General features: G+C 38.1%; 423 protein-coding genes, 5 tRNA genes, 1 pseudogene and 1 riboswitch (1 of these 430 cut by a window edge). Of the genes and pseudogenes, 172 read left to right on the top strand and 257 right to left on the bottom strand.

Annotation, left to right across the window (positions count from 1 at the left end; translation table 11 throughout):
- The 16 genes from fliQ to H4J76_RS02325 form a co-directional block, all read right to left on the bottom strand.
- A protein-coding gene (gene fliQ, locus H4J76_RS02400) for a flagellar biosynthesis protein FliQ (RefSeq protein WP_070374623.1) crosses the window boundary here: on the bottom strand, positions 1 to 77 show its start. It extends 193 nt beyond the left edge of the window; only the first 77 of its 270 coding nucleotides appear in the window; its start codon is at positions 75 to 77; its stop codon lies beyond the left edge, outside the window.
- Positions 77 to 886 carry a flagellar type III secretion system pore protein FliP gene (gene fliP / locus H4J76_RS02395; RefSeq protein WP_182202776.1) on the bottom strand — a complete coding sequence of 270 codons (810 nt, stop codon included), beginning with the start codon at positions 884 to 886 and terminating at the stop codon, positions 77 to 79. Before fliP ends, fliQ begins: the two co-directional genes overlap by 1 nt.
- Before the next feature lie 53 nt (positions 887 to 939).
- Positions 940 to 1,434 carry a flagellar biosynthetic protein FliO gene (gene fliO / locus H4J76_RS02390; protein ID WP_182230036.1) on the bottom strand — a complete coding sequence of 165 codons (495 nt, stop codon included), beginning with the start codon at positions 1,432 to 1,434 and terminating at the stop codon, positions 940 to 942.
- A gap of 5 nt (positions 1,435 to 1,439) precedes the next feature.
- On the bottom strand, positions 1,440 to 1,829 hold the full coding sequence (gene fliN / locus H4J76_RS02385) for a flagellar motor switch protein FliN (RefSeq protein ID WP_070374625.1): 390 nt from the start codon (positions 1,827 to 1,829) through the stop codon (positions 1,440 to 1,442).
- Between the two features lie 51 nt (positions 1,830 to 1,880).
- Entirely contained in the window at positions 1,881 to 2,951 is a 1,071-nt protein-coding gene (gene fliM / locus H4J76_RS02380) for a flagellar motor switch protein FliM (RefSeq protein WP_182230035.1), read from the bottom strand.
- 43 nt (positions 2,952 to 2,994) lie between these two features.
- Positions 2,995 to 3,543: a flagellar basal body-associated protein FliL gene (fliL, locus tag H4J76_RS02375; protein ID WP_182230034.1), complete on the bottom strand. Its 549-nt coding sequence runs from the start codon at positions 3,541 to 3,543 to the stop codon at positions 2,995 to 2,997.
- Between the two features lie 89 nt (positions 3,544 to 3,632).
- The gene (locus tag H4J76_RS02370; RefSeq protein ID WP_182230033.1) at positions 3,633 to 5,750 is read right to left on the bottom strand and encodes a flagellar hook-length control protein FliK; all 2,118 of its coding nucleotides are present in this window, start codon (positions 5,748 to 5,750) and stop codon (positions 3,633 to 3,635) included.
- A gap of 133 nt (positions 5,751 to 5,883) precedes the next feature.
- Positions 5,884 to 6,330: a flagellar export protein FliJ gene (gene fliJ / locus H4J76_RS02365; protein WP_070374629.1), complete on the bottom strand. Its 447-nt coding sequence runs from the start codon at positions 6,328 to 6,330 to the stop codon at positions 5,884 to 5,886.
- 66 nt (positions 6,331 to 6,396) lie between these two features.
- Positions 6,397 to 7,767 (bottom strand): flagellar protein export ATPase FliI, encoded by a 1,371-nt coding sequence (gene fliI / locus H4J76_RS02360; RefSeq protein WP_182230032.1) that lies wholly within the window; start codon positions 7,765 to 7,767, stop codon positions 6,397 to 6,399.
- A gap of 30 nt (positions 7,768 to 7,797) precedes the next feature.
- Positions 7,798 to 8,592 carry a flagellar assembly protein FliH gene (fliH, locus tag H4J76_RS02355; protein ID WP_182221067.1) on the bottom strand — a complete coding sequence of 265 codons (795 nt, stop codon included), beginning with the start codon at positions 8,590 to 8,592 and terminating at the stop codon, positions 7,798 to 7,800.
- Between the two features lie 45 nt (positions 8,593 to 8,637).
- Positions 8,638 to 9,687 carry a flagellar motor switch protein FliG gene (gene fliG / locus H4J76_RS02350; protein WP_070374632.1) on the bottom strand — a complete coding sequence of 350 codons (1,050 nt, stop codon included), beginning with the start codon at positions 9,685 to 9,687 and terminating at the stop codon, positions 8,638 to 8,640.
- Entirely contained in the window at positions 9,680 to 11,401 is a 1,722-nt protein-coding gene (fliF, locus tag H4J76_RS02345; protein ID WP_182230031.1) for a flagellar basal-body MS-ring/collar protein FliF, read from the bottom strand. The genes fliG and fliF overlap by 8 nt, the downstream gene beginning before the upstream one ends.
- Before the next feature lie 63 nt (positions 11,402 to 11,464).
- Positions 11,465 to 11,830 carry a flagellar hook-basal body complex protein FliE gene (fliE, locus tag H4J76_RS02340; protein WP_182230030.1) on the bottom strand — a complete coding sequence of 122 codons (366 nt, stop codon included), beginning with the start codon at positions 11,828 to 11,830 and terminating at the stop codon, positions 11,465 to 11,467.
- A gap of 217 nt (positions 11,831 to 12,047) precedes the next feature.
- Positions 12,048 to 13,388, bottom strand: a complete 1,341-nt coding sequence (locus H4J76_RS02335) for a sigma-54 dependent transcriptional regulator (protein WP_182230029.1) — start codon at positions 13,386 to 13,388, stop codon at positions 12,048 to 12,050.
- A complete protein-coding gene (locus H4J76_RS02330; protein ID WP_182230028.1) occupies positions 13,375 to 14,562 on the bottom strand; it encodes a PAS domain-containing sensor histidine kinase in 1,188 nt (395 codons plus the stop codon). The genes H4J76_RS02335 and H4J76_RS02330 overlap by 14 nt, the downstream gene beginning before the upstream one ends.
- A 246-nt stretch (positions 14,563 to 14,808) precedes the next feature.
- A complete protein-coding gene (locus H4J76_RS02325) occupies positions 14,809 to 16,278 on the bottom strand; it encodes a sigma-54 dependent transcriptional regulator (RefSeq protein WP_182213512.1) in 1,470 nt (489 codons plus the stop codon).
- Positions 16,279 to 16,846: 568 nt separating this feature from the next.
- Here H4J76_RS02325 and H4J76_RS02320 point away from each other — a divergent pair.
- From H4J76_RS02320 to H4J76_RS02310, 3 genes are all read left to right on the top strand, one after another.
- Positions 16,847 to 17,131, top strand: coding sequence for a hypothetical protein (locus tag H4J76_RS02320; protein WP_182230027.1), 285 nt, complete (start codon positions 16,847 to 16,849; stop codon positions 17,129 to 17,131).
- An 89-nt stretch (positions 17,132 to 17,220) separates the two neighbouring features.
- Positions 17,221 to 17,619, top strand: a complete 399-nt coding sequence (fliS, locus tag H4J76_RS02315; RefSeq protein WP_182230026.1) for a flagellar export chaperone FliS — start codon at positions 17,221 to 17,223, stop codon at positions 17,617 to 17,619.
- Positions 17,619 to 17,987: a hypothetical protein gene (locus H4J76_RS02310; RefSeq protein ID WP_182230025.1), complete on the top strand. Its 369-nt coding sequence runs from the start codon at positions 17,619 to 17,621 to the stop codon at positions 17,985 to 17,987. Before fliS ends, H4J76_RS02310 begins: the two co-directional genes overlap by 1 nt.
- A 528-nt stretch (positions 17,988 to 18,515) precedes the next feature.
- On the opposite strand, the gene fliD is transcribed toward H4J76_RS02310, so the two are convergent.
- The 17 genes from fliD to H4J76_RS02225 form a co-directional block, all read right to left on the bottom strand.
- Positions 18,516 to 19,943 carry a flagellar filament capping protein FliD gene (gene fliD / locus H4J76_RS02305; protein WP_182230024.1) on the bottom strand — a complete coding sequence of 476 codons (1,428 nt, stop codon included), beginning with the start codon at positions 19,941 to 19,943 and terminating at the stop codon, positions 18,516 to 18,518.
- Between the two features lie 67 nt (positions 19,944 to 20,010).
- A complete protein-coding gene (locus H4J76_RS02300; RefSeq protein WP_182230023.1) occupies positions 20,011 to 20,415 on the bottom strand; it encodes a flagellar protein FlaG in 405 nt (134 codons plus the stop codon).
- Between the two features lie 160 nt (positions 20,416 to 20,575).
- Positions 20,576 to 22,045, bottom strand: a complete 1,470-nt coding sequence (locus H4J76_RS02295) for a flagellin (RefSeq protein WP_182230022.1) — start codon at positions 22,043 to 22,045, stop codon at positions 20,576 to 20,578.
- Positions 22,046 to 22,454: 409 nt separating this feature from the next.
- Positions 22,455 to 23,927 carry a flagellin gene (locus H4J76_RS02290; RefSeq protein WP_182230021.1) on the bottom strand — a complete coding sequence of 491 codons (1,473 nt, stop codon included), beginning with the start codon at positions 23,925 to 23,927 and terminating at the stop codon, positions 22,455 to 22,457.
- 176 nt (positions 23,928 to 24,103) lie between these two features.
- Positions 24,104 to 25,309 (bottom strand): flagellar hook-associated protein FlgL, encoded by a 1,206-nt coding sequence (gene flgL, locus H4J76_RS02285; protein WP_182230020.1) that lies wholly within the window; start codon positions 25,307 to 25,309, stop codon positions 24,104 to 24,106.
- A gap of 9 nt (positions 25,310 to 25,318) precedes the next feature.
- A complete protein-coding gene (gene flgK / locus H4J76_RS02280) occupies positions 25,319 to 27,352 on the bottom strand; it encodes a flagellar hook-associated protein FlgK (RefSeq protein ID WP_182230019.1) in 2,034 nt (677 codons plus the stop codon).
- Between the two features lie 54 nt (positions 27,353 to 27,406).
- Positions 27,407 to 28,522 carry a flagellar assembly peptidoglycan hydrolase FlgJ gene (gene flgJ, locus H4J76_RS02275; protein WP_182230018.1) on the bottom strand — a complete coding sequence of 372 codons (1,116 nt, stop codon included), beginning with the start codon at positions 28,520 to 28,522 and terminating at the stop codon, positions 27,407 to 27,409.
- 15 nt (positions 28,523 to 28,537) lie between these two features.
- Complete coding sequence (locus H4J76_RS02270; RefSeq protein ID WP_404842388.1) at positions 28,538 to 29,662, bottom strand: flagellar basal body P-ring protein FlgI; 1,125 nt, start codon at positions 29,660 to 29,662, stop codon at positions 28,538 to 28,540.
- Between the two features lie 35 nt (positions 29,663 to 29,697).
- Positions 29,698 to 30,381: a flagellar basal body L-ring protein FlgH gene (flgH, locus tag H4J76_RS02265; protein WP_070374648.1), complete on the bottom strand. Its 684-nt coding sequence runs from the start codon at positions 30,379 to 30,381 to the stop codon at positions 29,698 to 29,700.
- 16 nt (positions 30,382 to 30,397) lie between these two features.
- The gene (gene flgG, locus H4J76_RS02260; protein ID WP_070374649.1) at positions 30,398 to 31,186 is read right to left on the bottom strand and encodes a flagellar basal-body rod protein FlgG; all 789 of its coding nucleotides are present in this window, start codon (positions 31,184 to 31,186) and stop codon (positions 30,398 to 30,400) included.
- Between the two features lie 28 nt (positions 31,187 to 31,214).
- On the bottom strand, positions 31,215 to 31,958 hold the full coding sequence (gene flgF / locus H4J76_RS02255; RefSeq protein WP_182230017.1) for a flagellar basal-body rod protein FlgF: 744 nt from the start codon (positions 31,956 to 31,958) through the stop codon (positions 31,215 to 31,217).
- Positions 31,959 to 32,289: 331 nt separating this feature from the next.
- The gene (gene flgE / locus H4J76_RS02250) at positions 32,290 to 33,705 is read right to left on the bottom strand and encodes a flagellar hook protein FlgE (RefSeq protein ID WP_182221081.1); all 1,416 of its coding nucleotides are present in this window, start codon (positions 33,703 to 33,705) and stop codon (positions 32,290 to 32,292) included.
- A 112-nt stretch (positions 33,706 to 33,817) separates the two neighbouring features.
- Positions 33,818 to 34,504, bottom strand: coding sequence for a flagellar hook assembly protein FlgD (locus tag H4J76_RS02245; RefSeq protein WP_182213492.1), 687 nt, complete (start codon positions 34,502 to 34,504; stop codon positions 33,818 to 33,820).
- A 21-nt stretch (positions 34,505 to 34,525) separates the two neighbouring features.
- The gene (flgC, locus tag H4J76_RS02240) at positions 34,526 to 34,945 is read right to left on the bottom strand and encodes a flagellar basal body rod protein FlgC (protein ID WP_070374653.1); all 420 of its coding nucleotides are present in this window, start codon (positions 34,943 to 34,945) and stop codon (positions 34,526 to 34,528) included.
- A gap of 2 nt (positions 34,946 to 34,947) precedes the next feature.
- Entirely contained in the window at positions 34,948 to 35,349 is a 402-nt protein-coding gene (flgB, locus tag H4J76_RS02235; RefSeq protein WP_070374654.1) for a flagellar basal body rod protein FlgB, read from the bottom strand.
- Positions 35,350 to 35,419: 70 nt separating this feature from the next.
- Positions 35,420 to 36,253: a protein-glutamate O-methyltransferase CheR gene (locus H4J76_RS02230; RefSeq protein ID WP_182213490.1), complete on the bottom strand. Its 834-nt coding sequence runs from the start codon at positions 36,251 to 36,253 to the stop codon at positions 35,420 to 35,422.
- A gap of 65 nt (positions 36,254 to 36,318) precedes the next feature.
- Entirely contained in the window at positions 36,319 to 37,266 is a 948-nt protein-coding gene (locus H4J76_RS02225) for a chemotaxis protein (protein WP_182213488.1), read from the bottom strand.
- Positions 37,267 to 37,449: 183 nt separating this feature from the next.
- Between H4J76_RS02225 and flgA the strand changes: the two genes are divergently transcribed.
- From flgA to flgN, 3 genes are all read left to right on the top strand, one after another.
- Positions 37,450 to 38,142: a flagellar basal body P-ring formation chaperone FlgA gene (gene flgA / locus H4J76_RS02220; protein ID WP_182213486.1), complete on the top strand. Its 693-nt coding sequence runs from the start codon at positions 37,450 to 37,452 to the stop codon at positions 38,140 to 38,142.
- A 74-nt stretch (positions 38,143 to 38,216) separates the two neighbouring features.
- Entirely contained in the window at positions 38,217 to 38,531 is a 315-nt protein-coding gene (flgM, locus tag H4J76_RS02215) for a flagellar biosynthesis anti-sigma factor FlgM (protein ID WP_070374658.1), read from the top strand.
- 37 nt (positions 38,532 to 38,568) lie between these two features.
- Positions 38,569 to 38,997: a flagellar export chaperone FlgN gene (gene flgN / locus H4J76_RS02210; protein ID WP_182213485.1), complete on the top strand. Its 429-nt coding sequence runs from the start codon at positions 38,569 to 38,571 to the stop codon at positions 38,995 to 38,997.
- Positions 38,998 to 39,177: 180 nt separating this feature from the next.
- On the opposite strand, the gene H4J76_RS02205 is transcribed toward flgN, so the two are convergent.
- The 3 genes from H4J76_RS02205 to yaaA form a co-directional block, all read right to left on the bottom strand.
- Positions 39,178 to 40,974, bottom strand: a complete 1,797-nt coding sequence (locus tag H4J76_RS02205) for a TIGR03545 family protein (RefSeq protein WP_182230016.1) — start codon at positions 40,972 to 40,974, stop codon at positions 39,178 to 39,180.
- Entirely contained in the window at positions 40,974 to 41,492 is a 519-nt protein-coding gene (locus H4J76_RS02200; RefSeq protein ID WP_070374661.1) for a TIGR03546 family protein, read from the bottom strand. The genes H4J76_RS02205 and H4J76_RS02200 overlap by 1 nt, the downstream gene beginning before the upstream one ends.
- Positions 41,493 to 41,598: 106 nt before the next feature.
- Complete coding sequence (yaaA, locus tag H4J76_RS02195; protein WP_182176181.1) at positions 41,599 to 42,375, bottom strand: peroxide stress protein YaaA; 777 nt, start codon at positions 42,373 to 42,375, stop codon at positions 41,599 to 41,601.
- Between the two features lie 248 nt (positions 42,376 to 42,623).
- Between yaaA and tal the strand changes: the two genes are divergently transcribed.
- Both tal and H4J76_RS02185 read left to right on the top strand, forming a co-directional pair.
- Complete coding sequence (tal, locus tag H4J76_RS02190; protein ID WP_182221083.1) at positions 42,624 to 43,577, top strand: transaldolase; 954 nt, start codon at positions 42,624 to 42,626, stop codon at positions 43,575 to 43,577.
- Positions 43,578 to 43,725: 148 nt separating this feature from the next.
- A complete protein-coding gene (locus tag H4J76_RS02185; RefSeq protein ID WP_083277925.1) occupies positions 43,726 to 43,899 on the top strand; it encodes a DUF3545 family protein in 174 nt (57 codons plus the stop codon).
- Positions 43,900 to 43,970: 71 nt separating this feature from the next.
- On the opposite strand, the gene H4J76_RS02180 is transcribed toward H4J76_RS02185, so the two are convergent.
- From H4J76_RS02180 to H4J76_RS02125, 12 genes are all read right to left on the bottom strand, one after another.
- Positions 43,971 to 47,087 (bottom strand): efflux RND transporter permease subunit, encoded by a 3,117-nt coding sequence (locus tag H4J76_RS02180; RefSeq protein WP_182213478.1) that lies wholly within the window; start codon positions 47,085 to 47,087, stop codon positions 43,971 to 43,973.
- Positions 47,084 to 48,376: an efflux RND transporter periplasmic adaptor subunit gene (locus H4J76_RS02175; RefSeq protein ID WP_182230015.1), complete on the bottom strand. Its 1,293-nt coding sequence runs from the start codon at positions 48,374 to 48,376 to the stop codon at positions 47,084 to 47,086. Before H4J76_RS02175 ends, H4J76_RS02180 begins: the two co-directional genes overlap by 4 nt.
- Positions 48,377 to 48,378: 2 nt before the next feature.
- Positions 48,379 to 49,803, bottom strand: a complete 1,425-nt coding sequence (locus H4J76_RS02170) for a TolC family protein (RefSeq protein ID WP_182230014.1) — start codon at positions 49,801 to 49,803, stop codon at positions 48,379 to 48,381.
- Between the two features lie 196 nt (positions 49,804 to 49,999).
- Positions 50,000 to 50,254 carry a cytochrome C oxidase subunit IV family protein gene (locus H4J76_RS02165; RefSeq protein WP_182213473.1) on the bottom strand — a complete coding sequence of 85 codons (255 nt, stop codon included), beginning with the start codon at positions 50,252 to 50,254 and terminating at the stop codon, positions 50,000 to 50,002.
- Positions 50,255 to 50,263: 9 nt separating this feature from the next.
- Positions 50,264 to 50,887 carry a cytochrome c oxidase subunit 3 family protein gene (locus tag H4J76_RS02160; protein WP_259377109.1) on the bottom strand — a complete coding sequence of 208 codons (624 nt, stop codon included), beginning with the start codon at positions 50,885 to 50,887 and terminating at the stop codon, positions 50,264 to 50,266.
- Positions 50,888 to 51,062: 175 nt separating this feature from the next.
- Positions 51,063 to 51,138: transfer RNA gene (locus tag H4J76_RS02155), tRNA-Phe, on the bottom strand.
- A gap of 185 nt (positions 51,139 to 51,323) precedes the next feature.
- Positions 51,324 to 52,589 (bottom strand): inorganic phosphate transporter, encoded by a 1,266-nt coding sequence (locus H4J76_RS02150; protein ID WP_182230013.1) that lies wholly within the window; start codon positions 52,587 to 52,589, stop codon positions 51,324 to 51,326.
- Positions 52,590 to 52,598: 9 nt separating this feature from the next.
- Positions 52,599 to 53,279 (bottom strand): TIGR00153 family protein, encoded by a 681-nt coding sequence (locus H4J76_RS02145; protein ID WP_146799161.1) that lies wholly within the window; start codon positions 53,277 to 53,279, stop codon positions 52,599 to 52,601.
- Between the two features lie 189 nt (positions 53,280 to 53,468).
- Complete coding sequence (phoU, locus tag H4J76_RS02140; RefSeq protein ID WP_182176185.1) at positions 53,469 to 54,170, bottom strand: phosphate signaling complex protein PhoU; 702 nt, start codon at positions 54,168 to 54,170, stop codon at positions 53,469 to 53,471.
- Between the two features lie 49 nt (positions 54,171 to 54,219).
- Positions 54,220 to 55,041, bottom strand: coding sequence for a phosphate ABC transporter ATP-binding protein PstB (pstB, locus tag H4J76_RS02135; RefSeq protein WP_070374673.1), 822 nt, complete (start codon positions 55,039 to 55,041; stop codon positions 54,220 to 54,222).
- Positions 55,042 to 55,161: 120 nt separating this feature from the next.
- Complete coding sequence (gene pstA, locus H4J76_RS02130; RefSeq protein ID WP_182213470.1) at positions 55,162 to 56,799, bottom strand: phosphate ABC transporter permease PstA; 1,638 nt, start codon at positions 56,797 to 56,799, stop codon at positions 55,162 to 55,164.
- Positions 56,800 to 56,815: 16 nt separating this feature from the next.
- The gene (locus H4J76_RS02125) at positions 56,816 to 59,059 is read right to left on the bottom strand and encodes an ABC transporter permease subunit (RefSeq protein ID WP_310733496.1); all 2,244 of its coding nucleotides are present in this window, start codon (positions 59,057 to 59,059) and stop codon (positions 56,816 to 56,818) included.
- 189 nt (positions 59,060 to 59,248) lie between these two features.
- Between H4J76_RS02125 and H4J76_RS02120 the strand changes: the two genes are divergently transcribed.
- From H4J76_RS02120 to H4J76_RS02110, 3 genes are all read left to right on the top strand, one after another.
- Positions 59,249 to 59,683: a CBS domain-containing protein gene (locus H4J76_RS02120; RefSeq protein ID WP_182230012.1), complete on the top strand. Its 435-nt coding sequence runs from the start codon at positions 59,249 to 59,251 to the stop codon at positions 59,681 to 59,683.
- Positions 59,684 to 59,833: 150 nt separating this feature from the next.
- Positions 59,834 to 60,313 (top strand): methylated-DNA--[protein]-cysteine S-methyltransferase, encoded by a 480-nt coding sequence (locus H4J76_RS02115; protein ID WP_182213467.1) that lies wholly within the window; start codon positions 59,834 to 59,836, stop codon positions 60,311 to 60,313.
- A gap of 135 nt (positions 60,314 to 60,448) precedes the next feature.
- Entirely contained in the window at positions 60,449 to 60,796 is a 348-nt protein-coding gene (locus H4J76_RS02110) for a hypothetical protein (protein ID WP_220465200.1), read from the top strand.
- A gap of 14 nt (positions 60,797 to 60,810) precedes the next feature.
- On the opposite strand, the gene trmB is transcribed toward H4J76_RS02110, so the two are convergent.
- Positions 60,811 to 61,545, bottom strand: coding sequence for a tRNA (guanosine(46)-N7)-methyltransferase TrmB (gene trmB, locus H4J76_RS02105; RefSeq protein WP_182213466.1), 735 nt, complete (start codon positions 61,543 to 61,545; stop codon positions 60,811 to 60,813).
- Between the two features lie 151 nt (positions 61,546 to 61,696).
- Positions 61,697 to 62,035, bottom strand: coding sequence for a 50S ribosome-binding protein YggL (locus H4J76_RS02100; RefSeq protein ID WP_182176192.1), 339 nt, complete (start codon positions 62,033 to 62,035; stop codon positions 61,697 to 61,699).
- A 141-nt stretch (positions 62,036 to 62,176) separates the two neighbouring features.
- On the opposite strand from H4J76_RS02100, the gene mutY reads away from it, so the two are divergent.
- From mutY to H4J76_RS02065, 7 genes are all read left to right on the top strand, one after another.
- The gene (mutY, locus tag H4J76_RS02095) at positions 62,177 to 63,250 is read left to right on the top strand and encodes an A/G-specific adenine glycosylase (RefSeq protein WP_182213464.1); all 1,074 of its coding nucleotides are present in this window, start codon (positions 62,177 to 62,179) and stop codon (positions 63,248 to 63,250) included.
- A gap of 101 nt (positions 63,251 to 63,351) precedes the next feature.
- Positions 63,352 to 63,624 (top strand): oxidative damage protection protein, encoded by a 273-nt coding sequence (locus tag H4J76_RS02090; protein ID WP_070374680.1) that lies wholly within the window; start codon positions 63,352 to 63,354, stop codon positions 63,622 to 63,624.
- Positions 63,625 to 63,812: 188 nt separating this feature from the next.
- Positions 63,813 to 63,888, top strand: a tRNA-Phe gene (locus H4J76_RS02085).
- A gap of 122 nt (positions 63,889 to 64,010) precedes the next feature.
- Positions 64,011 to 64,086: transfer RNA gene (locus H4J76_RS02080), tRNA-Thr, on the top strand.
- Between the two features lie 280 nt (positions 64,087 to 64,366).
- A complete protein-coding gene (locus H4J76_RS20125; protein ID WP_182230011.1) occupies positions 64,367 to 67,000 on the top strand; it encodes a YdbH domain-containing protein in 2,634 nt (877 codons plus the stop codon).
- Positions 67,001 to 67,002: 2 nt separating this feature from the next.
- Positions 67,003 to 67,185: a YnbE family lipoprotein gene (locus H4J76_RS02070; protein WP_182213460.1), complete on the top strand. Its 183-nt coding sequence runs from the start codon at positions 67,003 to 67,005 to the stop codon at positions 67,183 to 67,185.
- Between the two features lie 9 nt (positions 67,186 to 67,194).
- Positions 67,195 to 67,536: a YdbL family protein gene (locus H4J76_RS02065; RefSeq protein ID WP_182213459.1), complete on the top strand. Its 342-nt coding sequence runs from the start codon at positions 67,195 to 67,197 to the stop codon at positions 67,534 to 67,536.
- 405 nt (positions 67,537 to 67,941) lie between these two features.
- Here the strand turns inward: H4J76_RS02065 and H4J76_RS02060 are convergent, their stop codons facing one another.
- The gene (locus H4J76_RS02060) at positions 67,942 to 68,916 is read right to left on the bottom strand and encodes a transposase (RefSeq protein WP_182213457.1); all 975 of its coding nucleotides are present in this window, start codon (positions 68,914 to 68,916) and stop codon (positions 67,942 to 67,944) included.
- A gap of 368 nt (positions 68,917 to 69,284) precedes the next feature.
- Here H4J76_RS02060 and H4J76_RS02055 point away from each other — a divergent pair, with 368 nt between their 5' ends.
- From H4J76_RS02055 to speB, 3 genes are all read left to right on the top strand, one after another.
- A complete protein-coding gene (locus H4J76_RS02055; protein ID WP_182213456.1) occupies positions 69,285 to 70,811 on the top strand; it encodes a carbon-nitrogen hydrolase family protein in 1,527 nt (508 codons plus the stop codon).
- 294 nt (positions 70,812 to 71,105) lie between these two features.
- A complete protein-coding gene (speA, locus tag H4J76_RS02050) occupies positions 71,106 to 73,016 on the top strand; it encodes a biosynthetic arginine decarboxylase (protein ID WP_182213454.1) in 1,911 nt (636 codons plus the stop codon).
- 12 nt (positions 73,017 to 73,028) lie between these two features.
- Positions 73,029 to 73,955: an agmatinase gene (speB, locus tag H4J76_RS02045; protein WP_182213453.1), complete on the top strand. Its 927-nt coding sequence runs from the start codon at positions 73,029 to 73,031 to the stop codon at positions 73,953 to 73,955.
- 95 nt (positions 73,956 to 74,050) lie between these two features.
- Here the strand turns inward: speB and H4J76_RS02040 are convergent, their stop codons facing one another.
- The 8 genes from H4J76_RS02040 to H4J76_RS02005 all read right to left on the bottom strand — a co-directional run bounded on the left by H4J76_RS02040 (position 74,051) and on the right by H4J76_RS02005 (position 85,543).
- On the bottom strand, positions 74,051 to 74,872 hold the full coding sequence (locus H4J76_RS02040) for an RMD1 family protein (protein WP_259377108.1): 822 nt from the start codon (positions 74,870 to 74,872) through the stop codon (positions 74,051 to 74,053).
- Between the two features lie 481 nt (positions 74,873 to 75,353).
- Entirely contained in the window at positions 75,354 to 75,638 is a 285-nt protein-coding gene (locus tag H4J76_RS02035) for a MazG nucleotide pyrophosphohydrolase domain-containing protein (RefSeq protein ID WP_070374689.1), read from the bottom strand.
- Positions 75,639 to 75,688: 50 nt separating this feature from the next.
- Entirely contained in the window at positions 75,689 to 77,806 is a 2,118-nt protein-coding gene (locus H4J76_RS02030; protein WP_182230010.1) for a bifunctional diguanylate cyclase/phosphodiesterase, read from the bottom strand.
- Between the two features lie 464 nt (positions 77,807 to 78,270).
- Complete coding sequence (locus tag H4J76_RS02025) at positions 78,271 to 78,561, bottom strand: DUF1145 domain-containing protein (RefSeq protein ID WP_182213449.1); 291 nt, start codon at positions 78,559 to 78,561, stop codon at positions 78,271 to 78,273.
- Between the two features lie 13 nt (positions 78,562 to 78,574).
- On the bottom strand, positions 78,575 to 80,200 hold the full coding sequence (locus H4J76_RS02020; RefSeq protein ID WP_182213448.1) for a GMC family oxidoreductase: 1,626 nt from the start codon (positions 80,198 to 80,200) through the stop codon (positions 78,575 to 78,577).
- Positions 80,201 to 80,230: 30 nt separating this feature from the next.
- Positions 80,231 to 82,204, bottom strand: coding sequence for an alkyl/aryl-sulfatase (locus tag H4J76_RS02015; protein ID WP_182213446.1), 1,974 nt, complete (start codon positions 82,202 to 82,204; stop codon positions 80,231 to 80,233).
- Positions 82,205 to 82,310: 106 nt separating this feature from the next.
- Entirely contained in the window at positions 82,311 to 83,672 is a 1,362-nt protein-coding gene (locus H4J76_RS02010; protein ID WP_182213445.1) for a DUF1329 domain-containing protein, read from the bottom strand.
- 29 nt (positions 83,673 to 83,701) lie between these two features.
- Entirely contained in the window at positions 83,702 to 85,543 is a 1,842-nt protein-coding gene (locus H4J76_RS02005) for a DUF1302 domain-containing protein (protein ID WP_182213443.1), read from the bottom strand.
- A gap of 160 nt (positions 85,544 to 85,703) precedes the next feature.
- Between H4J76_RS02005 and H4J76_RS02000 the strand changes: the two genes are divergently transcribed.
- The 5 genes from H4J76_RS02000 (at position 85,704) to H4J76_RS01980 (ending at position 93,569) form a co-directional block, all read left to right on the top strand.
- Positions 85,704 to 86,726, top strand: coding sequence for an AraC family transcriptional regulator (locus tag H4J76_RS02000; RefSeq protein WP_182213441.1), 1,023 nt, complete (start codon positions 85,704 to 85,706; stop codon positions 86,724 to 86,726).
- Between the two features lie 150 nt (positions 86,727 to 86,876).
- Positions 86,877 to 88,064: a YCF48-related protein gene (locus tag H4J76_RS01995; protein ID WP_182213439.1), complete on the top strand. Its 1,188-nt coding sequence runs from the start codon at positions 86,877 to 86,879 to the stop codon at positions 88,062 to 88,064.
- A 10-nt stretch (positions 88,065 to 88,074) separates the two neighbouring features.
- Positions 88,075 to 90,423 carry an RND family transporter gene (locus H4J76_RS01990; RefSeq protein ID WP_182213437.1) on the top strand — a complete coding sequence of 783 codons (2,349 nt, stop codon included), beginning with the start codon at positions 88,075 to 88,077 and terminating at the stop codon, positions 90,421 to 90,423.
- On the top strand, positions 90,423 to 91,838 hold the full coding sequence (locus tag H4J76_RS01985; RefSeq protein ID WP_182213435.1) for a coniferyl aldehyde dehydrogenase: 1,416 nt from the start codon (positions 90,423 to 90,425) through the stop codon (positions 91,836 to 91,838). Before H4J76_RS01990 ends, H4J76_RS01985 begins: the two co-directional genes overlap by 1 nt.
- 96 nt (positions 91,839 to 91,934) lie before the next feature.
- Entirely contained in the window at positions 91,935 to 93,569 is a 1,635-nt protein-coding gene (locus tag H4J76_RS01980; RefSeq protein ID WP_182213433.1) for an AMP-binding protein, read from the top strand.
- A gap of 428 nt (positions 93,570 to 93,997) precedes the next feature.
- Here the strand turns inward: H4J76_RS01980 and H4J76_RS01975 are convergent, their stop codons facing one another.
- From H4J76_RS01975 to H4J76_RS01940, 8 genes are all read right to left on the bottom strand, one after another.
- Positions 93,998 to 94,591: a PEP-CTERM sorting domain-containing protein gene (locus H4J76_RS01975; protein ID WP_182230009.1), complete on the bottom strand. Its 594-nt coding sequence runs from the start codon at positions 94,589 to 94,591 to the stop codon at positions 93,998 to 94,000.
- Positions 94,592 to 94,770: 179 nt separating this feature from the next.
- Positions 94,771 to 97,245, bottom strand: a complete 2,475-nt coding sequence (locus tag H4J76_RS01970; protein WP_182213430.1) for a S8 family serine peptidase — start codon at positions 97,243 to 97,245, stop codon at positions 94,771 to 94,773.
- Between the two features lie 101 nt (positions 97,246 to 97,346).
- On the bottom strand, positions 97,347 to 97,985 hold the full coding sequence (locus H4J76_RS01965; RefSeq protein WP_182213428.1) for a response regulator transcription factor: 639 nt from the start codon (positions 97,983 to 97,985) through the stop codon (positions 97,347 to 97,349).
- Positions 97,982 to 98,704 (bottom strand): sensor histidine kinase, encoded by a 723-nt coding sequence (locus H4J76_RS01960; RefSeq protein WP_182213427.1) that lies wholly within the window; start codon positions 98,702 to 98,704, stop codon positions 97,982 to 97,984. Before H4J76_RS01960 ends, H4J76_RS01965 begins: the two co-directional genes overlap by 4 nt.
- Entirely contained in the window at positions 98,694 to 102,047 is a 3,354-nt protein-coding gene (locus H4J76_RS01955) for a serine/threonine-protein kinase (RefSeq protein WP_182213425.1), read from the bottom strand. Before H4J76_RS01955 ends, H4J76_RS01960 begins: the two co-directional genes overlap by 11 nt.
- A 26-nt stretch (positions 102,048 to 102,073) precedes the next feature.
- Positions 102,074 to 102,976, bottom strand: coding sequence for an FHA domain-containing protein (locus H4J76_RS01950; protein WP_182213423.1), 903 nt, complete (start codon positions 102,974 to 102,976; stop codon positions 102,074 to 102,076).
- Between the two features lie 35 nt (positions 102,977 to 103,011).
- Positions 103,012 to 103,848 carry a DUF6689 family protein gene (locus H4J76_RS01945; protein ID WP_182230008.1) on the bottom strand — a complete coding sequence of 279 codons (837 nt, stop codon included), beginning with the start codon at positions 103,846 to 103,848 and terminating at the stop codon, positions 103,012 to 103,014.
- 184 nt (positions 103,849 to 104,032) lie between these two features.
- A complete protein-coding gene (locus H4J76_RS01940; protein ID WP_182230007.1) occupies positions 104,033 to 106,501 on the bottom strand; it encodes a S8 family serine peptidase in 2,469 nt (822 codons plus the stop codon).
- Between the two features lie 700 nt (positions 106,502 to 107,201).
- Between H4J76_RS01940 and H4J76_RS01935 the strand changes: the two genes are divergently transcribed.
- The 13 genes and pseudogenes from H4J76_RS01935 to H4J76_RS01875 all read left to right on the top strand — a co-directional run bounded on the left by H4J76_RS01935 (position 107,202) and on the right by H4J76_RS01875 (position 125,835).
- Positions 107,202 to 108,674, top strand: a complete 1,473-nt coding sequence (locus H4J76_RS01935; RefSeq protein ID WP_182230006.1) for a NarK family nitrate/nitrite MFS transporter — start codon at positions 107,202 to 107,204, stop codon at positions 108,672 to 108,674.
- A 6-nt stretch (positions 108,675 to 108,680) separates the two neighbouring features.
- A complete protein-coding gene (locus H4J76_RS01930) occupies positions 108,681 to 110,462 on the top strand; it encodes a bifunctional protein-serine/threonine kinase/phosphatase (RefSeq protein ID WP_182213416.1) in 1,782 nt (593 codons plus the stop codon).
- 217 nt (positions 110,463 to 110,679) lie between these two features.
- Positions 110,680 to 113,223: a nitrite reductase large subunit NirB gene (gene nirB / locus H4J76_RS01925; protein WP_182230005.1), complete on the top strand. Its 2,544-nt coding sequence runs from the start codon at positions 110,680 to 110,682 to the stop codon at positions 113,221 to 113,223.
- Between the two features lie 26 nt (positions 113,224 to 113,249).
- Positions 113,250 to 113,585, top strand: a complete 336-nt coding sequence (nirD, locus tag H4J76_RS01920) for a nitrite reductase small subunit NirD (protein ID WP_182202631.1) — start codon at positions 113,250 to 113,252, stop codon at positions 113,583 to 113,585.
- A 352-nt stretch (positions 113,586 to 113,937) separates the two neighbouring features.
- A complete protein-coding gene (locus tag H4J76_RS01915; RefSeq protein WP_259366313.1) occupies positions 113,938 to 114,573 on the top strand; it encodes an ANTAR domain-containing response regulator in 636 nt (211 codons plus the stop codon).
- A 41-nt stretch (positions 114,574 to 114,614) separates the two neighbouring features.
- On the top strand, positions 114,615 to 115,688 hold the full coding sequence (locus H4J76_RS01910; RefSeq protein ID WP_182213412.1) for a CmpA/NrtA family ABC transporter substrate-binding protein: 1,074 nt from the start codon (positions 114,615 to 114,617) through the stop codon (positions 115,686 to 115,688).
- A gap of 401 nt (positions 115,689 to 116,089) precedes the next feature.
- Positions 116,090 to 117,436, top strand: coding sequence for a CmpA/NrtA family ABC transporter substrate-binding protein (locus H4J76_RS01905; protein ID WP_182230069.1), 1,347 nt, complete (start codon positions 116,090 to 116,092; stop codon positions 117,434 to 117,436).
- A gap of 123 nt (positions 117,437 to 117,559) precedes the next feature.
- Complete coding sequence (locus H4J76_RS01900; protein WP_259367705.1) at positions 117,560 to 118,516, top strand: ABC transporter permease; 957 nt, start codon at positions 117,560 to 117,562, stop codon at positions 118,514 to 118,516.
- A gap of 24 nt (positions 118,517 to 118,540) precedes the next feature.
- Entirely contained in the window at positions 118,541 to 119,392 is an 852-nt protein-coding gene (locus tag H4J76_RS01895) for an ABC transporter ATP-binding protein (protein WP_182230003.1), read from the top strand.
- Between the two features lie 60 nt (positions 119,393 to 119,452).
- Positions 119,453 to 120,637 carry an alginate export family protein gene (locus H4J76_RS01890; protein ID WP_182230002.1) on the top strand — a complete coding sequence of 395 codons (1,185 nt, stop codon included), beginning with the start codon at positions 119,453 to 119,455 and terminating at the stop codon, positions 120,635 to 120,637.
- A 116-nt stretch (positions 120,638 to 120,753) separates the two neighbouring features.
- Positions 120,754 to 122,208: pseudogene (nirB, locus tag H4J76_RS01885) on the top strand (nitrite reductase large subunit NirB); the annotation flags it as partial.
- 97 nt (positions 122,209 to 122,305) lie between these two features.
- The gene (locus H4J76_RS01880; protein WP_182230001.1) at positions 122,306 to 124,996 is read left to right on the top strand and encodes a nitrate reductase; all 2,691 of its coding nucleotides are present in this window, start codon (positions 122,306 to 122,308) and stop codon (positions 124,994 to 124,996) included.
- A 137-nt stretch (positions 124,997 to 125,133) separates the two neighbouring features.
- The gene (locus H4J76_RS01875; protein ID WP_182230000.1) at positions 125,134 to 125,835 is read left to right on the top strand and encodes a VC0807 family protein; all 702 of its coding nucleotides are present in this window, start codon (positions 125,134 to 125,136) and stop codon (positions 125,833 to 125,835) included.
- 109 nt (positions 125,836 to 125,944) lie between these two features.
- On the opposite strand, the gene H4J76_RS01870 is transcribed toward H4J76_RS01875, so the two are convergent.
- A complete protein-coding gene (locus tag H4J76_RS01870) occupies positions 125,945 to 127,459 on the bottom strand; it encodes a leucyl aminopeptidase (protein ID WP_404842484.1) in 1,515 nt (504 codons plus the stop codon).
- Positions 127,460 to 127,727: 268 nt separating this feature from the next.
- On the opposite strand from H4J76_RS01870, the gene ltaE reads away from it, so the two are divergent.
- The 4 genes from ltaE to glsB all read left to right on the top strand — a co-directional run bounded on the left by ltaE (position 127,728) and on the right by glsB (position 133,885).
- The gene (gene ltaE / locus H4J76_RS01865) at positions 127,728 to 128,747 is read left to right on the top strand and encodes a low-specificity L-threonine aldolase (protein WP_182213401.1); all 1,020 of its coding nucleotides are present in this window, start codon (positions 127,728 to 127,730) and stop codon (positions 128,745 to 128,747) included.
- A 99-nt stretch (positions 128,748 to 128,846) separates the two neighbouring features.
- Positions 128,847 to 130,109, top strand: coding sequence for a PotD/PotF family extracellular solute-binding protein (locus H4J76_RS01860; protein ID WP_182213400.1), 1,263 nt, complete (start codon positions 128,847 to 128,849; stop codon positions 130,107 to 130,109).
- 54 nt (positions 130,110 to 130,163) lie between these two features.
- Positions 130,164 to 132,473, top strand: coding sequence for an ATP-binding protein (locus H4J76_RS01855; protein ID WP_182221106.1), 2,310 nt, complete (start codon positions 130,164 to 130,166; stop codon positions 132,471 to 132,473).
- Positions 132,474 to 132,952: 479 nt separating this feature from the next.
- A complete protein-coding gene (gene glsB, locus H4J76_RS01850; RefSeq protein ID WP_182221107.1) occupies positions 132,953 to 133,885 on the top strand; it encodes a glutaminase B in 933 nt (310 codons plus the stop codon).
- A gap of 105 nt (positions 133,886 to 133,990) precedes the next feature.
- Here the strand turns inward: glsB and astB are convergent, their stop codons facing one another.
- A complete protein-coding gene (gene astB / locus H4J76_RS01845; RefSeq protein WP_182221108.1) occupies positions 133,991 to 135,328 on the bottom strand; it encodes an N-succinylarginine dihydrolase in 1,338 nt (445 codons plus the stop codon).
- A 976-nt stretch (positions 135,329 to 136,304) separates the two neighbouring features.
- Between astB and H4J76_RS01840 the strand changes: the two genes are divergently transcribed.
- From H4J76_RS01840 to H4J76_RS01820, 5 genes are all read left to right on the top strand, one after another.
- Entirely contained in the window at positions 136,305 to 137,186 is an 882-nt protein-coding gene (locus tag H4J76_RS01840) for a LysR family transcriptional regulator (protein WP_231907471.1), read from the top strand.
- A gap of 125 nt (positions 137,187 to 137,311) precedes the next feature.
- Positions 137,312 to 137,830 (top strand): hypothetical protein, encoded by a 519-nt coding sequence (locus H4J76_RS01835; RefSeq protein WP_182229999.1) that lies wholly within the window; start codon positions 137,312 to 137,314, stop codon positions 137,828 to 137,830.
- A gap of 35 nt (positions 137,831 to 137,865) precedes the next feature.
- The gene (locus H4J76_RS01830; RefSeq protein WP_182229998.1) at positions 137,866 to 138,003 is read left to right on the top strand and encodes a hypothetical protein; all 138 of its coding nucleotides are present in this window, start codon (positions 137,866 to 137,868) and stop codon (positions 138,001 to 138,003) included.
- Positions 138,004 to 138,180: 177 nt separating this feature from the next.
- Positions 138,181 to 139,110 carry a PDC sensor domain-containing protein gene (locus H4J76_RS01825; protein WP_182229997.1) on the top strand — a complete coding sequence of 310 codons (930 nt, stop codon included), beginning with the start codon at positions 138,181 to 138,183 and terminating at the stop codon, positions 139,108 to 139,110.
- 298 nt (positions 139,111 to 139,408) lie between these two features.
- On the top strand, positions 139,409 to 140,137 hold the full coding sequence (locus H4J76_RS01820; RefSeq protein ID WP_070374723.1) for a YebC/PmpR family DNA-binding transcriptional regulator: 729 nt from the start codon (positions 139,409 to 139,411) through the stop codon (positions 140,135 to 140,137).
- A gap of 113 nt (positions 140,138 to 140,250) precedes the next feature.
- Here H4J76_RS01820 and H4J76_RS01815 read toward each other — a convergent pair whose 3' ends face one another.
- From H4J76_RS01815 to rlmD, 4 genes are read right to left on the bottom strand one after another with little or no spacing between them, the layout of a single operon-like run.
- Positions 140,251 to 141,054: an enoyl-CoA hydratase-related protein gene (locus H4J76_RS01815; RefSeq protein ID WP_182229996.1), complete on the bottom strand. Its 804-nt coding sequence runs from the start codon at positions 141,052 to 141,054 to the stop codon at positions 140,251 to 140,253.
- A complete protein-coding gene (gene mazG, locus H4J76_RS01810) occupies positions 141,051 to 141,869 on the bottom strand; it encodes a nucleoside triphosphate pyrophosphohydrolase (protein ID WP_182213394.1) in 819 nt (272 codons plus the stop codon). The genes H4J76_RS01815 and mazG overlap by 4 nt, the downstream gene beginning before the upstream one ends.
- Before the next feature lie 35 nt (positions 141,870 to 141,904).
- The gene (gene relA / locus H4J76_RS01805; RefSeq protein ID WP_182221110.1) at positions 141,905 to 144,112 is read right to left on the bottom strand and encodes a GTP diphosphokinase; all 2,208 of its coding nucleotides are present in this window, start codon (positions 144,110 to 144,112) and stop codon (positions 141,905 to 141,907) included.
- A gap of 38 nt (positions 144,113 to 144,150) precedes the next feature.
- Positions 144,151 to 145,473: a 23S rRNA (uracil(1939)-C(5))-methyltransferase RlmD gene (gene rlmD / locus H4J76_RS01800; RefSeq protein ID WP_182229995.1), complete on the bottom strand. Its 1,323-nt coding sequence runs from the start codon at positions 145,471 to 145,473 to the stop codon at positions 144,151 to 144,153.
- A 96-nt stretch (positions 145,474 to 145,569) separates the two neighbouring features.
- On the opposite strand from rlmD, the gene barA reads away from it, so the two are divergent.
- Complete coding sequence (gene barA / locus H4J76_RS01795) at positions 145,570 to 148,395, top strand: two-component sensor histidine kinase BarA (RefSeq protein WP_182229994.1); 2,826 nt, start codon at positions 145,570 to 145,572, stop codon at positions 148,393 to 148,395.
- A gap of 159 nt (positions 148,396 to 148,554) precedes the next feature.
- Here the strand turns inward: barA and H4J76_RS01790 are convergent, their stop codons facing one another.
- From H4J76_RS01790 to rpoE, 16 genes are all read right to left on the bottom strand, one after another.
- Positions 148,555 to 149,043, bottom strand: a complete 489-nt coding sequence (locus tag H4J76_RS01790; RefSeq protein WP_182229993.1) for a thioredoxin family protein — start codon at positions 149,041 to 149,043, stop codon at positions 148,555 to 148,557.
- Between the two features lie 74 nt (positions 149,044 to 149,117).
- Positions 149,118 to 150,269 (bottom strand): bifunctional chorismate mutase/prephenate dehydrogenase, encoded by a 1,152-nt coding sequence (gene tyrA, locus H4J76_RS01785; RefSeq protein WP_259364806.1) that lies wholly within the window; start codon positions 150,267 to 150,269, stop codon positions 149,118 to 149,120.
- Positions 150,270 to 150,300: 31 nt separating this feature from the next.
- The gene (locus H4J76_RS01780) at positions 150,301 to 151,410 is read right to left on the bottom strand and encodes a 3-deoxy-7-phosphoheptulonate synthase (protein ID WP_182213385.1); all 1,110 of its coding nucleotides are present in this window, start codon (positions 151,408 to 151,410) and stop codon (positions 150,301 to 150,303) included.
- A gap of 497 nt (positions 151,411 to 151,907) precedes the next feature.
- Complete coding sequence (gene acs / locus H4J76_RS01775; protein WP_182229992.1) at positions 151,908 to 153,854, bottom strand: acetate--CoA ligase; 1,947 nt, start codon at positions 153,852 to 153,854, stop codon at positions 151,908 to 151,910.
- 314 nt (positions 153,855 to 154,168) lie between these two features.
- A complete protein-coding gene (locus tag H4J76_RS01770) occupies positions 154,169 to 154,414 on the bottom strand; it encodes a hypothetical protein (protein WP_182213382.1) in 246 nt (81 codons plus the stop codon).
- Positions 154,415 to 154,534: 120 nt separating this feature from the next.
- Positions 154,535 to 154,915: a holo-ACP synthase gene (acpS, locus tag H4J76_RS01765; RefSeq protein ID WP_070374732.1), complete on the bottom strand. Its 381-nt coding sequence runs from the start codon at positions 154,913 to 154,915 to the stop codon at positions 154,535 to 154,537.
- Between the two features lie 124 nt (positions 154,916 to 155,039).
- Positions 155,040 to 155,771: a pyridoxine 5'-phosphate synthase gene (pdxJ, locus tag H4J76_RS01760; protein ID WP_182229991.1), complete on the bottom strand. Its 732-nt coding sequence runs from the start codon at positions 155,769 to 155,771 to the stop codon at positions 155,040 to 155,042.
- A gap of 17 nt (positions 155,772 to 155,788) precedes the next feature.
- Positions 155,789 to 156,475 (bottom strand): DNA repair protein RecO, encoded by a 687-nt coding sequence (gene recO, locus H4J76_RS01755; RefSeq protein WP_182213379.1) that lies wholly within the window; start codon positions 156,473 to 156,475, stop codon positions 155,789 to 155,791.
- 29 nt (positions 156,476 to 156,504) lie between these two features.
- Positions 156,505 to 157,416 (bottom strand): GTPase Era, encoded by a 912-nt coding sequence (gene era, locus H4J76_RS01750; RefSeq protein WP_070374735.1) that lies wholly within the window; start codon positions 157,414 to 157,416, stop codon positions 156,505 to 156,507.
- A 17-nt stretch (positions 157,417 to 157,433) separates the two neighbouring features.
- Complete coding sequence (gene rnc, locus H4J76_RS01745) at positions 157,434 to 158,123, bottom strand: ribonuclease III (protein WP_182213377.1); 690 nt, start codon at positions 158,121 to 158,123, stop codon at positions 157,434 to 157,436.
- A 2-nt stretch (positions 158,124 to 158,125) separates the two neighbouring features.
- Complete coding sequence (lepB, locus tag H4J76_RS01740; RefSeq protein ID WP_182229990.1) at positions 158,126 to 159,046, bottom strand: signal peptidase I; 921 nt, start codon at positions 159,044 to 159,046, stop codon at positions 158,126 to 158,128.
- A gap of 10 nt (positions 159,047 to 159,056) precedes the next feature.
- Positions 159,057 to 160,847, bottom strand: coding sequence for a translation elongation factor 4 (gene lepA, locus H4J76_RS01735; protein WP_182213373.1), 1,791 nt, complete (start codon positions 160,845 to 160,847; stop codon positions 159,057 to 159,059).
- 257 nt (positions 160,848 to 161,104) lie between these two features.
- Positions 161,105 to 161,614 (bottom strand): SoxR reducing system RseC family protein, encoded by a 510-nt coding sequence (locus H4J76_RS01730; protein ID WP_182213372.1) that lies wholly within the window; start codon positions 161,612 to 161,614, stop codon positions 161,105 to 161,107.
- Positions 161,611 to 162,573: a MucB/RseB C-terminal domain-containing protein gene (locus tag H4J76_RS01725; RefSeq protein WP_182229989.1), complete on the bottom strand. Its 963-nt coding sequence runs from the start codon at positions 162,571 to 162,573 to the stop codon at positions 161,611 to 161,613. Before H4J76_RS01725 ends, H4J76_RS01730 begins: the two co-directional genes overlap by 4 nt.
- On the bottom strand, positions 162,573 to 163,193 hold the full coding sequence (locus H4J76_RS01720; protein WP_182213368.1) for a sigma-E factor negative regulatory protein: 621 nt from the start codon (positions 163,191 to 163,193) through the stop codon (positions 162,573 to 162,575). Before H4J76_RS01720 ends, H4J76_RS01725 begins: the two co-directional genes overlap by 1 nt.
- Before the next feature lie 82 nt (positions 163,194 to 163,275).
- A complete protein-coding gene (rpoE, locus tag H4J76_RS01715; protein WP_146797811.1) occupies positions 163,276 to 163,854 on the bottom strand; it encodes an RNA polymerase sigma factor RpoE in 579 nt (192 codons plus the stop codon).
- A 237-nt stretch (positions 163,855 to 164,091) separates the two neighbouring features.
- Between rpoE and nadB the strand changes: the two genes are divergently transcribed.
- The gene (gene nadB / locus H4J76_RS01710; RefSeq protein WP_182213364.1) at positions 164,092 to 165,690 is read left to right on the top strand and encodes an L-aspartate oxidase; all 1,599 of its coding nucleotides are present in this window, start codon (positions 164,092 to 164,094) and stop codon (positions 165,688 to 165,690) included.
- A 39-nt stretch (positions 165,691 to 165,729) separates the two neighbouring features.
- Here nadB and H4J76_RS01705 read toward each other — a convergent pair whose 3' ends face one another.
- Both H4J76_RS01705 and H4J76_RS01700 read right to left on the bottom strand, forming a co-directional pair.
- Complete coding sequence (locus tag H4J76_RS01705) at positions 165,730 to 166,026, bottom strand: hypothetical protein (RefSeq protein WP_182229988.1); 297 nt, start codon at positions 166,024 to 166,026, stop codon at positions 165,730 to 165,732.
- Between the two features lie 37 nt (positions 166,027 to 166,063).
- Entirely contained in the window at positions 166,064 to 166,315 is a 252-nt protein-coding gene (locus tag H4J76_RS01700; protein ID WP_070374745.1) for a succinate dehydrogenase assembly factor 2, read from the bottom strand.
- Between the two features lie 171 nt (positions 166,316 to 166,486).
- Between H4J76_RS01700 and ygfZ the strand changes: the two genes are divergently transcribed.
- Both ygfZ and H4J76_RS01690 read left to right on the top strand, forming a co-directional pair.
- A complete protein-coding gene (ygfZ, locus tag H4J76_RS01695; protein ID WP_182213361.1) occupies positions 166,487 to 167,473 on the top strand; it encodes a tRNA-modifying protein YgfZ in 987 nt (328 codons plus the stop codon).
- A 36-nt stretch (positions 167,474 to 167,509) separates the two neighbouring features.
- Entirely contained in the window at positions 167,510 to 168,001 is a 492-nt protein-coding gene (locus H4J76_RS01690; RefSeq protein WP_070374747.1) for a peptidylprolyl isomerase, read from the top strand.
- Positions 168,002 to 168,080: 79 nt separating this feature from the next.
- On the opposite strand, the gene H4J76_RS01685 is transcribed toward H4J76_RS01690, so the two are convergent.
- From H4J76_RS01685 to H4J76_RS01670, 4 genes are all read right to left on the bottom strand, one after another.
- Positions 168,081 to 170,021 (bottom strand): ATP-dependent DNA helicase RecQ, encoded by a 1,941-nt coding sequence (locus H4J76_RS01685; protein WP_182229987.1) that lies wholly within the window; start codon positions 170,019 to 170,021, stop codon positions 168,081 to 168,083.
- Positions 170,022 to 170,117: 96 nt separating this feature from the next.
- Positions 170,118 to 170,537 carry a phosphate ABC transporter substrate-binding protein gene (locus H4J76_RS01680; RefSeq protein WP_182213358.1) on the bottom strand — a complete coding sequence of 140 codons (420 nt, stop codon included), beginning with the start codon at positions 170,535 to 170,537 and terminating at the stop codon, positions 170,118 to 170,120.
- 7 nt (positions 170,538 to 170,544) lie between these two features.
- Positions 170,545 to 171,681: a hypothetical protein gene (locus tag H4J76_RS01675; protein WP_182229986.1), complete on the bottom strand. Its 1,137-nt coding sequence runs from the start codon at positions 171,679 to 171,681 to the stop codon at positions 170,545 to 170,547.
- Positions 171,682 to 171,841: 160 nt separating this feature from the next.
- On the bottom strand, positions 171,842 to 172,192 hold the full coding sequence (locus tag H4J76_RS01670; protein ID WP_182213355.1) for a RidA family protein: 351 nt from the start codon (positions 172,190 to 172,192) through the stop codon (positions 171,842 to 171,844).
- 203 nt (positions 172,193 to 172,395) lie between these two features.
- On the opposite strand from H4J76_RS01670, the gene H4J76_RS01665 reads away from it, so the two are divergent.
- Together H4J76_RS01665 and H4J76_RS01660 are read left to right on the top strand one after the other, a co-directional pair.
- Positions 172,396 to 172,614 (top strand): EF-hand domain-containing protein, encoded by a 219-nt coding sequence (locus H4J76_RS01665; RefSeq protein ID WP_070374752.1) that lies wholly within the window; start codon positions 172,396 to 172,398, stop codon positions 172,612 to 172,614.
- A 220-nt stretch (positions 172,615 to 172,834) separates the two neighbouring features.
- Positions 172,835 to 173,470 carry a hemolysin III family protein gene (locus tag H4J76_RS01660; RefSeq protein WP_182229985.1) on the top strand — a complete coding sequence of 212 codons (636 nt, stop codon included), beginning with the start codon at positions 172,835 to 172,837 and terminating at the stop codon, positions 173,468 to 173,470.
- Positions 173,471 to 173,687: 217 nt separating this feature from the next.
- Here the strand turns inward: H4J76_RS01660 and H4J76_RS01655 are convergent, their stop codons facing one another.
- The 5 genes from H4J76_RS01655 to H4J76_RS01635 form a co-directional block, all read right to left on the bottom strand.
- On the bottom strand, positions 173,688 to 174,890 hold the full coding sequence (locus tag H4J76_RS01655; protein ID WP_182229984.1) for a pyridoxal phosphate-dependent aminotransferase: 1,203 nt from the start codon (positions 174,888 to 174,890) through the stop codon (positions 173,688 to 173,690).
- Positions 174,891 to 174,896: 6 nt separating this feature from the next.
- Entirely contained in the window at positions 174,897 to 177,020 is a 2,124-nt protein-coding gene (gene ovoA, locus H4J76_RS01650) for a 5-histidylcysteine sulfoxide synthase (protein WP_182229983.1), read from the bottom strand.
- An 18-nt stretch (positions 177,021 to 177,038) separates the two neighbouring features.
- Positions 177,039 to 178,178 (bottom strand): hypothetical protein, encoded by a 1,140-nt coding sequence (locus H4J76_RS01645; RefSeq protein WP_182221119.1) that lies wholly within the window; start codon positions 178,176 to 178,178, stop codon positions 177,039 to 177,041.
- Between the two features lie 16 nt (positions 178,179 to 178,194).
- On the bottom strand, positions 178,195 to 180,090 hold the full coding sequence (locus H4J76_RS01640; RefSeq protein ID WP_182229982.1) for a tetratricopeptide repeat-containing diguanylate cyclase: 1,896 nt from the start codon (positions 180,088 to 180,090) through the stop codon (positions 178,195 to 178,197).
- Between the two features lie 119 nt (positions 180,091 to 180,209).
- The gene (locus H4J76_RS01635; protein ID WP_070374757.1) at positions 180,210 to 180,437 is read right to left on the bottom strand and encodes a glutaredoxin family protein; all 228 of its coding nucleotides are present in this window, start codon (positions 180,435 to 180,437) and stop codon (positions 180,210 to 180,212) included.
- Positions 180,438 to 180,812: 375 nt separating this feature from the next.
- Here H4J76_RS01635 and H4J76_RS01630 point away from each other — a divergent pair, with 375 nt between their 5' ends.
- The 3 genes from H4J76_RS01630 to H4J76_RS01620 all read left to right on the top strand — a co-directional run bounded on the left by H4J76_RS01630 (position 180,813) and on the right by H4J76_RS01620 (position 187,223).
- Positions 180,813 to 181,541, top strand: coding sequence for a cytochrome b/b6 domain-containing protein (locus tag H4J76_RS01630; protein WP_182221121.1), 729 nt, complete (start codon positions 180,813 to 180,815; stop codon positions 181,539 to 181,541).
- A 504-nt stretch (positions 181,542 to 182,045) separates the two neighbouring features.
- Entirely contained in the window at positions 182,046 to 183,962 is a 1,917-nt protein-coding gene (locus tag H4J76_RS01625) for a DNA topoisomerase III (protein ID WP_182229981.1), read from the top strand.
- 540 nt (positions 183,963 to 184,502) lie between these two features.
- Positions 184,503 to 187,223, top strand: coding sequence for a TonB-dependent siderophore receptor (locus tag H4J76_RS01620; protein WP_182229980.1), 2,721 nt, complete (start codon positions 184,503 to 184,505; stop codon positions 187,221 to 187,223).
- Positions 187,224 to 187,509: 286 nt separating this feature from the next.
- Here the strand turns inward: H4J76_RS01620 and ampE are convergent, their stop codons facing one another.
- Both ampE and ampD read right to left on the bottom strand, forming a co-directional pair.
- On the bottom strand, positions 187,510 to 188,433 hold the full coding sequence (ampE, locus tag H4J76_RS01615) for a beta-lactamase regulator AmpE (RefSeq protein WP_182221123.1): 924 nt from the start codon (positions 188,431 to 188,433) through the stop codon (positions 187,510 to 187,512).
- Between the two features lie 113 nt (positions 188,434 to 188,546).
- Complete coding sequence (gene ampD, locus H4J76_RS01610) at positions 188,547 to 189,140, bottom strand: 1,6-anhydro-N-acetylmuramyl-L-alanine amidase AmpD (RefSeq protein ID WP_259377107.1); 594 nt, start codon at positions 189,138 to 189,140, stop codon at positions 188,547 to 188,549.
- Between the two features lie 42 nt (positions 189,141 to 189,182).
- Between ampD and H4J76_RS01605 the strand changes: the two genes are divergently transcribed.
- The 9 genes from H4J76_RS01605 (at position 189,183) to yacG (ending at position 197,286) form a co-directional block, all read left to right on the top strand.
- On the top strand, positions 189,183 to 189,701 hold the full coding sequence (locus H4J76_RS01605; protein WP_182221124.1) for a TIGR02281 family clan AA aspartic protease: 519 nt from the start codon (positions 189,183 to 189,185) through the stop codon (positions 189,699 to 189,701).
- Positions 189,702 to 189,790: 89 nt separating this feature from the next.
- Positions 189,791 to 190,669: a carboxylating nicotinate-nucleotide diphosphorylase gene (gene nadC / locus H4J76_RS01600; RefSeq protein ID WP_404842529.1), complete on the top strand. Its 879-nt coding sequence runs from the start codon at positions 189,791 to 189,793 to the stop codon at positions 190,667 to 190,669.
- Between the two features lie 159 nt (positions 190,670 to 190,828).
- Positions 190,829 to 191,281 carry a prepilin-type N-terminal cleavage/methylation domain-containing protein gene (locus H4J76_RS01595; RefSeq protein WP_182229978.1) on the top strand — a complete coding sequence of 151 codons (453 nt, stop codon included), beginning with the start codon at positions 190,829 to 190,831 and terminating at the stop codon, positions 191,279 to 191,281.
- A 175-nt stretch (positions 191,282 to 191,456) separates the two neighbouring features.
- Positions 191,457 to 193,160 carry a type IV-A pilus assembly ATPase PilB gene (gene pilB, locus H4J76_RS01590; RefSeq protein WP_182229977.1) on the top strand — a complete coding sequence of 568 codons (1,704 nt, stop codon included), beginning with the start codon at positions 191,457 to 191,459 and terminating at the stop codon, positions 193,158 to 193,160.
- Between the two features lie 82 nt (positions 193,161 to 193,242).
- Positions 193,243 to 194,493: a type II secretion system F family protein gene (locus tag H4J76_RS01585; protein WP_182229976.1), complete on the top strand. Its 1,251-nt coding sequence runs from the start codon at positions 193,243 to 193,245 to the stop codon at positions 194,491 to 194,493.
- A gap of 83 nt (positions 194,494 to 194,576) precedes the next feature.
- Entirely contained in the window at positions 194,577 to 195,458 is an 882-nt protein-coding gene (locus H4J76_RS01580; protein WP_259377106.1) for an A24 family peptidase, read from the top strand.
- Positions 195,459 to 195,468: 10 nt separating this feature from the next.
- Positions 195,469 to 196,083, top strand: a complete 615-nt coding sequence (gene coaE / locus H4J76_RS01575) for a dephospho-CoA kinase (RefSeq protein WP_182229975.1) — start codon at positions 195,469 to 195,471, stop codon at positions 196,081 to 196,083.
- Between the two features lie 107 nt (positions 196,084 to 196,190).
- Positions 196,191 to 196,937, top strand: coding sequence for a cell division protein ZapD (gene zapD / locus H4J76_RS01570; RefSeq protein WP_182213328.1), 747 nt, complete (start codon positions 196,191 to 196,193; stop codon positions 196,935 to 196,937).
- A 112-nt stretch (positions 196,938 to 197,049) separates the two neighbouring features.
- Positions 197,050 to 197,286: a DNA gyrase inhibitor YacG gene (gene yacG / locus H4J76_RS01565; RefSeq protein WP_070374766.1), complete on the top strand. Its 237-nt coding sequence runs from the start codon at positions 197,050 to 197,052 to the stop codon at positions 197,284 to 197,286.
- Between the two features lie 2 nt (positions 197,287 to 197,288).
- On the opposite strand, the gene mutT is transcribed toward yacG, so the two are convergent.
- The 3 genes from mutT to H4J76_RS01550 form a co-directional block, all read right to left on the bottom strand.
- Complete coding sequence (mutT, locus tag H4J76_RS01560; RefSeq protein WP_182221129.1) at positions 197,289 to 197,681, bottom strand: 8-oxo-dGTP diphosphatase MutT; 393 nt, start codon at positions 197,679 to 197,681, stop codon at positions 197,289 to 197,291.
- A gap of 287 nt (positions 197,682 to 197,968) precedes the next feature.
- The gene (gene secA / locus H4J76_RS01555; protein ID WP_182202586.1) at positions 197,969 to 200,668 is read right to left on the bottom strand and encodes a preprotein translocase subunit SecA; all 2,700 of its coding nucleotides are present in this window, start codon (positions 200,666 to 200,668) and stop codon (positions 197,969 to 197,971) included.
- Positions 200,669 to 200,746: 78 nt separating this feature from the next.
- Positions 200,747 to 201,598, bottom strand: a complete 852-nt coding sequence (locus H4J76_RS01550; protein ID WP_259377105.1) for a M23 family metallopeptidase — start codon at positions 201,596 to 201,598, stop codon at positions 200,747 to 200,749.
- Positions 201,599 to 201,678: 80 nt separating this feature from the next.
- Between H4J76_RS01550 and H4J76_RS01545 the strand changes: the two genes are divergently transcribed.
- Positions 201,679 to 202,149, top strand: a complete 471-nt coding sequence (locus H4J76_RS01545; protein WP_070374770.1) for a DUF721 domain-containing protein — start codon at positions 201,679 to 201,681, stop codon at positions 202,147 to 202,149.
- Between the two features lie 96 nt (positions 202,150 to 202,245).
- On the opposite strand, the gene lpxC is transcribed toward H4J76_RS01545, so the two are convergent.
- From lpxC to H4J76_RS01440, 21 genes are all read right to left on the bottom strand, one after another.
- On the bottom strand, positions 202,246 to 203,163 hold the full coding sequence (lpxC, locus tag H4J76_RS01540; protein ID WP_070374771.1) for a UDP-3-O-acyl-N-acetylglucosamine deacetylase: 918 nt from the start codon (positions 203,161 to 203,163) through the stop codon (positions 202,246 to 202,248).
- A gap of 225 nt (positions 203,164 to 203,388) precedes the next feature.
- Positions 203,389 to 204,546, bottom strand: coding sequence for a cell division protein FtsZ (gene ftsZ / locus H4J76_RS01535; protein WP_070374772.1), 1,158 nt, complete (start codon positions 204,544 to 204,546; stop codon positions 203,389 to 203,391).
- A gap of 133 nt (positions 204,547 to 204,679) precedes the next feature.
- Positions 204,680 to 205,915, bottom strand: coding sequence for a cell division protein FtsA (ftsA, locus tag H4J76_RS01530; RefSeq protein WP_070374773.1), 1,236 nt, complete (start codon positions 205,913 to 205,915; stop codon positions 204,680 to 204,682).
- A 5-nt stretch (positions 205,916 to 205,920) separates the two neighbouring features.
- Complete coding sequence (locus H4J76_RS01525) at positions 205,921 to 206,712, bottom strand: cell division protein FtsQ/DivIB (protein WP_259366317.1); 792 nt, start codon at positions 206,710 to 206,712, stop codon at positions 205,921 to 205,923.
- Positions 206,712 to 207,653 carry a D-alanine--D-alanine ligase gene (locus tag H4J76_RS01520; protein WP_070374774.1) on the bottom strand — a complete coding sequence of 314 codons (942 nt, stop codon included), beginning with the start codon at positions 207,651 to 207,653 and terminating at the stop codon, positions 206,712 to 206,714. The genes H4J76_RS01525 and H4J76_RS01520 overlap by 1 nt, the downstream gene beginning before the upstream one ends.
- Positions 207,650 to 209,110: a UDP-N-acetylmuramate--L-alanine ligase gene (gene murC / locus H4J76_RS01515; protein WP_182221130.1), complete on the bottom strand. Its 1,461-nt coding sequence runs from the start codon at positions 209,108 to 209,110 to the stop codon at positions 207,650 to 207,652. The genes H4J76_RS01520 and murC overlap by 4 nt, the downstream gene beginning before the upstream one ends.
- An 11-nt stretch (positions 209,111 to 209,121) precedes the next feature.
- Positions 209,122 to 210,228, bottom strand: a complete 1,107-nt coding sequence (gene murG / locus H4J76_RS01510; RefSeq protein ID WP_182229973.1) for an undecaprenyldiphospho-muramoylpentapeptide beta-N-acetylglucosaminyltransferase — start codon at positions 210,226 to 210,228, stop codon at positions 209,122 to 209,124.
- The gene (ftsW, locus tag H4J76_RS01505; protein ID WP_259366772.1) at positions 210,215 to 211,465 is read right to left on the bottom strand and encodes a cell division protein FtsW; all 1,251 of its coding nucleotides are present in this window, start codon (positions 211,463 to 211,465) and stop codon (positions 210,215 to 210,217) included. Before ftsW ends, murG begins: the two co-directional genes overlap by 14 nt.
- 41 nt (positions 211,466 to 211,506) lie before the next feature.
- Positions 211,507 to 212,928 (bottom strand): UDP-N-acetylmuramoyl-L-alanine--D-glutamate ligase, encoded by a 1,422-nt coding sequence (murD, locus tag H4J76_RS01500; protein ID WP_182229971.1) that lies wholly within the window; start codon positions 212,926 to 212,928, stop codon positions 211,507 to 211,509.
- A gap of 62 nt (positions 212,929 to 212,990) precedes the next feature.
- Positions 212,991 to 214,073, bottom strand: a complete 1,083-nt coding sequence (gene mraY, locus H4J76_RS01495) for a phospho-N-acetylmuramoyl-pentapeptide-transferase (protein WP_182213320.1) — start codon at positions 214,071 to 214,073, stop codon at positions 212,991 to 212,993.
- Positions 214,067 to 215,479 (bottom strand): UDP-N-acetylmuramoyl-tripeptide--D-alanyl-D-alanine ligase, encoded by a 1,413-nt coding sequence (gene murF, locus H4J76_RS01490; protein ID WP_182229970.1) that lies wholly within the window; start codon positions 215,477 to 215,479, stop codon positions 214,067 to 214,069. Before murF ends, mraY begins: the two co-directional genes overlap by 7 nt.
- Entirely contained in the window at positions 215,476 to 217,059 is a 1,584-nt protein-coding gene (locus H4J76_RS01485) for a UDP-N-acetylmuramoyl-L-alanyl-D-glutamate--2,6-diaminopimelate ligase (protein ID WP_182229969.1), read from the bottom strand. Before H4J76_RS01485 ends, murF begins: the two co-directional genes overlap by 4 nt.
- Positions 217,052 to 218,830 carry a penicillin-binding transpeptidase domain-containing protein gene (locus H4J76_RS01480; RefSeq protein ID WP_182229968.1) on the bottom strand — a complete coding sequence of 593 codons (1,779 nt, stop codon included), beginning with the start codon at positions 218,828 to 218,830 and terminating at the stop codon, positions 217,052 to 217,054. Before H4J76_RS01480 ends, H4J76_RS01485 begins: the two co-directional genes overlap by 8 nt.
- Positions 218,827 to 219,141 carry a cell division protein FtsL gene (gene ftsL, locus H4J76_RS01475; RefSeq protein ID WP_182213312.1) on the bottom strand — a complete coding sequence of 105 codons (315 nt, stop codon included), beginning with the start codon at positions 219,139 to 219,141 and terminating at the stop codon, positions 218,827 to 218,829. Before ftsL ends, H4J76_RS01480 begins: the two co-directional genes overlap by 4 nt.
- A gap of 16 nt (positions 219,142 to 219,157) precedes the next feature.
- The gene (gene rsmH / locus H4J76_RS01470) at positions 219,158 to 220,099 is read right to left on the bottom strand and encodes a 16S rRNA (cytosine(1402)-N(4))-methyltransferase RsmH (protein ID WP_070377051.1); all 942 of its coding nucleotides are present in this window, start codon (positions 220,097 to 220,099) and stop codon (positions 219,158 to 219,160) included.
- A gap of 82 nt (positions 220,100 to 220,181) precedes the next feature.
- Positions 220,182 to 220,640 (bottom strand): division/cell wall cluster transcriptional repressor MraZ, encoded by a 459-nt coding sequence (gene mraZ / locus H4J76_RS01465; protein WP_070374782.1) that lies wholly within the window; start codon positions 220,638 to 220,640, stop codon positions 220,182 to 220,184.
- 256 nt (positions 220,641 to 220,896) lie between these two features.
- Complete coding sequence (locus H4J76_RS01460) at positions 220,897 to 221,694, bottom strand: sulfite exporter TauE/SafE family protein (protein ID WP_259366318.1); 798 nt, start codon at positions 221,692 to 221,694, stop codon at positions 220,897 to 220,899.
- Positions 221,695 to 221,772: 78 nt separating this feature from the next.
- Entirely contained in the window at positions 221,773 to 222,264 is a 492-nt protein-coding gene (locus H4J76_RS01455; protein ID WP_182229967.1) for a YcxB family protein, read from the bottom strand.
- A gap of 91 nt (positions 222,265 to 222,355) precedes the next feature.
- Positions 222,356 to 224,665 carry a DNA topoisomerase IV subunit A gene (gene parC, locus H4J76_RS01450; RefSeq protein WP_182213307.1) on the bottom strand — a complete coding sequence of 770 codons (2,310 nt, stop codon included), beginning with the start codon at positions 224,663 to 224,665 and terminating at the stop codon, positions 222,356 to 222,358.
- A 199-nt stretch (positions 224,666 to 224,864) separates the two neighbouring features.
- On the bottom strand, positions 224,865 to 226,166 hold the full coding sequence (locus H4J76_RS01445; RefSeq protein WP_182229966.1) for a GGDEF domain-containing protein: 1,302 nt from the start codon (positions 226,164 to 226,166) through the stop codon (positions 224,865 to 224,867).
- Positions 226,166 to 228,073 (bottom strand): diguanylate cyclase, encoded by a 1,908-nt coding sequence (locus H4J76_RS01440; protein ID WP_182229965.1) that lies wholly within the window; start codon positions 228,071 to 228,073, stop codon positions 226,166 to 226,168. The genes H4J76_RS01445 and H4J76_RS01440 overlap by 1 nt, the downstream gene beginning before the upstream one ends.
- A 183-nt stretch (positions 228,074 to 228,256) precedes the next feature.
- Between H4J76_RS01440 and H4J76_RS01435 the strand changes: the two genes are divergently transcribed.
- From H4J76_RS01435 to H4J76_RS01405, 7 genes are all read left to right on the top strand, one after another.
- A tRNA-Arg gene (locus H4J76_RS01435) sits at positions 228,257 to 228,333 on the top strand.
- Positions 228,334 to 228,499: 166 nt separating this feature from the next.
- A complete protein-coding gene (locus H4J76_RS01430) occupies positions 228,500 to 229,738 on the top strand; it encodes an integrase domain-containing protein (protein ID WP_182229964.1) in 1,239 nt (412 codons plus the stop codon).
- A gap of 98 nt (positions 229,739 to 229,836) precedes the next feature.
- Positions 229,837 to 231,072 carry a hypothetical protein gene (locus H4J76_RS01425; protein ID WP_182229963.1) on the top strand — a complete coding sequence of 412 codons (1,236 nt, stop codon included), beginning with the start codon at positions 229,837 to 229,839 and terminating at the stop codon, positions 231,070 to 231,072.
- A 104-nt stretch (positions 231,073 to 231,176) separates the two neighbouring features.
- Positions 231,177 to 231,425 (top strand): AlpA family transcriptional regulator, encoded by a 249-nt coding sequence (locus tag H4J76_RS01420; protein ID WP_182229962.1) that lies wholly within the window; start codon positions 231,177 to 231,179, stop codon positions 231,423 to 231,425.
- An 8-nt stretch (positions 231,426 to 231,433) separates the two neighbouring features.
- Positions 231,434 to 231,868 carry a hypothetical protein gene (locus H4J76_RS01415; RefSeq protein WP_259377104.1) on the top strand — a complete coding sequence of 145 codons (435 nt, stop codon included), beginning with the start codon at positions 231,434 to 231,436 and terminating at the stop codon, positions 231,866 to 231,868.
- Between the two features lie 300 nt (positions 231,869 to 232,168).
- Positions 232,169 to 232,732 carry an inovirus-type Gp2 protein gene (locus H4J76_RS01410; protein ID WP_182229961.1) on the top strand — a complete coding sequence of 188 codons (564 nt, stop codon included), beginning with the start codon at positions 232,169 to 232,171 and terminating at the stop codon, positions 232,730 to 232,732.
- A gap of 237 nt (positions 232,733 to 232,969) precedes the next feature.
- Complete coding sequence (locus H4J76_RS01405) at positions 232,970 to 233,437, top strand: PH domain-containing protein (RefSeq protein ID WP_182229960.1); 468 nt, start codon at positions 232,970 to 232,972, stop codon at positions 233,435 to 233,437.
- Between the two features lie 248 nt (positions 233,438 to 233,685).
- Here the strand turns inward: H4J76_RS01405 and H4J76_RS01400 are convergent, their stop codons facing one another.
- A complete protein-coding gene (locus H4J76_RS01400; protein WP_182229959.1) occupies positions 233,686 to 234,423 on the bottom strand; it encodes a hypothetical protein in 738 nt (245 codons plus the stop codon).
- A 304-nt stretch (positions 234,424 to 234,727) separates the two neighbouring features.
- Between H4J76_RS01400 and H4J76_RS01395 the strand changes: the two genes are divergently transcribed.
- From H4J76_RS01395 to H4J76_RS01385, 3 genes are all read left to right on the top strand, one after another.
- Positions 234,728 to 234,967, top strand: coding sequence for a hypothetical protein (locus tag H4J76_RS01395; RefSeq protein ID WP_182229958.1), 240 nt, complete (start codon positions 234,728 to 234,730; stop codon positions 234,965 to 234,967).
- A 15-nt stretch (positions 234,968 to 234,982) separates the two neighbouring features.
- Entirely contained in the window at positions 234,983 to 235,597 is a 615-nt protein-coding gene (locus H4J76_RS01390) for a hypothetical protein (protein ID WP_182229957.1), read from the top strand.
- 564 nt (positions 235,598 to 236,161) lie between these two features.
- Entirely contained in the window at positions 236,162 to 236,545 is a 384-nt protein-coding gene (locus tag H4J76_RS01385) for a hypothetical protein (RefSeq protein ID WP_070374790.1), read from the top strand.
- Between the two features lie 226 nt (positions 236,546 to 236,771).
- Here the strand turns inward: H4J76_RS01385 and H4J76_RS01380 are convergent, their stop codons facing one another.
- A complete protein-coding gene (locus H4J76_RS01380; RefSeq protein WP_182213288.1) occupies positions 236,772 to 236,912 on the bottom strand; it encodes a hypothetical protein in 141 nt (46 codons plus the stop codon).
- A 312-nt stretch (positions 236,913 to 237,224) separates the two neighbouring features.
- On the opposite strand from H4J76_RS01380, the gene tkt reads away from it, so the two are divergent.
- The 6 genes from tkt to H4J76_RS01350 all read left to right on the top strand — a co-directional run bounded on the left by tkt (position 237,225) and on the right by H4J76_RS01350 (position 244,793).
- Positions 237,225 to 239,213, top strand: a complete 1,989-nt coding sequence (gene tkt, locus H4J76_RS01375; protein WP_182221148.1) for a transketolase — start codon at positions 237,225 to 237,227, stop codon at positions 239,211 to 239,213.
- Between the two features lie 114 nt (positions 239,214 to 239,327).
- Entirely contained in the window at positions 239,328 to 240,353 is a 1,026-nt protein-coding gene (gene epd / locus H4J76_RS01370) for an erythrose-4-phosphate dehydrogenase (protein ID WP_182213568.1), read from the top strand.
- Positions 240,354 to 240,405: 52 nt separating this feature from the next.
- Positions 240,406 to 241,584 (top strand): phosphoglycerate kinase, encoded by a 1,179-nt coding sequence (locus tag H4J76_RS01365; RefSeq protein ID WP_182229956.1) that lies wholly within the window; start codon positions 240,406 to 240,408, stop codon positions 241,582 to 241,584.
- Positions 241,585 to 241,978: 394 nt separating this feature from the next.
- Positions 241,979 to 243,043: a class II fructose-bisphosphate aldolase gene (gene fba / locus H4J76_RS01360; RefSeq protein ID WP_070374794.1), complete on the top strand. Its 1,065-nt coding sequence runs from the start codon at positions 241,979 to 241,981 to the stop codon at positions 243,041 to 243,043.
- Between the two features lie 144 nt (positions 243,044 to 243,187).
- Entirely contained in the window at positions 243,188 to 244,018 is an 831-nt protein-coding gene (locus H4J76_RS01355) for a mechanosensitive ion channel family protein (RefSeq protein ID WP_182213283.1), read from the top strand.
- Entirely contained in the window at positions 244,008 to 244,793 is a 786-nt protein-coding gene (locus tag H4J76_RS01350) for a YdiY family protein (protein WP_182213281.1), read from the top strand. Before H4J76_RS01355 ends, H4J76_RS01350 begins: the two co-directional genes overlap by 11 nt.
- 186 nt (positions 244,794 to 244,979) lie before the next feature.
- On the opposite strand, the gene guaA is transcribed toward H4J76_RS01350, so the two are convergent.
- Together guaA and guaB are read right to left on the bottom strand one after the other, a co-directional pair.
- Entirely contained in the window at positions 244,980 to 246,557 is a 1,578-nt protein-coding gene (guaA, locus tag H4J76_RS01345; protein WP_182221150.1) for a glutamine-hydrolyzing GMP synthase, read from the bottom strand.
- A 363-nt stretch (positions 246,558 to 246,920) separates the two neighbouring features.
- On the bottom strand, positions 246,921 to 248,393 hold the full coding sequence (gene guaB / locus H4J76_RS01340; protein ID WP_182229955.1) for an IMP dehydrogenase: 1,473 nt from the start codon (positions 248,391 to 248,393) through the stop codon (positions 246,921 to 246,923).
- Between the two features lie 439 nt (positions 248,394 to 248,832).
- Here guaB and xseA point away from each other — a divergent pair, with 439 nt between their 5' ends.
- Entirely contained in the window at positions 248,833 to 250,176 is a 1,344-nt protein-coding gene (gene xseA, locus H4J76_RS01335; protein WP_182229954.1) for an exodeoxyribonuclease VII large subunit, read from the top strand.
- On the opposite strand, the gene H4J76_RS01330 is transcribed toward xseA, so the two are convergent.
- From H4J76_RS01330 to iscX, 13 genes are all read right to left on the bottom strand, one after another.
- The gene (locus H4J76_RS01330) at positions 250,173 to 250,856 is read right to left on the bottom strand and encodes a PilZ domain-containing protein (RefSeq protein WP_182213275.1); all 684 of its coding nucleotides are present in this window, start codon (positions 250,854 to 250,856) and stop codon (positions 250,173 to 250,175) included. The genes xseA and H4J76_RS01330 overlap by 4 nt on opposite strands.
- A 107-nt stretch (positions 250,857 to 250,963) precedes the next feature.
- Positions 250,964 to 252,424 carry a ribosome biogenesis GTPase Der gene (gene der / locus H4J76_RS01325; protein WP_182213273.1) on the bottom strand — a complete coding sequence of 487 codons (1,461 nt, stop codon included), beginning with the start codon at positions 252,422 to 252,424 and terminating at the stop codon, positions 250,964 to 250,966.
- A gap of 133 nt (positions 252,425 to 252,557) precedes the next feature.
- Entirely contained in the window at positions 252,558 to 253,763 is a 1,206-nt protein-coding gene (gene bamB / locus H4J76_RS01320; protein WP_182229953.1) for an outer membrane protein assembly factor BamB, read from the bottom strand.
- 17 nt (positions 253,764 to 253,780) lie between these two features.
- Complete coding sequence (locus H4J76_RS01315; protein WP_182221153.1) at positions 253,781 to 254,419, bottom strand: tetratricopeptide repeat protein; 639 nt, start codon at positions 254,417 to 254,419, stop codon at positions 253,781 to 253,783.
- Positions 254,420 to 254,428: 9 nt separating this feature from the next.
- Positions 254,429 to 255,703, bottom strand: coding sequence for a histidine--tRNA ligase (gene hisS / locus H4J76_RS01310; protein ID WP_182229952.1), 1,275 nt, complete (start codon positions 255,701 to 255,703; stop codon positions 254,429 to 254,431).
- A gap of 184 nt (positions 255,704 to 255,887) precedes the next feature.
- Positions 255,888 to 257,006 carry a flavodoxin-dependent (E)-4-hydroxy-3-methylbut-2-enyl-diphosphate synthase gene (ispG, locus tag H4J76_RS01305; RefSeq protein ID WP_070374804.1) on the bottom strand — a complete coding sequence of 373 codons (1,119 nt, stop codon included), beginning with the start codon at positions 257,004 to 257,006 and terminating at the stop codon, positions 255,888 to 255,890.
- Positions 257,007 to 257,074: 68 nt separating this feature from the next.
- Entirely contained in the window at positions 257,075 to 258,073 is a 999-nt protein-coding gene (locus H4J76_RS01300) for a RodZ domain-containing protein (RefSeq protein ID WP_182229951.1), read from the bottom strand.
- Positions 258,070 to 259,293: a type IV pilus biogenesis/stability protein PilW gene (pilW, locus tag H4J76_RS01295; protein WP_182229950.1), complete on the bottom strand. Its 1,224-nt coding sequence runs from the start codon at positions 259,291 to 259,293 to the stop codon at positions 258,070 to 258,072. The genes H4J76_RS01300 and pilW overlap by 4 nt, the downstream gene beginning before the upstream one ends.
- Before the next feature lie 122 nt (positions 259,294 to 259,415).
- Entirely contained in the window at positions 259,416 to 260,588 is a 1,173-nt protein-coding gene (locus tag H4J76_RS01290; protein WP_070374807.1) for a bifunctional tRNA (adenosine(37)-C2)-methyltransferase TrmG/ribosomal RNA large subunit methyltransferase RlmN, read from the bottom strand.
- 339 nt (positions 260,589 to 260,927) lie between these two features.
- Positions 260,928 to 261,359 carry a nucleoside-diphosphate kinase gene (gene ndk / locus H4J76_RS01285; protein WP_070374808.1) on the bottom strand — a complete coding sequence of 144 codons (432 nt, stop codon included), beginning with the start codon at positions 261,357 to 261,359 and terminating at the stop codon, positions 260,928 to 260,930.
- Between the two features lie 84 nt (positions 261,360 to 261,443).
- The gene (locus H4J76_RS20120) at positions 261,444 to 261,608 is read right to left on the bottom strand and encodes an invasion associated locus B family protein (RefSeq protein ID WP_182229949.1); all 165 of its coding nucleotides are present in this window, start codon (positions 261,606 to 261,608) and stop codon (positions 261,444 to 261,446) included.
- Between the two features lie 77 nt (positions 261,609 to 261,685).
- The gene (locus tag H4J76_RS01275) at positions 261,686 to 263,395 is read right to left on the bottom strand and encodes an NAD-dependent malic enzyme (RefSeq protein ID WP_182213262.1); all 1,710 of its coding nucleotides are present in this window, start codon (positions 263,393 to 263,395) and stop codon (positions 261,686 to 261,688) included.
- A gap of 143 nt (positions 263,396 to 263,538) precedes the next feature.
- Positions 263,539 to 263,739 (bottom strand): Fe-S cluster assembly protein IscX, encoded by a 201-nt coding sequence (iscX, locus tag H4J76_RS01270; RefSeq protein ID WP_070374809.1) that lies wholly within the window; start codon positions 263,737 to 263,739, stop codon positions 263,539 to 263,541.
- 297 nt (positions 263,740 to 264,036) lie between these two features.
- Between iscX and H4J76_RS01265 the strand changes: the two genes are divergently transcribed.
- The 3 genes from H4J76_RS01265 to H4J76_RS01255 all read left to right on the top strand — a co-directional run bounded on the left by H4J76_RS01265 (position 264,037) and on the right by H4J76_RS01255 (position 266,746).
- On the top strand, positions 264,037 to 264,282 hold the full coding sequence (locus H4J76_RS01265; protein WP_182229948.1) for a DUF2164 domain-containing protein: 246 nt from the start codon (positions 264,037 to 264,039) through the stop codon (positions 264,280 to 264,282).
- Positions 264,283 to 264,466: 184 nt separating this feature from the next.
- The gene (locus tag H4J76_RS01260; RefSeq protein WP_182229947.1) at positions 264,467 to 265,669 is read left to right on the top strand and encodes an NnrS family protein; all 1,203 of its coding nucleotides are present in this window, start codon (positions 264,467 to 264,469) and stop codon (positions 265,667 to 265,669) included.
- 132 nt (positions 265,670 to 265,801) lie between these two features.
- Positions 265,802 to 266,746 carry a D-2-hydroxyacid dehydrogenase gene (locus H4J76_RS01255; RefSeq protein ID WP_182213257.1) on the top strand — a complete coding sequence of 315 codons (945 nt, stop codon included), beginning with the start codon at positions 265,802 to 265,804 and terminating at the stop codon, positions 266,744 to 266,746.
- A gap of 79 nt (positions 266,747 to 266,825) precedes the next feature.
- Here H4J76_RS01255 and ahpF read toward each other — a convergent pair whose 3' ends face one another.
- Together ahpF and ahpC are read right to left on the bottom strand one after the other, a co-directional pair.
- Entirely contained in the window at positions 266,826 to 268,391 is a 1,566-nt protein-coding gene (gene ahpF / locus H4J76_RS01250; protein WP_182213255.1) for an alkyl hydroperoxide reductase subunit F, read from the bottom strand.
- A gap of 124 nt (positions 268,392 to 268,515) precedes the next feature.
- Positions 268,516 to 269,079: an alkyl hydroperoxide reductase subunit C gene (gene ahpC / locus H4J76_RS01245; RefSeq protein WP_070374813.1), complete on the bottom strand. Its 564-nt coding sequence runs from the start codon at positions 269,077 to 269,079 to the stop codon at positions 268,516 to 268,518.
- 310 nt (positions 269,080 to 269,389) lie between these two features.
- Between ahpC and H4J76_RS01240 the strand changes: the two genes are divergently transcribed.
- Entirely contained in the window at positions 269,390 to 270,307 is a 918-nt protein-coding gene (locus H4J76_RS01240; RefSeq protein WP_182213253.1) for a hydrogen peroxide-inducible genes activator, read from the top strand.
- Positions 270,308 to 270,684: 377 nt separating this feature from the next.
- Here the strand turns inward: H4J76_RS01240 and H4J76_RS01235 are convergent, their stop codons facing one another.
- Together H4J76_RS01235 and H4J76_RS01230 are read right to left on the bottom strand one after the other, a co-directional pair.
- Positions 270,685 to 271,479, bottom strand: coding sequence for an ABC transporter substrate-binding protein (locus H4J76_RS01235; RefSeq protein ID WP_182229946.1), 795 nt, complete (start codon positions 271,477 to 271,479; stop codon positions 270,685 to 270,687).
- 102 nt (positions 271,480 to 271,581) lie between these two features.
- Positions 271,582 to 272,952 (bottom strand): FAD-binding oxidoreductase, encoded by a 1,371-nt coding sequence (locus tag H4J76_RS01230; protein ID WP_182213249.1) that lies wholly within the window; start codon positions 272,950 to 272,952, stop codon positions 271,582 to 271,584.
- A gap of 108 nt (positions 272,953 to 273,060) precedes the next feature.
- On the opposite strand from H4J76_RS01230, the gene H4J76_RS01225 reads away from it, so the two are divergent.
- Positions 273,061 to 273,666 (top strand): GNAT family N-acetyltransferase, encoded by a 606-nt coding sequence (locus H4J76_RS01225; RefSeq protein WP_083277934.1) that lies wholly within the window; start codon positions 273,061 to 273,063, stop codon positions 273,664 to 273,666.
- 34 nt (positions 273,667 to 273,700) lie between these two features.
- Here the strand turns inward: H4J76_RS01225 and H4J76_RS01220 are convergent, their stop codons facing one another.
- The gene (locus H4J76_RS01220) at positions 273,701 to 275,272 is read right to left on the bottom strand and encodes an aminotransferase class V-fold PLP-dependent enzyme (RefSeq protein WP_182229945.1); all 1,572 of its coding nucleotides are present in this window, start codon (positions 275,270 to 275,272) and stop codon (positions 273,701 to 273,703) included.
- A gap of 298 nt (positions 275,273 to 275,570) precedes the next feature.
- Between H4J76_RS01220 and H4J76_RS01215 the strand changes: the two genes are divergently transcribed.
- Entirely contained in the window at positions 275,571 to 277,391 is a 1,821-nt protein-coding gene (locus H4J76_RS01215; protein WP_182229944.1) for a DUF885 family protein, read from the top strand.
- 71 nt (positions 277,392 to 277,462) lie between these two features.
- On the opposite strand, the gene H4J76_RS01210 is transcribed toward H4J76_RS01215, so the two are convergent.
- From H4J76_RS01210 to moaA, 10 genes are all read right to left on the bottom strand, one after another.
- Complete coding sequence (locus H4J76_RS01210) at positions 277,463 to 278,212, bottom strand: HesA/MoeB/ThiF family protein (RefSeq protein WP_182229943.1); 750 nt, start codon at positions 278,210 to 278,212, stop codon at positions 277,463 to 277,465.
- Positions 278,213 to 278,236: 24 nt separating this feature from the next.
- The gene (gene modC, locus H4J76_RS01205) at positions 278,237 to 279,325 is read right to left on the bottom strand and encodes a molybdenum ABC transporter ATP-binding protein (protein WP_182213243.1); all 1,089 of its coding nucleotides are present in this window, start codon (positions 279,323 to 279,325) and stop codon (positions 278,237 to 278,239) included.
- The gene (modB, locus tag H4J76_RS01200) at positions 279,325 to 280,026 is read right to left on the bottom strand and encodes a molybdate ABC transporter permease subunit (protein ID WP_182229942.1); all 702 of its coding nucleotides are present in this window, start codon (positions 280,024 to 280,026) and stop codon (positions 279,325 to 279,327) included. Before modB ends, modC begins: the two co-directional genes overlap by 1 nt.
- Positions 280,019 to 280,771 carry a molybdate ABC transporter substrate-binding protein gene (modA, locus tag H4J76_RS01195; protein ID WP_182229941.1) on the bottom strand — a complete coding sequence of 251 codons (753 nt, stop codon included), beginning with the start codon at positions 280,769 to 280,771 and terminating at the stop codon, positions 280,019 to 280,021. The genes modB and modA overlap by 8 nt, the downstream gene beginning before the upstream one ends.
- Positions 280,772 to 280,827: 56 nt before the next feature.
- A complete protein-coding gene (gene moaE, locus H4J76_RS01190; RefSeq protein WP_070374822.1) occupies positions 280,828 to 281,304 on the bottom strand; it encodes a molybdopterin synthase catalytic subunit MoaE in 477 nt (158 codons plus the stop codon).
- A 10-nt stretch (positions 281,305 to 281,314) separates the two neighbouring features.
- Entirely contained in the window at positions 281,315 to 281,563 is a 249-nt protein-coding gene (gene moaD / locus H4J76_RS01185) for a molybdopterin converting factor subunit 1 (RefSeq protein WP_182213240.1), read from the bottom strand.
- A 3-nt stretch (positions 281,564 to 281,566) separates the two neighbouring features.
- On the bottom strand, positions 281,567 to 282,106 hold the full coding sequence (moaC, locus tag H4J76_RS01180) for a cyclic pyranopterin monophosphate synthase MoaC (protein WP_182213239.1): 540 nt from the start codon (positions 282,104 to 282,106) through the stop codon (positions 281,567 to 281,569).
- A complete protein-coding gene (moaB, locus tag H4J76_RS01175; protein WP_182213237.1) occupies positions 282,106 to 282,648 on the bottom strand; it encodes a molybdenum cofactor biosynthesis protein B in 543 nt (180 codons plus the stop codon). Before moaB ends, moaC begins: the two co-directional genes overlap by 1 nt.
- Positions 282,649 to 282,705: 57 nt before the next feature.
- Positions 282,706 to 283,359 carry a molybdenum cofactor guanylyltransferase gene (locus H4J76_RS01170; protein ID WP_182213236.1) on the bottom strand — a complete coding sequence of 218 codons (654 nt, stop codon included), beginning with the start codon at positions 283,357 to 283,359 and terminating at the stop codon, positions 282,706 to 282,708.
- A 1-nt stretch (position 283,360) separates the two neighbouring features.
- Entirely contained in the window at positions 283,361 to 284,332 is a 972-nt protein-coding gene (moaA, locus tag H4J76_RS01165) for a GTP 3',8-cyclase MoaA (RefSeq protein ID WP_182213234.1), read from the bottom strand.
- Positions 284,319 to 284,469, bottom strand: a riboswitch (molybdenum cofactor riboswitch). Its footprint overlaps the gene before it by 14 nt.
- Positions 284,470 to 284,698: 229 nt before the next feature.
- On the opposite strand from moaA, the gene moeA reads away from it, so the two are divergent.
- The 12 genes from moeA (at position 284,699) to ung (ending at position 297,679) form a co-directional block, all read left to right on the top strand.
- Entirely contained in the window at positions 284,699 to 285,934 is a 1,236-nt protein-coding gene (gene moeA / locus H4J76_RS01160) for a molybdopterin molybdotransferase MoeA (RefSeq protein ID WP_182213233.1), read from the top strand.
- 35 nt (positions 285,935 to 285,969) lie between these two features.
- On the top strand, positions 285,970 to 286,668 hold the full coding sequence (locus H4J76_RS01155) for an alpha/beta fold hydrolase (RefSeq protein ID WP_182213231.1): 699 nt from the start codon (positions 285,970 to 285,972) through the stop codon (positions 286,666 to 286,668).
- Between the two features lie 21 nt (positions 286,669 to 286,689).
- Positions 286,690 to 288,105, top strand: a complete 1,416-nt coding sequence (gene dbpA / locus H4J76_RS01150; protein ID WP_182213229.1) for an ATP-dependent RNA helicase DbpA — start codon at positions 286,690 to 286,692, stop codon at positions 288,103 to 288,105.
- 176 nt (positions 288,106 to 288,281) lie between these two features.
- Complete coding sequence (locus tag H4J76_RS01145; RefSeq protein ID WP_070374830.1) at positions 288,282 to 288,647, top strand: YebG family protein; 366 nt, start codon at positions 288,282 to 288,284, stop codon at positions 288,645 to 288,647.
- A gap of 55 nt (positions 288,648 to 288,702) precedes the next feature.
- Positions 288,703 to 289,416, top strand: a complete 714-nt coding sequence (locus H4J76_RS01140) for a M48 family metallopeptidase (protein ID WP_182213227.1) — start codon at positions 288,703 to 288,705, stop codon at positions 289,414 to 289,416.
- A gap of 526 nt (positions 289,417 to 289,942) precedes the next feature.
- Entirely contained in the window at positions 289,943 to 290,308 is a 366-nt protein-coding gene (locus tag H4J76_RS01135) for a response regulator (protein WP_070374832.1), read from the top strand.
- Positions 290,305 to 290,913: a chemotaxis protein gene (locus tag H4J76_RS01130; protein ID WP_182213225.1), complete on the top strand. Its 609-nt coding sequence runs from the start codon at positions 290,305 to 290,307 to the stop codon at positions 290,911 to 290,913. The genes H4J76_RS01135 and H4J76_RS01130 overlap by 4 nt, the downstream gene beginning before the upstream one ends.
- A complete protein-coding gene (locus tag H4J76_RS01125; RefSeq protein ID WP_182213223.1) occupies positions 290,914 to 291,861 on the top strand; it encodes a sensor domain-containing diguanylate cyclase in 948 nt (315 codons plus the stop codon).
- A gap of 323 nt (positions 291,862 to 292,184) precedes the next feature.
- On the top strand, positions 292,185 to 294,641 hold the full coding sequence (thrA, locus tag H4J76_RS01120) for a bifunctional aspartate kinase/homoserine dehydrogenase I (RefSeq protein ID WP_182213221.1): 2,457 nt from the start codon (positions 292,185 to 292,187) through the stop codon (positions 294,639 to 294,641).
- Positions 294,641 to 295,588, top strand: coding sequence for a homoserine kinase (gene thrB / locus H4J76_RS01115; RefSeq protein WP_182213220.1), 948 nt, complete (start codon positions 294,641 to 294,643; stop codon positions 295,586 to 295,588). Before thrA ends, thrB begins: the two co-directional genes overlap by 1 nt.
- Before the next feature lie 39 nt (positions 295,589 to 295,627).
- The gene (gene thrC / locus H4J76_RS01110; protein ID WP_070374836.1) at positions 295,628 to 296,923 is read left to right on the top strand and encodes a threonine synthase; all 1,296 of its coding nucleotides are present in this window, start codon (positions 295,628 to 295,630) and stop codon (positions 296,921 to 296,923) included.
- A 66-nt stretch (positions 296,924 to 296,989) separates the two neighbouring features.
- Positions 296,990 to 297,679, top strand: coding sequence for a uracil-DNA glycosylase (gene ung / locus H4J76_RS01105; RefSeq protein WP_182213218.1), 690 nt, complete (start codon positions 296,990 to 296,992; stop codon positions 297,677 to 297,679).
- A gap of 75 nt (positions 297,680 to 297,754) precedes the next feature.
- On the opposite strand, the gene rmf is transcribed toward ung, so the two are convergent.
- On the bottom strand, positions 297,755 to 297,931 hold the full coding sequence (gene rmf, locus H4J76_RS01100; protein WP_070374838.1) for a ribosome modulation factor: 177 nt from the start codon (positions 297,929 to 297,931) through the stop codon (positions 297,755 to 297,757).
- 246 nt (positions 297,932 to 298,177) lie between these two features.
- Positions 298,178 to 298,420, bottom strand: a complete 243-nt coding sequence (locus H4J76_RS01095) for a DUF3820 family protein (protein WP_070374839.1) — start codon at positions 298,418 to 298,420, stop codon at positions 298,178 to 298,180.
- A gap of 127 nt (positions 298,421 to 298,547) precedes the next feature.
- On the opposite strand from H4J76_RS01095, the gene H4J76_RS01090 reads away from it, so the two are divergent.
- Positions 298,548 to 299,666: a DUF3083 family protein gene (locus H4J76_RS01090; protein WP_182213216.1), complete on the top strand. Its 1,119-nt coding sequence runs from the start codon at positions 298,548 to 298,550 to the stop codon at positions 299,664 to 299,666.
- A 2-nt stretch (positions 299,667 to 299,668) separates the two neighbouring features.
- Here the strand turns inward: H4J76_RS01090 and H4J76_RS01085 are convergent, their stop codons facing one another.
- A complete protein-coding gene (locus H4J76_RS01085; protein ID WP_182221171.1) occupies positions 299,669 to 300,241 on the bottom strand; it encodes a response regulator transcription factor in 573 nt (190 codons plus the stop codon).
- A complete protein-coding gene (locus tag H4J76_RS01080; protein ID WP_182229940.1) occupies positions 300,238 to 301,500 on the bottom strand; it encodes a HAMP domain-containing sensor histidine kinase in 1,263 nt (420 codons plus the stop codon). The genes H4J76_RS01085 and H4J76_RS01080 overlap by 4 nt, the downstream gene beginning before the upstream one ends.
- Before the next feature lie 163 nt (positions 301,501 to 301,663).
- Between H4J76_RS01080 and msrA the strand changes: the two genes are divergently transcribed.
- Positions 301,664 to 302,209: a peptide-methionine (S)-S-oxide reductase MsrA gene (gene msrA, locus H4J76_RS01075; RefSeq protein WP_182221173.1), complete on the top strand. Its 546-nt coding sequence runs from the start codon at positions 301,664 to 301,666 to the stop codon at positions 302,207 to 302,209.
- A 100-nt stretch (positions 302,210 to 302,309) separates the two neighbouring features.
- Here msrA and H4J76_RS01070 read toward each other — a convergent pair whose 3' ends face one another.
- The 5 genes from H4J76_RS01070 to folB all read right to left on the bottom strand — a co-directional run bounded on the left by H4J76_RS01070 (position 302,310) and on the right by folB (position 306,331).
- Positions 302,310 to 303,158, bottom strand: a complete 849-nt coding sequence (locus tag H4J76_RS01070) for a tetratricopeptide repeat protein (protein ID WP_310733497.1) — start codon at positions 303,156 to 303,158, stop codon at positions 302,310 to 302,312.
- A 145-nt stretch (positions 303,159 to 303,303) separates the two neighbouring features.
- Entirely contained in the window at positions 303,304 to 304,458 is a 1,155-nt protein-coding gene (locus H4J76_RS01065; RefSeq protein ID WP_070374843.1) for an acyl-CoA dehydrogenase family protein, read from the bottom strand.
- Between the two features lie 137 nt (positions 304,459 to 304,595).
- Positions 304,596 to 305,411 carry an undecaprenyl-diphosphate phosphatase gene (locus H4J76_RS01060; RefSeq protein WP_182221174.1) on the bottom strand — a complete coding sequence of 272 codons (816 nt, stop codon included), beginning with the start codon at positions 305,409 to 305,411 and terminating at the stop codon, positions 304,596 to 304,598.
- A 48-nt stretch (positions 305,412 to 305,459) separates the two neighbouring features.
- A complete protein-coding gene (gene folK, locus H4J76_RS01055) occupies positions 305,460 to 305,957 on the bottom strand; it encodes a 2-amino-4-hydroxy-6-hydroxymethyldihydropteridine diphosphokinase (protein WP_070374845.1) in 498 nt (165 codons plus the stop codon).
- Positions 305,957 to 306,331 carry a dihydroneopterin aldolase gene (gene folB / locus H4J76_RS01050; protein WP_182218033.1) on the bottom strand — a complete coding sequence of 125 codons (375 nt, stop codon included), beginning with the start codon at positions 306,329 to 306,331 and terminating at the stop codon, positions 305,957 to 305,959. Before folB ends, folK begins: the two co-directional genes overlap by 1 nt.
- Before the next feature lie 220 nt (positions 306,332 to 306,551).
- Between folB and plsY the strand changes: the two genes are divergently transcribed.
- A complete protein-coding gene (gene plsY / locus H4J76_RS01045; protein WP_310650681.1) occupies positions 306,552 to 307,154 on the top strand; it encodes a glycerol-3-phosphate 1-O-acyltransferase PlsY in 603 nt (200 codons plus the stop codon).
- Positions 307,155 to 307,183: 29 nt separating this feature from the next.
- On the opposite strand, the gene tsaD is transcribed toward plsY, so the two are convergent.
- Positions 307,184 to 308,242 carry a tRNA (adenosine(37)-N6)-threonylcarbamoyltransferase complex transferase subunit TsaD gene (tsaD, locus tag H4J76_RS01040; protein ID WP_070374848.1) on the bottom strand — a complete coding sequence of 353 codons (1,059 nt, stop codon included), beginning with the start codon at positions 308,240 to 308,242 and terminating at the stop codon, positions 307,184 to 307,186.
- 363 nt (positions 308,243 to 308,605) lie between these two features.
- Between tsaD and rpsU the strand changes: the two genes are divergently transcribed.
- From rpsU to H4J76_RS01015, 5 genes are all read left to right on the top strand, one after another.
- On the top strand, positions 308,606 to 308,821 hold the full coding sequence (gene rpsU, locus H4J76_RS01035) for a 30S ribosomal protein S21 (protein ID WP_011045067.1): 216 nt from the start codon (positions 308,606 to 308,608) through the stop codon (positions 308,819 to 308,821).
- 38 nt (positions 308,822 to 308,859) lie between these two features.
- A complete protein-coding gene (locus H4J76_RS01030; protein WP_182218037.1) occupies positions 308,860 to 309,306 on the top strand; it encodes a GatB/YqeY domain-containing protein in 447 nt (148 codons plus the stop codon).
- A 199-nt stretch (positions 309,307 to 309,505) separates the two neighbouring features.
- Positions 309,506 to 311,263: a DNA primase gene (dnaG, locus tag H4J76_RS01025; RefSeq protein WP_182221176.1), complete on the top strand. Its 1,758-nt coding sequence runs from the start codon at positions 309,506 to 309,508 to the stop codon at positions 311,261 to 311,263.
- Between the two features lie 114 nt (positions 311,264 to 311,377).
- Complete coding sequence (gene rpoD / locus H4J76_RS01020; RefSeq protein ID WP_146798012.1) at positions 311,378 to 313,219, top strand: RNA polymerase sigma factor RpoD; 1,842 nt, start codon at positions 311,378 to 311,380, stop codon at positions 313,217 to 313,219.
- 117 nt (positions 313,220 to 313,336) lie between these two features.
- The gene (locus H4J76_RS01015) at positions 313,337 to 313,966 is read left to right on the top strand and encodes a hypothetical protein (RefSeq protein ID WP_182229939.1); all 630 of its coding nucleotides are present in this window, start codon (positions 313,337 to 313,339) and stop codon (positions 313,964 to 313,966) included.
- A gap of 3 nt (positions 313,967 to 313,969) precedes the next feature.
- Here H4J76_RS01015 and H4J76_RS01010 read toward each other — a convergent pair whose 3' ends face one another.
- Positions 313,970 to 315,160: an MbnH family di-heme enzyme gene (locus tag H4J76_RS01010; protein WP_259377102.1), complete on the bottom strand. Its 1,191-nt coding sequence runs from the start codon at positions 315,158 to 315,160 to the stop codon at positions 313,970 to 313,972.
- Positions 315,123 to 315,959 (bottom strand): MbnP family copper-binding protein, encoded by an 837-nt coding sequence (locus tag H4J76_RS01005; RefSeq protein ID WP_182218042.1) that lies wholly within the window; start codon positions 315,957 to 315,959, stop codon positions 315,123 to 315,125. Before H4J76_RS01005 ends, H4J76_RS01010 begins: the two co-directional genes overlap by 38 nt.
- 142 nt (positions 315,960 to 316,101) lie before the next feature.
- On the opposite strand from H4J76_RS01005, the gene H4J76_RS01000 reads away from it, so the two are divergent.
- The 8 genes from H4J76_RS01000 (at position 316,102) to H4J76_RS00965 (ending at position 325,704) form a co-directional block, all read left to right on the top strand.
- Positions 316,102 to 318,861 carry a choice-of-anchor B family protein gene (locus H4J76_RS01000; protein ID WP_182229938.1) on the top strand — a complete coding sequence of 920 codons (2,760 nt, stop codon included), beginning with the start codon at positions 316,102 to 316,104 and terminating at the stop codon, positions 318,859 to 318,861.
- A 164-nt stretch (positions 318,862 to 319,025) separates the two neighbouring features.
- Positions 319,026 to 319,102, top strand: a tRNA-Ile gene (locus H4J76_RS00995).
- Between the two features lie 783 nt (positions 319,103 to 319,885).
- On the top strand, positions 319,886 to 320,242 hold the full coding sequence (locus H4J76_RS00990; protein ID WP_182218045.1) for a hypothetical protein: 357 nt from the start codon (positions 319,886 to 319,888) through the stop codon (positions 320,240 to 320,242).
- 304 nt (positions 320,243 to 320,546) lie between these two features.
- The gene (locus tag H4J76_RS00985; RefSeq protein WP_182218047.1) at positions 320,547 to 320,942 is read left to right on the top strand and encodes a universal stress protein; all 396 of its coding nucleotides are present in this window, start codon (positions 320,547 to 320,549) and stop codon (positions 320,940 to 320,942) included.
- Positions 320,943 to 321,499: 557 nt separating this feature from the next.
- On the top strand, positions 321,500 to 322,360 hold the full coding sequence (locus tag H4J76_RS00980) for a sensor domain-containing diguanylate cyclase (RefSeq protein ID WP_182218048.1): 861 nt from the start codon (positions 321,500 to 321,502) through the stop codon (positions 322,358 to 322,360).
- Positions 322,361 to 322,625: 265 nt separating this feature from the next.
- On the top strand, positions 322,626 to 323,594 hold the full coding sequence (locus H4J76_RS00975) for an HlyD family secretion protein (RefSeq protein ID WP_182218050.1): 969 nt from the start codon (positions 322,626 to 322,628) through the stop codon (positions 323,592 to 323,594).
- Positions 323,591 to 324,559 carry an ABC transporter ATP-binding protein gene (locus H4J76_RS00970; protein WP_182218051.1) on the top strand — a complete coding sequence of 323 codons (969 nt, stop codon included), beginning with the start codon at positions 323,591 to 323,593 and terminating at the stop codon, positions 324,557 to 324,559. Before H4J76_RS00975 ends, H4J76_RS00970 begins: the two co-directional genes overlap by 4 nt.
- Positions 324,556 to 325,704, top strand: a complete 1,149-nt coding sequence (locus H4J76_RS00965) for an ABC transporter permease (RefSeq protein WP_182229937.1) — start codon at positions 324,556 to 324,558, stop codon at positions 325,702 to 325,704. Before H4J76_RS00970 ends, H4J76_RS00965 begins: the two co-directional genes overlap by 4 nt.
- 125 nt (positions 325,705 to 325,829) lie before the next feature.
- Here H4J76_RS00965 and H4J76_RS00960 read toward each other — a convergent pair whose 3' ends face one another.
- Genes H4J76_RS00960 through H4J76_RS00945 form a run of 4 tightly spaced genes read right to left on the bottom strand, consistent with a single transcriptional unit; the run spans position 325,830 to position 328,186 of the window.
- Positions 325,830 to 326,528, bottom strand: a complete 699-nt coding sequence (locus H4J76_RS00960) for a GNA1162 family protein (RefSeq protein WP_182229936.1) — start codon at positions 326,526 to 326,528, stop codon at positions 325,830 to 325,832.
- 5 nt (positions 326,529 to 326,533) lie between these two features.
- Complete coding sequence (locus H4J76_RS00955) at positions 326,534 to 326,890, bottom strand: DUF4810 domain-containing protein (protein WP_182176359.1); 357 nt, start codon at positions 326,888 to 326,890, stop codon at positions 326,534 to 326,536.
- 16 nt (positions 326,891 to 326,906) lie between these two features.
- Positions 326,907 to 327,212 (bottom strand): hypothetical protein, encoded by a 306-nt coding sequence (locus H4J76_RS00950; RefSeq protein ID WP_182176360.1) that lies wholly within the window; start codon positions 327,210 to 327,212, stop codon positions 326,907 to 326,909.
- Between the two features lie 11 nt (positions 327,213 to 327,223).
- Entirely contained in the window at positions 327,224 to 328,186 is a 963-nt protein-coding gene (locus tag H4J76_RS00945) for a CsgG/HfaB family protein (RefSeq protein WP_182176361.1), read from the bottom strand.
- A gap of 440 nt (positions 328,187 to 328,626) precedes the next feature.
- Between H4J76_RS00945 and H4J76_RS00940 the strand changes: the two genes are divergently transcribed.
- Positions 328,627 to 328,818: a DUF3185 family protein gene (locus H4J76_RS00940; RefSeq protein WP_070374865.1), complete on the top strand. Its 192-nt coding sequence runs from the start codon at positions 328,627 to 328,629 to the stop codon at positions 328,816 to 328,818.
- 178 nt (positions 328,819 to 328,996) lie between these two features.
- Positions 328,997 to 330,085 carry an endonuclease/exonuclease/phosphatase family protein gene (locus H4J76_RS00935; RefSeq protein WP_182229935.1) on the top strand — a complete coding sequence of 363 codons (1,089 nt, stop codon included), beginning with the start codon at positions 328,997 to 328,999 and terminating at the stop codon, positions 330,083 to 330,085.
- Between the two features lie 42 nt (positions 330,086 to 330,127).
- On the opposite strand, the gene H4J76_RS00930 is transcribed toward H4J76_RS00935, so the two are convergent.
- From H4J76_RS00930 to mlaF, 10 genes are all read right to left on the bottom strand, one after another.
- Complete coding sequence (locus tag H4J76_RS00930) at positions 330,128 to 330,688, bottom strand: TrmH family RNA methyltransferase (protein WP_182218063.1); 561 nt, start codon at positions 330,686 to 330,688, stop codon at positions 330,128 to 330,130.
- 131 nt (positions 330,689 to 330,819) lie between these two features.
- Positions 330,820 to 331,422, bottom strand: coding sequence for a flavin reductase family protein (locus H4J76_RS00925; RefSeq protein ID WP_182229934.1), 603 nt, complete (start codon positions 331,420 to 331,422; stop codon positions 330,820 to 330,822).
- Positions 331,412 to 331,861 carry an SMI1/KNR4 family protein gene (locus H4J76_RS00920; protein WP_182229933.1) on the bottom strand — a complete coding sequence of 150 codons (450 nt, stop codon included), beginning with the start codon at positions 331,859 to 331,861 and terminating at the stop codon, positions 331,412 to 331,414. Before H4J76_RS00920 ends, H4J76_RS00925 begins: the two co-directional genes overlap by 11 nt.
- A gap of 277 nt (positions 331,862 to 332,138) precedes the next feature.
- Positions 332,139 to 333,401, bottom strand: coding sequence for a UDP-N-acetylglucosamine 1-carboxyvinyltransferase (murA, locus tag H4J76_RS00915; RefSeq protein ID WP_182221192.1), 1,263 nt, complete (start codon positions 333,399 to 333,401; stop codon positions 332,139 to 332,141).
- Between the two features lie 28 nt (positions 333,402 to 333,429).
- Positions 333,430 to 333,687, bottom strand: a complete 258-nt coding sequence (locus tag H4J76_RS00910) for a BolA family protein (RefSeq protein ID WP_070374871.1) — start codon at positions 333,685 to 333,687, stop codon at positions 333,430 to 333,432.
- Positions 333,688 to 333,699: 12 nt separating this feature from the next.
- Entirely contained in the window at positions 333,700 to 334,014 is a 315-nt protein-coding gene (locus H4J76_RS00905) for a lipid asymmetry maintenance protein MlaB (protein WP_182176367.1), read from the bottom strand.
- A gap of 37 nt (positions 334,015 to 334,051) precedes the next feature.
- Entirely contained in the window at positions 334,052 to 334,684 is a 633-nt protein-coding gene (locus tag H4J76_RS00900; RefSeq protein WP_182214626.1) for an ABC transporter substrate-binding protein, read from the bottom strand.
- 29 nt (positions 334,685 to 334,713) lie between these two features.
- Positions 334,714 to 335,181 carry an outer membrane lipid asymmetry maintenance protein MlaD gene (mlaD, locus tag H4J76_RS00895; protein ID WP_070374874.1) on the bottom strand — a complete coding sequence of 156 codons (468 nt, stop codon included), beginning with the start codon at positions 335,179 to 335,181 and terminating at the stop codon, positions 334,714 to 334,716.
- Between the two features lie 55 nt (positions 335,182 to 335,236).
- Positions 335,237 to 336,013 (bottom strand): lipid asymmetry maintenance ABC transporter permease subunit MlaE, encoded by a 777-nt coding sequence (gene mlaE, locus H4J76_RS00890; protein ID WP_070374875.1) that lies wholly within the window; start codon positions 336,011 to 336,013, stop codon positions 335,237 to 335,239.
- Positions 336,013 to 336,819 carry a phospholipid ABC transporter ATP-binding protein MlaF gene (gene mlaF, locus H4J76_RS00885; protein ID WP_182202505.1) on the bottom strand — a complete coding sequence of 269 codons (807 nt, stop codon included), beginning with the start codon at positions 336,817 to 336,819 and terminating at the stop codon, positions 336,013 to 336,015. Before mlaF ends, mlaE begins: the two co-directional genes overlap by 1 nt.
- Positions 336,820 to 337,135: 316 nt before the next feature.
- On the opposite strand from mlaF, the gene H4J76_RS00880 reads away from it, so the two are divergent.
- From H4J76_RS00880 to mgtE, 12 genes are all read left to right on the top strand, one after another.
- Positions 337,136 to 338,119 (top strand): calcium/sodium antiporter, encoded by a 984-nt coding sequence (locus H4J76_RS00880; protein WP_182229932.1) that lies wholly within the window; start codon positions 337,136 to 337,138, stop codon positions 338,117 to 338,119.
- A gap of 43 nt (positions 338,120 to 338,162) precedes the next feature.
- Positions 338,163 to 339,128, top strand: coding sequence for a KpsF/GutQ family sugar-phosphate isomerase (locus H4J76_RS00875; protein WP_182176371.1), 966 nt, complete (start codon positions 338,163 to 338,165; stop codon positions 339,126 to 339,128).
- A gap of 1 nt (position 339,129) precedes the next feature.
- Positions 339,130 to 339,675 carry a 3-deoxy-manno-octulosonate-8-phosphatase KdsC gene (gene kdsC / locus H4J76_RS00870; RefSeq protein ID WP_182229931.1) on the top strand — a complete coding sequence of 182 codons (546 nt, stop codon included), beginning with the start codon at positions 339,130 to 339,132 and terminating at the stop codon, positions 339,673 to 339,675.
- A complete protein-coding gene (lptC, locus tag H4J76_RS00865) occupies positions 339,672 to 340,238 on the top strand; it encodes an LPS export ABC transporter periplasmic protein LptC (protein WP_182214628.1) in 567 nt (188 codons plus the stop codon). The genes kdsC and lptC overlap by 4 nt, the downstream gene beginning before the upstream one ends.
- Positions 340,219 to 340,761 (top strand): lipopolysaccharide transport periplasmic protein LptA, encoded by a 543-nt coding sequence (lptA, locus tag H4J76_RS00860; protein WP_070374881.1) that lies wholly within the window; start codon positions 340,219 to 340,221, stop codon positions 340,759 to 340,761. The genes lptC and lptA overlap by 20 nt, the downstream gene beginning before the upstream one ends.
- Positions 340,758 to 341,489: an LPS export ABC transporter ATP-binding protein gene (lptB, locus tag H4J76_RS00855; RefSeq protein ID WP_070374882.1), complete on the top strand. Its 732-nt coding sequence runs from the start codon at positions 340,758 to 340,760 to the stop codon at positions 341,487 to 341,489. The genes lptA and lptB overlap by 4 nt, the downstream gene beginning before the upstream one ends.
- Before the next feature lie 79 nt (positions 341,490 to 341,568).
- A complete protein-coding gene (locus H4J76_RS00850) occupies positions 341,569 to 343,077 on the top strand; it encodes an RNA polymerase factor sigma-54 (protein WP_182221193.1) in 1,509 nt (502 codons plus the stop codon).
- Between the two features lie 23 nt (positions 343,078 to 343,100).
- A complete protein-coding gene (hpf, locus tag H4J76_RS00845; RefSeq protein ID WP_146798691.1) occupies positions 343,101 to 343,388 on the top strand; it encodes a ribosome hibernation promoting factor in 288 nt (95 codons plus the stop codon).
- Positions 343,389 to 343,433: 45 nt separating this feature from the next.
- The gene (ptsN, locus tag H4J76_RS00840; RefSeq protein ID WP_182229930.1) at positions 343,434 to 343,889 is read left to right on the top strand and encodes a PTS IIA-like nitrogen regulatory protein PtsN; all 456 of its coding nucleotides are present in this window, start codon (positions 343,434 to 343,436) and stop codon (positions 343,887 to 343,889) included.
- A gap of 31 nt (positions 343,890 to 343,920) precedes the next feature.
- Entirely contained in the window at positions 343,921 to 344,775 is an 855-nt protein-coding gene (rapZ, locus tag H4J76_RS00835) for an RNase adapter RapZ (protein WP_182176378.1), read from the top strand.
- Positions 344,776 to 344,788: 13 nt separating this feature from the next.
- Entirely contained in the window at positions 344,789 to 345,064 is a 276-nt protein-coding gene (locus H4J76_RS00830) for an HPr family phosphocarrier protein (RefSeq protein ID WP_182214633.1), read from the top strand.
- A 119-nt stretch (positions 345,065 to 345,183) separates the two neighbouring features.
- Complete coding sequence (gene mgtE / locus H4J76_RS00825) at positions 345,184 to 346,542, top strand: magnesium transporter (protein WP_182214634.1); 1,359 nt, start codon at positions 345,184 to 345,186, stop codon at positions 346,540 to 346,542.
- Positions 346,543 to 346,645: 103 nt separating this feature from the next.
- Here the strand turns inward: mgtE and pmbA are convergent, their stop codons facing one another.
- Positions 346,646 to 348,013, bottom strand: coding sequence for a metalloprotease PmbA (gene pmbA, locus H4J76_RS00820; RefSeq protein WP_404842431.1), 1,368 nt, complete (start codon positions 348,011 to 348,013; stop codon positions 346,646 to 346,648).
- 107 nt (positions 348,014 to 348,120) lie between these two features.
- Between pmbA and yjgA the strand changes: the two genes are divergently transcribed.
- Positions 348,121 to 348,645, top strand: coding sequence for a ribosome biogenesis factor YjgA (gene yjgA / locus H4J76_RS00815; protein WP_182214636.1), 525 nt, complete (start codon positions 348,121 to 348,123; stop codon positions 348,643 to 348,645).
- Positions 348,646 to 348,799: 154 nt separating this feature from the next.
- Here yjgA and efp read toward each other — a convergent pair whose 3' ends face one another.
- Positions 348,800 to 349,369 carry an elongation factor P gene (gene efp / locus H4J76_RS00810; RefSeq protein ID WP_070374890.1) on the bottom strand — a complete coding sequence of 190 codons (570 nt, stop codon included), beginning with the start codon at positions 349,367 to 349,369 and terminating at the stop codon, positions 348,800 to 348,802.
- A gap of 56 nt (positions 349,370 to 349,425) precedes the next feature.
- On the opposite strand from efp, the gene epmB reads away from it, so the two are divergent.
- Positions 349,426 to 350,442: an EF-P beta-lysylation protein EpmB gene (epmB, locus tag H4J76_RS00805; RefSeq protein ID WP_182230063.1), complete on the top strand. Its 1,017-nt coding sequence runs from the start codon at positions 349,426 to 349,428 to the stop codon at positions 350,440 to 350,442.
- 38 nt (positions 350,443 to 350,480) lie between these two features.
- The gene (locus H4J76_RS00800) at positions 350,481 to 350,792 is read left to right on the top strand and encodes a hypothetical protein (RefSeq protein WP_070374891.1); all 312 of its coding nucleotides are present in this window, start codon (positions 350,481 to 350,483) and stop codon (positions 350,790 to 350,792) included.
- 90 nt (positions 350,793 to 350,882) lie between these two features.
- Here the strand turns inward: H4J76_RS00800 and H4J76_RS00795 are convergent, their stop codons facing one another.
- From H4J76_RS00795 to H4J76_RS00780, 4 genes are all read right to left on the bottom strand, one after another.
- Positions 350,883 to 351,395: a DUF3016 domain-containing protein gene (locus H4J76_RS00795; RefSeq protein ID WP_259366912.1), complete on the bottom strand. Its 513-nt coding sequence runs from the start codon at positions 351,393 to 351,395 to the stop codon at positions 350,883 to 350,885.
- 108 nt (positions 351,396 to 351,503) lie between these two features.
- A complete protein-coding gene (sigX, locus tag H4J76_RS00790; RefSeq protein ID WP_182229929.1) occupies positions 351,504 to 352,037 on the bottom strand; it encodes an RNA polymerase sigma factor SigX in 534 nt (177 codons plus the stop codon).
- 19 nt (positions 352,038 to 352,056) lie between these two features.
- Positions 352,057 to 352,881: a mechanosensitive ion channel family protein gene (locus H4J76_RS00785; RefSeq protein WP_182214641.1), complete on the bottom strand. Its 825-nt coding sequence runs from the start codon at positions 352,879 to 352,881 to the stop codon at positions 352,057 to 352,059.
- On the bottom strand, positions 352,881 to 353,147 hold the full coding sequence (locus H4J76_RS00780) for a hypothetical protein (RefSeq protein WP_070374895.1): 267 nt from the start codon (positions 353,145 to 353,147) through the stop codon (positions 352,881 to 352,883). Before H4J76_RS00780 ends, H4J76_RS00785 begins: the two co-directional genes overlap by 1 nt.
- 261 nt (positions 353,148 to 353,408) lie before the next feature.
- Between H4J76_RS00780 and H4J76_RS00775 the strand changes: the two genes are divergently transcribed.
- The 5 genes from H4J76_RS00775 to H4J76_RS00755 all read left to right on the top strand — a co-directional run bounded on the left by H4J76_RS00775 (position 353,409) and on the right by H4J76_RS00755 (position 359,413).
- Entirely contained in the window at positions 353,409 to 354,482 is a 1,074-nt protein-coding gene (locus tag H4J76_RS00775) for an OmpA family protein (protein WP_182229928.1), read from the top strand.
- Positions 354,483 to 355,336: 854 nt separating this feature from the next.
- Positions 355,337 to 356,314: a DUF1852 domain-containing protein gene (locus tag H4J76_RS00770; protein WP_182229927.1), complete on the top strand. Its 978-nt coding sequence runs from the start codon at positions 355,337 to 355,339 to the stop codon at positions 356,312 to 356,314.
- Between the two features lie 54 nt (positions 356,315 to 356,368).
- Entirely contained in the window at positions 356,369 to 357,403 is a 1,035-nt protein-coding gene (locus tag H4J76_RS00765; RefSeq protein ID WP_182214646.1) for a methionine synthase, read from the top strand.
- A gap of 166 nt (positions 357,404 to 357,569) precedes the next feature.
- Positions 357,570 to 358,400, top strand: coding sequence for a sulfite exporter TauE/SafE family protein (locus tag H4J76_RS00760; protein ID WP_182229926.1), 831 nt, complete (start codon positions 357,570 to 357,572; stop codon positions 358,398 to 358,400).
- Between the two features lie 128 nt (positions 358,401 to 358,528).
- On the top strand, positions 358,529 to 359,413 hold the full coding sequence (locus H4J76_RS00755; protein ID WP_182221197.1) for a LysR family transcriptional regulator: 885 nt from the start codon (positions 358,529 to 358,531) through the stop codon (positions 359,411 to 359,413).
- Positions 359,414 to 359,799: 386 nt separating this feature from the next.
- Here H4J76_RS00755 and groL read toward each other — a convergent pair whose 3' ends face one another.
- From groL to H4J76_RS00740, 3 genes are all read right to left on the bottom strand, one after another.
- The gene (groL, locus tag H4J76_RS00750) at positions 359,800 to 361,443 is read right to left on the bottom strand and encodes a chaperonin GroEL (RefSeq protein ID WP_070374904.1); all 1,644 of its coding nucleotides are present in this window, start codon (positions 361,441 to 361,443) and stop codon (positions 359,800 to 359,802) included.
- Positions 361,444 to 361,563: 120 nt separating this feature from the next.
- Complete coding sequence (locus H4J76_RS00745; RefSeq protein ID WP_070374905.1) at positions 361,564 to 361,857, bottom strand: co-chaperone GroES; 294 nt, start codon at positions 361,855 to 361,857, stop codon at positions 361,564 to 361,566.
- Between the two features lie 117 nt (positions 361,858 to 361,974).
- Complete coding sequence (locus H4J76_RS00740; protein WP_182214649.1) at positions 361,975 to 362,487, bottom strand: FxsA family protein; 513 nt, start codon at positions 362,485 to 362,487, stop codon at positions 361,975 to 361,977.
- Positions 362,488 to 362,645: 158 nt separating this feature from the next.
- On the opposite strand from H4J76_RS00740, the gene cutA reads away from it, so the two are divergent.
- Positions 362,646 to 362,957 carry a divalent-cation tolerance protein CutA gene (cutA, locus tag H4J76_RS00735; RefSeq protein ID WP_182214650.1) on the top strand — a complete coding sequence of 104 codons (312 nt, stop codon included), beginning with the start codon at positions 362,646 to 362,648 and terminating at the stop codon, positions 362,955 to 362,957.
- Between the two features lie 5 nt (positions 362,958 to 362,962).
- The gene (locus tag H4J76_RS00730) at positions 362,963 to 364,789 is read left to right on the top strand and encodes a protein-disulfide reductase DsbD (RefSeq protein ID WP_182214652.1); all 1,827 of its coding nucleotides are present in this window, start codon (positions 362,963 to 362,965) and stop codon (positions 364,787 to 364,789) included.
- Between the two features lie 50 nt (positions 364,790 to 364,839).
- Here H4J76_RS00730 and H4J76_RS00725 read toward each other — a convergent pair whose 3' ends face one another.
- From H4J76_RS00725 to H4J76_RS00715, 3 genes are read right to left on the bottom strand one after another with little or no spacing between them, the layout of a single operon-like run.
- Positions 364,840 to 367,302 carry a bifunctional diguanylate cyclase/phosphodiesterase gene (locus tag H4J76_RS00725; RefSeq protein WP_182214654.1) on the bottom strand — a complete coding sequence of 821 codons (2,463 nt, stop codon included), beginning with the start codon at positions 367,300 to 367,302 and terminating at the stop codon, positions 364,840 to 364,842.
- 13 nt (positions 367,303 to 367,315) lie between these two features.
- Complete coding sequence (locus tag H4J76_RS00720; protein WP_182214656.1) at positions 367,316 to 368,500, bottom strand: hypothetical protein; 1,185 nt, start codon at positions 368,498 to 368,500, stop codon at positions 367,316 to 367,318.
- 1 nt (position 368,501) lies between these two features.
- Complete coding sequence (locus tag H4J76_RS00715) at positions 368,502 to 368,900, bottom strand: hypothetical protein (protein ID WP_182214657.1); 399 nt, start codon at positions 368,898 to 368,900, stop codon at positions 368,502 to 368,504.
- A 418-nt stretch (positions 368,901 to 369,318) separates the two neighbouring features.
- Between H4J76_RS00715 and aroQ the strand changes: the two genes are divergently transcribed.
- The 5 genes from aroQ (at position 369,319) to H4J76_RS00690 (ending at position 372,205) form a co-directional block, all read left to right on the top strand.
- Positions 369,319 to 369,774: a type II 3-dehydroquinate dehydratase gene (gene aroQ / locus H4J76_RS00710; protein WP_182214659.1), complete on the top strand. Its 456-nt coding sequence runs from the start codon at positions 369,319 to 369,321 to the stop codon at positions 369,772 to 369,774.
- Between the two features lie 79 nt (positions 369,775 to 369,853).
- The gene (gene accB, locus H4J76_RS00705) at positions 369,854 to 370,291 is read left to right on the top strand and encodes an acetyl-CoA carboxylase biotin carboxyl carrier protein (RefSeq protein ID WP_182214661.1); all 438 of its coding nucleotides are present in this window, start codon (positions 369,854 to 369,856) and stop codon (positions 370,289 to 370,291) included.
- Positions 370,292 to 370,322: 31 nt separating this feature from the next.
- On the top strand, positions 370,323 to 371,669 hold the full coding sequence (gene accC, locus H4J76_RS00700) for an acetyl-CoA carboxylase biotin carboxylase subunit (RefSeq protein ID WP_070374912.1): 1,347 nt from the start codon (positions 370,323 to 370,325) through the stop codon (positions 371,667 to 371,669).
- A gap of 137 nt (positions 371,670 to 371,806) precedes the next feature.
- Positions 371,807 to 372,004: an oxidoreductase-like domain-containing protein gene (locus tag H4J76_RS00695; RefSeq protein ID WP_182214663.1), complete on the top strand. Its 198-nt coding sequence runs from the start codon at positions 371,807 to 371,809 to the stop codon at positions 372,002 to 372,004.
- Between the two features lie 30 nt (positions 372,005 to 372,034).
- Positions 372,035 to 372,205, top strand: coding sequence for an oxidoreductase-like domain-containing protein (locus tag H4J76_RS00690; RefSeq protein ID WP_083277942.1), 171 nt, complete (start codon positions 372,035 to 372,037; stop codon positions 372,203 to 372,205).
- Here H4J76_RS00690 and elbB read toward each other — a convergent pair.
- Genes elbB through H4J76_RS00675 form a run of 3 tightly spaced genes read right to left on the bottom strand, consistent with a single transcriptional unit; the run spans position 372,202 to position 375,504 of the window.
- Positions 372,202 to 372,855, bottom strand: coding sequence for an isoprenoid biosynthesis glyoxalase ElbB (gene elbB, locus H4J76_RS00685; protein WP_182214664.1), 654 nt, complete (start codon positions 372,853 to 372,855; stop codon positions 372,202 to 372,204). The two genes, H4J76_RS00690 and elbB, sit on opposite strands and share 4 nt — an antisense overlap.
- 1 nt (position 372,856) lies before the next feature.
- Positions 372,857 to 374,059 (bottom strand): multidrug effflux MFS transporter, encoded by a 1,203-nt coding sequence (locus tag H4J76_RS00680; protein ID WP_182214666.1) that lies wholly within the window; start codon positions 374,057 to 374,059, stop codon positions 372,857 to 372,859.
- Complete coding sequence (locus H4J76_RS00675) at positions 374,056 to 375,504, bottom strand: PLP-dependent aminotransferase family protein (RefSeq protein WP_182214667.1); 1,449 nt, start codon at positions 375,502 to 375,504, stop codon at positions 374,056 to 374,058. The genes H4J76_RS00680 and H4J76_RS00675 overlap by 4 nt, the downstream gene beginning before the upstream one ends.
- A gap of 197 nt (positions 375,505 to 375,701) precedes the next feature.
- On the opposite strand from H4J76_RS00675, the gene H4J76_RS00670 reads away from it, so the two are divergent.
- The 3 genes from H4J76_RS00670 to H4J76_RS00660 all read left to right on the top strand — a co-directional run bounded on the left by H4J76_RS00670 (position 375,702) and on the right by H4J76_RS00660 (position 378,836).
- Entirely contained in the window at positions 375,702 to 376,598 is an 897-nt protein-coding gene (locus H4J76_RS00670; RefSeq protein WP_182214669.1) for a DMT family transporter, read from the top strand.
- A 218-nt stretch (positions 376,599 to 376,816) separates the two neighbouring features.
- Positions 376,817 to 377,578: an ABC transporter substrate-binding protein gene (locus H4J76_RS00665; RefSeq protein ID WP_182214670.1), complete on the top strand. Its 762-nt coding sequence runs from the start codon at positions 376,817 to 376,819 to the stop codon at positions 377,576 to 377,578.
- A 148-nt stretch (positions 377,579 to 377,726) separates the two neighbouring features.
- On the top strand, positions 377,727 to 378,836 hold the full coding sequence (locus tag H4J76_RS00660) for a M28 family metallopeptidase (RefSeq protein ID WP_220465976.1): 1,110 nt from the start codon (positions 377,727 to 377,729) through the stop codon (positions 378,834 to 378,836).
- Positions 378,837 to 378,904: 68 nt separating this feature from the next.
- Here the strand turns inward: H4J76_RS00660 and H4J76_RS00655 are convergent, their stop codons facing one another.
- Complete coding sequence (locus H4J76_RS00655) at positions 378,905 to 381,337, bottom strand: zinc-dependent metalloprotease (RefSeq protein WP_182214672.1); 2,433 nt, start codon at positions 381,335 to 381,337, stop codon at positions 378,905 to 378,907.
- A 222-nt stretch (positions 381,338 to 381,559) separates the two neighbouring features.
- Here H4J76_RS00655 and H4J76_RS00650 point away from each other — a divergent pair, with 222 nt between their 5' ends.
- The 4 genes from H4J76_RS00650 (at position 381,560) to H4J76_RS00635 (ending at position 385,727) form a co-directional block, all read left to right on the top strand.
- On the top strand, positions 381,560 to 382,528 hold the full coding sequence (locus tag H4J76_RS00650; protein WP_182214674.1) for a class 1 fructose-bisphosphatase: 969 nt from the start codon (positions 381,560 to 381,562) through the stop codon (positions 382,526 to 382,528).
- Positions 382,529 to 382,920: 392 nt separating this feature from the next.
- Positions 382,921 to 384,111: a chromate efflux transporter gene (chrA, locus tag H4J76_RS00645; RefSeq protein WP_182229925.1), complete on the top strand. Its 1,191-nt coding sequence runs from the start codon at positions 382,921 to 382,923 to the stop codon at positions 384,109 to 384,111.
- Positions 384,112 to 384,264: 153 nt separating this feature from the next.
- Entirely contained in the window at positions 384,265 to 385,185 is a 921-nt protein-coding gene (locus tag H4J76_RS00640; protein WP_182176428.1) for a manganese-dependent inorganic pyrophosphatase, read from the top strand.
- A 2-nt stretch (positions 385,186 to 385,187) separates the two neighbouring features.
- Positions 385,188 to 385,727, top strand: coding sequence for a GNAT family N-acetyltransferase (locus H4J76_RS00635; protein ID WP_182221208.1), 540 nt, complete (start codon positions 385,188 to 385,190; stop codon positions 385,725 to 385,727).
- Between the two features lie 470 nt (positions 385,728 to 386,197).
- Here the strand turns inward: H4J76_RS00635 and fadA are convergent, their stop codons facing one another.
- The 7 genes from fadA to H4J76_RS00600 all read right to left on the bottom strand — a co-directional run bounded on the left by fadA (position 386,198) and on the right by H4J76_RS00600 (position 395,198).
- Positions 386,198 to 387,361: an acetyl-CoA C-acyltransferase FadA gene (fadA, locus tag H4J76_RS00630; RefSeq protein WP_070374925.1), complete on the bottom strand. Its 1,164-nt coding sequence runs from the start codon at positions 387,359 to 387,361 to the stop codon at positions 386,198 to 386,200.
- A gap of 15 nt (positions 387,362 to 387,376) precedes the next feature.
- Positions 387,377 to 389,545, bottom strand: a complete 2,169-nt coding sequence (gene fadB, locus H4J76_RS00625; RefSeq protein ID WP_182214679.1) for a fatty acid oxidation complex subunit alpha FadB — start codon at positions 389,543 to 389,545, stop codon at positions 387,377 to 387,379.
- Between the two features lie 420 nt (positions 389,546 to 389,965).
- Complete coding sequence (locus tag H4J76_RS00620) at positions 389,966 to 391,201, bottom strand: ABC transporter permease (RefSeq protein ID WP_182214680.1); 1,236 nt, start codon at positions 391,199 to 391,201, stop codon at positions 389,966 to 389,968.
- Complete coding sequence (locus tag H4J76_RS00615) at positions 391,201 to 392,412, bottom strand: efflux RND transporter periplasmic adaptor subunit (RefSeq protein WP_182214682.1); 1,212 nt, start codon at positions 392,410 to 392,412, stop codon at positions 391,201 to 391,203. The genes H4J76_RS00620 and H4J76_RS00615 overlap by 1 nt, the downstream gene beginning before the upstream one ends.
- Complete coding sequence (locus H4J76_RS00610; protein WP_182214684.1) at positions 392,409 to 393,566, bottom strand: HlyD family efflux transporter periplasmic adaptor subunit; 1,158 nt, start codon at positions 393,564 to 393,566, stop codon at positions 392,409 to 392,411. The genes H4J76_RS00615 and H4J76_RS00610 overlap by 4 nt, the downstream gene beginning before the upstream one ends.
- A complete protein-coding gene (locus H4J76_RS00605) occupies positions 393,559 to 394,530 on the bottom strand; it encodes an HlyD family secretion protein (RefSeq protein WP_182229924.1) in 972 nt (323 codons plus the stop codon). The genes H4J76_RS00610 and H4J76_RS00605 overlap by 8 nt, the downstream gene beginning before the upstream one ends.
- The gene (locus tag H4J76_RS00600) at positions 394,515 to 395,198 is read right to left on the bottom strand and encodes an ABC transporter ATP-binding protein (protein ID WP_182214687.1); all 684 of its coding nucleotides are present in this window, start codon (positions 395,196 to 395,198) and stop codon (positions 394,515 to 394,517) included. Before H4J76_RS00600 ends, H4J76_RS00605 begins: the two co-directional genes overlap by 16 nt.
- A gap of 173 nt (positions 395,199 to 395,371) precedes the next feature.
- On the opposite strand from H4J76_RS00600, the gene H4J76_RS00595 reads away from it, so the two are divergent.
- Positions 395,372 to 396,550, top strand: a complete 1,179-nt coding sequence (locus tag H4J76_RS00595; protein WP_182214689.1) for an MFS transporter — start codon at positions 395,372 to 395,374, stop codon at positions 396,548 to 396,550.
- 76 nt (positions 396,551 to 396,626) lie between these two features.
- Here the strand turns inward: H4J76_RS00595 and H4J76_RS00590 are convergent, their stop codons facing one another.
- The gene (locus H4J76_RS00590) at positions 396,627 to 398,849 is read right to left on the bottom strand and encodes an EAL domain-containing protein (protein ID WP_182214690.1); all 2,223 of its coding nucleotides are present in this window, start codon (positions 398,847 to 398,849) and stop codon (positions 396,627 to 396,629) included.
- A gap of 267 nt (positions 398,850 to 399,116) precedes the next feature.
- Between H4J76_RS00590 and H4J76_RS00585 the strand changes: the two genes are divergently transcribed.
- On the top strand, positions 399,117 to 400,031 hold the full coding sequence (locus H4J76_RS00585) for a TIGR03899 family protein (protein WP_182214692.1): 915 nt from the start codon (positions 399,117 to 399,119) through the stop codon (positions 400,029 to 400,031).
- 166 nt (positions 400,032 to 400,197) lie between these two features.
- Here H4J76_RS00585 and H4J76_RS00580 read toward each other — a convergent pair whose 3' ends face one another.
- The 4 genes from H4J76_RS00580 to H4J76_RS00565 form a co-directional block, all read right to left on the bottom strand.
- The gene (locus H4J76_RS00580) at positions 400,198 to 400,377 is read right to left on the bottom strand and encodes a hypothetical protein (protein WP_182229923.1); all 180 of its coding nucleotides are present in this window, start codon (positions 400,375 to 400,377) and stop codon (positions 400,198 to 400,200) included.
- A 511-nt stretch (positions 400,378 to 400,888) separates the two neighbouring features.
- Entirely contained in the window at positions 400,889 to 401,665 is a 777-nt protein-coding gene (locus H4J76_RS00575; RefSeq protein ID WP_157470904.1) for a phosphoadenylyl-sulfate reductase, read from the bottom strand.
- Positions 401,658 to 403,406, bottom strand: coding sequence for an assimilatory sulfite reductase (NADPH) hemoprotein subunit (gene cysI / locus H4J76_RS00570; RefSeq protein WP_220465204.1), 1,749 nt, complete (start codon positions 403,404 to 403,406; stop codon positions 401,658 to 401,660). The genes H4J76_RS00575 and cysI overlap by 8 nt, the downstream gene beginning before the upstream one ends.
- Complete coding sequence (locus tag H4J76_RS00565) at positions 403,406 to 405,205, bottom strand: assimilatory sulfite reductase (NADPH) flavoprotein subunit (protein WP_182229922.1); 1,800 nt, start codon at positions 405,203 to 405,205, stop codon at positions 403,406 to 403,408. Before H4J76_RS00565 ends, cysI begins: the two co-directional genes overlap by 1 nt.
- Positions 405,206 to 405,417: 212 nt before the next feature.
- On the opposite strand from H4J76_RS00565, the gene H4J76_RS00560 reads away from it, so the two are divergent.
- Positions 405,418 to 406,527: an NAD(P)/FAD-dependent oxidoreductase gene (locus H4J76_RS00560; protein WP_310733829.1), complete on the top strand. Its 1,110-nt coding sequence runs from the start codon at positions 405,418 to 405,420 to the stop codon at positions 406,525 to 406,527.
- Between the two features lie 132 nt (positions 406,528 to 406,659).
- Here the strand turns inward: H4J76_RS00560 and fkpA are convergent, their stop codons facing one another.
- A complete protein-coding gene (fkpA, locus tag H4J76_RS00555) occupies positions 406,660 to 407,415 on the bottom strand; it encodes an FKBP-type peptidyl-prolyl cis-trans isomerase (RefSeq protein ID WP_070374931.1) in 756 nt (251 codons plus the stop codon).
- 131 nt (positions 407,416 to 407,546) lie between these two features.
- Here fkpA and H4J76_RS00550 point away from each other — a divergent pair, with 131 nt between their 5' ends.
- Both H4J76_RS00550 and H4J76_RS00545 read left to right on the top strand, forming a co-directional pair.
- Entirely contained in the window at positions 407,547 to 408,545 is a 999-nt protein-coding gene (locus H4J76_RS00550; protein ID WP_310733830.1) for a hypothetical protein, read from the top strand.
- 12 nt (positions 408,546 to 408,557) lie between these two features.
- A complete protein-coding gene (locus tag H4J76_RS00545) occupies positions 408,558 to 408,794 on the top strand; it encodes a SlyX family protein (protein WP_070374932.1) in 237 nt (78 codons plus the stop codon).
- 67 nt (positions 408,795 to 408,861) lie between these two features.
- On the opposite strand, the gene H4J76_RS00540 is transcribed toward H4J76_RS00545, so the two are convergent.
- Complete coding sequence (locus H4J76_RS00540) at positions 408,862 to 409,056, bottom strand: YheV family putative zinc ribbon protein (protein WP_070374933.1); 195 nt, start codon at positions 409,054 to 409,056, stop codon at positions 408,862 to 408,864.
- Between the two features lie 102 nt (positions 409,057 to 409,158).
- Here H4J76_RS00540 and H4J76_RS00535 point away from each other — a divergent pair, with 102 nt between their 5' ends.
- From H4J76_RS00535 to H4J76_RS00510, 7 genes are all read left to right on the top strand, one after another.
- Complete coding sequence (locus H4J76_RS00535; RefSeq protein WP_182214697.1) at positions 409,159 to 411,066, top strand: ATP-binding cassette domain-containing protein; 1,908 nt, start codon at positions 409,159 to 409,161, stop codon at positions 411,064 to 411,066.
- Positions 411,067 to 411,133: 67 nt separating this feature from the next.
- Entirely contained in the window at positions 411,134 to 411,856 is a 723-nt protein-coding gene (locus H4J76_RS00530; protein ID WP_182214699.1) for a tetratricopeptide repeat protein, read from the top strand.
- 156 nt (positions 411,857 to 412,012) lie between these two features.
- On the top strand, positions 412,013 to 412,141 hold the full coding sequence (locus H4J76_RS19785) for a DUF3149 domain-containing protein (protein WP_157470907.1): 129 nt from the start codon (positions 412,013 to 412,015) through the stop codon (positions 412,139 to 412,141).
- Positions 412,142 to 412,583: 442 nt separating this feature from the next.
- Positions 412,584 to 414,944 carry a heavy metal translocating P-type ATPase gene (locus H4J76_RS00525; RefSeq protein ID WP_182229921.1) on the top strand — a complete coding sequence of 787 codons (2,361 nt, stop codon included), beginning with the start codon at positions 412,584 to 412,586 and terminating at the stop codon, positions 414,942 to 414,944.
- A gap of 1 nt (position 414,945) precedes the next feature.
- A complete protein-coding gene (gene cueR, locus H4J76_RS00520; protein WP_182229920.1) occupies positions 414,946 to 415,356 on the top strand; it encodes a Cu(I)-responsive transcriptional regulator in 411 nt (136 codons plus the stop codon).
- A gap of 329 nt (positions 415,357 to 415,685) precedes the next feature.
- The gene (locus tag H4J76_RS00515) at positions 415,686 to 416,669 is read left to right on the top strand and encodes a hydrolase (RefSeq protein WP_182229919.1); all 984 of its coding nucleotides are present in this window, start codon (positions 415,686 to 415,688) and stop codon (positions 416,667 to 416,669) included.
- Positions 416,666 to 416,911 (top strand): YheU family protein, encoded by a 246-nt coding sequence (locus H4J76_RS00510; protein WP_182214706.1) that lies wholly within the window; start codon positions 416,666 to 416,668, stop codon positions 416,909 to 416,911. The genes H4J76_RS00515 and H4J76_RS00510 overlap by 4 nt, the downstream gene beginning before the upstream one ends.
- Before the next feature lie 46 nt (positions 416,912 to 416,957).
- Here H4J76_RS00510 and H4J76_RS00505 read toward each other — a convergent pair whose 3' ends face one another.
- Genes H4J76_RS00505 through nudE form a run of 3 tightly spaced genes read right to left on the bottom strand, consistent with a single transcriptional unit; the run spans position 416,958 to position 418,979 of the window.
- Positions 416,958 to 417,536, bottom strand: a complete 579-nt coding sequence (locus tag H4J76_RS00505) for a YceI family protein (RefSeq protein ID WP_182214708.1) — start codon at positions 417,534 to 417,536, stop codon at positions 416,958 to 416,960.
- 28 nt (positions 417,537 to 417,564) lie between these two features.
- A complete protein-coding gene (gene cysQ / locus H4J76_RS00500) occupies positions 417,565 to 418,389 on the bottom strand; it encodes a 3'(2'),5'-bisphosphate nucleotidase CysQ (RefSeq protein WP_182214710.1) in 825 nt (274 codons plus the stop codon).
- Between the two features lie 29 nt (positions 418,390 to 418,418).
- Positions 418,419 to 418,979 carry an ADP compounds hydrolase NudE gene (nudE, locus tag H4J76_RS00495; RefSeq protein WP_182214712.1) on the bottom strand — a complete coding sequence of 187 codons (561 nt, stop codon included), beginning with the start codon at positions 418,977 to 418,979 and terminating at the stop codon, positions 418,419 to 418,421.
- Positions 418,980 to 419,078: 99 nt separating this feature from the next.
- Here nudE and yrfG point away from each other — a divergent pair, with 99 nt between their 5' ends.
- The gene (gene yrfG, locus H4J76_RS00490) at positions 419,079 to 419,753 is read left to right on the top strand and encodes a GMP/IMP nucleotidase (protein WP_182176448.1); all 675 of its coding nucleotides are present in this window, start codon (positions 419,079 to 419,081) and stop codon (positions 419,751 to 419,753) included.
- A 79-nt stretch (positions 419,754 to 419,832) separates the two neighbouring features.
- Here yrfG and H4J76_RS00485 read toward each other — a convergent pair whose 3' ends face one another.
- From H4J76_RS00485 to gspC, 12 genes are all read right to left on the bottom strand, one after another.
- On the bottom strand, positions 419,833 to 420,576 hold the full coding sequence (locus H4J76_RS00485) for a type II secretion system protein N (protein WP_182229918.1): 744 nt from the start codon (positions 420,574 to 420,576) through the stop codon (positions 419,833 to 419,835).
- A complete protein-coding gene (gspM, locus tag H4J76_RS00480; RefSeq protein WP_182229917.1) occupies positions 420,576 to 421,046 on the bottom strand; it encodes a type II secretion system protein GspM in 471 nt (156 codons plus the stop codon). Before gspM ends, H4J76_RS00485 begins: the two co-directional genes overlap by 1 nt.
- Complete coding sequence (gene gspL / locus H4J76_RS00475) at positions 421,046 to 422,380, bottom strand: type II secretion system protein GspL (protein WP_182229916.1); 1,335 nt, start codon at positions 422,378 to 422,380, stop codon at positions 421,046 to 421,048. The genes gspM and gspL overlap by 1 nt, the downstream gene beginning before the upstream one ends.
- Complete coding sequence (gspK, locus tag H4J76_RS00470) at positions 422,380 to 423,408, bottom strand: type II secretion system minor pseudopilin GspK (protein ID WP_182229915.1); 1,029 nt, start codon at positions 423,406 to 423,408, stop codon at positions 422,380 to 422,382. The genes gspL and gspK overlap by 1 nt, the downstream gene beginning before the upstream one ends.
- 42 nt (positions 423,409 to 423,450) lie before the next feature.
- Entirely contained in the window at positions 423,451 to 424,059 is a 609-nt protein-coding gene (gspJ, locus tag H4J76_RS00465) for a type II secretion system minor pseudopilin GspJ (RefSeq protein WP_220465911.1), read from the bottom strand.
- 11 nt (positions 424,060 to 424,070) lie between these two features.
- Positions 424,071 to 424,469, bottom strand: coding sequence for a type II secretion system minor pseudopilin GspI (gspI, locus tag H4J76_RS00460; RefSeq protein ID WP_083277946.1), 399 nt, complete (start codon positions 424,467 to 424,469; stop codon positions 424,071 to 424,073).
- Entirely contained in the window at positions 424,459 to 425,100 is a 642-nt protein-coding gene (gene gspH / locus H4J76_RS00455) for a type II secretion system minor pseudopilin GspH (RefSeq protein ID WP_182229914.1), read from the bottom strand. The genes gspI and gspH overlap by 11 nt, the downstream gene beginning before the upstream one ends.
- Before the next feature lie 18 nt (positions 425,101 to 425,118).
- On the bottom strand, positions 425,119 to 425,553 hold the full coding sequence (gene gspG / locus H4J76_RS00450) for a type II secretion system major pseudopilin GspG (RefSeq protein WP_182214818.1): 435 nt from the start codon (positions 425,551 to 425,553) through the stop codon (positions 425,119 to 425,121).
- Between the two features lie 22 nt (positions 425,554 to 425,575).
- Positions 425,576 to 426,799, bottom strand: coding sequence for a type II secretion system inner membrane protein GspF (gene gspF / locus H4J76_RS00445; RefSeq protein WP_182214719.1), 1,224 nt, complete (start codon positions 426,797 to 426,799; stop codon positions 425,576 to 425,578).
- Positions 426,800 to 426,812: 13 nt separating this feature from the next.
- Positions 426,813 to 428,369, bottom strand: a complete 1,557-nt coding sequence (gene gspE / locus H4J76_RS00440) for a type II secretion system ATPase GspE (RefSeq protein WP_182230060.1) — start codon at positions 428,367 to 428,369, stop codon at positions 426,813 to 426,815.
- A 1-nt stretch (position 428,370) separates the two neighbouring features.
- Positions 428,371 to 430,443 carry a type II secretion system secretin GspD gene (gene gspD / locus H4J76_RS00435; protein ID WP_259364609.1) on the bottom strand — a complete coding sequence of 691 codons (2,073 nt, stop codon included), beginning with the start codon at positions 430,441 to 430,443 and terminating at the stop codon, positions 428,371 to 428,373.
- A 110-nt stretch (positions 430,444 to 430,553) separates the two neighbouring features.
- Positions 430,554 to 431,507, bottom strand: a complete 954-nt coding sequence (gene gspC / locus H4J76_RS00430; protein WP_182214722.1) for a type II secretion system protein GspC — start codon at positions 431,505 to 431,507, stop codon at positions 430,554 to 430,556.
- Positions 431,508 to 431,739: 232 nt separating this feature from the next.
- Here gspC and hslR point away from each other — a divergent pair, with 232 nt between their 5' ends.
- Positions 431,740 to 432,147, top strand: a complete 408-nt coding sequence (gene hslR / locus H4J76_RS00425; RefSeq protein WP_070374949.1) for a ribosome-associated heat shock protein Hsp15 — start codon at positions 431,740 to 431,742, stop codon at positions 432,145 to 432,147.
- 2 nt (positions 432,148 to 432,149) lie between these two features.
- Positions 432,150 to 433,013: an Hsp33 family molecular chaperone HslO gene (hslO, locus tag H4J76_RS00420; RefSeq protein ID WP_182176457.1), complete on the top strand. Its 864-nt coding sequence runs from the start codon at positions 432,150 to 432,152 to the stop codon at positions 433,011 to 433,013.
- 42 nt (positions 433,014 to 433,055) lie between these two features.
- On the opposite strand, the gene H4J76_RS00415 is transcribed toward hslO, so the two are convergent.
- The 5 genes from H4J76_RS00415 to H4J76_RS00395 all read right to left on the bottom strand — a co-directional run bounded on the left by H4J76_RS00415 (position 433,056) and on the right by H4J76_RS00395 (position 440,369).
- Positions 433,056 to 433,628 (bottom strand): hypothetical protein, encoded by a 573-nt coding sequence (locus tag H4J76_RS00415; protein WP_182229913.1) that lies wholly within the window; start codon positions 433,626 to 433,628, stop codon positions 433,056 to 433,058.
- Positions 433,629 to 433,734: 106 nt separating this feature from the next.
- Entirely contained in the window at positions 433,735 to 437,700 is a 3,966-nt protein-coding gene (locus tag H4J76_RS00410; protein WP_182214725.1) for a rhombosortase-dependent M36 family metallopeptidase, read from the bottom strand.
- Between the two features lie 415 nt (positions 437,701 to 438,115).
- The gene (locus H4J76_RS00405) at positions 438,116 to 438,874 is read right to left on the bottom strand and encodes a TIGR04219 family outer membrane beta-barrel protein (RefSeq protein ID WP_182229912.1); all 759 of its coding nucleotides are present in this window, start codon (positions 438,872 to 438,874) and stop codon (positions 438,116 to 438,118) included.
- Between the two features lie 13 nt (positions 438,875 to 438,887).
- Positions 438,888 to 439,880 (bottom strand): DUF2333 family protein, encoded by a 993-nt coding sequence (locus tag H4J76_RS00400; RefSeq protein ID WP_182214728.1) that lies wholly within the window; start codon positions 439,878 to 439,880, stop codon positions 438,888 to 438,890.
- A 9-nt stretch (positions 439,881 to 439,889) separates the two neighbouring features.
- Positions 439,890 to 440,369, bottom strand: coding sequence for a copper chaperone PCu(A)C (locus H4J76_RS00395; protein WP_182214730.1), 480 nt, complete (start codon positions 440,367 to 440,369; stop codon positions 439,890 to 439,892).
- 70 nt (positions 440,370 to 440,439) lie between these two features.
- On the opposite strand from H4J76_RS00395, the gene H4J76_RS00390 reads away from it, so the two are divergent.
- The gene (locus H4J76_RS00390; protein ID WP_182229911.1) at positions 440,440 to 441,174 is read left to right on the top strand and encodes an enoyl-CoA hydratase/isomerase family protein; all 735 of its coding nucleotides are present in this window, start codon (positions 440,440 to 440,442) and stop codon (positions 441,172 to 441,174) included.
- A 54-nt stretch (positions 441,175 to 441,228) separates the two neighbouring features.
- Here H4J76_RS00390 and H4J76_RS00385 read toward each other — a convergent pair whose 3' ends face one another.
- From H4J76_RS00385 to dusA, 7 genes are all read right to left on the bottom strand, one after another.
- Positions 441,229 to 441,564, bottom strand: a complete 336-nt coding sequence (locus H4J76_RS00385; RefSeq protein ID WP_070374956.1) for a hypothetical protein — start codon at positions 441,562 to 441,564, stop codon at positions 441,229 to 441,231.
- Positions 441,565 to 441,646: 82 nt separating this feature from the next.
- Positions 441,647 to 441,862 (bottom strand): PspC domain-containing protein, encoded by a 216-nt coding sequence (locus H4J76_RS00380; protein WP_310734067.1) that lies wholly within the window; start codon positions 441,860 to 441,862, stop codon positions 441,647 to 441,649.
- 144 nt (positions 441,863 to 442,006) lie between these two features.
- Positions 442,007 to 442,669 (bottom strand): phage shock protein PspA, encoded by a 663-nt coding sequence (gene pspA, locus H4J76_RS00375; RefSeq protein WP_182214735.1) that lies wholly within the window; start codon positions 442,667 to 442,669, stop codon positions 442,007 to 442,009.
- Positions 442,670 to 442,961: 292 nt separating this feature from the next.
- Complete coding sequence (locus tag H4J76_RS00370) at positions 442,962 to 443,849, bottom strand: sulfurtransferase (RefSeq protein WP_182229910.1); 888 nt, start codon at positions 443,847 to 443,849, stop codon at positions 442,962 to 442,964.
- A gap of 108 nt (positions 443,850 to 443,957) precedes the next feature.
- Positions 443,958 to 444,089, bottom strand: a complete 132-nt coding sequence (locus H4J76_RS19780) for a hypothetical protein (RefSeq protein WP_259364605.1) — start codon at positions 444,087 to 444,089, stop codon at positions 443,958 to 443,960.
- A gap of 10 nt (positions 444,090 to 444,099) precedes the next feature.
- Entirely contained in the window at positions 444,100 to 444,378 is a 279-nt protein-coding gene (locus H4J76_RS00365; RefSeq protein ID WP_182221229.1) for a hypothetical protein, read from the bottom strand.
- Positions 444,379 to 444,654: 276 nt separating this feature from the next.
- Positions 444,655 to 445,665, bottom strand: coding sequence for a tRNA dihydrouridine(20/20a) synthase DusA (gene dusA / locus H4J76_RS00360; protein WP_310734066.1), 1,011 nt, complete (start codon positions 445,663 to 445,665; stop codon positions 444,655 to 444,657).
- A gap of 107 nt (positions 445,666 to 445,772) precedes the next feature.
- Here dusA and H4J76_RS00355 point away from each other — a divergent pair, with 107 nt between their 5' ends.
- A complete protein-coding gene (locus tag H4J76_RS00355; RefSeq protein WP_259377101.1) occupies positions 445,773 to 446,612 on the top strand; it encodes a tyrosine-type recombinase/integrase in 840 nt (279 codons plus the stop codon).
- 156 nt (positions 446,613 to 446,768) lie between these two features.
- On the opposite strand, the gene H4J76_RS19775 is transcribed toward H4J76_RS00355, so the two are convergent.
- Positions 446,769 to 447,410, bottom strand: a complete 642-nt coding sequence (locus H4J76_RS19775) for a PEP-CTERM sorting domain-containing protein (protein WP_259377100.1) — start codon at positions 447,408 to 447,410, stop codon at positions 446,769 to 446,771.
- 397 nt (positions 447,411 to 447,807) lie between these two features.
- Complete coding sequence (locus tag H4J76_RS00345; RefSeq protein WP_182229909.1) at positions 447,808 to 448,008, bottom strand: hypothetical protein; 201 nt, start codon at positions 448,006 to 448,008, stop codon at positions 447,808 to 447,810.
- A 314-nt stretch (positions 448,009 to 448,322) separates the two neighbouring features.
- Between H4J76_RS00345 and H4J76_RS00340 the strand changes: the two genes are divergently transcribed.
- The gene (locus H4J76_RS00340; RefSeq protein ID WP_182229908.1) at positions 448,323 to 448,616 is read left to right on the top strand and encodes a helix-turn-helix transcriptional regulator; all 294 of its coding nucleotides are present in this window, start codon (positions 448,323 to 448,325) and stop codon (positions 448,614 to 448,616) included.
- A 25-nt stretch (positions 448,617 to 448,641) separates the two neighbouring features.
- On the opposite strand, the gene H4J76_RS00335 is transcribed toward H4J76_RS00340, so the two are convergent.
- The 14 genes from H4J76_RS00335 to H4J76_RS00270 form a co-directional block, all read right to left on the bottom strand.
- Positions 448,642 to 449,451, bottom strand: coding sequence for a DUF5677 domain-containing protein (locus H4J76_RS00335; RefSeq protein WP_182229907.1), 810 nt, complete (start codon positions 449,449 to 449,451; stop codon positions 448,642 to 448,644).
- Between the two features lie 123 nt (positions 449,452 to 449,574).
- A complete protein-coding gene (locus tag H4J76_RS00330) occupies positions 449,575 to 450,333 on the bottom strand; it encodes a hypothetical protein (protein ID WP_182229906.1) in 759 nt (252 codons plus the stop codon).
- Between the two features lie 104 nt (positions 450,334 to 450,437).
- Positions 450,438 to 451,205 carry an IS21-like element helper ATPase IstB gene (gene istB / locus H4J76_RS00325; protein ID WP_070373500.1) on the bottom strand — a complete coding sequence of 256 codons (768 nt, stop codon included), beginning with the start codon at positions 451,203 to 451,205 and terminating at the stop codon, positions 450,438 to 450,440.
- Complete coding sequence (istA, locus tag H4J76_RS00320) at positions 451,198 to 452,691, bottom strand: IS21 family transposase (RefSeq protein WP_182218723.1); 1,494 nt, start codon at positions 452,689 to 452,691, stop codon at positions 451,198 to 451,200. Before istA ends, istB begins: the two co-directional genes overlap by 8 nt.
- 145 nt (positions 452,692 to 452,836) lie before the next feature.
- Entirely contained in the window at positions 452,837 to 453,466 is a 630-nt protein-coding gene (locus tag H4J76_RS00315; RefSeq protein WP_182229905.1) for a hypothetical protein, read from the bottom strand.
- Positions 453,467 to 453,679: 213 nt separating this feature from the next.
- Positions 453,680 to 454,675, bottom strand: a complete 996-nt coding sequence (locus H4J76_RS00310) for a DUF4062 domain-containing protein (protein WP_182229904.1) — start codon at positions 454,673 to 454,675, stop codon at positions 453,680 to 453,682.
- A gap of 66 nt (positions 454,676 to 454,741) precedes the next feature.
- Positions 454,742 to 455,092, bottom strand: coding sequence for a hypothetical protein (locus tag H4J76_RS00305; RefSeq protein ID WP_182229903.1), 351 nt, complete (start codon positions 455,090 to 455,092; stop codon positions 454,742 to 454,744).
- Between the two features lie 492 nt (positions 455,093 to 455,584).
- Positions 455,585 to 456,298, bottom strand: coding sequence for a hypothetical protein (locus H4J76_RS00300; protein ID WP_182229902.1), 714 nt, complete (start codon positions 456,296 to 456,298; stop codon positions 455,585 to 455,587).
- Position 456,299: 1 nt separating this feature from the next.
- The gene (locus H4J76_RS00295; protein WP_182229901.1) at positions 456,300 to 456,758 is read right to left on the bottom strand and encodes a hypothetical protein; all 459 of its coding nucleotides are present in this window, start codon (positions 456,756 to 456,758) and stop codon (positions 456,300 to 456,302) included.
- Between the two features lie 818 nt (positions 456,759 to 457,576).
- A complete protein-coding gene (locus H4J76_RS00290) occupies positions 457,577 to 457,939 on the bottom strand; it encodes a DUF413 domain-containing protein (protein ID WP_182222532.1) in 363 nt (120 codons plus the stop codon).
- Positions 457,940 to 458,117: 178 nt separating this feature from the next.
- The gene (locus H4J76_RS00285) at positions 458,118 to 458,966 is read right to left on the bottom strand and encodes an alpha/beta hydrolase (RefSeq protein ID WP_259377099.1); all 849 of its coding nucleotides are present in this window, start codon (positions 458,964 to 458,966) and stop codon (positions 458,118 to 458,120) included.
- A 342-nt stretch (positions 458,967 to 459,308) separates the two neighbouring features.
- Positions 459,309 to 460,535 carry an ectonucleotide pyrophosphatase/phosphodiesterase gene (locus H4J76_RS00280; RefSeq protein ID WP_182222531.1) on the bottom strand — a complete coding sequence of 409 codons (1,227 nt, stop codon included), beginning with the start codon at positions 460,533 to 460,535 and terminating at the stop codon, positions 459,309 to 459,311.
- Positions 460,536 to 460,845: 310 nt separating this feature from the next.
- A complete protein-coding gene (locus tag H4J76_RS00275) occupies positions 460,846 to 461,124 on the bottom strand; it encodes a hypothetical protein (protein ID WP_182229900.1) in 279 nt (92 codons plus the stop codon).
- A 90-nt stretch (positions 461,125 to 461,214) separates the two neighbouring features.
- Positions 461,215 to 461,370, bottom strand: a complete 156-nt coding sequence (locus H4J76_RS00270; protein WP_182214746.1) for a hypothetical protein — start codon at positions 461,368 to 461,370, stop codon at positions 461,215 to 461,217.
- Positions 461,371 to 461,373: the final 3 nt, after the last annotated feature.

Genomic DNA, 461,373 nt, shown 5'->3' with positions numbered 1-461,373 from the left:
ATAATAATCGCAGACACCAAAACAATCACTAAAAATAGTGCATCACTGAGTATGTCGACAAAAACTTCTGGATTCATTAAATACTCCCCATGCCATAACTCGTTGCGATAGTGCCTATCACCAAGTTCCAACCATCTACCAGCACAAATAACATTAGCTTAAAGGGCAAAGAAACGATCATCGGCGATAGCATCATCATACCCATTGCCATTAAAATACTAGCAACGACTAAATCAATAATCAAAAAAGGAATAAAGAGCATAAAACCTATTTGAAAAGCCGTTTTTAACTCGCTAATAATAAAGGCAGGAATAATCACTGTCATGGGTAAATCAGTGGGTTGATCAACTTCAACAATACCCGCCATATTGGCTAAGGTTTGTAGATCTTTAATTCTGGTTTGTTCAAGCATAAACGCTCTTAAAGGAATTTTTGCACTATCTATGGCTTGTACTGATGTCATTTGGTCGGCTAAATAAGGTTCAATAGCTCGTTGATTTATTTCATTATAGACAGGCGTCATAATGAACATGGTCATAAAAAGCGTTAAACCTATAACCACCTGATTAGACGGTGTTTGTTGTAATCCTATCGCTTGTCTTAAAATGGCCATGATCACGACAATACGGGTAAAAGAGGTCATCATAATAATCGCAGCAGGGATAAAGCCTAATGCGGTCATAAACATTAATATTTGCAGGGTTACCGTATATTCTTGTGAACCGTCAGGGTTAGTGGTCAGCTTCAATGCCGACATACCTAAATCATCAGCGGCTAATACCGTTTGACTGGCAAAAAAAGCAACAAGGAGGAAAAATAAAAAAATAAAACCTTTTACAGAAAATAAACGGGTCAGTAAATTTTCGAGTGGATTTCTTTTTGCCATAGCGTTAGCAGAACATTGCGCCGTTTTAGCACCATCGTTTAATATCGAGTCTTTCATGAGTATTTTTCACTATTGGCTTTATTCGCAGAATTACGGCTAAAGCGTGCTAATGTTTGGCTAAGTTCTATCGGCACACCACTTTTAACTTCAATAGGTTCGGCTAGCGTATCAAGTATATTAATTTGTTGACCGGTAACACCGAGTAACAATTGTTTTTTACCCACTTGCACCACCACTAATCGTTCTTTGGAGCCTAAATTTAAACTAGTCACCACTTTCAAACCATTTACTGAGGTGCCTCCTACTTGAAGCTTTTTTAATAGCCAAGCAATAATAACGATAGCAACGAGTACCGCCAATAATGAAACGATCATGCTACCGGCATCAATATTACCCATAACATGTCGTCCTACTTCAACGGTAGCCGGTGCTGTTTGCGCTATCACGGGAGCGTCGTCTTTTTCAACGACGGTTGTTGCGACGATACTTTCTTGAGCATGGCCCAAAAAAGTAAGTAAGCTTAGCAAGCTAAAAAGTAAAAAACGCATCAGTATTACTTCAACTTTTTAATACGTTCAATTTGGCTAATAACATCGGTTAATCGAATACCAAACTTATCGTTTACCACAACAACTTCACCATGCGCGATTAACGTACCATTGACCAATACATCGAGGGATTCACCCGCAACTCGGTCAAGCTCAACAACAGAGCCTTGGTTTAACTGTAATAAATTACGAATGCTAATATGACTACGTCCAACTTCCATTGAAATAGTCACCGGAATATCTAAAATCGCATCCAGTTTACGTTTTTCATCACCCGTTATTGGTGCATCTTCTTCAAGCTCTTCTAACTCAACAGTTTCGGCTTTGGCTGCAGCTTCGGCTTGTTCATCCATCGCTTCATCCCACATGCCTAAATCATCGTCTTTATCACTCATGCCATTGGCCTCAAATTTATTTTTTTGTTTACTGCTGCTTTAATAAAATTATTAATAATCGAAATCGTCTTCTAAAAGATGTAATTCAGCGTCGCTATCTAAGCGCTTACCCCCTTTAGTTAATATCGTTAATTCGTTTTTCACTGATTCAGGACGTTTAATTTTTTCAGATATTTTAATCGCAACATTATCGCGACTACGGCCTAATTTTGCTCTAAACGACGGTAAACCTTCAATTAATACCGTAATATGTTCTGGCATCTCAATAGGAATAATATCGCCCTTCTCTAAGTCCATAATCTTTTGTAAAGGTAGGTCTACAGAGATAAATTTAGTGGTTAATTCAACGGGAACGTCCATTATTTCATCGCGTAGGGCTTTCGACCATCGCATGTCGGTATCTTCTTTATCACTTTGTACACCGGCATCAAGTAGCTCACGGATAGGTTCGAGCATTGAGTAAGGCAAAGCAATGTGAAAATCACCACCACCACCATCAAGTTCAATATGAAAAGAGCTGATCACTACCACTTCGGTAGGACTAACAATATTGGCCATCGACGGGTTAACTTCAGAATCTAAATACTCAAAAGAGACATCCATCACGGGTGACCAAGCTTCTTTGTAATCTTCAAAAATTAACTTTAACAGCATTTGAATAATACGACGCTCTGTTGGCGTAAATTCACGACCTTCAATTTTTGCATGATAGCGACCATCGCCACCAAAAAAATTATCGACTAAAATAAAGACCAGCCGCGCTTCCATGGTAATTAATGCAGTGCCTTTTAATGGCCGAAAACGTACCATATTTAAGCTTGTTGGCACGAATAAGGTATGAACATATTCGCCAAACTTGATCATCTGAATACCATTAATTGATACTTCAGCAGTGCGGCGCATCATATTAAATAAACTGATACGCATATGGCGTGCAAAACGTTCGTTAACCATTTCCAGTGTTGGCATCCGGCCACGAACAATGCGATCTTGTGATGAAAAGTCATAGTCAGACGTGCCGCCAGCTTCACGGGCAAAGTCTTCAACTAGCTCCTCTTCTTCAACGTCATCAACACCGTGTAATAGCGCATCAATTTCGTCTTGAGATAATAAATCACTCACTGAATAGTCTCTTTAATTAAATGCATTGTTTTATCGCATAGCCTTATTGCATTACAAAACCGGTAAATAATACTTTTTCAACCACATTGCTACCTTCAACTTCTTTCATAATTTTATGAACTTCTACTAAAGATTTCTGTTTCAATGAGGTTTTTCCGGCACTGGTTGCTAAATCATCGGCATTTGATTGAGAAAAAGTCGCTAGTAAAGTACTTTCAATTAATGGTACATGCTTCTTTGCCGCTTCTTCATTATCAGCGCCACGTACTAATAATTGCACTCTGATTTCTACAAATCTGTCGCGGGCAGCGCCAGGAACATTAAAGCGAAAAGGTCTTGGCATAGGTACATAAAGCGCAGAGCCTGTACTGGCACTAACACTTTCAACGGCTTCGCCTTCACTGGCACTATCACCGTCTAGCTCAGCATCAAGTTGCTCTTGAGAAACAGCATCATCTCCAGCCAGAAAAAAATAAGCCGCTCCACCGCCAACAGCCAATATCACAACAGCAGCAATGATAATGATCATCTTTTTGCTTTTGCCTTTACCGTCTAATTCTAATTCTTTACCTTCGCCTTTATCATCAGCCATCATCAAGCCTTTATTATCTATTTAAATGTTAAAATTACTTTCAGTCAACTATATCGTTGAATGGTCAGCGAGCCAATGAGTTTTGTCATTTATGCGTAGTAATCTATACCAGTTGACGAACCTTTAACCAAATGTAGTGTTTGAGTATCACTTAAATCTGAAAATTCATTCTCGTTACCGTCACCACCACCTTGGCGACCTTCACCGAGTTCTTCTTCATTATTATTTTGCTTACTTTGCTGTTCGACATTCGCATCACCGACATTGACGCCACTTTCAGCAAGCATCTCTTTTAATCGCCCTAAATTTTGATCGAACGCTTCTTTAGCTTGCTGATTTTGTACAGTAAAATTAACAACCGCCTGCTCATTTTGCATATTTATTTTTACGTTCACATTACCTAATTCTTGTGGGTCAAGACGAATTTCAACCTGCTGAAGCTTTTGGTTCATCATTACCATGACTTTATCATTCAATGCACCAGTAAAGTCTTTACGGTATACCGATAAGGCTTCATTTTGTAACGCTGTCACTTGCTTGGCATTTGTTGCTGATTGGGCTGTCGATTGCACATGGTCACTGGTTAATTTAGTGATCATTTCCTCCGCAGAAGCCGTAGATTTGGTTACTTCATTATTGGCTCGATGCATATCTCTATTAAGAGTATTCTCAATACTTGTACTGACTTGTTTCTTATCAAATATTTCATTAATGGTTTTTTCTTTGACTTGAGCATCATTGTTAGCCACTTTATCAAGCTGAGTTAAGCTTTGTGCCTGCTTTTGGTTTTGTTGCTCTGCCGACTGATCTTTAGCTGGCTCTTTAAATTGTTCACCGGCATTTAAACTCTGTGTTTCAAGGGTTTTCTGGTTTATCTGATTAACCCCACGACTATTATTTGCGTTATTTTCCTGAGCTTGTTTTTCACCTGGAACAGCTACACTTGAAAAAACAACATTATCCGTATTGACCTTATCAGCATCAATTGCTATTTCGTTATCCAAGCTTTCATTTTTAAGGGTTACAGGCAATACCGCTCCGGCCAACTCTTTATCGACCGACGCTTTACTATTGCTGATACTTTGATTACTTTTATCAGGAATTACAGCTTTGTCTTGATTGGCGTTAAGTGCAACTTTAATTTGTTCAAGTTCAGTATCCGTGGGCGCTTTTTCCATATCCGCTAATAGCGCTTCAAGATCACTTAAAGGCAGCGCCTGTTTCGGTAAATTATTGGTTTTATCTACAATAGGCTCTGCTTTTAACGACGTTTCGCTTTGAGCAGGAGGAAAGGTGTGAGTGGAAAGCTGGCTATTAACATTCGTTGTTTTTAGCGAGGGATCTTGTCCTTCACTGTTTGTTTTTTTCTCCAATAATGAAGATAAGGCTAATTCAGCCTCCCCTTGCACAACTTTATCAGCAACGACTTTGGGTTCGCTAGCTAGGTCAACTTTCTTTGCTGGCATTTCACTGTTAACCGTTACTGGAACGGTTAATGATTTAGCTAACTCTGGCTCAACGCTAACTTTTGCTAAGGTATTATCACGGGTCGCTACATTTTCTTGGCTATTGCCACCAAGCACTTGCCTTAACATTGCTGCTAACTGTGTTTTTTCTTGTTGATGACTACCAGCCACAACTATTGATGGTTTTTCATTAAGTTGTGATGGTATCGCACCGTCATTTTTCACCGTATCATTTAATAGTTGTTGTGACGCAGATAACAACGACATTAATTGCTCGGTACTTTTATCTGTATTTTCAGGTGCGGTGGAATTTGTATCAAGATTAATTAATCCGCTAGCTTTGTGTTCCGGTGTTTCTTCTTGGCTATTTTCTACTCGAACATTTTTTTCACTAGTCGCTGTATCATCGTAAGGCAATCTTTCTGAAGCTTCGCTTTGGTTAATTTCTGTATTAACCTTCTCATCAGAAACTCCACCCATTTCCTTTTCTTTTGGTTGCACATCCGTTGTGGAAGATTTTTCTTGGGGTACTTTCTTTTCAGCATTAATTTCGCTAGCAAGTTTCATGTTATTGCCACTTGCCTGTTGCTTTTTGCCGCTTTGTTGACTTTGATAATGCTGGTCAACCATTTGTGCAAAATCTTTAGTTGAATTTGTGGATGTGCTAATCGCTCCTGACTGAACAGGGCTAAAGTCCTTACTTGGCGAGATATCTATGGCTAATGGAGTAACTTGCGGCATAGTAAACCTTTTTATTTCAATGGTAAATTTGAGCTATATTTACAATGATGACAACGTCGTTTATTGCGAATACTTTTTATATTAGTTAAATAAGCAAGTATTGTTCCACTTAGAAATTACTATTTAATTCACTTTACCCCCGCATTTTACGACGGACAAATTGTTGAGTAGCAATTTCATCAAACATTTTTTGTTCTTGCTTGTTAGCGATAAGAGTGAGCGCTTGTGTTTTTTTATCAAGCAGTAATTCTACCGCTTGAATTTTTTGTCGCTGCGCTAGCCAGAGCTGTTTGCTCTTTTCCACCATCGCCTTACTCTGCATAATCGCAATATCAACTTGCCCAGCAGCATAATCGAGCTTGGCAATAAAGGCATGAAAATGACTAAACGTCGCGCTATCAATACCCACCATAGAGCGAGCATTCAAACGTTTCATATATTCAAGACGATAGTCACTGACACTTTGTAAACGTTCAAGATTTTGTTGGTATTCAAATTCAGCAGTTTGCAGTGCTTGCGCTGCTTTTTTTTCTTTATCCTGTTCATAGCGATGTAAGGTATTTAGTTGCTTTAATGGCATAACGTCCTCCTAGATAATACTAAACAGCTAATCAATTTTTCGAAAATAGCGTTAACGTTATTATGTTTAGGCATTTTGCTGGCCTTGTTTTGCTTGCGCGTGTGCTTGCGCTGCAGAAAGTATTTCTTGAAGTTGCGTTAAGCTTTGATCATAAGGAATAATTTCCAACATTTTTTGTTGTAGGAAGAACTTGATCACCGGCATTAAATCAATGGATTGATCAATGCGAGGATCATTACCACGGCTATAAGCGCCAATAGCAATCAAATCTTTATTTTGCTGATAGAGTGAGTAGACTTGCTTTAGTTGCCGAGCAAGTTGTTGATGCTCATCACTGGTCACCATCGGCATAACACGGCTAATCGAGCCTTCAATATCAACAGCGGGGTAATGCCCTGAATCGGCTAAGGCACGAGATAAAACAATATGTCCATCTAAAATAGCACGCGCCGCATCAGCAATCGGATCTTGTAAATCATCACCTTCGGTTAACACGGTGAAAAATGCGGTAATTGATCCCTGACCATCGCCACCGTTACCGGCTCGTTCAACAAGTTGGGGTAACTTTGAAAAGACCGAAGGCGGATAACCTTTGGTTGCCGGTGGTTCGCCGACAGCCAGTGCTATTTCTCGTTGCGCTTGGGCATAACGCGTTAGCGAGTCAACCAGTAGTAAGACATTCAGACCTTGATCACGAAAGTACTCAGCAATTTGTACGGCAGTTTCACAGCCTTTTAAACGCATTAATGGCGAATTATCGGCAGGCGCCGCAACAACAACTGAACGTGCTCGCCCTTCTTCGCCTAAAATTTCTTCGATAAACTCTTTAACTTCTCGACCACGTTCGCCAATTAGCCCCACAACGATAACATCAGCAGTTGTGCCGCGTGTCATCATGCCTAACAAGACACTTTTACCGACACCTGAACCGGCAAATAAGCCCATACGCTGACCAATACCAACCGTTAAAAAACTATTAATAGCGCGCACACCAACATCAAGTGGTTCAGTGATACCACGCCTTGATAACGGATTAATCGGCTTATTGTTTATTTGATAGTTGCCTGAGTTCTTGATTGGCCCTTTGCCGTCGAGTGGTTTACCAACACCGTCAACGACTCGGCCAAGTAAATCCATTGAAAAGGGTAAGCGAGCTTTAGTTGTCAGTGGCACAACGCGCGCACCCGGTAAAACACCTTGTAAGCTTTGCTCTGGCATTAGAAAAGTTATGTCTTTAGAAAAACCAATAATTTCAGCGATTAAATCGCCTTGTGCCGTTTCGACTAAACATTGGCTACCAACTGCCGCTTTTACGCCAACAGCTTCAAGCGTTAATCCGACTACTCGGACTAAACGCCCAGCAACAGAGACTTTATGCGGGTGCACAAACTCTTGGCAGTTTTTTAGTCTTTCATTAAGGCGAGAAATATCAACCATAGCGGTATTTTGACTCTTTTGTACAAGAAATTACTGATGTAGTGCATCTTGCAAAAACGAGTCCAATACTTCTTTTATTCGAGATTTAACACTCAGGTCGATATTAGAGGTGCTATTTTCAATTTGACAGCTACCCGGAACTAATTGCGGGGCAGCGAGTAAACGCCAACCTTGTTCTTGCACATGTTTAGCGCCAAATTGCTTTTCAACACGTTTAATATCGTTGGGGTGTAATAAAATTTGCGTTTGCGCTTCTTGGCTGGGTAAAGCTTTTATACCCGCAGAAATCGCAGCAATAATAATATCAGGGTTAGTTTTAGCTTCTTCTAAGGTAATCGCTTCGGTGAGTTCTACGACAAGATGAAGTAATTGTTGTTCAACATTTTTTTCGACATCGAGTAATGGCTTATGAAGCTGTTCAGTAAGTGACGCCCATGCAGCTGATTGTTCATCGATACTTTCTTTTGCTTCGGCTAAGCCAGTTTCAAGACCTTCTTGGTGACCAAGTACCATACCTTCTTCATGGCCAGAGACTTTACCTTCTTCATAACCTTTAGCAAAACCTTCTTCCTTGCCCTGATTAAGGCCTTCATCAAATGCAGCTTGACGAATGTTTTCAATATCTTCTGCCGTTAATGGCGCGATTTCTTCTTCAACAAAATCTTCAGGGGGCTCGAAACGCCAAGCGGCTTTCTTTCCCATAGCATTGGTTGTTTCATCTTTAATTTTATTTTCAGATTTAACCGTCGGCAATGACCAAACATCGGTTTCTTGTTCGGGATTATGTTTAATAACTTCAGCATTCGATTTATTTAATAATTTCATAATATTTTATAACAGTAAGTTTTGACTGACCTAAAAATATAAGGTTTATAAGAACTCATCACCACCACCAGCGCCACCAAGCATAATTTCTCCAGCGTCAGATAATCGTCGAGCAACAGATAATATTTCTTTTTGTGCGGCTTCAACTTCACTAATACGCACCGGTCCCATAGCTTCAAGGTCATCTGCCAGCATTTCAGCGGCACGTTTGGACATATTAGCCATAATTTTTTCTTTCAGTACATCATCTGCGCCTTTAATTGCTTTCATCAACGCATCTTGTTGTACTTCACGTAATATCGCTTGAATACCACGGTCGTCTACATCGGCAAGGTTTTCGAAAACAAACATCAAGTCTTGAATTTGTTGACTCATCTCTTCGTCATGTTCACGAATTGAATCCATTAGCATGCCTTCAACATTGGTATCCAAATAGTTCATAATGTCAGCTGCTGCTTTTAAACCACCCATTTTAGCGGCTTGTGCACCTGCTTGACCGGCAAACTGTTTTTCCATAATTTCATTAAGTTCTTGTAATGCTGCCGGTTGAACTTCTTCAAGGTTAGCAATACGCATCATTAAATCTAAACGCACTTTTTCGGCAAACTGGCTCATAATTTCAGCCGATTGATCAGGGTCTAAATAGGAAAGTACAATGGTTTGAATTTGAGGATGCTCGTTACGAATAATATTGGCTACTTGTTTTGAGTCCATCCATTTCAATGAATCTAAACCTTTTGCACCGCCTCCCATGACAATTTGATCAATTAAATTGCCGGCTTTGTCTTCACCTAATGCTGCAGTTAATGCCTTGCGAACGAATTCTTCACTTTGGAAGCCAATGGTACTGAAGTTTTGTATTTCATGGATAAAGAGCTTATGAACAGCGGTAATTTTTTCTTGGGTGAAATCTTCCATGGCAGCCATAACCATGCCCACTTGTTGAACCTGCTTAGGCTCTAAGTGTTTTAATATTTGCGCGGCATCTTCTTCAGATAAGCTTAGCAATAATATCGCAGCTTTCTCTGCCCCATCAAGTTTGTCAACGTCAAAACCCTTAGGTGCAGGGGCTAACTCTTGCATTTCATCACTCATCTTCGTTCAACCAACTTTTAACCACTTGAGAGGAAAGTTCAGGCTCATTAGCAACAAGCGCTCGAACAGCTTTTAGTATATCTTCATCGCGATGTAAATCAGGTAATTGTAAACTACCATCAGGCGCGAAACCTACTGCCGCCGCATCAAAGTCTGATGTTAGCATATCCATGGTTTCATCACCCAAATCAATGTGGCTATCGAGTGATTTATCACCGTAGTCATCAGGTGTTTGATCAGGGTTAATAAGACGTTTAAGCATAGGTTTAACAACGGCAAGTATCAATACAATAATGACTAATGCGCCCATGCCTAATTTGAAAAACTTTAATATGTCGGCATTCTCATAGAAAGGAACTTTAGGAGCATCCTCAATAATTTGACGAGAGAATGGCAAGGTAACGACTTCTAATACATCACCACGTTGTAAATTAAAACCAATACTCCCTTGTAATAAGCGACGAATATTTGACATTTCTTCAACAGATCTCGGTGAATCGGTAATGGCGCCTTCAGCATCAGCAGTTGCCAAGTAATCAAGTGCAACAGAAACGCTTACTCGACGAACGACACCTGCTTGTTGCTTGGTATGGCTAATGGCTTCGTCTAATTCATAATTTTTTGTTGATTCAAGGTGTTTACGACCAGGCATTGATCTTTGTTGTGCACCACCATTCGCATTTTCTGGAATATTTGAATCAAGTGGTGGCTGATTGCTTAACGCTCCAGGAATACCACCAAGTAAACCACCAATCGTGTTGTCTTCGACTTTCATTTCACTGCGCAGTGCCGGTAAATCTGAATTATAACGACGCTGCATTTCTTCACTTGAGGTGAAATCCATAGTCACATTAACTTGTGCAGTGTAGTTCCCTAAGCCAACAACAGGGATGAGTATGCTGTCTATTTTGTTTAAATATTCATTTTCTCTTTTTTTCTCCATTTCAAACTCTTTGCGTGAGCGAGAAGAAACAGAGGTTTGTGAGCCTGAATTAAGTAAACGACCATTTTGATCTGTTACTGTAACTCGGTTAGGCTCCATCCCTTGAACGGCAGAAGCAATAATATCAACAACAGAGTCAACTTCTTCTTCAGATAACATCCGCCCTTTACGCATAGTTAGTACCACAGTGCCCGATGGGCTGCGGGTACGTTTAGCAAAAATATTTTCGCGGGGTATCGCCAGTAAGACTTTTGCTCTAGAGATAGCTTGCAGTTCTTCAATGGTGCGAGCCAATTGCTGCTCACGAGAAAACTTAAGACGTTCTGTTTCAAGGCGCTGGCTGACACCAAAACCCATATCTTGCATAATAATTTCACTACCTTCTGTTGGTTCATCAGATAAACCTTCACGAGCGAGTAAAATTTTAATTTCTTGATACTGATCACTTTGTACTGAAATAGTGTTGTTTGCTTGACGGTAATCCACTTGGTTAGCGTCTAGAAAGTCCATTGTTTTGATTAATTGTTCGGTAGGTTGTTTGGCAAGAAATCTATATTCGGCTTGATTTGCCCACATAATAACAAAAACAGCAATAGCTAAACATATTGCCAATGCCATAATTAAGGTGACTTGGCGTAATAAATCGACGTTACCCATAGCAGAAGCAAAGCCTGATTTTTGCTCATCAGCCATATTATCAGCACCATCACTTGCCATTAACCCGGTGCCGCCATCGGCAGCAACCATTGAATTATTATCAGTATCAGCCACTTAATTTCTCCACTACCACTTGATTTTATTACGAAATACTATCTATTTAATACTAAGGTATTGTTAAACTGGCATATTCATTATTTCTTTATATGCTTCAACAAACTTATTACGTACTTGTACGGTGGCATCAAAAGCAATACCAGCTTTAGCGGAAGCAACCATAGTATCAGCAAGCGTAACGCTGCGGTCGCCCATTTCAAAAGCTATTTTCTTTGCTCCAGACTCTTTTTGAATATCGTTGACATTATTCACCGCATCTTTAAGCATATCGCCAAAATTACTGGTCGACTTATTCAGCGCTGGAATAGCGCTGTCTCCCATGCCAAGGTTATTGCCCATTTTTTCAAATGAAGCCCCCTGCAACGAAGAGTTTCCAAGCGACATATTTTGCATTTGTGCGTATAAAGAATTGGTATCGATATTCATGAGCTACTCACTTGTGTCAATTTTTTGCTACTAAGCCTATAAATAACGGTTTAAGTAACGATATAACGAAGATATTGCAAGCATGGTGCCAGTATGAGAATTAAAGAATTATCGAGATTATGGGAGGTTTAATCAGTGAAAACTGTAGATAGCAGTAAAGCCAATATTTTAAATGAAAATATTGGCTTTATAGGAATATTACCCTTTTTAGCAATTGTTAGGCTGGTATTTGAATACCCGAATCACGCATTCTTGCTATTTTATAGCGAAGCGTTCTTGGGCTAATGCCTAATCGTTCAGCAACATCTTTACGGCTACCTTGGCAAGCGGTGAGGGTATCAAGAATAATTTGATGCTCTTGTATTTTTAATTCATTACCCAGCATGTCTTCGCTATTATTGTCTAACGCCACATCAGTAATAATTTCACTGTCGAAATTTTCAATTAACAAGTCACCAGCATTAATAATCTGGTCGCTATGCAAAATAATGGCTCGTTGAATAACATTATCTAATTCACGAACATTGCCTGGCCAATCGTAACTCGTCAGTTTATTTCTCGCCGAAGCGGTTAGTTCTGGAATAGCCATGTTATTGGCTAACGATGCTTGAGTAATTAAATGTTTGGCTAATGGCACAATATCATCTCTGCGCTTATTTAATGCTAACCACGTTAATGGAAAGACATTTAAACGGTAGTAGAGATCTTCACGGAAGATACCATCTTTTACAGCTACTCTTAAATCACGGTTGCTGGTTGCGATAACACGAACATCCAGCTTAATTGTTTTACGACCCCCTAAGCGTTCAACTTCTCGCTCTTGTAAGACCCGTAAAATTTTTGCTTGTAAGCCAAGATCCATTTCAGTGATCTCGTCTAATAAAATAGTACCGCCCTGTGCTTGTTCAAATTTACCTGGGCACGCTTGAATGGCTCCGGTAAAGGCACCTTTTTCATAACCAAATAAAGTCGCTTCCAGCATATTCTCTGGAATTGCAGCACAGTTTATAGCAACAAAGGGCTTATCACTTCGGTTCGAATGGTAATGAACGTATTGTGCTAAGACTTCCTTACCAGAACCACTGGGGCCGAGCACCATAACAGAAGCATCTGTGGTCGCGACTTTCTTTGCTAACGCTAATAATTCAATACTTTGTGCGTCAGCAACCACAGGTTCATGCCGACTAGTCACATTCAATGGCACATATTGGTTAACCATATTGAGCAGCACTTCTGGCGCAAAAGGTTTTGCCATATAATTACAGGCGCCATCACGCATCGCTTGAACAGCATCATGAATCGTACCGTATGCCGTCATTATCAGCACAGGTAAATTTGGCCAATTTCTTTTAATACTATTGAGTAGTGTTAAGCCCGACATACCATCCATTTGCACGTCACTAACGACGAGATCAACACTTTGTTCTTTAAGCGTGAGTAAAGCATCTTCACCTGATTGAGCTTCAATACATTGATAACCTGATAACTTTAAAGTATCCATCAGGGCTTCACGTAATCCTGCATCATCTTCAACAACTAATATTTTACTTTGATTCATTAGTGTTCTCCCCGTTAATATTTTTTGTGTCTAAAATAGGTAAGTGAATACAAAAGTGCGCGCCCTCTCCTGGCTTACTCACTAAGCGAACATCGCCTTGATGAGCCTTAGCAACTGACTTTACCACCGCTAAACCTAAGCCAGTTCCCTGTGCCCTTGATGTATAAAAAGGTTCAAAGATTTTATTGGCAAGCTCTTCACTAATACCTTGACCATTATCTTGTACACTAATATAAGCGTATTCATTTTGGCAGTAGGTGGTAATAGAAATCTCCGCACCCTGCTTAATAACTTGTAAACTGTTGTGAATTAAGTTTTCAATAGCACCGCTTAACGCACGTTTATTACCTAAGATTTGGCAATCGTCATCACAAAGCTTAATGTTTACTTTCGCTTTGGCTTGAACAATTAATGCTTCTACTGCGTTAACTGAATGGGTAATCAATTTATTAATTGAAAGTGGTTCAACAACTTTTTGCTTGCCACTTTTTGAAAACAACAACATATCGTTTACTTGTTGTTCTAGGTCGTGCAAGCGCGCCATTAATTTGTCTTGAAAGCTACTTCGATCGTCTGAAGAAAGTTTTTTATTTTTTAAATTTGCGCCATATAACATAGCGGCAGAAAGTGGTGTGCGAATTTGATGAGCAAGCTTTGAAACCAAATGACCTAATGACGATAAACGCTGCATATGGCTAAGTTTATCTTGTAATAAACGCGTTTCGGTCAAATCGGTGATCATAATTAACTGGCCAGGTTGATCACCTAAAGCAGTAATTTCTAATTTAACTCGGCGGCCGTCTTTTAATGACACTTCATGCCAATCGTCGGCACGAGGTTTGAACGAGCGTTTAATAACATCAAACCAAGCTTGACCAAGAATCGGTTCATCGAGTAACAAACTAGCAATTTTATTGGTTTTAATAACAATACCGTTACCATCAAGCATGATCATCCCGGTCGGCATAACATCAATAATTTGCTCAAGTTGATTAGACTTTTGACGAAGTAACGATAGCTCGCCACGGTATGCTTCACTTTCTAACGTATCGCTATGGGCAAATGACTGCGGAGTAAAAGCAAACTTAGCTTTATGAAACAGATTATCTTCCACACAATGAATGGGTGTAGACAATTTAGAAGATGCTGATGAATGTGAAACTGCAACGGCCATATACTTTACTCAATTTAAAAATACCAACTGAATAAAGCATTAACTATGCCAAAGAGGTTTTATATTAATTTACATGATGTTAGAAGCGATTTTTAGAACAATTCTTGCCGTCAAAGATTTGGCTTTACTGTCCAAGAATATTCAGTTCAACCAAAGATAAAAACGCTAACCCTCGCGATACTTTCCAGTACAACGGCTGTTGTAATAACGGATATAACAATCAATACACCTGGTTAACGTAGGATATTAGTTAGTGTTTTTTTGTAAGTTATACTTACGCATTTTTTCAACTAATGTGGTTCGACGCATCCCTAATAATTCTGCCGAACGTGCAACAACCCAGTCATTTTTCTCAAGTGCTTGGTTTATCATCGACACTTCAAGATCTGCTAAGTATTCTTTTAAATTCAAGCCATCGTTTGGCAAAACATCAACCACAGATGCTTCTTCTGGTTGGTCAGCAAAACTACTGGTATCTTCTTCGTCATCATAATCAAAGCCAGAAAATAGCTCATTTATCGCATCACGTTCTTGCAACTCATCAGGGTATTCAGGTTGATACTCTTCAACATCAATATGACGATACTTTGCTGGTAATTCACTGACATTAACCACTTGCTCAGCAAACATAATGATCATACGTTCAATTAAGTTAGATAATTCTCGAACATTACCTGCCCAAGCATGTAATTTTAAAGATTCAATCGCTTGCTCAGTAAAACGAACACTTTGTCCTTGCTCTGCTTCAAAACGAGAAATAAGTTCTTTAATCAGTAATGGAATATCTTCTTTTCTATCACGTAATGCCGGTGTTTCAATAGGAAAAACATTAAGACGATAGAATAAATCTTCGCGGAATGTGCCCGCGGTGATCATATCTTCTAAGTGCTGATGGGTTGCAGCAATAATACGCACATTGGTTTTAATACTCTTTGCGCCACCGACACGCTCAAAAGTACGTTCTTGCAGAACACGAAGTAGCTTCACTTGCATGGGTTGAGGCATATCACCTATTTCATCAAGAAATAACGTGCCACCCTCAGCCATTTCAAAACGCCCTTTACGGGTAGAAATAGCGCCCGTAAAGGCACCTTTTTCATGACCAAATAATTCACTTTCCAATAATTCACCGGGTATAGCGCCACAGTTAACCGGAACAAAAGGCCCCTTAGCGCGGTCAGATAAATTATGAATATTACGTGCCACAACTTCTTTACCCGTACCTGACTCACCTAAAACCAAGACACTCGCTTGCGTACTAGCCACTTGTTCAATTAAAAAGCGCACTTGTAACATAGGTTCACTGGCGCCCACCAAAGAGCGGAATAACAAATTAGGACCGTTGTGATTTCGCTTTGAGGGTAATTGGTTATGGTATTGATGACAGTGGTGTACTTGCTCGGTAAGCTGAGCATAATTTAAAGGCACAGCTAAACTGCCTAAAACATTAACAGCACCACTTAATAAAGTCGCGTCGAGTACATCATGGAGGATAAAAGGTGTTTCAGGGTGTTTTTTAACAAAATCGACCAGTAAATCACTGACCTTGCCACACAAAACCACCGTAAGAATATTATCAGTTTCTTTAAAATACTGCTCAATATCATCTTCAGGACACACATAAAAATGTTCACCGACAAATGATAATACGGTCGCTATTTGATCGCGTCTGGCAATGTCGTTATCAACGACAAGTACATGTTTTTGACCCTGCATATATCTAAAAAAACCATATTTTTGTTATCTATAATTTTATTCTAGCGAGATATAGTAAATAAGCAACAATAAATTGACAGTGCAACGTCATAAAATTGACTTAAATAGTATGAGGATTTTTTACTCGATAAACCAAGTCAGATAGTGAGACTCTATCTTAATGATAAATATCGCTATCTTCATATAAATATAAAATGTCTAAAGATAAGTAAAAATTTGCCGATAAATGCTTCAGGATAATTTGTTTATAGCAGAGTCCTATAGTTCCTATAAATACAAATATGGCAAGCTTATTGTGTAAGAACAACTACAGATAAAAAATAAATATTGCAACAGAATCAATATTTAAAATTGTTAAGCGAATACTAGTGTCAAAAAGTTGTAATCAATATAAATAATCACTTTTCAATTTTAATGTAGAAAGAACCGTGAAAAATATTTTTTATTTTTATATCAACTTCAATAACTTAACTTTAAAAACAGTAAAAAACTAATAAGTTAACAAGTTTGGCATAATAAAAGCATAGTTATATTTATCAATAACCATATCTTAAAAATAGGAAATCAGATGTTGATCATAAATGGCACTGCTGAATTAATGCATGATAATAAAGAGTTTACTAAAGGGACTCGTCACGAGTTCAATATGTTTTCAAAAGACATGCCTTTTGAACAACAAATCACTCAAATAGAAGAGTATTTAGTCACTCGCGGTTGGGATAATATTGAAGTAATAAGCAACGGTGTCTTAAATAACAAAGAAGATATAACTCATGATGTGTTACTAAAGGCTTATCAAAAAGCACAAAATGAAGGCTTTGCGGTAACTGTAAATAACCAACCTTTAGTTTAAGTTAGCTAACTTAAAAGTTAACGTCTAAAGCTATTGTTTCAATTCTACAAGTTTTCTATACTCAAGGTATAGCTAACGAGGAGGTGTCTATGACACATGCATCACTTAAAAAGTATCATCAAACCAATAAAAGTACTGCTCAGCAGGCATCACCTTATCAATTAGTTGCTATGCTATTTCAAAAATTATTAGGTAATATCGCTACCGCTAAAGGCGCAATTTCACAAAACAATTTTGATAAAAAAGGTACTGAGCTATCTAATGCTATCGCTATCATTGGTGTTCTAGAAGCCTCTCTTGACTTCAAACAAGGCGGAGAAGTTTCAGAGAACTTAGCTTCACTTTATAAGTTTTGTTCAGAACAGTTATTAGTTGCTAGTACTAACAATGACTCTAATAAGCTTGAGGAGATCATCCAAATTTTATTACCAATAAAAGCTGGCTGGGATTCAATACCATTAGAAAATCAAAATCAGGTCAGCTTTTAGTGCCAAACAGCATAAAAACAAGCATTAAACAGATAAATGATGTATCGCGACAGTTATTGTCGCGCATACAATCTGTTCAAAAAAACAGTCAGAACACTCACGATTTATCTGAGACTTCTAAAGAAAAAAATTCAAAAGAAATTAGTCAACTACCTGAGTTAATGTCCCAAAGAAAAGAATTAATTACTCACTTGTTTAGTCATTTTTCATCTATCGAAATATCATCAGAGCAAGTCCTATTAATTGAAATGACCAGTATTGACAATGAATTAACGAGTCAATCAAAAGCCTGTAAAAATATAATCACTGAACAAATAATTAAACTCAAAAATAGTACAAAAATCATTAAGTCCTATAAAAAGTATTAACACCTACTCCGAGTAATTGTTTCCCTCTTTTCTCAACTCGTGACAATTAGGCTCATCCAAAGCCCGTATTATAAATGAGTAAACCAACATATCTATTTGTTTTTTTATTCAACTTTCTGTTTTACACGCAATACCGAGAATATTGGCAACAATGCAGGAGTGCTGTTTTGTCAGTTGCAAATCCGTTGACCGCAAGTAGTGATTAGCGCGTAGCCTTGGTTCTAAATCTGCATCTATAACGAAAGACAGGCCATTAAAACCTGATTTAGGAGTATTTGCTTCTGATGTTGTTGAAATATCAAGGCTTGGTATTGAAAAACAACAATAGGAAACCCAAGTTGAAGCAACTAGAAAATTGAAGAAATTGCAAGAGAGGTGATTAGGATCAGCTCAATCATTGGCAAAGCTCATTCAGTGGAGAGTTTATCAAACAACCAAGCCACTAGTCTTTATAATAAAATCTCTTCATTATTATAAATTTTCATGATGATATCTCTATTTTTAAAAAATAGTTTATTCAAAATGTCCTTATTTATTCTTTCGTACCACACCCGGCATATTATCTAATTGAGCCATTAAGTAAGAGCTAGTAGAGTTCAAACCGGCGACGATCAAATCCATGGCATTATACTGGGCATATAAACGTGCCTCTAATGATTCAATTCTACGTCCAAACGCTAAACGGTCATCATCTATTCTCTCTAACTGGCTGGTTCCGCTGTCAATACGACTTTGAATAATACCGTCTGAATCAGTATAAAACGCTGTAAGACTTTTAAGTGAATTGGCAAAACCATCAGTTGAGTCAGAGCCAACAAAAAATTGTTCTACCCTACCAACATCACTATCAATGAATTCATTCAAATTTACAGAGTCTAAAGTCAGCACGCCGTAACGGTCACTACGCACACCAAGTTCAGATAAAGACATGCTATTACCATTACCTGTATCAAAGTTTTTACTCAGCTCTTGGCGTAATTTCCCCATAACACCACGTAATAATGAATCACCAGATAATGGTCCAGTACCACCTTCTCCTGCAGCACCTAGCTGTTTGCCTAGTTTAAATAATTCATTATAACTTTCAACAAAATTTTCAATACCCGATTGAATATTAGTATTATTAGCACTAAAACTAATTTTGCTTATATCATCATCAACGTCATGCATTTTTTTTGCCGTGATATCAACACCGTCAATAACATTTTTAAATTCGTTCGTACTACTAGAAACAACCAAAGTACCATCAACTGTAATTTGCGCATCTACAGCTTTGTCAACTTCTGCTAAATTTGTAATGTGATTTTGCGGATCGACATCTGAAACATCATAAGCAAGGCGAGACAAGCCGAAATTATCAGTATCATTACCATCACTAAGATCACTAACGGTAGTAGTAATAGCATTAGCAACACCCGTTTCTTTACTGGTCATAATAAGATGCTGACCCAAATCATCGGTGACTATGGTGGCAATAACAGAATCGTTATCAACACTGTCATTAATAGCATCACGAATATCACTTAAGGTATCGGTTGCTGAAACTGCAATATCAAAGTTACTGGTTGCTACAGCAATATTTAAAGTACCTTCGCCAACAGCTTCACTGTCACCAATAGCGCCAGACATTAACTTGTGTGATTGCGCTAACGCATCCACTTTAACTGAATAGTTACCAATCTGAGCATCTTTACTAGCCGTTAAGTTAACAAAACTATCTGCACCACTGGCTCTACGCAATTGATAATTATCAGCGTCAGCCAAATCAGCAATAGAGTCAGTAACACTTTCTAATGCCGATTTAAGTGCACCAATAGCAGAGATATCAGTGGTAATCGCTGCCTGCTGTTTGTTAGATCGAGAAACATAAGGAGCGGTTTCAGCACCGACAATAGCTTCAACAATTTCGCTAACCTGTAAACCAGAACCTATCCCTGTAAACGTTAAATTAGGCATAAGACCCCCTTTAATATTTCATATGTGAAACTAAGTTTAATATCGAGACTAGACAAGCTAGAAACAACTATACCTTAGCATCAATAAAACCGCCTACAGAATCAGACAGCTTAGCCACTAAGGTTAATACTTCTTCTGAAGGATATTGTTTAACTAAGTCACCACTACTTTTATCGATAACTTTAATCACATCGCGTCCTGAATCTTTATCAACAGAAAACTCTAAGCCACGATTCATTTCTCCAACAAAATCCTGCAATTGCTGAGCCACTTTCTCGAGTTGTTGTGGTGTTAATTGCTCTTCACTAACTTGTTCCGCTTGTTCGCTAACAACAATGGCAGAATTTTTATCACTTACTATGAGTTTATTATCTTTAGTATTACCGGTAACTTCTATCGATTCGCTAGATTTTCTAAACTCAGGAGTTAAGTTAGCCAAACTAACGTCTGTACTACTTTCTATTACACTCATTATAGACTCCTTATGTTATTTCAACAGCTGTCTCAGACTAATGAATATCCTTGTCTAAACATAAAATAACGACGATTAATTAAACACAAAAAGGAAGAGGTGTAATTGCCCCTTCCTTTTTCACGCTTTAGGCTAGTCCTAAACCTTAAGGACTATGAGCTTAACCGATTAAACTTAGTGCTGCTTGTGGCAATTGGTTAGCCTGCGCTAAGATTGACGTACCTGCTTGTTGCAATATTTGATTTTTTGTCATTTGCGCAGTCTCTACAGCAAAATCAGTATCTTGAATACGACTACGAGACGCCGATACATTTTCCTGAACATTCGCCAAGTTACTTATAGTAAAGCTGAAACGATTTTGAACCGCACCTAAACCTGCGCGCTGAGAATCAATTTGCGCTAACGCGCCATCAATAACGGATAGTGCATTTTGCGCGCCAGTCTGAGTTGATAAATCAAGGTCAGAAATTTGAGCTAATGTAGAAACAGCATCAGCTCCCAAATCAGCATCAGTTGCTGTAACCGTTGAAAAAGAGTCAGATGAACTTAATTTAATACTACCTGCCACCGTTGTAGAGTCAGCCGCTGCAAGCTGCCCATCTAAAGAAATTGGTGTCCCTTGCGTTGTGCCGTCTTGCGCAATACCTGCCACTGTCAGATCGCCCGTGGCTGAAGTAACATCGGCGAGATTAAGATCCGCACCACTTTCATCAGTTAAAACTATGCTACCGCCCTTGTTTTCAGCAGTAACCCCTGTATCACTCGATTTAGCATTAATTGCTTCTGTCAATTCAGATAAGTCTGTTATATCAGAATTATTAGCAGAAATTGTCGTTCCATTTAAATCAAATGACATTTGTCCAGCGGCGGTAACTTTTACTTCCGCCTGTGTTCGTGCATCGGCAGTAACCCCTGTTTCGCTCGATATAGCATTAATTTCCGCTTCTATGGATTTAGCGCTTACATTGGCGGCAGGTGCTGTAGTGAGCGCAGTACCATTTATAGATAAAGCACCGCCTGCAACACCATTCGCTGATAATGCATCTGTATTAGCAGCAGCAGAAGCACGACCTAAGCCTAAAGCTGAACCAGCAGCTCCTGCTAAAGTTGACTCAAAAGAACCAATATCAGCAGCCGCTGTACTTTTTAGCGTTACATTGATTGTTTCGTTAGCGTTAGCACCTACTTGGAAAGATTTAGAACCAAAAGAACCATTTAATAACTGGGTGTCACCAAAACTTGTTGTGTCAGAGATACGTGTTAATTCAGTACTTAATGCTGACACTTCCTTTTGTATTGCTGCTCTATCTTCACCAGAATTAGAACCGTTTGCTGATTGCAAAGACAGTTCGCGCATACGCTGTAAAATACTAGTTGACTCCTGCATCGCTCCTTCAGCCGTTTGTGCCATAGAAATACCATCGTTAGCATTACGTTGTGCCACACCTAGTCCATTAATTTGCGAGGTTAAACGGTTTGATATTTGTAAGCCTGCTGCATCATCTTTAGCGCTGTTAATACGCATACCAGATGATAAACGCTGCATTGATGTTGCTAAGTCACTGCCTGACTTTGATAAATTACGTTGTGCGTTTAATGACGAGGTATTTGTGATTATTGAAATAGCCATTTTTAAAACTCCTGATTACAATATGTAATACGTTAGTTAAACAAGTTAATAAGTCAGGAACCTAGCATGATGCTTTTCGTAATAAAAAAGTGTCATTAAGTACCCGTTCTATTAACAGTAACGGCAGCTGTTGAAATTACTTTAATGTTTTTATTAAAAAGAAGATAAATAATTAAAAATAGGATTTTAATTAATGGATAAACCGTCTTAAATCATAACACTGTAGTTAGAATTTGGTGCTAATAATGTAATATAATTTTTATTTACTAAATACTAGTCTTACCTCCAAAGCATTAATAACTGTATTTTTTCTTAAAGAATAACCATATATAAAACCTTATATAAACAAAAAAGCTATCACTAGAAAGTGATAGCTTTAGCATTACTATTTGCCTTAATTTAAAATGTATTAACCACCGATTAAACTAATGGCAGCTTGTGGTATCTGGTTAGCTTGCGCTAAGATTGACGTACCTGCTTGTTGTAATATTTGGTTTTTTGTCATTTGCGCAGTCTCTACAGCGAAATCAGTATCTTGAATACGGCTACGAGACGCTGATACATTTTCCTGAACATTCGCCAAGTTACTTATAGTAAAGCTGAAACGATTTTGAATCGCACCTAAACCTGCGCGCTGAGAATCAATTTGCGCTAACGCGCCATCAATAACATCCAAAGCTACTTGAGCACCATTTTGAACTGATATATCAATGTCTGACACTTGATTCAGAATTGAAGTAGCATCAGCTCCCAAATCAGCATCAGTAGCTGTAACCGTTGAAAAAGAGTCAGATGAACTTAATTTAATACTACCTGCCACCGTTGTAGAGTCAGCCGCTGCAAGCTGCCCATCTAAAGAAATTGGTGTCCCTTGCTTTGTGCCGTCTTGCGCAATACCTGCCACTGTCAGATCGCCCGTGGCTGAAGTAACATCGGCGAGATTAAGATCCGCACCACTTTCATCAGTTAAAACTATGCTACCGCCCTTGTTTTCAGCAGTAACCCCTGTATCACTCGATTTAGCATTAATTGCTTCTGTCAATTCAGATAAGTCTGTTATATCAGAATTATTAGCAGAAATTGTCGTTCCATTTAAATCAAATGACATTTGTCCAGCGGCGGTAACTTTTACTTCCGCCTGTGTTCGTGCATCGGCAGTAACCCCTGTTTCGCTCGATATAGCATTAATTTCCGCTTCTATGGATTTAGCGCTTACATTGGCGGCAGGTGCTGTAGTGAGCGCAGTACCATTTATAGATAAAGCACCGCCTGCAACACCATTCGCTGATAATGCATCTGTATTAGCAGCAGCAGAAGCACGACCTAAGCCTAAAGCTGAACCAGCAGCTCCTGCTAAAGTTGACTCAAAAGAACCAATATTAGCAGCCGCTGTACTTTTTAGCGTTACATTGATTGTTTCGTTAGCATTAGCCCCTACTTGGAAAGATTTAGAACCAAAAGAACCATCAATCAATTTTTGGCTACCAAATGAAGTTGTGTCAGAAATACGCGTTAATTCTGTTTGCAGCGCAGCAACTTCTTTTTGCAATGCTCCTCTATCTTCATCAGAGTTTGAACCGTTAGCAGATTGTAATGCTAACTCTCTCATACGTTGCAATATGCTAGTTGACTCTTGCATTGCACCTTCAGCTGTCTGTGCCATTGAAATACCATCATTAGCATTTCGCTGTGCTACCGCTAAACCATTAATTTGTGACGTTAAACGGTTTGAAATTTGTAAACCTGCTGCATCGTCTTTCGCGCTGTTGATACGCATACCTGATGATAGGCGTTGCATTGATGTCGCAAGGCCTTCACCAGATTTTGTTAAATTACGCTGTGCGTTTAACGATGAGGTATTTGTAACTACTGATAAAGCCATGATAAAACTCCTAATGTATTAATGTTATTTATTAGAAGCTTTCTTAAAAAGCCTCTTTACTCTTATTGAAAAACAACTGCGTTATTTAATATCGACTTTTGTTGTTTATTTGTCTTTTATTCGTACTAATAATAAAGCATGAACTGTGCCACTTAATAAATGACGGTATTTAATCTCTAGATATAATTAAATAGGCTTAACCCTTGTACCTTACTAAACGCTTGTTGTGATGCTTGTAAGGCTAATTTTGATTGTTCAAACTCAGAAATAGCTTTGGCAAAATCTAAATCTTCGATATTAGATTTTCCTTTAGCTAGATTTAGGGCTGAATCAAGATGACGGTTCTCTTGGCTTTCAAGTGTTTGTAAGCGAATACCTGAGTCAACACGCCTTGACGTTATATGGTTCATCGCTGAATCAAGCTGGTTAAGTAAGGTGTTGTAATCTACTTGATGCTGTTCTTGATCAATCGTAGAACTTCCTCGTTCCATCCAAGAAATTGCCTCATTAATAGTGTCAAAAACACTCATTTCATCTTGTTCGCTGATGGTAAAGCTATCACCCGGCAAAGGATTGCCGTTTAGGGTAACGTCGATGCCGTCAAAGGAAATGGTTTGACCTGCGGTATAGGGCGCGGCTGGAAAAACTATGCCGGCACTGCCTGTTACGGTTAAATCATTAGTGACCGCGTCAAAAGTAAAGGTGTAGTCGTGCGGCAGCGCACTAGAGTTGTAGCTATCACGGTTAGTTATTTTGGCACTTTCAACTGCAACACCTGAGGTGTTCGCGGTGTAATTAGCAGTAAAATCACCGATGGCGTTTCCAACCTTTAAAAAAGCTGCGTCGCCCGCTTGATTAGTGGCTATATTAATATTCTTAGCGACTTGTAGCTCTCTAACACCCGAGTCACCATTATAAGTAACACTGCCGTCAACATTTTGGCTGAAGGGTTTTTGTTCGGTTTGATAGCCAGAAAAAATATAGTCACCATTTTCATTTTGACTATTAGCAAGATCAAGTAACTGACTGAAGTTACTTTTTACTTGTTCAGCGAGTGATTGTAGGTCTTCACTTGACATACGACCATTATTGGCAAGCAACATATCAGACTTTATTTTATCTAGAATAAGGTCTGCATCAGCAAAAACAATTTCTTGCATATTATTATGACTTTCAGCCATAGTAATATTGCGTTTATATTTTTCTATGTTGGCTAAGTCATTGTTATAGCCAGCTAAGGTACTATAAGAAATAGCATCGTCTTTTGCGGTTAACACTCGTTTACCACTTGATAAGTAAGCCATTTGATCATTAACATCAGAGCTTTTTTGGCTCATTTGCTGTGAACTTTGTAAGTAAAACTGAGCTGTAGAAACGCGCATAAAAATTCCTTACCTGACTGCCGATAAAATGGTGTCAAAAATAGTATTTGCTGTAGAGATTATTTGTGATGCCGCTTGATAAGCTTGTTGATATCTCAAAAGATTCGCAGCTTCTTCATCAAGATTTACACCTGATGTCGCTTGATTACGGTTATAAGCTTGAGTAAATAAGGCCTGTGCGGTATCTGCTGATAAATCAGCATTACTCGCTTTTGAACCTACTATTGAGGTTGAAACGGCTAAGCTTTCGCTAAAGGTTTGTTTTCCCGCATTGACCACACCTATTTCTTGGGTCTTTGCCATAGCAACCGCATGATTACCATTACCAACACCAAAAGCATTACCTAAGGTAAAGGTTTCACGTGCATTAGCGCCTGAACCAGCAAGATCACCTTTAATTTCAATTTGAAAATCAGGTGAGCCGGCAGGAATATCAATAATAGCACTCGCCCCTGTTGCATAACTACCTGATGCTATGGCCGGCGTTCCAGGTGGTGGCGTTGATGTGTTATAGACTCGATACTCAAATATTCCGGTAGGTATTTGGGGTGCTGGCAGTGGTGGTGGTGGTGTTTCATATACATCAACAGTGATATCATATGCACTCGCCGCAACAGGGTTAGTCACATTAGTAATTTCTATTTTACCATTGCTAATATTGTTACTCGACGGTGTCACCGCAATCGCTGTACTTGCTGCGATGGCATTAGCGTCAGTTAATGTCGCTTGCATTAATGCCGCACTGTTTTTGGTCGGTACAATAGTAAACTTGTCACCGGCCTGAAGCGTGCCACCCGCTGTTTCAATAAATGAGAAACCGTAATCGGGTGTCGTGGGTGTATGCGTACCTGCAGGCGTACCTGTACCAGGCATCCCTAGGTTTTCGCTTCCACCGGTAGTCAAATTATATAACGTAAAATCAGTACCATCGAAACGCACTTCAAAGTCATCAGTAGATAATAAAGAAACGTCGTTGATAACCACTTGAGGTTGTGTGGTACCCGTGTTTGATGAAGGAGCTAGCACACGACCTTGTTGTAATTGTGTTGCATTAATATCGGTGAAAAAATTTGCCCCTTGAACACCATTTAGATCTAAACCACTGGCTTGACTGTCATTTAATATTGACGATATAGACATAGCTAAGCGATCAATTTCTTTACGCGTTTGATTTAAATGCTGGTCTCTAAATTCAAAGTTTGCCGCTAAAGAGCCACCTAACGTAGAACCATTTAATGCCACACGACTATTGCCACTGACTAAACTTAGCTGGGTTTTATTTGGATCGGGATCGCCAGCCTTAACTTGTACTGTCATTGGCGTAATACCGGCAACCAGTGTCGTACCTTGTCCTATCATTACAGTGAGTACACCGTTAGCATCTTCTACGGTAGTCACTTTGGTAAACTTACTTAGTTCACCAATTAATCGATCTCGTTTATCAAGTAAATCATTAGGTTGCCCTGTTTGATTTAACCCTTGAGTTTGCATAATGGTTTCATTAATTTTTGCTAATTCATTGGATATTTCAGAAATTTTAGTAGCAATTTGTTCAATTTCACCGTTGACCGCTTTGGTCATATTGTCAAAATTATTAGTCAGCTCATTAAAGTCTTTGCTTAAAATATTCGCTTGATTAAGCACAATACTGCGTAAACCTAAATCATTAGGATTGTCAGCAACGCCATTGAGTGATTGGTAAAAACTGTCAAGTGAACCCACCACGGCGTTACCTGAGGTACTCATCACTTGGTCTAGTTGTGTTAAGCGCCCTTGTAATAAGTCAGCATTACCGAGTTTGCTTTGATTAAGTAGTTGTTCTTTATGGGAGAATTGTTCGTATAGACGAGTGATATCGTTAACATAGGTACCAGAGCCAACATAGTTGCCGCCACTGAATAACCCCACCGATGAATTTTGTTCTGCGCGTTGTCGGCTATAACCCTCTGTATTAACATTGGCAATATTATGACCCGTTGTCGCCAGCTGCTGCTGTGCGGCAAGTAAACCACTAACACCTGTGTTATATAAGTTAACCGACATGACTTCACTCCTAACCTAACCAAAACTCAATGCATTTATATGCTGAGCGCTTATTTACTTATTTAGTAAACTGGTTACGGTTCGTAGTGTTCCCTTAATTTTTTCTGCGTATTTGGGATCCGTCGCATAACCAGCACTCTGTAGGTTATGCAGGAAGTGTTCCACATCGCCAGCTTTGTCTAATGCATTTTTATAGCGTTCGCTGTTTGAGAGAAACTGCATGTAATCATTAACGCTGTCACTAATGGTTTCATAAACGCGAAAGGGCTCACGTTTTTTAACCATAGCACCTTGTTCAAATTCAAGGGTTTCCTTATTGATTTTGTCGCCATCCCAGCGTTTATCCGCTTTAATGTTAAACAAGTTATTAGAGCTTTGACCACTTTCTGTTTTGATGATTTTTTGTCCCCAGCCAGTTTCTAATGCGGCTTGAGCTATAACAACTTCAAAGGGAATATTTAACTTTTCTTCAACACGTTTAGCATCTTCAGTTAATGCCATAACAAAGTCTTTAGGTTGTTGATACTGAGGCTCTTGCATGGCAAGCATTTCATAAACAGACGGTTTGTTATCTAACGAATTTACCGTGTTAGACGAAGAAGGCGCTCGTTGTGGCATATCAAATAATGATTGTCGATTATTAGTTGAACGATCACCTGAGTCATTAGTTTGACGATCCTCGGCCGAAATAAGGATCCCTGTGTCGACAATTGACTTGCCTTTATTATTATCTTCACTGAGTAAGCCGTTACTTTTACTGAAGCGATTATCACTTTGTAAAAATGACTGCGGGGTAAAACTTTCAGTGTCACCACCTAGCTGGCGAACGATTAAGTCTGATAAACCTAAAGAGCCGTTATTGGATAATTCTAATGACATTTGTTGGTCATGCATATCACGATAAAATTTTGTACTTTCTGAATTAAAGGGACTATCTGACTCTAAAACGTCTTGTGCTTTACGCATACTTTTCATCAACATTTGCATAAAAATCGCTTCAAACTGCTTGGCCGCTGTTTGTAAAGCCGCATCTTTTGAGCCTTTATCAGTTTCTTTAGACTGTTGGCGAATAGAATTCAAGCCATTGATGTCTAAAAAATTCTGAGAATTAGCGGTCACAGATGCTTGCGGTGTCAATGAAGTTAGTGATGATTGATTTGGTGTAATCATAAGCTTTATTGATCATTAAATAATGATCAATTCTCCTCGTAATGCACCCGCTTGTGATAGTGCTTCAAGAATTGCCATAACATCACCAGGGCCCGCACCAATTTCATTAATCGCTCGAACGAGTGTGTCTAAGCTTACCCCCGGATCAAAAACAAACATCCGGTTATCATCTTTATTAACGTTAACAATAGATTGATTCGTCACCGCCGTATTACCATCAGCAAAAGCATTAGGCTGAGAGACATCTCGTGTTTCATTAATCGTTACCGTAATACCACCATGAGTAATGGCGGCAGGCAATAAGCGCACATCAGAGCCGATCACGATGGTACCAGTACGGGAGTTAACAATAACTTTCGCCGCCGGACGTGAAGGTTCGAATTCTAAGTTTTCTAAGGCAGCCAAAAAACTGACTCGTTGGCTCGCATCTCTTGGTGCATTGACTTGAATAGAGGTTGCATCAATAGCGCGAGCAATAAAAGTGGCGGGGTCGTTAATGTTAGCAAACTCGCTATTAATGACTCGCTCTAAACTTCTCGCACTACTGAAATCAGAATCTCTAAGATTAAAGGTAATATAATCGCCAGAAGTAAATGGTGAAATAACTTCACGTTCAACCATAGCACCATTAGCAATACGGCCTACGGTTGGTGTATTAACAATAACTTTTGAGCCATCTAAACCTTCAGCACCTAAACCGCTAACGACTAAACTGCCTTGAGCAACGGCATAAGCATTGCCATCAATACCCATGAGAATAGTTTGTATTAATGTTCCACCACGTAAGCTTTGCGCACTGCCCATTGAAGAAACGGTAATATCAATTCTTTGGCCGGGTTTAGTAAATGCGGGTAACTCAGCATGAACAGCAACCGCAGCAACATTTTTAATTTTTGGTTTTAAATTAGCCGGCATAGTAATACCAAAATTACTTAGCATGGTTTTAAAACTTTGTTCGGTAAATGGACTTTGTTCGCCTGTGCCAGGTAAACCCACCACTAAACCATAACCTATCAATTGATTACTTCGGACACCAGCAACATCGGCTAAATCTTTAATTCGCTGTGCAGAGCTCATCGAACTAAACAAAAATGTTAGCACCAAGACAGTAACTTTCATACTTGTGAAAAAAGTGTTCATAATAATACCTATTGAAAGTTTTTGTTCAATTAACCCTACAGGGGCCACCAAGAGCTAGTAAAGAAACTCGATAACCAACCTTGTTCTTGTACATCAGCAAAAGTCCCTGTACCTGCATATTCAATCCGCGCATTGGCGATTTTACCAGAAACAATGGTGTTACTAGAGCTAATATCTTGTGCGCGAATAACACCGGTTAAGCGAATAAATTCGTCACCGTTATTTAAAGTCATCCATTTTTCACCACGGATCATCAAATTGCCATTGGGCAAAACACGCAAAACATGTACAGAAATATGACCGTTTAAGCTATTACCTTGGTTAGACTTTGAATCACCACTAAAGTCAGAGCCTTGGTTATAGCCAAATTGAATGGCATTATTTTTAAAGTTTACTGCAGCGCCGCCTAAACCAATAATAGGATCTAAACTGGCACTATTTTCTTTACTCAACTCTGTTTTAGCATTTTTCTGTGCTTGTGTACTTTCACTTAACGTCACTGAAATAATGTCACCAACACGATGAGCTTTTGAGTCAGAATAAATATTATTAACGTAGTTAGCTCTAAATAGTGAACCCGTCGGGATAATAGAGGCTTCTTCCATTTCGGGTAAAATTGGCGCAAAGTCAGGATCGTCAGGTAACGTTTTTGCCTGTTCAACACTGGCACAACCCGTTATTGATAAAAAAAAGATAACTAAGACTAAGTGAATTTTCATAAGAGATTCCTTAACGCTATAACTGCTGATTAATATAACTAAGCATTTCATCAACTGCTGAAATTACTTTTGAGTTCATTTCATATACCCGTTGACTTTCAATCAAGTTAACAAGTTCTTCGGTGGTATTTACATTCGAGGTTTCTAGCGCGCCTTGCACTATCATGCCAAAACCTTCTAAACCTGGAACCCCTTCTTGTGGAGCACCACTAACCGCTGTTTGAATGTATAAATTTTGCCCTATTGGCTGCAAACCGGTCGGGTTAACAAAGTTAACTGTATTAATTTGACCGATAACAGCAGGATCAGGTTGCCCCTGAAGAGTTACAGAGACTTCACCATCTTGAGAAACAATAATACTTAACGCATCAGGCGGAATAGTTATTTGTGGTTGAATTAAATAACCCGCGCCCGGTGTAACCATATTGCCCTCTTCATCCATGGTAAATTGACCATTTCTTGAATATGACGATGTACCGTCAGGGAGTTGCACTTCAAAAAAACCTTCACCTTGGATCATTAGATCTAAAGCGTTATCGGTAGTTTGCATATCACCTTGGGTATGAATTTTTTGCGTAGCCACCACTTTTGTACCCGCGCCAAGCATTAAGCCTGAAGGCATCTCTGTATCTTGTGCAGAGCGACCACCTGGCTGATTAATCGTTTGATAGAGTAAATCTTCAAATACGGCACGACTTTTCTTAAAACCTATGGTACTGGCGTTAGCTAAATTATTAGAAATTACCGCAATATCTTTTGTTTGCGCATCTAACCCTGTTTTACTTATCCATAATGCTGGGTTCATAAATCACCTCAAAAATTATTTATTTAAATTAGAAAGCACGTAATAAAGATGCTGAACTTGCATCAACTTCTTCCGCTGTTTTCATGAGTTTTAATTGCATTTCAAACTGACGTTGCAAAGAAATCATCGCGGTCATCTCCCCAATAGGGTTTACGTTGCTTGCTTCAAGCATGCCATTTTCGACTTTGACATTGACGTCAGCATTCTCATTTAGTCCATCTTTTCGACGAAACAAGCCATCAGCACCTTTTGCTAACTCTTGCACCCTCGGGTTAACCATTTTTAGACGACCCACTTCTTCTTGAAGAGAACTCGGTGCTCCTTCAGGCTGAACCATGATGGTGCCATCTTTACTGATATGAATATTATTGACTGGTAGAGGTATAAATATCGGGCCAGTATCTCCTAAGACAAGCTCACCTTTAGAGGTTTCTAAAGCACCTTCTTCGTTGAGTCTAAATTGGCCATCACGTGTATAACCTTCAGTACCATTTTCAGCTTGAACAGCAAACCAACCCGGCCCTTGAATGGCAAGATCTAAATCTCGAGAAGTTTGCATCAAAGAACCACTGTCAAAGTTTTGGCTGGCATTTTCTGTCATGGCAAACACACGAGAAGGCAAGCCTTCGCCAAAAGCTTGCATTGAACGCGCCTGTGCTAAATCGGCTTTAAAACCCGTAGTCTTAGCGTTAGCAAGGTTGTTAGCATTAATGGCAAGCGAATGCATATTTTGTTTCGCACCGCTCATTGCGATATAAAGCATTTTGTCCATAACAGATCTCTAAAATTGTATCTTACAATGAGAAATGCAATAACAGTGCCAGAAGAAATAGAACAGGAAAAGGAAGATGAAAAAATAATCGTTTTATCGTCAACGAAAAGGAACCGACTGAGGTTTTGAAAGAAAGGTGGTTTGATAAAGACCATCCGCTGCTCGGGCATTGACACATAAAGAAGTATTAATGCGATGAAGACATGGATGCATAAGAATAGCTATGTTTCGCTCTACATCTATACCGTTCATCCTGAACAGAAAAAGAGATAAAACATTTTACGTTTTATCTCTTTTATTTATTATAGACTAGATTATTTTAAAGATTTATTTATCGAATCTGTAGAATAGTTTGGTTTAGCTGGTTATCAACTTCTAGTGCACGAGAGTTAGCCTGAAAATTTCGTTGTGCTGAAATTAAGTCGATTAATTCTGTGGTTAAGTTAACGTTTGATTGCTCTAATGCCGATGAATTAATAGTACCAAAAGTACCTGAACCCGCCTCACCAGCCAATGCTTCACCGGAACTAATACTTTCTTTCCATGAAGTATTACCAATTTGCGTTAAGCCCTGTTCATTGGCAAAGTTTACTAAAGCAATGCGTGATAATGGTTCTGAGGTACCATTACTGTAAGTCGCTCGAATTAAACCATCACTACCAATATCTATACCGGTTAATCGACCAACCGCTAAGCCATCTTGCTCAAGCGAAGTCACTTCAAAGTTTGAAGCAAACTGCGTAGGTTCATTTGGATTAGGGCCAAGAGGGTCTAGATTAAAATTAATTTTCACGGTTTGAGTTGGATCAGCACCATTGGCTAATATTGTCGCTCCAAGTGCCACGGTAATAGCACCACCGTCACCTGGCATAGGTAATTGTGCAACAAAATCACCTGAAGAATCAAAGTACATACGCATGCCAGTAACACCGCCACTTGCTGATAACGGACCTGAACTACCGCCACCTTGTGGATTTGTTATTGGCGTTCCTGGAGCTGCCGTTGGATCTGGATCTGTCTGTCCACCTGGATCAGCTAAATCTACCGGTATGCCATCAACGCCAGCAAACATCATCCACTCGTTAGCATCAGACGAAGGATTATCTTTAATAAAGTAATAAGTCATTATATGACTATCACCTAATGAATCAAAAATAGTCACTGAAGTTGAATGGTTAAAAGTCAAAGGATCATCGGGATCAAAGTTACCTGGCGCACTACTAATGAAAGAATCACCCGCAGGTAAGTTCATTCGTACATCTACTTCACTGGTTTTTTGAGGAGCACCAGAGGCCGTAGGAATACGAATAGGCTCTGCCGTACTTAAACTTACCGACGCAGAGGTGCCGTCAGGGTTAACGGGGAAACCTAATAAATGCTCACCCGCAGAGTTAACAACAAAGTTACTGTCGTTTAATTTAAACTGACCTGCTCGGGTATATGACGTTTCTAAGGAGTCAAGTTCAGGTACTGTTGCATAAAAACCATTACCCGTAACGGCTAAATCTAAGGCGTTATTAGTAAACTGAATACTACCTTGCTGAAACTGCTGAGCGACATCTGCCGTCAAAACACCGTCACCCACTTTTGTTTTACCAGAAGCAAGTAATGATGCTGCATACACATCAACAAATTCCGCACGCGACTCTTTAAAGCCGGTGGTATTAACGTTAGCGATGTTATTTGATGTAACATCCAAATCTTTTTGAGCAGCGTTTAATCCGCTCAACGCTATATTAAATGACATAATTGCACCTCATATAAAAAACTGTTTATCTTAATTATTTCTAATTTTCGAGTATTCACTCTTCATTGAAATAACAGTGGCTTAAATTTATTTAGTTCGAAGAACTATTAATTTAACCTTCTGATACTTCCACCACATCTGCTAGTGCCATGGAACTGCCACCATTAAGATTTAATAAAATATTTCCACCTGCACCGGCTAACGTCACACTATCAACTTTACGATAGGTCATCGCTTGTAATTCTGATGCTTCACCTTCCACTAATCCTGCAATTCTAAAACGATAAGCACCTTGTGGAGCGGGCTCGCCATTTGTCATCTTGCCGTCCCAATTAAAGGTAAACTCACCTGCAGCCACACTGCCAACAGGAACTGTTTGAATAAGTTCTCCAGCGGTGTTTTCAACATAAATATTCACATTACTTGCCGCTTTATCAGTGATCATTTTGCCTTTAACGGCTTCACCTTCAGCCATACCAAAAACATTATCATCAACTAGAACGCTACGACCCACTAACGAGGAGGCTTGTAATGCTTGACTCGATGACATGGATGCAGCAAATGATGTAAACTGTTCATTTAGCGTTGCCACACCGTCAGTCGTTGAAAACGCGGTCATTTGCGAAATCATTTCATTATTTTCAACGGGCTTAGTCGGATCTTGATGAGAAAGCTCTTTGGTCAGTAACGCAAAGAAATCTTCTTGCGTTAACATACCATTGCCATTATCCGTCGTTGTAACATCTTCCTTTTGCCAGCGCATGCCATCTAAAGGTTTACTTCCGCTTACTGTTTCCATATTTTATCCCACCTTTAATTGTTACTTGCCAAGCTGTAAGGTTTTATTCAGCATATTTTTTGCTGATTCAGCCAATTGAACATTTGTTTGATATGAGCGTGATGCTGAAATCATATTGGTCATTTCTTCAATCACGTTTACATTGGGTTTATAAATGAAACCATCTTTATCTGCCATTGGGTGTCCCGGAGAGTGCTGAATGTTTAAAGGCTGATCGCTTTCCACAATGCCTAAAACTTTGACACCTACGCCTGAGTCATCTTGTCCTGCGGCAGCTTTTTGCATCTCTGCGGCAAAAACCGGATGCCGTGCTCGATAGGTTGCATCAACACTACTGCTAACACTATCAGCATTAGCAATGTTACTTGCGGTGGTATTTAAGCGAACAGATTGAGCGCTCATACCCGTGCCAGATATAGTAAATACGTTAAATAGGCTCATAATTATTGCCCTGCTCCGGTGATGGCTTTTTTCAAGCCTTTAATCCTGCCAGTAAGAAATTGAATGCTGGCTTGATACTGCATTGAGTTTTCTAGATACAAGTTTCGTTCCACTTGTGCATCTACGGTATTACCATCGCCAGTATCTGGTTGATCTGGTGTTCTAAATTGCACCCCATTATTGGTTGCAATGCGAACATCAAAATGCTTTTCGTGGGTTCGTGACATACCTGATTGTTGCTTTTGAGAGGCTTGCGCTAAGGCAGACTTAAAGTCCATGCCCTTGGCTTTATAGCCAGGTGTATCTGCATTAGCAATATTACTAGCAATAACTTCTGCACGTTTAGAACGAACAGCAAGTGTTTGTGGGTGAATGCCAAGTGCTTTTTCAAAAGTGATAGCCATAGTGTTACCTCCAAATCAATGAAGATAACTATACAATTTCTATGCCAACGGGGAGTTTAGTGGGGGGATATTAAGTCTTTTTTTGATAAATGATACCAGGATTACAGCGAACCATATCAAAGTTTTGGTTTAAACCCGTTAAGGATTCCGAGGCGCCAAGAAAGAGATAGCCGTTAGGATTTAGCACGCCTTCAATTTGAGATATTATTTGCTTTTTAATTTCTGGTGCGAAGTAAATCAATACGTTACGGCAAAATACAATATCAAACTTACCCATTAAACTATAACTATTTAGGAGATTTAGTTGCCTAAAGCTAACCATTTTCTTAACCGAGTCTTTGACTTTTGACATACCTTTATCGCCATTTTCAAAAAACATTCTTTTGCGTTCGGCTGATAAACCTCGTGACAAAGCTAAATTGTCATAATGGCCATACTTACAATGCTCAAGCATAGTATTGGAGATATCAGTGCCAATAATTTGAACACCTCCCGAAAACGCAGCAGGATTACTTTGCTTAAATTCTTGAACTGCCATCGCAATAGAATAAGGTTCTTGACCTGAAGAACTTGCCGCTGACCAAATTTTTAAAGGCGTTCTTTGATTTTTAAACTCAGGAAGTAAGCGTTTTTTCAATAGTTCAAAGGGGTACTCATCGCGAAACCACAAGGTTTCGTTGGTCGTCATGGCGTCGATAACTGCGGCGCGTAACTGCCTTTCAATTGGACTGAGAGTACGAGTGACTAAATCACCTAATGTGGTAACATCAAATTTAGCCATTAAAGGGGCTAAACGGCTTTTTACTAGGTATTGTTTATTTTCACCTAAGACGATGCCACATTGTTTCTCTAGGAAGACTCTAAACTGATGATAACTGCTATCATCAAGCTGTCGGATTGACACTTCGATATTCCGCCTTAAATTATTATTATCATTTATTAACGATAGAATACGCTAAAAATAATGGGTTAATTAGCATTATTTGCTAGTTCATCTTTCTTTAACCATTTTTTTACTGCTGTGGCTAACTCATCAGGATGAAACTTTGGAATAAAATCTTCTGCACCAACTTTAGCAACCATGGCATTATTAAAAACACCACTTAGCGAAGTATGTAAAATAACCGGCATGGCTTTCAATCGATCATTATTTTTAATCTCAGCGGTTAAGGTGTAACCGTCCATTTCAGGCATTTCTATATCAGAGATAAGTAAAGCCACTTTTTCGGTAATTGATGTATGACACTCGGCTTCTATAGCAAGTAATTGATCTAAAGCGTCTTGGCCATTTTTAGCTAACAACATTGTTAAGCCTAATGGCTCTAGAGCTCTTCTCACCTGATTTCGAGCTACGGTTGAATCATCCGCGATCATAATTACCCGTTCGCCAAGACTAACTCCGACACTCGCATCAACAACACCTTCACTGAGTTCTGTTGAAATAGGACTAATTTCATTTAAAATTTTCTCTACATCTAAAATAGAGACCATTTTTTTGTCTATTTCTGTAACCGCCGTTAAATAGCTTGATTTGCCAGCACCTTCTGGAGGGGGCATGATATCTTTCCAGCTTAACGTGACGATTCTCTCAACACCGCCAACTAAAAAGCCCTGCACACTGCGATTATATTCTGCAATAATGACAAAGGAATTTTCATCTGGCACTATTTCTGGGCCACCTGTCGATTTGCTCAAATCGATCACTGAAATGGTTTGGCCACGAATATGGGCAACACCTTTAATAAAAGGGTCTTGTCCTGGCAGTAAGGTTAAGCGCGGACAAGGCATAACTTCACGTACTTTAAAAACATTAATACCAAAACGTTGTGGTCCGATTAAACGAAAAAGTAATAATTCAAGCCTATTCTGTCCAACCAACTGAGTGCGTTGATTTACTGAGTCTAAAATTCCTGCCATACAAACCTCATTTTACTTAATTCACAAAAAGGCACACTTCTTGATTGTGCTTACAGATACATATTGAACGTTCAATTTTTTGACGTTTAGTGCGTATTCGTCTGTTTTTAATTATTGTTAAACTATACATAAATTAAGCATAGACGAGTATTTTAATTTCCCTAGCAAATAGTTGACAAATTTATGAGCATATTCAAGATATTTATCATTCTTTCGCTAATCTCAGCGCTTTTTTCAAATCTAGCCTTTGCCCAAACGATGGACAGACAGCAACTTCAAGATTTTGTTACCCAATTTATAAAAAATAACACGCCATTGCCAAAGCAAGGAAAGATAAACGTTTCAGTCTCTACTTTAGATCCCAGAATTATTATTCAACCTTGTTTAACACCTTTAATCGCAAATATACCTGAAAATCATAATGGTAGAAACGTAAATGTTAAAATAAATTGCGACGACCCATCGTCTTGGTATCTTTATATTCCTGCAAAAATTCAAGTGGTCATACCGGTAGTTGTTGCAAAAAGTATCATTAGTAAGGGCAGTAGAGTTGATAGTTCAAATGTCACCATTGAATATCGCGATAAATATAGAATTCGTGGTGAGAGCTTAGATGATACCAGAATCGTTATTGGTACCCGAGCTAAAAGAAAGTTGAGGGCGGGTGTGATTCTAACTAAAAAAAATATTTGTTTTGTTTGCAAAGGCAGCCATGTCACGCTTATTGCGCAATCGAATACCTTGACAATAAAAACCTCCGGCATAGCCCTTGAAGACGGCGGGCTTGGCGAGCAAATAGCGGTTGAAAATGAAGGCAGTGGTAGAACGGTAACAGGGCGAGTATCGGCTATCAACGAAGTGATAATTAATTTATAATAATGGTTAAGTTATTAGGCTGCTTGCCGATAACAAGATAGTGAATATCAACCCGTTATCTATAGGATAGTATTATGGCTATAAATATCAATAACTTGTCAAACAACAGTCAGGTAAAGCAAAAGCTTGATCAACAAGTACAAGTCAAACAGCAAGCCACACAAAATGCAGCAAGTAGTGAACAAGGAAGATCTGTAGGTAAAGATTCAGTCTCTTTAACACCACAAGCTCAACAGTTAAATGAGTTACAAAAGAAAGCGAATGACGCACCAGCCGTTGATCAGAAAAAAATCGATCAACTCAAAAAAGCCATTGCAAATGGTGAGTATAAAGTTGATCCTGAAAAGCTTGCTGCCAGTATAGCAAATTTCGAATTTAAACTAGGCTAACAGTTTACTGTTAACCTAATCACAGGAGTTACACCTGATGACAGCGTTAGCAGCAGAGCAATTAATTGCTCAACAGTTACATAACCTACAGCAGCTTGAAGAGCTGCTCAGCGTTGAAAAAGAAGTCTTACAAAAACAAAGCCCACAAGCATTAACTGCCGTGACCGAGCAAAAAGAGGCTTTGCTAAAAGCCATACAGCAACTTGATGAACAAAACGCTCAAAATATTATTTTGAAAAACGAAGTTAAATCAGGTATTCATCAGCAAGAGATTGCTGAAATTGAAGCTATTTTACTGCGTTGTAAAGACAAAAATCAGGTTAACGGTCAAATCATACAGCAATCTTCACTTGCCGCTGAACGCATGAAAAACTCCTTGCTTGAGAATCATAACCGCTCATCAATGACCTACAATAGTAAGGGCAAGAAAAGTGGTGGCCTTAGCAGTTTAGGCATTAAAGCTTAGTAAAAACAACACGCTAATTAACAACAAAAAGCCTCAACTTAATAATAAGCTGAGGCTTTTTTTACAGAAAAAACTAAAACGACTTTATTAAACGAGTTTAGCTTGGCCGCTCAGCTCCCCTTTGGCAGCTACGATAGCTGAGCGTAAACTTGTCATTAATGATGAGTAAGCTAAGCAAGCCTAACCAAATAGTTTCCCTAGTTTTTCTTTTGCTTTATCTTTGAGCTTATCTTTTTGTTTATCTTCAAACTCTTTCTTTTTCGCTGCGACGATATCAGAGTTAATCAGATCATCTAATGCTTTATCGCTATCTCCAATCAGTGCTTCAACATCCATTAGAGACTCGGCTTCCTTATTACTTCCCCCTAAAGCTTGAGTAAGCTTAGTGTTTAACCCTGCTTTAATGTCAGATTTGAAGCTTGTTAATTTAGTTGATACCTGCTGCACCATTGAATCTTTTAATTGGTTATCAAGTGGTGATGAGATAGATAACGTCGGAGCCGTTATTTTACCTTTTGCAGCTATGGTTAACGCCAACGATTTAAGAGACTGAACTGTGTCAATAAAGAGTGTACTTAACTTTGAAGTACCAGCACCACTATATTGAGTATTAGCCAGGTTAAGTTTATTTTCACTGTCAATTTGGTCATCAATGAATGAAAAAGCCCCCTTACCTGATAATAAGCCACTGTTAAGATCTAAAGTAAAAGCACTTGATTTTTGTAGTGAAACATCTTTTAAGTTAACGTCGGCAAGTTGCCACTGCCCCTTACCTGTTAAAACATCTTGCTTATCTAGTGAGAAAGCTAACCCTAAGGTTAATTTCCCCGAGCCCTGTACATTGTCACTTTTAACGTTAATAACACTGTTATTACCTCGTACCCAGTGCTGATGTGTCAATTCTTTGCCGCTAATTGCAAATTCACCTTGTGGCAATATTAAAGAAAAATTTGCTTGTTCGATAAGTACATCGGGTAAAGGTGTTTCATCATTAAACTGCACATAACGACCTTGATCGCTTGCTACTGGTGCTTCTTTGTCGACTTTTGAAGATTTAATTAGCGGTGCTATATTTCGATAAACAGTATCAGCATAACCAAAGTATTCTCTTGCTTGCTCACCAAACAACAAGTGAGCAAAATCAGCACCATCGACACTGTCAAGTTGGTACTTGCTCTCAATGTTTTTCCAATCGGCGCTTGGCGCATCTTTTAAAGCTTTAGTTTGTTCGCTTAATAATGTTTTTGAAGCGCTAACTTGCTGCTTTGCTTTGTTCATGACCACTTGATCAGCTTCGAACTTCGTTTTTAGCGCAGTAAAATCTTTATTAAGCTTTTCAAGATCGGCTAAACTTTCTATCTTAATATTAGCGAGTTGCTCTACTTGCTTTTTATAGTCTGCTAACGCGTCTTTAGTCGGAAGTGTTTCATAAGCAGCTTGCAGCTTTTTCTTTTCGATTTGATAACTTTGCTCTAAAGCTTTGCCACGCTTGACCGTTAGCAAATCACTATTATTGAGTAAATCTTCAGCTTTAGGTAGGCTAACATCAAGTTTAGGTAACATTGAATCACCTACACCGTCACTGCCATTTTCAGTATCATCACCAAGCCTATAGACTTCACCTACAGACTGCCTAGGCTGATCGATTCTTAACTCAGCAACGTTTAACTCGCTAATATATAACTTACCAAATAAATATTGCCAAACATCGACACCGGCTGAGGCTTGTGAAAAACTCACCAAATTATGGCTAGGTTTTTCAGGATCGGTTGCTTGGAAACCTTCAATACTCAGTGTTAAGGGTAAATAGTTAATTTCAACTTCACTAACATTAACCTCAGCACCTAGATACCATTCGCCTGATTTTTCTATACCTTTCTTAACTAAAGCGTCTGCAAATAAATAAATAAAAGCGATCATTAATCCCATGACCACAAAAAAACCGACTAGCCCTTTCCAACGAATAAAACGACTCATTACAACTCTCCTTGGCCAGAAACGTGGCTATAAATACGGTAGAACTTTGATGCTTTTAATGCCTTAACAATACGGAACTTCTCAAAGAAGGCTTTAATATGTAGTCGATACTTTTCAATTAAAAAATTACTTAGATAATATAACGGCACCGCTAATAAACAGCCAAGTACCAAAGCACCCAACGTATAAGTATGGTGAAGATGGCCTAGTTTAAATAACGAAGACTGATATAAAGCATCAAATAAAGGGTGTAATGACTTTGCTGTTAGTAATGACTCACCAACAGTGACGATCAATGATGACAACAAATAACTTAACCCTTTAAAGAATCCCCAAGCGACTATAAAACCGCCGATATTGACTCTTAAAAATAAAACCACGAATATAAAAGCAATATTATGCAAGGTAAGCAGTGGCGATAGTCCAACGATAAAACCTAACGCTATGGCCAATGATATTTGCCGAGTAGAGCTTTCTGAGTTCAGTGCATTGAACAGTTTAGCGAGTAATGTAAGCATTCCTTTTCCTTTTTTGTGTTCTCTTGCTATGTATTTACCACTTAAAGCTTAGTGGGTTAAGTATAACTAAGTAAATAAACTAAAGCAGGCTTATGCATTAGCGCTACTATTGCGTTTCTTTACGGGTATAAACAAAATCATTACCTTGACTCATTTCTTCACTATATTGATAGCCAGCAACATCAAAGGATTTAAGTTGTTCAACCTCTGTTAAGCGATGTTCAATGATATAACGTGCCATTAAACCTCGTGCTTTTTTGGCAAAGAAACTGATCATTTTAAATTGACCATTTTTCCAATCTTTAAATGCTGGAGTAATTATTTCACCTTGAAGCTTTTTTTTATTTACTGATTTAAAATATTCATTAGAGGCTAGGTTAATTAACACTTTATCACCCTGCTGGGCCAATGCTTCATTGACATGGTCAGTAATAATGTCTCCCCAAAACTGATACAAGTTGCTGCCACGATCATTCGCTAACCTTGAACCCATTTCTAAGCGGTAGGCTTGCATTAAATCAAGAGGTTTGAGTAAACCGTATAATCCTGACAAAATTCTCATGTGTTTTTGTGCGAAATCAAAATCATCTTCATTAAATGTTTTGGCGTCTAATCCGGTATAAACATCACCATTAAACGCTAATACCGCTGGGCGAGCATTATCAACAGTAAAAGGCATTGACCATTCACCAAATCGAGCAGCGTTTAACCCAGCAAGTTTATCACTAATGCCCATTAAGGTTGATATCTCTGCAGGTGTTAATTTTTGGCAATGGTCAATTAAATCTTTACTGTGCGCTAAAAGCTCAGGTTGAGAAAATTTATTAGTGGGTAATGGTGACTCAAAGTCTAAGTTTTTAGCTGGAGAAACAACAAGTAGCATAACGGTCCCGTTTAATACAATATCAAAATATATAACCCATATAATACAATAAATCCGCTAAACATGAAGATAAATGATAAGCCAATTACCGTCATAGTTAAAAAAATGTCGAACATACTTGCTATATATTGAAAATTTGTTACAAATATAGTCATATTAGGCATTACATCAAAGGTTTATCACTTTTTCAGCCATTTATGTTGTAATAATTCTCCAATTTTAAGTTTTTCGTAAAAAAGGTAAAGGACATGACTAACCAGCTTTCTCAATTAAAAAAAATGACTACTGTAGTTGCTGACACCGGCGATATTGAAGCAATCGCAAATTTTCAACCACAAGATGCAACCACAAACCCATCGCTATTATTAAAAGCAGCATCACTTGAAGGTTATCAACATTTACTTACCGAAGCGGTAACATGGGCAAAAGCACAGTCATCAAATACAGAACAACAAGTTATTGATGCCGCTGATAAACTATCAGTATTAATTGGCTTAGAAATTTTAAAAACTGTACCAGGTCGTATTTCAACAGAAGTAGATTCACGTTTATCTTTTGATACTCAAGCTTCAATTGCCAAAGCACATAAGCTTATGGCGATGTATAAAGAAGCAGGTATTAATAACGATCGTATCCTTATTAAACTGGCATCAACTTGGGAAGGTATTAAAGCGGCAGAGCAACTAGAAAAGGTTGGTATTAACTGTAACCTAACTTTATTGTTTAGTTTTGCTCAAGCACAAGCTTGTGCCGAGTCAGGGGTTTACTTAATCTCGCCTTTTGTTGGCCGGATCTTAGATTGGTACAAAAAGGATAGCGGCAAAAGTGAATACGCAGCGGATGAAGACCCTGGTGTGATCTCGGTAACTAGCATTTATAACTATTACAAAGGTAAAGGTTATAAAACGGTTGTGATGGGAGCAAGTTTTAGAAACATAGATGAGATACGTCAACTTGCCGGATGTGATCGTTTAACGATAAGTCCAAACCTATTAGACGAACTATCAAAGTGTAATGACCCGCTTGAGCAAAAATTATTTAGTGAGCAACCCAAATTAGCCGCTCAAGAAAAATTATCAGAAAGTAGCTATCGTTGGGCAATGAATGAAGATGCTATGGCCACAGAAAAACTTGCTGAAGGGATCAGAAATTTTACCCTTGACCAGATAAAATTAGAAAAACAGCTTGCTGAGTTACTTTAATAGCTATTTTTCATACGGTTAGTTTAAAATAAAGCCTAAAAAGAGTTACTTTATCACCAAGTATTATCGGAGTTTATTGCTTTAATTATTTGCTTATCATCTTGAATGTGTTATTAAAAAGGTGCTGTTAAATAAAAAGGAGTGTTCTATGGATAAACTTGAACAAGTAATGGGCTCGTTTGGTAAAAGACCTAAGTCCTCAGAAAGCACTAATAAGAAAAGAAAATGGCGTGAAATAGAACTTATAAAAGAAAGATTCCAATTAGAAAAAGAGCTAAAAGCATATGAAGACTCGTTAGAATTTATGCTGGAAGATTTCTAGTTTTATTTCAAATGAAAAAACCCAGTTTTTAACTGGGTTTTTTATTGCTTGAAATACCATAAATGTAAAAGCTAAACTTGCTCTAGAACATACCCCGTAGGCTTAACACCAAAAAACGCCTTTATCTGTTCAACAAGCAAGTAGTTAACCGGCACTAAAATCAAGGTAATAAATGTCGCGAACAATATACCAAAACCAAGAGAAACAGCCATTGGAATAAGGAATTGTGCTTGAGTTGATTGCTCAAAAAGTAACGGCATTAAACCAATAAAGGTGGTTAAGCTAGTTAACATCACAGGACGAAAACGTGAAGCGCCCGCGGTAAGTACTGCTTCCATAAGCTTAATACCTTCGGCTCGTTTTTTATTGATAAAATCAACTAATACCAAGGAGTCATTCACCACCACACCAATTAATGCCAGCATGCCCAATAAGCTCATAATCGTTAATTCCATGCCCATGATCCAGTGACCTATAACGGCACCTATCATACCAAAAGGAATAACGCTCATTACAATAATAGGTTGTAGATAAGACTTAAATGGAATGGCCAGCAAAGCATAAATAATAAAGAAAACAAAAACTAATGCCCAAGCTAACGATCCAAATGATTCACGTTGCTCTTTAGCTTCACCTTCGAGCGAATGACTGACACCAGGATATTGTAAAAGAAGCTCATCCAAGTAAGTTTTTAAATCGGCCTGTAATATTGTCATATTGGTGTTTTCTTTATCGACATCAGCGCTGACATTTGCCGTTCTATAACGATCGATTCTAGAGATGGTTGATGGACTTTTCCCTGGAATTAAGCGAGCAACATGCGCCAAAGGCACTGAACCACCATTGGGAGTTCCAATAAGAATATTTTCTAAATCAGCAGTCGTGCGACGCTCACTCAAAGGTAAACGAACCATTACCCGGACATCGTCTCTACCCCTTTGAATACGCTGAACTTGTGAGCCAAAGAACGAGCGGCGTACTTCATTAGATATACTTACTCTGGTTAACCCTAGCGCTTTGCCTTGCTCAGTTAATTCGATTTGTAGCTCTTCTTTTCCGTCAGACAAACTATCTTCTATGTCAAAAACAGTGGGGTAAGTGGCTAAGCGTATCTTTACCTTATCGGTAATTTCTTTAAGCGAGTCCAAAGAGCTTGCTTTTAGCTGTACTTGAATAGGGTCTGATGACCGACCTATTTCGGCTCTAAAGGTCATACTTTCAGCGCCAGGAATTGGCCCAATAAGCTCCCGCCATTCTCGAACTAACTGTGTTGAACCAATTGATAAGCTTCTAGACTCTGGCGGCGTTATTTCAAAACGAACACTGCCTTGATTGGTTGTGCCACCTCTGCCACCCGTTGTCGCCAAAATATTAATAATGATACTTTCATTCGTCGCCTCATCAATATATTTCTCACGTAACTCTTCCGCTTTCTCTGTCATTTTTAAGATATGTTTATTCGTTACCTCAAATGGTGAGCCTGCTGGTAAGGTTAATGAAGCTCTTACCGTCTCACTGGGTATTCTTGGAAAGAAGATAAATTTAGTCCAGCCACTCATGACCAAGGTAATGATAATTAAGAAAACACCAACAAAACCAAAAAATGTCGCTGTTTTAAAATTAATGGCTTTTTTTAATAAAGGCTGATAATAACGTAAAATTGTGTTTTCAAAGCCATCCGCAAAGCGTTGTTGTAATTGGCTAAATTTAGATGTTTTTGTTTTTTGACTACGGAGTTTTAAATGCTTTAAATGTGACGGTAAAACAAACTTTGACTCGATTAGAGAAAACAATAAAACAGGAATAACAATAACCGGAATTTGTGCGAACAATGCCCCTCGCGCACCTTCAATAAATGCCAGAGGTAAAAAAGCGGCAATAGTGGTTAATACACCAAAAGTAACTGGTGTAGCCACTTCTTCAGTACCTCTTATGGCTGCCTCTTCCCCTGACTTAGCTGTTTTTAAATGGGTATAAATATTTTCTCCGGTGACAATGGCGTCATCCACGACAATACCGAGTACTAAAATAAAGCCAAATAGGCTCATAACATTAAGGGTAATGCCAAAAAAAGGCATTGCTATAAAAGCCCCCATAAATGAAATAGGAATGCCAATAAAAACCCAGAAGGCGATCGACGGGCGTAAAAATAAGCTCAGTAGTGCTAAGACTAAAATACCACCTTGCAACGCACTTGTTGTTAACGTTGCAATACGATTTTTTACAATTTGAGAGTCGTCATCCCAATAACTTAACTCAACACCTACCGGCACATTTCCTTGTTGTTCATCAATATAGTTTTTTACTGCATCGGCAACGTCAATGGCACTTTGTGGACCAATACGATAGATGTCGATAAAGGCGGCTTGCTTACCGTTAAAGCGGGTTCTTACCGGTGTTTCTTCAAAAGCATCGGTGATCAACGCAATATCAGACAAACGTAAAATAGAACCATCAGTGTGAGTCTTTATCGCGATGTCAGAAAACTCATTTTTACGATAAGCTTGCCCCTTTGACAATAATAAAACATCCCCTCCTTCGGTTCTTAGATTGCCCGCAGAAACATCGGTACTAGAATTATTTATCGCGGCTGACACTTGGGAGATAGTTAAGTTATATTGTTGTAATTTATCTTGAGGTATTTCAATAGAAACTTCGTAGTTACGAACACCACTAAGCTCTGCCTGAGTAATTTCAGATATTTTTAACAACTCATCGCGTACTTTCTCTGCATACTCGCGCGTTTCTTTTTCACCATAAATACTGGCGACACTAACCGAGATAACTTCTCTTTTTCGAGTCGCTAACGACACTACAGGTTTTTCAGCATCTGATGGAAAAGTATTGATAGAGTCGACACGACTTTTAATATCAGCCAAAACTTCTCGTGCATCGTAGCCACTTTCAACTTCGATATTAACCGCTGAAGAGCCTTCAGATGAACGACTAGCAATTTGCTTAATACCTTCTAGGTCTTGTATCGCCTCTTCTATGCGAATAGAAATACTTTTTTCAACATCTTCTGGCGTAGCACCACGTAACGAGACATTCACATTGATACGATCAGAGGCAAATGAGGGGAAAACCTCAACAGGTATCCGTACAGATAGACTAAATAAACCTAAAATTAAAATAGTAATTAATAACAGATTCGCTGCTACGTGATTTCTAGCAAACCAGGCGATCATTGTGCTTCACCCTTTGATCTTTTAGTGCCTTTTAGTTTTGCCTTATTCTGACGAGCTTCTGGGTTATTTTTTCTTGCTTTACTCGGAATATTTCCTTCAATGGCTACGGGGGTTCCAGAGCTCACTTGTCCTAAAGAAGTTAGCACAAGTTCATCACCGGCAACGAGCCCTGACTCAACAATTGACTCTTTACCATTTTGCCACCCTAGCAAAACCTCTTTACGAATTAACAAGCCATTTTCGACTGTGTAAACATAGCTTCCCTGATAAATAACATTGCTGGGAATAACCAAAACATTGCTTAGTTCTTTTCCTGTTATCTGGGCAGTAACATATTGACCTATTTTTATCGGTGATCCCAAAGAGGTTGTTGCATCATAGGGGCGATTAATTTGTGCTACAACATAGAGCTGCTGCGACTGTTCATCGATAGCACTTTCGGTGCGAATTATTTTTCCATTCCATGATTGATGGCCAATTAAATCAGAGCTTATTTTTACATCGTCCTTATTACCCTGTTCACCAATATCTCGATATACTTCAGGTAAGTTAATCAAGGAAAGATCTTTATTATTAATCGGTAAGCGAATTTCTACATAATCAACAGCAAAAATGGTGGCAAGTTGACTGTTACTGGTAACAACTTGACCAATATCAACTTGTTTTTTCAAAATGCGTCCCGCATAAGGTGCCACTATTTGGGTGCGTTCTAACGATAGCTTAGCTTTATCTAATTGCGCTTGTGCAGAAAGTACTTTTGCTTTTGCTGACTCAAGTTGCGGCTGACGTAACACTAAAACACCGGCTACTTTACCATTTCCCAACCGCTGCCAGTCAGCTTCTGCTTGTTGAACTCTTGCTTGTTCTTCAAGTAATACTTGGTTGGCAGATAAAAGATTTGCTTGTGATACTTTGACTTCTGACCGGTAATCTCGATCATCAAGTTGTACTAAAACATCACCTTTTTCAAAAAACCCACCGTCACGAAATTGACCACTGACTTGAGTAATTTGGCCAGCAACCTGCGCAAAAAGTATGCTTTGTGTACGAGGTTTTACCGTACCAAAACTTTCCACCATAACTTGATAACGTTGCGGCGCTAATATCTTTGTTGCTACTGTCATCTGGGGCGCTTTTGAGGGTTTAGCCCTTTTCGATTGTGGCGGGTTGCTATAAATCAAAGCGACTAATGATAATGTAACGCCAATAATAACAGCTAGGATGATCAATTTTTTTAGCGTGCTTGGTTTTTGTGTTATTTCTGTATGTAAACTTGGTTGTGAAGACATTATTATTCAGCCTTTGGATTAATAGTTGTGGCAGTTTTCTCAGGCACAGTAAAGTCGCCACCGAGTGCTAAATGTAGTTGTATGCGATTGGCAATCAAGCGATTTTTAAGCTTTATCAAGGTACTTTGTGCATCAAACGATCGTGATTGAGCATCAAGCACCGTAGTATAATTAACCAAACCACTTTGATATTTTTCAAAAGAAAGTGTCGCGGCAACTTTGGCATTTTCTTGTGCAGCTAACATACTTTTATAGCTATTTTTTAAACTTTTTTCTTGGGTCACCGCATTCTCAACCTCAGTAAATGCATTATATAAGTGCTCAAGATATTGCTGTTCGTTTTGTTTCAACGCTAACCGTGCTTGCTCTTCATTAGCAGCCAAACGACCAGCATTAAATAGTGGTGCAGAAATATTTCCAAACAATGACCATGCTAACGATGATCCTGATAGCAAGTCATCTATATCAATGCCGCTGTCTCCTACCGACGCTGTTAAAGTTAGGCTTGGAAAACGTTGTTTGTGTGCATAAGCGAGGCCAGCATCTTTAGCAAGTAATAAATACCAACTAGACTTTAACTGAGGTTTTCTGCTAATAAGCTCCGATGGCAATCCTAAGGGAATATCAGAGGTTAGTAGCGGTAAATCAGCATCAACTAACAATGTTCCTGTGGGATACTCACCAACTAAACGTTCCAACTGTCTAATTAATTGAGTTTTTACTGTTTTTTGTTCCCAAACACGAGTTAATTCATTGTTTAGCTCATTACGTGTTAGGTAAACATCAAGTGCTTCACTTAAGCCACTGTTATAGCCTGATTCAATAATGTCTAAATTTTGTTGGGAGTTTTTTACACGACCTTGATAAAGTGACAGTAGCTTTTCTGCCTCAACAACCGCGAACCACTTAGTGACAACATCAACCACTAATTGCTGTTTACTTTGCTCAAAATTCGACTGTTCAGCCATAAACGTTAAGTTAGCTTGTTGGTCAGCTGAAGATAGTTTCCCCCATAAATCAAGTTCATAAGTTAAATTCAAATTAACTGAACTTGAATTAGTGTACGTATCAGAGTCATTGTATTTATTTCGACCCGAACGCAAAGACAAATCAAGCGATGGCCAAAGTGTACTGCCAGAAATGATCAGTTGTTGCTTTTGAATTTCAACATTATACGCTTGAATTTTTAATTGGTGATTTGATGCTAGTGCTGTTCTCACTAATTGTTGAACTTGAGGACTATCAAGCTGTTCTAGCCAGTTATTTTCAACCTGCAAATTCTGTTCACTTTGTTGCCAAGTCGCAGGTAAGTTAATATTTCTAATATTTTTATCAAGCTCAGATGTACTCGAGCAAGCCAACAACAGGGTTGTTACTAGGACAGTCATAACACTGTGTTTGATCTGTATTCGAAAACGGTTTTCCATAAAAGATGAAACCACTTATAGTATTTTTAATGCTTTAATTGTAATCAGTATTAATCAAAAGCTGTAATGACTTTACAAAAGTTTACTTTCAAAAAATTTATTGCGATGAATAACCTGAATAAAACGGTGAGTGGTATTAGTTTTCAATTTGGATGATTAAACCGATAACTAAGTAAACGTCAATAAGACGCTTAGCTCAGTAAAAAACAGTTAATATGATTAACGAAGGGAATATTACAAAGTAAGTTTTCATCATTAGTCTCAAATACCTATGTGCCCCCTTAAGTTCCATGAAGTGATCAATAACGACAATACCTTTGCACATTATTGTTATTGCAACTAAAACACTAACAACTGTCGTTGACTGAAAGTTTTCACCTAAAAAAGTGTTCAACAAAGTAATTAAAATTAATACCACTAAGTAGTATTCTAATTTTCCAATACCTTTCATATTTCAACGCTACCTTAATACATATAATAATGGAAAAATCAGGATCCACATTAAGTCAATCATATGCCAATACACAGCTAGTGCCTCTAAACCTGTGTGGCTTTTTGCTGAATATGCCCCTTTTCTTAGCCTGAAGATCACCCATAATATGGCACATGAGGCCCAGCCAACATGTAAAAAATGATTAAACGTCATGTAGTAATAGACAGTGAAAAATTCATTGGTGTTAGTGCTATATCCTTGTAAGTCATTCCAATGAAATTCCCAGGTTTTTAAGCATAAATAACTACAGCCACAAAGTAGAGCAAGCCATAAAAACCGTTCGCATTTCACTAAATTATTAATTCGGACACTAGCCATGGCCTTAGCCATAAAGTAACTGCTAGACAACAAAACAATAGTGTTCAATACACCAATAGTTGTATTTAAGCTTTGTGGGCCACGAGAAAATATTTCAGGATAATATAATTTAGCGATAAAATAGGCGACAAAAAAAATACCAAACTCAGTTAACTCAGATAATATTCCCACCCAAATAGGGATATTACCAGGTATTCGCCCTGCTCTTTTTTCACTCCATGAAGCAAAAAAAATGCCTAATGATTCATCCGCTTGTTTTGTACTCATCATCATTAAGTTCTAGAGATATCAAGGGCAATATTTATAACATAATGTCTATTAAGAAAGTTTGATATAAAACGGGAATTTAGTGAAGTGATACTCATTTAATTGAAAATAAATTTTTCTGTTTAAACAAAAAAAAGCCCACAATTGCTTGTGGGCTTTTTCGTCTCAATAAAGAGAAATATGGTGCCTTGACCCGGAATCGAACCAGGGACACGAGGATTTTCAATCCTCTGCTCTACCGACTGAGCTATCAAGGCAGTTTGAAATTCTAAAGAACATCAAAGAGGCGTTATAATATAGGGTAATAGTGGTTCAGGCAAGCATTACCTAATCACTTTTTAATTATATAGTGGTTACCACTGAAAGTTTACAAATTCAGGAGTTTAAATAAAAAAAACCAACATCAATGTTGGTTTTTTAAAAGTAAATTTTCTAAGTGTGCCTAGGTGAAAATTGCCACCATTCCCCAGAAGAAAATGATAGATAAACCTGCACCAACCGGTAAGGTAACAACCCAAGAAACAACAATATTACGCACAACCGTTAAGTTAATTGCAGCAATACCACGAGCCATACCTACACCTAACACAGCGCCTACTAACGTTTGTGTGGTTGAGATAGGTAAACCTGTACCTGAGGCGATAACAACTGTACATGCTGCTGCTAATTCAGCTGCAAAACCACGGCTTGGCGTTAAATGTGTAATGCCATTACCTATGGTTGCAATAACTCTGTGACCAAATAATGCAAGACCAGCAACAATACCAAAACCACCTAGTGGTAAAATCCACCATGCGATAGCTGACTTAGCTGCAATTTGACCGTCATTACCAACAATACTTACTACCGCAGCTAGTGGACCAATCGCATTAGCAACATCGTTTGAACCATGAGCAAATGCCATTGCACAGGCAGTAACGATCATTAATACCGCAAATACTTTTTCTACGTTGGCATAATGTGTTTTCTTCGCAGCACTTTCATCAAATTCTAAACGGTTTATGAATATTTTACCTATAACAGCGACAATAACTGCGGCAATAATCGCATATACATAACCTTCAACAGAGCCGATGTTTAAGCCTAAATGCTTCAAACCTTTCTTGATAGTGACTAAAGCAAGTACGAAGCCCGCTAAAAACATGTAAAAAGGTACCCAACGTTTAGCTTGAATTAATGGGTTATCCGTATCAAAAATTAATTTTTGTGCGCTGTTAAAAATAATAAATGCAATAATACCTGAGATAAGTGGCGTAATTATCCAGCTACCTACTATACCGATAACCTTAGCCCATTCAACAGCATCAACACTAACACCAACGGCAGCAAAACCAACAATGGCGCCAACAATTGAGTGTGTTGTAGATACTGGCCAACCTAAAATAGAAGCAATAAGTAACCAAGTAGCAGCAGCAAATAATGCTGAAATCATACCAAAAACAAGTAATTCCGGACTATCAACAAAGTAAGAAGCATCAATAATACCCTTACGAATAGTTGAAGTAACTTCACCACCCGCTAAATATGCACCAGCAAATTCAAAAATCATCGCGATGATAATAGCTTGTTTAATCGTTAGCGCTTTAGAGCCAACTGATGTACCCATTGCGTTAGCCACATCGTTTGCACCAATGCCCCACGCCATAAAGAAACCAACAACGCCGGCAATAATGACCAACATAGGGCCATGTGTTAATAATATATCCATGAATAAGCCTTATTTTCTAGCCAGTAAAATTTCTAAACGAGCACCAACACGTTCGGCTAAATCGGCTAAATCACCTATCCATTCAATAATTTGATATAAAAACATTACATCAATAGGATTTAAGTCATTCTCAATCGCCAATAAGTCGCTACGCAATTTAATTTGCATGCCGTCTGTATCATCTTCTATTTCATCTAATTGGTTAATCATCTTCTCAACCAATGCTACTTCTCGACCACGAAAACCTGTTTCTAATAAGTCGTCTAATTCATTAATCGCGTCAGCTGCTTTTTCTGCGGCTTCAATATTTCGAGCAACATACGCCACAAAAGAATCTTGTAGTGTTTCTGGTATTATCAGTTTGCGTCCTAAAATACGTCCGGCAATATCTTTTGCTTTATTAGCAATTTTGTCTTGTTGTGAAAGTAACTCTAACAAATCAGCACGATCAACAGGCATAAATAAGCCACCCGGAAGTTCAAGGCGTATTTCGCGTTTTAATTTGTCTGCGTCGCGTTCATATTTTGAGATTTTACTGCGAAGTTTCCCTGCTTTTGACCAATCTTGTTCAGCACAAGCAGCAAAGAAAGGAGTTAGTTGATTACAACACTTAGTGACCAATCGAATGTGTTTTTCTAATGGTTTAATAGGTGATTTTGCAAAGACACCTAGTATTGAATTTCTAGCCATAATTTATTCCCAGAGCCAAATTGCTCTTTGTTATTATTCGTCGCGGATATTAACCCATTTAACACGATCTTCAAGCGTTTTATCACGATCACCTGACAATTCCTGTGCTTTTAACTAGATATAGCTATGATTTGTCGAAACATAACAGGTATATAGAAAGTTATTTAAACGTAGCGGCTTTTTCCAAATTTACAAAGATTTAATATCTTCAGCTGTTGTGTGGCGAACATCTTTTCCTTTGACAAAATAGATAATGTATTCGCAAATATTTTGACAACGGTCACCAATACGTTCTAAAGCACGAGCTGACCAGATAACACTCATTATTTGTGGGATAGAACGCGGGTCTTCCATCATGTAAGTCATTAATTGGCGCATTAGCGCCTCGTATTCACGATCAATCTTCTCGTCATTGCCATGAGTTAAAACAGCTGAGTCGACATCCATACGTGTAAAAGCATCAAGAGTTGCTTGTAAAAATTCTAAAACCTTACGACCTAAATTATCTAAATTAAGTAATAGCGCTTTTTGCTCTCCAGAGAAGTTTTCGAGTGCTACCCGAGCAATTTTCTGTGCTTCGTCGCCGATACGCTCTAAATCAGCAATTGTTTTTACAATAGCCATAATTAAACGTAAATCGCCAGCAGCTGGCTGACGCTTAGCTATGATGCGTGTACATTCATCGTCAATACTGACTTCTAGGGCATTAATTTTATAATCGTTCGCTAAGACATTTTTTGCCAAGACTTCATCCGCATCATAAACAGCCGTGAGTGAATCGCTTAATTGTTTTTCAACCAGACCACCCATATGCATGACATGGTTGATGACATTTTCTAAATCTTCGTTAAACTGGCCTGATATATGACGACCAAGATTGATGTTATCCATTGTTTTTCCTTGTTATTCTATATTAAAAGTAGAATATTAATCGTCTCTATTAACCGTAACGGCCAGTAATATAATCTTCAGTTTTCTTTTTTGCCGGCGTGGTAAACAGCGTATTAGTATCGCTGTATTCAATTAAGTCACCCATGTACATAAATGCTGTTTGATCTGAAACACGTGCAGCTTGTTGCATATTATGGGTAACAATGACCACAGTAAACTGCTTTTTTAAGTCATTAATCAATTCTTCAATCGTCAATGTTGAAATAGGGTCAAGTGCCGAAGTAGGTTCATCAAGCAATAAAACTTCTGGCTTAATCGCAATGGCGCGAGCAATCACTAAACGTTGCTGTTGACCACCAGAAAGTCCCAGTGCACTATCGTGCAAACGGTCTTTTACTTCATTCCATAATGCCGCACTTCGCAGCGCAACTTCTGCGGCTTCATCCAATACACGGCGATTATTTTCGCCCATAATACGTAAACCATAGACAACATTTTCATAAATGCTTTTAGGGAATGGATTAGGTCGTTGAAAAACCATACCTACTTGACGACGCAGCGCTGCAACATCAACATGTTTTCCATAAATATTTTCGCCATGAAGATTAATTTCACCTTCAATCTTACATATATCAACCAAGTCGTTCATACGGTTAATACAACGTAACAACGTAGATTTACCACAACCACTAGGACCAATAAACGCGGTAACTTGTCCTTTAGGAATAGACATGCTGATATTTTGTAGTGCTTGTTTGTCACCATAGTATAGGTTTAAATTTTTAATTTCTAACGCCACTTGTTCTGGCGATAAGTTGTTAAGATCAAGTTTAACTTTTGGATCTAATGTTCTTGGGCTGACTGAAATCATAGTTTTCTCTTTCAATGCTTAAATTTTGTTCGTGACTGTTAAAACTTTTTTACTTTATATTTTGAGCCATTCTTATGTCAGTATATTTAACTAAAATAAGAATGGTATTCTTCAATAAAATTAATGCTCTAACATGCGATATTTTTCTCTTAAACGGTTACGTATGGTAACCGCTGTCATATTCAGTGAGACAATAATTGTCACCAATAAAAATGCGGTTGCAAAAACTAATGGTCTTGCCGCTTCAACATTAGGGCTTTGGAAGCCTACATCATAAATATGAAAACCTAAATGCATAAACTTACGGTCTAAATGTAAATATGGGAAGTTACCATCAAGCGGTAAATTTGGCGCCATTTTTACAACACCAACTAGCATCAGTGGTGCAACTTCACCGGCCGCACGAGCAATCGCTAAAATGATACCCGTCATAATTGCTGGACTAGCAATCGGTAGAATAATACGCCATAACGTTTCTGCTTTGGTTGCACCTAGCGCTAAAGACCCGTGACGCATAGCTGAAGGAATGCGTGATAGGCCTTCTTCGGTTGAAACAATAACAACCGGTAATGTTAGTATCGCTAGAGTAATAGCAGACCACATAACACCTGGCGTACCAAAAGTTGGACTAGGCAGTGTCTCGGCATAAAACAGTTGATCTAAACTACCACCCACCATGTAAACAAAGAAACCTAAACCGAACACCCCATAAACGATTGACGGTACACCTGCTAAGTTAATAACAGCGATACGAAGTAGTTTAGTCAGGGCATTTTTACCCGCATATTCATGTAAGTAAATAGCCGCTATAACGCCCATAGGAGAAACAATGACTGTCATCAGTAAAACCATTAAAACAGTACCAAATATTGCAGGAAAAACGCCACCTTCGGTATTTGCTTCTCGTGGGTCATCAATTAAGAAACTGCCTATTTGCTGAATAAATACCGCAGCTCGGCCAAAAACAGACAGTTTATTGTTATAAGTAACTTTGAGTATTTCTTCAAAATTTATCTCAATAACCTCACCGCCCATAGCGCGTACCACAAGTTGATCACGAGATACTTTGTCACGGATAGCCATTAACTGTTTTTCTAGTACTTGGTAATCAGCGTTATAACGAGCAACTTCTGCATCAATTTCTTGTTCGCGCTCAACGGTTAAGGTCTCATCAAGTTTATGTTTACGCTTTTTCAGTCGTAAGCGTTCTATTTGATAATTGATGGCGCCGATATCAACTTTTTGTAATTCGTCCATTTCGTCTTGAAAATTATCAACACGTTCCAGCAACTCAGCCATTTTGTCTAGGCCTTCAGGCTGACCATCTAAGATAATCCCTTCAATGAAGCCATAAAAATTACCATTGGTGCGACGTTCAATCACCACAACATCTTCAGGCATGGTGGTTTTGTTAATAAGCGGCATTAACAACCAGCGAAAATCTAGATTAACTAATTCACGGTTACCCGTTTTCACTAAAATTCGCTCAATGGTTTCTTTAGTAGGATCTAAACCTAAATTTAAATGCGATAACTGCTTGCTTGGCAGGCTTTCACGATCGTATATCTCACCAATAACGGTAACTGCTTGGCCTTTTTCATTAACCGTCTCAAATTGATAAATGTCTGCAGGCCAAAAGTAAGATAAACCACGTGAAGCAATTAACCACAATAAACCTAGAACTGAAATTAAACTGATACTTACTCCGCCAGCAGACAACCACACCCACGGAGAACCAGATTTAAACCAACTATTCATAAACTCAGTTCCTTAACTATAACGAGCTGTATTTTTCACGTAAGCGCTGACGTATCAGCTCAGCAAACGTGTTAAAAATAAAGGTGAAAACAAATAAAACAAAAGCAGCTAAAAATAGAATTCGATAATGCGAACTCCCTACCTCGGATTCTGGCATTTCTACAGCAATATTTGCTGCTAAGGTACGCATACCTTGGAAGATACTCCAATCTAAAATTGGAGTATTACCCGTCGCCATCAGCACTATCATGGTTTCGCCTACTGCACGGCCTAAGCCCATCATCACTGCAGAAAAAATACCTGGACTAGCGGTTAACAAAACAACTTTCGCAAGCGTTTGCCATTGTGTAGCCCCCAAAGCGAGTGAACCACTGGTTAAATGTTTAGGTACACTAAATATTGCATCTTCTGCCATAGAAAAAATGGTCGGTATAACGGCAAATCCCATCGCTAAACCAACCACTAATGAATTACGTTGGTCAAAGTCAATACCGAGGTCGTTAGTAATATACTGACGAACATCGCCACCAAAAAACAAGGTTTCAAAGAAAGGAGATAACAAAAATGCACTACCACCGGCAATTAACAAGACAGGAACAAGTATGATCGGCGCCCATGTTTCAGGAATAGTATTTTTCATATCTTTAGGCAGTTTATGCCAAGCAAATGCAGTTACAAAGACTGAAAGCGGTAACATAATTAATAGCATTGCGATTGCTGGCAAATAATTTTCGATTATTGGTGCTAACCATAAACCCGCCAAGAACCCTAAGATAACTGTTGGCAATGCTTCCATTAACTCAATTGTTGGCTTAACTTTTCGGCGCATACCAGGGGTCATAAAGTAAGCGGTATAAATCGCAGCACTTAACGCAATAGGCACAGCAAATAACATCGCGTACATGGCCGCTTTCATGGTACCAAATGAAATGGGTACTAAAGAAAACTTACCTTCGAAATCATCTGAACCGGAAGTTGACTGCCAAATATACTCGGGCTCTGGGTAACCTTCGTACCAAACTTCTTCCCACAAAGCACTCCAAGTAACTTCGGGGTGTTCATTTTCAACGCTGAATATTTTCAGCTGGTTTTCGTCAATCACGACTAAACCATCAGCGCGAGGAGAAATTGCAAATACGCTAGGTTCGGTAGTTGTTAGTTGACCACGCCATAAATCAGCTTCACTGGTGGTGTAGAAAACCCCCATATTTCCTGAGGTCGTTAAAGTATAGAAACTTTTACGAAATTGTTCGGTATGAATTTGAGTAACAGCTTCGGTATCACTAACGTTAAAGCTACGAACATTTTTAAATTGACGACCATCGTCAGTAGCCACTTCAAACCATTGTGTAACTTTACCCGCACTGCTACCTAATAAGATTGAGCTACTACCAGAAAGTAATGCCATTGCTGTAACATGATGGGGTTTGCTTCTGGTTTGTTCTAAAGAGGGAATAATTGTGGCTTTAAGTTCAACGTCATCTTCATCGGTAAGATCAAAAACAAAAACTTGATCATCACTACGAACAAAAGCTAAGCCCATATCAGGAGTCACTAGGATTTCGTTAACATGATCAGCAGGAAAATCAATTTCTTGATAAATAGTTTCGTAAGCGCTGTCGTAAGTAAAGTCATCTTCTGCAATTAAGCTGGTCTTAATTAAACGCTGGTCTTGCGTAAACGCAACAAAAACCGCTTTTTCATCATTCATACCAAATGAAAGTTCAGTAAGAACTTCGCCACTCTCGTCAACGGCTATCGACTCTTCTCCTAACGGATAGGCAACACTAGGAATAATTTCTCGTGTACCCGAATCAAAATTAGAAAAGAATTTAGCGGCAATAAGCTGCATGTTGCCGTCACTATCAATGAGTAGTTTCTTTTCTACACCAGAATTAACAACATTAATTAAGGTTTTATCATCACTCAATAAGTTTTCACTGAGTACTAACGTACCTTTTTCATGAGCAGCACTTTTGACGAGCTGATAAAAGTTAATATCACCTTGCTGAGTAATCTGAAAAGCGATTTCTTTTAGTTCATCAACACCCGCAGATAACGTGGGTGCCGTGGTACTGATTTCAAATTGACCAACAGGCTCTATTGTTGCCGACTCAAAAATAGGTTTTATCACATAGAGTAAATATAAAAAGATCAGCACCAGTGTAAACAAAACACTTATACCGCCTACCGTTATTAACCATTGTGCTAATGTATTTTTCAACTGACGTGGGCCAGTCGATTTTAATGCAATTGCCACTTAAACACCTTCAATTATGGAGACTTTAGTACGATATGAATTATAAGACAGTTGTATGACACTTTTGTGACAGCCAACAATTAGTTTTATATAAATCACTAAAGAGGTAGTTTTGACTAAAAGATTATTGTTAATTAACAAAGTTTTGTTTATCGTGATGAGCAAACAAAAATCAAATATTAGGAGAGAATGATGAGCTTAAGTAAAATTATGTCGACAGACTTAATTACCTTAGAACTTGACGATGATTTAAGTAAAGCAAAAGCAATATTTGACCAACACAGCATTCACCATATTTTGATACTTTGTGATAAACAACTTGTCGGGGTGGTCACCGATAGAGATATATACAAGCATTTAAGTCCAACAATTGGCACTAAAAACGAAACGCCCCGTGACCATTCAATGTTACAAAAGAAGCTACACCTCATCATGAACAGAGACCTAACAACAGCCAAGGCAGAAGTCAGTTTGAATGACGCAGTATTAATGTTTCATGACAATCACCTTTCATGTCTGCCGATTGTAAATGATGAAATGCAACCTATTGGTATTATCAGTTGGCGTGATATTTTAAAAGTTATTGCACGACAATACCGTAACAAGTTAGCCACTAATAAATAATGGCTGACACAAAACGACTTATGCTTTATTTTAGTTTAGCGCTTTAACTGAAGAAGCAATTTTAGTGCTGTGCATTATCGTTAATTATCTTTAAAATAGTTATTTATCCTCACAATATTTCATGAGTTATGCTTTAACAAAGGAATAAATATGTACTTTACTATCACCCCTTCTCCTTACGGCAATATCGCATTAACCGCTAATGACCAAGGGCTAACGGCGCTTGCTTTTCAAGATGGCGCTTTACCGCTGATTATTGATGAAAGTTACACAGAGAGCCCTACTCATTTTACCCGAGTGGTTCAACAGCTTGCAGAATATTTTTCTGGTCATCGTACTGTCTTCGACTTGGCACTTGCACCACAAGGTACACCATTTCAGCAAAAAGTATGGCAAGCATTGCTGACTGTCAAACAAGGTGAGACCAAAAGTTATTTATGGATAGCAAAAAAAATTAATAATGAAAAGGCCGTACGAGCGGTTGGCGCAGCAAACGGAAAAAACCCGATCGCTTTAATTATCCCTTGCCATCGTGTTATAGGCACCAATGGAAAATTAACAGGTTATGCTGGTGGTTTAGCTTTAAAAGCAAAGTTACTGATGCATGAACAAGCACAGTTCAGCGTTTAATTAACCTAACATAGAGTTAAGAGGGCTAGCGGTTTAATTTTTGTAAATACCCGAGTTATAAAATAAAAATAAGCTTTAGCCAAATTCAATTTGACTGATAAGATGCCCACAATGTTTTTATAGAATAAATCAGTTATGAGTATAGATATTTTATTTGTTTTTGCTGTTGCCGTAATATTGTGGATGGCATGGTTATTAGTTAAAGCAAAACGTTTCACTAAATTTAAGCTACAGATAGAAAAAGAGTTAAAGCCAAAAGTTATTGCTGATATTTTAGCCGAATTAGAAGAAAGCAGAAGTGATATTTTTCCAAATAACGAAATTCATCAACAAGCAACGATTTATTATTGGTCGCAGTATAAAGTGCGTATTTTGCAAGCCGCCTTGCAACGAGAAATCATTAGTACGCAGTGGTTAAAAGACACCGGCAACTTACGTAATAGCCAGCATCTTTTTCACGTTGAACAAGAGTACTTAAATTAACTGTCCATTCTAGATTAATCTTGGCGTTTAAATTGAATATCCCAAACGCCATGACCTAAGTTATGACCACGGTTTTCAAATTTCGTTAATGGCCGAGAATCAGGACGTGGCACAAAGTCACCATCGGTGGCTAAGTTTTTATAGCCCGGCGCTGAGTTCATATCTTCAATCATGCATTCTGCGTAATTTTCCCAGTCAGTAGCCATATGAAAAACACCACCCACCTTTAGCTTTTGACGAATAGTTTCGACAAATTCTAACGAAACAATTCGACGTTTATGATGCTTCTTTTTATGCCAAGGATCAGGAAAAAACAATTGCACGGTCGTTAATGAACTATTAGGAATACAGTCAGCAAGCACTTCTATCGCATCGTGTTCAAAAACCTTTAAATTATGAACGCCTTCTTCATCTGCTAATGAAATACAAGCGCCAACACCCGGACGATGCACTTCAACACCAACAAAATTTAGTTCTGGGGCATTTTTTGCCATTTCGACTAAAGATTTACCCATGCCAAAACCAATTTCTAAGATAATAGGATTGCTGTTATTAAATAAGTGAGCAAAATCAATCATTCCATCAAGATGGTTTAAGCCCATTGTTGGCCAAAATTGCTCCAATGCATTCGCTTGTCCTTTTGTTAATCGCCCTTCGCGCTTAACAAAACTACGTACTTTGCGAATATATTTGCCTTCTTTTTCAGCTTCTTCAATGCTTTTGTGGGTGTTTTCAGTTTTATCTACCATATATTTCTTCAATATAATCCAAGTTTTATTCTAAATAAATGCGCTTTAAACAAAGCAGCCAAAATTTTCAGAGTCTGCACTTATTGTACATAAGTAATGGCACTGAAAAATGCTGACAATGCCGGGTAAAGTTCATTTATGATGAATAAAGTTATTCAGCCCACCAAACATCGTAAAGATCACTAACAGCTACTGCTGTAGCGCCATTTTCATTCAACCAAGATTCTACAGCGGTACGATGTTCATCGGTACACTTACCGATATTTTGAGTACAAACGATACCATGCCATAAAACATCGCCTTCACCGCCAAAACCTAAACCATTAGGTTGAATAACTTCATTAAAAAAGTTATTCAAAAAAGTATCAACCGTATCATTGTCTGTACCGTCAGCTAATTTAAAAGCGACGTCAAAACCTAATTCTTGGTATTCATCAACACGTAATTTTTTACGTAAACGGCGGTTACGGTTTTTAGCATTTAATTTCATTTTAATTCCTTAAATCTTAGCAAGTATATTTCGAGTGATAATCTCGAGATTAATATGGACGAGAGCATAATGGCATTATAAATTTTTGCAATAAAAAATGCACATTTATTCGTGCCCGTTTATTAGGTAAACTAAGTCGCTATGACAAATAAAACTCAAATATCACCGAAATCAGCACAGTTTTTTGCCACGCAAACACTCGACTGGTATCAAGCCCAAGGCAGAAAGCACTTACCTTGGCAGCACAATAAAACCCCATACCGTGTATGGATCTCTGAAATAATGCTGCAACAAACACAGGTAGCAACGGTTATTCCGTACTATCATCGTTTTATGGACAGTTTCCCAACAATTACCGATTTAGCTAATGCCGATGAAGATAACGTTTTACATCACTGGACAGGATTAGGTTATTACGCTCGAGCTCGTAATTTACATAAAACAGCAAAAATAATTACTCAGCAATACCAAGGTACTTTTCCTGAGGACATTGAACAAGTTATTGCTCTACCGGGTATTGGTCGTTCAACGGCTGGTGCAATTTTAAGTTTGGCATTGAATAAGCATCACGCTATTTTAGATGGTAATGTAAAACGGGTATTAGCTCGTTGTTATATGGTTGAAGGCCATAATGGTCAGAGTAAGTATGAAAAAGCGTTATGGCCGATTGCTGAGGTATTAACGCCCAAAGAAGGTGTTGCGCAGTTTAATCAAGCGATGATGGATCTAGGCGCACTTATTTGTACTCGCAGTAAACCTAAATGTGAGCTGTGCCCGTTAAGTGACACTTGCTTAGCTTTTTCACTGAATGAACAAAGTAGTTACCCACAAAAAAAACCAAAGAAAATCATTCCAGAAAAGCAAACTATTATGGTGATACCTCGTATTAACCAGCAAGTATTATTAGAGAAACGTCCGCCAAGTGGCATATGGGGAGGTTTATGGTGTTTTTTAGAGGTCCAGCACGAAGAAGAGATTGCCGCATTATTAGCGAAGCTCCACTTGAAACAAACGTCCGTTGTACCCTTAGTAAAATTTCGCCATACCTTTAGTCACTTTCATTTAGATATATCGCCAGTAGTGATTGATTGTGAACAATTACCAACAAAAGAAATCAACGAAAACAACCAACAACAGTGGTACAATTTAGCCACAACTGCATCGGTTGGCTTAGCAGCATCAACTCAAAAATTGATCAGCTTATTAAAGCCATGATATTTATATATCGATACCACTTTAAGATACAGATGAATATTAAAGTGGTAAAAGTATAAATGCACAGACCAACTTACAACCTAGAACAAGAGAATTAACTTATGAGCCGTATTATATTTTGCCAAAATTTAAAAAAAGACGCTGAAGGACTAGGATTTCAACTTTATCCTGGAGAAGTCGGTAAACGTATTTTTGATAATATCAGTCAAGAAGCATTTAAAAACTGGCAACAAAAACAAACCATGCTTATTAATGAGAAAAAAATGAACATGATGGAGCCAAATGACCGTGCTTTTTTAGAAACGGCTATGGTTGCTTATCTTTTTGAAGGAAAAGAACCTGAAATTGAAGGTTACGTTCCACCGAAAAAGTAAGGGTTCAACAACTTTTTTTATTGATAATTTTGATTAAATGGTGATTTTACGCTGACTATTCCGCCAATAAGCAGAAAAAACAAGCAAACAAACATTTATTTAAAAAAAAGGGTTGACGAACAAATCGAAAAACAGTTTAATACGCCCCGTCTTCAAGGCAAAGCCGAAAAGACAGCAGATTAGACACTGCCTCGATAGCTCAGTCGGTAGAGCAGAGGATTGAAAATCCTCGTGTCCCTGGTTCGATTCCGGGTCGAGGCACCATCTATTCAACCTATTTGAATATTTGTTGCTTACTTTTTTAATATAGAAATAGTGTAGAAACATTTGTTCGGTGCCAAGATAAATAGTTCAATAGAATAAATTTATCGCACACATCTTTGTGTGCCGACTTAGCTCAGTTGGTAGAGCAACTGACTTGTAATCAGTAGGTCGCCAGTTCGACTCCGGCAGTCGGCACCATCCATTCCGAAAGGAAGGAACGAAACCTTAACAGCAATGTTAAGGTTTTTTTTCGTCTTAAGAAAAGTAAAACCACCTACTGATATGGTAAAAAGTACCTGTAATCTTGTTTTTTCCTGTAATTCATCAATCACTAGCTATATTCGATTGTGTAAAATTAGGCTACCCTGTTAACTGTTGTGACCATAAATAGACTGTCGACTCACGGTCATCAACGATTAATAGCAATTAACATATTTTCTACTTGGGTTAAAAAAGTAGCTATGGCAAGGGAGCCTAAGTGCGATTTCTTAAATTTATCTTAATTGCTGTTATCACCTTACTGATTATTTTCACTATCACTTACAGTGCTAGAGTTTCAGTTCTCAATTACCTTGTAAAAACACAATTCAATTCAGACAAAATAGCGTTGACTTGCCTAAATGTAAGCCTTACCAGTAATATGGCCATTAGAGTCAACAAGGCATGCTTACAGACCCCAAAGGCTAACATTCAAATTGTAGGTATGACAATACAATGGCAACTATCCCCTAGCCTTAATATAACGGATATTGATATAGGGTTGGCAGAGATTAAAGGTACAGATCATTTATTCTCCAAAAAAGATGATGCTCTCTTAAACAAAGAGCAAGAAAATCAAAACTTAAGCCAATTGCTTTCAACAAGCTTACAAACTTATGCACAACAAATTAAGCAGTTTAATTTACCGGCAAAAATAAATGTCACTAAACTTTCCTATTCACCGTTTACGCTTAGCAATAAAACTGAGACAAAATATATTGCTAATTTATCGACACTAGCTAATAACTTGTCTTTTACACTAACAACATCCGAAAGCGTAGCGATTATTGAGGCTAAGCTAACCCGAGAGAAAGAAGGTTTTTCCATTGCGATCTCAAGTAAATTAAGTTTACTCAAAAGCTTTTTAAGCGCCCATCGATTACCTATTACCGCAGCATTAACAGACAACTTAACGGCTAGCGAAATCTCAGGTGATTTCAACACACAGATAAAATATCGAGCGAGCTCTATTAGCTTGAAAAATCAAATAAGCAATATCTCGATAATTTCTGAAAACGGCATAGGCAATAGCGGCCCGTTTAAACTATTAGGTGCGCTGAACTTCGATAGTCAATTTGATTTAATCGCCAAAGAAACGACTAATGAAATTTCCGCTAAAGACAAGATAACAGTCGCATTAACCTTTGTTGGAAAAAATGAAATATCAGTGGAATATAGTCAGCCACAGTTGTTAGCGAAGTTAACCCAAGCCGGGCTATCGCCAACAATGATGTCAATACTTGAAGAGAATCCGTTAACGCACGTAACCATAAAACCGCAAGGCGATGCACGATTAACACTGAACGATAGTAAGGGCTACCTTAGTCATCTTGAAATAAGCGCCTTTAGCGGTGCACGACCTCACCAAGTAAAATTTGATAATATTACTTTTGCCTTACCTACCCCACAAACACCTTATGCATTAGCAGTAGAGCGTTTTGTTATTGATAGTCAGCTGAAGCTGGTTAACATAGCGAAATACACTCCTGCGCCTGTTGCATTACATTTAATTGGCTCACTAAATAAAACCGAGCAAACAACAACGATTAATTTAACAGCAGACTCTTCAATCACCTTAAATAATATTGTGGTGCTTAAACAGATGACTGAGGACAAAAATAATAATAAAACGCACAATAAAATCACCACAAAAACGTCAACTGCACAAAAACCTCAAGCACTGTTGAGCCTAAAAAAATTAACAACAAAGTTAACGGGTAGCGTAGCGCTGTTAGAGGACAACAATCTAAACATTAAACTAAAAGTCGATAATCACGCTTCACAGCTGAATATTCCTAAAAAACTAAAGATAACTTCGTTTAATATTTTTAGTGAACTCAACGGCAACTTTGACGATATTCAGCTTAATGCTCAAGCCAGTGCTGACGGAGTGAAGCTAGGCAACATTGTTTTGACTGGCCCAGTCAAGTCACCTAATCTAGTTATCGCCGCCAAAAATTTACAACTTACCGACTTATTATCGTTAAATATCCAATTGCCGACTGAAGTTGAATTGATTGATGGCCTATTAGATTACAATATTTTTGGTCAAATAAACGCTTTAAACAATATTGAAAACACCCCCTTTAACGTTTCGGTGGCAATTACCTCACTCAGTGGTGAAATCAATGGCATTTGGTTGCAAGAGCTCAATTGGCAACAACATTTTTCATTACTCGCAGGAAAAATAACAACTCAGCCCAATGCTAAAGAAAACCTAACCGTTGAATTAATTGAAACTGTGACTCCTATTTCAAAGCTATCAATTAACACCAACTGGACATTCGATAAAAGCTTTCAGCTTTCAGCCAACAAACTTAAGGCGAATGTTTTAGGGGGCAGCTTCTTTATTCCAAATATACAATGGCCGGTCGAACATGGGCATTCAGTTAATGTTCAGCTTAATAGTATAGACTTAGAGCAAGTATTAGCATTAGATGAAAAACAAGGTATTGTTGTAACGGGTAATATATCAGGTCAACTTCCCGTTACTTTTGATGGTGATAAATATATTATTGAAAAAGGTGAACTGCACAATATTAGCAACGGACTGATACAGGTCATTGATAACCCAGCCGTAGAAGAGCTTAAAGCAAACAACAGTCAACTAAAACTGGCGTTTGATGCACTGCAAAACTTGCATTATCATCAGCTTTCCTCCGCAGTTACTATGGCAGACGACGGTTACATGCAGTTAAATACGGTAATAAAAGGTCGAAATCCAGATATTGATAACGATGTTAATTTAAATTTGAATTTGAGTTACGACTTGCTTGGCTTACTTGAATCATTATCAATAACACAACGTTTTGAAGAAAGCCTTATCAAAGGTTTACAAAAAAAGAAGGAGTAAGTATGAGTAAAATACTAATCGTGCTATTCACTGTTTTCATTATCAGTGCTTGTACACATAAGATAGAAGTTAGTGCAAAAGAACCGATCACCATTAATTTAAATTTGAAAATTGATCATGAAATAAAGGTGAAGGTAGATAAACAACTAGACGACATATTTAGTGCTGAAAGCGACATATTTTAGGGGAACGCCATGAAAAATTTAACAAAGAAATTCATAAAAAAAATAAGCTGTGCTCTATTGGTCTCTACTATAGCCTTTTCCGCTTGGGCTATTTCACTCGACGATGCAAAACAACAAGGTTTAGTTGGTGAAATGTCTAATGGTTACTTAGGTCTTATTATTGATAGCCCAGACTCGAAGAGCCTAGTCACCAGTGTTAACGAAAAGCGCAAAAGTATTTATATGAATTTAGCGCGCACCAATAAAATCACCATGCAACAAGTCACCGCTTTAGCAGGTAAAAAAGCTTATGATAAAACTCAACCAGGCCACTTTATCCAAAATAGCGCGGGGCAATGGGTTAAAAAATAAAGTGTGATAACTGCACCTAAAGCAAGTAGCACGAGAGCAGATAGCGAACAGCTCTAAGTTTTTATTTTATAGGTTTTTGGGGCGGTAGCTATCAAAAAAATGCTGCTACTGATGGCATTTAAGAATAGCCTTCTATAGAAAGCAACAAAACCTTAACAACAATGTTAAGGTCTCGTTCCGATATAAAAAGTAAAAAAAACAACATAGACACTCACCCTAATTCAAAAAGACATAGATATTTTAATAACTGATATTCTGTCGTCAGTCATATCGATTTTTAGTCATATGAAAGTGTACTAAAACAGTTTTCAACTTTATTTTCCTTAAATCATCGATATTTCGACAATTTTCGTCCACAGGAAAAACCTGATCAGCAATCTGAAAGTATTTTTATGGATTAACTATTTAAGAAAATAGTTGGTTGCAATGACTCAAGTTTTGTCGTCGCTTTAACTGTTGATGCTCACAGTAGTCACTCAGTGCAACTTCATGACCAATGGCACCATGGAACTGGGTATTAAATTCAGTGGTGATTACCAACCAATTTTCAGCGGATATATTTAATCGATTAAGTATTGCAGGTTGGCTTTTTTCTATGAAACCACATGTACCTTCTCTAATGCATCGACCTGTTAACTCAATTAATTTAAGATAATCTTTGAGTTCAAAAGGTAAACCTTTTGGCATACCCTTTGTTGGATTGCCAATAAAGGGTAATAGCGTGCTGGGCTGTTTGCTTTTTGCTGCCTGTTCACATCGAAGTTTGACACTCGTATGTTCTGAATTTTCTGGTGTTTCTGCGGCATTAGCTCGAATAGGATTTAAGTCAACATATGCCATACAAGATGCAAGAGCAGCTTCGTCTAATAGCGCTTGTGATTTAAATCTACCTTCCCAAAATCTACCTGTGCAGTTATCTTCTTGATTAGCGGCCCTAGCAATACCCTCATTAATATAACCCATAAACCAACTAATTTTCATCAGACGTTTTCGATAAACCTTAGCGGTTGACTTAACTATATCAAGTAATGGCTTTGCTAAGGCTTCCCCCTGACAATATTGCTTGGTCAGTAAAGTGCCTTTGTATAAAGTATGCCAACGTTCAAGAACTTCTATCATGCTCCATTGCTTAGCTTTTGCTTCATCAATAAATACTACTACATGATAATGGTTACTCATTACAGCATAAGCACAGACATCGATAGCGAATACTTGCGTAAGAAAATGAAGTTTGTCTTCTATCCAGCCTCGACGGTGTTCATAGCTTTGGCCTGAATATTTATCTTCACCACATAAGAAAGCTCGTCGAACACAACGAGCTACACAATGATAATAAAGGGTGTCTTCTAAACTAATTTGTTGTTTCCTTGGCGTTGCCATCATTCATCCTAAATAACATAGCTACCTTATTTTAGCTTAGTGCAAAGACTGTTATTGTTCAATTTTAAGTGGATTTCAATCTTAAGTGAGTGTCTGCTTAGATCTATTAACTTAGGTCTCAATTTTGAGTGAGTGTCTGCTTAGGTATTGCTTAGGTCTCAATTTTAAGTGAGTGTCTGCTTAGGTCTTTGCTTAGGTCTCAATTTTAAGTGAGTGTCTGCTTAGGTCTTTTGGTTTGTATCTTTGTTCTGATTTTTTAATATGCTTGTATAAGTTGATTTTTTGGTATACAAATCACAATAATCGTCTTTTTGCACTCTACGATGAGAGAAAAGTATGATTAATACCAAAATTAATTAGGAATTTAAATGGAAGCAAATAGCGTTACCGTCCGTCATTTAACATTGCAAGATATGACCGAGCTTCGCAAGGCGAGTGAATCAGTTTACCTTAATAAAGAATTAGCAACGTGGAATGAACCCACGGTTAAAGCATTATTAACTAAATTTCCAGATGGGCAAATCTGTGTAGTTGTTGATGGCATTGTTGTCGGTTGTGCCTTCTCATTAATAATTGAATATGCTGATTTTGGTGATGAACATACTTATTCTGAAATCACTAGCAATATGACCTTTGATAATCATGATCCTAAAGGCGACTCTTTATATGGAATAGAGGTCTTTATTCACCCTGATTATCGCGGTTTACGATTGGCTAGACGCTTGTATGATGCTCGTAAGGAACTTTGTGAAAACTTGAATTTACGCGCTATTGTAGCCGGTGGTCGTATGCCAAACTATGCGCAACATTCAGATAAAATGAGCGCTAAACAGTATATTGAAAAAGTAAAAATCAAAGAATTATATGACCCGGTATTAAGCTTTCAGCTCGCCAATGATTTTTATGTCCGCAAGTTACTAACCGGTTACTTATCGGGCGATAGGGAATCAATGGAGTATGCCACGTTACTTGAATGGCCGAATATTTTTTATACTAAATCGGTAAAACTTATCAATGCGCCGCGCTCAGAGGTTCGTTTAGGTTTAGTGCAATGGCAAATGCGTTCAATGAAAAGTATTGATGATTTATTTGAACAAATGGAATTTTATGTCGATGCCGTATCCGATTATAAAAGTGATTTTGTGCTGTTTCCTGAATTGTTCAATGCACCTTTGATGGCAGAATTTAACCATTTACGTTTAACAGAGAGTATTCGCAGACTATCGGAATATACCGAACAAATTCGTGATAAATTTATCGAATTTGCGATAAGTTACAATATTAATATTATTACCGGTAGCATGCCGTTTTTTGTTGATGGCAATCTTTATAACTCAGGCTTTTTGTGTCGTCGTGATGGTTCATGGGAACGTTATGATAAAATTCATTTAACACCAGCAGAAGTGCGTAGTTGGTCTATGGTGGGTGGTAAAAACCTCAAGGTGTTTGATACTGACTGTGGCAAAATTGGTATCATGATTTGTTATGATGTTGAATTTCCAGAGTACTCTAGAATACTTGCCGACCAGGGGATGAATATCTTGTTTGTGCCGTTCTTAACAGACACCCAGAATGGCTACACACGTGTGCGTCACTGTGCAATGGCAAGAGCGATTGAAAATGAATGTTATGTTGCTATAGCTGGCGCGGTAGGTAATTTGCCAAAAGTAAATAATATGGATATTCAATATGCCCAATCTGCGGTATTTACGCCGTCTGATTTTGCTTTTCCAACAACGGGCATCAAAGCAGAGGCAACACCTAACTCAGAAATGACTGTTATTGTAGACGTAAATCTAGATTTATTGAAACAGTTACATAGTCATGGCGCTGTACATACCATGCGTGATAGACGCCATGATTTATACAGTATTACCCAACATAAAAAAGATTAGTTGGTTATTTTTATAAGTAATTAAATATATTTACCTGCTAATAATCTGCGGGGTCAACGCACTAATATTGAATATCAAAATCAGTGCACTAGCCCCGCAAATTAAATTCCCCCTATCAATTAGTGCACTAATTCAGGTCTCAAGTTGAATTATCACCAGCACTCATCAATAATAATTGTTACCTATCATTATTTTTTTTGTTGGACATTAAGCGGCTGTTAAATTCTAATTCGCCCTAATTACCCATGAAGAATTGCCATTCTATTATTAAGTAGAATAAGTAAAGGAAAATCAATGAACAAAGATAATCTTGCTCACGCTCGCGCACACTATAACGTACGTCACTGGAGTCAGGGCTATTTCGGTATTAATGATGCTGGAAATGTATATGTCGCGCCAAAATTTGAGCGTCAGGATCACACAGTAGATTTAATCAATATCGCTAAAATGATTGAAGATAAAGGCTTAACACTGCCTGCATTAGTGCGTTTCCCGCAAATAATTCATCATCGCATTCACAGTCTATGTGAAGCTTTTAATAAGGCGATAGAAGACTATGATTACCAGGAAAAATATTTATTAGTTTATCCTATTAAAGTCAATCAACAACGTGAAGTTGTTGATGAAATTTTGGCGAGCCAAAATAATAAAGAATCCACACAACTTGGCCTCGAAGCAGGCAGTAAAGCAGAATTATTAGCTGTTTTAGCTATGGCTCAAAAAGTTTCATCGGTTATTGTTTGTAACGGCTATAAAGACCGAGAATATGTGCGCTTAGCGTTAATTGGCGAAAAGTTAGGTCATAAAGTTCATATCGTTTTAGAAAAAATGTCTGAATTAGAAATGATTTTAACCGAAGCAAAGAAACTCAATGTTGAACCTCGTTTGGGGATCCGTGTTCGTTTAGCCTCTCAAGGCAAAGGGAAATGGCAAGCCAGTGGTGGTGAAAAGTCAAAGTTTGGTTTGTCAGCTTCGCAAGTACTTAACGTTGTAAAAGTCCTTAAAGCAGAAAACATGCTTGACGCCTTAAAACTTGTTCATTTTCACTTAGGCTCACAAATAGCCAATATAAGAGATGTAAGATTAGGTGTTAGTGAGGCGGCGCGTTTTTATTGCGAGCTGCGCAACCTAGGCGCAGGTATTTTATGCATGGATGTTGGTGGCGGTTTGGCCATTGACTATGATGGTACTAGAAGCCAATCCCATAACTCAATGAACTACAGTGTTGCTGAGTACGCTAATAACATCGTCCATACTATTGGTGATATTTGTAAAAGTTATCATCAACCTATGCCAATGATTATTTCGGAATCAGGCAGAGCGTTAACCGCACATCATGCGGTACTTATTTCTAATGTTATTGGCACTGAGTCTTACGAACCTGAAAATATCATAGCGCCTACGCCTGATGAATCTATTTTATTAAGTAATATGTGGCGTTCGTTAGCGCAACTAAATGATCGTAATGATGATCGTGCCTTAATTGAAATTTATCATGACACCCAAAGTGATTTAGCTGAAGTACACAACCAGTTTTCGATGGGATTATTAAATTTAACCCAACGCGCTTGGGCTGAACAAATTAATTTACGTGTTTGTTATGAATTAAATCAATTAATGGATGGTAAAAATCGTTTTCATCGCCCAATAATGGATGATTTAACAGAAAAACTTGCTGATAAATTTTTTGTTAATTTTTCTTTGTTTCAATCACTACCCGATGCATGGGGAATTGATCAGGTTTTTCCTGTTTTACCCTTAAGTAACTTAGAAAAATCACATGAAAAACGAGCGGTATTATTAGATATTACTTGTGATTCCGATGGCACTATTGACCATTATGTTGACGGACAGGGTATTGAAAGCACATTACCGGTACCAGCATGGACAGAAGATGAGCCTTATTTACTTGGCTTTTTCTTAGTGGGTGCTTATCAAGAAATTTTGGGTGATATGCATAATTTATTCGGTGATACTCACAGTGCGGTAGTATTCATCAATGACGACGGTGAAGCAGAAATCACTGAAATTAATGAAGGCGATACGGTAGAAGATATGCTGAATTATGTACATTTAGATGCCGAATTATTTAAAAAAACCTATGCCGAGCTTATCGATGCTAGATTATCAAAAAGCGAAGGTGAAGAAATTTTTAAAGAGTTAGTTGATGGCTTACAAGGCTACACCTACCTTGAAGATTTGTAGAGATTAAGCACAATGAAAAATATTTTCAATCAAGTTGATGAGTCAATTTACTCAAATGCAATGACGTTCTTACGTCAGCCTTTAGTGCAAAATCCCATTGAGTCGGCTGCTGATATTGTTGTTTTAGGCTTACCCTATGACATGGCTACCACCGGGCGCTCAGGCGCTCGAATGGGCCCCACTGCGATTAGGCAAGCTTCAATAAATTTGGCTTGGGAAGGTAAGCGATTTCCTTGGCCTTTTAGCTTATTAAAACACTGTAAAATTATTGATGCTGGCGACTTGGTTTTTTCTCCTGGAGACTCTGCACATTTTTGTACGCAAGTTGAAACGGCGGTAGGTCAGTTACTTGATGCAGACAAAACCATTTTATCGCTAGGCGGCGATCATTTTGTTACGTTGCCGATACTGCGTGCTTATGCCAAAAAATTTGGCACTATGGCACTGATACATTTCGATGCGCATACTGATACTTATAGCAATGGTAGTTGTTATGACCATGGCACTATGTTTTATCATGCGCCTAAAGAAAATCTCATAGATAAAGATAAATCTATCCAGGTCGGTATTCGCACCAATTACAAAGAGCAAGACCATGGTTTTTCTGTCATTAATGCCATGCAAGCTAATGATATGAGTGTCAGTGAGATCACTGCATTAATTAAAGCTAGAGTTGGCGATACACCAACTTACTTAACCTTTGATATTGATTGTTTAGATCCCGCCTTTGCTCCTGGTACAGGCACGCCAGTATGTGGTGGTTTAACCACAGATAAAGTGTTGAAGATATTGAGAGGTTTAGTGGGTATTAATCTGATTGGCATGGACGTAGTGGAAGTCGCTCCTTCTTATGATCACAGTGAAGTTACTGCATTAGCCGCTGCAACAATAGCGTTAGAATTGGCACATATTTGGACAGCTAAGCATAAGCTTGTATAACAAAGCAGGTCAGTTATTTTTACTCAATAACTGACCTGCTGACTAACTTAAAACCCACATTAAAAAAGTAAATGTTAACAATAAAAATTGGCGAGTTAACTCGCCAAACTTTTCAACTCTTGAACAAGAAACAAAACAATCTCAATACCAATTAACACGATAATAATCCATTCTAAAAATGATGAATGTTGATGCTTTTGTTCAGCCGCTAACATTTCAAATAGTTCATGAATGGTCGAGAGCTTTTTAGATAATAATTCCACGCGTTGATGAATATCCATATAACGCGCCATACGTTCGTAAGTCGCTTCATATTCAGGGTATTCCCAAATAAAATCTGGGGTATCAAGTAATCCATAATGTAAAATAATATCGCTTTTAGTACTCAGTAGCGTACCTCTAATTTTAGCGATTTCTTTTTGGCTAATTGATATTTTACCTAATTTAGCCAATTCTTCAGGAATATGAGAATAATCCATTATTTTATTTTGCGCTTGAAGTTCAAATTCCATCAACTTGTTAGATTGCGCTAACGCATGGCTTATCGCCAGACGTGTCAACGGATCGTTATCAGGTAGTACTATGGTATCTTTTTTAATGATCAGTTCATTAGAAAAAGTAAAGCGTAAATGTTCTTCAATATTTTCAATGTAAGGGGTGTTATCACTCTTAAGTCGGTTGATTAATGCTTGACGTTCACCTGCGGCTACCGCCCAAAAAACCACTACACCGTAGTCAAATATCCAATACTCTCCCGTTGCCACGATTATTTGTACAGCGTCTTTATAACGAGTACCGCCTTCAAAAAAGCGTTTATCTATATTCGATTTTTCTGATAAAAAATTATCGCCAAAATTATAAACTGATAATTTATCGTCGCTAAAAATGACTTCATTACCTGCCATTAAGTTACTCATGATTGCTCTTATAAGTGGTTGTCTGATTTTTATTCGATTTAAAATGCATTAAAAAATTTAGTCATTAGTGATCAACAAAAAAGTTTTATTGATGAACACTAACTAAATTTGCTAGATTCTGCGCCATTAATAGAAATACTCAATATCAATTTTTTAATCAGTCTGATAAAAAAATTGATATCGTTTAGTTGTTTACCGGCGCATATAATGGCGATAAAATTTGCTCTATTTGAGTTAATATTTTTAGCTTTAAAAATAAAATAGGACTTAAACTAAGCGGAAGACACAAGCGAAATGAATATCTGCTGGGAGTTTTGCAAGAATGGTTAAAAGATGTAGTGATTTTTTAATTTGTAAAAAGAGGATGTTCTTTGTAGGTTAAATTAACAGCAACAACTTGGTTGCTACTGCACGTTATAATAAATTAAATGTCAGCGTTTACTTGCAGCGAAAGTAACTAGAAAAAGTATTAGTCTTTAATTTATTTAAGCCTTCCTCTAGTGCCTCTGATTTCATTTTTGCTCATTTTTTTTAAAATTTCGTTTTCAATATCAATTCCTTGCCAATGGGAAATATCTAGTACTCTTAGGATAATATCGGCAAGCTCTTCGCCAAAGGCATCACTAGGTTTTTCGTGCCGACATTCATTAATAGCCTCACCGACTTCTGATGCAACAAGGGCCAATGCTTCTAACGTTGTTTTATTATGCCAACCCATTTTTTCTACCCAAAGATAGTTCTTCTCTGCTATTTCGTTAATCTTCATTTTTTTCACTTATTTTTTTTAATTTGTCTTTTATCGTACATATTTAGTACTTACAGTTGCCAACTCGCATCTGGGCGCCAATTGTTGACCCATGCTGGCACATCATGCGCTGGCATAGGTTTGGCTATGCCATAACCTTGTGCCAAATTACAGCCTAGTTGCAACAGCGCCTTACCATGTTCAATCGTTTCAACACCTTCAGCAATAACTTCACGTTTGAATGATTTAGCCAAGGCGATAACACCTTCAACAATGGCAAAATCATCGGTATCGATCAGCATATCTCGAACAAAGCTTTGATCTATCTTAATTAAGTTTGCGGGTAACCGTCTCAAGTAAGTTAAGGAGGAATACCCCGTGCCAAAATCATCTAAGGCAAAGCTTACGCCTAATGCGATACACTCCAGCATGGTTGTTGAGACATGATGAACATCATCTAAGGCACTAGTTTCCAGTACCTCTAGTTCTAAATAACAAGGTTTAACATTAGGGTGCGCTGCTAGTAAAGTTGTTAATCGCTGAGTAAAGTCAGGCTGTTGTAATTGAACCGCGGCAATATTTACGCTAATGCTAACTGGAAGGTCGAGACCCAATTTTTGCCATTGGCTTATTTGTGTTAGTGCGTTATCAATAACCCATTCGCCCATTTCGATACTCATCGGATTATTTTCAATAATAGGCAAAAAGTCGAGGGGATTTAATAACCCTCTGTAGGGATGTTGCCAGCGGATAAGGGCTTCAACACCAATAACTTTGCCTGTTTTCATATTAACCTTGGGCTGATAATAAAGCACAAATTGCTGGTTATCGAGTGCACTGCGAATGGCCTCAAGGCTTTCCTGTTGTGTTTTAACCGCATCATCTTGCGCAGTATCAAATAAGTGATAACGATTTTTACCTGATTCTTTAGCCACATACATGGCTTGGTCAGCATGGCGCATAAGTTGGTCAGCATCAACGCTGTCTTGTGGATAAAGTGTTACACCGATACTGGTTGATACATTTAACACGACGTTACTAAGGGTCACTGGCTCAGATGCGGCTAATAACAAGCGATCTAATATCGGCTCACAGTCTTCAACCTTTGTTAAATTAGTTAATACCGCGACAAATTCATCACCACCGATACGGGCTAAAGTATCACCTTCGCGAAGTGCCGCTTTCATTCGTATGGAAATTTCAACCAGCAGTTCATCACCCACATCATGGCCATGCTCATCATTAACAAGTTTAAAGCCATCTAAATCTAAAAAGACCACGGCGAGTGTTTGCATATTACGGCTACACTGCAACATAGATTGAGATAATCGGTCAGCCAGTAGCACCCGATTCGGTAAGTTAGTCAGTACGTCATAATGGGCAATATGCTCTAACTGAGTTTGATGTTCTTTCATTGGAGTGATGTCAGTAAATAAGCCAACATAGTTACTTATTTGACCATGAACATCTTTAACTGAACTAATATTAAGCATTTCAGCATGAATTTCACCGTTTTTACGACTGTTCCATATTTCACCAGACCACGCCCCTTTACTCTGCAGCACTTGCAAAATCTCGCTATAAAACTCGGCAGGGTGTATTCCTGATTGTAAAAAATTAGGCTTCTGTCCAATCGCCTCAACAGCGCTATAACCAGTTGAAGTGACAAAGGTATTATTGACATTAATAATGGTCCCTTTGGCGTCGGTTATCATGATGCCTTCACCGGCATGAGTAAAAACACTGGCAGCGAGTTTTAATTCTTCTTCGGCTAGTTTTCGTTTGGTAATATCATTAATGACACCGACGATAAAATAGTCACCTTTACCATCTATGAAGCGATTCTTTCTAGTTAATATAACTCTAGTTTCTGAGCCATTAATCGTCAGGGTTTCTTCACTTAAAATCGCTTCCCCTTTATCCAGTACTAACCTATCAATTGCTAAAAAATGATCACGCTCGCTTGGAGGAACTGTTTCAGCGAGTGTTTTTCCGATGATTTCGTTTCTAGTTAAGTTAAAAACCTGGCAAAAAGCATCGTTAACGAGTAACAATCGACATTCATTATCCTTTACGAATATAGGATCGTCGTGATTATTAAAAACCACATCGAGATACATCTCTATATCATGGGAATTTACTTCGAATTGATCTAACGCTGTAGTATTTTGATCCTGTTCAAACACCATTTAACATAGTTCCTTGTTGGACAATTCAAGCAAAAGGTATTCAATAACACTACCGGAAGTTGCAAGTAATACACTTTACTATACGTTTATTTTATATCGATATTGGAGACTTCGCCTGCCCAAATATTGCACTTGAGACTCTTTAGGCAACCTTGATTGTTTCAAGGCAAAGTGTTTTAAATATAAGGTTAGGCTAAAGGGATGTCAAGTGCGCAGATACTCGCCAGTTTATTGACTGGCCAGCGGGCGATCCCTTAGAAAAGTAAAATTGTTTTATTAAAATATAATTATTTTAATAAAACAGAGCGTAATTCGAGCTATTTTTCTGCGAACGAGGTTAAGTGCTTAGTGACCTTAGTGACCTTAGTGACCTTAGTGTACAGGTCTATCTTGAACAATAATAAAAATCACAACCTGCTGACTAACTGTGATCCTTATGTTGCCACTCTATTTAAAGCAAATAGCTATTTTATTAGCTTTGCTTGCTCTTGATAATGTTTAAGTATCGGTAGCCAATAGCCAAAGCCCCACAGCATGGTTTGTAGAAAATTCATTTCTGACTTACTGTGATTTTTAAAATTAGCTTTCATCGCAAAAAACTCAATAAAGTGCACTAAAAGAACAATAATAGCTAAGGCTAACAGATAAAATTGATATTCTGTAGGTAAAGGTGATATCGAGAATAGACCTAGCAAGGCTAATATCCATAAAACGGTAAGTGACATTTTAAGCATAATTATAATGGTACTGAGCATTTTTTTCTCCTCATTAATTGACTAACATCATCTCTGCCGCTTTTTCTGCGATAGCCATGGTCGGTGCGTTTGTATTACCACTGATAAGTGTTGGCATAATAGAAGCATCAATAACCCTGAGATTAGTAATACCGTGGACTTTCAATTTATTATCAACCACAGCCATTTCATCGTTACCCATTTTACAGGTACCCACTGGATGATAAACTAAACCTAAGCGTTCTTTGGTTTTAGCAAAAATTTGTTCATCACTTTCAAACGCATTTCCTGGATGCATTTCATTATCATAATGCTCAGCTAATGCCGGTGCGCTTAATATTTTGCGCAATTGACGCATACCATTAATGAGCACCGCTTTGTCCTTTCCATTAACATCAGAAAAAAAGTTAAAATCTATCTCTGGCGCATCTTGATAGTTGGCTGACAATAACGATACGGTTCCGGTACTTTCTGGGCGCAAAATACAAACATGACATGAAAAGCCATGTTGTGATAACAGCTTCAAGTCTCTGCCATTATCATCAAATAACAAAGGCAGCATATGTAATTGAATATCAGGTCTATCTTCATTGTCATTCGATTTAATAAAGCCCCCCGCTTCTAGAATACTATTAGCAAGTTTACCTTTTTTACTGGTGATATATTTAAGGGTATCTGGCAGCATTTTTAGCAAACCGGTAACTGACAGTGTAAAACCGTCTGTTTTTTTGCTTTTAACTAATATGCAGGCGTCGACATGCTCTCGTAAGTTTTTGCCAACACCTTTCAATTCATGCAAACACGCTATGCCATGCTGGTCGAGTTCATTTTTATCACCAATGCCTGATAACATTAATAACTGTGGTGAAGCGATACTACCGCCACTTAACAGCACTTCTTTTTTAGCCGTTAATATACTTTTTGTACCTTCAATATAAACCTCAACACCATAGGCTTCTTTATCTTTTAGGAGCACTTTGCTTACCTGTGCACCAGTGAACACGCTAAGGTTAGGCCGAGACATCACCGGCAGTAAATACGCATGGGCGGCAGAGCATCGTTTACCTTCTTTTATGGTGCACTGGTAATAACCAACACCTTCTTGGTCAGCACCATTGAAGTCATCAGTCACTTTAAAACCAGCCTGTTGGCTTGCTGTAATATAACGCTTACTAATGTCATAAAGAACAGGCCGTGAGGTAACCTGTAATGGTCCTTTACTACCATGAAACTCACTTTCGCCAAGACTATTGGTTTCCGACTTTTTAAAATAAGGCAAGATATCACTAAATGCCCAACCCTCATTACCGAGTGCTGCCCAATGATCATAGTCTTGTTTTTGTCCACGTATATAAAGCATGGCATTGGTCGCTGAACTGCCGCCTAAGCCTTTGCCACGCGGCACAAAAAGTGGTTTGCCATGACGAATATCATTTTTAGCTTTAGCATTAAAGCTCCAATTGAATTTTTTCAAAAACATAAAAGCTGAAAATGCTCCTGGCGTATTGACTAACATACTATTGTTATCGGTACCGGCTTCTAATAAACAGACGGTGAACTTACCATTCTCAGTTAATCGGTTCGCTAACACACAACCTGCTGAGCCTCCGCCAACAATAATATAGTCAAATTCATTACCGATATTTTTTTTAATATTCATAATAAAACGCTCTTAATTTATTTTATGCTATTACGGAGTAGCAATGTTGAACCAGAAAGGAAAATCATCCATCATCATCAGCAACTGACCAAATACCTTGCCATTACCATCGAGCTTCATCTTGCCTGATTTAACCAGTTGCCCAAATGATTGTTGTTTTAACAACAAAAGATTTAAATCTTTGCGATTAATCGTGACGGTTAAATCTGCCTGTGCTGCTTGAATATTTTCAATATTATTTAAATGTGCATTGCTCAGCTCAACTAAGAATTTTTCATTACGGTCTGGGAAGACAAAATTAATTTTAAAGTGGTGCGCCAATGCTTTATCGGTGTTTAGACGCACCCCCAAAAAATCAAAAATTAATTCACTGCTCATCGATTTGATCATATCAGGGCCAGCTTTAGTGGCTTTTGCTGCTTTAGGTATGCCGTGGCGCAGTTCAAAAGCAGCAGCTAAATAACTATTACGCCAACCGGCATTCTCAGCTTGATAACCCAATTGCTCTAAGGTGTCAGCTTGAAGATACTTTGCTTGTTCATTTTCTGGTTGAGCAAAAATCAAATGATTAAGCAACTCAGCCACCCAGCGATATTCACCGTTATTAAAGGCTATATTTGCTTGAGATAACACCTGTTGTGCGCCGCCCATTAATTCAATATATTTGCCTGAAGACTCTGCTGGACTCAATTTATTAAGGTTGGCGGGATTTGCATCATAAAAGCCTAAGTATTTATTAATAATACCTCTAACATTATGAGAGTAAGAACCATGGTAACCGCGGTTATACCATTGATGCGCTAAGACATCAGGAACCGCTAGTTGGTTGTGTATCTCATTAATGGTGACACCCTTATTAGCAAGATTTAAGGTTTTATCATGTAAGTATCCATACATATCACGCTGTTTTTTTAAGACTTTAATAATGTATTCTTTACCCCACCTTGGCCAAGAATGCGAAGCAAACATTACCTCACTGTCATGAGCGAAACGGTATATCACTTTATTGATAAACTTACTCCACGCCTGTGAGTCACGTACTTCAGCACCACGTAAGGTATAAATATTATGTAATGTTCCAGTGACATTTTCAGCTAACCAAAGGGTTTTAAACTGTGGGAAATAAGTATTCATTTCTGCTGGTGATTCTGTGCCTGGAGTGTTTTGCATGACCATTTCAATGCCATCAATAATCAGGGTTTCTTCATCAGCCAATATTTCTCTACTCGGTGCAATTAAATCGATATAACCTGTCGATAGCCCTTTACCAATCGCAGCGTCGACTTGGCCTTTAGCCCCTTTAGCAAGTGCATTACCATATTGATAAGTAGCACGGCGTGTCATCGCATTACCCGCTAATATATTCTCTTTAATCGCGTGTTCCATAAAACCACGTGGGGCGATAATTTGCACTTCCCCTGAATCAACTTGCGCTTGACTAACAACGCCTTTAATACCACCAAAGTGATCGGCATGGGCGTGACTGTATATAACCGCCTTTACCGGAAATTTTCCAAGCTCTGCTGTTACTAGTTTAAAGGCCGCTTTAGAAGTCGCCGCAGTAAGTAAGGGATCAAAAATAATCCAACCACTGTCACCTTTAATAAAGGTAATATTGGCAAGATCATAACCTCTAACCTGATAAATCCGCTCAGTGACTTGATATAAGCCATAAGTCATATTTAGTTTAGCTTGGCGTAGCAAACTGGGATTAACGGTATCGATATTATTATCATCAAGTAAAAATTTATAATTACCTAGCTCCCAAACAACATTGCCCTGCTCATCTTTGATGAGTAATTTTTCTGGCCGTTTTATTAAACCTTTTTCAGCTAAAGAAAAATCAAGTTTATCGCTAAAAGGTAGGCTTTCTAGTAATTCATTTTGGAGAGCCAGAGTATATTTACTGGCAGGTTTTAACGCAGTATCGGCATGAGCAGAACCTATCGAAATGAACAGCAGGCAATATAAAAGTCCAAAAAATGAAAGGCCTTGCTTTAACATGATTTTTCTCCCTTAATATTTTACTAAAAAGCTGATTAATATTGACTAACATTGATGAAAAATAATGCATTAAAAATATTAACCAGCTAGCTTAATTTTACATAAATTAACGACCTAAACGTCTTAATGCTGAAGTAGAAAAGTCTTTTCTTTTAACTTTTTCTCCCCAAACCATAAAGGTTGGCTCTTCATTACTTAAACCGGTAACTAAGTATCGTCCAGAGTTTAAGTCATGTAAGGTTTCAGCAACCATCCACGGTGTATCAACATCATAAAATTGAATGTTATGTGCTTCTGATAATTTCCATAACTCGCCGCGGCCATCATATTGATCAATAACAGATGCGCCCCAAGTATCTTCATCAATAAAGAAAGTACGTTTTGCATAAATATGTCTAGCACCTTCTTTTAATGTTGCCTCTACTTGCCAAACACGGTGTAATTCATATCTTAAGTGCGCAGCATTAAGGTGACCTTTTTCTATAATGTCTTCATATTTAGCTGTCGTATCAAGTAAATTATAAGAGTTATATGGAATATAAAGCTCTTTTTTACCAATTAATTTCCAGTTGTAACGATCTGGCGCACCATTGTACATATCGTAGTTATCGGTCGCTCTTAAGCCGTCCGTTCCAGCACCCGGTCCATCATAGGCCACATTAGGTGCACGACGAACACGACGTTGACCTGCGTTATAAACCCAAGCTTTACGGGCTTCTTTAACTTGATCGATCGTTTCATGAACCAATAATGCTGTGCCAGTTAAGCGCGATGGTGCGGTAATTTGTTGTAAGTAATAAAACAAAATATTGGCATCTTTTTTATCATCACGTCCCCCTTGTAAAAACTCTGGCCACACTAATTGATCATTCATTTTAACCGGTACAAATGAACCATTAGCTTGCACTGGAATAGTGGTTAAGAAACGTTTAGCCGTGCCGCCACGATAACGGGTTATATGATTCCAAATAACCTCTGAACCATTTTCAGCAAGCGGAAACGGGATCGTAGTTTTAAAATTAGCGATACCATTACCTGACTGCACTAATTCAGCGGTAGTGGCATTTTTCTTAACGATGTCGTAAAGCTCATTTGAGTAAGCTGCAGTTCTTCTTGTTTTATAAATAGGCATTTTATAGTCTGCATATTTTTCAAACATATTGATTTGACCGGCACTTAAATTAGCTTGGTAATCGCTAAAGTTAGCACTCGTAATTTCAAACAAAACCTTATCTTCAGTAAACGGGTTAGCCGGACGGCCTGAATCTGCACTTTTTGTGGTATTTTTACTGGTCAGCCCTCCGGTCCATGCGGGAATCGTTCCAGCAGCATTTGCCGCCATTTCAGCACCTAAAGGTGTTAAATTTTTACCTAATTGTTCTGCTTTTTCTGAAGTTACTTTTGCAAAGACAGCGCTGGTCGCTAGTGATAACATCAGTAAACTTGCTGTTGTAATATATTTTTTCATCATAATTCTCTTAATGTTTTGTAATATAATTAATATGAAATGCCAAATGACAGCGAGACGAGATCTTTATCTTCTAAATTACTGTGACTACCACCTGAATAGTTGTTGTAACCTAACGTCATGGTATATTTTTGTTGATAGGAAGCTTCTAAAGAAAAGCCTAAGTTTTTACGACCTTCATGAAATTGTTGGCCTGGGTCTGGCGAATATCCACTAACATCATGAGCCCAAAAAACGCTAGGTTTTAATGATATACCGGCATAAACATCGCTATAATTAAATATCGCTTTCATTCGATAGCCCCACGCATTGTCACTGACAAAACCATCTGATTGACAATCCCCTGATAAGGCACCGGCAGCCACTAAGTTAGTGCAGTTAAAGCCACCACCAGCATCAAAGTCACCTAAACCAAACACTGAATTACGCCCATAATGTTGGTCTGAGTCTTCAACACCATCGGTTAAAATAACCCCCACTTCGGCTATAACGGTAATGCGAGAAGCACCTAAGGTATTTTCAAAAAATTGAATAGCCGTCATTTGTAATTGGGTAACATCAAATTCATCCCAACCTTTTACTTGTTCACCATAACCAACAGCGGTAACTCTTGGGCTAAAGCGTAAAACAGGTGATTCAGATAACGCGCCATTTAATATTTCAGGACCACTGATTTGAATAGGGGTATCGGGCTTATAAGAAACTTCGCCTGATAAAGCCACACCGGCAATATTTGTGGCAAAGCTGGCTCCAAAAAACTTTAAATCTTCAGGAAATTCAATGTTGTAACCAGGATTGAGTGCGGCTAAAGCCCCCCCTGTTGGATCTAATGCTTTAGGAACAAAAACGGGTGTTGGACTTCCCGTTGCTAAAGGGACACTGGTACGAATAGCGTTGATTAAAGGAACACGAGAATGAATATTCATATAATAAAAACCAAACTCGGTGTCATTTAGTTCTTCTGCATAATAACGCGCAGCAACACCATATTGACCACCGTCATCGGGCTCTACATCAGCTTGTCGCTCTGCAGCAAAACCTGCTGACAAACCCGCTTGATCTCCAAAGGGACCAATAGAAACGAAGTTACAGCCACTTGCCGCAAAGTCTGCGCCAGAGAAATAAGTACCACAGCCATCAATTTGGGTTTTTTCCCATTCATATTGATAAAAGGCTTCGATACTTAATTTTTCTGTTAAACCTAAATTACCGTAAAGCATACCAACCGGTAAAATACCTTCTTTTAAGGTTGCTCCCGGGCGACGTAATGCCGGAACATCAAAAGGGTTAGATGAGTTCATTCCCCCTTGAATAAAGGTACTTTCACCCCAGCTTACCACTTGGCGACCTAGACGAATATCGAGCGGAGACTCACCCAAATCAAATGAGCCATAGATATAAGCATCAAGTAAAGTGATCCCTGAAAATTTAGTATTATTTTCAAAGCCATCATCACTAAGCGGGGTATTTGGCGTGAAACCATTATTAGAATTACCATGAAGAACGTCGCCGTCTTTAAGCGCATAATCATACCAATATTTCACACGTACAAAAGCGCCGAAATCACCTTGGCTTAGTTGAAGATCATGTACACCTTTAATTATTTTTGAATACGCATCATGCTTGGCGTAATTTAAATTGCCATCATCGGTGGTCGATGTAAAACCAGTACCACCATTAGTTTTACCAATAAAACGAGGGTCGGCATCCCCTAACCTCCAACTTGCACCAATATCTAGTTGAGAGTTTATTTGCAGTAGAATGTCATTGTCTTCACCAAAATTAAAGTCTGCGGCGTGCGAAGATGATGCACCCAGCGCCATAGCAACAACCAGAGCTATTGGTTTGATTTTACAGTTATTATTTAGCATATTATTCGCCTGTTATTATCGTTGTAATAGGTAATGTAATATTTCTTCCCTGATCACATTACGCCAATCAATAGATTAATATTTCGCTAAATGTGCCAACCTATTGTCATTTCGTGCAAAACCCGTACAGTGGTACAACTTCAAAAGGTTAGGCAACGCAATGCAAGATTATTATTCAACATTAACCGGCTGGATGATCCCTATATCAAGGGCTATGGAGGCACATGGCATTGATGCAATAAAGGCATTAGAAGAATGTAATATTTCTTTGGACGCCGTAAGTGATCAAGAATCTCGTATTGCTGCAGAGAAATTCTCTTTACTCATTGAGCACTGTAATAAGAAACTAGCTCGTCATGATTTTTCTGTTTTAATTGCAGAGCAATTTCACCCAGGAATATTTCATGCTCTGGGTTATGCCATGATGTCTTCAAACACTTTACACGATGCATTAGAGCGTATAGCTCATTACAAGCGAGTCGTTTCGAACTCTTGTCAACTGATTAACCACGAGATTAATGAACAATTAGTCTTTGAAATGAACATATTTACGTATGAATCAACCAACAGGCCTGTATTGTCACAAGAGATCGTTGAGACATTTTTAGCAACTATCGTCCGGTTTTCTCGGGAGCTTGTCACGTTAGACTTTGCTCCTGAAAAGGTCTGTTTTGCCTACTCAAAGCCGAACTATAATTTATCTTATCTAGATGATTTTTTTAATTGTAAGGTAGAATTTGATAGCCATCACACTGCCATTGTCTTTAATCTTAAACAAACAAAAGAAAAATTAATGTGTGGTAATCCATTAATAACCCATAGTCATGAGAAAATGCTTGATGAGTTTATGGCAAGAGTTGATAAGAGTGATTTAAGTCATGTCATTAAAAATAAAATTTTTGAATTATTGCCCCTTGGTGCGCCATCACAAACTGAAATAGCCGAATATCTAGGGATGAGCTTACGCAATTTACAGCGCAAGTTACATGACCAAGGCACAAGTTATAAAGAAATATTAGAGAGTACTCGCAAAAAATTAGCCATGAATTACATTGTTCAAAAACATTTAAGTCTCAGTGAGATTGGCTATTTGGTTGGTTTTTCAAGTGTTGGCAACTTTAATCGCGCTTTTAAACGATGGACAAATCAAACACCTGGTGATTACCGACACAACAAAACATAATAAAGGCGTATTTACCCCCCTTCATCGCCTTTAAATTAATAACAAAACGTCACGTGTTGCAAAGATAATCATTTGGCACGTTTAACACCTCTCAAGTCAGCGTTGTTCATTAATACTAATAAGCATAACTTTTTACTTATTAGGTTTTCTATGCGCACACCTTATATTGCCTTTAGCATAACAAGTGTAATGCTTGTTACTTTACTTGGTTCATTACTTACTCTGGCTCAAGCAAAAAACTCCGCAGACTTATTGGCATTACCCGCCCAAAAAAGCGCTTTGGCAAGTCAAAGTGTACTTATGGCAATGACGCCAAACAATGGCAGTGTGCTGGTGGTTGGAGAACGAGGCCATATTATTAATTGGCAAAATAGCAATAACTGGCAACAGCAACAGTCTCCTGTCAGTGTTGCTATTACTGGGGTAACAATATTATCTGACGGCAGTAAAATAGCCGTTGGGCATGATGGTGTTATTCTCAAAGCAAATAGCGATAGCACAACTTGGCACAAAGTATTTACCGGTGTTGAATTAATCAAACTTAAAATAGAACAGGTAAAGCAACAATATCAAGACTTACAACAGCTGATAAAGCAAACGCAAGATGAAGATGAACTAGAGGAATTAACCTACCAGCTAGAAGATTTGGCCTTTGCGATTGAAGATAATCAGTTAGAATTAATATCAGGGCCAAATAAACCGCTGCTTTCTGTTACTCACACCTCAAATGATACCTTATTTGCCTGTGGCGCCTACGGTACCCTCCTCACGAGTACAGACAAAGGAGAAACGTGGCAGTTAATCAATAATCAACTTGATAATCCTGACAATTATCACCTTAATGCGGTGATAGCTACAGTAGATGATGAACTCTATCTTGTCGGTGAAAATGGCTTAGGTTTTAAATCTCATGATGTAGGACAAACTTGGTCAGTAATGACACTCCCCTATTCTGGTAGCTTATTTGGCATTATCGCTAACACCAATAATGTTGATAAAAGAGCCGCTAACGGTAGCCATTTCATTGATAACAAAACACAACTTGTCGCTTTTGGCTTGCAAGGAAACTTGATGATCTCCCTTGATGGTGGCACGTATTGGCAGCATGAAAAATTACCTAATGGTATCAGTTTACTTGGCGGTAACTTCTCTAAGCAGGGCAACGCTTACTTAGTGGGACATGGCGGTTTAATTGTCAGTTTCTCGCCTGAAAACCTAGCGTTATTAAACATTAAAAAGCACCCTTCAGGCGCCGCATTCTCTAGTATTTTAGTTAAAGAAAACTCATTAATTCTTGCTGGCCAATTCGGCATTACCCAATGGCCAATTAAGGAATAGGGAAAAACTTATGTCTACTGATAAATCGACACATACACCGAGCAAATTAGCACAAAAAATAGAGCAATTTATTTTTAGTCATCGTGCACTATTGATGACGATAATCGTTATTTGTATCACCCTGTTAACCCTACAAGCAACTAAAGTTAAACCTGAAGCTAGTTTCACTAAAATGATCCCCGGCTCGCACACCTATGTTAATAATTTTTTAACCTACAAAAAAGAACTCGCTGATTTAGGTAATGTCATTCGAATTGTCGTTGAAAACAAAAAAGGGGATATTTTCAACGCTGACTTTCAAGAAACCTTAAAGCAAGTAACCGATGAAGTTTTCTATATCCCGGGGATAAGTCGAGATGGTTTAAAATCATTATGGACACCCAATGTTCGCTGGCAAGAAGTCACTGAAGAAGGTTTTGTCGGCGGTGCGGTAATTCCTGATGGCTATAATGGCACGACAAAAATGATTGAACGCGTTAAAGCTAACGTTTTTAAGTCGGGACAAATTGGCGTACTGGTCGCTAATGACTTTCAATCCGCTATTATTTTAGCGCCATTACAAGACATTAATCCTGAAACAGGCTTACCACTCGACTACCGAGAGTTATCAAGCGTTTTAGAAGAGAAGATAAGAGACAAATACAGCAGTGACGATGTCACGATACGCATTGTTGGCTTTGCAAAAGTTGTTGGTGATTTAATCGATGGCGCCTTACAAGTTGTTGCTTTTTTTGTCTTAGCCGTTGTTATTACTTTTGTACTACTTTGGCTGTATTCGCGTTGTTTACGTAGCACAATATCAGTGTTGGTATTTTCAATTTTTGCCGTATTTTGTCAATTAGGTATTTTAAATTTACTGGGCTTTGGCATTAATCCTTATTCTATGTTGGTGCCTTTTTTAGTGTTTGCTATTGGTGTCAGTCATGGTGTTCAAATTATTAATTCGATTATTCATCATAGCGTAACCGGCGCAGATAAAATTGACGCTGCCAAGCTTGCTTTTCGCTCACTCTATATTGCTGGCATTACCGCTTTAGTCAGTGATGCTATCGGTTTTACCACTTTAATGGTCATTGACATAGAGGTAATACGAGAGTTAGCCATCGCCGCTAGTATTGGTGTTGCAATCATTATTGTTACTAATTTAATCGCCTTACCAATATTAATGAGTTATATCGGTGTTTCTCCAGCGGGTCTTAAATATGCACAAAAGTCAGCTCATAACACAGGTATAGTCGAAAGCTTATTTAAAAACTTTGCTAAGCCTCCACTAGCAAAAGTAGCTTTAGCTGTTGGTCTTGGCTGCTTAATCCTTGGTTTGTATTTTTCACAATCAATGAAAATTGGTGATTTAGATGCAGGCGCTCCAGAGTTAAGACCTGACTCTCGTTATAACCTTGATAACGCTTATATTGTTGATAATTACAGCACCAGCACAGACTTATTTGTCATTATGGTCAAAACAGAGGTCGAGCAGTGTGCTCAATATCAAACCTTGGTTTGGGTCGATCAATTCCAATGGCAATTACGCAATGTTGCGGGTGTTCAGGCGGTTAAGTCTGTCGCCGATGTTTCAAAATTTGGCCTGTTTGGCATGAATGAAGGTTCTTTAAAATGGTATGGCTTAAACCGTAATCAATTAATGACCAATGCTTCATTGTCTAAAACACCACAAGGGTTGATGAATAAAGACTGCTCTATGGTGCCCGTGCTGGTTTTTCTCAAAGATCATAAAGCACAAACCCTAGATAATGTCGTTAAAGCAGTAGAAAAGTTTAATCAAGAAAATCAAATTGACGGTATAGAATTTTTAATGGCAGCAGGCAATGCAGGCATAGAGTCAGCCACCAATATGGTTATCGAAGAAGCACAAACTGAAATGCTCGTTTGGGTTTATGCCATTGTTATTATTATCTGTTTAATTACCTTTAGAAGTGGTCGCATTGTAATTTGTATCATTACTCCACTGATATTAACTAGCATTATGAGCCAAGGTTTAATGGGCGTATTAGGCATTGGCGTAAAAGTAGCCACTTTACCCGTTATTGCTTTAGGTGTCGGTATCGGTGTTGATTATGGCATTTATATCTTTAGTAAAGTTAAAGAAGCGCTAGGCCAAGGTAAGTCATTATACATGACCTATCGCTACGCATTAAATCAAACCGGTAAAGCCGTTGCCTTTACGGGGATAACCTTAGCTATTGGTGTTGCTACTTGGGTTTTTTCACCAATAAAATTTCAAGCAGATATGGGTATATTACTAACCTTTATGTTTATTTTTAACATGTTAGGCGCCCTAACGCTGATCCCTGCCATTGCATGGCTGCTCAATATAGGCTCTCACAGGAGTAAGAAATAATGACAACAATAACAACACAACTAGCACTTGATGATACCTTTTTACAGCAAAAGCAATATTTTGCTAACAACACTTACCCAAGCTATGACAAGCGTATTAGTGACTTAAAAAAATTGAAAGCCTTAATGATAAATAATCAACAAGCCTTTATTGATGCTATGAGTGATGATTTTGGTCATCGCAGTACCGAAGATACAAAAATTGGGGATATTCTCACCACTGTCATGGGTATTAATTACAGCATTAAACACCTAAAGAAATGGATGAAACCTGAAAAAAAGCATATCGGTATATTATTTCAACCGGCAAAGGGTGAAGTGGTTTATCAACCTAAAGGTGTTATTGGTATCATAGCGCCATGGAATTATCCGGTTTTTCTAGCTTTTGGACCATTAACTGCTGCCTTGGCTGCAGGTGATACCGCTATGATAAAAATGAGTGAATACACCCCAAAAACGAATCACTTATTAGCAAAGCTGATTACCGAAACCTTTCCTGTTGAACAAGTCGCCATTGTTTGTGGCGAAGCTGCCATGGCGGCGGCATTTTCAACGTTAGTTTTTGATCATTTATTTTTCACTGGCTCTACCGCCGTTGGTAAATTAGTGATGAAAGCCGCGGCTGAAAATTTAGTCCCGGTCACCTTAGAGTTAGGTGGCAAATCACCAACTATTATTGATGACGACATAGATATAAAAACCGCTGTTAGTCGATTAATTCTTGGAAAAACCCTTAATTCTGGACAAACCTGTGTCGCCCCCGATTATGTCTTCTGCCCAGAAAATAAAGTAGCTGAATTGACCCAGGCTTTTCAAACCTACTATCAAAGTATGTACCCTAACGTTCAAGGTAATGATGACTGCACCGCTATAATTAACCCTGCCCAAAAGGCCCGCATTGATGGTTTGCTTGCTAATGCTAGCGAGCAAGGCGCCACTGTTACTTCCTTACAACCAAAAAGTAATAAGACTCAATCAAGAAAAATGCCGTTAACCTTATTAACTAATGTCAGCGACGATATGACCGTAATGCAACAAGAAATTTTTGGCCCGCTACTGCCAATAATAGCTTATAAAGACGTAAGCGAAGCGATAGACTATATTAACAGTAAGCCTCGTCCGCTTGCCTTGTATATTTGCAGTTTTAACAAGTCATTTCAGCAACAAGTTTTATTAAATACCCATGCAGGTGGCGTTTGCATTAATGATGCGGCATTCCATGTTGCTATTGATGATCTACCTTTTGGAGGCATAGGTGCATCGGGTATGGGGCAATACCATGGTAGTGAAGGTTTTAAAACTTTTTCTCATGGAAAGTCAGTATTATCGCGAGGAAAAATAAGCTTAGGCTCATTATTATTCCCACCTTTTGGTAAGAGAATTCATAAAATTTTATTTGCGTTATTTATACGCTAATTAATTTAGTTAGAATTAGTTTTACAATGTTAATCGCTTTACTTGTGTTAACTATTACTTTTTAAGCTCAAAACAACGCGTACTTAAGGAAATTACATGACTAAACCTTGGCTGATAAATTATCCAAAAAACGTCGAACAGCAAGTCGATTTAAACCGTTATGCCTCTTTATTAGAGTTATTTCACCAGACCACCACTAAATATAAGCCACAAACCGCTTTTAGTAATTTTGGCGCTGAACTCTCTTTTGAGCAAGTCGATGAACTGTCTCGCGACTTTGCCGCTTTTTTACAAAATAAATTAAACATTACTAAGGGCAAACGTGTCGCGCTGATGTGCCCAAATACTTTGGCTTTTCCAATAGCAATGTGGGGCATTATTCGTGTTGGCGGGGTGCAGGTAAATGTTAATCCTATGTACACCGCACGAGAACTTAAGCACCAACTTAATGATGCACAAGTCGACACTATTATTATATTTTCACCCTCAACAAAGATGCTCGCTGATATTATTGATACGACTGATATTAAACATGTAATTACGGTTAACTTAGACGATCTCGTCAATAAAAGCTTACCTTGTCAACCGGTTGATCAGCGGTTAACCACAACGATCCGCTTTACTGATGCCTTAATTCAAGGACAAAACCTCGCGTTGGTTGAACCGACCCTTTGCCAAGCTGATTTATTATTTTTACAGTATACCGGCGGAACTACGGGGTTATCTAAAGGCGCGATGCTTAGCCACGGCAATTTAATTGCTAATATTTTACAATTCGAAGAGTTTGCTAAAAATCATATTCATTACGGTAACGACGTTGTTATTACCGCCATCCCGATGTACCACATCTTTGCTTTAATGGCGAATACACTCAGCTACTTTTACTTTGGCGCCAAAAACGTTTTAGTGACTAATCCTCGAGATATGGCCAGTTTTGTAGATATATGGAAAAACACCGATGCAACTATGTTTACCGGGGTAAATACCTTATTTAATGGTTTATTACATACACCGGGCTTTGATCAAGTTGATTTTTCAGCATTAAAACTTTCTTTGGGCGGTGGTGCAGCAGTGCAACAAGCCGTTGCCGATAAATGGCAACAAGTTACCGGCGCTAGGCTGCATGAAGGCTATGGTTTATCTGAGACTTCACCTGTTTTGTCATTAAACTTTGGCACTGTTATTGATAACGAAACCGTCTACATACCAGGTATTGGCGTGCCATTACCTAATACAGATATTTCTATTCGAGACGATGATGGCAATATAGTATCGCAAGGCGAATCGGGTGAACTTTGTGCTAAGGGCCCACAAGTTATGCAAGGTTATTGGAACAATGCTCAAGCAAGCGACGAATGTATGACCCAAGATGGTTATTTTAAAACTGGCGATGTCGGTATACTTGACGACAAAGGTTTCTTTCATATTGTTGATCGTAAAAAAGATATGATTAATGTCTCTGGTTTTAATGTTTACCCTAACGAAATTGAAGCTGAAGTAGCTAAAATGGCTGGCATATTAGAATCAGCTTGTATTGGCGTAGACGATGATAAAACTGGCGAGGCGGTTAAACTTTTTATTGTAAAAGAAGATGAAAACATCACAGAACAAGATGTTATCAATTTCTGTCGCCAAGGACTAACGGCTTATAAAACCCCTAAACATGTCACTTTTATTAATGAAATCCCTAAATCAAGTGTCGGAAAATTATTGCGCAGAGAGCTAAGATAGAGTGATGTTCATCATCAGTTTTTAGCCACTCTCCACAATGAATAATTTTTGCTTATAACCTTGTTTGGCTATTAACAAGGTTATAAGACTTAATACCCAAATTCATCTGATAAAAAAACACTGATGATTACCATCAGTGTTTTTTATAAAACGTTAACGGTTTTTAGCCACTCACCACGATGAATTATCTTTGCTTATAACCTTGCTTGGCGATTAATCAAGCGTAAAGACTTAATACCCAAATTCATCTGATAAAAAAACGTTAACGGTTTTAGCCACTCACCACGATGAATAATCTTTGCTTATAACCTTGTTTGGCTATTAACAAGGTTATAAGGCTTAATAGCCAAATTCATCTGATAAAAAAACACTGATGATTACCATCAGTGTTTTTTATAAAACGTTAACAACCTAAATAATCATTACGCTTATTGCTTAAGGCGTCGTACTGCTAATCCCATTATACCTAAGGCAAAAATAGCTAAACTGGTCGGTTCTGGTACTTTATTCATTACGACATTATCCATTACACCATAAAGATTACTGGTACTTAACATCGAGATGCTAATTTTATCGACCATAATACCCTTCAAATTAATCGCTTCTTTAGTTGATAACTGACCATTCCATAGTGAGGTAGTCGTTTTATAGTTGTCCTCTGCTTGAAGTACGTTACCTAGCCACCCCGTCACAATGACATAGTCCCCCTGATTATAGAATGAACCAATATCAAGCTTTTCAAAAGTAAATAAGCCGTTAGTTGAGAAAAACCAATTTGATGGTTGTAATGTTGAGCCACCATCAGAAAAAGCGGTATTACCGCTATTAAACCCTGGGTCTACAATCTTAGTATCTGGCCCATTAGCACTAATATTAAAACCGTTTTCGCTACCTTGACTAAAATCACTTTCAGGGAAGCTTTCAAAATCGATAGTAATTAGTGATGCCGATGCGACATTAACTAAACAACTACACGCGAAGATAAAACTTGTGACACTGGCTGTTATAAATTTAGTTTTCATTTGATATTCCTATTTATTCCCAAAAAATAATATTAATGAGTAATGCTAAAAAAGATAATTCATCAATGTGTTGTGCTAATAAAAAAGCTAATCTGATACTGGTATATATTGTAATAATAGTGGGTAATTAAAGCCTATCCGATGCTACCCGATAGGCTTTGTTTACCCTGATACTCAGTCTATAGGTAGTTATTAAAAAAACGTGTCGCGGCTACTGCGTAATCAGCGCGGCTAACTCGTGTTTTACCGTTAAAGGTCGCCGTTATAGTAGGGACTAAATCATAAGTACCCTGTTGAACGTCAAAGCTTGCGCCTAATATTCCTAGGTCTAAGGCTAATTGTACGTAACCTTTCATTGCTTGTGGAATATCAGCTTGGTCTGCTATCGCTATACGTTGCTCGCCATAAATAGCGGTAATATCACCAGTAAAGCTTTCTGCAGTCGATTGTAAAGCTAATGACTGTACAAAAGAATAAGCTAACTCATTGCGATTAACTAAGCCTTGTGGATTAAAATAATCACCATTAGTCAACATTACTGCATGTTGATCTTGTGCACCATTTCGTAAAGCGGCACCCTTTTCACTAACCGCGTTAATAGCAGCAGTGTAAGTAGTATCTTCTGTGACATCAGCAAATATGCTTGTTGTTGCCAAATTTGATTGACGAATACCAGCACCTAAGCTTAAAAAATCAGCTAGGTCTTCACGGGTAAGGCTAATATCTGGTTGAAAACCTTCCGTATTTGCGTCGACTAATTCTTCACTGACTGCGAATTCAATAAACGCTTTAGCGGGGTGGTCAGTTAAATCATCAAGACCAAGATAACCATCAGTTTTTATAATCTTAACCGTTACGTCAATATCACCAGGTACCGCATAACCATTGGTTAATCCAGCAGGGTCAAGCGCAACACCCGAAAGACTACCAATACCGCCTGCTTTAAGTATCCATTTACCCGCTTCAGCTGGCGCTGTCACTGCAATGTTTTGACCTAAAACGGGTAAAGCAATACTTGACCCGTAACGTTTGCCCGAAGGACTAGTCAAGGTAAGGGCTACCGTATTATCATCAACATTTGCTCGAACCATCACCATAGAAGCTTCGGCATTGACGGTCAAAACAACACCTTCATTATCACCAACAGGACTAAACGGCACAGACATATCGTCTTCTGACTGTACTGAGGTTAACGCTTTAGCATTAAAATCACGGTTGATTTTAGTTGTTTTGCCAAAAGCTAAACTTTTATCGACAATTGATTGTACTGCCGCGTAGGCATTGACATAACCGGCGCCAGCTTCCCATGTTTCTCGGCCAGGCATATTGGTTGCTGTTTCTTGTAGTATTGACTTAACTTCACGCCACGTTAACTCAGGTTCAGCTTCTAACATTAAGGCAACGATACCAGCAACATGTGGCGCTGACATTGATGTACCACTCATAGAAGTATAATAAGGTACGTGATTTGCATCCATCACGTCGCTATCATCGGCAATGCTCAAGGCACTTAAGCTAGATAATGAAGCGCGGGTTGAAATAATATCAACACCCGGCGCAGTTACAGTAGGGCGGTCTTCCCACTGAAAAAGCTCGCCATCAACCGTAACTTCGCCACCCTTACCTTTAACACCACGTGAACTAAAGTCAGCTAATTTACCGTCTTTATCACCCGCTGCTACGGTAATGACCCAAGGTGCTTTTTTGAAGTTACCTGTGATTGTCGCTTCGCCACTTCCTGAGTTACCCGCAGAGAAAACGACAATAATACCCGCATCTGATAATGTTTTAGTGACAACATTGGTTGGATGGTCAGGGTTAAAGTCAGTACCTGTATCACTTGTACTACCAAAGGAGTTTGAAATAACGCGAATATTATAATCAAATTGATGCGTCTTAGCGTAATCAAAACCACCGATAGTGTCTAAAATAAATAAACCAGCACCTGAGCCATAACCAACAATTTTTGCGCCAGGAGCAACACCTTGATATTTACCACTCGACATCGCGCCATTGCCGCCAATAATACCCGCAACATGAGAACCATGACCACCAGCAATATCACTGTTCGCGGTATCTTCTTGGTAAGTTATGGGTAAAATATCTGATAACGAATGTAGGTTAGTTTGTGCCAATACGTTTTGAACAACGTGGTTAGGAAACTTAATGTCGCTGTGCGTGCCATCGACACCCGAGTCATTAACCACAACCCCGATACCACGTCCAGAATATGGCATACCGTTACTACGTAAAGAGCTGTCATCACGTAAGCGGTCAACACCGGTAATTTGTGTTGCTCTATCATTTTCTAATGATAATGGCGCGTTGTAGTAAACAGAGCGTACTTTATTTGATTTATAAATAGCTTCTATTTGCGCCTTTGTTGCCGTTATACCGACAATAGGAAACTGCTTAAAGCTTACGCCACCAATAACACCCGTTGATTCAATAACGTTTAGCTGTTGTGCATTAATAGCTCCTTTACCTTCGAAAGTAACGATGACGTTAAAAACCTCATGTACTTCAGCAGTCGCCATCAAACCTTTCAGTTCAGGTCCGATAGATTTAGCAGCAATATTTAGCGACATAAAAGTTAAGCCTGCACCGATAAGGCCAGCGATTAATATTTTATTTTTTAATTGTGTTTTTAGCATTGGAATAAACCTTATATGTTTTGATACATCGAGCATGCCAAACATTAAGGTTTAAAATAATCAGGTAAAACCCCTACAAGGAAGAGGTTAATATACCTTGTTTATAGCAGTAGGTTGTTTTTGGCCGCATAACGGACCAATTCAGCAGCGTTGGCAACGCTCAATTTATCTAGCACTTTACCGCGATGGTTTTCTGCTGTTTTAACACTTATATCTAATGAACGAGCAATTTCTTTGGTAGTTTTACCTTCAATGATTAAATGAAAGACTTCACGTTCACGATTAGTCAGATTTTTGTAGGGGTCTTGCCAATTTTCTGCCGGCTTATTGTATTGTGATGCCAACACACTTGCCGCGTATTGGCTGTAATAGGTTTTCCCCGCAGCTAATGCTTTTACCGCATCGATGAGTTCGTCACTCGCACTGTCTTTTAATAAATAACCAGAAGCACCCGCTCTAACCATATGAATGACATACTCTTGTTCTTCATGCATAGTTAGCACTAACACTTTTGTGTCTGGCAGTTGGCCATTTAAGCGTTTAACCGCTTCCATACCGTTCAATCCTGGCATGCTAATATCGATAACGATAACGGTGGGTTTTAATTCCAGCGCTTTACTCACTGCTTCAAGTCCATCTGCGGCTTCAGCAACCACTTGAATATCATTATCTTTACTTAATAAACTGACCAGTCCATGACGTAAGATAGTATGATCATCTGCAATAAGAACACGGATCATCGGCCATTCCTCCCCGTTACCAATATTTTTATTTCACAGCCTTGTCCTGGCTGCGAATTTATTGTTAATTGACCACCGAAGGCACTTATTCTATCGCGCATTGCGCCTAAGCCAAAACCCTCAGGACTAGATTCTTGATCAGCTTTCATTCCAATACCGTCATCTTTTATTTTAATCATTAAAAGATTATCAGTTGCAATTAAATTGAGAATTATTTTTTGTGCTTGTGCATGCTTAATCGCGTTGGTCAGCGCTTCTTGTATTACTCGAAACGCTAGGGTTTGAGTATCACTATCTAAAATACTGTCAACTTGATGATGAAATTCAATTGTCGCTTTTTCGGGTTCCGCCATAATACGCACTAACCAATCAAGGGCAGGAATAAGCCCAAGATCATCTAAAATTCTGGGGCGCATTAAGCGAGAAATCACGCGAGTGTCTGATAAGGCTTGACGTGCAAGATCGATACTCTCATCAAGCGCTATACTCGCGTCTCCTTTTTTAACTTGCTGCAGCTGATTTATTAAAGCCGTAAGCAGTTGTCCTACTCCATCATGTAATTCTCGAGCGATATGCTTGCGTTCATCTTCTTGTACTCGCCAAACGCGTTTTGCCAAACCACGCATTTGCTCATTACCCGAATAAAGCTGTTGTGATATTTGTTTTTGCTTTTCATTAAGTTGGTCAACCATTTTAGCAATATTGGCATTATTGGTCATGGCGAGATAACTCCATTAATGAATCATTTAATTCAAAATAATCTTGAGTTTCTATGAATTTACCAGAAAATTCTGGAGGTAAATTAGCCTTAAGATGCATCAACTTTTTAGTCACTTTTTTATAATATTTTGTTGGATCTTGTTGATTGACAATCGCCAATTGGGCACGCAAACGATCAAATTGAAAGCTGCGCCAATAATCGCCCATTTTTCTTAATAAAATATCGGCTGACCTTAGTGTGGCTTTTAAATCAAGCCAAGCTCCTGAAAAATATTGCTGTACGGCTAAAAGTTCTAAATATTCAATATACTGATATTGTTGCAGGCTAAAATCAACGTTAGCCAGTGGTGTCAAATAAGCACTGATATCTTTGTTACCTTGATGTAAAGACTGTTTTGCCTGATAAATTAATTGGCGAATATAAATAGATTGATGGGCATGATCTAAAACCCTATTATTTTTATTTTCCATAACCGCTGTGGATAAATTCCCTACCGTCTGACTTTTTAAGAACTGAAATTTACTCATATGTTCTTTATTGCCATGACGCGAAACTATATCGTTTATATTGGCTAAGTGCTTAGCGGCTTGCTCTTGGTCGCCAAGCTGCAATGACCAATCGGCTAACCATAGACCAAATTCAGCCATAGCTCGTACGTCATTAGCTTTAACCGCCGCTTGATAAGTTAACGTTAACTCTTCAATGCTCGCATAAAAATTACCTTGTAAAAAAGCGAGTTTTGTTAGGTAACTACGCGAAACGATCGACTCTTCGGTAATATTGAGTTTTTCAGCATCGGTTAAAGTGTTGTTAAAAAGGTGATAGGCATTGCGCCAGTTTCCCTTAGCGAGTTCCATCTGCCCCAAGTTTTGTCGTACATGGATAATGCCAATAGGAAACTGCACTTGCTGATATAACTGCTCTGATTGACGCCAATAAACCAAGGCATGTTCTGGGTCAAGCAGCATAAAATAAGTGAAGCCAATATTATTCATACTCTCTGCTTGGAGCATTAAGTTATTGAGTTCAACTCGAATATTTAACGCATGGCGATAATTTTCCAAGGCCGTTTGATACGAAGCTTGCTCTTCAGCCAATTTTCCTAACTCATTATAAGTATTCGAAAGGCCCTCTTGATCGTCTAACTTCTGATAGATAGCTAAACTTTCTGTTAGGTATTGTTCAGTCTGCTGGTATTCGCCAACCGCTAAATGCATAGCGGCTAAGTTAGTCATAGTGGTCGCTGCATCGGCTAAGTTAGTTAGTTGTCTTCTAATTTTTAACGATTGTTGATAATAATCAAAGGCAAGCTCTGTTTCTCCTAACTGTTCATAAACAACACCAAAGGCATTTAGAGCCTCACCTTCTTGAACAGGGTTTTTTAGTTTTTTAGCGGTGACTAGTGCCTTAACAAAATATTCATTTAACGCTTTTTCAAAATCACCTTGTAAAAATGCCACTCTACCTAACATAAACCATGCACTAGGATGGTTTGGATCAATTTTTACCACTTCTTGTAATAAGACTTCCATTTTTTTATGTTGTTCAATTAAAAAATAGAACTCTGATAGCATCATCTTAAGCTCAGTGTTGTAAGGAAAGGCATTCACTAAGCTTAAATAATCGGCTTGAGCTTGTTCGATTTTACCCGCTAAATCATTTAAGCGTGCACTCGCTAGTTTCGCCGTATAAGAATTAGTGGCGCTTAATGCTATCGCTTGGCTATAAGCTTGTTCTGCTTCCATGAATAAACCTATCGTCAGGTTTAATTCACCTTGTTGCAGCCAAGCTTGCGCAGCAGTGGGTTCTCTCGTTAATATTTGGCTTAACGCTTGCTGCGCCTGCTCAAAGTCACCCTTTAAAATAAGTGTTTTAATAGGAAATAAATCAACCAAAGGGTTTTCTTCAATCTCAATGGTTTTTTCGGCATTCACTTCTATGTCTAAACGCTGCCTAAATTTATCGACAAAATGTCGAGTCACTTCTTGCCAATCTTTCTCGTCATAAGGGGCTTTTATTAAGGTTTCGCGTTGAATGTTAAAACCATCGACAGAAACCAACTGAAACTGAATATCTTTAGCCTCAGAACCGGCAATAAATGTTTGTGGGCTAATGAGCACGTCAATCTGCAGTAAGTCTGATATCAACTCCATATTAGCGTCATCAATGGGAGGCGTAATACCCAGTTGCGCTAATAGCTGGCTTAATCTCGATTGTTCAATCACCCGTAAGTTCTTAATATCGGTTAATTGGTAATTCAAATAGTTAGCAAAGGTTTGATCAAATTCGCCCTCTTGTGTCTGCAAAGGCAATATCGCCACCGCGTAATGATCGACCGCATTGGCTTTAATGGGTGTTTGACGACTCAGAAACAAAACCACTGCGATGGTAAAAAATACCATCATCGACATAACCGTCACTATTAACCGCTTTTTGTTGATAGGTTTATTATCTTTTTCTGCTAATAAACTAATATATTGATTCTGCGCTTGGCTAATATTAGTGGGTCGGGATGCTGGATGCGGAGAAATGAGTGTCAATGACCATGACTTTAGAAAGTTAAACTCTTCTTTAACAGCCTTAAATTTAGGTTTATCTAACAACTTAGTCTGTAAAATTTCATCAATCGAATGGCCACTAAACGGTAAACCGTGACAACATAACTGAAAGATCACCACACCTGCGGCATACAAATCAGTGGTTAAGTTTATTTTACCGGTTTGTAAATACTCAGGTGGCGCATAGTAAGGAGTCCCTGAAACACGGTCAGCGTTACTTTCTTTATTAAAAGCAGACAAGCCAAAATCGGCAATAAAGAGCCGACCTGACTCGTCTAACATGATATTTTCAGGCTTAATATCTTTATGAGTAACGCCCGCTTTTTCAGCAAAGGCTAAGCCATCTAATAATTGCTCAATAATTTGAAAAGTTTGTTCAGTAGTGAGTGATTTCGATGCGATAGCTTCTTCTAGGCTGCTACCCGAAATCCAATCCATGGTTAAGAAGTGAACATCTTCATCTTGGTAGTATTCATGAACGCGGATAATATTGGGGTGACTTAATTGACGAACCAATAATAATTCTTTTTTAAAATCAGCAATGGTTTGCTTATCTTGACTCAGCGATTTATTGAGGACTTTGATGGCGATAAGGGTATCGAGTTGCTTATCATAGGCGCGGTAAACAAAACCATAACGGCCTTGTCCTTGCAGACTTTCAATTTCAAAACGACCAACAAGGCACTCTCCAGCAGCGAGCGGCTTAGACAAGGGTATTATTTGGGTCGCATTTAGCTGATCATCATCGCTATGTATTAACTTGGGTGATTTAGAATCGCTCATACAGCCTTTTTACTAATGATGTGGTATTAGTGACACAAATTCAGCAAACTACAGTCTTTTTCGCTAGATGTCCATATCGAGTTCTCATTAAGAATTAGTTGCAATGAATCAATAGATTGTTGCAGCAACATCGCCTGAACGGTTGCTTCGAGTTGTTGGCTCATACTGCTTAAGATTTCTATATCCAACTCGGTTAGCACTTTATCAGACATTTTGCTGTCGGTATAAACAATTCCCACCACTTTATGCTCATAAAACAGTGGAATGCAGGCTAAAGCAGCAATTTGTTTCAGTTCGATGCTTTTACGAGCACTTAACAGTTCATGGCATGAAACATCCATGGCAACTACGTTTTGTCCGCTTTCAAAACAACGTGTTATCGCGCCAACACTGCCTTCAAAATCTGATAGTTTAAAATCATTTCGCTGCATACCATGGGCAATACTGACATTAAGTGAAGCTAACGTATCGCCAAGTAAGACGATACCGCGTTGAGTGCCTGTCAACATAATAATATTTTGCAATTGTTCAGAGAGATTTTGTTTTAAATGTTCGGTCAACGGTATTGAAGTAGGTGTTTGGCTACTCGATAAGCGCCATGCATTGTGGGTAATTATTGCATCAACTTGTTTTGACGACTTAGTTTCAAAAAGGCAATCGAGTTCGCCAATAGAAATAATCGCATCATCTTTTAAAGTGGAATGGGTAATTGCTATACCATTAACTTTAGTGCCATTACGACTGCGCTCATCATCAAGTTGCCAAATTTCGTTTAAATGGGCAACTTTAGCATGCTGGCGAGAAACGGTTGGATGATCAAGCAACAACTCACATTCGTGAGAACGTCCTAAACGGTAACCATTATCTTCATAAAGAAAACTTTCTATCGCTGGTTGGTCCGGATAACAAATCGTAATTTTAGCTGGCATAAGATCACCCTTAATTGAACACTATTTTGTCGATGCTATTTGATTAATCGCAAGCTGAATCGTAATGTGTTGGCATAAGCCATAAGCTCGCCAGCAACATTATGAATATCTCGACTTGAACGCCAAACATCAGGAATATTTATGCCTTTATTATCATTAATACGGCGATTAAAGTCATTGAGCTTACTACTCGCCATATGGTAATTGTTCGACAAAATAAGTTGATTAATTTCATTTACATCTTGCAGTAACATCGAATAAACCGCTGCATTTATTTTGGGTGAAAAATCATTGAGTGCAGTTTGTAAATCGTTAAATTTTTGGTTAACAACAACCAACGGAGCTCGTAAATCGGCAACAATAATAAATTGTGAGAAACGCCCTGTTGAACCACGTGTTCTATAGCTACCGGCACCCATAGTCATAGTGATATCTTTAAACTCACCATTAAGTGGCGCTTTAAAGAAACGCAGCGGTGTACCCGCGGTATATTCTAAATTATGTGTGTGTAAATCAACCGAAGCTAAGCCTGAAAATGAAAAGCCACTGTTCGCCAAAGGCTCAATGGTGATCATCATTGGAAATGCTGCAGAGGGAGAGATATTTAAGCCATCGGGTAAACGGTCAATAAAATCTAATGAGGTAACGTCAATAATTTCTGCCGTTAGTCCTAAACTTTCTTTCGTTAAACCAACCGCATTTTCGAATTGTAGAGTCATATCGGCAGAAATGTTGCCCGGTAAATGAATAACAGCCTCGACCTTATTACCTTGTACGTTGACTGACACCGATTCAGAAGCGAATGAGATTGTACTGACCAACATAGCTGTTGATGTTAGTACTAAAGTAAGTAGCTTTTTTATATGCAACATATTTTGTCCTCTGGGTAGTAACCTGACAATGTCATCAAATTATTTTTTACACTGTTCTAGCTAGAACCTACGTTGATCTACGTCAATTAGCAAGTTCTATGGTGCTTTTACTAATAACAAAACCAAGCCTAGTCAGGTTGGTTTTGTTATCAATGTTAATTATATAAATGTTAAGTGTTAACAGTTATTTACGTAAGTATCCATCATATAATCGACTAATGATAATGGCATAGTCTCCACGCTTAACAACGCTGGCTGGTTCAAAGTAAGCAACAACGGTTGGCGATAGGTCATAAGGTCCTTGTTCAATAGCGAAACGAACCCCGATTAATGACATATCTATTGCAGCCTGCACATAACCTTTTAGCGCTTCATTAATATCGCTTGAGTCCTTAACAGCAATACGTTCACCGTTATATTCGACGGTTATATCACCACTAAAGTCTTTAACTTGTCTTTCTAATCCGAGTGCCTGTACCAGTGAATAAGCTAACTCTTGTTTATTCACCTTAGCGTGTGGTTGAAAACTATCACCATTAGAGATCATCACCGGTGCTTGGTTTTGTACTCGATCTTTAAGCGCTGAGCCAGTTTCCGTGACGGCATCAACGAAGGGGGCGTGTTTCGCGTTAACATCTGTAAAGACTGTTTTATTATCATTTAAGAAGCCACGGTGCTGTCTAATTGACATACCCATGACTAAATATTGCGCCAGCTCTTTACGTCTTAACTTAGCATCTGGACGATAAGATTGATCGTTTTTACTATCAACTAAACGCTCACTGACCGCAAATTCAATTGCTTTTTCTGCAGGATGTCCGGCAATGTCGCTTAGGCCTTCGTAGCCACCTGAGGTTAAAATTGAAATATCACCTTCGATATATTCAGGAATACCAGGACCATTAGTGGTACCTGTTGGATCAGCTTGTACACCTGATAAAGAAGTGATGCCAAAGGCAGATAATTTCCATTCTCCGGTTTGTGCTGGTGCAGAAACTCGCATGGTGCTACTTAGCACAGGCGTTGTTAAGTTACCAAAATAGACGGTACCGTCTGGAGCTTCCAATTTAAGTTTAACCAGATTGGCCAATGTTTCAGAAGAAGCACTTATCCATGCGGCATCATCTTGAACGTTAAATAGATGGACTTCAGGTTCACCTACTGGGGTAAATAAAACGCTAAATGGCTCAGGTGATTCATCATCAATAATAATCGCATTGGCATTAAAGGTATTGAGATTGTTCACCGTTGCACTGTTTTGTTCGTTATAACCTAGGGCTCCAGCAACTGCTGCATATGCATTGACATGACCCGCGCCAACTTCCCAAGATTGGTAACCTGGCATATTAGTAGCTGTTTCTTGAAGAATAGTTTTTATTTGTAAATTGGTTAAATTGGGATTAGCTTCCCACATCAAGGCAATAATACCGGCAACATGAGGCGCGGCCATCGAAGTGCCTGAAATTCTTGTGTAAAATGGTAAGTATTCGTTTTCAATCACACCAATATCATCGGCACCACCATTAGAAGCGATATTGGTTTTAGCACGTGTCGAAATAATATCAACACCTGGGGCAACAATAGTCACTTCATTGATATAAGTCCAAGCTGAACCGTCTGGCATCCTAAAATCACCGCTTTCACCACGTTTACCCCGCGATGAAAAATCGATTAAATCGCCTTGCTTGGTACTTGCACCAACAGAGATGCCCCATGGGATTTGAGCATATGGATTATGCGTGTCTTCGCCTGAACCACTATTACCGGCAGCAAATACCGATATAATGCCCACTCTGTGCGCTTTATAAGACGCTAAAGATATTGGACCTGCAGAGTCATATTTGCCACTAGAGCCCCAAGAGTTACTCATCACTCTTATAGGAGAGTTAAAATCCCAAACGTGGGTAATAGCATAATCATAGCCGCCCAGCGCATCTAAAATAGAAAGACCCGCGCCAGAGCCATAACCAATAATATCAGCGCCAGGTGCTGCACCTTGGTATTTGCCGCCAGAGTGAGTCCCCCAACCGCCTACAGTACCGGCACAATGTGTACCATGACCAACATTTAAGTCAGTGTTACGTTGACCTTCTAGCCACATACCGTCAAAACCTGTTAAGGAAAGCGCTTGAGCATGGGTAACGCCTTGCACATTTTCAATCACTTTAACGCCATATTCTAAATCATCTAATGTTGCATCGATGCCTGAATCATTAACAATAACGGTAACGCCCTTACCCGTGTATTTCATGCCATTGTTGTTGTCGAATGCGCTAGATTGTAGTTTTTCTACACCTGTTATCTGACGTGCTTCAGCATTATAATATTCTAATGAACGGTTAGCGAATATCGAACGAACACCTGGCATTGCCGCTAAGTGATTAATCTGATTAGCGTTTGCCATTACACCTACGATAGGTAATGATTTAAACTGTACACCTTGAGTTAAACCAAGGTTTAATAAGCTTTGCAACTGGGTAGTTGTTAATGCATCAAGTTGATCATAGGAAACAACAACCATAGCGCTGTCCGTTACTGTCATATTTTGTAATTGTTGCTCTAATTGAGAGCCAATGACTGCAGCTGCGGTTGCACTAAGACTGATACCTGCGATTGACATGGTTAATGCCATGTTCTTTATTATTGTCTTCATACTTTATATCTACCCGTCTTTAAAAGTGTATTTTATTTACGCTATTATTTGACAAGATTTTGGCAAATAAGACCATCGGGAACAGCCCCTACTTTATGCGGGGGAAAACCCCTAGCTGTGAATTTTCCAGATAAGTCATTAAGGAGATTTAAGCGGCGTTCTGTTTTAGCACAGCCATTTTTTCACCCTCTTAATTCATACGCTAATAACTGGCTTTGGTACTTTTAAACAGCAAGCCACTATATCTTAAATAACATCACCTGAGACTTAATCAAGCGGACAGTTCCGTCACTATTTTTCTGGTGACCTAACCTCAAATCAACACCACTATTGACTCAACCATAAAGCGCTTCTCTAACTAATCTCTTTCAATAACAATCGTTTTTTAGAGGATTGTACTTATAAGGAGCGTAATACCATTACTGTTTTATTGACTCCTTTTTAAAGGTGTCTGCTAAATATAAGTGCTCATTAATGATGCATTGATTACTGACTATTTTTTTGCACTCTATTTGTGCGTATTCGTCATTGTCTTGTGCACCAAAAATTATCAACACAATAAAAATAACAATAAAGTCTTTTAAAACAATGTGATAGATAAAGTAATAATGATGGCACTACCTTTGCTCTACGTAACTCAATCAATGATGAGTATTAAATAAACCTGCTTATTTAATTGACTCAATTTTAGGAGTGGTACATGAGCGGTCAAGAAGGTCTCAATATATTTTCATTCAAAGGTAAGATGAAAGCATTACATATGAGTTGGATAGCGTTTTTCATTACGTTTGCTGTTTGGTTTAACTTTGCTCCCTTGGTGTCAGTTATTGCTGATTCATTAGGGCTAACAAAAGCTGAAATAAAAACATTAATGTTATTAAACGTAGCGTTAACCATTCCAGCGCGTGTTGTCATTGGTATGCTTACCGATAAATACGGTCCGCGCTTAACATTCGCGGTTTTGCTTGGTGTGTGTAGTATCCCTTGTTTTATGTTTGCGCTTGCAGATACGTTTGAACAAGCGGCACTTTCGCGCTTCTTAATAGGTTTTATTGGTGCGGGTTTTGTTATTGGTATCCGTATGGTTTCTGAATGGTTCCCCGCTAACGAATTAGGGACGGCTGAAGGCATTTATGGGGGTTGGGGTAACTTTGGTTCAGCCGCTGCTGCCATGTCACTACCTACACTAGCGTTAGCCTTTGGTGGTGAAGATGGCTGGAGATACGCCGTTGCTTTTACCGGTGTATTAAGCTTGGTTTTCAGTGTTGTCTGGTATCAAAACGTAACGGATACACCTAAGGGTTCAACGTATTTCAAGCCTAAACAAACAGGTGCAATGGAAGTGACCTCAACGGGCGACTTCTTCTTATTACTCATTATGAAAATTCCTATGTATGGCGCTTTAGCTTTACTCACCTGGAAATTATCACCTGCCGGTGTCAGTTTATTAACTGAACAAAGTGCCGTCATTGCCTACATTAGCTTAGTGGTTTTGTTTGCCATTGAATTAAAACAAACCATTAAAGTAAACGGTCACTTATTTTCAAAACCGGTCGAAGAAATTCATCGTTACGAATTCAAGCAAGTGGCTGTGTTAAATGTGCTTTATTTTGCAACTTTCGGTTCTGAGTTGGCCGTTGTTTCGATGTTACCATTATTCTTCGCTGAAACATTCGAATTAAGCATGGTGTACGCAGCGATGTTAGCCTCTACTTATGCATTTATGAATTTAATGTCTCGTCCTGGTGGTGGTTGGTTATCAGACAAGTTTGGCCGAAAGAAAACCTTATTAATTTTAACAGCAGGTTTAGCTGCGGGTTATTTTGCCATGTCGGAAATCACCGGAGAATGGCCATTAGCCCTAGCAGTAGTAACAGCTATGGCTTGTTCTTTTTTCGTGCAAGCGGGTGAAGGAGCTGTATTTGCAGCAGTCCCCTTAATTAAACGTCGTTTAACGGGACAAATTGCCGGTATGACAGGCGCTTACGGTAACGTGGGTGCGGTGGTTTACTTAACCGTATTAACTATGGTTGATTACTCGACTTTCTTTATGGTGATTTCCGCTACCGCTGTGGTAGGCTTTATTACATTACTCTTTATGGTAGAGCCAAAAGGCACAATGACTGAGGTACGTGAAGATGGCACAGTTGAATTAATTAATGTCGGTCACTAAGCTAACATGAGTGTTATCAATACAGAGAAGCAAACGCTCCAAAGCACGGTTGTAGATTTACAACTATGCTTTGGTGGTTTTTCTCATAAAGGTTTAAAGGCAGAAAACCAAGACGCTTTTGCTGCTATTGTGCCAAAAAAACTTGAATTACGCGCTAAAGGCGCGGTTGTGGCTATCGCAGATGGAGTATCGAGCGCAAGTAAAGCCGCTGAAGCTTCACAACTTGCGGTCACTCAATTTATTCAAGAGTATCTTGCTACGCCCGAAACATGGTCTACACAGAAATCTGCCGCTAAAGTATTAAGCAGTTTAAATAACTGGTTGTATTCACAAAGCGGATTTGTTGATGCTCTAGTTAATCAAGACTCGCCTCAATGGCTAACGACTTTTTCAGCGCTTATTGCTAAATCAAACACCGGTTATATTTTTCATGTTGGCGATACCCGTATAACAAAATATCGCCAGCAACAATTAGAAATTATAACCCGTGATCATAATCGTAAACAAATAGGGCAACAGGATTTATTAACACGCGCATTAGGTGCTGATAGCCATTTAGAAGTTGATGTTTATCAAGTCGATTTACAGGCAGGAGATTTATTTATGCTAAGTTGTGATGGTATTCATGACTTTGTTAGTAAAGCTGCTTTTAAAACACTCTTTGATTCATTGCCGTTATCACCAAATAAGTCTGACTTAGAAGCTCTTTCTGAAAAAATTGTTGCCACCGCACTTGAGCGCGGTAGTCATGACAATGTGACCTGCTTACTGGTTTATATTGACGCGATACCGAATCGGAAACTGGCAGAAATTGAACGCGACCTAAGTTCAAAAGCGATCCCTCCAGCATTAAAAGTTGGGCAGAAACTTGATGATTATCTTGTTAAAAAAATAATACACGCCAGTATTCGTTCACACTTGTATTTAGTCGTCGATGTTAAAACAGATAAGCCTTATGTGTTAAAAGCACCCTCTGCTAACTTTTCAGATGACGCCTTTTATTTACAAGGTTTTATGCGGGAAGCTTGGGTGGGAGAACGCATTAAACACGTTAATGTCATGCGTGTATTATCCGCTAAAAAAGACAGCCAGTTTTTATACCATGTATGTGAATACATTAAAGGGCAAACCCTGGGTGAATGGTTACATGACAACCCTAAACCTAGCATTGCGCAGGTCCGCGATATAATGAAACAAGTGATCGGCGCATTACGATCATTTCAACGTTTAGATTTAGTTCACCGCGACTTAAAGCCCGACAATATTATGATCGATGAATATGGTCAAATTAAATTGATTGATTACGGCACCGTATTTGTCGCTTCACTTGATGAAAACCAAGAAACAATAAAAGAACAAGTACCACACGGTTCATTAAATTATATTGCACCTGAAACCTTATTGCATATGCAAGCTGATTATCAAAGTGACCTATTCTCATTGGGGGTTATTTGTTATGAAATGTTATCTGGTGAACTTCCTTACAAACCAATGCAACGTGCTGAAGTCACTATTAAAAATTATAACGATATGCAATATCGCAGCATTAAACAGTTTCGACCTGAGTTACCCTTGTGGTTAGATTTAAGCCTTCAAAAAGCAACGGCTGCAGACCCAAAACAGCGCTATAGAGCCTTTTCAGAATTTTTTAGTGATTTAAATAAACCGAGTTCATCTGCCGTTGAAGAATACAAAAACCAACCCTTGTTAAAGCGTGATCCTATCTTTTTTTGGCAATTAGTATCAACCTTATTGTTTATTGCCTTGATGGTATCTTTAGTTAATTAACCCTTTCCCCCTTTGCACTTACCGCTGATGATTATGGTGCACACCTCTGGTGCGTTGATGCCTTCACTGCAGTGCAAAATCGCTGTTACAACTCACACATAAATCACTATCTAATTGAATTTATTAAAAAAAACTACTTGGTTCGTTTATTGCTAATAACAAATCATTATCTAATTCTGCTATTACAGCAGTAATTTAAAGAAGTAGGGTTCCAAAAATGAGTACACAACCTCAGAAGATCGTCGTCGTTGGTAATGGCATGGTTGGCCATCACTTTGTTGATGAAATGGCGAAACATGCCGGCTATGAAATTACCGTTCTATCAGCTGAAGACCGTTTAGCTTATGACCGCGTTCACTTATCAGAGTACTTTTCTGGAAAAACTGCTGATGATTTAGCCATGACTACGCCAGCATATTACAACGAAATAGGCGTTAATTTTTTTACCAACGCGAAAGTCACTAATATTAATAAAGCTGCACAAACCGTGACGACTGAATCGGGTGACATTTTCGCTTACGATAAATTAGTTATGGCGACAGGATCATACCCCTTTGTTCCCCCTATTCCAGGTAAAGAACGTGACCATTGTTTGGTTTATCGTACTATTCAAGATTTAGAAGACATTCAAGCGTCAGCTAAAGCGGGTAAAGTTGGTGTGGTGGTTGGTGGGGGGTTATTAGGTTTAGAAGCCGCTAACGCCCTTAAAGAACTTGGCCTGCAGACACACGTTGTAGAGTTTGCCCCACAATTGATGGGCGTGCAATTAGACAAAGACGGCGGCGCTTTATTGCGTTCAATGATCGAAGGTATTGGTGTTCAGGTACATACACAAAAAGCCACCAATGAAATTGTCGACGGTGAAGAATGTGTTCACCGAATGAATTTTGCCGATGGAACACATTTAGAAACTGACGTCATCTTATTCTCAGCCGGTATTCGCCCCTATGATAATTTAGCACGTGAATTTGATTTAGCGGTTGGCGAGCGAGGCGGCATTGTGGTTGATAACAACTGTAAAACCTCTAACGAAAATATTTACGCTATTGGTGAGTGTGCTTTGTGGAATAACTTTATTTTTGGTTTAGTGGCGCCAGGCTACACTATGGCTAAAGTGGCTGCCGATAACATTATTGGCGGTGAACAGCAGTTCACTGGTGCAGATATGAGCACTAAATTAAAATTAATGGGTATGGATGTCGGATCGATCGGCGATGCTCATGGCCGTACTCAAGGTTGTAAAAGCTACGTCTATTCAAATCAACCTGACCAAATTTATAAAAAAATAGTGGTCAGTGCCAATGGTAAAGAATTAATAGGTGCGGTTTTAGTGGGTGATACCAGTGAATACGATACCTTATTGCAATACGCATTAAATGGTATTGAATTACCAGAAAATCCCGACGGTTTAATTTTACCTAGCTCAGGCGAAAAACCCACCTTAGGCGTGGATGCTTTACCTAATACCGCGACTATCTGCTCATGTTTGAATGTCACCAAAGGCGATATTATTGCTGCTATTGATTGTGGCGCCGTTGATGTCGGTGAAGTAAAGTCTTCAACGAAAGCAGGAACAGGCTGTGGCGGTTGTGCCGCCTTATTGAAAAAAGTAACAGATCACGAATTAGAAAAACGTGGGGTAGAAATTAGCACTGACCTTTGCGAACATTTTGCTTACAGCCGGGTTGAGTTATTTCACATTGTGCAAGCAGAACAAATTAAAACCTTTGACCTTTTAGTAGAAAAACACGGTTCAGGTTTAGGCTGTGAAATTTGTAAGCCAGCAGCTGCGTCTATTCTCGCTTCGGTTTGGAACGATTACATATTAAAACCCGACCATGTATCACTACAAGACACCAATGATGTCTTTCTAGGTAATATGCAAAAAGATGGTACTTATTCTGTCGTTCCACGTATGCCAGGCGGTGAAGTAACCCCAGATAAGTTAATTGTTATTGGTGAAGTCGCTAAAGAATATAACCTATATACCAAAGTAACAGGCGGCCAACGTATCGACTTATTCGGCGCACGTGTTGACCAATTACCGGCGATATGGAAACGCTTAATTGATGCAGGTATGGAAACTGGTCATGCCTATGGCAAATCGTTACGTACGGTTAAATCTTGTGTTGGCAGCACTTGGTGTCGTTACGGCCAACAAGACAGCATGGCAATGGCCATTTTCTTAGAAGATCGCTACAAGGGCTTGCGTTCTCCTCATAAAATTAAGTTTGCGGTTTCGGGCTGTACACGCGAGTGTGCTGAAGCACAAAGTAAAGACATTGGTATTATTGCTACTGAAAACGGCTGGAACTTATACGTCAGTGGCAATGGCGGCATGAAGCCTCGCCATGGCGACTTATTCGCGACTGATTTAGATGATGAAACCTTAGTGAAATATATCGATCGTTACTTAATGTTTTATGTACGTACCGCAGATCGTTTAACCCGTACTTCTGTCTGGTTAGAAAACCTAGAAGGCGGCTTAGCCTACATGGAGAAAATAGTTAAGGACGATCACTTAGGGATTAATGCTGAATTAGAAAAGCAAATGCAAAATGTCGTTGATACCTATCAATGTGAGTGGAAAACAACCATCGAAAGTGAAGAGCAATTAAAGCGTTTTCGTCAGTTTGTTAACTCTGACACTGTCGATGGCAACATCGAATTCGTTACTGAGCGTGATCAAATTAGACCCGCTCAAGGTGATGAGAAAAAATATGGCGTTCAAATTCAAGCCGTTGATTTAACACCTGCATAAATACGTTTACGAATAAGGAAAATAAAATGACAACAGAAAATAGCTGGCAAACCATTTGCTCAACCAGTGATTTAATTAAAAACTCAGGTGTTTGTGCATTATTAGCAAACAAAGAACAAGTGGCTTTATTCCAAGTAGGTAAGGACACCGTTTATGCTATTTCTAACTTTGATCCCTTTGGTAAAGCAAACGTTTTATACCGTGGTTTAATTGGTGAAACTAAAGGTAATATTTACGTTGCTTCACCCTTATTAAAACAACGCTTTGTTTTAAATTCAGGAGCCTGTTTAGATGATGATACTTTAGCGATTAAAACCTATGAAACACGTGTTACTGATGGAAAATTAGAAATATTTGGTTAAGGATTTCATCCTTTATTTTCATAAAAATCCTAGCGAAGTTAACGGTGCTGGGATTTTTATTTTGTACCATTCATCATTAAATTTAAGCCTAATATGACTCACTTAGCACCTGCTAAAAAAAAGTATGCATACGCGAAGATTAATTATCCCAATTCTACATGCTAAGGTGTTTAAACAGTTCAATCCTGGAAGAGGTTATTTTGGTGCATCTTTGCATCACAAACTAATAAAAACGAGTATAAAAAATCAAAGGATAATCCTAACCAATTGATATAAATTCAATTAAACTTCTGGTGTGAATTGTGCTTTAATATTTTAAATATACTTAATTCTTAATTTTAATTTGAATAAATTGAAAAATAAAACCTTGTCTTTGCCTAATAAAAATACCATATATCAGGATGTTCCATCAGGATTAAAAGTATTGCTTGCTGAAATAAACCATGCAAAAGCAAAGGTATTAATGAGCGTACTGATAAATGAGCAATATGATATCTATCATGTTGCTCATTCTGGCGTACCTTTATTAAGAGATGTTAAACAGCTAAACCCAGACGTTATCATTATTGATATAGAATCTCCAAACAGAGATATGCTTGAAAACCTCAATAAAATTTCTCAATTCGCCCCAAAACCTATCGTAGTTTTTTCAGAACAACAATGTGCCAATACTACCATTAATCAGATGGTCAAATCAGGGGTTAGTGCTTATGTTGTAGGGGAAGTTAACCAAACAAGAGTGAAGTCAATTATTGATGTGGCTATTGCGAGATTTGAGCTTTTTCAAGGACTAAAACAAGAACTTGCTGACACTAAACAAAAATTGTCTAGCCAGAAAAGTATCGATAAAGCTAAACGTTGGTTAATGGAAACAAAACAACTGTCTGAAATAGATGCGTATCACTTCATTCGAAAAATAGCGATGGATAACAGCCAGAAAATGGATGATGTTGCCAAAAACATCCTTTCTGTTGCTAGCATTTTTTAGATATTTAAAGACGTGTTAAAGAATTGTAGAGAATATCAATTATGTTTAATATTGAAAAAAAAAATATAACCCTTGGCTTTATGCCATTAACAGATAGTGCCCCCTTAGTCATTGCTCATGAAATGGGATTTTTCGAAAAATGGGGGCTTAACGTAAACCTAACAAAACAAAATTCTTGGGCCACATTAAGAGATAAATTGCATAGCGGAGTTATTGACGCCGCCCAAATGTTAGCCCCTATGCCCATTGCCTGTAACTTAGGTTTACACGGACAAAAGTCAACCGTGATTGCCCCAATGATATTGAGTCGTAACGGTAATGGCATCACGTTATCGACTAAACTCTACCAAAAAATATTATTACAACACAATACCAATGAGATCAGTATGCCATTTTCGGCCAATATATTGAGACATGAAATAGAGCAACGAAAAAAAGAAGGTAATAAATTAACCTTCGCTGTCGTTTTTCCTTATAGCTGTCATCATTATCAACTTGTTGAATGGCTAAAGAATAGTGATATCGATCCATCAGACATTAATTTATTAATTGTACCTCCTTCAAACATGGTGCCATCTATGCATTCAGGGGATCTTGATGGCTTTTGTGTCGGTAGTCCTTGGAATGCTAAAGCGGTTAGAGAAGGTGTTGGCATCACAGGTGTTACTTCTTCTGACTTATGGGAAGATTCACCTGAGAAGGTGCTTGGATTAATGTCTGATTGGCAAGTTAAGCACCCAGAAACAACATTTGCTTTAGTATCAGCTTTATATGAAGCATGCCAATGGCTTGAAAATATTCCCAATCGCTTTGAAGCAGCGAGGTTCTTGAGTCGTGCAAAGTATTTAGACACACATATCGACGTAATTGCGCCTTCATTAATGGGGAGTTGCCTAACCCTTAACAATACATCACCTCGTAAAGTAGAAAGCTATCAACAATTTTCGACATTAGGTGATCCCACATTCAATAGGCCAGCACATCATTACGGTGAAAACATTGCCAAATTAATGCAAGCGTGTGGACACATAAACAGACAACAAATAACGGATCTAGACATTACTTCGATCTACAGGGAAGATATTTATCAAGCTGTAATATATAAGAATAAGTAGAGCCTTTATTAAAATGAAGTATCTGCCTACAGGCCTATAGACACCAAAATAGTGCAAATACTTCTCACTGTTGGAGCAAAGTATTTAATCAAAAAACATAAAATAAAGTAAGCCACTGATTTTAAATACAATTAATAGGTGGCACTAATTGTGCTTTATAGTTAATAGCGTTTTCATGTTAATTCAATCAACAGCGGTTGTTTTAACGATAAAGTGAAAATTGACTCAAAACTTATTTCGTTAAAACTAATCGCACTGCAACGACGTAGTCATTATTAGTTTGGCATTGAAGCCCACAGTACTCGGATTGTATCCGAAGTACTGTGGGCTTTTTTTATTTGGAGAAAGGTATTTTGAAAACGACTTTAAAAAATGAATGTAAAAAATTATGCCGTACTGTTATTGCAGGACTATGTATTTCTGGCTCCCTACTGACTTCGTCTTTGCAAGCAGCAGAGCTAGGCTACCCAGAAAAAGAAGAACTTAAATTTGGTTTTATTAAATTAACCGATATGGCCCCTATCGCTATTGCTTATGAGAAAGGATTTTTTGAAGATGAAGGCTTATACGTCACGATTGAATCTCAAGCTAACTGGAAAGTATTACTTGATGGCGTTATAGATGGTCGATTAGACGGTGCTCACATGCTTGCTGGCCAACCCATTGCAGCAACGATTGGTTACGGGACTAAAGCTGAAATCATTACGCCTTTTTCAATGGACTTAAATGGCAATGCGATTACTGTTTCTAATGAAATTTGGAAGCAAATGAAGGTCAATATTCCTAAGCAAGCCGATGGAAGACCTGTTCATCCTATTAAAGCTGATGCCTTAAAGCCTGTTGTAGAAAAGTATCTTGATGAAGGCAAACCTTTCAACATGGGTATGGTGTTTCCAGTGTCGACACATAACTACGAGTTACGCTATTGGTTAGCGGCTGGTGATATTCATCCTGGATTTTACGCTCCTCATAAAGGTGATACATCAGGAAAGATTGACGCACAAGTGCTGTTGTCAGTAACGCCTCCTCCACAAATGCCAGCCACAATGGAAGCCGGCACTATTTATGGTTATTGTGTAGGTGAACCTTGGAACCAACAAGCCGTATTTAAAGGCATTGGTGTGCCGGTCGTTACCGATTATGAAATTTGGAAGAACAACCCGGAAAAAGTATTTGGTATTACTAAAGCCTTTGCTGACAAATACCCAAATACCACCATTCGTTTAACACGCGCATTGATTCGTGCCGCTAAATGGTTAGACGAAAACAATAATGCTAACCGTCCAGAAGCAGTGAAAATTTTATCTCAATCGAACTATGTTGGTGCTGATTACGACGTTATCGCAAACAGCATGACAGGGACTTTCGAGTACGAAAAAGGCGATGTGCGTTCAGTACCTGACTTCAACGTATTCTTTCGCTACAACGCCACTTATCCTTACTACTCTGATGCTATTTGGTATTTAACACAAATGCGTCGTTGGGGACAAATTAGCGATGACAAACCTGATAGTTGGTACAAAGATATTGCCGCACAAGTTTATCGTCCTGATATTTACATGGCTGCAGCGCAATCATTAGTTGATGACAAGTTATTGTCTAAAAGCGACTTTTCAGACTTAGTCGGTGAAGACGGTTTCCGTGCTCCTCAAAAACACTTTATTGACAACATTGTTTATGACGGTACTCAACCAAACGCCTATATAAACAAGTTTAAAATTGGCCTAAAAGCCGGTGACAAACTTTAGAACCTTGTCGTATTTTAGCCAGTACTTTACTGAGTAGTTATGCGCTGTCCATTAACTGGCAGCGCATAAAGGAGAGCAAAAATGACTGCTGTAATTAATAAAAAAACATTAGGTATTGTGCCAATGAGTAATAACAAAATAATCGGGTCCTTTATTTCAGAAAAGGCACAAGCGTTGATATTACCTATGGCCGGTATCTTCTGTTTTATGCTGCTATGGTCGTTTACGGCAAGTAGCATTGATACTTCGCTCGGAAAATTCCCTGGCCCCAGTGCAGTGGCTACTCAAGTAGTTAATTTAATTGATGAACATAATGCTGAACGCGACAAAGAAGATGCTTTTTATATTCGCCAGGACGAACGAAATAAAGTGCGCATGGCAAAAGATCCAAGCTATCAAGCTAAAATACGAGTTTATACCGGTAAAGAAACATTTTTAGACCAAATATTCACCAGTTTAGTGACGGTAATTAGTGGCTTTTTAGTGGCTGCTGTTGTTGCTATTCCCTTAGGTATTGCCATTGGTTTAAGTAAAAATTTAAATACGGCAATAAACCCTATTATACAAATTTTTAAACCCGTATCTCCTTTGGCTTGGCTACCGATAGTAACCATGGTAGTCAGTGCACTTTATGTATCTCCTGATCCTATGTTTGCTAAATCTTTTATCACCTCTTTAATCACAGTAACTTTATGTAGTCTTTGGCCTATGGTCATCAACACTTCTTTTGGTGTGGCTTCAATAAATAAAGACTGGGTGAATGTCAGTAAAGTATTAAGCCTGCCTAAACACGTTCATATTCAAAAAATTGTTTTACCTGCTTCCATTCCTGCCATTTTTACTGGCATGAGAATGTCATTAGGTATTGCTTGGATGGTACTTATTGCGGCTGAAATGCTGGCACAAAATCCAGGGTTAGGAAAGTTCGTTTGGGATGAATTCCAAAACGGCAGCTCACAATCTCTTAGTCGCATTATGACCGCAGTATTAACCATAGGCCTTATTGGCTACATGCTTGATAGAACCATGCTGCAACTGCAAAGAATATTGTCTTGGGACAAATCAAGCGCACAACTTTAGCCAATATAGGATTAAGGAAATCACATGAGCATTATTTTAGACATCAGCAAAGTAGATATGGTATTTCCAACCCCTAAAGGTGATTTTACCGCGTTAAAGGGTGTTGATTTACAAATAAAAAAAGGTGAATTCATTTCACTTATAGGTCATTCAGGTTGTGGTAAATCAACCGTATTGAATATTGTTGCCTGTTTGCACAGAGCAACATTAGGTGGCGTATTATTAAATAACAAAGAAGTAACAGAACCCGGCCCTGAACGTGCTGTTGTTTTTCAAAACCATTCATTATTGCCTTGGTTAACCGCCTATCAAAATATTGAGTTAGCGGTAAAACAAGTCTTCAAAAATAAAATGTCTTCAAGCGAAATGAAAGAATGGATCGAACATAACTTACGTTTAGTTCATATGGATCATGCAAAAGACAAGCGTCCTGATGAAATTTCAGGCGGTATGAAACAACGTATTGGTATTGCCAGAGCTTTAGCAATGAAACCAGAAGTACTTTTGATGGATGAACCTTTTGGTGCGCTCGACGCTTTAACGCGAGCTCATATGCAAGACTCATTAATGGAAATTCAGCAAAAGCTTAACAACACCGTCATCATGATCACCCATGACGTAGATGAAGCTGTTTTATTATCAGATCGCATTGTCATGATGACCAACGGGCCAGCCGCGACAATAGGCGAAATATTAGACGTCAACTTACCTCATCCAAGAAACCGTTTAGCGCTAGCAGAAGATGTTGAATATAACCGATTGCGCTCAGCTGTTTTAACTTTTTTGTATGAAAAACAAAGAAAAGTTGAAGTTATTCCTACAGCTAAATCAACTGAAAAAGCTGAAGTAAAACAAAAGACGTCCAGTGTTGCTTAATATATTTCGCTAAATTGAAAAATTATAAAAATAATTTAAAAAAACTTTAAGGGATAAACCATGAAAAACGTTCATACATTCTCAAAAATTACGGCAGTGGTTTTGTTAGCAAGTGCCAGTGCTTCAGCAACCGCAAATAGCGAGACTAAAGCTAAAGCCAGTATAGATTTAAACTTGCGATATGAAAAAGTTGATCAAGACAATACCAAAAAAGATGCCTCAGCGTTAACGCTAAGAACTCGTCTAAATTACACCAGTGCTAGCTACAATAATTTTACCGCAGTTGTTGAATTTGAAGACTCACGCCAAGTAGCGGGTATTAACAGGTATAACGATGCCGTGGGCAATAATACTGAATATTCTGTTATTGCCGATCCAGAAACGACTGAATTAGACCAAGCTTATGTGCAATACAAAAAAGATGGGATCACCGCTAAAGTCGGTCGCCAAGTACTGACCTTAGATAATCATCGTTATGTTGGGCATGTAGGATGGCGTCAAGATAGACAAACATTTGATGCCGCGACCATAACTTATGACGCATTAGACAATGTAAAAATGAGCTATAGCTACATTAATAAACGTAATCGTATTTTTTCCAATGAAAAAGATTTTAATGCAAAAGACCATTTACTTAACCTCGCCTACAAAACGAGTTATGGCAAACTAACCGTTTACAGCTATCTCTTAGAAGTTGATGAAGGAACCGCTAATAGCTTAGATACTTTCGGGGTGAGTTTTAACGGTAAAAAAGACAAGTTTTCATATTCAGCCGAATTTGCTACTCAAGATTCAGAAAGCGGCGCAACTGACTACTCTGCAAGCTATATGGCCATAGAAGGCGGCTATAGCTTTGATGCGCTAACTCTTAAATTAGGTGCAGAAGTTCTAGGCAGTGATGATTCAATGGTTGGGTTTTCAACACCCCTGGCGACACTGCATAAATTCAATGGTTGGACAGATCAGTTTTTAGGCACACCAAAAGAAGGCTTGGTTGATCTTTATGCCTCTGTGTCAGGTAAAGCATTCGGCGGCGGTTGGACAGTGACAATTCATGATTATTCTGCTGATGAATCAACCAATACGGTTGATGATTTAGGCAGCGAAATTAATGCCGTTTACGCGAAAAAATTCGCTAAGAATTATAAGGCAGGCTTAAAATATGCGGCTTACTCAGCAGGCGATTCTACTGCAGGTAAAGTTGATACAGATAAAATTTGGCTTTGGGTAAGTGCAAATTTTTAGCTCTCCAAACACACTTATAATGATAACGCTCTACAGGTTTGTTAAGCGTTATCACAAATTGTAAACCCATATCACTATTGCAGCAGGTAAATAAAATTAGCTCAAGTAACCAACAAATCATAGAGAAACAAAAAGTTGTCGTGGTCGGTAACGGCATGGTCGGTCACCATTTTGTTGAGCAATTGGCTCAAATGAACACAGCTGCTCAAGCCATTGAGATAACCGTTTTGTCAGCAGAGCCTCGCCTTGCTTATGACCGTGTTCACCTTTCAACATACTTTAGCGGTAAAACAGCGGCAGATCTGGCCATGGCTGACGAAAAAACTTACCAAGATTGGACGGTAAATTTTCAAACTAATGCCAAAGTTGTTGATATCGACCGCAGCAATAAGCATGTTGTCACGCAAAACGGCCAAGTTATCGCTTATGACAAACTCATCTTAGCCACTGGCTCTTATCCTTTTGTACCGCCTATTCCAGGAAAAGACCGCGAGCATTGTTTGGTTTATCGCACCATAGATGACTTAGATAAGATTCAGGCCAGCGCAAAGGTCAGTAAAGTGGGGGTGGTTATCGGCGGTGGTTTACTCGGCCTTGAAGCTGCAAATGCGCTAAGCCACTTAGGCTTAAAAACCCATGTCGTTGAATTTGCGCCACAATTAATGGGGGTGCAAATTGATGCTGGTGGCGGTCGCTTATTAAAAGAAAAAATTGAAGCTTTGGGTGTTGAGGTGCATACATCAAAAGCCACCAGCGTAATTGAAGACGGCAAAACCTGTCGTTACAAGCTTTGTTTTAGTGATAATACCGAGCTAGAAGCTGACCTTATTTTATTCTCCGCTGGTATTCGCCCTTATGACAATCTAGCTAAATCATTCGCACTTGAAATGGGGGAACGAGGCGGTATTGTGATTAATAACCACTGCCAAACCTCAGATGAAAATATCTATGCTATTGGTGAATGTGCCCTCTGGAACAACTTTATTTTTGGTTTAGTGGCGCCGGGTTATCAGATGGCCAAAGTGGCGGCAAAACATATTATGGGTGAACAAACCTTGTTTACCGGTGCCGATATGAGTACCAAATTGAAACTCATGGGTGTTGAAGTAGGCTCAATAGGTGACGCTCACGCAAAAACAACCGGGGCAATAACCTATACCTATCAAAATCAACCGGCTGGCGTTTACAAGAAAATTGTTATCTCTAGTGAAAAAAGCAAAATGCTTGGCGCAGTATTAATTGGTGATACCCGTGAATACGACACGTTATTGCAATATATGCTTAATGCCATAGATTTACCTGAATCACCAGAAACGCTGATATTGCCTTCATCAGGTGAAAAGCCAACATTAGACGTTGGTGCACTACCTGATAGCGCGATTATTTGTTCATGTCATCAGGTCACAAAAAGCAATATTATCAGCTCAATCGATCAAGGAGCTTATACCCTAGATGATATTAAAATTTGTACTAAAGCCAGTAGCGGATGTGGCGGTTGTAGCGCTTTATTGAAAAGTCTGGCTGAGGCAGAATTTGCAAGCCGTGCTGTGAAAGTTAAACAAGATATTTGTATAAATGTCATCGAATAAAATTCGAACATAAATAAATAAACAAAACATCCCATATAAAGCGGGCTGTATATCATTCTCTGTTTTAAAGGTAAATTTTATGAGTTGTTCTCAATCATCACATATTGTTCAATCAACTTGTGCATACTGTGGTGTAGGTTGTGGTATTGATATTACGGTTAACAATGGCAAGGCCAGTGCATTAGTCGGCACCATAGAGCACCCAGCCAACTTTGGACAACTGTGTGTTAAAGGTACCAATTTATTAGCCACCACAGATTTAACCAACCGCTTACTTGAGCCACAAATAAATAATAAAACGGTTGATTGGTCAACAGCGACAAATCATGTTGCCGATAAATTTACACAAATTATTAAAGAGCATGGCGCTGATGCCGTGGCTTTTTATGTCTCAGGACAGCTACTGACTGAAGATTATTATCTGGCGAATAAATTAATGAAAGGCTATATAGGTTCAGCCAATATAGATACCAATTCACGCCTTTGCATGTCTTCAGCGGTTGCCGCTTATAAGCGCAGTTTCGGTGAGGACGTTGTACCATGTAGCTATGACGATTTAGACAGTACAGAGCTTTTATTAGTTACCGGCTCTAATGCCGCTTGGACCCATCCGGTATTATTTCAACGTATTGAACGTGCTAAAAAACGTAATCCAGCGATGAAAATTGTGGTTATTGACCCGCGTAAAACCGCAACCTGTCAAATAGCTGATTATTTTTTACCGATAAAGCCAGGCACTGACGCCGCATTTTTTAACGGTCTTTTAAACTACTTAAGCGCTAACAATGGCTTAAATAATGACTATATTGCACAGCATACCCAAGGTTTCGAACAAGCTTTATTAGCAGCAAAAAAATGGTCACTCGCTGAAGTATCAGCCTATTGCGATCTTGACCAACAAACCCTTGCCAGTGTCTATCAATTATTTGCCGACACTGAAAAAGTACTCAGCTTTTATTCAATGGGCATCAACCAGTCAAACTCAGGCACTGATAAGTGTCAAAGCATTATTAATTGTCATTTAGCCACCGGAAAAATAGCCAAAGACGGTTGTGGGCCTTTTTCTATCACAGGTCAACCCAACGCTATGGGCGGTAGAGAAGTGGGAGGTTTGTCTAATCAATTAGCCGCTCATATGGATATTGAAAACCCTGAACACCGCTCAACAGTGCAACGTTTTTGGCAATCCCCCACTATCGCTGTTAAAGCAGGTTATAAGGCGGTTGATCTGTTTGACGCTATCGATGAAGGTAAAATAAAAGCGGTCTGGATAATGGCAACTAACCCGATGGTAAGCTTGCCCAACGTTAAAAAAATAGCCCAAGCATTAAATAAATGTGAATATGTTGTGGTCTCAGACTGTGCTGAAAACAATGATACGTTAGACTTTGCTGATGTAAAACTACCGGCAACGTCATGGCTAGAAAAAAACGGTACCGTTACCAACTCAGAGCGCCGAATTTCGCGCCAAACTAATGCTATAGCTCCGAGCGGACAAGCAAAGCACGACTGGCAAATTATTGCGGACGTTGCCACGGCCATGGGTTTTTCAGGCTTTAACTATTCACACGTTAGTGAGGTATTTAGAGAGTTCGCTCAACTGTCAGGTTTTGAAAACAATGGCAAACGAGTCTTTGATATCTCTGCATTTTCAGCCATTACTCCAAAACAGTATAACCGTTTAAAGCCTCTACAATGGCCAGTTAATGATACCTATCCTGAAGGTAAAAAACGTGTTTATGAAGAGGGTAATTTTTCTACCCCTTCAGGTAAAGCTGTCTTTTTTCCTATTACGCCACGCCAGCCAACTCAAAAATTATCCGCTAAATTTCCCTTTAGGTTAAACAGTGGTCGATTAAGAGATCAATGGCATACGATGTCTCGAACAGGCAAATCCCCTCAGCTCACCGCTCATACCGATAAATGTTACCTTTATATTAATCCTGATGACGCGGCGAGATTAAGCATAGTAGATGATGAGATAGTCAATATTGCATCAAACACTGGGCAAGCAAAAGTGCATGCAAAGTTAGATAAAAACCAGCGTTCTAATGAATGTTTTATGCCTATTCATTGGAATAAGCAATTTGCGTCTAGCGCAAATGTTAACAACTTATATGAGAGCATTACCGACCCGTTTTCTGGTCAACCTGAAATGAAGCATGGCGCGATCGCATTAAGCAAAACAGACTTTGTCCAGTTTGGTCAACTTCATCTTAGCGAAGAATTTATCGTGCAATGCCAAATGAGTAATGACTTTTGGAATAAAGCACGCACCCATTATGGCCTTAGTTATCAATTTGCTAATATTGAACTTGAAAGTGACCTTTTAAATTGGTGTCAAACAAGCAGCCATATATCTGGTGAGTGGCACCAATTTAGCCAAGCAGGCACCTCTTACATTATTTGCTTACAAGCCAATAAATTAGTTTTCTTGTGTTATGTGTCAACAACACAGCCCCGTATTGAAAGCGCATGGCTTAATTATGCTTTTGGTCAGTCATCTCTAAGCGAAGCTAATATTAAATCTTTACTCGCAGGGACTTCAAGTGAAGAGTTCTCCAAAGGTAAACAAATTTGCAGCTGTTTTAATATTGGTGAAAAAGACATTGTAGGCGCAATTAAAGGCGGCTGTAGTTCTGTTGAACAATTAGGAGAGGGGTTAAAATGTGGCACAAACTGTGGTTCATGTAAATCAGAATTAGCTGCATTACTTAGTGAACATCACATCGATAAAGCCACATTAATTAACAGCTCCTGGGGAGAATAATGGATAGCGCTTGCCAGTAAATGTAAAGCTTGTGAGCACTATCAGATTATAATATGACATTTTAGCTATTATTAGATAAAATGTCGGCAGACTTAAATAAACTGGCGATGGTCAGTTGTGCCTAAATATGAAATATAATGCCAATTCAAACACCTGTTAAACGCCCGAATACCTTTTTAGAACTCCTATATAATATTGCTATTCCATCGATTATTTTAATGAAACTTTCGACAGATGAGTATTTAGGCACTGTACCGGCCTTAATTTTTGCCTTATTGTTTCCACTCGGTTATGGCTTGTATGATTTCATTAAAAACAAGTCGATGAATTTTATTTCCTTATTAGGATTTTTCAGTACCTTGTTAACGGGTGGCATAGGTTTATTTGAACTGGACGTTGAATGGCTCGCTATCAAAGAAGCTGCCATTCCATCTGTTATCGGCATAGTTGTGCTGATATCTGGTTTTTGGGGAAAACCCTTAATTGCTAAAATATTATTAAATCCACTGTTATTTAATTTAGATTTAATCTATCAAACGCTAGCAAGCAAAAACAAAACTGATCAGTTTAAAGCAAGAATTCAGTGGGCAAATCATCTTTTAGCTTCAACCTTTGTTTTTTCTGCCACGATGAATTACCTATTAGCTAAATGGATTGTTATTAGCCCCGCTGGCACAGTAGAGTTTAATGAGCAACTTGGCGAAATGACACTGTTAAGTTATCCCGTGATTGCCATACCTTCAATGGTGATGCTAATTGCAATTATGTTCTATGTGGTAAAAAGTACCATGAAATTAACAGATTTAACGTTAGAAAAAATATTAAACGGTGAGAAATAACCCCCTAATTACCGATTAATTATAGACGGATGTAAGTGGCTAACCCTCGACCTACTCCGTCTATTTTCAATAAAGTCAATTTTTGTATTGCTCAGTTAATAACCCTGTACTATTTTTCTTTAGTCATTAACCATTCAGACAATAACCTCACCCCAAAACCTGTACCGCCGGTGGGTACTTCATCTTTTGCTTTACTGCTAAGCGCATTACCGGCAATATCAAGATGAGCCCATCGTACATCGCCAACAAAGTGCTGGAGAAAACTAGCTGCTGTGGTTGCACCTGGCCCACCTGAACCGGTATTCTTTAAATCAGCAATGTCCGTTTCAAGCATATCTTTATACCCTAGCGGTAATCGCCATAAATTTTCATTCACTTGTTTACCTGCAAAGGTTAATTCGGTAACTAACGCTTCGTCATCTGAGAATAAACCAGCATAACGATCACCTAATGCTCGAACTTTTGAGCCCGTTAAAGTGGCTAAATCTATCATGATTTCTGGCTTGTAGTATTGACGCGCATACCAGAGTGCATCAGATAAAACCAAGCGCCCTTCTGCATCTGTATTAACCACCTCAACCGTTAGCCCTTCTGCTGTTTTAACGACATCACCAGGTGCTATAGAAAATTGAGAGACCATATTAGCTGCCATCCCCATGACAGCAACAACATTCACTTTAGCTTTATTTAAAGCAAGTCCCTTAATAGTCCCTAACGCTGCAGCTGCACCGGCCATATCCGACTTCATTCGGGCAATAGATGCGCCGGTTTTAATACTATAGCCACCAGAGTCAAAGGTAATACCTTTTCCCACTAAAGCGATCGGTGCTTCATCGTTGCCTTGATAATGGGCAACAACTAAACGTGACCCTTCTTTACTACCACGGCCAACAGCCTCAAGTGCTCCCATACCTAATTTTTTAATCTGTTTAGGCGTTAACACTTTTATTTCAACACCGAGTTTTTTTAACTCTTTTGCCGCATTAGCAAAAGCAACAGGTGTCATCTCAGTGGGAACTTCACTGGTTAAATCTCGCGCTAAAAAGACACCTTGCTCGATATTAGCTAATGGGGCATACGCTGCTTGAGCTTGCTTGCCATTTTCAACATCAAACATAAACGTTTTTTCACTACGCTTTTCATTGTGATACTGCTCAAAACGATGAGCACGTAAACTTACACCATGTGCCAATAAAGATGCGGCAGTATTGCTAGACACTAAATCATCAGTTGATACTTTAATAACCTGAGTTAATTTAGTGTCTAACTTAGCCAATAAGTTACCGCCCAAAGCGGTCAACTTATCTTTACTCAGTTGTGCTTGTGGGCCTGTTCCAACAATTAACACACGCTCATAATGTAAACCATAAGGTGCAACAACTTGTAAAAAGCTACCGTACTCACTGCTGAAACCTTCTGCTTTCACAGCTCTACTTAAGTGACCTTGACTTTCCTTATCGAATGCAGAGAAATCACTATTTTTCCCCTCTTTTGTGTGAAAGATAACTAAGGTATCTGCAACCGTTGAAACAGAATCTGCAAAAGTTATTGTTTCTGCCAATACCGTTGTGCTAGCAAGCATAGCGCCTAAAACAACTGAGATGGTGGTACGTTTTAACAACATAAAAACCTCTATTTAATGGATAATAAGAATAATATTAAGATATACGACAATAAAGTCATATTAGTTCAATGACTATTCCAAGGAAAATATTCATATAAAATAGAATTTTATAGCGATCAATTAAAGATTAATATGATTGATTTTTATCTGGTATTTAATAAAAAACATTATCAATGTATGTCTTTTTTAAAATGGTGTTAATTACCTATATTTAGGGCGGCATAACCGTTTATACTTTCTTGCTATTAATATTTGATTTGGATTTAACATGATTGATTTTCGCTCTGACACCGTAACAAGACCCTCCTTGAAAATGCGTAATGCAATGTCACAGGCAGAGGTTGGTGACGATGTTTATGGTGACGACCCAACCGTAAACGAATTAGAGCAATGGTCTGCCAAACGTCATGGTTTTGATGCTGCACTCTTTTGTAGCTCGGGGACACAAGCAAATCTACTCGCCTTAATGGCACACTGTCAGCGAGGCGACGAGTATTTGTGTGGCCAACAAGCCCACAATTACAAATTTGAAGGTGGTGGCGCGGCAGTACTAGGTTCAATTCAACCGCAACCGATAGAAAATGAGAAAGATGGCACCCTTTGCTTAATTAAGCTTGCCCAAGCGATTAAACCCGATGATTCGCATTTTGCTCACACAAAACTGGTTAGCATTGAAAATACCATAAATGGTAAAGTACTGCCGCTACACTATTTAGCAGAACTGCGCGAGTTTGTTAATAAGCATCAATTAAGTTTGCATTTAGATGGCGCGCGCGTATATAACGCTGCGACCGCATTAGACGTAGATATCACTGAGATAGCCCAATATTTTGATAGCATGTCGATTTGTTTATCTAAAGGCTTAGGCGCACCAATTGGCTCATTACTACTAGGTTCAACGCAAATCATCAAGCAGGCAAGAAGATGGCGAAAAGTACTGGGTGGCGGAATGCGTCAAGCCGGTATTCTCTGTGCAGCAGCTAAAATAGCGTTAACCGAAAATGTTGAAAAACTTAAAGTTGACCACGAAAATGCTTATTACTTGGCAGAGCAACTTAATAAAATAAGCGGGTTTACTGTTAATGTAGAGCAAGTCACCACTAATATGGTCTTTGTAAAAGTCGACAGTTCTATCGATATTAATACCATGGCTAACGCGCTAAAAACAAAAAAAATTCTAATATCCCCCAGTGAAAACATGCGTTTGGTAACTCACCTAGATATTAGTAAAGCAGATATTAATAGCTTTATTACAGCGGTAAAAAATCACTTAACGAGCGTAGCTTAAATTTTTAACTAAAAAGTAAATATTGTGCTATTCGTAATAGATTATTTTGATTAATTATCTATACTCGATATATCAAATAAATTATATGCGAAAAATCAAATGGATAAGTCTCGTAGAAGCGTGATTAAGAAAATAGCCTTAGGCGGCGCGGCAACCATAGCCATTGCCAAAGCGCCCTATGTATTTGCGCGCAATAAGGTGACCTTACGCATTTTGGGTACGCATGTAACATTACAAGAAGAATTACGACAAAAAGCGATGGAAGACCTAGGGATAAATTTGATATTTGAGCCTAAAGGTAGCGCTGCAGTTTTACAAAAAGCGTCAATGTTTCCTCAGTCATTTGATCTCTATGAGCAATGGTCAAACAGTATTAATGTGCTTTGGCGCTCTGGTGCTATTCAATCGATAGACAAAAGAAGAATAACCCATTGGGATGAAATTAATAACCTAAGTAAAACAGGAAAAATAACGCAGTCGGCGAAACTCGGTGACGGCGATGCACCTTATAAAATATTACACGTACAAAAAAACAATCAATTAGGCGAAAACCATACCAACGATTTAAGTTTCTTACCCTATGTGCATAATGTTGACTCTTTTGGCTACAACACTGACTTTATTAAAAAAGGCATACCTTACGAGACTGAAAGTTGGGGCTGGCTATTAGATGAAAAATACAGTGGCCGTGTCGGTATTATCAATGCGCCGACCATAGGTCTTTTTGACTTAGCTCTCGCCGCACAAGCTAAGAATCTAATGTCATTTAATAATATTGGCGCCATGACCAAGCCAGAATTAGACAAACTTTTTGGTATATTAATAGGATTGAAACAAGCAGGTCACTTCAGTGGTTTATGGACTTCGGTGCCTGAGTCGATTCAATTTATGAAATCGGGTCGTGTGGTAATAGAAAGCATGTTTTCTCCTGCTGTAGCCTCACTAAACGGGATGAATGTGCCGGTAACTTACGCAGCACCTAAAGAGGGTTATCGCGGTTGGCACGGAGTCATGTGTTTATCTAAGGCGACAACTGGCAAGGTAAAAGACGCAGCCTATGATTATATGAATTGGTGGCTATCTGGTTGGCCAGGTGCTTACATTGCCAGACAAGGCTATTATATTTCAAACCCTGAGCGTACTGCTCGCTACCTTTCTCCTCAAGAGTGGGATTACTGGTATGACGGAAAACCCGCCGCGATCGACTTAAAAGGTACTGATAATAAAGTATCTGTTTATAAAGGAAATATTCGTCGCGGGGGCAGTTATGAAAAACGATTTAGCAATGTTGCTGTTTGGAATACCGTTATGCCAACCTATGACTATAGCCTGCAAAAGTGGTATGAATTTATTAATGCTTAAACAATCAAATTTTTATGCCAATATAATAAGCATTCAAACTCAAGGGTGCCAGTAATGTTTCGAAGTTTAAAAACACAATTGATGCTTTCGCTCGCCCTCATTATTTTACTTTTTATCGGCCAGGAGACTGTTTCGTATCAGAACCAAAAACGATTAGTAACGGGCTTAGCCTCTAATCAAGAAATAGTTGATGGAGTCGTTCAGGTTAAAGCATTAGAGAAAGATGTTTTAGATTTACAGCGCAATGTGCTTATTTATAAAGAAAATCAAGCTTCTTCAGTATTAAAACGATTAAATGACATTATGAGTTCGGTAACGGGGAAATTAGCTATAACCTCGCTCTTTATCGAAAAAAATAACATTGGCACCGATCAGCAAGTCGCGATAGAGAGTATGCGCGATCACTTAAAAGCTTATCGAGAAAACTTTGATTCGGTTGTCTTACTCATCGATAAAAAAAGTGAATTATTTAATAAAACTATAGTAACTCACTTAAGCCATCTAAATACCATCACCGCTGAGGCATCTAATGGTATTCATCTTAACCAATCTATTCAAACGACTCATGTAACAACCAAGAGACTTGCAGATCTGACTTCGGCCCTACAACTTTCGGCTTATCAATACTTTATCCGACCTAATACTGAGAATATTACCAACTTTCAGTCTATTTTTAGCCAAGTAGAAAGTACCGCAGCGCCACTTAATATCGATGGCTTTACTTCAACATTAACCGCTTTATCTAGTGACTTTAATTTGTTGACGCAAGTAACCCGAAATTATAATTACTTAGTCAATGTGGTTATGTCTGGCTCTGCTAACGAATTTTTATATTTAGCAAAAAATTTAAGTGAAGTTGCTTTAACCCATCTTGATTCAAGTAACGCTCAGCTGAACACCCTAGTTGAAGAGTCTGTTATTCGTGGCAATATTATGTTTATTCTTGGTATTTTCCTGACCAGTCTTATTACTGTCTATATTTTGAAAAGACTTATATTTCCAATAGAAAAAGTAACTCAAGTATTTAATGCACTTGCTGAAAATAAAATAATTAATGAAAAGCTTGAACTTAACGTTAATCGCAAAGATGAGATAGGTCATCTAATGAAATCGGCGACTATATTTCAATTAAAAAACAAACAAACCAATGATTTATTACAACAGTCACAACAATTAAATCAACAGCTGGTTCTATCACAAAAAAGGGCTGAACAGGCAACTAAAGCAAAAAGCATGTTTTTAGCAAATATGAGTCATGAAATTAGAACACCAATGAATGGTGTGGTTGGTATGCTGAGTTTATTATCTAACACGCCACTAAATGATGAACAAAAAGAATATATTAATTTGGTAAATTCGAGCTCTGAATCATTGTTGACCTTAATTAATAGTATTTTAGACTACTCTAAAATTGAATCAGGAAAACTAGCAATAGAAAGTATTCATTTTAATGTCACTGATATTATTAACGAAGTGGTCATAATAATGAATGCACTTGCTGAAAAAAAATCATTAGTACTTAACATTAGGTCGATGTCACTTTCACAAAAGACCGTTATTGGCGATCCTACAAGACTTAAACAAATACTGATTAATCTGCTAAGTAATGCCATTAAGTTTACCGAGCAAGGCACTATTGACCTTGAAGTTGAACTGACAGAAATAAATAAAGAACAACTTAACTTCTCGTGTAAAGTCAGTGACACAGGTATAGGCCTTTCAGAAGAACAGCAGCAGAATATTTTCACTCCATTTTCTCAAGCTGATAATTCAACCACTCGAAAATATGGCGGTACAGGTTTAGGTTTAACGATTGTAAAACAGTTATGTGAACTTATGTCCGGAGGTATAGATATAAAAAGCACCTTAAATAAAGGTAGCTGCTTTTCCTTTTATTTAGTTTATCAAAAACCAGAAAATGATATTACTGACAGTGTTGAGCCAGACATCACAATTAACCCGGTTAACTTATCCTTTAAAAAAATACTTTTGGTGGAAGACAATAGAATAAATCAAATTGTTGCCACTAAAATTCTAACCAAATTAACGTTAAGTGCCGACATAGCCGTAAATGGTATTAACGCGCTAGAAAAACTAAACTCGTCTAGTTACGATTTAATTTTGATGGACTGTCAGATGCCTGAAATGGACGGCTATCAAACAACTAAAGCTATTCGAGCCGGTGAGGCAGGGAAAGAGCATCAAGATATTGCGATTATCGCTATGACTGCCAATGCGATGAAAGGAGATAAAGAAAGGTGTTTAAGTGCCGGTATGAACGACTACCTGGCTAAACCCATTGATATCAATAAACTCCACCAAAAACTTACGTTTTGGATGAATAAAAATAATAAAACATCATAAAAATAGGGTTTTTAGTATTAATGATGTGATAAAAATCATCAATACTAAAAGTTAAATCGGCGTGTGACTAAGACGACAAGGCCTAAAGTAAAATACCCCATGTTGACGGTTCAGGTACGCAGTGGGTATTGGCTTAGTACCGGCAAAGGATATTTCAATGCGGGTAATATCACTAAGGCCATTAAAACCAATAAATTGTAAAAAATAATTTTTCTATTATTTTCACACCACTTATTTATCTTTAAATTTCCATTGCATTATGAATTTTTTTGCAAATTGCAAAGGAGAATAATCTCGTACCCATAATCGATGATTATTGATATTCTATAAACTCTAGAAAAAGCTAAAGTGCATGATTAGCTCATTAATTGTTGAATGCTTATTTAAGGTCAAAGCGTTAAATAAGTCTCTTTAAGGCAACATCTCAGATTTATTTTGTGCATAATAGCGCCTCTGCACTTTTAACATCGAGCCATTATATGAAAAACAACATAGTTGACTTACAAGGTAAGCTAAACGCATTACTGCTTTCTTACCGTGATAGCTTTGTCGAGGGTGCTGTAGCCGATTATATTCCTGCTCTTGCTAGTGTAAAAGCCGATTTTGCCGGCATCGCAGTCGCGACCATTGACGGAAAAACAGTTGGCGCCGGTGATTATCAGCACGCTTTTTCTATTCAAAGTATTTCAAAAATATTTGGTTTAATAATGGCGATGAATCGCCTAGGTGATTCTTTGTGGCAACGCGTGAGAATGGAGCCTTCAGGTCAACCTTTCAATTCTATTATTCAGTTGGAGTGGGAAAAAGGTATTCCCAGAAACCCGGTAATAAATGCGGGTGCTTTATTAGTGGCTGACGTATTAACCAGTCATTACTCAGCAAGTAAGTTGGCTTTTTTAGGCTTTGTTAGGAAGCTAGCAAACAATGAAGACATTCGCGTTGACCTTGAAGTTTATCAATCTGAATTCACCCATGGTAATCGTAATGCCGCCCTAGCCTACTTAATGAAAAGCTTTGGTAATATTGAAGCCGAAATTCCAGATGTACTCAGCCATTATTTTACTCAGTGTTCAATTAGCATGAGTTGCGAGCAGCTCGCGCAAAGTTTACTATTTTTAGCCAACAAAGGTGTCGACCCATTAACGAAACGGGTTATTTGTAGCCCAAAAGATGCACATCGCGTTAATGCAATATTATCAACCAGTGGTATGTATGATCAATCTGGTGAGTTCGCTTTTTCTGTCGGCTTACCAGCTAAAAGTGGTGTGGGTGGTGGTTTAATTGCTATCGTGCCAAATTATGGCGTGATCTGTACATGGAGCCCACCGTTAAACAGTTTTGGTAATTCTGTTGTTGGTATGAAGTTAGTAGAAGGTATTGCAGAAGAATTAGGCTTGTCTATTTACCATTAATCGCTGGCATCAGCTATTTGTGTCTTAAATACCTAGGTTAACTAAAAGCAGCACGTTTCTAGTTAAAAACGGCTGCTCAAAGTCACTTATTGTGCAAGTATATAATTATTGTTGAAAACGATAAACTGCACCTAAAGATAAGATTTGTGAAAGTTCATCTAATGCCGTGCGTGACTCAATAATTAATTGTGGGTCTCGTAAATCATCTATGACTAATTTGTCGCGATAATGACAATTAACCCAAGTCACTAATCGGTTATATAATGCTGGTGTTAGCAAGCAGTCAGGATTAACCCCAAGTAACTCTTGCTCGGTGAGCGCAACTCTTAGCCGTAAACATGCCGGACCACCACCATTTTTCATACTTTCATTGACATCAAAAAACTCAACATGATTTATTGGGTTATCACCAGCAATTAATGTTTGTAGGTAATGATTAACCTGACTATTTTCCCGACAATGCATCGGGGCAATAATAGCCATAGAATTATCAGCTAATGTGACAATTTGAGTATTAAATAAATACGTATTAACCGCTGCTTCAATCGACACTTGCTCGGTTGAAACTTCAAGAAAGTGCAGTTTATCGCCGTTATACTTTCGAGTGACTTCGGCTTTGAATTCTGCCGTATTTAAATATGCTTGCTCATGGTAAAGAAAAACATTCTGGTTACCGACGGCAATCACGTCATTATGAAAAACACCTTGATCGATAATATCGGGGTTTTGTTGAACAAAAACAGCTTTATCTTCAGAAAGGCCATGTAATCTTGCGATCGCCTGACTCGCCTCCAACGTTTGACGAGCAGGAAACTTAACGGGTGCTGGTTTATTTCGATTAAAAGCATAACGACCATAAGTAAAGATCTCTATACCAGCATCTCCATAACCTTCACATAATCGCGTATGGTTAGCAGCCCCTTCATCACCAAAGTGTTCATTATCGTTAAGGTGCTGATGATGCTGAAAATACTTATCATCGTTGAACATAGCTTTAAGGATTTTACTGGTCGTTTCAGGTTCGAGTGAACGATGAAACTTATTCGCTAAATTAGCTGAGGTAAAATGGACCTTTTTATCAACCGTATCCGCTGATGGTGAAACGGTTGCTGCATTGGCTGTCCACATCGTTGATGCAGAACAACAAGCGGCGAGTAGTGTTGGCGAAGCTTTATAAGCTGCTGACAATATTTGCGCATCGCTGCCGTGAAAGCCCAATCTTTTAAGCGTATAGAGGTCAGGACGTTCTTGAGGAGCAAATACGCCTTGTTTTAACCCCATATCATGCAATGCTTTCATTTTTTTCAAACCTTGCAAGGCTGCTTCTTTAGGGTTTGAGCTGTTATTAGTATTTGATAATGAGGCAACATTCCCCTCAGAAAGACCCGCATAATTATGGGTTGGGCCCACTAAACCATCAAAATTCACTTCAAAACTTTTCATTATTACCTCAACCTTTTAATCGTTTTTTTAATTTTTTTTAACATCATAGTAAAATACGCACCAATCAAAATATTGATCATCAATATATAAAAATTTTATATTAACGTTTAATTTATCAGTAGTCATAGCGTCATTAACTGAACATAACCTGCAACAATCTATAATGTAAATAAAGCGCGTAAGTTATAAATACCATAAGGGCTATAAGCCCGAAAACACTTATTAATTGTATAAAAATTGATAGATGAAAAAAGTTAACCTATCAGATGAATTTATCTCGTTTGCTGTGACTGACGAATCAATTTACGATGCATTTGTATTTTGAATCTTCCCCGATTCTTTAATAGTACTGCTTATATTGTTAAATTGTTTCATTTTAAGGACATCATTTGATGTCCTTTTTTTTTAGCTTTTTTTTAGCTAGGCGATTAAATAAGCTAACTTTTATAAAATGGATCTTACTTACTGTCCCTAGCGAATAAATTTCTAACGAATGAGCATTATTGATCTCAATTATACTGAATACTGACACTTGCTAATAATTTTACAACGCCCTTGATTACACTATGTTGATGGGTAAAAAATACCTTTTTAATAGCATGATTTATTCCCATTTAATTTTATAGGTGAAAAATATTGATCCATCGAATGAATTTATCTCGTTTGCTGTGCCTAATAAATAGATTTACGATGCAGTTGTTTGTTGAGTCGCTCTAATAATAATTTATAGATTCTTTAAAAACACCTGTTTGTATTGCTAAACTGCTACATTTAAGGACATCATTGATGTCCTTTTTTTCTGCTTATAATTCTATAAACAAATTGTTCTTATAGTGCAAATGAACCAACATGGTGCAAACCGAAAAAAACGGCAGCTTTATAAAAAAAGTATTAATAATAATATCAACTAGTTACACTTCGGTATAACTATTGCTATTACTAGTTGTCTTCATCAATTTATTTTACTCACATGCCTATTCAAACACCCATCCGTGGTTTACGGTCATTCTGCGTGGCTTCAAAATGTTTAAGCTTCAAACATGCTGCCGCACAATTGTTTTTAACACCTTCAGCGGTTAGCCATCAAATAAAACAGCTAGAGGAACAATTAGGTTTTGACCTCTTTAAAAGAGGAACACGTTCAATAGAGCTAACCAGTTCAGGGAAACAGTTTTATCAATCTATTCAACCGATAATTCATCAGCTTGAATCAACAATTTCGGAGTTCACTCATAATCAACAAAATAAAACTATTGTCATTAGTTTGCCTGAGTTTTTTGCCAGTGAGTTATTTATTCCCCAGTTAAGTACATGGTCTGAAAAAAATCCAGAAATAAACTTACAATTAGAAACGATAAAATCAGGCAGTGAGCCCTCACAAATTGCTGATTTATCAATAGTATTGGCGAATGGCAAGCCAAATGCGAGTATTGTTCATGAATTATTCCCTGTGCGTTATACCCCAGCTTGTAATAAAAAACTTTATAAAAAACTTAAAAGCATGGGGACTTCGGCATTAAGAAATACCCCACTGATTTTACATCGCTCTCGTCCTTGGTCATGGCATCAATGGGCCGACAACGTCAATATTAATGATTTTGATCCAAAACAAATTATACAGTTTGACAGTATGTTTGGCGTTGCACGAGCGGCTCAACAAGGAATGGGCATAGCATTAGTGCCTCTTCCGATCAGTAAAACATGGTTTACTGAACAGTTATTAGTAAAACTCTTCGATGAAGAACTCAATACCAATGACAAATACTATTTGATCCAACATGAAAATATGGAAAATAAAACTGAGCTAACTTTATTTGCTGACTGGGTTAAAGAAACCTTCGCCAATAACAACGAATAACGACGCCAATGATAGATGAAATTTATTCACTCAATACGTCGATTTTAATCGTTTGTCTCGCGAAATGAAAATTTCTATAGTTGACCTGCATCAACCGGATGCGCTTTTAAATAGAGAGAAAAAAAATGAAAACTACATTAGCTTTATTAACCCCATTATTGATAACTTTACTAGTAAGTAACCCTGTATCAGCTTTTGAAAGTGACACCGCATTAAAAGTTGCGGTAGTTAAAGATGCCAGAGGTACTCAAGATATTGTTAAAGGCAATTTTAATAAAAGCATTATGAAACTCACTAAACGCCATCAAGATGAAAGTTCGTATAACAGCCATATGAGTTTATGTGTTGCCTATTTGCAAGCTGATAATGCAGAACAGTCAGAGTTAGCATGTACTGCGGCAATCGACAGTATTGAAGCCATGAACTTAAATAACACCATTGGACTTTACCTTAAGTCATTAAGTTACAGTAATCGTGGTATTTCAAGGTACAAAAACAATGATATTAGCGGTGCCCTAGCTGATTTAAACCAAGCGATATTAATTGATGAAAACACAATTACGTTAGGTAACTTAAAAATTATCAAGCAAAAAGCATATCGATTGGCATCACTTTCAGAAACCTCACCACTGATTGCAGATTAATCAATAACTTAACACTAGATTTCAGGAGATATATCATGATCAAACGCATGCTAAACAGTATTTTATCTTTTACCAGTTTACTCATTAACATCAAGCACTTATCTGTGAGTCAGTGGGATATTGAAGAAACAGAGAATAGCCAAAATTTTAACGAAATTCGACAACCAAGGTAAATGAATGGCTTATTTAATAAACGGTAGCAGCGCAAGCAGAAATCGCTAAATATTTCAGGATATCAATGGCGTTGCTACTTTCCCACCCAGCTTACTCATAATATAAACACCTGTAGGTTAACCCTATTCGACTTACTACTCCCCCCTAAATAATATTTATCATCAAAGTAGAGTTTAATGAATTATATAAGTGTAATAGATAGATATCATGAATATCACAATGCTATTCATGAACTTATGGCGTCAATCGTCGCTGGAGCCTTTGATGAAAACTTTTTTAAAGACGAAACCCTGCTACAAACTTCAATGCTCTGGCTAACTAAACATTACCCTTTTATTGAGTTGATGTTCACTTTAGATAGCGATGGCGTTCAAAGTAGTAAAAATATTTCTAAGAAGAATAATATAAATAAAAGTATTGCCGAAGGCCTTGGGATAGACCGTTCTTATCGCCCCTATTATATAAAGGCAGAAAAAAATAATACCATCATTGTTACTGAGCCTTATTTATCAACCTCTAGCCATAATCTATGTATTTCTACATCAATGAAATATGCTAATAAAAATGGTGATGTTATTGGTGTATTGGTGATTGATATTAACTTAGCTCAAGCCATTGAATTTTTAATGGGTGATGTAAAAAGAAAAAAATTCCATCCTTTTTTCGTCAGTGTCTATTCATGTATTGTCGTTGGACTATTCTTTATTGTCGGTATTCTTTTATATTCTGCCGGTAGCGAAATAGTTAATTTATTACTCTCACCCACCCCTGAAGATCTACAAATAAAACCTTTTGGTATTATTATTTTTCTGACCTTAGCACTGGCCATTTTCGATTTAGGCAAAACAACAATAGAAGAAGAAGTGTTAATGCAAAAAGATATATTACGCCATAGTTCAACAAGACGAACAATAACTCGATTTATTGCCACTATCTTAATTGCCGTTTCAATAGAAGCTTTATTGCTAATGTTTAAGTCAGTACTTGGCTCTCCTGAATATTTAGTTAATGCTGTTGCTATGATGGCTACTTCAGTTGGCCTACTTGTTGGTTTAGGCCTATATGTTTACCTTGGCGCAAAAGCAGAAACACTACTAAAAAAATAACACTTTCCAATGAAGATAATAAAAAAAGATTACCTTAGTGTCTATTTCATTTAAATGGCTGACAATATTCACTGTTATTACTGACAGAAGTTATTTAAGGTTTTACTAAAATCATGTCAGTTTATCTTTAGCAATATTTTGCTCCACTAATTAACCAAGAGTTCAAGTCCCTTAGCTATGATTTAATGGCGTTCAAAATAAAAATATCGATGATTAATTCACTACAGGCTAGTCAAAATTGACTTCAGCGGGTAGAATCTAGCCCATCAATTTATTAAGAACGACGAGATGCATTCAGATGGGCAGAGCATACCAAAATCGCAAATTATCAATGGCGAAAACAGCAGGCGCAAAAACTAAAGTTTATTCAAAATACGGTAAAGCAATTTATGTAAGTGCCAAAGAAGGCGGTGTTGACCCAGATGGTAACCTAACACTACGTGGCTTAATCGATAGAGCTAAAAAAGATCAAGTACCTACTCACGTCATTGAAAATGCAATAAAGAAAGCATCAGGCGCTGGAGGCGAAGATTTTGTTGCCGCAAGGTATGAAGGTTTTGGTCCAGGTAACTGTATGGTTATTATTGATTGTTTAACGGATAACGGTAATAGAACGATTAAAGATGTTCGCCAATGTTTTACCAAGACCTATTCTAAAATTGGTTCATCGGGCACCGTTTCTCATATGTTTAATCACCAAGCTGTCTTTGCTTTTCAAGGCGAAGATGATGAAACTGTATTAGAAACCTTAATGATGGCTGACATTGATGTAACAGATGTTGAACTTGAAGACGGTATCATTACTGTTTATGCACCACATACTGAGTTTTTCAAAATAAAAACTGAATTTGCTAATTCAATGCCAGAGTTTGATTTAGAAGTTGAAGAAATCACTTGGGTACCGCAAACCTACACTGAAATTACCGGTGAAGATGACACAGCAAATTTCGAGAAATTTATCGCTATGTTAGATGATTGTGATGATGTACAAAACGTTTATCATAATGCCGATATTGCAGAGTCGTAATTTGCAAGAGTATTAAGTCCAGGATGTCTTTTCTCAGACATCCTGTTTTCTACTATATCAATATGTATCAACCTTATATGCTGTTCACATCGGTGTTAAAGGGTAACGCTCCTTTATTTAGCCAGCTTTTCCATCATCACGTTTACCGCGTCTAAATGCTCAGGGTTGTTATGACACATTCCTTGAAATACCGCACAAATATCAAGAAAGTCTGGTAAGTCGGTACGTTGTGCCATTTTCATTAACCGCTTAGTTAAACGCATTGCCGCCGTTGGTTTACTGGCAATATCATTTGCTAAAGCCATAACGTTATCCATTAAACACTCAGCATCAACAACATTTAACACCACCCCCATTTCTTTCGCTTCATCGGCATTAATTATTCTGCCTGTAAAAGTTAACTCCGCGGCTTTTTGATAACCAATAACTCGCTGCATAAACCATGCACCACCATCACCTGGAATAAGACCTAAATTAGCAAATGTTTCGCCAAACTTAGCTTTTGTTGAGGCTATTCGGATATCACACATATTAGCAACATCGAAACCGGCACCGATTGCTGCACCATTAACAGCAGCAATAATAGGGACTTCACATTTATGTAATGCTAGTGGAATGCGCTGAATTCCTTGACGATAACGAGCTTCAAGTTCTTGTACATCACCAGCAAAATCACCACTACGTTCAGCCATATCTTTAATATTTCCCCCCGATGAAAACGCAGAGCCGGCACCGGTAATAATCAGCACAGCCACATCAGCCGTTTTATTAACCCACTCGACGGTGGTAACAATATCATCAGCAATTGCGGTACTTGTTAGCGCATTACGTACGTCATGGCGATTAAAGGTTAGCGTAGCAATATTATTATCTAGTGCGAGTAGACAGTCGGCTAATTGGGGAAGATTTTCTTTCATCGTTGTTTCTCATCAAGTTTGACTTGTTGCCAATATTCTTCAAGTTTTTCTAGCGAATGTTGTTCAAATTCTACGCCAGAGCTTGCCACTTGTTTTTCAACACCATGAAACCGTTTTGTAAATTTCTGATTTGCTTGGCGTAATAACTGCTCAGGGTCTTGTTTGGCATGGCGACAAAGATTGACAACGGCAAACATTAAGTCACCTAATTCTTCAGCGAGCGCTTGCGGATTATTTTGCTCAATTTCAAGATGAACTTCTTCGACTTCTTCGACAACCTTAGCAAAGACATCTTCAATGTTATGCCAGTCAAAACCAGCATGTGCGCAGCGTTTTTGAATTTTAGCGGCTTGAGAAAGTGCGGGTAAATTTCGCGGAATATCGGCTAAAATACTGATGTGTTCGTTGAGGTTTTTTTGTTGTCTTTCTTGCGCTTTTTCATTTTCCCAATTGGCATTAATCTCTGCATCAGATGTTAGATTTTTATCGCCAAAGACATGAGGGTGTCGACGAATGAGTTTCTCACAAATGGCCGCGACGACACTGTCAAAATCAAATTGTTTTTGTTCTTGTCCGAGCTGACTATAGAAAACAATCTGAAATAACAAATCACCTAATTCTTTTTCTAATTCTGAGAAGTCTTGCTGTTCAACAGCGTCAATGACCGCATCAGCAACTTCGTAGGCTTCTTCAATGGTATGCGGTACTATCGAAGCAAAGTCTTGCTTGATATCCCACGGACATCCTGTTTTAGGGTCGCGTAACTCGGTCATGATCCAACGTAGCTTATTCATTGAGGCTTGTTCAGTTAACATATTTATACATTTTCCATAAGGTAGATAAAATACAACTAGAGTCGCTTAACTTCTAATACATCATCAAGTTGAAGTAATTTGCCAATTAAACGTCCTAATATTTCATTATTTGGAATTTCAATATTTAACAACATAGCGACTGTTTGCTTGCTTGGATCAGAACGGGTTTCCATGCCAACAATGCTGACCCGTTCATTGGAAACAATCGTAGAAATATCACGCACTAAACCTTGACGGTCACTCGCTATAACTTTCACTGTTGCTAGATAGCTCTGTTGATTCTGCTCACCCCACTGTACTTCTACTTCTCGTTCAGGTTGCTGAACTAACGAATTCGCTAATTGGTCACAATCATTGCGATGCACCGAGATACCCCGTCCCTGAGTAATAAAGCCGGCAATATCATCGCCTGGCACCGGATGACAACATTTTGCCATATGCGTTAATAAATTACCGACACCCGATACCGTAATACCATTAGCATCGGTTTGAGATTTTTGTTGTGCCTGTTGAGGTTTGACCAAACTTTGTGGGTCAAGATCTACCGGTGGTTTGTTTTTCTCGTCATGATATTGCAAATGATTAATCACTTGCATTAAGCGGGCATTACCTGAGCCAATAGCTGCATATAAATCATCAATCGATTTTATATTAAAGCGCCTACTCGCTGACATTAAATCAGTCTCGGTTAAATCGATTTTAGATAATTCTGTCTCTAACTGTTCTTTACCTATGGCAATATGTTTGTCACGGTCGAGTAATCTAAAAAAATGTTGAATTTTTGACCTTGTTCTAGGTGCATGGGTATAATGCAGATTAGGGTTTAACCAATCACGACTTGGGTTAGGTGTTTTACTGGTTAACACTTCGACTTGATCGCCTGTTTTTAAGCGGTAAGTAAAAGGTACAATGCGTCCAGAGACTTTCGCGCCGATGCAACAATGACCTACATTTGAATGAATATAGTAAGCAAAATCTAAAGGTGTAGAGCCAGCAGGTAAATCAATAACATCGCCGTTAGGTGTAAATACATAAATACGGTCTTCAAAGACCTGACTACGTAATTCATCGAGTAAATCGCCACTTTCGCTGACGTCATCTTGCCATTGTAAAATTTTTCTTAGCCAGCTAACTTTTTCATCAAAACCAGTTTTTTTATCCGTGTTCTTAATGCCAGTGCTGCCTTCTTTATAACGCCAATGAGCCGCAACCCCCATTTCTGCATCATCGTGCATTTGCTGAGTTCTTATTTGTACTTCTACTGATTTTCCTTCTGGACCTAATACAACCGTATGAATCGATTGATAACCATTAGGTTTTGGTGTGGCGACATAATCATCAAATTCGTTAGGTAAATGCTGCCAACTGGTATGAACTATACCTAATGCGCCATAACAATCTTGAAGTTTATCAACAACAACCCTCACGGCTCTAACATCAAAAAGTTGTTCAAAACCAAGCGATTTTTGCTGCATTTTTTTCCAAATGCTAAAAATATGCTTGGGCCGACCATACACTTCACCGGCAATATTTAAATCTTGTAATTGCCCACTAAGATTACTCACAAAATTAGCCATATATTGTTCACGGTCTAAGCGTTTTTCATCTAATTGTTGGGCTATATTTTTGTACACCTTGGGATGAAGGTAGCGAAAGGAAATATCTTCAAGCTCCCACTTTAATTGACCAATGCCTAGTCTATTCGCGAGTGGTGCATAAATATTGGCGGTTTCTTTGGCAGCTAAAACTCGCGTTTCTTCATCGGCATTTTTTACCAGCCTTAAGTAACAGACTCGCTCGGCAAGTTTAATAACAACAGCACGAACATCGTCAACCATGGCAACTAACATCTTACGAATATTATCAACTTGATTGGCCGACACTTGATTAGACTGGCCTTGCTGTAATGTCTTTATCGCTTGCATTTGGCTAACGCCATTACATAAATTTAGAATTTTCTTAGAAAAGTTTTCTTCTATATATTCTAATGATATGCATTGGTATTCATATAACGGCAGTAAAAATGCAGCACATAAAGAATCGCGATCTAAATTCAAACTAGCAAGGATCTCAACCATCTCTAAAGACTTAGTCTGGCATTCTTGCTGGTCAACATAAAAATCACTGACTTGCTGCCAAAGCTTTTCAAGTGCTTGATTTTTTTGTTCACTAAGCTCCAATGAACTTAACCATTGCTCAAAATTTATTTCCGATATTTGATGAGATTTACGTACCGAAACCATAAAAATAACCTATTAAATTTTAGAAAAAGAATGAATGTCTACTTCACAAACAATACCATAGTCTCAATATGCTTTGTTTGAGAAAACATATCCATTAAGGATATTTTTTCAATGCGATAACCCTGTGCTAGCAATAATTCACTATCTTTGGCTAAGGTTGCCGGATCACAACTGACATATAGCACGCTATTAATATTTAAATGTACTAATTGTTGTAACGCTTGATAAGCGCCAGCACGCGCGGGATCTAATAGCAGCTTAGTATATTTTTTATTTGCCCAAGCTTCCTCTTTCCAATGACTATTTAAGTCAGCTTGATAAAACTCACAATTACTTAAACCATTTTGCAAGGCGTTTTTATGCGCGTTGCTGACCATAAGTTCAACACCTTCAATACCCACAACTTGCGCAACTTTTTTAGCTATTGGTAAGCTAAAATTACCTAAACCACAAAATAAATCTAAAACAATATCTTGCTCGGTCAAGTTTAACCATTGAATGGCTTGATTTATCATGCTTTTATTAACTTGGTGGTTAACCTGAATAAAGTTGTCGCTACTAAAAGAAATAACAATATTGTCAGCTAAACTATAGTGCAAACTATTTAAAGTCGCTTTATCGAGCGTTACTACCTCTTTACCTAAGTCAAAGAGAACATCACAAGAAAAATCATCACTGAATGCTTGCCAGTGACTTTTATCTTGCTTGGTCAGCGGCTCTAACTGGCGCACGACTACCGTCACTTTTTCTGTGGCAATAACTTCAATATGACCGATAGCATTTTTACCTGATAATTTTTTTAGTAATGTTCTTAAGGGTAAAAAGATATTATTTACCGGCTCGATAAGTACAGGGCAACTTTTAATATTAATCAGCTGATTGCTGCCCCGTTGTCTAAAACCAATAATGGCTTGGCCTGCTTTATTATACTGCACACCAATACGCGCCTTGCGGCGATAATGCCAAGGCTGGCTGACGATAGGCGCTTGCCAAGGAAGTGACTGCTCGTGGTTGCTTCGCGAAAATAAATCACTGACCTTCTGCTGCTTAAAATCAAGCTGAGTACTAATGGCTAAATGCTGTAAATCACAGCCGCCACAACTGAGAAAGTGCTGGCACTTAGCGGCAACACGCCGTTTATTAGCAACGGATACGTCAATTAACTTGCCACGACTATATTTGTTTTTTTGTTCAATAACCTTCACTTTTACAACTTCATCAGGTAAAGCACCATCAATAAATATAGGCTTTTTATTGTGTAAACCTACGCCACAGCCGTTAATATCAAGACGAGTAACCTTGATACTAACTTCTTGACCTAGTTCTTGTTTTTTAGCTGTTGCTTTAAAAAAATTCGCCATAACGAAATATACCTGTTAAGTGCTATAAATTTATATGACGATATGCCATGATAAGGTTATTCAATGTCATGATTTTACACTAAAGTTCAGCAGATAATGCATAAAATAAGTCTGAAAGATTGGGTAATTTTACTTACCATAGTGCCAACCACTTTGATCGCTTTCTCGATAGCTAGCTATTTTTCATATAGCCGTTATGACGAATTAAATACGTTTTTAACGCAGCGCTCTCAAAGTATTATTGAACCCCTAGCAATTGCTAGCTCTTTAGGTATGTTAAACAAAGATCGTGTTCAACTGCGTAATCTGATGAATTTCACCCATCGCAGTCAATCATCAATTATCAAAAGTATTGCTGTTTTTACTAAAGATAACCAAGTTTTTGTCACCAGCTCTTACCACGGTGACGCCAATTTATTACGTCTAAAAGCAGGGCAAGTTATTCCCAACAGCACTATTTTCTCTAAAAATGGTGATGATTTTATTTTTCATAGTCCTATTATTAATGAAACTTTGATAAATGAGGCAACTCGCTCAATGTCTCAAGACAATATTGGCTATATTGCTATGCAGATTGACAGCAGTAATATACGTTTAAAACAACAAGACCAGATGCTATTTTCTTTTCTCATTGTCTTGCTTGGCAGTGCTTTTAGTGCATTTTTCTCTTATCGATTGATTAAAAACTTTACGCGTCCAATAGACGCTATGGTACTTGCCGTTGATCGTATTAGAGAAGGAAAACTAGAGAGTCGGGTCACAGGGCAGTTAATTGGTGAATTAAACTTTTTGAAAAACGGTGTCAATGCGATGGCGCAATCATTAGGTGATTACCAAGAAGAAATGCAAGGCAGCATAGATCAAGCCACGACCGATTTACGAGAAAGTTTAGAGCAATTTGAAATACAAAACGTTGAACTTGATATCGCTAAACGAAAAGCACAAGAAGCGAATAAAGTTAAATCAGAATTTTTAGCTAATATGAGTCACGAACTGCGCACACCACTTAATGGTGTTATTGGTTTTACTCGCCAGGTATTAAAGACACCGCTGACTATTACCCAGCGCGATTATTTACAAACCATAGAGCGATCCTCAGCTAACTTGTTAGCCATTATTAATGATATTTTAGATTTTTCGAAATTAGACGCTGGAAAAATGGTTATCGAAAACATTCCTTTCTCGATGCGAGCCGCGGTCGAGGAAACATTAACATTACTTGCGCCAACATCTCATAAGAAAAATATTGAGTTATCTTTACGTGTTAATCCGCAATTACCTGATGCTCTCATTGGTGATGCTATGCGAATTAAGCAGGTATTGATCAACCTGACCAGCAACGCCATGAAATTCACTGACAAAGGTTCTGTTGATATTGATGTCGACAGCGAACGCATTGAAAATAATATTGCGGTTTTAAAAGTAACAATTAAAGATACTGGTATTGGTATGAACCATGAGCAACAGAAAACTATTTTTGAGGCTTTTGGTCAAGCTGATAAAAGTGTTACGCGGCTTTATGGTGGCACAGGATTAGGCTTAGTTATTTCTCAACGCTTAGTCACTGAAATGAACGGCAATATGGGTTTTTCTACCGAGCAAGGTCAAGGTTCAACATTTTGGTTTACTTTTCGTTGTGAAGTAAATCCTATCTCTATTGATAATATTTTTGATAATCATGAGTTAGCAGGTAAAAGTGTTCTTTATTTTGAACCTCATACGCATAGCCGTATTGCAACCAGCGAAATTCTTACCGATTGGAACTTGGCTGTTCATCCGGTCCAAAACTTAGTACAAGTTAACGATTTATTGAATGAAAAGGTACATTTTGATTTTGCTCTAATAAGTCATGATATAACGCCCACAGCATTAGTTGAGCTAAAAGAGCTTATCGTCACACTCTCAAAAAACGTGACTCAAATTCATTTAGCGATTAACAGTAACTCGCCAAATTTACAGGAAGCATTGATCGCTTGTGGAGCGAAAAGCTGTTTAAGTAAACCCATTACGCCAGAGCGATTAAATAAGGTACTGTTACCGAGAAATCACCTGCTAGATATCGTGAGATCAACGTCAGAAGACAATAAAATTCCAGTTAAAATTTTGGCGGTTGACGATAATGAAGCCAATTTAAAGCTTATTAATGAACTTTTACTCGAACAAGTCAATGAAGTTACTACTGTCGTCAATGGCCAAGAAGCGGTAGATATTTGTAAACATGAAAAATTTGCAATGATATTCATGGATATTCAAATGCCGATAATGGATGGCATCTCCGCGCTAAAAAGCATTAAAGCAATCACTTTTAATGACAACACTCCCGTTATCGCAGTAACCGCCCATGCCCTTAAAGAAGAAAAAGATAAACTGTTGAAACTGGGCTTTGACTCTTATATGACTAAGCCTATTGACGAAGCTATGTTACGTCACTGTATTTATGAATATTGTGATTTAACACAGCCACAAAATATTAAAACAATGAAAAATAAAAATATCGATAACACAGATTTAAATCAACAAGCTTTTGATACTAACAACGCAACGATTATGCACCGACGAAACCATCAAGTAATTGACTGGCCTTTAGCATTAAAACGAGCAGGCAATAAAGAAGAACTTGCCAAAGAGATGTTTAAAGGTTTAGTGCAAAGCCTGCCTGAAACAAAACTGAATATTTCTGAAGCATTGACCTCGCAAGATGTTGAGCAATTAAAAGTACTTATTCATAAGCTTAACGGTGCTTGTTGTTACTCGGGTGTACCCAGCCTAGGACGTGTTGTTCATCAGATAGAAACAGAACTGAAAAGTGGTGTCACTATCGATGACTTAGAACCTGAATTTTTTGAATTCTTTGAACACATTGATAATGTCATTAATCAAGCACCAGAAGTTTTTAATAAAAAGCCTAACATTGAGCACTAATAATTATTTGATGATTTTTTAGCTTTAAAAAACAAGTGATACCGTTAGGCTTATAGGCTCAATGACTTACTTAAGGTTAAATATAGCCGTTAGCGCTTCGGTAAAGGTGACCAGGTTAAAGCTGATAGCAGGACCTGAAAGGCTATGAATATTCAAAGGCTAATCAAGTAACAGCTGATTAATATCGGCAACTAAACTAGTATTGGGCCTTTCAATAATTCGCCCCAGCTCTTCGGTTTTATTTTCATCTCGATAAACAACGATAGTTGGTGTGTATTTGACATTATTTTCTTTGGCTAATTGCTGAGGGTCTTCTTTTTGGTAATCAAGTGCAATAAGTGTCGCACTAATTTGCTTATTGCCTTGCAGTAATTTAAGTAGTTTAGGCACTTCACGTTCACTGTCATGACACCAAGTCGCAAAATAAATGTCTATTTTTAACGATTCAGGCCACTGCGCAACAATTTCTTTTTCTTGCTCAGTAATTAAAGACTCATTGAAGTTTTTATTAAAAGCACTAAAGTCACTCAACAATCTAGCTTCACTGATCACACCTAAGGCAAAGCCATTATTATCCTCCGCGTGAACTGATAATGACAATAGATGGCAAAAAGCTATAGTGAATACTGTGAGTAGGACTTTTATCATTGCGACTCTGCTTATGTTATATCCGTGCTACTGCAACCTAGCTGTTTAGCAATTTTTTAGTAGCACGGTAATGTTTAATGTTTTTTTAATTCGTTAGCTTTTAATAACATGACTTTGCTTTCTTGTAAAAAGATATCGGCATAATCACCAAACCAATCGGAGACTTGGCTAAACATGGTAACAAAAGCATCTTTATCACCCATTTCAACATCTTCTAACAACTCTAGAAAGCGATAAGCGAAACGTTTCATCATCGCGACATTATCTTGATTTGAAAAAATGATATCAGTATAAAGCACAGGATCTTGAGCAAATAAACGACCAACCATAATTAACTCTAAACGATAAATAGGCGAACTCATTTCAACAAGTTGAGAAATGTCAGCCCCTTCAGTCATTAAGTGATAACCGTAGGCTATTGTTGAAAAATGTCTCATAACTTGTACCATAGACATTGCTTGATCGTGCGCCGACGCATCGACGGGATAAATCTTTGCTCCCCAAACCTGAAATTGTTTCAGCAACCAATTATATTGCTCGGGTAAACGCCCTTCGCAAGTAATAATTGTTTGTTTGATTAACCCTGACACATCAGGTCCAAACATTGGGTGTAAACCAACAACCGGTCCTTGATGAACTTTCATCATTTCATAAAGTGGCATTTCTTTTACGCTAGTCACATCAGCTAAAATGCATGTTTTGGGTAAACAAGAAAGCTTTTGAATGATCATTGATGTTAAGCGAATAGGTACAGCAACAATAACGACACCGGCTTGGGCAAGGATATTGTCACTATTTGGCCAGTCATCTTGTTCAAGAACGGCTACCTGATAACCAGAGCGCTCAAATAAATCAACAAACACTTTACCTAACTGTCCGTTACCACCGATAACAACTATTTTACCACTCTCTGTATTGACACATTGATAGCCACTCGCATCTTGACTGATGTAAGAGTCACTCATTAGCCGTCTTAAAATATCTTCAATTAATTCTGGAGACACGCCTGCCTCCATCGCCTGTTGACGTCGCATAGTCAGTAATTGAGCTTCTCGGTCAGGCGCATAAATTGGCATACCAACTCGGCTTTTTAGCTCTCCCACTTTAGTGGTAACTCTGCGGCGCTTGGCTAATAGCTCGACTAATTGAGTATCTATCTCATCAATCTCATTTCTCAATGCGGTTAACTGAGGAGCAATACTTTTCTTATCCATTAATTTACTCATTTACGTTTCGCGTACTCGCCTTCATACTGATTTAAGATAAACGCTTCTTTAAAACACCATTAAGTTTATCGGTCGCATTTGCTAATAAAAGTGCCGTATCATTAAAATCAATACACGCATCAGTGACTGAAACACCATACTTTAATGACTCTTTCGGGCCATTAGTACTTTGGTTGCCTGCATTTATATGACTTTCTAACATTATACCAATAATTGATTTATTACCTTCAATTATTTGGTCAAATACATTTTCTGCCACCAATGGCTGGCGACGGTAATCTTTATTTGAATTACCGTGCGAACAATCGATAACAATACCAGGCTCTAAACCTTGTACACTCAATTCTTTCTCACATAACGCAACATTAGCAGCATCATAATTAGGTTTCTTACCACCACGTAAAATAACATGACCATCAGGGTTTCCAGAGGTTTTAATCAATGATACTTGTCCTTGACGGTTTATCCCCATAAAGCGATGTGAAGACGCTGCTGACTGCAAAGCATTAATAGCTACATCTAGGCTACCATTGGTGCCATTTTTAAAACCAATAGGCATAGAAAGACCTGACGCCATTTCTCTATGTGTTTGCGACTCAGTTGTTCTGGCACCAATCGCCGACCAGCTAAAAAGTTCAGCCAAGTATTGTGGGCTAATGGGGTCAAGCGCTTCGGTGGCTAATGGCAAACCTAAATCAGTTAAGTAAATCAATAGTTCTCGAGCTTTACGCAAACCGGTTTCAACATCAAAGGTACCATCCATATGAGGATCGTTTATTAAACCTTTCCATCCAACGGTGGTGCGAGGCTTTTCAAAGTAAACACGCATAACAATATAAAGGCTGTCTTGATGCTTATCATGTAAGGCTTTTAACTTTTGGGCATATTCTTTAGCGGCCTCGAGATCATGTACAGAACAAGGACCTGAAATAACGAGTAAGCGATGATCTTTTTTATGAATAATGTCAGCGATCACCTTACGGGCAGCTTTAACGAAATTACGTCCACTTTCTGACAAGGGGAGTTCATCTCTTAATTGATCAGGCGTTATTAATACATCTTCTGAATTGACATGAATATCGTTAAGGGTTTTTATGTGAGGACCTTTACTAGGTTGAACGTTCGGTAATGAGTTAGACATTGTATTTTCCATTTATCGCAAGATTGTTTATTAAAGTAAATATAGAACAAAAGAACTAAGTATGACTTAGCAAAAGAAGGGCTAGTAATAATATCGATGTTGTTGGTTTTTCATAATAGTTCCGCTAATCGCCATATCGTAAAGAATTATTTACTCTGTTTGTACACAATATCTTACAGGGGTTTTTTTTGAAGGTACAGTAGTTTTAGTGTTTTTATTCTAGGTTATGTTGAGGGTGAACGGTATAACGTGGTGCCGTGACTAAATGGACATAGGAAGTAGAGTAACGTAGGAGCATTTACCGAGACGGCAAAGAAGGTAACTGTTCACAACTGCGGCTATTTATAATGCAGGGCGAAGCGTCCAAGGGTGAGTCGAGCATGGCCTTTCGCAGCATGTTCTATTGACGAGATCAGTGCACGTATTCAAGCCATTTTCCCGCCAATAAAAACATTAAAAGCGCCCTAAGGCGCTTTTAATTAAGTGCTTGTTAGTGACTAACTAGCGTGAACAATTCGATTACTTATTAAGTTTTCTACAACGCTAGGATCTGCCAAGGTCGATGTATCCCCTAAGGTATCAATATCGTTTTCAGCAATTTTACGTAAGATGCGACGCATTATTTTACCAGAACGTGTTTTTGGCAAGCCAGGTGCATACTGAATATAATCAGGTTTTGCAAAACGGCCTAACTCTTTAGCAACAAACTCAGTTAATTCTTTCAGTAACTCTGGTGATTCACTGGCACTAGCCATTAAAGTTACATAAGCATAAACACCTTGGCCTTTAATTTCATGCGGATAACCAACAACAGCAGCTTCAGCTACAGCAGGATGAAGCACTAAAGCACTTTCGATCTCAGCAGTACCTAAACGATGGCCCGAAACATTAAGGACATCATCAACACGCCCGGTGATCCAATAAAATCCGTCTTCATCACGACGTGCACCATCTCCAGTAAAATAATTACCAGGATATTGGCTTAAATAGGTTTGATAAAAACGATCATGATCGCCATAAACTGTACGTAACTGCCCAGGCCAACTACCCGTTATCATTAACAAACCTTGGTCGGCACCTGCAAGTGTATTACCTTCTTTATCAAACAGTGCTGGCTGAACACCAAAAAAGGGTTTACCTGCTGCACCTGGTTTCATATCAACAGCACCGGGTAATGAAGTAATTAAAATACCCCCCGTTTCTGTTTGCCACCAAGTATCGACAATAGGACAGTTAGACTTGCCAACCACTTCATAATACCAATGCCAAGCTTCAGGGTTAATAGGCTCGCCAACCGTACCGAGTAAACGCAACGATGAAAGATCTGATTGATGGACTAAATCGTCGCCAATACTCATCAAGGCTCTTATCGCAGTAGGTGCAGTATAAAAAATATTAACTTTATGTTTTTCACATATTTGCCAGAAACGTCCCGCATCCGGGTAAGTAGGTACCCCTTCAAATACTAGTGTAGTTGCACCGTTAGCTAACGGGCCATAGAAAATATAAGAGTGACCGGTGATCCAACCTGCATCTGCTGTACACCAATAAATTTCGCCATCTTTATAGTCAAAAACATATTTATGAGTCATCGCGGCATAGAGCGAATAACCACCACAGGTATGTAAAACACCTTTTGGTGTGCCTGTTGAACCTGATGTATAGAGAATGAACAATGGATCTTCTGCATCCATGACCTCTGGTTCACAAACGGCTGATTGCTTGGCAACTTCTTCTTCATAACTGATGTCTATTTTTTCATTCCATGCGACATCACCACCGGTGCGAGCAACAACAATAACCGTATGTACATTGGGGCATTCGGCAACAGCTTCATCAACGTTCACTTTCAGTGGAATAACACGACCGCCACGTAAGCTTTCATCAGAAGTGATAACAACTTGGCAATCAGCATCAGCAACTCGTGAGCGTATCGCTTCAGTTGAGAAACCACCAAAGACAACAGAATGTACCGCGCCAATTCGAGCACAGGCTAACATGGCATAACCCACTTCAGGGATCATCGGCATATAGATACAAACACGATCACCTTTTTTAACACCACGTGCTTTTAATAAGTTCGCTAAACGACAAACATGATCATGTAATTCTTGATAAGTAATTTTTTTGTCGTCGCTGGGATCATCGCCTTCCCAAATGATAGCTGTATCATTGGCTTTAGTAGCTAAGTGACGATCAATACAGTTATAACTTACATTTAATTTACCACCAGAAAACCATTTAATATCAGCCGTTTTCAAGTCAACATCACTGACACTGTCCCAAGGTTTATACCAATCAAGAAATTTTTCAGCTTGCTCACCCCAAAATACATCAGGTTGTTCAATCGATTGCTTGTACATCGCATCGTATGTTGCACTATCAATATGAGTGTGTGCTTTAGCTTGTTCTAAAACTGGATAACAGCTTTTCAATTCTTTCATGTTGAGTCCTTCATTGCTGACTTGATATTATATCAAGTTGATTATTGCTTAAATGCTATTGATATTCATCTAAGCACTAATAGATTTTGAGGTTATTTTTAAAACAGTGACAACATCATATAGGAAGTTAATTAGTGCGACTACTCAACTAAAGTCGAATACGCCTTATTAAATTTCCATTAAAATGAAAAAAGATAATTGTCTACTAATAAGATTAACATTGAAACCCAATAATGACAACGCTGTCATTTTAAAGTTAAAAAAAAGCAAAATAAATTGCTATTGGCGGACTAAGGAGTCTTTAAATAGATACGTTAACGAATAGTGATATCGGGTGAACCGTCAATTTCACCATCTTCGGTAATGATAACAGTACCACTATTATTTGATAATACAGCAATGCTACGTCCATTATTATTACGTATAAAAAGCAATTCATAGCCAAACTTACCAAGACTACCTGCTGAAAATTTTTGAGCGAGTGTCAGTTTCTCCCACCAAACTGAATGCTCAGGAGATTCGTGCCTTCTCTCATTGAAAGGTTGCTTTTGTTGTTGCATAACTTACCCACCCGTTAAATAAATACTAACGTCATTGTATCAATATAGCCCAGATAAACAGCGGTGCCTAACGTAAGTATAGAACAGATTTTACCAACAAAGATTTTATTATTACGTTAACTAGCGAGAAAGTACCACGAACGCGGTAGCATATAATGCTTCGTCAGAGAGCGAAATGTGCCAGTTTTCAGCCCCTAATTCAGTTGCTAACTCTGCTGCACGACCACTTAGTAGTAATTGTGGCTGACCAGAAGCTAATGATTTTATTTCAAAATTTTGAAATGAAACCCCGTTGGCTATGCCGGTACCAAGCGCTTTAGATGCGGCTTCTTTTCCTGCCCAGCGCTTGGCTAAATATAATGCAGGCGTTTTTAACGATTGGTATTTTTCATATTCTATTGGCGTTAACACACGAAGCGCTAATCGGTCTCGCACCTTAATCGCCATTTTTTCTATACGGCTTATTTCAATAATATCAGTGCCGATGCCAACTACAGACATAATGAATCACTTTTTTAAGCGCTAGATAAATGTTGTCTTAACATTTAATTTAGCTTCACTTCGTTAAATAAGGCAGAACTTTATTAGCTCTGCCGGGTAGGTTCTAAGCGCTGTGCTCTAAAAGTTAACTACGCGCTTCTCTCATTAGCTGTTTCATATCGCGAATAGCCTTGTCTAATCCGTCAATCACCGCTCGAGCAATAATAGCATGACCAATGTTGAGTTCGATTATCTCTTCAATTGCCGCAATAGGTTTAACATTAAAGTAATTTAAGCCGTGCCCAGCATTAACTTTCAAACCATTGGCATGCGCATATTTAATGCCTTCAATTAAACGGATCAATTCAATTTTTTGATCTTGTTCATTTTTTGCATCAGCATAATGGCCGGTATGAATTTCAATATAAGGAGCTTTACTTGCAATAGCAGCATCAATTTGGCTTTTATCAGCATCAATAAATAAACTTGTTTCTATACCTGCTGCAGTTAGTTGTGCCACTGCACGGCTAATTTTATCAAAATTACCAACAACGTCTAAGCCGCCTTCAGTCGTCAACTCTTCACGTTTTTCAGGGACTAGACAACAAAATACCGGTTTAACCTCACAGGCTATGGCCAACATTTCATCAGTAACCGCCATTTCAAAATTCATTCGGGTATGCAATGTTTGCTTTAGTACATAGATATCACGGTCTTGAATATGACGGCGGTCTTCACGTAAATGGACGGTAATGCCATCGGCTCCGGCGTGCTCTGCTACTGATGCAGCATAGACTGGATCAGGATAATTTGTGCCCCTTGCTTCTCGTAAGGTAGCAATATGGTCAACATTAACGCCTAATAATAGTTCGCTCATTTTTATATCTCTTAAATTTATGAATTTTTTGTAAATAATTTCCGGCTATTTAGTGGTTTACCATCAAGTAAATGATTAATAATTTGCCGCATCAGCACTTTATACGTTTGCATTACGTCTTTAGATGATAAATCTTCTTCGGCTATCGCTTTTAAATGCTCAGCATTATAACCAGTCTGTACCTGCTTGCTTATTATCGGGACAAAACCTTGTTCAGGGAAATAATGATAACGATTATTATTTTCTGAAAATATCGGCGAATAATCAATAGTTAACCCTAATTCTTCTAGTAATCTATTTTCAAAATTTCTCAATATAAATTCAATTGAACGTTGTTCCGATAATTGTTCAATGCTTTGTTGATATTGACAAAAAAGTTCGTCATAAGGGATATGTTCACCCAGTAGGCGCACTTGTAACTCATTAAGGTAAAAGCCACTGTAGAGGTAATTACCACTGAGCTGGTAGGATTTTCTTTCGGGTTCGACACGTTGTAAATACTTGAGGCTGCCTTGACCTTTCAAAACAATTTTTAGTGGCGAGAAAGGTTGTAATAAAGCTTTTTTATTAGATTTTAAAGACTTACCTAAATAAGAAATAGCAGACACTTTTCCTTGTTGAGCGGTTAAGAATTCAAGCAATATTTGATTTTCACGATAGGGTCGTGAATGCAATAAAAAAGCACTTTGCTCAAATTCTTCCATTATTTTTAGTCCAGTAGACGGTTCGAAGTCTAACCTGAATATTCATCCCCATAGCCTAAACTACGCAGTGCACGTTCATCATCAGCCCAGCCAGATTTCACTTTCACCCAAGTTTCAAGAAACACTTTCTGTTCAAAAAGCGCTTCCATATCACGACGAGCTTCTTGACCAATTGTTTTAAGTCGCTCTCCACCATTACCTATAACCATACGCTTTTGACTTTTTCGTTCAACTAAAATTAGCGCATTAATATGGATGATACCCTTTTCGTCCATTTTAAATTGTTCAACTTCAACCGTTGTTGAATAAGGCAATTCATCACCGGTGAAACGAATAAGTTTTTCACGAATAATTTCAGAAGCCATAAAACGACTTGAACGGTCAGTAACATAATCATCTGGGAACCAGAAATCACCTTCAGGCAGTGAACTAAGACAAAGTTGACGAATGGTATCAACGTTATCGCCTTTCGCTGCAGAGATAGGTACGATATCACTAAAGTTGTGCTTCTCGCCTAATTTCTGCAAGTGAGGTAATAATGATTCCTTATCTTGGACATTATCGATTTTATTAATCACTAAGATACAACGTGCGCCAGATTTTTTTATCTTGCTAAGCACAAGTTCGTCATCAGTTGTCCAATGTGTTCCTTCAACCAAGAAAACCACTAATTCGACTTCTGCTATTGAACTACTTGCAGCACGATTCATTAAGCGATTAATCGCGCGTTTCTCATCAGAATGCAAACCAGGAGTATCAACTAATACCGCTTGTTTATTTTCTTCTGTTAAAATTCCTAAAATACGATGGCGTGTCGTTTGTGGCTTGCGTGAGGTGATACTAATTTTTTGACCTAACAAGCTGTTAAGCAATGTTGATTTACCAACATTAGGACGACCGACAATAGCAATTAAGCCACAATGTTTATTTTCACTTGTCATGATAATATTTCGCTGAGTTATTTTTTATCAAAAATGAGCGCGAGTACTTGTTGCGCTGCGGCTTGTTCGGCTTTACGACGGCTAGTGCCTTTAGTGACCACTTCGGTGTTTATCACCTTGGTTGTACATCGCACAGTAAACTGTTGATTATGAGACTGACCACTGGTGTGAATGACTTCATAAAGTGGTAAAGCAATTTTACGTGCTTGTAAATATTCTTGTAAACGTGTTTTAGGATCTTTTTGTTCGTTACCGGGTTTAATAATGTCTAGTCGTTCAGCAAACCAGCTAAGCACTAATGCTTTAGTCGTGTCGTTATCTGAATCTAAATAAACAGCACCGATAATCGCTTCAACGGCATCTTCTAAAATTGAATCTCGACGATGTCCCCCACTTTTTAATTCACCTGGGCCTAAAATTAAGTAATCGCCTAAATTAAAGCCTCGGCCAATTTCAGCTAAGGTAACACCTCGCACAAGGCTCGAACGCATGCGTGTTAAATCTCCTTCGTCATGAGAAGGAAATTGCTGATAAAGTACTTCAGCAATGACAAAACCAAGAATGGAGTCGCCAAGAAACTCTAAACGTTCGTTATGAGTTCCTTTAGCACTTCGGTGTGTTAATGCTTGAAGCAATAAGTCATTATCATTAAAGGTGTATCCTAACTTTTTACTGAGTCTAGTTAGTGCGACTGCTGAGCTTTTCACGATTAGTTTATTCCACCCAAACGTGAAAACCTGACATTAGTCGGTATCCACTTTGGTAAAAAACTATCTTCGTCACGATCAAAATCAAAACTCATCCAAATTGCTACGGCTTCGCCAACAAGATTTTCTTCGGGTACGAATCCCCAAAAGCGTCCATCAAGACTATTGTCACGGTTATCACCCATCACATAATAATGACCTTCAGGTACAAAGAACTCATCACGTTGGGTATTTTTCTGTTGATAAAAATGCTGCGTGCGTGGCAGTATTTGATTATCCATTAAAATATCATGTGTCTTGTTTGGCATATCAGCTGTGTAACGACTCAGGCCATATGAACCGTCAGGTGACTCATCTTCTTTTTTAAAGGTGTTGATTACTTGCTCAAAGTCTGGACATTTAACGTCACTTTCTTGACAAGCAGGCTTGATATATATGGATTTGTTACGATAAATAATTCTATCGCCAGGCAAACCAATAACACGCTTAATATAATCAATCTTTGGGTCTTGTGGATATTTAAATACCACCACATCGCCACGTTCTGGTAGCCCGATCTCAATAAATTTATTACGTGCAACTGGATCGCGTAATCCATAAACGAATTTATTGACTAAAATAAAATCGCCATCAAGTAATGTCGGCATCATAGAGCCCGAAGGTATTTGAAACGGTTCCCATAAAAAAGAACGTAAAATCAAAACAAAAGCGATAACCGGAAATATTTGTACCGACGTATCAACAATTGCTGAAGGCTCTACTAATTGAGCGATAACCTCAGCTGGCAAAACTTCTTGACATTGGGCTTGAGCGTCAGCTAATTTTAATTTACGTTGCGGCGCTAAATAAAACTTATCAGCTAACCAAACAATGCCAGTGATACTAGTAATAATAACGAGAAATATTGAAAAATAAACAGCCATAACTTCCCTACTAACTTTCTAATTTAAGTACAGCTAAAAACGCTTCTTGCGGTACTTCAACGTTACCAACTTGCTTCATACGTTTTTTACCATCTTTTTGTTTTTGAAGTAGTTTTTTCTTACGAGAAATATCACCACCATAACATTTTGCAGTAACATTTTTTCGTAATTGCTTAACGGTAGTACGAGCAATAACGTTATTACCAATCGCCGCTTGAATAGCAATATCAAACATTTGACGATGAATAAGTTCTTTTAATTTATCGACGAGCATACGGCCACGTGCAACCGAGTTACCTCTGTGGGTGATCATTGCTAAAGCATCAACGCGATCGCCATTTATCATCACATCAACGCGCACCATGTCGGCAGCTTCGAAGCGGATAAAGTTATAATCTAGTGAAGCATAACCACGACTCGTTGACTTTAACTTATCAAAAAAGTCCATGACCACTTCAGCCATAGGTAGCTCATATCTTACTGCTACTTGTTTTCCGTGATAAATAATATCTTTTTGCACACCACGTTTTTCAATACATAAAGTAATAACATTACCTAAGTGTTCTTGGGGTACTAAGATATTGGCTTCAACGATAGGTTCACGAATTTCGTCAATACTGTTGATAGCTGGTAAATCGCCAGGGTTATCAATAGATATAACGTCACCGTTGGTACAAGCAATTTCATAGTTAACCGTAGGGGCTGTTGTAATAAGGTCAAGGTCATATTCACGTGCTAAACGCTCTTGAACAATCTCCATATGCAACATACCAAGGAAACCAATACGAAAGCCAAAGCCAAGCGCAGATGAGTTTTCTGGCTCAAAAAACAAAGAAGCATCGTTTAAGCTTAATTTGTTCAACGCATCACGGAAATTTTCGTAGTCATCAGAACTTATTGGGAAAATCCCAGCATAAACTTGCGGTTGAACTTTTTTGAAACCGGCAAGCGCTTTCGCAGCTTCTTTTTTATGAATGGTAATAGTGTCGCCCACTGGCGCGCCATGTATTTCTTTAATACCAGCAATAATAAAACCAACTTCACCGGTTCTTAAAATACCCGTTTCTTTTTGTTTTGGTGTGAATATTCCGACTTTATCAATTTGGTGAACTTGTCCTGTCGACATGACCACCATTTTATCGCCTTTTTTCACTTCGCCATTCATCACACGCACTAATGAAACAACGCCTTGGTAATTATCAAACCAAGAATCAATGATCAAGGCTTGTAAGTTACCCGTAGGATCGCCAGTTGGTGCCGGGATATTGGCAACGATAGTTTCTAAAACATCTTCGATACCTAAGCCAGTTTTTGCAGAACACTGCACTGCGCCTGTCGCATCAATACCAATGATATCTTCAATTTCTTCGCTGACGCGATCCGGATCCGCTTGAGGTAAATCAATTTTATTTAAAATTGGGATAACTTCTAGATCCATTTCAAGGGCGGTATAACAGTTAGCAACGGTTTGTGCTTCAACCCCTTGTCCGGCATCCACAACAAGCAAGGCACCTTCACAAGAAGCAAGTGAACGCGAAACTTCATAAGAAAAATCAACATGACCTGGCGTATCGATAAAGTTAAGCTGATACGTCTCACCATCTTTGGCTAGGTAATCAAGCGTAACACTTTGCGCTTTGATCGTGATGCCGCGCTCGCGCTCAATGTCCATAGAATCTAGGACTTGTGCTTCCATTTCACGTTCTTGTAAGCCACCACAATGTTGGATCAAGCGATCAGAAAGTGTAGATTTACCATGATCGATATGGGCGATAATTGAAAAGTTACGTATATTTTTCATAAATGGAAGTTCAAATAATGCTGTGGTTAATTCAATAGGGTGAGATTTTAGCGAATTTAGCGCGCTGGGGCTATCTTTATGTTGTGTTAACTTGTCTATATAGCCTTTCTACTTCGAGATAGAGGTTTAAGCAAGTCTAAAATAGGTAAATTACTAGGCATTAGTCGCAAATAATAGTTCTTTAATGGCTAATATCTATTACGCAGAAGCGTCTACTTTAAAGACTTGTACTGGACACAGAATCAGTCGCAAAAATTTTAATCAGTAATTTCGACAATATTAATCATCGAGTTATGTATACGGAGAATTTTTGGGATTAACAAATTACAATATTTACCACGTTTTTGTTGGTGCCTCGCGAGCGAAAAACCTATGTATCCGCCCAATACACCTAACGCTATCGCAAATAACTCGTGGCTAAATATGCTATTTTCAACCAACCATTGGCCAAATACTGACGCGATGACTAGCCCTAACAATGGCCATAGATAAACTTGCCAAGCGGTTAATAGTAAATGCTTGTCTGATAAACCCAAGACCACAGTGTCACCAACTTTTACCGCTAATTCAGTTTCTAATTCTAAGCTAAGTTTGGCTTGTGGAAAAGCTTTAGCCACTTGACCACTGCCACAGTTATCAACCTGTTTACAGCCACTGCAGCTTGATTTGATTTGGCTTTCCACGGTCACTTTATGCATAGCGGTTAGACCGGCATTTTTATCCGCCGTTAATTCTATGGCAACAACCGTAGCGTTTTCTTCAATCATGGTTTTTGAGGTGGCTTTATCGTGATAGCGTCGGCAATAGCTTTCGCTGTTTTAAACGGTATTTTTCCGACAATGCTCACTTCAATACCATCACTCACTTGGTTTAACACCAAAGTAGCTCCATCCATAACAAAGTCCGCATTGCGTTGTTTTTCTTGACTACCATTAACATAAATTGAAATATCTACTAAGCCATCACTCAACAGCATAAATTCAACCGGTTGTTTTGTTAGTGATATTTTATGTCGATTAGCGTTAATTTGCGTAAAGCCCTCTGGCAACCAGTTAACATCCCATTGCAGTGCTTGCTGTTGGTATTCTTCAGGAATATCAACTAGCACAGGAAGTTCAGTCTCATTTAACTGTAAGACACTTTCTGAAGGTTTTTCTGTGATTTCAAGATGCGTAAACTGAATCTGCTCTAATTGTTGACCTTGTTTCGTCACAATAGACAACTTTAATAGCATACTTGATTGTTGGTCTAACCAAAGCCAATAGGCATAACGGTGGGTATTTTTTGCTTCTATTCTGATCAATTGTGCAGGTCGGCCTAATACACGACTTCGGCCAACAGAAATAAAATCATAAATATTTTCTAATCGAGAAATATCGCCCGCTAAAATAGCAGGAATAGGACCACTAATTTGTTGAGAAGTTACTGAATAAGGAGGCAGTTCAGGTTCGATATAGCTAACTACGTTGCCTTTGCGTAAAATATCGCGACGCGGTCCATTGAGTAAAGAAAGTATCTCAAGTTCTTTACCACTTTCATCGACACCATGAAACCAGTGATATGGCTGAGCTTGATTATTTTTTACAACAACAAAAGACGTACTAAAATTAAGTTTATTTAATGCGCTAGATAAACGTTCGAGCCAAACTTTTGCTGACTCACTTTCTTCACCAACCGCGGAAAAGCTGATGCTTAACAGCAGTAAAACATAACTTAAGAATTTCATTAATTACTTTTATTTGCCTTTTTGTTGTCAATGCTAGTCGTTTCACTTTCATTGTCTGTATTTGTGGTATCAACCGTCAGTGAACCTAATTTAATTTGTTGTTGGTGATCAGACAGCAAAGCATGAAAACGACGTTGTTGATCAATAAAAGCTTGCTTTTGTGAAGCTCTGTCTGGTTCTTGAAAGTTTAAGCTTACCGGTTCAGCGAAACCTGCCATAGGAATAGTTTTTACTATTTGGCTAGGTAAAATAGTTTCATTATTTTGTGCAACATTACTTTGTACACCTAAAACCATTAAACCTGCGGCTGAAGCAGCAATCGCTAATTGGCCAAAGGGTTTAGCAAACTCGACCACTTTATTTTTTAACTTAAGCATGAAAACATTAGTCGTTTTCGGTGCCAAAACGGTCGGCTCAGCGGCAATCGCTTTTGCTATTTCAGCAGATAAATCAAGTTGTAAAACATCAGGAGTGTCATTACGTAAAACATCTCCAATTAAATGATAACGATCCCAAGTAGTCGACAAATGTTCATCGTTGATAATATCATCAAACGTTTTATCATTATGTTGAAAATTATCAACACAAGATGACACTGTTTCAAACTTACCTTCACTCATATATACACCTTAAAAATTAACACTTACATTCGTGTGAATTAAATTAATTTTATCTTCTATACCAAAAATCTACTCTTAATAGCTAGCTTTGTAATAATGGCCTAATTTTTTTATCTACCGCGTCTCGAGCTCTAAATATTCTCGAACGCACAGTCCCAACAGGACAATCCATAATATGTGCTATTTCTTCGTAACTTAACCCTTCTAATTCTCGAAGGTTAATTGCCGTTCGCAAATCATTGGGTAGTTGTTCAATGGTATCAAAAATAACTTTTTTGATTTCATTGGTTAATAATAACTTTTCAGGAGAAGCATTTTCTCGCAAAGCTTCACCTGAATCATAAATTTCAGCATCTTCTACTTCTATATCAGAGCCCGGTGGTTTTCGATTACTCGCCACCATATGGTTCTTTGCGCAATTAACGGCTATACGATAAAGCCAAGTATAAAAAGCACTATCCCCTCTAAAATTAGGTAAAGCTCTGTATGCCTTAATAAATGCTTCTTGAACTATATCGGGTACATCACTGTGATTTTTTACATAACGCGACACTAAATTTGCTACTTTATGCTGATACTTTGTCACCAGAAGGTTAAAAGCATTTTTATCTCCGCGTTGTACTCGTTCAACCAATTTTTGGTCAACGTTTATTTCGCTCATCTGAGCCAATACTCCTAATTATTACTTACTTCTAAAATCCGGTTCAACATTTGGCTCATGGTAAACACATCAAGTAGGACTACACTAATTTGAAAAAGTTCGAAAAAAATTAAAATAAGTCATAAAACTATCCAAATTTCGTGTTTATTTCTAAATACAGCCCATTTTATCTGTTACCACAGGTGAATAACCGTTAAGATTCCTGCTATATGTAGAATACATTAAAATCATAACTTTATGAACAAACAACACAACTGTGACGTATTAATTATTGGTAGCGGTGCCGCGGGTTTAACGCTTGCTTTACATTTAGCAAATAATGCCGATATCGTTGTACTCAGCAAATCCTTGGTTAATGAAGGTTCAACCTTTTACGCCCAAGGAGGTGTCGCTGCTGTTTTTGATGAGAATGACAGTGTTGCTGCTCATGTAAATGACACTTTAATTGCTGGTGCAGGCTTATGTGACCAAGAAATAGTGCAATTTACCGCTGAAAATGCGCGAGCATGTTTGGAATGGCTAATTGGCCAAGGTGTTGACTTTGATCAAGAAGAAGATGAAAAAGGTGAGTTACGTTACCATCTAACCCGTGAAGGTGGTCATAGCCATCGCAGAATTCTTCATTCTGCTGACGCCACAGGTCAAGCCATTCAGACCACGTTAGTCGACCAAGTTAAAAATCATCCCCGTATTCGAATCTTTGAACGCTACAATGCTGTTGATTTAGTCTGTGAACAACCAAACGATACCAATAACCAGCAAAAGCGCTGCATTGGCGCCTACATTTGGAACCGAAATAGCGAATGCGTTGAACGTATATTTGCCCGTAAAACCATTTTAGCGACGGGTGGTGCAAGTAAGGTCTACCAGTATACTTCAAATCCTGATGTTGCCAGCGGTGATGGTATAGCAATGGCGTGGCGAGCAGGATGCCGTGTCGCTAATATGGAGTTTAACCAATTTCACCCGACATGTTTATTCCATCCTGATGCAGGAAATTTTTTGTTAACGGAAGCATTACGCGGCGAAGGGGCTATTTTACGTCGCCCTGACGGCAGTCGATTTATGCCAAGCTTCGATGAACGCGCCGAACTTGCACCTCGAGATATTGTTGCCCGCGCTATTGATTTTGAAATGAAACGCCTCGGCGCTGATTGTATGTATTTAGATATTAGCCACAAACCTGCTGATTTTATTAAGCAACACTTCCCTAATATCTATGAAAAAACTCAATCTTTAGGCATCGATATTACCAAACAACCTATGCCCGTTGTACCTGCTGCCCATTACACTTGTGGTGGTGTCATGATTAATAAGCAAGGTAAAACAGATATCGAGAGCTTGTATGCTATTGGCGAAGTCGCTTATACCGGTTTACATGGCGCTAATCGTATGGCGAGTAATTCGTTATTAGAATGCCTAGTGTTTGCTCGCGCGGCGGCATTAGACATAGAACAAAAAATTGACCGTCAACAGAGTATTGTTGCGTTACCCGCTTGGGATGAAAGTCGCGTTACAAATTCTGATGAAGAAGTTGTTATACAACATAACTGGCATGAGCTGCGATTATTTATGTGGGACTATGTCGGTATTGTCAGAACAACAAAACGTTTAGAAAGAGCGCTGCACCGTGTTGAATTGTTGCAAAGAGAAATAGAAGATTACTATCAAAATTTTCGAGTCAGTAATAATTTACTAGAATTAAGAAACTTAGTACAAGTAGCTGAATTAATTATTAGATGTGCGATGGAACGTAAAGAAAGTCGTGGTTTGCACTACACGCTTGATTATCCTGAATTAAGTCAGGTAGCAACCCCAACTATTCTACGTCCTTAATATTAAGTGTTATGCTGAGTTATCAAAGGTTTAATCACCCTAAGTTGGGTTATTTAACTTGACGATAACACGGCATAACCTTGAATAATGTTTAGCAGACAAACTCGTTTTTAAAATAAAGTAGCTGGGTAAATTCAGTTGCGCGAGACAGTTTTTTAAAAAATGATTTTTCAGCCAGGTAACTTGTGCTGGTAAATTATCTTCAAAGACCAACCAACACCCCCAAAAACCAATACGACTAGACGCGCTTAACTGTCTTTTACCTTTAGCCGAAAACTGGCATTCACCCATTATATCAAGAGTAAAACTGTTAGGTTCAGTATAGAACATTCGCATAAAATTAAATTTATTATGCGTATGCTCAACAACTATATTAAACTTTAACTCGTTTAAGGATAAGTTGCACCATGGCGTTGAGTTCTTTGTCTTCACAAACTTGATGCCCCATAAACCAAGCAAATAATTCCGGATCTTGCTCTTCCAGTAAACGTTCAAAAACTAGCTTCTCTTTTTCTGAGAGCAAGTCATAAGCCTCTTCAACGAAAGGCATAAAAAGTATATCTAATTCGAGCATTCCACGACGGCAAGCCCATCTTAAACGCGGTTTATTATCAGTTAAAGACATGTAACACCCAGTAAAATAAAATTTAGGCTTATTCTAACAAAGTCATTTGCCATTACAATATTGTTTATCAGATCTAGAAAAATAAACTAACGAATATCATATACACCTTGAATTTCACAAGAAAGTCCTCATTATTTAACCTATCAATAAAACAAAAATGCCAATTTAATTATGACAATCTCTGTTGAAAATACTTTACCTAGTTACGATAACCTTCCTGATGCTTGTATCATTAGTTTAGCTGAATATGGTGCAATTGCTGTACATGGAGCAGAACAAAGTAAATACCTACAAGGACAAGTGACTTGCGATGTAAATATACTGACAGATAATAACTTATTATTGGGTGGTCATTGCGACGCTAAAGGTAAAGTTTTTTCAGTGTTTAGATTGATAAATCGTCAAAATATTCATTTACTTTTACAACCTAAAACCAGTATTAGCCAATCATTAGCCGAACTGAAGAAATTTGGCGTATTTGCCAAAGTAACCATTGAACAAGCCACAGATTTAGCTTTTTATGCGGTTGCAGGAAAAAAGGCAACAGAAATACTCCATCAACAGTTTGTTGAATTACCTAATAGTTTAACACCGGTTTTACAAGTCGGTAGTACCACTATTGTCTACCTCGCGGGAAAATTAAAACGTTATCTTATAATTGATGAGGCGAAGGCTGCTGAAAAAATTATTAATGACTTTGCCTTAGTCACTTATTCTCAAGCGCTGTGGAATTTAATCGAAATTAATGAAGGTTTTCCTTTACTAGCACCAGAAACAGTTGCTTCTTATGTGCCACAAATGTTGAATTTACAAGCAATTCACGGCATAAGCTTTACTAAAGGCTGTTACTTAGGACAAGAGACTGTTGCTCGAATGCAGTATTTAGGAAAAAACAAACGTGCTTTATTTTCGTTAAAGAGTAAATCAGCAAATAATGAGTTAATAACCTTGCAAGCAGGTGATATTATTGAGCAACAGTTAGGTGCAAACTGGCGTAAAGCTGGTGACATCTTAGCGAGCTATATTAGTGATGATGGCATTTATTATCTGCAGGCTGTTTTAGCCAGCGATATCGATAGTACCACAAACTTACGGATTAAAAACCACGAAAACTCAGCATTAAGCTTAGTAGAATTGCCTTATAACTTAGCGGAATAGTCGCGAGTTACATTTATTTAAAATTTAGGACATATCATGAAAATTTCAGAAAACAAAGTTGTCGTTTTACACTATGCCGTATCCGACAGCGAAGACACACTCATCGACAGCTCTTATGATCACAGCCCTTTATCTATCATTCACGGTACAGGTTATCTCATTCCGGGCTTAGAAGATGCTTTAACAGATCATGTTGTTGATGATAAATTCGAAGTCGCAGTTAGCGCTGAAAATGCTTATGGCGATCGCCACGATGAGTTTGTACAAACCGTGCCAAAAAGTATGTTCGAAAGTGTTGAAGATCTTGCGGTTGGTTCACAATTACGTGCAACGACTGATGATGGTGAGCAAACAGTTATTGTTATAGATGTCACTGATGATGAAATAACTGTTGACGGAAATCACCCTTTGGCAGGCATTGATTTAAAGTTTGATGTAGAAATTTTAGAAGTCCGTGATGCCACAGAAGATGAATTGAAACATGGACATGTCCATGGTGAAGGGGGTTGTGGTCACAACCACGACTAATCCTCATATATACTGAGTTTGAAAAATAAAAAGCGAAATATAAGTACTTATATTTCGCTTTTTTATTAATTATTTGCCGCTAAATATTCATCACACTGATCACTTTTTCACGCACTTCTTGATAACGAATATTTTCACAACAGCCAAAACCAGATAACTGTTTTATTTTATTACGGCTAAAAAGCGGCACGGTTAATCCAGTTAAAAATCGGCACATCGTTTCTAAAGATAAAACACCTTTGTGCTTGGTCGACATATGTTCAATAAGCGCCGTTAGCATGTCAACTATCGCAGTGTCATCTGGCAGAGTACTTTCTTGTGAGTAACTTAGCTTAGCAACGTTTCCACGGCATACTGAACAATGTCCACAATTTTCAGGGGTGTTTTTATCATTAAAGTACAAGGATAAATTTCGACTTAGGCAAGAGGATAATTCAAAGAAGCGCACCAGTGTCGCAATACGTTTTATTTCTTTTTCTTCTTTTTCGACAAAATAATCATGTAGTGACTTAGCAAGTATATTAGCTGACAATAAGGCTTTGTTAACACTAAAAACTTCAGTGATTTTTTTTGTTTCCAAGGTGATCAGTTGCTTCTCTTGAAGGTATTCCAAAGCCACAATCACTCGGCCACGGTCACAGCCATAATGCTGAAATAGTGCATCAAAGTCTGGCTCTCCCCATACTTTTTTAAAGCCGCTGTATTTAAAAATAGTCGCAAGAAAATCTTTGCGCTCACCTTCAAATAAATTTAACACTTCGTCTTTATTGGTGGTGAATTTATATTTAAAATCGGCAAAATATGAAAATAGCGGTTTAATTACGCCTTGCAGCTCTAACTGAACAAGTAAGGTTCTCATGGGTAATTGGCGGATATTACTGGCATTTGACAGCGATAAACCTTGTAATTCCCAGCGATCATTTTGGCATTCTTGTTGAATGTTTTTTATAACACATTCAATACCACTCAGTTCGGGTGTATCACCAAAAACAAAATTTTCAACGGTATTTAGCCCATCTAAATTTGCCAAGGTAATGCAATTTGATGCTAAACCATCACGCCCTGCTCGGCCAATTTCCTGGCTGTAATTTTCAATTGACTTGGGTAAATCATAATGAATAACAAAGCGGATATCTGCTTTATCTATGCCCATGCCAAAAGCAATAGTAGCCACGATGATTTGTACTCTTCCCGACATAAAATCTTCTTGAATTTTCTGTCGTTTTTCACTTATAAATCCGGCGTGATAAGGTTGCGCATTCAAACCTTGTTGTCTCAAAAAGTTTGCCACATACTCAGCACTTTGCTGTAAAGTCACATATACAATGCCACAACCGGTTTGATCAGTGATACTTGTTAGCAATTGTTGATTTTTATCTTTTGTTGAAACCGCTAACACCGACAAATCTAAATTTTGACGATAAAAGCCTGTTTGTACGATGTGCTCTGGTAAGATAGCGAATTTAGTGGCCATATCTTGCTTGACTTTTTTGGTCGCTGTGGCGGTCAACAAAAGCACCAGCGGGATGTTGAGTTCTTGGCGATAGTTAGGGAGTTTTAAATAATCGGGGCGAAAGTTATGCCCCCATTCAGAAATACAATGTGCCTCATCAACAACCAACATAGATACATTTACTGACTCAATAAATTGGCGAAAACGCTCATTTTTAAAACGCTCAACCGACACCATAAGAATTTTTATTTTACCTGAACGCGTATCCGCCATGACTTGCTGATTTTGCTGTGGCGTTAATGTTGAATCGATACTTGCCGCTGCTATATTTTTCGTCGCTAAAAAGGCTAATTGATCTTTCATTAGCGCCAGCAAGGGAGAAACAACAATAGTTAAGTGAGGTAGTTCTATAGCCGCTAATTGATAGCATAATGATTTACCTGAGCCAGTCGGAAATATAGCGAGAGAAGATTGGCTATTGAGGAGCTGCTCAATCGTTTGCTGCTGTCCATCACGAAAGGCATCAAAACCAAAGATTTGCTTGAGTGAGTTAACAAGAGATGACACAAGAAATACCTATTAAATAAATGAATTAAAAAAAAACGAGTACCAACAGTCAATTGAAAATCACTGTTGATACTCGTTTTATAATAACAGAGTTACTTAAAAGGTTTTAATCACTTTAACTTTATCACTGACATTAGCAGCATCGATATAGCCAATAGCATCAGGGTTATCAGCAACAAAACTTAACACATCGGCATCATTATCAAATTCTGCTAAAGGTTTCGCCTTACCAGAGAAAATTAGCTTAGCCCAATAAGATTTAACTTGGTAGCTAGTCTTTTGCAACACTTTGCTTTCAAACTCTTCTCGAGCGGGACTTTCATCTTTTAAATTGGCTGCCATGACAGAAGCACCGTTAGTAAATTTCTTATTTTTACCTAAAAAAATCCGAGATATGTCTCTGTCGGTAAGCTCACTAGAATTAGCCGGATTCACAATAACAGCAATATCGGCAGAAGCCGTTAAACTAAAGCCTATTGAAAGTAAGATCGCAGTGACTTTTATATATTTCATCATCAATCCCCTAAAAAACAGTAACAAGTGAAGTGCGGAATAAACCAGCATCATTAGCACCATTAAGGTCATCATTAAAACCGGTATATTCAAACTTTAATGATGCAGAGCTATGAAAATCCCAACGTAAACCAACAGTAACATAGCTTGAATCATTTTTTTGACTAGCTATAACATCTTGTGTTGGTACTTTTAAAGCATCAAGAGGAGTTCCAGACGGTATAACGCTAGTAAAATCGTTCGCCGCAGTGTCTTCATCAACACCGTAAGTAACGTGTACTAAGTAATTATCAAAGCGCTTACCTAGCATCACATAATAAGACTCTTCTTCACCTAATAACGTATTATCTATTTTAAGCGTAGTATATTCGCCAACAACTAAGATGCCTTCATAGTCAATTTGAAAGCCAAGTTCAGTAAACGTTGCTTTATCTTCAAAAATACTAGTGTTGTCTGCAAATGTAGGGTAACCAAAGGCGTTCCAATTATTAGCAAGTCCATCTAACCCTGTTGAAGGTATTGTTACATCAGCATTAAAATAAGCTGCTCTCAAGGTTAGCCAATCTCTATTAAAGGTTGCAGCGCCACCTAAGATATTATCCATGTTAGGTGATGATTTTTCACCAAAGACTTCGATTTCATCGGAGTTATTACCCGCAATAAAGTGGTAAGTCGTATCAAATTCTCCAAGAGTACTGCTGTATATGCCGCTAAGACCGTCAAAAGTATTAAAAATTAAATCGTAAACACCTTTTGGTGGTGTTATCCACGGGTAGGCATACGAAACATCTAAAAAGTCTGAGTACATAAAGAAAGGTGCTCGTTGACGCCCAGCCAAAACCCTAAATTTATCGTTTACGTTATAGCTAACGTAGGCCCACTCAAATTCAGTATCCCAATCATTCTCACCGCGAGAAACAATTTGTGCAGTAATATCAAGGCCTTCACCTATGTTACTTGATGCTTGAATGGCAAGTAATGAACCATTTTTAAAGTCAAAAGTATCATTAAAGCCATACAGTGTTTCATCACTCGATGTAGTGATACCACCTGTTATTGAAGCAAAACCACTTAAATTGATATCTGCTTGAGCCGTATAGGAAATAAAGCTACTAGCAAGCGCTAGTACCGCTATTTTACTTTTCATATTATCCACCTTAGAGTTTATATTTTTACGTGCTTATGTTTTTACGTGCTTATGTTTTATTAAAATTTTTTTATTAAAATCGATTCGTTTACAGGCAAGCTAACCTAATGAAGTGTAGATTAATATATTAAAAATGTTAGAGAACAAGTTTAAAAAATAACTATATTTCGGCCGCTATTACCGATATTTCAATAAGTAATTCATTTCTTGCCATTGAAGCTTTGACACAAGCTCTTGCAGGAGCGAACCCCTGAGGGATCCAATTATCCCAAATTTCATTCATTTTTGAAAAATCATTCATATCTTTTATATAAATAGTTGCCGATAGAATATGTTTATTGTCGCTACCTGCTTGTTCAAGTAATTCATCAACTTTATCTAACATTGAACGTGTTTGTTCTTCAATGCCTTGGCTCGCATCTTTACAAACTTGTCCACATAAATAAATAACACCATTGTGCTTAACGATGCGGCTCATTCGTGTTTTTGTTTCTTGCCTAATAATAGTCATTTTATTTAGTCATGATTAAATATGTTAAAGTATATACTCTACTTACTAGAAAATGTAGCTTTGATACTTGTGCTGTGTAGAAACTTTACGCTAGTAGATAATAAATCACGCTTATTAACGCAATGTTGCAATTAATCATTCACAAATAGCACAATAAAAGATAAAGTATTTAGTAGATGTAATACTACTAATAAGGATAACTGATGGACATTAATCAGTGGGTTGATGAACTATTTGAATTTTTTGATGAAGATAAAGACGGTGCGATTAGTCGAAGTGAATTTGTTGAATTAATTGACTGTCTTTTACAAGATAAAGGCATCCGTATGTGTGAGAGTATTTTTAATAAATTTGATGTTAATCATAATAATTCAATTTCCAAAGAAGAACTCAAAGCTATGGTGATTGAGTTAGCTTTGTAGCGTTTTTCATTAAAATTTACCCTTCTCCAATTATTCGTTGAGAAAGTAACTTTACTATTTTTCATCTAATCAAGAGCTTAACTAAGCTCTTTTTTTATACCTTAAATTCATTGGTCTGACCTCTTGTTTCAATTGTTTTTTCTGTTATCATTCAATCTCAGCTTACACGTGTACACTGAAATTAAATTTAAAGAAACAATGAAAAATAACAGGATAACAAATGACAAGCCAAGCTAGTTACAGCAAAAATGAAGAAATAGCCAACACCTTGACTCATGCTCTTGGCGCAATATTGTCTGTTATGGCTTGTTACATGCTACTCACTGCAGCTTTTACTGATAACTCATTAGTAAAAATAGTGAGTTATGCCGTGTACGGTGCCAGTTTGGTTTTATTATTCACCGCTTCAACTTTTTACCATGCCTTTCAAGATCCTGACAAAAAAAGGCTTTTTAAATTACTCGACCATTGTGCTATTTACTTGTTAATCGCAGGAACTTACACCCCTTTAATGATGGTTGCCTTAAACGACCAACTCGGTACTATTATGCTGACAATTATCTGGAGTATGGCTATATTAGGGGTGTTTTTTAAAATGAAATTTGGTCACCGCTATAAAAAAACCTCGCTGATCACCTACTTAGGTATGGGACTAATATCTATAACCATTATTGAACAGCTAAATGACAAATTATCAAATCAAGCTTTAACACTACTTGCTCTCGGCGGTTTTATTTATTGTTTGGGGGTTATTTTTTATGTGCAAAAGCGTATTCATTTCAACCATGCTATTTGGCATTTATTTGTTTTAGGTGGCGCGGCATGTCACTTCTTTATGATTTACTTCTACTTATAAGCGCTGATAAGGCTGACAAAAGAAATAACCAGAGATATAGTTGCTGGTGAGGATGGTAAATTAATTTATACCTAGATCAGCCGTTAAAACGCTATCGCCTTTGCAGCTTTTAGGCTTGATTCTCGAGTTATCGTCAACTTTCTTAGCAATGGAGAATGCGGCTACTAATTAATAGGTTCATAGCAAAAATAAATTAATTAAGCTTTCAATCCAACTTTCAATTCACAGTCAACGATAAGCGACTATCAACAAACCCTTGTAATGATTCCAGTATCATTGAAAAGTTTTTTGCACCCAGCCCTAAACGAAAATATGGCCCAGTAAGCCCAAATAGGCATGATGGGTAAGCGAATATTCCCGCTTGTTCGGCGAGTTGCTCTGCCCATTCAAGCATGGGTAAATCACTATGGCACTTCACTAATGTTAGTAAGCCTGCCTGAGGAGGGCACCAACTAAAATGCAACTGGTTTTTGTCGATAAACTGCTGAAATAAAGCGATATTATTTTTGATAATAAGATTATTTTTACTGATGATTTCAACATGGTTTTCTAAAGCAAGCTCTGCCAGCTTTTCATCAACGATTGAAGTACAAATTGAGCCTTGAGCTTTTACCGCTAATAATTTTTTTAGCAGTGACTTATCCTTAGACACTGCCCAACCAATACGTAGCCCCGCCAAACCAAAACTTTTCGATAATACCGAGACAACAATCGTGCGATCATAATCTAAATAGCGATGAGCTAATTTAAGATCATTATAGTTACTCGCTTGAGAGACATCATCGGCTAAAAGGTAACAATTGAACTGTTTTGCAATGGCTAATATTTGCTCCGAAAATTGAGTGTCTATTATGCTACCACTGGGATTATGGGGAGAATTCAAGACAATTAGTCGGGTATTTTCGTTTACTAGGGCTAAAAGTGCCGCTTGGTTAATTTGCCAGTTTTGTTGGAAATCAACCGTAAGGCACCTTACTTTAATCCCCATCTGCTCTGCCATCGTCACTAGAGAGGGATAGCAAGGTGTAATAACAACAATTTCAATCGCTGCTTGTTGCTCAACTGTATTACCTTGCGTTCGTTCATTTTCGCTAAGTACTGTTTGGTAAATAGCTGACAACGCCTCTTGAGCGCCGCAAAAAGTTAGAACATTGTCAGCAGTTAACTCAACTTGATGATGATTATAGTCTTGATGAAAACCGGCAATAAGTGATCGCAAATAATGGCTGCCACTTATCGACGCATAGGATAACGCTTGGTCACCCAGTAGATTATCAAGACTCGTTTCACCGAGTAGACACAATTGTGCTGCGGACAACGACTGTGCGCAAGAATTACTCAAATTGTGCTTAATAGTGACCTTTTGATTTTCTGCAAGCTGTTGACCAAAGGCAATATGTGCCGGTAAAATATTTTTCATCACTTGCTATACTTTCCGCTGCCAAACCGACATTTCGGTGGTGGTTACGGTGAAAGTGCATTGATTTTGCTTAATCACACGCGTTAATGGCTGTGCGTCTAAAAAAGTAAACTCTTCTGCTAGTTTTTCCTGTAAACCATCAAAGCCAATAACATTTTCACCATTGACTTTAAGCCCACCCAACCAATTTTCTTTTTCAGTGTGTTTCGCTGAGTATTGATGGTCGGTTAATACAAAAAGTAAACCTTGTTTATTAAGTCGCTTAGACAGTGTGGCTAACAACTGTTTAGGTTGATAACTCTTTTCTAGCGCATGCTCAACTAAAATCGCATCATAACCGTTAAAAATGGGTTTTAAATTGCTCGCATCACCCTGACTAAAAACAATATGGTCAGCGTTGTTGTTTAGCGCTAATGCCTTAAGAGACACCTCGTGAAAACTCTGTATGTCACCAGAAATAACGTTGGTGTAACGGAGTGTTTTCTGTTGTTGAAGTTGCACACCAAATTGAATATAACGTGCAGAAAAATCTACTGCATCAATATGCTGAAAATGCTCTGACAACTCAAAAGCGGTTCGTCCAACACTACAACCTAAGTTCAATAACTTGTCGGTATTAATGCCCAGAGCTTGTACTTTACTAAGCAATAATTGGCTAACTTGTTGTGAATAGTTTTCAACACTTAAATATTGATCACCATAATGACTTTCTAGTTGCTGACAAACTTCACGATCAGTTTCATATCGATTAACCGGCGTTAATGGTATTTTGCCATCGATATTTTCAACATAACGAAAACCAGCATGCTGAGTAAAGTGACGACGAAAAGCATAACGAGACGACGGAATGGTTTCGTTGCCGGTAGAAATCCATGAACCGCCTTTAATTAAGTTATGTTTACCATCAAAGGTTGGCGTAGAAAAATCATCATAAAGTGGATGAACTTTAAATCCCTCATAACCATCTATTGCTGACTCATTCCATTGCCATACATTACCAATAACATCATAAAAATCCCCTGTTGAAAATTCATCAATCGGGCATGAAGAAGCGTAACGGGCTAAGTTTATATTACCTAATACTTGTTCTTCATTATCGCTGGCATTATTGATTAGACAATGCCACTGTGCTTCAGTAGGCATAGCAATATTTTTTTGAGTTTGTTCACTTTTCCAATGACAGAAAGCTTTCGCTTCTAAGTAGTTCACTTCTGCAGGCCAATTCAAAGGTAAAGGCATTTCATTAAGTAAGTTACGCTGCACGTATTCATCGTTATTTTTTCGCCAAAAACGCGGCATTTCAGCTTTAGTGAAACTTAGCCACTTTTGCCCTTCTTCGCTCCAATAATGTGGTTTTTTGTAACCACCTGCATCGATAAAAGCTAAAAACTCTTGATTAGAGACTAAATATTTAGAAGCTGAAAAGGCACTAACCTCAACAGATAACTCACCATATTCGTTGTCCCAGCCGTAAGTTTCATCGGTTAACTTTTTCCCTAATACAATAGATTGTTCTGTAACAGGTAGTAACTCGTTCGTTGGAGCCGTTGAAAAATGAGCACAACTTGTCCATTGTCCCGCTACTTCAGATGGCTGTGTTAAGCAATCTAGCGGTAACATGCGCATAATAACTGATGAAGTCTCAAGATGGATGCGTTCATGCTCACAGCCCATCAATATCACCCAAGCTAACGAGTCTTGTTTGATAGGTAAGCTAATTTCCATGGTATCAATAAGGTTATTAACCAAAGTGAAAACTTGTTGACGGTATTCTCTTACTTCATCAACATTAGGCCAGTCGTAATGTTCACTGTTGAGATCATCCCAGCTCATTTCATCAACACCAACAGCGCAAACAGCTTCTAACTTGGTATTAACACGCTTATTAATGTACTTACCCAAAAGTAATTTATTAATAAAGAAGGTAGCCGTATGGCCAAAATAAAAAATAAGTGGATGGCGTAAAGTCTCAGGCCGTAAATAATAGGCTTCATCTTTGTTGATTAAAGCAAACAACGACTCGTAAGTCGTCCAAGTATTATGGAAGTAGCTTTTTAGCTCGGCGCGTTTATCATCTATAGATAAACCATTAAGCTGCGGGGTAATATTTTGATTATTAATAAGAGTCATATTTTATTTTTAAATTAATTATGATGTATGAGTGAGAATAAGTTTTTGTTGATACGGCGCTAAAATCATTTGCTTTAATTTGTCACCTAACTGCAACTGCCCTGATATTTGCTCACCATTTATAAATTGACCCGATAGCTTATTTAAACTTTCGCTTAACCAGTGATCATTTGCAAATAGTGATATTGCGCCCAATTTTTCTTGCTCTGTATTATCATACAATGAAAAAGGTAAATTTTGATGATGAACTTCTTTACGGAGCAATTTGCGACAGTTATCCACCTTATATACTTCAAGCGCGTCAATTAAGTTCAATAAAGAGTAAATAATATTAAAATAAGCATTGTATTGCATACTTGAAGCACCAATTCTGTGCTCGATACGAGCAGTTTTTTGCCAATTTTGTCGCTTAACTAGTACTTCATTTTTGTGATTATAAAGTACCGGCTCTTCGCCCATCGCTTGATTATGTTTACCCACTTCTTTATACAAGGCAATACTGCCTTGGTGTCCGCCTGAAATATCCACGGGTGAACATAACTCAGCCGCTAAACCGTATTTAGTTTTTAATGCTAGTCGCTCAAAAGCTTCTTCTTCAGGTAAATAAATCAAACAACAATTTAAACTAGTATCAAGAAAGCATTGCTGTAAATATTCACCAAAGCCGCGTTCAATAATAATGTTTTTACCTTCACTATCAAGCGCACTAATATTCATTTGAACAGCATTAGGGATATGCACTGCCCGTGTTTCTGTGGTGAAAATATCACCACTACCACTGGCTAACTTGCCTTTATCACCAGACCAAACAACCGGTTTGATTAATGTTTTACTTATGCCTTGTTCGGCAAAAAAACGAGGTAAAAGGTGTAACGCTTGGCTTAAATTATTAGCCTCTTTTAACGGCGACTGGCCATTAAATAAAGAAACATACTCCCACTGACTATACCAATACTCTGGCACTAATTCTCCGTCAATTCCTGCATGCGCTAACTGACGATTAATTCTTTGATAATCTAGTGAAAATCTTTTTATTTTACTATCGAGCTGATAACAACCTTCTAATTCAAAGTGAATTACAGGAGTAAAGCCAAGCTGTTTTATATAATTCTGTAATAATATAATAGCTTGAACGGCGAACGGTGTTGTATTATTCATATGAGATAATGGCTTTCTATTGATATATAACCACATTATTTTTACCGTTATGCTTTGCCTGGTAAAGGGCAGCATCGGCATGTAGGTATAACATTTCACTCGTTGGGCTAAGTTGAGACAAGGTTGCTATACCGATACTTACGGTTAACTGTAAACTTGGCTCGACTTGGAAAACTTGCTGACTTATTTTTTTTAAAAAACGTTCAGCAATTACTTTACATTGCTTTTCGTCGGTACGAGGTAAAATACATAAGAATTCTTCTCCGCCAACACGGCCAATGACATCTCCATTACGAAAGACATCATGACAAAGATCAGCTATTTTTTTAATAACTTTATCACCAACAGGATGACCAAACTTATCATTGACCATTTTAAAGTCATCAATATCAAATAAAATCACCGAAAGTTCAGTTTTTTCGACTAAGACATCGTTCAGGTAGTTCGATAAGTACTCAAAAATATAGCGGCGGTTATATAAATTTGATAATGGGTCTTTAATTGACAGTGCATACATTTTCTTATTATTTTTATACTGAATGGTTATCACGATAATGACAACCACGCCGGCACATAACATAAAAATCAGTAGATAAAGGTTCTGTAATTTTTGTTGATGATAGGAATCATTTTCTAAAGCGGCGACCTTTTTTCGTTGCAGGGTAAGTGCTTGTTCAACATATTTTCGCTCATTTTCCATCGCAGCGCGCGCTGTAGTTAATCGTGTGCTGGAATTTTTGACCAATAACTCATTGTATTTTTGATAATACTGTCGAGATAATTGAAAAGCTTCACTGTCATTATTTCTTGCGTGAGCAAGCTCTGAGCCGAGCTTTATAACTTCTAATTGCCACTTAGTGCCGACTAATTCAGGTAAAGACATGAATATATTTTCAGCTTTAGTCAACGATGCCTGCGCTTGTTCTAACTCACCCAAGATAATAAAACAGTGAACCTGTTGCTTATATAATTCGGCATTATAATCAATCAAGCCATTTAACGTTAGAGCATGATTAATAACATCGATAGCTTTAACACAATCGCCTTTTTCGGCCAGTGTCATACCTAAACCGTACGCTGAAAAAAAAGAAATTTCAGTGTTAGGGGTATAGGCAATTTTTTCTTGATAAAGCTCAAAGTAGCGAATCGCCAAATCATATTTTTGCCAATATCGATAGGTTATAGCAATGCCGTAAATAGCCTCTGAAACATGAGCTGGATAATTTAAACGTTCATAGGTATTTAATGCTTTTTGGTAATATTCTATCGATTTTTCATAATCGTCCATATAGCCATAAATAGCACCGTAGGTTTCATTGATAACAGCAATTAGAAAGTGTTCTTTTAGTGAATAAGCATCTAAGTAAGCTTCTTGCATTTCATTCAATGACAGTTCGAAGAGTTCAGTGATACTTTTTGTAAAAGCAAGCTCTTGTTTAGCAAGGATAAAAAGGTAAGTTAAATTATTTTTTTTTGCTATAGACATAGCCTTTCGAAGAATAAGTACAGAATCTGCATACTGAGCATGGCGACGATAAATTAACCCCTGATAAATATAAAGGTGACTTTGAATTTTTAATGGGGTTTTGTCGTCGATAAGCGCTACGGCTTGTGCGATGGTCTTATTAAAGTCTTCATAAAAATAGAGTAAATTTTCTGCTTGAGCTTTACGTAACAACCACCAAGATTGTTGTAGTTTTGGCATAGTTGAAAAAGATTTTTCTGCGTTTAATAATTGTTGATAAGACTGTAGAGGTTGTTGGCGTATTTGTTCATCCATGTTCAATAAGCGATTTAGCTCATCGGTTTGTTCTACCGCTAATTGGCCACTACTATTTGCCTGTGATTGACTACAGGAAAAAAAAAAGATAATAACAACAACCGAAAAAAACCGATAAAAATCAAATTTCATTACACATCCGTAATTAATGATCTTGTTAATTCATGTAAGTATTTCAACCTTAACATAGACCTTTTTTTAAAACGAGTTAAAGCCATAAAATTGTATCCTCAGCAATATATTAACCAATATTAATCCTCGTAAAGCGCTTTAAAAGCCGCCACTTTAAAACCTTGCAGATATTCTTCACCAATCTTTATTACCGGTACGGATCTAAAGTTTGCTCTGCGAAACTCTTTTTGTCCCGCGGCTGTTTTCACATTACATAAGCGATAAGCAATGTTATTTTTATCTAAGTACGCTTTCGCCGTGTCACAATGAGGGCAGTTACTCATACTATATAAGACAATTTTCTTCATGCTAAATTTCCTTGGTTATTTATTCGCTGCATTATCTTCAACAAATAAATGTTAAATGGGTGCCCATAATACACACTATAATACACACTATAATACACACTATAATACACAGAATTATTTTACGGCTGTTTGGCTAGTTTACAGGAACTTATCTTGAAAAACGCTGACACTTGCGGAAAATTAAATTAAATTATCTGCTAGGTAATCGTCAGTAAACTAAAATAACGCCGCTTAATTGTAAAGACACACAGCTACTTTAAGATATCTTGTAACCATTAATCCAAATAACTATCACTTAGTGTTAGAAGCGGATAAATATTTCGGTTATTATTAAAATAACAGGCAAAATGTTAACAAATAAAAAGAGTCATCATCATGCAAGATAACCCAGTAAATATCACTTCCACTATAGTAAAAACTTTTGTTTGGAGTAGAAATATTCGTTTATTTCATTGGTTGAATGTCTTGTCAGTACTTTTGCTTATTGTTATTGGTAGCGTTATTTATTTTGGTAAAGATCTAGGTATCTCAACAGAAGGTAAAATACTGCTTAAAACAATACATGTATGTGTGGGTTATGTTTTTGCTGCAAATTTAATTTTTAGAATTATTCTTGGTTTTATTGGTAAAGGATATGAACGTTGGGGACAAACACTGCCTTTTAATAAAGTCTTTAAACAAGAACTAGCCGATTTCAAAAAAGATAAAAATAAGACATTTAAAGGTCATAGTCCACTGGGGAAACTTATGGTTGGCGCTTTAATGTTAAGTCTTTCTATTCAAATGATTTCAGGTTTAGTGATTGCGGGTACTGACATTTATTATCCTCCTTTTGGGCAATACTTTGCTAGCAGCATAGCTCAAGATAAAAGCCAAGTAGCCTTAATTAAGCCCTACAGTAAAGAAAATGTTGATGCAGATGCTTATAAAGAAATGCGTAATATAAGAAAGCCTTTTATAACTGCTCACGTTTATAGCTTTTACTTTTTGTTGCTGTTGATCCCACTACATATTTTAGCCGTATTTTTTGCTGAACGACGTGAAAAACATTCTATTGTTTCTTCAATGATCCACGGCTTTAAATATTTACCTAAAGACAAGTAAAACCACTTTTATCCTACCGCTGTGATAATGACCTACTCACCACATAGTGAATGAGTGGGTCGCTTCCTAACTAAATATGGTTACGGATGAAACAATTTGACTATAACCGAGAATAAATACTGTATATAAAAACAGTTATTGTGCTAAGCTTATTCTAATGGTCTGTATTGAACCCTTGGAAATTCTATTGAAACTATATATTGTCGAAAAGCCAAGTTTAGGACGTGCCATTGCGGCAGTTTTACCCAATCCCCATAAAAGTCAACAAGGCTATATAGCGCACGGCAATGATGTAACAATCAATCACCATAAGTTTGACACTATATTTTTATTATATAATTCAATAAACAAGGTCATATTATCACGATATAAGCTTGACGCAGTTACCAAGCTAAAAACGTTGAAAAAAAGCCTCACTATTATTGACAAATACATACAAAAAAAGAGCTTGTTCTTGACTCTGTTTGACAATCACAACCCACTGTTAGACCAGGCTTAATATTTATGAAATTATTTATTGCAGAAAAACCTAGCTTAGCAAGAGCAATTGTAGACGTACTACCTAAACCTCATAAAAAAAATGATGGTTATATAGAAGCAGGTAATGGCGATGTCGTTACCTGGTGCATAGGACATTTATTAGAACAAGCTCCACCTGAAGATTACGATATTAAATATAAAAAATGGGTAGTTGAACATTTACCCATAATTCCTGAGCAATGGAAGTTAAAACCAAAACCAAAAACTCGAAAACAACTGACCGTTATAAAAAGGCTAATAAAACAAGCTGATACCATCGTAAATTCTGGTGATGTGGATCGTGAAGGTCAAATATTAGTTGATGAAGCGATTAGCTTTAGCGGAGCATCTAAATCCAAAATAGATAATGCTTTGAGGTGTCTAATAACCGATATGAATTTTAATGCGGTTAAAAAAGCGGTAGATAACTTAAAACCTAATAAAAATTATATCCCTCTTGCTGTTTCAGCATTATCAAGAGCTAGAGCTGATTGGCTTTATGGCTTAAATATGACTCGTCTTTGTACTTTACAAGGGCAGAAATCAGGCTATCAAGGCGTATTATCAATTGGTCGGGTACAGACTCCGATATTAGGTTTAGTGGTAAACCGAGATATTGAAATAGAAAATTTCATCTCAAAGCCTTTTTATGAAGTACTTGCTTATCTCACGACAAAAAACGGTGAAAAGTATCAGGGTAAGTGGAAGCCAAGTAAGGCTTGTGAGCATTTCATGGATGAAGAGAAACGCATATTATCAAAAAAGCTAGCTGAAAATGTAGTCAATCGTATTAATGACAAACCGGCAAAAATTGAAAAGGTTACACAGGATAAAAAACAGCAAGTAGCACCATTACCTTTCAGTTTATCTGGCTTACAAATATCAGCCGCTAAAGCTTTTGGTATGAGTGCAAAGCAAGTATTAGATATCTGTCAGCAACTTTATGAAAAGCACAAATTAATAACTTACCCTAGATCTGATTGCCAATACTTACCGATGGAACACCTCAATGATGTACCTGCCGTAACCAACGCTATGAGTAACGTATCTGAGAAATTAGCCGATATGTTAAAAAATGCAGATTTAAAGAAAAGAAGTAGAGCTTGGAACAATAAAAAAGTCAGTGCTCATCATGCTATTATACCCACAGCTAAAAATACCCCAACTGGCGCACTATCAAATGATGAAGCTAAAATTTATGAAATAATATCTCGGCAGTATATTGCACAATTTTATCCAAACTTTGAATATATGGACAAGCAAATAGACACTATTATTGATGGTGGTTTATTTATCAGTAAGCAAAAAGATATCATTAAAAATGGCTGGAAAGATTTATTTCCTAGCTCTAATAAAAGTAAAGATAATTCCGAATTTTCTGCGATTAAGTTACCCAATGTTATAGCGGGTGATTGCGTGCATTGTTTACATGGCGAGCTTGTAGAAAAAAATACTAGCCCACCTAAATACTTTACTGATGCAACGATATTAGGTGCCCTTACCGGCATAGCTCGTTATGTGACGAATGCTGAAATAAAAAAGTTACTAAGAGATACTGATGGACTAGGTACGGAGGCAACACGTGCTGGTATTATAGAACTCCTGTTTAAACGTCAATTTTTAGTGAGAAAAGGAAAGGATATAAGAGCAACAGAGATTGGGAAAAAACTCATTACCTCTTTACCCGTTCAAATCTCCCAGCCTGACATGACAGCACTATGGGAGTCACAGCTAGAATCAATAAGTAATAAAACACTCAACTACCAATTCTTTATTAAAGGTGTTGAAAAAAACTTACAACAACTCATCCTTGAAGTTAAAGATATTGCATTTACTGATTTGCCCCAATCCAATACCCCAAGAAGATTTACTAAAAAAAGAAATAGAAAACGAGCAACATAAAAATCATCTCTTAAAGTTAGTGGTGTAGAGTAGACTCGTTAGTTTATTAAGTATCTGTATTTAATTTTAACCCTATCTTGCTATGACTATATCGATAATTTCATTACTGACTAAAGCAATGAAATGAAGTGCGAATAGTAATTTGACACTCATGGAGAGCTGATAAAATGAGCAATGAGTCGTCGTGGAAACTATTGCGATAATAGCTCAATGAAAGGGTTTTTAGACGTTTAAAAAACAATGAATATCAACAACGGATTATCGCTCATTTTTTGAAGCTGAAAACTCAGTAGTTAACTATATTATTGGATATTACAGCAAAGTTAGGCCTCACCGTTATAATGGAAGACCATACTGGGGAAATTTTAATACTACAAAACAGTAAAAGGGTTAGTCCAATTTTTATATAAAAAATAGAGACTTGTACAATAAACACCCATAATGCAAACTAGAGTTAATAATAATAGTCTTAGTACTTTCTCAAGCTCCGTAAGTAAGTACAATTCAAAGACAAACAAGCTCAAATTATAGGGATCGTAAATGAAAGAGTTTAATAAAAACCTAGTTACGGTGGCCGTTACAATGGCCTTTACAATAGTCTGTCATAGTTCTGCATTCGCAAATAATATCATCGCCAGCAAAATGATCAACAAACATGCAAAACAGACTCTCTCTTCGGTCACAAAAGACGGTTCTAGTAATAAGGTAGTCGATGCATCAGACCAATCAACAAATAACTTGGTCAACAATAAAATTCCAATAGGTCGTTCACTCACCGACGTGATAATGCTCACACCAGGTACCGTAAAAGGCGACACCGCGTTTGGAAATTTACCCGCTATTAATGGCGCCTCTGTCGCTGAAAATGTGTTTTATGTCAATGGCCTTAATATCACCAATGTTAGAAATAATACCGGTTTTTCGACTGTACCTTTTGATATGTTCGAGTCTGTCGAGGTTATAACCGATGGTTATTCCGCTCAATACGGCCGTTATCACGGTGGCATGATCAACGCTGAAACAAAATCGGGGAGTAACGAATTTAAGGCGGGCATAAACCTGAGTTATGAACCTGATTTTCTTCGAGAGTCGTCCCCATCAGTTACGCTAGCGGATGGTTCATATTTTATTGACAATCGGGCCAGTGAATACTCAAATATCGACACTAATCTTTGGGCGTCGGGCGCATTGATTGAAGATCAGCTATTTTTCTATGTTTTATTCAACCCTAGAAAAGTGGAGTATAGTAATTTTGTGAGCGATCCGATTAATCCGGGGCCGAATAATAAAGCCCGATATCAAGTCACGGAAGAAGATCCGTATTGGGGAATGAAGCTCGACGGCTATATTACCGATAACAATCTACTCGAATTCACGCTATTTTCCGATAGCAGTAATAACGCCACCCAAATCGTCAGCCCCCATGGCGACACGATAGAGTCGCGCAATGGGGTTGACTACACGGGAGGCACAAATTGGACGCTAAAATATACCTCGATTATCACCGATGATTTAGCGTTAAGCGTGCAGTACGGTGTCCATGAAGCTGAACGTACCAGTAAAAATGAACTGGATGACAACCCTGTGGTGTATTACCTTTATGAAAGTACTGGAGAGTTTGTTAAACAGGGCCAATTTCTTAATTTTCTAATTGATGAAGGAGACGATGAACGCCAGACTATTCGTGTTGATATTAATTGGACGCTCGGTAGTCACGAGTTAAGTTTTGGACTCGACGCCGAGAAATTAACGGCAAACCAGCGTACCATCAACTCGGGTGGCGCTTATTACTTACTTTACGTCGACGATTATACCGATCCCGACAACCCCCAATTCAGGCAGGTCCGTCACCGCCAATATGAATCGGGCGGTAGCTATGAGTCGGAAAATATCGCCTACTACCTTGAAGACAAATGGCAAGCCACCGACCTGTTCACAGTAAACTTTGGCTTGCGCAGCGACTCCTTCAAAAATGCTGATGGAGTCGGAGAAAACTTCTCAACCATGGATAACAATTGGGCACCACGTTTGGGCCTAACTTATGACTTATCAGCAGATGGCCGAACGCGACTTTGGCTAAATGCCGGTCGCTTTTACTCACCTATTCCAATGAATGCAAACTTGCGACTCGGAGGGAGTGAAACCTACAGGCAAGATTATTATGCCTTTGATGGCTTCGCCGATCCGATTTTACAAATCCCCAATATTAGCGGCACTCCAATCTATTACTTTGACCATTATAATAATGGGTCTCCTCCTGAAAACTACGATATTGCCGATAAAGATTTAAAACCAATGACGTCTGACAACGTTAATATTGGTTTTCAAATGCCCGTCACGGACAACTGGCTGCTGACTATTGAAGGTACTTACCGTAATTTAGCTATGGCGGTTGAAGATATAAACGTAGACACGAGCTTTAATCGTTATCTTGAGCGAGAATTTAATGCCAGTTGTACACGGTGCTCAGGTTCTCATTACTATGTATTGGCCAACCCAGGACAAGATGTGACCATCAAGGCGAACCCAGACTATGACGGGCCACTCCAATATCAAGAATATACGATTCCAGCCGCCGACTTAGGCCACGCAAAGCCCGAGCGCACATATACGGCGATGAGTTTTTCAGTTGAACATGCATGGGACGGTCTGTGGATGTTAAATGCTACGTATACTTGGTCGAAGTCAAAAGGTAATTATGAAGGCTTAGTTCGCTCAGACAACCGCCAAGACAACACTCGCATCAATACTGGAATAACGCCACAATATGACCTGCCGGGTCTAATGGATGGATCCTACGGTGATTTACCCAACGACCGCCGTCATCAAGTCAAAATATACGGGGCGTATCAAATCACTGAACAAATAAGCTTAGCGGCTAATTTCAGTTATCAAACGGGCCGTCCAGTCAACGCATTTGGTTATCACCCAACGGATGAAAGTGCACAAGCCTATGACGCTGAATCATTTTACGCCCAAGGACAATTAGTACCCCGCGGCTCAAAAGGTCGGACCGACAGTGTGATGACCCTTGATGTGTCTGCTAGCTATCAGTTTGACTTAGACGACTCTACTGTTATTTTACGTGTCGAAGTATTCAACCTGTTAAATTCAGCCAGTGTTACCCAAGTGGATGAAATGTGGGACGATGAAGATAATACCATAGCGGTAACTTCGCCATTAAAGAGCGCGAGTTACGATTTACCAACTAGTTGGCAAACACCAAGAACAGTACGTTTATCGATGAATTACGAGTTTTAGCAGAGTCAAAGGACAAGTATGCCAAAAAGGCCAAAATGCCAACTGCACGATTAAAAGTAGGCTTGGAACAACAGTCTTTTGAGCAATTACCCAAAGTGCCTTTTAAGCGAAAATAAAAAAGAAAGACGCGCTTTAAAAAGGCAGGGTAATATTTTACTGGTGATTGAACACGTTCAAATTAATAGTGATACTAACGCTTATGCAAAAATATCACTATGTGGTTGGCTCGACTCAGTACTTGAAAAAGGATGTCACGAGGTGCCATCCAAAAAGTATAAAGAAGAGATTAGTTAAGGATACCTGTTAATATTAATACCGCTATAACAGCTAGACACAACAACAGAGTCCGCTTTGCCAACCTCACTAATAAACAAGGTTCCGCAGTACAGTCATCAGGGTCAACCATAAAGTCTTCAGACTTTTGCGCAACGCTAATCAATATTTGGTTGGGCTGCTTGTTGATATCAAATAAATTTTCTAACCATACCGGCATGGCTTTTGAGAAGTGTCCTACCAGCATATAACCAAAAGCAACCATGCGTACTGGCAACCAGTCGACCCAAAAGAGCATATCTTTCAATAACTGAGATTCATTTTTTTTCATAGAATCTGTTGTTTTAGCCTCATTATTTACTTTAACATCGGCTTCATCAACCTCAGCGTTAGCTTTTTCTTGCTTGTCTGAACATTCTTCTGCAAGCACTTCAGGACATTCATTCATGGTCACTAGTAGACGATAAAATAATGCACCAGCAGGTCCAAAGACAACGAATAAAATCATAATGGCAATAAAATATCGGTAATTTAACCATACCAATAATTGACCAAAACTCATTGGTGCGCTGCAGGTATCTTGTTGCAGTTGGCTATGATGCAATTCACATGTTGTCGGCTCGCCTCGAAAAGCCGACAATAAATAAGCTTTGTAGCTCTGCCGCGTTTTCGTACAACCAAAACAAACAATCAAAATCAAGGTTGAAAAGATTAAATAGAGTAAACCATCATCAACAAGCTCGAGCAATAAGTCACAAACAACAACGGGGATGGCAATAAAGATAAGCTGTGAGACAATTGACGGTTTGGCTAAATGCATTAATTTAGTACGTTTAAATAGATCAACATAAGCATGAAAATAGGTTTGAAATTGCCACGCTGTCGTCGACAAGTAACGCTCTGCCGCCAAGGCAATAAGTAAGCTAATAAGACTCATATAGTTTTCCTAATTTATTATCCACTTGTAAAATGAGTATATCGCCGTGGCCATTCAAACACTCTGATATCTGCATTTTCATTGGTAACGAGTATATACCCTTTGCTATTGAATTAACTAGACTTTAAACAATCATGAAAATGTTGCCAATTAAAAGCATCACCCGGATCTGTCTTTCTCCCTGGCGCAATATCACTATGCCCGGCTATATTACTTTTAATGTCGGGATAACATTGCTGCAATGCTTGGGTTAATTGCGCCAAAGTATGATATTGCGCCGCTTCATAAGGAATATCATCAGCGCCTTCAAGCTCAATACCAATAGAAAAATCATTACATTGATCAAGCCCCTGATAGGAGGATACACCAGCATGCCAAGCTTTATCATCAAATGAAACGTATTGAATAATATGCCCTACTCTGGTTATCAGACAATGAGCAGAAACTTTTAGCTGGGCAATCTCTTCAAAATAGCGATGTGCTTTGCTATCTAACTTTCCTAAGAAAAAATCAGTAATATAGCTACCACCAAACTGATTTGGCGGTAATGAGATATTATGTACAACCAATAAATGAACCGTATCATTTTTATCTCGCACACTAAAATGTGGTGATTTTTGTTGTTCTTCATTAACAAGCCAGCCACTGATAATAGGCATATTATTATTTTGCTTGGTGGACAATTTATTTTTTAAGTCTTTCGTCATACAATAGCGTTAATATTTAATTTCAAGATTTGTGAACAGAGTATGACTGAATTTGATTCGACAAACAAAATGGGAAAAATATTTATTTGGTTAGCGTGGTTAATTGCGTTGGCGTTAATGGTGTTTTTTTTTCAAGATGTACTTGATAAGCAATGGGATCCTAACAAAGATCCACAGATGAGTTTAAATACACAGGGTAAAGCGGAAGTAACATTACAACAAAACCGCCAAGGCCATTATGTAGTACATGGTGAAATAAATGAGATGCCCGTGGTTTTTTTACTCGACACTGGAGCAACACAAGTGTCGATTCCCGCTCATATAGCAGAGCAATTGCAGCTCAAGGGAAACAGACCGTCACTCGTTAATACGGCCAATGGCACTACCACTGTTTATCAAACTGAATTACAACAGCTCAGTATTGGTAATATTTATTTGTATGATGTTAGCGCCCACATCAATCCCAGCATGCAGTCTAATGAAATTCTATTGGGCATGAGTGCATTAAAAAGGGTAGAATTCAGCCAGATAGGTAAGAAACTTATTTTACGCGAGCAATGATCTACCTGCTGTGATTTACTGGCGATAAACGCCCCACAAAAAACTCACTTAATTATTTACCAACAAGAGAATAAAATTCAATGCTTTCTGTGCAACTACAACACGATATTAAAAAAACAGTAACTTGGGCATTATGTGAAGATTTAGGTGTTGATAACGCCGACGCATTAAAAAATAGCCAAGATATTACAGCTGAGTTAATTCCACTGGAAAATATAGCGGTTGCTAATATCATTACCCGCGAAGATTGTATTATTTGTGGTGTGGCTTGGGTTAACGAAGTTTTTGCCCAGCTCGATGTGATACATAAGACAAAAACGGATATTACTTGGTTTGTTAACGACGGTGAAAGTGTCAAAGCCAATAGCACTTTATTTGAATTATCTGGAAACGCACGTGTTCTTCTTACTGGCGAACGGTGTGCTTTAAATTTTTTACAATCTCTTTCAGGAACCGCAACATTAACCAGTCGCTATGTTAAAGAATTATCGGCGAGTAACACTAAGTTACTTGATACCCGAAAAACAGTGCCTGGCTTACGTAGCGCGCAAAAATATGCGGTAACATGTGGCGGCGGTGTTAATCATCGTATTGGTTTATTTGATGCTTTTTTAATTAAAGAAAATCATATTGCCGCCTGTGGTGGTATCGAGAAGTCGATTCAAACGGCTCGAAAAAACCATCCAAATAAAACGATTGAAGTTGAAGTTGAAAATATCGCAGAACTCACTCAAGCATTAAAGGCTGGCAGCGATATTATTATGCTTGATAACTTTAGTCATGAAATGATTGAGCAAGCGGTTATAGCAACCGCTGAAATTTCACAAGGTAAAACCAAATTAGAAGTTTCTGGCAATATGACTATAGAATCACTGAAAAGCTATGCAAAAGCAGGTGTCGATTTTATTTCAGTGGGCGCATTAACTAAAAATATCAATGCTATTGACCTTTCTATGCGCTTTGTTTAACATTTTAGCGTGTCACAATTAGTTAAAAAGATGTTACTTATTGATGTTTTTTAACTAATATCAAAAAAATGATAAAAAAAGTGTCACAAAATTTTACATTTCCTGATTTTTGTCGCAATATAAATTCAGCCCCCGTAATCATGTATGGAAATACCTATTATGAACAATGTTAAATCTTTAAAAAATAAATCTTTAAACAAAGCAAAGGGTTTTACCCTTATTGAATTAATGATCGTTGTTGCGATCATCGGTATTTTAGCGGCAGTTGCGCTACCTGCGTATCAAACTTATACGCAAAAAGCTAAATATTCCGAAGTAATATTAGCAACATCAACAATGAAAACTGCGATGGAAATTTGTGCTCAAACGGTTGCAACAGATAATACGACATTTGGTACTGCATGTGTGTCAGGCTCAAATGGAGTTGTTTCTCAAGGTGCAAGTGGTGTAGTTACAAGTGTTGTTGGAACAGCAAATACTATTACAGCAATAGGTAACTCTACAACTTTTGGGACTGCGTATACTTATGTTCTAACAGGAACCTGGGCTAATGGACAAGTAACATGGGCGAAAAATTCAACTAGCACATGTATAGCCGCTGGTGTTTGTTAATAATTAAGCATTATTTATAAAAAAGCTCCTTTAGGAGCTTTTTTATTGCCTAAAAGCTTATTAACTCCTTGTTATGACTAAAATAGCAACGCATTTAGCTATACTTTTTGTAAACATTATGAGTAAATACATAATGTATATATACATTATGTACCCATAAAGCTAAAAGGTAACCATGAAAGGACATCATAAACAATCAAGTGTTTTAACTGCACTTTCAAAGCATGACATTGTCGCCGAAAACATGGTCGAATCGATCAGTGCTGACTTTCTTAAACAAACAAAACCTTTCGTACGATTTCTTATTGAAGATAAAAATTTAAACGCGGACAGTATCGCCACCATACTATCTCGTAGTTTTGGCTTTCCGTTAATCGATCTTAACGCTTTCGATAGTACAATGATCCCTGATGGCATTCGCAACGAAAAATTGATCCGCAAGCATAATGCACTGCCCTTATTTTTACGTGGCAAAGTGTTATTTGTCGCGATGTCTGACCCAACCAATTTAGATGCGTTAGAAGATATTCAATTTAACACCGGTTTTCCTACCGAATTAGTGTTAACCAATGAACAAAACCTACAAGTCTTTATTGATAAAATTCTTGAAGAAGAAAGTGATGCTTTAGATATTACCGATATTGATGCTGCAGAGCTTGCTGGTATTGACGTTCAAGAAGAGCGTCAAGAAGATGATAGCGCTACCGGTGATAAAGAAGATGCACCGATTGTTGTCTATATCAATAAGATATTACTCGATGCTATTCGAAAAGGGGCTTCAGATTTGCACTTTGAACCTTACGAAAAATCATACCGTATACGCTTTCGTGTTGATGGTATTTTAACTGAGATGGCAAAGCCGCCCGTATCACTTGCCTCTCGTATGGCAGCACGTTTAAAAGTAATGTCAAAGCTCGATATCGCTGAACGGCGAGTCCCCCAAGATGGACGGATAAAATTAGCATTGTCCAAGAAAAAATCAATTGATTTTCGTGTTTCAACGTTACCGACGATGTGGGGCGAAAAAGTGGTAATGCGTATTCTTGACTCTTCAAGTGCGATGTTAGGTATTGAAATGCTCGGCTATGAGCCGGCGCAAAAGCAAATTTACATGGACGCTTTAGCGCAGCCACAAGGAATGATATTAGTCACAGGACCGACCGGCTCAGGTAAAACAGTGTCTCTTTATACTGGCTTAAATATTCTAAATACCGAAGAGCGTAATATATCAACAGCAGAAGATCCGGTAGAAATAAATTTAGATGGCATTAATCAAGTACAAATTAATGTGCGTGCCGGCTTAACCTTTCCTAATGCGCTGCGCTCTTTTCTTCGCCAAGATCCCGATATTGTTATGGTAGGGGAAATTCGTGATCTTGAAACTGCTGAAATAGCGATTAAAGCTGCACAAACCGGTCACCTAGTGTTGTCTACGTTGCACACAAACTCAGCCTCAGAAACCCTGACTCGATTATTAAATATGGGTGTTCCTTCATATAACGTGGCCAGTTCGGTCAGTATTATTATTGCTCAGCGTTTAGCCAGACGCTTATGTAATCGCTGTAAAGTTGAAGATGTTATACCTAGACCTGAACTAGAAAAACAAGGTTTTACCCCTGAACAACTTAGTGAAATAAAATTATTTAAACCCGTAGGTTGCGATCAATGTACGGGCGGCTACAAAGGTCGTGTTGGTGTTTATGAAGTGATAAAAATCAGTGAAAAAATGTCTTCTATTATAATGGAAGGCGGTAATTCTATGGATATCGCTCAGCAGTGTCAAAAAGAAGGTTACAATAACTTACGCCAATCGGGTTTAGAAAAAGCCCATCAGGGGGTAACAAGTTTAGCGGAAATAAACCGTGTAACTTCTGCATAAAATAAACCGCTCACTATTATTTTTAGTGATATTGACTAGTATTAATAATGATTAATATTTTAACTTTACAGGTAAACACTATATGGCAACTTCAGGGGCTCAAAAACGAAAATTACCGCAAGCTAAAGCTCTTGATACGTTTGTTTGGCATGGGGTAAACCGTAAGGGTAAAAAAGTTAATGGTGAGCTACCCGCGACCAGCATGCTAGAACTAAAAGCTCAGTTACGCAAACAAGGCATTACCCCGGGGAAAGTAAAAAAGAAAGCCAAATCTATTTTTGGTAATGCCAATGACAAAAAAATATTACCGGTAGATATTGCTATTGTTACTCGGCAAATAGCGACCATGCTTGGCGCTGGTGTCCCCTTAGTACAAACCGTTGAAATGATTGGTAAAGGTCATAGCAATGGCAATATGCAAAGATTGTTAGCTGATATCAGTAATAAACTGCAATCGGGTATTCCTTTATCTGAATGTTTACGCGACCACCCTAAATATTTTGATGACTTATATTGTGATTTAGTCAGTTCTGGCGAGCAATCGGGCGCACTTGAGACCATTTATGATCGTATTGCGACTTACAAAGAAAAAGCTGAAGCATTAAAGTCTAAAATTAAAAAAGCGATGACTTATCCTATCTCCGTATTAGTGATAGCACTGATTGTTACCTCAATATTATTAATTTTTGTCGTGCCGGTATTTCAAGATATTTTTGCCAGTTTTGGCGCTGAACTACCTGCCTTCACTTTATTTGTTATTGCCCTTTCAGAATTTATGCAAGCTTATTGGTATTTAGGCTTAGCGGGGCTATTTATTGCCAGTTTCTTTTTTAAAAAAGCTCATCTTAACAGCCAAAGTTTTAGAGACCGAGTTGATAGGATAATATTAAAAATTCCGGTTATTGGCGCCTTACTCGAAAAGGCAGCCGTTGCCCGCTACGCAAGAACTTTATCTACCACCTTTGCCGCCGGTGTCCCCTTACCTGACGCATTAGAGTCGGCTGCGGGTGCATCTGGTAATGCGGTTTTTCGTATTGCAATTCTTGAAATTCGCGCCGAAGTGTCATCGGGTATGCAAATGAATTTAGCAATGCGTAACTGTAATATCTTTCCTGACATGGTTATACAAATGGTTGCGATTGGTGAAGAATCAGGCGCTGTGGATGATATGCTTGCCAAAGTCGCCACAATATATGAGCAACAAGTTGATGACGCGGTAGACTCACTGACCAGTTTATTAGAGCCGATGATAATGGCAGTACTCGGCGTAGTGATTGGCGGATTAATTATCGCTATGTACTTACCTATTTTCGAAATAGGTAAAATTGTTTAGTGTCGCGCGCTAATATTTTTATACCTAGTTTTCACCATAGTTAATTAATAAATAATAAATAATAAATAATAAAAGGTTTTATCTTGTCTGAATTTATTCATCTGTTAGAAAGTAACTCGCTGTTTTTTTATGGCTTTGTTTTTGTTTTCTCGTTAATGATAGGTAGCTTTTTAAACGTAGTTATTTATCGTTTTCCAAAAATGTTAGAACAAGGTTGGTATCAAGAGTGTCGAGAATTTCTTGCCGATGAGCTCAAGCCATCATCGACAAAGCAAGTAGAACTCCTTACTCTATCAACGCCCGATTCTACCTGTCCACATTGCCAACATAGCATACGTTTTTATGAAAACATTCCTTTGGTTAGCTGGTTAGTGTTGAAAGGAAAATGTAGCCAATGTAAAAATAAAATTTCTGCGCGTTATCCATTAGTTGAATTAAGTACCGCTTTATTGAGTGTAGTTATTGCTCAACATTTTGGTGTCACTGTTATCACTTGTTACGCCTTAATATTGACGTGGGGCCTAATTGCCTTAACGATGATCGACTTTGATCATATGCTGCTCCCCGACCAAATTGTTCTGCCATTAATGTGGTTAGGCTTAATCGTAAATCTATCAAATGGAATTGTGCCCTTAGAAGATGCTGTTATCGGCGCCATTGCCGGCTACACCAGCCTTTTTACTATTTTTTGGCTGTTCAAATTAGCTACGGGTAAAGAAGGCATGGGCTTTGGTGATTTTAAGCTGTTTGCACTCTTTGGTGCTTGGCTAGGTTGGCAATTATTACCCTTACTTATTTTAATGGCATCAGTAGTCGGTGCCATTATCGGCATTAGTTTAATGCTTTTTAAAAATCATCAAAAAGATCAGGCGATTCCTTTTGGCCCTTATCTTGCGATCGCAGGTTGGATCACATTTTTATGGGGTGAAAATATATGGTCTTGGTATTTAGTCCAAGTGCTTTAGCCGAATGAAAATGACTATAGCAAAAAAGATCGTTATTGGTTTAACCGGCGGTATTGGTTGTGGCAAAACAACCGTTGCTAATTTTTTTGCCGACTTAGGCATCGATATTATTGATGCCGACATCGCGGCAAGAAAAGTTGTCGCACCTCACAGCGGCGCATTACTGCAAATATCTCAGCATTTTGGCAAGACGTTTATTATGCCAGACGGCACCCTTAATCGGGCCTTATTACGCAGTCAAATATTCAGTAATGAATCAGATAAACAATGGCTTAATAACTTACTTCACCCGTTAATAAGACAAACCATGCTCGAAGAGATCCAGCAAAGTCAGTCACCATATTGCTTGCTTGTCGCACCTTTACTTATCGAGAACAACTTACAGAGTTTAGTTGCACGTATTTTAGTAATTGATATCAGTGAATCAGCACAAGTTAAGCGTGCGGTATTGCGTGATCCTAGCTCATCAGATGAAATAAAGCGTATTATTGCCAGTCAAATATCAAGGGAAGATCGCTTAAAACATGCCGATGATATTATTGATAACTCCAGTTCTGACTTGAGCCTAATAAAAGCGAGTGTCATTAAGCTAGACCAAAAATATCGAAATTTAGCAACGAGTTAGTAAAATTGTACAAATTTTACTATTTTTAGCAAAAAAATTCGCCATTTCTGTTGGGTGTCGTTAGTATGGAAAGCTAAACACTCAGCTTTATTGATGACATTAGGTTAATGACTAAAATTTTATATGAACATCCGCTTAACGAACGGATCCGTAACTACCTTAAACTTGAACATTTATTTGCTCAGGCACAAGATTGTCTGCAGCGTAAAATTTCAGTCAGCCATCAAGTTTTCTTTAACGCCTTATTTGCCATTATTGATACCTTAGAACGAAATGATGTTCGCGGTGACTTAATTAAAGATCTTGAAAAACTAGAACAAAATTTAGTGATATGGTCACAAGCGCCTGAAATAGATGACAGTATCTTAGCTGAAAATCTACAACAAACTGTCGAGCTTATTTGTCAATTAAAACCAAATACTCCTGTGTGGGCACAACTCAAACACGACAAGTTTCTGGCGACCTTAAAACAACGCTTTGCCATGCAGGGTGGCAGCTCAAGTTTCGATTTACCACAATTACAGTTTTGGTTACATCAAGACAGTGAGATTCTTGCTAAAGATGTCCAAGGCTGGCTTGCCCTTCTTGAACAAGTTAAAAGCGCTTTAGATATGATATTAAAGTTTATTCGCCAACGGGCTGAATTCAAACAGATAGATACCGAGAGTGGTTTTTACCAAGATAATGGTGAAGGTATTTTATTACTTCGTATTAAAGTCGACCAAAAATCACCTTATTACCCAACGGTAAGTGGTAATCGTCTGCGTTATTCTATTCGCTTTATGTCTCTTTGTGATGAAACCGGACGTAAGTATTCAAATAAGGCCACTTCATTTCAATTAGCTCGCTGTTAGCATTGGCTTAATTAATTTCACAAATACCCTTTATCCATTCAATATGCAGGTTTCATCTTGGAGTAGGAAGGGTATAATCCTACCACTAAGTATTTAATTACAAGCACCAACTATGACCTTAAAAGTATCTTGTCCAACGTGTCAAAAAGAAGTTATTTGGCAACCAGAGAGTCAGTTTCGCCCTTTTTGCTGCAAACGTTGCCAGTTAATTGATATTGGTGAATGGGCTGATGAAGGACATAAAATCAGCCAGCCATTACAAGGTGATATTCAGTTAACCGAAGAGATGCTTGACGCACTTGAAGGTGAGTTTTTACAAAGTAATAAGTTTTTTGTTGAACCAGAATAGTATTATTTGTTCATCAGCAGTTTTTCAACAATCGCAACATTAGCGGCGGGAAAGTCACATTGGCTTAATTGCGCTAATGTGAACCAAGCTGATTGCTGTCCTTCTTGGGCAATAGGTTCATGTTGGAAGTTATCAACCACATAAACATCTAATAGCACCTTTTTATCGCCATAATCATGGCTAACTTCAATGAGCGGGTAGCAAGATAGAACATCTATTGCTACTTCTTCTTGAAGCTCTCTGTGTAAAGCCTGAGCAACTGTTTCATCTTTTTCCACCTTACCACCAGGAAACTCCCATTTCCCGCCTTGATGAGCATTAGCGAGGCGCTTGGTAAGAAAGTACTGCTCTTCTCGCATGATAACACCGACAGCTACATGTACTACTTTTTGCATAACTCTTTCCTAAAGTTTTAAATTAATCAATGATTTCGTTGTTAACGCAGAAGACGAACCTAGCTTAAACAACAAAGCGTCTAATCATACCCTACGCATAATTTTACATAACCATGCATTGCCATGTCTGTGAAAACGACATTGTCCGAATGAATTTAGTTAATGATGATTCGTCTGTAACAAAAATTATAACTGAACACTGCAATAATAATCGTCATTAGCATTGCGCATATAAAAAACGCCAGTCAATAACTGGCGTTTTTTTCATACATCTTAATAAATAACGATTAGGTTAATTTACCATGACATTGCTTATATTTCTTACCTGAACCACATGGACAAGCTTCATTACGACCTACTCGTTGTATTTCTGGCTTTGTCTCTGTACTGCTAGCAGATTCGTGGGTATATTCTTTTGGAATATCTTCAGCTTTACGATGTTGCTCTTCAACGGCTTCAACATCAGACTCAGCGCGAATTTTTACTTTGCTAAGAATACTGATAACGTCATATTTCAGGGTCTCAAGTAATTCACCAAATAACTCAAAAGATTCACGTTTAAACTCTTGCTTAGGGTTTTTCTGAGCATAGCCACGTAAATGTATACCTTGACGTAGATGATCCATCGCTGCTAAATGTTCTTTCCAATGAGAATCTAAGCTTTGTAACATAACCGCTTTTTCAAATTGACGAATAACATCGGCACCAGCTTGCTCTTCTTTCTCGGTATAGTTAGCTTCAACTTCTGCTAATAGTTTTTCGCGTAAAGTTTCTTCATGCAATTTAGTATCTTCTTCAAGCCACTTTGCAATAGGGAACTCTAAAGATAGTTCGCCCTTAAAGCGCTCTTCTAAACCAGAGATATCCCACATTTCTTCCATAGATTGCTGAGGAATATGCTGATTTATAATACCAGTTACTACATCTGTACGAATATTTTTAATAACATCAGCAATATCAGCTTCGTCCATTAACTCGTTACGTTGTTCATAAATAACTTGGCGTTGATCATTAGAAACATCATCGAACTCAAGAAGTTGTTTACGAATATCGAAGTTACGACCTTCAACTTTACGCTGAGCATTTTCGATGCTGCGAGTGACCCATGGATGTTCAATGGCTTCGCCGTGCTCCATGCCTAACTTGCGCATCATGTTTGAAATACGTTCTGAAGCAAAAATTCGCATCAGTGCATCTTCCATCGATAAGTAGAAGCGAGTTGAACCTGCATCACCTTGACGTCCTGAACGGCCGCGTAATTGATTATCAATACGACGAGACTCATGGCGTTCAGTGGCAACTATGTGTAAGCCACCTAATTCTAAGACTTTATTGTGCTGTATTATCCATTCTTCTTTCGCTTTAGCGATGCTTTCTTTGCTTTGGTCTTTTAATTTAGCAACAATCGCATCAAAGTTTCCGCCTAATACGATATCGGTACCACGACCTGCCATGTTGGTTGCGATAGTTACTGCGCCAACTTTACCCGCATCAGCAACAATTTCTGCTTCTTGCTGGTGAAACTTAGCATTCAATACTTTGTGCTTAATTTTTGCTTTCTTTAAGAAGTCAGATAAAAACTCAGAGGTTTCTATACTGATCGTACCAACAAGCACAGGTTGTCCGCGTTCAACACAATCTTTAATATCTTCTAAAATCGCTTCAAACTTTTCATCAGCGGTTAAATAGATTAGATCAGCAAGATCTTTACGGATCATAGGTTGATTGGTTGGAATAACTACGGTTTCTAAACCATAAATATGATTAAACTCAAATGCTTCTGTGTCAGCAGTACCTGTCATTCCTGATAATTTTTCGTAGATACGGAAAAAATTCTGGAACGTTATCGAAGCTAAGGTTTGATTTTCGTTTTGAATATTCACCCCTTCTTTTGCTTCAACGGCTTGATGTAACCCTTCTGACCAACGACGGCCTTCCATTGTACGGCCGGTATGTTCATCAACAATAACGATTTCATCATCTTTAACAATATAATCGACATCTTTTTGGAAAAGCTTATGGGCACGTAATGCCGCCATAACATGATGCAATAAGGTAATATTGGTTGCTGAAAACAAAGAATCGCCATCTTGAATGAGACCTTTCTCATTCATGATTTCTTCAATTCTTATTTGGCCATGCTCTGTTAGATAGATTTGCTTAGACTTTTCATCAATGGTGAAATCACCTTCAACAAAATCTTTAGATTGACCGGTATCTTTATCTTTGTCTTCTTCGTTTTGTAGTACCAACGTCGGCACAACAAGGTTAATTTGACGATAAAGTTCAGAGCTATCTTCGGCTTGACCCGAAATAATCAAGGGAGTTCTAGCTTCATCGATTAAAATTGAATCGACTTCATCAATAACAGCAAAATTCAATGGCTTTTGCGTACGTTCTTCTGGCGAAAAGGCCATATTGTCACGTAAGTAATCAAAACCAAATTCGTTGTTAGTACCATAGGTAATATCTGAATTATAAGCCGCTTGCTTCTCAGCTGATGCTAATCCGGCAATATTACAACCTACCGTCATATCTAGAAAATCAAATAATGGTCGACACCAGTCAGCATCACGTGTTGCTAGGTAATCATTCACCGTTATAACGTGAACACCCTTACCTGTTAATGCGTTGAGGTAAGAAGGAAGTGTCGCGGTTAACGTTTTACCTTCACCAGTGCGCATCTCCGCAATTTTACCATCGTTTAAGACCATGCCGCCGATCATTTGTACATCAAAGTGGCGCATACCAAAGACACGTTTACTGGCTTCACGTACAACAGCAAATGCTTCCGGTAGGATACTTGATAGAGATTCTTCTTTGGCTAAACGCTCTTTAAATTCTGCGGTTTTTGCTTTTAGTTCTTCGTCAGAAAGAGCTTCCATAACGGGCTCTAAGGCGTTTATTTTTAAAACTTCTTTATTCATTTGTTTAATTAATCGATCATTACGACTACCAAACATTTTTGTCATTAACTTTACAAACATCTTGTTAAACCATATTGATATTAGAAGAAATACTTCCGCTGAAAATAACGTGACCAACAAGGGTCACATAAATTGTTTTTATTTTGCTTTTCTATATACGAACTTAATTGGATCTATTTGTGCATTATTGCGTAAAATTTCGTAATGAACATGAGGTCCAGTCGAGCGCCCCGTGCTACCCATACGTGCAATAATTTGTCCTTTGCTAACCACATCTCCTACTTTAACGAGTAAATTTTTATTATGACCATAACGAGTTTTTAATCCCCTACCGTGATTAATCTCGATAAGTTGCCCGTAGCCGTACCGGTCACTTGCCCAAGAAACAACACCTGAAGCCGTTGCAATTATCGCAGCACCTTCTTTACCTGCGAAGTCTACACCTTTATGTATCGCTGCTTTACCACTAAATGGGTCTTTTCGTACACCGTAATATGAAGAGAGCCAACCACCAATCATTGGTCGACCAGACAAATAGCTGCTACTTTCTATATGGTGACCCAAAGTCAAAGATTCAAGCGTAGTCAGTTGATTTTCTTCGTGGAGCAAACTTTCTTCTAGTGTTGATATTTCAGTTAACAACTCTGCCAGTGGCTTTTTATAATGGTTTTCACTCTGCAGCATAGGACCACCTGATGGCGGTAATTGTTGAAAATTAAATTCATTTTCTGGAATTGAAGCTTCACTTGCTAAACGGTCACCTAAAGCATTCAGTCGTAACACTTGGCTTTGCAACTCAGCGAGTTTCATCGTTAGTGCGGTTAATTGTGGTTCAGTTAATTGCCGAGGATCTATCTTAGCGGGTGAATTCAAAGCATAGGGTACAGCTTGTGGCACGTCATCAGCAGAAAAAATTAAATGAACAACAAAGCCTGATATTAGCGCAAATACAGTGATCGCAGACAACCAATGCAACTTATTCAGCGTCATTGAAAATCTAACGTTCTTTCCACGATATAGTAGTGTTAAACTCATAATTACTTAAATACTATTCCAAAGTAGAGTGGTTAATGGCACGCAAAACAAGAAAACCTTCAGATATGTCAGAGCTCTTTCAATCATCGAAAGGCACTTTGGCACAAATAGCAGCAAAAACCAACTCTTTAACTATCTTGTCTGACATTGTACGCCAAACTTGCCCTGACCTGCCAGCAGATGTCTGGCATATTGCCAATTTTAAGCAAAATTCTTTAGTAATTGAAGTCACATCTGCTGTTTGGAGCCAAAGACTACAGTTTGAACGGATGAATATTTGCCGAGAACTGGCCATTGCTACCGACAAGGCTTTTGATCAAATTGAAATTAAGGTATCGCCTTATCGCAATAAAGTCGTTTATCAATCTGAAGAAAAACCCGCGGAGCCATTACATATCTCACAAAACACCGCTAACCAATTATTGGCTATTGCTAAAAACGCGCCAGAGAGTTTACGTAAAAAATTAGAAAAATTGGCAAAACACGCTGACAAAAACGCCATATGATAATTTTGCCTAGATATGATTTATACCCTTTATCTTAAAATAAAAAACCAGTCATTTGACTGGTTTTTTTATTGAGTTACATTAGCAGTATCTTAATTAAAATGCTGCAGCAGTTACTTCTTGATATTGGATAGGAGACGGTGTTTCATCTTCGTAAGTCACCCATTCCCAACTTTCTTTTTGCTTAAAGACTTCTCTTAACAAGATATTATTTAAGCCATGTCCGGATTTAAAGGCATTTAGCTCACCTAAAATGCTGTGACCACACATGTACAAGTCGCCAATCGCATCGAGTATTTTGTGTTTAACAAATTCATCGTCATAGCGTAATTCATCTTTATTAAGCATGCGGTATTCGTCAAGTACAATGGCATTTTCTAAACTGCCACCTAAAGCTAAATCGTGAGAGCGAAGAAATTCGATATCACTCATAAAGCCAAAAGTACGTGCTCGACTAATTTCTTTAATAAAAGAACAGCTAGATAAGTCCATGCTCATCGTCTGACATGTTTTAGAAATAACAGGATGTTCAAATTCAATAGCAAAATTAATTTTAAAACCATGGTAAGGCTTTAATTCTGCCCATTTGTCACCTTCTTCAACACGAACAGTTTTCTTTATGCGAATAAAACGTTTTGCTGCTGCTAATGTTTTGATGCCAACCGACTGTATTAAATAAACGAACGGCAATGCGCTACCGTCCATAATCGGGATTTCAGGAGAATCTATTTCAACAATTAAGTTGTCAATACCTAAACCTGCGGCAGCTGATAACAAGTGCTCGACGGTGGAAATCTTCACACCTTGTTCATTGACTAAGCACGTACACAAAGTTGTCTCGCCCACAGCTTCAGGCGTTGCTGAAATTTCAACAATCGGATCTAAATCTATGCGGCGAAAAACAATACCAGTATTGGCTGGCGCAGGACGGAGAGTCAACTGCACCTTTTCACCTTTGTGTAAACCAACACCAACGGCGGTTACACTGTCTTTTAATGTACGTTGTTTAATCATAAATGCCTTATTAAGCTTTTACTAACCTTGAAATGCACCGTCCTCTTTCGACGGGCGCACAATATAGCAGAAAAACATAACAAAATCAAAATATCAGCTTTTAGCTTCACATTATTTTACACACAACTGTTCAACCAGCTGTATCCTAGTCACATATTAATTCGAATAATATTAGCGATTATATACACTATTTTTATTCTCTGATGACAAAATTAACCGTTCAAATTAGTCAGCTTGTTTACGTAAAAATGCCGGGATATCTAAATAGTTCTCGATATCTGCTGCAGTTTGTACTTGAGCATTGCTGTCTTGCATTGTTATCGGCGCTGTATTTACTTCTGCCTGTGGGCTAGCAATAAATTCTTGGCCAACGGCAATAGGTGCAACAGTAGGAGCTGGATTTACTAATGTTATATCTGGCTTGCGATCAGCACCAATACCGGTTGCAACTACAGTTACACGTAATTCATTAGTCATTTCAGGGTCGATAACCGCACCAACAACAACCGTTGCATTTTCAGAAGCAAAGGCCTTTACTGCATTACCCACTGTTTCAAATTCATCGATACTAATATCCATGCCAGCAGTAATGTTTACCAAAATACCGCGAGCACCAGCTAGGTCAACATCTTCAAGTAATGGACTCGAAATTGCAGCTTCTGCAGCTTCTTCTGCACGATCAGGACCCGATGCAATACCAGAACCCATCATTGCTGTGCCCATTTCTGACATAACGGTACGCACATCGGCGAAATCGACGTTAATCAAACCTGGACGAGTAATTAGCTCTGCAATACCCTGCACAGCACCTAACAATACATTATTTGCGGCTTTAAAAGCGTCAAGTAACGACGTACCTGGGCCTAAAACTTTTAATAATTTTTCATTAGGTATAGTAATTAATGAGTCGACACTTTTTGATAATAACTCAATACCTTGATCTGCATAGTTCATGCGTTTCTTGCCTTCAAATGGGAAGGGTTTGGTAACAACAGCAACCGTTAATATGCCCATTTCTTTTGCAATTTCAGCAACAACTGGAGCAGCACCCGTACCTGTACCACCACCCATACCTGCGGCGATAAAGATCATATCAGCCCCTTGTAGCGTTTCTCTAATCGTTTCTCTGTCTTCTTCAGCGCTGCGACGACCTATTTCAGGGTTAGCGCCGGCACCTAAGCCTTTAGTAACATCTGCACCAAGTTGTAAAGTAACATTGGCTGCTGAATTACGTAATGCTTGTGAATCGGTATTTGCCGTAATAAATTCAACACCTTCAATGGTTTGACAAACCATGTGCTCAACTGCATTACCGCCACCGCCACCAACACCAATGACTTTGATTACTGCTTCTTCGTTATGATCTTCCATTAATTCAAACATTTTTACTCTCTCCGATTTTTATGTTTTGTTCCACCAAAACGCGATTTAACTCTTACTTTTTACTTATCCACCATGATTGAGGCAGATTATAAAAATTTATTTACTCTTCTTATAACAAGGCTCTTAATGAGGGTTAAAACTCACCTTTAAACCAAGCTAAGATACGCGAAGTAATACTAGCAATACCTTCACTTTTCTTACTCTCTATACTTTGTTGTTCATTGGCTTGCATACCGTAATGTAATAAACCAACAACCGTTGAGTAAGTTGAATCATCAACATACTCTTTTAAACCACTCATACCTTTTGGCTTAGCGACACGTACTGGCATTTGAAAAACTTCTTCAGCAAACTCAACAACACCTTCCATTTTCGCTGTACCACCGGTTAACACATAACCTGCGGCAATTTGATCTTCTAAGCCCGCTTCGCGAACTGCTTCTTGAATAAGTTCAAAAAGCTCTTGGTAACGTGGCTCAACAACTTCCGCTAAAGTGTGACGAGACATTGAGCGTGCAGGACGACCACCAACACTCGGTACTTCAATGTTCTCTTCCATACTCACCATTTGTCGAAGCGCACAAGCATATTGCACTTTAATGTCTTCTGCGTGGCTTAACGGCGTTCTAAAAATTTTCGCAATATCACTGGTGACCTGATTACCGGCCACAGGTATAACCGCAGTGTGTCTTAAAGCACCGCCAGCAAATACCGCAATATCCATCGTACCTGCGCCCATGTCTACCACACAAATACCGAGTTCTTTCTCATCATCTGTTAGCACAGCATAACTAGATGCTAATGCTGAAAAAATAAGTTGATCGGCTTTTACTTCACAGCGCTCAACACATTTAACAATATTTTTAGCCATGTCGTTAGCACAAGTAACAATATGAACTTTGGCCTCCATTCGGACACCTGACATACCAATCGGGCTTTTTATGCCATCTTGGCAGTCAATACTAAATTCTTGTGGTAGTACATGTAACATGCGTCGTTCCGCGGAAATAGGTACTGAACGCGCGGTATGTATTACGTTATCAACATCTTCTTGAATGACTTCTTTGTCATTGATTGGCACCATGCCATTTTCATTTTGACAACTAATATGCTTACCTGAAATACCTAAGTAAACCGAGCTAATTTGGCAATCGGCCATTAATTCAGCTTCGTTGATAGCACGCTGAATTGATTGAATAACCAAATTCAAATCATTAACGCCACCTTTATCCATACCTCGTGCAGGTTGATTTCCAACACCAACAATACTTAATTGATTGTCCGGTGTTATTTCACCAACAGCAACAGATATTTTCGACGTTCCTATGTCTAAACCTACTACCAAGTTTCTTTCGTTTACTTTTGACATTAAAGTTAAGCTCTTTGTTTATTCTCTGCGGTTTTCCAACCAACAGCGAGTCCAGTGTCATAACGTAAATCAACATAATCCACTTGCTGATTTTCTTCTTTTGTTTTCATTATTTGCGGGTAGACATTCATAAATCTTTGTACACGCTCAATTTTGTTTTCTCTACCTAAATTAAGCGTTATGCCGTTCTTCAGCGTTAACTGCCAAGAATGACGTTCGGTAAGTAACAATTCATCAATTGACAACTCACTAAACTTCAGCAACTTACTTAAATTAACAAAGTTACTTAAGGCAAGATCTTCACTGCCTTCAGGACCAAAAAATGCCGGTAATGCAGACTGTAAACGTGTGGTGTCTGCTTGAAATGCTTTACCGTATTGATTAATTAAAAAGTCACCATTCCATAAAGCAATCGGCGTTTGGTCAACAACATAAATTTTCAGTTCATTCGGCCACTTTTTTCGTACCGATACCGAGTATACCCAAGGCAATTCAGCCACTTTCTGTTGTACGTGATTGACATCAACATTAAAAAAGTTTCCTAAGTTAACATCTTCAATCGCATTTTCTATATCTTGTCTGTTGGTAAACGGCATTTCACCGCCAATAACAATCGACGTAACAGGCATTGACTCTTCAGATGACATTTTATTATTTAAAAACCAACTGAATGAAATAATAGTAACAATCACCAGCACAAAAAAAGTCACACCGAGCCAAAAAGACCAGTGTAATTTTTCTTGTTGCTCCGTCATTAATGGTGACAATGACGGTTGATTGCTACTAGTTATTGTCATTATTTATCTGCTAATTGCCCTGTGCTAATAGCGACTATTTTTGTTACCAGCTCACTAAAACTTAAGCCGTGTACCTTTGCTGCTTTAGGTACCAATGACGTTTCAGTCATACCTGGAACAGTATTGACCTCCAGTAGCTGCCATTTATTTTCATTGTTACGCATAACATCTACGCGCCCCCATCCTTTTGCACCAGTTGCTTTAAAAGCTTTAAGCGCTAATGCTTTAAGCGCTTGTTCATCTTCATCACTCAAACCAGCAGGACAATGATATTGTGTTGTCGTTGATTGATATTTAGCTTCGTAGTCATAGAACTCACGAGGCGTTTCCATATGAATGGCGGGTAACGCTTCTTCGCCTAAAATAGCCACCGTATATTCAGGACCATTAATCCATGCTTCTACTAAAATTTGGTCATCATATTCAAAGGCAGTCGTTAATGCTTGGTGTAATTCATTGGCTGTTTTGGCTTTGGCCATACCAATACTTGAGCCTTCATTCGCTGGCTTAACCATGACCATACCACCGAGTGTCGCCAGTATTTTTTCTGCTTGAGTTTCTTGGTAAGCCTCTTTTTCGACAATAGCAAAAGGCGCAGTCGGTAATCCTTGTGCTTGAAACACTTGCTTGCTACGAATTTTGTCCATGGACAACGCAGATCCTAAGACATCAGAACCGGTATAGGGGATGCCCATATATTGTAAAGCCCCCTGCACACAACCATCTTCACCGCCTCGACCATGCAAAGCGATAAAAACACGATCGATATTTCGTTTAGTTAAGTCAGCTAAACAAAACCCTCGAGTGTCGATGAGTTCAACGTCAAAACCAGCTTGTTGTAGACCCTTGGTAATCGCTTTTCCAGAATTAAGTGATACTTCGCGTTCTGCTGAGTCGCCGCCATATAAAACAGCTAACCTTTGGTCTTTCAGTGCTTTCACTTTTTAGCCCCTTTAAGGTCAACATTTAGTAATGGGTTTATCATAATTTCACGAGCTATAACGCCAATAGTACCTGCGCCTTGTGTAATAACCATATCGCCGTCTTGTAATTGCGCTTGCAACAATTCTGCTAATATTTCAGCGCTACTAACATAGATAGGTTCAATTTGACCACGCTGGCGAATACTTCGCGCTAGGCTCTTACTGTCAGCACTGTTGATAGGCGCTTCGCCCGCCGCATAAACATCGAGTAAAAATAAGCAATCGACTTCAGACAACACTTCAACAAAGTCTTCGTATAAATCGCGCGTACGAGAATAACGGTGTGGCTCAAAAATCATCACTAAGCGTTTTTCAGGCCAGCCATTTCTCATCGCTTTAATTGTTGCTTTAACTTCACGAGGGTGATGTCCATAATCATCGACTAAGATCATCTCACCTTTTTCTGTCGCTAAATTAGCCAATTGTTCAAAACGTCTACCGATACCCGCAAATTTTTCTAGAGCACTGACAATGGCCGCGTCGTCAACGCCTTCATCAGTTGCAACAGCGATACTCGCCAAGGCGTTCAGCACATTATGTTCACCGGGTAAGTTTACTGACATATTGATATCAGCAAAACCTTCACGCTGTACGGTAAAATGACTAACGCCACCATTTTGTTGAAAGTTTGTCGCTCGTACATCAGCATCTTCACTAAAACCATAGGTGATCACTTGACGACCCATTCTTGGAATGAGTTCACGCACAACATCGTTATCAATACAAACAACCGCTAAACCATAAAACGGTAAGTTATGTAAAAATTCGATGTAGGTATCTTTAAGTTTTTCAAAATCACCTTGGTAAGTCTCCATGTGATCTTCGTCGATATTAGTGATCACTGAAACCATAGGCTGCAGATGCAAGAATGACGCGTCACTCTCATCGGCTTCTGCAATAAGGTAACGACTTTTACCCAAACGCGCATTGGTGCCAGCGCTATTTAATAAACCACCAATCACAAATGTTGGGTCTAGGTCACCTTCAGCAAAAATACTTGCAATCAAACTGGTCGTTGTTGTTTTGCCATGAGTCCCCGCAATCGCAACACCATGGCGAAAACGCATTAATTCAGCTAACATTTCAGCACGACGTACCACAGGAATACGTAACGTTTGCGCATTCACCAATTCAGGGTTATCTGCTTTAATTGCCGTTGAAACAACAATAACACTCGCACCAACAATGTTATCTGCCGCATGACCTATAGTAATATTTGCACCTAACGCCATTAAGCGAGTAACAACTTGATTTTCGCCAATATCAGAGCCAGTAATTTGGTAGCCTTCATTTAACAATACTTCAGCAATACCCCCCATACCTGCACCGCCAATACCGACAAAGTGAATGCTTTTTACGCGGCGCATTTCTGGTAATTTAATAGGTGCAGTGTTATTGGCTATCTTATTTCTCATTATCTTACTCATTAGTTAACTAACTCCGCGCAAGTATTAGCAACACGGAGAGTTGCATCAACGTGAGCAGCATCGTGCGCCGCTTTAACCATCGACCTTACTACGCTGTCGGAAATAAAAAGGCTGTTAAGCATTTGCGCTAAAGTCGTACCGTTAAATTCTTTTTGTGGTAATAATTTTGCAGCACCACGTGAAACTAAATACATCGCATTTTTGGTTTGATGGTCATCAACGGCATGAGGTAAAGGCACAAAAATAGCAGGTTTAGCTGCCATAGCGAGTTCTGAAACGGTTAAGGCACCTGCTCGGCAAACAACAATGTCTGCCCATTGATAAGCGGCCGCCATATCTTCAATAAATTCAGTCACTTTAACTTTATCTTCTGACAAGCCAAACTTTTTATAGCTGGCCAGTACTGCTGTTTGATTATCACGACCCGTTTGATGCCAAACGTCAATATTTTGCAGTTGTATTTGTTTTAGCGCTTGTGGCACGGTTTCATTCAAAATTTTAGCGCCAAGACTTCCACCAACCACTAGTACTTTTTTACTACTACTTGGATTCTCGGGGATCACTGGCGTTAACGCGGTTATTTCTTTACGCAACGGGTTTCCAACCACCTGAAAGTCAATATTAGCGGTAAAAGCGTTTGGGAATGCACTCAACACTTTAGTGGCAATTTTCGCTAAATAACGGTTTGTCATGCCAGCAACCGCATTTTGTTCATGTAAAACTAAAGGGATCCGCATTAACCAAGCAGCAAAGCCACCAGGAGCACTTGCATAACCGCCCATGCCTAAGACAACATCGGGTTTTACTTTGCGTAATATCGCAATTGATTGTAAAACCGACAGTAATAATTGAAACGGTATTTTAACACGCTCTAACAAGCTTTTATTGCGTACACCGGCAATATTGATAAATGAAATATCAAAACCATGCTCAGGAACAATTTTTGCTTCCATACGTTTTTCAGTGCCAAGCCAATGTATCTTCCAGCCTTGAGCTTTGAGCATTTCTGCCACAGCTATACCTGGGAAAATATGACCACCTGTGCCACCAGCCATCACTAATAAAGTGGGTGCTTTTTTGCTAGTTGTATTTTCAAATCCAGTCATATTGTTCACCCTCCTTATCATCTTTAGTTTTGGGTTTTACTACTATTTTATTCATTGCATTACTTTTTTTTATTTTGTTTTTCTTTGATTTTTTCTTAGTGGTCGCCTGAATACTTTGCAAACGTATCTCATGATCTATTCTCATCAAGATAAACACCGCCATGGTCATAATGATCATCGAGCTACCGCCATAACTTAATAACGGCATCGTTAACCCTTTAGTGGGCACTACACCTGCACTAGCACCAACATTGACCGCAGCTTGAAAGCTTATCCAAATACCAATAGCGTAAGCAAAAAAACCTTCGAAATATTTTTCTTTTTGTAAAGCGGCTCTGCCAAGTAACAGTGCCTTGAGCACTAAAAACATACTCAGCATTAAGATCACGCTTATACCAATAAAGCCAAGTTCTTCTGCAACAACCGCCATAACAAAATCGGTATGCGCTTCGGGTAAATATTCTAGCTTTTGAATACTATTTCCTAACCCTTGTCCAAAAATCTCACCACGGCCATATGCCATCAATGATTGTGTTAATTGATAACCACTGCCAAAGGGATCTTCCCAAGGGTCTAAAAAGCCGGTAACTCGCGCCCAACGATAAGGAGAAAAATAAGCGAGCGCGGATAATAAACTAATGCCAACGCCAGATACACAAGCAAATTGCCAAAGTTTAGCGCCAGCTAAAAATAACAGACCAAAAGTGGTCACAAACATCACAACAATGGTACCTAAATCTGGTTGCATTAATAACAAACCACCAAGTACAGTAAAGACAACGAGTGGTTTAGCAAACCCTTTAACGTTTTCCATCACTTCATCACGACGTCGAACAAGATAAGACGATAAATAACAAAAGAAAAACAATTTCGCAGGCTCTGCCGCTTGTAACGTTATTGGACCCACAACAATCCACCGTGTCGAACCATTAACCGTTCGGCCAATCACTAACACCACAACTAACAGCAAAATCCCCAATAGCAGTAAATGCCCACTATGTTTTTGCCAAAGACTCATCGGTACGCTCATCGTGACAACGGCCACCAACAAACTTATACAAATATAAATAAAGTGACGCTCGACAAAATGAAACGGGTCATTGAACAATCTTTCTGCAACAGGCATAGACGAACTGGCGACCATAATGAGACCAATCATATACATACTAATAGCGAGTAATAAGTACGTACGATCAAATGTAGCGCTGCTAGAACCTTGCTCTGCCGATAACCACATGGGTAGTTTTATATTATCGAGTTTAGAGAGAACTGATGTTGTCATGAGTTCTCCTCTGGCAAGCTTGGTGTTTTATTTTCTCCGCTCAACTTGTTAACCGCATTGACAAAGACTTCGCCACGTTCAGCAAAGTTCTTGAACATATCAATGCTGGCACAAGCCGGTGAAAGTAACACTACATCACCTGATTTAACGATATTGCCAAGGATATTAATCGCTTGTTCAATACGGGTAACTTTACTATTTTTTATCTGTGCTTTATTAGCGACAGCAGCCACTTCATCGCCGTCTTTACCTAAGGTAAAAACATGGCTAACATCTTTAGAAAAAACGTTAGTTAATGGGGAAAAGTCTGCTCCTTTGCCATCGCCACCCGCAATAACATATAAGTTGTTATCTACTGACATCATAGCGGCTAAGCCTTCAATCGCTGCTAGGGTTGCACCAACATTGGTTGCTTTAGAGTCGTTAATCCATTGCACATTTTTATACGTTGATATCAGCTGACATCGATGTTCCAAGCCTTTAAATTCAACTAAATGTACTAACATCTCATCAAGTGGCCAACCAGCACTATGACCTAGTGCCAATACCGCTAAACAGTTCAAGGCATTGTGTAAACCGGCAATAGGTAGTTGATTAACACCAATAAGTGGCTTTGAGCCAAACATTAATTGTCTTTGTCCATCAATCACCGACATGCCAAAATGACCATCGAGTGCAGCATCGCTACCAAACGAAAGTGACTTTTGCGCCTTACCAACAAGTTGAGTATTAACATCATCACGATTAGTAATAGCCGTTTGACACTGTTGATATATACCTCGTTTAATCGCGGCATAGTTTTCTAAGGTTTTATGACGATCTAAATGATCATCGCTCACATTTAAAACAGTTGCGGCAATCGCCTTCATACTGCGTAATGTCTCTAATTGAAAACTAGAAAGTTCTAAGACTAAGCAGTCGAGTGATTTTTGCGATTGTTCTAGTACCGGTACTCCAATATTACCGCCTAGTTCAACTTTTTTACCCAGTCTTTGTCCGAGAAAAGCCAATAAAGACACCACCGTTGATTTACCATTTGAACCGGTAACAGCAAGAATAGCGGTGTTATTATTTTGACAATAAAGCTCAACGTCTCCAGCAACAATACAATTTTTGCTTATCTGCTTAGCAATGTCAGCAATACTGGTATCTACACCTGGGCTGACCAGTAAAACATCGGCTGAAGCGATCAGTGTTTTATCCCAGCCACCTAACGTTAACGCTGTATGTGGAAACTCTTGCTTAAAAACGTCAATATTAATGGCATTATCACGACTGTCATTTACCGAGCAAGTTAAGCCATTTTTTGCTAAATAACGCACACAAGACAACCCTGTTAACCCTGCACCGAGGACAACAATTTTTTGGGTTGTTAACTGCGCTATCGCTAGCGGAGCTTGTGAGATTTTTTGCGTCATTTTATGCTTTATACCTACTTTAAATACTATTTTTTATTAAACGATTTATTAATCAATCATTGTTAGCGTAGTTTTAATGTCGCTAAACCAATCAATACCAGTACTAATGAGATAATCCAAAAACGGACAATAACTCTTGGCTCAGGCCAGCCTTTTAATTCGTAATGATGGTGAATAGGCGCCATACGGAAAATACGTTGGCCACGTAATTTATAAGAGCCAACTTGTAAAATAACTGACACCGTTTCCATAACAAAAACACCGCCCATAATGAACAACACTAATTCTTGTCGAACTAAAACTGCGATAACACCCAAGGCTGCACCAAGTGCTAAAGAACCAACATCGCCCATAAATACTTGTGCAGGGTAAGTGTTAAACCAGAGAAATCCTAAACCTGCGCCAACGATAGCCGTACAAACAACCACTAACTCACTCGCCATCGCAATGTGGGGAATATTTAAATATTCAGAGAAGTTTGCGTGTCCTGTCATGTAGGCAAAAATAGCAAAAGCGCCGGCGACCATGATCGTTGGTACTATTGCTAAGCCATCTAAACCATCAGTTAAATTAACTGCGTTACTGGTTCCAACAATCACAAAGTAGGTCATACCAACGTAAAAAATACCCAGTTGAGGTAATACGTCTTTAACGAACGGAATAAGTAAACTTGTTTCTTCGGGACTTTGAGCAAGAGAATATAAAAACAAGGCGGTCGCTAAACCCGCAACGGTTTGCCAAAAGTATTTCCAACGCGCAATTAAACCATTAGGGTCTTTGCGAATAACTTTTCGATAATCATCAACAAAGCCTATTAGGCCAAAACTGGTGATAACAAAAAGCACAACCCAAACGTAGGTGTTACTTAAATCGGCCCAGAGTAAAACACTGACCACAATAGCGGCTAAAATTAACAGCCCACCCATAGTCGGCGTGCCGGTTTTCACCAAATGGCTTTCGGGGCCATCATCGCGAACAACCTGACCCACTTGCATATTTTGCAAGAAACGGATCAGCTTAGGACCAAAGTACAAAGATATAGTTAACGCGGTTAATGTACTTACAATGGCGCGAAATGTTAGATAAGAAAAAACATTAAAAAAACTGTAATACTGTGTTAAATATTCACTTAGCCAAACTAGCATGAACTTATCTCCGATGATTTATGTTCTGAAGTTGACGAAGAGAGTTCTATATTTTTACGCCAGTTAATAATATCTTGCACTACATTTTCCATACGGGCACTACGTGATCCTTTGACTAAGATAGAGATCGCTTGCTGCTCATTTTCCAATAAAGAAGTTAAACAACGCATTAACGACACTCTGTCACTAAAATGTTGGCCATTAAAAGCATCAGCTGAACTTTGACTCAGCACGCCCAGCGTCAGTAAATCATCAATTTTGCATTGTTTAGCATAATCGCCAACTTCATGATGATAACCTCGAGCTTGTGCGCCCAATTCGCCCATATCACCAAGGATAAGGATGCGTCGGCCTGAGTAGCTAGCCAATAAATCGCTAGCCGCTTTTATTGATTCAACATTTGCGTTGTAAGTATCATCAATTAATTTAAACGTGGGTGTTAACTGATGTAAATTTAATCGGCCTTTCACCGGTGACATTTCAGCCAAGCCTAAACGAATATCGTCAAGGCTAGCACCAAATTCTAAAGCAATCGCAGCTGCAGCAACCGCATTACAAACATTGTGTTTCCCCGGCACCGTTAATTCAATGAACGTATTGCCAGAGTGAGTATTAAGCTTAAAGCCAGCACAACCTGTATCATCAAGTATTACATCACTTGAGAAACAGTCAGCAGCTTGTTCACATGAGAACGTTCTTACTTTTTTGTCAACCAAACGCCATTGCCATTTATTGGCAAATTTACAATCTTGGTTATATAGAGCAATGCCGCCACTGCTTAGGCCTTCAAAAATTTCACCTTTTGCACGTGCCACACCGCATAAATCGCCAAATCCCTCTAAATGAGCCGCGGCAATATTATTAATAATAGCAACATCAGGCTTCACTAATGCTGAGGTGTAAGCTATTTCACCCATATGATTTGCACCCAACTCAACCACAGCAAATTCGTGCTGTGACTCAAGGCGCAATAAGGTTAGTGGCACACCAATATCGTTATTAAAATTCCCTTTTGTTGCTAATACCTTGCCCAAGCGTGATAAAATTGCCGCTACCATTTCTTTTACTGTGGTTTTACCACTACTTCCGGTAATAGCAACCGTTTTAGGGGCAACTTTTTCTTTCACATAAGCAGCTATCTTGCCTAAGGCTTTATGCGTATCTTCAACAATAATTTGAGGAATACTCAGTTGGCAATCATCTTGAACAATCACGGCTGCACAACCTAATTCAATCACCTGATTCAAAAAACGGTGTGCATCAAAATTTGGCCCCTTGAGCGCAAGAAATAATTCACCCTTTGCTAATGCTCGACTATCGGTATTAATGCTATCAATAGTGATGTTTTCTCCAACGAGCTTACCATCAACGGCTAAAGCAATTTCAGCTAAGCATAATGGGATCATGAGATTGCTCCTGCAGTGTTACTTTGTTGTTGATAAACGTCATAAATGGCTTTAACCAATTCACGTTCGTTATAATTAATTTTTTCATTAGCTACTATGATGTAGTCTTCATGGCCTTTACCCGCAAGTAAAACCATGTCATCAGCCTTTGCTTTTGCCAAGGTAGCTTTGATCGCGGCTTCGCGGTCAAGTAAAACGGTGATTTTTTCAGGAAAAAGACACCCCGCGAGCATATCGGCAACGATATCTTCAGCTTTTTCTGTTCTTGGATTATCTGTGGTAAACACCAGATGATCAGCACCATTCTCGGCTGCTAGCGCCATTAGTGGTCGCTTACCTTTGTCTCTGTCTCCTCCACAACCAAACACCACCCATAGCTCACCTTTACAATGGTGGCGACAAGCATGCAGTGCACTGACTAATGCATCGGGAGTATGTGCATAGTCAACAATAGTGGTCGCTTTATTATTAGCTTTAAATGTTTCCATGCGGCCAACAATCGGTGTTAATGCTTTAACCGCTAACGCGATATCATGTAATGAAATATTTTTGCTCATCAATACAGCAATACCCGCTAATAAATTTTCAATATTGAAATCGCCCATTAGCACGCTGTCAATTTCTTGTTGACCAAGATGGGTATTCAAGATGAATTGAACACCATTAGCATGGGTTTTAATCTCACTGGCTTGGGCATAAGCTGAAAATTGAGTAACTGCGGCCGATTTACCATAAACAATAAGACTTTGCTTATTTGGCCAATGCGCTAACCATTGTTTACCTTGCTGGTCATCACCATTAATAATGGCTATTTGTTTGGCATCATGACTAAAAATTTGATATTTGGCGTCAGCATAGTTTGTCATGGTTTTATGATAATCAAGATGATCGCGTGTCAAATTGGTGAACACGGCAATATCAAGTAAATTTGCTATAACACGCCGCTGCTCAAGTGCATGAGAAGATATTTCCATAGCAACATTTTTACAATGATCTGCAGAGAACTCAGCCATTAACTGATGCAACTGTGTTGCTGCCGGTGTCGTGTTTTCAACGGTTTGTAGCGATTCAATTTGTCCAGCGCCATTGGTGCCTATAACCGCTGTTCTTTGTTGGCAACTCGCTAATAATTTTGAGATTATTTGACTGGTGCTGGTTTTACCATTGGTGCCAGTAATACCTATAATCGTCATATTATCTTGTGGACTTTGATAATACCCCTTAGCAAATGAAAATAACTTTTCATTGAGTTGATAGAAATAGACTTGTGCTATTTTTTTATCTGAATTTTCTGTCGTTAAATAAACAATTTCACCATGTTGGCTGGCATGGCTGCATTCAGCAATGATTAACCCACACTCTAATGATACGGCTTGGTTAATATAATCATTACCATTTTGCTGATGGCCGATAATCGCACAAAAGACATCGCCCGCTTTTAATTTACGGGTATCATTAACCAAATCTCCACAATTCATTGGGAAATAAGCCCGTTCAGCCAATGCGGGTAACGGTAAATTAAACCGTTTAAAAACGTCAAATAATAGTGCTTGGCTCAATGAAAAAGTAAACTTAGGCATCGGCATGCTCCTGTTTTACTTTCATTGTTGGCTTGTCTTCAATGACCACAGGTCTTATATCAGCAACACGCTTTGCATCTGGGGCAATATTTAATACCCGCAATGCGCCTTTCATTACTCTTGAAAAGACAGGGGCAGCAACTTCGCCACCATGGTATAAATCGCCGCCAGGTTCATTGATAACAACAACAACCACAATCTCAGGATCAGAAATTGGTGCCATGCCAGCAAACAAGCCAACGTATTCGTTGCCATAGCCACCAGCGAAAGCTTTAATTGCAGTGCCCGTTTTGCCACCAACACGGTAACCTTCTACCTTAGCATTTGGGGTATGCTCATTAACCACATTTTCTAACATGCCAACAACTTGTTCACTCGATTGCTCTGAAAAAATCCGTACATCTCGAAGTGGAATAGTATCCAAGGTATCTTTTTTGATAATAGTGAGCGGCTTTTTAGTGCCGCCATTAGCTAAGGTTGAATAAAAACGTGCTAGTTGAAGCGGGGTTGCCGCAACACCATGTCCCCAGGATAAGGTCGCTAATTCAAATTTCGACCAACGTTGGCGATCATGCATAATACCTGAACTTTCGCCAACTAAGCCAACACCGGTTTCTTCGCCAAAGCCAGCATCAAAAAATTTATTCAGTAAAAATTCTTTCGGTACTGAAAGTGCTAATTTTGTCGTGCCCATATTTGATGAATGCACCAAAATATCAGTAATACTTAATTTACCACGGTTAATAGGATCGCCAACTCTGCGGCCACCTAAACGCATCCAACCTGGACTGGTATCAATAATGCTGTCGGCTTTTACCGAACCAAACTCTAAGGCGGTTAATGCAGTTAAAGGTTTTAAGGTTGAACCCGGTTCATAAAAATCGGTGATCGCTCGATTTCGAAAACGATGGATCGCTGTGTTTCGACGATTATTAGGATTATAAGATGGGCTATTTACCAGCGCTAAAATTTCGCCGGTATGAACATTAGTAACAACGACTGAGCCTGATGTCGCTTTAAATGCTTTTACCGCACCTTTTAATTCTTTATAAGCGATGGCTTGAATACGCTGATCAATACTCAAAACGATATCTTTGGGCTGAGTAGATTCTTGCTCAGACAGTATTTCTATTTTACGGCCCTTAGCATCTTTACGGTATTGTTTTTCGCCGTCAGTTCCCGTCAGTAATTGATCGTAAACGCGTTCAACACCCTCGATACCTTTGTCATCTACATTGGTAAAGCCAACAACATGAGCGCTTATTTCTCCTGACGGATAAAAGCGTTTTGATTCTTTTCGTAAATGAATACCCGGTATTTTTAATTCTTTAATGTATTTAGCCATTGCTGGCGATACTTTACGTTCAACATAAACAAAACGTTTAGTTGGGTTTTTAACAATACGTGAAGTTAGTTTGTTAACATTACGCCCTAAAACATCGGCAAGTGCTTGCCAATGCTCTTTCATTGCTAGCGCATTGTTGTCCATGATAATTTTAGGATCTGCCCACACGGTTTCAACCGGGACACTGATCGCCAGTTCACGGCCGTTACGATCGACAATTGAACCACGCTGTACGGTATGAGCAGCGGTACGTAATGAGCGCATATCTCCCTGTTTTTTCAACATGTCGGGTTCAATGATTTGAATATATGCACTGCGAGCCAACAAACCTGCATAAACAAACACTATTAGGCCGACCACAACGTAAAAACGCCATGCCACCGAAATTTGCTGTTTATCTACTTGTTTCTTCACTAACTTGCTCATTGTTGTTGAATGATAATTTCCGAATTTATATTCGGTCTTTTCATCTGTAATAATTTTCTAGCTTTGCTTTCTATCGTACTGTGCTCAGCTAGGCTGTTTTGCTCTAACAATAAATTACGCCACTCAATATCTAACTCATCTCTTTCTGTTAATAATATTTCTAAACCACTGGTGGTTTGACGATTTAAATGGGTGAAGTAAATCACCGAAAATGCCGAAATAACCACCATAACTAACAACAGATATATAAATATATGTCGCTGAATGTCGTACCAAACTTCTAATGGCAATGCCATTTTTGAGTTTGCCATAACTATATCAGCCGCATTAAAGCGGTAATCTCATTGCAACCCGCATGACTGAACTTCGTGAACGTTTATTTTCTTCAACTTCACTTTCACTGGGTTTTAGTCTTCGACCAACAAGTTCTAATTTTTTACCTTTATTCAATTCTGCTTCACTGATCGGTAAACCACGAGGCACTTTTTTGCCTTGCGAGTGTTTTTTCATAAACTGCTTAACAAGACGGTCTTCTAATGAATGGAAGCTAATAACCACTAAACGACCATTTTCAGCAAGTACTGATAATGATGCCGCAAGTACTTTTTCAATTTGCTCTAACTCACTATTAATGTAAATACGGATCGCTTGAAAGCTTCGTGTCGCTGGGTGCTTTTTAATTTCGCGTTGTGGTGCTGTCGTTTGAATGATTTTGGCTAACTGACTAGTACGGGTATAAGGGGTTTCTTCACGTGTATCAACAATGGCGTTAGCAATTCGCCAAGCGTGTTTTTCTTCACCAAAAGTACGTAGTACCCAAGTAATATCTTCAACATCAGCCACAGCAATCCATTCTGCTGCGGTTTGTCCACGCGAAGTATCCATACGCATGTCTAATGGGCCATCATTCATAAAGCTAAAGCCACGTTCGGCTTCATCAAGCTGTGGCGAAGACACGCCAAGGTCAAGGAGAATACCGTCAACTTTACCAAGTAATTGATGCTTTTCAGCAATATTTTGTAAGTCGGCAAAGCCTTCGTGCTCAATAGTGAATCGAGCATCGTCAGCAAATTTTTCTGCCGCTTTAATTGCCGTAAGATCTCGGTCAATGGCAATAAGTCGACCATTTTCAGAGAGTTGAGAAAGTATAAGGGCTGAGTGCCCGCCTCGACCAAACGTACAGTCGATATAGGTACCATCGGGGTTGATTGCGAGTCCGGTCACTGCTTCGTCAAGCAATACCGAGATATGTGAATTATCTAATTTCATTTTGGGTAACACCATGTTACTGAATACCAAGTGATCAATTCGGTATCGGGTTATTAACTATTTTTAGTCTTATTTTTGCTATTTACAGTGATAAGTCTAACAAGCGGTCAGTCAGTTCAATTTCACCCGACTGAATTTGGCTAATGCCTTTTTGCATTTGCGCTTGCCAAGCATTTTCACTCCAAATTTCAAATTTCTTTAATTGTCCTACCAGCATCACACCTTTTTCTAAATTGGCATGTAAACGCAACGGACCATTAATCAATAAGCGACCACTCTTATCAATTTCACAATCAGAAGCATTGCCTAAAAGTACTTGCTGTAACAATCGTTCTTGTGGGTTCATACTCGATAAACTACACAATTTTAATTCTATTTCTTCCCATTCAGGAAGCGGGTAAAGTAGTAGGCAGGGATGTTGAATATCAACGGTACAAACCATTTTTCCTTGGCAATCGGCAAATAGCTCTTCGCGGTACTTGGTCGGTACCGTGATTCTATTTTTACTGTCGAGCGTAATTGCGCTTGTGCCTCTAAACATAATCCTGCTTTATTATTTTAGTAATCCTTTAAGATCCACTAATTCCCACTTATTCCCACATTGATACAGTTTAGTGAGAAAAGTGAAGTCATGTCAAGCAAAGATTGGTATAAATGATCTGGCCGAACGCCAATAAAATTAAGGCTTTGAGCAAAGTTGATGAATTTGTGGGGTTTTGTGGATCCTTGCCCCAGAATATGTAATACAATTAATTTTTTAGCTAATTTCGAAGAAAAGATGAGCGGTTAGCGACTACTTACTTGATACCAATGAGTCCTATTATTAACAACCAAAAAGCAAAAAATAATTTCAACTTAGTTGCTGAGAGGTGCGTCACTAAGGTCTTAGCAAAAATACCGCCAAGCAAGGCACCTGGGCCTGCAAATAGCACCACTTGCCAATAAACTTCAAATTGAATCAAGGTATGCTGCCAGATGGCGGACCAAACAGTAAAAGCTGAAACAATCACGGCTGCGGCCACCGCCATGCTAATGTCAAAACGTCGAAGAATTAAATAAATAGCCAATAACTCACCAACACCTACCGATAGCCAAGCGGTAAGCGCACCACCAAATAGTCCTATGGTGGTTAAAGCGAGCCAATCAAAAAGGTAGAGTTGGCTACGCTCGCGATGTGGCTTAATAAAGAAGATAGTGCCAATTATAAATAGGCCAAGCACTAAAGAGAACCAGCTAAAGCTGTGATGCAAAGAAGTGGGTGAGCTAAGTTGATTACCATAAACAAACCAAATACCCATAATTGAGCTTATTGTGGTCACACTGATAATACGTTTAAACCCTTGCCATAAACGTAATTGTGTTTTTTCACTATGGTAATGAAACCACCAAGTAAAAGCGCCGGCAGTCATACCAAAACATTGAATAGCAAAGCTGGTCGCTATAGATTGTTGTTCAGTAAAGTTGAGTTGATTAAACAATGGGATAAAGACAACCCCGCCACCTGCTCCCGTTGAATTGGCAAAAATACCGCCAAGTAAGCCAATAAAACTAAAGACCCCATACTCACGAATGTCTTCGATAGCTATAGGAGACATTACTAGCATGCCAAACCAAATCGAAATGAATAATAAAATAAATTTAGGGTTATTTAAGCGAAAAAAATTCACTGAATATTAACGCTTACTTTGCTGAGCCTGTTTATCGGTAAGGAATGTTATCGCTGCTGCCGATAAATTTTTATTAGAAATGTAACTACGCCCCTGAGCGTGTCTTATTAACCAACCTAGCTGGGTGTTTTGTATTAATTGCACGTCTGACCACAATAATGTCAAGCTAGCGTAAAATGATTTACTCACAATGCCCTGTTCATCAATCGTTAAATCAACATTACCTTTGGCGGCTTTACTGAGCATTTGTCGCATCACCCACCACGGTTTTTGATAATAGGTACTGACGGCTTCAAGAATACCTAAAGCAAAAACAAACCAAGCTGCATAGGGATTCATTTCGGTAAACAGTACTAACAACATTCCAGCAACGGTTAAGGCAATTGATTTTTTATAGGCGCTTATTGAAGTAACGATGACAACAGATTCGCTAAAACATTCTTGAAAATGGGCTTTGTCTAATTCGTAGGTTGTTGAGTAGGTAAAAGGCTGTGACATAAAGATAAAAAACTCAGGTAAAATAATAATGTTATTTTACCTGAGTTTTTAATAAATGATGAAGTAAATAGTGATTAAAAGTTACGGTTACTTATATCTCATCATTGGCTGTTGGAATTACCACGTCTTCCATGTTAATTTCTTCGGCGATCATACCCACTTCGACACGGTCAACGCGTTGTAGACCTCTTGGTAACTTATTGCCACGGCGACCACGCTCACCACGATAGTGTTCAACATCGCTGGCTTTTAAGGTTAACTTACGTTTACCCGCGTGCAATGTTACCGAACTTTCTGCTGAAATAACGTTTAGTATCGAAACAAATTCTTCACGGCTTTTCGCTCTTGCTGCAGAAATATTAATAATTTTGTTACCTTTACCTTTACTAAGTATCGGTAAGTCTTTGACTGGAAATACCAGCATTCGACCTTCAGACGTAATGGCAAGCACTAACATATTATCAATATTAGCAATTGGTAATGGTGTATTCACTTTGGCATTTGCTGGCACGCTTAATAATGCTTTACCATTCTTATTGCGGCTGATCATGTCAGAAAATTTACCAACAAAACCATAGCCAGCATCACTGCTGAGTAAATATTTGCTTTCATCACTTGCCATTAAACTCGTGACAAACGTTTCTCCTGTCGATAGGCTAAAACGGCCACTTAACGGCTCACCTTGGCTTCTTGCCGTTGGCAATGTATGAGCGTCGGTGGTGTAAGCACGCCCCGTTGAGTCAATAAAGACCACAGGATTATTGCTGCGCCCTTTTGAAGAACATAAGTAGCTGTCGCCTGATTTATAACTCAGCGCTTCGGGTTCAATATCATGACCTTTGGCACAACGCGCCCAACCCTTGTGAGAAACGACAACGGTAACGGCTTCACTGGGGACTAAATCTTTTTCAGATAGTGCTTTTGCTTCGCTGCGCTCAATAAGAACAGAACGACGGTCATCACCATATTTTTCAGCCGCTTCTTGAATTTCTTTTTTCATTAGCGTATTCATTCGCGCTGTTGAGTTTAATATTTTTTCAAGATATTCACGTTCTATATTAAGCTCTGCTTGCTCTGCTCTTATTTTAATTTCTTCAAGTTTAGCAAGTTGGCGAAGCTTAATTTCTAAAATTGATTCTGCTTGACGTTCTGATAAATCAAAACGAGAAATCAGTTCTTCTTTGGGTTTATCAAAATTTCGAATAATTTCGATAACTTCATCAATATTTAAATAGGCGATCAATAAACCGTCTAATAAATGTAAACGAGCTAACACTTTGTCGAGACGATACTGCAAGCGACGACGCACAGTTTCGCGACGATATACCAGCCATTCTGATAAAATAACCCGCAAGTCTTTTACTGCAGGTTTATTATTCAAGCCAATCATATTTAGATTAACACGATAACTTTTTTCTAAATCGGTACTGGCAAACAAGTGATTCATTAATTGTTCTATATCAACTCGATTAGAACGAGGGATCACCACTAAACGGGTTGGATTCTCATGATCAGACTCGTCACGCAAATCAACCACCATAGGTAGTTTTTTCGCATTCATTTGCCCAGCAATTTGTTCAAGTATTTTGCCGCCAGAAGCTTGATGAGGTAAAGCTGTAATAACAATATCACCCTGCACAACCTCAAAGATGGCGCGCATCTTAATACTACCTTTACCGGTTCTATATATTTTTTCAATATCGGCTTTAGGTGTAATTATTTCAGCATCGGTGGGGTAATCAGGACCTTTGACATACTCAAGTAAATCACTAATTTCCGCTTTAGGTTGTTCAATTAAATGCACACATGCATTAGCCACTTCACGAACGTTATGGGGCGGAATATCGGTAGCCATACCAACAGCGATGCCGGTAATACCATTTAAGAGTATATGAGGTAAACGAGCAGGCAAGGTTTTAGGTTCATTCATGGTACCGTCAAAGTTTGGTGTCCAATCAACGGTGCCTTGACCTAATTCGGCGAGTAATATTTCGCTAAAACGTGATAAACGTGATTCGGTATAACGCATAGCAGCGAAAGATTTCGGATCGTCTGGCGCGCCCCAGTTTCCTTGTCCGTCAACCAGCGGATATCGATATGAAAATGGCTGAGCCATTAATACCATAGCTTCATAGCAAGCAGAGTCGCCATGTGGGTGAAATTTACCCAGCACATCACCAACAGTACGCGCTGATTTTTTATATTTTGCGTTGGCAGACAAACCTAATTCAGACATCGCATAGACAATACGTCTTTGAACTGGCTTCAAGCCATCACCAATATGTGGTAAAGCTCGATCCATGATCACGTACATCGAATAGTTTAAATAAGACTCTTCGGTAAATTGTCGAAGTGGTCGCTGTTCAATACCTTCGAGGCTAAAATTAAGCGCGTCTGACATGAATTAATTCCTGAATTGTCAACCTGTTAGGGAGTAGCCCTACACGTGACTTTGGTTATTATTTTTAGATTACATTTAGCTAGACTCTAGCTTATATGATTATATAGCTGTTGCCAATCAAGATGCGCCTTTGAGAGTACATTTTGAATGACAATAGGGAGACAAGGCAGGAAAACACTTCTTTATCAAAACCTGTAAATTAATCGTTATTATTTTGGCCTTCATCATTAAACTGACAGACGCGGTTGCGTCCGTTAGCTTTAGCATAATACATCGCTATATCAGCTGCATTAAGTAAGTCATCAAAATTTGACTCGACTTGCTCCAAACAAGCAACGCCAATACATACCGATAGTTGTTCGTTAATATTAAATTCAGACCAGTCTTTACTTGCCACTTTTTCACGTAAACGCTCGGCTATTGCCTTAGCTTCAGCACAGCCTACCTCTGGTAATATACCGGCAAACTCTTCACCACCTAATCGGGCAAAAAGATCGCGAGAGCGCATAGTTTCACTGCCTAGTTCGGCAATTATTTTAATAACTTCATCACCAATATCGTGACCGTAAGTATCATTTATATTTTTGAAGTGATCTATATCTAATAGAATGACACTTAAACTCTGTTTTTCATTGACCGCTGTGGCAACTGCTTCAGCGCCTTTTTCAAACAAAGTACGTCGGTTATATAAGTTAGTTAGACTATCTACTTTTGCTAAATATTTTAATTTTTTTCTGACTTTTATTTGTCTCAATAGAAGTACAAAGAAAACAATAACAGTGACAACTAGTATTAAAATATTACGTTGCTGAGCAAACTTTTTATTCTCTGCGGCAATAATTTTTAAACGTTTAATTTTATTTTGATTGGCTAATAATTCATTTTGTTTAATTTTTTCATCAGTTGCATAGGTTTTATTAAGATCTTTAATTTTATCAGCTCGTGTTCCATCAAAGTATTGGTAACCATTTCTTATATATTTTTTCTTATAATCGAACGCTTGCTTAAAGTCGCCCAAAGCAGAAAGTGAGCGAGCAAAAATCAGATTCACTTCAGAGAATTCAGGTAAATAAAGCTGCTTTTCAGGGATTTCATCTCGTAAGTTTAATGTCTTCTCAAGCCAAGCAATAGCCTGTTTATCCTGTTGTGCATGGTGCTCGATTAAAGCGTGTATCAAAAATATTAAATACTGTTCTGCGGCGTTAAAAGTTGAGTTGATTTCTTCTAGTTGTAATAAAATACCGGTAACTTGCACAGCATCTTTTTGATCGTTTTGTTGAACCAGTGATAACAAAGACAAAATACGAGCATTAATTGGTAACGGCTCTTTATTGTTCAAAATATTTTCAGGCTCAGCAGGCGCATTGTCACTCTTATTTTCTTCTGCAGCTAACGCTTCGTCAACTGAATAAGCTTGCGCTACTGAAGAAAATGCTACATTTGCCAAGTAGAAGCTCAATAAGACACACAGTGATATATTAGAAAAAGAGTAATGCTTCATTAAAAACACACCTTATTTCTACCTAAATTTTTTGCTTGATACATATTAATATCCGCGTCTTTTATCAGTTGAGCAAAACTTGTAGTACTTCCTTTTTGGTAAGAAGATATACCAATACTGACCGTAACCCCAGTGAGTTTTTTATATGACCAAACTTTATTTTGAATACTCAAGCGTAATCTCTCAGCCAAATCATAAGCATTTTCGGGTGAAGTGTTCGCTAATAAAGCAATAAATTCCTCGCCACCGAAACGGCCAAAACAATCACTTTGACGCATAATATGGTTAGCCAAGTCAGCAATATCTTTGAGTATTTTGTCACCAGTATTATGACCAAAGCTATCATTTATCGCTTTGAAATTATCAACATCGAGCATTAATATACTAAAAGGTGTCTGTTCTTCTTCCGCTCGCGTAAACATTTGCTCACCCAACTCGATTAAACGCCGGCGGTTAGCAACACCTGTTAAATCATCAACTTGGCTAATTCGAACAAGATGTTTTTGGCTTTGTAACATTTTAAGCAAAAACCAAGCGAGTATGACAAGCACCGTACCGACAAAAATAATCAACAAATGTAAATTTTCTTCGTAGTAGGTCACATCGTTAAGTTCTATTATTTGTACAGACTTCTCCTGTTCAAGTATTTTGTTTTTTAAGTCTGCTTGTTTGCTTTCAAAACTTAATCGTAACTCTTCAATTTGTTCCATGTTTATGTTTTCTTGATCTTTAAATAAACGCGTTAAAAATTGAGATTGTTTTTCATAAGCTTGCTGATATCTTTGTGTTTTATAATAAATTTCAGACTGCAAATACATCAAGTGATAATTTGAAAAAGTATTTTTTGTTTGACTATTTTTTGCTAATATTTTTTCAGCGACAGCTAAGTTTTCAAGCGCCTCATCATATCGTTCCATGGCTTCAAGTACGTATGCCTTATTAACGTTAAAAAATAATAAGGCATTATGTTGCTGTACACCTTTTAGGTATTGTTCAGCAAGGGTAATATATTGATAAGCAACATCTAAATCAGGATCTTTCTTCTTAGCGTGTGACATAGACAAACGAGTATAAGCTCCACTTATAACTTCATTGTTACTAAATTTATTAGCACTGGCTATGACTTCTTCAAATAGCTCGATAGCTTGTTCATATCGGCTTTGATCCATGTAGTTCACTGCAATATTTTGTAAACTATTTAACGCATAGAGTGCCATACCCGCTTTTTTATAATGTTCGTAAGACGCTTGGTAAAATTTTATCGATTTTTTAGGGTTATACATATAAGAGTATAAAATACCCAACTCGCTGTTAACGGAACCTTTAAGTTCTTCATTATCTAGAGTATTGGCAATAACCAGCGCGTTATTGAGCATAGTCAACGACTTTTCATATTGTTCAGTTAGGTAATAAATAGCACCTAAGTTGATAAAGCCATCGGCAATAAATTTTTTAGCATCTAAGGATTCGGCAACTTCTAAGCCATTCAAATAATTCTCAACCGCGCCACTAGCATCACCTAAACTTTCTAAAGAAAAGCCACGTAAGTATGAAAGTTGTGAAATCAATATTGTAGGACTAGTTAAATGTTGTGCTATTTTTAACCCTTGCGATGCGGCGCTAAACGCCGATTTATATTGAGAGGCTTCAATATAAACTTCTGACAGTACTTGGTAATACTTTACCTGGTTCCCAACGGTTAACGCATTGATGTTGGTTTGATAAGAATCTAACAGCGCAAGTGCATCGGTAACATTGGTATTTTGTAATTTTTCAACGCGTTCAACAAAAAAGATAAAGTCACGATTGGTTGTGCCATTATCTGCAAATGTTTGCGTTGTTATCAACAAAGCGCTTAACAGAGACCAAAAAACCAAGGCAACTTGTTTGTAACGTTTTTTTAACAAATTCAACCTCTTATTTATAGTTTTAGCCATAGTCTAATCAACTTCAGTTGCAGTATAAAACGATTTAAAGCGAATGATAAACCGTTATTTCTAATTAATTATTTTTCATCCGCATACAGAGAAAATAAAACTAGAACAACAACAACTTTTAAGATAAATTAACAACGCTTTTTGCGTTATAATGTCCTTGTAGCTCAGTTGGATAGAGCAAGCGCCTCCTAAGCGCTAGGTCGGACGTTCGAATCGTCTCAGGGACACCAAAGTCATTATTTATAACGTTCAACAAACCTCATAAAACCTATTAAAAACAATCAACTCAGAGCACTTAGCGGTTATTAACGCTTAAAGAGAACTTGTAATAATCACGTTTTATTGTAACACTCATTGTAACACCAGCCCTTACTTTGAGTTTCCAGTGTTACAATTATGGCAAAAACAACTAAGTCTTTAACCAATACAGAAGTAAACAAAGCCAAGCCTAAAAGCAAAGAATACAACCTTGCTGACGGTGACGGTTTAGCGCTTAGAGTTAAACCTCAAGGCTCTAAATTATGGATCTTTAACTATTCCCGCCCTTTTACCAAAAAACGGGCAAATATTAGTTTTGGCAATTATCCTGATGTGTCACTAGCTGATGCTAGAGAAAAGCGCACTAATGCGAGAAAGTTATTAGCTAAAGATATTGACCCTAAAACCCATAAAGAAGAAGTTACCGAAGGCAAAAAAGCAGAGTTAAACAATACTCTCTTAAAGGTTGCTGAAGATTGGTTTGAATTAAAGAAGAAAACCATTGCCCAAAATACCGCTAACGACACATGGAACTCGCTTAACAATCATATATTCCCAAAACTAGGTAAGCACCCTGTTACCGCTTTAACACCTGTTATTGTGATAGATGCGATGAAGCCAATCGCTAACAAAGGCAGTTTGTTTGTTATTAAAAGACTTTGCCAACGCCTTAATGAAATTATGACCTATTCTGCCAATGTAGGCTTGATTGACACCAACCCATTAACAGGCATTTTAAAAGCCTTTGAAGCACCAAAGAAACAACATTACCCGACTATAAAGCCTGAAGAATTACCAAAGCTAATGGCAGATCTAAGCTATTCAACCCTAAGGCTAGTAACACGCTTATTAATTGAATGGCAACTTCATACCATGGTTCGCTCAAATGAAGCCGCGACCGCAAAGTGGGCAGATATTGATGTTGAAAACGTATGCTGGCGAATTCCTGGCGATGTAATGAAAATGAACAAGCCACACGTTGTTCCACTTACACCACAAACCCTAGCAATATTAGAACGTATAAAACCTGTTAGTGCTGACAATGACTATATATTTCCTGCTGATAGAGACCTTAAAGGCCATGCTAACCGCGAGTCAGCAAACATGGCATTAAAGCGTATTGGTTATAAAAACAAATTAGTGGCGCATGGTTTACGTTCTCTCGCCAGCACCACATTAAACGAACAAGGTTTTGATCCTGATGTTATTGAATCGGCATTAGCGCACGTTGATAAAAACGAAGTAAGACGAGCTTATAACCACGCTGAATACTTAGAGCGAAGGCGAGTAATGATGGCTTGGTGGTCTGCGCATATAACAAATGCGCAATCAGGAAAATTTAATAAATCGAATAAAGGCTTACAAGTCGTAGGTTAAATTTATTGGGATAGCTTAAAACTGATCATTTTAAGTAAAAGGCACTTACCTCAGTGTTTTCCCAGTTAATTTATTGAGGTAGTGACAAAGGTAATCACATGAATAAATATAAAAAGGGATTTACCCCATTAGAAGCCGCATTACTAGCTGTAGGATTAAAAGAACAACAAAACATACCACAACTAAAATATCGTCAGCAGCTCCCCCCAGATAGAGAAAAAGGAATTGATTTCAGTACTATAGATAAAGAGGATGAAGAATATAACAAAACAGTCTTAGAAGCCCAAGAAATACTAAATGCCCTAAATGATGAAACTATTTTGGCTTATCAAGCTTTAAAGGGGGAATTAAATAAAACTGTGTTGGTTATCTACTCTGAATGGTATACCGATGAAACCCAAGAAGATATTGTTCTAGAAAGAACTAAACTGACAAAAAAAAGCTTGGCAAAATGGTTTGATGAAGTGGGCGAAAAGAATATTAGTAAAAGATTTAAAGACCCTGAAAAAATTATTCCTATCAATAATTTCAAACAAGCTTATACGGCAGAACACGCAGCCTTAATAGCTGTAAAATTAAAGCATTACAGCTCTATTGAGTCCGCAATTCAACATAGAGAGCACAAAGCAGATGAACTTTTTCACGCAACACGAGTAATAGAACAAGGTGGTGAATATACTGATTTATTTCTAGATCCTCGTCTTGAAGATGATTCTATTTTTAATGCTATGAATCTTAAAGAAGCCTTAATTGATGAAATAAAATTAGCTTCTGAAACTGAAGGCTATAATTCATCATTAGTAGACTATTATGAAATGGGTATGCTACCACCTAGCCCCCCCTTCTCGACAGAGATTGTCATCTATAATGAAGAAAAAAATAAAGAAAAGCCAATAGACCATAGTAAAACTTTAATAACCAAAGAAAGTGTATCAATTTGGCTTTTTAATAATGGTCAAACTGAATATGCGCAAAATATTCTGCCTAATATTGAAATTCTATTACAAGAAAAAAGGCTTGATGAGTCTCAAAGGCAAAAGCAATGGAATCAGACAGCAAGTACCAATACTAAAGAGCAATCGACGAAAAAAACAAGAACGCACGAAAATAGTTTAATTGATTCAATAGGCATCATGGCTTGGTTACTATCTAAAAAAATCAATACCTTTAAAAGAGGTGACAAACCGAATGCTAGCGAAATAAAGAAATATGTAGAAAACGTTATAAATGAATTAGAACTCAATAATGATGAAGAGAATAAAATACAAATAAGCAATTTAAATAAAGACATTGCCACGGCATTAAAACAGCTCGAAGGTAGGTTTAAGCTTTAAATATTTGGCTAGCCAAAGTAAGCCAAACAACTTTTTGGCTAGCCACCAAAAAATGTAGCATTCTATTAATCTATAAAAGCTAACTAAACACAAAGGGCTTTTATATGAATCAAGTACATACCAAAATAATTAGAAAACCAGCTGTCACTAACAAAACTGGATTTTCTAAATCCACACTTTATAACCGAATTAAAGACGGTACATTTCCACCACCGATCAGTTTAGGAGCTCGAGCAGTTGGTTTTATAGCCAGTGAAGTCGATGCGATAATTCAAGCTTGGTGCGAAGAACAAACACCAAAGCAAATCAAACAGCTTGTTTCTGAGCTAATAAAACAACGTAAAGCGGCATAGGTGGCAACATGAATAATTTAATATTTACTGCTCCTGATGGCGCATTACCTGAAACAAATAGCCCAGCTTATGATTTACTTTTAATTCTATCTGACGGCAACAAACACGCTAGAGATTATTTATGTAATCAATTAGGTGGAGGATTTAGGGCTAATCTACAACAACTTATGAGTGGATATTATCAACACTGGCTTATTCACTCCGAACAAAGCGAATATGAAGGCAAGAAACAAGCGTACTACTGGTTAGATGAACGGCACTTTTCTTATGATTGGGAGCAAGACAAAGACGCACGAACTATTGCCCGAAAACAATACAAAGACCGATCATACTATGGCAGTAAAAATGCGGTAAAACGCCTCAAACAAGCAGAGCAAGAAAAAGCCGAAGCTGATAAGGAATATGAAAAACGAATAGAAAGTAAAAAGCCCACTGAGGATTAACAAAGTAGGCTTTCTTTTAAACTGGCTAGTGGTAGGTCGCTAAACTTATTCCACTAGCCAACAACTAGAGTATAACCAAGTTAACAGCTTTTCAATAGTTAGTAGTTACAAACCTGTTAAGCACTACCCTGTATATGTTGATTGTTATTAACCGCTATTTATAGGTTTGTTACCCCTATATTTATAGTGATTGTAATAAACCAGCTTTAGCCACGGCGTTTAGACAGGTAAGTAATAACTAACATTGAGCTAGGTAATTAATAATATCCTTTAGCGTTATCTTAGTTAGTAAACTATCTAATGGCATATATAACCAAAGACAAAGCAATAACAGTAAACGGTCAAACTTGGTGGGTAAACTCGAAAGGAAGTGGGTTAATTGCGCACTCTATTAAAGCAATGATTAACCAGATTGATGCGATGTTAAGTCACCATAGCAAGATTCACATCATACGCTTTGATCTAAGAGTTTATGAATACACAGAAAATAACGGCATTATTACGGCATTTAATCGCAGGTTACATAAATGGCTTAAACGTAAATACAACTTTAAACGTGTCGGCTTTATGTGGTGTAGAGAGCTAGAAACAGCCAAGAAGCAACATTATCACTATGCGTTAATAGTTGACGGTCACAAGGTTAACTTTCCTTATGAAGTAACCAACAAAGTTAAAGAGCTATGGCGGCAACTAGACGGCTCTGAATACTTTCCTAACAACTGCTATTACAATATTAAAAGAGATGATTACGAGTTGATACAGGACGCTATCTGGCGTATTTCCTACTTAGCCAAAGCTAGGGGGAAAGGCTATAAACCAGATCAAGTTAAAAACTATGGTACTAGTCGCATAAAAGGCAGTTGATTAGCTGTAAATACGGGTTATTTAAGGGCTCTGAATTATTAAGTTTTTGCTGAAATAAGTAGAAAATAACGGAAAATAAAATTTTATGGCTTAATTTAAGGCACTTATAAGGCAAGCAATTATCTTCCATGCCTCACAAAAGGAAGATTTTTCCGAGGTCACAATAGGCGCATCAATTATGATGAAATATTGCTTAGTTACCACCTGTTTTTCGGACTATATAAAAGGAACAAATGAATGGAAAAATTCCCTACAAGTAAAGTAAGGCGAAGTGCTGAAGCTTTTCTGGAAATTGGGTTTAAATTAACAGGTGTTTACATTACCTATTTAGCATTTAATTTTTGCGGTGAATTTTTATTCGAAAGTAAATTTAATTCCGATACTTTATTTAGTTTATTAATGTTACCAGCGTTATACGTATTAAAAACTGCTCACGTTATTGTTTCACCATACTTTGTAAAAGTTAGGATGTCAGAAACTGAAGTAGAATCCAGAACGGGAATTCTGACTCAACGCTTAGATAAACTTAATCTCAAAACAGTCGAAAACATTGAGGTAGTAACAACATTGGGTGGAAGGTTATTCAAATACAGCACCATTTATTTGTATGCTCATGGTTCGTGGGTTCGCCTACCCTTTTTAAAAAATCCTAATCAAATAAAACTAAAAATAGAAGCTAAATTAAAAACGATAAAGGGTAATTAAAATATTTATGTATGACCATAGATCGACTTAATTCGATAACTGATGTTTATATTGATGATATAAGTTTCGGTACGCTACTTATCAAGAAAAATCTGGCTGTTAAATACCAAGGAAAAATTAAAGTAGTGTTAATCTATAAATTTCATGTATTTATTAGAGCTGAGCTTTTAAATTCAACAAAAGTAATAGATGTAAAACAGATAAATCAAAAACTATCGTCGAGTTTGACCATCTGTAAGCAATTTATATTAAGTTTTCTTTTCAGATTTTAGTTGGTTAAAAAGAGCCAAACGCTTGTCTTGATTTTTATTTTTTTTAATATCTTCATACAAGTGACCAAAGAGGAAGCCCAAAATAACTCCAACAACTATATACTCATAATATAGACCTATTAGCCCACCTATTATGCTACACATAATACATGTAAGCGTATAACTATTACTGGCGTCATAAAGCTTCATAGTTTCATCAACTTTTCCCCAAATAAGCTTTTTTTCTGATTCTTCAGCCTTCAATCTTAAAAGTTTTTGTTTTTCTAATTCGTAACGATGAAAGTAGTCTTGTTCTTTCATCGGTAGAGTCGTTATCATACTCAAGAGGAATTGATACGTTTCTTGATCTTTAATTAACGCATTTAAAATAAAGTTATCACTGAAAGTCAATTTGATTGTTACTTCAAGGTTAACAACCTCTGTTGAAACGTTTTGGCTTGTTGTGTTCTTCTTTCCTGAAAGCGCAGCTACGAGCCCAACTGTGGGACCAGCTATAACTGCCCCTACAATACCTCTACCAATCATACTTCCACTACTAGAAGTAGTTACAGCACTGCCTGTTCCATAGGTTGTCATAGTGCTTGAATTAAGCAGGACTTCGACATTTTCAAGTAAGTCTAGCCTTTGTTCATTCAATAATAATGGACCATTATCAAATGACTCTTTTATAATAGCTAACTGTGGTGTCCCTGTTTCTAATGTGTATATTTCCATAAATATTCCAAATATCTTTAAACATTCATCCAGCCTACCCAGTATAAACAATAAAGACCTATAAGCTATATGAAATCCATGAATGAAAAATAATATGTAATGGATTGTCTGTAAAGTGAAATGTTATTTATATTTAGGAATTACTTCACCATAAACAACGCAAGTATTTTTACCTATTCAGACTCACACGAGCCAATAAATAAGAAATATTTAATATCGAGATTGGCATTACAGTCTGTTTTTCGCACAAGATAAAAATGATATACTGTAATATTATCATTACATTATTAAGTAGGGTTTAGATATGACAGTAAACAACAAAGCACCTACCAGTAAATACATGGCTGGCGATATTAGACATTTAATCAACCAAGCCATTCAAAACGAATTAACCAACTTACCGGCAACACTTTCAGAAATTAAAGACCCCATTCAAAGATTAAACTTTTTAACTAAATTGATGCCTTTTGTTTGTGCGCCCATTAAGCAAGTTGGCGTTATGACAGCTAGAAGAGAATCAGGCGAAGATAAAGATTTGTTTTAGTTTACAGAGTAAGTTATGCCTAAAGGTCATCATTACGGTAGAACACAAACTAGGGCTTATACTGGCGAGTATCACCGCATATCTGCTAAGACATTTAAAAATCTATTAACAGTGCCATTAGGTAACTACTCGCTAAATGCTGACTTTCTTAGCAATGCCCATCAAAAATTCAAATTAACAACTTTAGAATGTGGTGTTCGTTTGATGACATTCACCATAAACGATAAACCTCACAAAATAGCCTTAAAGCGTGATAATCGAAGCGCCAGCAATAAATTATACATAACTTGCCCATACTGCCAAAAACAGCGACAAAGCCTTTACGCGATTAAATACGCCTATGGTTGTCGGCAATGTATCGGCTTACATTACGCCAGCCAAAGTGAACGACCGAACGAACGGCTAATGAGGCGCATTAGAAAGCTTAGAAAAGAGCTATGGGGTTACGACTGGCCTGACGTTAATAATATGTTTGAACCAATCGCTTATTGGCCTAAACCTAAATGGATGCGCTGGAAAACTTTTAATCTAAAACGAGATGAGATAACCGAGTTAGAAAATAAATACTGGCCTATGGTTGATACTCAAATGAAAGCAATGTTTGGTCATAATTTCATGCCTGACTGTTAAAATTTGTTAAGATTTTTCCTAGGTCATAAATAGAATCATTTAAAGTGACTTTTGATTATGGTAACACTCCAAGTAACACTAGAGACAAGATAAAAACACAAATAAGATATTTAACAAATAGTTAGGTATTTAAAACGACGTCTCTCAGGGACACCAAAATCACTAAATCAAGTGATAATTTAAAAACAGACAACTAGCCTTTTATCGCTAGGTAACCCACTTTTAACAGCCCTCACACTTATCATTGCTATAATAAAGTCACAATCAAAGAAACACCTATAATGTAGAGAGCATCCCTCTATTGATTTACCATCACATACATCACATACATCACATACATCACATAATCTACTTTATAGATAACATCATAGTATTGCGCCCAACTCTGAATTGTCCATGTCTAATAAGTGGTTTTATGACTAAATATCAGCTATTAACCTAAAAGCCGCTATTTTATTATTAACTAGCCCCTCGATAAATTTATCCGTAGATCAGCCTACTAGTAATTCCAAAAACAGACTACAATTGTTGCTTAATCAAATACATTTCACTATGAGTCCCCAAATGGAAAAACACAGATTAAGTTTTGTTCAAATAAACCTTTTAAATGAAAAGATTGCCGAAGTGATTTTTGATAAAGGCGTTTATATCTCAATTGAAATGATGGAAGAAATTGAAACTTTTTTTTGTACTTTTTTTAAAACTGATTTTGGTGTTATCGTCAATAAAATTTATCCTTACACCTATTCACTTGAGGCGCAGTTAACGATGGGTTCTCTAATTCATATGAAATCAATAGCCTCAATCAACTATTCTAAAGAAGGTGTTGCTAACACTGAAGATATTATCAATAAACGTAGTAATGATAAGTTAAACGTTAAGCAGTTTAATGGTTTAGAGCTCGGTCGCCAGCAAGCACTTAAATGGCTACAGAAAGAACTAGCTTGATCGCTGGTTGATTCGGAACATAGACACTCCTTGCCACCTCGGTAACCGCTACTGCTTTACTCTACTTCCTGCATCAATACGGTCACAGCACCGTACTATTGCCTCCATGGATGAGGGTCTATAATTTTTCGTAAAAAAATAACGTGCAGAATGCACTAATGCAGCGTAGAGATAAAAAAGCCCCGTAAACGAGGCCTTTAAAATTCATATAATTTATTACCAACGACTACTCACTGGTAGATTTTTCTATTGTAACTTCCTTGTCACCTACGATTGAGATATTACTCAATGCCGCTGAAACAGCCAATACGATTACCGCAAAAATCACTGTTGTCAGCTTAAATCCTCGTGAAGATGACCTGTTCATAAATGTTCCTGTGTCAGGTTTTATAGTTGTTATTTTGACATCTGTACAAAACTCAACCAATCTATACGATTAACATTGGTAATTCAACCATTTAAAATTAATAAAACAGATAAATTATAAACAATCGACCAGTGAGAGAATGTTATATTAATGGTCTTTTTAGCCATTTGGTCTAAGTAATACCAAAAAAAACACTTATTTGCATAATATCGTTTGCAGTTTAGTGGTGGTCTAGGTGAAAATGGTGGCACTTTCACCCCTCATATACTTAGTTCATTTTAAGTATAAATATAATAAAGATTTGGAGTCAATATGCCGTCTCGTCAAGAACTGGCCAATGCAATTAGAGCTTTAAGTATGGATGCCGTACAGAAAGCGAAATCCGGACACCCTGGAGCCCCAATGGGCATGGCAGATATTGCCGAAGTACTATGGCGCGATTTTCTAAAACATAATCCAACAGATCCAAATTGGACCGACCGCGATCGTTTTGTTTTGTCGAACGGTCATGGCTCAATGCTTATATATTCTTTATTACATTTAACCGGTTATGAATTACCGATTGAAGAATTAAAGAATTTCCGTCAATTACATTCTAAAACACCAGGCCACCCAGAATACGGTTACACCCCAGGTGTAGAAACAACGACAGGACCATTAGGTGCTGGTATTTCTAATGCAGTTGGTATGGCCATTGCTGAAAGAACACTTGCTGCACAATTTAACCGTCCAGGTCACGACATCGTTGATCACTTTACTTATTGTTTCTTAGGTGATGGTTGTTTGATGGAAGGTATTTCTCACGAAGTATGTTCATTAGCCGGCACTTTAGGATTAGGTAAATTAGTCGCTTTTTGGGATGACAACGGTATTTCAATTGATGGTAAAGTTGAAGGTTGGTTTACAGATGACACACCTGCTCGTTTTGAAGCTTATGGCTGGCACGTAATAAGCGTTGACGGTCACGACTCAGCAGCTATAGCGGCGGCAATTACTGCAGCTAAAGCAGTAACGGATAAACCATCAATGATTTGTTGTAAAACAATTATTGGTTTTGGTTCACCGAATAAAGAAGGCACACATGATTGTCATGGCGCACCATTAGGTGATGATGAGATTGCAGCGACACGTAAAGCGTTAAACTGGCCACATGCCCCTTTTGAAATTCCAAGCGATGTTTATGCTGAATGGGATCAAAAAGAAAAAGGCCAATCGAGCCAAGTTTCTTGGAATGACCAATTTTCAGCATACCAACAAGCTCACCCAGCACTTGCTGCCGAATACGAGCGTCGAGTTATTAAAGGTGATTTACCGAGCGATTTCGAAGAAAAAGCCAATGCCTTAGTGCAAGCTTGCCAAGATAAAGGCGAAAATATTGCTTCGCGTAAAGCCTCACAAAATACTATTGAAGCTTTTGGCGCTATATTACCTGAGTTATTGGGTGGTTCTGCTGATTTAGCGGGTTCTAACTTAACGTTATGGTCAGGCTCTAAAGGTATTGAAAAAGATGCTGCCGGTAACTACATTTATTACGGCGTACGTGAATTTGGTATGAGCGGCATTATGAATGGCGTTTCATTGCACGGTGGTTTCATTAATTACGGTGCAACGTTCATGATGTTTATGGAGTATGCGCGTAACGCAGTTCGTATGTCGGCTTTAATGGGTATTCAAAATATATTTGTTTACACTCACGATTCTATTGGTCAAGGTGAAGATGGTCCAACACATCAGCCAATCGAACAGTTAACGAATTTACGTACTACCCCGAATATGGATACTTGGCGCCCATGTGATGCAACAGAATCTGTTGTTGCTTGGAAATCAGCGATTGAACGTAAAAATGGCCCTACGTCATTAATATTTTCTCGCCAAGGTTTACCGGCAGTAGCGCGTAACAGTTCACAAGTAACAAACATCGCCAAAGGCGCTTATGTATTGCAAGACTGTGAGGGTACTGCTGACGTTATACTCATTGCAACGGGTTCTGAAGTATCATTAGCCCTTGATTCTGCAAAACAATTAACCGCTGATGGTAAAAAAGTACGCGTAGTTTCTATGCCGTCAACCAATACTTTTGATGTACAATCAAGCGAATACAAAGAATCAGTTTTACCTTCATCTGTGATAAAACGTGTCGCTATCGAAGCTGCTCACACTGATTTTTGGTACAAGTATGTTGGTTTTTCTGGCGCTGTTGTCGGTATGACAACTTTTGGTGAATCTGCACCAGGTAACGTGTTACTTGAACATTTTGGTTTCACCGTGGCAAATGTTGTTAAGACTGTAAACCAGCTTTAGTCATTAACTAAAGCCTATAAGTTAAAGCCTTCAAGCGAAATGTATACTCGTTTGAAGGACTTTGACTTTTATCAACACCCTAAATTAATACCATCAACCTATGCCGATAAACTTATGTCTGTAAACATTGCTATTAATGGCTTTGGCCGAATTGGTCGAAGTGTTGCTCGTGCCCTCTATGAGAATGCTGATAACCAATATTTAAAGCTTGTCGCAATTAATGAGCTTGCCGAGCCTAAAGGTATTGCGCATTTATTAAAATATGACACCACCCATGGTCGTTTCCCTTTTTCAGTTGAGTTAGCTGACAATCAATTAGTTATCGCTGGCGATGTCATACAACTTAGCCATGAAAAGTCCCTCGAAGACATGCCATGGAAAAAACATAACATAGATATCGTTCTTGATTGCACCGGTAAATTTGCCAATCAACACGATGGAAATATTCACTTGAGCCAAGGAGCCAGTAAAGTACTTTACTCTTATCCTGGTGAACAAGACGTTGATGCCACCATTATTTATGGTATTAATCATCAACAACTCAGTGAAAAAGATAAAATAGTCTCGAACGGCTCATGCACCACGAATTGCGTTGTGCCTGTCATAAAAGTCATTGATGAAGCTTTTGGCGTTGAAAGTGGCAGTATTACCACTATTCATTCCTCTATGCATGATCAACAAGTTATCGACGCTTACCATCCAGATCTTCGTCTTAGTAGAGCAGCAAGCCAATCTATCATCCCGGTTGACACCAAATTAGCAGCAGGTATTGAAAGAATACTGCCTAAATTTGCTGGACGCTTCGAAGCGATTGCCGTGCGAGTACCAACGATTAATGTTACCGCGATGGATTTAAGCCTAACCTTGTCGACAGATGTTGATATTAACGCGATTAACCAAGCCATTATTCGTGCACAAAATAATGGACTACAAGGAATTTTAGGCTACACAGAAGAACCACTGGTTTCTGTAGATTTTAATCATGACCCACATTCTTGTATTGTTGACGGCAACCAAACGCGTGTTAGCCACAAGCGTTTAGTGAAAATGCTAGTCTGGTGCGATAACGAGTGGGGCTTTGCAAATCGTATGATAGATACGGCAAAAACCATGGCAAAAGATATTCAGCTTAAAAAATAATAACAGTAAAAAACACCCATAACTTTAAAATTTATCGAATAGGAAACAGCAAATGTCAGTAATTAAAATGACCGACTTGGCGCTAGCCAATCAAAGAGTTTTGATCCGAGAAGATCTCAATGTACCTCTTAAAGACGGAAAAATAACCTCTGATGCTCGATTAAGAGCGGCTTTACCTACCCTTAAACTTGCTTTAGAAGCGGGCGCAAAAGTGATGATAATGTCTCACCTTGGTCGTCCAACTGAAGGTGAGTACAACGAAGAATTTTCATTAAAACCTGTCGTTGACTATTTAGCTGCCGCATTAAATGTCCCCGTGCATCTAGCAAAAGATTACTTAGATGGTGTTGATGCAAAAGTAGGTGAATTAGTTGTTTTTGAAAACATTCGCTTTAATGTCGGCGAAAAAAATAATGATGATATTTTATCAAAAAAATTAGCTGCATTATGTGATGTATTTGTCATGGATGCCTTTGGTACTGCGCACCGCGCGCAATCTAGTACACACGGCGTAGCAAAGTTTGCACCTATTGCTTGTGCGGGTCCACTATTGTCCGGTGAATTAGCAGCACTTGGTAAAGCACTAGACAATCCTGCACGCCCATTAGTGGCGATCGTTGGTGGTTCTAAAGTTTCTACAAAATTAACCGTGTTAGAGTCATTAGCGAAAATTGTTGACCAATTAGTGGTTGGCGGCGGCATTGCAAATACTTTTATAGCAGCAAGCGGACATAATGTGGGTCAATCATTATACGAAGCCGATTTACTTGATGAAGCTAACCGTTTAACGCAGCAGGCAAGAGCAAATGATGGCGATATTCCAGTGCCAACAGATGTTATTACTGGTACAGAGTTTTCAGAAACGGCTGTCGCAACGTTAAAGTCAGTTAACGATGTTAGCGATGAAGATATGATTTTTGATATCGGACCAGATTCAGCGCAGGCACTCGTAGAAATCATTAAAAATGCTGGCACTATTGTTTGGAATGGACCTGTTGGCGTTTTTGAATTTGATCAATTCGGTAGTGGTACAGAAACTATTGCAAAAGCAATTGCCGAAAGCTCAGCCTTTTCAATTGCTGGTGGTGGCGATACCTTAGCTGCTGTTGATAAATATGATATAGCCGATAAAATCTCCTATATTTCAACCGGTGGTGGTGCTTTCTTAGAGTTTTTAGAAGGGAAAGTGTTACCCGCTGTCGCTATCTTAGAAGAACGCGCTAAAACGTAAAACACGTTAATTAAATCATCAACGTCAAACCGCTCTTTATTTTATAAAAGGCGGTTTTTTTTAGCTTTCTTTATTATTTCTAAAAAACTTCATAAAAACCGTCAACGGTGCTTTCATTACATTTCACTCTTTCGTTGTAAACTTACAAAACAAAAGCACAAATATTCGCTATAAATCGAGTTTATCGACCTTCTTGATAGTAATTATAGAACATTATTTAAAACCGTTATAAATAAACAGATAAAAACCATTAATGGCATTATTTTTTCTTTTGCCATGTCAATTTCTTATCTGATATACTTACGTTACGAAAGCTTAAATTTCACAATGAAACTTGTTTTTTTTGAGATTGGGCAAATAATATATGACATCTTAAACACTTAGGAGTAATTCAATGGCTTTAATTTCTATGCGCCAAATGTTAGATCACGCTGCAGAATACGGATACGGTATTCCCGCTTTTAACGTTAACAACTTAGAGCAAGTTAGAGCAATAATGATCGCTGCAGACAAAACCAATAGCCCGGTTATTTTACAAGGCTCTGCAGGTGCTCGTAAGTATGCTGGCGCTCCTTTTCTTCGTCATTTAATTCTTGCAGCAATTGAAGAATTCCCTCATATTCCCGTGGTAATGCATCAAGATCACGGCACTTCGCCGAGTGTTTGTCAGCGTTCAATTCAAATGGGGTTTTCATCAGTTATGATGGATGGTTCTTTAATGTCTGATGGTAAAACGCCTTCAAGCTATGAATACAACGTTGATGTAACACGCAGAACCGTTGAAATGGCACATGCTTGTGGTGTTTCTGTTGAAGGTGAATTAGGTTGTCTTGGTTCATTAGAGACAGGTGAAGCGGGTGAAGAAGACGGTATTGGTGCAGTAGGGATATTAACAAAAGAACAAATGTTAACTGATCCAGAAGAAGCCGCTGACTTTGTTAAGAAAACTCAAGTTGATGCTTTAGCGATTGCTTGTGGAACTTCTCATGGCGCTTACAAATTTACGCGTCCACCAACAGGTGACATCTTAGCGATTGACCGTATTAAAGCGATACATAACCGTATCCCAAATACCCATTTAGTTATGCACGGTTCATCATCAGTGCCACAAGAGTGGCTTGCTATCATCAATGAATATGGTGGTAATATTCCTGAAACTTACGGCGTGCCAGTAGAGCAAATTCAAGAAGGCATTAAAAATGGTGTTCGTAAAATTAATATTGATACTGATTTACGTTTAGCATCAACGGGGGCAACTCGTCGCTTCTTAGCACACAACCCAAGCGAATTTGATCCACGTAAATTTTTAGCTGAAACCACTAAAGCCATGACTGAAATTTGTATAGCTCGCTATGATTCATTTGGCGCATCGGGTAATGCAGATAAAATCAAACCCATTTCATTAGATACTATGTTTGATTTATATGATGCTGGCAAACTGAACGCTATTATAAAATAACATCAGCTAGCCATTAACATTAAGGAGCTTCGGCTCCTTTTTTTGTAACATTTTTCGTAATATTATTAGAAGTTCGTAATAATATTAGAAATATGTTATCAAATTCACTATAATACTCGACTATTTTTAAACGGAGTACAAAAAATGGACAACGTTACTAATTGGTTAGTTGAAAACCAGGCTATGTTACAAGAAAATCTAATAAAATTTATCATCGCGATTGCTATCTTTGTGATTGGTAAATTTGTCGCAAAACTGATCAGTTCTGCAACAAAAAAAATCCTTACCCACAAAAAATTCGATAATACCGTAACTTCTTTTATCGCTAGCTTAATTTATGGCTTAGTTGTGATGGTTGCCTTTATTGCTGCGATTTCTCACTTAGGTTTTAATACCACCTCATTAGTGGCCATTGTTGGTGCTGCAGGTCTTGCAATAGGCTTAGCATTACAGGGTTCATTATCAAACTTTGCCTCAGGTATTTTGTTAATTTCATTAAAGCCTTTTAAAGCCGGTGATTTTGTTGAGATTTCAGGTACCGCAGGTATTGTTGAAGAGGTTCATGTATTTTCAACACAGTTAAGAACAGGTGATAACAAAACAGTTATTATTCCTAATGGTGGCATTACAAGTGGCACCATTACAAATTATTCAGCTAAAGCAACCAGAAGAATAGATTTAGTCATTGGTGTTGGTTATAGCGCAGATTTAAAACAAACAAAGCAAATACTAAAAGATGTTGTGAGTAATCATGATTTAGTATTAAAAGACCAAGCTATTACTGTTGGTGTTAGTGCCTTAGCTGATAGTTCAGTGAATTTTGTCGTTCGTCCATGGGTAAAAACAGCAGACTATTGGCCTGTGCATTTTGATTTGCTAGAAGCGATTAAAATAGAATTAGACAAAGCTGGTATCGAAATACCTTTTCCACAACTTTCTGTACATGTTAATCAAGAGACCAAAAATGAACAATAAATTAGCAATGGTTGCTTTATGTAGCAGCTTATCACTTAATGCTTTTGCCGAAGAAGCAGTCGCTCCAAAAGATCCATTAAGTATGTCTGCTGAATTAGGCGCACTATTTAAAACGGGTGACAATAAAAGCACAGATATAAAAGCTGGCTTCGATTTAGATCATGAATTAGGTTTATGGCGAAGTACTGTTCGCTTTGACTTGCTTGCAAGTAAAGCAGAGATTGAAGATGAAGATGGTGTTCAACAATCTCAAACAACAGATCAGCAATGGAAAATAGTCGGTCAAACTAACTATACCATTGGCGCTAAAAAAACTAACTACGTCTACGCTAATGTATCTCACGACGATAATCGTTTTGGCGGATTTGAGACTCAAAGCTCTATATCTGCTGGTTGGGGTCGTCGTTGGTTTGAAAGTAAAACAGGCACATTTGATGCTGATATCGGACCCGGTTATAAAAAAGACGTTGTACGTTTAGAAGATGAAAATGGTAATGAGTATACTGAAAACAAGTCTGCTTTCATTATACAAGCACAAGCTTTGTATACGCGTAATTTAAACGAACATGTTAAATTTAAGCAGCGATTTGTTGCTAAGTATGCGACTAAAAGTGGTGAAAACAGTAATTATCAAGCAGAAAGCTCAATAACGACTAAGCTTATTTCAACGTTACAATTAAAAGTTAGTTTTAAGATTGATTATAATACTGATGTTGAAGAAGGCAAAGAAAACACCAATACTCAAACGGCGTTAACGCTCGTTTATAGCTTCTAGTTGACCTAAACTAAGATGCTTTATTTAGCCTTCAACTCTTTTGAAGGCTAAATATATTTCCTTTTCATCACTAACATCTCTCATCATCACCTACTTTATTTTTACACGCTAAAACAATAAGTAAAAAAAAAGCCCTAACATTTAAATGCTAAGGCTATTATTATTTATAAGTAATAAAAGTGCTGTTTATTCCCACTCAATCGTCGCGGGTGGTTTACCTGAAATATCATAAACGACACGTGAAATACCATCAATTTCGTTAATGATCCGATTAGACACTAAACCTAAGAAATCATAAGGCAAATGTGACCAACGTGCTGTCATAAAGTCGATGGTTTCAACACAACGTAATGATACAACCCAATCATATTTACGGGCATCGCCCATAACTCCTACTGATTTTACCGGTAAAAATACGGTAAACGCTTGGCTTACTTTGGTGTATAAATCATGCTTGTGTAATTCTTCAATGAAAATAGCATCGGCACGACGTAATAAATCAGCATATTCCTTTTTAACTTCACCTAAAATACGTACACCCAACCCAGGGCCAGGAAACGGATGACGGTAAAGCATATCGTACGGTAAGCCAAGCTCTAAACCTATTTTACGTACTTCATCTTTAAATAACTCACGTAATGGTTCAACTAAGCCTAGTTTCATGTAATCAGGTAAGCCGCCAACATTATGATGTGATTTAATAACATGCGCTTTACCGGTCGCTGAGGCCGCCGATTCAATGACGTCAGGATAAATAGTGCCCTGTGCTAACCATTTGGCATTATCTAACTTATTCGACTCTTCTTCGAAAACATCAATAAAAACATTACCAATAATTTTACGTTTTGCTTCTGGCTCACTTTCACCCGCTAAGCGGTCTAAAAATCTATCTTCAGCTTCAATTTTTATAATATTTAAACCAAAGTGATCACCAAACATATCCATGACTTGCTGGCCTTCATCTAAACGAAGTAAACCATTATCAACAAATACACAGGTCAATTTATCGCCAATCGCTCGATGTAATAACATAGCAACTACTGATGAATCAACACCGCCTGAAAGACCTAAGATAACTTCGTCGTCGCCGACTTGAGCTTTCATTTTTGCAATAGCATCATCAATGATTGATGATGAAGTCCATAATTTTTCACACTGGCAAATTTCAACAACAAAGTTTTCTAAAATGCGTAAACCTTGTTTAGTGTGGGTCACTTCAGGGTGAAACTGCACACCATAGAATTGCTTTTCTTCGTTTGCCATTGCTGCATAAGCACAACTTGCTGTTTGTGCAACCGTAACAAAGCCTGTTGGTATAGCTGACACTTTATCGCCGTGGCTCATCCAGACATCTAGTAAAGCATTACCGTTAGTACCAATACTGTCTTCAACATTGTTGAATAACGCAGATTTAGCAATAAGTTCAACCGCGGCATAACCAAACTCTTTGTGCGTTGAACTTTCAACACCACCACCAAGTTGTTCAGCCATTGTTTGCATGCCATAGCAAATACCTAGAACAGGAACGCCAGCGTTATAAACATATTCAGGTGCACGAGGTGAATTTTCTGCAGTGACCGACTCAGGGCCGCCAGCTAGAATGATACCTGTTGGGTTAAAACCTTTAATTTGCTCTTCGGTTACATCCCAAGACCAAAGTTCACAATAAACACCTATTTCACGTACGCGACGAGCAATTAGCTGAGTATATTGTGAACCAAAATCTAAAATTAGTATTCGGTGATCATGAATGTCTTTACTCATGTTGTTTTCCTACTTTAACGCTCGTTATGTCTAAACTTTATACTGCGTTGTATTCGTAATGAAACAAAATAATTTATAAAACCTTATTTATAATAAGATAAGTCATTTGTTTAATTACTCAACAGCCTTGCCTAAAGCTCATTCATTTAGAGCGGATTTATAAAATGAACAGGCTGAGTTATTTATTGATAACTCAGCCTGTAGAATCTTTTGTTTTCCAGTTACCTAAAAGTAACTAAGAATATTTTCAGTGCATCAAGTTGAGAGTATTTTAGCTCTAGTTCAAGGCGATAGCGCGGAGTTGACGATAGTCAATGAGCACTTGCAACGCAGAAATAGAGTTAAATAACTCAACCGATATTACTACCCCATACGATAGTTTGGTGCTTCTTTGGTGATGGTTACGTCATGGACATGCGACTCACCCATACCTGCCGAGGTAATTTTCATAAACTCGGGTTTAGTTCGCATGGTCTCAATATCTTTACTGCCGGTTAAACCCATTGATGAGCGTAATCCGCCCATCTGCTGGTGGATAATTGCAGAAACAGGTCCTTTATAAGCGACACGACCTTCAATACCTTCCGGTACCAACTTGTCAGCTTCGCCATCAGATTTTTGGAAATAACGATCACTTGAACCTTCTTTCTGGCTCATTGCGCCTAAAGAGCCCATACCGCGATATGATTTGTAATAGCGACCTTGATAAAGTTCTACTTCGCCAGGTGCTTCTTCGGTTCCAGCAAACATACTACCAACCATCACACAATGCGCGCCAGCAACCAGTGCTTTAGCAATATCACCAGAGAATCGAATACCACCATCGGCAATAACAGGAATGCCAGTACCTTTAAGCGCTTCTACTGCATTTGAGATAGCCGTTAATTGTGGTACTCCAACGCCAGTTACAATACGCGTAGTACATATTGAACCTGGGCCTATACCAACTTTAACCGCATCTACGCCAACATCGGCTAATGCTTTTGCACCAGCCCCTGTTGCCACATTGCCAGCAACAATTTGTAAGTCAGGATATTTTTGACGGGTTTCTTTTACTCGATCAAGAACACCTTGGGAATGACCATGTGAAGTATCAATTAATAAGACGTCAACACCTGCGGCAACTAACGCGTCAATACGTTCATCAGTACCCGCGCCAACACCGACAGCGGCGCCCACTCGTAAACGACCTAATTTATCTTTACAAGCATTAGGTTTACTTTCAGCTTTTTGATAATCTTTAGCGGTGATCAAACCCACTAATTTAAAGGCATCATCAACCACTAAAATTTTCTCAATACGGTTACTGTGCATTAAGCCAAGTATTTCTTCACGCGCGGCACCTTCTTTAACCGTGACTAATTTTTCTTTAGTCGTCATTAACGCTGAGACAGGCTTAGTTAGGTCTGTTTCAAAGCGTAAATCACGGCCAGTAATTATACCGGTAAGATTGCCATCCTCATCAACAACAGGGAAACCTGAAAAGCCAAGATCATCAGCTTTATGCATGACTTCTTCAATAGTAAAGTTAGCATTGACGGTCACGGGATCGGAAACAATACCACTTTCGTATTTTTTAACTTTTAATACGTTAGCCGCTTGCTCAGCGATGGTCATGTTTTTATGAATAAAACCTAAACCACCTTCTTGCGCTAGTGTAATAGCTAAAGGTGCTTCAGTAACTGTATCCATAGATGCAGATACCATAGGTATATTTAAATTAATTTTACGGGTTAATTTAGTTTTTAAATCGGCCGTATGTGGGAGTACTTCTGAATGAGCAGGTACAAGTAATACATCATCAAAAGTTAGTGCTTCTTGGGCAATTCTTAGCATCGCAACATCTCTCTAAAAAGGTTGGTTAGGGAGTGAATATTGCGGCAGAATTTTAACCGTTTTGTGGTTTAAGAACAACTTAAATTTAACGATAAACTGAAATAATTATCTCTGAGGAGTTTAAAGGAATATATAATTTACTGGTTCCACTTTAATAGGTAAGATCCAAAGGGAATTATAAACGCCTTTAAGCAAGATATTGATTGAAAATAATAGTTATTCTATTATTGAAATCAATAACGTAAAATAAAGTGTTCATAAGCCCCCTTCGGGAATCGGAATAAGTAATACGCGTCGTTACATTTTATTTAAGGGAATAACCTTTAACAAAAATATGTGCTTAGATTATGATTCGCTTAGGTTTGCTGAAACATTCATATTCAAGCAAAGCAGATATATCGACTCAAATCGCCTTAACATTAGATAAAGTAAGTATTTTATGGCTACGCAGCACATTTTACAGATAAGTGAACTGACGAGAAAAGTTAAGTTCATGCTAGAAAGTGAACTTAATACCGTATGGTTGTGTGGTGAAATCTCAAATTTCATTGCTGCTAGCTCGGGTCATTGGTATTTGTCACTCAAAGACAGTAAATCGCAAGTGCGTTGCGCAATGTTTAAGGGCAACAATCGACGAGTAAGGTTAGCGGGTGGTTCAACGCCTCGCAACGGCCAACAAGTGTTAGTACGCGCCAAGGTTTCTTTGTATGAGCCACGAGGTGATTTTCAATTAATTATTGAAATGATGGAGGATGCGGGTGAAGGTTTATTGCGACAACAATTTGAGCAATTAAAAAGTAAGCTCAATGCACAAGGTTTGTTTGCTCAGCAGTTCAAGCAAGCCATTCCTAAAAATATTAACACGGTTGGCATAGTTACCTCGCCAACGGGTGCTGCAGTTAAAGATATTATATCTGTTTTGCAAAGACGTAATCCAGCAATTACTATCGTTATATACCCTGCACTTGTGCAAGGCGAGCATGCTAAGAATGACATTGTTCATGCCATCGATATCGCTAATCAACGTGAAGAATGCCAAGTATTAATTGTTGGTCGTGGAGGAGGCTCTCTAGAAGACTTATGGAGCTTTAATGAAGAAGACGTAGTGAATGCTATTTTTCATAGCCGCATTCCAATTATCAGCGCTGTCGGTCATGAGATAGACACAACATTAAGTGATCTCGTTGCTGATTTAAGAGCGCCAACACCTTCAGCAGCGGCAGAACTGGTTTCACAAGACAATAGTGAGTTACAAAGTCGCTTACAAGAATTATCAAAGCGGGCTCAGCAGTTATTTACTCAAAAAGTAAAACAAGAAAACTCAGACCTACAAAACCTTAATCATCGCTTAACGCAAGTTCATCCAGAAAGAAAACTTCAGCAGCATCAACAAAAATCAGATGAATTGAATATTCGTTTAGATAAAGCAATAAAACGTGAATTGGCACGTTTCAAACAAAAACCCGAAAAGTTAGTACGCGATTTACAACACGTAGATCCAACAAAAGTGATCATTCAACATCAAAGTACCTTGCGCCACTTAGATGACAGATTACAACGGGCATTAGACGTTAGCGTAAAAAATAAATCTGAGCACTTTGTTAGCATTATTGAGCAGCTCCATATTGTCAGTCCGCTCGCGACTATTGCCCGTGGTTATAGTGTCAGTCGAAATAGTCATCAGCAAATTGTTCGCACAAAAGATCAAGTGAGTATTGGCGATGAAATATCTATTCAAGTCAGTGATGGTCGTATTTTAAGCCAAGTTATTGATAAGATTTAATTTTCAGCAATAACGGCATGCTGAAGTAACTTTATCACTGATGCTTTACTTTTTTCTTCAAACTTTAAACCGATACAAAGGCCATTAGCTTGTGATTTGTAGCTACAGGTTTCTGCAGAAAACTTTAAATTTCCTAATCCTTGAAAGTCTTCGACAATTAATTCGACAGATTTATTTTTTTCCATCACTAACGACTCGCCGTTAGTGATCAATACTTGGCAGCCATTAACAGAAATATCTATAATGGTCGCTTGCCAATATTCTTTAGCAATATTTATCTTAGCAACAATATCGGTATCAATGCGCATCGCTGAACGTAAGCTTTGTAAGCTAACAGAACGTGGAAAATCAAGGACAATTAATCTCGAAGGTATTTGTAAGGTTTGTTTAACATTACTGATAAAAGCAACCACCGCGCCCTCATGCCCTTCAATTAAACCTCGCACCGTAATACCAGCACCTTGGGTAATATATTGGGAAAAATTCCCTAATTTATTTGCATCAGGAAATTGCACTAAAACATAATGCTTGGGGAGGTAGCCAATGAAGGTGCTACGAAACTTTGCTTTTTGTCCGGCTGGTGTGGCTATATCGATAGTAATCGTTGAGCCTGACTGCAATAAGCCAAGGTTTCTGTCTAAGCGGTTAACCAATGCAATTTTTTTAGGAGTGGCTGCCATAATGTTAACATTTAAGAATAAGTATTTTAAATGTAGCACTTAGCAAAAAGCCAATCAAATGATTGGCTTCAGTAATGTTAAATTATTATCAAAAAAAACGTAAGTTTTTAGTCTTTCTTATAACCTTCAGTAGCTCTGGCCATTTTCTTTTGCTCGGTATAAGTTAACTTTTTCTTGCCAGCAAACGGGTTACTTGTTTCTCTAAACTCAATTCTAATCGGCGTACCCATTATTTTTAATGATTTACGGTAATAATTCATTAAATAGCGTTTATATGAAACAGGAAGCTTTTTGGCTAAATTACCATGAATAACAATGATAGGTGGATTATAACCACCGGCATGCGCATATTTAAGCTTAATGCGACGTCCTTGACTCATCGGTGGTTGATGATCAAACGTGGCCATATCTAATATTTTGGTAACCATTGAGGTAGATATACGTTTAGTTGCTGAAATGAAAGCTTCTTCAACTGACTCATATAAATGGCCAACACCGGTACCGTGTAAAGCAGAGATAAAGTGGATACGTGCAAAATCAATAAAACCTAAACGACGATCTAATTCGGTTTTAATACGATCTTTAACATGCTCTTCTAAACCATCCCATTTATTAACCGCAAGTACCAAAGAACGACCTGCTTCTAAAATAAAGCCCAGTAAACTTAAATCTTGATCGGTAATACCTTCACGAGCATCAATAATTAACAAACAAACATTGGCATCTTCTATGGCACGTAGTGTTTTAATAACAGAATACTTTTCTACAACATCAGTCACGTTTTTACGACGACGAATACCTGCAGTATCAATTAATGTATATTCACGGCCATCATGTTCCATCGGGATATAGACACTATCGCGAGTGGTACCTGGGGCATCAAAAACAACAACGCGGTCTTCACCTAAGATACGGTTAGTCAGTGTTGACTTACCCACATTAGGCTTACCAATGATAGCAAGTTTGATTTTATCATTTTCAAACGGTGCTTCAGCAATTTTTTCTTCATCAGTTTTAGCTGAGAATTCTTGTGAACCATCAAACTCATCATTTTCACGTGCTTCACCAAGTGCTTCTATATGAGGTGTTAATGCCAGTGTTAATAATTGTGTAACACCACGACCATGCGCGGCGGCAATTTTATGAACGGTATCACCCAGTGATAATTCATAAAATTCAGCAACGGCAGAATCAGCATCAATACCATCAACTTTATTCGCAACCAAAAATATTTTCTTATTTTGTTTACGAAGGTAGTCAGCGATACCGATATCCGCTGATGTTAAACCATCACGAGCATCAACCATAAATAAAACAGCATCGGCTTCTGCTATCGCCATTAATGACTGTTCGGCCATTAATGCGTCAATACCCTGTTCATTACCATTAATACCGCCGGTATCAATAACAATAAATGGATGATCTTCTACTTTCGCTTGACCATATTGACGGTCACGCGTTAAGCCAGGATAATCTGCTACGAGAGCATCTCGGCTTCGGGTTAATCGGTTAAATAACGTCGATTTGCCAACATTAGGACGTCCGACAAGTGCAACAACTGGAAGCATGTTTACCTCTATAAATTCATTTGTAGAGTAAACAACGTCATGCAAAATGCAAAACTTTTACTCTATTTAATAACAAACAACGGCTCCAATGCATTCTGCAATGGAGCCGTTTAATTCTAGCTGATAAAAAGACTTATGGAATTTTTATCGCTTGCAAATCACCATTACGTGATTGTGCGTAAATAATATTTTCGTGTACCGTGGGTGCTATATTTAAACCGCTACTGTCAACTTCATGACGTCCAACGATATCACCTGTTGTTTGGTCGATAAAATGAAGATAGCCTTCAAAGTCGCCAACAACAATATAATCACCAATAATAGCAGGACCGGTAACACCACGATTAGTCAGTGCAAGTTGGCTCCACTTTTCAAAACCGTTTAAACGGTCAACCGCATAAATATGGCCTTTAATATCAGTTAAAAATAGGCTGTTACCACTAATAGCCATATCATGATATGACGAATACTGACGTTCCCAAATCATCCGACCGGTACGTAAATCTATAGCGGTCAAATTACCCTTTACAGAAATACTATAAACTTTATCGCCATAAATAAGTGGCGCAGAGTCAACATCTATGACTCGCTCTAATTGTGTCGAGCCACCGGCTTCACCAACTTCTACTGTCCAACCTTGTTGACCAGTTTCAAGAATATAGACGCTCATGGTTCCATTAGCTGAACCAACCATCACACCACCAGAAGAAATCGCTGGCGAACTAACACCACGTAACGTTAATGCTGGTACTTCTTGTTCGATTTGCCATTCATCTTGACCGTTCGAAGCATTAAAAGCCTTGATGACACCTGAAGCAGTATTGACAACTAAAATACCAGCATCAATGGCAGGAGCTGCAATAACTTCGCCTTTTACTTTTCCTTGCCAATCAAGCTTACCTGTATCAGCATCTAATGCGAATACTTCGCCATTTTCACTGCCAATAAAGACTTTTTGAATACCTAAAATCGGGCCGCCATTTAATAAAGCAGATTGTCGACGTTCAAAAAAGCCGCGTTCGCCTTTTACATCACTTAAATCTGTTGACCAAATTTCTTCACCATTTTCTAGTTCCAAAGCAACAACATCACCGTAACGACTAGCACTGTAAAGTTTGCCGTAAGCAACATTAGGTTTAATACGTGAAAAATAATCGCTAACACCATTACCGACACTGGTTTCCCAGAGCACATCAGCATCAAAAGCTTGTTTGATTTCTGTTAATTCAGCAACTTTAGTCGCTTCATCTTCTTCGTCAGTTGAAGAACAAGCGACAAGCCCTAAGGACACTAGCGCTATCACTAATAACTTTCTATTAAAGCGTAATTTTTTTAACATATGAATGATTAGCCTCTTTATTTAGCAATCGATGATAATTGGGCTAAATCATTTAATTTCATTTGTAAGGCACCATTATTTGTTTGACCTTCAACGTCAAGTGCTGCTTGATAAGCATTACGAGCAAGTTCTACTTTACCTTGCTTGAAATATGCATCGCCTTTAGTTTCTTCAATCGCACTTTTAAATGACTCTGGCAGTGTAACCGATAGGGTTGCCAATGCTTCAGTGTATTGCTCAAGTTGAATTTGCACACGCGCTAATCGAACACTTGCGATAGCTTTAATACCTTGATTGGTAGAGCTTTCAATAGCACTTGCCAAGTGAATAGCAACTTGTGGCCAATCTTTATGAGTAGCCGCTTCTTTTGCTAGCGCAAGCGCCGTTAATGAAGCGTAGCTAGAGTCTTTATTTTCAGCAATAAATTTACTTGCACTTGCTGAAAAAGCCTTTCCGTCTACACCAGCACTTTCCATCACTGTTTGATAAGCATCAGACGTTAAAACTTCATTCTCAAGTTGGGTATCTTTATATACGTTAAAGCCAATAAAACCAGCAAAACCTAAAACTAAACCGGCAATAACTGCAGTACCATTTTCTTTCCAAAAACCTTTGATGGCTTCGACTTGTTGTTCTTCTGTTTGATAAACGTCCACTACTTCACCTTAAATTAAACTGTTTAATAAAGCTGGCACTTGTTCAAGCGACACCTTCTGTTGTTCTTGTTGTCCACGCAAATACTTTATCGTCACGCTTTGCTCAGCAAGTTCATCTTCACCGATGATAATTGCTACTTGCGCACTCGATTTATCTGCCCGTTTCATTTGTTTTTTCATATTACCACCACCGCAGTGGTTTTGTATGCGAATATCTTTAACTTGGTCACGCCATTGTTCACTGAGTAGCGCTGCTTGAATATCAACCCCCTCACCTAAACCAATAACATAAACATCAACTTGTGCACGAATATTGTTAGCTTTTTCTAAGCTCGTTAACATGAGTACCAAGCGTTCAATGCCTAAGGCAAAACCAAATGCTGGTGTTGCTTTGCCACCAAGTTGTTCGACTAAGCCATCATAACGACCACCCGCACAAATAGTACCTTGTGCGCCTAAGCTGTCAGTCACCCATTCAAATACCGTACGATTGTAATAATCTAAACCGCGAACTAAGCGGTCATTAATCACATAGTTAATACCCGCAGCATCTAAACGCTGACAAACACCCGCAAAGTGAGCTTTAGATTCATCATCAAAATAATCACTTAATTTTGGTGCGCCCACTAAAGCGGCTTGTACATCTTTATTTTTACTGTCTAAAACGCGTAATGGATTAGTATGCATTCTGCGTTTAGAGTCTTCATCAAGCTGATCTTCTTTTTCTGTTAAGAAAACAACTAAAGCATCGCGATAATTTGCACGCTCTTCATTTGAACCTAACGAGTTTAGCTCTAGTGTGACAAACTCATTGATGCCAAGTTCCCGCCAAAGACGAGAAGTTAGCATAATAATTTCTGTGTCTATGTCAGGTGTTCCAATTCCAAAGGCTTCTAAGCCGAATTGGTGGAACTGACGATAACGACCTTTTTGTGGGCGTTCATGCCTAAACATTGGCCCCATGTACCATAAACGTTGTTCTTGGTTATATAATAAACCATGCTGATTGCCTGCACGCACACATGATGCTGTACCTTCTGGTCGCAGTGTTAAGCTATCACCGTTACGGTCATCAAAAGTGTACATCTCTTTTTCAACGATATCAGTAACTTCACCAATAGATCGTTTAAAAAGACCAGTAGACTCGACAATCGGCATACGTATTTCAGCAAAACCATAGCTACTAGCAACTCGGCGTAAAACTGATTCAACCATTTGCCAAATAGGAGTTTCAGTGGGTAAACAGTCGTTCATCCCTCTGACGGCTTGTAATGTTTTGCTCAAAGTAAGGCTCTCTTTCATCTATTGTATAAAATAGATATTTATATAAAACGGGAAAAATTAAGTGCAGCGCGCATTATAGGCAGTTTGAGACGAAACGTAAATAGTACAGCTGTGATACCTCAAAATGCAGGTTTCAACTGAACTGTCACCGCTATAACGTTTCGCTCTTTTTAAAGCTATTTTATTACTCTATTTCTTTAAATTTTATTTTGTAAGCCGCATCAAGAAGCTTCGCTTTAGCACGAATTCGCTCTTCGAGCTGGTCTACTAAGTTATTATTATCAAAACGGTCTTTTTGACGGATGCCATCTAAATAATAACCACTTTTTCGGCTACTACCCGTTAAGCCCAAATCAGAAATAATCGCTTCACCCGGACCATTAACAATACAACCAATAATAGAAACATCCATTGGCGTTAATATATCTTCAATACGTTGTTCTAACGCATTAACGGTGGCGATAACATCAAACTCTTGGCGAGAACAGCTTGGACAAGCAATAAGATTGATACCTCGACTACGTAATTTTAGTGACTTTAAAATATCAAAACCGACTTTAATTTCTTCTATGGGATCTGCTGCCAAAGAAATGCGTAACGTGTCGCCAATTCCTTCAGCTAATAACAAGCCTAAACCTACAGAAGACTTTACTGAGCCAGAGCGCAAGCCACCTGCTTCGGTAATACCAAGGTGAAGTGGGTTATCAATCTGTTTTGCTAATAAACGGTAAGATTCGACCGCAAGAAATACATCTGAGGCTTTAACACTAACCTTAAACTGATCGAAATTAAGCCTATCTAGAATATCAACATGACGCATTGCCGATTCAAAAAGTGCTTCTGGCGTTGGTTCAGTATATTTTTCTTGGATATCCTTTTCTAATGAACCACCATTTACACCAATACGAATAGGAATATTTAAGTCACGTGCACATTCAACAACACTACGCACTCGGTCTTCGCGGCCGATATTACCAGGATTAATACGTAAACAATCTGCGCCATACTCAGCAACTTTTAAGGCGATTCGATAATCAAAATGGATATCAGCAACCAGTGGAACTTTCACTAGTTTTTTAATTTCGCGAAAGGCTTCGGCTGCATCCATCGTCGGTACGCTCACCCGAACAATATCAGCACCCACACCTTCTAATGCTTTAATTTGTGCAACGGTTGCTGCCACATCAGTCGTCAACGTATTGGTCATTGACTGCACAGTTATCGGTGCATCGCCACCAACAGGAACATTACCCACCATTATTTGACGAGATTTACGGCGGATGATTGGAGATTCTTTAAACATAATAATTCACAACTTTGGTGGTTTGTCACTTAAGCGCAACAAACGTTATTTATACAAAATGCTAATGACTAATTGGTAACAGGCAAAGTAAATTTAGCGATATTACCACTGTTAAACTGACTCATATCAATGACTTCATCGGCAAAGTTTATTGCCACTAATTCAGGTCTTCCTAGGGTAACATCAAAAGGTGCTTGCCCAGATATTGTCATAACGTAACCCAATTTTTTCACACCCCAAGCAATGCGCTCACCTGTTGAATCTGAAATATTTACCCAACAGTCACCAGAAAAAGTAAAAATGACTTCAGTTAAAGGCACTTCAGTCAATGCTTCCTCTGCTATTGGGGTATTTTCAACTGCAATGATGTCAGCTTCGCTCACTTGACTATTTTCTACATTAACCGCTGCGGGTGCAATATCACTACTTTGCGGCTCTAACACGGCAGTAGCTAAAGGTGCCTCAGTAATAGTTTTAGTCACGTTATCAATGTTAACTGTCGAAAGATCACTCGTTTTATTTTCGTTAACATCGTCAGCACTTTGAGTATTTATCTCAATATCTTCAGCCAGCGTTTGAGCTTGTTCTTTATTATTTTGCAACCACCACATCATAGTAGAACCAATGAGAATGGCTAAAATGATATAGCTTATCCACATAATACGATTACTTTCTGCTAACTTTTCCGTGCCTTTAGAAAAACTTTGTAGTTTAGAAACTTGAGCTTTAGCTATATTTAATTGTTCATAGCTTACCAATACATCATCTTGAGAAACATTAACTAATTTTGCATAGCTACGTAAATAGCCGCGATTATAAGTTTCCGGCAAATTACTATTAAACAACTCACTTTCTATCTCATTAACTAAAGTAAGACGAAAATTGAGTTTACTCGCAACCTCTTGCTGAGTTAAGCCTGCTTTTTTTCTAGCATCACTAAGAATTTGTCCCGGCCCAATGATTTTACTATTGTCAGAAAGGTCGTCTTCGGAACTGTTATGCAAGGGTTCTGATGATGCAGTAGCTTGTGCCTTTTTGATATTATTAGGCGTTTCAACATGGGTCATTGGGTTTTCTCTTGTTCAACTTTATTAGTAGCATTGTTGGTTGGCATAGTATCAGTATGCTCTGGTAAATAAACATAGAACGTTTGGCCTAGCTTTAAAATATCGCTACGAGTAATATTATTCCAGCGCTCTAGTGTCTTCATATGAATATTGTATTTTTTTGAGAGGCTAAATAAACTGTCGCCTTTGACAATAATATGTGTTTTTGCTTCAAGGTTATCCTTTAACTGTTCTTGGGTATCCTTGATACTCATCGTCTCTACGTCAGTACTTTTAGCAACTGTTGCTTTTTTAGCCTGTTGTTTTAGCCGTTTTTTTTGGGGCTTGTTCGGTGATAAAACAACGACACGTTTCGGCGGTAAAGCGTCACTAGTTGTTAATATCGATGCTTGATAAATCTTTGCTAAGTCATCCGCTTCAGTATGCTCAAGCGCATTTAAAATATATTGCTTAGCTTGGTAAGAAGTTGGGAACATTTTTACCAACATACTGGCATAATTTTTAGCTGTACGATAATTGCGCTGCTTTTCAAAAACCTTATAAGCCAATGAAAGTGCTTCAGGACTAAAGCGACGAGTTGCTTTTTCATAACGTTTCACATAACGTTGCGCGGATTTATAATCACCAATAGCGTACTGTAAGCGAACCATTTGTAATAAAGCTGATGCACGATTAGGACTATGCTGAATAGATTTTGTAAAGTATTTTTCAGCCTTAACAAATTCACCGGCTTTTAGTTGACAAAGCGCCAGGTTTTCGTAACTTTGCGAGACCATTAAGTAGGTTGGGATTGCTATCGCTTTTAAAGTGTATTTTTCAGCGTCGGCATACTTTTCATGTCGACAAAGAAAAACCCCATAATTATTTAAGGTATCTGGATTTTTTTCATCGATTGATAACGCCTGTTCATAAGCATTGGTAGCAAGCTGTGATTCGCCAACCACATCATAATAATGAGCAAACGCCGTATAAACTTGGGATAAGTTCGGTGAAAAGCGCTTTGCTTTTTCCAAGTTTAACTTCGCTTGGCTAGTATTTCCCATCTTTAAATAGCCAAGACCTAATGAAATTCGAGTCATCGCCATTTCATTATTACTTGAGTCACTTTCTACTACAGGTATTGTACTGTCGTTCTCATAATTTTGTGTTACACACCCAGAAAGGACAATTAACAAAGCGATAACGCTCGTTATAAATAACCGCGGCAGAAATTTAATCATATGGCAGAATGTCACTTATCGTAATGTAATAATTACAGATTATACCTATACCCGATCTACTTCAAGATGCTTGTTGAACTAGTATGCTGTCGAACGGGTATAAATACCTCGAGAATAAAGTGTTAGACCAGTTTAACTGAAATCTCTTGGGCTTTAGACTCGTCATTTTTTGAAGAGTTCATTGCTGTTCGCTTTGTTCTATCAAAAACATCACCGGCTAATTGGCCACAAGCCGCATCAATATCATCACCACGGGTACGGCGAGTAATAACGGTTAAACCATATGACTGCAATACTTTATCAAAACGGTCAATACGTGAATTACTTGAACGTTTATAAGGCGATCCAGGGTAAGGATTAAACGGGATCAGATTGATTTTACTCGGTAAATCTTTCAAAGCGATAGCAAGTTCATGTGCTTGGTCAGTACTGTCATTAACATGATCTAACATCACATATTCAATCGTTGCCTGCTTATTAGCTTTTGAACCATCAATATAACGTCCAGCTGCCGCAATAAACTCTTCTAAAGGATACTTTTTGTTTATTGGGACCAATACATCACGAAGCTCGTTGTTACCCGCGTGAATTGAAATGGCTAATGCACAATCTATTTTTTCTTTTAACATATCAAGCGCCGGTACTACACCAGAAGTACTCACTGTTACTCGACGTTTTGAGAGGCCGTAGCCTAAATCATTTAACATAGTATCAAGCGCTGGAATTAAATTTTTCATATTTAAAAGCGGCTCGCCCATTCCCATCATAACAATATTAGTAATGGGACGTTTTCCAGCTATACGTGTCGCGCCAATATCATTAGCAACACGCCATACTTGACCAATAATTTCGCTCATAGACAAATTGCGATTAAAGCCTTGTTGCGCCGTGGCACAAAACGTACATTCAAGTGCACAACCGACTTGCGAGGATACACATAATGTTGCGCGATCGTTTTCAGGGATCCACACTGTTTCAACTTCTTGACCGCCTTCGAGGCGTAAAGAGTATTTTATCGTGCCGTCAGTTGATACTTGCTTTTCAGATATTTCTGGTGCACTAATTTCTGTTTCACGTTGTAATTTTTCACGTAATTTTTTGTTCAAATTAGTCATTAATTCAAAATCAGAGTAACCAAAATGATATATCCATTTCATCATTTGATCGGCACGAAATGGTTTTTCGCCAATTGAAGCAAAGTATTCACGCATCCCTTGATGGTCCAAGTTTAATAGATTTACTTTCTTCTTTACCGCAGATACGGTCGGGCTTACAACTTCAGTCACTTCACTCATGATTCACTACTTCTCAAACAACAAAATTACAAAAAACAATTGTACAGCTTTCATACAAAACATGACAATTTACAGATCAAATTATATCAAACCTTAACGTTTTTAATTAAATTTCTCTTTTTGTAAAACAGAGGGTTAGTAAATTAAAAAGCTTAAGGTTTATTATAACTCTAAAAATAACAAAAGGATTTTACTGGAAACAGTAAAACCCTTTAATATTCTATTTCTAGATTAAACTAAGTTAATGATGACAATTCAAAAAGGATAGCGCGGAGCTTACGTTAGTAAGTGAGCACTTTTCTTACAGAAGTTTCGCCATTAACAACGTTTAATATCAGATTAACGAGTACGTGGGCAAATTTCGTCATCTGAGAAGAAGTAAGCAATTTCACGTGCAGCAGATTCTAAAGCGTCAGAACCGTGAGCAGCATTTTCGTCGATGCTATCAGCAAGATCAGCACGGATAGTACCAGCAAGTGCTTCAGCTGGGTTAGTAGCACCCATGATTTCACGGTTTTTAAGAACAGCGTTTTCGCCTTCTAAAACTTGAACCATAACTGGACCAGAAGTCATGAATGAAACTAAAGCGCCAAAGAAAGGACGTTCGCTATGTTCAGCGTAAAAGCCTTCAGCTTTTTCTTGGCTTAAGTGAATCATTTTAGAAGCAACAATTTTTAAACCAGCAGTTTCAAAACGGTTATAAATTTGACCAATGAAGTTTTTAGCAACTGCGTCTGGTTTTACGATAGAAAAAGTACGTTCGATAGCCATGATAAGCCCTTATATATATTTTAGATAAAATAGGTGTATAAATTTTGGCGCGATTATAGACGAATTTGAACAAAAAAACTAATATTATTCACTTAGTACTCTTTTTGATTTTAATGTCTTGAATCCGGCCTCGAATCCTTCTAGAGATATGGGTAACGTAAGTTGCTTTTTACTCTCTAAAGCAAAAGCGATCATACCGACCTTAGCGTTTTTCATCTCCTTGAGTAAAACATCATCGATTTTAATCATACTTTAAGGCGTAAAATAAGCTGACATAAAAAAACTGACATTGAGTCAGTTTTTTTATATGAGTAACAAAATACTAACTACACACTGCTTCGACGATACTGTCGATATTCTGGTTGCCAAAAGTTCTGTTCTATTTTTGCGAGTAAACTTTCATCATCGATGCGTAAAGCTAAGTTTTGATCAAAAGCTACTTTCGCTACAGCAAAGGCTATTTTTCGACTTAAACTGGCAATCTCAGTGAGTGGAGGTAAGAGTTCACCCAGCCCGGTGTTGGCTAATGGTGAAGCTTTAGCAAGAGTTTCGCTGGCAACCATTAACATTTCATCGGTAACACGGTTAATATTGGCTGAAACAATACCCAAACCTAAACCAGGAAAAATATAACTATTATTACATTGCACGATAGGAAAAGTTTTACCTTGATATTCAACGGGTTTAAATGGACTGCCGGTTGCAACAATAACCTCGCCTTGCGTCCAATTAATGACTTGTGTTGGCGTAGCTTCTACTTGTTTAATAGGATTACTAAGCGGGAAAATAATCGGCATTGGACAGTGTGATTTCATTGCTCTAATCACAGGTTCGGTAAATAAACCCGGTACACCTGATACGCCGATTAAAATATCTGGCTGAGCATTATTCATCACTTCTAATAATGTCGCATATCGCCCTGAAACAGCCCACGTAGAAATTGTACGAGGTGATTGCACCAGTTTTTGCTGAAAGTCTCGTAAATCAGCCATACCATCGGTTAATAAACCAAAACGGTCGACCATAAAAATTTGACTGCGTGCTTGTTTTGCAGAAATACCTTCACTGACCATTTGCGCAATAATTTGTTCGGCAATACCGCAACCGGCAGAGCCACTGCCAACAAAGACAACTTTTTGCTGTGATAATGTGGTTTCTTTAGCAAGCTTACGCCCTTTAATGCGGCATGCTGCTAGTAAAGTACCGACAGTCACTGAGGCGGTTCCTTGAATATCATCATTGAAACAACAAATTTCATCACGATACTTATTAAGTAATGGTGTGGCATTGGGTTGAGCAAAATCTTCAAATTGCAATAATACATGTGGCCAACGACGTTTCACTGCTTGAATAAACATGTCAACGAACTCGTTGTATTCTTCTTGATTAATACGTTTATGACGACGCCCCATATACATAGGGTCATTCAATAACTTTTCGTTATTGGTACCAACATCGAGCATTACCGGTAAAGTATACGCGGGGCTAATGCCGCCACAAGCGGTATAAAGTGAAAGCTTGCCGATCGGAATACCCATTCCACCTATGCCTTGGTCACCCAGACCAAGAATACGCTCGCCATCGGTAACAACAATGACTTTTATTTTATTTTTTGTCGCATTACGAAGAATATCATCCATGTGATGTCTATCTTCATAAGAAATAAATAATCCACGCGAGCTACGATAAATATCTGAAAATTGCTCACACGCATCACCTACTGTCGGCGTATAAATAATCGGCATCATCTCAGCTAAGTGCGCCTGAACGAGCCTGAAAAATAAAGTTTCGTTGTTATCATGAATTGTACGTAAATAAATATGCTTATTTAAGTTGGTTCGAAACTTATTATATTGCATAAAAGCACGTTCAACTTGCTCGTCTATTGTTTCATAACGGGGCGGCAATAAGCCCATTAAGTTAAAATTAGTGCGCTCCTCTTCGTCAAAAGCGCTACCTTTATTTAATAGGGGGGTTTCTAAAAGACTTGGACCAGCATAGTGGATATATAACGGACGTTTAATATTTATTGTCATAATAATTTTTGATGTAGACCATATGGTTGATGAATAGTCAAAATTCATGGTAGTGATATATGCGGTAGTATAAGCCAGATGAGGTTTATAAAACAATCAATTACCTAAACAAGACTAAAAATCACCCTTAAATTTATCTGCCGCTAATCGACTTCAGAAATCCACGCTAATTGAATGGCCTCAAGCACTCTTTCACCACAATGCTTAGGATCATCATCAAAATTATCGAGGGCTATCACCCATTGCATCAATTCTGGAAAATGTAATTTAAGTGGATCAGCATCCGGATGCTCTTCCATTAAGTCTAATGCTAACTCTAATGAGTCTGTCCAACGATATCCCATATATAACTCCAACTTTTAAAATAAAAGATTAAACCACAATGCATCTATTGCAATCATGATAATTAACCAAATAAACATTCTTCGGTATTTAAGGCAAAATTGACAATCAGTTTGCCACCATTTTTTCAATGTCTCTTTCACTTAAACCACCCACCTTAACGCTTGGTCATAAGTATATACCTATGATACATCAAAGGCGTTACTTCAGCAGGAAATATAATCCCTTAAGATAGAATTGATTGAAATATTATGGTTATAATCTCGTCAAGAATTTTTATTAAAAGAGCAGAGAATAATATGAGTGAAATTAAGTTTTCATCCACACAAAAAGAGTTACTGGTTCAAAAACTACAGCATTATTTTGCAAGCGAACTTGATCAAGAGCTCGCTCAGTTTGACGCTGACTTTTTGCTTGATTTTTTTACTAAGGAAATGGGCAATCATTATTATAATCAAGGTATTTATGATGCCCAGCAATTATTAACAGAAAAACTTGATTATATTTCTGATGAAATGTATCAATTAGAAAAACCAGCCAACTAATGACCACTGAGCAAAAATAGATAAATTAACTTGAGCCTTAGCAATATTCTCTACCCTTTATCTGCAAGATTAATTTTAAATTGTATTATCAAGCGGCAATTATAATAAGAGTTGATTTATCACAACGATTATTCTGATAAATACGCTAATATGGCTTTACTGATTATTTGAAATACAAACTATAATGCAAATTACTGATTTAAATGAAGAGCAGAAAATTCTGCCAATATTTCGCTTAGGCTTCCGACCCTTTTTTTTAGGTGGCGCTGTTTTTAGTTTAATTGCCATTACTTTATGGTTGTTAATCTATAAAGGGACCATTAGCTTTTCACCTTACGGTGGTGGCTATTGGTGGCATATTCATGAAATGATTTTTGGTTTCGGCAGTGCCATCATTGTTGGTTTTTTACTCACCGCAGTGCAAAATTGGACAGGTATTGCCAGTGTTAAAGGCAAACCCCTCGCCGCTTTATTCTTTCTATGGTTATTAGGCCGAGTGGTCATGTTAATGCCCGACTTATTAGGGGCAACATTAAGCGCTTTGATAGATTTAAGTTTCTTATTAGCTATCGCTTATACACTCGCCAAACCTATATTAGCGATAAAGCAGTATCGAAATTTATTTTTTGTACCACTATTGGTGATGTTTACCATCGCCAATGGAGAAATGCACTTAGCAACCCTTTACCCACAAAGTTTTTCGTTGAGCTACTCAGGTTATGCCGGTGTTTTATTAGTCGTATTTTTAATGTCCGTTATGTCTGGACGTGTTGTGCCAATGTTCACCGCTAATGGAACACAAACCACAAAAACAACCCCTGCTCCTTTACTTGATAAACTTGCTAATGGCAGTTTACTGCTTGCTATGCTGATGTTGTTGTTACATCCATTGGTGGGTTTTGTGCCGATGTTTTTTGGCATTATCTTAATTTTTGCTGGTTTATTTCAGTTAATTCGTTGGTTGAGATGGCGACCTTGGATAACACTGGGCGTACCACTTTTATGGTCATTACATTTCGCCATTAAATTTATTTGGTTTGGCCTTATCTTATTAGGGTTTAGCTACATTATTGATGAAATCCCCAGTAATCATGTTTGGCATCTATTAACCATTGGTGGCATGGGGGGGATTATTTTAGCAATGATTTCTCGTGTTTCTTTAGGGCATTCTGGTCGACCATTAACCCCACCTAAAATGATGTCAGTCGCTTTTGCATCTATTACCTTCTCGGCTATGGTTCGGGTATTTGGGCCTTGGTTAGTACCAGAAAAAACTTTACTCTTTGTCGATATAAGTGGTTTTTTCTGGTTGGTTGCTTTTGGACTCTTTACTTTTTACTACGGGCCAATGTTGCTAAAAGCACGAGAAGATGGTCGTCCTGGTTAAACTAAGTAACACTCATGCCATAAAATAAATATCACATGATAAAACGGTAAACAGAAATATACGCTGATTGCCGTTTTTTTTTATCTTGATTTCTATTAAGCTAACAACATAATTTCTTTTTGACTACTCGCTATGCAAACCGTTTTTTTAGATCAACAAACCTTTAGTGCCAGCATTTCTTTGACCCGTATAAAGTCTGAGGTCAGTACATTAAGCTGTTATGCCACCACCACTGACAGTCAAATTATTGAACGTTGTAAAACGGCTGAGATTATTATCACCAACAAAGTGTTGTTATCTAAAAATATACTCGAGCAATTACCCCAACTAAAATTAGTGTGCATTGCCGCAACAGGTATGAATAATGTTGACCTAGTTGCTGCTAAAGCACTTAACATTGCGGTTAAAAACGTCAGTGGTTACTCACAAGCCTCAGTCAGTCAATATGTCTTTGCGCAAATGCTTGAATATTTCAGTAATACCGCACACCACAACATCAATACTCAACAAGGACATTGGCAAAACAGTGCTACTTTTTGTTTTCATGGCAAAGGAAGTCAAGAATTAGCAGGAAAAACCATCGGCATCATTGGTTTTGGCAACTTAGGTAAAGCGGTAGCGAAAATTGCTCAAGCTTTTGATATGCACGTCATGATTGCTGAACGTCCTAATGCGATAAAAATAAGAGAAAACCGTCATAGCTTTACTGAAGTATTAAATAAAGCCGATGTTATCAGCTTACACTGCCCACAAACCGAGGAGACGATAAACTTAATAAATAGTGAAACTTTAGCGCTTATGAAACCCTCGGCGTTACTGATTAACACAGCGCGAGGTGCACTGGTTAATAGTACGGATTTACTGCAGGCATTAAAGAATAAAATCATATCTCACGCCGTGCTCGATGTATTAGAACATGAGCCGCCAACAGTGAGTCACCCGTTAATTAATGCATTAATGAAAAAAGAAATCGACAACTTGTCGTTAACTGCCCATATTGCTTGGGCCAGTATCGAGTCGCAGCAGCGATTAATTGATTTAGTCGCTTTAAATATTAAAAACTATAAAGCCGTATAAGGTTTATTTATACGGCTTTTGATAAGACACATCTAAACGAATAACTATACTATAAGTTCAGATGTGTGGTTGATGTTGATTAACTTTCTCTAATAAGATAATCGAATGCTGACAAGGATGCTTTTGAACCCTCGCCCATCGCAATAACAATTTGCTTATAAGGCACGGTAGAAACATCTCCAGCAGCAAATATACCCGGCTCAGAGGTCTGACATTTTTCGTCAATGATGACTTCGCCATATTTAGTACATTCAACAACACCCTGTAAAAAATCACTGTTGGGTAATAAGCCTATTTGGATAAATATTCCCGACAAGCTTTGTTGCTTCATCTCCCCTGTTGCTCTATCTTCATAAGCCAGAGCAACAACTTTACCACCTTCAGCAATCACTTCTTTAGTAGCAACATTTTTAATGATGGTGATCTTTTTATGCGCTTCTGCTTTTTCTACCAATATTTTATCTGCTTTCAAGCCAGGTAAGAATTCGAAGACGGTAACATGATTAACCATACTTGCTAAATCTAATGCCGCTTCTATTCCTGAGTTACCACCACCAACCACAGCAACATCTTTACCTTTGAAAAATGGGCCATCACAATGCGGACAATAAGCGACACCAGAACCAATATTTTCTTTTTCTCCTGGTATACCAAGTTCACGCCATTTAGCCCCAGTAGCAATGATTACCGTTTTAGATTCGATAACTTCGCCGCTAGAAAGATGTAGCTTTTTCGGTACTTTGCTCTCAGGCTCACCTTTATCTATTTTTTCAACACGTACAAACTCTCTTGTCGTGATCTCGTAATCATTTAAGTGCGCTTGCATATTACCCGTTAGTTGTGTGCCGGTCGTTTTAGAGACTGAAATTAAGTTCTCAATACCTACGGTATCTTTGACCTGACCACCAAAACGGTCAGCAATAATAGTCACTTTCAAACCTTTACGAGCGGCATAAATAGCAGCAGCAACACCGGCAGGACCTGCACCTATAACGGTAATATCTTGTAACGGTAACTGCTCGTTGTCATCGCCACCGACAATATAAGGGAAACGTTCGATAAGTTTATCGACTAATTGACCTGTGTCTATTTTTCCATTCGCAAATAATTCGCCATTAAGGTAAACACTCGGTACACCTTGAATATTACGTTCGTCTATTAAGTTCTTAAATAAGCCACCATCAATCATTTCACTGCTGATACCTTCGTTTAATAAGGCAAACTGATTCAACGATTGCACAACATCAGGACAGTTATGGCAACTTAAGGAAATAAATACTTCAAAGTGCAAATCTTCTTTGATTTTTTGCACCATTTTAGTCAAGGTGCTGTCTAATTTCAGTTCGGTACCAGATGACTGTAAAATAGCTAATATCAACGAATTAAATTCATGTCCACTGGGAATACCAGAAAAGTGGATGCCATTATTGTTACCGTCAATTTCTAAGTAGAACGTAATAGGGCTGCGTAAACCATCATCGCGTTCAACAAGTAGTAGATTGTCTGATACTGATGTTAACTGTGTTAAAAATTCTTTTAATTCATTGCGTTTTTGATGTTCACCCGTCTGTAAAACTAGTGATACTTTGTTGGTCATATTTTGGGTATAAGCTTTTACTGCATTTAAAATATCTTCACTTAACATGGGGCTACCTCATTATTTATCTTGTTGAATTTGACATAAGAGCTGTCATTTTGTTGGTTGAAATAAGGTGGAAGAAGTCTGGTTAACCAGAATAACGACTTCCACCCATAACGAGACTGTTGTCTTAGATTTTACCAACTAAGTCTAAACTTGGTGTTAAGGTTGCTTCACCTTGTTCCCAAGCTGCTGGACATACTTCACCGTCATTTTCACGCACATATTGTGCAGCTTTTACATTACGCACCATATCTTTTGCACTTCGACCGATACCACCCGCATGAATATGGGCAACTTGAATAACACCATCTGGGTCGACTAAAAATGTTCCACGGTGTGCCATATGATCTTCTTCAATCATCACATCAAAACCACGAGTAATTGTGCCAGTTTGGTCACCAATCATCGGAAATTTAATTTTACCAATCGCTTCTGAAGAATCGTGCCATGCTTTATGTGAAAAATGTGTATCTGTTGATACCGAGTAAACTTCAACACCAAGACCTTGCAACTCTTCATACTGGTTTGCCATGTCTTCTAATTCAGTTGGACAAACGAATGTAAAATCTGCAGGGTAGAACAAAAAGATTGACCATTTGCCTTTAGTACTCTCAGATGTTACTTCAACAAACTCATCGTTATGAAATGCTTGAGCTTTAAATTCTGGGATAGTTTTGCCTATTTGAGCCATGGGTATTACCTCTGTTATTTAAAAATGTTTAGTTAAATGGTTTTGTTTTAAAAGCATGTTTGCTTTCGATGTGGGTATAGTAGATTCAGTTGAACGATAAATAAATTTGATTAAATAGATTTTAATATTCTAAAAAACAGAATTACCAAATATTTATTATGATAACTAAACAAGAGATTATGCGAATGTCGGTTTCACATTATCCATCGAGAATATCAATATCAAAATAAGTTACCTGCGAACAAGATGACTAATTCAATAAATTCGATTAGGATGACATCTATGTTCAATATAAATTATCGTTATAAATATGATTTCAATAAAACAGCTTCATTACGCACTCGCTATCGAAAAGACTCTACACTTTAAAAAAGCTGCAGAGGCATGTAATGTTTCTCAATCAGCGCTAAGTACGGCCATTAATGAGCTTGAAAAGCAGTTGGGAATGATGATATTTGAGCGCAATAACAAACAAGTCTTAGTCACTCAAAAGGGGCAGCTGATCCTTAATAAGGCTCGCCAAGTAAAACTAGAACTAGATGAATTATTGCAAATTGCGAAAAGCGACAATCAACCTTTTTCTAGTTCGATGTCGATAGGTGTCATCCCAACTATAGGTCCATACCTTTTGCCTAAGGTGTTACCCGAAGTTAGGCATCAATATCCAAATTTCAAATTGAAGATACTAGAAGAACAATCACATACCTTAGTTGATATGGTGCGAACCGGAGCGATTGATGCAGCGATATTGGCGTTACCCTATCCTATAGAGGGTTTAATGAGTTTCAGTTTTTGGCAAGAAGACTTCTATTTAGTCTGCCATAAGGATGAATGTCCACAGAAAACCCAAGAAATTACCAGTGAAGAGTTAGCGACAGAAAAACTAATGTTGTTAAAAGATGGCCATTGCCTAAAGGAACATGCACTAGCGGCTTGTCAATTACAAAACCCAAAACAAAGTGCTGATTTTGGCTCTGCTAGTTTGCATACACTGATCCAAATGGTTGCCGGTAAACTCGGAACAACGCTCGTACCACAAATGGCCTTAGATCAATTGACTTATAACGAATCTGAACTTCGGGCTATTCATTTAAATGAACCGGGGCCACACAGAACAATCGCGTTAATCATTAGACCTAATTATGTAAGGACCGATGAGCTGACTATCCTCAAAAATATTTTTACCGCACAACTTACTGAGAAGTGCAGTGATCATTATCTTAAATAATCGTTTCATTTTATAGAATGATATATTTAATTTTATGAAATTTACTGAATGATAATGTTAGGTGACAATCGTTTTATCGAAAATAAATCAGGTAACTAAGATGAAAAATATTATTAATAACATCAAGACAATTTTTAATACTCCAACAGATAAAAAAGCTGTGGTTAATTGTAACTACTCAAATAATTACTATGGCGATCAGTATTGTCAGACGCAGAAAAAATAAAAGTATGGATAAGGTTAGGCGCTAGTAAGTGTTTATAAAAAACTAGCCCTTGCACACCAATATTGAGTAATAAACATTATAAATCAGTTAGAAATATATTAGCGGCATGACATTACTGTGCCAGTAAACCACTTCACCGAATTAACGTGTGTTATTTAAAATTGAGTTGGTATTTATTTAAAAGGACTTGATAATAAGGTGCTGCTTTAAATTTTTTGATGAGTTGTCCTAGTGTTTCTTTTATTTCTTTCGAATCCGCCCTAGCTTTGGTTAATCCTAGGTAGACTGGCGTTTTCGCAACATAAGGCTCCATCGCCTGAACTTTAGAGATAACATTATTTTTTTTAATCAATTGATTAAAAACATATGGATTAGATATAGCCATATCGATGCGCCTGGTCAGTAACAGCTTTAATAATACTTCTTCAGTTAATGCTGGTAATTTGGTGAGATAGTTAGCGCTATCAAAAGCTTTTCCATAGGAAAACTCTCTTTTGGTTCCAATTGAATAAGGTAATAATTGCTTTAATCGCCCATTATATTGAAAATTATTATCGGCAAGCGTAAATAATTGATTAATCTCATAACCGTAAGAGGGTTCAATAAAGTGATATTTTTTTGCACGCTTTTTATTTTTAAATAATGTAAGTATCAGATCAACTTTACCTTCTGCAACGAGATAAAGTGCTCTTGGCCAAGGTAAAGTGACAAACTCAAAATCATATTTTGAGTTTGCTTTAATATAATCGAGAACATCAATAGTAAAACCTTTTATTTCTCCATTTTCTTTATAATTATAAGGAGAATAACCTATTTCCTCTATAGCGACTTTCAGCGTAACTCTAGCTTTACCTAGATGATTACCGTCTGTCTTTAGACGGTTGTCGGCTAAAATAAAGAACGGAAAAAGGTAAAAGAAAAATAGTAGTTTTTTAAGTATCATCATAAGTAAAAGTATAACGGTTTCTTTTTGTGTTTCCAGCGACTGGATTATAAATATTGGCTAACTACCCGTTATTATAGTTGAGTACCTTGCAAAGAAAAATGGCTAGAGCCACTCATCTTTAATCTTTCCATAATGAAAATATCCCCATTGGCCAACTCGTCGCAATGGTGCAAACGGAAATTTTGGTAACTGACAATTATAAAGAGGCAAGTTTTCTATTTTAGGATCAATAGCTTTTTCAGCGACTTTTTCAGCCAACCGCTTACCTGCTTGCACCGAAAATGACACGCCAGAGCCACAGTAACCCATGCTATAAAAAACATTTTTCTTAGGGTTTTGATAAATATGAGGTAAGTCGTCTAGCGACATACAGATCCAACCTGACCAAGCATACTGGTAGTTTAACTTAGCTAACGGTGGAAAACTTGTTTTTAACACTGCCAACAAACGCTGTGCGTAATAAGGATCATCAGCAGACTTGCCCGTTATTGCGCCACGCCCACCAAATAGAATGCGGTTGTCGGGCAGCTTTCTGTAATAGTATTTTAGCGCTCGTGTATCCATCACTACATTCGACGTTAAAAAGTTACAATCGGCTAACTGCTGCTCTGACAAAGGTTCGGTGACAATAATTTGTGAAAGTACCGGCAACGTTCGATCGGTTGTTAATGAATGAAACCCTTTAGGTGTATATCCGTTGGTAGCAATAACAATCTTTTTAGCCGTAACAACACCTTGAGGTGTTATCAATTTTTGTTGGTGCCCTTCATCTAAAATATCTAACACTGGAGAGCTGGTATGAACTTTAGCGCCGGCTTCACGTGCTAATCGCTGATAGCCCCAGGCCAGTTTCAACGGATTTAAACCAAAACCGTCTTGATAGCGAATCGCGCCATAAGCATTTTTATCGTCCATGTATTGTTGACGAACTTCGTTTCTCGTTAAAATCTCCACATCACTATTTTTAATACCTGCAAAGGTTTTTTGTTGCAGTTTTGCTTGGCTAATAAGCTCAGCTAATTTGCTCGGCTTATGCGCTACTTTTAAAAAACCACGCGTTTGTACGTCACAGTCAATACCTTCAGCGATCAGTGATTTTACCGTTTCAACGCCAGCGCACATTTCATCATAAATGCCGCGCATCACTTCTTCACCCCATTTTTGCGCCATATCGCTATAAGACTTACGTCCTGAAGACTTGAGAATAAAGCCAGCATTTCTCCCACTACAACCCCAAGCCGTTTGATTTGCCTCTAACACATGCGCCTTAATACCATGTTCACGCGCTAAATGTAGCGCACAAGAAAGCCCGGTATAACCAGCGCCTATAATAGCAACATCAACATCTACGTCTTGATTAATTTGTCCGTCACTTGCTGGGGCATTTGTTTCAACATCTGCATTTTCAGCCCAGTAACTTTTAGGGTATGGGGCACCACAACCAGGAGATTTATCGTGTAAAGGATCGTACATTTTTCAAAACTACTTTAAGAAAGAAAACCACAGAAACTTTACCGTATTTATAGGAAATTTGCTAAGATCAATTTTCTAAAAATCACTTTATTTAAACAAATATAAAAAATGAAAAAACAGTTTAATTCAGTAAAGTCTCAAGTCTTATATCGTGAAATGTTACCCAGCGATTTTTCAGCAATAATTGCCTTAGGCACAGCTGTTCATGGTGCTGGTTATATTGACGACTCAAACATGGGCGTCTGGTATAGAAAAGGTATATTAAAAATAGCTGATAGTAGCGAAATCAATGCAAACTTTGTCGCTTATCTAGATAACGTACTGATAGGTTTTCGCTTAACTTACGCCATTAATCAATGGGAAATTGACGCTTGGTGCAGCCCTGAATTATGGCAACAACCCAGCGAAAAAGTTTGTTATTTCAAATGTAATACCGTTGATGAGAATTATCGTGGTTACGGTGTTGGCAGTCAGCTACTCAAATTATCAACACAAGCAGCAATTAAACAAGGTGCAAATGCGGGTGTTAGTCATTTATGGAAACAAAGCCCCGGTAATAGCGCAGTAAAATATTTCACTAAATGTGGTGGCGTGTTAATTAAAGAACATCCAGAACGCTGGAATGAACTCAGTAAGCAAGGCTATGAATGCCCAGAATGCCCAGACGAATGTCATTGTGTGGCTGCGGAAATGATCATTCACTTTGAAAAATAATCATTACACCACTCATTCGGATGACATTCAGTAACTAGCCAAATATTTTCTTAAATAATGAAGCTGGTGTTTTAATTTCAGCCACGTGATTTTGTACTAGATCCCCCTGACATTGAGTGTCTATCCTTGCAACATCGGGTAGCACTAAGGCATTAAAGTCATTGAGACTTGGATATTCAACCGCAGAATTTTTATGTTCAAAGTCTCCTGTAGCAGGGTTAAAACGGTATTCTTTCGCCCATTCAACAATATTTTCAGTGACTTGATTAATCGCTTCAACAATATACCTGACTTCTTTATCAGAGGTCGTAGGATGAAATGACGCACGTATCCAACCAGGTTTTTCAGCATAATCACCCCTATTAATTTTTTCAGTGATTTTGTTAGACGTATCATGATCAACATTCAATAATATATGACCATAAGTGCCCGCACATGAACAACCACCACGCGTTTGAACACCAAACTTATCGTTGAGCAATCGTACCACTAAATTATAATGAACATTAGGTATGTAAAAAGAAACAATAGCTAAACGGTCTTTAACATTCTTTTCTAGCATCACTACGTTGTCATTTTTGGCTAATTCAGTCATTACATAATCAGTAATTTCTTTTTCACGGGCGGTAATGTTGTTAACGCCCATAGCGTTCTTTACTTTTATCGCTAAGGCAGTACGAATACACTGTAAAAATCCAGGAGTTCCGCCATCTTCACGCATTTCAATATTATTGAAAAAGCTGTGCTCTCCCCATGGGTTGGTCCAAGTGACTGTTCCACCTCCGGGGTGATCGGGTACTCTGTTTTTATAGAGCATTTTATTGAAGATAAGCACTCCCGAACTGCCAGGCCCACCAAGAAATTTATGAGGAGAGAAATAAATGGCGTCTAAACTTTGCTTGGAGTTTGTTGGATGCATATCAATATCAACATAAGGAGCTGAACAAGCAAAATCAACAAAACATAAGCCGCCGTGTTCGTGCATTTTTTCTGCTAACAAGTGATAAGGGGTTTTAATGCCAGTGACATTGGAACAAGCAGAAAACGAACCTATTTTTACTTTTCTAGCTTGGTACTTTTCTAACAATAATTGTAGATGTTCAAGCGATGGTAAACCATGGCTGTCAGGGTCAATAATCTCTAACGTGATATCACACTCATACCAAGTAGTTTGGTTTGAATGGTGTTCCATATGGGTAATGAAAACAACGGGTTTATCACAGTCATCAAACTTCACTTGCTCTTGCATACGCTCAGGAATACGTAGACCTAGAATACGTTGAAACTTATTAATAACACCGGTCATTCCTGCTTCTGCCGTGATTAATACGTCATTATCGCAGGCATTTACATGGCGTTTTATTATTTTTTGCGCATCATGATATGCATTCGTCATCGCACACCCGGTTAAATTAGTTTCGGTATGGGTATTAGCGACAAAAGGCCCTAAGGTATGGCTGATATAATGTTCAATTGGCGCATAAAGTCGACCACTTGCAGTCCAATCAGCGTAAACAATATCTAATTGCTTACCATTGATTTCATGGCTTAATGATTGACCAATGATATTATTTCTAAAAGGAAGAAAGTGATTTTCAAGTGACATGATTGACGGCTCGTACGTTGTTTCGATAAATAATTCTAGCAAAACCGCACTAATGAGCAATAAAAAACCAACCAAAACAACCAATACGCAAAATTAATTCATATAAAAGCAATTTATAGAAAAATACTCTAAACTCAACTGCTTTTCGTTAAGATAACGAAAACTCAGTTTCGCGCAAATGCTGTACTTGTCAGGTGCTTGATCGGATAAGAAGAACAATTCGTCGTACAATACTATTTACTTGGATAAAATTACGTTACTTTATTAGCTGTTTATAACCGTAGGAATTTAATAAAATATGAATTTTTCTTTGTGTAAGTTTCTGGTCGTGCCCGCTATTCTTGTTTCACTTAGCGCTTGTCAACTCACCATGAATAGCAAAAACTCGCCACAGACCACCGCTAACGAAAAATTTGATAGTACGGTTAAAGCCCTGTTAGATCATCGTGCCAGTAAAGGTATTTATCAAAAAAGTGCAGCACTAAACGAAGAAAGCTATTGGCCTGATTTATCACCAGAAATGTTGGAAAAAAAATACCAACAACGTCTCACTATCGCGGCAGCATTTGAAAAGATAAATCAAACGTCACTGTCAGACGATAATAAAATTAATTATGCAATTATTAAAGCCCAACTTGATAATAGTATTGCTGAGTATTATTTTAAAGCTCATTACATGCCATTCAATGCTGAATCAGGCTTTCACTCAAATTTAAGTTTTTTCATCAACAATACAGCATTTAATAAAGAAAAAGATATCGACTTCTATTTGAATAAATTATCGGCGCTTCCGCTATATTTTGATCAAAACATTTATTGGATGCAGCAGGGATTATCGACAGGGATCACTCAACCTCAAGCGGTATTAATCGGCTATGAACAGTCAATACTTGCCTTTATTCCTAAGCATGCTGAAAATTCTGAATTTCTTAAGCCTTTTAGCACAGCGTCAAATTTAATTTCTCCTGACGTGCTTTCTGATAAAAAAAGCCAGCTTATTGCGCTATTAAAAACTAAAGTTATTCCTGCTTATCAGCACTACTATCAATTCTTTACCAAAGAGTATTTTCCAAATGCCCGTAAAACTATTGGCGTTTCGGCGACAGCTAACGGTAATGAATTTTATCGCAATAGAGTTAAACACTACACCACAACAAATATGACACCTGAGCAAATTCATACCTTAGGTTTGAGTGAAGTAAAACGTATTCGTCAAGAAATGGCTGAGATCATTGTAAAAACTGGTTTTAAAGGGACTTTTTCTGAGTTCACCGATTTCTTACGAACTGATGAACAGTTTTATGCAAAAACGCCGTTAGCGTTACTTAAAGAAGCTGCGTATATTGCCAAACAAATGGATGCTAAATTACCCGCACTCTTTAAGCATTTACCCCGCACACCTTATGGCGTTGCACCAGTACCAGACAGCATCGCACCTAAGTATACTACTGGGCGCTACATTCGTGCGCAAAATGATACTCAGCCCGGTTATTATTGGGTTAATACCTACGCGTTAGATAAACGTCCCCTTTATGTATTACCCGCTTTAACCTTACATGAGGGTGTCCCTGGGCATCATCTGCAAATATCATTAAATGGCGAATTAGATAACCTACCTTCATACCGAAGAAATGCCTATATTTCAGCTTTTGGTGAAGGTTGGGGCTTGTATGCTGAATGGTTAGGTATTGAAGCCGGCATATACCAAGACCACTATAGTAATTTTGGTCGCCTGACCTATGAAATGTGGCGGGCAGCCCGTCTTGTTGTTGATACCGGCATGCATGTTATGGACTGGTCAAGAGCGCGTGCCATAAACTTTATGACCGATAACACCGCACTTTCATCACACAATGTAAAAACAGAAATTGATCGTTATATATCATGGCCTGGACAAGCGTTATCTTACAAAATTGGTGAGATAACCATCAGAAATCTCCGTAAAAAAACAGCAGCTGAATTGGGACAAAATTTTGATGTTCGCGAATTTCATCATCAAATTTTGAAAAATGGTTCCGTCCCTCTAAACGTACTTGAAGACCAAATTAACGCCTATATTGCCACAACGTTACTAACAATCGCAGCAGAAGATAAGAAAAAAAGCATCAAAAGTGAGTAGACACTCATAGCCATATGAAGCGACACTGAGTTAGTTCATTTAACTCAGTGTCGTTAATGAGCATGAATTATCTAACTCGTTCGACAAACCGGACAATCGTCCTGTTTATTTAGGGTAAATTGTTGCCATTGATTTGATAAACCATCAAAGAGATTTAACTGATTAATATGTATGGTGTTGCCTGTTAATAATTTAATGGCCTGTAACGATTGCATACCGGCTATAATCGCTAATACCGGACCGACAATACCAAGGGTTTGACAATTTTGGGTCGGCGCTTTTTCACTTTCAGGAAATAAGCACTGATAGCAAGCACTTGCTGGATTTCGAGGATCAATGACTAATTGCTGACCGTCAAACCCCGTAGCCGCCCCAACGATTAATGGCGTTTTTTGCTCAACACAGATTTTATTTAATAAATAACGCGTGGTGATATTGTCGGTGCAATCAAGGACCACATCGACCTGTTCAATGTAATAGTTTGCTAATTCTTCATCAAGCATCTCATCAACGACCTCGATAGTAATGTCACTGTTATGCTGTTGCAATTTCTCAGCACCAACATCAGCTTTATTATTACCGATATCATTTTCAGTGAATAATATCTGTCGCTGTAAATTGGTCATCTCAACCTTATCACCGTCGGCAATAAATAAAGTTCCTACTCCGGCGGCCGCTAAATATAAACTGGCCGGATTACCTAGCCCACCAACACCAACGATTAGTACTTTGGCTTCACGAAGGGCTAACTGCCCTTGCTCACCTATTGTATTGAGCATAATTTGACGGCTGTAACGTAGTTTTTCGTGTTGAGATAACATCAGCTAAATAGTTCCTAAAGAAAGTTAACGCAGTGAACGTACTGCATTCGCTTTAAATTGAATAAATATACTTTGACCCAGCATTAACGATAAGCGCTTAGCCGACCAAGTCGTAATGGTGACAAAAAAGGGTTGTGCTGAGCAATTAACCGTTATTAGCATTTGAGCATTAGCGCCATCAGACGATATGATATGACTAATTGCTGTTATTTCGCCATGTAAGTGATTAACAATAGAGCTTTCGATAGGTTCATGTAAAGTAATGCTAATATCACTAGCGGCAATAATGCAGCGCACTTTTTTATTTTTGTCTGATGGGCTGTCACAAGCAATAAATATTTGTTGCTCACCTAAACGTAAACTTGTTAAGCCGTATTCGGGTAAATGTTCTTTCACCATCAATGATAAGCTGGTTTGATGCAATATTTCGTTATTGGTGGTTAGTTGATGAATAACGTGGTGAATATCACCATGATGACTCACTTTTCCTGAAGAAATAACTAATAGCTTATCGGCCAGTTGTTGAAGCTCATCTAAAGAATGGCTGACATATAACATTGGTAAATCAAGCTGTCTCTTGACCCTGTCGAGTAAAGCTAACAAGATAATTTTATTTTTATCGTCAAGTGCACTCAAGGGCTCATCAAGTAATAACAATCTTGGCTCAGCTAATATCGCACGCGCTAATGCAACACGCTGTTGCTCGCCCCCAGAGAGTTGAGTAACCGCTTTATCGAGCAAGCTTTCAAGCTGGGTGAGTTCAACTATTTCTGCAAAACTTAAGCGACAATTCTTATGTCGTTTTTGCCCAAAACGTAGGTTTTCTTCGACATTTAAATGAGGAAACAAGCGACTATTTTGAAAAACTAAACCTATGCGACGTTGATGTGGCGCAACAAACGTTTTTGCCTCGCTATTAAATAAGTATTCATCATCAAGTAATACCTTGCCATGTGCTTGTTGTTCTAATCCGGCGATCACTTTTAATAAGGTTGATTTTCCAGAGCCAGAATGACCAAAAATCCCTGTGATACCGGTTAAAGATATTTTGTCATCAATTGTTAATGAAAACTCGTCATGCTCAACGGTGAAATTTAGTGCTAGCTCAGCCATTAATTAAACCTCTTTGATTTAACTCGTTTATTTTTAGCAGGCCGATTCAGTAAATAAATTAAAGATAATAGAACAAGCGATGAGATAACTAAACTTATTGAAATAAGGTGTGCTTGTGCATAATCGAACGCCTCAACATGATCGAACAAGGCAATTGACAGCACACGGGTTTCACCTGGAATATTACCGCCAATCATTAAGACCACACCAAATTCACCAACCGTATGAGCAAAGCCTAAACTGGCTGCGGTAATAAAACTGGCTTTAGTCATTGGCATAACAACAGTAAAAAATCGATCGAAAGTGCTAGCACCAAGCATAGCTGCAGCTTCTAATAAGTCATCGCCCAATTGCTCAAATGCCTTTTGTAATGGTTGCACAACAAAGGGTAAAGAGTATAAAACAGAGCCAATAACAATAGCAGAGAAGCTAAACGCTAGTTGTTGACCGGTTGCCTGTTGCCAAATTTGTCCTGGAAGGTATTGTGGAGAAAACAACAATAATAAATAAAATCCCAGTACTGTCGGTGGTAGCACTAAAGGTAAAGCCACTAATGCTTCAATAAAAACTTTCGAACGGCTTTTCATTTTAGCGAGATACCAAGCGAGTGGCGTGCCAATTAACATTAAAATAACCGTGGTTAAGCCCGCCATTTTTAATGTAGTGATCAGCGCCAGCATATCTGGGTGGGTATTACTCATTGGCATTGATCTCATTCGACGATGCATAACCTGATTCAGTAATAAACTGTTGAGCTTGCTTACTCATCAACAAGGTAACAAAACGTTTGGCTTGGGCTATTTTTTTACTGTGCTTTAAAATCACTAATTGCTGTTTTATTGGTTGATGTAAATGTGAGGGGATCAATACTCCGTTAAAATTATTGAGCACTAATTGACTATTACTGACAATGCCTAAGTTTACCGCTTGCGAACGTGTTTGCTGAAACGTTTGACCAATATTAATTCCTTGAATTAATCGGTCTTTATAATCATCCCAACGTTGTAAATTTTCTAATACTTGCTTAGCAGCCTTACCGTAGGGCGCAATCCTGGGGTTAGCAATGGCAAGACGATGTTTATTATTATTAAGGGCTACCAAGAGATCGCTGTCAATATTACCCTTTGCAGACCAGAGAGCTAGCTGCCCAAAAGCATAGGTTTGCAGACTTCCACTCACCGCTAAGCCGCTTGTTGATAATAATTGTGGTCGTTCACTGTCAGCAGATAAAAACACATCAAAAGTAGCGCCATGTTCAATTTGTAGAAATAAAGTACCACTGGATGCCGCGATAAGAATTGGTGATAAAAATTGTTTTTGATTTGAATTAAAGCGAGCTAGTAACTGTTTTAATGTCGGTGCAAAATTCGAAGCAACGGCAATGCGCAAGGGTGCTTCATTCTCACTTGCCGTGTCTTTAGCCGCAACTAAAGTTATCGGTAACATAAGTAGCGCTATCAATAAAAAACGAGTAGATATACTCGCCAGCATTAATCCCAAAGCTATTTACTCCACGCCTGTGCTTTTTCTTTATCACTGGCTTTCGCTGCTAACCAGGTTTCACCAAGTTCAGTGAGTTCTTTTTTCCAAAATGGCGCGGCCACTTTTAAAAAATCCATAATAAATTCATTAGCAGCAAAGGCATCTTGACGATGTTTACTAGTTACACCAACAAAAACAATTTGTTCACCTATGGCTAACTGGCCGATTCGGTGAATGACTTTTACACGGCCAATATCCCAGCGTTTTTTTGCCGTATCAATGATTTCAGCTAATAGCTTTTCAGTCATATCAGGGTAGTGCTCAAGGAATAATCCTTTAACTTTCAAACCCAAGTTATTATTGCGCACTCGACCACTGAAGGTAACAACGGCACCATCTTCAACATTATCATTCTCTAACAGATTAACTTCAACACCGTGATCAAAGTCTTCGGTTTGAATACTGATCTCTGGGTACTTATTATTGAGACTCGCCATATTAACTATTTTATCCTCCGGTGACGGGTGGAAAGAAAGCCACTTCGTCTCCTGCTTTCACCAAAAAATCATTATTAACCATTTGATGATTAACCGCACAAAGTAATGAATTATTGGTGAGGTAATGTTGCCAATCATTATTTTTTTCACCTAACGCCACTTTAACTTCAGCGACGGTAGTGGCAAGGTCAGCACTTATTTCAGTACCCGCAGAGCCGAGCTGTTCTCGCAACGCGGCAAAAAATATTACTTTGATCATAGCTTATCCTTTATTCTTTGAATCTTCTAAAGCTTGCTCTGCTTTTGCTTGCCAAGAGCCTGATTTACCCCCTTCCTTAGTCATTACACGAATACCGTGAATTTCCATTAAAGGGTCAGCGGCTTTACACATATCAAATAATGTTAAACACGCAACAGCAACCGCTGTTAGGGCTTCCATTTCGACACCCGTTTGTCCGGTTAGTTTACATAAACTTGTCACATGCACTTGGCTACGTTCTTCATCAATGGTGAAATCAACATTTACTTTAGTTAACATCAACGGATGACAAAGAGGAATTAAATCACTGCACTTTTTTGCTGCTTGAATACCTGCAATGCGAGCGACAGAAAATACATCACCCTTTTTATTATCACCTTGGGTAATTAACGACAAGGTATGTGCCGACATTTGGATATAACCTTCGGCCGTCGCAGACCGTGACGTCAGCGCTTTATCGGTAACATCAACCATATTTGCTTCACCACGTTTGTTGACATGGCTTAAGGCGTTAACATGGTTATTATTTGCTAAAGTAGTCATTAGTCGCGCGTCTCACAAACTTCTGCCATTTTTAAATGAGGTACAAAATTACAAGGGCGATGGCTCGCATCAAGTTGCTCTCTAATGAGTTTATCCCAAGCAGTACGACAGGCATTAGTTGAGCCCGGCACACATAAAATAACTGTGCTATTAGCAATGCCGCCAAACGCTCGCGACTGAATTGTCGACGTGCCAATTTCATCAAGCGAAATAGCCCGGAAAACTTCACCAAAACCTTCGACATTTTTATCAAATAAAGGTACTAAGGCTTCAGGAGTATTATCACGAGCAGTAAATCCGGTGCCGCCGGTCGAAATTATCGCTTGGACATTATCGTCAGCAATCCATTTTGAAACAATGGCGCGTAGTTGATAAACATCATCTTTAACAATCACTTTATCGGCAAGTTTATGACCCGCTTCAGTTAAGCGTTCAACAAGTACTTGCCCTGATGTGTCATTTGATTCATCACGGGTATCAGAAACAGTTAATACCGCAATTGATAAGGGAATAAAAGCGTTACCGCTATGTAAAGAGCTCATGATTTTTCCTAAATTTTATTAGTTTTCTGTTGATTGTTAAATAAAAAACGCAAAAATTCACACAGAAAAGCGTTGCTGCGCTTGTTGCCATTCTTGCGGTGTATTGGTATTAAATAAACACTGTGGTGACTTTACAGCTAAAACTTGATGTGGCACTTGTGCAAACATCGAACGAATAGACGGACCATTTTTCTTAGGGTTATTTTTTTCGCTTAACCCACCTTTATTACCTTGCAAATACTGGAGAAAATGCGTGGTAAAGAATTGCTCAACAAAAGCATTGTTAGGTAAATAAAGTGGTAAAAAATGATCAGAAAAAAAGCAGGCTTTTTGAGCTAACTCACCTTTTATTTTTAACTGCGCAAGTGTTTCCTTGGTCATTAAAGGTAAATCAACCGGTAATATCAATAATGATTTAGGTTGGTATTTTTTAATAACACTGTAAATACCCCCCATTGGGCCAAGTTCTGCAAATTGGTCAGTAACAAAATTTTCGCTGTTAACATCAGCCCCATCAATGTTTCCACTGACGACAATGTTATTTATACCAATATTTTTCAGCAAGTTCTTACTAAAACTGAGCATATTTTCTTTGCCATTTACTGCAGTCTTATTACGCATTAACAAAGCTTTATTGCTACCCATACGAGAAGATTTCCCACCCGCTAGCACTACGCCTAAACATCCTTGATTAAACAAAGCTGCATTCATCTTAGCCACCCAACATCGCAAGGTTTTTGGTGGCACCGGTGAGTTTATCTTGCAGAAAATGTGTGGCTTTTTTATCGGTCATCATCGCGCGAATCTGTGCTTTCAATGGCTCAATATCATCTTGCTGTAAATACTCTTTTAACGGTAAACCTTCTTCGGTAAATAAGCATAAATGTAATTTACCTAATGAACTGACCCGCAAACGATTACAAGTATTACAAAAGTCTTTACTGTACGGCATAATTAAACCGATTTTACCTTGATAATCAGGATGATAAAACTCTTGTGCTGGGCCTGCTGCTTTATCGTTAACTACAGGTAACCAACCATCTAATATTAAATTTTGCTTAATACGTGCACCTTGTACATGTTGTGCATCAAAAAATTCTTGGTTATCACCCGTTTGCATTAATTCAATAAAGCGCAAAGTCACCGGAGTCACTTTCAGCCAATCAAGAAAGGTTTTAATGTCGTGACCATTGTATTCGCGCATTAATACGGTATTAATTTTAATTGTTGCACGACCATCTGCCAACGCCATATCTATACCTTTTAAAATATGGGGTAACTTATTATGACCGGTGATTGAATGGAACATGCGCGGGTCAAGACTATCAATACTGATATTAATCGCGTCAATTCCAGCATCTAGCCAGCCTTGCAGATGTTCAGGTAATTTATAACCATTAGTGGTTATCGCGACTTTTTTAATACCGGGCGTTTGCTTACAAGCAGCAATAATTTCAGGTAAGTCTTTACGCAATGAAGGTTCGCCACCGGTAATACGGATTTTCTCTGTACCCATTTGAGCAAAAGCGTTGGCAACACGCTTAATTTCATCAAAGGAGAGAAAATCACGATCATGGTCGCATGAATAACCATCAGGCAAGCAATAGGTGCAACGGAAGTTGCAAACGTCAGTAATAGAGAGGCGCAAGTAATAAAACTTGCGACCGAAGTTGTCTGTTAACATCTCACCTTTCCAAATGTAGGGAGGCTAACAAGTTTCCCTGTTAACCCTGGTGGTTATAGCAAAATTACTATTAACCACGGCTTAAATAGCATTCTAAAAAAAGATTTAGCTAGAAAAGCTCGGCGAATAATTCATTTAATGAATACAAGTATAGTAAACTATTTCACTATTAAAATACGGCTAGACGATAAGTAATTTTGATTTGCATCAAAAAGTCATCACTTTACACGTATTATTGATGAGTAAATTTACGTCATAATAACGTATTCCTATGCCGTTAAGTAAATTGCAATAGACGCGAATGGGAATAACAAGCAGGCGGTGCTAATTTGCCGTGTAAAAATAAATATAAAAGAAGAGTTACTTATGGTTGATTGTTGTTCTGCTCCTGGATTATTACCTTTCGAACAAGCGATGGAAAAAATGTTGTCGGCGATTACGCCGATCGATAAAACTGAGTCGGTTTCTTTAGCATTAGGTTTAAATCGTGTGCTAGCTCGCAACATTTCGAGCCCATTAAATGTTCCTCCTCATCATAATTCAGCTATGGACGGTTATGCCTTTAAATGGGCAAGTTTACAAACGACCGATACATTAACTATGATTGGCCGGTCAATGGCTGGCGCGCCTTTTCAAGGTGAATGTAAAATCGGTGAATGTATTCGTATAATGACAGGTGCAAAATTACCAAGTTGTTGTGATACCGTTGAAATGCAAGAGAACTGCCAAGCAAAAGATACCGGCATTACATTCCTAGAAAACCGAGAATTTAACGATAACATTCGCTTTACCGGTGAAGATATCGCAATAGACCAACCCGTTTTTAGCCGAGGTAAAAAACTTTCGGCGATAGATATTGGTGTACTGGCATCTTTAGGTGTACCAATAGTAGAAGTCTATCGTAAAATTACTGTTGCTGTATTAGCAACCGGCGATGAATTAAAATCTCCGGGCGAAGTCCTTAATGACGGTGATATTTATGAAAGTAATAGCCATGCATTAATTGCGATGTTGACTAAACTGAATGTTACGGTGATTAATTTTGGTATTATCGCTGACGATGAACAAGCAATACGCACTGCATTTGAACAAGCCGATCAGCAAGCCGATGTTGTAATTTCCTCAGGAGGTGTTTCTGTAGGTGACGCCGATTATACTAAGTTGATACTTGAACAATTAGGCGAAATTGGTTTTTGGAAAATAGCCATGAAACCCGGTAAGCCTTTTGCTTTTGGAAAATTACCTAATAGTTACTTTTTTGGCTTACCCGGCAACCCTGTTTCAGCCTTGGTCACCGCACATCAATTGGCAGTACCCGCGTTGTTAAAATTACAGCATGCCCAAGCTAAAAAGTTACCGCTATTAAAAGTAAAAACAGCCACCCAATTAAATAAGCGCGCCGGACGCATGGACTTTCAACGGGCGATATTGTCAACCAATCACCAAGGCGAGATGATAGTTACCAGTACAGGTAGTCAAGGCTCAGGAATTTTAACCAGCATGTCGACGGCCAACTGTTATATTGTTTTACCGGCAAACCAAGGCAACGTTCCCGCTAATGAAATGGTTAACGTGCAACTATTTGATGATGTTATTCAGTAGCGTTATCTATTTTTAGCTTGTTATGAACACACAATATGACGATTAAAATATATTGCCTACCGGGTACCATGTGCGATCAACGTCTGTGGCAGGCTTGCATCACTTACTTACCTGAAAATGTGGAGCTTATCCACATTGCCATCCCCGTGGAAAATAGTATTGATAAAATAGTCACTGCGCTTGAACAAAAATTCCCAGTAGGAAGAATAAATTTAGCGGGTTTTTCTTTAGGGGGATATATCGCGTCGGCTTTTGCGCTGAAATATCCTAATAAAATTAACAAACTACTGCTTATTTCTAATATGTCTTATTTGTTGCCACCTGCTCAATTAAAAGAGCGCAGCCGCACGATTGCTTATGTTAAATTGCATGGTTACTCAGGCATCACCAGCAAACGTATAACTGCACTGCTGCATGCAAGCAAACACAACAATCAAGGCATCATTAACTGTATTCGAGCAATGGATATTGAGTTGGGTAAGGAAACACTTATCCATCAATTAACAGTGACCACCCAACGCGAGAATTTATTAGTAAAACTTCCTACGCTTGCCATCCCCATTCAGTTCTTAATTGGTGATAATGACTCGCTGGTTAAGTTAACGCGCATTACCGCTATTTTAACGCAATCGCCGCTGATTTCTTTAATAACACTTGCCGACACCGGCCATATGTTACCGCTTGAACAACCAGAAAAGTGTGCTGGCAATATGATTCGTTTTTTTATCGAGTAATAAGCATTTAAACAAGGTAAAATGACGTATTATTTTTATGCCAAGGAATTCCCGTTGAGCCAGCTTAGTTTTTCCACCTTACAACTCAAACCTGAGTTAATTCAAAATTTAGAGTCTATGGGTTATCAACAGATGACCGACATTCAAGCCCAAAGCTTGCCAACTATTATTGCCGGTGGTGACGTTATTGCCCAAGGTAAAACAGGCTCTGGTAAAACCGCTGCCTTTGGCCTAGGTGTTTTAGAAAAACTAGACGTAAAACGTTTTCGTATTCAAACACTGATCCTTTGTCCAACACGTGAATTAGCCGACCAAGTAGCGAAAGAAATTCGTAAATTGGCCCGTGCCATCCATAACATAAAAATATTGACCCTTTGTGGCGGTATGCCTTTTGGCCCGCAAGTCGGTTCTTTAGAGCATGGCGCTCATATCATTGTTGGCACGCCAGGAAGAATTGAAGATCATTTAGGTAAAGGCACATTGAAATTAGACGATGTGAATATGCTAGTGCTCGATGAAGCCGACCGTATGCTAGAAATGGGCTTCCAAGCCTCCGTTGACTTTATTATTAGCCAAATTCCTCAACAACGACAAACCTTATTATTTAGTGCAACTTACCCGGCAGAAATTGCCGATATTGCTAAAAAAATAATGCAATCACCGACCAAGGTAACCGTTGAGGGGAATCACGAAGAAAGCACCATATCACAGCATTTTTATAAGGTAGAGAATGACAGCGAGCGTATCGACGGTATCCGTTTATTGTTATTAAAGCATCAACCTGAATCAAGCATCGTTTTTTGTAACACCAAAAAAGACGTACAAATTGTTGTCAATGAACTACGTAATTACGGTTTTAATGTTCAAGATTTACATGGCGATTTAGAGCAAAGAGATCGTACCGAAGTATTAGTTCGCTTTGCCAATAAAAGTATTTCAATTTTAGTCGCCACCGATGTTGCCGCGCGTGGTTTAGACATTGATGCGCTAGATGCAGTATTTAATTATCATATCGCTCGTGATAGCGAAATTCATGTACACCGTATTGGCCGCACAGGCCGAGCGGGTAGCACAGGTATTGCTTGTTCTTTTTTCAGTGAAAAAGAAAGCTACAAAATAGGTTTATTAGAAGATTACCTTGACCGAACTATCGAAGGCGAATTACTGCCAGACGCTAGTGTATTAAACGCCTCGGTGTATTCTCCGAAAATGGCAACAATACAAATAGATGGCGGTAAAAAGCAAAAAGTACGTGCGGGCGATATCCTTGGCGCTCTAACTGGCGATAAAACTATTTCAGCTAGCGAAGTGGGAAAAATTCAATTATCAGATAACTGGGCTTATGTAGCTGTAAGTCGAAAGTTTGCCAAACAAGCCTTTAAAAAACTTAGTGATGGCAAGTTAAAAGGTCGTAAATTTAGAGTAAGATTACTATAGTTACTATCGGTTAAAACAGTATTTATCAATAACGAGGTTTTATAAAATGATTGTATTTTAATGAAAACCTCGTATGATACTGTTGTTTTGTACAGTTAATTTTGATTGTATAAGCGGTTTTAAATCGTATATGATAAAACCATCAAGCGTAATATTGATCCTATAAGGGAAAAAAAATGGCAGTTGAAAGTCGATTTGTCGTCATTAGACAAGGTGTGGAGGTAGAAACATTCATGGATAAAAAAGCAGCAGACGAGTATGACAAAATGCTTGATATGGCTGACAGCTTAGCCGAGATGTTTGAAGCCAGCAGCTTTAATATTGATGAAAAAGTGCGTGAAGAACTCTGTATTTATCTAGCTAAGAATCGTGAAGATGTGCTTGTTGCTTTGCAAGCTAAGAAAGCTAAGCCAGAGACTGCTGCTAAAAAGAACGTTACAGCACCAGTTGAAACAGTAAATAGCACTGACTCGTCGCCAGAAATTGAAGCAACAGCAAAAGTAAAAGCGCCACGTAAGGCTAAAGCGAGCACAAGTAAATAAAGTGCGCTGTACTGGTTTGAATTTATCTTTACTTAACACTAGATAATATTGAATTATGTTGTCATATCAGCTCATTCGTAGCGTTAAAAGAAAAACGGTTGGCTTACAAGTTAAGCACGGAAAAATTATAATCCGTGCGCCAAAATATGTTTCTGAAGATGATATAGCGAACATTGTTAAATCAAAAAGCCTTTGGCTGCACAGAAAAATTGCCGAGCAAAACGCACAACCTGCCACTCAAAATAATCATTATCAAAAAGATAGCCAATTGCTTATTAATGGCGAACTTAAAACACTTGATATTCATTATGGTCTATTTCCAGAAATAACGCTTCATCAAGATATCATCATAGCGACTCTCGCTAGTAAATTAAAAATCAAAGTAGCTGATGATATAAAGAACCAAGATAAATATGTAAAGCAACAACTTGAAGCTTGGTTAAAGCAGCAAACTTATGCTTATATTGATGAAAACTTATCTCATTATGCGGAAAAAATTGGTGTTTTACCCAAATCGTTTAAAGTCAGATTATATAAGTCTAGATGGGGCAGCTGTAATAGTAGAAGTGAACTGAGTTTCAGTTCTTTATTAGCCATGACGCCTAAATGGATTATCGATTATGTAATAGTTCACGAGCTTTGTCATCTTAGGCACATGAATCATTCAACTAAGTTTTGGCAATTAGTTGCGCTTAACTACCCTAACTACGCTTCAGCTAAAACGTGGTTAAAATCCCACCAAAACCAATTACAATGGCCGACTCTTTAATGGTCATAATATCCTCGTAGGGGATAAATGAGCGAACAAATAAATCTTTTTATAAAGAAGATAAAATCAATTCAGTATTAGACTAATAAAATTATCAACAATTTCTTCAACTTACATTATATTGTGGCACGAATATCGCTTAGTATTTGAATACTAATTTAAATTCACAGGATATGACAATTTATTAGCCATTGTTATAATCAATAGATGAAGAGATAAATGATGAAATTCAAAACATACAGCTGGAAAGCTATTGCGATTTATACCCTTTCGACAATAATGTCTATCGTGTTAATTAACCTAATAATCACCTTCTAATTAGGTAAAAAAATAAAAGTATCACGGCAAAATTATCACTAATTTTTGACCGTATTATTATTAGCTTGTTGTTATATTGTGCAATTATTAGAGAGATCGTCATTAAAAGCATAAAAAATCAGCATTTTGTACTTTATTAATTAACAGTACCGCTTATTTAAGGTAGATTAACGCCATAAAATAAAAAAAATAAAGGATTACCCATTACATGAGCTTTTCAGTTCTTGTTTGTGATGACTCTAATATGGCCCGTAAACAAGTTTTACGTAGCTTACCAGAGCAACTATCAGCTAATGCACAATTAGCAAAAAATGGTCAAGAAGCTGTTGAACTTTTACGCAGTCAAGTATTTGACATTCTATTTCTAGACCTCACCATGCCTGTTCTAGATGGCTTAGGTGTACTCCAAACCCTAAAAGATGAAAACATTACACCGGCAATTTTTGTTATATCAGCCGATATACAACCAGAAATGCAAAGTAAAGTACTTGAACTCGGTGCCAAAGCTTTTTTACGTAAACCAGTTGAATTAGAAGTCCTTAACACTAACCTAAGAAATCATGGTTTTTTATGAGCAACCTCAACTTAAATGAAGATCAGCAAGATTGTTTACAAGAAATAATTAATGTTGCTATGGGTCAAGCAAGTGACCAACTTGCCCGATACTTAAATACCTTTGTTTATTTAAAAGTACCTAGTATTGAACAAGTCAGTACGCTAAGCCTGCTTAACTCGTTAAACAGTGATGAAAATTCTGCTGCGGTAGTAAGTCAAGGCTTCTTTGGTTACGAAGGCATTCGCGGTGAAGCACTGCTTATGTACAAGCCAAAAGATTCTGATCGACTTGCAGATTTACTGGGCTATGAGCCTGATGAATTATCTGTTGAAGAACAAATTATCGACTTAAGCTCTATTTTAACCACCACCTTCTTAAATGTTTTTGCTAAACAAATAGATAATCAAATGTCTTACAGTGCGCCGCGTTTATTAGCGGGTTCACAAAGTGCAATATCCGATCATCTTGCCCAACAATCATTTAATTGGGACTTAGCTTTAAAAGTTAAAATAACTTATCAAGTTACTGACTATTCATTTAATTGCGATATGGTTTTGTTTATTCCTGAGTCAGCAATTATTAATATAAAAACAGTTATTGACAGAATTTTGGAAGAGTTCTAAATGCTTGCTGATGATATTTGTCCTGATATTGCCAACAAATTAAATACCGGTATTCTCATCATAGATAGTCAATACAATATCGTATTTTGGAATCGGTATTTACAAATTCATGCTAACAAAAAGCCTGAAAATGTTATCGGACAAGATATTTTTATTGTCTTTCCCGAGCTGCCAGAAAAGTGGTTCAAAAGAAAAATTGAAAGTGTCTTTCAACTAAAAACCCAGTCTTTTTGCTCATGGGAACAAAGACATCACCTTTTTGAATTGCCTCATACCCGCCCTATGACGACAGACAGTCACTTTATGGCTCAAAACTGTACCTTTTTGCCGCTTGAAAATAAAGAGGCTAACGAACACGTTTGTATTCTTATCGAAGATGTTACCGATGTATGCCATTACCAAAGTAAGCTAAACAAAACACTTGAAGAGCTTGCACAGGCCAATCGTATCGATGGCTTAACACAAGTCTTTAACCGCAAGCATTGGGAAGAGTGTCTCGAAAAAGAATTTTCGCGCGCACGTCGTTATCAGCATGGTTTAGCGCTTATTATGTTCGATTTAGATCATTTCAAATTACTTAATGATACTTACGGACATTTAGGTGGCGACATAGTACTAATAGAAACCGCTAAAGTGATCAGTGAACTACTGCGCTTAGGTGACTTATTCGGTCGCTATGGCGGTGAAGAGTTTGCAATTATTCTGCCTAATACCGATCTTGTTGGCGCTTTAGATGTTGCTGAGCGGATCCGTGTTGCGATCAGCAAAAATATCATTAACTTTCAAGAAGTCGAAATAAATGTTACCGCCAGTGTTGGTGTTGCAGTCATCACCGAAGCAGACACCCGTTATGAAGACTTAATATCCCGCACAGACCTTGCCTTATATGACGCTAAGGCTTCTGGAAGAAACATAGTTTGCGCTGCAAAAGAGACTATTCCAGCCTAAAAAACTGAATATATTCGCTTTATTATCCAAATAAAACCCTCTTACTGCTTATTTATGAATAAAATATAACTTTTTATTCATAAATAACTATTGACAGTAAAACACTGCTCAGGCATTTTATAACCATGAAAACATTTGTCCGTCGTATTACCATTATTATTATCACTACCACCCTCAATGGGATGGTTGTCATCGGCTGACGTGTAAAAAACACATAAATAAAAGCCCGTGACCCCTTAGGTTCCGGGCTTTTTTTTGTTTTAAGGTTTTAATCATTGCAAGTTCTTTGGCTCGCAAAGAATTTACAATAAAAAGGAAGTAAAATGCGTGTATTAAAGTTTGGCGGTTCATCTCTAGGGTCAGCAGAACGTTTTGTGCAAGTTGCCAAAATTATAGCTGACAAAAGTAACGATTCTGCCGTTGCCGTCGTTGTTTCCGCCCCACAAGGCGTAACCAACCATTTAGTGGCTATGGCAGAGAATATTAGTGATGAAATAAAATTACAGAATGATTTAGAACACTTCAGAAAAGCTATTATAACCATTATTGATGATCTTGGTGCCAGTTTACCAAAATTCAGCCCATTACATGCAGAGCAAGTCCTTATAAACTGGGAGCATAAGCTTTCACGTTATCTACAGGGTGCGACTATGTTGTCTTATTGCCCGGATCATATCCGCGCTATAATTATCAGCATAGGTGAGCGTTTAAGTGTTGCCTTGCTCGAATCTGTGTTGAACGCACAAAGTATTAAAACGTCTGTTATTGAACCAGAAAAATTTTTAATCACCAACGATGCGTCTCTTAATGCAGTCGCTGATTTAGTCTTATCAAAAGAAAACTTCGAAAACCATTACAACAATCTCAATAAAGTTGCCTTAATGCCGGGTTTCATCGGTGTTAACAAACAAGGACAAGTAACAACGCTTGGCCGCAATGGTTCTGATTACTCTGCCGCTGTTCTCGCGGTTTGTGCTCAAGCTGAGTGTTGTGAAATATGGACGGATGTTGATGGTGTGTTTAACGCAGATCCTCGTCTAATAAAGGAAGCAAAATTACTTGATTATTTGTCGTATCAAGAAGCGATGGAGCTTTCATATTTTGGTGCTAGCGTGCTACACCCAAAAACGATTGGCCCCATCGCTCAATTTCATATTCCTTGTTTGATTAAAAATACCGGTAATCCTGCTGCGCCAGGAACCTTAATATCTAACGAGGATGATCAAACTAAAAAAGTTAAAGCGATATCTAATCTTGATGATTTAACCATGGTCAATGTATCAGGACCGGGCATGAAAGGCATGGTTGGCATGGCCAGTCGTGTATTTGCCACTATGAGTCAAGAAAAAATTTCTTTAGTCTTAATTAGCCAGTCTTCCAGCGAATACTGTATCAGTTTTTGTATTCACACCAGCGATGCTGAATTAGCCGAACTAAGCTTACAACAAGAGTTCGAACTAGAGTTACTCAATGGTTTACTTGAACCGTTGAAGTTACAACATGAATTATCGATTATTTCTCTGGTTGGTGACGGTATGCATCATCAACAAGGAGTTGCTGCTAAGTTTTTCAGTTCATTAGCCCAAGCGCGTGTCAATGTCATCGCTATTGCCCAAGATTCGTCAGAGCGTAGTATTTCTGTTGTGGTAGAAAAACGTAAATGTACTGATGCAATGAAAGTCAGTCATCAAAATTTCTTCACCCACAAACCCACTATTGATGTATTCCTTGTTGGCTGCGGCGTCGTTGGTAGCGAGCTTCTTGCGCAAATTGCTCGTCAACAACCTAAGCTTAAAAAGCAAAATATTTCTTTAAAGGTGTATGGTATTGCTAACAGTAAAGGTATGGTTTTTAATACTGAAGGTATTGATTTAGATAACTGGCAAGCAGAAATGAAAAGTGACGCTGTTCCAGTAAATGTTGAAAACATCAAGGCTTTTGTCCGCGAGAATCATCTGATTAATCCGGTATTAGTCGACTCAACATCTAGTGAATCTTTAGCGATGAGCTATGTAGAGTACCTTGAAGAGGGTTTTAATATTGTAACGCCAAATAAAAAAGCCAATACTGACTCTTGGCAATACTATCAAGCGTTGCGCAGTGCAGCACAGAAGTCTAACCGTCGCTTCTTATATGAAACAACAGTTGGTGCTGGCTTACCCGTAATTGATACCTTACAAAGCTTGCTAAAAGCGGGTGATGAATTAGTACGTTTTGAAGGGATATTGTCTGGTTCACTTTCCTATATGTTTGGAAAACTAGAAGAAGGTATGACCGTTTCTCAAGCCACCGCTATCGCCAAAGAAAATGGCTTTACCGAGCCTGACCCTCGTGACGATTTAAGCGGTATGGACGTAGCGCGTAAATTGTTAATCATGGCGCGTGAAGCAGGAATACCGCTTGAGTTATCAGATATCTCTATAGAGTCAGTGTTACCTGCAAACTTTGATGCGAGTGGTGATGTCAGTGAATTTATGAAGAACTTAGCGAAAATAGATGATGAATTTTCTCAACGAGTAAAAGTCGCAAAAGCTGAAGGTAAAGTTTTACGTTATATCGGCAATATAGTTGATGGAAAATGTAAAGTTGCCATTGAAGCTGTTGCCAATGATCATCCACTTTATAGTGTTAAAGATGGTGAAAATGCGTTAGCAATACATAGCCGTTATTACCAACCACTACCGTTTGTATTACGCGGTTATGGCGCAGGTGCTGCGGTTACCGCCGCCGGTGTGTTTGGTGATCTATTAAGAACATTAGCATGGGAGCAACAGCACTAATGACTATATCTGTTTTTGCTCCCGCATCAATAGGCAACCTAAACGTTGGCTTTGATGTTTTAGGTCTAGCGGTTAAGCCCATTGATGGTACTTTATTAGGTGATGTAGTTACTATAGAGTCAGCCACAGAGAATAAGCTGATTGTGATTGGTGAATTTGCCAATAAACTACCGGGTAAGGCCACAGACAATATTGTTTGGCATTGTCTAGAGCTATACAACCTAGCACTTGAAAAAGCGCAACAAGCGGTTAAAAAAGTACAACTAACACTAGATAAAAAGATGCCGGTTGGCAGTGGTTTGGGCTCAAGTGCTTGTTCTGTAGTCGCAGCTCTGGTCGCACTCAATGAATTCTATCAGCAATATTTTGATGAAAAAACACTGTTATTTATGATGGGTCAAATGGAGGCAAAAATAAGTGGCAGTTTGCATTACGACAATGTCGCACCATGTTATTTAGGTGGTTTGCAATTAATGGTGCCAGACAAACAGCTTATTAGCCAGAGTTTGCCCCTATTTGATCATTGCTACTACGTAATGGCTTACCCAGGTATTAATGTCTCAACGAAAGCTGCGCGCGATGTTTTACCCAAGCAATACAGTCGTGCTGACGCCATTACTTTCGGACAAAATTTAGCAACTTTTGTTGATGCTTGCCACCGTAATGATAAACAACAAGCATTTTCAGTACTCAAAGATGTACTTGCAGAGCCTTATCGTCAGCACTTGTTACCAAAATTTATCGAAGCTAAAGACTATTTAAGCGCTCAAGGTCATTTAGCTGTAGGCATTTCAGGATCAGGGCCTACCTTATTTTGTGTCTGTGATTCGCTTGAAAAAGCCCAAGATAGCGCGCTTTGGTTACAAAAAAATTATTTACAAACAGACTCAGGTTTTGTTCATGTCTGTCAGGTTGACTTAACGGGTGCTGAGAGATTGCCCGCTTAATCACTTTATTAAAAATACCAAATTTATTAGGAATATGTTGTGAAATTTTATAATTTAAAAGAAAACGATGAACAAGTCAGTTTTGCTGGTGCGGTTAAGCAAGGACTAGGAAAAAATCAGGGACTCTTTTTTCCTGAAACAATCCCAGTGTTAGATAATATCGATGAATTACTCGCTATGCCTTTAGTTGAAAGAAGTGTACATGTCCTCTACCCGTTTGTAGAAGGTGATTTAACTAAAGCGCAATTAACTGAGATTGTGACCAGTGCTTTTAACTTTCCAGCACAAATTCAACCCATCAATAAAGACAGAGCTATATTAGAGCTTTTTCATGGTCCAACACTCGCCTTTAAAGATTTTGGCGCGCGTTTTATGGCTAAATGTTTGCAAGTTTTTAGCAAAGATAAAAAGATCACTATATTAACGGCGACCTCAGGTGACACAGGCGCGGCGGTTGCTCATGCTTTTCATAACATTGAAAATATTCGTGTGGTGATCTTATATCCGAAAGGAAAAATCAGCCTGCTACAAGAAAAAATGTTTACGACCTTAGGCGGCAATATTGAAACACTCGCTATTGACGGGAGTTTTGATGATTGTCAGGCGTTAGTTAAAAAGTCATTCGATGATAGAGAGCTAGCTACTACTATAGGTTTAAATTCAGCTAACTCAATAAATATCAGCCGCTTATTAGCTCAGGTATGTTACTACTTTGAAGGGTTTGCACAGTTATCTCGTCAAAAGTGTAAAAGCGAATTAAACGATGTTGTGGTATCGATTCCCAGTGGTAACTTTGGTAACTTAACCGCTGGTTTATTTGCTAAAGCACTCGGTTTACCGATAAAAAGATTTATTGCGGCAACAAATGCCAACGATACTGTGCCTCGTTACCTAAAAACAGGTGAGTGGACGCCTAATGCTACTGTAGCGACAATTTCAAATGCTATGGATGTTAGCGATCCTAACAACTGGCCTCGCGTTGAACATATGCTAAAGTCTGGCATAGTTCCTAGCGATTGTATTAGTTCAGTTTCAATTGATGAAGAACAAACACAGTCAACTGTTTTACAGTTAGCCAAGCTGGGTTACATCAGTGAACCACATGCAGCCGTTGCCTATAAAGCGTTACAGTACAATGCAGATGAAGGTGAATTTGGTGTGTTTTTAGGCACCGCACACCCAGCAAAATTCAAAGAGGTGGTTGAAAGTATTTTAGGACAACCAATCGGTCTACCAAAAGAGCTTGCTGACTGCGCCAGCGAAACCATTTTATCAAAAGATATGGCCGCTAACTTTAGCGACTTACGTGATTATTTATTATTAAACGATCACTAATTTCGTTCAGTTAAAAACACGTTTATAATGGTCGTTAATTTAGATTAACGGCCATTTTTATACCTCATGATAAATCAAAATATTAAGCCGCAATGGCAACAACTTATTAATCAAGAACAAGCCAAGCCATATTTCATCGAACTAAACCAAGTAATTTCTCAACAACGAGCAAAGGGCGAAGTTATCTTTCCTGCGCAAAACGATATTTTTAATGCTTTTTGTTATCAAGATATTAAAGACACTAAAGTGGTTATTTTAGGGCAAGATCCCTACCACGGTGAAGATCAAGCTCACGGACTCGCTTTTTCTGTGCAACCCGGCATTAACGTCCCACCTTCATTAGTCAATATTTATAAAGAGCTTGTTAATGAGTTTGCTGACTTTAATAAGCCAAGCCACGGTTGCTTAACGCAGTGGGCAGAGCAAGGGGTGTTATTACTGAATACGGTTTTAACCGTCAAACAAGCACAGGCTCATTCTCATGCTAAGTTAGGTTGGGAAACATTTACTGATGCAGTAATAAAGCACATTAATCAAGAAAGTAGCGGTTGTGTATTCTTACTTTGGGGAGCTCATGCGCAAAAGAAAGGAAAAAACATTAATACCGAAAAGCATTTTGTATTAAACGGGCCACATCCTTCACCTTTATCGGCATATCGCGGTTTTTTTGGCTGTCAGCATTTCTCAAAAACCAACCAATGGTTACAATCAAAAAATATGACTCCGATAAACTGGCAGTTGCCTGAACAAGCATAAGGTTAACTAAAAAAAGATACAGCCCTTAGTAAACATCAGCAAAGGGCTCCTTTTTATTAAAAATAAGATGTTAACTTATAACTTGAATAGTCCTAGATTTTTATCCGTTAACGCATCACGCCAACCCCCTAGCCATTCTGATTTTGCATCTGTATTTTGATAAGGACATTTTTCTTTTGTTTTTCCGGTGAGGCCTGCTTTATAACCATTGGAATGTGCTCTGCCTAGACGATCTCTTTTCTTTGTTTGCATCGATAACTCTCCATCATTGTCTTGGTGATACTTATTAATACTTGTCGAATAAAACAGCAGTCGACAATTCAGTTAAGAATAAGCAAGAGGCTAAATCAAGTAAAATTACGATTAAAAAGTGTTCGACAGTTAATGATTGAGAGCTGAAAAAATCCTAATTATAAGATTAAATAAATAAAACAATTTGTTAGCAACAAGCGTTATTACCTATGATTATTAAAAGTTATTTTTATATAAAAAATTATTTTAATGTTGTGGAATACCTAAGCGACTTGAGCGTAACAGTGGTTCTAACATGCCTTCAAGACCATTGAGTTTTATTTCGTAAATTAATTCAAGTTGCTGTCCTAGCTTACCTTCAGGAAAACCTTTTGATTTAAACCACACTAAGTAAGGCTCTGGCAATTTTAGTAAGGGTCTACCTGCATATTTTCCAAAAGGCATTATTTGATTTACAGCATCGAGCAAAGCTTGTTGATCTGAAAACATAGTTTCTCTACTTATTAAATTTTCTTGTCGAGATAATAACTCAAAACCTTTTAACATCATAAAAGTGTCACAAGGTCTATTTATAATCATCCTAAGTTTATCGACTAACTTCAAACAGGGAACGAACATGTCTATAATAAGAAAACGCAGTGCGGCGCACAAAGCTTATATTCCTTCAAATGCGCGAGATAACCAATATATTTTAGCTGAGTTTGCCATTACCGATGAATTAATAGAGTTAATTTCTCCAAATATTTCAACGCATAGCACTCAACCTTACTATGATTTTTATCAAAGTTTATCACAATTATTATTTACGCTAAGTAATGACTATGCGATACAAAGTAGCTTATTTATTGCTAACGATAAATTAGTTCGCGTTCGCTACAGTCAAGAAATGCACCAATGGCAAACCAGCCAGCAAATTTTATTTTATTACGATCCTCAAAATCATCAATTACAAAATTCTTTTTTTGATGCCAGTATTCGCGCAAAAAAGATCACCCTGCTGTTTTTAGCCTCTGGCGACGACATTCGTTTTAATGCCGCGGCATTTCATCAAAAAGTGACTCGGTTACTGCATAGTTTTATCGAGCAAACAAAATTACCTAACCAAGCGATACGTTTACGTGATCATCAACATCTTACCTATGATTTATTTGCTAAAAATAAAGGCTGCTTAGGCACACAAGCACATAAGTTACGGCCGATTGATGAACGCTATAAATCACAAAACGTTGTTATAACACCGAACGCATCGGCAATAAGTTATGCGGTAATTAATCTAACGATTGATAATCGTTTATTGGGTTTAGTCGACATTGATGCCAATTCTAAAGATCCATACAATCCGCTTTATACTTATTTAACTGATACTTTTTCACTGGTGGCTAAGCGTTTTAATTTAAATAATGGGGCGTTAATCGCTAATGGTTTAGTCCCCATTGTCCGACATAGTTTGCATGAAATAATTTCTAAGATGGGTGAGTTACAAATGTTAGGTTATAACCCTAAACAGAGTCCCTGTGGCTTGGTGAGTAAATGGAAAGCCGATGAGTTAGTTGATAACGTTCAACTTATCTTTGTGGCTACCGCAGAAGATTCCCAGCACAGCGGCTATGGCAAGTTTATTAACCAAATAGAACAGGCAATGCGTTTATTAGCGACCGAACTCGAAATCCCCATTAATAAAGATGAATTAACGTTAAGGTTTCACCAGCATATTGCTTATAATATTGAAAACTAAGGTTAATCAACTTCGCCATTAACCGTTGGTTTTTTCTGTAGCTTGCGTTGTAGGGTTCTGCGGTGCATTGAAAGCTGACGAGCCGTTGCTGAAACATTACCATTATTAAATTTTAAGACTTGTTGAATATACTCCCATTCAACCTGCTCGGTTGACAACGTTGGCTCATTTATAATGTTTGTTGCTGAATTTGCAGCCAATGTTGATTTTTTTAGCGACGAACTGTTAGCGTTTTTAGCTAAAGCCGATAATAAAGTCTGTGTATCGACCGGCTTGGTTAAGTAATCATCTGCGCCAAGCTTTATTGCGTCAACGGCAGTAGCGATACTGGCAAAACCGGTTAACAAAATAATACGACTCTTTGGCAATAGCTTCCTCATCGGATTAATCAAATTTAAGCCACTTTCATGATGGAGTTTCATATCGAGCAATATGAATTCAGGTAATTGACGATGACAGGTTAATAATGCATCGTTAATATTATCGGCCAACCAACAGCTGTAGCCATGTTTTTCCATACGCCTTTTAAGCGTATTAGCAAAGGTACTGTCATCTTCAACAATTAATAATTTCATTCACTTTTTTCCTGCATATCATTAACCACTAACGGTAACTTCAACGTTACTAATGCGCCACCGGCAACGTGATTGGTTAAGGTAAGTGTCACACCTAATCGCTCTAAACTTGCATGACTCAAAAATACCGCCATACCTAATCCTTGCTTGCTGTTTACGGGTTTAACGCCTAACTCACTTAGTGTTAATTGGGTAAAACCACAACCAAAATCACGAATACTGAGTTGCCAATTTTTTTCATCAAACAAGCTAGATAACTCAATTTTATCACTACCGCTGGCTTTAGTGGCTCGAATAGCATTATTAACTAAATTTAAAATCGCTGGCAATAATGAAGCATCAGCCAATACTTTAGCGTTTTCACTGAGTATTGATTGGTGCGTCTCAGACAAAAAGTTCACCCTAACATCAGGATAATTTAAGTTAATATGATCACGCATTTCTTGCACAATATCAGCACAAAGTACCTCTTTTGACTTTTGCTCTTTAATCTCAAAAACCATTTTACGAAACTCAGCTAAACTTCTGCTACAACGTAATAACTGTCCTTGTAGGTCAACAATCGCTGGGTGCTCAGGTAGCTCTTCACTGAGTTCATCGACAAGCAGCTGTACAGTTGCTATGGGAGTAGCGAGCTGATGAGTTATTTGCGCAGAAGCGACCCCTAATGACATAATTTTTTCTTGCTTTAATTGCTCTTCCCGAAAAGCAGCTATCGCCTGTTCTTTTTGAGAAATTCTTCGTGCCATTTGGCCAACAACGGTTGCAACAACAATGCTAGAAAAGAGAAAGTTGATCCACATACCAATAAAGTGGCTTTGCATATTGCCATGCATTACTGACATGGGTAATAACCACAATAAAACACTGTATGAAGCAATCGCGAATAGTGCGACACTTCCAAGTAATAACGGTGTTAACGTCACAGCAGCAATAGCAATAGGAATAAGTAATAACGAGACAAAAGCATTAGTTGCTCCGCCGCTAAAATACAAAATAAGTGAGAGAAATAAGATATCAGCGCAAATCTGCCCAAGTAAGGCGAGCTTATCGGCTTCTTTCCCAGATTTATAATATAAATAGCTGACTAACGTAAATAAAGCTTCAATTGAAATAACAATAATGAGCGGTAACCAAGGCAGCTGATAGTTTAAAACGCCATTAACAAAAAGTATTAATATCAGCTGAATAATAATTGCCGCACTGCGCAATAAAAGAACGGTGCGAACTTGGTTAAACTTTCTAAAAAATAAAGACATAATATTTTTATATTGGTTAATCGTATTTGTTGATGTTACGCTAATTTTTATAATTTTAACTGATCAAAAACAGTTTATTTTAAATTTCAGATAAAAACATATAGACATCTAAACGTCTATTGTTATACAGTTATTTTAATCAAATTTATTAAGGTTTATTTTAATGTCATCACATGAAGAAAAAATCACCCTGGCAGGCGGTTGCTTTTGGTGTATTGAAGGTGCATACAACCAATTAATCGGCATTAAATCTGCCGTATCAGGTTATATGGGCGGTAGCGCAGCGCTAGCAACTTATGAAGACGTTTGCTCGGGTCAAACCGGTCATGCAGAAGTCGTGCAGTTAACTTTTGATAGCGCAGCGATCACTTCTCGTGAAATATTAGAAGTGTTTTTCACGCTACACGATGCCAGCCAATTAAATCGTCAAGGTAACGATATAGGAACCCAGTATCGCTCAGGGATTTTTTATCACAACAAAGAACAACAGCAAATTGCTGAAGATATTATTAAAGAAGTCGACGCCAGCAATATGTATAGCTCAGCGGTTGTGACCGAAGTAACTCAAGCGTCAGAGTTCTTTTCTGGTGAAGATGTTCATCAAGACTATTTCAATAATAATCCTGGTAATCCTTACTGTCAGGCGATTGTTTCGCCTAAGCTCGCAAAATTTAGAAAAACGTTCGTGGGTAAATTAAAACCATCATAGACTTAAAGCCATATTGTCAGCTTGAGAGTAAAACCTCACCTTTCACAAAGTGCGTAACACTGAAATAATCAGTGTCACGCATCTACTGCCAAGTAATGATTTAATACATTAAGGTATACAGTTTTCTGCGAAATTTATTGGCTAATGGATCACCATCAGGTAAAGCCTTTAACACATCAAGATAAAGATCTTTGCTGGCAGCATCACTACTGTCTTTTTGCATTAAACGAAACAGTAACGTCAACGCTTCTTCATGTCGATTGACTTGGCTGTATTGCGCAACAAGTTGATGTTGTAAAGCAATGTTGTCAACATCGTCCACTAACTGTGCTTCTAGTGCTTTAATTTCTGGTGAGTCCGCGGCTTGACTGGCAAGCTCAAGTTTAGCGATAAGCGCTTGATAGTGACTGTCTTGGTCAACCATTAAAATAGTGGTTAATAAAGATTCTGCTTCGCTTATTTTACCCGTTTGTAAATAAACATCTGCCATCATTAATTTAATGTCGGCACGTTCACTATTAAGTTGATAAGCACTATTAATGACCGTGAAGGCATCATTAATATTATTATCAGCTAATAACTTTTGCGCCTGAATGAGTAATAAGTCTTCTTCTTTAGGTAAATGATTAGCTAAAAATTCTTTTATATTGTCGTCATCTTGTGGCCCAGTTAAACCATCAAGTGGTTGGCCATCTTTCACTAAAATCGCCGTAGGTAAGCCTTGAATACCAAATTGTTGGGCAATTTGTTGCTGGGTTTGACAATCAACCGTGGCGTATAATATATACTGCTCAAAACCCTGCAAGCCGATGGCTAGCTTATCTTTTAGCTCCAAACTTTCAGGGACCTGTGCCGCCCAAAAGTCAACTAAGACTAACTTCGATTTTGATTCTTCTAAAATAATTTGTTGAAAATTTTCTAGGGTAATTTCAATGGCATTTGTAGTCACATTCACTTCCATTTAGTTTATTGATGAGCGTCTATAATCTATATTTTGGGGCAATTATAAAAAGCGCAAGTGCCTTAATACAAAAAGCTGAACGCCTATCAATAAAGGGACGTTCAGCTTTCGTATCATATAAGTCTAATAATAATTAGACTTCGTTTAATAACTCACGAGCAATAATGATTTTTTGGATCTCGCTGGTGCCTTCATAAATAGTGGTAATACGTACGTCGCGAGCCATGCGCTCAAGCGGATATTCTTTAATATAGCCGGCACCGCCCATTAATTGCAAAGCGTCATAACAAGCAGTATTCGCTTTTTCTGCGGCAAATAACTTCGCCATAGAAGCGGCTTTACCAAAGGGTAACCCTTGTTCTTTAGTATAAGCAGCTTGCATTAACAATAAACGGGCTGCCTCTAAATCTGTGTAACGTTCGGCAAGTTTCCATTGTAAACCTTGGAAGTTTGATAATGCTTGGCCAAACTGCTTACGTTCAGTGATAAAAGCACGAGCGTAATCCATGGCGGCTAAACCAATGCCTAGCGCTAATGAACCAATACCAATTCGACCGCCCGCAAGTTCGCCGACCGCAACGCCAAAGCCTTTATTTTCTTTGCCCATCATGGCACTAGCAGGTATCCGACAATTACTAAAGCTCACTTCATTAGTAGGTGATGCTTTTTGCCCCATTTTTTCTTCTGGCTTACTGACCGTAATACCTGGTGTATTTGCTTCCACTAAGAAACATGAAATACCCTTACCTTTTCGAGCGGTCGCGTCCGTTACCGCCCAAACAACAAAGATGTCAGCAAAGCTGGCACTGGTAATATAGAGTTTGCTGCCATTGAGTACGTATGCATCACCGTCGAGTACCGCAGAGGTCTTCATGCCAGCAGGATCTGAACCGGCGTCATTCTCTGTTAAACAAAAAGCACCTGCTTTATATTCACCACTACATATTTTAGGTAAATATTTTTGCTTTTGCTCTTCATTACCAACCGCTTGAATAACTTCAGCAACCATATTTGTCACTGATGTTGTTACTGCGGTTGCTGCACATGCGCGTGCTATTTCTGTTATCGCTAAGCTAAAAGCAACCGTGCCTGCTTCAACGCCACCATATTCTGCTTTAATATTTAAGCCCATAAAACCCAGTTCAGTTAACTGCGCAAGGTTGTTGAGGAAAAGTGTTTGATCTTGGGTTTCATCAAGTTCGGCCGCTACAGGAGCTAATTCGCTTTCAGCGAATTTTTTTGCCATATCTTGAATCATCATCTGTTCTTCGGTTAATGATAAATTCATTCGTTACTCACTTTTATATATTAAATTTGTATTTATTTGTATTTAGATGCGTATTTAAAAATTAAATCGCATATTTAAATTTATTATTATTATTTTTTTCTAATTAACTAAACGATAGCAGCACCGATTTAGATCAATCAACCCAGCACAAACCAAAGTAATGCGACACCCAGAACTAAGCGATAAATAACAAATGGCATCATACCGACTTTTTCCAATAGAATAAGAAAGTAGTGAATGCAGGCATAAGCACTAAAAAAAGCTAACACACTGCCAATACCAATAGCATTCCAATCAACAGGACCCGTTTCAGTAATTAATTTTAATGTTAAATAACTCCCCGCCATCGCAATGGCAGGAATTGACAATAAGAAAGAAAATCGAGCCGCATTTTCTCGACTTAAGCCAAGCATCAAACCGATAGTCATTGTTATACCTGAACGCGATGTCCCCGGAATTAATGCTACCGCCTGTGCTAAACCAATCAGCATAGCACCTTTAAATCCTAGCTTTTCAAAATCAATATGCTCAGTCGCTTTTCTTTTACCCGCTTTAATGTCAGCAAAACCCAGTAAAAATCCAAAAATTAAGGTAGTAGCAGCAATAACCAACGCAGTACGTAAATGTGCTTCGATAAAGTCTTTGCCGAGCAAACCAAATATTCCTAATGGGATAGTCGCAAATAATATCCACCAGGCAAGCTTGCCATCAAAACTAGTATTATCACCTTTTATACTGCCCACCCAAGCAACAGCCATATTCGCGACATCTTTACGAAAATATAAAACAACCGCGAGTAATGTTCCAACATGCAAAGCAACATCGAGTGCTAAACCTTGGTCTTTCCAGCCTAAAACAGCTGAGGGTAAGATTAAATGTGCTGAACTTGATACGGGTAAAAACTCCGTTAATCCTTGGAGAATAGCTAAAATAAATATCTCTGTAATGGTCATTGCTTATTATATTCCTTATGTATAATTCAATTTTTTAATATCTAACTTTTATAATTGGCTTGACCAAGAAAAGTCTACTGTGGTTATTTGTTGTTGTGTTTTATCGTAAGCTTGCCAAAGCTGTTGGTACGATTTTTTTAAAATGGGGTGTTTAAGATCTGGCGCTACTTCAGCCAATGGCCATAAAACAAAGGCATTTTCTGTGATCTCGGCACGTGGAATTTGTGCTGGAGTGTCCAACACTAGATCGTCAAACAGTAATAAATCTAAATCTAAGGTGCGTGGGCTATATTTTTTAGCATCAATTTCTCGACCGTTGTTAAGCTCAATTTCGCGGAGTGCTTTAGCCACTTGTACTATATTAAGTTCGGTCGTCGCACCGATCACCATATTATAAAATTCAGCACCGTCGAATCCTACGGCTTTACTAGCAAATAAAGATGATAGCGTTAACTCACCAAGCAGCGCTTCAAGGGCAGTCAATCCTGTTTGTAAATAGTGCTGACGGTCTACATTACTGCCAAGCGAAATATATAAACGCGCCATTACCCATGATTACTGTTATTTGATTGGCTACCACGTTCAATTTCAACGCCAACTGTGATGGCATTATGCACCGCATTAGGCTTGGCTACTTTTAATTTAAGCCAAGGGATCTGATAAGTTTCGATTAAGAATTTAGCCAAACGCTCTGCTAATGTTTCAATTAAATCTACGGGGTTTTTATTAGCAAATTCGGCTATTTTTACTGATATTTCGGCATAATCGAGTGTTTTAGCTAGCTCATCATTTTCGGCCGGTTTGGCGGTATCCCACCCCATAACTAAATCAATCACTAAGGTTTGTTTGATTTCTTTTTCCCAATCGAAAAAACCTATGGTGGTTTGAATACTCAAGCCTTCAATATAAACTTTATCCATTAACGTACACTCATCTTTAATAAAACAACTAAAAATATAGGTCGATTTTACCTGTGCAAAGTTATAAAAACTAGTGGTTGACGGATCAATTCATTTTTTTTATTAATAGACGATAGAAAAACTTATTTCCATTGACATTATGAAAGGCTAGAATATCTAAAATTGTTGAAAACTTGTTATAATTAACCATCATTTTAACAATGAATTGAGAGGTTTTTGTATTAGCGCTCTATTAGTAACACTGATAATAATGCTTGCTGCCTATTTGGTCGGTTCGATTTCTAGTGCTATTTTATTGTGTAAGCTATTAAAACTTCCAGATCCTCGCACTACCGGCTCAAACAATCCTGGCGCCACCAATGTTTTGCGTATCAGTAACAAATTCATCGCTGCACTGGTGCTGGTCTTTGATATCCTCAAAGGCACTATTCCGGTGTGGGGCGCTTATTTCCTTGATTTAGACCCCCTTAATTTAGGGTTAATAGCACTGGCTGCTTGTTTAGGCCATATGTACCCTATATTTTTTAACTTTAGAGGCGGAAAAGGCGTTGCAACCGCACTGGGTGTATTATTACCGATAGGTTTAGATCTTGGGGGTTTATTGATACTGACCTGGGTAAGTGTTATTTATTTTACCCGATATTCAAGCTTAGCCGCTATTATTACGGTATCGCTTGCGCCTTTTTATATTTGGCTATTAAAACCTCTATATATGTACCCAGTGATGATGCTTTCGGTATTAATTATTTTTCGCCACAAGGACAACATTTGGCGATTAATGAAAGGAGATGAAGGTAAAATATCCTTTACTAAGGCCAAATGAAGTCATTAATGTGCCAACTTTACCGCTAGTTATACCGCTGGTAAAGTATCTAACGGCCAACGTGGTGTCGCTTTAAACGATAAATCTGCATCTGTTCCTGCTTTTAAACGTTGCAAGCCCGCATAAGCTATCATCGCGCCATTATCAGTACAAAACTCAGGACGTGGATAAAAAACTTCTCCACCGAGCTTTTTAGTGATTTCCGCTAATTTTTCTCGAAGCGATGTGTTGGCGCTAACGCCACCAGCAATCACTAAACGTTTTAACTCACACTGCTGCAAAGCACGGCGACATTTTATTGCTAAGGTATCAACAACCGCTTCTTGAAATGCATAAGCGACATCGGCATGAGTTTGTTCATCCATACCTTCATTGCCTTGTGCTTTTTGTAACGCTATTTCTTTGCGAATAACGGTACCCGCAGCGGTTTTTAAACCACTAAAGCTAAAATCTAAACCTGGACGATCTGTCATTGGACGCGGCAATTTATAACGCCCTTTTGTGCCTTTTTCAGCCATCTTCGATAAAGCAGGCCCGCCGGGGTAATCAAGCCCAAGTAACTTAGCTGTTTTATCAAACGCTTCACCCGCAGCATCGTCAACTGATTCACCGAGTAATTCATATCGACCAATGCCGTCAACACGCACTAGCATAGTATGTCCACCCGAAACGAGCAGGGCAACAAAAGGAAACTCTGGCACGTTTTCTTCTAACATAGGCGCGAGTAAATGCCCTTCCATATGATGAACAGGCACAGCAGGAAGTCCCCAGCCGTAAGCTAAACTTCTGCCAATTGAACAGCCTACTAATAATGCACCCACTAAACCAGGCCCTGCAGTATAAGCAACGCCGTCTAGATCAGCAGGGGTTAAGTTAGCTTCTTTTAACACTTCTTTAATTAAAGGTATTGTTTTACGGACATGGTCTCGTGACGCTAATTCAGGAACGACTCCGCCGTAGTCAGCATGAACAGCTATTTGACTATATAAACGATGGGCTACAATACCTTTAGGTAAATCACCTTCTCCGTCATCATAAATAGCAATACCCGTTTCATCACAAGATGTTTCTATACCTAAAATTCGCATAATACCCTTAACCTAAAAGCCTAAATAATGTTTATTTCATTTTATTGAGCGATTTTAACGCCAAATACGTTAGCTATTATACCCATTTGAACAAGGTTGTGATCTACTTTTTTATCAGAAAAATAGATAATGGTCAGCGACAACGTTTAATAAATTATTATTCGTTTTCCCCCCGTGAAAGTCAGTGGATATATAATAAAATTGGTATTAAATCAGTTAATTTTAATTTTAGAAAATATTACACTTTACTTTAACTAGTGCTTAGCTTTAGAATATGTCACCCAATTTTGATAGAGTGGGTGTTTGCGAAGCAATAATGCTTAAGCGATACACCAATCATATAGATACATACTAAGGTTATACATGCCAGTAATTAAAGTTAGAGAAAACGAACCATTTGACGTTGCATTACGTCGTTTTAAACGTTCATGTGAAAAAGCAGGGATCCTTTCAGAAGTTCGCCGTCGCGAATCTTACGAAAAGCCTACTTGGGAACGTAAACGTAAGAAAGCTGCCGCTGTTAAGCGTGCTGCTAAAAAAGTTTCTCGTGAAAACGCTCGCCGCGTTCGCATGTACTAAGATACCTTAGTAGTATTTAAGACTATCGAGTAAAATAAATGAGTTTAATAGACCAACTCAGAGATGAAATGAAAGTTGCGATGCGTGCTAAAGACAAATGTCGTCTTGGTGTTATTCGTATGGCCATTTCATCAATTAAGCAAGCCGAAATCGATCATAACCTTGAACCAACTGATGAGAACATCATTGTGATTTTAACCAAAATGGTTAAACAACGCAGAGAGTCCATCAAAATGTTTACTGACGGTGGTCGTGATGAGTTAGCTGCTAAAGAAGCTGAAGAAGTAACCGCGTTAGGATTTTTTCTTCCGCAGCCACTTTCAAGTGAAGAAATTAGTCAGTTAATTACAAAAACTATTGCTGATACCGGTGCTGCTTCAATGGCTGACATGGGTAAAGTAATGGCGGTATTAAAACCATTAATGCAAGGCAAAGCAGACTTAGGCGCAGTAAGTGGCCAAGTTCGTAATACCTTAAATGCATAACGGATTTTACTAAAGCTTACTGTTTTCGTTTTATTAAAATGTACATTTTAAAGCCGTGAAATTTATTTTCACGGCTTTATTGTTTTATATAATACCTATTTATCGTTTCACTTGGGTGAGAAGTTAAAAAACACCTATCCAGTACAGGTCAATTAGGTTTAAAATAACCTTCGCACAAACAACCAAAGAAAATGTAGACATGACTGGTATGATCCCTCGACAATTTATTGATGATTTATTAGCGCGCGCTGATATTGTTGAATTAATTGACTCTCGAGTGCCGCTAAAAAAAGCCGGCAAAAATTATCAAGCTTGTTGCCCATTCCATACCGAAAAGTCTCCCTCGTTCAGTGTTAGCCAAGATAAGCAATTCTATCATTGCTTTGGTTGTGGAGAACACGGCAATGCTATTTCCTTTTTGATGGAATTTGACCGTTTAGAGTTCCCTGATGCGATTGAAGAACTTGCCTCACATTATAATATGGAGGTGCCACGTGAACAGAATAACCAGAGCCCTGCGCAACTAAAGCAGCAACAACAAGTTCATAAACAAAAACAAGATGATTACGAACTGATGGAAAAAATCAGTCGTTTTTATCAACAACAATTAAAAGTTGCTACCGATAAAGATTCCGCCATTGATTATTTAAAAGGTCGCGGCTTAAGCGGTGAAGTGGTGAAGCGCTTTGGTATTGGTTATATCAGTGACGCTTGGGATGGGATGATGAACCATTTTGCCAAAAATCCTGAAACCACTCAGCAACTTGTAGATTTAGGTATGGCAATCCCTGGCGATAAGAATCGTCCTTATGATCGTTTTAGAGGTCGTATTCAATTCCCCATTCGTGACAAGCGAGGTCGCGTTATTGGTTTTGGTGGTCGTGTATTGGGTGATGGTACGCCAAAGTATTTAAACTCTCCAGAAACACGTATTTATCATAAAGGCCATGAACTTTACGGATTATTTGAAGCAAAACAAGCCAATAAACAATTGTCTCGATTGGTCGTGGTTGAAGGCTACATGGATGTTGTGGCATTAGCACAACATGGTGTCGACTATGCTGTAGCGTCGCTCGGTACATCAACCACCCCAGAACAATGCCAAACTTTATTTAGAACCGTTAAAGAAGTTATCTGTTGTTATGACGGTGACCGAGCAGGCCGAGATGCTGCATGGCGAGCCATGGAGAATGCCCTGCCTTTAATCAACGATGGTACGAGTTTAAAATTTGTATTTTTGCCTGACGGTGAAGACCCTGATTCGTTGATCAGAGAAAAAGGTCAACAAGCTTTCGAAGAAATTCTAGATAACGCCACACCCTTGTCAGTTTTTCTTTTTGATCACCTTTCTCTGCAAGTCAATATGAGTACTTTGGAAGGAAAATCAAAAATGATTGAGCTCTTCCAGCCTTACTTAAATAAGCTGCCTGATAGTACCTTGAAAGATTCAATTTTGACTGAATTAGCCAATAAATTCGCCCGTGGCAACGAAAAACGTTTAGACGAATTACGTAAAAAGAACAATCAAAACAACAAGGCGAGTACGGTAAAGAAGCAAAGTAAGATCACACCATTACGCCTTGCTATTGCATTATTACTTGAGCACCCCCATATCATTAGTGCATTACCGGATATTACTATTTTACAACAACTCGATATGCCAGGTATTCCTTTGCTAAATCGACTGTTAGTTTTATGTAAACAAAATTCAAAAATTAACAGTGCTCAGCTTATTGAACATTTTCGAGGGACCACTGAAGGTAGCCAATTAACAAAGTTAATGTGCTTACAACATCATGTTGAACCTGAAAATGCTGAATCGATGTTTATTGATGTAATAGAAAGTTTTTTAAACAAATTTATTGAACAACGTACGGAGCAATTGCTTGCCAAAGAACATGCAACTGGCTTAAGTAAAAGTGAGAAACAAGAATTACATAGTTTGTTAAGTGCGTAGCAAACAAAAATAAGTTGAACAAACTTTAACGCTGGCAATATACTAAGCAATTAGCTATAATTTCCGGCTTACTGTTTTCATTTTGATAGCCATAATTTAGGTGGACACTCGTCAATGAATCAAGCCCCACAATCTAGACTTAAAGAGCTCATTACCAAAGGTAAAGAGCAAGGTTACTTAACTTTTGCTCAAGTTAACGATCACCTGCCACAAGATATAATCGATTCAGACCAAGTTGAAGACATCGTTAGAATGATCAACGACATGGGTATTCAGGTATTCGAAACTGCTCCAGATCAAGATACCTTGATGATGACAGAAGGTAATACTGATGAAGATGCTGCTGAAGCAGCTGCCCAAGCACTTGCTACGGTTGAAAGCGAAATTGGTAGAACAACTGATCCTGTCCGCATGTACATGCGTGAAATGGGTACCGTTGAGCTATTAACGCGTAAAGGCGAAATTGTTATCGCTAAGCGTATTGAAGAAGGCATTAAGGAAGTTCAGCGTAGTGTTGCTGAATATCCGCCGGCAATCAATTTTTTACTCGATATGTGGGACAACTTTGAAGCTGAAGAAGTACGTTTAACCGATATTATCGTTGGCTTTTTAGACCCTGATGCTGAAGAAGAAGAAATTCCAGCAGCAGCGACGCATATTGGTTCAGAGCTTTCAAAAGAAGAGCTCAACGACGAAGATAAGTCTGATGGCGACGAAGAAGATGAGGAAGAAGAAGATACCGGTCCTTGTCCTGAACTTGCTAAAGAAAAGTTCACTCTACTTCGCAATGCCTACGAAAAAGCAAATAAAGTTATTAATGCTAAAGGTCGCGGTCATAAAGACGCACAAGCAGCGATTGATGATTTAGCTGAAGTATTTAAAGAATTCCGTTTAATCCCTAAACTTTTTGATAAGCTTGTTAAAAACATGCGTAGCGTAATGGATAGATTACGTATTCAAGAACGTTTAATCATGAAGCACTGTGTTGTTGGTGCTGGCATGCCTAAAACAACGTTTATCAAAATCTTTCCAGGTAATGAAACCTCTAAAGATTGGTTTAACGAGCAAAAAGCTGCAGGTCATGCTTATTCAGCAAAAATGTCTGATATTGAGTTAGACGTTGAACGTTGTATTTATAAATTAAACCAATTAGAAAAAGAAACGTTCTTAAATGTACACGGTATTAAAGATATTAACCGTCGTATGTCTATCGGTGAAGCTAAGGCTCGTCGTGCGAAAAAAGAAATGGTTGAAGCTAACCTACGTTTAGTTATCTCGATTGCTAAAAAATATACCAACCGTGGTTTACAATTCTTAGATTTAATTCAAGAAGGTAACATTGGTTTGATGAAAGCGGTTGATAAATTTGAATACCGTCGTGGTTACAAATTTTCAACGTATGCAACGTGGTGGATCCGTCAAGCGATCACCCGTTCAATTGCTGACCAAGCCAGAACGATTCGTATCCCAGTACATATGATAGAAACGATTAATAAATTAAATCGTATTTCTCGTCAGATGTTACAAGAAATGGGACGTGAGCCAACACCTGAAGAATTAGCTGAACGCATGATCATGCCGGAAGATAAGATTCGTAAAGTATTGAAAATTGCTAAAGAACCTATTTCAATGGAAACCCCTATCGGTGATGACGAAGATTCACACTTGGGCGATTTTATTGAAGATGGTAATGGCGAACTACCTGTTGACTCGGCTACCGCTGAAAACTTGAAAGATGCGACACACGAAGTATTAGCTGGCTTAACCGCTCGTGAAGCTAAAGTGTTAAGAATGCGTTTTGGTATCGATATGAATACCGATCATACGTTAGAAGAAGTAGGTAAGCAGTTTGATGTTACCCGTGAACGTATTCGTCAAATCGAAGCAAAAGCGTTACGTAAATTACGTCACCCTTCTCGCTCTGAGCAACTTAAAAGTTTCTTAGACGGCGAATAAAGCTTTCATTTTTAAATAGATGACTTAAAATCCAGTAATTAATTACTGGATTTTTTTTGTCTTTAATTAACTCGACTCAATAATCAGCCAATCAAATTTTTCATAAAAGGACTTTCAATGCGCTCTCTCATTCTACTATTTTCTTTATTTTTAACACTACCTACTTTAGCGGCTAAATCTGGACCTATCGAGGTAACTTCCTTTGCAGGTTACCGTTTAGGAGGAGACTTTACTATTGCAGGTGACTTTTATGATATGAGTGAGTCCCAATCGTTAGAAGTTGAGATAGATGAAGGCTCAAGCTTTGGAGTGATTTTTGCCTGGCCTTATGACAATAAACGCCAAGGTGAGTTGCTGATAAGTCACTATGAAAGTGAATTAATCCCTGCCAGTTTATTAAGCCCTTATACTAGTGACTTATCGGTAACTTACCTACATATAGGTGGTAATGTGCCACTTTCAAATAGCTTTGTCCCCTTTTGGTTTTCTGGTGGCTTTGGTGTTACGCATTTTTCACCCAAGGCAAAAGAACTTGATGATGAAACTAAGCTATCAGTAAACCTAGGGTTTTACAGTAAATTACAACTCAATGACCGTATAGCGATTCGTTTAGGTGCAAGAGTATATGCGACACTTATTGACTCTCAAGACGCACTTTTCTGTGATAACAATACCTGTAAAATCGCAATATCGAGCGATATGTGGGTGCAAAGTGAATTATCAGCAGGTTTAACCTTCACGTTTTAAGACTTACTTATCAACAATAATATGCTTGGGATCAGATAGAAATGTTTGGTCCGTTAAGGTTTTCAAAAAAGCAATTAAGTCTTCTTTTTCTGCTTTTGTTAAGACAAACCCTTTAATGAACTGACTTTTCAGTGGATTACTTCGACCATCACCTTGATATTCACCCGTAGTAACATTTCGTCCACCAGCGGCATAAAAATCAATAACTTCCGCTAAGCTTCCAATACTGCCGTCATGCATGTAGGGCGCACTAACTTCAATATTACGTAATGTTGGCGCTCTAAATCGGCCATTATCTCTTGCTAACGTTGAAATTTCAGACAAACCAGTATCATGTTTAGGGTAACCTGATTTGTGACTATCACTAACATTATACAAACCCGTATTATGAAAAGGCCTACGATCAATTAGCTGTTTTTCATGACTGGTAGACTGAGTGAAATTAAATCCGCCGTGACAATGATGGCATTCAAGCTGCTCTGAGAAAAATAAATTCATACCGCGCAAAGCCGAGGCAGAAATAGCATTGTCATCAGCCAAATATGCATAGCTATCAAAAGGCGAATTTAAAGAAACTAAACTGCGAACATAGCTCGCTAATGCTTTCACAATTAAATCGAAACTTATGGTTTTTCCTGGGAAGGCTTCAGTGAATAAACGCTGATAACTCTTGGTATTAAATCGCGCTAAAACTTCTTCTTCATGACCGGTTATGCCTAGCTCAACCGGCGATTCACCAAACATAGGTAATAGTATTTGCTGTTCAATAGAGGTTAAACCGTCGTGTGCCCACGTTAACGTTTTGTTATACGCTATATTAACTAAAGCAGAGGCATTACGTCGATGTGGTTGTGCGGTGCTGCCAAATGAATGGGGAATATTTTCACCAAAAGCAAACTCTTGATGATGACAACTTGCACACGCTTGTTGTTGATTAGCTGACAAATTTTTATCAAAAAAGAGTTGTTTACCTAAATTAACTTTTGCTTGGGTCATTGGGTTATCTTGTGGTACTTGTGGTTTAGGAAAACCTTCGATAATTGGCCACTGATAATCACTTTCTAATTTATTATCATCACTACATGACTGCAAAGCCAAGCAAATGCCAAAAGTGAATAAGCACTGAAGTATTAATTTAAGTCGATGTAGAAGCCAATTACCCATTATTTTTTGTCTTAAATAACAACGATTCATTACTAGTATTCGCTCCCAAACCTAAGTTTTTAAATAACATTTTACAACTCTCTTCATCGATTGCCGATTGACAACTATTTTTGCGTGCTAATCCAACATCTCGTACTAACAACGCTAAATCAAATTCAATGGTAGAATTTTCCAAGGTAAAAGGTAAAGCAACAGCCACGCGATTAGGATACAAACATTCATTTTTTGGTGCTCGTACTGGGCTTAATGCTTTACAACCTGTAGAGCCTAGGTGAAATAGCCAGTCATCATTTTGAGAGACTAACTCGGCCCGCATAAATTTATGCCCCCCTTGCCATCCCCAAAACATTGAAGCGTCATTTAATGGGCTAGGCTGGGTTAATGGATTCAGGTGATTAAGTGCAAATGGTACACCTAAAGTAAAACGAATATCAGTAACAACAGCCGCTTCATCTAATGGCATTAATTCGAGTTGCCAATAACCTTTGCCATTTTTTCTATCACATATCTCTCCCAGTAAAGCGACATTGTCTGCTTGATTTGCATTTGTTGTCATCAGCCAAGGCTGCCAACCATTACTACTGGTATTCACTTCAACGCCATGTATAAAAAACTGTAACTGCTGATATTGCCACTTTTGTGATTCGCTACTTTTTAATTCATGAACATCAGAGAAACTGCTTGCACAGTTAATGTCAGTATTTTTATAAACAGCTTGAAAAGAAATTTTTGTGGGCTGTGACTTTTGAAAACATCCTGAAAGTAAGGTAATACTTAACCCAAAAATAGTTGTGACAGATAAAATTTTTTTTAATATATAACGGTTCATTTGAATAAGGCTTAATCGTTGAATGCAAAGTAATATTTACATGAAGTTAAAGTAATGTTAACGAGTTGGTTTTAAATTGTACGTTAACTTGCTATGGTAAAGCCATCAAATATTGAGCAGCTAAATAAAAAACGAGCACATTATGGCTAAAATATCATTACCTCTTGGCATTGCAATTATTTCAATATCTTATTTTTTACTCTCTTCAAATACATTCGCTCATTCAGAGCATGATAAATCGAGGTTTGTTGCTGTTAATGGCGTAGATAAAGACCGCTGTGATAATGTTCTTAGACCCTGTAAAACAATTGCCTATGCGGTTAGCCAAGCAAACAAAGGTGATAACGTACTTGTTGCTTCAGGCGACTTTACAATCACTTCAAGCGAAGAACTATTTTATTTAAAAAGCGCTCTTGTCTCAGTCGTCGGAGGCTATAATCAATTTGATCATTATCAATCGCAAAGCCCTCAGTCAAATGTTACCACTTTACATAATATTCCAATTGAAATGGTTGATGAGCTTCGCAGCAACGGTTTTAGCGTTATTGCAGATGGTAAAGCCTTTGCTAAAGATAAAGATTTAAAACAAAAACTTGCAAGTTATTATCAACTCAGTGAAAGCCAAGCAAATGAACCTTGTGTTAATGGCAAAGCTGATATTTTTGACTGCAATAACATTGATTTACTCGCTCATTTCCCATTAACTGCAATGTCGAGTGATCCTGTTGAAGGCAATGATATTTGGGGCCATGTAGATTTAAATACGGGTAATGAATTTGCTATTATGGGCGTAAAAAATGGCGTTGTTGTGGTTAATGTTACAAACCCAACCACTCCTGTTGAAGTGGGTACAATAGCTGGAGTAACGTCAACATGGCGAGATGTAAAAGTTTACCAATACTTTGATGAAAATATCAATTTATGGCAAGCCTATGCTTATGTTACAACCGAAGGTGTTCGAAATGGTCCAACAGATTATGTGACTATCATTGACCTTAACAATCTTCCTCATTCAATAACATTAGTTGAAAAGAATAAAGTGGTCAGTAGAGCCCATAATGTTTATATCACTAATGTTGATCATACCCTTAATATAACGCTTCCAGATCAAACAGCTTCACTGCAACTTATTGGCACAAACAGTAGGGGTGGAGCTTTCCAAAGCTATTCATTAGAAAACCCAAAAACATTAGTCAACGTTACTGCTAACAATTTTGGTAATGGCTACACCCATGATGGGGCTTCTCTTGTTATAGATGATCAACGTTCAGTTAATGATTGTGGTTTAACGTCAGGTAGCTGTACTGTTTTCATTGATTTTAATGAAGACGTCATGAAGTTATGGAATATCACCGATCCAAATAACTCAACTCAGTTAGGTGCGGCTGAATATAACGACGTAGCTCCGAACAATAAATATGTACATTCTGGTTGGGGCACTGAAGATAAGCAGTTCATTTTATTACATGATGAATTTGATGAATTTCGTGGTGGATTAAACACCACTGTTAGAATATTTTCAATTGGGGACCTAACGAACCCAACACAGGTTGGCCAATGGACAGGTCCTACACAAGCGATTGATCATAATGGTTTTGTTCGAGGTAATAGATACTATATGTCTAACTACGAACGTGGCTTAACCATTTTAGACATTACGGATCCTACAACGCCTACTGAAGTTGGGTTCTTTGATACTTTCACACCGAGTAACTCAGCAAGCTTTAATGGTGCATGGGGCGTTTATCCATTTTTACCGTCAGGAAATATTCTCGTTAGCGATATTAACAGTGGTCTGTATGTATTAAAAGATAACGCAAAAGCTTCAACGAAAGGAATGTTCAGCTTTACCAGTAAAAGCACAGAAACCGCTCAAGGAACAACTCTCAACCTCATTGTGCAACGTAATGGTTCAGACATTACAGAAAGTACTGCGGTAAGTTACCAAGTAATTCAAGGTAGCGCCAAAAAAGGCACTGACTTTGATGTAGAAAACAACACACTCACTTGGGCTGCAAACGATAATACCAATAAGACAATAAGTATTGATATTGCAGATGACCTAACAAATACCGAATTGTCAGAGTCTTTTTTTATACGTTTATATAATCCAACAAATGGTGCAACACTTGGCTCAAACAGTTACAACACTATCAATATTACTGGGTTAATAGACAAAGGAACGGGAAGCTTTGAATTCGACGAGCAAACAATCGCAGAGAATGTTGATGAATACACCGTAAATGTTAACCGAATGGGAAGTACATCGGGCAGTATCTCATTCCAATATCAACTGACTTCAGGACAAGCGATTATTGGTAGCGATATCATTGATGCATCGGGGCAAGTATCTTGGGGCGAAGGTGAAAGTGATACTAAAAAAATTATATTAACTATTATTGATGATATTGAAGAAGAAGAAAATGAAACGTTCACCTTAACGTTATCAAGCATCGATAATAGTCGGTTAGGTAATAATGCAGAGATTATATTCACTATTGCTGATGATGATCAAAATACAGCACCTGTGGTTACCCTAAGAGAAAATTTTGAAGTAAATACTAATCAAGGTGTAACGTTAACGGCTCAAGCCATCGATGCAGAAAGCGACAGTATGACCTACTTATGGGAGCAAATAGCAGGTTCAGCGGTATCAATAACTAACGCTGATATGTTATCAGCTAGCTTTACAGCACCAAATAACGCTACCTCGTTAACATTTAAACTTACCGCTACTGATTTCAGAGGTGCATCAAGTACAGGAAGTGTTATTGTTTCAGTAGTCGCGCCCGTTGTAGTAACACCAACCCCCAAGACAAAAAGTAGCGGCGGTACAATATTATGGTTAACAATCCTTTCATTATCTTTATTAACCAAGAGAAAAGTCATTATCAATAAATAGTATCTAGGCAATAGTGATATAAAATCACCCGTATTGCCTAACAATTAAGCGAACAATGTAAAATTTAGCATTTTTTAAAAATACGCTAGTGACAACAAAATAAAAAATGCTTATACTTCACGCCGCTTTAAGTTGAAGTCTCAATTTAAAGCGGATAAAAAGATGGCCCCTTAGCTCAGTTGGTTAGAGCATTCGACTCATAATCGACAGGTCCCCTGTTCAAGTCAGGGAGGGGCCACCACTTCAAATATTACTATCCTCGTAAGAATTTACTAAAAAATATTTTAATCTGAAATTAACTGTAGTTATCACTGTAGTAGTCACCTTTCACCATTAAAAATGTATTGTGAAAAGTTTATTCTGTTTTAGTGGCTCCAATAATGTCATGTGCGATAACACTCAATCTGCGGTGTCAAAAATCTGCATAAATACCCTCCCCTTTTAAGATACCCCAAAACGGTAGGCTTACCACAGTAGTGTTGGTGTAAAGATCCACTGCTTGAATATAAGATGAGTGCTAAACTTTTGACATATCGGATGAGGGTGGTTTTTACTATACGTAGAATCTCAACCTATTATGCTCTTACAAGAGTCGGTAATGGAGTACTCTGACGTGGTTTACAACCTCTAGCTTTAGGTTTCTAATAAATCTATTAACGTTACTCACAAAGTGTTAATGAAGCGAATAACTAAGTGGTTTAGTTGTTTATAAAAGTGCGTTTAGCTTTGCAAATTTTGTATCTACACAACTAAGTAGATTATTTACTCTTTAACACTCCCTATTTTGTTACTCTAAAAAAGCCTTCTGCTGCTTCAGTTAAGCTAGAGAGGTTTTTATTCTCACGCCGGCTTATTGATTATCATGGTTAATAGTAAATTATTAGCAAAACTTTGTTTTAAGTACGTTCATATCAATAATAATTTGTTATTTTTAATGTAGTATAAGATCGGACTTGCTTACTAGGCTATGATCTTTCAAAGCACTCTAAGAAATAAAAACAAATAGAATAGGGATAAATAAACAATGGTAAACATGTTAATTGCATATCAACTTGATGGCGGTGATGTTATCGAGATTAATCATCCAGAAGAGTTCGAGTTCAAAGATTTAGATGGAAATAGCTTAGGAAATGCTCAGATTATCAAGCGACATAATAACGATCTGATATTAGCCGAAGCTGCATTTGTGATCTCAGCCGAACATGCAAAAGTTATGATACCAAGCGATGCGGCATTCATGGAATCCAAAGCAGGCGTAAAGCAACCTTTTGACTTTAACGGGCTCGTAAAAGGCTGTGGATTTGACTCTGTTAAATATAAATTTGATAAACAAGGTAATGAACCAACTGACTGGGTTATCGCCTATCCTCTACAGCACTAAGCCTAAAAAGGTCGCTAGTCATACCAGTGACCTTTGTTATAGCTTTGAATGGACCAGGTAATGAGATTATTTCAACATCAGGCTAAGCGTATATATCTGTTTCAGAACGACTAAATGTTGATTTAACTAGAGGGTTTAGTTATCAGGTTAAGAAACACTGATACGTAAACTAAACTTAGTCATATTTTATTATATTTTTTTAACAAAACAGAATCGATATGATCAAGAGAATAAGCTGTACTATTCGCCAACATATTGCATTTTAATCAATATGATATAAAACAAATTATCAATGGAGCGGTATATGTATAAAACTATTATTTGCGCAATAGAAGCTAGTGATGAAGGACTGGAAGTACTTTCAAAAGCCCATGAGTTATCTCAACTATACCAAGCTAAATTGTTTGTTACTCATATCATCCCATATACATTGCTTCCTAAAGACTATCAAAAAGAATTAAAAGAAAGTGCATTACCTTCAATTGAATCAAAAGCCGCATCATTAGGTATATTAAAGAAAGATGTCTCGGTCACATTTGGGAAACCCTACGAGCAAATTTGCATACTTGCAGAAAGAAAAAAGGCAGACTTAATTATACTTGGTACCCACTCTAAAAAAGGTATTCATGCTTTGATTGGGTCAACAGCAAATGGTGTTGCCAATTATGCTAAATGTGATGTTTCACTTATTAAAATTTAAAGTGATTTTTTTGATAAAAAATCTAAATGTGCTCTTTCAAATAAATAACTAATGCCGCCAACATGGCATTAGTTATTATTAGAGCAATGAAGATTGCACTCTTGGGTTACTTACAATAGTCATATTAAGTGAAATTACTTTTAATGGCTCACTATCTCCTTCTAATAACAACGCTAATACCCTGGATATTAAAAGCTCATATACATGAGTATATTTAATAGTAAGTTTAGTTCCTTTAAACCAAACATGAATCGTCAATAACTGGCCTTAAAGTGTTATCTACATATTAATTTTTCGACATTTAATCAGATATTTCATCCATTCTAAAAACCGGATAAAAATCATATTATCGCTTATAACGTTTCAGGATTATTGTCAGTTACGCGTTTTAGTCATAATGTATATTAGGAAGTGATCACCTTCTCATTCAATGTAGCTGTTGGATATTTAAGCTAAGAAAAATGAATAAATTTTATCAAACTAACATGACTAAAGCTCATTCGTAATATATTATTATTTTTAGGGAATCGTATATAAAAACGGCAGTTATAAGAATTATGGATTTAGATAAATTTAAACAAATTAATAAAGCATTCGATTACCTCTTTGATTCATTGGTGATCACTGACCTACAAGGCATTATTACTGACTGGAATAAAGGCTCTGAAAATTTATACGGCTATTCCAAAAAAGAGATCATTGGTCAGCCTGTTGATATTTTACATCTCCCCGAAGACACCGAACATATTACTTCAGAAGTTATCAGCTCTGTAGAGAAGTACGGAAAATGGACCGGTGAAGTTAGAATGCTCCATAAAGATGGTCATATTGGCTGGATTGAATCTATGTGTGTGCCACTTTTTGATGCTAATCATAAGCTCGTCGGCGCATTAGGTGTAAATCGAGATATATCAGACCGGGTAAAAGAGACTAAACGTCTTGAGCACCTAGCTCATTATGATCAACTGACAGAAATTCCAAATCGATACCTAGTGTTTGACCGAATTGATCACCTAATTGATCAGTCTGAACGTGATATGAGAACTTTTGCGTTGCTTTTTATTGATTTAGATAAATTTAAAATAATTAATGATACCAAGGGTCATGCGTTTGGTGATCAAGTGCTAGTAGAAGTATCTTTACGTCTTAAGCAGTCAATTCGTAATTCAGATACCGTTGCAAGAATTGGAGGTGACGAATTTGTTATTTTACTTGAGAATATGATTGATAAGTCTAATGTAGATTCTGTGATTAAAACTATTATGGATACGATTAGCAGACCCTTTAAGATTAACGATGAAAAGTTAACCGTGAGTTGTAGTATTGGTGTTTCAATTTATCCTGATGATGGTATTACCACCGATAGCTTAATCGCAACAGCAGATAAAGCGATGTATAACAACAAACATAAAAAATGACCTCAGCTGATAAATGAGTTTAGATATTTTCGATGCTATCTTTGATTTTTTGATCTTAAATAAGCACGCTATTAGCCATTAATTTGATTGCTAAAGGTTATTTTAACGAATACTGCTATTACCTCCCCTCTTATTGACCTACTAGTTAACCTTGATGTTCAGCCTCAGCCTAGTTAACAGCTAGCTTATACTAGAGAATAAATTGACTTTTAACTGATTGAGAATAGACTAAAAACTAGGTTATATTTCAATGAGATAAATTATTATGTCTACTAAAGCTTTCGCTACTTGTTCTTGTCTATTCACATTATTTATAACCTTAGCAACACTTAGCGGTTGTGATAACAAAAAACCAGGTATTGCCTTAGGTACGTTAGAAAGAGAACGCATAGCGCACACAGCAACAGTGAGTGAAGTTATCACGGCATTACCTGTTAGTGCAGGTAGTCAAGTTACTGAAGGTACAATATTGGTTAGGCTAGACGACACCCTTCAAAAAGCGTTCGTTGCTAAAGCTCAAGCTCAGATGCAACAAGCAAAAGCTAACTTAGAAAAAGTACATAATGGTGCGCGTAAAGAAGAAGTTGCCGCGGCATCTGCAGAAGTCGAGGGCGCGAAAGCCGCACTGATCAAAAGTGAGGCAGACTATAAACGCACTCAAATACTGATAAAGCAAGCATTATCTAGTCAGGTAACGCTCGAAAACTCCCTTGCATTACGCGATGAAAATAGAGCTAAATTACACAGCGCTCAAGAAAAACTATTACAACTAATTAATGGTGCTCGTATCGAGGACTTACAAATAGCTGAAGCTATTTTAGCAACCGCGGTTGCGGTACTCGACAGTGAAAATAAAAAACTCAATGATTTAACCATTACCGCAAAACGTGATGGTCTATTAGACAATCTTCCATGGAACCTCGGTGAACGTGTCACACTCGGAAGCCCCGTAGCAATTGTATTAGCGGGACGTGCTCCTTTTGCACGTGTCTATGTGCCAGAACCCTACCGAGTAAAAATTAAAGTCGCTGATAAATTAACCGTACAAGTTGATGGTTTAACAGATTCGATTATTGGTACTGTGCGCTGGATATCTTCTGAACCTGCTTTTACCCCTTACTTTGCATTAAACCAAGAAGAGCGTGCAAACCTTATGTATTTGGCTGAAATACAATTACCTGATAGTGCTGCAGAGCTGCCAATGGGTGTGCCAGCGCAAGTTATAATGCCATGAAGTACTTAAACGATAGCCAAGAAAAAAATCTTAATAGCTCTTTTGCGATAAGCGCACAAAATCTCACTCGAAAATTTGGCGAATTAACGGCAGTATCTGCGCTAGATTTATCTGTAGAGAAGCAAACTATTTACGGATTTTTAGGCCCCAATGGCTCAGGTAAAACCACGGCAATTCGATTGCTGACCGGTTTATTAATTCCAACGAGTGGTCAGGTTAACGTTTTGGGTTGTCATTTACCGCAAGAGGCCAATAAACTGCGAATGAAAATTGGCTATATGACACAAAAGTTCTCTCTCTATGAGGATCTTACCGTTAAAGAGAACTTGCAATTTATCAGTCGAATTTATGGTCTAACGGCTAATCAACAAAAATCACGACTGAGTGAATTATTAAGTACTCATCAATTAACACAGCAAAGTCAGCAACTTGCTGGCAGTATGAGTGGTGGTCAAAAACAAAGGCTAGCGCTTGCCGCCGCAGTGATACATAAACCTAAGTTACTCTTTTTAGATGAGCCCACTTCGGCGGTTGATCCGCAAAACCGACGAGAGTTTTGGGAACAATTATTTGATCTTTGCGATCAAGGCACCACAATATTAGTATCAACGCATTACATGGATGAAGCAGAGCGTTGTCATAAGCTGGCCATCTTAGAAAATGGTATAAAAAGAGCGGATGATAGCCCACAAAACTTAATGAATAATATGGCTGCTCAAGTGGTTGAGGTAGGCGCAAGCAATATACGTCAAATAAAAGAGCACTTAATCAAATTGCCACAAGTGATTTCTGCCGCCCAGCTCGGTACCCACTTGCGTGTATTAGTAAATAAAGAAGAAAGTAACCCTATTGCATTATTGCAGCGCCAGCCTTGCTTAAATGATACAGCTAAACTTGTTATTGTTAGACCCAGTCTTGAAGATGTCTTTGTTAGTTGCACCGGCCAAGGGGTGACACAGTCATGAAAATATCACTATTAAGAATTCAAGCCATTGTTATAAAAGAACTACTGCAACTTAGACGCGATAGAATGACCTTTGGCATGGTCATAATGATCCCCCTAGTACAATTACTGCTATTTGCCTTTGCCATCAACACTAATGTGCGAGATATCCCAGTTGGTGTTGTAGATCATAGTCAGACATCTTTGAGTAGAGTATTACAGCAAACCGTTGCAGCAACCGGCATTGTTAAATTTACTCACAGTTATTACTCGGTAAAGGAAGCACAAGCCGCCATCGATAGCAGTGAAGTGCGTGCAGTATTAATTATCCCACAAGACGTTAGCCAGCGTTTAGTTCGACACCCAAGTGTAGGTTTTGGTTTGCCGCCCTCGAGTAAACAAGAAACGAGCAGGCCAATAGCACAGTGGTTAGTTGATGGCTCTGATACTGTTATAGCAGGTAGTATTAAAAGTTTACGTAATATGCCACTTACAGAGTTATTAGATAAGCCCGCCAACCGAAATACCGCAACGTTTGAAGTGACCTTACTTTATAATCCAGAGCAACGAAGTGTGGTTAATATAGTGCCTGGACTTGTTGCCGTGATATTAACAATGACAATGATAATGTTTACCTCGGCCGCCATTGTTCGCGAGCAAGAGCGCGGTAATATGGAAATGTTAATTACGACACCACTTAGCTCACTTGAGCTGATGATTGGTAAAATATTTCCCTATATTTTTATTGGTGCGATTCAAGTCTGTATTATTCTTGGTTTAGGCTATTGGCTATTTGACGTCCCCTTTAATGGCGGTTTTGCCCAACTAGTACTTGCGACTTTACTGTTTATTTGCGCCAGCTTAGTACTGGGTTTAGTTATATCAACAATTGCTAAAAACCAATTACAATCAATGCAAATGACAATATTTATTTTACTGCCATCTATATTATTATCTGGTTTTATGTTCCCTTATGAAGGTATGCCACTGCCCGCACAATATATTGCTGAGGCACTGCCAGCGACACACTTTATTCGCTTAATAAGAGGTGTAGTATTACGTGATGTTGCCGTTATTGAGATGAGTTTTGATATGCTATGGTTAATTGCTTTTACCTGTTTTGGCTTACTTGTTTCAGCACTGCGTTTTAAGAAAACACTCGACTAGCTTACCTGATGGTTTCATTGCACAAGCTGAGATATTTGAGTGAAGAAAATAATATAAAAGTGACGCGAAACTAAGCCACTTTTATATTTTATTATCACACAATATCCTGCATTATTTATAGTGAGTTAATTAGCACTATTATTTTCTGAGGCTTGCTGCAGAATTTGAACTTTCTGGTCTTTAAGGTAGAGCGGATGGTAAGGCCCTACCGGTACTGTACCAACAAACCGGCTATTAGCCTGTCTTGCATAACGGGTGTAATCAGCTGCTGCTGTGTTTACCGCTGTAGCTATTGCGCCAACAATCAACCCAGCTAAACCACCACCATTATTTCCACCACTAAGATCAACAACAACCGTGCCGGTATATTTCCATAACGTCGAAGATGTTTTTGTTGATTTTATTTCTGCTTCAATTGATACGGTTAAGCTTGAAGCAATAACCAAATAGCTAGTGTCCCACTTAAGTATTTTGGTAAATAACACCGCATCCGCACCGAAGTACTCATGAAATTTATTAAGTGGCATGTCGTAAACAAGTTCAGCATCATAAATACCTTCTTGTTTCAATATTTCTGACGTTAGCTCGTATGGAAAAGTATAATATCCCTGAAACGCGATAGGCATTTCTACCGTAGTCGCATAATAATCTTTCGCATCTGCTGCCGTACTTAAATTGATCGGTGGCATTATTAATAATGAACGTGGTTTTTCATTATACATCTCTGGGAATTCGTCTAGTTTAGTGACGAGGTTGTTACTGGCACAGCCTGAAACAAAAACAACAACGAGAGTAACCAACAACGTTCTAGTCTTATTAAACATAATCACTATCCCTGTACCTTAACTTTACTGATCAAATTATTCATAAAGATAACTGATTCTGGATAAACACTTTTTTCCAACTCAAAATAGGAAATTGCCTTTGTGGTATCATTTAACTTTAAGTGCAAATAACCTAAATTGGCGTATACGCCAGGCGGAACACGTAAGCCTTGGTTACCAGAACGTTGAATAACATCTTCTAACGCAAACTTCCATTCGCCTTCAGAAATTTCACCCGCATCCCTTTTCATTGCATAAAATGACTCTGAATATTCACCATAGTCATACATAGGCTTAGGGCCACTTGCACAACCAGTTGCTAGCAGTACCGCACAAGCCATCATTAAAATTTTAGTTTTCATTGTGAGTCCTTAGCTGTTATTTAGGTACATTAAATTCTTTTGACTGGCCGTCACCTAACAGTACAATCCTGTTAACTACTGTTACACCATTCTTGGTGATGGTTACTTGCTGTTTACCCGTAGCAACCTTATAAATGTTACGTGCACCTAATTTATCAACAACGAAAGCCTCTCCTTTACCTACTGTCACTTCTGCCCCTTCGGCATTTCCAGTGAAGTAAACATATGATACGGGCTCAGCAGTTCGAACTCCCTCGTTATAACCACAAGCACTTAAGTACATGGCAATAAACACACACAATGATATTTTTAATAATTTCATTTTATAATCCTTTATTTACTTTCTTGAATGTATAACGAAGAGAAGTCACCTGATGCAATGTATTGACTAAAATCACCTGTTGAAATTGAAGCAATTGATATCTCACTTTCTGGGGTGTCACCCATAGAAGTCAGCACAACAATGTTACCTATAGGTTTTCCAGGTAAGGTAATAAACATTCCAGTTTGTGGGTTTTTAACTTTGTTACCTGATTTATAAACAGTAAATTTAGAATTTTCAGAAATATTTTGAGATTTACCGCCAGAGATAATTAGGTTACCTTCATCTGAAGAGAGAATGTAAGATTTCCAAGGTTTATCAAGCATGTTTTCAATAACATTTGAGGCTAAGTCGGTAATAGCCGCATTAAGCACTTTATCATTAAGCGAACTGTCATAGCCTGCTTTATCACCAACGCCCATGACACTGCCCGCTTCAGAGAATGCGATCCCTTTACCAGACTCAGAATAGATTATCTGGCCTGTTGATACATCTATTAATCGAATGTTTACCGTTGCATTGGCTTCTTGTTTTTTAACTCTTGAAAAAATTCCTACTTCACTGGTGTTTTTTCGGCCAAACTCTGAAATAGAACCAACAATTAAAAAGTCAGCCGCATTTTTGAGACTCGTCTCACCGCCAATAGAAAGCTCCTTTTCAACTTGCGCTAGATCTGCACGTTCAAGCATTATAAATCGATCGGTTTCAAACAACTTAGCCGATAATATATCCATAGCTTGCTTACCAATACGATCATTATTTTTATCAATAAAGAAGCTTTGTCCGTATTTAGTTTCATTAGTAAAACGACCTATCGCGACTTTGCGCTTAAGGTATTTTTTACTGACAACATCCGCTTGCAATGTTTGGCTAACAGCCGCCTTTTTTTGTTTCGTCTCCGTGACGGTTGAATCTTTTACCGTTGCACAACCTGATGCAAGTAGCAAAGATGATACAATTAACAATTTTTTCATGGTGGTACGTTCCTTTTTTTATAATATCGATACTTCTATGTATCGTTAAATTCTTAATAAAATTGTATTAACTACAAATAGTTAAAAATTTTAAGAGTAATATTATACAGGTATAAAAAAGGCTAAATGTAGTCTATATACACTTAATTATGTAAGTCATGTCTTACATTTATAAGGTAAGTCAGCTCGGCTAAACTACAATATAAGTAGTAAAAATGAATTATAAGTCATAATTAAAGTGGGAATTTCGATGAGAAATTTTCATTTGTAGGCCTATAACTTAAGCTGATGTTAAGTTTATTAGCGTTTTACAGCGTGATTAAATTGTCGAATTATATTTTGATTGGTGAAAGTGGTAGATAAACTGTTAACATAGCGTTATATGCTTTCGTTAGTATTAACGCGATTAGACTATCGTCTTATAAATATTTGGAGTAGAAATGAATAATAAAATTATTGGTATTACCCTTATCATTATTGGTGTTGCTGTCGCGATTTGGGGTTATAACATTTATGACTCAGCTAGCGCTCAACTTACTCGTACGTTAAGCGGTGATACGCCTGTTGAAGCTTGGGCAGGAATGATCGGTGGTGTTATTGCTGTTGTTATCGGTATCACAAGAGTAAAGTAAGCGTTGATTTTTACAAGTAAACACCTATAAGTGTTTACTTGTAAACTAGGCTTAGCGCTATTTATTTCAATAAATAGCCCATTATATTTTCAACTATTATAAGCATCAGTAAAAATCAATCACGAAAATATCGACAGTCGCAAGACATTAAGATTAAGCGAACAAGATTAGGCTCTCAATGTTAACCATACTCATATTTTTCACCCTGTTTACTGTGCTAACAACCCTTTTGCCCTTGTCTCGACATCCCCATTGGATTGTTAGAGGTATGGATTTTCCTCGCTTACAGTTCACTATACTTGCAACGATTTTGTTACTCGCCCATTTTATTTTTCTTGATCTGCAAAGAGTAAGTACGCAGGCTCTGATTATTAGCACAACGCTGTGTTTGATATGGCAGTTATCTTGGATAATACCCTATACTTTTATTTATCCCAAAGAGGTTAAAACCTCTACTGAATGTGATGCTGATAAACAACTTAGCATTATTACTTCAAATGTTCTGACACCCAATCGTAATGCCGATGCACTGATAGCACTGATTAAAAAACATCAACCTGATGTGCTAGTCACACTAGAATCAGACCTATGGTGGGAAGAACAGCTTAACGTCCTAGAAACTGACATGCCTTATAGCGTTAAATGCCCACTTGATAATCTCTATGGCATGCATGTATTCTCGCGATTACCTATCGCCGAACAAGAAATCTGTTATTTGGTTGAAAAAGATGTTCCGTCAATACACACAACAATAGAGCTGCGTAGCGGCGATAAAGTGCGAGTGCATTTTCTTCATCCTGCGCCGCCAAGCCCAACAGAGAATGATGAATCTGCAGAGCGTGATGCTGAGCTGATGATTGTTGCTCGAAGTGTTGCTGACAGCGAGCAACCCGTTATTGTGACAGGCGATCTTAATGATGTTGCTTGGTCTGCTACCACTCGACTGTTTCGTAAAATTAGTGGTTTACTCGATCCTCGTGTTGGACGAGGAGTATTTAGCACTTTTCATGTCGACTACCCATTGGTTCGATGGCCTTTAGATCATTTGTTTCACAGCAAACATTTTACACTGCAAAAAATTAAGCGTTTACCGTCAATTGGTTCAGACCATTTTCCGCTGTTAACCCAACTATCGTTTACTGCACTGCGTTGTAATAATCAAGCAGGTATAAAAGCAGACACGGCCGAGCATAAGTGGGCACAAGAAATATCTGAACAACAAAATGTTAGTAAAGGTGATGTACCAAAGCCCGGTGAAACAAGTTAAGCCAATAAACGTTCTGCGTTAATGGCTAACGTTTATAACGGGTTAATTCGTAACTATATTTGCTGATATTTTGCGGATTTGATCAGCGCACTCAGCTAAGACGATAGCACCAGCCGTTGATACATTTAGAGAATTACCCATACCAAACATAGAAATATGTATTTGATGATGGCTTAGTTTTAATGCCGCTTCACTTACACCCTTGCGTTCATTACCTAACACTAATGCACAAGCAGTGGGATATGCCATCTCTTTATAGTCAACCGACTGCTGGCAGAGTTCTACGCCAAAAACAGTATAACCGTCGTCTATTAATGATTGTAAGCTTGCCGTTGTGCTATCACTGTATTCAATATCGACCCATTTCGCTTCATTTCTAGAGGCCTTTTTCAATTTTTTATCTGAAATTGTGAGTTCGCCACAAATAATAATTTTTTGAATAGCAAAAGCATCCGCTAAACGAATAAATGCACCAATGTTGTAGCTATTAGTGACATGATCTAAAACCAATACTAAAGGAATTTTTGCCTGCTTTACATATTCATCGCGGGTCGGTTTATCTTGTCTGAGGTCTTCTTTACTTAATTGTATTTTTGAATGCATGATAGCCGCTCTTATTAGATGCTAATCGACCTCACCTATTAGTCGTCTGACTAATCGATGAGGTCGATATTTGATATTTGATATTTTTAGTTCGTCACGGTTAACCATTTAAACAAACTTTTATTGTAAATTTATGGGCGTTCAAGGGCTAGATATTCTGAAGTGAGACTATAGCCATCTCCGCCCATTTTACCAACAGAATCAATTAGCACTTGGTTTATGCCTGCTTCGTTGTATAGGTCATCACGAACATAAATAGACTTTACATCTAAAAGCACAAGCGTTCCTCCCGCAGGTAAATCACCGAGAGTAATAAGTTCTCTTAATGTGCATTCATAACGAATTGGCGACGCTTTAACCGAAAATGGTGCCACGCTACAGCTACCTATTTTATCAACCCCGGCAAAGTCAAACTCACTTTCATCGAGACTAATACTGGCACTCGTTTTGTTCATTTGGGCCAATAATGAGCTATTAACAATATTGATAACACATTCACCCGTTTCTCTTAGGTTTTGTAAGGTGTCTTTATCAAGACCACTGCGTTGCGTTACCTGCGTATAGAGAAGTACCGGAGGATTACAACTGGCCACCGTAAAAAAAGAGTAAGGAGCAAGATTGTCAACACCGTCTTTAGAACGTGTACTGATCCAAGCGATTGGTCTTGGTGTAACACCACCATTGAGTAGGCGATATTTTTCCTGAACACCAAGTTCTGTAATATCAAAGTTCATTAAACGCCTCCAGCCATTCTGTAAAAGAATTAGCGACCTGATTAACCGTTACCGCCGTGTGATCATAGAACCATACTGCACTGTCTGCTTGTCTGTGTGCACAATCACTAAGTTTGAAGCAAAACATACTGCCCTTACAATCAGATGCAAACAAGATATGGCCTTTTGGCATACCGGTCATTTCATATAACTTTGAGAGCGAAAAAACATCATCAAGGCTTAAAAAATCTTGTACTTCGGTAATATCGACACCTAAATCACAGATTTTAGTTAATACATTTGGCGTGTGTACCAAACCGTAAGTCGAAATCAAATATTTATATGCATCAGGCAAGTAAGCAGATAATTTTAATTCTAGCTCGGTTATATCCTCACTGGCTATCGGTACCATGGCGCTTTTACTGCCCCAATTTTTTACAAAAAGATCAATGCTATTCATCTGGATACTCTCATTCTGTTACTGTGTTATTTGTATTGAACACTTTATAACTTGCCAATTTATCGTGCTTTGTTCAAGCTTACCTATAACGTCGCATTCTAGCAGTTTAAGAGAATAGGGTATTGCTAATTAATAGCGTAACGAGTTTACTTATCTGGTTATTTCAGCAAAATAACAACACTGATAATATGCAGCTAAGCCATTCATTATATTGAGCGATAAAAAAAGCACCTAAAAAGGTGCTTTAATCAATCGTATCTTTTATCTTAATTTCAGACTAACTCGCTTTAATGCGCGTAATATTCGCACCAAGTGCTTGTAGTTTATCTTCAATATTTTGGTAACCGCGGTCAATATGATAAATACGGTCAACTTGTGTTTCTGAGGTCGCCACTAAGCCAGCAATCACTAAACTTGCTGAAGCACGTAAGTCTGTTGCCATTACTTGCGCACCGTTTAGTGATTCAACACCACAAGAAATAGCGGTATTGCCTTCAAGGCTAATATCAGCACCCATGCGTTGTAGTTCAGGAACATGCATAAAACGATTTTCAAAAATAGTTTCTGTTGTCGTTGCCATACCTTTTGCAATTACGTTCATTGTCACGAACTGTGCTTGCATATCCGTAGGAAAAGCAGGATGAGGAGCAGTGCGAATATTAACCGCTTTTGGTCGCTGATTCATCGTTAGCTCGATCCAATCATCACCGGAGGTAATTTCTGCGCCAGCTTCTTGTAACTTACTTATAACCGCTTCTAAAGCTTTAGGATCTGTATTTAAACACTTAACCTTGCCTTGAGTAACCGCAGCAGCCACTAAAAAAGTGCCTGTTTCAATACGATCTGGCATAACACGATACTGTGTGCCTGATAACTCGGCAACACCCTCTATGCTCAGTGTATCTGTACCTGCGCCAGAAACTTTAGCGCCCATAGCGTTTAAGCACTTAGCTAAATCAACAATTTCTGGTTCGCGGGCAGCATTTTCGATCGTGGTAATACCGTCAGCTAATGCTGCAGCCATCATCAAGTTTTCAGTGCCGGTAACACTTACCGTGTCCATAAAAATGGTCGCACCTTTTAAACGCCCATTATTGCGAGCGATGATATAACCATTTTCAACGTCTATGTCTGCGCCCATTAACTTTAAACCGTGAATATGTAAATTCACTGGTCTTGCGCCAATAGCACAACCGCCGGGCAAAGAAACTTCAGCATGACCAAAACGCGCCAATAACGGACCTAAAACTAATATAGATGCGCGCATAGTTTTAACTAACTCGTACGATGCACGGCAATGATCTATGGTACTTGCATCAATAACTAATTCATTGTCACCAGACCAGTGAGCTTTAGCACCTAATTGACTTAGCAATTTAATCGTCGTTTCAATATCATTTAACTTAGGAACGTTACTAAATGTAATAGGTGTCTTAGAGAGAAGTGCTGACATTAATATCGGTAAAGCGGCGTTTTTTGCGCCCGAGATGGTTACTTCACCCTTTAGGGCCGTACCACCTGTTATTTTAAATGCATCCAATAGAATATTCTTATTTGGTTATGAAAAATTAAAGCGGAAGATTAAACATTTTTTCACGCTGCCAAACTGACGTTGTGAAAGTTTTAATCGATACCGCATGAATTGCACCCGCTTTAATAGTCTCTGCTAAAGGTGCATATATTGCTTGTTGCTTCTTTACACGGCTTAATTCACCAAGAAAGTCTGCAACCGCAATCACTTTGCATTGTGATCCATCAAATGCAACATGTAACTCATCAAGTTCAAGGGCATCATTAAGTAATTTTTCTATATCTGAAACTTCCACATTTATCTCCGGTTACTGATTAAGCGTACTATCAGTTTTTGGTAAGAACATATCAACACAACTTAACTGAGCTAATTTAATTAAATCTTTTGGTAAATTATCAAAAGTTAATTGGCAGTCAGTCTTATTACTTAATTCTAGCATGGCAAGTAGCCAAGCTAAACAAGCCGTATCGACTTTTGAAACATTTGACAAATCAAAGATTAACACCCCTGATTTAATCAAAGCTTTTGATTTTTTTTCAAATGAATTATCAATAGTTAATAAGGTTAATTCACCACTAAAAACAACTCGGGAATCTTTTTCAATAAAACTAATTTTCTTCACTTCAATTCCTAATCTTCACAGAAATAGCCTATTAACGCTACTTAAAAACGATTTTTTGATCGCTTTTTTCTTTTAACATTTCAGTAACGTATGGCAAACCTTTTTGACGTATTAAGCCGCTAAGCTCTGCTTCTTTACTATCAAGCAAACTAACACCTTCGGCGACCATATCGTAAGCTTTCCATTCATTGGTTGTGGTATTTCTTCTAACACGAAATGAAATATCAATAGGTGGTCTACCTGGGTCTAAAACCGAGGTTCTAACAGCAACAACCTTAGCGTCATCAAAGTCTCTTTCTGGTTCAAATTCAACTTCTTGTTGCTTATACAAGGTAAAGACTTGTGCATATGAGGTAACTAAATACTCTCTAAAAACATCAACGAAATCAGCTCTGCTTTGCGAAGTTGTTTGTTCAAAGTTTTTAAAACCGATAACTTTCAATGCTGCATATCGGTAATTAATGTAAGGCATCAACTCTTCACGAACGATATCTTTCAATATTTCAGGGTTCTTACGAATCTCTGGTTGTTCGTCAGAAAAACGTTTAAACGTTACTTTCGCTACCGTTTCGATCATCGCGTACGGATTTTTACTGTCAACCGCTTTTGCTGTTGCACTAATACTCACCATTAATGCTAAAGCGATTATTACTGTAAATAATTTTTTCATTATATTACTACTCTCCATTGGTAAACCTGCTAGTCACTTCCTTGACTAAATAAAAATTGTCCTATTAATTCTTCTAATACTAATGCGGGTTTAGTATCTTCAATAAAGTCACCTGGAACTAGCGTGCCTACCGATTCATCAACAAAACCAGGTCGTAAGCCAACATATTGCTCACCCAACAAACCTGCGGTTAAAATAGAGACCGACGTTGCTTCTGAAAAATTAATATACTGTGTATAAATATCTAAAGTGACTACCGGCGTATAATCTTTTGCATCGATGGTAATATGACTAACACGACCGACAACAACACCACCCACTTTTATCGCTGAACGAACTTTTAGACCGCCAATGTTATCAAACTTAGCATAAAGTTGATATGTCTCACTATTACCGGAAATACCGCTATCAGCAACTTTCAGCGCAAGCATAAGCAACGCAGCAATACCTATTGCTGCAAATAAACCTACCATTAACTCAATTTTTTTCGACACCATGTCTTCCACCAAACCTAAAATAAAAATTATTATAAAAATTAACTAACAGCAAACATTAACTCGCAAACATTAATGCTGTTAATACAAAATCTAACCCTAAAACCAATAATGATGATTGTACAACTGTTGAAGTTGTCGCTCGACTAATACCTTCTGATGTTGGTACACAATCGTAACCTTTATAAACAGCTATCCAAGTGACAACAAAAGCAAAAACAACCGATTTTATCACCCCATTAAGAATATCTTTTTGAAAATCAACTTGAGCCTGCATCACTGACCAGAATGTACCACTGTCTACGCCCAACCATTCAACACCGACGAGATGACCACCTAATATCCCTACGGCAGAAAAAATAGCGGCTAGCAAAGGTAAACTAATAAACCCTGCCCAGAATCTTGGTGCAATCACACGACGTAACGGATCAATTGCCATCATTTCTAAACTTGATAATTGTTCTGTTGCTTTCATTAAACCAATTTCGGCGGTTAATGCCGAGCCTGCACGTCCTGCAAATAATAGTGCCGCAACCACAGGGCCTAATTCACGGAGTAAAGATAGTGCGACCATAGGTCCTAAACTGCCTTCAGCACCATAACCCACTAAAATAGTATAGCCTTGTAAAGAGATAACCATGCCAATAAATAAACCGGATACCACCACTATCATCAGTGAAAGTACGCCAACAGAATATAACTGCTGCACCAATAGAGGAAAGCCTTTACGTACATTCGGCACATGAAGCAATGCAGAAAGTAATAAAACTATTGCTCGCCCTAATCCCGTAATCGTGGCAATAATGTTATGCCCTAAACTTTGTAAACTATTCATTATTTAGGCTCCTTACCCATTAATTCATCTTGATAAGGGGCGCTAGGAAAATGAAATGGTACGGGACCATCAGCTTCACCTTGAATAAATTGTTGCACCAGTGGTGATGTTTGCTTACTTATCTCTGACGGTGTGCCATGACCAATAATTTTCTTTTCAGCAATAATATAAATGTAATCGGCAATACTCATTACTTCTGTAACGTCATGTGAGACCACAACTGAGGTTAAACCTAATGCTTCATTTAAATCTTTTATTAAACGAACAATAACACCCATTGAAATAGGGTCTTGTCCCGCAAAAGGCTCATCATACAAAATAAGTTCAGGGTCTAAGGCGATAGCGCGGGCAAGGGCAACTCTTCGTGCCATGCCACCAGAAAGTTCGCCAGGTGCTAAATTTCGTGCACCGCGTAAACCAACAACCTCAAGTTTCATTAATACCATTTTTTCAATTAACGATTCTGACAAGGTACTGTGTTCGCGCATCGGAAAAGCAATATTGTCGTAAACACTCATATCGGTAAATAACGCGCCACTTTGAAACAACATGCTCATACGTTTACGCGCTTCATAAAGTGCACTGCGTGATAATGTTGGAATATTTTGTCCGTCAAAAAGTATTTTACCTGAATTGGGTCTGAGTTGACCGCCAATTAAACGTAATAAGGTGGTTTTACCAATACCACTTGGCCCCATTATCGCGGTAACTTTTCCTTTAGGGATCGACAAACTAATATCATCATAGATCACTCGTTCATCACGTTTAAACGTAAGGTTCTGGATATCGACCAAGTTTTCAGGCATAAGATTTATATAACGTCACTGGTTGTTATTATTAAAGTCAGGTGAATTTTACCTGAGCAATCAAAAAACGTCATTAAAATTGCGTTAAAAATGTAAATAAAAATCGTAAGAAAGCGTGTAAAAACGTAATAAAGTGTAAGATTTTACTCTCAGAAGATATATTTTTGCTTTAATGAAATTTTTACTTTGGCTATTTTTTAACAATGGCATGTAAAAAAACCGCCTTTTGGGCACTTTTTTACCAAGATCTGATTATTTCTCTTTGTTTTTGCTTCGCAACCAGCGACAATTTACGCTCTTAATATAGGAGCCCTTAATGTTATTACAGATTCTAATTTTACTTGTTTCACTTGTTACTCTGGTATGGAGTGCTGATAAATTTGTTTTTGGTGCCTCATCATTAGCAAGAAATTTTGGTATCTCACCGATGATTATTGGTTTAACTATTGTTGCCATGGGTTCATCTGCTCCAGAAATGATGATTGCAGCGACAGCATCTTTAGACGGTAACAATAATACAGCTATCGGTAACGCAATCGGTTCAAACATTACTAACATTGCTTTGGTACTCGGTATAACGGCATTATTTCAACCTTTAAACGTATCCTCATCAACGGTAAGACGAGAAATTCCATTAATTTTAATTGTTACCGCCCTAGCCTATTGGATGCTTTCTGACGATTACTTTGGCTTTAACGAAGGCTTATCACTGATGATCGGCTTTTTTGTTTATATATTTGCGTTACTTTTTATCACCATAAGAGCCTCTAAAACTCGGCCAATTGATGATCCATTGATCATTGAAGCTGAACAAGAAGTGCCAGACGCGGTTAGCAAACCTAAATCTTTACTTTGGCTAGTCGTTGGTATTATTTTCTTACCTATGAGTGCTAGCTACCTGGTCGATTCATCCGTTTTTATTGCTAAAGCATTTGGCATAAGTGACTTAGTGATTGGTTTGACCGTTATTGCCGTTGGCACAAGCTTGCCAGAACTTGCTGCAAGTATTATGAGTATTATCAAGAAAGAAGATGATTTAGCGCTAGGGAGTATTATTGGCTCTAATATCTTTAATATTTTGGCCGTACTCTCGCTCGCTGGCTTAATTGCACCTGGCGAAGTAGATTCAGATGCCGCAGCACGTGACGCTCCTTACATGCTTGGCGTTACCGTATTATTATTTATACTGTGTTTTACTCGTCGTGCCGGAAAGTTTTGCATTGGCCGCTTAAAAGGTTTGTTATTAATAAGCGCTTTTATCGCTTATCAAGCGCTACTTTTTAGTCAAATAAAGCAATAACAAACACTATAATAGCAATTTACAAAATAAAAACGGGCTAATAATGAACGATTTCAAACAACTAGCGTTAGACGTTATTCACATAGAACAACAGGCTATTGCAGAGTTAGCCCAGTACATTGATGAGAACTTTGAATATGCCTGTCAGTTAATGTTTAACTGTAAAGGTAGGGTTATTATTGCTGGCATGGGCAAGTCAGGCCATATCGGTGGCAAGATTGCTGCAACGCTGGCGAGCACCGGCACACCTTCTTTTTTTGTTCACCCTGGTGAAGCAAGTCACGGTGATTTAGGTATGATTACCGGTGATGACGTCGTGTTAACTATTTCGCACTCGGGCGAAACCAGTGAAGTGTTAGCAATAGTGCCAGTCATAAAACGTATTGGCGCTAAACTTATTGCGATGACGGGGAATCCAGCCTCAACCTTAGCAAAACTAGGCGATACCCATGTCTGTGTTGCTGTTTCACAAGAGGCTTGTCCACTAGGATTAGCGCCAACATCAAGTACCACAGCAACCCTAGTAATGGGTGATGCACTCGCTGTTGCCTTATTAAATGCTCGCGGCTTTACCGCTGACGACTTCGCACTCTCTCATCCCGGTGGTAGTTTAGGAAAACGCCTATTACTACGTCTTAGCGATATAATGCATAGTGGTGAGCGCTTACCAACTGTAAATGCTAATGCTAAAATTAAGGATGCGTTGGTTGAAGTATCATTAAAAGGTTTGGGGATGACGGCGGTAGTCGACGAGAGTGGTCAATTACAAGGCTTATTCACTGACGGAGATTTACGTCGTATTCTTGATGAACGTATTGATATACATCTCGATACTATTGCATCAGTGATGACAAAAAATCCCACTGTGGCTCATCAAGATATGCTAGCCGCCGAAGGCTTAAAAATCATGGAAGACAAAAAAATTAATGGTTTAATTATTGTTAATGACAATAATATACCTATTGGCGCAATGAATATGCACGACTTACTAAAATCAGGTCTTATCTAATATGCAAACACTCTATGGCGAAATTACTGACACAGCATTCAATACCATGAAAACAATAAAGCTGCTGATATGTGATATTGATGGCGTTTTTTCTGATGGCCGTATTTATTTGGGTAACGATGGTGAAGAATTAAAAGCTTTTCACACTAAAGATGGCTACGGCATAAAAGCATTAGGCGCCAGCGGTGTCGATGTAGCGGTGATCACCGGGAGAACATCAAATATTGTCGCAACACGTATGTCAGCCTTAAATGTTAAATATATAGTGCAAGGTGAAGAAAATAAATTACCCGCCTTGAAAACGATGGCTAAGCAATTAAAGCTATCCCTCGAGGAAATTGCTTATATTGGTGATGACATGCCTGATTATGAGTGTATCAACGCTGTAGGCTTGGGTATTGCTGTTCAAGATGCCCACCCAAGTATTTTATCTATCGCAAATTACACCACTTTTAACCATGGCGGTTTTGGTGCTGTTCGAGAAATATGCGATTTAATCATGCTTAGCCAAAACACCTTAGCAAATGCTTCGGGTGCGAGTATATGAATCGACTTTATAGTTTAACCTTGTTGTTTTTTCTAATTGCGGGAGGCGTTTACGGTATAATTGAATGGAGAAATTCCTCAGCACCACAATTACAAGCGATTGATAAGACGCTGACCCCTGATTTTATTGCCGAAAATTTACACAGTAATGTTTATAAACATCAAGGAAGTTTAGCTTATGTTGTTGATGCCCATCGTATGGAACATTACCCTGAGTTAAGTATTACCAACTTTGAGTTTCCTCAATACACACTTCATCCAAAAAATGATGCGCCCGCATGGAAAATATCTGCCAATGAAGGCATATTATACAATAACAACCGGGTAAAATTAGCAAAGCATGTCCGCCTGTTAGCAACAGATCCCGATAGCTTATTACAAGAAGTTCAAGGAAAATACTTTGAACTTGATCTAAAAACTAACATCATAAGTTCAGAACAAGAAATTAAAATTATCGGTAAAGGATTTACCATCGATGGTAAAGGTTTAATTGTCGACTTAAACACCAACCAAATGACACTAACTAAACATGTGAAATCAATTTATGAAATTGTTAAAAAATAGCCTACTGTGCTTATTGTTATCAACTCCGCTATTTTCGTCAGCTTTCGCTGAAAAATTTGATATAAAACAAAAGATTGAAATTAACGCTTCAAGACAAGCCGTTGATCTTAAAAATAAAATATTCAGCTATATTGATAACGTGGTGATCACTCAAGGTTCATTAGTTATACGTGCTGATTTAGTACAAGTGCTGACTCAATCTGGCAGTGAAGAAAAAACCTATATCGCTAAAGGGAAGCCAGCAACCTTTAAACAAACCTTAGCCGATGGTACTCCTCTTAGCTTACAAGCAGACGAAATAAGATATGAGCCCGCAAATAATTTAGTGATAATTTCAGGAAATGCGTTATTACAGCAAGAAGGTAGTGAGGTTAGTGGCAGTAGAATTACTTACAATATTGCCACTCAGTATGTTAATGCTGAAAGTAAATCTAACGAACGCACTAAAACGATTTTTCAGCCGAAAGAAAAAATTAAAGCGACAACCACAGACGCGAAAACTCAGGAAAAAATTAATTTATGAGCACTAGCACCCTAATGGCAAAAGGCCTTGCCAAAGCCTATAAAGGCAGAAAAGTGGTTAAAAATGTCAGTATGCAAGTTTCAGCAGGACAAATAGTCGGTTTACTAGGCCCAAATGGTGCCGGAAAAACAACTTCTTTTTATATGATTGTGGGTTTAGTTGAAAGTGATAGTGGCGATATTATCTTAAATGACGAAAACCTGACGTTAGCGCCTATGCATGAGCGTGCGAGAAAAGGCATCGGATATTTACCACAAGAAGCCTCTATTTTTCGAAAACTCAGTGTTTACGACAATATTATGGCTATTTTACAAACACGAAAAGAATTATCAGATGCTGAACGTGAAGAGAAATTAGAACATCTTGTTGAAGAATTCAACATAGGTCATATCAAAGATAATTTAGGCATGAGCTTATCTGGTGGTGAACGCCGCCGAGTAGAAATTGCTCGCGCATTAGCTGCTGAACCAAAATTTATTTTATTAGATGAACCTTTTGCTGGTGTTGACCCAATTTCAGTAGGTGATATTAAAAAAATTATTCTACACTTAAAAGAACGTGGCATTGGTGTGTTGATCACTGATCACAATGTACGTGAAACTCTCGATGTATGTGAACATGCGTATATTGTTAGTCATGGTGAACTTATTGCAGAAGGTACTGCAGATCAAATTCTTGCAAATCAACACGTAAGAGATGTATACCTTGGTGAACAATTCACGCTATAGTAGTCAGTAAATGAATAGTATCTTCGTATGAAAAAAACGAAAATATCCCATTAAAAATAATAGGAAGTTAATGACCTAAATGCGCCCTACTCTACAACTCCGCATAGGACAACAATTAACCATGACGCCACAATTGCAGCAAGCAATCAAATTGCTGCAACTGTCTACGTTAGAGCTTCAACAAGAAATTCAGGAAGCCTTAGAAAGTAATCCATTATTAGAAATGGATGAGTCTTCAAATAATCCCGAAGATAAAAGTACTGACAACCTTGAAGAAGCTCACACTGCCGGTACTGGTGATGTTAAAGAAGCCCCTGCTTCTGATGGTAGCGAAGACGCTACGCCTACCATTGATGAAATCACCACCACTGAAGCCATGGACAAGAACGATATCCCTGAAGAATTAAACATGGATACCACTTGGGATGATAACTACACGGCCGGTGCAGCAAGTTCAAGCTCAGGCCCAGCTTCAGAAGATTATACTTACCAAGGCGAGACTCAAGACTCCATTCAAGATCATTTGCGCTGGCAAATGGAATTAAGCCCTTTTACCGAAACAGACCGCGCTATAGCGACAGCAATTATTGATGCTGTTGATGACGCCGGTTACTTAACGGTATCTAGTGAAGACATTTTAGAAAGTGTTGCCATTGAAGGAGTAGAGCTTGATGAAATTGAGGTGGTACTAAAACGTATTAACCTCTTTGATCCTGTCGGTGTCGCTGCTCGTTCTATTTCAGAATGTTTAATCATTCAACTTAATCAATTTGACCCCGCTACACCTTGGTTAGCAGAAAGTAAGTTAGTTTTGCGTGACCATATTAATCTGCTGGGTAGCCGAGACTATCGTACATTAATGCGTAAAACTCGACTGAAAGAAGAGCAACTGCGCGAAGTGGTGCGTCTTATTCAATCACTTGATCCTAGACCCGGCGATAGTGTGATGAAGAGTGACGATCAGTATGTTATTCCTGATGTGTCTGTTGAAAAGAAAAATGGCCGTTGGGTGGTCGAATTAAACCCTGATACTGCGCCAAAACTTTCGGTGAATCAGCAATATGCTTCGATGTCACGTTCGATGAAGTCGACAGCGGACACACAATTTATTCGCTCAAATTTACAAGAAGCTAAATGGTTTATTAAAAGCTTAGAAAGCCGTAATGATACCTTATTAAAAGTGTCAAACTGTATTGTACAACGTCAAATTGGCTTTTTTGAACATGGTAATGAAGCCATGCGTCCAATGGTTTTAAATGATATTGCCGAAGCTGTCGATATGCATGAATCAACCATTTCACGAGTGACGACACAAAAGTATATGCATACGCCACGTGGAATTTTCGAACTGAAGTTTTTCTTCTCAAGCCATGTTGGCACCGAAAGCGGTGGCGAATGTTCATCAACAGCTATTCGTGCATTAATCAAAAAATTTGTTGCTGCCGAAATCCCAGCAAAACCACTTAGTGATAGTAAAATGGCTGATTTATTAGCCGATCAAGGGATAAATGTAGCTCGACGTACCATAGCAAAATATCGAGAGTCACTTTCTATTCCACCTTCTAACCAACGAAAAAGTTTACTTTAACGAAAAGATGAGGAATTAAGCTTATGCAAATTAATCTTTCTGGCCACCATGTTGACATTACCGAAGCTTTACGAGAAAACGTCACGACTAAGATGGCAAAATTAAGCCGACATTTTGATCATATCAATAATGTTCATGTTGTTCTCACCGTTGAAAAATCAAATCAAATTGCTGAAGCGACTGTTCACGTTAGTGGCTCTGATTTACATGCAAAAGCTGAAAATGCTGACATGTATGCCTCTATTGATAGTCTTGTTGTTAAGCTTGACCGGCAAATATTGAAGTACAAAGGTAAAACGAATCAGCATTAATGCTGTTTATCGCCTGTTCACTCACCAAAGAATCTAAGTAGTATAATGAAGTTGCAAGATATCCTTACCCTTGATTGCACCCTGTGTGCGATTAAGGGTACAAGCAAAAAAAAACTCCTTGAAATAATTAGCGAAACTGCGGCAAAAAAATTCGATAATATTGATACTCATCAATTATTCGAAAGCTTAATGGCGCGTGAAAAAGTTGGCTCTACCGGCATAGGGAATGGCATTGCGATTCCTCATGGTCGATTAACTAATACGTCACAAGTTATTGCTGTATTGCTGACCAGTGAACAAGCCGTTGAATTTGATGCGATAGACAACCGTGCTGTCGATATTATTATTGCGTTATTTGTCCCCGAAGAAAACTGCCAACAACATTTAGATACCTTACAAAGTATCGCGCAAATATTTAGTACTAAACAATTCGCAAAGCAAGTAAGAAAATGCCAAAATTCGCAAGAGCTTTTTACTTTAATAAAGCATGCTAAACGTTAATAAAATCTAATAATAATCCAGGAAAACTCAAATGAAACTCTTGATAGTCAGTGGTCGCTCAGGGTCAGGTAAAAGTGTCGCCTTACGTGTACTCGAAGATTTAGGCTACTACTGTGTCGATAATATTCCGGTGAATTTATTGCCTGCATTAGCACATACCGTTATTAATGATTACGACAAAGTAGCGGTTAGTTTAGATGTACGTAACTTACCCAATGACCCTAATGACGTTTCAGAAATATTAGATTATCTACCAAAAACGGTAAAACTCGATATTCTGTATTTAGATGCTGATGACTCTGATCTTATTCGACGTTTTAGTGAAACGCGTCGTTTACATCCTTTGATTAAACAAAATATCCCACTTGACCAAGCCATCTCTTTAGAGAAAAAGCTGCTTGAACCTATTTCCACGCGTGCGGGTTTGTATATTAATACCAGTCAGTTATCACCTCATCAATTATCTGATTTAGTGCGTGAGCGAATTTTAGGCAAAACCTCGGCATCTATGGTGGTGGTGTTTGAATCTTTTGGCTTTAAACACGGTGTACCACAAGACGCAGATTATGTTTTTGATGCACGTTTTCTGCCTAACCCTTTTTGGGAAACAGACTTAAAAGGTTTTACCGGTTTAGATCAACCCGTGCGAGACTTTCTTGCTAGCCAACCGATTGTCACTAAATTTATCTGGCAAATTAACAGTTTTATGATGACGTGGTTACCCCACTTAGAAAGAAACAATCGCAGCTATATTACTATCGCCATTGGTTGTACGGGTGGAAAACACCGATCGGTTTATATTGCAGAAATATTAGCAAACAATCTTAGAAAAGAACGCGAAGATGTTCAGTCTCATCATCGCGATATTAAAATACAAAGCACTTAATAACGGTCACTGTATGCCAAAATATAATAAATCATTAACCATTAGCAATAAACTGGGATTACATGCACGTGCTGCAACTAAACTTGCCCAGTTAAGCCAAAAGCTTAATGCTAACGTTACTATTTGCTTAGAGGGCAAAGAAGCTGATGCCAGTAGTATTATGGGGTTAATGTTACTGGCCGGTGGCTTTGGAAAAACCGTAGAGGTTATTACCCAAGGAGAAGATGCTCAACAAGCACTTGACGATGTATGCCAGTTATTTTCTGATAAATTTGATGAAGACGAATGATAAAAAGACTGAATAAAAAATAAAGTTACGTTATCATTCATTACAACACCTTAGCCAGCGCATCTTGACTAAGATATAAACAATATAATTTTCGTATTACTGCGGCACAGGAAAACTTTATGCCGGAAATATCAGAGCAACAACAAAATCATCAACGCCTGCAACAAGTCAATAAAGCACTTGGTAGCGGAATGTTTGTGCACGTTCGAAAATTACTACAGAACATGCCAGCTTATGATATTGCTTTAATATTAGAGTCATCTCACCCGAAAAGTCGTGCCGTTTTATGGCAACTTATCGACGCAGATAATCACGGTGAAGTACTTGAAGAACTCAATGAGGAAGTTCGAAAAGGTATTTTAAAAACTATCCGCCCTGAAAAATTAGCCGCCGTTGCTGAAGGCATGGATGTTGATGATTTAGCTGAAGTTTTACGTACTCTACCCGATAGTGTTTATCAAGAAGTATTAAGTGCTATGGACTCGCAAGACCGAGGTCGAGTCGAAGCCGCGTTATCATTTGAAGAAGATACCGCTGGCGGTATCATGAATACCGATACCATAACAATTCGTCCCGATGTAACGGTTGATGTGGTATTGCGCTATTTGCGCTTACGGGGTGATTTACCTGAAGCGACCGATTCTTTTTATGTGGTCGATGGTAAAAATCACTTTATTGGCGCCGTTTCTCTAGCGGCGATCATTACCGCTAAACCTGAAATTATCGTCTCAACACTCATTGATAAAGATATTGAAGCAATTCAAGTGCATTTGTCTGATAGTGACGTAGCGCAACTCTTTGAAAAATTTGATTGGTTCTCTGCACCAGTTATTGATGATGAAGGCCGTTTACTTGGTCGTATCACGATAGACGATGTTATTGATATTATTCGTGAGGATGCCGAACATTCAATGATGAGTATGGCGGGTTTAGATGGAGAGGCAGATACCTTTGCTCCGGTTTTAAAAAGCACGCAACAACGCTCTATTTGGCTTGGCGTTAATCTCATTACCGCACTACTGGCTGTTGCTGTATCGAGTATGTTCGAAGGTGTTTTAAGCCAACTGGCTATTTTAGCTATTTTAAATTCTTTAGTGCCTAGTATGGGTGGTGTTGCCGGTAACCAAACCTTAACACTGGTTGTTCGCGCCATTGCGCTAGGCCATGTTGGCGACTCAAATGCGAGAATACTCATTCAGAAAGAACTTGCTGTTGGTTTTCTTAATGGCGTTATCTGGGCGGTATTAATTGCCGGTGTTGTGGCTATTTGGCAACAAAATTTAATGCTTGGTGGCGTAATAGCCTTTGCAATGTTAATGAATTTAACCGCTGCTGGTATCGCTGGTGTCGCTATCCCGCTGTTTTTGAAACGGATGAATATTGACCCTGCTCTCGCTGGTAGTGTGATATTAACAACGATTACCGATGTGGTTGGAATATTCGCTTTCTTAGGTACTGCAACTTTATTCCTAACCTAAACTAGATATTGGCTTATTGAGATCTTGATAGCTTTTCAAGATCTCAATACTAGTCTGTTGGTTTTAATAATCAAATGTTCCTTATTAAAATAACACGATTTGATTAATTGCCGCCAACCTGCATCTCTTCAATTAACAATGAACCCGTTAAAATACTGCCTCGTAAGTCAACATCACTACCGACAGCAACTAAGCCTTTAAAGATATCAGATAAATTACCCGCAATGGTAACTTCTGATACTGGGTAAGCAATTTCACCGTTTTCAACCCAGAAACCGGCAGCGCCACGTGAATAATCACCATTGACTACATTAACGCCTTGTCCCATTAATTCAGTGACAAGAAAGCCAGTACCGAGTTTTTTCAACATGGCATTAAAGTCACCGCCATTGGCAGAACCTTTGGCATTAATTTGCCAATTATGAATACCACCGGCATGGCCAGTAGATTTAAGTCCTAGCTTACGTGCTGAATAACTGGTTAATAGATAGGTCTCTAAACAACCATCGACAATAATTTCACGGTCAACCGTTTTGATGCCTTCACTGTCGAAAGCACTACTCGCTAACCCTTTTAAAATATGAGGGCGTTCACTGATATTTAAAAAGTCAGGAAAAACTTGTTTGCCAATAGCGTCCATTAAAAAAGATGATTTACGGTATAAATTACCACCGCTGATCGCCGCTATAAAATGTCCAAAAATGGAATTAGCAATGTCGGCACGAAACATCACCGGCACTTTTCCTGTCGGTAATTTTTGAGCATTTAATCTCGAAAGCGCTTCTTTAGATGCTTGCACACCAATAGCGATGCCATTATCCATTAAATCAAAATCACGATTAACGGTGTAAGCATAATCTCTTTGCATATCATCACCTTCAGAGGCGATCATTACGCAGCTTAAACTATGGCGAGAGCTTGGATAGCCAACAATCTGCCCATTGCTATTGCCATACACTTTATAGCCTTCAAAGCTATCAAGTGATGCACCATCTGAGTTAGTAATACGAGGATCATACGCTAGCGCACTATCTTCACATTCTTTGGCGAGTTGAATAGCTTGGTCTGTTGTTAAAACTTTTGGGTGATATAAGTCTAAATCAGCAGGCGACATTTCAAGCATGTCCTTGTCTGCTAATCCTGAACAGTCGTCAACAGAGGTATACTTTGCAATATTAACCGCCGCTTGTACTGTTTGTTTTAACGCCGCTTCTGATAAATCTGCGGTTGAAGCACTCCCTTTACGACCTTGCTGGTAAACAGTAATACCCAATGCACCGTCATTAGTAAACTCAACCGTTTCAACTTCACCAAACCGCGTACCAACACTTAACCCTTGTTGGCGGCTTATAGAAGCTTCAGCTGCATCTGCTCCTAGCGATTTTGCTAAGTCGAGTACTTGTGCTACACGTTGCTCAACGTCTCTTAATTGTTCGTTCATCGATTGTTTAGCGTTCATCGTTTCAGTCATAATTTATTGTTTTCTTCTATAAATGCAGGAAATTGGAGAATATGCGCTGTATACCATAAGCACTTACGAGTATAATAGCGATAATTATCACTTTAATAACGAATATTATGCCCGACTCTGCTAACGATATCGATGAATTAGATGAAGAATTAAAAAGTAAATCAGAAGTAAAGCGCGAAATGATCCAGTTACAAATCTTTGGACAGTCGCTTATTGATTTATCTAAGCATCAGCGCAGTAAAATTCCTTTTACTGAGGAGATTAAGGACGCCTTAATTTTAGCTGATAAAATTAAAAACAAACATGAAGCATTACGTCGCCATGTTCGCCACTTGGCAAGAATATTATCAGAATCTGATTTAGAGCCAATTAAACATGCTCTTGATGTTATGGCAAATAAGCATCAACAAGAAACAGCTAAGTTTGTTAAGCTTGAAAAGATGCGTGATGACGCTATTGATGAGGGTAATGACTTTGTTGAAGCTTTACTGAACGAGCATGAGTCGATGGAAAGACAAAAGCTACGTCAATTAGTACGACAAGCGGCAAAAGAGAAAAAATCAGAAAAGCTTGGCAAGTATTACAAAGAGCTATTTGATTATCTAAAACTTCATACTAGACAGATAAACTAGTCGTTTATCTATAAAAAAAACCTGCATCAGCAGGTTTTTTTAATACTAAATTTTATTCATTGCTAAGTGACAATAAAGCTAAGTAGCCCAAATGCACTGGCTACTTATTAAGACGCTTATTGAAAATAGCACAGTAGATAATCGTTAAAAGTGCTTATTTACTTGCACGCGATACGTATTCACCCGTACGCGTATCCACTTTAACTGTCTCACCAATTTGAATAAATAGCGGTACACGAATAACCGCACCGGTATGTAAAGTTGCTGGTTTTCCACCCGTACCGGCAGTATCACCTTTTAATCCTGGATCTGTTTCTGTAACATCTAGATCAACAAAATTAGGGGTTGTTACTGTGATAGGTGAACCATTCCATAAAGTAATGGTACAAAGATCGCCTTCTTTTAACCATTTAATACAATCTACAACTGCTTTTTCATCAGCGGCAATTTGCTCAAAGGTATCATTATTCATAAAATGCCAGAATTCACCGTCAGCATACAAGTAAGCTAGCTCGGTTTCCATTACATCAGCGCCTTCGCAAGACTCGCCTGATTTAAAGGTTTTTTCTAAGACTTTATTAGAAATAAGTTTACGAATTTTTACGCGGCTAAAGGCTTGGCCTTTACCTGGTTTTACTAATTCGTTTTCTAAAATGTTACATGGTTCGCCGTCAATCATTAATTTAAGGCCAGCCTTAAATTGGTTTGTACTAAAATTAGCCATATGAATGTTCTCTTATACTCAAACAAATAACGCAGAGATTTAAATTGAAATTACAAATGCCGCAGATAATACCCCAAATAAGCGAACAATTGCACATTTCTTGGCAAAAAGAGTTAAGTAATGTCGTTACAGATCCGAAAAAGCTTTTAGATTTGCTAGAAATTGACAGCCAAGATTATCTGCAACACTTTTCAGCACGTAAGTTATTTCCGGTCCGTGTACCCCGACCTTTTATTACAAGAATGAAAAAAGGCGACTTTAACGATCCGCTGCTTAAACAGGTTATGCCACTCTCTGATGAGTTTGTTGTCTCTGATGGCTATTCAATGGATCCACTAGAAGAGCACGACACTGTTGCCGAAGGCTTATTGCATAAATATAAGCACAGAGTCTTGATGATTATAAAGTCAGGTTGTGCAGTTAATTGCCGTTATTGTTTTCGTCGCCACTTTCCTTATGATGAAAACAGTCCCAATAAAGTTCGCTGGCAGCCGGCGCTAAAATATATTGCCGATCATCCTGAAATTAATGAAGTGATTTTCAGTGGTGGCGATCCTTTAATGGCAAGTGATGATCACCTACAGTGGCTTATTGAACAACTTGAGCCAATTAAGCATTTGACACGCTTGCGTATTCATACGCGTTTACCCATTGTTATCCCGCAGCGCATAACAACATCATTAGTGAACATTTTGTCTGAAACTCGATTAAAGGCAACCATGGTTTTACATATTAATCACCCTAATGAAATCGATGATGAAGTAAAGCAAACACTCGAAAAGCTTCGTGTGGCAAGAATTCCTTTGTTCAATCAAAGCGTATTATTAAAAGGAGTGAACGATGACGCCAAACTCTTATGTCAACTCAGCGAAACTTTATTTGATAGTGGTATTCAACCTTATTACTTACATATGTTTGATCCCGTACAAGGGGTTGCTCACTTTGATATTTGTGAAGAAGAGGCAAAAATAATCGTCCAAAAAATGATGGCGATATTACCTGGCTTTTTAATGCCAAAATTAGTACGAGAAATTGCGGGAGAAGCTAACAAAACGCCCATCAATTTGGCATAATAGCGATATATCAAAACAATCGTCAATATAGAGACACTATGAGCGCAACTGTTAGTAAGCAACTCGTTGATAATATTTCAATTATTTTAAAAAAATCGCTAGCCGCTGATGCGACTTTAGCCGATTTAAGAAAAAACAAGCAAGCAAGCTTTGAGGCAATATTTAAAGCAGACGCTGGTTTCAAATGTTCGGCAAATACTTTTCAGCCTTATGTTGAAGAAGTCGCGAACGATTTAATTTTTTGGCAAAAAACATCAGATCAACAAACGCTAATAGATACGGTAAAGAAAATAGAAAAGCTTTTTACCGTTTTAGCGAACTTTGAAAACAGTGCAACGGTTACCCATTAACGGTACCGCTTAAAAGTAAAAATAAAAAGGCCATCTTTATTGCACTATAAAGATGGCCTTTTGCTTTATATAACGTTAAAAATGTGACGCTTATTTATCAACATAGTCTGCGAAAGCATCTTTAAACCAATCATCAAGCAATTTTTTTTCATAGCCTAACGCATTATTTCTATATTTTAAGCGTCCACCCATCATAAAACTCATATCTTTTAAATTAACATTGTCGCTAAGTATTATGACTTTCTCAGCATTTATTAATGTAAATGATAGTTTTATTCTTGGAAAATAAAGGTCTTTAATCACTCTAATTTGATGTAGACCGCTGGCGAGAACGTCACCCGCTAAATCAATGTCTGTTACGTCTATATTAAGTATTTGAGATGCGGGTAATGCTTTAGCAAGTTTGGATAAATGTTTTTCAAATTCGTTAAACATATTTTCTCGAAAGCGTTTTCGACCTTCCGTTCCTGAATCAATATCTCGGTATTTATCAGGCTCCGTCCAAGTGATGTTCACCTCAGCAGCTTGTGCTGTAGGAATCGTTAAGATCAGACTGCCTAGTATTAAAGCAGTCAATAAAGTGAATAGTGGTTTAATCATCATATATCCTTAACCATAAAGTTTATTAATGCCGAGTGATTTTTTTATATTTACCCTGAATAAAAACGGCCCTAAAATTATCTTATCCATAGTTACACAGGTTACCAAACTTTACTGCTTTAATCGCTGTTGTAAAAAATCTACAACCCTTTTATGACGCATTTTTACCGCTGAAATATTGAGGTGACAAATATCGGCTATTTCTTGAAATTCCAAACCTGTGCGGTAACGTAGTAGCATAATATTACGATCAGCAAAGGACAGGTTAACCATTAATACTGAAAGTGCTGTCCCAAAATCTTCATGGCTATTGTCATCATTGGTTATACTTTCAAGATATTCATCATTGTGTTCGATAGTATCCCAACGGCGATCTCTTATTTTATTGATACATTCGTTATGGGCAATTTTAAATAGCCATGCTTTAAAAGATACCGCCCACTTAAAGTTTTTTAAGTGGGCGAGTACCTTTATAATTATTTCTTGTACGACGTCTTCGGCATCAGGCTGATGCTTAAGTAACTTTACACAGTATCCTTTTAAAACAGGTAAATAAGGTGTAATTAGTTGCTGAAAAAGACGCGTATCATAAGGTAGGCTTGCTTGCACTAAGGTAACAAGCTCGCGTTCATTAAGCGTAGTCAAACCGTCAAATAAGCCTCTACTATTGCTTAATAACTTTATTAGCTAATAAGAAAGTATTCGGTATCGTCGTTAGCGACTCATCGGCTGCCATCACTTTACTCGCAACACTGCCAATAACAGCTAAGGTACCCTTAATGTCTGTTACTTCAATAACGTCACCTATTTGGTACATCTCTCGAAGATAAACGCCAGCAACAATTTCTTGGGCCATGGCTTTAGTGCCGATACCTAAAGAAATAGCCGCCGCTAAACCGACACTGCCAATAAGTACTGTCATGATGTTATTTAGCAGAGAAACATCTATGTCTAATTGCGTAATAGATAAAGAAACAGTAATAACGATAATAATACCGCGGCATACTTCGGCAACGGAACGGCCATAGTCAACACCAGTATTCTTAGCGGCTATTTTTACGCCATTAAAAACAATTTGCGCAACAAAGAAGCCACAAATTAAAACAGCGAGTGAAGCAAGTAATTTAGGTAAAAACAACACCAGAGTGTCGATTAAGCCGGAAAGTACGGTTAAGCCTAAAATATCTAGAGCCGCTAATAAAAAGATAAGTAAGAAGAATGTCGAAATAAGACTAGCAACAACTTGGCTACCCGTTAAAGTAACATCCATTTTTTTCAGCAGTGAATCTAGACCCAGTTTATTTAAAAACGTATCAAAACCAATTTTAATTAATGATTTATTAAGAAAGTTTTTAATGAGTGTTGAAATAATCCAACCGACAAGTAGAAATAAAATAGCGACAATTAAATCAGGTAAAAAAGTAACCACTTTATGCCAAACAGTTATTAAGCCAGAGTAAGCTTTGTCGGTGATGTTTTCAGTATCCATTATCTATTCTCATTATTAGTTATGCTATTGCTTGTTATCTTAGGGCAAGGTGCCATCTGTTTAAATATCGGTTTTAAAACTTTCATAAATAGGCTAATAAAAACAACCCAAAGTGAAGCTAAGCCTAATGCAACAAGATCTTTTGTACCTTGCTGATTATTTGCTGTTAAGGTTGCGCGCTTAAAAAGCTGATCATCTGATGTACTAAAAGCAACATCTGCATCACGGCTTAATTCTTTCGCTAAACTCTTTTCTATGTCTTTCATCTCATCCTCGAGCAATAGTTTTATCGCTTTATTCTTTAACGACTGAGCCGTTAAAAAGTCACATTAAATCTGTATGTTTTTTATTCTTATTTTTATCTATACACATTAATTTTTTTAAATCGGGTGCATTCTACGCTAAACAATTTTGAGTTTTAGCGTTAATTTAGTAAAATTAAGAAAAACTTGTGACTTTTGAGTTTCTTATCCGTTATAGAGCCAGAAATTACATCACATTACCCGAAACTTAATAAGGATTGATCCATGAAAACTTTTAACATGACTCTGATAGCTGCATTAATAAGCTCTCCACTAGCTGCAGAAACTATTGATAAAACATGGGAGCTTGGTGTGTTTAGCGACTACATCAAGTCAGATACAAACAAAGAAAACAATATTGACTGGCAACAAATTGAAGCGGGCAAAAGCCTTGGTATTGATTTACAAAAAATCATTAATGAGCGTTGGGACATTCGTTTAGAATTAGCTAAAACACGTTACGACATTGAAAATGGCAATGATAAAGATTACGGAACACGTGCCGGTATCGATGCAATTTATAAAGTTGAAGATAGCAGCTTTTACCTTTTCACTGGTGTAAAGCGCTTTAATAATGTTAGAAGCTATAATGCGGCTAATGTAGGCGCGGGTTATAACCTTCAAATTAATGATCGTTTCTCTCTATACAGCGAAGCCGCTGTTTATCGCGATCTTGATTACGGTCAAACAGATCAAGGTATTAAACTAGGTGTAAAATATACTTTTGGCGATGTTAAAAAATCACCTGTTGTTAACAAAGCTGTTGTTAACAAACCTGTTATGGAAACGATGAAGTCAACAACGCCAGTCGTTAAAAAAGTGATGATGGTTGATACTGACAACGATGGTGTTAGTGATAACAATGACCGTTGTGCTAATACACCGGCAAATGTAAAGGTTGATTCACAAGGCTGTAGCTTATATTCAGAAAAATCAGTCGAAATTAAGTTAAATGTTATCTTTGAAAATAACAGTTCATTGGTTAAGCCAGCAATGGTTGATGATGTTCAGCGTTTAGCTGATTTCATGAAAGAATACCAAAACACAAGTGTTGTTATTGAAGGACACAGTTCGGCTTCTGGTAGTGAAGAATATAACCTAATGCTTTCGCAAAAACGTGCTGATACCATTAAAGGCTTATTAATTAATAAGTTTTCTATCGATGCTAGCCGTTTATCTGCAAAAGGCTTTGGTGAAACACAGTTGATTGCTAAAGGAACTTCGCCTGCAGACAATAGTGTAAACCGCAGAGTTGTAGCGAAAATAGAAACTGTCGTTAAAAAAGTGATTACAAAATAAGGCTAAATTGCCTAATTAAAAGGGAAGCCATTTGGGCTTCCCTTTTTTATTACTTTCAATGAAAGTCTCTTGATAAATCAGTTTACTCGATGTGTATAGAGCGCAGTATTAAAAGCCTATATAACTTTCGGCTAATTAATGACAATCACTCAGATAAAGTGATTATCTGAAGGACATAAGACCTCGTCAATATTATGCATTCGCATTATTGGCCGTAAAATTTACAGACCTTAATAAACAAATAAAGCCCAAATATTCCAACTCCCCATCAAAGTAACTTTTAGGCTATCTTTGCTAGCGGTTGCCACAAAGCTCACTAAGTTGAAGTCTTAATTTATTTCGACTCTGCCCCGCTTAGCTATCAAATCGGTCATTCTCGCGATTTATCGGCACGGCTTAAAAGTGCTATTTTAAGTGGTCTAAATTTATCTACCAACTCAACTTATATCGCAAAAGATAGCTGCTCATTAATACTCACATTTTAATCTCTCCAGATGAGCGTGATTCTTCTAAAGCGGTGTTTGAACAATAATCAGTTTAAAACAAAATGTGTTCTCGTATAACCTCGAAATTACGAGTAGGAATGATCCAAAGCTTATCAATAAACAAACACATGAACACAGCTCATAAATTAATGAAATAAAATCAATTTTATTCATACAACGAACCAAGTATAAAACACACTCTGCTTTTAACTTTAAACCATATTACAGTTGTTTCTCAATTAAGCCTTTAGGTATATACCCAAAAGACGATGAAGACATTGACTGGGAAAACCAAAAAATAAAATTAAAAGCCTCAAAGATCACGAAATAAATTTAGGTTTTATCTCAGGAAATAGGATTACGTTCACAATGAATAAAGACTTTACATTTACTATTAAGAGCACTTGTCTTGATGAAAATTATCAGCCCTCAGACAATACGCGTATCACGACCAACTTTGCTAATTTAGCGAGAGGAAACAGCCGTCAAGCGAACTTACGCAACGCTTTAAATATGATTGACAATAGTTTCAATGCGTTGGCACATTGGGATAATCACCAAGCAGCACGTTATTCTGTCGAACTTGAAATCATTTCCGTTGATATAGATATTGAAGGCAGTGGCCAAACCTTCCCATCAATTGAAATATTGAAAACGAATATTGTTGATCATAAAAATAACAAACGCATTGAAGGCATTGTAGGAAATAATTTTTCCTCTTATGTGCGAGATTATGATTTCAGCGTATTGTTGTTAGAGCATAATAAGGGTCAATCAAAATTTAGCATTCCAGATAATTTTGGCGACCTGCATGGGAAGCTCTTTAAATACTTTGTAAATTCGAGTGCTTACCAGCAACACTTTAAGAAGCCACCGGTAATATGTCTCAGTGTTTCTAATAACAAGACCTATCATCAGACTGAAAACCACCATCCCGTATTAGGTGTTGAATACCAGCCAAATGAATCTTCTTTGACTGAGCAATATTTCAAAAAAATGGGCTTACAGGTTCGCTATTTTATGCCTCCAAATAGTGTTGCGCCTTTGGCTTTTCACTTCTTTGGTGATTTGCTTAATGATTATACTAATCTTGAGCTTTTAAGCACTATCAGTACGATGGAAACTTTTCAAAAAATCTACCGACCTGAGATTTATAATGCGAATGCTGTTGCAGGTAAATGCTATCAACCAAATTTAATGAATTTAGATCATTCATTAACTCACATTGTTTATGATCGAGAAGAACGTAGCAAGATGGCTAATCACCAGGGAAAATTTGCTGAAGAGCATTTCATCAAACCCTACCAAACGGTTCTTGAGCAATGGTCTGCTAGTTACGCTCAATAGCTATATTTAATACTTATCTTTTATAAATATCCTAAAATTATGGCATCAACTATCATGAAAAAATTATTACCTACTTCAACGGCAGGCAGTTTACCTAAACCCTCTTGGCTTGCACAACCTGAGACTCTTTGGTCTCCTTGGAAATTACAAGGTGACGAATTAATTGAGGGAAAACAAGATGCTCTACGTTTATCATTACAAGATCAACAACAAGCAGGTATTGATATTGTCAGTGATGGCGAACAAACACGCCAACATTTTGTTACTACATTTCTTGAGCACCTCAACGGAGTTGACTTTCAAAAACGCAAGACCATAAAAATTCGTAATCGCTATGATGCGAGTGTACCTACGGTTGTTGGTGCTGTTTCACGCCAAAAATCAGTTTTTGTTGAAGATGCCAAATTTTTACGTCAACAAACAAAACACCCGATTAAATGGGCGCTGCCAGGCCCTATGACGATGATAGATACACTTTATGATGACCATTATAAAAGTCGAGAAAAGCTAGCTTGGGAATTTGCCAAAATCCTTAATCAAGAAGCCAAAGAGTTAGAAGCAGCGGGTGTTGATATTATTCAATTCGATGAGCCTGCATTTAATGTGTTTTTTGATGAGGTTAATGATTGGGGTGTGGCTTGTTTAGAGAGAGCAATTGAAGGGCTTAAGTGTGAAACAGCTGTACATATTTGCTATGGCTATGGCATTAAAGCCAATACAGATTGGAAAAAAACTTTGGGGTCTCAGTGGCGACAATATGAAGAAGCCTTTCCCAAACTGCAAAAATCTACTATCGATATTATTTCGTTAGAATGTCATAACTCTCATGTACCAATCGAGCTACTTGAACTTATTCGAGGTAAAAAAGTGATGGTAGGAGCCATTGATGTCGCAACCGATATCATTGAAACACCAGAGGAAGTCGCCAAGACCCTACGAGAAGCCCTCAAGTATGTCGATGCCGACAAGCTCTACCCATGTACAAACTGTGGCATGGCCCCTTTATCTCGTAAGGTAGCAAAAGGGAAATTAAATGCGTTAAGTGCAGGTGCAGAAATAGTTAGAAGAGAACTTTCTAATAGTAACTAACTGATATAATAGTGTTTAGTAAAGTAGGCTATAGCTTTCTCACAATCGAGCAAAATTGGCTATGCTTGAGCTATTATTTACTTAAAGACCTAACAACGTATGCTGCAGTTGCCCGTTTAATTGATAGTAGGGTCTTTAGCGTTATTAAAAATAAAAGTAGTCGTTAATGAATATCATTGAATTTATAACAAATAATATCTCACCGTTTTTTGCATTGGTTGCCACAGGTGTATTCGCAGGTATTTTAGCGGGCTTGTTAGGTGTAGGTGGTGGTATCGTAATCGTACCTGTATTATTTTTCTTGTTTCAGAGCTTTGGCGTATCACCAGAGTCTGCGATGCTGGTTGCGACAGCAACCTCACTAGCCACCATAGTACCCACATCTGTTAGTTCTATTCGTTCTCACCATAAAAAAGGTAATGTCGATTTTGACCTGCTCAAACGCTGGGCTGTCTTTATTCTTATCGGGGTATTGGTTGGTAGCTGGTTAGTGACTCTTGTTGAAGGTACTATGCTTACTATTTTGTTTGGGGTGATAGCGGTTTTATCGGCACTAAATATGTTGTTCCGCACGGGGAAATCCGCTCTATACCAGAAACTACCTAATAAAACAGGACAAACGGTTATGGGAGCATCCATTGGCTTTTTCAGTTCTATGGTCGGGATTGGCGGCGGTACTATTTCGGTGCCACTGCTCACTCTATATAACTATCCCGCCCACAAAGCCATTGGCACAGCAGCGGCAATAGGGTTAATAATTTCATTGCCTGGTGCGCTAACAATGCTGACCTTCGGTAGTACGCCAACCGATGCACCAGCGGGTACATTTGGTTTGGTCAATCTATTTGCCTTCACTTGTATTGTGCCGTTAACCGTATTATTCGCACCGTTAGGGGCATCATTAGCAGCGAAATTAGATGCGGAAAAACTTAAAAAAATCTTTGCCTTCGTATTACTATTTACGGGCTTACGTATGTTGGCGCAACTTTTCTTATAGATTTTATTGCTGTTCATTGTTGTTGAACAGTAAATGATAATTGTAAATCAACTTATTTGATTGATAAAATGAACAACATTCATCAATCAATGAAGTTCATCATCAAAGCTAAAAACAGGAGTTAACAGGTGTTAGAAAGGATCCATTTAGAAATACTAACCGCAATAAAAGAGCATGGAACCCTAACTAAAGCTGCTGATTCGTTGCACTTATCTCAATCTGCGTTAAGTCACAGCATTAAAAAATTAGAAGGCCAAATTGCTACTCCAATATGGAAAAAAGAGGGTCGAAACCTACGTCTTACAGCTGCTGGAGAGCGTATTCAAACGCTTTCAAATAGAGTATTACCTCAGTTTTTACATACAGAATTATTACTGAGTCAGATTGCAAAAGGTGAAATGGGGGCTCTACGAATTGGCATGGAATGTCATCCTTGTTATCAATGGTTACTTAGAGTCATTCAGCCTTATTTAGAACAGTGGCCGGACATTGATATGGACGTGAAGCAGGAGTTCCAGTTTGGTGCTTTAGGTGCATTGCTTAGCTACGAAATAGATGTACTTATTACACCAGATCCACTCTTTAAACCTAAAATAGTCTACATACCCGTTTTTGACTATGAACATAGGCTGGTCGTTTCAGCGTCTCACAAACTTGCAAAGCAAGCTTTTGTTTTACCCGAGCAATTAAGCGAAGAGGTACTGTTTAGTTACCCTGTTGAGCCGCAAAGGCTCGATATCTTTAGTCAATTTCTTAATCCAGCAAAGTGTTCAGTAAAAAAACACAAAAACATTGAAACAACTGAGATCATGTTACAAATGGTCGCTGCTGGTCGAGGTATTTGTGCCTTGCCGGGCTGGCTAGTAGATGAGTACTCAAAATCAATGCCTATTAAGAGTCTTCGTTTTGGAGAAAAAGGTATTAGTAAGCAAATCTTTGTAGGTATTCGCAAGACCGACCAAAATATTGACTACTTAAATGATTTCATTGCTCAAGCTAAAAAAACAAAATAATTAGTTAATCCGGTTTTAGAGGGGCTGCATAAAATTAAACACCTGCAATAGAAAAGACGGCGAGCTTGTCGCTAATCTATGAGACTGCCTCTTGCTCACCCAGATGGTATTTTGCTCACGACAACAATGAGCTTAAATCCGATTTAACACAAATCAATAAGCTAAGGCTGGCAATTCGTATAATTAAGAGCATAAACATGTTCTTGCATAGTAAATAAAAAAAGCCCGAATATCGCTATTCAGGCTTTTCAATTTTGAGCTATAAATGGTTTTGACTATTTATGCGCAGGATAAACGGTTTACTTCAAGGCGCTTTATTGTGTCGTTTAGTGTTTCTTAAACGAACGATAACGCAACGAAGAAATTAACAGTTTAGACAAGCACAATTACATCATACCGCCCATTCCACCCATACCGCCCATATCAGGCATGCCACCAGCGCCAGCATCTTTTACTGGTGCATCAGTGATCATAGCTTCGGTTGTTAACATTAAGCCAGCGACAGAAGCAGCAAACTGTAATGCACTACGCGTTACTTTAGTTGGGTCAAGAATACCCATTTCTAACATATCACCGTAAGTAGAGTTACCAGCATTGTAACCAAAGTTACCTTTACCGTTACGCACTTCGTTTAATACGACTGAAGCTTCATCACCACAGTTAGCAACGATTTGACGTAGAGGTGCTTCCATTGCGCGAATTGCAACATTAATACCATGAGTTTGGTCTTCGTTGGCACCTTCAAGATCTTTGATAAGGTCAGCAGCGCGAACTAATGCAACACCACCACCAGCAACAACACCTTCTTCTACCGCGGCGCGAGTTGCATGCAATGCATCTTCAACACGGGCTTTTTTCTCTTTCATTTCGATTTCTGTTGCTGCGCCAATTTTAATAACCGCAACACCGCCAGCTAATTTAGCTAAACGTTCTTGTAACTTTTCTTTATCGTAATCAGAAGATGAGTCTTCGATTTGACCACGAATTTGCATTACGCGACCTTGTATATCAGCTTCGTTACCAATACCATCAATAATCGTTGTATTGTCTTTAGTGATAACAACACGTTTAGCTTGACCTAAATCTTCTAATGTTGCTTTTTCAAGCTCCATACCGATTTCTTCAGATATTACCGTACCACCCGTTAATGTCGCGATATCTTGTAACATTGCTTTACGACGGTCACCAAAACCAGGTGCTTTAACCGCTGCAACTTTAACGATGCCGCGCATGTTGTTTACCACTAATGTTGCTAAAGCTTCACCTTCAACATCTTCAGCAATAATTAATAATGGCTTACCTGATTTTGCAACACCCTCTAAAGTAGAAAGTAATTCGCGAATGCTGCCTACTTTTTTGTCTACTAATAGAATGAATGGGCTTTCTAATTCAACAGTGCCACTTTCTTGGTTGTTGATAAAGTAAGGAGATAAATAGCCACGGTCGAATTGCATACCTTCAACAACGTCTAATTCGTCAGTTAACGCTTGACCTTCTTCAACAGTAATTACGCCTTCAGTGCCCACTTTTTCCATCGCTGTTGCGATGATTTTACCGACAGTTTCGTCAGAGTTAGCAGAGATAGTGCCTACCTGCTCAATCGCTTTGTTATCGCTACATTCTTGTGACAAACCTTTTAATGCTTCAACGGCGGCAATAACTGCTTGGTCGATACCACGTTTTAAGTCCATTGGGTTCATGCCGGCAGCAATTGATTTCAAACCTTCATTTACAATAGCTTGCGCTAAAACAGTTGCAGTAGTTGTTCCGTCACCAGCTTCATCATTGGCTTTAGAAGCAACTTCTTTAACCATCTGTGCGCCCATGTTTTCAAATTTGTCTTCTAATTCAATTTCTTTTGCAACAGTAACACCATCTTTGGTGATGATTGGACCACCAAAAGATTTGTCTAATACAACATTACGACCTTTAGGGCCTAATGTTACTTTTACCGCGTCAGCTAAAACATTTACACCACGTAGCATTTTTGCTCGTGCGTCATTTCCAAATAATACGTCTTTTGCAGCCATGTTGTTTCTTCCTATATTTTGTTAGTTTGTCGAACATCGTTCGACTACAATAATTAATACACTGTAAGTTGAGGCTTAGCCTAACGAATTCCTACAGTTTATATAAAGTCAGTAGCGTTACTATGACTCAACAATCGCTAAAATGTCTGATTCAGAAAGGATCAAAACTTCTTCGCCATCAATTTTTTCAGTTTTAACGCCGTAACCTTCACTAAAAATAACTTGGTCACCTACTTTTACGTCTAAAGCACGTACTTCGCCATTTTCTAAAATGCGACCGTTACCGACAGCGATAACTTCACCGCGCGTTGATTTTTCTGCAGCACTTCCTGTTAAAACAATACCACCAGCTGATTTTGATTCTACTTCTTTACGTTTAATTATTACGCGGTCATGTAATGGACGAATGCTCATTAATTTTCTCCTGAGAGTTTATTCACTCTCAATAAATTTAAATAAAAGGTTATAAAACTTTGTTGCAATTAAAGATGGGGCTAATTTAAAACTTCACAAGCCCCGTTAAAAAATTTTTTATTCTTTGCGCTCATACTCACCTTCAAGCGTTTCACCTTGGTGGTGTTCAATCGGCTTCTTAGTGCCTAAACCCTGCTCAAATGGATCAGACGTAACTGGCTGTTCTTGCTGAGTATGCACCGAACTTTGATAAGTAAAACCAGCCGCGCTTTGATTCATGACTAAATGTGACTGCACTGACTTTATCAACAGACTTCTCACACTAGGGATCAGGAGAGATAGCCCAAAAATGTCAGTAACAAAGCCAGGCGTTACTAAAAGTATGCCCGCAACCAGTAAAAGTAGTCCTGCAACTATTTCATCTGAAGGCATTTCTCCTTGCGCCATTTTAGTTTGTACTGAGTTTAAGGTCGCAATCCCCTGCTGTTTAACATTTCTCGCACCCAGCCATGCGGTAATAATAACAATAGCAATTGTTGGCCATGCGCCAAGCCAAGTACCAACATTGATCAGTACCATAATTTCGATAATAGGAACGACAATAAAAAGGATAAATAGAAATCGAAACATTTAAAGTCTCTTCATTAAAAAATTTTATATAAGATGAAACATATATGGGGTTGTGCAGGTCTTTTTCAAGCATCAGGTAAATACAAGCTAGTTCATATGGTAATAAGCTATTAATTGTCATTTAAATAGCTTAAGTTTTTGTTAAGGAAAATACGTTAATGTTTCAATTAATAATGTGCACTTGTCCTGATATTAGCAATGCGAAATTGATTGCAAAACACTTAATACAAGAGAAACTGGCCGCTTGTGTCAATATTATTCCTAACGTTATCTCTGTTTATCGCTGGCAAGATAATATTGAATGTGATGAAGAAATACAGTTAATGATAAAAACACAAACCAATAAGTTTAACGATGTAGCTAGTGAAATTAAACGCTTACATCGTTATGATACCCCTGAAATTATCGCCATGAACATCCAGCAAGGCGACGATAGTTATTTAAACTGGATCACTGAGTCTTTAAAATAGTTGTTATGAAAAAAATTGTCTTACTTTTTTGGTTAGTTTTAACCAGTATTTTTTTGCAAGTACCCAATGCTCAAGCTCAAGATTCAATTTTTGATACTTCGTCCGCTTCGTTATTCAGTAACGATGATGAGTTTCTTAGTGTCGAAGAAGCCTTTGAATTTAATTTTCACCAGAAGGATGATCAATTATCTGTTTCCTTTACCATAGCTGAGGGCTATTACTTATATCGTCACCAGTTTAAGTTCAGTGTTGAAAACGCAGAAATAATCCCTGTCGAACTGCCTAAAGGTGAAGACCATGAAGATGAATTTTTTGGTGTTCAGCAAATATTTACCGAACAGCTTAACTTCACTATTAAGCTTGTTAACGCTAATAGTAATGCCAGCATTAAAATACGCTATCAAGGGTGCGCAGCAAAAGGCTTATGCTACCCACCTAAAAGTAAAGTTGTAGCACTATCAAAAGTTAATAATGAAGAAGCCATTAACACCAACAATGTTTTGGCGGCGATATCACCTGATAATGAAACGGGCAATACATCTATTGCCGCTGAAAATGCCAGCGAACAACATCAATTAGCCGATATGCTCAAAGGTGATAATATTTGGCTAACACTACTCGCTTTTTTTGTTGGAGGCTTACTGCTTTCATTTACGCCTTGTGTATTTCCTATGTACCCTATTTTGACCGGTATTATCGTTGGGCAAGGCGATAAATTATCAACGTCAAAAGCCTTTCGTTTATCGTTTGCTTATGTACAAGGCATGGCAATAACTTATACCTTACTGGGCATTGTTGTTGCACTGGCCGGCGCTCAGTTCCAAGCAATGTTTCAACATCCTGCCGTTTTAATTGTGTTGAGTGTTTTATTCATCTTTTTAGCACTTTCTATGTTTGGAGTTTTTAACCTTGCCTTGCCAAGTAGCTGGCAAAATAAATTGAATAACATCAGTAATAGCCAAAAAGGTGGTTCATATTTCGGTGTTGTTGTTATGGGTGCTATTTCTGGTTTAGTGGCGTCTCCATGTACTACCGCTCCTTTAACCGGTGCTCTGCTATATATCTCGCAATCGGGTGATATTTGGTTAGGTGCATCAGCCCTCTACGCATTAAGTTTAGGTATGGGTGTACCCTTACTTGTTTTGGGTAGTTCTGGTGGTAAATTATTACCAAAAGCAGGTACATGGATGACGGTAATTAAAAATGTATTTGGCTTATTACTACTCGCTGTTCCGATATTTTTAATGGAAAGGTTTTTACCTTCAGTGGTAACACAAGCCATGTGGGCAATATTGGTCTTATCAAGTGCAGGCTATTTTTATACCGTCAATCAACAGACCCAGAATAACTTTTGGTTTGGTGTTAGAAGTGTGGTGATATTTGTAATGATATTTTTTGGCGCCAACCAAGCTTTTCAACTGATAAGTCCTAGCCAAAACGTTGCTACAAGTAATCAAGAAGCTCCACAACAACACTTTACTAAAGTAGCAACATTACCAGAGTTGTTAGCAGCAGTAGACAATGCGAATGCACAAGGGAAGACTGTAATGGTCGATTTGTATGCCGACTGGTGTATCGCCTGTAAAGAGTTTGAAGAATACACCTTTAATGCCCCGCAAGTACAAAAAGTGCTGAGTAACACAGTATGGTTACAAATTGATATGACTGACTTCGATTCGACTGACAATGCTGAGTTTGCGGAAAAGTATCAAGTACTTGGCTTACCGAGTATTCTCTTCTTTGACCAACAAGGTAAAGAATTAACTCAGCAGCGCGTAACGGGTTTTATGGGGGCAGAAGAATTTACTGAACACCTACAAAAAATCCTTTAACCTTTAACCTTTAACAAACAAGTACACTTTAACTCGCGTAACTCTGCGGGTTAAAGTGCTGATACTTTCCAATAGCCATTAACAATTTTTGTATCAATAAATTCCATTAGTTTGGTTTCAGGAATAGGTTTAGAAAAGTAATATCCTTGAATAATATCACAATCGTTTTCTGTTAAACTGCGTAACTGCGCACTCGTTTCAACACCTTCTGCGATAACCTGCAAACCTAAGTTCTTCACCATAGCAATGGTTGACATAATAATTTGATAATCAGCTCGATTTTCTAACATGCCAAATACAAAGCTTTTATCTATTTTAATAACGTCGACTGGCATTTTTTTCAAATAAGCTAATGACGAATAACCGGTACCAAAATCATCAATGGCAAAACTAAACCCTACATCTCTCAAGCCATTCATCATTTCAATTGCACTATCGATATTTTTTACTAAGGTTTGCTCAGTCAGCTCTAGTTCGAAGTGACTTGCCTCAAGCGAGAACTCATTAAGTAAATCGGTTAAATAAGGGGTTAGATGAGGATCGGCAAATTGACCTGCTGACAGATTTATCGCAATACGGACATCAGTTAAACCCTTATCAATAAAAGTTTGGCAAAGTTCAAAACAGCGTCTGATCACCCAATAACCCAGTTCAACCATGTGCTGAGAATTTTCAAGGAGAGGAATAAAATCTTCCGGCGAAACCATGCCTCGTTCGGGATGCTGCCATCGAAGTAACGCTTCAAAGCCGTATAGTTTTTTTGTTTTTGCATCTAACTGAGGTTGTAAACTTAAGCTAAATTGATTTTTAGCTAAAGCCTGTCTAACTTCACTTTCCATCATCACCCGAAGGGCAACTTTTTTATACATCTCTTCATGGTAAATATGATATTTGGCGCCACCATCATCTTTAGCTTCATACATAGCGATATCGGCATAACTGATCAGATCTTCTGACTTAGTCATTTCTTCAGGAGCAAAGGCTATTCCAATACTGGTACTTACATAAAAAAGGCTATTTTGTATTTTAATTGGTTCTTTAAATGCTTCTAAAATTTCTTGTGCGACAAGCACTGCATCATTTTCATTATCGATATGACCAAGTACCACAACAAATTCATCACCACCAAATCGACAAGCCATATCAACTCTCCGAATACTGGAGCGCAAACGATTAGCCGCTTGAATTAACAACTTGTCGCCATCAGTATGACCATGACTATCATTTACTTTCTTAAAGTCATCGAGATCTAAAAATAAAACGGCAATTTGTCCGTCACTGCGTGACACATTGAGAAACGCTTTACGCAGTTGATAGTTAAGCATATTGCGGTTAGGCAATCCCGTTAACAAATCATACATGGCAATATTTTCGAGCTCTTTCGTTTTTTGTTCAATTTCAATATTTAACTGTTCAAGTTCAAAACTTAACTCGGTGGCCGCATTGGCTAAAATATCTAGTTCATCAATATATTTACCATTTCTTTGTAGGTCTGTTTGACGAAACCGATCAAATTCTTTTTTCGCCAATAGAGGTAAAACATCTGACAAGACTAGTAAGCGACGAGTAAAGGGGCTAGCAACAAAATGAACAACAATCACTAAAGCAATAAGCACAACTAAGGTAAAAATTAAAAATTGCCAACGATTTTGCTGATACTTATCTGTAAAAATAGTGGCGTCATCAATCAGTGCCAGGTAATAAAAATCATCACGGGTATTTGCGATGGGAATTAAGTTAATCAGATAACTGCTATCGTTGGCTGTAGCTTTTATACCTTGAAAATTAATCATCTCGCTGTTGATAATTTCTTGGTTCGACATAAATAATTCACTGACTAGTTGAGTATTTGTTGAAGAGATAAATTTAGCGTCAGCAAGTATAATAGCCTCTTCGTTACCTGTTATTGATACAAGCTTATCTACACGAGAAAAACTTACAACGGCCAACTCATTATCAAGCGCTTGATTTATATAAAAAATCATATCAACAAGTGAAACTGTCATCGCGACAACCGCCATATCACCCTTACCGTTTAATACTGGTATTGTGATCAACTGAACACATTGACCCTCGCAGTACAAAGTGTGTTCAGGTTGCTGATGTCTTAGTACATTTTCAATACTCAGCTGAACAAATTTAGGAATAGCATTAGAAAGGTATAACTCTTCATTACTTGCTGAAACTAACCAAACATTTTCAACATTTTGATTCATTTGTAGGGTATCAAACTGCGCGGCAAACTCTTGTGCTAAAACGTCAAAATCAGCTTGCTCTTTTAACCGCACAATATCAGAAAACGACTCTAGCCACGTCAGTATTTTTTGACGTAATACGTTATTTTGCACAGAAAACTGTGCCTGGCCTTTACGTAAAGTATCACTTTGATATTGGGTGAACTCTTGATTTAACCTTGATAAAGACAAATAAGAGAAAATAGCCGTTAGGAGCAATAACGCCCCCATAACTAGCACTAATAATTTAACAGGAACGCTAACAAATCTTTTTCTCATCAAGTTAGCCCCACTAGAACCAGTACATTAGTTGTAAGGCCCACATTTTCCAATGCTCACTGTTCGCCTCTGGGTTGGGCAACACAACAGGATTAACGCGGGCAGCGCCTTTTACCCAATGGTACTCCGCATTGACCCGTAAATTATCAGAAAAATCGTATGAAAACCCTAGCATTTTATCGTGCTGATAAGCAAAATAATGAGGTATGGTGCCAAAACTTTGTTGTTGTAATTCACGGCCTTTTTTATCATCCTTATTTGCATAGAAATTTTCAAAACGACTAATAAATTTCAATCGTTGATTTACCTTGTAAACCGCTTGAACATAACCACCTTGACCAATATTGTCTTGGTTAAACTGAGCAGCGTAAAACCCTTTGGTTAAAAACCTTGTTTGTAAAACTTCACTAGTAAACTCCCAGTGTTCACCTTCATATAAAGCATTTATCGTATAAAACTGAAAAACAAATCGTCCATCAACAAAAAAATCAGGACTCTCATTTTTATAGTTAAATTCTGAATCCAATAAGGTTAGACCAAAGCGCCATTGTGAAAATACTGGCCGCCAATAAACACTCGCCTGCGTATCAAGCTCATGCTCGATATCTCCCTGTGCTAACTTACTGAGAATGACTTCTGCATCTTCACTATCAATCGGACTTTTACCACGGCTAAAATTGAAATCAAATTCGCCATATTTATCATTATTGTAAGTCAATTTTAATGCAGCACCATCGCCACCAACAGCGATATCACGAAAGCCATCAAAATATGTCCCTTGCGGTAACAAGATTGAGGGCCGTGCAAAAGGAATATCACGGGTACTTGAATGCAACCAGTGGGCATTTTTAAAACGGCCAACAAATAAATTAGCTTGCCACTGCTCTGAACTATAAGCGCTCCAATCCATTAAGAAGTAATCAACACGCAAACCTTCCTTGTAGCGATTCCCACCGTTTAAATAAACAGCTTGTGCCGCAAAGCGATAATCGTCAGATAATTGATACGAGGTATTAAGTCCTATTTCTGTTAACTTTAACGATATTTCGCCGTTATCATTAACAAAGTTGCTATTGTCGACGTCAATAACGCCTTGCGCAACAAAGCCATGTATTTTTAACGGATCTGCCGAATGCCCTTCCTGTGCGTGCGCATTAATCGCAAGTAATGCTGATAAGCACATTACTTTATAACTCATTTTATTGATCGATTTTAAGCAGATTGACATCACTTACCTCATTAATATTTTCAATGTAACCAATGGCACCTGTGGTTGATTTAACGGCTTCAATTAACTCTTCTTCAGTTAACACCACAGTTGGCGCAATCCCCATACCTGAGAAAGTCAACTTGTCCCATATATGGTCAAGTTGATATGGAAATAAGCGTAAGGTGTCTTTACAAAATTTTTGATGGGTGGGATTAGTACTTGATAAAACAAAAACAGTTATGGGTAGGCCATTGGCCCATTTAGTTTGACGCATTGAATATATACGACGTAACTGAGTGGTTGTTATTGACACAGTATCAGTTGTGATATTGGTAATAACTTCGACCGCATGAGTTGCCGGACTGCCAATTAATATGACAAGAACCATTAATCTGATTAGAATTTGGCTGATAACTAAATCCTTGTTAATGAGAAATAAAGAGCACTTTGTGTATCTAACAAAGTGCTCCGTAGCCACTAGTAGTAACCGAGTAAAGGAGACCACGCAACCCACTGCTATATGTTAACCTGTATATAAAAACCGCTAAACCAATGAATTGATTACTAAATATAGATAATAATATTGTAGTAAATTTTTCCTAAAATACAAAACTTTATTGTCAACTTATTGATAAAAAGTTAACAACAACAGATCAGACCAGTATTTTGCTGCTATATTCTGCGAAAACACTATAATAATCGCTTAACAGCAGAAATGCTCGATTTTGTTATTAGCTGTTCCATCACTCTAGCTTTTATGTGATGATATTTGTAATATTTGCTATTTAATAGGTTTTTCTCAGAAAATGACTACAAAGTTTAAAGTTTTAGTGATAAATGGCCCTAACTTAAATATGTTAGGGAAACGCGAGCCTGAAATTTATGGCGCGCAATCATTAACCGATATTATTGACGATTTAACATTGCAAGCTATACCACTGAGAATTGAATTAAGTCATTTGCAATCAAATGCTGAACACCTACTAATAGAAAAAATACATCAAGCTCATAATGAAATAGACTTTATTGTCATTAATCCTGCCGCATTTACCCATACTAGTATAGCGATACGTGACGCACTCCTTTCTGTGGACATTCCATATATTGAAGTTCATCTTTCAAATGTCCATGCTAGAGAGTCGTTTAGACATCATTCGTATCTATCAGACAAAGCTATTGGTGTTATTTGCGGCTTAGGTGCCGATGGTTATAAATATGCGTTAGCGTCGGCTTATACTTGGTTGACTGACCATAAAAGTTAATGAAAAAACAACAGAGAGTGGCTTAACTTTAGCGGCTCTATTTACAACATAAATTACACATTGATAAAAAGGTATTCAAATGGATATTCGTAAAATAAAAAAATTAATTGAATTAGTACAAGAATCAGGGATTAACGAATTAGAAATTTCTGAAGGTGAAGAATCAGTACGTATTTGTCGTGGCGGTACTATGGTACAAGCTGCTCCAATGATGCACTCTGCTCCTGCTGCTGCACCTATTGCCGCACCTGTAGTCACTGAAACGGCACCTGCTGTTATTTCAGGTCACGTTGTTCGTTCGCCAATGGTTGGTACTTTCTACGCTTCAGCATCACCTGATTCACCTGCATTTGTCGAAGTAGGTAAACATGTCAATGCTGGTGATACTTTATGTATTCTTGAGGCAATGAAAATGATGAACCAAATTGAAGCTGATAAGTCTGGTGTTATTAAAGAAATTCTAGCGGGCAATGAAGACGCTATAGAATTTGACCAGCCGCTATTCATCATTGAATAATCCTATAGATATCAAACAAAAGGATCATTCCATGTTAGATAAAGTTGTTATCGCCAATCGAGGCGAAATTGCACTAAGAATATTACGTGCATGTAAAGAACTCGGTATAAAAACTGTTGCAGTGCACTCTACGGCTGACAGAAACTTAAAACATGTTTTATTAGCCGATGAAACTATCTGTATTGGCAAAGCGCCAGCGCCTGACAGCTACCTTAATATTCCTGCCATAATAACGGCAGCTGAAGTCACTAACGCAGTAGCAATACATCCTGGCTATGGTTTTCTAGCTGAGAATGCTGATTTTGCAGAACAGGTTGAAAAGTCAGGCTTTGCCTTTATCGGCCCAAAAGCTGAAAGCATCCGTATTATGGGTGATAAAGTTGCGGCAATTAAAGCAATGAAAATAGCGGGTGTTCCTTGTGTTCCAGGGTCAGATGGCCCGCTTAATGATGATGAAGCGGCCAATAAAGCTCATGCTAAACGTATTGGCTACCCGATTATCGTCAAAGCGGCTGGTGGCGGCGGTGGTCGTGGTATGCGTGTTGTGCGCAGCGAAGAAGATTTAGTCGACGCGATTGCATTAACCAAAAGAGAAGCCGGTACTATTTTCAAAAATGATATGGTTTACATGGAAAAATTCCTTGAAAATCCTCGTCATGTTGAAATTCAAATAATGGCTGATGGTCAAGGTGCTGCAATTCACTTAGGTGAGCGTGATTGTTCTATGCAGCGTCGTCATCAAAAAGTGGTAGAAGAAGCTCCCGCACCAGGTATTACTCCAGAAATGCGCGCCAAAATTGGTGAGCGTTGTTGTAAAGCTTGTATTGATATTAATTATCGTGGCGCCGGCACTTTTGAATTTTTATACGAAAACGGTGAATTCTACTTTATTGAAATGAATACCCGTATTCAAGTTGAGCATCCAGTTACTGAAATGATCACCGGTGTTGATTTGATCAAAGAGCAATTACGTGTTGCTGCTGGTCAACCATTATCTTATACCCAAGATGATATTAAAATCGCTGGCCATTCAATTGAATGTCGTATCAATGCTGAAGACCCACGTACTTTTGTTCCTTCACCGGGCAAAATCACTCGTTTCCATCCTCCAGGAGGATTGGGGGTTCGTTGGGATTCTCATATCTACGCTGAGTATACGGTACCACCAAATTATGACTCTATGATCGGCAAACTGATCACTTGGGGTGATAACAGAGATGTTGCAATCGCACGTATGCGCAATGCCTTAGCCGAATTAGTGATTGATGGTATTAAAACCAACATTGCCTTACATCAAAATATTTTAAATGATAAAGGTTTTGTTAATGGCGGTGCCAACATCCATTATCTAGAAAAGAAATTAGCTGAAGCTGAATAAGTTTCTACAAATTTAACAATCAAGCCCTGCATCGCAGGGCTTTTTTATATCAGGGATAACGGTATTAAACGTTTACATAAAAGTGAAATTCCTACACCCAAATAGCAATGATGTCGTGTTACCATAGATAATAATATATGGCTTATACTTTACTCATTGAATTTAAAAATATGACTGAATTACTTGAAAAACCTTTACCACCTGCCGATGGTGAATGTTGTGACAGCGCATGTACACCATGTGTTTGGGACAATTTCTATGCAAAGCGTAAAGAATGGCGCCTGCAACAAGTCGCACTAAAAGAAAAACAAGCCCAAGACAACGAGTCAAATTAAGACTAAGCGACTTTCTAAGCGATACTGTGTATGACTGAATTACTTAAAGAACCTTCCCTTCCCGCCGACGATGACTGTTGCGGCGGCGGCGCTTGTTGCCCTTGTGTATGGGACCACTACTATAGCGAATACGAAAAGTGGCGTTTACAGCAGACTGAATTACAAGCTAAAGAGCAAGCAGTAAACGCTGAACAACCTTAGCTCAAGGCAATCACTTTTTTCACTAATTTATTAATACCACTGGCCGCCTCAACAAGTGATGTCGCTAGCATGTAGGCCGGTGTTGAAACCAGTTTTCGTTTTCCGTCAACAATAATATCGCCCACTTCACAATCAACGTGTGCTAAACCACGCTTTATTAACGACTCCGCGATATCACGGTCTTTACCAATCGTTGCTTGAACATCCTCACCGTAAATAAGGGGGATCATTGCCGGAGCAATACACATAAAGCCAAGCGGTTTGTCCGCTTTAATAAAGCGTTGAGCAGCAACAAGTACTTCAGCATTTATTTGATAGTTTTCTGCATCAAGCGCGAAGCCACAGAGGTTCTTTGCTGCGCCAAAGCCACCAGGGAAAATTAGCGCATCAAATTCTTCATGATAGAGCTCAGTAATGTCTTCAATGTCACCACGGGCAATGCGCGCAGATTCAACCAAAACATTACGTGTTTCATCTTCACTAACCGCGCCAGTTAAATGGTTAATCACATGATGTTGATTAATGTTTGGCGCAAAACAACGATAGCTTGCTCCTTGCTGTTCAATCGCTAATAACGTTAAAACACTTTCATGTATTTCACTGCCGTCATAAACGCCACAGCCAGATAAAATAATCGCTATTTTTTTCATGTTAATCCTTTATTCCTATATTCTTTGTCATATTAGGTAACTGACATAATAAAACAACTATTATCGAGCACCACATCAATAATGCAAACGGTAAAGCACTACCATCATAAAAATACGCTAATATTGGTCCTGCTAATGCGCCAATGCCAAAGCGAAGAGTACCTATTACCGCACTAGCTGTACCTGATTCCCGGGTAAATTCTTGCATAATAAGTGCATCAGCATTGACCGCTATCATCGATAAACTGCCCATCAACGGCAATACCGCAACTGCCGTGAACATTAATGGTAGCTGCAAAAAGTTTACCACCACCAACAATGAAGAAAAACATAACGCAACGATTAAACCGTAGGTCAACATTTTAAATGACCCTTTACGACTAACTAAGCGGGTATTAATAAAATGGGCGGTCATTAACGCCAAAACATTAACGGCAAATAGTAGGCTAAATTCAAATTCCGAGACCTTAAAAACCGTTAGATAGACAAAAGGGATCGCGGTAATATAAGCAAAAAAAGCTAATGAAATAACCATAGACGTAACAATATTTAGTTGTGACTTTTTATTAGATAAGACAATTTTATAGCGTTGCAGAAAACTAACCGGTGCTAAATTTTTCTCACGCTTTACTTCAGGTAAAAATCGATACACCAAGAGTAAAATAATAAAGCTGTAGGCCGCTAAACTTAAAAATATAAGCTGCCAACTATGCAGCAGTAACACTGAGCCAATAGCGGGCGCTATCATAGGCGCTATCATCATAATCATAGATACATAAGAAAACCCTTTGGCGGTATCTTTGCCATATCGCTCTTTTATTGTTCCCGGCACAACAACCGTTGCCGCACTACTAATAAATGCCTGAAAAAATCGTAAGGATAAAAACTGTTCAATACTCGTGACAAACGTTATCGCTATACTCATCACGATAAAACCTGAGATACCGAGCATCACTAATTTTCTTCTGCTGTGTTTATCCGCTTGTGGGCCAAAAAATAACAGACCTAAAGCATAGCCTAGTAAATATATACTCAGGCTATTTTGTACCATTGGCATATCAGTTGACAAATGCTCCGCCAGTATTGGCATTGCCGGCAAATACATGTCGATTGCCAATGGTGAGATAGCAATAATGGCTGCTAATAAGGGTAATAATAATTTTAGTGAAAGCTCTGTTTGTTCACTAACTTTTAGGTTTCTCATGATTTTTCCGGATAGTCGTAAACAAGTTTGCCAAGGTCAGCAATCGCTTTGTCTATTTTTTCACACCATTTCACCCCATAGCTAATGCGCATAAAATTTTTATATTGCCCGGTTGGGGAAAAAATTTCACCGGGAGCAAAACTCACCCCCTTAGCAATAGCCTGAGTAAAAAATTGGCTAGTATCAACATGAGAACGGCAACGTATCCATAAGACACTGCCACCTTGTGGCTGTGAAATGCAGACTTCTTTTGGAAAATGACTAGCGATTAAGGCGCGCATCCGCTCGCAGTTATAACGTAAGGTTTTTCTTAACACTTGTAAGTGACGATCATATTCACCACTCATCAAATAATCAGTTAATGTCCATTGCTGTAACATTGGTGTTGAGCAAGACTGGGCGCGTTTAATACGTTTTGCTGCTTCTTCATATCTGCCTGGTAATAGCCAGCCGACCCGATAACCTGGTGCAGCGGTCTTTGAAAAAGATGAGCACGTTAGCACTAGGCCTTTTTTGGAGTAAAGCTGCGCGGGTACTGGTCTATCTTTGCTGAAATATAAGTCACTGTAAACTTCATCTTCGATAAGTGGAATATCATGTTTTTCTAATAAACTGACCATATTCTGGCGCTGTTGATTAGTCATCATAGAGCCAAGTGGGTTAGAGATAGCGGTAGAAAACAAACACGCTTTTACCGGATGTTGCTCAATAACTTTAGCCAGTTCTTCAACACAAATCCCCTCTTCAGTGCAGGTATAAACTTCCAGAGCTTTCATACCCAAACTTTCAATTAATTCAATCAAACCAAAGAAACACGGTGATTCTACAGCGATAATATCACCACGTTCTGCGACACACTGTAAGGCAATTGATAGTGCTTCTTGGGCACCACTAGTGATAATTATATCGTCATGATTAATGGCTACGCCTTGCTCATGATAACGAAAAGCAAGGTTTAAACGCAGTTTTGGATCACCATTTACCGGTCCGTAACTAACCGCTTTTTCAGCATTCTTACTCAATACCGAACGCATTAATCGTGCTAAGGCTTTATCTGGTGGGTGTGCATTGACCGGGTTAGAAATACCCAATGCGACAGTATCGGGTAAATGAACAGCTTCATAAACTTGTTCTATTATGCTTCGACATGAGATTTCAACGGGCTGACAACTTGCCCATAATGACCGCATAGGTTTTAAGGTTCGTGCTTGCTTAGCTTTTAAATAATAGCCTGATTGTGGCCTTGCAGAAATACTACCCTGACGCTCTAGTTCAATATACGCTTGTTTTACTGTCGGTATACTTATTTCAAATTGTCTACTGAGTTTACGTAGGCTAGGTAGCTTGTCTCCCGCTCTTATTGCACCACTTTTTTCTTGGTCTTCAACAAAGTCAATGACTTGCTGATATAAAAATTCTGAAGAAGATTTATCTAAAAGTTGCATTTTATTTCACCTCAACAAAAACTGTATAGGTTACATTTTATATTTTTTGTATCTGTTACACAACAGAACTATCTATAAACTAGTGTTTTAGAAATAAGTCGACCTTAAGAAATAGTACTTCATATAAGAAATGCTGTTACAGTGATTTAGTCAAAATTAATTGAGAAGATTGCGCTTAAATTTTTCAGGAAAGAATAATGAACAACACACTATTATATGTGATCACCGTACTTATCTGGGGAACAACTTGGATCGCCATTAATTATCAATTAGGTGATGTTCCCGCCGAAGCATCTATTGTTTATCGTTTTGGCTTAGCAGCACTTCTGCTATTTGCTTATTGTCGTTTTAAAAAGCTCTCACTTGCCTTTAACAAAAAACAGCACCTACAATTTTTGTTCTTTGGTTTGATGTTATTTGGCTGTAATTACTATTTTTTATATTCAGCTCAACAGCATATAAATTCTGCGCTTGCCTCAATCGCTTTTTCAATGATTATGTTTTTCAATGTGGTCAATGCCCGCATTTGGTTTAACACTAAAATTACTCAACAAACTTATCTAGGCGCTTTTCTAGGTTTAACCGGCATTGTGGTTTTATTCTGGCCACAAATTAACGATACCGAGTTAGGCGCAGAAACATTACTAGGTTTATCACTTTGCTTCGTTGGAACATTGTTCGCATCAACGGGCAATATGGTCTCAATGAAAAATAAACTTATGAATTTACCTATGATGCAAGCCAATGCTTGGGGCATGTTTTATGGCTCAATATTTATGACTATATTGCTATTAATACAAGGAAAATCATTTAGTTTTTCATATACCTTACCCTATATTAGTTCGCTAATTTACCTATCGGTTTTCGGCTCTATTATTGCATTTGCCAGTTACTTAACACTTTTAAATAACATCGGAGCCCATAAGGCCTCATATGCAAGCGTGATGTTCCCTGCTGTTGCCGTCGTTATCTCAACGATATTTGAAGGTTTTAGCTGGAATATTTATACTGTCATTGGCTTATTAATTATTGTCGCCGGGAATATTGTTGTGTTAACTAAACCAAAAAAGAAAAATATAATAATAACACCATAAAAGCATCCTACTTTTAAATATATTTATGTTAAATCAGCTTGTTAATCCAAAATGACTTTACCAAGTAATTTATAGGTAATAACATAAGCAGCGTATAAAAACGCTAAGTGACGCTGTTATTTTCAATAAAAACCGAGTTAAAATAAAGGCATAATTTTATTGAGATGCTACTCTTTTTAGAGTGATTAATTTTTATAAAATCATTAATTAGGGGCAAGATGTTAAATAACTCATGGGGTCAATTGTTAATACTAGCGCTATCGTTACTTATGACGACGAGTGCCGCTTGCCAAAAAATAAATAATAATCATTATTTACCCATAGTAACGTTAAAGTTTGACCCTTCTGGCTCAAATGCTTGGTATCCCTATTATATTAATACTGGTGAAAAACGTGGCATTGTCGTTGACGCCGTAGCCATAATACTCGCCACTGCCAATATAAGTGGTAAGGAAATAATTTTACCGCCAAAACGCACCAATTTATCATTGAAAAATGGTCTCGTTGATTTTGATTTAATTAATCCTGATTGGTTATCTAAAGAGCAACAGTCTGACGACTATGTCTTTAGCGATAGCGTGATCCCAATTAAAGAGCATATTATCTATTTGGCCGGTACCGTTATTCCTGAAAACTTAGGGGAAGATCAACAATTAACCGACCAAGATATAGGTACCGTTCGAGGTTACTATTATCACAATGATAATTTATTTAATCGCCTAGATTACCCTTCAGAAAAAGAGTTAATAAAAGCACTTTTTAGAAAAAGGATCACCTTTGCTATTAGTGGTGATAAACCAGCACAATATTGGGCAAAAATATTATCAGTACCCATTATTTTAGGCCCCGTCCATTCTGATGGTTACTTAAAAATTAGACTAAGAAAAGAGCTAAAATATCTTTTACCCCAAATCAATGATGCCATTCAACGATTAAAAATAAATGGTAGTCTCGAAAGTATTATAAAAGCTTATATATAATGCTCATCGACTTAATTTATAACTAAGTACTTTATAAGGTTAGTTGTTGCGCATTTATTATCGCGCGTAGTTGTTAATAACAAGTGACTCCATTATCCTATTACCTTAAAATAATCCGCTTTATCTCGTCTTAAAATTTAAGGGTAATATGAAATATTTCCATCGCTCAGTGCTACCTTGTTTGCTTTCTAGCTCTTTATTGCTCGTAACATCTTGCTCGTTATCAAGCGAACAAGCCAAAACAGATAACAATGAAACTGCTGCTTATACCTATCTTAAAGAACTTGTTTCACCCACCGAAGGTATAGGTGCTCGCGAAGCTGGAACGATAAAAGAACAGCAAACAGCCCGCTATATTAAAACTAAATTTGAAAAGTTTGGTTATCGAGTTACCGAGCAAAAATTTTCCTATAACAGTAGAAAAATGGTCGGTGAATCAAAGAACATTATTGCTGAATTTGGTGACGTAACAAAGCCAACCATCATACTTGGCGCACATTATGATTCAACGGCAATGAAAACGGGATCAATGGGCGCCACAGATAACGGCGCAGGTGTTGCGGCAATGTTAGCGATAGCCCAAGCATTGACCACAAAAATGCCAAATAATTATAGTATTCGCTTTATTGCCTTTGGCGCAGAAGAAATTGGTTTGCAAGGTTCAAACTATTACGTCAACGACTTATTAACCCATAACAAATTAGATAATATCGCAGCGATGATTAATTTTGACACCATAGCAGGTGGCGATAAGGTTTATGTACATAGTGCGCATACACAAGCTTATGATAATTGTAAAAATGAAACTTATAACAGCGACACTTTTATGCGAAATGCCTTACTCAAGGCATCAATTAAGGTGTTAGGCGAACAAAACAAGTATGTTATTCATCCTGACTATGAAGGCTATCCTGAAGGTGTAACTGGCTCTTGGTCTGATCATGCTAGTTTTGCCTGTGCTGGTATTCCTATTGCGTATGTAGAATCAACCAACTTTTCAATTAATGGCCAGAATGGCTTTGATGGTTACTCTCAATCAACCGCAAAAAAATTGTGGACTTGTTATGATAAAAAGAATTCAACAGCTTGTGATAATAAAGCCGAGAAAAACTGGGGAAATATTTGGCATACTCAATTTGACCGTTTAGATAAACTTGATGAAATATTTCCGGGACGTGTTAAGCAGCAGCTTAATAATAATGTTGAGGTGCTAATTGAATTATTAGCTAATCCTGATAAATATTTACCGTCAAAGTAAAAAATAAAAATAATATTTTAAAGGTGTGGGCGGTTTTATTAAGACTCAAGCCACCCACACTTCAATAATTAACTACCAATAGGTGAACCCGGCGGCATAGTGATACTAGCAGCAGGATGAACAAGTTTTCCTTGCTCAAGACTATGGGTAATCTGCGCTGCTAACAACATAAACTGAGCAGCTAAGCGCTTGTACTTTTTAGAGTCATAATTATCATTTAACCATTCATTTATATTAAGTAAAGCCATATAAACTTCTGCACGCACCTCTGTTACTAAATTTTTGTTATGCCAAAGTGCTAATAAATGCTCAATAACTTGTTGATTGACCCGCTGTTGAACCAGCAAAGCCAAGCCCTTTTCAGCCGGTACTTTAATTGACTGTTCTATTAAAGCGTTAATCAATTCTTGCACACTCAAAATACGCTTATCCATTACTGACTGTTGCTGTAAACGTGCTAAACGTTGTTCATTTAAAAGCAAAGACACCGTGTGTTTAGCACTAGCCTGCGCAGCAGAAACCGGATCAAAAGTAAGCCCCGTATTACCAGCAAAACTTTCGCGATTACGATAATAACCATAAGCTTTTGGTGGAATAAGTTTCACTATGTGTTCTGGCAAGGTTAATATTTTTGTATCTAGAGTGGCTAATAAAACCTGCAGCGCTTTTCGCTGCTGTTTACCTGAGACTACCTCCAATGGCTTTAGAACATTTTCTTCTCGCAGTTGATAGCGATAGTCTATACCTGAAATTAATTTTGCTGCGGCGGTAACTTGAAAACGATGAAAATTATAGATGGGCACCAAAACCTCTTCAATTTCTGACAAAGGTCGCCCTAGAGGAATACTATTTAAACCAAAGTCTGTTAGCGCTTTTTCACGTATTTTTAAGACTCTATTAAGCTCATCGGCGGCATCTACTCCGTTGTCCCACAAATGTGCGCGACTATGTGCACTCGAAGAAGAACGCGCATCTGAGTCTGACATATACAGCAAATCTGCTTGTTGCGCGCTTGCTATAACTTTCGCTAAGTACTCGGCTTCTTTATCAGCCGTTATATCAGCATAACCATAAGCAATAACTGATTTGTCCCAGCGACCAATATCTGTAGCGTAGGCATTTGATAAATCAATTTCACCATTTTTCAAGGTAATTAACGGGTGAGGATAATCCATTACTGAAGCGCGATTATTAGCACTTGCGGCAAAATTATGCGCGATACCTAAAGTGTGCCCAACTTCATGAGCCGACAATTGACGAATGCGTGCTAAAGCCATTTCTTTCATTGGTGAAGTGTCTGTTATAGATGACTTAAAAGGAGATGTTAAGCCCAAAGCAATGAGATAATCTTGACGAACACGTAGAGAGCCCAATGTTACATGCCCCTTTAATATTTCTCCTGTTCTTGGGTCTATCACTGATGAACCATAAGACCAACCTCTTGTCGCTCGATGTACCCATTGAATAACGTTATAACGAACATCCATAGGGTCTGCATCGGCTGGTAACATTTTTACCTGAAAAGCATTTTTATAACCGATGGCTGAAAATGCTTGGTCCCACCAACGAGCGCCATCAAGTAAAGCACTTTTTATAGGTTCAGGTACGCCGGCATCTAAATAATAGATAATAGGTTCAATTGCTTCGCTGACCTCAAGATTTCTATCTTTTTTGTTTAAGCGATGACGTGGAATATTACGCTGAATTAACGGTTGGTCGATAGCACTGGCGTAATCGGCATAACTATTTGACCAAAAGCCACTGTAAGGATGAAAAGTACGTGCTTGGTATTTGTCGTCAGGTAATTTAATCAGCGAATGATGTAAGTTCACTGTAACAGCTGTTGAGTCTGGCGTTACTGAGCGTAAGTATTTACCTGCATCGGTTCCTTGGTAACTCACTGTTGCTTCAAGCTCAGTATTATTAGGAAAGGCCTTGCTGCGTTTTATATAGATACCACTTCGGCTTTCATCAATTTTGAAGTTACCTTGTTGACGTTGTTTAAGTTTACTTGATAATTGATGAATATCAGATAAAAGAAAGGGTGTATAATCAATTAATACTTTTTTACCGTCCTTACTTTCTTTGGCAACTTTAAACCCCCAAATAATAGAGCTGGCAAATGCCTCGCTAACGGCTTTTTTTTCTAAGTTGTTTTCAGTATCCGCTCGATAATAAGTATTAAGTTGGCGGAGAAAGACCTTCTCTCCTACTTTTTCAAAGCGTACTAGACGGGTATCACCTAACTGGCCTCTATCAAGTCCAATATCATTAGAACCGACTCCTTGAGGTAAACCGCTTTGAAATAAAAAGTCTTGTTCAAATTGCTGGATCTCTAAATAAACATTGCCCTTTTTTTTATCATGAAAAAAAGAAAAATAGCCTTGCTGGTGATCTTTATCTTTAACAAAGTCATTATAACTAAGAATTTCTTCGCTGAGCGCGGCTATTGAAAAGGTACTACAAATAAATATTAAAAAGACACCTAGCGTCAGTTTCATCGTTTTTCCCTATTTGATTTTTGGTTCTATAAATATATATTCAAGTCATTCCATTATTTTTGTTATCATTAGCCTTACAGGTGAGGTGATAGCTTTCATCGTCACCTCTAATCGTAAAATAATGTAATATGTAGCTGCTATTATTATTTTACGACATTAAATAACCAACAATTTTATGACTCAATTTTTAAGAGTCTTACTCTAAATCAATTAGGTAACCCGATGCAACGACTAGCACCAGCTTTACGTCAAGATAATGTTCCACTCGATTTAATTTCGCTGATCAAAACGATTTTAGCGGCAACTAAAGAAATTTCATTTCGTGTTAGCCAAGGTCACTTAAGTGATTTGATGGGTTCAACTTTGGATGAAAATATTCAAGGTGAAGTTCAGAAAGAATTAGATGTCGTTGCAAATGAATTACTTAAAGATATTTTATTAGAGTCTGGCTTTGTTAAAGCGATTTCTTCTGAAGAAGAAGATAGCTCTGTTGCAGGTGAAAAAAATGGCAAGTATCTGGTTTCTTTCGATCCACTTGATGGCAGCTCTAATATCGAAATCAACTCATTAATTGGCACAATTTTCTCTATTCATGAAGCACCAAGTGATATGGATGCTAGTGATCCAGACATGTTTAAGCAAGCGGGTAACAAACAACTTTGTGCGGGTTATGTCTTATATGGTCCGTCAACTATGTTGGTAATGACTACGGGTAGCGGTACCCATTTTTATGTACTTGACCGTACTCATGGTGGTTTTTTATTAGTTGAACGTAATGTTCAAGTGCCTGCGGACACACAAGAATTTGCTGTTAACATGTCAAATCAACGTTTTTGGCAAGCGCCTATGCAGAATTACATCAGTGATTTACTTGCAGGTGATACCGGCCCTCGTGGCAAAAATTTCAACATGCGTTGGATTGCCGCTATGGTTGGTGACATTCATCGTGTATTAACACGTGGTGGTATTTTTACTTATCCACAAGATAGTAAAAACCCGCAACAACCACACAAGCTACGCTTAATGTATGAAGCGAATCCAATGAGTTTTCTCATTGAACAAGCGGGTGGACTGGCGATGACCAGTGAAGGACGCATTATGGATATGGAGCCGAACAGCATTCATCAGCGTGTCGAAGTAATTATGGGCTCAAAAAACGAAGTAGAAGCCTGTTTAGCTTATTACAAATAATCGAAAATTAGCATGTATCAACGTGTATAAGTCCAATTAACAGGTTTCTAAAAACAAAGATGAAGCCTGTTTAGCTTATTACAAATAATCAAAAATTAGCATGCATCAACATGTCGAAGTCCAATTAACAGGGCTCGAAAAATGAAGTAGAGGCCTGTTTAGCTTATTACAAATAATCGAAAATTAGCATGCATCAACATGTCGAAGTCCAATTAACAGGTTTCTAAAAACAAAGATGAAGCCTGTTTAGCTTATTACATGTCACTAACACTTTTCTTATGTCGGTAACAAAGCTCCATTCATTGAGTTTTTTTACTGTTAAATTTAATATTCCCTTCATCGTTTTACGATATAATAGTTAATATAATTGACTGGCTTTTAACGACATTTTTATGAAAAAACTATTTGAAGTATTTTGGCGTTTTCTTTTTTTAGGTTGTATCAGTTTTGGTGGACCTGCCGCACATATTGGCTATTTCCAAAAAACATTTGTCGATAAACTAAAGTGGTTAGATCAAACAAGTTATGCAAATTTAATCTCGTTAAGCCAATTTTTACCGGGTCCTGGCTCTAGTCAATTAGGTTTTGCTATTGGATTGAGACAAGCTGGACTGCCTGGCGGCATTGCCGCATTTATCGGTTTTACCTTACCGTCATTTATTCTTATCTATTTACTCGCCACTAATATTAGCGGTGCTGAACAACCTTGGGTTTTTCATGTTATAAGTGGTTTGAAATTACTGGCTGTGGTGGTAGTGGCTGACGCTTGTTTAACTATGTTTAAAAGTTTCTGTAATAATTACACCCACAGACTTATTGCGGTTATAACAGCGATTGCTTTAATCACTTTACCGAGTTTAACGATGCAAATTTTCATACTGACTATCGCAGCAAGCTTTGGTTTTTTTGTTAATCCATCGTTAAAATCAGTTACCACTGAAGTCACCCAACCTTCAGCTCTAACCTCAAGACAGTTTAAAATACTGCCATTGATGTTGTTCTTAATCATCCTCTTTGCTTTACCACTAGCAACCGTAGTTGGAGCACCGATTAACACAGCCGATATCATGGTCTTATTCAATCAGTTTTTTCAAGCGGGCAGTATGGTCTTTGGTGGCGGACACGTTGTCTTGCCACTATTACAACAAACAATTGGTGAAGCGTTATCGAACGATTTTTTTCTTACCGGTTATGCCGCAGCGCAAGCAGTTCCTGGCCCAATGTTTACCCTAGCGACTTTTCTGGGTGCAGAGCTATTTCCACAAGCCCCTTTAATAGGAGCGACAGTCGCAACCTTAGCAATATTTTTACCTGGATTTTTATTGGTACTGACCTTTGAAAGTACTTGGCAATCATTAGCAACAAAGCCCAAAGTCGCCGGTGCGATTATGGCGGTAAATGCCGCTGTGGTTGGCCTATTATTTTCTGCGCTTTATCACCCTATTTTTACTAGTGCTGTTAGTTCACTATTTGACTTATTTTCTGTGCTTATTGGTTTTTATTTATTACGGATAGTCAAACTGCCTATTATTGTTTTAGTGGTGACATTTGTTGGCGTTGGTTTATTAACGCAATTCTACTAAGTCGGTTATCGCAGAGTAATAAGCGCCTTAGTGCTATTGATATGATTTAGTGCCGATAATGTGAGCTTTAACTTTTCACCGCCATGGTTTATTTGCTAAAATATCGCCAATTTAAAATATAGCCTCAATATAAACGCTAATACGAGAAAACTTATGCCTAATTACGCTGTTGGACACAAAACACCTGATTCAGATTCAATCTGTTCAGCTATCGCCCTTTCCTATTTAAAAACCACGCTAGGTGAAGAAACCGTCCCAGCTCGTTTAGGGGAGCTTTCACCAGAAACTTTATTTATTTTAGACAAGTTTGGTTTTGAGCAACCTGAATTAAAAACAAGTTTTGCTGGCGAAGGTATCTATATTGTTGACCATTCCGACCGTATTCAAGGACCTGATGATATCGATGAAGCGACAATATTAGGTATTATTGATCATCATAAATTAGGCGATATTACTACCTCTACCCCATTAGAAATTTGGGTTCGTCCTGTTGGCTGTACCAATACCATCATTAAAATGATGTACGATTTCTATGATGTAGAAATTCCAAAAAATATTGCTGGTGCAATGATGTGCGCTATTTTGTCTGATACGGTTATTTTTAAATCACCCACCTGTACCACTGCTGATATAAAATGTGTTGAAGCATTAGCTGAAATTGCAGGCATTAGCGACGCAAAAGCTTTGGGTATGGAAATGTTTGAGGTGAAATCTGCCGTATTAGGTACGCCTATACGTGACCTAGTTTTACGTGATTTTAAAGACTTTAACATGCATGGCAACTTAGTGGGTATCGGTCAGTTGGAAGTACTTGACCTCGCCATCTTTGATGATATGAAGCTTGAATTATTTGCTGACATTGCAAAATTAAAAGCAGAAGGTAGCCGACACACGGTTTTATTATTACTGACAGACATTATGAAAGAAGGCTCTGAAATGTTAGTTATTAGCGACAATGCTGATTTAACAGAAAAAGCTTATGGCAAACCACTTGTTGACGGTAAAGTATGGTTAGACGGCGTATTGAGCCGTAAAAAACAAGTTGTTCCACCTCTACAAGATTCATTAGCTTAAAAATGAAAATCAATAACTCTGCACGACTAAGCTACAAATTAATGTCTGCTGACGATGCAGAGTTATTGTATCAACTTGACCAAGACCCAGAAGTGATGCGTTTTATCAGTGATGGTAATCCGTCGTCTCGCGAGACCATTACAAATGTGTTATTGCCTCGTATGCAAAAATACCTAAGTCCAACTAAAGGTTGGGGATTGTGGCAAGTTAATATCACTGAAACTGATCAATATATTGGCTGGGTGCTTGTGCGGCCGATGAATTTTTTCTCTGCCTTACCTGAGTTTAATAACCTAGAGCTCGGTTGGCGATTTTTTCAAACATCATGGGGCAAAGGTTTTGCCAGTGAAGCGGCTCAACATATTAAAAATGCTTTAGCCGTGAATCCTGAATACGATAAATTTAGCGCTATTGCCGACGAAAATAATCTAGCTTCAATAGGTGTAATGAAAAAAATAGGTATGTCATATCTTAAAACATATCTTCATGTTGACCCATTATTTGAATGTACCGTCGCTTACTATCAGCTTCAAAATACCTAACGGTTAATGTTCTACATTAGCAGTCACCAAGCTTATGTCTTTTCCTGAAAGGGTATTTTTAAATAGCTTGTTCTTGCTCGAATAAACCTGAGTATATTCTGTTGATTTATCTGTTCATTTTTATATGCTAATACCTTAGGTAAAGGCATAATTTTAATGGGTTGATCATCATAAAACCGATAACAACGACTATACGTTGAGATATCTAACTCAACTTTAATCGTTTCTGACCAAGTATGGTCCCGTTAATTCGTTAATTCGTTAATTCGTTAATTCGTTAATTCGTTAATATTGTAAGCAATCGTCCCCCATCATTTTCTGTATATTACCTTTATAATCAATTAATTTATGCACTGAGTAACCAGCACAGATAAAGTACGATTTTGTCGAGATCCTCTTCAAAACAGCGATAAAAAAACTCACCGAAGTGAGTTTTTTTTATCTTGATAATATGCCGTTAAATTTTACAATTAAACGCGTTCAATTACCGTTGCAATACCTTGTCCTAAACCGATACACATAGTCGCTAAACCTATGCTGACGTCTTGACCTTCCATTAGGTTCAATAAAGTACCCGTGATACGCGAGCCAGAACACCCTAATGGATGACCTAAGGCGATAGCGCCACCGTTTAAGTTAATCATATCTTCAGCACGGTCTTCTAAGCCTAGAGATTTAACACACGATAAGGCTTGCGCCGCAAAGGCTTCGTTAAATTCAGCTAGTTCGATATCAGCTAAAGATAAACCTGCACGTTTCAATGCTTTTTTCGTTGCTGGAACAGGACCAAAGCCCATAGTAGACGGATCACAACCTGCAACTGCCATACCACGAATACGCGCACGAGGGGTTAAACCAAGCTCTTTTGCACGATCAGCTGACATCACTAACATTGCTGATGCACCATCAGACAAAGCTGAAGAAGTACCGGCTGTTACTGTACCGTTAACTGGATCAAACACTGGGCGTAAACCGGCAAGCGTTTCAATCGTTGTTTCAGGACGAATAACTTCATCATGTTCAACTAAGGTTAACGCGCCCATTGCATCATGTCCTTGAGTGGCAACAATTTCATTGTCCCAACGACCAGCAAGTTGTGCTTCATAAGCTTTTCTGTGTGAACGTGCCGCAAAAGCGTCTTGTTGTTCACGGGTAATACCGAACTGCTTACCGAGTAACTCAGCGGTTAAACCCATATTGCCAGCCGCACGAGAAATGTACTTACTCAAGGCCGGATCAAAGTCTACATCATACATCATAGGAACATGTCCCATGTGCTCAACACCACCGACGATGAATACATCACCTTGGCCACACATGATGTTAGTTGTTGCATCATGCAAAGCTTGCATTGATGAACCACATAAACGGTTAACTGTTACCGCGCCAACTGTTTTTGGAATGTCAGTTAACAACTGTGCATTACGCGCAATGTTAAAACCTTGCTCTTTAGTTTGCTTAACGTTGCCCCAGATAATGTCTTCAATTAATGAAGGATCTAAATTAGGGTTACGCACTAATAGTTGCTGCATTAAATGCGCTGATAAACCTTCAGCACGAACGTTACGAAAAACGCCAGCTCTAGAGCGTCCCATTGGTGTACGAATACAATCTACAATGACTACTTCTTTCATGTTCTTCTCCTTAGCTTATGCTGTTTTTACGTCGGTGTTGAAATAAGATTTACCTGATTTAGCCATTTCGCGTAATCCATCAGTTACCTGATAAATTTCACCTAAATGCGCATACTTATCAGCCATGGCAATAAAGTTAGTTAAACCTAACGTTTCTAAATAACGAATTGCACCACCTCTAAACGGTGGAAAACCAATACCGTAAATTAAGCCCATATCAGCTTCAGCGGCAGTATCAACAACACCTTCTTCTAAACAACGCACCACTTCATTAACCATAGGGATCATTAAGCGAGCAATAATGTCTTCACTACTAAATTCTTTTTTGTCTGCACAGGTACTTTCAAACAATGCGTAAGCATCAGCTGAAGCTACTTTTGTTGGACGACCACGCTTGTCTTGACCGTAATCATAAAAGCCTTTGCCATTTTTCTGACCAAGACGTTTATTACTGTATAGAGTGCTTACTGGGTCATTATCAATTTTTGCCATACGCGTTGGGAAGCCAGATGACATAACACCCGTACAATGATCAGCGGTATCAACACCCACCACATCAAGTAAGTATGCTGGCCCCATTGGCCAACCAAATTGTTTTTCCATGATTTTATCAACAGCAGCAAAATCAACACCTTCAAGCATTAATTGGCTAAAGCCAGCAAAGTATGGGAATAAAACACGGTTAATATAAAAGCCAGGACAATCGTTAACAACAATCGGTGATTTACCCATTTTAGCCGCGTAAGCAACAACAGCCGCAACGGTTTCTTCAGAAGTTGCTTTACCACGAATAACTTCAACCAATGGCATTTTGTTTACCGGGTTAAAGAAATGCATACCACAGAAGTTTTCTGGACGTTTTACACTTTGCGCTAACAAATCGATAGAAATCGTTGAGGTGTTAGAGGTTAAAATGGCATCTTCAGAAAGAAAGCTTTCTACTTCAGCAAGGACCATACCTTTTACTTTAGGGTTTTCGACTACCGCTTCAACCACGATATCAACATCTTTAACACTATCGTAGCTAAGGGTTGGTGTGATGTTATTTAACACGCCAGCCATAGTCTTAATATTCATACGACCGCGTTCAACTTGCTTGGTTAAAATACCAGCAGCAGTATTTAAGCCTAAATCAAGTGCTGCATCATTAATGTCTTTCATAATGATTGGCGTGCCTTTATAAGCAGACTGATAAGCAATACCACCGCCCATAATACCAGCGCCTAACACAGCGGCTTTATTCACTTGTTTAGTCGCCATTTTAGCGGCTTTTTTTGCTTTGCCTTTAACTACTTGATCTGCCATAAACAAACCAATTTGCGCCGTAGCCGCATCAGTTTTAGCAAGCTTAGCAAAGTTTGTATTCTCAATAAGCATGGCTTCTGTTCTACCGAGTAAAGCAGCAGCTTCGATAGTTTTTACCATCATCATAGGTGCAGGGTAATGTTTACCCGCTTTAGCGGCAATCATACCTTTACAGGTATTAAAGGTCATAATTGATTCAACAGGGCTAAGCTTTAACGCTTCAAGTTTCTGTTGACGTTTAGCTTGCCAATTTAACTTACCAGACATTGCTTGTTTAAGCATGTTAATAGCGGCTTCGCGTAAATGCTCTGGCGCAACAACCGCGTCAAGTAAACCAACAGCCATTGCTTGTTCAGGCTTAAACGCTTTACCCGTAGACATCCACTCAACAGCATTATCAGCGCCAATAATTCTTGGTAAGCGCACTGTGCCACCGAAACCAGGAATAAGGCCTAATTTAACTTCAGGTAAACCTATCGAACATGTTGTATCAGCAATACGGTAGTCACAAGCTAAGCTCATTTCACAACCGCCACCTAAAGCAAAACCATTAAGTGCAACAATTGTTGGTAGCTTAATGTCTTCAAATGAATCAAAAACGTCTGAGCCGCCTTTGATCCAAGGGATAAGTTCCGCTTCAGGAAGTTTAAACATTGTTAAAAATTCAGTGATGTCTGCACCAACAATAAAGTTAGATTTTCCAGACGTTACAAGTACGCCTTTAGCATCTGCACAATTGTTAATAGCAGCAACCACTTCGATATATTCTTTAAAAGTTTGCTGATCAAACTTATTCACTGAGCCTTGTGCATCGAATTTAAATTCAACAATGCCGTCATTCAGTAATTCGGCAGAAAGGTTTTGACCTTGAAATAACATGCCTAGTTTCCTCGTTTAGTGGGATAAAAATAGGGTCTGAACTCAATTAAATGATAATTTAACTGATCAGTTTTTATAATAATAGACGATTGAGTGTGCCTTGAAAGAAAAATAAATGCAAATTTTTTAAACAGGCGTTTTAATTAGGTGTATTAATCTATGGTTTTTTAACTAAGACAGAAAGAATGGCTCGCGGTATAAGCCGATTAATAGGGCCTAAAAGACGATAGACACAAGAGACTAAACTTAATCCTAAAAGCCCGTGCTAGATAAATAAATCGATAAAATAAATTTAACATTCGCCGCTTAGCACTCTCGACTAAAAAGCGGCGATAATCTTCAGATAAAAATAAAGAGCAAAGCGTCATCAAATACTAATGACGCTTTAAGCTATAATAGCGGGGGAATAGGTTATCTTAACTAGTCACTTTGTAAGGCATCAATAGGGTCAAGCTTGGACGCTTTAATGGCTGGATAAACACCAAAGGTTAAACCGACTAAAGCACAAATACTAAAAGACAAGATAATGGCACTTGTTGACCATGACACCGCCCATTCAGAATAAAGTGCGATAAGCTCTGAGAGCATAATCCCAAAAAACACCCCCAAGATGCCACCCATAATTGAAATAGTGAAACTCTCAGCAATAAACTGTAAGCGAATATCTTTTTGTGTTGCACCAACCGCACGCAACAAGCCAATTTCTTTGGTGCGCTCTAATACAGTAGCAAGCATTATATTCATAATACCAATTCCGCCCACTAATAAAGAAATACCGGCAACACATGACATGACAATATTAAATATTTGCTGTGTTTGTTTTTGCTGGGCCAATAATGCGGCAGGAATAACTAAGTTATAATCATCGACTTCATTATGACGACGATTAAGCAAATGACTCACGGCTTGCGCTGCACTAATAGGATCAACACTCTCATCAAGCTTAAGTTTAATACTGGTGACTTCACTCGCTAGCTTTTTACTAGCAAATTTATGTATTGCGGTTTTTAATGGAATAAACACCTGACGTTGGTCACCACCGAGCTTTATGCCTTGAAACTCTTGTTTCTTTAAAAATGGCGCTTGTAATACGCCAACCACCTTAAACCAGAGGTGATTAATTTTAATATTTTGACCGATGGCATTGCCTTTTGGAAAGAGCTGTTTTGCGGTTGATGAACCAAGCAGTGCCACCTGAGAAAAGTTTTTATCGTCACTGTCGTTGAGTAAACGCCCTTGTGCTACATGGAATTTAGACAATGCAAAAAAGCTAGCACTCACCCCTGTTGCTTCACCATCACTTTTCCCTTCACCACTGAAAATACTGTAAGTATCGATAAGTTTTTGCGCGCTAAAGGCAGTAACAAAAGGTAATGAACGCGCACTAATCTCACCGTCTCTGATACTTAAACCCGGAGAGTGTTTACGTTGTTCTTGTAGTTCTTTTTCTTCAAAAACTTTCCCTTCGATGATTAAATTATGTAAGCCCATCGAGTCGATCATTTTCATCGCTTCAGCTTCCGCACCTTCACCAATATTAAGCATCGCGATAACCGCACCAACGCCAAAAATCATGCCGAGTAAAGTTAACAACGTGCGTAACTTATGTTGAGCAAGCTCGGAAAAAGTATCCAAAAAAATCGCTAAATATTTCATTAACTATGCTCCTTGTCGGTTAATGCTATTTTCTGACCTACTTTAAGCCCTGATAAAACTTCAACATGGCTTAAACTCGCCTGCCCTAAGGTAACCGGTAATGAAGTGTAGTCGCCATTTTTATACAAGTAGACAAACGTCTGCTTTGCTTCGACAAAAACACTTTGCAACGGAATAATAATTTTTTGGCGGGTGGCGATAATTTCAATATTAGCTTCTAACTTTCTTCCGGGTACAAATAGCTCACTATTTTGCTCGGCTAAAATAACAATAACTTCAAAATATTTTTGTGGATCACCACGCTTTATCGAGGTAGGAAACGGGGCAACTGTCTCAACTTTTCCTTTAAACGGTTTATCCGCATAAGCATTTAAAAAGAAGATTACCGATTTATCTACGGCTAAATTTACCGCCTCACTTTCTAAAACGAATAACTTAACTTTCATGTTACTGATATCAGGTAACTCGGCAATTTTTTGCCCCGGCCATAATGACTGGCCTTCACGTGGTTTTTCTCCACGCCAATTAGCTTTATAAGCAAGTAAGCCATCGTGCGGTGCTTTAACTTCAAGTTTTGCTAGGCCTTCACTTAACTGTTTTAATTTACTTTTGCTTTGCGCTTGCTTCATTTCCAGCAAGCCCATATCTCCCGCTGAACTGCTACTAAAACTATCATTTTTCCAATAAAGATATTCTTCTTTAGACCCTAAGTACTGGGTGTTTTGTAATGAATCAAGGATGTCTAATTTCGAACGTATTTGATCATCATTGATTGAAAAATTTTCTGCAAAATTTTTCTCTTGACCTACCACGCCAATATCTTTGTTAATTGAGTTAAGTGCTTGAGTAAGCATGCCAGTTTTTTCAATAATTTCTTGTTCGGTGATCGACAATTCACTTTGTCTATCTTTACTTTGAATTTCCATCGCTTCACCGTCAAAGCGGGCAATAACATCACCTTTTTTAACGTGTGAAAATTCTGGTGCTAACCATGAAATGTTTTGTGGTCCTTGTCGACTCATTGGCGCATTTATTACCGTGGCTTTTGCTGCAAACAGTTCGCCTTTTGCCGGGACATTAACGATAAAGTCTTGTTTGGTCACCTCATATAACAAGGGAGCGTTTTCTTGCCCAGAACAAGCGGTTATTGCAATAGATAATAAACTAACGATAAAAGATTTTTTCATTATTGATTGTTGTGAATATTTCATAAAGCCACTATATCTCCTTGTGATAGGCCACTTTTAATGACCACTTTATCTCCGACTATATGAGCAACCTCAATGGTTTCTTCATGATCCGAAAAAAGACCGGTGATTCGAACACTCCCTTGGCCATTTTCTAACTTAACCGCCTGCGATGGCAAAGTTAACGCGTTATCAATCATGGCGGTAACAACCTCAATACGCGCGGTCATGCCTGGACGTATCACCGTATCTTTAGGTTGTTCAAAAGCAATGATTGCATCGAAAACACGGCGTTTATCTTGTGATGACTTATCACGAAAAACACGTCCTAGTTCAACAATACTACCTTGTAAAACAATTTCTTGAGTACCATCAATCATAATTTTAACTTTTTGATTAAGTTTGATTTTACCACTGTCAGGTTCAGCAATTTGTGCTTTTAATTGCATCTGTTCAATAACAGCAAGTTCAACAACCGGTTGGCCAAATTGAATACTCTCACCCACCGCTGGTTTTTCTCCTTGCCAATTAGCTCGGTAGATAACCATACCATCAATCGGTGCTTTAACTTTCAAACGCTCAATGTCACTTTTAAAATCATTTACCTCTGCGGTTAAACGGTTTACTTTTCCTTTAGCTAACTTTAAATTAAGTGCTTTATTGTTTTTATGAAAAGTCAGTCGCTCTTTCGCAAGAAACAAATCATTTTCGGCAATAGTAAAATCAATCACAGACTTTTTACGATCATTTTCAGCGCGACTGTTATCAATAATATCGGCTTTACGCTCCGCTTTTTCATATTCCATTTGCTTTTCAGCAATACTGAGAATAAGTTCTTGCTCTGATTCTTCTTCCTTAATTTTCTTATTTTCTAATTCTTTTTGCGCCCGGTCTAAGTCAGCTTGTTTATCAACCAACCTATCCACCACCTTTTTACTGTCAAAGGCAACGATCACTTCGCCTTTTTTTACACGGGTATTCTCCGGTGTTAGCTGCTTAATTTGATACTGCCACATACCAGAAACTGACGGTGGTGCTATCATTGCCGTTTGTTTTGACTCTAATTCTCCACTCGCGGTAACAATTAGACGCACTTGTTCTAACTTCACGGTTTCGCTAGGTGCTTTTTCACAAGCACAAAGCAATACTAACAACATGATTGCAAAATATTTATTCACTTGGGCTTACTCCTGTAAATTCTAATTGAGCGCTCATGCCCGGTAATAACGTTAAGGCTTCATCAAGCGTAAAAGAAAACACAGCGCGATAATAAACATCGTTGCCCCATTCTTTACGTTCTTCGGGTTGGCTCGATATTTCGGTTAATGTAGCCACAAGATTATATTGTGGAAAAGCATCTAGCTTAAAATCGACAACGCTATCCACACGCATATTTTTATAGTCAACTTCATGCACCCAAGCTTCAATATATAAGCCATTTACCGAAGGAATTTTTGCAATTTCCCAAGAAGGTTGCGCCGTCATACCGACAAATACTTTTTCACCACTCCAAGGATGGATCCCATAAAGTACCGGACCACTTCGCTCAGCATAGCCACTCATCTGCTTGAGTTTGTATTCATTGTATTGCAATTTATCCTGATGCTTTACAATCGTAATTTTTTGCTTAGTCACGGCAACCTGATTAGCGACCTTGACTTGCTTTAAATTTTCGAGTGATTTCGCATTAGCAACAACCGATTTTTCAAGCTGAAGTTGGTTTTTCTGATAATCATATTCACTTAAATGAACAACAGCAATACCGGCATCAATTCGTGCTTTATCAAGCAATAAAGCCGTTCTCTTTTGTCCGTAAGTCGCTTCTAAAAGTGATTGCTTAGCGCTACTAGTCAAACGAAATAACTCTTCATTCGCGGCGATCAAGCTTACTTTTTCTTGTTCTATTTGACTTTGAATTGAGCCACTGTCAAAGACGACAACTAGATCGCCTTCTTCAGCTATATCACCTTCTGGTAGCAACCATTGCACTTGAACATTCCAACTATCTGTTTTAGGTGAGTAAAACGTTTGATTGTCGCTGGCTTTAATTTGACCGGATAAAATCAAGGGAGTTTGACCTTCGGCTAAGGAGAAGCCGCTAACAGCAAGTATAGCGATTGATAATATTAGTTTTTGATACATAATCGGTCCTCAATGATATTACCGTCTTTCATGCGGATCATTCTGTCAGCATACGCAGCAATATCTTCTTCGTGAGTCACCATAACAATAGTTTGTCCTTGATTATGTAACTCACAGAGTAAATCCATAATTTCATAAGAGGTTTTAGAATCTAAGTTACCGGTCGGTTCATCTGCAAAAATCACTTCTGGACGATTTACTAGCGCCCGAGCAATAGCAACACGTTGACGTTGCCCACCAGACATTTCAAAGGGTTTATGGTGCCAACGTGAAGATAAACCTACTTTATCAAGCATTTCCATACCACGTTTTTTGGCGTCTTCTTGATCGGCATTACTGTAACGTAGTGGTAAAATAACATTATCAAGGGCAGTTAAACGAGGTAGTAAATGAAAGGTTTGAAAGATAAAACCTATTTTACGATTGCGGATCTTAGAAAGGCTTTCGTCATCAATATTTTTTATTGACTCACCAGATAATAAGTATTCACCAGAAGTCGGTGTATCGAGACAACCTAAGATACTCATTAAGGTTGATTTTCCTGAGCCCGAAGTGCCCATTATCGCAACGAATTCATTGTTTTCAATGGTTAAAGAAACATTATTTAAGGCTATGACTTGAGTTTCACCTTCACCATAAATTCGACTGATGTTATCGATTTTGATCACTTATTACGCTCCATAAAAATTAATCCCTGTTGATGCCATTACTTTTATCTAACAAATAAAGGTAAAATAGCCCGCGTAACAATATATAGCTTTAAATTTTAATCACATACTGCTGAACTGTAATAATTTGTTTCAATTAAGACTGCATTTACAGCCTCAAATATTGGAAAATAATGTCAATTAAAGAACGCTTCAACAAACCAGAGAATTTATTGCTCGCCATGGCATTTATTATGCCGCTAATATTTAGCGTTTGGATGGTTTTACTCAATAATTTTGTTATCGAAAAAGCCAGCTTTACCGGTAAAGAAATTGGCATTTTACAAAGTCTCCGTGAAATACCTGGATTTCTAGCCTTTACCGTTATTTATGTACTACTGTTTATTAAAGAACAAAAATTAGCCATTATTTCATTAGCCGTTACCGCTATTGGGGTAATAATGACCGGATTTTTTCCTTCTGTTTTAGGTTTGTATCTGACCACTGTTATCATGTCTATTGGCTTTCATTATTTTGAAACCGTGAACCAATCGTTAACCATGCAATGGATTGATAAAGATAAAACAGCCCATTTTTTAGGGCGTCTATTATCGGTAAAATCAGCGGCATCACTACTCGCTTTTAGCAGTATTTGGTTGATGATGGAAAAGTTCTCGTGGTCTTATCAAAGTACTTATGCCTTATTTGGTGCACTCGGCCTAGTACTCACTATTTGTTTGGCACTTTCTTTTAAAGAGTTTCCCGTTAAGGTCGAACAAGAAAAAAGCCTGATACTACGTAAACGTTATTGGTTGTTCTACGCTTTGACTTTCTTTAGTGGTGCGCGCCGCCAAATATTTACCGTATTCGCGGGTTTTTTAATGGTAGAAAAATTTGGTTATAGCGTTGCTGATATCAGTGCATTATTCTTAATAAACTATGTTTTTAATTGGTTATTCGCAGCAAAAATAGGCAAATTGATTGGCATTATTGGTGAACGTCGGGTGCTTAAATTTGAATATATCGGTTTAATTACTATCTTTATTGCCTATGGCTTTGTCGAAAACTCGACGATCGCAGCAAGCTTATATGTGATAGATCATTTATTTTTTGCTTTAGCTATTGCGATTAAAACCTACTTTCAAAAAATAGCCAAGCCTGAAGATTTAGCATCAAGTGCTGGCGTTAGTTTTTCAATTAATCACATTGCCGCTGTGGTTATTCCGGCGTTGCTTGGTTTAGTGTGGATTTATAACCCGTCATGGGTCTTTTATATTGGTGCTGGCTTTGCTTGTTGTTCTTTGATTTTATCGCACTTTATTCCATGCCAACCAAGGGAAGGCGTCGAGTTTAGATACCAAGAAACATCTTAACTATATTAGCCGATAAAAAAGCCGAGACATTATATCTCGGCTTTAATTTATTCAAGCTAGCAACAATCAGTATTTATTACTTATTGTTACGTAAGAAGGTTAAAAACTCATCAGCAGGCATAGGTTTAGCATAAAAGAAACCTTGTACTTCGTCACACCCTTGAGCGATTAAATGCGCTTGTTGTTCTTCCTCTTCGATACCTTCAGCAATAACTTTTAAGTTCATTTGCTTACCGAGGTTAATAATCGTATCTGCAATCAATGACTGCCCTGGCTCTGCAATACCCGTAATAAATGAACGGTCGACCTTTAAACGGTCAAGCGGTAGTTGTTGTAAATAGCTCATTGATGAATAGCCCGTACCAAAGTCATCAAGCGCAATGCTGATACCTTCAGCTTTCAACTTAACTAATGCATCAATAACAACTTGTGGTTCATCCATTAAAATATTTTCAGTGATCTCTAATTCGAGCTTACTTGGTTTAACATCATGATTAATCGTCGCTTGAATGATACTGTCAACGAAGTTATCACGTTTAAATTGTGGGATAGAAACATTAACAGAGATACCAACATGATCAAATTTCTGTTGCTCTAATACTTTTATTTGTTTACAGGCTTGGTTAATAACCCAATCACCAATTTCTACAATCAACCCTGAATATTCTGCTAAAGGAATAAACACAGCCGGTGAAATAAATTTTCCTTCGGCGGTTCGCCAGCGCAATAATGCTTCAGCGCCAATAACCTTGCCGGTAATTAAGCTAAGCTGAGGCTGATACCAAAGCTCTAAACGATTATCTGCAAAATCAGTACGTAATTGCCTGATCATACCTAAACGCCAAAGTGTTTCATCTTCCATTTCTTTTTTGTAATAAACAAAATTTTCGTGATTACTTTTCTTGGCTAAATTCAAGGCGATATTTATTTGATTAAGAACCTTTACCCCTTGCGAACCGGCACTACTTTTTGAGCACAGCCCAAAACATGCCGTGACAGGTAATAGTTGTTCTCCCGCGGTAAACGAACGATGAAATAATGACATTAATTTATCAGGGTTTACACTTTCAGCCGGACCAATAACACCAAAAACATCGGCACCCATTCGAGCAAACTGACAATGTTTTCCTAATTCTTTCATGCGCTCTGTAACCGCGAGCAACAGCTTATTACCTAAATCTTGTCCTAAGCCATCATTAATATCACTAAAGTGATTTATATCTATTAAAGCGGCAACAAGATTGGGTTCTTCTGATTGACTAAACTTGTCGAGTAAATTAACAAACTCTAAACGATTTGGCAGCTCAGTCAGCCAATCACGATAGGCAGCATTACGTAGTTTTTGAAAAAGGTGAACATTTTCATAACCGATGGCGACATTGGCTAAAAACACTTCGATTAACTGTATTTGAATATCAGTTAACTCTTGCTCAACTTCAAGGTAAATAACCGCGCGATAACCACCGCTTGCTAAATACAATACCGCAAAGTCACTACCATAATTATTTTGTTTTTGAGTGAAACAGCTACTCATGCGATCTTGTGCTGAATCTCTGTCGAAGCAGGAAATTTTTTGATTAATCAGTTCGGCGTCATGACCGATTTGACCTAAGATATGTAAGCTTAAATCGTCAGAACCCTCAATAATACCTTGCCCACGCGCACAAAAAACACTGCAATGGCTCTTACTCAACTTAATTAATTGCGACAACACACCTTCTGCATATTCATGAATACTGTGCAGTTCAAGTAAGTCAGCAGTAGCACTAATTATTTTTTCGAGGCCCAAGCGGTTTTGATTAACCGAATGAATTTGTTGATATGAACGAATAGCGGCATAAACGGTAGTCACTAACTTGCGACGAGTTAACTCTGTTTTGGTTTTATAGTCATTGATATCATAATCTTTGATAACACTTTCTTCAGGAGCATAGCCTGGTTGACCGGTTCTCAAAACAATACGTATATCTTGACGAGATAAAGTTTCTCGAATATGTTTTACAACATTTAAGCCCGCATCATCCGTTTCCATAACAACATCGAGTAATACCAAAACGATGTCCTCGTGCTCTTCAATAAGCAGACATGCGTCACGCCCAGAGTAAGCATGTATATACTCTAGATTTTTACCTAAGACGACGAGATCTGAGAGTGCTAACTGAGTAACAGAGTGAATTTCGGGATCGTCATCAACAATAAGAACCTTCCACGTTTCAGCACTGCCATCATTTAGAATTTCATCTTCATCACTATCATCAATAAATAAAAAGTCGTCATTATTATTTTCAGAAGCCTGCATATCGTCCTCATTTAACCAGAAAAATACTACTGATTAAGGTTTTTTTTCACATCAAATTTTATTATGAATCATATTTCCAATAAACTACATAATAAGAGTCAGTTAAATAATATTCAACCTAGAATTACAATTATATTCATAATTTCAATTGCTTCCTTAATTTATGTTAAGTTTAGATGAATAAAGAGAATATTGCTGATTTTAATTTTCCAGCGTATGCTTAGAAAAAATAGTAATGAAAATAATATATTAGTTACGGTAATTTTTATGAAAGACATCAACGAACCCTCAACTGCACCGCTGGTTATTGCTGAGGAACCGGTTAACACTGAAGTAATAAAAACAACAGAATCTACGGCTAAAAATAGCGGCAATAAAAAAAATGCCGGTGTTTCTTCCCAAATGCAACTGCTTGCCTTGGCTAAAAACTTTGTACTTGATGGTGGCTTAATTTCTTCAGAAAAACAGATGCCATTAGAAGAAAGAACCCAAAAAAGAGCACGGATTGCCGCATTACGAAAACAAGAGAATCTTGAAGCTATTATAAAAAAGTCAGTAAATTACTGTTCTGCTACCGAGTTTACCCATAAAGCAGATGCTGATTGGTTTAGTACCTTTACCGAACTCGCCGAAGATGTCAGTAATACCACCATGCAAAATTTGTGGGCAAAAATACTAGCAGGGGAAATATCACAACCCGGTTCATTTTCCACTAAAACCCTCAAGGTTTTTCGTGCCATGAGTATCACGGAAGCGAAATTGTTAGCAAAGGCCTGTAGTTTAGCGGTGACAGAACAAACAAAAAGAAATATACGTATTATTTCAGGAGCCTATCAGACACCTGGCTTACTAAACTTTTTTAATAAAAATAGAGAACAGAATATACCCTTCAACCAATTTTCATTGAGCTATGCTGATTTATTAATTCTAGCTGATAATCATCTGGTCTTTATTCAAGAGACAGAGTCTAGCCCAATGAACAAGTCAGAGTCGTTCCATTTTAACTTTAACGGTAAGCCATTAACGCTTACCGCAAAAAAATCATCTTGTGTACTGAAGTTTTATAAATTTACGCCAATAGGCAGCGAGCTAGCACGTCTGATCAGCGATAATATTGATGATGTTTATTTACAGCATTTAAAAAGTGCATTAAGCGAAAATTTTTCAATTATAGAGGGATAAGGATAAGAATTGGTGGTTTGAGAGCCACCAATGTAGATACTGATACAAGCCCCTCTGACTGCTACAGCCCCGTCATCCTGCTATAAGCAACGTCATATAACTGCCAACCCCGTCATCCTGCTACCACCCATCATTCTGCTGTAACCCTTCATTCTGCTATAAGCCTTCATTCTGCTATAAGCCCGTCATCCTGAACTTGTTTCAGGATCTGTACTTCCCCCCAAAAAAATACAGATACTGAAACAAGTTCAGCATGACGACAAGAGTGGCCATCAGACCCTGCAACTATCGACAAAATCGTGTCACTAAACTTCAAGCCTCTCAATAAAGATACAAGCCTATTCATACTGCTACCAGCAACGCCAGCCTGCTATAACCAGTCATCCTGCTACCAACCCCGTCATCCTGAACTTGTTTCAGGATCTGTACTTCCCCCCCAAAAATACAGATACTGAAACAAGTTCAGCATGACGACAAGAGTGGGCATCAAGCCTTACCACTATCGACCTGATCGCGTTACTAAACTTCAAGATCCCAATACAGATACTGAAACAAGTTCAGCATGACGACAAGAGTGGGCATCAAGCCCTACCACTATCGACCTGATCGCGTTACTAAACTTCAAGATCCCAATACAGATACAAGCCTATTCATACTGCTACCAGCAACGCCATCATGCTATAAGCCTTCATTCTGCTATACCTCCCGTCATCCTGAACTTGTTTCAGGATCTGTACTTACAAACACGAAAACAGATACTGAAATACAGTTTTTTCCCGACAAAAAGTACCCAACATAAAAAAGGACAAGCATCTAAGATGTTTGTCCTTAATAGTAAACGTTAAGTTGGGCGTTATTTAAATACCGTCACCGTCAGTATGTAGACCACATTCTCTGGCCATGCCAGAAAAGCGAGTATCACTTTCATTCATACCTAACGTTAATGGCCGTGTACTGTGTGTGTCGCCAACCGATACATAGCCTTGGTCCCATAGAGGATGATAGGGCAAGTTATGCTTAGTTAGGTATTCATGTACATCCTTATTACTCCAATCAATAATAGGATGTACTTTAAAACGACCGCGTAAAATACTGACTACAGACAAGCCTTCACGATGCTCTGATTGCTGACGACGCACGCCAGAAAACCATGTTGCTGCATTGAGCTCATGTAAACCACGTTCTAGCGGCTCAACTTTATTACGGCGATTATAAGCTTTGAGTGATGTTTCATCTTTTGCCCATTCTTCACCATATTTTGCTTGTTGCCATGCCGCACTTTCTGTCGCGCTATAAACGTGTAAATTCAATTTCAAACGTTCGTTGAGCTGTTCAATAAACTGATAAGTTTCAGGAAACAAGTGTCCAGTGTCGGTAACAATCACCGGGATATTCGCATCGACTTGCGTCAACATATGCAACATAACCGCAGATTGAATGCCAAAGCTAGAAGACAAAACGAACTGCGATGGTAAATTTTCCATCGACCATTCAACTCGTTCAGTCGCGGTTTGCTGCTCTAATAGCTCGTTCCACTGGTTAAGCCAAGGCTTAGGTAAAGACGCAGGAAAACGGTTATTAATCGGTGCTTTTGCCGCAGCGATATCAGCACTATTAATAATAGGTTTAGTCATGAAAATCTCGCTTACTATTTTTCACTTCTGCGATAATGCCGGTACGAATAGTAAAATCACCAAACGCTTCATTGCTGTTTCTTTCCGATGACCAGCGAGCCACTAGCATATCCATTTCATCAAGAATATCTTGTTCGCTTAAGTTTTCTTTATACATTTTAGGTACTCGCGTTCCTGCCAAGTTGCCGCCTAAATGCATATTGTATTTACCTGGACCTTTACCAACTAAACCAATTTCTGCCAACATCGCACGACCACAGCCATTTGGACAACCAGTCACACGTAAAATAATACTTTCATCACTCATATCATGTTTGGCTAAAATGCCTTCTACGTCGGTAACAAAACCCGGTAAATAGCGTTCTGCTTCAGCCATAGCTAATGGACAGGTAGGAAATGCTACACAAGCCATAGAATCTTTACGTTGCTTTGAAACCGTGTCGTTCATTAAGCCATATTCACGGGCAATTTTTTCAATTTGTGCTTTATCTTCAGTTGCTACACCCGCGACAATTAAGTTTTGGTTAGCAGTCATACGAAAATCACCTTTGTGTATTTTCGCTAATTCAGCAACACCTGACTTAAGGGGTTTACCCGGGCTATCTAATAAGCGACCATTTTCAATAAATAAGGCTAAATGGTGCTTACCGTCAAAACCTTCAACCCAACCAATACGATCGCCACGTTCAGTGAACTCGTATGGACGAGAGGTTTCAAAAGTAATACCGGCACGTTTCTCAACTTCCGATTTAAAGGTTTCTACACCCACTCGGTCAAGTGTGTACTTAGTTTTAGCATTTTTACGATTAACTCGGTTTCCCCAGTCGCGTTGTGTTGTTACAACAGCGGTCGCAACATCTAAGGTATGTGCTAAAGACACATAGCCAAAATCGTCAGCCTTGCGAGGATACGTTGACTTATCGCCATGAGTCATCGCTAAACCACCACCAACAAGTACGTTAAAACCAACTAATTTTCCATCTTTAGCAATAGCGATAAAGTTGAGATCATTAGCGTGAACGTCAATATCATTTTGTGGCGGAATAACAACAGTCGTTTTAAATTTTCGTGGTAAGTAGTTACTGCCTAAAATAGGCTCTTGTGTCTCTTTACCTTCAGGGCCTTCAAGCTTTTCGCCATCTAGCCAGATCTCTGCATAAGCACGTGTTTTAGGCAGTAAATGTTCACTAATTTTAATAGCCCATTCATAAGCTTCTTGATGAAGTTCTGATTCAATAGGGTTAGAAGTACACAAAACATTACGGTTAACATCGCCAGCAGTCGCAATTGAGTCGATACCAATACTATTTAATGTTTGGTGCATTAATTTAATATTGGGCTTTAACACGCCATGAAATTGAAATGTTTGACGTGTTGTTAAGCGAATACTGCCATATGAAGTGCTCTCTTGAGCAAATTTGTCAATAGCCAACCACTGCTCTGGTTTAATGATACCGCCAGGCATACGAGCTCGTAACATAACATTATGCAAAGGTTCTAATTTTTGTTTACTACGCTCAGTTCTAATATCACGGTCATCTTGCTGATACATACCATGAGTTCTGATAATATGATAATTATCTGCAGTGAAACCACCGGTGACTTGGTCTTTTAAGTCATCAACAATTGTCCCTCGTAAAAAATTACTATCTGCTTTTAAGCGTTCGTTATCAGCCTGTTTACCTTCTACAATTAACGGTCCGGGACCTGTTAATACGATTTCTTTATTTGTTGTAGTCATTAGTAAACATCCTTTTGGAAACGCTTGGCGTTACGCAATTCTTTTAAATAATCTTGTGCTTGTTCTGTACTCAACTTGCCATGCTCAGCAATAATATCCACCAAGGCAAGCTCAACATCTTTTGCCATACGGCTCATGTCACCACAAATATATAAATGTGCGCCACGTTCTAACCAAGCAAAAATCTCACTGGCTTTTTCACGTAAACGGTCTTGCACATATATTTTTGCCGCTTGATCACGAGAAAAGGCTAAATCAAGGTGCGTTAACAAGCCTGATTTTAAATAGCCTTGCCATTCCACTTGGTATAAAAAATCTTGAGTGAAGGTTTGATCACCAAAAAACAGCCAGTTATCACCACTTGCTTCGCTTGCTTCACGTTCTTGCATAAAGGCTCTAAAAGGAGCAATACCAGTACCTGGGCCAATCATGATCACAGGCGTATCGCCATTTTCAGGTAAGCGAAAGTTATCGTTGTGTTCAATGAAAACCTTAACTGTGCCGCCTTCTGCTAAGCGTTTACCTAAAAAGCTTGAGGCACCGCCACTTCTTAACTGATCATTTTCGCTGTATTCAACTAAGCCCACCGTTAAGTGTACTTCTTCTTCAACCTCAGCTTGGCTCGAGGCTATAGAATATAAACGTGGAGTAATCTTTCTAAGCGCATCAACAAAGTCTTGTGCTGTTACTTTCGCCGGAGCTGCTTTAACTACATCAATAATTTGATGGTTACCCGCATATTCACGCGCAGCATTTTTATCTTCACTCAAGGTAAGCAAAGCTTTATCTTGTGATTTATCCGCCCAAAAGCTAATAAAATTAGGCGCTGTTTGAGTAATTTCTAATGTTGAAATTAATGCTTGTTCCAGTGATAAACGTTCACCGCCAACATCAATATTTTCATTACCTGACAAACCAAGTATTGCAATAAGTTCGGCGACTAACTCGGTGTCATTTTCAAACCACACACCTAAAGCGTCTCCGGCTTGATAGGTGATACCTGAATCGGCTAAATCGATTTCAATATGACGAACATCTTTTGCTGAATCACGACCGGTGATCTTTTGGCTTAAACTTAACTCAGCAGCATAAGGCGCCTGTTTAGTATATTCGCTAGACGCGCCAAGTGTTGGCATTACCACAACATTATGGCTATCAATCTCATTACCCAACAAGGCTTTTACATCTTTAACAATAGTCTCTGACCATGCTTTTACTTCAGCTTCGTAATCAACGTCACAGTCAACGCGTGCGGTAATCTGTTTTGCACCAAGCTTACTTAAGTAATCATCAAAGTCTTTGCCCGTTTGACAAAAGAACTCATAGCTAGTGTCGCCCAAGGCTAAAACGCTATAGCGTAAATCATCGAGCTTTGGCGCTTTTTTCGAGCCTAAGTATTCATGTAAAGCAATCGCATCATCGGGTGCTTCACCTTCGCCATTAGTACTGGCGACAATTAATAGGTGAGTCAGATTTTTAATGCTTTTTGGCTTAAAGTCACTCATGCTTTTTAAGTCGACGGTAAGACCTTCTGCTTGTGCTTGTGCGGCTAACGCTTTAGCAACACCTTTAGCATTTCCGGTTTGAGAACCAAATAAAATGGTTAATACAGGCGCAGGAGCTGCAACAGCTGAAGCTGTAGGGCTAACGCTTAACGATGCTCCTTCAGATTTAGCCGCTAAGTAACCACTTGCCCATGCAAGCTGCAACTGAGAGTAACTGCCAATAGCGTTTTGTAATGATGAAAGTTGGTCAGCATCTAGCATAGTTTTTTGTAAGTTCTGTTGGTTTGGCAACATAATGTCAATTCGCCCATTTAAATTTAGTAAAATAATAATAGACTGACTTTGCATATAATAAAAAGAATAGAAAAGGCTTTTTTATTCCAAAATAGAATAAGTCAGTTCTTTGAACCTTTACCCACACTCTTATCTAAATTTTAAGACATTCTTTTTCTTGAAATTTAGATAAGGGGCGACCACACTTAATTCAAGCTAAAAGAATAGATAAAATGATGGAAAAAGTAGACGCAATAATTATTGGCGCTGGTGTTGTGGGTTTAGCCATTGCGGCAAGACTTAGCAATAAGCTCAATAACGTGCTCATTATTGATAAAAATGCTGGCTTTGGTGAAGAAACCAGTAGTCGTAATAGTGAAGTTATTCATGCCGGCATTTATTATCCTCAGCACAGTTTAAAGGCTAAGCTATGCGTGCAAGGAAAAGAGAAGCTTTATCAATATTGTAAAGATCGAGGCATTCCTCATCAACGCCTAGGAAAATTACTGGTTGCCCACGGCGAGGAAGAAGAGCAATGTTTAGCGAAAACCATAAAACAAGCAGCACTTAATGATGTTAATGATCTCGTCTGGTTAACGGCAGACGAGCTTAACAAGTCAAATCCAGCATTACATGCCACCGCTGCCTTACTTTCCCCTTCAACAGGCATTATTGATAGTCATCGTTATATGCAGGCTTTACTGGCAGAAATTGAGCATAATAATGGTCAGTTTGTTGGAAAAACCACCTTTATAAAGGCAGATAACAATAATGATGGCTTTGTTGTTACTTTAAACAGTCAAGATGAAATAATGCAGCTGCATTGTGATTATTTAATTAATTCAGGGGGATTACACAGTAATAAAGTTGCCGAAAATATTAGTGATTTAAAAAAGTCACATATTCCAACGCTTTATTATTGTCGAGGCCATTATTTTTCATACCAAGGGAGAAGTCCTTTTACACAACTCATTTATCCCTTACCTGAAGCGCATGGTTTAGGTATTCACGCCTCATTAGATATTGGCGGACAATTAAAATTTGGTCCCGACACACAGTACATAGATGATATTGATTATGAAGTCTCTCCGCTTCTAAAAGCTAAATTTGTTGCCGCGATTCAACGCTATTACCCTTCATTAGATAGCGAAAGATTACAGCCTGCTTATTCGGGTATTCGTCCGAAATTAGAAGGTCCGAATGATGGTTTTAAAGATTTTGTCATTCAAAGTGAAAAAGTGCATGGCTTGAAAGGATTAGTGAATCTGTTTGGTATTGACTCACCCGGCTTAACTTCTAGTTTAGCTATAGCTGAATATGTCGACGAAAGGCTAGCCATATAATGCTTATATATTTGAAAGTGAGTAAGGTATTTATGGTGGGTGAAAAATGATTGTTTATATTTTGATTTTCTAAAATGTATTAAAAAGCCAATTGCTTACACAATTGGCTCCTTTAACACTAAAGTAATAATATTACTGAGTGATTTCTTCTGGTTCAGCTGATTTTTGAATGTCTAATAATTCAATTTCAAACTGTAATACTGAGTTACCAGGAATACGTGGCGGGTTGCCATTTTTTCCGTAAGCTAAATCAGATGGAATAGTAAAAGTGTACTTTGAGCCCACTGACATTAACTGTACGCCTTCTGTCCAACCGCTAATAACACGATTTAAAGGGAATACTGCTGGTTCATTGCGTTCATATGAACTATCAAAAGTTTCACCGTTTAAGAAAGTACCTTTATAGTGAACCGTTACTGTATCAGTAGCGCTAGGTTTATCACCTTCACCTTCAGTTACAACAAGGTATTGAATACCTGATTCAGTAACTTGTACACCTTCTTTCTTAGCATTTTCTTCTAAGAATTTCATGCCTTCAGCAATTGCCGCTTCAGATTCAGCGTCTGCTGCTGCTAGTTGCTTTGCTTTCATTTGTTCATCAAGGCTCATTAATAGTGCTTGGATCTCTTCTTTCTCAATGATTGATTTGCCAGCAAGACTGTCCATGAAACCACGAGTAATTAATGCTTGGTCAAGTGGAACACCCAACTTCTCATGTTGATCAAGATTCTTTTGCATGTACATGCCAATTGAAGCACCTAAACTGTAAGCTTGTTTTTGCATTTCAGTTTCTAAAACAGGCGCTGTTTCGGTTGGTTTTACACTTTCTTGACAGCCAAACACTGACACAAGTGCAATAGCTAACATAGTTGGCTTAAATAATTTCATTTTTTCTCCGTTAACGTAACCTAGTACTCAGTTGGAGGAAGTCCCCCTAAGCCATTGATTAAATATTATGTATTGTTAGACAATGCGGCTTATACTAACGATAAATTAACTAAGAAAAAAGTATTAATATTGTGATTAAGTGTAATAACAAGCTAACACTGCTTTTCATCTGTCTATTTTCCTTATGGAACAGTGCTTGCCAGCCTGCAGAGGACAAGCCTGTACAGCGTTGGCAGCATGCTACAGATGGTGCTTATGCAGCTAATATTTCTAATGATGGCAAATACAGTGTTGTCTCTTCTATTTATCATGGCTTAAGTTTATGGGACATAGAAGAGAATGCATTAAAATACAGCTGGTCACAACAGCAAGATAGTAGCGATAATTTAGTGCTGTTAGCCGATATATCCAATAATAATAGCCATGCATTGACCGCAAATCGAGAAGCGTTTTCGTTGTGGAATATAGCAACAGGGCAATCAGAAGGTTATTGGAAAGTACGTGAGTCAACGATTCGTGATATTGCCTTGTCTAATAATGGTGACTTTATTTTACTCGGTAAAAGTAATGGCACCGTTGTTCACATTACCATGAGCAATGGCCGTCGCTTAGAGTTCTTAGGTCATACAGAAAAAATTAATGCGGTTGATATGCTCCCCAATGGCCGTATCGCTATTTCAGGAGGCAATGATTACGTCGCTTATGTATGGGATACAGAAAGTGGGCAGGTTATTTACCGATTTAATCATCCCAGTCGCGTTACTATGGTGGCTCTAGACCCTAAAGGTCGGTTTGCTTTTACTGCCGACAGTAAAAAATCTTCAAACATATGGGATTTAAAAACAGGTAAACGCATTAGCCAACTTCAATACTATAACCGTCACGAAATATTTAGCTCAGTAAGGTTTTCTGATGATGGTACTCAACTATTAACAGGAGCCCCAACTCGAAAAGTTAGCCTATGGAGCATACTAACCGGAGAGCGGCTTGACAGCTGGCGAGTTACGCCAAAAGAAAGTATACGTGCTGCAGGCGCGGTAGTGTATAGTGTCGCCTTTCGAGGAAAGAACCAAATAATCACCGAAAGTTCATCAGGATACGCTGAGCTTTGGCAAAGAAAGTCGCGTTAGGTACCCCAAATTATGACAACAGAAATACAAAAAAAAATCATCGAATTACAAGAAAATGTTGAAGCGCTGCAATCTCGTAATGCCTTTCAAGACGATGTTATTGAACAGTTGAATAATGAACTTGCTGTTCATCAATTAGAAATTTCAGACATTAGGGCACAGCTAAAGTTAATCGCAAGTCGTGTTCAAGATAATAATCCGGGTCAAAATCAGTCGCAAGATATCGAACCGCCACCACCACATTATTAACTCTTAACCTGAGCTTTCATTCAAATAAATACCAAGCTGAAATATTTCAGCTTGGTAAAATAACGATTTATTCTTGCTTAAAAATACCAATCACTTGCTCTTGCGGACGGATTTCTTTAACGACATGCTCTTCTGGCTGTGACATTTGATGCCCACAGCTAACACAAGTAACTTTTTCAACATTATTTTCTTTTGTTAATCCCATGGTGTCCATAGCATTACATTTCGGGCAAATAGCGCCAGCAATAAATCTTTTTTTCATGTGTTTCAATCCAAATAAAATCGAGTTGTATTATTTTACCTTGAATCTTGTCGATAGGAAAAGGACAATAGCGGCCTGAATTAAAATGAGTAATAATACACAATGATCATAGCCACCGATTTAAGCTTAGATAGAGGCGCTAAAAACCTCATAAAATCATCAAGCTTTACTATTCATCCTAATCACAAAGTCGGCTTAGTTGGCGCTAATGGCTGTGGAAAATCTTCTTTATTTGCGGCCTTATTAGGTGAGTTACAGCCCGACAGGGGCGATGTAAATATGCCTTCAGGCTGGGATGTCGCGACAGTAAAACAAGAAACTCCCGCCCTCGAACAATCAGCCTTAGATTATGTGATGGACGGAGATAAAGAGTTTCGTCAACTTGAGCAACAACTTGAGAAAGCTCGATTAAATGATGATGGCAACCAAGAAGCGTTAATTCTCAACCATATTGACGCCATAAATGGCTACAGTTTACCCGCCCGTGCCAGCGAGTTATTGCATGGTTTAGGTTTTTTACAAGAACAACTAGGTGATGCCGTAAAGGATTTTTCTGGTGGTTGGCGCATGCGTCTTAACTTGGCTCAAGCGTTAATTAGCCGCGCAGATTTACTTTTACTCGATGAACCCACTAACCATCTAGATTTAGATGCGGTAATTTGGTTACAGCGTTGGTTAAAACGCTTTACCGGTACTTTAGTGCTTATTTCACATGATCGTGATTTTCTCGATGACGTTATTGAACAAATTCTTCATATTGAACATCAACAAGCAAAATTATATTCGGGTAATTATAGCGCCTTTGAGCGTCAGCGCGCGGAACATTTAGCACAACAAGATGCTCAATTTCAAAAACAGCAAAAAGAAGTTGCTCACTTAACCTCATTCGTCGATCGCTTTAGAGCAAAAGCCAGTAAAGCAAAACAAGCACAGAGTCGTTTAAAGCGTTTACAAAAATTACCTGACTTAGCACCCGCACATGTTGATAGCCAATTTACCTTCAGTTTCAAAACACCGGAAACATTGCCTTATCCATTATTAGCGTTAAAAGAGACAACCTGTGGCTATAATCCAGAAACCATTATTTTACGTGATGTCGGTCTCACGCTGGTACCCGGTAGTAGAATCGGTCTTTTAGGACGAAATGGTGCGGGTAAGTCGACATTAATAAAGTCATTAGCCGGCGATATTGCCTTAATTAAAGGCGAGCGTTATTGCGCCCAAGACTTAACTGTTGGTTACTTCTCTCAACATCAGCTTGAACAATTACATATGCCAAGTAGTGCGATTGATCATATTGTTCGTGCTAAACCTGAGACTACAGAGCTACAAGCGCGCAATTTTTTAGGTAGCTTTGGTTTTACTGGCGACCAAGCACTTTCTCCGGTAAGTACCATGTCAGGTGGAGAAAAAGCACGTCTGGTATTGGCGTTAATTGTTAATGAAAAGCCGCAATTACTTCTCCTCGATGAGCCCACTAACCATCTTGATTTAGAAATGCGTCAAGCACTTGTCTTTGCTTTACAAGACTTTGAAGGGGCTATTATTTTGATTGCCCATGATCGCTTTTTATTAGAGTCGTGTGTTGATGAGTTTTTCTTAGTTGCCAATGGTCAAGTTAGCGAGTTCTCTGGTGATATTGATGACTATCAACAATGGCTTAATGAAGACAAAAAACAAACACTAAAAAATACTAAACCCGCAAAGTCTCTTGAGGTTGTTGATAAAAAACAATTACGCAAAGACCAAGCTGAATTACGTAAAAAAGCATCTCCACTGCGTAAACAAGCCGATAAATACGAGAAGAAAGTGCAACTGCTGCAAACTGAATTAGCTGAAGTTGAAGGAGTATTAGCCGAAAGTGAGATATATCAAAGCGAACATAAAGCACGCTTAGCCGTACTCATTAAGCAACAAGCTAAGCTCAAAGCAGATGTTGAAGAAAATGAAATGTATTGGCTCGAATTAGAAGAACAAATTGAAGAAATTATGTTGCAAGCTTCACTGTAAAAATTAATCATTAAATTATATTACTTGCTACACTTAATAATCATACGATTAAAATAATGAGAACGTTATGAAAAAAACAATATTCGCCCTTTTTTGTCTATCTATAGTAAGCAGTGTTTCGAGCTTTGCTTATCAAGGTGATCTTGACCAAGGCATTTATGAATTAAACCGTGGTGCTTTTAAAGCGGCTATAAATGAATTTGAACCCTTAGTTGCTCAGGAATATTCTCCTGCGCAGTATCAAATGGCGCTTATTTATTTAAATGGTTACGGTGTTACAAAAGATCCCAAAAAAGCGTTGGAATTAATGTCCTTAGCCGCTTCACAAAATCACCCCGACGCACTATTTAGTTTGTCACTGATGTATTCTGACGGAGTCATCGTTAAAAAAGATTTAAAAACCGCTTTTGCACTGATGGAAAGAGCAGCGATAAGAGACTCCGTTGCCGCACAATTTAATCTTGGTGTTATGTATTTCAATGGCACGGGTACATATAAAGACTATCCAAAAGCCGCACGTTGGTATGAAACTGCGGCAAAGCAAAACTACGCCCTAGCCCAGTTTAATTTAGCACTAATGTATTTTGAAGGATTAGGTGTTGAGAAAAGTGTAGAGATGTCTTTTATATGGAATATTATTTCCGCAAGTAATGGTTATCAAAATGCAGGAAAAAGTCGCGATATGGACTCCTTAAAACTCAGCAATGTAGAAATAGCTCAAGCAAGGGAAAAGGCTGACCGACTTTATCAACAAATTATCGAACAAGAAGCATTAAAAGCTAAACAATAAAACCTTAGCTCTAAAAAATAAAACAATAATCTAAGGGATAAATTTAAGGTTCATTGATCTATATCACAACCATAAAGTAACCCACGATTTAAAATGGCTATAACATTACGTTATAGCCATTTTTGTTATAACTCAATTATTTTTATGGAGTCTATTATGAACTTTTTCGATATGATTATTAATGATCCCGTTGTACTTTATTCTTTTGGCGGATTAGCAATTCTTTTAGGTATTGGTGCTTTCTATGTTTATTATTTTCTTAAAAACATCAATGAAAATAATTAGGTAAAAACCTGTAGAAGTTGATTAAAGTTGCAACCTTCTAAATTAAGGTGGAAACCGTTAAAGAAAGTCAGCAACTGCAATTATTACGTTTAAGCACCGAAAATATCTTTCAAAAAATTTAATTAAACGTTGAAGTAGTTAATTTCTACAATATAACCCTAAGGGCAATAGCTGCCAAAGAGGAGTCTTTAGCAACCTAAAATTTTGCAGGCGTATATTTTACTGTTTGATACGAATATAGACATTAAAGATTTAACCTCAGGTATCGCTGATCTAAAAAAGCAGTCATTAAGATTGTTGTACTCCTCCTTAAAATACGGTGTTCACCGTTAAATTATAAATTGTTACTTATAACACTTTTTATACTAAAACAGTTGACCCTACTACCGTGGTAAGCTTTAACCTCAACTTAGTTCTACAATTCAATTAAGATGAGAAGCTTATGAATACAACTACACAATTCAAAATTGACGGTATGACCTGTGCTTCATGTGTCGGTCGTGTTGAAAAGGCCTTACACAAAGTGGTTGGCGTGACAGATGTTACCGTTAACCTAGCTACAGATACGGCTACTATTCAAGGCACTGCCAGTCATAGTGAATTAATTACCGCTGTTATTGAGGCTGGTTATCAAGTACCCGTAAAGGTAAAGCAATTTGGTATTGGAAAGATGAGTTGCTCCTCTTGTGTGACGCGGGTCGAACAGGCATTGTTAAAAGTAACCGGTGTGGTCGATGCATCGGTCAATTTAGCCACCGAGCACGTACAAGTAAAAACTTTATCCTTTGTAACAGATGAACAACTAGCCCAAGCCGTGACACAAGCCGGTTACCTTTTTATCCCGTTGAACAATGACAGCGTGATAGAAAAGCCCAGCCAAACTAAAGCATGGTGGCCCGTATTGGGAGCAGGCCTACTTACCTTGCCACTGGTGTTACCCATGTTAGGCATGTTGTTTTCCCAACAGTGGATGTTACCGCCAGTTTGGCAATGGCTATTAGCTACGCCAGTACAGTTCTATTTTGGCGCTCGCTTTTATCGTGCAGGCTGGGGAGCATTAAAAGCTGGCATGGGCAACATGGATCTTCTTGTCTCCATAGGTACCAGTGCAGCCTACGGACTATCTTTGTATTTGTGGTGGAGCTTTAATAGCGCTCATGGCATGCCGCACTTGTATTTTGAAAGTAGTAGCGCAGTAATCACCTTGGTTCTGCTGGGTAAATATTTAGAACACAAAGCAAAACGCCGAACAACTGATGCACTTAGAGCATTGGAAAATTTGAAACCTGTTGAGGCAACAGTGCAGCGCTTAGGTAAATGGCAAAAAGTGGCCGCTTCATCAGTAAAATCAGGTGAAAAAGTTAAAGTAATACCGGGCGAAAGCATCCCTGTTGACGGTGAAATTTTGCAGGGCCAGAGTCATATGGATGAGGCGTTAATTAGTGGTGAATCAATTCCGTTAAGTAAAAAAGAAGGTGACGTTGTCACGGGTGGCTCACTTAATTTGGACGGTATTTTGGAGATCCGTGCCACGAATGTTGGTAGCGAATCTACTTTATCTAAAATCATTGAATTAGTAGAGCAAGCCCAAGGTGCAAAAGCTCCCGTACAAGCAATAGTAGATAAAGTCAGTAGTATCTTCATTCCTGTGGTGTTATTGGTCGCACTTACCACCTTATTGGTGTTGGGTTTAGTATTTGATGACTGGACCAATGGCATTCTCAATGCGGTAGCCGTTTTAGTGATTGCCTGTCCATGTGCACTTGGTTTAGCAACTCCAGCAGCCATAATGGCAGGTACAGGAACCGCTGCCAGATTAGGCGTATTGGTTAAAGATGCAGTGGCGTTAGAGCAAGCAAAAGAAATAAATTTAGTGGTATTTGATAAAACAGGCACCTTGACCCAAGGCAAACCTGTTGTAAATGAGATGAGGGTCATCAGTGGTAGTGAAGAAACCGTATTGCAGCTGGCCTATTCCTTACAAATAAATAGTGAGCACCCATTAGGCAAAGCTGTGGTTGAAAAAGCATTAGCCAGCGAAACACAACCAATACCTGTCGCGGAATTTCAAGTTGTCGCGGGTTATGGTGTCAAAGGCAACATTGGTGACAATTTAGTCTTGATGGGCAGTAGTCATTGGATGCAAGAGTTAGGGGTAACACTGCCAACCGAACAAATAAAAATACCAGGTGCCTCTGTTTCTTGGTTGGCTAGTCAGCAGCAAGATAAGATAACATTACTTGGGCTGTTTTGTTTTAGTGATAAATTGAAGTCTGATGCGCTGCAGGCTGTGAAGTTATTGCAACAACAAGGTATAAAGGTAGCTATGCTTACTGGTGACAATCAAGCGAGTGCAACATCGGTAGCGACAGAATTACAGTTAGACGATTTTAAAGCTGAGGTGTTGCCTGCAGATAAAGCAAAATATATTCTGCAATATCAAGAGCAAGGTTATCAGGTTGCTATGGTTGGTGATGGCATTAATGATGCGCCAGCGCTAGCCCAAGCAGATTTAGGTATGGCAATGGCGTCTGGTACTGATGTTGCCGTTAGCGCAGCTTCTTTCACGTTAATGCGCAGTAAACCAAGCCTAGTCCCCACGGCATTGATCATTGCAAGGCTAACTTATCGTAAAATACAGCAAAACCTGTTTTGGGCATTTATCTTTAATGCTGTGGGAATTCCACTAGCAGCCTTTGGTTATCTTGACCCTATTATTGCCGGAGCTGCGATGGCATTTAGTAGCTTATTTGTCGTCAGTAACGCATTGTTATTGCAACGTTGGACTCTTAAGGAGAAATAACATGGCGAAACTTGTCACCATAGGTAAAGCCTCTAACTTAACAGGGGTATCGGCCAAAATGATCCGATACTATGAAGAAATTGGCGTATTAAAAAAAACGAGTCGCACAGATGCAGGTTATCGACTTTATAACCAAGCACACATACAACAATTGGGATTCATTCGTCGTTCGAGAAACTTAGGTTTTTCCATGATTGAGATTCAGTCACTGCTCAAGTTCTGGCTCGATACTGATAGAGAAAGTCGACACGTGAAGCAACTAGCGTTGAGTCATTTACAGGAGATAAATGAAAAAATATTGGAGCTAGAGCAAATGAGAGCAATATTACAAAAACTAGCTGATCAATGTGATGGTGACGATAACCCTGACTGCCCTATTTTAGAAGGTTTAGCTCAACTTTCATCTGAATAACGAAGGATAATTGTTTTTTGTTATACTAACATCACTTGTCTATGTTGATTGTCATGCATTATCTGCACAATTAATCTTAAATACTGAGGTGTGCTTATTAACTTATCTATTAATCAATCTTCCTCTACGCTCAATGTAATTGAGCGTCAAAACAAATCACGTGAAGAAAATGATGAAAAGGTATACTCATTAATCAACGAATATAAGACAACAAGTTTATGATGGCGTTTAGCCTTGTAAGCTTTTTTTTAGCCTAAAAATATCTATTTATTTTCAATTCACATACAATAATAAAACTGATAAACCACAACAGACCACTATAACTTTAAATGTTTACTCAAAGTCAATTCACTCCAGCTTGGTGGCTACACAATCCTCATTGCCAAACTATTATTGCAAAATTTTTAAGATCTAGAAAACAGCTAGAAACTTGCAATGAAACAGTGGAGTTACCTGATGGCGACTTTATTGATTTAGCATGGACCGATAAACCTAAACCTAATGAAACTCGTCCTTTAGTGGTTGTTCTTCATGGTTTAGAAGGTTCAGTTAACAGTCATTATGCTAAAGGAATGTTATCGGCTATTAAAGATAAACAGTGGATCGGAGTGCTAATGCATTTTAGGGGCTGTAGTGGACGAGTCAATAGAAAAGCACGTTCGTATCATAGTGGCGATACTGATGATATTAGTTATTTAACGCAATTTTTAAAGAAAAAATATCCACAGCTTCCAATGACAATTATTGGCTTTTCTTTAGGGGGTAATGTACTAGCGCGTTATTTAGCAAAAGAACCTAATAATCCTTATCAAGCCGCTGCAATCATTTGTGCCCCTTTACATTTGGCCAGTTGTAGCAAGCGGATTAACAAAGGCTTTTCGCGTATATATCAGAAATATCTAGTGGGCATGCTCAAAGACAGTATTAAGGATAAAATGGACAGTAATCTACTCTCTGCTCCGCTATCGCAAAGACTGGCCCATAAGCTCGATGAAATTAAGACCATTTGGCAATTCGATCAACTGGTGACAGCCCCTATTAACGGTTTTGAGAGCGCTGAAGATTATTATCATCAGGCGAGTGGACGTTTTATTTTGGATAAAATTAAACAACCCTGCTTAATTATTCATTCAAATGACGACCCTTTCTTATGTGATGAAAATACCCGTGATATTAGCAGTATTCCCAGTAACATATGTTTTGAGGTCAGTAAAAAAGGGGGGCATGTTGGCTTTATCAATGGTAATAATCCCTTAAGACCAAAGTTTTGGCTAGAACATCGTGTTCCAAATTTTTTAGAGAGCTACCTATGATAATCCCCTACAAAGATCTACAACCCGATACGTTAACAGGTATTATTCGAGAGTTTGTTTTACGTGAAGGTACCGAATATGGTGCGGACGATGTGTCTTTGTCCGAAAAAGTGGCGCAAGTAAAAATACAACTTGCTGATGGTAGTGCGTTTTTAGTTTATTCAGAGCTTCATGATACGGTAAATATTTTACCCATTGATCAGTTTGAACAACAACAAAACGAACAAGAACAAACGCAATAGTTATTTTATAACAACGAACACCCTATGGATGTTCGTTTCTCATTTGCTATTGAGTGAAAGCTAATACAAAACTTACCGGCACGGCATAAGCAATGCTTGGTAGATTTGCTAATGATTTTAATTTATTAATGCCTGCCACTAAAGCAAAGTCTTCGGCCTTAATGATAGCCGGCTTTAAGGTGCTCACTAACATATGATTTGCTGATAGCTTAGCCACCATAACATTCAATGTAAGTTCTTGCTGGTGACCATGTAAATTCAGGCTACCCGTAAGTGACATTTTCTGACTTGAACCGATAGTTATCGCATCAATATCTACACGATTAAGTTGCGCACTAAAGCTCGCTTGTGCAAAAGTTGCTGTTTCAAAGAGAAACTCCGCCATTCTTTGATCACGTATCGCAATATTGGTGTCAACACTGCTTAGGTCAATGGTCACATTTGCCAGGCCGCTATTGTTGATAACACCCGTAAATTCTTTAAAGCTATGACTTTCAGCCACAGTGCCTTTTTTAATCGACACAAAAGTTAACGATGAATTTTTAGAGTCCAACTGCCAAGCACTATAGGCTGGTGCCGTAAGCAGGAGTGAAAGGCTTAAAATAAAAGTAGATATAATACGCATAATAGGTCCTTTGAAAATAAAATAAAAATTAAGAGCGTCGCGCTCGATGAGGGGTCACAATACTTTGCCACGGAATATTACTCGCACCTAAAGTCATAAAGTCAGGATTCATTAATCCTTCCCGTTGATTATAAGTTAACGGTAAAAACTCACTATCAATTATTGAGCCTCCCGCTTGTTCGATAATACAATGGCTCGCTCCTGTATCCCACTCACCTGTAGGACCAATACGTAAGTAACAATCTGCACCACCTTCAGCAATTAGACAGTTTTTCAGTGAGCAACTGCCTAATGCCACATATTCAAAAGCAAAGTTTTCGTTGTTAAGGTATTGCCCCATTAGGCTGAGCTCTTGTCGACGGCTTACCGCCACTTTGATTTTTCGTTTGCCATCATATTTAGCGACATGAATTTGCTGGCTACCGGTATGGCTTTCTTTAAAAGCGCCAAGCTTATTTTGTCCATAGTAGGTGAGTTGGTGATCTGGTGCGTGAATAACACCAATACTTGGCCAGCCATTTTCCACCAAAGCGACATTAACAGCAAAATCGCCACTGCCTTTAATAAACTCACCTGTCCCATCAATAGGGTCGAGTAGCCAATATCGTGACCAATTTTTTCTTTGATTAAGCGCTAATGCACCAACTTCTTCAGAAATAATAGGAATGCCAGGTGCCAAGCGTGACAGCTCTTGCATCAATACATCGTTAGCCGCATAGTCAGCACTAGTAACGGGGCTATTATCTTCTTTAATTTCTGACGTGTAATTGCCCGACTTGTAATGCTTAGTAACTTCTAGGCCTGCTTTTTTTGCACTTTCTATCGCGATGGCGAGTAACGTTTCATTGTTCATTAATCTTCACTTACTTTTTCTTTTGAGTGTTATTTTAAAATATTCTTAACTAAATCTTTTACCAGCATTAGAGCAGCTATGCTTCTTGCTTCATTAAAGTCAGGTTGGGCAAGTAATGATTGATAGTCGGCAAGTTTCCATGAGACAACTTCTAACTCTTCAGGTTCATCACCGGGGAGTTTTTCTGCATATAAACTTTCAGCAAGAAATATTTCCATTGAGGCAGAGAAAAAAGCCGGTGCTGTTGCGACTCGATGCACATGGGTGAATTTATTCGCCCCATAGCCGACTTCTTCTTTTAACTCACGATTAGCAGCATGCTCTGCACTTTCGCCTTCATCAATAAGTCCTTTCGGGAAGCCAAGCTCATATGTATGGGTGCCAGCACAATACTCGCGTACTAATAAAAACGTTTCATCGTCTAACATAGGTACAATTAATACAGCGCCTCGACCGTAGCCTTGCATGCGTTCATATTCTCGCTCTACGCCGTTACTGAAGGTGAGATCTACTTGTTCTATAGCAAACAAGCGACTCTTGGCAACTTGCTTACGTTGAGTGACTTTGGGAAGTGTTAAACTATTGCTCATGGTAGCTAAACCTAAGAGTAAAATATTAATAATATAGTTTTAGAATAGCACGTTAACTTTAGATATAATTAATAATTAATCGCTCTTAGGAAAAAAAATATGCTTAATTGGTCAAAAATTTCTACCGTACTTTTAGATATGGATGGAACGATTTTAGATTTACATTTTGACAACCATTTCTGGCTCCATCATTTACCACTACGTTACAGTGAGCATGCAAAGATTTCACTTGAGCAAGCAAAAGAAAACTTAGCAAGCCACTATGAAAGAGTTGCTGGGACCATTGACTGGTACTGTTTAGACTACTGGGCTGAACAAACCCAATTACCGATTCAAGCATTAAAACGTGAAGTACAACACTTAATTAGCTTACGCCATGATGCTCATGATTTTATGGTGGCACTACGAGAGAGTGGACGAGAAATAATACTGGTTACTAATGCTCACCCAGATAGCTTGTTGCTTAAGATTGAACGCACGCAACTCGATAAATATTTTGATGTTTTATATTCTACGCATGAATTTGGTGTTACCAAAGAATCACAATTATTATGGCAACGTCTTCAAGAGAAACAAGGTTTTAGCCTAGAGAACACCTTGTTTGTTGATGATAGTATCAATATTTTAGCATCGGCTCAACGCTATGGTTTTGAACATTTATTAGCGGTTGAAAACCCAGATAGTCAGAAAACACCACATATTGTTAACGATTACCCATCTACATCAGACTTTAGAACATTAATTGATGAAATAAAGAAATATCCCATTAAGTAATGGCTATTATTCATCCTGACGTAAAGCCAGGATGAAATAGGTTTAGCCTAAGTAACGATTAATCACCGTATTAAATGGCTTAAAAATTCAATCGATAGCGCCCTTGGTTATCAGCTTTGCCAATAAAGGACAGCAGTGGCTTTAATTTTTCAGGGAAGTTCGCACCTGGCTTTAAATAACCATTTCCAGAAGCTCTATTGGTATTATGCAGATAAGCGGTAAACGTGAGTCCAAGATCGTTTTCAGGGGCAATGATAAACGCAAGCGCCCCTTTTTCACAAGCCAACTCAGCAGATAACGTACCTAAATTTGCTTTTTCTGATAATGCGGTGATAGCTGCCTTGTTCCATTTTATTAAGCCCTTCATTTGCTGACATACAGGCTTGCCGAGTATAAATTCATCAACACTGAGTTCAATAAGGTTGTGGGCTTGCATCGGGATAGCTAGATTAAGCTTTTCCGTAATTTGTTGTGCAGCTACTGTGATATCAACATTTGTAATTTTTATCTGCTTAAGCAATTGGCTTGCTGTCAACCTACCTTCTGGTCCACTGACTAAGGCACCGCCAAAAGTTAACTTAATTGTCGGGTCAAGCATCAATAATGAGAGGAAACTTAACTCACTACTGACATTGTTAATGTCGACATTATCAATGCGGACTTGTTTTGCATAACTTTGCCACACTGTGCCAGAAAGTTGAGATACTTGGCTGTTTTTTGGTAAATTAATAAAGCTAGCCACCCAAGCTGCAGGCATAGTTGCAATTAAAAAAATCAAATATAAACTAAAGAACATTGCTCCGTAAGCAAACCACTTTTTCATTAACCTTTTCCTAATTGTAAGCGACGAACTCTAACAACGCCGTTGCGATCGGCTTTACTTAAATCAATACTTTTCACTAATAAACCTTCATTATTGGCTAAAAATTCAAGCCAACTAAGTAACTGTGTAAAGGGGACTTCATCAATCCATACTTGTAAGTCTTCACCTTGAGGTTGCAAGCGAGCTATCGAAATATTATTACGACCGGCACTGCTGTTAACAATACTAGAAAGGCTGGCATTGCTGGCTGATGATGCCACTCTTTTTTGTGACTGTTGATAGCGCAGGGTATTTTCTTGCACCCAGGTATAAAGCGCTTGTTGGCGCATGATTTTTTGTTGAGCTTTATCAGTATTAGTAACCAATGGTTGCCACACTGCGCTGTAAAATAAAAACAGCACTACAACAAAGCTCATCATAGCAACGAGTCGTTGCTCAGAGCTTTTTAATTGTTGCCACCACGTTTTCATTATCGCCCCTTACTTGTGTTTGTTGATTGCTGATTATCATCATTACTGGTTATGCTAAATGAGCCAGAAATTTGATCACCTTGATTATTTTGCGCGCCCATAGATACCGTCAAATTACTCTCTTCAAGAGCGATTTTTAACTTATCAAAATACTGATAATCACTGGCAATTGCCTGCATACGAATCTCGTTGCGCTTACCATCAAACTTCAACGTTTGGGGTTTTATTTCAGGCACTAAAGCTAACGCTGGTTGCACTTGAGTTAAGATAGCTAAAAAGCCACTTTCTCCACTAGCCCCGCCTACTTCTTTGAGTTTCTGCTTAAGTTGGGAGCGAATAGTTGAGACTCGGACTCGCTTAGTTTTTGGAAAAGCCTTTTTATAGGTACTAATGATTTGCTGTTCAATTTCAGCCTGTTGACTATGAAGCTGTATTAATTCGGCACCTTTAATACCGACATTAAGCAATAAAGCGAACATGGCAATACCTGCGGCCAAAAACCAACTTTTTAGCACGGGTGAGCGCTGTTCTTTAACTTTGAAGTCACCCTGTAGTAAATTGAACTTACCCGCTTTTTCATGATTATATGTAGCGGCTAATAACGCCAAAGGCAGCTCTTCCGGCATCGCATTGATGGTCAGTTTAGCGATCGTTTCAGGTAATATTGAATAAGCATTTAATGAGAAACTGTTGGGTACGTCATTATTGCTATCATTGTCCGCTACTGATTTTTGCTCATTGCTAATTTTCTCTACTGTTTGAGTACCACTAAGTGACTGACTAATTAACGGCCAAGTGTTGCTGTCTATGGTGATCCCTTGCCATGGTCCTTGGCGTATCAGTATTTGCTCACCTAATACAATTGCACTACCAACATTGACTTCATTAGTCAGTGGCATTGCAAGTACATCAGGGATGATTTTTTTACAGGTAATATCTGCACTTTTTAACCACCCTTGCCATAATGCCAACTGAGCAGATTCGATAATTGCAACAAAGCAATTGTGCGTACTACCGACAATTTTGATATCACTATAAGCGAAAAATAACTCTTCAACATCTTGTGCTAATTCATCTTCAAGCATATACGGCACAGCTAAGCGCATCGCTTTTGAAGATTTACTGGGTACCGTTAAACTTTTCAAACTGATATCACTGGCTGGCACAAACGTAATGACTTCACGTTGTTTGGCTTTCTCAGCTAATTGCTCTAACGCATTGGCATTGGGGAGTTCACCACTGGCAATGATGCCTTCTTGATCGTCACTAAATATTACCCAGTGCACTACGTCTTTTGCGTTAGTACCTAATCGGATATATAACTTTTCGGTCATTACTCTCGTCCTATGGTACGACTCACTACGGAGATATTATTATTGCTTTCAACTTTCATTAAAGTGCTCAACGCGAAGTAGCTGTCATTAAAACTAGCGATACTTTTTAGTTTAAAATAATGGCTAACAACATCGAACTGCTCTTTTTGATCATTGGTTATTTTTGTATGTTTTGATATATCGGCTAAATTAAAAAACTCATCTCGTGTTTTAAAACCAGCACCCTCTCGGCTAGCCAAGGCATTTTCTGCATCCGCTAAAGGAATACCTAAAAAAGCCTCCAACAATTCAGGTTGGTCGCTTCTTATGGTGTTTATATTCATTTTATGAAGATTATTATTAGGTATTACGCAAGCATACTCTTTTAATTTATTAATAACCGGCACAGTAAAGTGTTCAATTAAGCGTAGTTCGGTAATACTGGCCAAATAATAATTAGCGGGTAAATAAGGAAACTCTTTTGCAGAGTAATCATTATCTTCAGCACCACCAGCACTAGCTATAGCGCTGTTTTGATCAAGCCAGTCAACCAATGCATCGGTCATGTATTCAGCATCAAACTGACTAACACCTTCAACATTAAGCGACATAATTAATTTTTGGAAAGCGTCTTCTATTGGACGCCTTTGAGTGCCCGTAGGAGTAGCATTATCATCAGGCCTTAAAGCATTTAAATTAAAACAGGCTTGCATATCAAAAATTTCGCCGGTAATTTGTCCAAAGTCAACAGGATAACTTGTTTCGCCTTGAGCCCAAATTTGTTCTAAATGCGTTACGTCTTTTTCATCTTTAAAAACATTGATTAATATTCTTTTTGCAAACGCTTCTGCGCCCATCGCATACCAATAAGCCTGCTGATTTAGCGTAACATTATTAGTACGTTGCATCTGCAACTGCAAGCGCGCAGTCATCTGTGTGGCTAATACGGCAGCTAACGCGACGATAAGCAAAACAGTAATTAACGCCACACCGGTCACTTTTTTAGCGGTCGACTTACTCATATCAGAACGGCACTGAGAGTTCTTCATTAGACCTCCCATAACGAACAGCACAATACGTGGGCTTTAAATTTAGACATCATCACCCGCCACTAAAAATTCTCGTCTTATAAGCCCATAATCTTTAGTTATTAGCTCAACAGCAATTGCTCGAGGTAAACTTTTATTTATAATTTGTTTTTGCCATTTTTTGTCATAAAAAAACTCAAAATTTAGCGCTTCAATCTCGGTGATTAACTTTCTTCTTTTAGGCTCTTGCCCTTGGATAGCGTCAACAAAATTAAAATGAAGTCGCTCAAAGGTTCCCTCATTTAATTGATAAGCGACTGATTGCATATTGCTACGCGGTAATAGTAGACCTGGATTTGTCCATCCGTTGCGAACAAAAGCTAAGGTACTTTCGCCATTTGAAAAACTATTGCTGTCAGTATATAAAAAATCTTGCTGGGGAGCTTCGCCATTTAATCGAATACTGCGTTTAGCAATTTGCAGTAAATCACGCTCGATAAGTAAAAAGCCTCGCTGTAATTCATTAACGCGTTCGGTACGAATTTTAGATGACTCATTACCTTTTAATACCGTATTAAAAATAGTGAAACTACTCATGCTGATCATTGAAAAAATAGCGATAGCTATTAAAACTTCTAACAAGGTAAAGCCATTATTCGTTGGCTTATTCAAGCAAATCTTCACTACGGCTGGCTCTTTGAGATATAGGTAACCATACTAGTGATCGCTAACTTTTCATCTTCTTTATTACGAATTTCAATCGTTATAGCACGCATATTCTTATTTTCTGTTTTAAGCACTTTTTGTAGCCAAAACCATTCTTGGCCAGCCATTTCTACGGTGCCTTTTTTATTGTTTTTTGGTGGCCATGTTGGATCTAATGTCATCGCAACTAATTGATTTGAGGCCACCCAATTGGCTAATACTTTATTTTCTAAATGACTTAAATTCTTAAAGTTATTGTCTGCTGCACTTAACAACGCAATACCCGCGATTGAAAAAATAGCCATCGCTAACATGACTTCAATTAAAGTGAAGCCTAATGAAGCCGTTTTAATGACCCGTTTCACCTTATTCATCATCAAAGAGTGGCCCTTCAACGGTTATCGGTGTGGTGTATAAACCGGTCGCCTTAAAATAAAGCTTTGCTTCAGTGTAATTATTTTTAACAAATTGAAAACGCAGACTAAACGGTGTTATTTCACCGCCTGAGAGTATGTAAATTTGGGGAATAAGTATTTTTTTTTCTATATTATTACCGTCATCATCTTTACCTACGTCTTCATCTAAGTCGTTCTCTTTATTAGCCGCTTGCAACTCATTAAATACTTCAGTATCAAATAATTGTGGTTCTTCAATTGGCAAGTCATCAAGTTGTAAAATCAACTCAACACCTTCAGGTAATTTATAGCGACTGAATAATTCATTATCAGAGATATCCGACCACGTTATGCCGTCGTACCCTAAAAACTGATAACCTTTTTTGCCAATAACTAAGCCTAATTCAATATTATTTAGCATGCCATATTCAGCAGCAATATTAAAAACGCCAGCAAAACGTTTACTCGAGAGTTCAAGTGTTTCTTCGGCTTTATCACCTGAAGCACTAAACTGAACGACCGAAACCATTAAACCCACCAGCACAATAACCAACATCACTTCAATTAAAGTGAAACCGTTAACTACTGTGCTGTTTTTGGAATAATGGTTCATATTAAGAGTTCACCAAAACTACTGGTAGTCGCCAAGGTTCCAGTTGCCAATATCGTCTTCTGTACCAGGTTCACCGTCGGGTCCCATGGTAAAAATATCAATATCACCATTTTCGCCGGGATTTAATAGTTGATAGGCGTTGCCCCAAGGATCGTCAGGTAAACGTTTAACATAACCCCCGTTCGGAAAACGACGCGGTAAAGGTTCAACGTCAGTTTCTTCAACTAAAGCTTCTAAGCCTTGTTCAGTCGTTGGGTAGTTATAGTTATCCATTTTGTACATACTTAACGACGTTTCTAATGCATTAATATCTTGTACTGATTTTTGAAGTTTTGCGGTATCCATATTGCCCATCAAGTTTTGAACAACAACACTGCCTAACAAACCTAAAATAACAATAACAACCATCACTTCCAATAAAGTAAAGCCACGTTGTTTATTTTTCACTTTCATTGGTTGAATTTTTTTGTGCACATTAACCTCCTACTAAGGTATTTAACTGAAGAATTGGCTGTAAAATAGCCATAACTATAAAAAGAACGATACCTGCCATAGCGATCATCAAGGCGGGCTCAAAAGCTTTTAGCGATATATTCATCAACGCTTCAAACTCCCTGTCTTGGTTGTCTGCTGATCGACCAAGCATATGTTCTAACTTGCCACTTTTTTCACCACTAGCAATCATATGAAGCATCATCGGTGGAAATAATTTCGTTTGCTCTAAAGAAACTCGTAAACTCGCGCCTTCGCGCACTTTATCGGCCGACTCTTTAACGCATTGCTTAATGTATAAATTTTCTAAAACTTCACCTGATATTTTCATGCTTTCCAGCAAAGGAACAGCACTGGCGGTTAAGATACTTAAGGTACGAGCAAACCGAGCCGTATTAATACCACGAATAATTTTGCCCAGCCCTGGAAAACTAATCACCTTGCGATGAAAAGCAAACTTGAAGCTGGCCTTTTTCATTAAATGATTAAAGCCACCAATCAGTAAGGCAATCAAAATAAGGATATACAAACCATTATCTCTTAAAAAATCACTGGTACTAATTAAAAACTGAGTCGTTGCAGGTAAGTTTGCGCCCATGTGATCAAACTGGCCAACAATTTTAGGGACTACCGCCGTTAACAGTATTGCGATAACGCCTATGGCTACGACCGTCATAATAACGGGATAAATAAGCGCTTGAATGATTTGTGAACGTAAGTGTTCCCGTTGCTCGGTGTAATCGGCTAAGCGGTTTAAAACCGTATCTAAGAAACCGGATTTTTCACCTGCGGCAACCATTGCTCGGTATAAGTGACTAAAGACATGCGGAAACTCGGCCATACTCTCCGCTAAACCATAACCTTCGGTTACTTTTGTTCGCACCGCCATGATCATACTTTTCATGCTGTTTTTTTCACATTGTTCGCCAACGGCAAGCAAAGATTCTTCAATCGGTAAACCCGACTCGACTAATGTGGCCAACTGACGTGTGATTAAAGCAAGTTCAGCAACAGATACTTTTGTTCGTCCGCCAAACCGTGATTTATTCGCGGCTTGCTTAGTTTTTTGTAAGCTTGGCGTTACTTCAGTAGGCATTAAGCCTTTGTCACGTAATAAGCCACGCGCTTGTCTGGGTGTATCACCTTCGATAACACCCTTTACCGTTTTACCACGGCTATTTACTGCTTGATAATCAAAAGCTGCCATAATAAAACTCTAGTTAATCTTCTTTGGTAACACGCAAAACTTCTTCGAGTGTCGTTTGTCCGGTCAACACTTTATCAAAGCCGTCACGGCGTATGCTTGGCGTATTTTGGCGAATAAACTTTTCAATAGCCTGCTCACCTTTACCATTATGAATAAGCTCGCGTACTTTATCGTCGACAACAATAAGTTCATGAATACCCATACGGCCTTTGTAGCCCTTTTGGCTACATTCACTACAACCAACTGCGCGATAAATATGCTGGGTGTTGTCTTGAGGTAACTCAAGTAATTTTAGCTCTGGGCCATCAGGTAAATGGCTTTCTTTACAATGCGGGCACAATGTTCTCACGAGTCGTTGTGCTAAGACTCCCAAGAGACTCGATGAGAGTAAAAATGACTCTACGCCCATATCTTCCATACGAGTAATGGCACCAGCGGCACTGTTAGTATGCAATGTCGACATCACTAAGTGACCGGTTAAACTCGCTTGCACGCCAATTTGAGCGGTTTCTAAATCGCGTATTTCACCAACCATAACAACATCGGGATCTTGGCGAAGTATCGCCCGTAACCCGCGAGCAAAGGTCATATCAACTTTGGTATTAACTTGCGTTTGTCCAATACCTTCAATGGCGTACTCGATGGGATCTTCAACCGTTAAAACGTTACGCTCTTTCGAATCGATTTGGCTCAGTCCCGCATAAAGCGTGGTACTTTTACCCGATCCCGTAGGACCCGTAACTAAAATAATACCATGGGGTTTTTCGATGAGTTTTGAAAACTTTATTCGGTTGGCAAGTGTCATGCCTAAATCTTCTAAATCGAGACGAACCGAGTTCTTATCAAGTAAACGTAGTACCACACGCTCACCATGGCCCGTTGGCATTGTTGAAACACGTACATCAACAGCACGACCGGCAATGCGCAAAGAAATACGACCATCTTGTGGTATGCGTTTTTCAGCAATGTCAAGTTTTGCCATAACCTTGATACGAGAAACTAATAATGAAGCAAGTTTACGATTAGGCTTTAATACTTCACGTAAAACGCCATCAACACGAAAACGAATTTGTAGCGCTAATTCAAAAGTTTCAATATGAATATCAGAAGCATTTTCTTTTATTGCTTCACTCAACATCGCATTGATCAATTTGATGATTGGCGCATCATCTTCATTTTCTAGCAGATCTTCTGTTTCTGTCATCTCGTCAGCGAGAGAATACAAGTCAACTTCGTTGCCAATATCTTCCATCATCTGTTGAGCTTCTGAAGAGTCTCGTTGGTATGAAATAGTTAATAACTGTTCAAATTCATCTAACGAATGAAATTCAATAGCAAAGGGGCTTTTTAAGACCCTACGCACTTCTAATACTGCCGCACTTTTAACATTGGCTAAGCAATGTAAGGTGTATTGGTCGTTACTTTTACTAATGAGTACATGATGACGTTTGGCAAAATTAAAAGGCAAACGGCTGATCTGCACTTTTACTTCTTCTACCTCTTGACCATTACCTGCAACATTTAAAGTCACTACGCTGTCGATGTCTTCTCTCTTTTCAATATCAGCCATATTATTGGTCTTTTTGGTCTGAAGTTGATGAGTCATCACCCTCGCTTTTAACGACAGGCGGTAATAAGCTAGAGTCTTTAGACTGACTTTCTTTCATGTATTCATCGAATGAAGGAGGTAAGGTCAGTTGGTCATTCCATTCAGGTAACAATGGCATTTTTTCATCGCTCATTAATGACAAACCTTCTTCTTGCTTACGTATTTCAGTCGCACGAATATAGTTATACTTTTCTTTACTAATTTCATTCATCAACTTGCCATCACGAATAATCGTTGGGCGAATAAATACCATTAAATTACGTTTACGCGTTGAGGTTGTTGTTGATTTAAATAAGTGCCCAATAAAAGGTATGTCACCTAATAAAGGTACTTTTTGTTCACTTTCTTGAACGTCTTCATCAATCAAGCCACCCAGTACCACGGTTGCGCCAGAATCGGCCATCACTACCGTTTTAATTTCGCGTTTGTTGATAGAAATATCTACCCCCGTAGCGCCACTCACTGAAGAGACTTCTTGCTCTATGGTTAACTGCACACCACTGCCTTCATTCACTTGTGGGGTAACGGTTAGTTTTATACCAACTTCTTGGCGTTCAACGGTTTGAAATGGATTACCGTTATTGCTACCGGCAGTAGAGCCAGTAAGAATAGGAATTTCTTGTCCAACTAAAAAGTGCGCTTCTTCATTATCGAGTGTAGTGATACTTGGCGTAGCAAGGATATTGGAATTAGTGTCATTACTCACCGCTTGTATGATTGCGCCCCAGCCATTTTTCATAATACCAAACATACCACCGCTAACTGAACCGAGTAAGGTTGCGGCTAATGAATAGTCTCCTTTAATATCGTCTTGATTAGGGTTAATCGTTGTGGCACCATTTTCAGAAGTAACGGTAGAACCTTTAGTACCTGGTGTTGACTGAGCTGCCTCAGCAGCCGCTGCTACAGCACTTATAGGCGCAGGACCATTATTGAACTGGGTAAAACCACCATCTTCGCTGAACCATTGCACACCTAAACTAATACCGTCACTTTCAAAAACTTCGACGATTATCGCTTCAACAAGCACTTGCGCACGACGAACGTCTAATTTGCGGATGACTTCCTCAAGTGAACGTAACATGTCTTGCTGAGCGGTAATAACCAAGGTATTGGTGTCTTCATGAGCGTCAATGCTGACATTACGTTTTTTACTGCTTTGTTTACTCGTTTGTGCGCCAGCGTTTTCGGCTTCAATTGACTTACTGACCCCTTCAAGTACTTTGACTAAGTCTTCAGCTTTTGAGTATTTCAAATAGTAAACACGGGTATTACCATTGGTTTCTAATTCACTGTCTAAGCGGGAAATTAACTTAGCGACACGCGAACGGGCTTGAGATTCGCCGCTAACAATTACACTATTGGTGCGCTCATCAGCAACTATTTTAGGGATAAGGAAGGTTGGCGTACCAGATTTTCCTTGATCAGATTTATGCATGGCTTCAACAATACGCACCATTTCTGCCGCCGATGCATATTGCAGTTTAATAATTTGTACGTCTTGATCGCCAGCTTTGTCGACACGCTCAATAATATTGACTAAACGATTAACAACCGCAGCAGTGCCCGTTAGCATGATGACATTAGCGGGATCATAATTGACCACGTTACCGCCACCGGCTTGATCTGAAAGTTGACGAAGTAAAGGGGTTAATTCACGTACTGTGACATTTTTAACTTCAACAACTCGTGTCACCATTTCATCACCCACACCAGGGTTTTCGTTACCAACAACCGGTATTGATGAAGTTTTAGCGTCTTTATTACGAATAACTTTTACAACATTATTATCCATTTCAACAGCAGAAAAACCATAGACTTCAAGCACATTTAAGAACACTTGATAATATTGTTTTTCGGTAAGTTGATCTTGGGTACGTAATGTCACTTTACCTCGAACGTTAGGGTCAACGATCATGGTTTTTTTCAGGTTTTTACCGACTATATTAATGAATTCGTCAATTTCAGTACCTTTAAAGTTTGGCGAGTACTTAGCCGCATGTATATCAGCACTAAATAATAAAGTATTCATCATCACAACAGTTAAACCTGTTGCTAACAATCCTTTATACCAAGGGGCGCGAAGAGTCTTGCGCAAGGAAAAATTTTTCATAACTTAATTCTCAATTTTGGTCAGTAAAGGTATTAACCACCGATACTAAATAATATTTCGTTCAATTCACCATTACGATCGATTAATAGTGATACTTCTTTATCTTGTTTTAATGCAGCAAGTGCCTGTGCGGCTTCGCTTGGCACCGTTAAATCATAACCATTCATTTGAATCGCGATATCACCAGATTTCAGCCCTGAATTTTGAAAAAAATCTGCGTTTTTACCCGGCAACAATCTGTAGCCTACTATTTTGCCACTTTTACGTTTTGGCGATATTTTTAAATAATCGGTAATTTTACTTGGGTCGGTATTAATTTCGTCTTTAAATGACTCTGCACTTTTACTCAACATCTTATTTGTTCTTTGATCAATAACATTAGGTGATGTTAGTCGACTATTTAATTCTCGAGTTTTAGCCGGAGATATTGCCGATTTATTTACCACGTTTTGTTGTATTTTTTCATTGTAATCAAATCCATCAAGCATCAATGTTTCAAGTTTTCCGGCATGCTTTAAAAGCACTCGATCACGAAAGACACTATCGAGCACGGCACGTGTTCCGGTAATGGTTTCACCAGGACTATAGGTGTCTTGCTTACCAGCGTTTTCAATGACCGCCGCAGACGTAGTTTTGTCATCACTTGCTACTGCCCCTGATAGCGTTAAACGTAACTGTGTTTGAGGTGCACTTTCCACTTCAACCGTTTCAATTGTATCTATACTGTCTGTATATAAGCCAAATAAGTTCAATGTTTTTAAATTTGTTAAACTGATATCAGCTTTTTCAGTGTTCTGTATTGCTACTTTTACGCTAACATTTGAAGATGCATGATATTGGCCACTTGGCGCAACAAGCCAAGTGATTTGTGCAAAAACATACGCGATGTAAGCTAACAAAAATACACTGATCACCTTAGCTATTTTTTGCTGAGGTAATTGTGAAGAGAAGTCGACTACACTAGAAAAATTTGAAGGTAATTGCATGGTTATCTTTATAGAAATTTAAATTAATTTTCATTATTATACCGTGATAGTACTTGAGCTAGACATTATCAACAAGGGTAAGATGATGATTAAAATATTTATTAACAATTTAGTGCTGTTATGTGCAAACTAATATTGCCAGTTCAGCGATACACTTAGTTAAAAGACTAGACATTATAAGCAATTATGATATTTTCGCCGCGACATATATTTATAGGAAGATGGTAAGTAGATGAAACATAATTCACCTCTCACTGAAAACACTTCAACCCGTCTCGATAAGTGGTTATGGGCTGCTCGTTTTTACAAAACACGTGCCATTGCCAAACAAATGATTGATGGTGGTAAAGTGTTCTATAATGGTCAACGAACAAAGTCGGGTAAAGTCGTTGCTTTAGGAGATAAAGTTGTCTTACGCCAGAGTTATGAAGAACGAGAAATTATTGTTGTGGCGCTGGCAGATAAACGTCGAGATGCGAGTTTTGCGCAAACTCTTTACCAAGAAACACCCAACAGTATTACCACTCGTGAAAAAAATGCCTTAGCACGTAAACAAGGCACTTTACTTAGCCCCGCTAGTGATACCAAACCCGATAAGAAACAACGTCGACAATTAATACAATTTAAAGAAAGGATCTAACTGTGACTGTTAAAACTGATGTTTTAAATCGCTACTTATTTGATGGTAAGCATGCTCGTGGAGAACTTGTACAACTGACTAAAGCTTATCAAGAAATTATCGCTTTGCATGAATACCCTCCCGGCGTGCAAGCCTTGTTAGGTGAATTAGTTGCCGCCACTTGCTTGCTTACAGCTACTTTAAAGTTTGAGGGCGAAATTACCGTTCAATTACAGGGCGATGGCCCCATTAGCTATATGTCAGTTAATGGTGACGATAAACAAAATATGCGTGGCATAGCTCGTTTAGCTGAGCCAACTGCTGGTATAGGCTTAAAAGAACTAATAGGTAAAGGTACGATGGTTATTACTATACGTCCTGAAAAAGGCGAACCTTACCAAGGAGTTGTTGCACTAGATAAAGATAATTTAGCTGATTGTTTAGCACACTACTTTGAAGTTTCTGAACAAATACCCACAAAAATTTGGTTATTTAATAATGCTGATAATACTCAAGTTGCTGGTAGCTTAATACAACTGCTCCCTGATAGTGATAGCAAGGAAACTCAGCTTAGTGATTTCGAACACTTGTGCCAGCTAACCAATACAATAAAAGCAGATGAGATTTTTTCACTAGACGCTGAAGACTTATTGTATCGTTTGTATCATCAAGAAGAGGTTCGTTTATTTGAACCTCAATCGGTTAATTATCAATGCAGTTGTTCTGAGGAAAAATGTTTAACGGCTATTTCTCAAGTTTCACCAAGCGAATTGATAAGCATTATAGAAGAGCAAGGTTGCGTATCGATGACTTGTGAATATTGTTTAACAACGTATAAGTTTGATGAACCAAAACTTGCACACTTTATTCATGAGCCCAAGCACTAGTTTACCCTCAGACTTAACGTCTTAATTCTACCTGTTCGCCTTTTAGCGCTCTTCTGCTAATGGGCGACCCACTTTACCACTGTAATCTATTTCTATTTCTACGCGCTCAAACTGTTTTGCTGCTACAAGTGATTTATAATAACTTAAGAGATCGACACCCTCTTCTGGCGTTAATCGATAGGTACTTTTAGCTATTTTATTAATATTTGCGGTATTGTCATAGCTTGTTAGGCTGGCTAAGTTGTTAACGATAACCACAAAAGTGCCCTTTACCGTGCCCGTTTCTGACATTAATAAATTAACAACTTTAGCGCCATTAGTCAGCTTATCTGCTTGTAATTCAAATTTTTGTTCGTTGAGCATTAAGTATTTATTTTCTGAATTTGTCAGTTTTTTAAAAACGTTGTTATTTTTTAAACTTCCATTACTTTCACTTAAACCGCTACTAGTGGCCCGTGCAAGTGTTTCATTAGTTGTAGCAACTGATGTGTTTGGCTTTAAAGAAGCAGCTTCTTTATCGCTGGTTTTTTTTTCTAGTGGCTGTACGACTTCTCTTTTATCTGAACAAGCCATTAAAAAAGTTACACTAAGGGCGATGACACTAAGGTTACGCATATTTACTTCCTTTTTTATTTCCAGTCATAATTAAGTGATAAACGTTTAGTTATAAAAAAAGCTGATTGAATGACCAATCAGCTTTATTTTTACTTGTTGTTACTACTTACTTTTTACGGCGACGTAATAACGCTAAAGGTAATAGCAAGAAGGCTAATAAGCCAGTTGAACCACCGCTAGAATCTTTCCTAGCTGGAACCATACTAGGCATATCATTAACCACTACAGAGAAACTCTGTGTAGCATCGACAGTACCATCATTAACACTTGCTACAAATGTTAGTGTTTCACTACCAGATTCAATACTAGGAGAAGTGAAAGATATAGCTGCTGTGTTTGAGCCCGCTAATGTCACTGTTGGACCAGAGGTTTGTTCCCAGCTGTATGTTAATGCATCACCATTAGGATCTGTAGCTTCAACACTCATGCTAACAGAGATACCTTCTCTAACAATTCGCTCTACATCAGTAACGGCTGTTACAATCGGTGCACGGTTATCACAAGCAACACTATCACCTGCAACTAGGTCTGAATATACTGATGATGTAATGTTACTAAATTGAACATTATCAATCCACCAACCAAAATCATTTGCATATGAATCAGTACCAACGCGGAATCTTAGTTTAACTTCACTTCCGTTTAATGTTGTACCAAAGTTAACACGTTCCATGTTGCCCCAAGTAACATCATTATTTCGACCAGTGAATACTGGACGTCCAGATAATGCTTGGGAATCTTGTGATACTAGCTCTACTGCTACTTCATTATCATCATCATCCAGAGTAACTGTATAACCAACATCAAATCTTCCGCCCATTTCAGTAACGTCTGCCCAGTCACCGCCATTTACACTGATCTCAACAACACCACCATCCCAGCCTTCTTCTAAGCCATAAAAGTGCCAAAAACTCATTTCAAAGTTACCAGCATAGCCAACTTGAATTGCTTTAGTTTCTACTGCAACGTCTGATTGAAAGCTATTATTGCCCAAAACCATTGTTTGTTCGCCTAAATCGAAACCAAAACTAGCAAAGAAAGGAATATTACCGCCATTATCAAATGACTGTGTTCCGACTGCGAATTCTCCGCCTGTCATTACATTTTCAGTCCAGTTCTTAAATAATGAAATATCTTCCATGGTATCTGTTGATGAACTACTTACTGGTGCACGATCTGCAAAATCATAATTAACGGTTGCCGTAAATGAGTATTCATTTGAAACATCGTCTTCAAGTTCAGGGAATGTGACTTTTAATTCGATTGAATCAGACATCATCGCATCATTTAGTACTAGTTCAATAGGGACACTAGTAGAAAACTCAGTTGGATTTAAACGAGCAAAAGTCGTCATGCCCTCATTTGCTAAAGTAATGTCATGATCACCAACAACTTCAATTTTAGCAACTACATCAGTATAAATTTCACTACCTCTATTTTGGATAGTAAAGCTTACTGTACCTGTTTCACCTTTATCTAAAATGTTGTCATTAGAACAATAACCTGAAGTAAGTCCTTCATAATTTGAGTTTAATGTATGAGAAGTAATAGCAAATTCAGAGTACTTAACGTCGTAAGATTCTACTACGCCAGTATGGTCTATAGAATCACGGGCTGGAGATACAGCACCTAATCCCATGCCTCTTCGAGCGAATGCAGCTAAGATAAGATCGTAATCCGCTGGATCATTAGCATAAGCTGCAGCAAGAACGGCATCACGTGCTTCCGTATATGTTGGTGCAACTGGTGTCATTTTGTAACCACCAACCAAGTAGTCTTTCATCAAACTTTTTGCTTCTGCAAAAGTATGACGTTCATCGTTGATTAATGCTACATATGAATCCCATAACATTGCTGCCCAAGGTTCACCTGCGTCATGTACTTCTGCTGTACCCTCTGGAAACTCAAATACACCATTACCTAAAGTAACATTGTCAAAGGTGAGTGGGTTAATTTCCATATCTGTAGAGTATGGGTAGTTACGGATTCCTGTTTGGAAATTTGCAACATATGATGTAGCAGAATATGCAGTACCAAACATTTCATTGCCTGCAATCATTGCATCGTCAGCGTCAGACAATAACAACAACGCATGGAAGTCACCCCAACCTTCGCCCATAGAGCGACCTTGGTTATTACTTAATCCTGAACCGTTACCAACTAAACGGTTACTGATGTAGTGACCCCATTCGTGAGCCACAATACCATTATCAAATGAACTACCTTTATAAGGCTTATTATTAAACATAGAGATAGTAACATCTTCAGCAGCAGTTAATTTAGCGTAAATTGCTGCGCCTGTTGCAAAATTAATCCCCATATTAGGAATTGTTACTGCATCATCACTTCCGCCCATAGATGGAGTCGCACCATCGTCAACATTATTCACGACAATAACGGCAATAGCACCTACATCTTGTGCATTTTTAACTTTTACAGTGAAGTTACAAGTGCCGCGATCAATAATCGCTATTTTTCCCATTAACGCATCAGGGTTTGCAGCCGCTTGACAACCATCAGTAATCACATCCATTGCATCATCAATACGAACTACACTGCCAGCAATATTGAATTGACCTTGACCGAACGACGAACGTTTTGAAACGCCAGCTAGACCGATATCGTCATGAGATGTCACAGTTACACCGTAATCAGTGCCATTTACTGCATCTTTGCTGTCAAATAAGTACATTTGCATGCGTGGCGAACCACCATCAGCAGGAGTCGACATATTCGCATTATTGAAGCCAGAGTTATCCTGAACTTCAGCTAGGAGTGCATCCCCTTCAACACCACCACGTTCATAGTTAAAATTCTGGGCATTACCAGATGCTTCATCAAAACCATGATCGTAAAAATCATCATGCAAATAGTTATTTAAGTAAAATAAATTAACTGTTGCAGCTTTTCTATTATGAATTGAATTTTCAACTAAATCTGTATCGTATTTATAATCAAATGTATTAGTGCTTGTTAATTCGGCGATTATATCACCATTAGTAAATCCATCAGGTGCGATAGCATCTACATAAGCTTTTACATTATTACCATCTGTTGTTGTTGCATCATCAGCTAACCATGCATCACCAGTACTTATTCCCGCAGAAACTAATGAAAGCATTGGGGCATCTAAATAAGCAGTGGCGTCTGGAGTGTCTGCGCTAACTGCTGGAATTACATTTCCATGAGGGCTATCCCAAGGTTTTTTAGTATCTTCATCAGCGTATACACGATAATTAAAGTTATCAGCGTGGCTGGAAAGATCGTTTTTAAACAAAACTTTGCCGTTATTAGCAGAGATAACATAACTAAAATATTCTGAATCTACACTGTCTGCCAATGCAGATTCAACTTCAACATAATATGCAGGTATAAGCTGACCTTTCTGTTCGAAGAAAACTTGTTTTGCGCGTGGTTCACCTAGTGCTTTTTCACTATTTGAAACGTTAAATTTAGTATATTTACCAGCGGTTTCTTTTACAGAAAGATTAATATTACTTGAGTCACCAGATAAATCAGTAAAAGCTGCTTTAATGGCTTCAACAGGGCTTCCAAAAGCGTTTAAATACAAATCACTTTTAAGTCTTTGGCTTGATGCTTTATTTGCTAAATAACCAGATGAAGCAACTAAGTTAAACTCAGCATCCATCATGATATTATATTCACGATTGAAAACTTCTACGCCATTAACTTCTTGTTTGTATTTTGCTATTTTCGCGCCAACACCTTTATCATGCACACTTGCTAATACGGCTTGTACACCTGATTTTTTTACAGTAGAAATACCTGTAAGTTGATTTAAATAGAATTCAGAGGCGTAGGCAACTTGATGTTCCGATGAAATAGCACCGATATTAGGGGCTTTATTTTTAACATTTGCCCACTGAAAAGTATTTTGACCTAATTGAGCATCATATTGATTGCTCATGCCACTTACTGAAGCTACTTGATTTGATACAGATGGTACGGAAAATTTTACAACAGTACTTGCATCTGAAGCTAAAGCTCCCATAGAAGCTGAAGCGATTGCAGACCCTACGAATGTTGCTATGATTGATTTATTAAAGTTCATACGATTCCCTAAGTATATTTTATTATTAACCCACTAAAGTGGACTCTACGGTAATTTATTACATTTATGTAACAATAAAGCAATCATTTAGCTTAAAAAACACAAACAAAAAGTAAAGCATACGTTACGTTAAAGTAATAAACGCTTATAAGGCAACCACTTGTTACAAAAACGTTAATGTAGTGCTTAATAATGAATAATAACGGATAAATACATATATTTATAATATCTCTAGCAAGTAACTGATTGGATAGTAGAAACTTATTTATACTAAACTTACCATAACGTCACTAAGCGGATTTAACAGATGAGTGGCATAAATTCTGCTTTTCGCAACAAAAAAGGCGCTAATTTTATAATTAGCGCCTTTATCTGTTAAAAAGTTAAGCTTTGTGAAACAGGTCCAATTAAAACCTTAAAAGTGGACAACAACACCTGCAAAAGCACCTTTAAATTCAATGTTTGTATACAAGTCATCTAAATCTTCAAGTTCAAATTTAACCGCTTTATAGCCAAGTGTTAAATTTACATCAACCGCTAAGTTATCAATAAGCTCGTAGCTCAAACCGACTTGGTAGTCGTATATAGTATGATCGTCAATCGATAATAAATTACCATTGGCAAAAAGATTAAAACTCGTGCCGGGTAAGCCGACAATCGTTGAAACATAAAGCATAGGTACGATTTCTGTAACGGCTAATGTCCCTTCAACTGATGTACCACCAATAGCTGATGCAACCGTAATATCGCCATCAAAATCACGACCGGTTAAACCAATATCAAAAGAGAAAAGACCGTTATCAAAAATTTCATAATATAACGTATAGTCAATATAACTAACATCGAAGGTGCTACCGACAGCGGTGCCAGCGTCGAATGTTTTACCAGAAAAGTCAAAATCCTGCGACAAAACTGTTGCGCCATCAGTATCTAACGTTGTTGAGGCTATCATTAGATTGGGGATTAAAGGGATCGGATGTTCTAGAGCGATATAAAATGAACCTTGCTCTTTATCTTCTAAATTAAAATCAACTAAGCCAGCTTGTTCACCAAAAGTACCTGTTGCTTCATTACTCCACATTGAGCCACCAATATAAAGTCCGGCAATAGTATCAGCCATTGCTGATGTTGAAAGTAACCCGGTAACAAGTACTGCTAATGCTGTTTTTTTCATGTTGAACCCTTTATTATCCTTGACTTAATAAGTCATTTAAATCGATTAGTGCTGCGTTAGCACGAGAAATATAATTTGCCATTACTAAAGAATGATTAGCTAATAAACCAAAGCCATCACCATTAAGGATCATTGGACTCCATATAGATTCTTGGCTTGCTTCTAATTCTCGAATAATTTGCTGTACGCTTACTTTAGCATTTTTCTTCTCTAATACATCATTAAAATCAATTTCTACGGCGCGTAAAAAGTGAAGTAACGCCCAACACGCACCACGTGCTTCATAAAATTCATTATCAATTTTCCACCAGCTGGTTTTTAAGACAACGCTTGACTGTGCAGACGTTGATTGCTGCGCAACGCTATCGCCAGCTAAGTCGGTATTTAACTGTTCACGGCCAACACTTGCACTTAATCGTTGAGAGTAGCTGCCTAAACGTTTATTCACTTCTTGGATCCAGTCACGTAAATTATCTGAGCGAGCATAAAATTGCGCGGTTTGACTGTTAACATCACCTAACGCTTTGCGATAGGCATACAATTCGTTAATTGCTTTATTGTATTCACTTTCTGCACTTGGCATCGCCCAACTTTTGTGATCGATATTGTATTGAGGCTGAGCAACTTTTAAGTGCTTATTTTCTACCGATTGTGACTGAGAGCGGCTAAATTCCTGACGCATAACAAGCGCCATATCACGCGACATTTCAAGCGCACCAAGCTCCCAAGCTGGGATATTGTCTAAAAATACTGAGGGTGGCAAAGCATCATTTGACAGATAACCGCCAGGTTTATTTAATAATGTCTCGGTTACTCTAATAAGTGCCGTTGTTGTGGTGTAACCGACAACAGGTTTTATACCAGCTGCCGTTGCATCTTTCGTTGCTTCAGCTCTAATATCAAGCTGTTCAGGTTCAAAGCTCCAATAAACGCCGAGAAAATAGCCTGAGAGGATGATAGCAAAAAAAATGGTGACAAAAGTTTTTCCTGAAAAATTAGTCGTCATGTTGAGCTCCTAATGGTGTTGTTTTTTAGCTGGGTTTTCTTGTTTAATACTTCGCACCGGAATGGTTACGACAAGATCCTTTTGCTGCTTAAAGTGCAATGTTAATGAAAGTTCCTCTTCAGGTAACAAGGCTTTTTTAACGTTAAATATCATTAAGTGATAGCCCATAGGCTGCAATACCACTTTATTATTCCCTTCGATTGTCAATTGTTCAACTTGACGCATCTTCATCATACCATCACTCATGGTGTGTTGATGAATTTCAATTCTATCGGAAAACAAGCCACTGACTCCTGTTAAAATTAGCGCCTCATCATTTTTATTTTCAATCGACATATAAGCTGAAGTGATACTAGTTCCAGGTATGCTAGCTCTCACATAAGGCCCGTCAATAATAATATTACTATCGTGTTCAACAGCAAAAACATCGCTATTGATACTGAGTAACGTAAAAGATAATACAATGGCTATAAAACATATTTTATTCATTTCTCGCTATACTTCCTTTTTTAGACAGATTATTTTTATTGCCTTAACATTGTAACTAAGCTGGAGCAAAATGGATAACTTAATTATTAGCCAAGAAAACAATCATGTTTTCACCGTGACTCTTAACCGTAAACATAAAAAAAATGCACTTAATCAAAGTATGTATATCGACTTATGTGCGGCTCTAAAATATGCGAGCGAAAATTCAACTATCCACTGTGTGCTTATTCAAGGCGATGAAAACTGTTTTTGTGCAGGTAATGATTTGGATGACTTTTTACAATGCTCACAAGATGATGAATTAGTAGCATTAGATTTTGTACAAGCACTGACAATATTTGATAAACCTCTTATTGCCGCAGTTGCTGGCCCGGCAATAGGTATTGGCACTACCTTGTTGTTACATTGCGACATGGTCATAGCGGCAAACAATAGTAAATTTAAATTACCCTTTACTCAGTTAGGTCTATCACCTGAAGCTGGCTCTAGCCTGTTGTTACCCCTGCGTATTGGTCATAACAAAGCGTTTGAACTTTTAGTACTTGGCAAGCAATTTACTGCCGAACAAGCACTAGATTACGGTCTTATTAATCAAATATGCATACCGGAAGATTTACTAAAAATAGCTAGCGATATTGCTAATACTATTGCTAAATTACCTCATGATTCTGTCATGACCAGTAGAAAATTGATGAAACAACATGCACAATTGACTATGCAACAGGTCATTGATAACGAAGCTAAAGAATTTAAACGTTTAGTAAAAACGCAGCAATGTAGAAATATTTTAGCGCAATTTTTTTAAAAAAATAAATCTTAAAGATGAAATAGTCAGCCAAAATTTGCGGGGGGTTCATCTTTAGGCGATTTGTTTTTTGTCTCCTGCCATTAACCAAATAACAACAGCAATAAAAATAACGGGCCAAAATATACCAATCATCACAAAGGCCGCCGCACCAAAAATCATCATACCGATAAAAATTAATGAACCAAACACACTCATAACAATTGCAAATGCCACCATGACAAGAATAACCATAATAATTGCTGAAACACTAATCGCTTTTAAAGGATCAATGAGTTCATCACCAACATGAAGGTCGACATTAAACATTTCTATAAAACTTATTCCTAATGCATAGGTTAAAAATAAGGTTGCAAAAATTGCTAATGTTAATGATTTAAAAAATGACATAATTCCTCCTGCTTACTTAGTTTTGCGCACAGCTATCGGTAAATATTATTTACTCGCTATCGCTTTAAGTTAATACTGCCCATTAATGCTTGGTGGGTAATAGTATCGCCGCGACCACATAAGCAACACCGCTAGCTAACGGAAATATAAGCAAAGCACCAATAGCGGCAATACGAACAGCTATTCTTGGTAAGTCATAATATTTTGCGATGCCCGCACAAACGCCTGATAATTTTTTATGGGCAACATCTTTTGTTAAAGTTTTTTTCACTGAATACTCACGTTGATAGCTCATCATTTATTCCTTAATTCTAACCGCTGTTTTGTAAAAAAAGTTAATAGTCCTGCGCCAACAAAAAAAGTTAATACGGGAGCAATACACATGATCATTATGAAATAACTACTGTGATGTATCATGTAATGCCCCCTAGTTTTTTGTCGCTTAGCCATTAACAACTTGCTTTTTTAAATCGGCTAATTCTTGTTCAATAGATTCATCTGTTTCTAAATCACGAAACTGGCTGGCGAGATCTTTATTCTCGGTAAAGTCATAAGACTCTAATTCAGCTTCTACTCGGTCAATTTTTTGTTGGTAGCGTTCAAATTTATTAATGGCTTCATCTATGTTGTAGACAATCGCTCTTTCACGCACTTTTAAACGTACTTCAACTGACTCTTGGCGTAATGCAAAAGCGTCTTGCTTACGTTTAGCTTCTTGAAGTTTTTCTTGTAAACGTTGACCGTCTTCTTGTACTGCACTCAAAAAAATCTCTAGCTGCGCTAAGTCATCATGGAATTCACTGACTTGTACTGAACATTTTTGCTTTTCATGGAGCGCAGACTTCGCAAGATCATCACGCCCTTTATTAATGGCTAATGCGGCTTTTTCTTGCCAATTATTAATACTAGCTTCTAGTGATGCTATTTTACGCATTAAGGTTTTCTTTTCTGCTATATTTTTTGCTGCAGTAGAGCGTACTTCAACCAAGGTTTCTTCCATTTCCTGAATGATCAATTTAACCATTTTCTCAGGATCTTCAGCTTTATCTAACATATTGTTTAAGTTAGCGTTAATAATATCGGTAAAACGTGAAAACATGCCCATAATCCATTCTCCTGCGCAAATGCGCTGCTATTAGTATTTTAATTTAATGACTCATTAAGTATTAACCAAAATGTTAATGCTTAACTTGCTACTGTGTTTTCTATTACAAGTGACATGCCAACTCAGCAAAACAAATTAAACTACTGTTTATTAAGGGATTTTATAAAGACATCGATTACAGAAAGAAAGGGGACATAATATGTCAGACGAAAATATAGTCAAATTCACAAATTAATTAGTTAATTTGACTATACCCATAACATGGTGGAATTTTATTAAAATGAGCGTTGAATTATTGAGTAACCACTACCGGAAAATAATCACCTGCGCCCCACTCACTCCATGAGCCGTCATAAACTTTTACGTGCTTATAACCGCACATTTCGGCGGTTAACGCTAAAACACAGGCGGTTACCCCAGAGCCACAGCTCATCACCATTGGTTTATTTTCGCTATTAATAGCGTTAAATTTTTCTTTTAAAATATTTTTGGCGAGCAAGCAGCCATCATGCGATAAATCACTAAAGGGTAAATTCACAGAAGAGGGAATATGACCGCTACGAATACCTTCGCGTGGCTCAGCAACTTTGCCCTCAAAGCGTTCTTTAGCCCTAGCATCAACAATAAGGTGTTCTTGAGAGTTAAGGTTATGCTCTATATTTTGGCTGCTATAAAAGTATTTTTTACAAAATGTAGCGATAAAGTTACCACGGCTAGTAACGGAAGATGTCGCTGATGAAACACGATACCCTGATGCCAACCAAGCGGGTAAGCCGCCATCAAGTACGGCAACATTTTCATGTCCCATTGCTCTAAACATATACCAAGCACGCGCTGCAGAAAATAAGCCTTGGTCATCGTAAACAACAATTTGACTGTCTGTCATTACCCCTAACGCACGCGCTTGCTGCTGAAAATGTTCAGCACTTGGCATAGTGTGGGGAAGTGGATTTGATAAATCAGAAAAGTTTTTATTTAAATCGAATCGCTTGGCATAAGGCAACGTAAAGTCTGGCCATTGTTTTTCTGGCGAGCGCATATTACCAACGGGTGGGATACTCGCATCAAGCAGTATTATATTTGATAATGGTTTTGCAGAGTCTCCGGTTAAATGGAGTGTAGGAAAAAGCAAATCATGCAGCTGACGGCACGATATTATTTGCTGAAAAGTCGAAGGCATAGTTAGCGTCATTCATTTTTGAATAAGGCTTAAAAAATAACGAATAAATCGATAGTTGTACAGTCGAAAAAAAATATAAATTGGCAGGGTACAACAAATTCCCTGCGTTTAGCTTGCGGCTTGTTTTTCGGCTGATGATTGTTCACGGTTATTTTCTACTAGGCTTACCACTAAAGACGCTGCCAATAAAAATACAGCAGGTAACATCAATAAGGTAAAAATTAGCTCTAAGCTCGGCATAATCAATTCCTTACTCATCCGCTGCTTGAACGGTATTCTTTTGTTGAGTACCCTTTTTGTTACTAAGCTTAGCCACTAAAATTTGGGAATATTTGTTGTTGGCTAAAGCTGACATCGTGATATCTGGCTGAACTTTATCTTTTACGTTACTCGCTAATTTTGTATTGAGTTGTTCAATGCCTGTTTTAACCATCAGATTAGCGATAGTTTTGATGTCTGTAGTGTTGTCTGCAAAACTGTTAAAAGATAATAAAGCGGTAGTTAATGTGGTGATCAATAACGTTTTCATGTTGTTCTCCAAGTTTTATAATAGTTAAGTCGTAATATCTATTACAAAGGTTGTGCCAGAGATCAAAAAAAAATTAAGCAATTGAATTTTATAGGATTAATTAATCTATGCTTTTATCATAAAAATAAAGCTTAAGACTAAATAAAAGAAAAGTGGTCAAAAAAGCCAATTATTAATAATTATAGCGATAACATTATCTTTATCGCTAAACGGCAAGATATATAGTATTCCGATTTAGGGATACAATTTCCCAAAATCGGTACACAAAACAGAAAATTACTCGCCTGCAGGAAGGGTCACTTGTGCGAACGCATCAAAAAGAACTTGGCTGGTAACTTCATTACCACTGCATTGCTCACTTAAATAACGACGAAACTGCCTAGCACCCGCTAAACCATTGCAGAGTCCAAGCATATGGCGAACAACATGCCAAGCACGCCCGCCGTTGGCAATATGAATATCAATATAGCGCGCCATCTCGGCAACGATTTGCTCACGAGAAAGAATATCCGTATTTGTTTGATAAATCGCGTTATCTGCTTCAACTAACATGTAAGGGTTTTGATAAATTTCACGGCCTATCATCACACCATCAATATGAGTTAAATGCTCATTCGCCTCATCATAGGTTTTAATACCGCCGTTAATTGAAATTTGTAACTGTGGAAAGTCTTTTTTGATTTGATAAACACGACCATAATCAAGGGGCGGAACTTCCCTATTTTGCTTAGGGCTTAAACCGCTTAACCAAGCTTTACGTGCATGAATAATAAAATGTTTACAGTCAGCCTGAGAGACCACATCAACAAAATTATGTAAAAACTCATAACTGTCATGGTCATCGATACCGATACGCGATTTAACAGTAACCGGAATATTGGCTGCCGCTTGCATCTCATTGACACAGTCAGCTACCAAAGAAGGTTCAGCCATTAAGCAAGCACCAAAACGACCATTTTGGACACGATCAGATGGGCAGCCAACATTAATGTTAATTTCATCATAACCATACTGCTCAGCCATTTTTGCACACTCTGTCATGGCTTTAACATCACTTCCCCCCAGTTGCAGTACAACAGGATGCTCTTCTTTGTTAAAGGATAAATAATCACCTTTACCAAATATAATTGCGCCAGTAGTCACCATTTCGGTGTATAGCACGGTGTGCTTTGACATAACACGATAGAAGTAACGGCAATGGCGATCAGTCCAATCGAGCATGGGTGCAATAGAAAGTCGATGGTCGATGGGGTTACCTGAGTTTAGCGGTTTTACTGGGATTGACACAAAAACACCTTATAAATATACTGTATGAAATTACAGTGAATTACCGCGAGTTACCCTGAGTTTCGATATGCAGTACCCCATATGTACCCCACAAAAAAGTAGGATTAATGATGGCATCTTTTACAATTGAAAAACGTACAAAGGCAAACGGTGAATTTTCTTATCGCTGTAAAGTCGTTGTTAAACAAAAAAACGCAATTATACACCGAGAATCTAAAACATTCCGTAAAAAAGAACTCGCTCGTACATATGGAAGGAAGCGTGTTCAAGAAATAGAGAATGACGAAATTGGTATTAAGAAAACGATACCACTCAGTGCATTGTTAGATTTATATTTTGAAGATGTCCATTTATGGGAGAAAACAGGAAGAACTAAGCAATACGTTATCAAAATGCTTAGGGACTGTGACATCGCAAAAATACAAAGCAATAAACTGAAAACTAGCGATTTAATTGCACACTGTAAAATAAGACAGCTAGCAGGAGCAAAACCTTCAACTGTTTATCATGATATTTGCTATTTACGTGCTGTAATGAAAAAAGCTCAGCCTGTTTTTGATATTGAAGCTAATTATTCAGTTTTTGAAGAAGCTATTCCAACACTCATAGATATGGGCTTAATCAGTAATAGTGATAGAAGAACTAGAAGGCCAACACAGCTTGAACTCGAAAAATTGCAAGTTGGATTAGAAATAAGGGAAAACCAAAAGCCAAATGGCCATGTCAGAATCCCCTACTTAGATATTTTAGATTTTAGTATTCTAACCTGTATGCGTATAGGTGAAGTTTGCAAACTTCGATGGGACGATCTAAACCTAGACCATAAAACGATTGTTGTTAGAGACAGAAAAGATCCCCGCAAAAAGGAAGGTAATCACATGATAGCGCCACTGTTAGGTGAATCATTTAATATTGATAATATGCAACCCAACGATAAGGATTTGTAAATTCTAAAATAGTAATTGGGTAATGAAAACCTCTATTAGTAAGCTTACACGATACTAAATTGTTTCAATCGAAATAACTAATCACCAGAAACAAAAAAACATTAGTCATCACAACTAATGTTATTAATAGTATAATTATTTAACAAATAATTAAGATTATATTTTGAATCGACGTGATGCTAAACCAATCAAACCTAGAGCTAAAATAGCAATTGTAGAAGGTTCAGGTACTGAAACAGTATTTGCTGTAAATCTTGCTGCTCTGAGAATCTTAGGATCACCGCCGACAGAATCACTAAACGTCAAAGTCCACGACGAGTCTCCAAATCCCTGTCCATCGAATAAGCCCATATTTGTTGAATTATATTGCGCTGGAGAAGTCACGCCCTGAAGCGTAATTGGCAATATTTCAGTGAATGCTGTAGATAACGAAAAAGATGCCTCGAAGCTTACAATACCACTCGAAAAATAATTTGTCGGTATTAATGATGCTGTAATACCGTATGTATTGTTAGTAAGACTTAAAGATATTTCATTTTGATACGAATTATTAGCCTCATTACAAGATAAGTTAGAATCAAACGAAGTACTACATGCGCCAATTGATACCCATAAATAAGAGAGATCTATTAACTCACCATTACCCGTATTGAAATTGAACGAACTCGAGCTACTATCTACTACATTATTTATTGTCATTAAGCCTGTATCAATAAGCCCCGCATTTGCAAGCTTCCCGACAAAGCTAGTGGTCAATATTAAGCTTACTAAAACTGCATTTAAATATTTAAATTTCATTTGATAGTCCTATTTAATCCCTTTCCAAAAATTTGGTGGGAAGTACAAAAAAAGATAATTTATTAATTTTAAATACTAAAGGCACCAATCATGCCAACTAAATATTAACCTTTAATTTCAATATGATAAAATTACTGAATAGTTATGATAATTTATAGTGTAAAATAAACTGACACATTAATCTTAATAACAATTTAAATTAGACATATTTGAAAGAAAATTAAAAAACAGATTAAAAAGCCGCATCGCTACAACCTTTTATGTATGGCACAGACAGAGGAGTGTAGTAAAAATTTACCCCGCATTACTATACGGTGTATAAAAAACTACCTTAAAGTGGTTTAAAATCAAATAACATTAAGACCCTAGCGAACTGATATACGTCTATGTATAAAGATTATCTATTACTATAAATTTCCTGAAACGTTCTATGTTTCTTCTTTGGAGCTTTATTAACACAACGATACCCTCTTTTTACACGTTGTGCCCAACCTCTTTCACAATCGTTATATTCATCAGAACCAATAGCATATGGGTTATCATATAATTCCGACTTAAACCCTTTATTATATGCTTCATTATTCTCTATATTTCTCATAAATGCTCACATCCATTTAAAAACAATTCAAAGATACATTGATAATTCAGTACCCATACGATTGATTTTTATAATTTTAGATAGTAATAAATATAGAAGCTACAGGTATTTACCATCTTTAACATATCTTAAATTAGATAAACTACTATATAAATTAAAATGAACAGATTCGTTCCAGTGACTAACTAATTCTTTAAACTCTTTTAGTTCCTCATCAGAAACTAAATCTTTAATTGATTTTTGAGATAGGGTATTCATTCATACGTTCAAATTCATCATTTGTCATCACTAACACTCCATGTTGATATGTTGATATGTTAATAAATATAATTTTGATGTTGGTTGAAGGTGACAGTATGTACCCAACATTAAAGAACGGAGCCATGATTATGGTTAACCGAGATTTTAATGGGCTAAGTGATGGTATTTATGTGATGCGACATGATCACAATTTATTAGTGAAAAGATTACAGTTGTTACCGGGCGGTATTATTAAAGTAAAATCAGATAATAATATGTATGAACCTTGGGAAATAAACAAAGAACATTTAAATGGTACGGATATCGAATTAATAGGCCGCGTTGTGTGGTCAGGTCAAAGGATGTAAGTATAACGCAACGTTAAAGGGTTTGTTAGACAGACAACTTCTCACTAAGCGAAATTTCTTTAAAGTTAAATATAAGTTTTACCATTGTTTGCATATAAGACTCGTCACCTGATTCAATCGCTGCTCTTAGTTCACCTATACAGTCGAATAATATTGTCATCCATCTAAATGAACTTTGGCTAATAGCTTCTAACATAATCATGATAGATGCTAGTACTGAATTAGATAAAACAGCAATATGTGATGGCTGCTCTTCTTGAGGTTCCAATTTAGTAATTAGATAAAAATCATGTAACCCGTCATCAGACATGGGGTGAACAAACATAGAACCATAGTCATAACCATATTTATATAAAAATGACATATCCATATCTTTAGCTACTTTTTCTGCGTTAGGTCGTTTCCATTTTGGGATGTTGTTACTTAATTTATTAAATCGTTCTTTTTGAATTTTAGATATTTCATATTCCGATCCTGCAGCCTTGTCTTTAAACTCTATATCGCTCTTTAATCTATTTTGGTCTTTATATTGTCTATAAAAAGACCAATCATCAAATAACTGGTGTGTATTATTTTGCCCTAAGTCATACAAATGAAATAGGCGATCCAACATTGTCCGATTGATTACCCAGGCATTTGGGTAATCACCAAGTCTCCAAAGCGACATAACACTTTTTAAAGATGTCGCAGAACGAGCTACAAAGTTTCTGATTATCAAATCTTTCTTTGAGCATTCATGCTTTGCAAAATTAAAAAGAATTATCCCAGATAGCGCATGGACTGCTTCACTTAAATTTACATAAAATGATTCTGATTGAAATATTTGGTTGGACATGATGAGCGAAATCCTCCTTGTCTGGCTAACGCCCTAAAAATGAGCAAAAAATTGACTACTAAAATTTTGAACGGAGTGAAAAAAGTCAACTGTATTTTACGTTTGAAGTTATTGTTAAAATTTTTACTCAATATTTTTAACTACGTAATGTTCTGCTTTTTTATATGACTCTCTAAGGTTCTTAGGGAGTAATGAAAGAACAGCTTCTTTTATTGCAGACTTTCCAACCTGCAGCCCGTTTTGATCACTTAGCGCCCAAGTCTCGTTAGATGCAATATTTTGTTTAGCAAACTTAAAAACGCCTTCAAAAAAAGATCTCACCGAAGTAAAGGCTTTATCATTTGACATAGCCTCTAAATTACAAACTACTGCAGTTCCATAGTCTAAGAAGGTTTTTCCATCTTTACCTTTTCGGGCCGTGATTAATAACAACTCAGTTTCTCCACTGTAACTCCATTTTGTTTCACTTTCTAATTCATCAACTACTTTAGTAAATGCTTTATCACTGTAAAACCAATCAACACCATCTATACTCGTAGCTTTGATTTGATCTAGATATTGCTCTTTAGGCCAATAAGCACCATATCCAACACAAAAGAAGTCAACGGCTTCACCTGAGCGATGATGGAAATAGTTTAAATGATTAACAATCTCATTTTTTGAAATTGGCGCATCAGGGTGGGCGAGGAGTAAACCGATTAATTTTGTATTTCGATTCTCTTGACCCCTTACTTTTTGATAACGTATAGGTGTATTCATGTCTAATGCGGTAATAAACCCAATGCTTTCTTCGACGGTTTTTTTCTTTATTAATACAACTTTTCTTGGTAAATCAGAGTCAATTTTTTCTAAAATTTTACTTAATGAATGTGCTTCTACCACGATATGTCCTTATAAAGTTTTGACGCTTTGCTAACGCGTCTAAAAATGGCTGACTACAATAGCGAAGAACGATATTAGACGTCAACTAACTTGTCCGGTTGGCGTCAATTAACTTGGCCGGTATTTGAATTTAGTTGCATAGCTTGTTTTTTTCGGTAACTTTCTCCTTTTATTTGATAGATATCACTGTGGTGAACAAGTCTGTCGATAGCAGCAACAGTCATCATGTTGTCACCAAATATACTATCCCACTCACTGAATGCTTGATTCGATGTGATCAACAAACTGCCTCGTTCATAACGATGTGCAATCAGTTCAAACAACACCTGACTTTCACTATCAGTCTTTTTCACATAGCCGATATCATCTAATATCAACAGCTCATATTTATCGAGTTTTCTTAGGGCATCAGTTAAGCCCAACGTTTCTTTTGCACGTTGGAGTTCTTGAACAATAGCTGTACTAGTGCTGAATTTAACGCGCACTGCTTTTTCAAGTAATGAGTAACCAATAGCACACGCTAAGTGAGTTTTCCCTAAACCACTAGCACCAAACAATAAGATATTATGGCCTTGTCTAAGCCAGTCAATCTGATTAACTTTTTGTTTCATTTGCAGTGACGTAATACCTTCTATTTCGTCAAATTTATATTGATGTAGTTGTTTACCTACGGGTAATTTACTCTCTTTAAGTAACCGTTTTAATCGACTTTCATGACGATGATTAGCTTCAAGTTCACATAGCTCGGCAAGGAATAATTCAGGCTCCCACTCCTGTGAAACAGCCTTTTGGGCAAGGACTTCCCATTCTTTGGCTATCGCACTTAAGCGCAGCTCTTTCAGTAATATTGGTAAGCTTAGAATATTAGCCATGTAACCCTCCAAGCAAACTATCGTAATCACTTATTTGATGTTGATGACTGACAATGTTTGGTATGACGAGCGTGCTAGGGGCAAACAATTTACGGCACATATCAATAGATATAAACTTACCTTGCTCGTGGTTTTTCAAGACATAACGACCAAGGGCATGCTCGCAATTATAGTTATGAGCGAGTAACAATAATTCAACCATATAACGACAGTCTTTATCGCTAACATGCTCTGCTGTTAACTGCTGCCACAACAAACTGAAGTCACCTTCTGGGATCAAATCTTCTCGTAACTGCGAGTATTTGAACGCATTGGGCTTTTTCGCAAGTGAGTGGATCACATGTTTATAATCTACTGCTCGTGATCTTAAGTGTCCTTGAGCATAGACTCTAGACAGGGATAACGTTTTTTCATGACCAAGAAATAAATCCAGCCGAGTATCATAAATGTGTACAAGTAATCGATGACTAATTAATCTAGAAGGTACGGTATACGTCACACGTTTAACACTGATGGTGCTGCTAGAGGTAACTTTAACGTATTGTTCGCAGAAGTCGTTGGTACGACGTTTAGGCAAATCATTTAAGTGCTTGCGCTCTTCATCAAATCGAGTTTTGCATTGGCGATTAATTTTGGCGACAATTACATCAAGAAACGATTGGTACTCGGTAATTGTCGCGAAATCACGACTGCCACGTAGTCGTAATTGCTGATCTACTTTTCGTTTTAAATGGCTATGTGCCACTTCAATCGCACCATTTTCATGAGCTACACCTTTATTGTTACGCGTTGCAACAACGCTATAGTGAGCACATAGCTTTTGATAGCGTTCAGTTAACGTTTCCTGTTCATAATGATTATTGAATGCAGCACTTAAGCTATCGGTTCGGTGTGTCTGTGGTACACCACCACTGCGCCAAAATGCATTTTGTAAACCTGTAGAGAGTGATTCGAAACTTTCACCGCCAAAGACAAGTTGAGCATACGTCCAGCCACTGAACACTAACTTGTAATGAAAAAGCTTATGAGAAAATGCTTGGCCTGCAATAGATATTTCAAGTTTGTTCATCCAAGTGTAATCAGATATCCCCATAAACCCTGGCATGTACTTTTGACGAAAGATAACTTCTTGCTCTGGCCCTTCAGTTGCCAACCACTTTTTGACTCGACGTTGTAACGTACGTAAATGATTGTGACCAAATTTACCTGGCATGAGTGTATCGAGCTGATCTAATAACGTTATGGGTTGAAGTTCAGGATCTGCTTTGAGCAATGGCACTAGATGCTCTTCAAACGCACCATTAAATGGATCTTTGCGTGTTCGATAAACCCTAGGGAGATGTGTGGTTGAATGCTGGCCGGATTCGATACGCCGAGCTGTACGCTCTGACATACCAGATTGGGCAGCGGCTGCTGTTTGTTTATGATCATTACGATAAGACATATATAAATTAACCTGTTGCTTGGTTATGGGTTTTCCAGACATATCTTTCTCTATTGAATTTGATATATCTAAAGTGTACCAAAACCGGTCAACCTAATTGTCGCGACCCGGCCAAGCTAATTGTCGCCTAATAGAACGAACACAGCCAGCTTTTTGTGTCCGTTTGAGTAACTTGATACTAGAGGTATTACGTCAAATACTTTCTTATCGTTTCTACCACATCGTGAAATTGTCTAGGTAGGGAGTTTAAAAAAGTGGTGACTTCGGGATACTCAGTCGAATCTATTTCAACACCTTCATCAAGTAATTTCCTTGCCTCAACTAAACACTCAGATAACTGCCAATCATAGCCTGAACCTAGTTTATGTGTTTCCTCTGCTAAATGAAAATAACCCGTGAGTATGTTTGGCTTGCAACCACCTAACTTAGTATTTTTAAGTTCCAGCTCTTTAACTTGAACGGATAACCATTGAATTTTGTTAAGGTTAGAAGCTACAGAAGATTTGTAGTTTTTTGATAATTCACTTGCTGTTTTTTTAAACGAAGTATCCAGTTTTTTATCAAATTTAGTCATTTCAGCTTTTATTAATTCCAAATTGTTACTTTCAGCACCCGTAAATTTGTCATCGATTTTATTTAGCAAAAACTCTTTATCTTCATTAAATCTATTTCTAAAGAAGTAGATATTGACCCCTAGAAATAAAATCAAAAAAGTAGCACAAAAACTGAGAGCCCAATAATAAGAAGATCTAATATCAGAGTTTGTTGATAATAGGATTTTGTTTTGTTCTTCTAGCCTGATTATATTTTCTTTCAAGATTACTGTGATGTTATCTTTTTTATCGTCATTTTGAGCTATGACTTAAAAAGAAGAAAATTGAAGAATCACAATGGCCAATATTATTAGTGTTCGAAATATACTCATAACTTTCCTTGTTGTTCAACGCCTAATTAAGAGGCAAATAATAGTTGGCTAAAATGTTAAGGGACGAAAACAGCAAATTGTTTTTTATCCTTGTTTATTAGCTTGTTAGCTTTTGGGGATTGCCATTAGCTTTGTTAAATACTGATCTCCATAATTTGTAAGAGTCCAGTATGTTGCAGTATCCCTTACTCCACGTTTTTTTTCGCTTAGCTTAATTAGACCTAGGGCTCGTAATTGAGTTTTGATTTGATGAAAACTATCACTATCAACTTTGAACCAACTTTTGTTTCTATAATGGTGTAATTTCTCATCCGCATCTTCAATATACAAAATTAGTTGATTGCTAAATTCCATTTTCATCTGAGGTTCAGTAGCTTCATTGAATAATAAAGGACCTACTATTATAAATATGTCATCCCAGCTAACATTAACTTCTCCGTGTCTATTATAACCATCAAAAGATGCGGTAAATTCAAACTCGCCACTAGATAAATTCTCTGTTCCTGGCGGCGGCAAAGTATCAATGTTATTTAACTCTAGTTTCAATGATTCATTTTCTGTTCGGAGTTTTTCGATTACGTCTCTAGCTTCATCTCCGGCTAATGCATCACCTCTAATCCAACCGGGACGATCAACTCTTGAAATAAGTTGAACAAGTGCTCGAGAAACTTTTCCACCAAGATCTTCTGGAGAGTTATAGTATTTGACTAGTTTTTTTTGAACCTTACTCTTGAAAGCATCTAATTTCGCACGCTTATCTGCATCAAGCTCAGAATTTTTGATTGCTACATTTTCAGGTTCAGAGTGTATAAAAGAAAGTGTTGGAACTCCTGTTGCGACAGCATATTCATATTCTTTCTCTGTATAACTAACTCCATCTTCACCTAATGAGCCATAACGGTTACCGATTATTAATACGTAATAGTCACATTCATCAATAACCCTCTTAATGAGAGACCATTGATCTTCATTACTCGCGGGGAACATTTCCATTCCTGCAGGAATACAGTCTAGCTCTAGCAAAGCCTGAACAAGTTCTTTCCTTTCATCAATTAAATCGATATAAGTTGAACTGACAAATACTTGATGCTTTTTATCCATGTAAATTGATACTCCTGTTTATTGAAAAAACCACTGTTTTTTGTCCTTTTAAGCAACTTGTTAGCACTATAATTCGTCAGCCGTGCTTCTTTCTTCATAGACGGGGTAATCGAATTCTAACTCTCCATCATCATCGATAGTAAAAAGTAAGCTATCTGTAACCTCATCATTTACATCCATATCAGCGCAACCATTATAAATATTGTAATCATAGCTGTAATCTAATTGGTATTCATTTCCCTGAGCATGTGAAATATTGTCAATTCTTAACCCCGTATAATTTGTCGCGCGTTGATCAATATGAGATAAGTCCTCAATAATTTCTTTTTTTAATTCATCGATATTATCTTCAATGAGTGATTTTAATGCTTCACATATTTCAGATTGATCATTTAAGTCTGAGGTTTGGAAAATCATAATTTAAACTTACTCCGAAGTTTGACTATAGTGCTAACGCCCCATTAAAGGGAAATAAATTCTTGACTAAAATGTTGAACTGAGTGAAAACAACCAACTGTATATTTTCCCTCTTGAATGTTATGTTTTAATTATTATCTATATATGTATTTAATTTTTTCAAGATGTTTATCGTAGGGATTACGAGGTAGCTACCTGTAAATTCAGCAAAATCATAATGGTATATAGAATCCTGATTAAATTGAAAGTAATGCCCGTTAATCATAGAGTTTAAAGGCGCAGACTTACCTTTAATGACACTTGATCTAAATTTAATTAATTGAGCTTTCGTCAAATAATAGATCATAGGTGCAGAATGTTCTGACGGTAATTCAACTCTGATTAGACTCATTTTCATCCTTAAAACATTACGCCCAAATAACAGGCTAAAATAGTGGGCTAAAATGGAACAAAGCGAACAGCCCGCTGTTTTAGTCCTTGTTAATTTGCTTGTTAGGCTTTTGCTAGCGTTTTAGTAAACCAAATTCTCAATTCTCTTTTAAGTTCATCAATTTCTTGGAAAGCTAATATTCTAGAATTATTAATATCGAAAGGTATATCAGCAAGTGACTCTGAAACAATAACAACCGGTTTACCTAATGCGTGTGCGATACCAAGTTCGTAGAATACATTTGGATTTCTTCCACTAATATTTGCAATTACAACGCGCGACTTAGCTATTTGTTTAATGATATGAGTAAGGATATTTGAAGACAAATTAGAATCATCACCACGGGTGCAATTAAAGCCAGAAGATGTAACCACCTCTCTTATAGCATTATACTGCTCTTGATACTCTTCATTAAACGGAGTTAAAACAAATACTTGCTCATCATCCACTAAAGGAACATCCGACAAGCCGATATTTTTTAAAAATAAAGCTGTATTAATAGAAGAATTTTTAGTTGTGTATTTTTCTTTATTTCCGATACTACTTACTTGTGCATCATTTATTAAGTGATTGATATTATTGAAACGACTTTCATTAACAGTTAACTCTTTTGTTAATGATGTAATTTGCTTTTCGATTGATTGTCTAAACTCATCATTTTTATAGTCTTCGTATTTCTTAGATAAGTTATTAACCTTAATATTAAAATAAACAATTAGCAGGATCACTAAGCTTATAATAGGAAATACATACTTTGATAATTCTAAAATTTCCATTCTATATCCTTAGCATCATTGAAATGCTGTAAACAAGCATAGAGCCTGTAATTATAAAATTAAATAAAACAAAAACAGATGAAGTGAAAACTGATTTTTTAGTCGTATGCGTTGGTGAACTTTTCCATATAACGATTGAGATAACCAGAAGCAAGATGAATACTAGTGCAGTTCCGAAAAGGCCACCACTGCTCTTTGGAGTAGTTATTAATAAAGTAGCAGAAAATGATAAAGCTAAAAAACCTACATCAACAGGAGATTGAAGAAAATTTTTCCAAACTTGATGAAAAGAAGCTCGTTCAGCGACAAATAATTTAAAAAAGAATTGAATTAATACCAATAATATTGGAACTAACCATAAAGCATTTTCACTAAAAAAAATATTAACCGAATCAAAAATGGGGACGTCAGATAAAGTGGGAGGTACTTCTTTAGTAACGATTTCTATATCTGTCTTCACATTCATCCTTAAATTGTTTTTTTTATTTTACTACAGGTTAACGAACGAAACTAGAATTGATTATATGGTGAAGCCTAACAGCTTACTAGACGATCAAAACCTTGCTTTTCTACAGGTCTTAACGATCTAGTTAATTTATAATGGACAATAAAACTACGCTTATGTTACTGGTATATCAAGTGTTTATTTATTTTCTTTAGTGCTACTTTGTTGGAAACACGCTTTTATCTCGTTTTCTTTGGTGAAAGTGTGTAAGGATATTTTATTCTCATTAACAGAAATAAGTGTTACAAAATTAATGAAAAACAATTTGAAATAAATGTCTCTAAAGCGCACAAAGCTGAAGTTACAATAGTGTGATAAATGCGAAGTTATAATTGGAACAGAAGTATCCCAAAAGGGCTATAATGGAGTATATAAACTTGAAGGTATCCCTTTAGTACTCCTATGAACCTTACAAGGCAGTAAAAATGGGAGAGTCAGTCCAATCGAGCATGGGTGCAACGGAAAGTTTATGTGAAATCATAAAGTTATAAAAAACCTTTAAGTTTAAAGCGAATGTAGCTGTTGGAAACAACAACAAAAAATTTCGCTGATTATAAAGGCTTTAGCGATGTTAAACAAAAGAAATAATGCCAAGTGACAGCACCGAAAGCCTCGATAGCTTTCAGCTATTTTTATGGTATAAAGATGGGTGAATTTTAAATAACATCACTTAATAATTTGGCGAATTAACGCCTAGTCAATTTGAACCTAAATCGGGGCTAAGTTATAGCAAGTATCTTGCATAAATAGCCTAATAGATTAACAAGAAAAGGTTAATCTAGGTCGTCAGGATCTGACTCAAGTTCGTCGTCTGTTTCAACTTTAGTTCGACCAAATAAGGTGTGGAATTGCTTGGGTGTTAAAATTATGTTTTGATATTTTAACCAAGCCTTCTCGATGGTATTGCTTACAGCAGCATTACCACGACAAACTTCAACAAAATGTTGCTCTTCTTCGGTAACAGGCAACCGGCTTCCTAAAGAAAGTGCCATTAATGCAACGCCATATTTTTCTAATGCCTCGGCCTCGGCCAAGTTAAAGTCACCGGAACGCTTTATGCCGCGCGGATAATTTCTATCATCGTAAAAATTTCTATTTACCTTAAAACTTTCTGCTGATATTGCTAAATTAGCCATTTTATAAACTCTACTAAAATATAAATACACTGATAATCGCATTTTTAACTCAATATCGATTAATTGGCAATTATTTTTTTAACGTTAATTAGAATATTTTACTTAATGTATATTATTTACCATTACATACACTATTTTTGACTTTTTTTTAGGCTAAAAATACAAAACTAGCATGAGGTTATATTTTGTAAATCCAATGTAGTCCTTGGATGACCGTCGTAGGAAAAGCGGTTTGATGATTGGCTTCTGGGATAATAACAATTTTTGCTTTTACATGAGTTTGCTGCCAATTAAGTATTTTTTCATAAAAATTTTCAGCATCCTCGACCATGTCATGGCTGCTGTCTAATGCTTTTGATTCACGCTCGCCAATAGCAATAAAAATATTAGCATTAATGGTTAACTGCCGCTTTCGATGCGCCTCTTCTAATGTAAAAATAACCTTATTATCAAACCAATAAGAAGGACTACCGAGTATGTAATGATTAAATAATGTCGGTTTAGTTAATAATATATATGTACCAAATAATCCGCCAAGCGAGTTACCGACAAATGTTCTATCTTGTCGATCCGTTCGATAATTTTTATCGATATAATTGATAACACTAGCTTCGATAAACGCCATATGCTGTTGAGCACCACCTGTTGTTTGTTGCCAGGATTTATTGATTGTTGGGGTATAGTCTCGCACTCTGCTAGCATCTCGCTTCGACCCTTTTGCATATGAAATGCCAACGATAATAGCTTCTTTCATTTTTTGTGCATTCATTGGATAACGGGTTGCCCCAGAAACAATCTGAAAAGTATACCAAGCATCGGTTAAGTAAATAACGGGATAAGTTTTATCATCATTTTTAGCATAAGATTTAGGTAACTTTATAAATAATGGGTAAACACGTTGACTGTCGGGATCTTTAATTTCAACGACTTTACTTCTTGGTATTTGAAAAGGCGTAGTGGCAAAAGCCATTGATAGCTGGCTGGTCAATATTAATAGCAGCGTTAAACTGTATATTACTAGTTTCAAGTGAACTCTCTTTCTTTACTCAATGACAAGTTGTTATGTTTACCTAACCATAACGAGTTATTTATAAAACCTTAAGGATAAGTAAAGCAATACTCCAGCAAATAAATCACCGGTGTATTACTTTTAGTGTGCAATTCTTATTGGCATAATATTTATTTAAGTAACGGTTTCATAATCGCTAATTTACCATCAATTGGTGTGGTGATTTCTAGGCCTAAAATGTCTGCTATTCTTATTGGCATAATATTTATTTAAGTAACGGCTTCATAATCGCTAATTTACCATCAATTGGGCTGGTGATTTCTAGGCCTAAAATGTCTGCTATTCTTATTGGCATAATATTTATTTAAGTAACGGTTTCATAATCGCTAATTTACCATCAATTGGTGTGGTGATTTCCAGGCCTAAAATGTCTGCAATTAATGGCATAATATTTATGTTTTCAGCTGTATCTAACTGATATGCTTTTTTAAATGCGGGCCCTTGTGCATAGAATATTCCGTCCATGTCTGTAGTGTCAAACTGACTCCAGCCATGATTTCCTTTACTGGTTTTTCCGGTAAAACCTATCGACCAATCGTTATCGGTTAAACAAGCTATATCACCGATACGACTTGATTTTGAGGCGTTAAATTTTGCTGGAATATCTTGGTATTGATAACATTTATAATGTTTAGCTTGTTGATTTAATTGTGCAACAGTTTGAGCTAATGTGCGGGTAGACTTACCCTCATCGTATATAAGTGTAATAGGGTTGGTTGCCAAAACTTTATATTCATCATTTAACCAATTAGGTAAATATTCATAATTCTTAGCAGGATAATCAGCCATACCATGATCAGAGACAATAATAATATTTACTTCAAAATCTAACGTTCGTACTTTTTCAACCATTTCACGAATGGTGCTATCTACACGGTTAATAGCGGCAATAAGCTCAGGTGAATCTTGACCAAAACCATGCCCTGCACTGTCTATATCATGAAAATAAGTGGTTATTAATTGCGGCCGTTCGCTTGAAGGAAGCTGATACCAATTTAATACACCATCTATGCGTTCTTGATGTGAGGCGTTGTGATCATATTTTTTAAAATGAGACGGATAAATACCCGCAATAGCGGCTTCGGAGCTTGGCCAAAAATAGTTAGCGGTACGCATATTTTGTTCTTCCGCAATAATCCACAAGGGTTTACGTAAATAAAAGTCGGGATTGGTCACCGCTTCCGAGTCTCTTATGCTGTAGGTTTTATTTAAATCGCGAGCATAGAAACGGTTAGACACTATGCCATGATTCTCAGGGTATGACCCCGTAACAATACTCAAATGGTTAGGAAAGGTTTTTGTCGGGAAAGTAGGACGTAATGATGTTAAATGAGCAGACTCTTTAGCAAATTGAGACAAGAATGTAGGCTGATATTTATCAACATAATCCCACCTAAAACCATCCAGTGAAATTAACAACACATAAGGTTTAGGATTAGGGTTGGATGCTATACCTAGTGAATTTTTTGATTCTGATGTGCATGCATTTAAGGCAAATAACATGCCTATTATAAATAATTTATTCACGGTAATTTCTCATCAATAATTAGTGTTTAAGGGCTTTCTAGCATTGTTTTTTTACTAACATAAAATCGTTATTGCTTTATCTTAAGACGAGTATTTATTGACTCAACGCGGGGCGTAAATAAGACAATCGCTTCAATTAAACATCAGTATAATAATTATATATTTTGTGCTGATGCCTTTTTATAATTGAGCGCTCGGTAAAATTAGTAGAGCTTTACTCGGTAAATACTATCCATTGATTGAAGGACTACAGATAATCTATCATCATTATCAACAAACCAATAGCTTGCCGCAGGAATCGACGGAAGTGCTATAAGCTAATTAAGATGTTTTCAGGTGCATGATGAAACCAAATAATTTCCTGTTCAATGATGTCTGCGGCATCAATACTCGCTTCGGTTAACACCGTACTCCAGATGGCAATATCACCGGCATTATCTTCTGTAAAAATCGCGTCGACAACAGGTGGTGTTGGAACAGTAGGCTGCGGTGTCGTTATTTTTTCTGAACGTTCACCACTGCCTCCACCACAAGAAGCTAAAAGAGCCAGTGATATTAAGCTCACAAAAAGAGAAGCAGTATAATTCATTCAAAAACATCCATTTGTTATAATTCATCCTAAATAGGCGAGACATTTATACCTAAAGATCAATATATTTACAATTGAAACGTCTATTCTTTATTGGGGTAAATCAATAACTAAATTGAATTTTTCAGAGCTTTTCCATAGGTTAAGTAATACAGTAAATTCTGCTATTTCATGGACAGATGCGGTTGAGCTGAGGATTTTTTCAGAGAGGGTATTCATTCGATCAAATTCATTGACATTCATCATTAA

Source organism: Colwellia sp. BRX9-1 (genome assembly GCF_014077195.1).
Classification (GTDB): Bacteria; Pseudomonadota; Gammaproteobacteria; order Enterobacterales; family Alteromonadaceae; genus Colwellia_A.
This window is presented reverse-complemented; position numbering and strand designations above follow the sequence as displayed.

What these genes read in the sequence shown, in the direction of transcription:
- fliP (WP_182202776.1), bottom strand. Translation starts at nt 886, where the DNA reads ATGGCAAAAAGAAATCCACTCGAAAATTTACTGACCCGTTTATTTTCT.
- fliO (WP_182230036.1), bottom strand. Translation starts at nt 1,434, where the DNA reads ATGCGTTTTTTACTTTTTAGCTTGCTAAGCTTACTTACTTTTTTGGGC.
- fliN (WP_070374625.1), bottom strand. Translation starts at nt 1,829, where the DNA reads ATGAGTGATAAAGACGATGATTTAGGCATGTGGGATGAAGCGATGGAT.
- fliL (WP_182230034.1), bottom strand. Translation starts at nt 3,543, where the DNA reads ATGGCTGATGATAAAGGCGAAGGTAAAGAATTAGAATTAGACGGTAAA.
- H4J76_RS02370 (WP_182230033.1), bottom strand. Translation starts at nt 5,750, where the DNA reads ATGCCGCAAGTTACTCCATTAGCCATAGATATCTCGCCAAGTAAGGAC.
- fliJ (WP_070374629.1), bottom strand. Translation starts at nt 6,330, where the DNA reads ATGCCATTAAAGCAACTAAATACCTTACATCGCTATGAACAGGATAAA.
- fliI (WP_182230032.1), bottom strand. Translation starts at nt 7,767, where the DNA reads ATGGTTGATATTTCTCGCCTTAATGAAAGACTAAAAAACTGCCAAGAG.
- fliH (WP_182221067.1), bottom strand. Translation starts at nt 8,592, where the DNA reads ATGAAATTATTAAATAAATCGAATGCTGAAGTTATTAAACATAATCCC.
- fliG (WP_070374632.1), bottom strand. Translation starts at nt 9,687, where the DNA reads ATGAGTGATGAAATGCAAGAGTTAGCCCCTGCACCTAAGGGTTTTGAC.
- fliE (WP_182230030.1), bottom strand. Translation starts at nt 11,830, where the DNA reads ATGAATATCGATACCAATTCTTTATACGCACAAATGCAAAATATGTCG.
- H4J76_RS02335 (WP_182230029.1), bottom strand. Translation starts at nt 13,388, where the DNA reads ATGAATCAAAGTAAAATATTAGTTGTTGAAGATGATGCAGGATTACGT.
- H4J76_RS02330 (WP_182230028.1), bottom strand. Translation starts at nt 14,562, where the DNA reads ATGGCCGTTGCAGTTTCACATTCATCAGCATCTTCTAAATTGTCTACA.
- H4J76_RS02325 (WP_182213512.1), bottom strand. Translation starts at nt 16,278, where the DNA reads ATGCAGGGTCAAAAACATGTACTTGTCGTTGATAACGACATTGCCAGA.
- H4J76_RS02320 (WP_182230027.1), top strand. Translation starts at nt 16,847, where the DNA reads ATGTTGATCATAAATGGCACTGCTGAATTAATGCATGATAATAAAGAG.
- fliS (WP_182230026.1), top strand. Translation starts at nt 17,221, where the DNA reads ATGACACATGCATCACTTAAAAAGTATCATCAAACCAATAAAAGTACT.
- fliD (WP_182230024.1), bottom strand. Translation starts at nt 19,943, where the DNA reads ATGCCTAATTTAACGTTTACAGGGATAGGTTCTGGTTTACAGGTTAGC.
- H4J76_RS02300 (WP_182230023.1), bottom strand. Translation starts at nt 20,415, where the DNA reads ATGAGTGTAATAGAAAGTAGTACAGACGTTAGTTTGGCTAACTTAACT.
- H4J76_RS02295 (WP_182230022.1), bottom strand. Translation starts at nt 22,045, where the DNA reads ATGGCTATTTCAATAATCACAAATACCTCGTCATTAAACGCACAACGT.
- H4J76_RS02290 (WP_182230021.1), bottom strand. Translation starts at nt 23,927, where the DNA reads ATGGCTTTATCAGTAGTTACAAATACCTCATCGTTAAACGCACAGCGT.
- flgL (WP_182230020.1), bottom strand. Translation starts at nt 25,309, where the DNA reads ATGCGCGTTTCTACAGCTCAGTTTTACTTACAAAGTTCACAGCAAATG.
- flgK (WP_182230019.1), bottom strand. Translation starts at nt 27,352, where the DNA reads ATGTCGGTTAACTTATATAACACAGGTGTTAGTGGTTTACTTGCCGCA.
- flgJ (WP_182230018.1), bottom strand. Translation starts at nt 28,522, where the DNA reads ATGATTACACCAAATCAATCATCACTAACTTCATTGACACCGCAAGCA.
- H4J76_RS02270 (WP_404842388.1), bottom strand. Translation starts at nt 29,662, where the DNA reads ATGAACACTTTTTTCACAAGTATGAAAGTTACTGTCTTGGTGCTAACA.
- flgH (WP_070374648.1), bottom strand. Translation starts at nt 30,381, where the DNA reads ATGAAAATTCACTTAGTCTTAGTTATCTTTTTTTTATCAATAACGGGT.
- flgG (WP_070374649.1), bottom strand. Translation starts at nt 31,186, where the DNA reads ATGAACCCAGCATTATGGATAAGTAAAACAGGGTTAGATGCGCAAACA.
- flgF (WP_182230017.1), bottom strand. Translation starts at nt 31,958, where the DNA reads ATGGACAAAATGCTTTATATCGCAATGAGCGGTGCGAAACAAAATATG.
- flgE (WP_182221081.1), bottom strand. Translation starts at nt 33,705, where the DNA reads ATGTCATTTAATATAGCGTTGAGCGGATTAAACGCTGCTCAAAAAGAT.
- H4J76_RS02245 (WP_182213492.1), bottom strand. Translation starts at nt 34,504, where the DNA reads ATGGAAACAGTAAGCGGAAGTAAACCTTTAGATGGCATGCGCTGGCAA.
- flgC (WP_070374653.1), bottom strand. Translation starts at nt 34,945, where the DNA reads ATGAGCCTATTTAACGTATTTACTATATCTGGCACGGGTATGAGCGCT.
- flgB (WP_070374654.1), bottom strand. Translation starts at nt 35,349, where the DNA reads ATGGCTATCACTTTTGAAAAAGCACTTGGCATTCACCCACAAACACTT.
- H4J76_RS02225 (WP_182213488.1), bottom strand. Translation starts at nt 37,266, where the DNA reads ATGGCAGGAATTTTAGACTCAGTAAATCAACGCACTCAGTTGGTTGGA.
- flgA (WP_182213486.1), top strand. Translation starts at nt 37,450, where the DNA reads ATGAGCATATTCAAGATATTTATCATTCTTTCGCTAATCTCAGCGCTT.
- flgM (WP_070374658.1), top strand. Translation starts at nt 38,217, where the DNA reads ATGGCTATAAATATCAATAACTTGTCAAACAACAGTCAGGTAAAGCAA.
- flgN (WP_182213485.1), top strand. Translation starts at nt 38,569, where the DNA reads ATGACAGCGTTAGCAGCAGAGCAATTAATTGCTCAACAGTTACATAAC.
- H4J76_RS02205 (WP_182230016.1), bottom strand. Translation starts at nt 40,974, where the DNA reads ATGAGTCGTTTTATTCGTTGGAAAGGGCTAGTCGGTTTTTTTGTGGTC.
- H4J76_RS02200 (WP_070374661.1), bottom strand. Translation starts at nt 41,492, where the DNA reads ATGCTTACATTACTCGCTAAACTGTTCAATGCACTGAACTCAGAAAGC.
- yaaA (WP_182176181.1), bottom strand. Translation starts at nt 42,375, where the DNA reads ATGCTACTTGTTGTTTCTCCAGCTAAAAACTTAGACTTTGAGTCACCA.
- tal (WP_182221083.1), top strand. Translation starts at nt 42,624, where the DNA reads ATGACTAACCAGCTTTCTCAATTAAAAAAAATGACTACTGTAGTTGCT.
- H4J76_RS02185 (WP_083277925.1), top strand. Translation starts at nt 43,726, where the DNA reads ATGGATAAACTTGAACAAGTAATGGGCTCGTTTGGTAAAAGACCTAAG.
- H4J76_RS02180 (WP_182213478.1), bottom strand. Translation starts at nt 47,087, where the DNA reads ATGATCGCCTGGTTTGCTAGAAATCACGTAGCAGCGAATCTGTTATTA.
- H4J76_RS02175 (WP_182230015.1), bottom strand. Translation starts at nt 48,376, where the DNA reads ATGTCTTCACAACCAAGTTTACATACAGAAATAACACAAAAACCAAGC.
- H4J76_RS02170 (WP_182230014.1), bottom strand. Translation starts at nt 49,803, where the DNA reads ATGGAAAACCGTTTTCGAATACAGATCAAACACAGTGTTATGACTGTC.
- H4J76_RS02165 (WP_182213473.1), bottom strand. Translation starts at nt 50,254, where the DNA reads ATGAAAGGTATTGGAAAATTAGAATACTACTTAGTGGTATTAATTTTA.
- H4J76_RS02160 (WP_259377109.1), bottom strand. Translation starts at nt 50,887, where the DNA reads ATGATGATGAGTACAAAACAAGCGGATGAATCATTAGGCATTTTTTTT.
- H4J76_RS02150 (WP_182230013.1), bottom strand. Translation starts at nt 52,589, where the DNA reads ATGGATATATTATTAACACATGGCCCTATGTTGGTCATTATTGCCGGC.
- H4J76_RS02145 (WP_146799161.1), bottom strand. Translation starts at nt 53,279, where the DNA reads ATGGCTAGAAATTCAATACTAGGTGTCTTTGCAAAATCACCTATTAAA.
- phoU (WP_182176185.1), bottom strand. Translation starts at nt 54,170, where the DNA reads ATGGATAACATCAATCTTGGTCGTCATATATCAGGCCAGTTTAACGAA.
- pstB (WP_070374673.1), bottom strand. Translation starts at nt 55,041, where the DNA reads ATGATTTCAGTCAGCCCAAGAACATTAGATCCAAAAGTTAAACTTGAT.
- pstA (WP_182213470.1), bottom strand. Translation starts at nt 56,799, where the DNA reads ATGAATAGTTGGTTTAAATCTGGTTCTCCGTGGGTGTGGTTGTCTGCT.
- H4J76_RS02120 (WP_182230012.1), top strand. Translation starts at nt 59,249, where the DNA reads ATGATGAGCTTAAGTAAAATTATGTCGACAGACTTAATTACCTTAGAA.
- H4J76_RS02115 (WP_182213467.1), top strand. Translation starts at nt 59,834, where the DNA reads ATGTACTTTACTATCACCCCTTCTCCTTACGGCAATATCGCATTAACC.
- H4J76_RS02110 (WP_220465200.1), top strand. Translation starts at nt 60,449, where the DNA reads ATGAGTATAGATATTTTATTTGTTTTTGCTGTTGCCGTAATATTGTGG.
- trmB (WP_182213466.1), bottom strand. Translation starts at nt 61,545, where the DNA reads ATGGTAGATAAAACTGAAAACACCCACAAAAGCATTGAAGAAGCTGAA.
- H4J76_RS02100 (WP_182176192.1), bottom strand. Translation starts at nt 62,035, where the DNA reads ATGAAATTAAATGCTAAAAACCGTAACCGCCGTTTACGTAAAAAATTA.
- mutY (WP_182213464.1), top strand. Translation starts at nt 62,177, where the DNA reads ATGACAAATAAAACTCAAATATCACCGAAATCAGCACAGTTTTTTGCC.
- H4J76_RS02090 (WP_070374680.1), top strand. Translation starts at nt 63,352, where the DNA reads ATGAGCCGTATTATATTTTGCCAAAATTTAAAAAAAGACGCTGAAGGA.
- H4J76_RS02070 (WP_182213460.1), top strand. Translation starts at nt 67,003, where the DNA reads ATGAGTAAAATACTAATCGTGCTATTCACTGTTTTCATTATCAGTGCT.
- H4J76_RS02065 (WP_182213459.1), top strand. Translation starts at nt 67,195, where the DNA reads ATGAAAAATTTAACAAAGAAATTCATAAAAAAAATAAGCTGTGCTCTA.
- H4J76_RS02060 (WP_182213457.1), bottom strand. Translation starts at nt 68,916, where the DNA reads ATGGCAACGCCAAGGAAACAACAAATTAGTTTAGAAGACACCCTTTAT.
- H4J76_RS02055 (WP_182213456.1), top strand. Translation starts at nt 69,285, where the DNA reads ATGGAAGCAAATAGCGTTACCGTCCGTCATTTAACATTGCAAGATATG.
- speA (WP_182213454.1), top strand. Translation starts at nt 71,106, where the DNA reads ATGAACAAAGATAATCTTGCTCACGCTCGCGCACACTATAACGTACGT.
- speB (WP_182213453.1), top strand. Translation starts at nt 73,029, where the DNA reads ATGAAAAATATTTTCAATCAAGTTGATGAGTCAATTTACTCAAATGCA.
- H4J76_RS02040 (WP_259377108.1), bottom strand. Translation starts at nt 74,872, where the DNA reads ATGAGTAACTTAATGGCAGGTAATGAAGTCATTTTTAGCGACGATAAA.
- H4J76_RS02035 (WP_070374689.1), bottom strand. Translation starts at nt 75,638, where the DNA reads ATGAAGATTAACGAAATAGCAGAGAAGAACTATCTTTGGGTAGAAAAA.
- H4J76_RS02030 (WP_182230010.1), bottom strand. Translation starts at nt 77,806, where the DNA reads ATGGTGTTTGAACAGGATCAAAATACTACAGCGTTAGATCAATTCGAA.
- H4J76_RS02025 (WP_182213449.1), bottom strand. Translation starts at nt 78,561, where the DNA reads ATGCTCAGTACCATTATAATTATGCTTAAAATGTCACTTACCGTTTTA.
- H4J76_RS02020 (WP_182213448.1), bottom strand. Translation starts at nt 80,200, where the DNA reads ATGAATATTAAAAAAAATATCGGTAATGAATTTGACTATATTATTGTT.
- H4J76_RS02015 (WP_182213446.1), bottom strand. Translation starts at nt 82,204, where the DNA reads ATGTTAAAGCAAGGCCTTTCATTTTTTGGACTTTTATATTGCCTGCTG.
- H4J76_RS02010 (WP_182213445.1), bottom strand. Translation starts at nt 83,672, where the DNA reads ATGAAAAAATATATTACAACAGCAAGTTTACTGATGTTATCACTAGCG.
- H4J76_RS02005 (WP_182213443.1), bottom strand. Translation starts at nt 85,543, where the DNA reads ATGCTAAATAATAACTGTAAAATCAAACCAATAGCTCTGGTTGTTGCT.
- H4J76_RS02000 (WP_182213441.1), top strand. Translation starts at nt 85,704, where the DNA reads ATGCAAGATTATTATTCAACATTAACCGGCTGGATGATCCCTATATCA.
- H4J76_RS01995 (WP_182213439.1), top strand. Translation starts at nt 86,877, where the DNA reads ATGCGCACACCTTATATTGCCTTTAGCATAACAAGTGTAATGCTTGTT.
- H4J76_RS01990 (WP_182213437.1), top strand. Translation starts at nt 88,075, where the DNA reads ATGTCTACTGATAAATCGACACATACACCGAGCAAATTAGCACAAAAA.
- H4J76_RS01985 (WP_182213435.1), top strand. Translation starts at nt 90,423, where the DNA reads ATGACAACAATAACAACACAACTAGCACTTGATGATACCTTTTTACAG.
- H4J76_RS01980 (WP_182213433.1), top strand. Translation starts at nt 91,935, where the DNA reads ATGACTAAACCTTGGCTGATAAATTATCCAAAAAACGTCGAACAGCAA.
- H4J76_RS01975 (WP_182230009.1), bottom strand. Translation starts at nt 94,591, where the DNA reads ATGAAAACTAAATTTATAACAGCCAGTGTCACAAGTTTTATCTTCGCG.
- H4J76_RS01970 (WP_182213430.1), bottom strand. Translation starts at nt 97,245, where the DNA reads ATGCTAAAAACACAATTAAAAAATAAAATATTAATCGCTGGCCTTATC.
- H4J76_RS01965 (WP_182213428.1), bottom strand. Translation starts at nt 97,985, where the DNA reads ATGATCCGTGTTCTTATTGCAGATGATCATACTATCTTACGTCATGGA.
- H4J76_RS01960 (WP_182213427.1), bottom strand. Translation starts at nt 98,704, where the DNA reads ATGACCAATAATGCCAATATTGCTAAAATGGTTGACCAACTTAATGAA.
- H4J76_RS01955 (WP_182213425.1), bottom strand. Translation starts at nt 102,047, where the DNA reads ATGAGCGATTCTAAATCACCCAAGTTAATACATAGCGATGATGATCAG.
- H4J76_RS01950 (WP_182213423.1), bottom strand. Translation starts at nt 102,976, where the DNA reads ATGCCAGCTAAAATTACGATTTGTTATCCGGACCAACCAGCGATAGAA.
- H4J76_RS01945 (WP_182230008.1), bottom strand. Translation starts at nt 103,848, where the DNA reads ATGTTGCATATAAAAAAGCTACTTACTTTAGTACTAACATCAACAGCT.
- H4J76_RS01940 (WP_182230007.1), bottom strand. Translation starts at nt 106,501, where the DNA reads ATGAAGACAATAATAAAGAACATGGCATTAACCATGTCAATCGCAGGT.
- H4J76_RS01935 (WP_182230006.1), top strand. Translation starts at nt 107,202, where the DNA reads ATGAGCGGTCAAGAAGGTCTCAATATATTTTCATTCAAAGGTAAGATG.
- H4J76_RS01930 (WP_182213416.1), top strand. Translation starts at nt 108,681, where the DNA reads ATGAGTGTTATCAATACAGAGAAGCAAACGCTCCAAAGCACGGTTGTA.
- nirB (WP_182230005.1), top strand. Translation starts at nt 110,680, where the DNA reads ATGAGTACACAACCTCAGAAGATCGTCGTCGTTGGTAATGGCATGGTT.
- nirD (WP_182202631.1), top strand. Translation starts at nt 113,250, where the DNA reads ATGACAACAGAAAATAGCTGGCAAACCATTTGCTCAACCAGTGATTTA.
- H4J76_RS01910 (WP_182213412.1), top strand. Translation starts at nt 114,615, where the DNA reads ATGTTTAATATTGAAAAAAAAAATATAACCCTTGGCTTTATGCCATTA.
- H4J76_RS01900 (WP_259367705.1), top strand. Translation starts at nt 117,560, where the DNA reads ATGAGTAATAACAAAATAATCGGGTCCTTTATTTCAGAAAAGGCACAA.
- H4J76_RS01895 (WP_182230003.1), top strand. Translation starts at nt 118,541, where the DNA reads ATGAGCATTATTTTAGACATCAGCAAAGTAGATATGGTATTTCCAACC.
- H4J76_RS01890 (WP_182230002.1), top strand. Translation starts at nt 119,453, where the DNA reads ATGAAAAACGTTCATACATTCTCAAAAATTACGGCAGTGGTTTTGTTA.
- H4J76_RS01880 (WP_182230001.1), top strand. Translation starts at nt 122,306, where the DNA reads ATGAGTTGTTCTCAATCATCACATATTGTTCAATCAACTTGTGCATAC.
- H4J76_RS01875 (WP_182230000.1), top strand. Translation starts at nt 125,134, where the DNA reads ATGCCAATTCAAACACCTGTTAAACGCCCGAATACCTTTTTAGAACTC.
- H4J76_RS01870 (WP_404842484.1), bottom strand. Translation starts at nt 127,459, where the DNA reads ATGTTGTTAAAACGTACCACCATCTCAGTTGTTTTAGGCGCTATGCTT.
- ltaE (WP_182213401.1), top strand. Translation starts at nt 127,728, where the DNA reads ATGATTGATTTTCGCTCTGACACCGTAACAAGACCCTCCTTGAAAATG.
- H4J76_RS01860 (WP_182213400.1), top strand. Translation starts at nt 128,847, where the DNA reads ATGGATAAGTCTCGTAGAAGCGTGATTAAGAAAATAGCCTTAGGCGGC.
- H4J76_RS01855 (WP_182221106.1), top strand. Translation starts at nt 130,164, where the DNA reads ATGTTTCGAAGTTTAAAAACACAATTGATGCTTTCGCTCGCCCTCATT.
- glsB (WP_182221107.1), top strand. Translation starts at nt 132,953, where the DNA reads ATGAAAAACAACATAGTTGACTTACAAGGTAAGCTAAACGCATTACTG.
- astB (WP_182221108.1), bottom strand. Translation starts at nt 135,328, where the DNA reads ATGAAAAGTTTTGAAGTGAATTTTGATGGTTTAGTGGGCCCAACCCAT.
- H4J76_RS01835 (WP_182229999.1), top strand. Translation starts at nt 137,312, where the DNA reads ATGAAAACTACATTAGCTTTATTAACCCCATTATTGATAACTTTACTA.
- H4J76_RS01830 (WP_182229998.1), top strand. Translation starts at nt 137,866, where the DNA reads ATGATCAAACGCATGCTAAACAGTATTTTATCTTTTACCAGTTTACTC.
- H4J76_RS01825 (WP_182229997.1), top strand. Translation starts at nt 138,181, where the DNA reads ATGAATTATATAAGTGTAATAGATAGATATCATGAATATCACAATGCT.
- H4J76_RS01820 (WP_070374723.1), top strand. Translation starts at nt 139,409, where the DNA reads ATGGGCAGAGCATACCAAAATCGCAAATTATCAATGGCGAAAACAGCA.
- H4J76_RS01815 (WP_182229996.1), bottom strand. Translation starts at nt 141,054, where the DNA reads ATGAAAGAAAATCTTCCCCAATTAGCCGACTGTCTACTCGCACTAGAT.
- mazG (WP_182213394.1), bottom strand. Translation starts at nt 141,869, where the DNA reads ATGTTAACTGAACAAGCCTCAATGAATAAGCTACGTTGGATCATGACC.
- relA (WP_182221110.1), bottom strand. Translation starts at nt 144,112, where the DNA reads ATGGTTTCGGTACGTAAATCTCATCAAATATCGGAAATAAATTTTGAG.
- rlmD (WP_182229995.1), bottom strand. Translation starts at nt 145,473, where the DNA reads ATGGCGAATTTTTTTAAAGCAACAGCTAAAAAACAAGAACTAGGTCAA.
- barA (WP_182229994.1), top strand. Translation starts at nt 145,570, where the DNA reads ATGCATAAAATAAGTCTGAAAGATTGGGTAATTTTACTTACCATAGTG.
- H4J76_RS01790 (WP_182229993.1), bottom strand. Translation starts at nt 149,043, where the DNA reads ATGATAAAAGTCCTACTCACAGTATTCACTATAGCTTTTTGCCATCTA.
- tyrA (WP_259364806.1), bottom strand. Translation starts at nt 150,269, where the DNA reads ATGAGTAAATTAATGGATAAGAAAAGTATTGCTCCTCAGTTAACCGCA.
- H4J76_RS01780 (WP_182213385.1), bottom strand. Translation starts at nt 151,410, where the DNA reads ATGTCTAACTCATTACCGAACGTTCAACCTAGTAAAGGTCCTCACATA.
- acs (WP_182229992.1), bottom strand. Translation starts at nt 153,854, where the DNA reads ATGAAAGAATTGAAAAGCTGTTATCCAGTTTTAGAACAAGCTAAAGCA.
- H4J76_RS01770 (WP_182213382.1), bottom strand. Translation starts at nt 154,414, where the DNA reads ATGCAACAACAAAAGCAACCTTTCAATGAGAGAAGGCACGAATCTCCT.
- acpS (WP_070374732.1), bottom strand. Translation starts at nt 154,915, where the DNA reads ATGTCTGTAGTTGGCATCGGCACTGATATTATTGAAATAAGCCGTATA.
- pdxJ (WP_182229991.1), bottom strand. Translation starts at nt 155,771, where the DNA reads ATGAGCGAACTATTATTAGGCGTTAATGTTGACCATATTGCTACCTTA.
- recO (WP_182213379.1), bottom strand. Translation starts at nt 156,475, where the DNA reads ATGGAAGAATTTGAGCAAAGTGCTTTTTTATTGCATTCACGACCCTAT.
- era (WP_070374735.1), bottom strand. Translation starts at nt 157,416, where the DNA reads ATGACAAGTGAAAATAAACATTGTGGCTTAATTGCTATTGTCGGTCGT.
- lepB (WP_182229990.1), bottom strand. Translation starts at nt 159,046, where the DNA reads ATGGCTGTTTATTTTTCAATATTTCTCGTTATTATTACTAGTATCACT.
- lepA (WP_182213373.1), bottom strand. Translation starts at nt 160,847, where the DNA reads ATGAAAAATATACGTAACTTTTCAATTATCGCCCATATCGATCATGGT.
- H4J76_RS01730 (WP_182213372.1), bottom strand. Translation starts at nt 161,614, where the DNA reads ATGATTGAAGAAAACGCTACGGTTGTTGCCATAGAATTAACGGCGGAT.
- H4J76_RS01725 (WP_182229989.1), bottom strand. Translation starts at nt 162,573, where the DNA reads ATGAAATTCTTAAGTTATGTTTTACTGCTGTTAAGCATCAGCTTTTCC.
- H4J76_RS01720 (WP_182213368.1), bottom strand. Translation starts at nt 163,193, where the DNA reads ATGAGTGAAGGTAAGTTTGAAACAGTGTCATCTTGTGTTGATAATTTT.
- rpoE (WP_146797811.1), bottom strand. Translation starts at nt 163,854, where the DNA reads ATGAGCGAAATAAACGTTGACCAAAAATTGGTTGAACGAGTACAACGC.
- nadB (WP_182213364.1), top strand. Translation starts at nt 164,092, where the DNA reads ATGAACAAACAACACAACTGTGACGTATTAATTATTGGTAGCGGTGCC.
- H4J76_RS01705 (WP_182229988.1), bottom strand. Translation starts at nt 166,026, where the DNA reads ATGCGAATGTTCTATACTGAACCTAACAGTTTTACTCTTGATATAATG.
- H4J76_RS01700 (WP_070374745.1), bottom strand. Translation starts at nt 166,315, where the DNA reads ATGTCTTTAACTGATAATAAACCGCGTTTAAGATGGGCTTGCCGTCGT.
- ygfZ (WP_182213361.1), top strand. Translation starts at nt 166,487, where the DNA reads ATGACAATCTCTGTTGAAAATACTTTACCTAGTTACGATAACCTTCCT.
- H4J76_RS01690 (WP_070374747.1), top strand. Translation starts at nt 167,510, where the DNA reads ATGAAAATTTCAGAAAACAAAGTTGTCGTTTTACACTATGCCGTATCC.
- H4J76_RS01680 (WP_182213358.1), bottom strand. Translation starts at nt 170,537, where the DNA reads ATGATGAAATATATAAAAGTCACTGCGATCTTACTTTCAATAGGCTTT.
- H4J76_RS01675 (WP_182229986.1), bottom strand. Translation starts at nt 171,681, where the DNA reads ATGAAAAGTAAAATAGCGGTACTAGCGCTTGCTAGTAGCTTTATTTCC.
- H4J76_RS01670 (WP_182213355.1), bottom strand. Translation starts at nt 172,192, where the DNA reads ATGACTATTATTAGGCAAGAAACAAAAACACGAATGAGCCGCATCGTT.
- H4J76_RS01665 (WP_070374752.1), top strand. Translation starts at nt 172,396, where the DNA reads ATGGACATTAATCAGTGGGTTGATGAACTATTTGAATTTTTTGATGAA.
- H4J76_RS01660 (WP_182229985.1), top strand. Translation starts at nt 172,835, where the DNA reads ATGACAAGCCAAGCTAGTTACAGCAAAAATGAAGAAATAGCCAACACC.
- H4J76_RS01655 (WP_182229984.1), bottom strand. Translation starts at nt 174,890, where the DNA reads ATGAAAAATATTTTACCGGCACATATTGCCTTTGGTCAACAGCTTGCA.
- ovoA (WP_182229983.1), bottom strand. Translation starts at nt 177,020, where the DNA reads ATGACTCTTATTAATAATCAAAATATTACCCCGCAGCTTAATGGTTTA.
- H4J76_RS01645 (WP_182221119.1), bottom strand. Translation starts at nt 178,178, where the DNA reads ATGAATAATACAACACCGTTCGCCGTTCAAGCTATTATATTATTACAG.
- H4J76_RS01640 (WP_182229982.1), bottom strand. Translation starts at nt 180,090, where the DNA reads ATGAAATTTGATTTTTATCGGTTTTTTTCGGTTGTTGTTATTATCTTT.
- H4J76_RS01635 (WP_070374757.1), bottom strand. Translation starts at nt 180,437, where the DNA reads ATGAAGAAAATTGTCTTATATAGTATGAGTAACTGCCCTCATTGTGAC.
- H4J76_RS01630 (WP_182221121.1), top strand. Translation starts at nt 180,813, where the DNA reads ATGCAAGATAACCCAGTAAATATCACTTCCACTATAGTAAAAACTTTT.
- H4J76_RS01625 (WP_182229981.1), top strand. Translation starts at nt 182,046, where the DNA reads ATGAAATTATTTATTGCAGAAAAACCTAGCTTAGCAAGAGCAATTGTA.
- H4J76_RS01620 (WP_182229980.1), top strand. Translation starts at nt 184,503, where the DNA reads ATGAAAGAGTTTAATAAAAACCTAGTTACGGTGGCCGTTACAATGGCC.
- ampE (WP_182221123.1), bottom strand. Translation starts at nt 188,433, where the DNA reads ATGAGTCTTATTAGCTTACTTATTGCCTTGGCGGCAGAGCGTTACTTG.
- ampD (WP_259377107.1), bottom strand. Translation starts at nt 189,140, where the DNA reads ATGACGAAAGACTTAAAAAATAAATTGTCCACCAAGCAAAATAATAAT.
- H4J76_RS01605 (WP_182221124.1), top strand. Translation starts at nt 189,183, where the DNA reads ATGACTGAATTTGATTCGACAAACAAAATGGGAAAAATATTTATTTGG.
- H4J76_RS01595 (WP_182229978.1), top strand. Translation starts at nt 190,829, where the DNA reads ATGAACAATGTTAAATCTTTAAAAAATAAATCTTTAAACAAAGCAAAG.
- pilB (WP_182229977.1), top strand. Translation starts at nt 191,457, where the DNA reads ATGAAAGGACATCATAAACAATCAAGTGTTTTAACTGCACTTTCAAAG.
- H4J76_RS01585 (WP_182229976.1), top strand. Translation starts at nt 193,243, where the DNA reads ATGGCAACTTCAGGGGCTCAAAAACGAAAATTACCGCAAGCTAAAGCT.
- coaE (WP_182229975.1), top strand. Translation starts at nt 195,469, where the DNA reads ATGACTATAGCAAAAAAGATCGTTATTGGTTTAACCGGCGGTATTGGT.
- zapD (WP_182213328.1), top strand. Translation starts at nt 196,191, where the DNA reads ATGACTAAAATTTTATATGAACATCCGCTTAACGAACGGATCCGTAAC.
- yacG (WP_070374766.1), top strand. Translation starts at nt 197,050, where the DNA reads ATGACCTTAAAAGTATCTTGTCCAACGTGTCAAAAAGAAGTTATTTGG.
- mutT (WP_182221129.1), bottom strand. Translation starts at nt 197,681, where the DNA reads ATGCAAAAAGTAGTACATGTAGCTGTCGGTGTTATCATGCGAGAAGAG.
- secA (WP_182202586.1), bottom strand. Translation starts at nt 200,668, where the DNA reads ATGTTTGTAAAGTTAATGACAAAAATGTTTGGTAGTCGTAATGATCGA.
- H4J76_RS01550 (WP_259377105.1), bottom strand. Translation starts at nt 201,598, where the DNA reads ATGACGCTGAATAAGTTGCATTGGTTGTCTGCGATCACTGTATTTGCG.
- H4J76_RS01545 (WP_070374770.1), top strand. Translation starts at nt 201,679, where the DNA reads ATGGCACGCAAAACAAGAAAACCTTCAGATATGTCAGAGCTCTTTCAA.
- lpxC (WP_070374771.1), bottom strand. Translation starts at nt 203,163, where the DNA reads ATGATTAAACAACGTACATTAAAAGACAGTGTAACCGCCGTTGGTGTT.
- ftsZ (WP_070374772.1), bottom strand. Translation starts at nt 204,546, where the DNA reads ATGTTTGAATTAATGGAAGATCATAACGAAGAAGCAGTAATCAAAGTC.
- ftsA (WP_070374773.1), bottom strand. Translation starts at nt 205,915, where the DNA reads ATGTCAAAAGTAAACGAAAGAAACTTGGTAGTAGGTTTAGACATAGGA.
- H4J76_RS01525 (WP_259366317.1), bottom strand. Translation starts at nt 206,712, where the DNA reads ATGACAATAACTAGTAGCAATCAACCGTCATTGTCACCATTAATGACG.
- murC (WP_182221130.1), bottom strand. Translation starts at nt 209,110, where the DNA reads ATGAGAAATAAGATAGCCAATAACACTGCACCTATTAAATTACCAGAA.
- murG (WP_182229973.1), bottom strand. Translation starts at nt 210,228, where the DNA reads ATGACTGGATTTGAAAATACAACTAGCAAAAAAGCACCCACTTTATTA.
- ftsW (WP_259366772.1), bottom strand. Translation starts at nt 211,465, where the DNA reads ATGTGGTTATCGGCAGAGCAAGGTTCTAGCAGCGCTACATTTGATCGT.
- murD (WP_182229971.1), bottom strand. Translation starts at nt 212,928, where the DNA reads ATGACGCAAAAAATCTCACAAGCTCCGCTAGCGATAGCGCAGTTAACA.
- mraY (WP_182213320.1), bottom strand. Translation starts at nt 214,073, where the DNA reads ATGCTAGTTTGGCTAAGTGAATATTTAACACAGTATTACAGTTTTTTT.
- murF (WP_182229970.1), bottom strand. Translation starts at nt 215,479, where the DNA reads ATGATCCCATTATGCTTAGCTGAAATTGCTTTAGCCGTTGATGGTAAG.
- H4J76_RS01485 (WP_182229969.1), bottom strand. Translation starts at nt 217,059, where the DNA reads ATGCCTAAGTTTACTTTTTCATTGAGCCAAGCACTATTATTTGACGTT.
- H4J76_RS01480 (WP_182229968.1), bottom strand. Translation starts at nt 218,830, where the DNA reads ATGAGCAAGTTAGTGAAGAAACAAGTAGATAAACAGCAAATTTCGGTG.
- ftsL (WP_182213312.1), bottom strand. Translation starts at nt 219,141, where the DNA reads ATGGCAAACTCAAAAATGGCATTGCCATTAGAAGTTTGGTACGACATT.
- rsmH (WP_070377051.1), bottom strand. Translation starts at nt 220,099, where the DNA reads ATGAAATTAGATAATTCACATATCTCGGTATTGCTTGACGAAGCAGTG.
- mraZ (WP_070374782.1), bottom strand. Translation starts at nt 220,640, where the DNA reads ATGTTTAGAGGCACAAGCGCAATTACGCTCGACAGTAAAAATAGAATC.
- H4J76_RS01460 (WP_259366318.1), bottom strand. Translation starts at nt 221,694, where the DNA reads ATGTCTCCTATAGCTATCGAAGACATTCGTGAGTATGGGGTCTTTAGT.
- H4J76_RS01455 (WP_182229967.1), bottom strand. Translation starts at nt 222,264, where the DNA reads ATGTCACAGCCTTTTACCTACTCAACAACCTACGAATTAGACAAAGCC.
- parC (WP_182213307.1), bottom strand. Translation starts at nt 224,665, where the DNA reads ATGTCAGACGCGCTTAATTTTAGCCTCGAAGGTATTGAACAGCGACCA.
- H4J76_RS01445 (WP_182229966.1), bottom strand. Translation starts at nt 226,166, where the DNA reads ATGAAGCATTACTCTTTTTCTAATATATCACTGTGTGTCTTATTGAGC.
- H4J76_RS01430 (WP_182229964.1), top strand. Translation starts at nt 228,500, where the DNA reads ATGGCAAAAACAACTAAGTCTTTAACCAATACAGAAGTAAACAAAGCC.
- H4J76_RS01425 (WP_182229963.1), top strand. Translation starts at nt 229,837, where the DNA reads ATGAATAAATATAAAAAGGGATTTACCCCATTAGAAGCCGCATTACTA.
- H4J76_RS01420 (WP_182229962.1), top strand. Translation starts at nt 231,177, where the DNA reads ATGAATCAAGTACATACCAAAATAATTAGAAAACCAGCTGTCACTAAC.
- H4J76_RS01415 (WP_259377104.1), top strand. Translation starts at nt 231,434, where the DNA reads ATGAATAATTTAATATTTACTGCTCCTGATGGCGCATTACCTGAAACA.
- H4J76_RS01410 (WP_182229961.1), top strand. Translation starts at nt 232,169, where the DNA reads ATGGCATATATAACCAAAGACAAAGCAATAACAGTAAACGGTCAAACT.
- H4J76_RS01405 (WP_182229960.1), top strand. Translation starts at nt 232,970, where the DNA reads ATGGAAAAATTCCCTACAAGTAAAGTAAGGCGAAGTGCTGAAGCTTTT.
- H4J76_RS01400 (WP_182229959.1), bottom strand. Translation starts at nt 234,423, where the DNA reads ATGGAAATATACACATTAGAAACAGGGACACCACAGTTAGCTATTATA.
- H4J76_RS01395 (WP_182229958.1), top strand. Translation starts at nt 234,728, where the DNA reads ATGACAGTAAACAACAAAGCACCTACCAGTAAATACATGGCTGGCGAT.
- H4J76_RS01390 (WP_182229957.1), top strand. Translation starts at nt 234,983, where the DNA reads ATGCCTAAAGGTCATCATTACGGTAGAACACAAACTAGGGCTTATACT.
- H4J76_RS01385 (WP_070374790.1), top strand. Translation starts at nt 236,162, where the DNA reads ATGGAAAAACACAGATTAAGTTTTGTTCAAATAAACCTTTTAAATGAA.
- H4J76_RS01380 (WP_182213288.1), bottom strand. Translation starts at nt 236,912, where the DNA reads ATGAACAGGTCATCTTCACGAGGATTTAAGCTGACAACAGTGATTTTT.
- tkt (WP_182221148.1), top strand. Translation starts at nt 237,225, where the DNA reads ATGCCGTCTCGTCAAGAACTGGCCAATGCAATTAGAGCTTTAAGTATG.
- epd (WP_182213568.1), top strand. Translation starts at nt 239,328, where the DNA reads ATGTCTGTAAACATTGCTATTAATGGCTTTGGCCGAATTGGTCGAAGT.
- H4J76_RS01365 (WP_182229956.1), top strand. Translation starts at nt 240,406, where the DNA reads ATGTCAGTAATTAAAATGACCGACTTGGCGCTAGCCAATCAAAGAGTT.
- fba (WP_070374794.1), top strand. Translation starts at nt 241,979, where the DNA reads ATGGCTTTAATTTCTATGCGCCAAATGTTAGATCACGCTGCAGAATAC.
- H4J76_RS01355 (WP_182213283.1), top strand. Translation starts at nt 243,188, where the DNA reads ATGGACAACGTTACTAATTGGTTAGTTGAAAACCAGGCTATGTTACAA.
- H4J76_RS01350 (WP_182213281.1), top strand. Translation starts at nt 244,008, where the DNA reads ATGAACAATAAATTAGCAATGGTTGCTTTATGTAGCAGCTTATCACTT.
- guaA (WP_182221150.1), bottom strand. Translation starts at nt 246,557, where the DNA reads ATGAGTAAAGACATTCATGATCACCGAATACTAATTTTAGATTTTGGT.
- guaB (WP_182229955.1), bottom strand. Translation starts at nt 248,393, where the DNA reads ATGCTAAGAATTGCCCAAGAAGCACTAACTTTTGATGATGTATTACTT.
- xseA (WP_182229954.1), top strand. Translation starts at nt 248,833, where the DNA reads ATGGCTACGCAGCACATTTTACAGATAAGTGAACTGACGAGAAAAGTT.
- H4J76_RS01330 (WP_182213275.1), bottom strand. Translation starts at nt 250,856, where the DNA reads ATGGCAGCCACTCCTAAAAAAATTGCATTGGTTAACCGCTTAGACAGA.
- der (WP_182213273.1), bottom strand. Translation starts at nt 252,424, where the DNA reads ATGCTTCCAGTTGTTGCACTTGTCGGACGTCCTAATGTTGGCAAATCG.
- bamB (WP_182229953.1), bottom strand. Translation starts at nt 253,763, where the DNA reads ATGTTAAAAAAATTACGCTTTAATAGAAAGTTATTAGTGATAGCGCTA.
- ispG (WP_070374804.1), bottom strand. Translation starts at nt 257,006, where the DNA reads ATGTTTAAAGAATCTCCAATCATCCGCCGTAAATCTCGTCAAATAATG.
- H4J76_RS01300 (WP_182229951.1), bottom strand. Translation starts at nt 258,073, where the DNA reads ATGACCCATGTTGAAACGCCTAATAATATCAAAAAGGCACAAGCTACT.
- pilW (WP_182229950.1), bottom strand. Translation starts at nt 259,293, where the DNA reads ATGATTAAATTTCTGCCGCGGTTATTTATAACGAGCGTTATCGCTTTG.
- H4J76_RS01290 (WP_070374807.1), bottom strand. Translation starts at nt 260,588, where the DNA reads ATGAGTGAAGTGACTGAAGTTGTAAGCCCGACCGTATCTGCGGTAAAG.
- ndk (WP_070374808.1), bottom strand. Translation starts at nt 261,359, where the DNA reads ATGGCTATCGAACGTACTTTTTCTATCGTAAAACCAGACGCAGTTGCT.
- H4J76_RS20120 (WP_182229949.1), bottom strand. Translation starts at nt 261,608, where the DNA reads ATGATTAAAATCGATGATGTTTTACTCAAGGAGATGAAAAACGCTAAG.
- H4J76_RS01275 (WP_182213262.1), bottom strand. Translation starts at nt 263,395, where the DNA reads ATGACAATAAATATTAAACGTCCGTTATATATCCACTATGCTGGTCCA.
- iscX (WP_070374809.1), bottom strand. Translation starts at nt 263,739, where the DNA reads ATGGGATATCGTTGGACAGACTCATTAGAGTTAGCATTAGACTTAATG.
- H4J76_RS01265 (WP_182229948.1), top strand. Translation starts at nt 264,037, where the DNA reads ATGAGTGAAATTAAGTTTTCATCCACACAAAAAGAGTTACTGGTTCAA.
- H4J76_RS01260 (WP_182229947.1), top strand. Translation starts at nt 264,467, where the DNA reads ATGCAAATTACTGATTTAAATGAAGAGCAGAAAATTCTGCCAATATTT.
- H4J76_RS01255 (WP_182213257.1), top strand. Translation starts at nt 265,802, where the DNA reads ATGCAAACCGTTTTTTTAGATCAACAAACCTTTAGTGCCAGCATTTCT.
- ahpF (WP_182213255.1), bottom strand. Translation starts at nt 268,391, where the DNA reads ATGTTAAGTGAAGATATTTTAAATGCAGTAAAAGCTTATACCCAAAAT.
- ahpC (WP_070374813.1), bottom strand. Translation starts at nt 269,079, where the DNA reads ATGGCTCAAATAGGCAAAACTATCCCAGAATTTAAAGCTCAAGCATTT.
- H4J76_RS01240 (WP_182213253.1), top strand. Translation starts at nt 269,390, where the DNA reads ATGATTTCAATAAAACAGCTTCATTACGCACTCGCTATCGAAAAGACT.
- H4J76_RS01235 (WP_182229946.1), bottom strand. Translation starts at nt 271,479, where the DNA reads ATGATGATACTTAAAAAACTACTATTTTTCTTTTACCTTTTTCCGTTC.
- H4J76_RS01230 (WP_182213249.1), bottom strand. Translation starts at nt 272,952, where the DNA reads ATGTACGATCCTTTACACGATAAATCTCCTGGTTGTGGTGCCCCATAC.
- H4J76_RS01225 (WP_083277934.1), top strand. Translation starts at nt 273,061, where the DNA reads ATGAAAAAACAGTTTAATTCAGTAAAGTCTCAAGTCTTATATCGTGAA.
- H4J76_RS01220 (WP_182229945.1), bottom strand. Translation starts at nt 275,272, where the DNA reads ATGTCACTTGAAAATCACTTTCTTCCTTTTAGAAATAATATCATTGGT.
- H4J76_RS01215 (WP_182229944.1), top strand. Translation starts at nt 275,571, where the DNA reads ATGAATTTTTCTTTGTGTAAGTTTCTGGTCGTGCCCGCTATTCTTGTT.
- H4J76_RS01210 (WP_182229943.1), bottom strand. Translation starts at nt 278,212, where the DNA reads ATGTTATCTCAACACGAAAAACTACGTTACAGCCGTCAAATTATGCTC.
- modC (WP_182213243.1), bottom strand. Translation starts at nt 279,325, where the DNA reads ATGGCTGAGCTAGCACTAAATTTCACCGTTGAGCATGACGAGTTTTCA.
- modB (WP_182229942.1), bottom strand. Translation starts at nt 280,026, where the DNA reads ATGAGTAATACCCACCCAGATATGCTGGCGCTGATCACTACATTAAAA.
- modA (WP_182229941.1), bottom strand. Translation starts at nt 280,771, where the DNA reads ATGTTACCGATAACTTTAGTTGCGGCTAAAGACACGGCAAGTGAGAAT.
- moaE (WP_070374822.1), bottom strand. Translation starts at nt 281,304, where the DNA reads ATGGCGAGTCTCAATAATAAGTACCCAGAGATCAGTATTCAAACCGAA.
- moaD (WP_182213240.1), bottom strand. Translation starts at nt 281,563, where the DNA reads ATGATCAAAGTAATATTTTTTGCCGCGTTGCGAGAACAGCTCGGCTCT.
- moaC (WP_182213239.1), bottom strand. Translation starts at nt 282,106, where the DNA reads ATGACTACTTTAGCAAATAATAACCATGTTAACGCCTTAAGCCATGTC.
- moaB (WP_182213237.1), bottom strand. Translation starts at nt 282,648, where the DNA reads ATGAGCTCTTTACATAGCGGTAACGCTTTTATTCCCTTATCAATTGCG.
- H4J76_RS01170 (WP_182213236.1), bottom strand. Translation starts at nt 283,359, where the DNA reads ATGAATGCAGCTTTGTTTAATCAAGGATGTTTAGGCGTAGTGCTAGCG.
- moaA (WP_182213234.1), bottom strand. Translation starts at nt 284,332, where the DNA reads ATGTTAACAGACAACTTCGGTCGCAAGTTTTATTACTTGCGCCTCTCT.
- moeA (WP_182213233.1), top strand. Translation starts at nt 284,699, where the DNA reads ATGGTTGATTGTTGTTCTGCTCCTGGATTATTACCTTTCGAACAAGCG.
- H4J76_RS01155 (WP_182213231.1), top strand. Translation starts at nt 285,970, where the DNA reads ATGACGATTAAAATATATTGCCTACCGGGTACCATGTGCGATCAACGT.
- dbpA (WP_182213229.1), top strand. Translation starts at nt 286,690, where the DNA reads ATGACGTATTATTTTTATGCCAAGGAATTCCCGTTGAGCCAGCTTAGT.
- H4J76_RS01145 (WP_070374830.1), top strand. Translation starts at nt 288,282, where the DNA reads ATGGCAGTTGAAAGTCGATTTGTCGTCATTAGACAAGGTGTGGAGGTA.
- H4J76_RS01140 (WP_182213227.1), top strand. Translation starts at nt 288,703, where the DNA reads ATGTTGTCATATCAGCTCATTCGTAGCGTTAAAAGAAAAACGGTTGGC.
- H4J76_RS01135 (WP_070374832.1), top strand. Translation starts at nt 289,943, where the DNA reads ATGAGCTTTTCAGTTCTTGTTTGTGATGACTCTAATATGGCCCGTAAA.
- H4J76_RS01130 (WP_182213225.1), top strand. Translation starts at nt 290,305, where the DNA reads ATGAGCAACCTCAACTTAAATGAAGATCAGCAAGATTGTTTACAAGAA.
- H4J76_RS01125 (WP_182213223.1), top strand. Translation starts at nt 290,914, where the DNA reads ATGCTTGCTGATGATATTTGTCCTGATATTGCCAACAAATTAAATACC.
- thrA (WP_182213221.1), top strand. Translation starts at nt 292,185, where the DNA reads ATGCGTGTATTAAAGTTTGGCGGTTCATCTCTAGGGTCAGCAGAACGT.
- thrB (WP_182213220.1), top strand. Translation starts at nt 294,641, where the DNA reads ATGACTATATCTGTTTTTGCTCCCGCATCAATAGGCAACCTAAACGTT.
- ung (WP_182213218.1), top strand. Translation starts at nt 296,990, where the DNA reads ATGATAAATCAAAATATTAAGCCGCAATGGCAACAACTTATTAATCAA.
- rmf (WP_070374838.1), bottom strand. Translation starts at nt 297,931, where the DNA reads ATGCAAACAAAGAAAAGAGATCGTCTAGGCAGAGCACATTCCAATGGT.
- H4J76_RS01095 (WP_070374839.1), bottom strand. Translation starts at nt 298,420, where the DNA reads ATGTTTTCAGATCAACAAGCTTTGCTCGATGCTGTAAATCAAATAATG.
- H4J76_RS01090 (WP_182213216.1), top strand. Translation starts at nt 298,548, where the DNA reads ATGTCTATAATAAGAAAACGCAGTGCGGCGCACAAAGCTTATATTCCT.
- H4J76_RS01085 (WP_182221171.1), bottom strand. Translation starts at nt 300,241, where the DNA reads ATGAAATTATTAATTGTTGAAGATGACAGTACCTTTGCTAATACGCTT.
- H4J76_RS01080 (WP_182229940.1), bottom strand. Translation starts at nt 301,500, where the DNA reads ATGTCTTTATTTTTTAGAAAGTTTAACCAAGTTCGCACCGTTCTTTTA.
- msrA (WP_182221173.1), top strand. Translation starts at nt 301,664, where the DNA reads ATGTCATCACATGAAGAAAAAATCACCCTGGCAGGCGGTTGCTTTTGG.
- H4J76_RS01065 (WP_070374843.1), bottom strand. Translation starts at nt 304,458, where the DNA reads ATGAATTTATCATTAACCGAAGAACAGATGATGATTCAAGATATGGCA.
- H4J76_RS01060 (WP_182221174.1), bottom strand. Translation starts at nt 305,411, where the DNA reads ATGACCATTACAGAGATATTTATTTTAGCTATTCTCCAAGGATTAACG.
- folK (WP_070374845.1), bottom strand. Translation starts at nt 305,957, where the DNA reads ATGGCGCGTTTATATATTTCGCTTGGCAGTAATGTAGACCGTCAGCAC.
- folB (WP_182218033.1), bottom strand. Translation starts at nt 306,331, where the DNA reads ATGGATAAAGTTTATATTGAAGGCTTGAGTATTCAAACCACCATAGGT.
- tsaD (WP_070374848.1), bottom strand. Translation starts at nt 308,242, where the DNA reads ATGCGAATTTTAGGTATAGAAACATCTTGTGATGAAACGGGTATTGCT.
- rpsU (WP_011045067.1), top strand. Translation starts at nt 308,606, where the DNA reads ATGCCAGTAATTAAAGTTAGAGAAAACGAACCATTTGACGTTGCATTA.
- H4J76_RS01030 (WP_182218037.1), top strand. Translation starts at nt 308,860, where the DNA reads ATGAGTTTAATAGACCAACTCAGAGATGAAATGAAAGTTGCGATGCGT.
- dnaG (WP_182221176.1), top strand. Translation starts at nt 309,506, where the DNA reads ATGACTGGTATGATCCCTCGACAATTTATTGATGATTTATTAGCGCGC.
- rpoD (WP_146798012.1), top strand. Translation starts at nt 311,378, where the DNA reads ATGAATCAAGCCCCACAATCTAGACTTAAAGAGCTCATTACCAAAGGT.
- H4J76_RS01015 (WP_182229939.1), top strand. Translation starts at nt 313,337, where the DNA reads ATGCGCTCTCTCATTCTACTATTTTCTTTATTTTTAACACTACCTACT.
- H4J76_RS01010 (WP_259377102.1), bottom strand. Translation starts at nt 315,160, where the DNA reads ATGAATCGTTGTTATTTAAGACAAAAAATAATGGGTAATTGGCTTCTA.
- H4J76_RS01005 (WP_182218042.1), bottom strand. Translation starts at nt 315,959, where the DNA reads ATGAACCGTTATATATTAAAAAAAATTTTATCTGTCACAACTATTTTT.
- H4J76_RS01000 (WP_182229938.1), top strand. Translation starts at nt 316,102, where the DNA reads ATGGCTAAAATATCATTACCTCTTGGCATTGCAATTATTTCAATATCT.
- H4J76_RS00990 (WP_182218045.1), top strand. Translation starts at nt 319,886, where the DNA reads ATGGTAAACATGTTAATTGCATATCAACTTGATGGCGGTGATGTTATC.
- H4J76_RS00985 (WP_182218047.1), top strand. Translation starts at nt 320,547, where the DNA reads ATGTATAAAACTATTATTTGCGCAATAGAAGCTAGTGATGAAGGACTG.
- H4J76_RS00980 (WP_182218048.1), top strand. Translation starts at nt 321,500, where the DNA reads ATGGATTTAGATAAATTTAAACAAATTAATAAAGCATTCGATTACCTC.
- H4J76_RS00975 (WP_182218050.1), top strand. Translation starts at nt 322,626, where the DNA reads ATGTCTACTAAAGCTTTCGCTACTTGTTCTTGTCTATTCACATTATTT.
- H4J76_RS00970 (WP_182218051.1), top strand. Translation starts at nt 323,591, where the DNA reads ATGAAGTACTTAAACGATAGCCAAGAAAAAAATCTTAATAGCTCTTTT.
- H4J76_RS00965 (WP_182229937.1), top strand. Translation starts at nt 324,556, where the DNA reads ATGAAAATATCACTATTAAGAATTCAAGCCATTGTTATAAAAGAACTA.
- H4J76_RS00960 (WP_182229936.1), bottom strand. Translation starts at nt 326,528, where the DNA reads ATGTTTAATAAGACTAGAACGTTGTTGGTTACTCTCGTTGTTGTTTTT.
- H4J76_RS00955 (WP_182176359.1), bottom strand. Translation starts at nt 326,890, where the DNA reads ATGAAAACTAAAATTTTAATGATGGCTTGTGCGGTACTGCTAGCAACT.
- H4J76_RS00950 (WP_182176360.1), bottom strand. Translation starts at nt 327,212, where the DNA reads ATGAAATTATTAAAAATATCATTGTGTGTGTTTATTGCCATGTACTTA.
- H4J76_RS00945 (WP_182176361.1), bottom strand. Translation starts at nt 328,186, where the DNA reads ATGAAAAAATTGTTAATTGTATCATCTTTGCTACTTGCATCAGGTTGT.
- H4J76_RS00940 (WP_070374865.1), top strand. Translation starts at nt 328,627, where the DNA reads ATGAATAATAAAATTATTGGTATTACCCTTATCATTATTGGTGTTGCT.
- H4J76_RS00935 (WP_182229935.1), top strand. Translation starts at nt 328,997, where the DNA reads ATGTTAACCATACTCATATTTTTCACCCTGTTTACTGTGCTAACAACC.
- H4J76_RS00930 (WP_182218063.1), bottom strand. Translation starts at nt 330,688, where the DNA reads ATGCATTCAAAAATACAATTAAGTAAAGAAGACCTCAGACAAGATAAA.
- H4J76_RS00925 (WP_182229934.1), bottom strand. Translation starts at nt 331,422, where the DNA reads ATGAACTTTGATATTACAGAACTTGGTGTTCAGGAAAAATATCGCCTA.
- H4J76_RS00920 (WP_182229933.1), bottom strand. Translation starts at nt 331,861, where the DNA reads ATGAATAGCATTGATCTTTTTGTAAAAAATTGGGGCAGTAAAAGCGCC.
- H4J76_RS00900 (WP_182214626.1), bottom strand. Translation starts at nt 334,684, where the DNA reads ATGAAAAAATTATTTACAGTAATAATCGCTTTAGCATTAATGGTGAGT.
- mlaD (WP_070374874.1), bottom strand. Translation starts at nt 335,181, where the DNA reads ATGGTGTCGAAAAAAATTGAGTTAATGGTAGGTTTATTTGCAGCAATA.
- mlaE (WP_070374875.1), bottom strand. Translation starts at nt 336,013, where the DNA reads ATGAATAGTTTACAAAGTTTAGGGCATAACATTATTGCCACGATTACG.
- mlaF (WP_182202505.1), bottom strand. Translation starts at nt 336,819, where the DNA reads ATGCCTGAAAACTTGGTCGATATCCAGAACCTTACGTTTAAACGTGAT.
- H4J76_RS00880 (WP_182229932.1), top strand. Translation starts at nt 337,136, where the DNA reads ATGTTATTACAGATTCTAATTTTACTTGTTTCACTTGTTACTCTGGTA.
- H4J76_RS00875 (WP_182176371.1), top strand. Translation starts at nt 338,163, where the DNA reads ATGAACGATTTCAAACAACTAGCGTTAGACGTTATTCACATAGAACAA.
- kdsC (WP_182229931.1), top strand. Translation starts at nt 339,130, where the DNA reads ATGCAAACACTCTATGGCGAAATTACTGACACAGCATTCAATACCATG.
- lptC (WP_182214628.1), top strand. Translation starts at nt 339,672, where the DNA reads ATGAATCGACTTTATAGTTTAACCTTGTTGTTTTTTCTAATTGCGGGA.
- lptA (WP_070374881.1), top strand. Translation starts at nt 340,219, where the DNA reads ATGAAATTGTTAAAAAATAGCCTACTGTGCTTATTGTTATCAACTCCG.
- lptB (WP_070374882.1), top strand. Translation starts at nt 340,758, where the DNA reads ATGAGCACTAGCACCCTAATGGCAAAAGGCCTTGCCAAAGCCTATAAA.
- H4J76_RS00850 (WP_182221193.1), top strand. Translation starts at nt 341,569, where the DNA reads ATGCGCCCTACTCTACAACTCCGCATAGGACAACAATTAACCATGACG.
- hpf (WP_146798691.1), top strand. Translation starts at nt 343,101, where the DNA reads ATGCAAATTAATCTTTCTGGCCACCATGTTGACATTACCGAAGCTTTA.
- ptsN (WP_182229930.1), top strand. Translation starts at nt 343,434, where the DNA reads ATGAAGTTGCAAGATATCCTTACCCTTGATTGCACCCTGTGTGCGATT.
- rapZ (WP_182176378.1), top strand. Translation starts at nt 343,921, where the DNA reads ATGAAACTCTTGATAGTCAGTGGTCGCTCAGGGTCAGGTAAAAGTGTC.
- H4J76_RS00830 (WP_182214633.1), top strand. Translation starts at nt 344,789, where the DNA reads ATGCCAAAATATAATAAATCATTAACCATTAGCAATAAACTGGGATTA.
- mgtE (WP_182214634.1), top strand. Translation starts at nt 345,184, where the DNA reads ATGCCGGAAATATCAGAGCAACAACAAAATCATCAACGCCTGCAACAA.
- pmbA (WP_404842431.1), bottom strand. Translation starts at nt 348,013, where the DNA reads ATGACTGAAACGATGAACGCTAAACAATCGATGAACGAACAATTAAGA.
- yjgA (WP_182214636.1), top strand. Translation starts at nt 348,121, where the DNA reads ATGCCCGACTCTGCTAACGATATCGATGAATTAGATGAAGAATTAAAA.
- efp (WP_070374890.1), bottom strand. Translation starts at nt 349,369, where the DNA reads ATGGCTAATTTTAGTACAAACCAATTTAAGGCTGGCCTTAAATTAATG.
- epmB (WP_182230063.1), top strand. Translation starts at nt 349,426, where the DNA reads ATGCCGCAGATAATACCCCAAATAAGCGAACAATTGCACATTTCTTGG.
- H4J76_RS00800 (WP_070374891.1), top strand. Translation starts at nt 350,481, where the DNA reads ATGAGCGCAACTGTTAGTAAGCAACTCGTTGATAATATTTCAATTATT.
- H4J76_RS00795 (WP_259366912.1), bottom strand. Translation starts at nt 351,395, where the DNA reads ATGATGATTAAACCACTATTCACTTTATTGACTGCTTTAATACTAGGC.
- H4J76_RS00785 (WP_182214641.1), bottom strand. Translation starts at nt 352,881, where the DNA reads ATGGATACTGAAAACATCACCGACAAAGCTTACTCTGGCTTAATAACT.
- H4J76_RS00780 (WP_070374895.1), bottom strand. Translation starts at nt 353,147, where the DNA reads ATGAAAGACATAGAAAAGAGTTTAGCGAAAGAATTAAGCCGTGATGCA.
- H4J76_RS00775 (WP_182229928.1), top strand. Translation starts at nt 353,409, where the DNA reads ATGAAAACTTTTAACATGACTCTGATAGCTGCATTAATAAGCTCTCCA.
- H4J76_RS00770 (WP_182229927.1), top strand. Translation starts at nt 355,337, where the DNA reads ATGAATAAAGACTTTACATTTACTATTAAGAGCACTTGTCTTGATGAA.
- H4J76_RS00765 (WP_182214646.1), top strand. Translation starts at nt 356,369, where the DNA reads ATGAAAAAATTATTACCTACTTCAACGGCAGGCAGTTTACCTAAACCC.
- H4J76_RS00760 (WP_182229926.1), top strand. Translation starts at nt 357,570, where the DNA reads ATGAATATCATTGAATTTATAACAAATAATATCTCACCGTTTTTTGCA.
- groL (WP_070374904.1), bottom strand. Translation starts at nt 361,443, where the DNA reads ATGGCTGCAAAAGACGTATTATTTGGAAATGACGCACGAGCAAAAATG.
- H4J76_RS00745 (WP_070374905.1), bottom strand. Translation starts at nt 361,857, where the DNA reads ATGAGCATTCGTCCATTACATGACCGCGTAATAATTAAACGTAAAGAA.
- H4J76_RS00740 (WP_182214649.1), bottom strand. Translation starts at nt 362,487, where the DNA reads ATGTTTCGATTTCTATTTATCCTTTTTATTGTCGTTCCTATTATCGAA.
- cutA (WP_182214650.1), top strand. Translation starts at nt 362,646, where the DNA reads ATGTTTCAATTAATAATGTGCACTTGTCCTGATATTAGCAATGCGAAA.
- H4J76_RS00730 (WP_182214652.1), top strand. Translation starts at nt 362,963, where the DNA reads ATGAAAAAAATTGTCTTACTTTTTTGGTTAGTTTTAACCAGTATTTTT.
- H4J76_RS00725 (WP_182214654.1), bottom strand. Translation starts at nt 367,302, where the DNA reads ATGAGAAAAAGATTTGTTAGCGTTCCTGTTAAATTATTAGTGCTAGTT.
- H4J76_RS00720 (WP_182214656.1), bottom strand. Translation starts at nt 368,500, where the DNA reads ATGAGTTATAAAGTAATGTGCTTATCAGCATTACTTGCGATTAATGCG.
- H4J76_RS00715 (WP_182214657.1), bottom strand. Translation starts at nt 368,900, where the DNA reads ATGGTTCTTGTCATATTAATTGGCAGTCCGGCAACTCATGCGGTCGAA.
- aroQ (WP_182214659.1), top strand. Translation starts at nt 369,319, where the DNA reads ATGACTACAAAGTTTAAAGTTTTAGTGATAAATGGCCCTAACTTAAAT.
- accB (WP_182214661.1), top strand. Translation starts at nt 369,854, where the DNA reads ATGGATATTCGTAAAATAAAAAAATTAATTGAATTAGTACAAGAATCA.
- accC (WP_070374912.1), top strand. Translation starts at nt 370,323, where the DNA reads ATGTTAGATAAAGTTGTTATCGCCAATCGAGGCGAAATTGCACTAAGA.
- H4J76_RS00695 (WP_182214663.1), top strand. Translation starts at nt 371,807, where the DNA reads ATGGCTTATACTTTACTCATTGAATTTAAAAATATGACTGAATTACTT.
- H4J76_RS00690 (WP_083277942.1), top strand. Translation starts at nt 372,035, where the DNA reads ATGACTGAATTACTTAAAGAACCTTCCCTTCCCGCCGACGATGACTGT.
- elbB (WP_182214664.1), bottom strand. Translation starts at nt 372,855, where the DNA reads ATGAAAAAAATAGCGATTATTTTATCTGGCTGTGGCGTTTATGACGGC.
- H4J76_RS00680 (WP_182214666.1), bottom strand. Translation starts at nt 374,059, where the DNA reads ATGAGAAACCTAAAAGTTAGTGAACAAACAGAGCTTTCACTAAAATTA.
- H4J76_RS00675 (WP_182214667.1), bottom strand. Translation starts at nt 375,504, where the DNA reads ATGCAACTTTTAGATAAATCTTCTTCAGAATTTTTATATCAGCAAGTC.
- H4J76_RS00670 (WP_182214669.1), top strand. Translation starts at nt 375,702, where the DNA reads ATGAACAACACACTATTATATGTGATCACCGTACTTATCTGGGGAACA.
- H4J76_RS00665 (WP_182214670.1), top strand. Translation starts at nt 376,817, where the DNA reads ATGTTAAATAACTCATGGGGTCAATTGTTAATACTAGCGCTATCGTTA.
- H4J76_RS00660 (WP_220465976.1), top strand. Translation starts at nt 377,727, where the DNA reads ATGAAATATTTCCATCGCTCAGTGCTACCTTGTTTGCTTTCTAGCTCT.
- H4J76_RS00655 (WP_182214672.1), bottom strand. Translation starts at nt 381,337, where the DNA reads ATGAAACTGACGCTAGGTGTCTTTTTAATATTTATTTGTAGTACCTTT.
- H4J76_RS00650 (WP_182214674.1), top strand. Translation starts at nt 381,560, where the DNA reads ATGCAACGACTAGCACCAGCTTTACGTCAAGATAATGTTCCACTCGAT.
- chrA (WP_182229925.1), top strand. Translation starts at nt 382,921, where the DNA reads ATGAAAAAACTATTTGAAGTATTTTGGCGTTTTCTTTTTTTAGGTTGT.
- H4J76_RS00640 (WP_182176428.1), top strand. Translation starts at nt 384,265, where the DNA reads ATGCCTAATTACGCTGTTGGACACAAAACACCTGATTCAGATTCAATC.
- H4J76_RS00635 (WP_182221208.1), top strand. Translation starts at nt 385,188, where the DNA reads ATGAAAATCAATAACTCTGCACGACTAAGCTACAAATTAATGTCTGCT.
- fadA (WP_070374925.1), bottom strand. Translation starts at nt 387,361, where the DNA reads ATGAAAGAAGTAGTCATTGTAGATTGTATTCGTACACCAATGGGACGC.
- fadB (WP_182214679.1), bottom strand. Translation starts at nt 389,545, where the DNA reads ATGTTATTTCAAGGTCAAAACCTTTCTGCCGAATTACTGAATGACGGC.
- H4J76_RS00620 (WP_182214680.1), bottom strand. Translation starts at nt 391,201, where the DNA reads ATGAAATATTTAGCGATTTTTTTGGATACTTTTTCCGAGCTTGCTCAA.
- H4J76_RS00615 (WP_182214682.1), bottom strand. Translation starts at nt 392,412, where the DNA reads ATGAAATATTCACAACAATCAATAATGAAAAAATCTTTTATCGTTAGT.
- H4J76_RS00605 (WP_182229924.1), bottom strand. Translation starts at nt 394,530, where the DNA reads ATGTATCAAAAACTAATATTATCAATCGCTATACTTGCTGTTAGCGGC.
- H4J76_RS00595 (WP_182214689.1), top strand. Translation starts at nt 395,372, where the DNA reads ATGTCAATTAAAGAACGCTTCAACAAACCAGAGAATTTATTGCTCGCC.
- H4J76_RS00590 (WP_182214690.1), bottom strand. Translation starts at nt 398,849, where the DNA reads ATGCAGGCTTCTGAAAATAATAATGACGACTTTTTATTTATTGATGAT.
- H4J76_RS00585 (WP_182214692.1), top strand. Translation starts at nt 399,117, where the DNA reads ATGAAAGACATCAACGAACCCTCAACTGCACCGCTGGTTATTGCTGAG.
- H4J76_RS00580 (WP_182229923.1), bottom strand. Translation starts at nt 400,377, where the DNA reads ATGAATAGGCTTGTATCTTTATTGAGAGGCTTGAAGTTTAGTGACACG.
- H4J76_RS00575 (WP_157470904.1), bottom strand. Translation starts at nt 401,665, where the DNA reads ATGACTAAACCTATTATTAATAGTGCTGATATCGCTGCGGCAAAAGCA.
- cysI (WP_220465204.1), bottom strand. Translation starts at nt 403,406, where the DNA reads ATGACTACAACAAATAAAGAAATCGTATTAACAGGTCCCGGACCGTTA.
- H4J76_RS00565 (WP_182229922.1), bottom strand. Translation starts at nt 405,205, where the DNA reads ATGTTGCCAAACCAACAGAACTTACAAAAAACTATGCTAGATGCTGAC.
- H4J76_RS00560 (WP_310733829.1), top strand. Translation starts at nt 405,418, where the DNA reads ATGATGGAAAAAGTAGACGCAATAATTATTGGCGCTGGTGTTGTGGGT.
- fkpA (WP_070374931.1), bottom strand. Translation starts at nt 407,415, where the DNA reads ATGAAATTATTTAAGCCAACTATGTTAGCTATTGCACTTGTGTCAGTG.
- H4J76_RS00545 (WP_070374932.1), top strand. Translation starts at nt 408,558, where the DNA reads ATGACAACAGAAATACAAAAAAAAATCATCGAATTACAAGAAAATGTT.
- H4J76_RS00540 (WP_070374933.1), bottom strand. Translation starts at nt 409,056, where the DNA reads ATGAAAAAAAGATTTATTGCTGGCGCTATTTGCCCGAAATGTAATGCT.
- H4J76_RS00535 (WP_182214697.1), top strand. Translation starts at nt 409,159, where the DNA reads ATGATCATAGCCACCGATTTAAGCTTAGATAGAGGCGCTAAAAACCTC.
- H4J76_RS00530 (WP_182214699.1), top strand. Translation starts at nt 411,134, where the DNA reads ATGAAAAAAACAATATTCGCCCTTTTTTGTCTATCTATAGTAAGCAGT.
- H4J76_RS19785 (WP_157470907.1), top strand. Translation starts at nt 412,013, where the DNA reads ATGAACTTTTTCGATATGATTATTAATGATCCCGTTGTACTTTATTCT.
- H4J76_RS00525 (WP_182229921.1), top strand. Translation starts at nt 412,584, where the DNA reads ATGAATACAACTACACAATTCAAAATTGACGGTATGACCTGTGCTTCA.
- cueR (WP_182229920.1), top strand. Translation starts at nt 414,946, where the DNA reads ATGGCGAAACTTGTCACCATAGGTAAAGCCTCTAACTTAACAGGGGTA.
- H4J76_RS00515 (WP_182229919.1), top strand. Translation starts at nt 415,686, where the DNA reads ATGTTTACTCAAAGTCAATTCACTCCAGCTTGGTGGCTACACAATCCT.
- H4J76_RS00510 (WP_182214706.1), top strand. Translation starts at nt 416,666, where the DNA reads ATGATAATCCCCTACAAAGATCTACAACCCGATACGTTAACAGGTATT.
- H4J76_RS00505 (WP_182214708.1), bottom strand. Translation starts at nt 417,536, where the DNA reads ATGCGTATTATATCTACTTTTATTTTAAGCCTTTCACTCCTGCTTACG.
- cysQ (WP_182214710.1), bottom strand. Translation starts at nt 418,389, where the DNA reads ATGAACAATGAAACGTTACTCGCCATCGCGATAGAAAGTGCAAAAAAA.
- nudE (WP_182214712.1), bottom strand. Translation starts at nt 418,979, where the DNA reads ATGAGCAATAGTTTAACACTTCCCAAAGTCACTCAACGTAAGCAAGTT.
- yrfG (WP_182176448.1), top strand. Translation starts at nt 419,079, where the DNA reads ATGCTTAATTGGTCAAAAATTTCTACCGTACTTTTAGATATGGATGGA.
- H4J76_RS00485 (WP_182229918.1), bottom strand. Translation starts at nt 420,576, where the DNA reads ATGAAAAAGTGGTTTGCTTACGGAGCAATGTTCTTTAGTTTATATTTG.
- gspM (WP_182229917.1), bottom strand. Translation starts at nt 421,046, where the DNA reads ATGAAAACGTGGTGGCAACAATTAAAAAGCTCTGAGCAACGACTCGTT.
- gspL (WP_182229916.1), bottom strand. Translation starts at nt 422,380, where the DNA reads ATGACCGAAAAGTTATATATCCGATTAGGTACTAACGCAAAAGACGTA.
- gspK (WP_182229915.1), bottom strand. Translation starts at nt 423,408, where the DNA reads ATGAAGAACTCTCAGTGCCGTTCTGATATGAGTAAGTCGACCGCTAAA.
- gspI (WP_083277946.1), bottom strand. Translation starts at nt 424,469, where the DNA reads ATGATGAATAAGGTGAAACGGGTCATTAAAACGGCTTCATTAGGCTTC.
- gspH (WP_182229914.1), bottom strand. Translation starts at nt 425,100, where the DNA reads ATGAACCATTATTCCAAAAACAGCACAGTAGTTAACGGTTTCACTTTA.
- gspG (WP_182214818.1), bottom strand. Translation starts at nt 425,553, where the DNA reads ATGAAAGTGAAAAATAAACAACGTGGCTTTACTTTATTGGAAGTGATG.
- gspF (WP_182214719.1), bottom strand. Translation starts at nt 426,799, where the DNA reads ATGGCAGCTTTTGATTATCAAGCAGTAAATAGCCGTGGTAAAACGGTA.
- gspE (WP_182230060.1), bottom strand. Translation starts at nt 428,369, where the DNA reads ATGGCTGATATTGAAAAGAGAGAAGACATCGACAGCGTAGTGACTTTA.
- gspD (WP_259364609.1), bottom strand. Translation starts at nt 430,443, where the DNA reads ATGATGAATACTTTATTATTTAGTGCTGATATACATGCGGCTAAGTAC.
- gspC (WP_182214722.1), bottom strand. Translation starts at nt 431,507, where the DNA reads ATGCAATTACCTTCAAATTTTTCTAGTGTAGTCGACTTCTCTTCACAA.
- hslR (WP_070374949.1), top strand. Translation starts at nt 431,740, where the DNA reads ATGAAACATAATTCACCTCTCACTGAAAACACTTCAACCCGTCTCGAT.
- H4J76_RS00415 (WP_182229913.1), bottom strand. Translation starts at nt 433,628, where the DNA reads ATGCGTAACCTTAGTGTCATCGCCCTTAGTGTAACTTTTTTAATGGCT.
- H4J76_RS00410 (WP_182214725.1), bottom strand. Translation starts at nt 437,700, where the DNA reads ATGAACTTTAATAAATCAATCATAGCAACATTCGTAGGGTCTGCAATC.
- H4J76_RS00405 (WP_182229912.1), bottom strand. Translation starts at nt 438,874, where the DNA reads ATGAAAAAAACAGCATTAGCAGTACTTGTTACCGGGTTACTTTCAACA.
- H4J76_RS00400 (WP_182214728.1), bottom strand. Translation starts at nt 439,880, where the DNA reads ATGACGACTAATTTTTCAGGAAAAACTTTTGTCACCATTTTTTTTGCT.
- H4J76_RS00395 (WP_182214730.1), bottom strand. Translation starts at nt 440,369, where the DNA reads ATGAATAAAATATGTTTTATAGCCATTGTATTATCTTTTACGTTACTC.
- H4J76_RS00390 (WP_182229911.1), top strand. Translation starts at nt 440,440, where the DNA reads ATGGATAACTTAATTATTAGCCAAGAAAACAATCATGTTTTCACCGTG.
- H4J76_RS00385 (WP_070374956.1), bottom strand. Translation starts at nt 441,564, where the DNA reads ATGTCATTTTTTAAATCATTAACATTAGCAATTTTTGCAACCTTATTT.
- H4J76_RS00380 (WP_310734067.1), bottom strand. Translation starts at nt 441,862, where the DNA reads ATGATGAGCTATCAACGTGAGTATTCAGTGAAAAAAACTTTAACAAAA.
- pspA (WP_182214735.1), bottom strand. Translation starts at nt 442,669, where the DNA reads ATGGGCATGTTTTCACGTTTTACCGATATTATTAACGCTAACTTAAAC.
- H4J76_RS00370 (WP_182229910.1), bottom strand. Translation starts at nt 443,849, where the DNA reads ATGCCTTCGACTTTTCAGCAAATAATATCGTGCCGTCAGCTGCATGAT.
- H4J76_RS19780 (WP_259364605.1), bottom strand. Translation starts at nt 444,089, where the DNA reads ATGCCGAGCTTAGAGCTAATTTTTACCTTATTGATGTTACCTGCTGTA.
- H4J76_RS00365 (WP_182221229.1), bottom strand. Translation starts at nt 444,378, where the DNA reads ATGAAAACGTTATTGATCACCACATTAACTACCGCTTTATTATCTTTT.
- H4J76_RS00355 (WP_259377101.1), top strand. Translation starts at nt 445,773, where the DNA reads ATGATGGCATCTTTTACAATTGAAAAACGTACAAAGGCAAACGGTGAA.
- H4J76_RS19775 (WP_259377100.1), bottom strand. Translation starts at nt 447,410, where the DNA reads ATGAAATTTAAATATTTAAATGCAGTTTTAGTAAGCTTAATATTGACC.
- H4J76_RS00345 (WP_182229909.1), bottom strand. Translation starts at nt 448,008, where the DNA reads ATGAGAAATATAGAGAATAATGAAGCATATAATAAAGGGTTTAAGTCG.
- H4J76_RS00340 (WP_182229908.1), top strand. Translation starts at nt 448,323, where the DNA reads ATGTTAATAAATATAATTTTGATGTTGGTTGAAGGTGACAGTATGTAC.
- H4J76_RS00335 (WP_182229907.1), bottom strand. Translation starts at nt 449,451, where the DNA reads ATGTCCAACCAAATATTTCAATCAGAATCATTTTATGTAAATTTAAGT.
- istB (WP_070373500.1), bottom strand. Translation starts at nt 451,205, where the DNA reads ATGGCTAATATTCTAAGCTTACCAATATTACTGAAAGAGCTGCGCTTA.
- istA (WP_182218723.1), bottom strand. Translation starts at nt 452,691, where the DNA reads ATGTCTGGAAAACCCATAACCAAGCAACAGGTTAATTTATATATGTCT.
- H4J76_RS00310 (WP_182229904.1), bottom strand. Translation starts at nt 454,675, where the DNA reads ATGGATAAAAAGCATCAAGTATTTGTCAGTTCAACTTATATCGATTTA.
- H4J76_RS00305 (WP_182229903.1), bottom strand. Translation starts at nt 455,092, where the DNA reads ATGATTTTCCAAACCTCAGACTTAAATGATCAATCTGAAATATGTGAA.
- H4J76_RS00300 (WP_182229902.1), bottom strand. Translation starts at nt 456,298, where the DNA reads ATGGAAATTTTAGAATTATCAAAGTATGTATTTCCTATTATAAGCTTA.
- H4J76_RS00290 (WP_182222532.1), bottom strand. Translation starts at nt 457,939, where the DNA reads ATGGCTAATTTAGCAATATCAGCAGAAAGTTTTAAGGTAAATAGAAAT.
- H4J76_RS00275 (WP_182229900.1), bottom strand. Translation starts at nt 461,124, where the DNA reads ATGAATTATACTGCTTCTCTTTTTGTGAGCTTAATATCACTGGCTCTT.
- H4J76_RS00270 (WP_182214746.1), bottom strand. Translation starts at nt 461,370, where the DNA reads ATGATGAATGTCAATGAATTTGATCGAATGAATACCCTCTCTGAAAAA.